This is a genomic window from Halomonas sp. ML-15, from assembly GCF_014779595.1.
Lineage (GTDB): Bacteria > Pseudomonadota > Gammaproteobacteria > Pseudomonadales > Halomonadaceae > Franzmannia.
This window is the reverse complement of record NZ_JACXZT010000002.1, coordinates 1-436,491: the sequence shown is the minus strand read 5'-3', so window position 1 is coordinate 436,491 and position 436,491 is coordinate 1. Positions and strand designations below refer to the sequence as shown.

General features: G+C 63.6%; 365 protein-coding genes, 14 tRNA genes and 2 pseudogenes. 129 read left to right on the top strand and 252 right to left on the bottom strand.

Going from position 1 to position 436,491, the window contains the following annotated elements; translation table 11 throughout:
• Nucleotides 1-435: 435 nt before the first annotated feature.
• Both IEI94_RS03625 and IEI94_RS03620 read left to right on the top strand, forming a co-directional pair.
• Nucleotides 436-1,470, top strand: a complete 1,035-nt coding sequence (locus tag IEI94_RS03625; RefSeq protein WP_191165638.1) for a DNA cytosine methyltransferase — start codon at nt 436-438, stop codon at nt 1,468-1,470.
• Nucleotides 1,460-3,217, top strand: a complete 1,758-nt coding sequence (locus IEI94_RS03620; protein WP_191165637.1) for an ATP-dependent nuclease — start codon at nt 1,460-1,462, stop codon at nt 3,215-3,217. Before IEI94_RS03625 ends, IEI94_RS03620 begins: the two co-directional genes overlap by 11 nt.
• A 363-nt stretch (nt 3,218-3,580) precedes the next feature.
• Here IEI94_RS03620 and IEI94_RS03615 read toward each other — a convergent pair.
• The 5 genes and pseudogenes from IEI94_RS03615 to IEI94_RS03595 form a co-directional block, all read right to left on the bottom strand.
• Nucleotides 3,581-3,715: pseudogene (locus IEI94_RS03615) on the bottom strand (IS3 family transposase); the annotation flags it as partial.
• 6 nt (nt 3,716-3,721) lie between these two features.
• On the bottom strand, nt 3,722-4,867 hold the full coding sequence (locus IEI94_RS03610; RefSeq protein WP_318153354.1) for a DNA/RNA helicase domain-containing protein: 1,146 nt from the start codon (nt 4,865-4,867) through the stop codon (nt 3,722-3,724).
• Nucleotides 4,868-5,262: 395 nt separating this feature from the next.
• Nucleotides 5,263-6,474, bottom strand: coding sequence for a helix-turn-helix domain-containing protein (locus tag IEI94_RS03605; RefSeq protein WP_191165635.1), 1,212 nt, complete (start codon nt 6,472-6,474; stop codon nt 5,263-5,265).
• Between the two features lies 1 nt (nt 6,475).
• Complete coding sequence (locus tag IEI94_RS03600) at nt 6,476-7,159, bottom strand: hypothetical protein (RefSeq protein WP_191165633.1); 684 nt, start codon at nt 7,157-7,159, stop codon at nt 6,476-6,478.
• A 222-nt stretch (nt 7,160-7,381) separates the two neighbouring features.
• Nucleotides 7,382-7,458, bottom strand: a tRNA-Ile gene (locus tag IEI94_RS03595).
• Nucleotides 7,459-7,598: 140 nt separating this feature from the next.
• Here IEI94_RS03595 and IEI94_RS03590 point away from each other — a divergent pair.
• Nucleotides 7,599-8,174: a hypothetical protein gene (locus tag IEI94_RS03590; RefSeq protein WP_191165630.1), complete on the top strand. Its 576-nt coding sequence runs from the start codon at nt 7,599-7,601 to the stop codon at nt 8,172-8,174.
• Nucleotides 8,175-8,183: 9 nt separating this feature from the next.
• On the opposite strand, the gene IEI94_RS03585 is transcribed toward IEI94_RS03590, so the two are convergent.
• The 6 genes from IEI94_RS03585 to IEI94_RS03560 form a co-directional block, all read right to left on the bottom strand.
• The gene (locus tag IEI94_RS03585) at nt 8,184-9,998 is read right to left on the bottom strand and encodes an ABC transporter ATP-binding protein (protein WP_318153353.1); all 1,815 of its coding nucleotides are present in this window, start codon (nt 9,996-9,998) and stop codon (nt 8,184-8,186) included.
• 57 nt (nt 9,999-10,055) lie between these two features.
• A complete protein-coding gene (gene nrdF, locus IEI94_RS03580) occupies nt 10,056-11,048 on the bottom strand; it encodes a class 1b ribonucleoside-diphosphate reductase subunit beta (RefSeq protein WP_191165628.1) in 993 nt (330 codons plus the stop codon).
• A gap of 14 nt (nt 11,049-11,062) precedes the next feature.
• Entirely contained in the window at nt 11,063-13,216 is a 2,154-nt protein-coding gene (gene nrdE, locus IEI94_RS03575; RefSeq protein ID WP_191165627.1) for a class 1b ribonucleoside-diphosphate reductase subunit alpha, read from the bottom strand.
• Nucleotides 13,213-13,665, bottom strand: coding sequence for a class Ib ribonucleoside-diphosphate reductase assembly flavoprotein NrdI (nrdI, locus tag IEI94_RS03570; RefSeq protein WP_191165625.1), 453 nt, complete (start codon nt 13,663-13,665; stop codon nt 13,213-13,215). The genes nrdE and nrdI overlap by 4 nt, the downstream gene beginning before the upstream one ends.
• A 31-nt stretch (nt 13,666-13,696) precedes the next feature.
• A complete protein-coding gene (gene nrdH / locus IEI94_RS03565) occupies nt 13,697-13,918 on the bottom strand; it encodes a glutaredoxin-like protein NrdH (protein WP_191165623.1) in 222 nt (73 codons plus the stop codon).
• 333 nt (nt 13,919-14,251) lie between these two features.
• A complete protein-coding gene (locus tag IEI94_RS03560; protein WP_191165621.1) occupies nt 14,252-14,863 on the bottom strand; it encodes a superoxide dismutase in 612 nt (203 codons plus the stop codon).
• Between the two features lie 229 nt (nt 14,864-15,092).
• On the opposite strand from IEI94_RS03560, the gene IEI94_RS03555 reads away from it, so the two are divergent.
• From IEI94_RS03555 to IEI94_RS03545, 3 genes are all read left to right on the top strand, one after another.
• Complete coding sequence (locus IEI94_RS03555; protein WP_191165619.1) at nt 15,093-16,031, top strand: helix-turn-helix transcriptional regulator; 939 nt, start codon at nt 15,093-15,095, stop codon at nt 16,029-16,031.
• 108 nt (nt 16,032-16,139) lie between these two features.
• Entirely contained in the window at nt 16,140-18,233 is a 2,094-nt protein-coding gene (locus IEI94_RS03550; RefSeq protein WP_191165617.1) for a TonB-dependent siderophore receptor, read from the top strand.
• A gap of 205 nt (nt 18,234-18,438) precedes the next feature.
• Entirely contained in the window at nt 18,439-20,562 is a 2,124-nt protein-coding gene (locus IEI94_RS03545; RefSeq protein ID WP_191165615.1) for a TonB-dependent receptor, read from the top strand.
• Nucleotides 20,563-20,631: 69 nt separating this feature from the next.
• On the opposite strand, the gene IEI94_RS03540 is transcribed toward IEI94_RS03545, so the two are convergent.
• The 10 genes from IEI94_RS03540 to IEI94_RS03495 are packed head-to-tail and all read right to left on the bottom strand — an operon-like array spanning nt 20,632 to nt 33,393.
• A complete protein-coding gene (locus IEI94_RS03540; RefSeq protein ID WP_191165613.1) occupies nt 20,632-21,255 on the bottom strand; it encodes an RraA family protein in 624 nt (207 codons plus the stop codon).
• Between the two features lie 32 nt (nt 21,256-21,287).
• Nucleotides 21,288-22,322: a FecCD family ABC transporter permease gene (locus IEI94_RS03535; RefSeq protein ID WP_191165611.1), complete on the bottom strand. Its 1,035-nt coding sequence runs from the start codon at nt 22,320-22,322 to the stop codon at nt 21,288-21,290.
• Nucleotides 22,319-23,323, bottom strand: a complete 1,005-nt coding sequence (locus IEI94_RS03530; RefSeq protein ID WP_191165609.1) for a FecCD family ABC transporter permease — start codon at nt 23,321-23,323, stop codon at nt 22,319-22,321. Before IEI94_RS03530 ends, IEI94_RS03535 begins: the two co-directional genes overlap by 4 nt.
• Complete coding sequence (locus IEI94_RS03525; RefSeq protein WP_191165607.1) at nt 23,317-24,276, bottom strand: ABC transporter substrate-binding protein; 960 nt, start codon at nt 24,274-24,276, stop codon at nt 23,317-23,319. Before IEI94_RS03525 ends, IEI94_RS03530 begins: the two co-directional genes overlap by 7 nt.
• 33 nt (nt 24,277-24,309) lie before the next feature.
• Nucleotides 24,310-26,271, bottom strand: coding sequence for an IucA/IucC family protein (locus IEI94_RS03520; RefSeq protein ID WP_191165606.1), 1,962 nt, complete (start codon nt 26,269-26,271; stop codon nt 24,310-24,312).
• Entirely contained in the window at nt 26,268-27,530 is a 1,263-nt protein-coding gene (locus IEI94_RS03515) for a type III PLP-dependent enzyme (protein ID WP_191165604.1), read from the bottom strand. Before IEI94_RS03515 ends, IEI94_RS03520 begins: the two co-directional genes overlap by 4 nt.
• A complete protein-coding gene (locus IEI94_RS03510; protein WP_191165602.1) occupies nt 27,527-28,303 on the bottom strand; it encodes an HpcH/HpaI aldolase family protein in 777 nt (258 codons plus the stop codon). The genes IEI94_RS03515 and IEI94_RS03510 overlap by 4 nt, the downstream gene beginning before the upstream one ends.
• Before the next feature lie 9 nt (nt 28,304-28,312).
• Nucleotides 28,313-30,148, bottom strand: coding sequence for an IucA/IucC family protein (locus IEI94_RS03505; RefSeq protein ID WP_191165600.1), 1,836 nt, complete (start codon nt 30,146-30,148; stop codon nt 28,313-28,315).
• A gap of 4 nt (nt 30,149-30,152) precedes the next feature.
• Nucleotides 30,153-31,916: an IucA/IucC family protein gene (locus tag IEI94_RS03500; RefSeq protein ID WP_191165598.1), complete on the bottom strand. Its 1,764-nt coding sequence runs from the start codon at nt 31,914-31,916 to the stop codon at nt 30,153-30,155.
• A 19-nt stretch (nt 31,917-31,935) separates the two neighbouring features.
• Nucleotides 31,936-33,393, bottom strand: coding sequence for a DHA2 family efflux MFS transporter permease subunit (locus tag IEI94_RS03495; RefSeq protein ID WP_191165596.1), 1,458 nt, complete (start codon nt 33,391-33,393; stop codon nt 31,936-31,938).
• Nucleotides 33,394-33,577: 184 nt separating this feature from the next.
• Between IEI94_RS03495 and IEI94_RS03490 the strand changes: the two genes are divergently transcribed.
• The 3 genes from IEI94_RS03490 to IEI94_RS03480 are packed head-to-tail and all read left to right on the top strand — an operon-like array spanning nt 33,578 to nt 36,241.
• Nucleotides 33,578-34,420 (top strand): ABC transporter ATP-binding protein, encoded by an 843-nt coding sequence (locus tag IEI94_RS03490; RefSeq protein WP_191165594.1) that lies wholly within the window; start codon nt 33,578-33,580, stop codon nt 34,418-34,420.
• Entirely contained in the window at nt 34,417-35,370 is a 954-nt protein-coding gene (locus tag IEI94_RS03485; protein WP_191165592.1) for a sucrase ferredoxin, read from the top strand. Before IEI94_RS03490 ends, IEI94_RS03485 begins: the two co-directional genes overlap by 4 nt.
• Nucleotides 35,363-36,241, top strand: coding sequence for an ABC transporter substrate-binding protein (locus tag IEI94_RS03480; protein ID WP_191165590.1), 879 nt, complete (start codon nt 35,363-35,365; stop codon nt 36,239-36,241). Before IEI94_RS03485 ends, IEI94_RS03480 begins: the two co-directional genes overlap by 8 nt.
• A gap of 42 nt (nt 36,242-36,283) precedes the next feature.
• Here IEI94_RS03480 and IEI94_RS03475 read toward each other — a convergent pair whose 3' ends face one another.
• The 4 genes from IEI94_RS03475 to IEI94_RS03460 form a co-directional block, all read right to left on the bottom strand.
• Nucleotides 36,284-37,942, bottom strand: coding sequence for a multidrug ABC transporter permease/ATP-binding protein (locus IEI94_RS03475; RefSeq protein WP_191165588.1), 1,659 nt, complete (start codon nt 37,940-37,942; stop codon nt 36,284-36,286).
• Nucleotides 37,943-38,046: 104 nt separating this feature from the next.
• Complete coding sequence (gene fhuB / locus IEI94_RS03470) at nt 38,047-40,032, bottom strand: Fe(3+)-hydroxamate ABC transporter permease FhuB (RefSeq protein ID WP_191165586.1); 1,986 nt, start codon at nt 40,030-40,032, stop codon at nt 38,047-38,049.
• 167 nt (nt 40,033-40,199) lie between these two features.
• The gene (locus IEI94_RS03465; protein ID WP_191165584.1) at nt 40,200-41,333 is read right to left on the bottom strand and encodes an NAD(P)/FAD-dependent oxidoreductase; all 1,134 of its coding nucleotides are present in this window, start codon (nt 41,331-41,333) and stop codon (nt 40,200-40,202) included.
• Entirely contained in the window at nt 41,333-41,548 is a 216-nt protein-coding gene (locus IEI94_RS03460) for a hypothetical protein (protein WP_191165582.1), read from the bottom strand. Before IEI94_RS03460 ends, IEI94_RS03465 begins: the two co-directional genes overlap by 1 nt.
• A 208-nt stretch (nt 41,549-41,756) precedes the next feature.
• Here IEI94_RS03460 and IEI94_RS03455 point away from each other — a divergent pair, with 208 nt between their 5' ends.
• From IEI94_RS03455 to IEI94_RS03445, 3 genes are all read left to right on the top strand, one after another.
• Nucleotides 41,757-42,158: a hypothetical protein gene (locus tag IEI94_RS03455; protein ID WP_191165580.1), complete on the top strand. Its 402-nt coding sequence runs from the start codon at nt 41,757-41,759 to the stop codon at nt 42,156-42,158.
• A gap of 94 nt (nt 42,159-42,252) precedes the next feature.
• Nucleotides 42,253-43,020: an ABC transporter ATP-binding protein gene (locus tag IEI94_RS03450; protein WP_191165578.1), complete on the top strand. Its 768-nt coding sequence runs from the start codon at nt 42,253-42,255 to the stop codon at nt 43,018-43,020.
• A 272-nt stretch (nt 43,021-43,292) separates the two neighbouring features.
• Nucleotides 43,293-45,488, top strand: coding sequence for a TonB-dependent siderophore receptor (locus tag IEI94_RS03445; RefSeq protein WP_191165576.1), 2,196 nt, complete (start codon nt 43,293-43,295; stop codon nt 45,486-45,488).
• Nucleotides 45,489-45,924: 436 nt separating this feature from the next.
• On the opposite strand, the gene purU is transcribed toward IEI94_RS03445, so the two are convergent.
• The 8 genes from purU to dctP all read right to left on the bottom strand — a co-directional run bounded on the left by purU (nt 45,925) and on the right by dctP (nt 55,607).
• Nucleotides 45,925-46,791 (bottom strand): formyltetrahydrofolate deformylase, encoded by an 867-nt coding sequence (gene purU, locus IEI94_RS03440; RefSeq protein ID WP_191165574.1) that lies wholly within the window; start codon nt 46,789-46,791, stop codon nt 45,925-45,927.
• 302 nt (nt 46,792-47,093) lie between these two features.
• Nucleotides 47,094-47,747, bottom strand: a complete 654-nt coding sequence (locus tag IEI94_RS03435) for a sarcosine oxidase subunit gamma (protein ID WP_191165572.1) — start codon at nt 47,745-47,747, stop codon at nt 47,094-47,096.
• A complete protein-coding gene (locus IEI94_RS03430) occupies nt 47,740-50,784 on the bottom strand; it encodes a sarcosine oxidase subunit alpha (protein WP_191165570.1) in 3,045 nt (1,014 codons plus the stop codon). The genes IEI94_RS03435 and IEI94_RS03430 overlap by 8 nt, the downstream gene beginning before the upstream one ends.
• On the bottom strand, nt 50,781-51,122 hold the full coding sequence (locus IEI94_RS03425; protein ID WP_191165568.1) for a sarcosine oxidase subunit delta: 342 nt from the start codon (nt 51,120-51,122) through the stop codon (nt 50,781-50,783). Before IEI94_RS03425 ends, IEI94_RS03430 begins: the two co-directional genes overlap by 4 nt.
• 112 nt (nt 51,123-51,234) lie before the next feature.
• Nucleotides 51,235-52,485, bottom strand: coding sequence for a sarcosine oxidase subunit beta family protein (locus tag IEI94_RS03420; protein ID WP_191165566.1), 1,251 nt, complete (start codon nt 52,483-52,485; stop codon nt 51,235-51,237).
• Nucleotides 52,486-52,694: 209 nt separating this feature from the next.
• Nucleotides 52,695-53,978, bottom strand: a complete 1,284-nt coding sequence (locus tag IEI94_RS03415; protein ID WP_191165564.1) for a TRAP transporter large permease — start codon at nt 53,976-53,978, stop codon at nt 52,695-52,697.
• Nucleotides 53,975-54,484: a TRAP transporter small permease gene (locus tag IEI94_RS03410; RefSeq protein WP_191165563.1), complete on the bottom strand. Its 510-nt coding sequence runs from the start codon at nt 54,482-54,484 to the stop codon at nt 53,975-53,977. Before IEI94_RS03410 ends, IEI94_RS03415 begins: the two co-directional genes overlap by 4 nt.
• 64 nt (nt 54,485-54,548) lie before the next feature.
• Complete coding sequence (gene dctP, locus IEI94_RS03405; RefSeq protein WP_224749905.1) at nt 54,549-55,607, bottom strand: TRAP transporter substrate-binding protein DctP; 1,059 nt, start codon at nt 55,605-55,607, stop codon at nt 54,549-54,551.
• Between the two features lie 153 nt (nt 55,608-55,760).
• On the opposite strand from dctP, the gene IEI94_RS03400 reads away from it, so the two are divergent.
• Complete coding sequence (locus tag IEI94_RS03400) at nt 55,761-56,813, top strand: GlxA family transcriptional regulator (protein ID WP_191165561.1); 1,053 nt, start codon at nt 55,761-55,763, stop codon at nt 56,811-56,813.
• Between the two features lie 65 nt (nt 56,814-56,878).
• On the opposite strand, the gene glyA is transcribed toward IEI94_RS03400, so the two are convergent.
• Nucleotides 56,879-58,204, bottom strand: a complete 1,326-nt coding sequence (gene glyA / locus IEI94_RS03395; RefSeq protein ID WP_191165559.1) for a serine hydroxymethyltransferase — start codon at nt 58,202-58,204, stop codon at nt 56,879-56,881.
• Nucleotides 58,205-58,422: 218 nt separating this feature from the next.
• Between glyA and IEI94_RS03390 the strand changes: the two genes are divergently transcribed.
• The 4 genes from IEI94_RS03390 to IEI94_RS03375 all read left to right on the top strand — a co-directional run bounded on the left by IEI94_RS03390 (nt 58,423) and on the right by IEI94_RS03375 (nt 63,456).
• Nucleotides 58,423-59,301 (top strand): AEC family transporter, encoded by an 879-nt coding sequence (locus IEI94_RS03390; RefSeq protein ID WP_191165557.1) that lies wholly within the window; start codon nt 58,423-58,425, stop codon nt 59,299-59,301.
• Nucleotides 59,302-59,385: 84 nt separating this feature from the next.
• Nucleotides 59,386-60,540 (top strand): PQQ-dependent sugar dehydrogenase, encoded by a 1,155-nt coding sequence (locus tag IEI94_RS03385; protein ID WP_191165555.1) that lies wholly within the window; start codon nt 59,386-59,388, stop codon nt 60,538-60,540.
• An 87-nt stretch (nt 60,541-60,627) separates the two neighbouring features.
• Nucleotides 60,628-61,263 (top strand): TetR/AcrR family transcriptional regulator, encoded by a 636-nt coding sequence (locus IEI94_RS03380; protein ID WP_191165553.1) that lies wholly within the window; start codon nt 60,628-60,630, stop codon nt 61,261-61,263.
• 156 nt (nt 61,264-61,419) lie between these two features.
• Nucleotides 61,420-63,456 (top strand): NADH:flavin oxidoreductase, encoded by a 2,037-nt coding sequence (locus IEI94_RS03375; protein ID WP_191165551.1) that lies wholly within the window; start codon nt 61,420-61,422, stop codon nt 63,454-63,456.
• Nucleotides 63,457-63,512: 56 nt separating this feature from the next.
• Here the strand turns inward: IEI94_RS03375 and IEI94_RS03370 are convergent, their stop codons facing one another.
• Nucleotides 63,513-64,619, bottom strand: a complete 1,107-nt coding sequence (locus tag IEI94_RS03370) for a hybrid-cluster NAD(P)-dependent oxidoreductase (RefSeq protein ID WP_191165549.1) — start codon at nt 64,617-64,619, stop codon at nt 63,513-63,515.
• A gap of 315 nt (nt 64,620-64,934) precedes the next feature.
• Here IEI94_RS03370 and IEI94_RS03365 point away from each other — a divergent pair, with 315 nt between their 5' ends.
• The 3 genes from IEI94_RS03365 (at nt 64,935) to IEI94_RS03355 (ending at nt 69,183) form a co-directional block, all read left to right on the top strand.
• Nucleotides 64,935-66,221: an aromatic ring-hydroxylating oxygenase subunit alpha gene (locus tag IEI94_RS03365; protein ID WP_191165547.1), complete on the top strand. Its 1,287-nt coding sequence runs from the start codon at nt 64,935-64,937 to the stop codon at nt 66,219-66,221.
• A gap of 114 nt (nt 66,222-66,335) precedes the next feature.
• Nucleotides 66,336-67,799 carry a sensor histidine kinase gene (locus tag IEI94_RS03360; RefSeq protein WP_191165546.1) on the top strand — a complete coding sequence of 488 codons (1,464 nt, stop codon included), beginning with the start codon at nt 66,336-66,338 and terminating at the stop codon, nt 67,797-67,799.
• 13 nt (nt 67,800-67,812) lie between these two features.
• The gene (locus IEI94_RS03355) at nt 67,813-69,183 is read left to right on the top strand and encodes a sigma-54 dependent transcriptional regulator (RefSeq protein ID WP_318153352.1); all 1,371 of its coding nucleotides are present in this window, start codon (nt 67,813-67,815) and stop codon (nt 69,181-69,183) included.
• 89 nt (nt 69,184-69,272) lie between these two features.
• Here the strand turns inward: IEI94_RS03355 and IEI94_RS03350 are convergent, their stop codons facing one another.
• The 5 genes from IEI94_RS03350 to IEI94_RS03330 all read right to left on the bottom strand — a co-directional run bounded on the left by IEI94_RS03350 (nt 69,273) and on the right by IEI94_RS03330 (nt 75,061).
• Nucleotides 69,273-69,638 (bottom strand): hypothetical protein, encoded by a 366-nt coding sequence (locus tag IEI94_RS03350; protein WP_191165542.1) that lies wholly within the window; start codon nt 69,636-69,638, stop codon nt 69,273-69,275.
• Nucleotides 69,639-69,768: 130 nt separating this feature from the next.
• Complete coding sequence (locus tag IEI94_RS03345; protein ID WP_191165540.1) at nt 69,769-70,029, bottom strand: hypothetical protein; 261 nt, start codon at nt 70,027-70,029, stop codon at nt 69,769-69,771.
• 197 nt (nt 70,030-70,226) lie between these two features.
• Complete coding sequence (locus tag IEI94_RS03340; RefSeq protein WP_191165538.1) at nt 70,227-70,460, bottom strand: hypothetical protein; 234 nt, start codon at nt 70,458-70,460, stop codon at nt 70,227-70,229.
• Nucleotides 70,461-70,491: 31 nt separating this feature from the next.
• The gene (fdhF, locus tag IEI94_RS03335) at nt 70,492-73,332 is read right to left on the bottom strand and encodes a formate dehydrogenase subunit alpha (RefSeq protein ID WP_191165536.1); all 2,841 of its coding nucleotides are present in this window, start codon (nt 73,330-73,332) and stop codon (nt 70,492-70,494) included.
• Between the two features lie 10 nt (nt 73,333-73,342).
• Nucleotides 73,343-75,061 carry an NADH-ubiquinone oxidoreductase-F iron-sulfur binding region domain-containing protein gene (locus tag IEI94_RS03330; RefSeq protein WP_191165534.1) on the bottom strand — a complete coding sequence of 573 codons (1,719 nt, stop codon included), beginning with the start codon at nt 75,059-75,061 and terminating at the stop codon, nt 73,343-73,345.
• 272 nt (nt 75,062-75,333) lie between these two features.
• On the opposite strand from IEI94_RS03330, the gene IEI94_RS03325 reads away from it, so the two are divergent.
• The 3 genes from IEI94_RS03325 to IEI94_RS03315 all read left to right on the top strand — a co-directional run bounded on the left by IEI94_RS03325 (nt 75,334) and on the right by IEI94_RS03315 (nt 77,980).
• Nucleotides 75,334-75,531, top strand: coding sequence for a CsbD family protein (locus IEI94_RS03325; protein ID WP_191165532.1), 198 nt, complete (start codon nt 75,334-75,336; stop codon nt 75,529-75,531).
• Between the two features lie 50 nt (nt 75,532-75,581).
• The gene (locus tag IEI94_RS03320; protein ID WP_191165530.1) at nt 75,582-76,088 is read left to right on the top strand and encodes a PRC-barrel domain-containing protein; all 507 of its coding nucleotides are present in this window, start codon (nt 75,582-75,584) and stop codon (nt 76,086-76,088) included.
• A gap of 239 nt (nt 76,089-76,327) precedes the next feature.
• Nucleotides 76,328-77,980, top strand: coding sequence for a BCCT family transporter (locus IEI94_RS03315; RefSeq protein ID WP_191165528.1), 1,653 nt, complete (start codon nt 76,328-76,330; stop codon nt 77,978-77,980).
• Nucleotides 77,981-78,043: 63 nt separating this feature from the next.
• Here the strand turns inward: IEI94_RS03315 and IEI94_RS03310 are convergent, their stop codons facing one another.
• The 3 genes from IEI94_RS03310 to IEI94_RS03300 all read right to left on the bottom strand — a co-directional run bounded on the left by IEI94_RS03310 (nt 78,044) and on the right by IEI94_RS03300 (nt 81,250).
• Nucleotides 78,044-78,766 (bottom strand): 3'-5' exonuclease, encoded by a 723-nt coding sequence (locus tag IEI94_RS03310; RefSeq protein ID WP_191165527.1) that lies wholly within the window; start codon nt 78,764-78,766, stop codon nt 78,044-78,046.
• Nucleotides 78,767-78,771: 5 nt separating this feature from the next.
• Nucleotides 78,772-80,673: a DUF294 nucleotidyltransferase-like domain-containing protein gene (locus IEI94_RS03305; RefSeq protein WP_191165525.1), complete on the bottom strand. Its 1,902-nt coding sequence runs from the start codon at nt 80,671-80,673 to the stop codon at nt 78,772-78,774.
• Between the two features lie 172 nt (nt 80,674-80,845).
• A complete protein-coding gene (locus IEI94_RS03300; protein ID WP_191165676.1) occupies nt 80,846-81,250 on the bottom strand; it encodes a DUF4168 domain-containing protein in 405 nt (134 codons plus the stop codon).
• 334 nt (nt 81,251-81,584) lie between these two features.
• Here IEI94_RS03300 and IEI94_RS03295 point away from each other — a divergent pair, with 334 nt between their 5' ends.
• Together IEI94_RS03295 and IEI94_RS03290 are read left to right on the top strand one after the other, a co-directional pair.
• Nucleotides 81,585-82,520, top strand: a complete 936-nt coding sequence (locus IEI94_RS03295) for a DMT family transporter (RefSeq protein WP_191165523.1) — start codon at nt 81,585-81,587, stop codon at nt 82,518-82,520.
• A 63-nt stretch (nt 82,521-82,583) separates the two neighbouring features.
• Complete coding sequence (locus IEI94_RS03290; protein WP_191165521.1) at nt 82,584-83,369, top strand: EAL domain-containing protein; 786 nt, start codon at nt 82,584-82,586, stop codon at nt 83,367-83,369.
• Between the two features lies 1 nt (nt 83,370).
• Here the strand turns inward: IEI94_RS03290 and IEI94_RS03285 are convergent, their stop codons facing one another.
• From IEI94_RS03285 to IEI94_RS03240, 10 genes are all read right to left on the bottom strand, one after another.
• A complete protein-coding gene (locus tag IEI94_RS03285) occupies nt 83,371-84,195 on the bottom strand; it encodes an electron transfer flavoprotein subunit beta (RefSeq protein WP_191165519.1) in 825 nt (274 codons plus the stop codon).
• Nucleotides 84,185-85,483 (bottom strand): electron transfer flavoprotein subunit alpha/FixB family protein, encoded by a 1,299-nt coding sequence (locus IEI94_RS03280; RefSeq protein WP_191165517.1) that lies wholly within the window; start codon nt 85,481-85,483, stop codon nt 84,185-84,187. Before IEI94_RS03280 ends, IEI94_RS03285 begins: the two co-directional genes overlap by 11 nt.
• On the bottom strand, nt 85,480-87,468 hold the full coding sequence (locus tag IEI94_RS03275; RefSeq protein ID WP_191165515.1) for a (Fe-S)-binding protein: 1,989 nt from the start codon (nt 87,466-87,468) through the stop codon (nt 85,480-85,482). The genes IEI94_RS03280 and IEI94_RS03275 overlap by 4 nt, the downstream gene beginning before the upstream one ends.
• Nucleotides 87,469-87,759: 291 nt before the next feature.
• Nucleotides 87,760-89,832 (bottom strand): dimethylglycine demethylation protein DgcA, encoded by a 2,073-nt coding sequence (gene dgcA, locus IEI94_RS03270; protein ID WP_191165513.1) that lies wholly within the window; start codon nt 89,830-89,832, stop codon nt 87,760-87,762.
• Nucleotides 89,833-89,854: 22 nt separating this feature from the next.
• The gene (locus IEI94_RS03265; RefSeq protein WP_191165511.1) at nt 89,855-90,400 is read right to left on the bottom strand and encodes a DUF5943 domain-containing protein; all 546 of its coding nucleotides are present in this window, start codon (nt 90,398-90,400) and stop codon (nt 89,855-89,857) included.
• 237 nt (nt 90,401-90,637) lie between these two features.
• Nucleotides 90,638-91,615 carry a dipeptidase gene (locus IEI94_RS03260; RefSeq protein ID WP_191165509.1) on the bottom strand — a complete coding sequence of 326 codons (978 nt, stop codon included), beginning with the start codon at nt 91,613-91,615 and terminating at the stop codon, nt 90,638-90,640.
• Between the two features lie 123 nt (nt 91,616-91,738).
• Complete coding sequence (gene mtgA / locus IEI94_RS03255) at nt 91,739-92,458, bottom strand: monofunctional biosynthetic peptidoglycan transglycosylase (RefSeq protein ID WP_191165507.1); 720 nt, start codon at nt 92,456-92,458, stop codon at nt 91,739-91,741.
• Between the two features lie 119 nt (nt 92,459-92,577).
• A complete protein-coding gene (locus IEI94_RS03250; RefSeq protein ID WP_191165505.1) occupies nt 92,578-93,693 on the bottom strand; it encodes a GlxA family transcriptional regulator in 1,116 nt (371 codons plus the stop codon).
• Nucleotides 93,694-94,002: 309 nt separating this feature from the next.
• Nucleotides 94,003-94,860, bottom strand: coding sequence for an S-formylglutathione hydrolase (gene fghA / locus IEI94_RS03245; protein WP_191165503.1), 858 nt, complete (start codon nt 94,858-94,860; stop codon nt 94,003-94,005).
• Nucleotides 94,861-94,922: 62 nt separating this feature from the next.
• On the bottom strand, nt 94,923-96,032 hold the full coding sequence (locus IEI94_RS03240; protein WP_191165501.1) for an S-(hydroxymethyl)glutathione dehydrogenase/class III alcohol dehydrogenase: 1,110 nt from the start codon (nt 96,030-96,032) through the stop codon (nt 94,923-94,925).
• Between the two features lie 162 nt (nt 96,033-96,194).
• Here IEI94_RS03240 and IEI94_RS03235 point away from each other — a divergent pair, with 162 nt between their 5' ends.
• Nucleotides 96,195-97,124, top strand: a complete 930-nt coding sequence (locus tag IEI94_RS03235; protein WP_191165499.1) for a LysR family transcriptional regulator — start codon at nt 96,195-96,197, stop codon at nt 97,122-97,124.
• Nucleotides 97,125-97,142: 18 nt separating this feature from the next.
• Here IEI94_RS03235 and IEI94_RS03230 read toward each other — a convergent pair whose 3' ends face one another.
• Nucleotides 97,143-97,886, bottom strand: a complete 744-nt coding sequence (locus IEI94_RS03230) for a Crp/Fnr family transcriptional regulator (RefSeq protein ID WP_191165497.1) — start codon at nt 97,884-97,886, stop codon at nt 97,143-97,145.
• 181 nt (nt 97,887-98,067) lie between these two features.
• Nucleotides 98,068-99,447: an L-serine ammonia-lyase gene (locus tag IEI94_RS03225; RefSeq protein ID WP_191165495.1), complete on the bottom strand. Its 1,380-nt coding sequence runs from the start codon at nt 99,445-99,447 to the stop codon at nt 98,068-98,070.
• 167 nt (nt 99,448-99,614) lie between these two features.
• Between IEI94_RS03225 and IEI94_RS03220 the strand changes: the two genes are divergently transcribed.
• A complete protein-coding gene (locus IEI94_RS03220) occupies nt 99,615-100,544 on the top strand; it encodes a LysR substrate-binding domain-containing protein (RefSeq protein WP_191165493.1) in 930 nt (309 codons plus the stop codon).
• A gap of 70 nt (nt 100,545-100,614) precedes the next feature.
• On the opposite strand, the gene rpoD is transcribed toward IEI94_RS03220, so the two are convergent.
• The 3 genes from rpoD to rpsU all read right to left on the bottom strand — a co-directional run bounded on the left by rpoD (nt 100,615) and on the right by rpsU (nt 104,854).
• Entirely contained in the window at nt 100,615-102,456 is a 1,842-nt protein-coding gene (rpoD, locus tag IEI94_RS03215) for an RNA polymerase sigma factor RpoD (RefSeq protein ID WP_191165491.1), read from the bottom strand.
• A 233-nt stretch (nt 102,457-102,689) separates the two neighbouring features.
• The gene (gene dnaG, locus IEI94_RS03210; RefSeq protein ID WP_191165489.1) at nt 102,690-104,492 is read right to left on the bottom strand and encodes a DNA primase; all 1,803 of its coding nucleotides are present in this window, start codon (nt 104,490-104,492) and stop codon (nt 102,690-102,692) included.
• A 146-nt stretch (nt 104,493-104,638) separates the two neighbouring features.
• The gene (gene rpsU / locus IEI94_RS03205) at nt 104,639-104,854 is read right to left on the bottom strand and encodes a 30S ribosomal protein S21 (protein ID WP_016416934.1); all 216 of its coding nucleotides are present in this window, start codon (nt 104,852-104,854) and stop codon (nt 104,639-104,641) included.
• 288 nt (nt 104,855-105,142) lie between these two features.
• Here rpsU and tsaD point away from each other — a divergent pair, with 288 nt between their 5' ends.
• A complete protein-coding gene (tsaD, locus tag IEI94_RS03200; protein ID WP_191165487.1) occupies nt 105,143-106,189 on the top strand; it encodes a tRNA (adenosine(37)-N6)-threonylcarbamoyltransferase complex transferase subunit TsaD in 1,047 nt (348 codons plus the stop codon).
• A gap of 33 nt (nt 106,190-106,222) precedes the next feature.
• Here tsaD and plsY read toward each other — a convergent pair whose 3' ends face one another.
• Nucleotides 106,223-106,846 carry a glycerol-3-phosphate 1-O-acyltransferase PlsY gene (plsY, locus tag IEI94_RS03195; RefSeq protein WP_191165486.1) on the bottom strand — a complete coding sequence of 208 codons (624 nt, stop codon included), beginning with the start codon at nt 106,844-106,846 and terminating at the stop codon, nt 106,223-106,225.
• Between the two features lie 136 nt (nt 106,847-106,982).
• Here plsY and folB point away from each other — a divergent pair, with 136 nt between their 5' ends.
• A complete protein-coding gene (folB, locus tag IEI94_RS03190; RefSeq protein WP_191165484.1) occupies nt 106,983-107,342 on the top strand; it encodes a dihydroneopterin aldolase in 360 nt (119 codons plus the stop codon).
• Complete coding sequence (gene folK, locus IEI94_RS03185; RefSeq protein WP_191165674.1) at nt 107,342-107,860, top strand: 2-amino-4-hydroxy-6-hydroxymethyldihydropteridine diphosphokinase; 519 nt, start codon at nt 107,342-107,344, stop codon at nt 107,858-107,860. The genes folB and folK overlap by 1 nt, the downstream gene beginning before the upstream one ends.
• Here folK and IEI94_RS03180 read toward each other — a convergent pair.
• From IEI94_RS03180 to IEI94_RS03145, 8 genes are all read right to left on the bottom strand, one after another.
• Entirely contained in the window at nt 107,855-109,000 is a 1,146-nt protein-coding gene (locus tag IEI94_RS03180; RefSeq protein WP_191165482.1) for a polynucleotide adenylyltransferase, read from the bottom strand. The two genes, folK and IEI94_RS03180, sit on opposite strands and share 6 nt — an antisense overlap.
• 2 nt (nt 109,001-109,002) lie before the next feature.
• Nucleotides 109,003-109,332: a thiosulfate sulfurtransferase GlpE gene (gene glpE, locus IEI94_RS03175; RefSeq protein ID WP_191165480.1), complete on the bottom strand. Its 330-nt coding sequence runs from the start codon at nt 109,330-109,332 to the stop codon at nt 109,003-109,005.
• Nucleotides 109,333-109,366: 34 nt separating this feature from the next.
• On the bottom strand, nt 109,367-110,176 hold the full coding sequence (locus tag IEI94_RS03170; RefSeq protein WP_191165478.1) for a symmetrical bis(5'-nucleosyl)-tetraphosphatase: 810 nt from the start codon (nt 110,174-110,176) through the stop codon (nt 109,367-109,369).
• 55 nt (nt 110,177-110,231) lie between these two features.
• Nucleotides 110,232-110,621, bottom strand: a complete 390-nt coding sequence (gene apaG / locus IEI94_RS03165; protein WP_191165476.1) for a Co2+/Mg2+ efflux protein ApaG — start codon at nt 110,619-110,621, stop codon at nt 110,232-110,234.
• Entirely contained in the window at nt 110,618-111,424 is an 807-nt protein-coding gene (gene rsmA, locus IEI94_RS03160; protein WP_191165475.1) for a 16S rRNA (adenine(1518)-N(6)/adenine(1519)-N(6))-dimethyltransferase RsmA, read from the bottom strand. The genes apaG and rsmA overlap by 4 nt, the downstream gene beginning before the upstream one ends.
• Nucleotides 111,425-111,492: 68 nt before the next feature.
• Nucleotides 111,493-112,527 carry a 4-hydroxythreonine-4-phosphate dehydrogenase PdxA gene (pdxA, locus tag IEI94_RS03155; RefSeq protein WP_191165473.1) on the bottom strand — a complete coding sequence of 345 codons (1,035 nt, stop codon included), beginning with the start codon at nt 112,525-112,527 and terminating at the stop codon, nt 111,493-111,495.
• Between the two features lie 2 nt (nt 112,528-112,529).
• On the bottom strand, nt 112,530-113,516 hold the full coding sequence (locus tag IEI94_RS03150) for a peptidylprolyl isomerase (protein ID WP_191165471.1): 987 nt from the start codon (nt 113,514-113,516) through the stop codon (nt 112,530-112,532).
• 103 nt (nt 113,517-113,619) lie between these two features.
• Complete coding sequence (locus IEI94_RS03145) at nt 113,620-116,052, bottom strand: LPS-assembly protein LptD (RefSeq protein ID WP_191165469.1); 2,433 nt, start codon at nt 116,050-116,052, stop codon at nt 113,620-113,622.
• Between the two features lie 176 nt (nt 116,053-116,228).
• On the opposite strand from IEI94_RS03145, the gene IEI94_RS03140 reads away from it, so the two are divergent.
• From IEI94_RS03140 to IEI94_RS03130, 3 genes are read left to right on the top strand one after another with little or no spacing between them, the layout of a single operon-like run.
• Entirely contained in the window at nt 116,229-117,242 is a 1,014-nt protein-coding gene (locus tag IEI94_RS03140; protein ID WP_191165467.1) for an aminoglycoside phosphotransferase family protein, read from the top strand.
• Nucleotides 117,239-117,916 (top strand): N-acetylmuramate alpha-1-phosphate uridylyltransferase MurU, encoded by a 678-nt coding sequence (gene murU, locus IEI94_RS03135; protein ID WP_191165465.1) that lies wholly within the window; start codon nt 117,239-117,241, stop codon nt 117,914-117,916. The genes IEI94_RS03140 and murU overlap by 4 nt, the downstream gene beginning before the upstream one ends.
• 20 nt (nt 117,917-117,936) lie before the next feature.
• Complete coding sequence (locus tag IEI94_RS03130) at nt 117,937-118,356, top strand: OsmC family protein (RefSeq protein ID WP_191165463.1); 420 nt, start codon at nt 117,937-117,939, stop codon at nt 118,354-118,356.
• A gap of 15 nt (nt 118,357-118,371) precedes the next feature.
• On the opposite strand, the gene coq7 is transcribed toward IEI94_RS03130, so the two are convergent.
• The 5 genes from coq7 to phaR form a co-directional block, all read right to left on the bottom strand.
• The gene (gene coq7, locus IEI94_RS03125) at nt 118,372-119,013 is read right to left on the bottom strand and encodes a 2-polyprenyl-3-methyl-6-methoxy-1,4-benzoquinone monooxygenase (RefSeq protein WP_191165461.1); all 642 of its coding nucleotides are present in this window, start codon (nt 119,011-119,013) and stop codon (nt 118,372-118,374) included.
• Between the two features lie 146 nt (nt 119,014-119,159).
• Nucleotides 119,160-119,501 carry a histidine triad nucleotide-binding protein gene (locus tag IEI94_RS03120; RefSeq protein ID WP_191165459.1) on the bottom strand — a complete coding sequence of 114 codons (342 nt, stop codon included), beginning with the start codon at nt 119,499-119,501 and terminating at the stop codon, nt 119,160-119,162.
• 24 nt (nt 119,502-119,525) lie between these two features.
• On the bottom strand, nt 119,526-120,398 hold the full coding sequence (locus IEI94_RS03115; protein ID WP_089658760.1) for a phosphoribulokinase: 873 nt from the start codon (nt 120,396-120,398) through the stop codon (nt 119,526-119,528).
• A gap of 126 nt (nt 120,399-120,524) precedes the next feature.
• Nucleotides 120,525-121,811: a phosphoribosylamine--glycine ligase gene (gene purD / locus IEI94_RS03110; RefSeq protein ID WP_191165457.1), complete on the bottom strand. Its 1,287-nt coding sequence runs from the start codon at nt 121,809-121,811 to the stop codon at nt 120,525-120,527.
• A gap of 91 nt (nt 121,812-121,902) precedes the next feature.
• Nucleotides 121,903-122,358, bottom strand: coding sequence for a polyhydroxyalkanoate synthesis repressor PhaR (gene phaR / locus IEI94_RS03105; RefSeq protein ID WP_191165455.1), 456 nt, complete (start codon nt 122,356-122,358; stop codon nt 121,903-121,905).
• 121 nt (nt 122,359-122,479) lie between these two features.
• Here phaR and IEI94_RS03100 point away from each other — a divergent pair, with 121 nt between their 5' ends.
• Entirely contained in the window at nt 122,480-123,193 is a 714-nt protein-coding gene (locus tag IEI94_RS03100; protein ID WP_191165453.1) for a 16S rRNA (uracil(1498)-N(3))-methyltransferase, read from the top strand.
• 19 nt (nt 123,194-123,212) lie between these two features.
• On the opposite strand, the gene IEI94_RS03095 is transcribed toward IEI94_RS03100, so the two are convergent.
• The 11 genes from IEI94_RS03095 to IEI94_RS03045 form a co-directional block, all read right to left on the bottom strand.
• On the bottom strand, nt 123,213-124,511 hold the full coding sequence (locus IEI94_RS03095) for a lytic murein transglycosylase (RefSeq protein ID WP_191165451.1): 1,299 nt from the start codon (nt 124,509-124,511) through the stop codon (nt 123,213-123,215).
• 91 nt (nt 124,512-124,602) lie between these two features.
• Nucleotides 124,603-125,076, bottom strand: a complete 474-nt coding sequence (locus IEI94_RS03090) for a DUF3429 domain-containing protein (protein ID WP_191165449.1) — start codon at nt 125,074-125,076, stop codon at nt 124,603-124,605.
• Nucleotides 125,069-126,493, bottom strand: a complete 1,425-nt coding sequence (locus IEI94_RS03085) for a DASH family cryptochrome (protein ID WP_191165447.1) — start codon at nt 126,491-126,493, stop codon at nt 125,069-125,071. Before IEI94_RS03085 ends, IEI94_RS03090 begins: the two co-directional genes overlap by 8 nt.
• A complete protein-coding gene (locus IEI94_RS03080; protein WP_191165445.1) occupies nt 126,490-126,642 on the bottom strand; it encodes a DUF2256 domain-containing protein in 153 nt (50 codons plus the stop codon). The genes IEI94_RS03085 and IEI94_RS03080 overlap by 4 nt, the downstream gene beginning before the upstream one ends.
• Before the next feature lie 193 nt (nt 126,643-126,835).
• A complete protein-coding gene (mnhG, locus tag IEI94_RS03075; protein WP_191165443.1) occupies nt 126,836-127,240 on the bottom strand; it encodes a monovalent cation/H(+) antiporter subunit G in 405 nt (134 codons plus the stop codon).
• Nucleotides 127,233-127,502 (bottom strand): monovalent cation/H+ antiporter complex subunit F, encoded by a 270-nt coding sequence (locus IEI94_RS03070; protein WP_076746542.1) that lies wholly within the window; start codon nt 127,500-127,502, stop codon nt 127,233-127,235. The genes mnhG and IEI94_RS03070 overlap by 8 nt, the downstream gene beginning before the upstream one ends.
• Nucleotides 127,503-127,529: 27 nt before the next feature.
• A complete protein-coding gene (locus tag IEI94_RS03065) occupies nt 127,530-128,003 on the bottom strand; it encodes a Na+/H+ antiporter subunit E (protein WP_191165441.1) in 474 nt (157 codons plus the stop codon).
• Entirely contained in the window at nt 128,000-129,562 is a 1,563-nt protein-coding gene (locus IEI94_RS03060) for a Na+/H+ antiporter subunit D (protein ID WP_191165439.1), read from the bottom strand. The genes IEI94_RS03065 and IEI94_RS03060 overlap by 4 nt, the downstream gene beginning before the upstream one ends.
• Nucleotides 129,559-129,906, bottom strand: a complete 348-nt coding sequence (locus IEI94_RS03055) for a Na+/H+ antiporter subunit C (protein ID WP_191165437.1) — start codon at nt 129,904-129,906, stop codon at nt 129,559-129,561. Before IEI94_RS03055 ends, IEI94_RS03060 begins: the two co-directional genes overlap by 4 nt.
• Before the next feature lie 48 nt (nt 129,907-129,954).
• Nucleotides 129,955-130,386, bottom strand: coding sequence for a Na+/H+ antiporter subunit B (locus IEI94_RS03050; protein ID WP_191165435.1), 432 nt, complete (start codon nt 130,384-130,386; stop codon nt 129,955-129,957).
• Nucleotides 130,379-132,721, bottom strand: a complete 2,343-nt coding sequence (locus IEI94_RS03045) for a putative monovalent cation/H+ antiporter subunit A (protein ID WP_191165433.1) — start codon at nt 132,719-132,721, stop codon at nt 130,379-130,381. Before IEI94_RS03045 ends, IEI94_RS03050 begins: the two co-directional genes overlap by 8 nt.
• 327 nt (nt 132,722-133,048) lie before the next feature.
• Here IEI94_RS03045 and IEI94_RS03040 point away from each other — a divergent pair, with 327 nt between their 5' ends.
• Genes IEI94_RS03040 through IEI94_RS03015 form a run of 6 tightly spaced genes read left to right on the top strand, consistent with a single transcriptional unit; the run spans nt 133,049 to nt 138,893 of the window.
• Nucleotides 133,049-135,841, top strand: coding sequence for a monovalent cation/H+ antiporter subunit A (locus IEI94_RS03040; RefSeq protein WP_191165431.1), 2,793 nt, complete (start codon nt 133,049-133,051; stop codon nt 135,839-135,841).
• Nucleotides 135,841-136,182 carry a Na+/H+ antiporter subunit C gene (locus IEI94_RS03035; protein ID WP_191165429.1) on the top strand — a complete coding sequence of 114 codons (342 nt, stop codon included), beginning with the start codon at nt 135,841-135,843 and terminating at the stop codon, nt 136,180-136,182. Before IEI94_RS03040 ends, IEI94_RS03035 begins: the two co-directional genes overlap by 1 nt.
• Nucleotides 136,182-137,687, top strand: a complete 1,506-nt coding sequence (locus tag IEI94_RS03030) for a monovalent cation/H+ antiporter subunit D (protein ID WP_191165672.1) — start codon at nt 136,182-136,184, stop codon at nt 137,685-137,687. The genes IEI94_RS03035 and IEI94_RS03030 overlap by 1 nt, the downstream gene beginning before the upstream one ends.
• Nucleotides 137,684-138,181, top strand: a complete 498-nt coding sequence (locus IEI94_RS03025) for a Na+/H+ antiporter subunit E (protein WP_191165427.1) — start codon at nt 137,684-137,686, stop codon at nt 138,179-138,181. The genes IEI94_RS03030 and IEI94_RS03025 overlap by 4 nt, the downstream gene beginning before the upstream one ends.
• Nucleotides 138,175-138,444, top strand: a complete 270-nt coding sequence (locus IEI94_RS03020; protein ID WP_191165425.1) for a K+/H+ antiporter subunit F — start codon at nt 138,175-138,177, stop codon at nt 138,442-138,444. The genes IEI94_RS03025 and IEI94_RS03020 overlap by 7 nt, the downstream gene beginning before the upstream one ends.
• Nucleotides 138,445-138,455: 11 nt before the next feature.
• Complete coding sequence (locus IEI94_RS03015; RefSeq protein WP_191165423.1) at nt 138,456-138,893, top strand: Na+/H+ antiporter subunit G; 438 nt, start codon at nt 138,456-138,458, stop codon at nt 138,891-138,893.
• 7 nt (nt 138,894-138,900) lie between these two features.
• Here the strand turns inward: IEI94_RS03015 and hemH are convergent, their stop codons facing one another.
• Nucleotides 138,901-139,974: a ferrochelatase gene (gene hemH, locus IEI94_RS03010; protein WP_191165421.1), complete on the bottom strand. Its 1,074-nt coding sequence runs from the start codon at nt 139,972-139,974 to the stop codon at nt 138,901-138,903.
• A 144-nt stretch (nt 139,975-140,118) separates the two neighbouring features.
• Here hemH and IEI94_RS03005 point away from each other — a divergent pair, with 144 nt between their 5' ends.
• Together IEI94_RS03005 and IEI94_RS03000 are read left to right on the top strand one after the other, a co-directional pair.
• Nucleotides 140,119-141,708: a cryptochrome/photolyase family protein gene (locus tag IEI94_RS03005; protein ID WP_191165419.1), complete on the top strand. Its 1,590-nt coding sequence runs from the start codon at nt 140,119-140,121 to the stop codon at nt 141,706-141,708.
• Nucleotides 141,708-142,106: a thiol-disulfide oxidoreductase DCC family protein gene (locus IEI94_RS03000; RefSeq protein ID WP_191165417.1), complete on the top strand. Its 399-nt coding sequence runs from the start codon at nt 141,708-141,710 to the stop codon at nt 142,104-142,106. Before IEI94_RS03005 ends, IEI94_RS03000 begins: the two co-directional genes overlap by 1 nt.
• Before the next feature lie 17 nt (nt 142,107-142,123).
• On the opposite strand, the gene IEI94_RS02995 is transcribed toward IEI94_RS03000, so the two are convergent.
• The 9 genes from IEI94_RS02995 to rnr form a co-directional block, all read right to left on the bottom strand.
• Nucleotides 142,124-142,426, bottom strand: coding sequence for a DUF6482 family protein (locus tag IEI94_RS02995; RefSeq protein WP_191165415.1), 303 nt, complete (start codon nt 142,424-142,426; stop codon nt 142,124-142,126).
• A gap of 138 nt (nt 142,427-142,564) precedes the next feature.
• A complete protein-coding gene (locus tag IEI94_RS02990; RefSeq protein ID WP_191165413.1) occupies nt 142,565-142,858 on the bottom strand; it encodes a hypothetical protein in 294 nt (97 codons plus the stop codon).
• Nucleotides 142,859-142,941: 83 nt separating this feature from the next.
• The gene (gene dnaB / locus IEI94_RS02985; protein WP_191165411.1) at nt 142,942-145,833 is read right to left on the bottom strand and encodes a replicative DNA helicase; all 2,892 of its coding nucleotides are present in this window, start codon (nt 145,831-145,833) and stop codon (nt 142,942-142,944) included.
• Nucleotides 145,834-146,081: 248 nt separating this feature from the next.
• Nucleotides 146,082-146,528 carry a 50S ribosomal protein L9 gene (gene rplI / locus IEI94_RS02980; protein WP_191165409.1) on the bottom strand — a complete coding sequence of 149 codons (447 nt, stop codon included), beginning with the start codon at nt 146,526-146,528 and terminating at the stop codon, nt 146,082-146,084.
• A 15-nt stretch (nt 146,529-146,543) separates the two neighbouring features.
• Complete coding sequence (locus IEI94_RS02975) at nt 146,544-147,395, bottom strand: hypothetical protein (RefSeq protein WP_191165407.1); 852 nt, start codon at nt 147,393-147,395, stop codon at nt 146,544-146,546.
• 12 nt (nt 147,396-147,407) lie between these two features.
• Nucleotides 147,408-147,635, bottom strand: coding sequence for a 30S ribosomal protein S18 (gene rpsR / locus IEI94_RS02970; RefSeq protein ID WP_076746520.1), 228 nt, complete (start codon nt 147,633-147,635; stop codon nt 147,408-147,410).
• A gap of 26 nt (nt 147,636-147,661) precedes the next feature.
• Nucleotides 147,662-148,063, bottom strand: coding sequence for a 30S ribosomal protein S6 (rpsF, locus tag IEI94_RS02965; RefSeq protein WP_191165405.1), 402 nt, complete (start codon nt 148,061-148,063; stop codon nt 147,662-147,664).
• 368 nt (nt 148,064-148,431) lie between these two features.
• The gene (rlmB, locus tag IEI94_RS02960) at nt 148,432-149,250 is read right to left on the bottom strand and encodes a 23S rRNA (guanosine(2251)-2'-O)-methyltransferase RlmB (protein WP_191165403.1); all 819 of its coding nucleotides are present in this window, start codon (nt 149,248-149,250) and stop codon (nt 148,432-148,434) included.
• The gene (gene rnr / locus IEI94_RS02955; protein ID WP_191165401.1) at nt 149,250-151,619 is read right to left on the bottom strand and encodes a ribonuclease R; all 2,370 of its coding nucleotides are present in this window, start codon (nt 151,617-151,619) and stop codon (nt 149,250-149,252) included. Before rnr ends, rlmB begins: the two co-directional genes overlap by 1 nt.
• A gap of 224 nt (nt 151,620-151,843) precedes the next feature.
• Here rnr and IEI94_RS02950 point away from each other — a divergent pair.
• The 3 genes from IEI94_RS02950 to IEI94_RS02940 all read left to right on the top strand — a co-directional run bounded on the left by IEI94_RS02950 (nt 151,844) and on the right by IEI94_RS02940 (nt 152,193).
• Nucleotides 151,844-151,930: transfer RNA gene (locus IEI94_RS02950), tRNA-Leu, on the top strand.
• A gap of 67 nt (nt 151,931-151,997) precedes the next feature.
• Nucleotides 151,998-152,084: transfer RNA gene (locus tag IEI94_RS02945), tRNA-Leu, on the top strand.
• 22 nt (nt 152,085-152,106) lie between these two features.
• Nucleotides 152,107-152,193: transfer RNA gene (locus IEI94_RS02940), tRNA-Leu, on the top strand.
• A gap of 114 nt (nt 152,194-152,307) precedes the next feature.
• On the opposite strand, the gene IEI94_RS02935 is transcribed toward IEI94_RS02940, so the two are convergent.
• The 5 genes from IEI94_RS02935 to coxB form a co-directional block, all read right to left on the bottom strand.
• The gene (locus tag IEI94_RS02935; RefSeq protein WP_191165399.1) at nt 152,308-153,165 is read right to left on the bottom strand and encodes a DNA/RNA non-specific endonuclease; all 858 of its coding nucleotides are present in this window, start codon (nt 153,163-153,165) and stop codon (nt 152,308-152,310) included.
• Nucleotides 153,166-153,252: 87 nt separating this feature from the next.
• Nucleotides 153,253-153,528: an Lrp/AsnC family transcriptional regulator gene (locus tag IEI94_RS02930; RefSeq protein ID WP_076746515.1), complete on the bottom strand. Its 276-nt coding sequence runs from the start codon at nt 153,526-153,528 to the stop codon at nt 153,253-153,255.
• A 206-nt stretch (nt 153,529-153,734) separates the two neighbouring features.
• On the bottom strand, nt 153,735-154,079 hold the full coding sequence (locus IEI94_RS02925) for a hypothetical protein (protein WP_191165397.1): 345 nt from the start codon (nt 154,077-154,079) through the stop codon (nt 153,735-153,737).
• Nucleotides 154,076-156,607 carry a cytochrome c oxidase subunit I gene (gene ctaD, locus IEI94_RS02920; RefSeq protein WP_191165395.1) on the bottom strand — a complete coding sequence of 844 codons (2,532 nt, stop codon included), beginning with the start codon at nt 156,605-156,607 and terminating at the stop codon, nt 154,076-154,078. The genes IEI94_RS02925 and ctaD overlap by 4 nt, the downstream gene beginning before the upstream one ends.
• Nucleotides 156,604-157,527, bottom strand: a complete 924-nt coding sequence (gene coxB, locus IEI94_RS02915; protein ID WP_318153355.1) for a cytochrome c oxidase subunit II — start codon at nt 157,525-157,527, stop codon at nt 156,604-156,606. Before coxB ends, ctaD begins: the two co-directional genes overlap by 4 nt.
• A 138-nt stretch (nt 157,528-157,665) precedes the next feature.
• On the opposite strand from coxB, the gene IEI94_RS02910 reads away from it, so the two are divergent.
• Entirely contained in the window at nt 157,666-158,142 is a 477-nt protein-coding gene (locus IEI94_RS02910) for a DUF2231 domain-containing protein (protein WP_191165392.1), read from the top strand.
• Nucleotides 158,143-158,189: 47 nt separating this feature from the next.
• On the opposite strand, the gene IEI94_RS02905 is transcribed toward IEI94_RS02910, so the two are convergent.
• Both IEI94_RS02905 and IEI94_RS02900 read right to left on the bottom strand, forming a co-directional pair.
• Nucleotides 158,190-158,609 (bottom strand): CopD family protein, encoded by a 420-nt coding sequence (locus IEI94_RS02905; protein WP_191165390.1) that lies wholly within the window; start codon nt 158,607-158,609, stop codon nt 158,190-158,192.
• Between the two features lie 85 nt (nt 158,610-158,694).
• Nucleotides 158,695-159,165, bottom strand: a complete 471-nt coding sequence (locus IEI94_RS02900; protein ID WP_191165388.1) for a methylated-DNA--[protein]-cysteine S-methyltransferase — start codon at nt 159,163-159,165, stop codon at nt 158,695-158,697.
• Between the two features lie 340 nt (nt 159,166-159,505).
• On the opposite strand from IEI94_RS02900, the gene IEI94_RS02895 reads away from it, so the two are divergent.
• Complete coding sequence (locus IEI94_RS02895) at nt 159,506-159,823, top strand: high-potential iron-sulfur protein (protein WP_191165386.1); 318 nt, start codon at nt 159,506-159,508, stop codon at nt 159,821-159,823.
• Nucleotides 159,824-159,890: 67 nt separating this feature from the next.
• On the opposite strand, the gene IEI94_RS02890 is transcribed toward IEI94_RS02895, so the two are convergent.
• The 8 genes from IEI94_RS02890 to IEI94_RS02855 all read right to left on the bottom strand — a co-directional run bounded on the left by IEI94_RS02890 (nt 159,891) and on the right by IEI94_RS02855 (nt 176,203).
• Nucleotides 159,891-161,447 (bottom strand): SpoVR family protein, encoded by a 1,557-nt coding sequence (locus tag IEI94_RS02890; RefSeq protein ID WP_191165384.1) that lies wholly within the window; start codon nt 161,445-161,447, stop codon nt 159,891-159,893.
• 23 nt (nt 161,448-161,470) lie between these two features.
• The gene (locus IEI94_RS02885; RefSeq protein ID WP_191165383.1) at nt 161,471-162,751 is read right to left on the bottom strand and encodes a YeaH/YhbH family protein; all 1,281 of its coding nucleotides are present in this window, start codon (nt 162,749-162,751) and stop codon (nt 161,471-161,473) included.
• Nucleotides 162,752-162,843: 92 nt separating this feature from the next.
• Nucleotides 162,844-164,766 carry a PrkA family serine protein kinase gene (locus tag IEI94_RS02880; RefSeq protein ID WP_191165381.1) on the bottom strand — a complete coding sequence of 641 codons (1,923 nt, stop codon included), beginning with the start codon at nt 164,764-164,766 and terminating at the stop codon, nt 162,844-162,846.
• 275 nt (nt 164,767-165,041) lie between these two features.
• Nucleotides 165,042-165,671 carry a hypothetical protein gene (locus IEI94_RS02875; RefSeq protein ID WP_191165379.1) on the bottom strand — a complete coding sequence of 210 codons (630 nt, stop codon included), beginning with the start codon at nt 165,669-165,671 and terminating at the stop codon, nt 165,042-165,044.
• Between the two features lie 170 nt (nt 165,672-165,841).
• Nucleotides 165,842-166,831: a hypothetical protein gene (locus IEI94_RS02870; RefSeq protein WP_191165377.1), complete on the bottom strand. Its 990-nt coding sequence runs from the start codon at nt 166,829-166,831 to the stop codon at nt 165,842-165,844.
• 130 nt (nt 166,832-166,961) lie between these two features.
• On the bottom strand, nt 166,962-168,380 hold the full coding sequence (locus IEI94_RS02865) for a hypothetical protein (protein ID WP_191165375.1): 1,419 nt from the start codon (nt 168,378-168,380) through the stop codon (nt 166,962-166,964).
• Nucleotides 168,381-168,390: 10 nt separating this feature from the next.
• Nucleotides 168,391-170,805 (bottom strand): hypothetical protein, encoded by a 2,415-nt coding sequence (locus IEI94_RS02860; protein WP_191165373.1) that lies wholly within the window; start codon nt 170,803-170,805, stop codon nt 168,391-168,393.
• Nucleotides 170,798-176,203, bottom strand: a complete 5,406-nt coding sequence (locus IEI94_RS02855) for a VWA domain-containing protein (RefSeq protein WP_191165371.1) — start codon at nt 176,201-176,203, stop codon at nt 170,798-170,800. Before IEI94_RS02855 ends, IEI94_RS02860 begins: the two co-directional genes overlap by 8 nt.
• Before the next feature lie 157 nt (nt 176,204-176,360).
• Between IEI94_RS02855 and IEI94_RS02850 the strand changes: the two genes are divergently transcribed.
• From IEI94_RS02850 to IEI94_RS02840, 3 genes are read left to right on the top strand one after another with little or no spacing between them, the layout of a single operon-like run.
• Nucleotides 176,361-176,894 (top strand): molybdopterin-dependent oxidoreductase, encoded by a 534-nt coding sequence (locus tag IEI94_RS02850; RefSeq protein WP_191165369.1) that lies wholly within the window; start codon nt 176,361-176,363, stop codon nt 176,892-176,894.
• A complete protein-coding gene (locus IEI94_RS02845) occupies nt 176,894-178,660 on the top strand; it encodes a sensor histidine kinase (protein WP_224749901.1) in 1,767 nt (588 codons plus the stop codon). The genes IEI94_RS02850 and IEI94_RS02845 overlap by 1 nt, the downstream gene beginning before the upstream one ends.
• Entirely contained in the window at nt 178,657-179,736 is a 1,080-nt protein-coding gene (locus IEI94_RS02840) for a response regulator (protein ID WP_191165366.1), read from the top strand. The genes IEI94_RS02845 and IEI94_RS02840 overlap by 4 nt, the downstream gene beginning before the upstream one ends.
• On the opposite strand, the gene IEI94_RS02835 is transcribed toward IEI94_RS02840, so the two are convergent.
• On the bottom strand, nt 179,733-181,745 hold the full coding sequence (locus tag IEI94_RS02835; RefSeq protein WP_191165364.1) for an FAD-dependent oxidoreductase: 2,013 nt from the start codon (nt 181,743-181,745) through the stop codon (nt 179,733-179,735). The genes IEI94_RS02840 and IEI94_RS02835 overlap by 4 nt on opposite strands.
• Before the next feature lie 132 nt (nt 181,746-181,877).
• On the opposite strand from IEI94_RS02835, the gene IEI94_RS02830 reads away from it, so the two are divergent.
• Nucleotides 181,878-182,786, top strand: coding sequence for an alpha/beta fold hydrolase (locus IEI94_RS02830; protein ID WP_191165362.1), 909 nt, complete (start codon nt 181,878-181,880; stop codon nt 182,784-182,786).
• A 56-nt stretch (nt 182,787-182,842) separates the two neighbouring features.
• Here the strand turns inward: IEI94_RS02830 and IEI94_RS02825 are convergent.
• The 6 genes from IEI94_RS02825 to IEI94_RS02800 form a co-directional block, all read right to left on the bottom strand.
• A tRNA-Asp gene (locus IEI94_RS02825) sits at nt 182,843-182,919 on the bottom strand.
• A 3-nt stretch (nt 182,920-182,922) separates the two neighbouring features.
• Nucleotides 182,923-182,999: transfer RNA gene (locus IEI94_RS02820), tRNA-Val, on the bottom strand.
• 30 nt (nt 183,000-183,029) lie between these two features.
• Nucleotides 183,030-183,106 (bottom strand) — tRNA-Asp (locus IEI94_RS02815).
• 77 nt (nt 183,107-183,183) lie between these two features.
• Nucleotides 183,184-183,260: transfer RNA gene (locus IEI94_RS02810), tRNA-Asp, on the bottom strand.
• 52 nt (nt 183,261-183,312) lie between these two features.
• Nucleotides 183,313-183,388 (bottom strand) — tRNA-Val (locus IEI94_RS02805).
• A 109-nt stretch (nt 183,389-183,497) separates the two neighbouring features.
• Nucleotides 183,498-184,226 (bottom strand): alpha/beta family hydrolase, encoded by a 729-nt coding sequence (locus IEI94_RS02800; protein WP_412030889.1) that lies wholly within the window; start codon nt 184,224-184,226, stop codon nt 183,498-183,500.
• Nucleotides 184,227-184,393: 167 nt separating this feature from the next.
• On the opposite strand from IEI94_RS02800, the gene ccoN reads away from it, so the two are divergent.
• The 11 genes from ccoN to fnr all read left to right on the top strand — a co-directional run bounded on the left by ccoN (nt 184,394) and on the right by fnr (nt 195,679).
• Entirely contained in the window at nt 184,394-185,818 is a 1,425-nt protein-coding gene (gene ccoN, locus IEI94_RS02795; RefSeq protein ID WP_191165360.1) for a cytochrome-c oxidase, cbb3-type subunit I, read from the top strand.
• A gap of 22 nt (nt 185,819-185,840) precedes the next feature.
• Nucleotides 185,841-186,449, top strand: coding sequence for a cytochrome-c oxidase, cbb3-type subunit II (gene ccoO, locus IEI94_RS02790; RefSeq protein WP_191165358.1), 609 nt, complete (start codon nt 185,841-185,843; stop codon nt 186,447-186,449).
• Between the two features lie 2 nt (nt 186,450-186,451).
• Nucleotides 186,452-186,679 (top strand): cbb3-type cytochrome oxidase subunit 3, encoded by a 228-nt coding sequence (locus IEI94_RS02785; protein ID WP_191165356.1) that lies wholly within the window; start codon nt 186,452-186,454, stop codon nt 186,677-186,679.
• A complete protein-coding gene (gene ccoP / locus IEI94_RS02780; protein WP_191165354.1) occupies nt 186,676-187,614 on the top strand; it encodes a cytochrome-c oxidase, cbb3-type subunit III in 939 nt (312 codons plus the stop codon). The genes IEI94_RS02785 and ccoP overlap by 4 nt, the downstream gene beginning before the upstream one ends.
• Nucleotides 187,615-187,775: 161 nt before the next feature.
• Entirely contained in the window at nt 187,776-189,209 is a 1,434-nt protein-coding gene (gene ccoG, locus IEI94_RS02775; RefSeq protein ID WP_224749899.1) for a cytochrome c oxidase accessory protein CcoG, read from the top strand.
• A 2-nt stretch (nt 189,210-189,211) separates the two neighbouring features.
• Nucleotides 189,212-189,721 (top strand): FixH family protein, encoded by a 510-nt coding sequence (locus IEI94_RS02770; protein ID WP_191165352.1) that lies wholly within the window; start codon nt 189,212-189,214, stop codon nt 189,719-189,721.
• Nucleotides 189,722-189,728: 7 nt separating this feature from the next.
• Nucleotides 189,729-192,191: a heavy metal translocating P-type ATPase gene (locus IEI94_RS02765; protein WP_191165350.1), complete on the top strand. Its 2,463-nt coding sequence runs from the start codon at nt 189,729-189,731 to the stop codon at nt 192,189-192,191.
• On the top strand, nt 192,188-192,424 hold the full coding sequence (gene ccoS / locus IEI94_RS02760; protein ID WP_191165348.1) for a cbb3-type cytochrome oxidase assembly protein CcoS: 237 nt from the start codon (nt 192,188-192,190) through the stop codon (nt 192,422-192,424). Before IEI94_RS02765 ends, ccoS begins: the two co-directional genes overlap by 4 nt.
• Nucleotides 192,424-193,125, top strand: a complete 702-nt coding sequence (locus IEI94_RS02755; RefSeq protein ID WP_191165346.1) for a sulfite exporter TauE/SafE family protein — start codon at nt 192,424-192,426, stop codon at nt 193,123-193,125. Before ccoS ends, IEI94_RS02755 begins: the two co-directional genes overlap by 1 nt.
• Before the next feature lie 317 nt (nt 193,126-193,442).
• On the top strand, nt 193,443-194,858 hold the full coding sequence (hemN, locus tag IEI94_RS02750; RefSeq protein WP_191165344.1) for an oxygen-independent coproporphyrinogen III oxidase: 1,416 nt from the start codon (nt 193,443-193,445) through the stop codon (nt 194,856-194,858).
• 77 nt (nt 194,859-194,935) lie between these two features.
• On the top strand, nt 194,936-195,679 hold the full coding sequence (gene fnr / locus IEI94_RS02745) for a fumarate/nitrate reduction transcriptional regulator Fnr (protein WP_191165342.1): 744 nt from the start codon (nt 194,936-194,938) through the stop codon (nt 195,677-195,679).
• A gap of 91 nt (nt 195,680-195,770) precedes the next feature.
• On the opposite strand, the gene ttcA is transcribed toward fnr, so the two are convergent.
• Genes ttcA through IEI94_RS02730 form a run of 3 tightly spaced genes read right to left on the bottom strand, consistent with a single transcriptional unit; the run spans nt 195,771 to nt 199,192 of the window.
• Nucleotides 195,771-196,652, bottom strand: a complete 882-nt coding sequence (ttcA, locus tag IEI94_RS02740) for a tRNA 2-thiocytidine(32) synthetase TtcA (RefSeq protein ID WP_191165340.1) — start codon at nt 196,650-196,652, stop codon at nt 195,771-195,773.
• 57 nt (nt 196,653-196,709) lie between these two features.
• On the bottom strand, nt 196,710-197,327 hold the full coding sequence (locus IEI94_RS02735) for a 3'-5' exonuclease (RefSeq protein WP_191165338.1): 618 nt from the start codon (nt 197,325-197,327) through the stop codon (nt 196,710-196,712).
• A 53-nt stretch (nt 197,328-197,380) separates the two neighbouring features.
• Complete coding sequence (locus IEI94_RS02730; protein WP_191165336.1) at nt 197,381-199,192, bottom strand: putative nucleotidyltransferase substrate binding domain-containing protein; 1,812 nt, start codon at nt 199,190-199,192, stop codon at nt 197,381-197,383.
• A gap of 499 nt (nt 199,193-199,691) precedes the next feature.
• On the opposite strand from IEI94_RS02730, the gene IEI94_RS02725 reads away from it, so the two are divergent.
• From IEI94_RS02725 to IEI94_RS02710, 4 genes are all read left to right on the top strand, one after another.
• Nucleotides 199,692-199,952 carry a DUF4212 domain-containing protein gene (locus IEI94_RS02725; protein WP_095621669.1) on the top strand — a complete coding sequence of 87 codons (261 nt, stop codon included), beginning with the start codon at nt 199,692-199,694 and terminating at the stop codon, nt 199,950-199,952.
• A gap of 6 nt (nt 199,953-199,958) precedes the next feature.
• Complete coding sequence (locus IEI94_RS02720; RefSeq protein ID WP_191165334.1) at nt 199,959-201,755, top strand: sodium:solute symporter family protein; 1,797 nt, start codon at nt 199,959-199,961, stop codon at nt 201,753-201,755.
• 108 nt (nt 201,756-201,863) lie between these two features.
• Nucleotides 201,864-202,367, top strand: a complete 504-nt coding sequence (locus IEI94_RS02715) for a hypothetical protein (RefSeq protein ID WP_318153350.1) — start codon at nt 201,864-201,866, stop codon at nt 202,365-202,367.
• A 72-nt stretch (nt 202,368-202,439) separates the two neighbouring features.
• Nucleotides 202,440-206,384, top strand: a complete 3,945-nt coding sequence (locus tag IEI94_RS02710; protein WP_191165330.1) for a NahK/ErcS family hybrid sensor histidine kinase/response regulator — start codon at nt 202,440-202,442, stop codon at nt 206,382-206,384.
• Nucleotides 206,385-206,550: 166 nt separating this feature from the next.
• Here IEI94_RS02710 and IEI94_RS02705 read toward each other — a convergent pair whose 3' ends face one another.
• From IEI94_RS02705 to IEI94_RS02695, 3 genes are all read right to left on the bottom strand, one after another.
• Nucleotides 206,551-207,213 (bottom strand): LuxR C-terminal-related transcriptional regulator, encoded by a 663-nt coding sequence (locus IEI94_RS02705; protein WP_191165328.1) that lies wholly within the window; start codon nt 207,211-207,213, stop codon nt 206,551-206,553.
• Between the two features lie 249 nt (nt 207,214-207,462).
• Nucleotides 207,463-209,412 carry an acetate--CoA ligase gene (gene acs / locus IEI94_RS02700; protein ID WP_191165326.1) on the bottom strand — a complete coding sequence of 650 codons (1,950 nt, stop codon included), beginning with the start codon at nt 209,410-209,412 and terminating at the stop codon, nt 207,463-207,465.
• Nucleotides 209,413-209,570: 158 nt separating this feature from the next.
• Nucleotides 209,571-210,077: a SprT-like domain-containing protein gene (locus IEI94_RS02695; RefSeq protein WP_224749898.1), complete on the bottom strand. Its 507-nt coding sequence runs from the start codon at nt 210,075-210,077 to the stop codon at nt 209,571-209,573.
• Between the two features lie 104 nt (nt 210,078-210,181).
• Here IEI94_RS02695 and IEI94_RS02690 point away from each other — a divergent pair, with 104 nt between their 5' ends.
• Nucleotides 210,182-210,817 carry a YecA family protein gene (locus tag IEI94_RS02690; protein WP_191165322.1) on the top strand — a complete coding sequence of 212 codons (636 nt, stop codon included), beginning with the start codon at nt 210,182-210,184 and terminating at the stop codon, nt 210,815-210,817.
• A gap of 116 nt (nt 210,818-210,933) precedes the next feature.
• Here IEI94_RS02690 and IEI94_RS02685 read toward each other — a convergent pair whose 3' ends face one another.
• A complete protein-coding gene (locus IEI94_RS02685) occupies nt 210,934-212,055 on the bottom strand; it encodes a phospholipase D-like domain-containing protein (RefSeq protein ID WP_191165320.1) in 1,122 nt (373 codons plus the stop codon).
• Between the two features lie 117 nt (nt 212,056-212,172).
• Here IEI94_RS02685 and plsB point away from each other — a divergent pair, with 117 nt between their 5' ends.
• On the top strand, nt 212,173-214,575 hold the full coding sequence (gene plsB, locus IEI94_RS02680) for a glycerol-3-phosphate 1-O-acyltransferase PlsB (RefSeq protein ID WP_191165318.1): 2,403 nt from the start codon (nt 212,173-212,175) through the stop codon (nt 214,573-214,575).
• 1 nt (nt 214,576) lies between these two features.
• Here plsB and IEI94_RS02675 read toward each other — a convergent pair whose 3' ends face one another.
• From IEI94_RS02675 to ampD, 6 genes are all read right to left on the bottom strand, one after another.
• Nucleotides 214,577-215,347, bottom strand: a complete 771-nt coding sequence (locus IEI94_RS02675; protein WP_191165316.1) for a class I SAM-dependent methyltransferase — start codon at nt 215,345-215,347, stop codon at nt 214,577-214,579.
• Nucleotides 215,348-215,352: 5 nt separating this feature from the next.
• Nucleotides 215,353-216,057, bottom strand: coding sequence for a tRNA (adenosine(37)-N6)-threonylcarbamoyltransferase complex dimerization subunit type 1 TsaB (tsaB, locus tag IEI94_RS02670; protein ID WP_191165314.1), 705 nt, complete (start codon nt 216,055-216,057; stop codon nt 215,353-215,355).
• 93 nt (nt 216,058-216,150) lie between these two features.
• A complete protein-coding gene (gene adk / locus IEI94_RS02665; protein WP_191165312.1) occupies nt 216,151-216,807 on the bottom strand; it encodes an adenylate kinase in 657 nt (218 codons plus the stop codon).
• A 258-nt stretch (nt 216,808-217,065) separates the two neighbouring features.
• Nucleotides 217,066-219,060: a pyruvate dehydrogenase complex dihydrolipoyllysine-residue acetyltransferase gene (gene aceF / locus IEI94_RS02660; protein WP_191165310.1), complete on the bottom strand. Its 1,995-nt coding sequence runs from the start codon at nt 219,058-219,060 to the stop codon at nt 217,066-217,068.
• Nucleotides 219,061-219,143: 83 nt separating this feature from the next.
• Nucleotides 219,144-221,822, bottom strand: coding sequence for a pyruvate dehydrogenase (acetyl-transferring), homodimeric type (gene aceE, locus IEI94_RS02655; protein WP_191165308.1), 2,679 nt, complete (start codon nt 221,820-221,822; stop codon nt 219,144-219,146).
• A 305-nt stretch (nt 221,823-222,127) separates the two neighbouring features.
• The gene (gene ampD / locus IEI94_RS02650) at nt 222,128-222,706 is read right to left on the bottom strand and encodes a 1,6-anhydro-N-acetylmuramyl-L-alanine amidase AmpD (RefSeq protein WP_191165664.1); all 579 of its coding nucleotides are present in this window, start codon (nt 222,704-222,706) and stop codon (nt 222,128-222,130) included.
• Between the two features lie 81 nt (nt 222,707-222,787).
• On the opposite strand from ampD, the gene nadC reads away from it, so the two are divergent.
• Both nadC and tsaA read left to right on the top strand, forming a co-directional pair.
• On the top strand, nt 222,788-223,642 hold the full coding sequence (gene nadC, locus IEI94_RS02645; protein ID WP_191165306.1) for a carboxylating nicotinate-nucleotide diphosphorylase: 855 nt from the start codon (nt 222,788-222,790) through the stop codon (nt 223,640-223,642).
• Between the two features lie 2 nt (nt 223,643-223,644).
• Nucleotides 223,645-224,355, top strand: a complete 711-nt coding sequence (gene tsaA / locus IEI94_RS02640) for a tRNA (N6-threonylcarbamoyladenosine(37)-N6)-methyltransferase TrmO (RefSeq protein ID WP_191165304.1) — start codon at nt 223,645-223,647, stop codon at nt 224,353-224,355.
• Nucleotides 224,356-224,571: 216 nt separating this feature from the next.
• Here the strand turns inward: tsaA and purC are convergent, their stop codons facing one another.
• From purC to dapA, 4 genes are read right to left on the bottom strand one after another with little or no spacing between them, the layout of a single operon-like run.
• Entirely contained in the window at nt 224,572-225,285 is a 714-nt protein-coding gene (gene purC, locus IEI94_RS02635) for a phosphoribosylaminoimidazolesuccinocarboxamide synthase (protein WP_191165302.1), read from the bottom strand.
• 43 nt (nt 225,286-225,328) lie between these two features.
• Complete coding sequence (locus tag IEI94_RS02630; protein WP_191165300.1) at nt 225,329-226,135, bottom strand: MBL fold metallo-hydrolase; 807 nt, start codon at nt 226,133-226,135, stop codon at nt 225,329-225,331.
• On the bottom strand, nt 226,135-227,100 hold the full coding sequence (locus tag IEI94_RS02625; protein ID WP_224749897.1) for a lipoprotein, NlpB: 966 nt from the start codon (nt 227,098-227,100) through the stop codon (nt 226,135-226,137). Before IEI94_RS02625 ends, IEI94_RS02630 begins: the two co-directional genes overlap by 1 nt.
• A 50-nt stretch (nt 227,101-227,150) precedes the next feature.
• The gene (gene dapA, locus IEI94_RS02620; protein WP_191165298.1) at nt 227,151-228,035 is read right to left on the bottom strand and encodes a 4-hydroxy-tetrahydrodipicolinate synthase; all 885 of its coding nucleotides are present in this window, start codon (nt 228,033-228,035) and stop codon (nt 227,151-227,153) included.
• 213 nt (nt 228,036-228,248) lie between these two features.
• Between dapA and IEI94_RS02615 the strand changes: the two genes are divergently transcribed.
• Complete coding sequence (locus IEI94_RS02615; protein WP_191165296.1) at nt 228,249-228,722, top strand: peroxiredoxin; 474 nt, start codon at nt 228,249-228,251, stop codon at nt 228,720-228,722.
• 26 nt (nt 228,723-228,748) lie between these two features.
• Here IEI94_RS02615 and IEI94_RS02610 read toward each other — a convergent pair whose 3' ends face one another.
• Nucleotides 228,749-229,849, bottom strand: a complete 1,101-nt coding sequence (locus IEI94_RS02610) for an AI-2E family transporter (RefSeq protein WP_191165294.1) — start codon at nt 229,847-229,849, stop codon at nt 228,749-228,751.
• Complete coding sequence (locus tag IEI94_RS02605; protein WP_191165292.1) at nt 229,846-230,097, bottom strand: sulfurtransferase TusA family protein; 252 nt, start codon at nt 230,095-230,097, stop codon at nt 229,846-229,848. Before IEI94_RS02605 ends, IEI94_RS02610 begins: the two co-directional genes overlap by 4 nt.
• Nucleotides 230,098-230,200: 103 nt before the next feature.
• Here IEI94_RS02605 and IEI94_RS02600 point away from each other — a divergent pair, with 103 nt between their 5' ends.
• The gene (locus tag IEI94_RS02600; RefSeq protein ID WP_412030888.1) at nt 230,201-231,658 is read left to right on the top strand and encodes a M48 family metalloprotease; all 1,458 of its coding nucleotides are present in this window, start codon (nt 230,201-230,203) and stop codon (nt 231,656-231,658) included.
• On the opposite strand, the gene nadA is transcribed toward IEI94_RS02600, so the two are convergent.
• From nadA to IEI94_RS02585, 3 genes are all read right to left on the bottom strand, one after another.
• On the bottom strand, nt 231,655-232,683 hold the full coding sequence (gene nadA, locus IEI94_RS02595; protein WP_191165288.1) for a quinolinate synthase NadA: 1,029 nt from the start codon (nt 232,681-232,683) through the stop codon (nt 231,655-231,657). The genes IEI94_RS02600 and nadA overlap by 4 nt on opposite strands.
• Nucleotides 232,684-232,873: 190 nt before the next feature.
• Nucleotides 232,874-233,599 (bottom strand): Crp/Fnr family transcriptional regulator, encoded by a 726-nt coding sequence (locus IEI94_RS02590; RefSeq protein WP_191165286.1) that lies wholly within the window; start codon nt 233,597-233,599, stop codon nt 232,874-232,876.
• 184 nt (nt 233,600-233,783) lie between these two features.
• On the bottom strand, nt 233,784-234,503 hold the full coding sequence (locus tag IEI94_RS02585; RefSeq protein ID WP_191165284.1) for a Crp/Fnr family transcriptional regulator: 720 nt from the start codon (nt 234,501-234,503) through the stop codon (nt 233,784-233,786).
• A gap of 174 nt (nt 234,504-234,677) precedes the next feature.
• On the opposite strand from IEI94_RS02585, the gene IEI94_RS02580 reads away from it, so the two are divergent.
• The 3 genes from IEI94_RS02580 to IEI94_RS02570 all read left to right on the top strand — a co-directional run bounded on the left by IEI94_RS02580 (nt 234,678) and on the right by IEI94_RS02570 (nt 246,173).
• On the top strand, nt 234,678-234,896 hold the full coding sequence (locus IEI94_RS02580; protein WP_191165282.1) for a glycine zipper 2TM domain-containing protein: 219 nt from the start codon (nt 234,678-234,680) through the stop codon (nt 234,894-234,896).
• Between the two features lie 224 nt (nt 234,897-235,120).
• Nucleotides 235,121-236,944 carry a bifunctional diguanylate cyclase/phosphodiesterase gene (locus tag IEI94_RS02575; RefSeq protein ID WP_191165280.1) on the top strand — a complete coding sequence of 608 codons (1,824 nt, stop codon included), beginning with the start codon at nt 235,121-235,123 and terminating at the stop codon, nt 236,942-236,944.
• A 538-nt stretch (nt 236,945-237,482) separates the two neighbouring features.
• Complete coding sequence (locus IEI94_RS02570) at nt 237,483-246,173, top strand: GH36-type glycosyl hydrolase domain-containing protein (RefSeq protein WP_191165278.1); 8,691 nt, start codon at nt 237,483-237,485, stop codon at nt 246,171-246,173.
• Between the two features lie 49 nt (nt 246,174-246,222).
• Here the strand turns inward: IEI94_RS02570 and IEI94_RS02565 are convergent.
• The 9 genes from IEI94_RS02565 to purL all read right to left on the bottom strand — a co-directional run bounded on the left by IEI94_RS02565 (nt 246,223) and on the right by purL (nt 256,867).
• A tRNA-Lys gene (locus tag IEI94_RS02565) sits at nt 246,223-246,298 on the bottom strand.
• A gap of 40 nt (nt 246,299-246,338) precedes the next feature.
• A tRNA-Lys gene (locus tag IEI94_RS02560) sits at nt 246,339-246,414 on the bottom strand.
• A 121-nt stretch (nt 246,415-246,535) separates the two neighbouring features.
• A complete protein-coding gene (gene rluB, locus IEI94_RS02555; RefSeq protein WP_191165276.1) occupies nt 246,536-247,393 on the bottom strand; it encodes a 23S rRNA pseudouridine(2605) synthase RluB in 858 nt (285 codons plus the stop codon).
• Nucleotides 247,390-248,193, bottom strand: a complete 804-nt coding sequence (gene scpB / locus IEI94_RS02550) for an SMC-Scp complex subunit ScpB (protein WP_191165274.1) — start codon at nt 248,191-248,193, stop codon at nt 247,390-247,392. Before scpB ends, rluB begins: the two co-directional genes overlap by 4 nt.
• Nucleotides 248,190-249,104 carry a segregation and condensation protein A gene (locus tag IEI94_RS02545; protein WP_191165272.1) on the bottom strand — a complete coding sequence of 305 codons (915 nt, stop codon included), beginning with the start codon at nt 249,102-249,104 and terminating at the stop codon, nt 248,190-248,192. The genes scpB and IEI94_RS02545 overlap by 4 nt, the downstream gene beginning before the upstream one ends.
• 132 nt (nt 249,105-249,236) lie before the next feature.
• Nucleotides 249,237-250,553 (bottom strand): MATE family efflux transporter, encoded by a 1,317-nt coding sequence (locus tag IEI94_RS02540; protein WP_191165270.1) that lies wholly within the window; start codon nt 250,551-250,553, stop codon nt 249,237-249,239.
• Nucleotides 250,553-250,981 carry a MarR family winged helix-turn-helix transcriptional regulator gene (locus tag IEI94_RS02535; protein ID WP_191165268.1) on the bottom strand — a complete coding sequence of 143 codons (429 nt, stop codon included), beginning with the start codon at nt 250,979-250,981 and terminating at the stop codon, nt 250,553-250,555. Before IEI94_RS02535 ends, IEI94_RS02540 begins: the two co-directional genes overlap by 1 nt.
• Before the next feature lie 87 nt (nt 250,982-251,068).
• Complete coding sequence (locus IEI94_RS02530; RefSeq protein WP_191165266.1) at nt 251,069-252,904, bottom strand: DEAD/DEAH box helicase; 1,836 nt, start codon at nt 252,902-252,904, stop codon at nt 251,069-251,071.
• A gap of 24 nt (nt 252,905-252,928) precedes the next feature.
• Nucleotides 252,929-256,867 (bottom strand): phosphoribosylformylglycinamidine synthase, encoded by a 3,939-nt coding sequence (gene purL, locus IEI94_RS02525; RefSeq protein WP_191165264.1) that lies wholly within the window; start codon nt 256,865-256,867, stop codon nt 252,929-252,931.
• 157 nt (nt 256,868-257,024) lie between these two features.
• On the opposite strand from purL, the gene mltF reads away from it, so the two are divergent.
• Both mltF and IEI94_RS02515 read left to right on the top strand, forming a co-directional pair.
• Nucleotides 257,025-258,494 carry a membrane-bound lytic murein transglycosylase MltF gene (gene mltF, locus IEI94_RS02520; RefSeq protein ID WP_191165262.1) on the top strand — a complete coding sequence of 490 codons (1,470 nt, stop codon included), beginning with the start codon at nt 257,025-257,027 and terminating at the stop codon, nt 258,492-258,494.
• Nucleotides 258,495-258,518: 24 nt separating this feature from the next.
• Entirely contained in the window at nt 258,519-260,528 is a 2,010-nt protein-coding gene (locus IEI94_RS02515; protein ID WP_191165260.1) for a sensor domain-containing diguanylate cyclase, read from the top strand.
• A 1-nt stretch (nt 260,529) separates the two neighbouring features.
• Here the strand turns inward: IEI94_RS02515 and tadA are convergent, their stop codons facing one another.
• Complete coding sequence (tadA, locus tag IEI94_RS02510; RefSeq protein ID WP_191165660.1) at nt 260,530-260,997, bottom strand: tRNA adenosine(34) deaminase TadA; 468 nt, start codon at nt 260,995-260,997, stop codon at nt 260,530-260,532.
• 96 nt (nt 260,998-261,093) lie between these two features.
• Here tadA and IEI94_RS02505 point away from each other — a divergent pair, with 96 nt between their 5' ends.
• Entirely contained in the window at nt 261,094-261,906 is an 813-nt protein-coding gene (locus IEI94_RS02505; RefSeq protein WP_191165258.1) for an acyl-CoA thioesterase, read from the top strand.
• Nucleotide 261,907: 1 nt separating this feature from the next.
• Here the strand turns inward: IEI94_RS02505 and IEI94_RS02500 are convergent, their stop codons facing one another.
• Both IEI94_RS02500 and IEI94_RS02495 read right to left on the bottom strand, forming a co-directional pair.
• On the bottom strand, nt 261,908-262,651 hold the full coding sequence (locus tag IEI94_RS02500; RefSeq protein WP_191165256.1) for a TSUP family transporter: 744 nt from the start codon (nt 262,649-262,651) through the stop codon (nt 261,908-261,910).
• Nucleotides 262,652-262,751: 100 nt separating this feature from the next.
• Entirely contained in the window at nt 262,752-263,633 is an 882-nt protein-coding gene (locus tag IEI94_RS02495; RefSeq protein ID WP_191165254.1) for a bifunctional nuclease domain-containing protein, read from the bottom strand.
• Nucleotides 263,634-263,800: 167 nt separating this feature from the next.
• Between IEI94_RS02495 and IEI94_RS02490 the strand changes: the two genes are divergently transcribed.
• On the top strand, nt 263,801-264,529 hold the full coding sequence (locus IEI94_RS02490; protein ID WP_191165252.1) for a YebC/PmpR family DNA-binding transcriptional regulator: 729 nt from the start codon (nt 263,801-263,803) through the stop codon (nt 264,527-264,529).
• Between the two features lie 26 nt (nt 264,530-264,555).
• Here IEI94_RS02490 and IEI94_RS02485 read toward each other — a convergent pair whose 3' ends face one another.
• The 9 genes from IEI94_RS02485 to IEI94_RS02445 all read right to left on the bottom strand — a co-directional run bounded on the left by IEI94_RS02485 (nt 264,556) and on the right by IEI94_RS02445 (nt 273,136).
• Complete coding sequence (locus tag IEI94_RS02485; RefSeq protein ID WP_191165250.1) at nt 264,556-265,743, bottom strand: M24 family metallopeptidase; 1,188 nt, start codon at nt 265,741-265,743, stop codon at nt 264,556-264,558.
• Nucleotides 265,744-265,780: 37 nt separating this feature from the next.
• Nucleotides 265,781-266,623, bottom strand: coding sequence for an alpha/beta hydrolase (locus IEI94_RS02480; RefSeq protein ID WP_191165248.1), 843 nt, complete (start codon nt 266,621-266,623; stop codon nt 265,781-265,783).
• Nucleotides 266,623-267,204 carry a rhomboid family intramembrane serine protease gene (locus tag IEI94_RS02475; protein ID WP_191165246.1) on the bottom strand — a complete coding sequence of 194 codons (582 nt, stop codon included), beginning with the start codon at nt 267,202-267,204 and terminating at the stop codon, nt 266,623-266,625. Before IEI94_RS02475 ends, IEI94_RS02480 begins: the two co-directional genes overlap by 1 nt.
• A 64-nt stretch (nt 267,205-267,268) precedes the next feature.
• Nucleotides 267,269-267,460 (bottom strand): tautomerase family protein, encoded by a 192-nt coding sequence (locus IEI94_RS02470; RefSeq protein WP_191165244.1) that lies wholly within the window; start codon nt 267,458-267,460, stop codon nt 267,269-267,271.
• Between the two features lie 65 nt (nt 267,461-267,525).
• Nucleotides 267,526-268,263: a creatininase family protein gene (locus IEI94_RS02465; protein ID WP_191165242.1), complete on the bottom strand. Its 738-nt coding sequence runs from the start codon at nt 268,261-268,263 to the stop codon at nt 267,526-267,528.
• Nucleotides 268,264-268,336: 73 nt separating this feature from the next.
• Nucleotides 268,337-270,289 carry a methyl-accepting chemotaxis protein gene (locus IEI94_RS02460; protein ID WP_191165241.1) on the bottom strand — a complete coding sequence of 651 codons (1,953 nt, stop codon included), beginning with the start codon at nt 270,287-270,289 and terminating at the stop codon, nt 268,337-268,339.
• 215 nt (nt 270,290-270,504) lie between these two features.
• Nucleotides 270,505-271,365, bottom strand: coding sequence for a PA4780 family RIO1-like protein kinase (locus tag IEI94_RS02455; protein ID WP_191165239.1), 861 nt, complete (start codon nt 271,363-271,365; stop codon nt 270,505-270,507).
• Between the two features lie 17 nt (nt 271,366-271,382).
• Nucleotides 271,383-272,783, bottom strand: coding sequence for an ATP-dependent RNA helicase DbpA (dbpA, locus tag IEI94_RS02450; protein WP_191165237.1), 1,401 nt, complete (start codon nt 272,781-272,783; stop codon nt 271,383-271,385).
• Between the two features lie 98 nt (nt 272,784-272,881).
• Nucleotides 272,882-273,136 carry a hypothetical protein gene (locus IEI94_RS02445; RefSeq protein WP_191165235.1) on the bottom strand — a complete coding sequence of 85 codons (255 nt, stop codon included), beginning with the start codon at nt 273,134-273,136 and terminating at the stop codon, nt 272,882-272,884.
• A gap of 387 nt (nt 273,137-273,523) precedes the next feature.
• On the opposite strand from IEI94_RS02445, the gene IEI94_RS02440 reads away from it, so the two are divergent.
• A complete protein-coding gene (locus IEI94_RS02440) occupies nt 273,524-273,835 on the top strand; it encodes a hypothetical protein (protein ID WP_191165233.1) in 312 nt (103 codons plus the stop codon).
• Between the two features lie 108 nt (nt 273,836-273,943).
• On the opposite strand, the gene IEI94_RS02435 is transcribed toward IEI94_RS02440, so the two are convergent.
• Complete coding sequence (locus IEI94_RS02435; RefSeq protein WP_191165231.1) at nt 273,944-274,597, bottom strand: lysozyme-like domain containing protein; 654 nt, start codon at nt 274,595-274,597, stop codon at nt 273,944-273,946.
• A gap of 1,347 nt (nt 274,598-275,944) precedes the next feature.
• Here IEI94_RS02435 and IEI94_RS02430 point away from each other — a divergent pair.
• On the top strand, nt 275,945-276,850 hold the full coding sequence (locus tag IEI94_RS02430; RefSeq protein WP_191165229.1) for a diguanylate cyclase: 906 nt from the start codon (nt 275,945-275,947) through the stop codon (nt 276,848-276,850).
• A gap of 140 nt (nt 276,851-276,990) precedes the next feature.
• The gene (locus tag IEI94_RS02425) at nt 276,991-277,383 is read left to right on the top strand and encodes a septal ring lytic transglycosylase RlpA family protein (RefSeq protein ID WP_191165228.1); all 393 of its coding nucleotides are present in this window, start codon (nt 276,991-276,993) and stop codon (nt 277,381-277,383) included.
• 85 nt (nt 277,384-277,468) lie between these two features.
• Here IEI94_RS02425 and yghU read toward each other — a convergent pair whose 3' ends face one another.
• Both yghU and IEI94_RS02415 read right to left on the bottom strand, forming a co-directional pair.
• Nucleotides 277,469-278,344: a glutathione-dependent disulfide-bond oxidoreductase gene (gene yghU / locus IEI94_RS02420; protein ID WP_191165226.1), complete on the bottom strand. Its 876-nt coding sequence runs from the start codon at nt 278,342-278,344 to the stop codon at nt 277,469-277,471.
• A gap of 103 nt (nt 278,345-278,447) precedes the next feature.
• Nucleotides 278,448-280,409, bottom strand: coding sequence for a sigma-54-dependent Fis family transcriptional regulator (locus IEI94_RS02415; RefSeq protein WP_191165224.1), 1,962 nt, complete (start codon nt 280,407-280,409; stop codon nt 278,448-278,450).
• Nucleotides 280,410-280,761: 352 nt separating this feature from the next.
• On the opposite strand from IEI94_RS02415, the gene IEI94_RS02410 reads away from it, so the two are divergent.
• From IEI94_RS02410 to IEI94_RS02400, 3 genes are all read left to right on the top strand, one after another.
• Entirely contained in the window at nt 280,762-282,558 is a 1,797-nt protein-coding gene (locus IEI94_RS02410; RefSeq protein WP_191165222.1) for an NAD(P)/FAD-dependent oxidoreductase, read from the top strand.
• A gap of 85 nt (nt 282,559-282,643) precedes the next feature.
• The gene (locus IEI94_RS02405) at nt 282,644-283,699 is read left to right on the top strand and encodes a 2,3-butanediol dehydrogenase (RefSeq protein ID WP_191165658.1); all 1,056 of its coding nucleotides are present in this window, start codon (nt 282,644-282,646) and stop codon (nt 283,697-283,699) included.
• A 249-nt stretch (nt 283,700-283,948) separates the two neighbouring features.
• Nucleotides 283,949-284,155, top strand: a complete 207-nt coding sequence (locus IEI94_RS02400) for a cold-shock protein (RefSeq protein ID WP_191165220.1) — start codon at nt 283,949-283,951, stop codon at nt 284,153-284,155.
• A gap of 52 nt (nt 284,156-284,207) precedes the next feature.
• Here the strand turns inward: IEI94_RS02400 and IEI94_RS02395 are convergent, their stop codons facing one another.
• The 7 genes from IEI94_RS02395 to IEI94_RS02365 form a co-directional block, all read right to left on the bottom strand.
• Nucleotides 284,208-284,657: a hypothetical protein gene (locus IEI94_RS02395; protein WP_191165218.1), complete on the bottom strand. Its 450-nt coding sequence runs from the start codon at nt 284,655-284,657 to the stop codon at nt 284,208-284,210.
• Nucleotides 284,658-284,905: 248 nt separating this feature from the next.
• On the bottom strand, nt 284,906-285,058 hold the full coding sequence (locus tag IEI94_RS02390; protein WP_191165217.1) for a metallothionein: 153 nt from the start codon (nt 285,056-285,058) through the stop codon (nt 284,906-284,908).
• A gap of 103 nt (nt 285,059-285,161) precedes the next feature.
• Nucleotides 285,162-285,695, bottom strand: coding sequence for a GDYXXLXY domain-containing protein (locus IEI94_RS02385; protein WP_191165215.1), 534 nt, complete (start codon nt 285,693-285,695; stop codon nt 285,162-285,164).
• The gene (locus IEI94_RS02380) at nt 285,692-286,771 is read right to left on the bottom strand and encodes a DUF4401 domain-containing protein (protein ID WP_191165213.1); all 1,080 of its coding nucleotides are present in this window, start codon (nt 286,769-286,771) and stop codon (nt 285,692-285,694) included. Before IEI94_RS02380 ends, IEI94_RS02385 begins: the two co-directional genes overlap by 4 nt.
• Nucleotides 286,768-287,739, bottom strand: a complete 972-nt coding sequence (locus IEI94_RS02375) for a DUF2157 domain-containing protein (RefSeq protein ID WP_191165211.1) — start codon at nt 287,737-287,739, stop codon at nt 286,768-286,770. The genes IEI94_RS02380 and IEI94_RS02375 overlap by 4 nt, the downstream gene beginning before the upstream one ends.
• A gap of 90 nt (nt 287,740-287,829) precedes the next feature.
• Complete coding sequence (locus IEI94_RS02370; RefSeq protein WP_191165209.1) at nt 287,830-290,994, bottom strand: DEAD/DEAH box helicase; 3,165 nt, start codon at nt 290,992-290,994, stop codon at nt 287,830-287,832.
• Between the two features lie 46 nt (nt 290,995-291,040).
• Nucleotides 291,041-291,289 (bottom strand): hypothetical protein, encoded by a 249-nt coding sequence (locus IEI94_RS02365; RefSeq protein ID WP_191165207.1) that lies wholly within the window; start codon nt 291,287-291,289, stop codon nt 291,041-291,043.
• Nucleotides 291,290-291,615: 326 nt separating this feature from the next.
• Between IEI94_RS02365 and IEI94_RS02360 the strand changes: the two genes are divergently transcribed.
• The gene (locus tag IEI94_RS02360; RefSeq protein ID WP_191165205.1) at nt 291,616-292,800 is read left to right on the top strand and encodes an S-(hydroxymethyl)glutathione dehydrogenase/class III alcohol dehydrogenase; all 1,185 of its coding nucleotides are present in this window, start codon (nt 291,616-291,618) and stop codon (nt 292,798-292,800) included.
• 75 nt (nt 292,801-292,875) lie between these two features.
• On the opposite strand, the gene thrS is transcribed toward IEI94_RS02360, so the two are convergent.
• Genes thrS through folE2 form a run of 5 tightly spaced genes read right to left on the bottom strand, consistent with a single transcriptional unit; the run spans nt 292,876 to nt 298,663 of the window.
• Nucleotides 292,876-294,888, bottom strand: a complete 2,013-nt coding sequence (gene thrS, locus IEI94_RS02355) for a threonine--tRNA ligase (RefSeq protein WP_191165203.1) — start codon at nt 294,886-294,888, stop codon at nt 292,876-292,878.
• A gap of 12 nt (nt 294,889-294,900) precedes the next feature.
• Nucleotides 294,901-295,905, bottom strand: coding sequence for an arsenic resistance protein (locus IEI94_RS02350; protein WP_191165201.1), 1,005 nt, complete (start codon nt 295,903-295,905; stop codon nt 294,901-294,903).
• Nucleotides 295,902-297,296, bottom strand: coding sequence for a cysteine--tRNA ligase (gene cysS, locus IEI94_RS02345; protein WP_191165199.1), 1,395 nt, complete (start codon nt 297,294-297,296; stop codon nt 295,902-295,904). Before cysS ends, IEI94_RS02350 begins: the two co-directional genes overlap by 4 nt.
• A 42-nt stretch (nt 297,297-297,338) precedes the next feature.
• On the bottom strand, nt 297,339-297,749 hold the full coding sequence (gene hisI, locus IEI94_RS02340; protein ID WP_191165197.1) for a phosphoribosyl-AMP cyclohydrolase: 411 nt from the start codon (nt 297,747-297,749) through the stop codon (nt 297,339-297,341).
• Nucleotides 297,746-298,663, bottom strand: coding sequence for a GTP cyclohydrolase FolE2 (folE2, locus tag IEI94_RS02335; RefSeq protein WP_191165195.1), 918 nt, complete (start codon nt 298,661-298,663; stop codon nt 297,746-297,748). The genes hisI and folE2 overlap by 4 nt, the downstream gene beginning before the upstream one ends.
• Nucleotides 298,664-298,744: 81 nt before the next feature.
• Here folE2 and IEI94_RS02330 point away from each other — a divergent pair, with 81 nt between their 5' ends.
• Nucleotides 298,745-299,827 carry a nickel/cobalt transporter gene (locus tag IEI94_RS02330; RefSeq protein WP_191165193.1) on the top strand — a complete coding sequence of 361 codons (1,083 nt, stop codon included), beginning with the start codon at nt 298,745-298,747 and terminating at the stop codon, nt 299,825-299,827.
• Nucleotides 299,828-299,852: 25 nt separating this feature from the next.
• On the opposite strand, the gene IEI94_RS02325 is transcribed toward IEI94_RS02330, so the two are convergent.
• Together IEI94_RS02325 and IEI94_RS02320 are read right to left on the bottom strand one after the other, a co-directional pair.
• Nucleotides 299,853-300,971 (bottom strand): CobW family GTP-binding protein, encoded by a 1,119-nt coding sequence (locus IEI94_RS02325; protein ID WP_191165192.1) that lies wholly within the window; start codon nt 300,969-300,971, stop codon nt 299,853-299,855.
• A complete protein-coding gene (locus tag IEI94_RS02320) occupies nt 300,968-301,387 on the bottom strand; it encodes a Fur family transcriptional regulator (RefSeq protein ID WP_191165190.1) in 420 nt (139 codons plus the stop codon). The genes IEI94_RS02325 and IEI94_RS02320 overlap by 4 nt, the downstream gene beginning before the upstream one ends.
• An 86-nt stretch (nt 301,388-301,473) precedes the next feature.
• Between IEI94_RS02320 and IEI94_RS02315 the strand changes: the two genes are divergently transcribed.
• The gene (locus IEI94_RS02315; RefSeq protein ID WP_224749896.1) at nt 301,474-301,824 is read left to right on the top strand and encodes a helix-turn-helix domain-containing protein; all 351 of its coding nucleotides are present in this window, start codon (nt 301,474-301,476) and stop codon (nt 301,822-301,824) included.
• Nucleotides 301,825-301,853: 29 nt separating this feature from the next.
• Here IEI94_RS02315 and IEI94_RS02310 read toward each other — a convergent pair whose 3' ends face one another.
• The 9 genes from IEI94_RS02310 to IEI94_RS02270 all read right to left on the bottom strand — a co-directional run bounded on the left by IEI94_RS02310 (nt 301,854) and on the right by IEI94_RS02270 (nt 310,415).
• Complete coding sequence (locus IEI94_RS02310; RefSeq protein ID WP_318153348.1) at nt 301,854-304,025, bottom strand: TonB-dependent siderophore receptor; 2,172 nt, start codon at nt 304,023-304,025, stop codon at nt 301,854-301,856.
• Between the two features lie 147 nt (nt 304,026-304,172).
• Entirely contained in the window at nt 304,173-305,072 is a 900-nt protein-coding gene (locus tag IEI94_RS02305; RefSeq protein WP_191165185.1) for an NAD(P)/FAD-dependent oxidoreductase, read from the bottom strand.
• A gap of 84 nt (nt 305,073-305,156) precedes the next feature.
• Nucleotides 305,157-305,606: an Rrf2 family transcriptional regulator gene (locus IEI94_RS02300; protein WP_191165183.1), complete on the bottom strand. Its 450-nt coding sequence runs from the start codon at nt 305,604-305,606 to the stop codon at nt 305,157-305,159.
• A 203-nt stretch (nt 305,607-305,809) separates the two neighbouring features.
• The gene (locus IEI94_RS02295) at nt 305,810-306,451 is read right to left on the bottom strand and encodes a Vat family streptogramin A O-acetyltransferase (RefSeq protein WP_191165181.1); all 642 of its coding nucleotides are present in this window, start codon (nt 306,449-306,451) and stop codon (nt 305,810-305,812) included.
• 59 nt (nt 306,452-306,510) lie between these two features.
• Nucleotides 306,511-306,885, bottom strand: coding sequence for a nuclear transport factor 2 family protein (locus tag IEI94_RS02290; RefSeq protein WP_191165179.1), 375 nt, complete (start codon nt 306,883-306,885; stop codon nt 306,511-306,513).
• Nucleotides 306,886-306,993: 108 nt separating this feature from the next.
• Nucleotides 306,994-307,929 (bottom strand): nucleotidyl transferase AbiEii/AbiGii toxin family protein, encoded by a 936-nt coding sequence (locus tag IEI94_RS02285; protein ID WP_191165177.1) that lies wholly within the window; start codon nt 307,927-307,929, stop codon nt 306,994-306,996.
• A complete protein-coding gene (locus IEI94_RS02280; protein WP_191165175.1) occupies nt 307,913-308,731 on the bottom strand; it encodes a type IV toxin-antitoxin system AbiEi family antitoxin domain-containing protein in 819 nt (272 codons plus the stop codon). Before IEI94_RS02280 ends, IEI94_RS02285 begins: the two co-directional genes overlap by 17 nt.
• Before the next feature lie 178 nt (nt 308,732-308,909).
• Nucleotides 308,910-309,524, bottom strand: a complete 615-nt coding sequence (locus IEI94_RS02275; RefSeq protein ID WP_191165174.1) for a LysE family translocator — start codon at nt 309,522-309,524, stop codon at nt 308,910-308,912.
• A 132-nt stretch (nt 309,525-309,656) separates the two neighbouring features.
• Entirely contained in the window at nt 309,657-310,415 is a 759-nt protein-coding gene (locus IEI94_RS02270) for an alpha/beta hydrolase family protein (protein ID WP_191165172.1), read from the bottom strand.
• Nucleotides 310,416-310,595: 180 nt separating this feature from the next.
• Between IEI94_RS02270 and IEI94_RS02265 the strand changes: the two genes are divergently transcribed.
• From IEI94_RS02265 to IEI94_RS02240, 6 genes are all read left to right on the top strand, one after another.
• Complete coding sequence (locus IEI94_RS02265) at nt 310,596-310,811, top strand: TIGR02450 family Trp-rich protein (protein WP_191165170.1); 216 nt, start codon at nt 310,596-310,598, stop codon at nt 310,809-310,811.
• Between the two features lie 137 nt (nt 310,812-310,948).
• A complete protein-coding gene (locus IEI94_RS02260) occupies nt 310,949-312,562 on the top strand; it encodes a sensor domain-containing diguanylate cyclase (protein WP_191165168.1) in 1,614 nt (537 codons plus the stop codon).
• Nucleotides 312,563-312,653: 91 nt separating this feature from the next.
• Nucleotides 312,654-313,640: a CobW family GTP-binding protein gene (locus IEI94_RS02255; protein ID WP_191165166.1), complete on the top strand. Its 987-nt coding sequence runs from the start codon at nt 312,654-312,656 to the stop codon at nt 313,638-313,640.
• A complete protein-coding gene (locus tag IEI94_RS02250) occupies nt 313,637-314,653 on the top strand; it encodes a WD40 repeat domain-containing protein (RefSeq protein ID WP_191165164.1) in 1,017 nt (338 codons plus the stop codon). Before IEI94_RS02255 ends, IEI94_RS02250 begins: the two co-directional genes overlap by 4 nt.
• 15 nt (nt 314,654-314,668) lie before the next feature.
• Nucleotides 314,669-315,034: a hypothetical protein gene (locus IEI94_RS02245; protein WP_191165162.1), complete on the top strand. Its 366-nt coding sequence runs from the start codon at nt 314,669-314,671 to the stop codon at nt 315,032-315,034.
• Nucleotides 315,035-315,211, top strand: coding sequence for a DUF1289 domain-containing protein (locus IEI94_RS02240; RefSeq protein ID WP_191165160.1), 177 nt, complete (start codon nt 315,035-315,037; stop codon nt 315,209-315,211).
• Between the two features lie 25 nt (nt 315,212-315,236).
• Here the strand turns inward: IEI94_RS02240 and IEI94_RS02235 are convergent, their stop codons facing one another.
• Nucleotides 315,237-316,979 carry a sodium:solute symporter family protein gene (locus tag IEI94_RS02235; protein ID WP_191165157.1) on the bottom strand — a complete coding sequence of 581 codons (1,743 nt, stop codon included), beginning with the start codon at nt 316,977-316,979 and terminating at the stop codon, nt 315,237-315,239.
• A gap of 152 nt (nt 316,980-317,131) precedes the next feature.
• Nucleotides 317,132-317,983: a LysR family transcriptional regulator gene (locus tag IEI94_RS02230; protein WP_191165155.1), complete on the bottom strand. Its 852-nt coding sequence runs from the start codon at nt 317,981-317,983 to the stop codon at nt 317,132-317,134.
• 124 nt (nt 317,984-318,107) lie between these two features.
• Between IEI94_RS02230 and IEI94_RS02225 the strand changes: the two genes are divergently transcribed.
• The gene (locus tag IEI94_RS02225) at nt 318,108-318,722 is read left to right on the top strand and encodes a glutathione S-transferase family protein (protein WP_191165154.1); all 615 of its coding nucleotides are present in this window, start codon (nt 318,108-318,110) and stop codon (nt 318,720-318,722) included.
• A 45-nt stretch (nt 318,723-318,767) separates the two neighbouring features.
• Nucleotides 318,768-319,184 carry a VOC family protein gene (locus IEI94_RS02220; RefSeq protein WP_191165152.1) on the top strand — a complete coding sequence of 139 codons (417 nt, stop codon included), beginning with the start codon at nt 318,768-318,770 and terminating at the stop codon, nt 319,182-319,184.
• Nucleotides 319,185-319,293: 109 nt separating this feature from the next.
• Here the strand turns inward: IEI94_RS02220 and IEI94_RS02215 are convergent, their stop codons facing one another.
• Nucleotides 319,294-320,184 carry a LysR family transcriptional regulator gene (locus IEI94_RS02215; RefSeq protein WP_191165150.1) on the bottom strand — a complete coding sequence of 297 codons (891 nt, stop codon included), beginning with the start codon at nt 320,182-320,184 and terminating at the stop codon, nt 319,294-319,296.
• Nucleotides 320,185-320,288: 104 nt separating this feature from the next.
• Here IEI94_RS02215 and IEI94_RS02210 point away from each other — a divergent pair, with 104 nt between their 5' ends.
• A complete protein-coding gene (locus IEI94_RS02210) occupies nt 320,289-321,389 on the top strand; it encodes an aldo/keto reductase (protein ID WP_191165148.1) in 1,101 nt (366 codons plus the stop codon).
• Nucleotides 321,390-321,805: 416 nt separating this feature from the next.
• Here IEI94_RS02210 and IEI94_RS02205 read toward each other — a convergent pair whose 3' ends face one another.
• Nucleotides 321,806-322,528: a LysR substrate-binding domain-containing protein gene (locus IEI94_RS02205; RefSeq protein WP_224749910.1), complete on the bottom strand. Its 723-nt coding sequence runs from the start codon at nt 322,526-322,528 to the stop codon at nt 321,806-321,808.
• Nucleotides 322,529-322,546: 18 nt separating this feature from the next.
• Nucleotides 322,547-322,732 (bottom strand): annotated as a pseudogene (locus IEI94_RS22925) (LysR family transcriptional regulator); the annotation flags it as partial.
• Nucleotides 322,733-322,821: 89 nt separating this feature from the next.
• Between IEI94_RS22925 and IEI94_RS02200 the strand changes: the two are divergent.
• Complete coding sequence (locus IEI94_RS02200) at nt 322,822-323,292, top strand: ester cyclase (protein ID WP_191165144.1); 471 nt, start codon at nt 322,822-322,824, stop codon at nt 323,290-323,292.
• Entirely contained in the window at nt 323,289-324,212 is a 924-nt protein-coding gene (locus tag IEI94_RS02195) for an NADP-dependent oxidoreductase (protein WP_191165142.1), read from the top strand. The genes IEI94_RS02200 and IEI94_RS02195 overlap by 4 nt, the downstream gene beginning before the upstream one ends.
• 34 nt (nt 324,213-324,246) lie before the next feature.
• Here IEI94_RS02195 and IEI94_RS02190 read toward each other — a convergent pair whose 3' ends face one another.
• Nucleotides 324,247-325,185, bottom strand: coding sequence for a LysR family transcriptional regulator (locus IEI94_RS02190; RefSeq protein WP_191165141.1), 939 nt, complete (start codon nt 325,183-325,185; stop codon nt 324,247-324,249).
• A 106-nt stretch (nt 325,186-325,291) separates the two neighbouring features.
• Complete coding sequence (locus tag IEI94_RS02185) at nt 325,292-326,146, bottom strand: aldo/keto reductase (protein ID WP_191165139.1); 855 nt, start codon at nt 326,144-326,146, stop codon at nt 325,292-325,294.
• 588 nt (nt 326,147-326,734) lie between these two features.
• Here IEI94_RS02185 and IEI94_RS02180 point away from each other — a divergent pair.
• Together IEI94_RS02180 and IEI94_RS02175 are read left to right on the top strand one after the other, a co-directional pair.
• Complete coding sequence (locus IEI94_RS02180) at nt 326,735-328,141, top strand: amidohydrolase family protein (RefSeq protein WP_191165137.1); 1,407 nt, start codon at nt 326,735-326,737, stop codon at nt 328,139-328,141.
• A gap of 76 nt (nt 328,142-328,217) precedes the next feature.
• Nucleotides 328,218-329,372 (top strand): MFS transporter, encoded by a 1,155-nt coding sequence (locus IEI94_RS02175; protein WP_318153347.1) that lies wholly within the window; start codon nt 328,218-328,220, stop codon nt 329,370-329,372.
• Nucleotides 329,373-329,564: 192 nt separating this feature from the next.
• On the opposite strand, the gene IEI94_RS02170 is transcribed toward IEI94_RS02175, so the two are convergent.
• From IEI94_RS02170 to IEI94_RS02155, 4 genes are all read right to left on the bottom strand, one after another.
• Nucleotides 329,565-330,494 carry an XdhC family protein gene (locus IEI94_RS02170; protein ID WP_191165132.1) on the bottom strand — a complete coding sequence of 310 codons (930 nt, stop codon included), beginning with the start codon at nt 330,492-330,494 and terminating at the stop codon, nt 329,565-329,567.
• 19 nt (nt 330,495-330,513) lie between these two features.
• Nucleotides 330,514-332,679 carry a xanthine dehydrogenase family protein molybdopterin-binding subunit gene (locus IEI94_RS02165; protein WP_191165130.1) on the bottom strand — a complete coding sequence of 722 codons (2,166 nt, stop codon included), beginning with the start codon at nt 332,677-332,679 and terminating at the stop codon, nt 330,514-330,516.
• 58 nt (nt 332,680-332,737) lie between these two features.
• A complete protein-coding gene (locus tag IEI94_RS02160; RefSeq protein ID WP_191165128.1) occupies nt 332,738-333,187 on the bottom strand; it encodes a (2Fe-2S)-binding protein in 450 nt (149 codons plus the stop codon).
• Nucleotides 333,188-333,405: 218 nt separating this feature from the next.
• The gene (locus tag IEI94_RS02155) at nt 333,406-334,296 is read right to left on the bottom strand and encodes a LysR family transcriptional regulator (protein ID WP_224749894.1); all 891 of its coding nucleotides are present in this window, start codon (nt 334,294-334,296) and stop codon (nt 333,406-333,408) included.
• 187 nt (nt 334,297-334,483) lie between these two features.
• Here IEI94_RS02155 and IEI94_RS02150 point away from each other — a divergent pair, with 187 nt between their 5' ends.
• Together IEI94_RS02150 and IEI94_RS02145 are read left to right on the top strand one after the other, a co-directional pair.
• Complete coding sequence (locus tag IEI94_RS02150) at nt 334,484-335,479, top strand: MBL fold metallo-hydrolase (protein WP_224749893.1); 996 nt, start codon at nt 334,484-334,486, stop codon at nt 335,477-335,479.
• Between the two features lie 33 nt (nt 335,480-335,512).
• A complete protein-coding gene (locus tag IEI94_RS02145) occupies nt 335,513-336,445 on the top strand; it encodes an AraC family transcriptional regulator (protein ID WP_191165124.1) in 933 nt (310 codons plus the stop codon).
• Between the two features lie 275 nt (nt 336,446-336,720).
• Here IEI94_RS02145 and IEI94_RS02140 read toward each other — a convergent pair whose 3' ends face one another.
• The 3 genes from IEI94_RS02140 to IEI94_RS02130 all read right to left on the bottom strand — a co-directional run bounded on the left by IEI94_RS02140 (nt 336,721) and on the right by IEI94_RS02130 (nt 339,298).
• Complete coding sequence (locus IEI94_RS02140) at nt 336,721-337,719, bottom strand: hypothetical protein (protein ID WP_191165122.1); 999 nt, start codon at nt 337,717-337,719, stop codon at nt 336,721-336,723.
• Nucleotides 337,720-337,880: 161 nt separating this feature from the next.
• Nucleotides 337,881-338,636, bottom strand: coding sequence for a TIGR01458 family HAD-type hydrolase (locus tag IEI94_RS02135; protein ID WP_191165120.1), 756 nt, complete (start codon nt 338,634-338,636; stop codon nt 337,881-337,883).
• A 110-nt stretch (nt 338,637-338,746) separates the two neighbouring features.
• Nucleotides 338,747-339,298, bottom strand: coding sequence for a hypothetical protein (locus IEI94_RS02130; RefSeq protein ID WP_191165119.1), 552 nt, complete (start codon nt 339,296-339,298; stop codon nt 338,747-338,749).
• 413 nt (nt 339,299-339,711) lie between these two features.
• Between IEI94_RS02130 and IEI94_RS02125 the strand changes: the two genes are divergently transcribed.
• From IEI94_RS02125 to IEI94_RS02105, 5 genes are all read left to right on the top strand, one after another.
• Nucleotides 339,712-340,920, top strand: a complete 1,209-nt coding sequence (locus IEI94_RS02125) for an MFS transporter (protein WP_191165117.1) — start codon at nt 339,712-339,714, stop codon at nt 340,918-340,920.
• A 39-nt stretch (nt 340,921-340,959) separates the two neighbouring features.
• A complete protein-coding gene (locus tag IEI94_RS02120) occupies nt 340,960-341,598 on the top strand; it encodes an HD domain-containing protein (RefSeq protein WP_318153346.1) in 639 nt (212 codons plus the stop codon).
• A gap of 185 nt (nt 341,599-341,783) precedes the next feature.
• A complete protein-coding gene (locus tag IEI94_RS02115; RefSeq protein WP_191165115.1) occupies nt 341,784-342,053 on the top strand; it encodes a helix-turn-helix transcriptional regulator in 270 nt (89 codons plus the stop codon).
• Complete coding sequence (locus tag IEI94_RS02110; protein WP_191165113.1) at nt 342,043-343,308, top strand: type II toxin-antitoxin system HipA family toxin; 1,266 nt, start codon at nt 342,043-342,045, stop codon at nt 343,306-343,308. Before IEI94_RS02115 ends, IEI94_RS02110 begins: the two co-directional genes overlap by 11 nt.
• Nucleotides 343,309-343,566: 258 nt before the next feature.
• Nucleotides 343,567-344,808, top strand: coding sequence for an NAD(P)/FAD-dependent oxidoreductase (locus tag IEI94_RS02105; protein ID WP_191165111.1), 1,242 nt, complete (start codon nt 343,567-343,569; stop codon nt 344,806-344,808).
• Nucleotides 344,809-345,112: 304 nt separating this feature from the next.
• Here IEI94_RS02105 and IEI94_RS02100 read toward each other — a convergent pair whose 3' ends face one another.
• From IEI94_RS02100 to guaB, 5 genes are all read right to left on the bottom strand, one after another.
• Nucleotides 345,113-346,651: a hypothetical protein gene (locus IEI94_RS02100; RefSeq protein ID WP_191165109.1), complete on the bottom strand. Its 1,539-nt coding sequence runs from the start codon at nt 346,649-346,651 to the stop codon at nt 345,113-345,115.
• Nucleotides 346,648-347,160 carry a hypothetical protein gene (locus IEI94_RS02095; protein ID WP_191165107.1) on the bottom strand — a complete coding sequence of 171 codons (513 nt, stop codon included), beginning with the start codon at nt 347,158-347,160 and terminating at the stop codon, nt 346,648-346,650. Before IEI94_RS02095 ends, IEI94_RS02100 begins: the two co-directional genes overlap by 4 nt.
• A gap of 227 nt (nt 347,161-347,387) precedes the next feature.
• Complete coding sequence (locus IEI94_RS02085; RefSeq protein ID WP_224749892.1) at nt 347,388-348,764, bottom strand: hypothetical protein; 1,377 nt, start codon at nt 348,762-348,764, stop codon at nt 347,388-347,390.
• 359 nt (nt 348,765-349,123) lie between these two features.
• Nucleotides 349,124-350,698 carry a glutamine-hydrolyzing GMP synthase gene (gene guaA, locus IEI94_RS02080; protein ID WP_191165104.1) on the bottom strand — a complete coding sequence of 525 codons (1,575 nt, stop codon included), beginning with the start codon at nt 350,696-350,698 and terminating at the stop codon, nt 349,124-349,126.
• 100 nt (nt 350,699-350,798) lie between these two features.
• Nucleotides 350,799-352,268: an IMP dehydrogenase gene (gene guaB / locus IEI94_RS02075; protein ID WP_191165102.1), complete on the bottom strand. Its 1,470-nt coding sequence runs from the start codon at nt 352,266-352,268 to the stop codon at nt 350,799-350,801.
• Nucleotides 352,269-352,422: 154 nt separating this feature from the next.
• On the opposite strand from guaB, the gene xseA reads away from it, so the two are divergent.
• A complete protein-coding gene (xseA, locus tag IEI94_RS02070) occupies nt 352,423-353,778 on the top strand; it encodes an exodeoxyribonuclease VII large subunit (protein ID WP_191165100.1) in 1,356 nt (451 codons plus the stop codon).
• A 1-nt stretch (nt 353,779) separates the two neighbouring features.
• Here the strand turns inward: xseA and glrR are convergent, their stop codons facing one another.
• The 6 genes from glrR to IEI94_RS02040 all read right to left on the bottom strand — a co-directional run bounded on the left by glrR (nt 353,780) and on the right by IEI94_RS02040 (nt 361,557).
• Complete coding sequence (glrR, locus tag IEI94_RS02065; protein WP_191165098.1) at nt 353,780-355,162, bottom strand: two-component system response regulator GlrR; 1,383 nt, start codon at nt 355,160-355,162, stop codon at nt 353,780-353,782.
• 34 nt (nt 355,163-355,196) lie between these two features.
• Entirely contained in the window at nt 355,197-355,733 is a 537-nt protein-coding gene (locus IEI94_RS02060) for a hypothetical protein (protein WP_191165096.1), read from the bottom strand.
• A 3-nt stretch (nt 355,734-355,736) separates the two neighbouring features.
• Complete coding sequence (locus IEI94_RS02055; protein ID WP_191165094.1) at nt 355,737-357,245, bottom strand: sensor histidine kinase; 1,509 nt, start codon at nt 357,243-357,245, stop codon at nt 355,737-355,739.
• An 839-nt stretch (nt 357,246-358,084) separates the two neighbouring features.
• Nucleotides 358,085-359,398, bottom strand: a complete 1,314-nt coding sequence (gene argA / locus IEI94_RS02050) for an amino-acid N-acetyltransferase (RefSeq protein WP_191165092.1) — start codon at nt 359,396-359,398, stop codon at nt 358,085-358,087.
• Nucleotides 359,399-359,546: 148 nt separating this feature from the next.
• Nucleotides 359,547-360,815, bottom strand: coding sequence for an inorganic phosphate transporter (locus IEI94_RS02045; RefSeq protein WP_191165090.1), 1,269 nt, complete (start codon nt 360,813-360,815; stop codon nt 359,547-359,549).
• A 61-nt stretch (nt 360,816-360,876) separates the two neighbouring features.
• A complete protein-coding gene (locus IEI94_RS02040; RefSeq protein WP_191165089.1) occupies nt 360,877-361,557 on the bottom strand; it encodes a TIGR00153 family protein in 681 nt (226 codons plus the stop codon).
• A 103-nt stretch (nt 361,558-361,660) separates the two neighbouring features.
• Between IEI94_RS02040 and IEI94_RS02035 the strand changes: the two genes are divergently transcribed.
• Both IEI94_RS02035 and IEI94_RS02030 read left to right on the top strand, forming a co-directional pair.
• The gene (locus tag IEI94_RS02035) at nt 361,661-362,542 is read left to right on the top strand and encodes a CYTH domain-containing protein (protein ID WP_191165087.1); all 882 of its coding nucleotides are present in this window, start codon (nt 361,661-361,663) and stop codon (nt 362,540-362,542) included.
• The gene (locus IEI94_RS02030; RefSeq protein WP_191165085.1) at nt 362,539-363,435 is read left to right on the top strand and encodes an ion transporter; all 897 of its coding nucleotides are present in this window, start codon (nt 362,539-362,541) and stop codon (nt 363,433-363,435) included. Before IEI94_RS02035 ends, IEI94_RS02030 begins: the two co-directional genes overlap by 4 nt.
• A 54-nt stretch (nt 363,436-363,489) precedes the next feature.
• Here the strand turns inward: IEI94_RS02030 and IEI94_RS02025 are convergent, their stop codons facing one another.
• The 3 genes from IEI94_RS02025 to IEI94_RS02015 all read right to left on the bottom strand — a co-directional run bounded on the left by IEI94_RS02025 (nt 363,490) and on the right by IEI94_RS02015 (nt 366,031).
• Nucleotides 363,490-364,272 carry a 5'-nucleotidase, lipoprotein e(P4) family gene (locus tag IEI94_RS02025; RefSeq protein WP_191165083.1) on the bottom strand — a complete coding sequence of 261 codons (783 nt, stop codon included), beginning with the start codon at nt 364,270-364,272 and terminating at the stop codon, nt 363,490-363,492.
• A gap of 190 nt (nt 364,273-364,462) precedes the next feature.
• Nucleotides 364,463-365,086, bottom strand: coding sequence for an L-threonylcarbamoyladenylate synthase (locus IEI94_RS02020; protein WP_191165081.1), 624 nt, complete (start codon nt 365,084-365,086; stop codon nt 364,463-364,465).
• Between the two features lie 51 nt (nt 365,087-365,137).
• Nucleotides 365,138-366,031, bottom strand: a complete 894-nt coding sequence (locus tag IEI94_RS02015) for a PHP domain-containing protein (RefSeq protein ID WP_191165079.1) — start codon at nt 366,029-366,031, stop codon at nt 365,138-365,140.
• Nucleotides 366,032-366,126: 95 nt separating this feature from the next.
• Between IEI94_RS02015 and IEI94_RS02010 the strand changes: the two genes are divergently transcribed.
• Together IEI94_RS02010 and mnmC are read left to right on the top strand one after the other, a co-directional pair.
• The gene (locus IEI94_RS02010) at nt 366,127-366,426 is read left to right on the top strand and encodes a YciI family protein (protein WP_191165077.1); all 300 of its coding nucleotides are present in this window, start codon (nt 366,127-366,129) and stop codon (nt 366,424-366,426) included.
• 146 nt (nt 366,427-366,572) lie between these two features.
• Entirely contained in the window at nt 366,573-368,612 is a 2,040-nt protein-coding gene (mnmC, locus tag IEI94_RS02005; protein ID WP_191165648.1) for a bifunctional tRNA (5-methylaminomethyl-2-thiouridine)(34)-methyltransferase MnmD/FAD-dependent 5-carboxymethylaminomethyl-2-thiouridine(34) oxidoreductase MnmC, read from the top strand.
• Here mnmC and IEI94_RS02000 read toward each other — a convergent pair.
• Nucleotides 368,599-369,324 carry a response regulator gene (locus tag IEI94_RS02000; protein WP_191165075.1) on the bottom strand — a complete coding sequence of 242 codons (726 nt, stop codon included), beginning with the start codon at nt 369,322-369,324 and terminating at the stop codon, nt 368,599-368,601. The genes mnmC and IEI94_RS02000 overlap by 14 nt on opposite strands.
• Entirely contained in the window at nt 369,321-370,931 is a 1,611-nt protein-coding gene (locus tag IEI94_RS01995) for an ATP-binding protein (protein WP_318153344.1), read from the bottom strand. The genes IEI94_RS02000 and IEI94_RS01995 overlap by 4 nt, the downstream gene beginning before the upstream one ends.
• Before the next feature lie 187 nt (nt 370,932-371,118).
• On the opposite strand from IEI94_RS01995, the gene IEI94_RS01990 reads away from it, so the two are divergent.
• Nucleotides 371,119-372,423 (top strand): 2-hydroxycarboxylate transporter family protein, encoded by a 1,305-nt coding sequence (locus tag IEI94_RS01990; RefSeq protein WP_191165073.1) that lies wholly within the window; start codon nt 371,119-371,121, stop codon nt 372,421-372,423.
• Nucleotides 372,424-372,542: 119 nt separating this feature from the next.
• Here the strand turns inward: IEI94_RS01990 and IEI94_RS01985 are convergent, their stop codons facing one another.
• The 13 genes from IEI94_RS01985 to ccmA form a co-directional block, all read right to left on the bottom strand.
• Complete coding sequence (locus IEI94_RS01985; protein ID WP_191165071.1) at nt 372,543-372,812, bottom strand: YheU family protein; 270 nt, start codon at nt 372,810-372,812, stop codon at nt 372,543-372,545.
• Complete coding sequence (gene ligA / locus IEI94_RS01980) at nt 372,809-374,875, bottom strand: NAD-dependent DNA ligase LigA (protein ID WP_191165069.1); 2,067 nt, start codon at nt 374,873-374,875, stop codon at nt 372,809-372,811. Before ligA ends, IEI94_RS01985 begins: the two co-directional genes overlap by 4 nt.
• 138 nt (nt 374,876-375,013) lie before the next feature.
• Nucleotides 375,014-376,720 (bottom strand): cell division protein ZipA, encoded by a 1,707-nt coding sequence (gene zipA / locus IEI94_RS01975; RefSeq protein WP_191165067.1) that lies wholly within the window; start codon nt 376,718-376,720, stop codon nt 375,014-375,016.
• Between the two features lie 230 nt (nt 376,721-376,950).
• On the bottom strand, nt 376,951-380,451 hold the full coding sequence (smc, locus tag IEI94_RS01970; protein WP_191165065.1) for a chromosome segregation protein SMC: 3,501 nt from the start codon (nt 380,449-380,451) through the stop codon (nt 376,951-376,953).
• 18 nt (nt 380,452-380,469) lie between these two features.
• Nucleotides 380,470-381,714, bottom strand: a complete 1,245-nt coding sequence (gene ccmI, locus IEI94_RS01965) for a c-type cytochrome biogenesis protein CcmI (RefSeq protein WP_191165063.1) — start codon at nt 381,712-381,714, stop codon at nt 380,470-380,472.
• On the bottom strand, nt 381,711-382,184 hold the full coding sequence (locus IEI94_RS01960; protein WP_191165061.1) for a cytochrome c-type biogenesis protein: 474 nt from the start codon (nt 382,182-382,184) through the stop codon (nt 381,711-381,713). The genes ccmI and IEI94_RS01960 overlap by 4 nt, the downstream gene beginning before the upstream one ends.
• A complete protein-coding gene (locus IEI94_RS01955; RefSeq protein WP_191165059.1) occupies nt 382,175-382,702 on the bottom strand; it encodes a DsbE family thiol:disulfide interchange protein in 528 nt (175 codons plus the stop codon). Before IEI94_RS01955 ends, IEI94_RS01960 begins: the two co-directional genes overlap by 10 nt.
• A complete protein-coding gene (locus IEI94_RS01950) occupies nt 382,699-384,690 on the bottom strand; it encodes a heme lyase CcmF/NrfE family subunit (RefSeq protein WP_318153343.1) in 1,992 nt (663 codons plus the stop codon). The genes IEI94_RS01955 and IEI94_RS01950 overlap by 4 nt, the downstream gene beginning before the upstream one ends.
• Nucleotides 384,691-384,702: 12 nt before the next feature.
• The gene (ccmE, locus tag IEI94_RS01945) at nt 384,703-385,224 is read right to left on the bottom strand and encodes a cytochrome c maturation protein CcmE (protein WP_191165057.1); all 522 of its coding nucleotides are present in this window, start codon (nt 385,222-385,224) and stop codon (nt 384,703-384,705) included.
• Nucleotides 385,214-385,426, bottom strand: a complete 213-nt coding sequence (gene ccmD / locus IEI94_RS01940; RefSeq protein WP_191165055.1) for a heme exporter protein CcmD — start codon at nt 385,424-385,426, stop codon at nt 385,214-385,216. The genes ccmE and ccmD overlap by 11 nt, the downstream gene beginning before the upstream one ends.
• Nucleotides 385,426-386,166, bottom strand: coding sequence for a heme ABC transporter permease (locus tag IEI94_RS01935; protein ID WP_191165053.1), 741 nt, complete (start codon nt 386,164-386,166; stop codon nt 385,426-385,428). Before IEI94_RS01935 ends, ccmD begins: the two co-directional genes overlap by 1 nt.
• Nucleotides 386,167-386,179: 13 nt before the next feature.
• On the bottom strand, nt 386,180-386,896 hold the full coding sequence (ccmB, locus tag IEI94_RS01930) for a heme exporter protein CcmB (protein WP_191165051.1): 717 nt from the start codon (nt 386,894-386,896) through the stop codon (nt 386,180-386,182).
• Nucleotides 386,883-387,530: a cytochrome c biogenesis heme-transporting ATPase CcmA gene (gene ccmA / locus IEI94_RS01925; RefSeq protein WP_191165049.1), complete on the bottom strand. Its 648-nt coding sequence runs from the start codon at nt 387,528-387,530 to the stop codon at nt 386,883-386,885. The genes ccmB and ccmA overlap by 14 nt, the downstream gene beginning before the upstream one ends.
• A 249-nt stretch (nt 387,531-387,779) precedes the next feature.
• Here ccmA and lexA point away from each other — a divergent pair, with 249 nt between their 5' ends.
• Complete coding sequence (gene lexA / locus IEI94_RS01920; protein WP_191165047.1) at nt 387,780-388,259, top strand: transcriptional repressor LexA; 480 nt, start codon at nt 387,780-387,782, stop codon at nt 388,257-388,259.
• Nucleotides 388,259-388,876, top strand: coding sequence for an IMPACT family protein (locus IEI94_RS01915; RefSeq protein WP_191165045.1), 618 nt, complete (start codon nt 388,259-388,261; stop codon nt 388,874-388,876). The genes lexA and IEI94_RS01915 overlap by 1 nt, the downstream gene beginning before the upstream one ends.
• 2 nt (nt 388,877-388,878) lie before the next feature.
• Here the strand turns inward: IEI94_RS01915 and IEI94_RS01910 are convergent, their stop codons facing one another.
• The gene (locus tag IEI94_RS01910) at nt 388,879-389,538 is read right to left on the bottom strand and encodes a GntR family transcriptional regulator (protein ID WP_191165043.1); all 660 of its coding nucleotides are present in this window, start codon (nt 389,536-389,538) and stop codon (nt 388,879-388,881) included.
• Between the two features lie 333 nt (nt 389,539-389,871).
• On the opposite strand from IEI94_RS01910, the gene IEI94_RS01905 reads away from it, so the two are divergent.
• The 8 genes from IEI94_RS01905 to IEI94_RS01870 all read left to right on the top strand — a co-directional run bounded on the left by IEI94_RS01905 (nt 389,872) and on the right by IEI94_RS01870 (nt 398,482).
• Nucleotides 389,872-390,561 carry a fumarylacetoacetate hydrolase family protein gene (locus IEI94_RS01905; protein ID WP_191165042.1) on the top strand — a complete coding sequence of 230 codons (690 nt, stop codon included), beginning with the start codon at nt 389,872-389,874 and terminating at the stop codon, nt 390,559-390,561.
• Nucleotides 390,562-390,858: 297 nt separating this feature from the next.
• A complete protein-coding gene (locus IEI94_RS01900; RefSeq protein ID WP_263574599.1) occupies nt 390,859-391,386 on the top strand; it encodes a chromate transporter in 528 nt (175 codons plus the stop codon).
• Nucleotides 391,383-391,913 carry a chromate transporter gene (locus IEI94_RS01895; protein WP_191165038.1) on the top strand — a complete coding sequence of 177 codons (531 nt, stop codon included), beginning with the start codon at nt 391,383-391,385 and terminating at the stop codon, nt 391,911-391,913. Before IEI94_RS01900 ends, IEI94_RS01895 begins: the two co-directional genes overlap by 4 nt.
• A 112-nt stretch (nt 391,914-392,025) precedes the next feature.
• On the top strand, nt 392,026-393,021 hold the full coding sequence (locus IEI94_RS01890; RefSeq protein ID WP_191165036.1) for a Bug family tripartite tricarboxylate transporter substrate binding protein: 996 nt from the start codon (nt 392,026-392,028) through the stop codon (nt 393,019-393,021).
• A gap of 69 nt (nt 393,022-393,090) precedes the next feature.
• Nucleotides 393,091-393,555 (top strand): tripartite tricarboxylate transporter TctB family protein, encoded by a 465-nt coding sequence (locus IEI94_RS01885; protein WP_191165034.1) that lies wholly within the window; start codon nt 393,091-393,093, stop codon nt 393,553-393,555.
• A 12-nt stretch (nt 393,556-393,567) separates the two neighbouring features.
• Nucleotides 393,568-395,070 carry a tripartite tricarboxylate transporter permease gene (locus tag IEI94_RS01880; RefSeq protein ID WP_191165033.1) on the top strand — a complete coding sequence of 501 codons (1,503 nt, stop codon included), beginning with the start codon at nt 393,568-393,570 and terminating at the stop codon, nt 395,068-395,070.
• A gap of 34 nt (nt 395,071-395,104) precedes the next feature.
• Nucleotides 395,105-396,712 carry a gamma-glutamyltransferase family protein gene (locus IEI94_RS01875; protein WP_191165031.1) on the top strand — a complete coding sequence of 536 codons (1,608 nt, stop codon included), beginning with the start codon at nt 395,105-395,107 and terminating at the stop codon, nt 396,710-396,712.
• A 357-nt stretch (nt 396,713-397,069) separates the two neighbouring features.
• On the top strand, nt 397,070-398,482 hold the full coding sequence (locus IEI94_RS01870) for an amidase (protein WP_318153342.1): 1,413 nt from the start codon (nt 397,070-397,072) through the stop codon (nt 398,480-398,482).
• Between the two features lie 914 nt (nt 398,483-399,396).
• Here IEI94_RS01870 and IEI94_RS01865 read toward each other — a convergent pair.
• From IEI94_RS01865 to IEI94_RS01855, 3 genes are read right to left on the bottom strand one after another with little or no spacing between them, the layout of a single operon-like run.
• Nucleotides 399,397-400,719: a sodium ion-translocating decarboxylase subunit beta gene (locus tag IEI94_RS01865; RefSeq protein WP_191165029.1), complete on the bottom strand. Its 1,323-nt coding sequence runs from the start codon at nt 400,717-400,719 to the stop codon at nt 399,397-399,399.
• Nucleotides 400,720-400,728: 9 nt separating this feature from the next.
• Nucleotides 400,729-402,558 (bottom strand): sodium-extruding oxaloacetate decarboxylase subunit alpha, encoded by a 1,830-nt coding sequence (gene oadA, locus IEI94_RS01860; protein ID WP_191165027.1) that lies wholly within the window; start codon nt 402,556-402,558, stop codon nt 400,729-400,731.
• A gap of 51 nt (nt 402,559-402,609) precedes the next feature.
• Nucleotides 402,610-402,864 carry an OadG family protein gene (locus tag IEI94_RS01855; RefSeq protein WP_191165025.1) on the bottom strand — a complete coding sequence of 85 codons (255 nt, stop codon included), beginning with the start codon at nt 402,862-402,864 and terminating at the stop codon, nt 402,610-402,612.
• A gap of 153 nt (nt 402,865-403,017) precedes the next feature.
• On the opposite strand from IEI94_RS01855, the gene IEI94_RS01850 reads away from it, so the two are divergent.
• Complete coding sequence (locus IEI94_RS01850) at nt 403,018-404,004, top strand: tRNA dihydrouridine synthase (protein ID WP_191165023.1); 987 nt, start codon at nt 403,018-403,020, stop codon at nt 404,002-404,004.
• Nucleotides 404,005-404,087: 83 nt separating this feature from the next.
• Here IEI94_RS01850 and IEI94_RS01845 read toward each other — a convergent pair.
• The 9 genes from IEI94_RS01845 to IEI94_RS01805 form a co-directional block, all read right to left on the bottom strand.
• Nucleotides 404,088-404,164 (bottom strand) — tRNA-Arg (locus IEI94_RS01845).
• 92 nt (nt 404,165-404,256) lie between these two features.
• Nucleotides 404,257-404,333: transfer RNA gene (locus tag IEI94_RS01840), tRNA-Arg, on the bottom strand.
• A 58-nt stretch (nt 404,334-404,391) separates the two neighbouring features.
• Nucleotides 404,392-404,484: transfer RNA gene (locus tag IEI94_RS01835), tRNA-Ser, on the bottom strand.
• A 198-nt stretch (nt 404,485-404,682) separates the two neighbouring features.
• Entirely contained in the window at nt 404,683-404,880 is a 198-nt protein-coding gene (csrA, locus tag IEI94_RS01830) for a carbon storage regulator CsrA (protein ID WP_095621472.1), read from the bottom strand.
• Nucleotides 404,881-405,095: 215 nt separating this feature from the next.
• Nucleotides 405,096-406,346, bottom strand: a complete 1,251-nt coding sequence (locus tag IEI94_RS01825) for an aspartate kinase (protein ID WP_191165021.1) — start codon at nt 406,344-406,346, stop codon at nt 405,096-405,098.
• A gap of 113 nt (nt 406,347-406,459) precedes the next feature.
• Entirely contained in the window at nt 406,460-409,069 is a 2,610-nt protein-coding gene (gene alaS / locus IEI94_RS01820) for an alanine--tRNA ligase (protein WP_191165019.1), read from the bottom strand.
• 236 nt (nt 409,070-409,305) lie between these two features.
• Nucleotides 409,306-409,773, bottom strand: coding sequence for a regulatory protein RecX (locus IEI94_RS01815; protein WP_191165017.1), 468 nt, complete (start codon nt 409,771-409,773; stop codon nt 409,306-409,308).
• Between the two features lie 3 nt (nt 409,774-409,776).
• Complete coding sequence (recA, locus tag IEI94_RS01810) at nt 409,777-410,850, bottom strand: recombinase RecA (RefSeq protein ID WP_191165015.1); 1,074 nt, start codon at nt 410,848-410,850, stop codon at nt 409,777-409,779.
• Nucleotides 410,851-410,978: 128 nt separating this feature from the next.
• The gene (locus tag IEI94_RS01805) at nt 410,979-411,488 is read right to left on the bottom strand and encodes a CinA family protein (RefSeq protein ID WP_191165013.1); all 510 of its coding nucleotides are present in this window, start codon (nt 411,486-411,488) and stop codon (nt 410,979-410,981) included.
• A gap of 133 nt (nt 411,489-411,621) precedes the next feature.
• Between IEI94_RS01805 and mutS the strand changes: the two genes are divergently transcribed.
• Nucleotides 411,622-414,198 carry a DNA mismatch repair protein MutS gene (gene mutS, locus IEI94_RS01800; RefSeq protein ID WP_191165011.1) on the top strand — a complete coding sequence of 859 codons (2,577 nt, stop codon included), beginning with the start codon at nt 411,622-411,624 and terminating at the stop codon, nt 414,196-414,198.
• A 370-nt stretch (nt 414,199-414,568) separates the two neighbouring features.
• Complete coding sequence (gene fdxA, locus IEI94_RS01795; RefSeq protein WP_095621465.1) at nt 414,569-414,892, top strand: ferredoxin FdxA; 324 nt, start codon at nt 414,569-414,571, stop codon at nt 414,890-414,892.
• Between the two features lie 579 nt (nt 414,893-415,471).
• Here the strand turns inward: fdxA and eno are convergent.
• The 12 genes from eno to pilM form a co-directional block, all read right to left on the bottom strand.
• Complete coding sequence (gene eno / locus IEI94_RS01790) at nt 415,472-416,767, bottom strand: phosphopyruvate hydratase (RefSeq protein WP_191165009.1); 1,296 nt, start codon at nt 416,765-416,767, stop codon at nt 415,472-415,474.
• A gap of 58 nt (nt 416,768-416,825) precedes the next feature.
• On the bottom strand, nt 416,826-417,677 hold the full coding sequence (gene kdsA / locus IEI94_RS01785; RefSeq protein WP_191165007.1) for a 3-deoxy-8-phosphooctulonate synthase: 852 nt from the start codon (nt 417,675-417,677) through the stop codon (nt 416,826-416,828).
• A gap of 15 nt (nt 417,678-417,692) precedes the next feature.
• Complete coding sequence (locus tag IEI94_RS01780) at nt 417,693-419,354, bottom strand: CTP synthase (protein WP_191165005.1); 1,662 nt, start codon at nt 419,352-419,354, stop codon at nt 417,693-417,695.
• Between the two features lie 518 nt (nt 419,355-419,872).
• Nucleotides 419,873-421,291 carry an FAD-dependent oxidoreductase gene (locus tag IEI94_RS01775; RefSeq protein ID WP_191165004.1) on the bottom strand — a complete coding sequence of 473 codons (1,419 nt, stop codon included), beginning with the start codon at nt 421,289-421,291 and terminating at the stop codon, nt 419,873-419,875.
• Nucleotides 421,292-421,324: 33 nt separating this feature from the next.
• Nucleotides 421,325-425,776, bottom strand: coding sequence for a glutamate synthase large subunit (gltB, locus tag IEI94_RS01770; RefSeq protein ID WP_191165002.1), 4,452 nt, complete (start codon nt 425,774-425,776; stop codon nt 421,325-421,327).
• A gap of 435 nt (nt 425,777-426,211) precedes the next feature.
• The gene (gene aroB / locus IEI94_RS01765) at nt 426,212-427,318 is read right to left on the bottom strand and encodes a 3-dehydroquinate synthase (protein ID WP_191165000.1); all 1,107 of its coding nucleotides are present in this window, start codon (nt 427,316-427,318) and stop codon (nt 426,212-426,214) included.
• Nucleotide 427,319: 1 nt separating this feature from the next.
• Nucleotides 427,320-427,862: a shikimate kinase AroK gene (aroK, locus tag IEI94_RS01760; RefSeq protein ID WP_191164998.1), complete on the bottom strand. Its 543-nt coding sequence runs from the start codon at nt 427,860-427,862 to the stop codon at nt 427,320-427,322.
• The gene (gene pilQ / locus IEI94_RS01755) at nt 427,862-429,883 is read right to left on the bottom strand and encodes a type IV pilus secretin PilQ family protein (protein WP_191164996.1); all 2,022 of its coding nucleotides are present in this window, start codon (nt 429,881-429,883) and stop codon (nt 427,862-427,864) included. Before pilQ ends, aroK begins: the two co-directional genes overlap by 1 nt.
• A gap of 64 nt (nt 429,884-429,947) precedes the next feature.
• Nucleotides 429,948-430,463 carry a pilus assembly protein PilP gene (locus IEI94_RS01750; RefSeq protein ID WP_191164994.1) on the bottom strand — a complete coding sequence of 172 codons (516 nt, stop codon included), beginning with the start codon at nt 430,461-430,463 and terminating at the stop codon, nt 429,948-429,950.
• A complete protein-coding gene (locus IEI94_RS01745) occupies nt 430,460-431,080 on the bottom strand; it encodes a type 4a pilus biogenesis protein PilO (RefSeq protein WP_191164992.1) in 621 nt (206 codons plus the stop codon). Before IEI94_RS01745 ends, IEI94_RS01750 begins: the two co-directional genes overlap by 4 nt.
• Nucleotides 431,077-431,676 (bottom strand): PilN domain-containing protein, encoded by a 600-nt coding sequence (locus IEI94_RS01740; RefSeq protein WP_191164990.1) that lies wholly within the window; start codon nt 431,674-431,676, stop codon nt 431,077-431,079. The genes IEI94_RS01745 and IEI94_RS01740 overlap by 4 nt, the downstream gene beginning before the upstream one ends.
• Nucleotides 431,673-432,737, bottom strand: coding sequence for a type IV pilus assembly protein PilM (gene pilM, locus IEI94_RS01735; protein ID WP_191165640.1), 1,065 nt, complete (start codon nt 432,735-432,737; stop codon nt 431,673-431,675). The genes IEI94_RS01740 and pilM overlap by 4 nt, the downstream gene beginning before the upstream one ends.
• A 242-nt stretch (nt 432,738-432,979) precedes the next feature.
• Here pilM and IEI94_RS01730 point away from each other — a divergent pair, with 242 nt between their 5' ends.
• Nucleotides 432,980-435,508 carry a penicillin-binding protein 1A gene (locus tag IEI94_RS01730; protein WP_191164988.1) on the top strand — a complete coding sequence of 843 codons (2,529 nt, stop codon included), beginning with the start codon at nt 432,980-432,982 and terminating at the stop codon, nt 435,506-435,508.
• A gap of 116 nt (nt 435,509-435,624) precedes the next feature.
• The gene (locus IEI94_RS01725; protein WP_191164985.1) at nt 435,625-436,377 is read left to right on the top strand and encodes a YdiY family protein; all 753 of its coding nucleotides are present in this window, start codon (nt 435,625-435,627) and stop codon (nt 436,375-436,377) included.
• Nucleotides 436,378-436,491: the final 114 nt, after the last annotated feature.

Below are 436,491 nucleotides of genomic sequence, written 5' to 3'. Positions count from 1 at the left end.
AAGGAGGACGAAACCTCACACGAGCCTGAATCTGTTCCGATGAAAGAGCACTGACAGAAACCGGACAATCTGGATTGATGAAAAGCGGACAACCTTCACTGGCGTTGACAGCAGAGCGAGGTAGGCCATCCACGTAACATGCGCCTCATTGATCTCATGGACGAACTGAACCATAGGATGGGACGTGGTACGGTATGTAAGTGCACGCTTGGACATGCCGACGGGCGGCCCTGGATCTGCATGGCGTCAACCGTACGCATCGCTGGACGACACACTGGGATGAGTTCCCTACAGCTAGGTTTTGCTAGCAAGTCCCAGGTGGGGGCAGGCTGATGACATATTAGTACCCTTTTGCCGATAGAAAAATTAGGGTATCCTTGCTGGGCTAGCTATATAGAGAGTATAGCAGGATAAACTAGGGCTACGAAGATCGAAATGCACCAGACGAGTGAGACGCTAAATGCAGTAGACCTTTTTTCCGGCTGTGGAGGGTTGACAGAAGGTCTCAAACAAGCAGGAGTTAAGGTAATCGGCGCTTTGGAATTCGATGCCAAGGCTTGCCAGACCTACAAACTCAACCATCCAGAAGTTGAACTAATTGAAGACGACATTAGAAGAATAAGCCCCGAATGTTTTTCAAACAAACTAAAAATAGAAAAAGGGAAACTTGACCTATTAGCCGGCTGTCCTCCATGCCAAGGATTCTCGACTCTCCGAACGCGCAATAAGCGAGCCAGCAGAGATGAAAGAAACGCTTTAATCGATAACTTTCTTAGCTATGTAATACACTTATCTCCAAAATCAGTAATGCTAGAGAATGTCCCGGGACTAGAAAAGCACTATAGATTCAAACAATTCGTATCCTCTCTACGCAGAGAAGGGTATAAAGTTAGTTATAAGATATTAGATGTTTCAGATTATGGAGTAGCTCAGCGTAGAAACAGGCTGATACTACTAGCAAACAAGCTTCAAGATCCAGTCTTTGCCGACAAAATAAAGATGAAGGAAACTGTTGCCAGCATCATTGGCGGATTAGAATCACCAAGCGAAAGCAAGGATGATATACATACAATCCCCGAAAAAAGAACGAACCAAGTTAAAGAAATAATAAAAAATATTCCTAAAGACGGGGGAAGTAGAAAAGACCTCCCTGAGCACTTGGTACTTAAGTGCCACATTTCCTTTTCTGGGTTTAGTGATGTCTATGGAAGAATGAAATGGGATTCTCAATCCCCAACAATTACCAGTGGTTGCCACAACCCTTCAAAGGGAAGGTTCTTACACCCTGATGAAGATAGAACCGTAACTCTTAGGGAAGCCTCTCTATTACAAGGGTTCCCTAAAGATTACAAATTTATAAGAAAGCATGGGAAAGAGTCCTTAGGATTGATGATAGGTAACGCCTTGCCGCCACCTTTCATTAAGGCCCACGCAGCGGAAATAGTAAAGGTCATCAGGAATGCCAGCTAGAAAAGAGCCAACAGCACAGAGCCTTAATCGCTATATTGAAATAGCAACTAGATTATGCAAAAATAACAAGCTTGATAAGTATATAAAATATGCCGTATTTCCCAATTTTAAAAACCTTGAAAATGGGGCAAGGATAGACTTTAATTTCCCTGTAACAGCTATAATAGGGCCTAATGGGTCTGGTAAATCTTCAATACTACATGCTTTATATGGAATGCCATACAACTTCAGCACTAGCCGTTTTTGGTTTTCTACTACTCTGGATCCGATTGAAGAAGGGAAAAATAAAGGAGCAAATAGATACTTCTATGCTCATCTCATAAGAGATATATCAAAACACGTCGAGACCAAAAAAATAAGGCGCAAGAGAAATGAATCTTACTGGGAGCCTGCTAGGGTATCAAGACCAGATGGAATGCAAGCCATCCCTAAAGAATATACTGAAAAAGAAAGAGAATTTCGGGTAGCGGACCGGTGGTATCCTACCTTTAGAGCCCCCATTTACATTAGCTTTAAGTACCAGTTTAGTGCTTTTGATAGAGCATTCCATGTAAACAACACTGGCCTAACAATACAAGAGCGGATAGAAAAAATAAAAAAAAGTGCAACAAAAATAAGCAAAGTAATTTCTAAAGGAAAGCAATCTTATAAACCAGGCGGGGTAGAGTCCGTTTTTACCAACAGACCATTAACCGAAAGCGAGCTTATATGGATAAACCACATATTGGGAAAAAAATATGTCGGCGCAACATATTTGAAGCATCGACTTTACGAAAAAGAGAGTGGCCTAAGCATCATATTCCAGACAGAAAATGGGCAATATTCAGAAGCTTTCGCTGGTAGCGGAGAGCTAGCTGTCGTAAACTTAGTAATAAAATTACTGAATGGTGAACAAAATAGCCTAGTCCTATTGGATGAACCTGAAACATCATTACACCCTGGAGCACAAGAGAATCTTATACGTTTTCTTTTGTGGACAGTAATAGAAAAGCATTACCAAATAGTTATTTCAACGCATTCACCTACAATAACTCAGTCGCTTCCAAAGGAAGCCCTTTATGCACTCCTAGAAACGGATGAAGGGAGCACAGCTATATCTCAGGTTGCACATCCCCACATGGCCTTTCACAGAATAGGCCATATCCCCGATAATAAAAAACTTGTCATCGTCGAGGATCAATTACTTTTGAAGCTAGTTGAGGTGGCTCTCGATGAGCTATCAGACTGGCAGAAAGAAAGTATAAGCCTGGACTTACCTTCAAGCGGTGGAGATGAAATTTTTAAATATCTCTTACCCATACATGGGAAAGAAAAAAGAGAGGTTTACTATATATTAGATGGGGACAAAAAACCAAAAGTTAGCCTCGACCTTGAAAAGCTTGAAACCATGGAATCGGAAGAAATTTTCGATAAAATAAAAGAAGCATTTTGCTGCGAGCCATTACATCTCAAGTCAAATGATAAGGAAGGCTGTATGAATTACATAAGAAGAGCAAAGGAAAATGTCTTTAACATTCACATGGAATGTCCCGAAGCAATTTTTTTAGAAGCCCTAGGATATAGTGATGCCCATTCACTATCAAACCAAGAAGCCAAAGAGTTGCTTGTTGAACACCTGGATAAAGAAAAGCTTGGTTCCAGTGCCGAAATTCAACACACACTATTTAATTACCACTTAAGGAAAAATGGAGAAACCCCCCACATAAGCGATGTTGCCCAGTTCCTAGACGAAATAAGCAGGATCTAAGAATTTCTTATCCATACTCGATATAGAGTTTCGTGAAACTATCTGAGCATAATACGCTATTTTTCTAAGGCTACATATCGGGTATCATGTAATTGACTACTCGCTTGGCAATATCCCAGACCACTTGCCCCGCCATTCATAAGTCGTTGCAATCAGCAATTGAGGGTGCGGCGCCTTCTTCGGGATGTTGTGATTGAGTAACCAGCTGTAGCATTTCAGCATCCGCTTTAAATCTTCGCCTGAGGCATAACACCGAGTCGCCATATCGCTGTGACGGCCATTAAAGCTCTCCACCATGCTGTTAGCGCCGGAGCTATAAGTCCGTAAATCGCCAGAACAGATTATTGAATCGCCCCGGATATTCTAGACACCCGTCAGGCTCTGGAAATGGCGCCGCTCGTACTCGACGGATGACAGGTCATCACTCGTACTGTGGCGGCGCCTTGGGTTGTAGAACATCTCAATATAATCGAACACATCGCTCTTAGCGGCTTCCCTTCAGCGTCACCCGCTGCGCCTCATCGATGAAGAAATCGAGAAGCGTGACGCGGCCATCACCTCCTTGATCTGACTTTCCCCCAGGTTCTGATACATACCGGACTTTTCGTTCAGACGGTGCGCCTCGTCTACGATCAGGGCATGGAAGGTGTCTGGCACGGCGTTGACGTAGCTACCCGAGCCCTTGAACAGGTTATCGATGTGGGTCTTCTTGCGCGTTCCGGTCAGCTTCTTCTTGAATACCTCCCGAGGGGCCGAGTTGCGCGACACGTACTGCGTCATCATCTCGCGCCCTGTCAGCTCCACCAGCAGGTTGATGGCCACCACCGACTTGCCGGTGCCCGGTCCGCCCTTGACGATCAGGCACTGCTTGTTGCCGCTGCCTGCACGGTGTGCAAGATCAAGCGCAGTTTCATAGACCAGCTTCTGCTCATCGATCATTAGGAACTCAGTGGTGCCCTGCATCATCGATGCCAGGGCATCCGCCAGGTTCTTGCTCGGCTTGATCACACCATGCTCGATGCGATACATGATGTCGTTGCTGTCGCCGTACTTGATATGCTGGCTTAGAAACGCCGAAAGCTTCATGGCGTCCTGAGAGATGAAGACCGGCGCACGGCTCGTATGGTGCTCGTAGAAGGGGTCATTGATGGCGTCCCCCTGCTTCATATTGTGCAGATAGGCGCAGGGCACCAGGCGGATCGACTCGGAGCGTACCGTCTCGTTGTAGTCCTCAATCAGCGCGCCATAGGACCATGCTTGATACGACGGATGGTTGGTCTCGCGTACTCCGCCGCCCAGCTGGGTACGAACGATGGCGTCCTTCGTCGTCACCTCGACGGACTGCCACTGTTTCAGTTCCACGATGACCGCCGCATCGTCCCGCTGGTGGTTCTTTCCGGTCAGGATGAAGTCCACGCGGCGATTGGTCAGCGGGATGTTGTACTCGATGGCCACGCCTGCCGATGCGGGAATCCCTTCATCGAGCAGAACGCTCATCATGAAGCGCAAGGAGTTCTCCCAGGACGTCACCTCACTGCGCGGCGAGTTGCGGTTCAGCCTGCGTGCCACCTCGTTCTCTATGGCGTCGGTGATAACGTTAGCCCGCACGTCATCAATGAACTGCTGCTTGGTGGCATTGTAGACCAGCACCGTTATTAGCCCCTTGCAAAAATACTTAAATTTTCAACCGCGCCCTTATATGACTTATTAACTTTCAGTCTTCAGCCATTCGTGCCGATTTTAAACGAGATATCCGACAGCTCTAAATCACCCCATTTCTGAGGATACTGCACAAAAAACCCGCCAGAGTATGCTTCCATGAGAGGCATGGCGGGTGTGTCATCCATGATGCTGTGCTGGCCCAACCATGTCAACGGCCAGGATCGTCTGCTGAAAAGTCGTGCGTGTCGCTCGAGTAGCGCTGGAATGCCTCCAATGCGACAACGCATCAATTCGGTTTCTACTCTTCCGAGGGCTGTTGATGAGCCTGGTCAGGAGCGTCTTCACCAATAACTCTGGTGCCGAATACAGCGCGCTTCTCGACACTATTTCTGAAACGGCAGAATATCCGCCTGGGTAGCTCGGCCAGACCTCGCACCATTGCGCTTCAGCTTGAGAGGTACCACGTTATCTCCAGCGTCAGGCTGCGTACTCAGGTAACCAGGGCGCAGATTGCAAAGCATCTCGATAGTTTCTGGCGGCAGCCCAATTTGATGTGCCAGCTCAGCACGTTCAAAGATGCCGTTATCAACCAGCAGGTGAACTCCACGCATCATCAGCTTGGGCTGCTCGATTGCAAAAGCCTCATCGCCCGGCTCGCCTTTCGTCCATTTACGAGCCGAACGCCCTTTCCATAGCCTTAATTCGAGTTGTTCAGAAAGAAGTGACAAGTCACGGCAGCGTACGATCATTGAAGCAACCGAGGCCTTCCAGCGCGGCTTAAGGGAAAGCAAATTATCGAGCGTCGGCCATACCACCTCTTGGGAGAAGCTCTCGGGAGGCATCAAGAAAGCACTAGCAAACCGGTGTGCTTGCTCTTCCAAAAGATCGTAGAGCTCTTTCTTTTCATATTGCCAAGCCGGAACTCGAGAGTGAAGCACGACATGTCCAAGCTCATGCGCAGCATCGAAGCGGTTGCGAATCGCATTCGCTTTGTCCTCAGCGATAAGCACATACGGACGACCATCCAGAACTGACACATGGGAAACACCGTCCATCTTGACATGACCCAGCGTTGCACGGGTGCAAATGATCCCAGCATTCTCCATCACCTGGATAACATTTGGGATAGGAGCCGCTCCGAGCTTCCAGGTCTCGCGGCACTCCCGAGCGATTTCCTCTATTTCCTCGTCGCTAATCAGGCGGCAATCGTCGGCACCTAGCATTGGCACATTGACTTCAGGCCACTCCATCGCATCCTGGAAGAAGTCAGAGATCTCTTGCAGCCAAGCCAAATACAGCTGAGACCTTTCACGTGCCTGCTTGTGAGCAGCCGCTTGGGAACGGAAAAAATAAGGGCGAGGTTTCTCTTCGACTGCAGCGGGCACCGGCCTCAAAAACCACATGCGAGAAACATTAAACACGCAACACAGACGATCCAATGACTCGGCCTCAGGCAGCTGGGCACCTTTCTCCCAAGCCGAAACAGTACTGGAAGAGCGACCGACCTGCTCTCCCAGCTCCGTCAGGGTTAAATTGTGGACCGTGCGCAACTGGCTCAACCGCAGGCCCTGGAAACCCTCCACCCCTGTTCTCATATCACTCGCTTCCACCTTCTTCGCTTTTGTCCTCGGACTCGGCGTCGCGCATCCTATCACGCAGGGTCGGATAGGCAACATCAGGCAGCTCCCCTTCCTCATCATAGTACTGCCAGAGCTGACCTACCTCTGCCCATAGGTGATAGCGTGACCCTTGGTCACTGTAAGGAACGGCAATCACAAAACCCAACGGGCTGCTATGGTCCCCCTCAGTCCACTTAGCCGAATGTGGCAACAACAAAGCATGAAGCGAGTCATCGTTTGGACCGAAGGGGGGAACAAAGGGAGCAAACAAATCAGGATGTTGCTGCTGCAACCGTTCGTTTTCCACACGGAGGTCACGCCGAAACTTGGCCTCCCGGACCGGAGGAACCCTATCAACCGTCACGATGCTGGTTGTGATCTGTAGAGTACCGGCACGTATAAGCGCGTAGTGACCGCCGGCCGGGCGTGTGGCTCGGTTGATCACCTCGAAGCCCTCATCCTCTGGCAACCCCAGCAGAGCCTCTTGCACCATGTAGTGGTGGGATTGCGGCCCGGGACCTGCCAAAGGCACTTTCTGATAGGTAGCTTTGAGGTGACGATCACTCTTGTTGAACGCCGCCTCGATGCTCTCAAGCACCCTCTGCAGTTGGTGGCGAGGCAGTTCCTGACAGATGAAACGGCTGATTTCTTCTTGATTCACAACGGCTCCTCAGGTTGCAGGCAGCGATTTTCTGCAATACTGATTATAAGCCCGTTTTTTCCTGTTATCCAGAAAGTGAGCAGCTATCCCATTCGTTCGAGCACTAAAACCAGCAGGTGGAAGCGGCTAGCTACACCCCAGAATAACCGTGTAGACAAGATGTAGACAAAACGCGGAAAAGTGCAGCAATGGCAGCAAATAATGTGCATAAACCATTGATTTTGGTGGGCCCAGCTGGACTCGAACCAGCGACCAAGGGATTATGAGTCCCCTGCTCTAACCAACTGAGCTATAGGCCCATCGGGAGGAGCGCGTAAGCGCGGGCGTATGATAGCGAATGCCGATGGTTGAGGCCAGTGCTTCCCCTGATGCTTGCCTCATTCAGGCACTTTTCCACCAGCGGCGTGTCTGTGCAGTGTCATTGACCGGGAGACGTCATGTGAAAGCCTACCTTGCCCTGTTTGCCCTGCTCTTCGCCCTGCCCGTCCACGCCGGCTGGCAGCTCGATCCCGACCGCTCGCGGGTCGATGCGACCATTATCGAGCTGACCGACAACGGCCCGGTGGAGCACCAGCATCGCGTCCGCGAGCTGCGTGGCGATATCTCCGAGGACGGTATTCTGACGCTGCCACTGCGCCTTAACCAGACCGATGTACTGGACCGGCTGGGTCCGCTGCCGCCCTGGCTGTCCGGCATCACCGACATGCCCCTGGCGACCCTCAATACCCAGTTGCCTCCGGAGCGCCTGGACGCCCTGGATATCGGCGAGTCGATGGTCGAGACGCTGATGTTCAGCGTGCGCGCCGATGGCGGCCTGCAGCAGGAGCCGGTGGACCTGCGCTTTACCCGCGAAGACCTCAACACGGTGCGGGTCACCACTGCCGAAGCGGTGGCCCTGGATGGCCAGGAGATGATGGCCAACTCCACGGTGCGCAGCGTACTGACGATGCTCGGCTACCAGCGCATCGGCGATGAGGTGCCAGTGGTGCTGGACGCCATTCTGGTCAATCGTTAACCCCCCGCATTAAGCGAGCGGTACATCCTCGGCTCGCGCCGCGCCGGTCTGCACCCGCCACTGGGCGGCATAGTAGCCGTCGAGGTCCAGCAGCGCGGCGTGCGAGCCGCGCTCCACCACCTGCCCGCGATGCACCACCGCAATCTCGTCGGCGTGGACGATGGTCGAGAGGCGATGAGCGACCATGATCACCGTGCGGCCATGGGCGATGCGCTTCAGCGAGCGCTGAATGGCCGCTTCGGTCTCGTTGTCCACCGCGCTGGTGGCTTCGTCGAGGATCAGGATCGGCGAGTCCTTGAGCAGCGCCCTGGCCAGCGATAGCCGCTGTCGCTGGCCGCCCGACAGGCGGATGCCGCGCTCCCCCACCGGCGTCTCGAGGCCCTGGGGCAAGGCCTCGATAAACTCCCAGGCCTCGGCGGTGCGCGCCGCCTCGAGCACCTCGGCGTCGCTGGCCTCGGGCCTGCCGTAGGCGATGTTGTCGCGGATCGAGCCCTCGAACAGATACACGTCCTGGCTGACCAGACCAATGGCACCGCGCAGCGAGGCCAGGCTGACGCTCTGCACCGGCTGGCCGTCGACGCGCACCTCGCCCCGCTCGGGGTCGTAGAAGCGCAGCAGCAGCTTGATCAGCGTCGACTTGCCGGAGCCGGTGGCGCCCACCAGCGCCAGGGTGGTGCCCGCCGGCACCTCGAGGCTGACCGCCTCGACCCCGGCCCCGCTGCTGGGGTAGTGAAAGCTGACCGCATCGAAGCTCACCGCACCGCGCACCGGCTGGGCGAGCTCGCGTTCGCTCTTGTCGCGCACGGTGATCGGCACCTGGAGCAGGTCGAGAATGCGCCGGGTGCTGGCCATGGCGCGCTCGAACAGGTCGATCACCTCGGCCAGGCCGGTCAGCGGCCACAGCAGGCGCTGGGTGAGGAACACCAGCACGCCGTAGGCGCCGATATTGAGGTCGCCGCGCAGCGCCATCATCCCGCCGACGGTAAAGGTCGCCAGGAAACCGGCCAGGATCGCCATGCGGATCACCGGGATAAAGGCCGAGCTGACCCGGATCGCCCGCCGGTTGGCCTGCACATAGGCCTCACTGGCCACCCGCAACCGCTCGGCCTCGCGGGCCTCGCTGGTAAAGCTCTTGATAGTAGCGATGCCGGCGAGGTTGTTGGAGAGCCGGCTGGAGAGGTCGCCGACCTTCTCGCGCACGTCGCTATAGAGCGGCCCGGCCTTGCGCTGGAAGTAGAAGGCGCCCCACACGATCAGCGGGATCGGGGTGAAGGCCAGCAGCGCAATCAGCGGCGATATCACGAAGAACACCGCCCCCACCGCGACCACGGTAACCCCGACCTGCACCAGCGCATTGGCGCCGCCATCGAGGAAGCGCTCGAGTTGGTTGACGTCGTCGTTCATGGTCGCCACCAGCTGGCCTGAACTCCTGGCTTCGAAGAATGCCATGTCCAGCCGCTGGGCGTGCTCGTAGGTGTCCTGACGCAGGTCGGCCTGCAGCCGCTGGGCGAGGTTGCGCCACAGGATCTGGTAGAGATACTCGAAGATCGACTCGCCGGCCCAGATAAAGAAGGTGAGCACGGCCAGGATCATGATCTGCTCCTGGGGCGTGGTAAAGCCGAGCCGGGCGACGAAGCTGCGCTCCTGATTGACCACCACGTCGATGGCCACGCCGATCAGGATCTCGGGGGCGATATCGAAGATCTTGTTGATGACGGAGCAGCTGGTCGCGGCGATGATGCGCCGCCGGTAACCACGGGCATAGCGCAGCAGGCGCACCAGGGCATGGAAGCTACTGCTGCTGGAAGGCTGGGCAGGGCTCACGGGGGTTCTCTTGGCGGATGGGTGGGAAGGCCGCCCTGCGGCGGCCTGAAGTGCGGATCAGAAGGCCCAGTCTTCGTCCTCGGTGGCCACCGCCTTGCCGATCACGTAGGAAGAACCGGAACCGGAGAAGAAGTCGTGGTTCTCGTCGGCGTTGGGCGAGAGCGCGGCGAGAATGGTCGGGTCGACGTCGGTCACGCTGCTCGGGAACAACGCCTCGAAGCCGAGGTTCATCAGCGCCTTGTTGGCGTTGTAGTGGAGGAACTTCTTGACGTCCTCGGTCAGCCCCACCTCGTCGTAGAGCGACTCGGTGTACTTGATCTCGTTGTCGTAGAGTTCCAGCAGCAGCTCGTAGGCGTACTCCTTGACCGCCGCCTGGCGCTCCGGCGAGGCCTCGGCCAGCGCCTGCTGGAACTTGTAGCCGATGTAGTAGCCGTGTACCGCTTCGTCGCGAATGATCAGGCGGATCAGGTCGGCGGTGTTGGTCAGCTTGGCGTGGCTGGACCAGTACATCGGCAGGTAGAAGCCCGAATAGAACAGGAACGACTCGAGGAACACGCTGGCGACCTTGCGCATCAGCGGGTCGTCGGCGCGGTAACGCTCAAGGATCAGGTCGGACTTGGCCTGCAGGGTCGGGTTCTCTTCGCTCCAGCGGAAGGCGTCGTCCACATCCCGGGTGGTGCACAGCGTCGAGAAGATCGAGCTGTAGGAGCGCGCGTGCACCGCTTCCATGAAGGCGATATTGGCGTAGACCGCTTCTTCGTGGGGGGTGCGCGCATCCGGCATCAGCGTCGGGGCACCGACGCTGCTCTGGATGGTATCGAGCAGCGTCAGGCCGGTGAAGACGCGGATGGTGAGCTGCTGCTCCTGGTGCGTGAGGGTGTTCCACGACTGGATATCGTTGGAGAGCGGCACCTTCTCCGGCAGCCAGAAGTTGCTGGTCAGGCGGTTCCACACCTCCAGGTCCTTGTCGTCCTGGAGGCGGTTCCAGTTGATGGCATCGACCCGCGATAGGCGCGGCGCCGTGCCCTGTGCTGCATGTGCGTTGGTCATGATTCGCTCGCTTGTCAGAGGCTGCAGGAAACGCAGCCCTCTACTTCTGTTCCTTCCAGGGCGCTCTGGCGCAGGCGCACGTAGTAGAGCGTCTTGATGCCCTTGCGCCAAGCGTAGATCTGCGCCTTGTTGATGTCGCGTGTGGTGGCCGTGTCGGGGAAGAACAGCGTCAGCGACAGCCCCTGGTCGACGTGCTGCGAGGCCTCGGCGTAGGTGTCGATGATCTTCTCCGGCCCGATCTCGTAGGCGTCCTGGTAGTACTCCAGGTTGTCGTCGGCGAGGAATGGTGCCGGGTAGTAGACACGGCCCAGCTTGCCCTCCTTGCGGATCTCGATCTTGGCCGCCACCGGGTGAATGCTCGAGGTGGAGTGGTTGATATAGGAGATCGAGCCGGTCGGCGGCACCGCCTGCAGGTTGCGATTGTAGAGGCCGTGCTCCATCACCGAGGCCTTGAGCGACAGCCACTCCTCGCGGCTCGGGATGGCGATACCGGCGCGCTCGAACAGCCCCTGGACCTTCTCGGTACGCGGCAGCCACTCGCGCCCGGTGTACTTGTCGAAGAACACGCCGCTGGCGTAGTCGGAGTCGGCGAAGCCGGCAAAGGCCTCGCCGCGCTCGATGGCCAGGCGGTTAGAGGCGCGCAGGGCGTGATAGACCACGCAGTAGAAGTAGAGGTTGGTGAAGTCCAGCCCCTCTTCCGAGCCGTAGTGGATGTGCTCGCGGGCCAGGAAGCCGTGCAGGTTCATCTGCCCCAGGCCAATCGCGCGGGAGTGCGCGTTGCCTTCGGCGATCGACGGCACCGAGGAGAGGTGGCTCATCTCGGAGACCGCGGTCAGGCCGCGCACGGCAATCTCGACGCTGGTGCCGATATCGCCGGCGTCCATCACCTTGGCGATGTTCATCGAGCCCAGGTTGCAGGAGATATCCTCACCGGTGTGGCGGTAGCCGAGGTCGTCGTCGTAGAGGCTCGGCGTATTGACCTGGAGGATCTCCGAGCAGAGGTTGCTCATGTTGATGCGCCCGGCGATGGGGTTGGCGCGATTGACGTTGTCCTCGAACATCACATAGGGGTAGCCCGACTCGAACTGCACCTCGGCGAGGATCTGGAAGAACTCTCGAGCGTTGATCTTCGACTTGCGAATACGCGGGTCGTCGACCATCTCGTGGTACTTCTCGGTGACGCTGATATCGCCGAAGGGCACGCCGTAGACGCGCTCCACGTCGTAGGGCGAGAACAGGTACATCGCCTCGTTACGCTTGGCCAGCTCGAAGGTGATATCGGGGATGGTCACGCCCAGCGACAGCGTCTTGATGCGGATCTTCTCGTCGGCGTTCTCGCGCTTGGTGTCGAGGAAACGCAGGATGTCCGGGTGGTGGGCGTTGAGATAGACCGCCCCGGCGCCCTGCCGCGCGCCCAGCTGGTTGGCGTAGGAGAAGGCGTCCTCGAGCAGCTTCATGATCGGGATGATGCCCGACGACTGGTTCTCGATACGCTTGATCGGCGCGCCGAACTCGCGAATATTGCTGAGCAGGAAGGCCACCCCACCGCCGCGCTTGGAGAGCTGCAGCGCCGAGTTGATGGCGCGGCCGATGGACTCCATATTGTCCTCGATACGCAGCAGGAAGCACGACACCAGCTCGCCGCGCTGACGCTTGCCGCAGTTGAGGAAGGTCGGCGTGGCGGGCTGAAAGCGGCCGCTGATAATCTCGTCGACCAGTGCCCGGGCCAGCGTCTGGTCGCCGCGGGCCAGCGCCAGCGCGACCATGCACACGCGATCCTCGTAGCGTTCCAGATAGCGCTTGCCGTCGAAGGTCTTGAGCGTATAGCTGGTGTAGTACTTGAAGGCGCCGAGGAAGCTCGGAAAACGAAACTTGTAGGCGTACGCCTGCTCGAACAGCGACTTGATAAAGGCGCGGTCGTACTGCTCGAGTACCTGGGGCTCGTAGTAGCTCTCCTCGATCAGGTAGTCGAGCTTCTCCTCCAGCGAGTGGAAGAACACCGTGTTCTGATTGACGTGCTGCAGGAAATACTGGCGCGCCGCTTCGCGGTCCTTGTCCAGTTGCAGCTCACCCTCGGGGCCATACAGATTGAGCATGGCGTTGAGGGAGTGATAATCCAGCGTGCGGGCCGCCTCGCCTTGGCCGGCGGGCCGATGGGTCTCGCTCATGGCTGTCGTTTCCAAAACGCGTCTACTCCCTGTTGAACCCTGGCCACGTCATCCTCGGTGCCCAGCAGTTCGAATCGATATAGCAGCGGTACGCCACACTTGTCGGCGATGATGCGCCCGGCCAGGCCGTAGGCGGCGCCGAAATTGGTATTGCCGGCGGCGATCACACCTCGGATCAACCCACGGTTGTGCGGGTCATTGAGGAAGTGGATCACCTGCTTGGGCACCGCGCCCTGGGTACTACCCCCGCCATAGGACGGAGTGATCAGAATATAGGGCTGGGTGACCCGCAGCGGAGGCTCATCGCGCCCCAGTGGGATACGCCGTGCCGGCAACCCAAGCTTCTCGACGAAGCGCCGGGTATTGCCCGACTTGGTCGAGAAATAGACCAGCTCGCCTTGCGGCTGAGCAGCGCTGAGCGCTGCGTGCTGTGCTTGTGCGGCCGACATGGCAACCTCCTGAGACGAGCCTCGAGGCGATTTACGCCAGGGCTTGAATGCGGTCCGGACGGAAGCCCGACCAGTGGTCGTCACCGGCCACCACCACCGGCAGCTGACGGTAACCCAGGCCCTCTACCGTTTCGCGGGCGGCAGGGTCCTGGCTAAGATCGATAACCTCGTAGTCGAGCCCCTGCTTGTCGAGCGCGCGGTAGGTGGCGGTGCACTGAACGCAGGCGGGCTTGCTGTAAATCTCAATCTTCATGGTTATCATTCCCTTACAAAACAGGTCAAGTATCGCGTAACCGACAGTCCCTAGAATACACCACATCTGGTGAAGTCTGCCACGAAGAAATCAATATATAGTATCTATCGACCGAAATCACCCCCGCATGGGGTAGCCGGGGAAAAGGCGGTGCGGCCGCCGCTGGGGGCCACCCAGCAAGGGGCAGCACTGGCGAGACCAGTCTAGCGGCTTGAAGAAGCGCGACCTTAATGGAGATCAAGAAAGGCGGCGATCCAGGGTAGGCAAGACGCTGACAAAAGAGCGCCGCGGCCAGTTGGCCGCGGCGATCATGCTAACGCCACCGATCGGTACTTAGGCGATGGCCGCTTGATAGCGACGCTCGGCTTCGTCCCAGTTGGCCACGTTGAAGAACGCCTCGATGTAGTCGGGGCGCTTGTTCTGGAACTTCAGGTAGTACGCGTGCTCCCACACGTCCAGACCCAGCACCGGCGTGTTGCCGTGCATCAGCGGGCTGTCCTGGTTGAGGGTGTTTTCCACCACCAGCTTCTTCTCCGGGGTCACGCTGAGCCAGGCCCAGCCGCTACCGAAGCGTCCCAGGGCAGCCTTCTTGAAGGCGTCCTTGAAGGCATCGAAGCCACCCAGCTGCTCGTCGATGGCAGCTGCCACCTGGCCCTTGGGCGCTCCGCCGCCCTGGGGCGACATCATTTTCCAGAACATCGAGTGGTTGGAGTGACCGCCACCGTTGTTGATCACCGGCTGACGCTTGTCGTCGGGGAGCTTGTCGAGGCTGGCGATCAGCTCGTCGACCGGCATCTCCTCGAGGCCAGTCCCTTCGAGGGCGGCATTGAGGTTGTTGACGTAGGTCTGATGGTGACGCGAGTGGTGGATTTCCATGGTCATCGCGTCGATGTGCGGTTCCAGCGCGTCGTAAGCGTAAGGCAAATCGGGCAGTGTATGAGGCATATCTAGCTCCTCCCTTTGCTAATCGAAAAATACGGCGCTTTGCCGCGGTCCCTTATGCTAGCTCAGAATGGCCGGCCAACGCGAACCGCGCCAAGCAATATTATCACCCTTGAAGCAGCTCCTCGCCAGGTTCGCAGTGGCAGTTGCCCCACCCTATAAAAATACGAATCAACATCATTCACCCTTTGTACTACCATACCCCTCTCTCACCGAGGAGGCCTGTCACGAGATGCCAACTTCCACACTCCAGCGCTACTCTCGCGACGACTTTATCGATTACGGGCAGCGCTTCGGGATCGCCTACCACTTCGCCCGCCGCGGGCCGCTGCCAGTGGTCCAGGGTCGAGTGGAAGAGTTCACGCTACGCCCGGGCATGCGCCTGACCCACTCCGACGTCGAGGTGCTCCAGCACTACGGCTCCAGCTCGCTGCAGTCGGCCAGGTTGCTGGTGGTGATCGTGCTCGAGGGCGGCGTTAGGCTGCGCCTGGGCGACGCCGACCTGCACCTCCGCGCGGGGATGGCATGCAGCACCCAGCTGACCGGACCGGCCCATGCCCTGCATGCCAGCCAGGTGCCCGGCCAGCGCTTGCGCACCCTGACGCTGGGCCTGGAGGAGGCCGCAGCGCTACCGCAACTAGCGCTCGACTCGGCGGCGACGCCATCCGCCTGGCACCTGCCCGAGCCCCTCCAGCGCTCACTGGAGTACGCCCTGGAGGGGCAGTGGCAGGCGGGCCCGCACCGCCTGATGATGGAGGGGCTGGCGCTGCAGCTACTCGCCCACGCTCAGCACGCCGGCCCTGTCGATGCTCCTCGGCACTATGCCCCCGAGCGGGTGAATTTTTCACCCCGCGAACAGGCACGCCTCGAAGCGGTGCGCCAGCGCCTGCTGCAGCAGCCGATGGAGGCCTATCGGCTCGAGGACCTGGCGCGCCTTGCGGCGATGAGCCCGAGCAGCCTGCGCAGCAAGTTTCGCCAGTCCTATGGCCAGTCGGTATTCGACTGCCTGCGCGAACGGCGGCTGACTCTGGCCCAGGAGTATCTGGCCCAAGGGCTGAGCGTTCAGCAGACCGCCTTGCGCTGCGGCTACCGCCACGCCAGCAACTTCACCACCGCCTTTCGCCGCCACTTCGGTGTCTCGCCGCGACGCCTCACCCGCTCTCTGGCATAGCGCATAAGCATTCTGGCACGACGCAAAGGTCACGCGCCCCTCGCGATGTAATAATTCTCATTACCAGAACGAGTCGATTGCATCACTACGCCAGGGGACATCACCGCCATGTTCAAGCCGCACCAACTGTCACTCGCCATCGCCATGCTTGCCAGCGCGACCGCCATCAGCGCCTGGGGCCAAGACGGGGAGCAGGCACAGGCCCTCGACACCCTCACCGTCACCGCACAACAGGCCGCCACCAAGGTGACCACGCCCTTCGTCGAGACACCCCAGGCGGTGTCGTTGATCAGCCGCGAGGACATGGACACCCAGGGCGCGCCCACGGTTCAGCGCGCTACCCGCTACACACCGGGGGTATTCAGCAATCAGGTCGGCGCCTCCAACCGCTACGACTACCTGGTGCTGCGCGGTTTCTCCGACGGTAGCCTGAGCAACACCTTCCTCGACGGCTTGAAGGTAATGGGCGACAGCAACTCCTACAGCTCGATGAGCGTCGACCCGTGGTTCCTCGACAGCATCGAGGTGGTGCGCGGGCCCGCCTCGGTGCTCTACGGCCGCGCCTCTCCCGGTGGGGTGGTCGCCCTGACCAGCAAGCGCCCCGAGTTCGAACCCGGCGGCGAGCTGCGCCTCTCGCTGGGCAACAACCACCAGCGCAGCGCGGCCTTCGACATCACCGGACCGCTCGGCGACCAGAACCGAGTCGCCTACCGCCTGACTGGCCTCGCCAGCGCCGCCGACACCCAGTTCGGCCCCGTCGAGGAGGAGCGCTACGCCATCGCCCCCTCCCTGACCTGGGACCCCACCGAGGCCACCAGCCTGACGCTGTACGCCTATCTGCAGCAGGATCCGCAAGGCGGCTACCACTCCGGGGTGCCCTATGAAGGCGCGGTGATCGACCGCAATGGCCGGCGCATCTCCAACAACTTCTTCGACGGCGAAGAGGAGTACGACAAATTCAAGCGCACCCAGCGCATGCTCGGCTACGAGCTGGAACACCACGTCAACGATGAGTGGCGGGCGCGCCAGCGGCTGCGCTATCTCAACGCCGATGTGGTCCTGGATCAGGTCTATGGCTTCGGCTGGGCCACAGACAGCGAACTGACCCGCTACTACTCAGGCGGCGACGAGTCACTGGAGGCCTGGACCCTCGACAATCAGCTCGAAGCCGACCTCAGCGGCAGTTTCATCGACCACACCCTGCTGCTGGGCGTCGACTACCAGCAGCGCGACAATCGCGTCGACTGGCCGTCGGGCGCCTTCCCCAACCTGGATGCCTTCGACCCGCAGTACGGCGCCGAGCCCACCGCCATGTCCCCCTCCGCCCGGGAGGATCATCGGCTGCGCCAGACCGGGGTCTACCTGCAGGACCAGATGGCCATGGGCCAGTGGCGGCTAACCCTCGGCGGGCGCTACGACTGGGTCGACATCACCAACACCAACCTCGACAGCGGCGAGCGCAGCGAGCTGGACGACACCCAGTTCAGCGGCCGTGCCGGCCTGCTCTACCTGTTCGACAGCGGCTTGGCCCCCTACCTCAGCTACTCCACCGCCTTCACCCCTACCAGCTTCGTCGATGCCGAGGGCGACCTGCTGCCGCCCATGGAGGGCGAGCAGCTCGAAGCCGGCCTCAAATACCAGCCGCCCGGCAGCCAGGATCGCTACAGCGCCTCGCTGTTCCGCATCAATCAGGAGAACGTCGCCACCAAGGAGCAGCCTACCGACCCCTACCGCGCCGTAGGCGCGATCAAGTCCCAGGGCCTGGAGTTCGAGGCCTATACCCAGATCACCGATCGCTTTCGACTGCAGGCGGGCTACAGCTATACCGACATCACCTACAAGCGCAGCGACGACGGCAACCAGGGCAACCGGGCCATCTACGCACCGCGCCATCAGGCCAGCCTATGGGGGCACTACGCCGTCGACAGCGGCAGGCTCGAGGGGCTCGATGCCGGCCTCGGTGTACGTCACTACGCCGACATCCAGGCCGACCGCGCCAATACCGCCAAGCTGCCGGCCTACACCCTGGTCGACGCCACCCTCGGCTACGACCTGGGCCAGCTCGGCATCGACGGCCTGAGTGCACGCCTCAACGTCACCAACCTTACCAACGAGGAGTACGTCGCCGCCTGCAACTCGCTGGAGTACTGCTACTTCGGTGCAGAGCGCGGGGTGATGGGTAGCGTGAGCTACGCCTTCTGACATCCCGATAAACCTGGGCGACTCGTACCGCCTCAGTTGGTGCGGTGGCAATGAATAGCAAACATTATTAAAAGTCTATATGCCCTTAATTGTCGTTTGAAAAAATAAATACAAACCATTATCGTTTAAGCGGAGGAGCATAGCTCTGCATGGTCTTCGCTGAGACACCTCGACAGCCCAACACCAAGCAAGGGAAAGACCTTCCATGACCCACAAGATGCATATCGCCTGGCTGGCTCCGGTAATGCTCGGTTCCGCCCTGCCGGGGTTGGCCTTAGCCCAGGCCAATGACGAGACCACCGCCTCGCCCGATCTATCGCCGCTGGTGGTAACCGCCACCCGCAACCGCAGCCAAGCCGGCGAAACACCCCAGAAAGTCACTGTCATCACTCGCGAGCAGATCGAACAGCAGCTTGCCATTACCCAGGACCCTGGCCAGGTACTCAGCAACCTGATTCCCTCGTATTCTCCGAGCCGCCAGAAGCTCTCCAACGCCGGTGAAACCTTCCGCGGCCGCTCGCCGCTGTTCTTGATCGACGGGGTCCCACAATCCAACCCCCTGCGTGACAGTTCCCGCGACAGCTATACCATCGATCTGTCGATGGTCGAACGCATCGAGGTGATCCACGGCGCCAGCGCCGAGCACGGCCTGGGCGCCACGGGCGGCTTGATCAACTTCGTCACCCGTCGTGCCGACGGCGACGGGGTCAACCAGCACGCGGGGATAAGCGTTACCAGCGATGATGACTTCAGATCCGAAGGCCTGGGTTACAAGCTGAACTACCGCCTCAGTGGCCAGAGCGGCGATTGGGATTATCTCACCGCCATCAGCCGCCAACAGCATGGGGTGTTTTTCGATGGCAACGACGACATCGTGGGTATCGCCTATCCGGGGGAGCTGCAGAACTCCACCAGCCACGACCTGTTCGGCAAGTTCGGCTACTGGATCGACGACGACCAGAACCTGGAACTCTCTCTCAACCATTTCGACCTGGAAGAAGGTGACGATTACGTCCCCGTGGTAGGCGATCGCAGCGCCGGCATTCCCACTACTGCTCGCCGTGGCAACCCAGAGGGTGAGCCTGGTCACAACCGGGTCAGCATGGCACGGCTGGCCTACTCGCATGCCGACTGGTACGGCAATGCACTGGATGCCCAGGTCTATCGCCAGCGCTTCCGCGCCCAGTTCGCCACTACGCCATTCTTTCCTTATCAGGATGGAACGGGCAGCGTTCGCTATGACCAAACCCGCAACGAATCCGACAAGCTGGGGGGCAAGTTCACCATCAGCCGCGACGGCCTGCTCGACGACCGCCTGAAACTGACCACCGGCATCGACGTGCTACAGGACGAGACTCGCCAAATGCTGGTCCACACCGAACGCACCTATGTGCCGGAGACACGGTTCCGCAACTACGCCGCCTTCGTGCAGGGCGATATCAGCCTGACCGATTCTCTGAGCCTGCATACCGGTGTGCGGCACGAATATGCCGAACTCGATGTCGACACCTTTTCGACCCTCGACCGCAGCAATGTCACTCAGGACAATGTCAGCGTCGAGGGGGGCTCACCGAGCTTCAATGAGACCCTGTACAACCTGGGGCTGGTCTACCAGGTCACCGACTGGGCCCAGCTCTATGCCAACTATTCCGAAGGGTTCGGCATGCCCGATGTGGGCCGGGTACTGCGCGGCATCGACACTCCCGGACAGGACATCGATACCCTGCTGCAGCTCCAGCCCATCGTCACCGATAATCGCGAGATCGGGGCACGCTTCGACTGGGAGCGTTACGGCCTCGAGCTGAGTTACTACGAATCCAACTCCGATTACGGCGAGCGACTCACCGAAGAGAACGGCACCTTCGTTGGCAGCCGCGAGCGGACTGAGATCCAAGGCGTCGAGGTCACCGGCGAGATGCGCCTTGGCGACGCACACGACCTGCGCCTCTCCTATGCCCATGCCCAAGGCAAGTCGGATACCAGCGGCGACGGCCGCGTCGATACCAAACTGACCGGGATCAACATCGCTCCAGATACGCTGCGCCTGGGTTGGAGTGCAGCCTGGAGTGATCGGCTCTCCTCCCACCTGCAGGCCAGCTACTACTTCGACCGCAGCGTCGACGACCCGGAACTCGAGTTCGACGGCTACGGTTTGGTCGATGCTTCGCTGGCCTACCGTTTGCCCGCCGGCAAGCTCTCCTTCGGCATCGAGAACCTGACCGACAAGGAGTACATCACCTATTACTCCCAGTCGGCGCGGATCAGCGACGAGTACTACTTCACCGGCCGCGGACGCACCCTGACCCTCGGCTATCAACTGGACTTTTGATTCCTCGCCCCTCGGGGCCTGGCTTACTACTTGCGGCACCCTCGGGTGCCGTTTTTTTGTTGCCTCTCCTCAGCGCCACCACTCGGGATTGGAAGCCATGAACTCCTGTCGGCGCGCCGCTTCCTGTGCCTGTTTGTCGAGCGCGGGCGCCAGCAGTGCCTCCGCGCGCTCGGGAGTCAACGCATAGAGGCCATCGTCATCGCCGACGATCAAGTCACCGGGAGAGATCGCCACGCCATCAATGGCCACCGTCAGATTGACCTCACCTTCCAGCTTGAGAGATCGCGTGGTCAGCGGGCTCGCACCGCGTGAGTAGATGGGCAATCCCAGCCGTATCAGCTCGGCTGTATCGGTCACCCGTCCAGACGTCACCACGCCTGCCAGTCCCTTGCGCAGGGCCGCATAGGTCCGCAGCTCACCCCAGCAGGCGCGACGCTCGTCGCCGGCAACATCGATTACCAGCACGTCCCCTGTCTCCGCCATCTCCAATGCCTGGCGGATCACGCTGCCATCGAGGTGCGGAATACGCACCGTCAGGGCATTACCCAGTAGCCGCGTGGGACGGCGTAGCGGCGCAAGATCAGTCACCGCACCGAAGTCGGTGAAGTGTCCTAGGGTAGAGGTTGCCACCTCACGATAGCGGGCCAAAAGCTCAGGCGAAGCGCCCGCCACCCGGGGACGAATAGCGAACATGGGCAAGACTCCTTGTCATCGATGACTGGCACTCAGCTTCGCCAGCGATACAGCAGATAGACGAAAAACGGCGCGCCGATACCGGCGACGAAGATACCCGCCGGCAGGTCCCGGGGCAGGAAAGCAATTCGTCCCATCAGGTCGGCATGCAACACGATCAGCGCGCCGACCAGGGCGGTGACCGGCACCAGGCCGGTATGGCCACGCACCCCCAGCCGGCGAGCAATATGTGGCGCGAGCAGACCGACGAAGCTCAAGCCGCCAGCGAACGCTACCGCTGCTCCCGCCAGTGCCACGGCCAGCAGCAGCAGGGCCAGGCGGCTGCCGTGCAGCGCCGTGCCCAGCCCCACGGCCAGTTCATCGCCGAGAGCCAGTACATCCAGACGCCGTGCCAACGCCAAAGCCAATGGCAGCCCCAGCAATGCCCAAGGTGCCAATCCCGCCACTTCGCGCCACTGGGCAGCGTAGAGACTTCCTGTCAACCACACATAGGCCTGCATGGCCGTGGTATCGGCGCTCAGCACCAACACCAGAGTGGTCCCCGCTCCGAGCGCGGCGGCAATTCCGATGCCAATCAATACCAGGCGAGCTGGCGTCACGACGCGCCCGTTCAAGGCGATGATGGCCAGCGCCACCAGCAGTGCACCACTCAGCGCCGCCAACGGCAGCCAGGCGTCCCCCAGCGCCGTTCCGCCCAGCGCCAGGAAACAGACAGCCGCCAGCGAGGCGCCGCCGGTAATGCCAATCACGTCCGGTGAGGCCAGGGGATTGCGCACCAGCCCCTGAAGCAGCAGTCCAGCCACGCCCAGGCAGGCACCGACAAGAATGGCCAGCACAAGCCGGGGCAGACGGATCTCGTGGACGATCAAGGCGATATCGCTGCGCCCAGGCCACAGCAGCGCCTCCAGCACCGCCCCCAGCGACGTGGCCTGGCTGCCCAGGCTTAGCGAGGCCAGGGCACTGGCCACGAGCGCCAGGGTCAGCAGCAGCGTCACCACCAGGGGGCGGCGCTCCAGGCGCAGGGAGAATCTCCCATTGGCCGTGCGCACGACAACGGGATGGCTCATGGAGCCAGGCTCCGGCGGCGAGCGAGATAGAGAAAGAATGGGGTGCCGAGCAGCGCCGTCATTACTCCCACCGGCACCTCCTGGGGCGGCATCAGGAAGCGCGCCAGAGTATCGGCCCCCAGCAACAGGCCGGCACCTAGCAGGGCACAGCCGGGCAGCACCCAGCGATGGTCGCGGCCGAACAGGGCACGCACCATGTGCGGCACGATCAGTCCGACGAAGCCGATCATCCCGGCCAACGCCACTGAACTTCCCGCCAGCACGATGACAACCGCCCCCGCCAGTAGCCTGACCCGACCGGTGCGCTGGCCCAATCCCTTGACCACCTCGTCGTCCAGCACCAGCAGGTTGAGCTGACGCACCAGCAGCAGGCAGACAGCAGCGGCGGCCATGAAGAACGGTAGCAGCGGCAGCAGCATGTCCAGGCTACGCCCCGCCACCGAGCCCGCCAGCCACAGCAGCAGGCTCTCGAAGCCCTCCTGGTCGACGATCAAGAGCCCCTGGGCCAGCGAGACGAACAAGGCCGTGACCGCCACTCCGCCCAGTACCACCCGCACCGGCGAGAAGATGCCATCGCGCCCTCGCCCCAGCAGCGCGACCAACAGTGCCGCTACCAGGGCGCCGAGGAAGGCCACCCAGGCCAGCGCCAAGGGGGAGCGCAGGGCGAAGACACTGCTCGCCACCACCACGAAGCACATGGCACCGGCGTTGATGCCGAGGATGCTCGGTGCCGCCAGGGCGTTGCGCGTCAAGGTCTGCATCAAGGCGCCGGCCACCGCCAGGCTGGCCCCCACCACGGCAGCGATCAGCGCGCGTGGCAGACGTTCGGTACGCAGGATCAGGTGCTGCACCGACCCCGGGTCGGGCGCGAGAAAGGCCTCCACCAGGGTGGCCGGGGCCATCGCAGTGGCGCCCAGTGCCAGGCTGGCCAAGCCGGCGGCAAGCGCCAACAGCGCCCCGGCAATCAGCCCAAGCAACCTGGCTGAGGGGGTCGTCAGCATGGCGCACCTTCTCCTTGGCGCACGCTATCGTCCAGCTCGTAGTGATCATAGAGTTCGTCGAGTAGCCGATGGGCGGCCAGGATGCCGGCGCCCATGCTCCAGATCACCGGATCAACGTAATAGACCCGCTCCCGCTCGACCGCCTCGAGACGATGCCACAGTGGGTGTGCCGTCCACTCGCGATGCAGCTCGGCCACCGCCGCATCGTCGCGCATGAACACGAAGATCGCATCGGCATCCAGGGCCGGCAGGGTTTCACGGCTGACCAGCTTGATGCCCCAGCCGCTGCCCTGTTGGCCTGCCGGACGCAGAAATCCCAACTGATCGAGGACGCTTCGGGCAAAGCCATCGTAGTAGAGACGCACGTGGTCACCGCGGAAGCTGACCACCGAGACCCGCTGAGGCCAGGCATCGCCCAGCCGGGCCTCGACACGGCAGCGAAAGTCGGCCACACGAACCCGCCAGCCGGCGAGCAGCGCCCGGGCCTCGGCCTCGCGACCAGTGGCCTCGCCCATAAGCTCGAGCATGGTCTCGAAATCATGGGCACTATCGGCAATCAGCGTAGGCGCGATACGCGACAGCAGCGGGTAGACCCCGGCATGGCGGTAGCGGGCGCCAACAATCAGGTCGGGCGCGAGCCCCGCCACCGCCTCCAGGTCCGGCTGGGTCTCCAGCCCCAGGTAGCGCACTTCCGCGGACAGCTCGTCGCGCAGGTAGCGATACATGGGGGGCTCGAGCCACGACTCGACCACCCCCACCGGCTCGAGCCCCAGCGCCAGCGCGGTATCCGTGGCCCCCTGGTAGAGCGTCACGATACGCTGGGGCTGGCCCTCGATGCGTGCCTCACCCAAGGCGTGTCCGACGCTGCGTGTCGTCTCGGCATGAGCCATCACGGTCAGGCATCCCGTCAGCAGCAAGGTGATGACGCGGCGGCAGGCGCACAAGAAGAGCATGAGAATCATTCGTCATTTCGAAAGTCGGCCCCTTTATACAGGTTCAGCCCCGACAACGCACGCACCTTCCCGCCCCCGGCTGCCCAGCATTGCCGCGTGGAACGGGTTGGGCAGACTCGACTTGCCCGAAGGCATGCTGCCAGGCACACCCTGCTGTTCGAACAGCGGTCGCAGCACGCACTTCAGCGGCCAACGCGACGCTTCGAACAGCACGGCATGCAGGGTACGTCGCTGCGCGGTATCAAACGGCAGCGACGCAATTCGCGCCTCCAGGCGGACATGTATCTCCTGCCATAGCCGCGCCTCTGCCAGGCCAAGGTGAGCATGATGCCGCGTCAGGCTCTCGACGATGGCCAGCAGGTTGACCTGGATGCCCAGGGTCTGGAGGTAGAACAGCAAGTCCTCTGGAGTGTCGTTGTAAAGGCTGTTCGCATAGCCTGGGCGAATACGGTATTGAGGATCATCGATGCCATGGCGGTCGAGCCACGGAAGATGCAGGCGCACCGAGTCGTGATCGCGCAGCAGCATCCCTTCGGGACGACCGTCGCGGCATACCAACACAGCGTTCTGGCCATGAATCTCGGGCATCAGCCCCAGGCGGTAGAGGCGCAGCGAGATATCGAAGAGTGTCTCGCACACTTCGCCGAACAGGGCGATCACCGCCGCCTCGGTGTCGCACCAGCCGCGCTGCCGCCGCCATGCATCGAAGGGATGCTCTCCGGCACGCTCCATCTGGGCGCTCGATACGCCCAGTGCCGCCATCGGTACCAGGCGCACCGCCGGGTCATCCAACAGTGCAGCCGGATACTCCCGCGCCAGTGCCCCCAAATGGCGGGGCGGATCGTCGAACAGACCACCGCCCTGAGGCAGGTAGGACCACCAGCGACGCTCATCGCAAAGGTACAGCCGCGCCTGGAGTTCCGGATCCCGCGCTTTGGCCTGTTCGAGCAGCGTCTGACCACGCTCCCCGTTGATCAGCTTGACCGCCGGCAGATAGCGAGCGGCGCCCAGCGAGAAAACCGCCATCGGCAGCTTGAGATGGAAGCGGCTCTCGTCCAGCGGTGCCAGCGAGCGCAGCGACGATGTTGCCGTAAAGTCGCCAACAGCCGTTGTCAGCGCCACGCCTTCCTGTGCCGCCAGCATGGCAGCGAGATGGCGCGGCAAACCGTGCTCGAACTGCCAGGGATGCACCGGCAGCGCCAGGTAGCGACGAGGGTCCAAGCCACGCCTTTCCATCTCCTCTTCCAGCTCGCTGCGCGCCGCGGCACTCAGCAGCAGATCCACCGGCTCCAAGGCCCCGGCCGCCGCCCTGCTCCCGGCCGTCAGACAGTCTCGCCGCATGGCCAGCCAACGCATGCGGATCGGCTGGGAAAACTCCGCCGCATAGCAACGATGATCCGCCTCGTCGAGCCCCTCCTTGGCCTTGGCCAGCGGATGAAAAGGCCGATCACGTAGCGCGGCACGGCGCTCGTGGATACGCAGGCTCGCTGCTGCGGTGTGCACCTGTGGCATATCCAGCGGCGCCGCCTCGGCGATGGACTGGCGAGTCTGCCACAGGGTGGTGAGCAACAGCCGATGGACGTTGGCCACCCCCGGCTGTTGGCGCTGGGTATCGTTCAGACAGTGCTTCACCACAAGCTCAAGCAGCTCGACCGCTGCCAGGCGCCTCCAGGCGACGATATAGCCGTCGTCCCGACAGTTCGCCGCGAACACACCGGTTGTCGCGACATGCCGGTACGACGGCAGAATCGCGCCACGCAGCGCAATCAACACCACCTCTCCCGCCTCGCGCGCCGTCCACCAGCGCAGACACTGTACCCCACGCGGCCAGGCCAGGGCGGCAGGCAACGCATCGGACGCCGGCCAATCGACGCTCTGACCGTCAAGAAAGCCCTCGGCAAGCAGCGTGTCGACGAGATCGCCTATCAGGCGTATCTCGGCGAGGCGTCCTGCCTCGGCAACGCCTGCATCGGGCGGTGAGGAAAAGGGAATCATGAGACAGGCTCCTTGTCGTCGAGGTAGAGATGCCGAGGGTGGGAATGGCCCAGGAAGTCGTGATGTGAAATGGTCCAGCCGTATGCGCCGGCACGGTGGAAGAGCACCAGATCCCCCACCCTCAGCCGCCCCACCGCCACCTCGCGGGCCAGCACGTCCTTCGGCGTGCATAGTTCACCGGCCAGAGTCACGCGCTGACCGTTGAGTTCAGGGCGTGGGAAGGGATAAGGCCAAAGGTGGCATGGCAGCACCTCGAAGGGGTGGTCGTGCTGCCAGGAAGCGGGCAAGCGGAAGTGATGCGTACCGCCACGCAGGATGGCGAAGTAGCGCCCATGGCTCTGCTTGAGATCGATAACCTCGGCAACGTAGTAGCCGCAGAAGGCCGCGATGTAGCGCCCCGGCTCGAACAACAGCTCCGCCCCGGGCAGTGGGTCGGCAGCGAGTTGAGGACGCAGCGCCTCGAGGAAAGCCGCCCAGTCGAAGTCCGGGCGCTCGTCATAGGAGACGCCAAAGCCGCCACCGGCATCGAGGCAACGGATCTTCAAGTCAAAGCGCTCAGCCCAGCCTCGCACCCGTGAGAGGTAAGTGGCCACCAGCCGTGCATGCAGTCGCGCATCGAGATTGTTGGAGATCGAGTGCATGTGGAATCCATCAAGCTGCAGCGCCGGGCTGCATTGGGCCTCCTCGATCACCTCCTCCACCTGCGCTTCATCGATGCCGAACTGGGTCGCCCGCCCGGCCATGGTGACAGTAGCCTCGGGCAGTGCATCGTGCAGGTTCACCCGCAACAGGATCGGCACCACCCTGCCACGACGCTCGGCGATCAGGTTGAGCCGGCGCAGTTCGTGCAGGCTCTCGACGTGAATGCGCTCAACGCCGAGGGTGAGTGCCTCCTCGAGCTCCGTATCCTTCTTGCCGGGGCCGCCGAAGATCACTCGTACGGAGTCGCTGACCTCGCGGATACGGCGAATCTCGCCGATCGAGGCAGCCTCGAAGCCCGCGACCAAGGGTGCCAGTGTTTCGATCAGGCGCCGGTCGGGGTTGGCCTTGACCGCATAATAGAGCCGGCAGGACTGCGGCAGCCCCGCCAGCATCGCGCGAACGTGCTCGCGCAGTGCCGTCAGGTCATAGACAAAGGCACAGACAGGCTCGCGCGCGCCCTCGGGAGCCGGCTCGCCGAGTGCCGCCAGGCAACGCCTGACCGCTTCGGAAGGCGGGTTCCAGGGCGCCCGAGGCAATATCTTGACCACACTGGTCATGGGCTCGCCTCCTCACGATAGGGAGTCAGCTTCGCTTGCAGGGCACGAAAGGCGGTACCGCGTTCATCCCCCAGCACGAAGGCGTGCACGCCCCGCTCGCGCCAATAGTCACGCCGCGCGGCGCTGCGGGGAATGGCGCAGAACGGTACCTCGGCGCAGCGACAGGCGGCATGGATGCGATCCAGCGCCTCGCGTACCTGCGCCGATTCGGTCTGCCAGGGCAAGCCCAGCGATTGCGACAGGTCCGCCGCGCCCTCGAGCACCATGTCCACCCCGGGTACTCGCAGGATGGCCTCAAGGTTCTCTACCCCTTCCAGGCTCTCGATCATCGGCACCAGCATCAGCTCGTCATTGGCCCGTTGCAGGTAGTCGACCGGATCGTCAGCACCGAAGCGCCCCGGGCGACCAGTGTTCATGCTGCGCCGCCCCAGGGGATGGAAGCGCAGGCACTCGTTGAGCGCCAACAGGGGCTCGGAGCTGCGCACGTCGGCCAGCACTATCCCCCGGGCACCGCCATCGAGCAGCGGTACCACGCTGGCCGGGTCGGGGCGCGACACCCGCACCAGGGCGGTGAGCCCGGCAAGCTCCGCGGCGCGCAGCATGTGCTCCAGGGTCTCAGGGTTCACCAAGGTGTGCTCGGTATCGAGGATGACGAAATCGAAGCCGGCCTGGCCGATCATCTCGACGGTCACTGCCGTGGGAATCGAGGCGAACAGGCCGAGCACCGTCTCGCCGCGCGCCAGCCGGCGCTTCAGTTCATTGGGCGTTAACATCACCCCTCCTCAGGCGCCTGGCCGGTACGGATACAGCGGATTGTCGCGGGTCGCGAAGCGCTTCTCGGCGTCGCCAAACAGCCTTCGCTTGGTCAGCTCCTCGATGCTCACCGTCGGCGCGAACAGGTCGAACAGCGCAAAGCGCGGCTCCAGCGCCTGGTGTGCCACCTGATAATCCAGGATGACGGCGGCAGTCATCTCCCAGAAGCTGGCCTCGGGCAGCTCGTAGTACTGCTCCAGGCACAAGCAGAGTTCGGTGAGGGCAATGAATACGAAGGCGTCGTAGGTGAAATCACGCACTTCGTCGGCACTCTCGGTCTGGATATAGGAGTTGCGGTTGACGGCGGCATGGCTGGCCGGCTCCGCTACCAGGCAGGGGGCTCGCTCTGGCTCGGCCAGAAGTGCCGGGCTGTAGCGCACCCCATCGTGGAAATCCTTGAGCGCGATGCGCTCGGGCCAGCCATCGCGGTGGATCAGCAGGATATTCTGGCCATGCGACTCCAGGCCGATGCCATGGGCATAGAGCAGGTGAATCAGCGGTGTCACCGTGACCTCGAGCAGCCGCCGGGTCCAGGCCGCCACCCCGTAGTGCCGCACCCAACCATCGAGCATCGGTGTCCCCGTGGCGGCGAGTTGGGTCAATCCATTGAAGGCCAGCGCGCGCTCCCCCGGCTGCAGGTAGCGGTGCAGACTCTCGCGCCACACGGCGCCCAGGGTACCGTAGGCCAGGCTGCGCTGCGGTTCGGCCAGGCGCGAGGCATCATAGGCCACCCCCAGCACCTCACGCAGAATGACCACACCGCACTCGCGCGCCGTATCATCACGCGCCACCAGGTCATGCAACCAGTCGCTGATACGCGCGCTGTTCTCTACGGTGTGGGCAGCCAGGATGCGGCTGGTGGAGGTGTTGACGATGCTCAGCGCAAGCTTGAGGCTGGCGCGCCGAGGCCGGCTGGCATTGACCAGGGTGCGGATCGACTGCTGGGCCAGGTAGGCGTCGTCCCCCATGCCCAGGTAACAGAGGCGCCCATCGGCCAGCTCGGCCTGGAAGGTGGGCAGGATAATGTGGTTCCACTGCCAGGGATGCACCGGCAGGAACACATAGTCCTGGGGGCGTCGTACCGCCGCAACGAGCAGGCGCCGGAAGCGCGCCAGCGTCGCTTCGCCCAGCTCATCGCGCAGGAAAGCAGCGTGGTTCAACGAAACCGACAGCGAGACCCTGCAGTGCCCAAGGTCCACGGCCAGCCAGACCGGCCGGACGTCCTGACGGAACTCGGGGCCATAGGCCGCGTTGTCGGCGAGCGAAAAGCCAAGCCGCGACTTGTAGCTCGGGTGATAGGGATGCCCCTCCTGCAGCCACCCTTCCCAGGCATCATGGTCCCAAGTCAGGTCCGGGGTGGTTGGCATGCCGCGCAATATTCGTGACTGGGTATCCTTGAGCAGGGTCTGCTGCAGCTCTTTCAGCAGGTGGGGTAGGCGCTCTGCGGGAACCACCAAGGCCATCACCTCGGCCATGAAGCCGGACAGGGTCGCCTCCTGACGATGACCGTCCGCATCATGGCGCTGGACGGGGCGCTTCGCCAGTCGCACCCGGCCGAAGCTGGCCTTGCGCGCGCCCCAGGCGGTATAGCGCACCTCATGCCCGTAGTCGTCGCGCCCTATCAGCGAGAACGCGCACGTCTCACCCGGCCCGGCCGCCTCCTCGACGACTGGCAGAACCGCTTCGAACAGCAGGCCTTGGATGAACTGGCGCAGCACCCGTTGCTGTACGCGCACATACTCCGGCGACGATGGTATTTGCCCAAGGTCGACGCTTGCTTGCGTGGGTCGTAGGATCGCTTCCATGTGGTCATCCAGCTCGTTTGATGGGATTGACGATATCGACGAACAGCGGGCTTGCCCCCCGCTGCCGGAAGCAGCTGAGCAGATTGGCCTTGGCCGGCAAGTGGTCAGCCTGCAACAGGTCTTCGGCGTAGGCCGCTAGGCGCGGGTTGCCTAGCTCGCGCAGGCGCACCAGGCAGGTGCCCGCTTGGCGCCAGAAGCGCCCTTCGTCGACATCGAGATGCGTTGCCAGGGCGTTCACCACACCCCCGAGGTGGTTGACGAAGAAGTAGTACTGCGTGCGCCGCCAGGCGACCTCTGGCGAGTAGAGCAGCGGGCTGTCCGCCGCGATGCCAAGCGAAGACCACGCCGGCAGGCGGCTGATCTGCTCACGGTCCAGGCTCACCCCCTCCAGGTCGCGTACATATAGCGTGGCGGGCCAGCCCCGCTCCAGGCGCAGCAGACTGTTCTGCAGGTGAGCCTCGAAGCTGACGCCGGTGCGCACCAGGACTTCGAGAATCGGCACCAGCGAGATTTCCAGATAGGCTGCGAACCAGCGCTCCAGGTCCACCTCGCCGCCTGCGCCATGGCGAATCGCCGCCACCAGCTTGGGTTCCGCCTCCCCGGGGTAGGGTTCCAGCAGCGAGGCGAGCACGCAGGCATGCTGCGCCTCGCTGGGCATGGGCCGGTAGATCACCGTAAAGGCAGCCGCACGGTGGCCGGCCAGGGCCGGGTGCTCGGGATCCAGGGTGCGATAGCCGGTTTCCATCACGACTCGGAAGACATCGCTCTGCAGCTCACCACGCAGGTGTTGGATAAGCCTCGCGGCGTCCAGAGTTCGGCGCGATTGCTCGAGGGTATTCTCGCGAATCAGGTTGGTGATGCGCACTTGCAGAGGCAGCTTGTAGCCCTGGCCAGTCTCCGGCACCCATACCGAGCGCGTCGAGGAGGTGGGATAGGCCAGCGGCCCCAGAGCGCCGAGATCGACGAGAAGCTCATCCTCCAGCAGCAAGCGGATGTCCGGCTGATGCAGCAAGTAGCCCGCCTGCCAGGGATGCATGGGGAGCAGGAGATAGTCGGCGTGACGTCCGCCGAGTCGTTGCCGGGCCACCTCCAGCACGCTGTCCGCCAGCCCATCGTCAGGACCGTCGAGCCATGCCTCCACCAGCAGATCGCGGCGCACGGCCAGGTAGTGCAGTTGGAAGCGGGCACCTCGCTCCGGGCTGAAGCCGTCGAAGGCGCGGCGCTCAGCGCCCTGGGAGCATTTGGGGAAGGGGTGGAACGGATGGCCGAGGTAGAGCGACTGTTCGGCGGCGATGAAATCCAACGCCTCAGTCGCCGCGCGGCCATGGCGGTGATGAAAGTCGTCGAGATGCGCCGCCATACGGGTAAAGCTGTTGTTGATCTTGTCGCGCATGTCCCACAGCCGCAGCTCGTGGGTATTGTCGATCGCCGGCTCACTCAGCGACTCCAGCAGCCGCTGAATGATGTCCTGCATGTCGAGTGGCACCACGCTTCCCTGATCATCGCGAAGGTAGAACGCCGCACCATAGCGATGCTGTCCCGACAGAGAGAAGTCTCGCAGCGTGCCGATCAGCTCGCCTGCGGGCAACCTCAGGCAGAACGGCTCACCGACATCGAGCAGTGATGTCGCCAGGCAGCTCTCGCCATGACGTGGATCGTGGCATCCTGTCTCTCGCAGGTAGCTGTTGAGCAGCGCACGCAGGGTGGCTTGCTTGGCCTGAAGATGGCTGCCATAGGAGGGGCAGGTCGTGTGTGGCGTCGGCATCATCGACTGACTTGCCTCCCGCTCACTTGCGGGAAATTTGGGTAGCTCTACATGGATCATGAGCTGGCGTTACCTCATGGCGGGTGGAGGGAAGCGACAACGCCAAGGGCGTCACCACGAGAACCAGAGCAGCCAGGATGAAAAAGGCCTCACCCAACGCCGCCAGGACGGCCGCTTCATGGGCAGCACCCTCGGCGGCGAACTGCAATGTACGCAGGTCGTGATGCAGGGCCAGGAGGGCAATGCCCAGCGCCGAAGCGAGTCGTCGGGCCAGATTGTTCATTGCCGAGGCCTGGGCGATATGAGCATCACCCACTGCGTTGAGCCCGATCGTGGTTGCCGGTAGGTAGCCGAAGCCGAGCCCGACCCCGCGTGACGCCATCAACACGCCGATCAGCCAGAGGGGTGCCTCATCTCCCAGCACGGCAAGACCTACCAGCGCCACCGCCGACACCAGCAGGCCTCCCGTTACTACCTGACGCGCCCAGCAGCCATCGACCAGACGGCCGGCCCAGGGCGAGCAGACAGCCGCCATCAGCGCGGTGGGCAGGAACATCAGGCCGGTCGTGAGGGCGTCGTAGCCCTGAACACGCTGCATCCAGATCGGAATCAACAACAGACACCCGAAGGTAGTGATGGCCTGAGCGCAGGCAATGAGCACGCTGGCGCGAAAAGGAGAGATGGCAAACAGGCAGAGTTCAAGCAACGGGTGCAAGGCACGTCGTTCAACCCTGACAAAGGCGATCAGCAACGCCACTCCGAGACCCAATGGCCCCCAATGCGCGGCGTCGAGGAGATCGGCAGGAGACGCCATGCCGGCCAGGGCGACAAGCACCCCACCGACTCCCAGGGCCACCAGCACGAAGCCGGGCAGGTCGAAACGACGCTCGCGGTCGCACTCCCCCCCTTCGAGGCAGAAATGACCGCCTGCCAACGCCAGGACCGCGACGGGCAAATTCATCAGGAACAGGGCCTGCCAGGAACTCACCTCCAGCAGCAGCCCGCCGACGCTAGGCCCGATGGCTGGCGCGATCATCACGGCAAAGCCCCAGATCCCTACCACCCGCCCCCGTTGTTCAGCAGGCCAAGCGGCAAAAATCAACGGCAGCGAGAGCGGTATCATCAGGCCGGCAGCTACACCCTGCAGGGCGCGTGCCACCAGCACCCAGGCCAGGCTCGCCGCCAGCGCTCCCTGCAGGGAAGCGAACAGGAATAGCCACAGCCCCAATAGATAGAAACGCCGCGTCCCCCAGCGCCTGGCAAGAAAGCCAGTCAGCGGCATGGTCATACCCATCGCCACCAGGAACAGGGTCATGACCCAGCTCACCTGAATGGCGGCGGCGTCGAACACACGCATCAACTCGGGGATCGCCAGATTCAAGGCGCTGTTATTGAGACTGACGGTAAAGGTTCCCAGCAGCACGGTCACAAGCACTCGACGCGCGGCACTATCCTTGGATGACATTCCCTTGGATGACATTCCTCTCTTCCCTACGCCCCATGAGTTGCAGGGGGGCGAACCTGGACGATGCCGCCAGGCTGGCACAGCCAACCTCTAAATACAAATAGTTATCAAAAGCATTTGGTAATTATATGTAATACGTCGCATCGAGAATGAGAAATGCTTATACTCGTCGCCTGCATCCCAAGCTGTGACATCGCCAATGGATACTTCTCGCTCCCAAGCCTGCCGCCTACTGGGTGAAGGCCTGACCGCCGGCTACGAGGACCACCAGGTCCTCGAGAACATCGATTTCCGTGTTGCCGAAGGGCGTCTCACGGTACTGCTGGGCCCTAACGGCTGCGGAAAATCCACGCTGCTGAAGACACTGGCTCGCACGCTGACGCCACAGCGGGGCCGCGTGCTGCTCGACGGCCAGGAGATTCACCGCTACCGCACCCGTGAAGTCGCTCATCGCCTGGGCATCCTGCCCCAGAGCCCTACGGCGCCAGAGGGCATGACGGTACGCGAGCTGGTCGGCATGGGGCGTTTCCCCCATCAGCGGCTGTGGCGGCAATGGTCGAGGCAGGACGAACAGGCGGTAACGGAGGCCATGGCCGTGGCACGGGTCGCGGACCTTGCCAAGCGTCCGGTGGACGCCCTTTCCGGTGGCCAGCGCCAACGCTGCTGGATCGCCATGGTGCTGGCCCAAGACACCGACCTCATCCTGCTCGACGAGCCGACCACCTTTCTCGATCTCAAGGTTCAAGTCGACCTGCTGGAGCTGCTGGTACGGCTGGCCCACGATCGTGGGCGCACCCTGCTGGTGGTGCTGCATGACCTCAACCTGGCCGCAGCCCATGCCGACGTGCTGGTGATGATGCGCAACGGACGCATCGAGCATAGCGGCTCACCGGAGGCGGTCTTTACCGCGGCGAACCTGAAGCAGGTATTCGATCTCGATGCCGAGGTGATCAATGCCCCCAGTACCGGCCGCCCGGTCTGCATCCCGGCCCTCAGCAGCGCTATCTCCTCAGCCAGGCACAAGGAGGAGCTACCGGCATGACTGCCCCCCATCGTTTCTGTGCCCAGGAGAGCCTTGCGCAGGGCGACCCGCTGGCAGGCAGCGCTGCCCACGCCGAGCGCAACCTGCTACTCAGCTGGCCACGGCCGAAATGGCAACGCAGCCTACGTCAGGCCAGCGACATGTCCGCCGAGGTGTCGACACGGCTCGAGGCCGTTGCCGAGGCGGGGCGACGGGTCAACCTGATTCATCGGCGTGACCAGCCCAGCGAAAGCCACTGCCTCTACCTGATGCCGGAGAATCTTCGCTACGAAGTATCGCGCGACGAACTACCGGATTTACTGGCAGCGCTACAGCGGGATGAACCGCTCGCGCATTGGGAGAGGGCCGCGCCCGCCGTCCCGCTATTGCTGTGCTGTACCCACGGCAAGAAGGACAAGTGCTGTGCAAAATTTGGCTATGCCGCCTACAAGGCCCTGGGCGCAGCAGTAGCGGAGCGCGACCTGCCCTTCGAGGTGTGGGAAAGCACCCACTTGGGCGGCTGTCGCCTGGCAGCCAGTGCCGTGGTCTTTCCCACCCTGCGCAAGTACGGCCGCATCGGCGAGGAGGATGTGCTGCCGCTACTCGAAAGCGAGATGGCCGATCGTCCCTACCTGCCCTGTTATCGCGGCGACTCACGACTCAGCCCCGTGCAGCAGTGCGCTCAAGTCGCCGCGCTGGAGTGGCTGGCCGAACGCAGCCTCTACCCCAGCGTGTCGGTTTCCCCGCCATCCGATCCCGAGGCGTCTCGATCTCGGTTGATCGCGGAATGGCAAACGGCCACTGACCAGGGCACTCTGGCCGTGGAGTGCGTACAGCGCATCCTTCAGCGCTTCGACACCTGCGCCGATCTCGACGCTCCGGCCAAGGCCACCTGGGTCTGGCAAGCGGTCTCACTCCAACAACTCGAACCTCATACACTCCTGCGAAAGCCATATCCGCACCATGCCTGACGCCCCTTCCCGCTGCTCACGCTATATAAAGCGGGGCCTTGCTCTGCTCCTCACAGGACTTGCCCTGGACGCCTCCGCACACGGCATCGCCAGCATCGACTGGACCCTGGCCGAGACCCTGGTGGCGATCGATGCCTCTCCCCACGGTGTCGCCCAGACCGACGCCTACCACGAGTGGGTCGGTGAGCCACGCCTGAACGATCAGGTGATCGATCTAGGGCTGCGCTCGCAGCCCAATACCGAACTGCTGGCGCATCTGGCGCCTACGCATATCCTCCTCTCGCCGATGTTCGCCAACCTGGTGCCACGCTTGAGCGGGATCGGTCAGGTCGACACCTTCCACCTCTATACGCCCGGCCACGACACCTGGGAGGAGGCGGTCACGCTGACCCGCGCGCTGGGCGAAATGACCGGCCGCACCGCGGCGGCCGACAGCCTGATCGAAGAGACCGCCACGCGCCTCGAGACGCTGCGCCAACGGCTGCCAGCCGGCATGCCCCCACTGCTGATTATCCAGTTCATGGATGATCGGCACGTGCGGGTCTTCGGTGAGAACGGTCTATTCCAAGCGGTGCTGGATCAGCTAGGACTGGAGAATGCCTGGCAGGAGGAAACCAACGCCTGGGGCTTCAGCCTGGCGGGCCTCGAACAACTGATGGCGCTCGACGCGCAACTCGTGGTGGTTGAGCCCTACCCCACCGGCGTCGAGGAGAAGCTCCGCCGCAGTGCGCTATGGCAGCATTTAATCAGCCTACGCGGCGGCACCTATATTACCCTGCCACCGACCTGGAGCTTCGGCGCCCTGCCCTCGGCACAGCGCTTCGCCGAACTCCTGGTGGACGCCCTGCCCGAAGCATCCATAGCCGGATAGCGACTCTCTGATTCGCTTAACGTACCGGTCTTACACCGGCGCCTAATGATCCACCCTGGCCACTGCATCGCGACTGGCGGCTTTGCGCTCCTCCCCGGTCAGCTCATGGAGCTGCCCGCCGCGCATCTCCAGCAGGCGGTCGGCCTGGTCGAAGTAGTGGTCGTCATGGCTGATCACCACCAGCGTCTTGCCCAGCGCCCTGAGGCGCGGCAACAGCTCACGATAGAAGACCCGTCGGAACTGCGGATCCTGGTCCGCTGCCCACTCGTCGAGCAGCAGCAGATCGCGATGCTCGGCCACCGCCAGCAGCATTGCCAGGCGCTTGCGCTGTCCCTGGGAGAGATTGATATTGGTGACGCGTTCGCCCTCGAAGTCGAGTTTGCTGTGCATGCTCAGGGCGGCCAGCCACTCCTCCATCAGCATCGCATCGGGGGGCTCGCCCCCTGGGCCCATCAGGCGGTCGAACAGGTGCAGGTCGGTGTAGATCGCCGAGAAGTGCTGGCGATAGGTCACCCAGTCCGCCTCCTGCAGCGCCCGGCCATCGACCCGCACGGACCCGCTTTGAGGCTGATAGAGCCCGGTCAGCAGCCGTGCCAGGGTCGACTTGCCACTACCGTTGCCGCCTATCAGAAACACCACCTCGCCGCGCCGCAGGGTCAGGTCGATGGGCCCGATCGCGAAGCCCGGCCGCGCCTCCTCTTCAGGATAGCGATAGGTCACTTTCTCCAGGACAATCTCCTGCCAGTCGTGACGCCGAGTGTCGTCATTGAAGCTATCGCGATAATCCGCCAGGGCCAGAGAGCTCAACTTGTCGAAGGCCACCCGGGCGTTGATCAGCGTCGGCAAGGCGCCCACGGCCTGGATCAAGGGCGCCCGCAGAAACAGCAGCGTCAGGGAGAAGGTGGTGGCCACTTGCGCCGACGCCCAACCCAGGCCATTGGCCAGGAAGAACACCACGCCGATGGCCCCCAGCATCATGATATTGAACCAGTTGATCGCACTGAGATGGTAGGTGTCGCCGCGGACGATATGGTGTCGATAGGCATCGGCATTGGGCGTATAGACATCGCGATACAGCCGCTTGGCCCGATCGCGATTGAGCGCCAGCTCCTTGCGCCCCTCGATCACCGACTGATAGTCCGCATAGAGCCGATCTTCGACCTCGCGCAACTTGGCCATATGCTGGTAGACCCAGGTGACCAGGCGCATTCCAATGATGATGGTGGCCGCGGTCCAGAGTGCCGTCACTCCCAGTATCGAGGGCGACAACCAGCCCAGGTAGAGGCAGGCGCCCGCGGTCAGTACCCCGCCCTGCACCAGCTCAGGCAAGCGTACGAAGGCCACGGTGATATAGCGCACATCGGTGGACAGACTAGCCAGCAAGCGCGCGCTGCCAATCTGCTCGATACGTTCGATATCGGTATCCAGAATGCGCTTGATCAGCTGCCCCCGTAGCCGAAACACGAAGTGGTGGCCCAAGGTGGTCAACGCCAACTGCGAGACGAGGGTGATCACCAGCAACAGCGCAATCAGGCCCAGGAACTCCGGCAGGACTCCCCAGGGGTCGGGAAAGGCACCCAGCATCCGCTGATTGATAAAGGCGATGACCCCGATGCCCAGGCCAGCGCTGGCCAGACTCAGCACCACCACGGCCACGAAGGGCCAGCGGTAATCCCGCCATACGATTCTGAACAGCTCCATTAACCTTGGCTCCTTGAGAGAGCTGAACGCTAAGGGAAGCGCTGCAGCATGGAGTGTTGCTTTAACGACATCTGCATCTCAGGCTGAGCGGGAGCGGCCCACCATCACAGCCTGCGCAGCCCCCACATGAAATAGGCACCGCCAATCAGCGACGCGACCAGCCCGGCCGGCATGTCATAGGGGAAGATCACCTGGCGACCCAGCCAGTCGGCCAGCACCATCAGCAGCATGCCCACCAGCGCCGCACCCAGCAGGTGATGGTGGGCCCGCGACAGCCCCAGCAGCTTGGCCATATGCGGCGCCAGCAGCCCAACGAAGGAGAGCGGCCCCACCACCAAGGTGGCGCAGGCCGTGAGCAGGGCCACCAGCAGCAACAGCACCAGGCGAGCGCGATTGAGGGCAATGCCCAGCGCCAGCGTGGTGGGCGCGCCCAGCGGCAGGATGTCCAGCCAGCGGGTCAGCGGCAACGTGCACAACGTCAGCACCGCGGCCAGCGTCCCCACCACCAGAGCACTGGTCAGATCGACGTAGTAGGTGGAGCCCGCCAGCCAGGCGATCACCTGCTGCCCGCGTGGGTCTCCCCCCGCCAGCATCACGCTGCGCACTGCATCGAACAGCGCCGTCACCGCCACCCCGGTAAGCAGCAGGCGCTCGGGGACGTAACCGCTGCGGCGGTTGAGCGCGACCAGAATCAGCAAGGTGGCCAAGGCGCCCAACGTGCCTACACCCACCAGCATGCCGCTGGTCGGCGCCGGTAGCAGGAAGATCCCCAGGATCAAGGCGATGGCACAGCCGCCGCTAATCCCCAACACCTCGGGGCTGGCCATGGGGTTGGCCGAGAGGCGCTGCAGCAGCGTGCCCGCCACCGCCAGCATCAGGCCGCTGGCGGCCGCCGCCACCACCCGGGGCAGCCGCCACTGCATAACGCTCCAGTTGTCTGGCGACAGCCAGTACCAGCCATTCACCCCCTGCCCCAGCAGCAGCCCCAGGGCGATGGCCAGCAACAGGCCGATGGCCAGTTGCGTCGCCAGTCGGGGCGGGGCGGGGTGGCGGCTCGCGGTCACGGCCGAGGGCTGGGGCGCCTTGTTGCCGTGCATCTTCAGGCGCGGGATCAGCCACATCAACAGCGGCGCCCCCAGCGCACCGGTCACCGCGCCGGTAGGGATCAGCATCGGCACCAGGCCGCTGAAGTTCTGCAGCAGCAGATCGGTGGTGGCCAGCAGCACGGCTCCCAGCAGCGTGCCCCATAGCAGCCGCTCGCCAAGGCGACGCGCCCCCGCCATGCGCACGATATTGGGCGCCGCCAGGCCGATAAAGCCGATAATGCCCACCACGCTGACGATGCTGCCGGTGATGAATACCGCCAGCCCCATGCCCGCAAAGCGCAGATAGGTGAGCGACACCCCCAGGCTCTTGGCACTGGCATCGTCCAGCTCCAGCACCGCCAAAGGTCGCAGCAGGAACCAGGCCAGCACGCAGCTAATGGCCAGCCGCGGCCAGAGAATCGCCACGCCGTCCCAGCCGTTCTGAGCCAGTGAGCCGGCGCCCCAGATCAACAGCCCCGACAGCGCCTCGTGATTGAATAGCAGCAGCGCCGTGGCCAGCGCCCCCAGGTAGAGGTTCACCACCAATCCGGCCAGCACCACCACGATCGGCGCCAAGCCCCTCCGCCAGGCCAGCATAAACACCAGCCCCACCGCCAGCGCACCACCGGCCAGCGCCACCCACTCGCGGCCAATGGCCAGAAGCCCTGGCGCCAGCAGGGTCGCCGTCATTAGCGCCAGGTTGGCCCCCGAGGCCACCCCCAGCGTAGTAGGCGACGCCAGCGGGTTGCGCAGCACCTGCTGCATCAACACCCCGGCCAGCGCCAGGCCACCCCCCGCCAGCAGAGCGATGGAGAGTCTTGGCCACCACGCATAGTGCAGCAGTAGCTGGTCGATATCCTCGAACGAGGGTGACCACAGAGCCTTGAAGCCCAGCCCCAGCCCACCTTGGGACTCCAACCCCAGCCAGAACAGCACCAGCAATGGCAGGCTTAACAGCCAGCAGGCAAGCGCCGGCGCCCCCCTGCGCATCGCATACCCTGTCATGCCCAATGTGCCGGTTCCTGCTGGTGGCGCAAGCTACCGTCGATCATGCGTTCTGCCCCCTGTACAAAGACGATTCAGGCGGCCCACACTTTAATTGAAAACGATTATCATTGGAATGCGCGCGTAGGAAAGCCATCGAAGGCCGCCTGCGGGCACTACGATCAGCTCTAACAGAAGCACTGCTGGTCCTCACAGCAACTCAAGTCATCCAGCAGCATACCGGCTTGCTGATAATGCCTCATTACCTCCACATCCAGCTCCAACTCGGCCCCAATGGTGCCGCACACCACCGGGAAACGGCCGCGAAACTTGTAGATGAAACACAGCAGTATATCGCCATACGCCAGACGCGAGCCGGTCAGAAACAGGCCAGGCACCAGAGTGGATTCGTCAAAGCTATTGGTAAACGGCACCCCTTCGTCATCGTACAGAAACAGCGACTCCACCGGCCCAAGGTTGGCATTGAAGCCGGTGCAAAGGGTCGGCGCGTCTATGGCGGACCACTGCTCCCCGGTTTGGCAAAATACCCGGTAGCCTGACGCCTGCCGCTCAATGCGGGTCACCTCGCGGCCACTGGCCAGTTCAAAACGGGGATTGTCCCGCAGCTGTTCGAAGCGCTCTTGCGAGATCGGACTTAACACACGGCTGGGGTCATAGGTGTGCTCCCATTCATTACGACGCTCCAACATGGTGACCGACTTGCCTGCCCCCACCCAGTGCCACGCGGCGTCTATACCACTCTCGTAACCGCCAATGATGATTTGGTGGTCGCCCGTTTGCTCTGCGTAGCTGCCCAGCTCGCTGTTGTGGCGAGCCCACTCGGCCCCCTCAATGGTCGGAATCAGCGCGGCGCCATACTCGCCCCCGGCCCAGATCACAAAGCGGCAGCGCAGGCGGCGAGGACGCGCCGTGTACAGCTCGAACCCCTCCTTCAAGGGATAGACCTCGGTCACCGCTTCTTGTGTGGCCACGGGAATATCGTAGTGGTCGACCACTTTGCCAAGGTAGTCGGCATACTCCACGCCAGTGGGGTGCTCCCGCCTCAAGCTAAACGCCGGGGAGGTATCCGGCGTAATGGCATTGAGATCGGTTTGGTGGAAGCCATTGGCCGGAAACGACGGCGTGATCAAACGCATTTCCCGAGGCCAGCGGTGGAAGCTGGCACCGACCTGGCCGGCATCCAACACCAGCAGCCGCTCCCGAGGCAACTGCATCTGTCGCAGCAAAGCGGCACAGCCTAGCCCCGCCGGCCCGGCGCCGACAATGATGACATCTACGTCGAAAGCGTTGGACTCCACCATCAGGCCACCTCCCCCAGGGCTTGCTCAAACCAGGCCAGGGTCTGCTGATGATGAGCCTCGCCGTATAGCTCGATAAAGCGGGCCGTCATAAAATCCTGCTGGTCGTTTAAGGCGTTGATACGCTTGCGAATATAGGATTCAGTCAGCGAGATACCGCAGATTTCGGTAATGCAGTAGCGCCATTCGTCATAGCTGTTGGGGATCAGGTCGACCATATTGGCTCCTGCAGAGTGCGACAGAGGGGAAGTGTCAACCCAAATATCATTACGTTATAACATACCTAAAGCTGAGCAAGAAAATACCCGCCGCTCAGCGTTGGGTCCAACAGCCGAGCCGCCAGCACAGCAAGCGCTGTAATTTGACATAACCGCTACCAAGCACCAGAATGCAAATCAATCTCATTGAGATAAGCTATGGTGTCCTATGAACGCGGAACGCTCCCAGCTGTATTACACATGCGTTTTTCTGCACGTCTCCTTCCAGGCGATCCTGAACTCGGTCGCCACCTCGCCGAGGAGAGACGACACGCCCTGCTGGCTGGATGCTCAAACGCTGCGCATGCTGCTTGGTGAGCTGCAGCGCTGCCGCCAGGAGGCAGCGCCCTTCAAAGAGGTCAACCAGCCGCTGGATACCGCGATCTATCACTGCGGCCTGCTAATGGCGCAGTGCCCCGCTGCTCTCAACCGCCAGCTCTGCCAGCACCATCTCTCGGCGATCATGGCGCCGTTGAAGGAAGCCACCGCACAGCTCTCGAGTAGCACTCAGCGAACCCCTGCCACCGCCTCATCTCCTCGCCAGCGGCTGCGTGGTTGGCTGGGGTGGTGACGGCCGTCTGCCAACGTCAGCGCTGTCCTCATGCGTTTCTTCGACCATGAGCTCGAGCCGGTCAAGCACGGTAGATAAAGACAAGGAATCCAGCATGTTCGAGGTCAAGGGCGCCACTTTCGAGATCAACGGCAAATGCCTGCTGCATCCCGTGGAGCACCGTTTCGAAGAGGGCAAGGTCTACGGCTTGATCGGCCATAACGGCTCGGGGAAATCGACCCTGATCAGGCTGCTCGCCCAGCAGCAATCGGTCAGCCAGGGTGAGGTGCTGCTAGATGGCCGCCCCGTGCGTGACTGGGGCCAACGCGAGTTCGCCCGCCGGGTGGCCTATCTGCCCCAGCACCTACCGAACGCCGAGAATCTTATCGGGCGCGAGCTGATCAGCTTCGGGCGCTACCCCTGGCATGGGCTGCTGGGCCGCCACACCCGGGAGGACAAGGCTGCCGTCGAGCGCGCCATCGAACTCAGCCATACCGAGGATTTTGCCAACCGTCTGGTGGACACCCTCTCCGGCGGCGAACGCCAGCGCGTGTGGCTGGCCATGCTGCTGGCTCAGGAGAGCCGCTTCCTTCTTCTCGACGAACCGCTGGCCGCGCTGGATATCTCTCATCAGATGGAAGTGCTGGCACTGATCCGCAAGCTGTGCGACGAACTCAAGCTCTGCGTGATCATCGTGCTCCACGACATCAACATGGCCTCGCGCTACTGCGACGAGCTGCTCGCCCTGCACAGCGGCCGAGTGCTCGCCCACGGCTCCCCCGAGGAGATGATGACCAACGACACTCTGGAAGCGATCTACGGTCTGCCCATGCAGGTGATGCCCCACCCCAACGGCGAGCATCGCATCGCCGTGGCGTGTTAGGTGCCCTATCACCGTGCCGCGTGAAGAGACGTGACCTGAGCGCGTGGACGCTGTGGCGCTTGCTCCTGCAGCACCGCCATAAGCAGGGCTGATTCTTACCCTGCCTCAGACCTGCATATCCTCCTGCCAGCATAGACAGCCCAACCGACAGCGGCCGGGATGTAACGAGTAGTTGCACCGGCCCTCTTCATGCGTATACTAAATCTAATAAAAACATTTCTCATTATCAATAAATGCCAATACATCCAAGGGAACTTCACTGGAGATCAACGATGTCCCCCTCCCTATGCAGGCCTCTCCTCACTGTTGCTATTGCCAATATCTGTGCTTCAGCACTGTTGGCCTCGCCCGCCATACTTGCCCAGGACGCCACAACGCAGGCGGCAGAAAATGACGACACCATCGATACATTGCCCCCCCTTCAGGTAACCGGCGAGTACCTGCGTGATGCCTCGACTGAAGGAACAGGCTCATACACCACAGACTCAATGGATACCGCGACGCGGCTAGGCTTATCCATTCGAGAAACACCGCAGTCAGTATCAGTGATCAGCCGACAGCTGATTGATGATATGCAGTTGGAATCACTGACGGATGTGGTCAATACAGTGACGGGCCTCACTTCAACCCAGCAAGACAGCCAAAGACATGTTTTTTCAGCACGTGGATTTGAGATTAACAACTATCAGATTGATGGCATACCAACGACTTGGGAAAGTGGTTATTCCGCTGGAGAATCACAAATGGATACTATCCTTTATGACCGTATTGAAGTCGTTCGCGGTGCCAGTGGTTTGACTTCCGGTGCGGGTGATCCTTCGGCTGCGATCAACCTTGTGCGCAAGAAAGCGGATAGTGAGGAATTTACTGGACATGCCACTATCAGTGCTGGAAGCTGGGATCGCTATCAGGGTACTGTGGATATTTCGACGCCGTTAAATGAAGCAGGAACGGTACGCGGACGCGTCGTTGGCAGCTATCTCGAAGAAGGTTCTTTCGTTGATCGTTTGGAAAATGAAAAATCCGTTTTCTATGGCACCTTAGCTGCTGATTTATCAGATAACACTGTAATGAATGTCGGTATTAGCCAACAACAGAATAAACCGACCAGTTCAACCTGGGGCGGTTTACCTGCTTGGTTTAGTGATGGTGAAAGAACAGATTGGTCTCGCTCTAAAACGGTTGGCGCAGACTGGACAAGATGGGACTCTGAAGTAACTAATCACTTCGTAAACTTCGAGCATAATTTTGATTCCGGCGCATCCATTTACGCCGCTTATAGCAAAAGCATCAATAAAGCTGACTTGCCATTAGTCTATTTATACGGCACTCCTGATAAACAAACTGGCCTGGGAATGGGTGCGCTGCCAGCTTGGTATGACGTCGAGCGTAAGCAGGATAATATCGATATTTATGGCAACCTGCCGTTTTCACTTTCTGGCCGTGACCATGAGGTAACGGTAGGTCTGATGCACAGTAAGCAGGACTTTACCTCCGAACAGCGGAATCCACTGAATGCGCCGCCAGTCGGAAATTTCTATGAGTGGGATGGCTCTTATCCAGAGCCTGAGTGGGGTCCAAAAACACCCCATACAAGAAAAGAAACTGAACAACTTGGTGGTTATGGCGTTTTACGCTTATCGCTGGCTGACCCGCTGACCCTGATTCTGGGTAGTCGCATTACTAACTGGGATACCGAAGGCATAAAATCAAACGGTGACTTCTATGATTTCAATCACCACCAAATAGTCACACCCTATGCTGGCTTAATCTACGACATTAATGATACCTATTCAGCTTATGTCAGCTATACAGATATTTTTAACCCCCAGGACGAGCAGGATAGAAATGGTAATTACCTGGATCCAGTGGAAGGTAAAAACTATGAGACCGGCATTAAAGCGGAATATTTTGAAGGGCGCCTGAACGCCATGATCTCAGTATTTCGTATCGATCAGGATAACTTGGCGCAGCCCGATGTGGGTTATTTGGTTCCTGGCACCACTAACCAGGCCTCATATGCTGCGGAAGGCACCACCAGTATTGGTTATGAGTTTGAAGTATCAGGTGCTATCACCGATGATTGGAACCTTATGTTCGGGTGGTCACAGTTTCAGGCCGAAGATGCCGAGGGTTCAGCAGTCAATACCGCTCAGCCTCGCCGCACCGCAACCTTGTTCACTACCTATAAATTAAACGATTTAACCCTCGGTGGCGGCTTCAATTGGCAAAGCTCCAACTACACAAGGTTAACCAACCCGCTGGGGAACAGCGAAGAAATAAAACAGGGTAGTTATGCACTTGCTCACCTGATGGCCAATTATCAGATGACACCGGAGTTAAGCGCCCAGTTGAACATCAACAATCTATTTGACGAAAAGTATTACACCAATAGTGGTGCTTGGTTCAGTCAGTTGGCATACGGCGCGCCACGCAGCGCAAACTTGACACTAAAATATGACTTCTAAGATGACACAATGGAAAATTATCAAATACCCTCCATTTTATTTTCAACTGAAAGCTGAGTCTACATTACAGACTTATATCCGGCCCTCCCATGAAACTTCTCTATGTCAAGCACAGTTGTAAAATTTCGCACCAACAGCTTTCACCACTCCGCACTCTATATAGTATTTATGGTTTTTGTCATCATATTAATAGGTGACTTTGTTAGCAAGAATGCCATAGCAGGTATATCGAGCACACCAATAGCCACTTTGACGATTTAAAACCCAGGACGTGGATGGGGTAAGACAGCACGGTGAGGTCTATTTGACCGAGTCACGCAAGATCATCGACTGACTCAGCGTTCGAGCTCTCGCGAACTCGAACGTGGCTTACTGTTGACAGGATGCTTGGTCAGGGACGGCCAAGATCCTGTCTTTTTATTGCTTCGTCTTCCCCTCAGCGCGCGAAAACCACCGTGCGCTTGTCGTTCAGAAACACCCGCCGCTCGACGTGGTAATCCACTGCCCGGGCCAGGGTCAGGCACTCGATATCGCGGCCCTTGGCGACCAGGTCGTCGGGGGTATCGGCATGGGTCACCGGTTCCACGCCCTGGGTGATGATCGGCCCTTCGTCGAGGTCGTCGTTGATATAGTGGGCGGTGGCGCCGACCAGCTTGACGCCCTTCTCGTGAGCCTGGTGATAGGGCTTGGCACCCTTGAAGCCAGGCAGCAGCGAGTGGTGGATATTGATCGCTTTGCCCGCCAGCTTCTCGCTCATTTCACTGGAGAGCACCTGCATGTAGCGCGCCAGGATCACCAGCTCGGCGCCGCTCTCCTCGACCACCTGCCACACCTTGGCCTCTTGCTCGGCCTTGGTCTCCGGGGTGATCGGGAAGTGGTAGTAGGGCAGATCGTGCCAGGCGGCCAGCGGCTCGAGGTCGGGATGGTTGGAGACCACCGCACGGATCTCGATCGGTAGCTGGCCGGTGCGGTAGCGATAGAGCAGGTCGTTGAGGCAGTGGTCCGCCTTGGAGACCATGATCACGACCGGGGTCAGCTGCCCCGGCGAGGCCAGCTCGAAGCTCATGTCGAACTCGGCGGCGCGCGCGGCAAACTCTGCCTGGAAGGTATCGGCGTCAAACCCTGCCGCCTCGGGGAAGAAGGCGGTACGAATGAAGAAGCGCTGGCTGAGGCGATCATCGAAGGACTGCTGCTCGGTGATATAGCAGCGCTGCTCCTTGAGAAAGCGGGTGACCACGTCCACGGTGCCCAGGCGGCTGGGGCACTGGGCGGCGAGAATCCAGGTATCGGATGAGTGATTCATTGGGGGCTCCTTGATGGGCATCCCTGCCGCAGACGGTATGCTTGAGCATGCCTATTGTCGCTTATATTGACTATTGAGCAGCGCTATCGCAGATAGCTCAGGACTGATCCGTCGACAGGCTTACGAGGAGGCGCTGTTCATCTGGAGTTCGCCATCCCTCGCTACGCGACGAAGGGGAATGTTCCGCAAACACGCCGTGAACCCATCCCTGGGGGCTCGACGACGGCATCCCTGCCGTAGACGGTTTGCTTGAGCATGCCCCTTGTCGCTTATGCTGACCATAGCGGTGTTCGCGTTGCCAACTAGCGCTCTACCCCTATTGCATACTCCTCGCCGGCATCCAGCAACCAGCGGTAGCAGTAGTCGGCGAAGCTTCTGCGCACCACCAGCTCCCAGCGCGACTCGCCACTGCGGCGCACGATAACGGTGGCCTTGGCGAATACCGTGGTCACTCCTTTGCCTACCGCGAAGTGGCTCGGGTCGACGTCGTAGACCACCGACTTCATCAGCAGCTCGGGCACCGCGTCGCCCTCGAGGGTGAGCAGCGTCTGGCCGCCGCTGACGTCGACGATAGCGAAGCTGGCATCGCCGAGGCGCTCGCGTAGCTGCCGCTCGACGGCGAAGGCCTCGCCGCCGGGGACGATCAGCAGCCACTCGTCCGGCGATAGCCACTGGATGGAGCGCTCGCCGCTGGCATCCCAGCTCAGGGTATTGGGACGGCCCGGCAGGCCGATATCCAGCACCTCGCGCAGCGCCTCGTCGAGCACGATGGCCCCGCCGCGCAGGATCAGGTGGCCGAGAAACGCCTGCTCGCGCAGTACCACGCGGCTTGCGGCGCTGGGGGCCGGCGCCCCGCTGCGCTGCAGCGAGTAGGCCAGCGGTGTCTCGGCCGCCACGCTGGCGTGATCGGCGCGGGTATCGTAGAGGTTGACCCGGCTCATCGCAGAGTTAGACATGCTGACGCTCTCCCTTGGGATCGATGAAGATCGGGCTGGTGATCTCCGCTTCGTGGACGCTGCCGTCGACCATCGGCAGATAGACGCTCTCGCCCATCCTGTCGTGGCCGCCCTTGACCACCGCCAGAGCGAAGCCGCTCTCCAGGGTCGGGCTGTAGTAGCTCGAGGTGACGTGACCCACCATCGGCATGGGGATGGCGTGGTTTGGGTCGAAGACGATCTGCGCGCCCTCCTCCAACACTACCTTGGGGTCCTTGGGCTTGAGGCCCACCAGCTGCTTGCGGTCGCGGCGGGCGGTGTCGCTGCGGGTCAGCGCGCGCTTGCCGATCCACGAGAACGGCTTGTCGTAGCCCACGCACCACTGCATGCCGAGGTCTTCCGGGGTCACCGAACCGTCGGTGTCCTGGCCGACGATGATAAAGCCCTTCTCGGCGCGCAGGACGTGCATGGTTTCGGTGCCGTAAGGCGTCAGCTGGTACTTCTCGCCGTGGACGAACAGCGCCTTCCAGACGTGCATGGCGTAGTGGGCCTGGACGTTGATCTCGAAGGTCAGCTCGCCGGTGAAAGAGATACGGAAGACCCGCGCCGGCACCCCGGCCACCGTGCCCTCGCGCCAGTCCATGAACTTGAAGCTGTCGCGGTCGAGGTCGATATCGGTCAGCTCGGCGAGCAGCTGACGCGACTTGGGCCCGGTAATCGTCATGGTCGCCCAGTGGTCGGTCACCGAGGTAAAGGTCACGTCGAGCTCAGGCCACTCGGTCTGGTGCCACAGCTCCAGCCACTCGAGGATCGCCGCGGCGCCGCCGGTGGTGGTGGTCATCACGAAGTGGTTATCGGCCAGGCAGCTGGTCACACCGTCGTCGGTGACCATGCCGTCGTCCTTGCACATCAGGCCGTAGCGGCACTTGCCCACCGCCAGTTTCGCCCACTTGTTGGTGTAGATGCGGGCCAGGAACTCGCGGGCGTCCGGGCCTTGGATGTCGATCTTGCCCAGCGTCGAGGCGTCGAGGATACCGACCCCCTCGCGCACCGCACGGCACTCCCGGGCCACCGCCTCGTGCATGCTCTCCGGCTTGCCGCTCAGCGTGCGGGGGTAGTACCAGGGACGCTTCCACTGGCCGACGTCCTCGAACTCGGCGCCGTTCTCCACGTGCCACTGGTGCAGCGCGGTGTAGCGCTCGGGGTCGAACAGCTCGCCGCAGTGGCGACCGACGATGGCGCCAAAGGTCACCGGTGTGTAGTTGGGGCGGAATACGGTGGTGCCCACCTCGGGGATGGTGCGCTTCAGGCAGCGCGCGGCGATGGCCATGCCGTTGATATTGCCGAGCTTGCCTTGATCGGTGCCGAAGCCCATGGCGGTGTAGCGCTTGACGTGCTCGATGGACTCGAAGCCCTCGCGGGTGGCGAGTTCGATGGCCGCCGCGGTGACGTCGTTCTGCAAGTCGACGAACTGCTTGGGCGCGCGCAGGGTCGGTTTCTCATGGGGAATCTGAAAGAGCGCGCAGGCCGGCGATTCACTGATCGCCTCGCAGGCCGGCAGGGTCAGCGGCTCGGCGCTACCGCCAAGCACCGAGGCGACGCGGGCGCCAACCGCGGCACCGTCGGCCAGTACCTCACCCAGAGAGTAGATGCCCTGGGCGCCCCCGGCGGCGTGGACGCCGTCGACCAGAGTCGGTACGAAGCCGAGCAGGGCGTCGTTCCAGGTCGGCCGCGCGCCAGTGTGGGAGGCGAGGTGAATCACTGGGCTGTAGCCGCCGGAGCTGGCCACGCAGTCGCAGGCCAGGGTCTCCACTGGTCCGGCCACCCGGAAGCCGTCGATATCGATCTTGGCGACACGCGCCGCCGAGACGCGGTTGGCGCCCTTGGCCTCGATCACCGCGCTGCTGGTGATCACGCGGATGCCGCGCTGGCGGGCCGCGTCGACCAGGTTGCCATCCGGCGCTTCGCGAGCATCGACGATGGCCACTACCTCATGGCCGGCCGCGTGCCAGTCGAGGGCCGCGCGGTAGGCGTGATCATTGCTGGTGGAGAGCACAAGCCGTTTGCCTGGCACCACGCCATAGCGGCGGATATAGGTGGAGACGGCGCCGGCCAGCAGATTGCCCGGCACGTCGTTGCCAGCGTAGACCAGCGGTCGCTCGTGGGCGCCGGTGGCCAGTATCACCTGGCCGGCACGCACCCGGTGCAGTCGCGCCCGGCTCTGGCGTGCGCCCTCGGCGCTGGCCGGCGCGCAATCGGCCAGGTGCTCGGTGCGCCGCTCGTGCAGGGTGACGAAGTGGTGGTCGTGGTAGCCGTTGGCGGTGGTGCGCGGCAGCAGGGTGACATTGGCCATGCCGCCCAGCTCCTCGAGCACCCCGGCGACCCACTGGTCCGCCGGCTGGCCGTCGAGGATCTCGTGACTATCCAGCAGCGAGCCGCCCATCTCCTCCTGCTCGTCGGCGAGGATTACCCGCAGGCCGCTGCGCGCGGCAGCCAGGGCGGCGGCGAGCCCCGCCGGGCCGGCACCGATCACCAGCACCTCGCAGTGGCGATTGAAGTGGTCATAGATGTCCGGGTCGGCCTCGGCGGGACTGCGCCCGAGGCCAGCGCTCTTGCGGATATACTTCTCGTAGGTCATCCACATCGAGGCCGGGGCCATGAAGGTCTTGTAGTAGAAGCCCGGCGGCATGAAGTGGCCGCCGACCTTGCCGACCAGGCCCATCAGGTCCTTCTGCACGCTCGGCCAGCCGTTGGTGCTGCGCGCCACCAGGCCGTCGTAGAGCGCTTGCTGGGTGGCGCGCACGTTAGGTACCTGAGCGGCTTCCGAGGCGCCGAGCTGAACCACCGCATTGGGCTCCTCGGCGCCGGCGGCGACGATGCCCCGCGGCCGCGAGTACTTGAAGCTGCGATTGACGATATCGACGCCGTTGGCAATCAGTGCCGAGGCCAGGGTGTCACCGTGATAGCCCTGGTAGGTCTGGCCATTGAAGGTGAAGCTGAGCGGTCGGCTGCGGTCGATGCGCCCGCCCTGGGCGAGGCGCTGCACTTGCTGGTTCATGCGCGGACTCCTTGGCGGACATCATCAGTAGCGGTGGCCGCTTCGCTGACCGAAGGCTCAGCGGTAACGCTGGGCTGCTCGCCGATCTTGTAGGTTTCGAGAATCGCGTAGCTCACGGTGTGCCGGGTGATGTTGAAGAACTTGCGACAGCCGACGGCGTGCACCCAGAGTTCGTGATGGATGCCGCGCGGGTTGTCGCGGAAGAACAGATAGTCGCCCCACTCCTCATCGGTGCAGGCGTCGGGGTCCGCGGGCCGCAGGATATGGGCCTGGCCCTTGGGGTGGAACTCCTCTTCTTCGCGGAGCTCCTCGCAATAGGGGCAGTAGATTTGAAACATGGGGTTCTCCCTTGGAGAGACTTTCTCAATCCGGCATCGATGAGCTTATCCGGCGCTCATCTCGAGCACCTGTCCACGACGATTTGTCGGGGCGCCTATTCTCATTAATCACTCAATGCGCTACGCCGGCCGCACCGTGCTCGTCGATCAGCGCTCCGCTATGGAAGCGGTCGATGGAGAACGGCGCGGCAATCGGATGCATTTCACCCTTGGCCAGGCTGGCGGCAAAGACATGCCCCGAACCAGGCGTGGCCTTGAAGCCACCGGTCCCCCAGCCACAGTTGAAGAACAGCCCCTTCACCGGCGTCTTCGACAGGATCGGGCAGGCGTCCGGGCAGGTGTCGACGATGCCGCCCCACTGGCGGTTCATGCGCACCCGCGAGAAGATCGGGAACATCTCGACGATGGCCTGGAGGGTGTGCTCCACGGTGGGGAAGCTGCCGCGCTGGCCGTAGCCGTTGTAGCCGTCGATGCCGGCGCCGATCACCAGGTCGCCCTTGTCCGACTGGCTGATGTAGCCGTGGACGTGGTTGGACATCACCACGGTGTCGAGCACCGGCTTGAGCGGTTCGGAGACCAGCGCCTGCAGCGGGTGGGACTCCAGCGGCAGCCGGAAGCCGGCCATCTTGGCCAGCACCCCGGAGTTGCCGGCGGTGACGCAGCCGATGGTCTTGGCCTCGATATCGCCGCGGTTGGTGTGCACGCCGTAGACGCGGCCGTCGCGGATCTTGAAGCCGGTGACCTCGGTGTTCTGCAGCAGGTCGACGCCCAGCGCATCGGCGGCTCGGGCATAGCCCCAGGCCACGGCGTCGTGGCGTGCCACGCCGGCCCGCGGCTGCCAGGAGGCGCCCATCACCGGGTAGCGCGCACGCTTGGAGCAATCGAGAATCGGCACGATCTGCTGCACGCCGGCGGCATCGAGCACTTCGCCGTCGACGCCGTTGAGGCGGTTGGCGTTGACCCGGCGCTGGATGTCGCGCATGTCCTGCAGGGTGTGGCCAAGATTGAGCACGCCGCGCTGGGAGAACATCACGTTGTAGTTGATGTCCTGGGAGAGCCCTTCCCAGAGTTTCATGGAGTGCTCGTAGAGCGCCGCCGCTTCGTCCCATAGATAGTTGGAACGCACGATGGTGGTATTGCGAGCCGTATTACCACCGCCCAGCCAGCCCTTCTCGACCACCGCTACGTTGGTGATACCGTGCTCCTTGGCCAGGTAGTAGGCGGTGGCCAGGCCGTGGCCGCCACCACCGACGATGATCACGTCGTACTGTTTCTTGGGCGTGGGGTTGCGCCACTGGCGCTCCCAGTGCTCATGATGGCTCAGCGCGTGCTTGACCAGGCCGAAGCCGGAATATCGTTGCATGGTCGACTCCTGCGGGATGGCTGCGCCGGGCGCAGTTGCAAGGTGGTGAATGACTTCATCACTGCCGACGATGGTAAGAGTCGTTCGTTGCGACGAACTACTCGCCAGCGTCATGCCAGGTCGCATTTGCGACAGACAGGTCAAGAGAAGCGCAGCCTGCCATGCACAACCCCCATGGCAGGTCGAGCAGTATGAAGATATTTACTCCGCTACCAGCGTGTGACCCAGAGGATTAGCTCAGGGAAAAGCGTGAACAGCCCCACCGCGCCAAGCAGTATCAGCCAATAGGGCAAGGAAGCCTTGGCCGCAGTGGTGAGGTCGACTTCGTTTTTGGAAATGGATGTCAAGACAAAAAGATTCAACCCCATGGGAGGAGTTATCATTCCTATCTCGACCAACAAGGTAACGACGATGCCAAACCAGATGGGATCAAACCCAAGGCCAATAATCATAGGGAAGGTGATGGGTAGCGTCATCAATAGCAGTGAAATACCATCGAAAAAACAACCCAGCACAATATAGATGATGACGATTAATAGCAGAATACCGTAGGGGCCTAGGCCAAAACCACTGATAGCGTCTATCGCGGAGCGGGGGATGCCCAACAGACTAACCGCCTGAGATAGAATGACCGTGCCGAGTAAAATCATGCCAATTGCCGCAAACATCAGGGAGGCGTTCTTGAACGCCTGCCACAGCTTGGGTAGATCGAGATTTCCCCACGTCATGCCCAGCACGATACTCGCGACAACACCTAGAGCAGCGGACTCTGTTGGTGTCGCAATACCTAAGTAAATGGTCCCGAGAACAAAGAAGATCAGGATCGGCAGCGGCCAGATCTCCTTAAGCCCGCGGGCCACCGCTAGCCAGTCCATCCGCCCCTCCGCCACGGGTGCAATCGGCCCGCCAAGCTTAGTGCGTACGATGATCCATATTGAAAAGGCGCAAGCAATCATCAGGCCCGGCAGCATACCGGCGACGAACAGGGTGCCGATGGAGACATTCTGGGTGGCGCCGTAGATGATCAGCGCCAGGCTCGGCGGTATCAATAGGCCCAAGGTGCCGCCCGCCGCCAAACTACCTACCACCATACCGGGCTCATAGCCGCGCGATCTCAGCTCAGGATAACCTACCGAGCCAATGGCAGCGGCCGTCGAGGTGCTGGAGCCGCTGACGGCACCGAACAGTGTACATACCGCAATATTGGTATGCAGCAGCTGCCCCGGCACACGTGCAAAGAGTGGCGTCAGACCATTATAGACTCGCTTGGATATACCACTCGCCAGGAGAACCTCCCCAAGAAAAATGAACAGTGGCACCGCGCTCAGGGTAAAGTCGGTCAACATGTTCCAAGAAGCGGTGATCGCCAGGGGTGTAGCACCATTGGCCTGGAAATGCAGCAGCGCCATGCCAACCAACCCCAGCGCCGCACCCAGGATTGCCCCGCTAGTAAGAAGTACGGCAAGCCCACCACTAAGCAGTAACCAGCTCATGGCCCAACCTCCCCAGACGAAACATTGTCGCTAGGCGCTTGACGTATGCCATGGCGAAATTGCACCAGTATGCACAGCAGCATGGATATCGGCATGAGCGTCATCCAGGGCCATAGCAGGATGCCGCTGATATCCGTTCGCGATCGGATAGAGTGGGAGAACTCCATGAAGTCCCACGCCTCATAGGCGAACACCACGCAGAAGGTCACCAAGGTGAGCGTGCCGATCATATCCATTATGCCGGCCGCCGGCTCTGGCACCAGCCTTCGCACGATCTCTATGCGGATATGGCGCCCCTTGTCCAGCACGTAGGGCAGGCAGAGGAAGGTCATGGAAAGAAATAACAGACCGGCCAGCTCGTCAGAAAAACGCACGGGCCGGCCACCAATATAGCGCATCAGCGTACTGACGAAGATCAGCCCCGTCATCGCAATACCGCTGAGCACGCCAAGCAGAAAGGCGCCATGAGCCGATCGCTCGACGATGGCGCTCATTTTCTTCAGCATCGATTTATCCACCCTGAAATGACAAAAACTCGGGAGCCAGTGACTGGCTCCCGATGGATAGGCCTCACTCGGAAAGTGCTTTGGTCACTGTCTCGTAGTAACGCAGGCCATCCTCCCCAGCGTTCTCCGCCAGGCTCTGCCAGTTGTTCCAGGCCGCCGTCACGAAGGTATCAACATCCTCAGCGGAGAATGGCTCGAGCACGGTGATACCCAGCGCTTCGCGCTCTGTGCGTGCCTCGGACTCTCGCTCTGGATCCACGGCCAGCTCACGAGTGATGTCCCACACCTCCTGACCGGCCTCTTCCAATGCTTGACGCTGGTTGTCGTTCAATCGGCCCAGTGCTCGTTCACTGATGCCGAATATCCAGGGTGCCGCGGCCCAGGGATGCAGGTAAGCCTCGTATTCGGTTACTTCCTGTAGAGAAATGGTCTTGGCGACAGTAGAGAGATAGTAGGCGCAGTCCACGACACCCGTCTGTAGGGCCATATACATATCATTCTGAGGGATCACCTGAGCGGCAATGCCCAACTCATCGAAGGTCTCGACGAGGTGCCTCGACCAGACCCTCACTTTCTTATCCTGTAAGTCCTCGAGGGTGTTAACCGGCTCCTTGCAGTGCAACCCCACATCGAATACCGGCGCTACCACTCCCCCCACAGTGTGAATATCCCATTGTGCGAAGCCATCGTCGTACAGCTCCTTGATGACGGGCAGAATCTCAAGGTGCTGCTCTGGCTCGGTGATCGCCCCTTGGGCGTATACCGCGGAGAGTGCAGGCGCATCCCGGGTGTAATACTCCCCGTACAACAGTGCCATATCCACCATGCCGCGCTGCAAGGTACGCAGTATATCCGCTTCCCTGAGCCCCAGTGCACCAGCATGATTGACGTTAATCTTCAGTTCGCCGCCGGATTTCTCCTCCACTAACCTGGCGAACTCCTCAATATGCGCTGCCTCCGGCCGGGACTGCGCCAGACCGCTATGGAAATTCAGTGTGGTCTCGCTCGCCTGAGCATCGGATGTCACCAAGGCTAAGCCTAGCAGCGGCAAACAAATTATTAGCTTGTTGATTTTGTTATCTTTCATCGATTCACTACCTTCGAATGAGGAGGAGAACTTCATTCTGGGCACCCCACCCCCTCAGCAGCGGACCGCATGCGACACCTCCGTGCCGCAGAGCGACGGCTTTGATTTCCGCATCACTTTGCGTATCTTGAACTTTGGTCTAGCCGGACAGTCCCGGCCAGAGACCCAACATCAGGAGCCCATTCTCACATGGCCGCTCATTTTGAAAGCTTGCTCAAGAACAAGAACAGGGCTTACCTCCCGCCCAGCTCGCACCAAATGGGGCAGCCCCAGACGCGTAAGGTTGCTTTCGTACTGCTAGAGCATTTTTCCATGATGGCCTTCACCGGCGCGGTGGATGCCTTGGTGACTGCCAATCTGATGCGCCCCTCTACGCCTTACGAGGTGATAGTGACTAGCATTTCAGGCAAGCATGTATTGAGCGACCTCAACATCGAGACCCCCGTAAGCTGTCAACTTGAGGAGCTCGATGAAAGACAGCTAGATATGCTGATTGTATGTGGTGGATTGAGGGTTGATCTGCAGCATGCTCCCGTAGTGCGCAACAAACTCAGGGCTGCCAGCAAAATGGGCGTCACGCTAGGGGGCTTGTGGAACGGCGCATGGCTCCTGGCCGAAGCTGGGCTGTTGAGTGGCTATGAATGCGCCTATCATCCTGATGGGCGCACCGCTCTGCGAGAGATGTTTCCTGAGGTCATAATTTCTAAGCATCATCATGTCCTGGATAGAGAGCGATTGACCTGTGCGGGGGCCAACAGCTCGCTAGATATGATGCTGGCAGTAGTGCGCCGGGACTGCGGAGAAGATTTTACTAACGCCATTGAGGAGATCCTGAGCTGCGATAAGCGTCAGGAAGTAGCTGATATATCTGTCATCAGTATCGATAACGACCCGACCCTGCCACAGTCGCTAAAATTAGCGCTAGAGCTAATGCATAACAACATAGAAGAACCGCTTTCCATCCACGAAATCGCCGACTGCATCGATATCTCAAGGCGGCAGCTGGAGCGCCTATTTCAGCGGCATGTAGATGCCCGCCCTTCACGCTACTATCTCGAACTGCGCTTGACTCATGCTCGCCGATTACTGCAACAGACCAACAAGTCCATCACCGAAATAGCCATAGCCACTGGATTTATCAGTATTTCCCACTTCCGACGTAGCTTCCATCAGCTATTCGATATTCCACCTGGCCGCTTCCGAAAGGCAAAGGCTAGCCAACAGCATCATCCGCCAGGCTAGCCTGCTTGAGCAGCCAAAGACGCTATTTGCCTAGGCTGCCTTATGGGTGATGGCCTACGCCTTGTTCAGGCGATGGCGCTGTGCCGCTCGGCGTCGACATGTCGGCTATCAGCATAGACCGGGTAGCGAGCGCACAGGATCGCGACCTTGTCGCGCACTTCGGCTTCTACGGCGGCGCTGTCACTGCCCTCGCCCAAGGCATCGAGGATGTCACAGATCCACTCGGCGAGCGTCTGGCAGTCGTCGATATCGAAGCCGCGTGTGGTCACCGCCGGAGTACCGAGGCGCAGGCCGGAGGTGACGAAAGGGCTCTGCGGATCGTTGGGTACGGCGTTCTTGTTGACGGTGATATGTGCGCGCCCCAGCGCCGCGTCGGCGTCCTTGCCGGTGACGCCCTGGGCAATCAGCGAGACCAGGAACAGGTGATCGTCGGTGCCGCCGGAGACCACCTCGAAGCCGCGGTCGATGAACACCGCGGCCATCGCCCGAGCGTTGTCGATCACCCGCTGCTGGTATTGCACGAACTCCTGGCTCATGGCCTCCTTGAAGGCCACTGCCTTGGCGGCGATGACATGCATCAGCGGCCCGCCTTGCTGGCCGGGGAATACCGCACCGTTGAGTTTCTTGTAGAGGTCCGCATCGCCGCTGGCCGAGAGGATCAGGCCGCCGCGGGGGCCGCGCAGGGTCTTGTGGGTAGTCGTGGTCACCACATGGGCATGCGGCAGCGGGCTGGGATAGAGGCCGGCAGCCACCAGGCCCGCCACATGTGCCATATCGACCAGTAGCCAGGCGCCCACGGCGTCCGCGATGGCGCGAAAGCGACGCCAGTCGACGACCCGCGAGTAAGCCGAGAAGCCGGCGATGATCAGCTTGGGGCGGTGCTCATGGGCCAGCCGCTCGACCTCGGCATAGTCGATCTCGCCGGTCTCGGGATTCAGGCCATACTGCACGGCGTGATAGTGCTTGCCGGAGAAGTTGGGCGCCGCGCCGTGGGTCAGGTGGCCGCCGTGGGCCAGGCTCATGCCGAGGACGGTATCCCCGGGCTTCACCAGCGCCATGAAGGCGGCGGCATTGGCCTGGGCCCCGGAGTGCGGCTGGACGTTGGCGTAGTCGGCACCGAACAGGTCGCAGGCGCGCTCCATGGCCAGCTTCTCGACCACATCGACATGCTCACAGCCGCCGTAGTAGCGCTTGCCTGGATAGCCTTCGGCGTACTTGTTGGTCAACTGGGTACCCTGAGCCTGCATGACCCACACGCTGGCGTAGTTCTCGGAGGCGATCAGTTCGACATGCGCCTCCTGGCGCGCCGTCTCGTCGGCGATGGCCGCGGCCAGAGGGGCGTCGAATGCCGCCAAGGTGTCGGTATGGGCAAAGCCGTCGCGGTGTGGCATAGGGGCCTCCAGGGGGTACGCGAGGGGGAGAGCTAATTCACTTGCGGCGATGGTATCCCCCGCCCCGACGGCCAAGATGCTTGGCGACGTCACGACGCGATGCGTTTGCGACAGCAGTGCCGTATTGCGACATCCGACGCGCGCTTTGCAGCGCAGCATGAATCGACGACAATAACCGCATGCCTTAGACCTTCGTCGCCGACCACCAAGGACACCGCATGTTTGTCGAACTCTTTGCCGTCATGGCTCCGGTCTTCGTCGGCGCCAGCCTGGGCTTCACCTGGATTCGCCTCGGCCACGCCTACCCGGTGGAGTTCGTCACCAAGCTGGTCTTCAATATCGGTACCCCGGCACTGATTCTGGCCTCGTTGACCGGCGCCGACATCGACGCCAACAGCTTGGGCAGGACCATGCTCGGTACCCTGCTGGTGATCGTGGCCATGGGTCTACTGACCTTTGCCGTGGCGCCGCTGGTGCGCAAGGACTGGCGGGTACTGCTGTCACCGATGATGTATCCCAACACCGGTAACATGGGACTGGCGGTGACGCTCTACGCCTTCGGCAGCAGCGGCTTCGCCTTCGCCATCGCCTCGATGGTCACGGTGTCGCTGGTGCAGTTCACCTTTGGCGCCGCCATGCACAGCAAGAGCGGCCGGCCACTGCGCACCCTGGCCCGTACTCCGACCATCTACGCCATCGGCATCGCCCTACTGCTATTGCTTACCGACACCGCCCTGCCGCGCTGGCTGGACAATACCGTGGACCTGATCTCCGGCTTCACGGTGCCGCTCATGCTGATCACCCTGGGCGTATCGCTGGCCAGCATCCAGGCCCGCAACCTCTCGTCGGGGGTCGGTTTCAGTGTGATCCGCACCCTGGCCGCGGCCCTGCTGGCGTGGGGCATCGGCACCGTGATCGGCCTGCCGCCGCTGGCCCACAGCATCCTGGTGCTGCAGATGAGCATGCCGGTGGCGGTGTTCAACTACCTGTTCGCCCAGCGCTCCGGGCACGACCCCAAGTACGTCGCCGGTCTGGTGTTCTGCTCCACCTTGCTGTCGTTCATCTACCTGCCGATCCTGCTGGCGATCATGATGTAGCGGAGAAAACCCGGCTTGCCGAGGTCTCTGCTAGGGTAAGGGTCACCCATTCATGTCAGTGAGTTCGACACAGGGAGCGAGATCATGAGCAAGTTGGGCAAGACATCGCAAGGCGCCGTGCTGGGCAGCGCACTGGTCGCCGGCGGCCTGCTGGGCCTGAGTACCGCCCATGCCGAGGAGGTCGTCGCCGAGGGCATCGATAGCGAAGAGGCGACGCTGCGCATCGTTCAGCTGGTCGGCGGCCTGGAGAATCCCTGGGGCATCGCCGAGCTGCCCGATGGTCGCTTCGTGGTCACCGAACGCAGCGGTCGCATGGCGCTGATCGACGGCGACGAGATCACCCACCTCGACGGCGTACCGGAAGTGGCCGTCAACGGCCAAGGCGGCCTGCTCGATGTCACCCTGCATCACGCCTATGCCGAGGGTGAGGAGTGGCTCTACTTCACCTATTCCAAGCCCGGCGACGGCGGTACCGTCAGCGCCCTGGCCCGGGCGCGCCTGGATAGCGACGCGCTGGTCGATGTCGAGGAGCTGTTCGAGCAGGACCGTTACTCCCAGCCGGGGCGCCACTACGGCTCGCGGCTCGCCTGGCTGCCCGACGGCACGCTGCTGATGACCGTCGGCGACCGCGGCGTCGAGCCCGAGCGCTCCCAGGATGCCGACGACCACGCCGGGAGCGTGCTGCGCCTGACCGAGACCGGCGGCGTGCCTGACGATAATCCCTTCGTCGACGACGACAGTGCCCTGGACGAGATCTACTCCATCGGCAACCGCAATATCCAGGGCTTCGCCGTGGATGCCGACGGCGCGATCTGGGCCAGCGAGCACGGCCCGCTGGGCGGCGACGAGCTCAACCTGATAGAAGCCGGCGAGAACTACGGCTGGCCGACGGTAAGCCGCGGCGTCGACTATGGCACCCGCGAGCCGATCGGCGTCGACTCGCACCCGGATATGCAGGACGCGCGCTATATCTACGCGGATCGCTTTGCCCCCTCGGGGCTGGCCCAGGTCGACAGTGAGGCGCTCTCCGCCTGGCAGGGTAATCTGCTCGCCGGCGGGCTGCGCAGCGAGCAGCTAAAGCGGCTGGTCATGGAAGATGGCGAGGTAGCCCACCGCGAGATCGTGCTCGACGGCGAGATCGGCCGCATTCGTGAGGTGCACCAGGGCAGCGACGGCTATATCTACCTGCTCACCGATCATGGCGACGGCGGGCTCTACCGCCTCGAACCCGACGAGTAGGGTGGGTGGCGGTCAGTCGCAAGGCAACGTGTACATAAAAATGACACCTATGTACACTTTGCCACGACGCCTCCAGAGACCGCCGCGATGCCATCACCCAGTACGACCTCCGCCAAGGGCTCCAAGGACGTCTGGCTCGATGCAGCGTTTGACATGCTGCTCGAGTCCGGCGTCGATAGCGTACGCATTCTCCCCCTCGCCAAGCGGCTGAAGCTGTCTCGAACCAGCTTCTACTGGTTCTTCAAGGATCGCGAAGCGCTGCTGGATGCGCTGATCGCGCGCTGGCGGGAGAAGAATACCCAGGGACTGGTGCGTCAGACCGAGGCCTATGCCGAGACCATCGCCGAGGCGATGCTCAATGTCTTCGACTGCTGGCTGAACCCTCGGCTGTTCGACTCTCCGCTGGAGTTCGCCATGCGCAGCTGGGCGCTGCAGTCGGCGCCGGTGGTGAGTGAAATCGAGGCCGCCGACGCCACCCGTATCGACGCACTGTCGCGGATGTTCGAGCGCTATGGTTACGCCCCCCTGGCGGCCAACGTGCGTGGCCGAACCATCTATCTGACCCAGATCGGCTATATCTCGATGAAGACCCAGGAGCCCCTCGAGGTGCGCATGCAGCGCATCCCAGCCTATGTGGAAATCTTCACCGGTCAGCGTCCCGAGCCTCGCGAGCTGAAACGCTTCCACGCCCGTCATGGGTTTTCTCCAACCGATAGCGGCTAGCCACAGCCACTCTGATCGCCCGTCACTACCCGGCACGCCGCCCTGCGTGGCGGTCGGATATGCTCCCCCAAAATGTACATCTTTGTACATTTAAAAGACCATGATGTACATTCATGTTAGTGGCGTCCCATTACACAACAAGATGGAGTCCTGACGATGGCCAACGACCCGCTGCTGGAGCCCTTCCAGCTCAAGCATCTGACCATGAAGAACCGGCTGATGATGACGGCCCACGAGCCCGCCTACCCCGAGGATGGCATGCCCAAGGCGCTCTACCGGGCCTATCACGTCGAGCGTGCCCGGGCCGGGCTGGGCCTGACCATGACCGCCGGTTCGGCGGCGGTGGCCAAGGATAGCCCGCCGGTGTTCAACAATATCCTGGCCTACAAGGACGAGGTGGTGCCGTGGATGCGCGAGCTCACCGACGCCTGCCACGAGCATGGCACCGCGGTGATGATCCAGCTGACGCACCTGGGCCGTCGCACCCGCTGGGACAAGGGCGACTGGCTACCGGCGGTGTCGGCCTCGCACTATCGTGAGGCATCCCACCGCGCCTTTCCCAAGCAGGTCGAAGAGTGGGATATCGAGCGCTTGATCCGCGACTACGCCGACGCCGCCGAGCGCATGCAGGCGGCCGGCCTGGATGGCATCGAGCTGCAGGCCTATGGCCACCTGATGGACCAGTTCTGGTCGCCGCTGACCAATACCCTCGAAGGACCTTATGGTGGGGAGCTCGGCAACCGACTGCGCTTCACCTTCGAGGTGCTGCACGCCATTCGCCAGCGGGTCGGCGAGGCGTTTATCGTCGGCGTACGCTACACCGGCGATGAGATGCTGCCCGGCGGGCTGACGGCGGATGAGGGCATGACGATCTCCCATCGTCTCAAAGACAGCGGCATGGTCGACTTCCTCAACGTGGTGCGCGGCCATATCGACACCGACCCCGGCCTCACCGACGTGATCCCCATCCAGGGCATGCCCAGCGCCCCGCATCTCGACTTTGCCGGCGAGATCCGTCGCCAGGTGGATTTCCCCACCTTTCATGGCGCCAAGATCCAGGACGTGGCCACCGCCCGCCACGCCATCGCCTCGGGCAAGGTCGACATGATCGGCATGACCCGTGCCCATATGGCCGACCCGCACATCGTGAGCAAGATCATCGCAGGCCGCGAGGAGGAGATCCGCCCCTGCGTCGGCGCCAACTACTGCCTGGATCGCATCTACCAGGGCGGCGCGGCCTACTGCATCCACAACGCCGCCACCGGGCGGGAAACCACCATGCCCCACACCATCCCCAAGGCGGCACAGCGGCGTCGAGTGGTGATCGTCGGTGCCGGGCCCGCCGGGCTCGAAGCCGCCCGGGTCGCCGGCGAGCGAGGCCATTCGGTGGTGGTACTGGAAGCTGCCAGCGATGCCGGCGGTCAGGTGCGACTCACGGCGCAGAGCGAGCGTCGCCGCGAGATGCTGGGCATCATCGACTGGCGCCTGGCGCAGTGCGAGGCGCTGGGTATCGAGATCCGCTACAACGTCTGGGCCGAGGTGGATGAGGTGCTTGCCGAACAACCGGATGTGGTAATCGTGGCCACCGGTGGCTATCCCATGGAAGATCAGCCCGCGGTTGGTAGCGAACTGGTGGTCAACACCTGGGACGTCCTCTCCGGCCATGTGTCACCGGGCAAGCGAGTGCTGCTGTTCGATGATGCCGGCGATCACGCCGCCATGCAGGCGGCGGAGATCCTCGCCGCCAGCGACGCCGAGCTGGAGATCATGACCCCGGACCGCACCTTCTCGGCGGAGATCATGGCCATGAATCTGGTGCCCTATATGCGATCTCTACAGCGTTCCAACGTCACCTTCACGCCCACCTACAGGCTGAAGTCCGTGCAGCGGGATGGCGGCGAGCTGCTGGCCAGGATCACCAGCGACTACAAGGACCTCGAGCATCAGCGGCGCATCGACCAGGTGGTGGTCAACTACGGTATCACGCCGATGGCCGACATCTACTTCGCGCTGAAGCCCCACGCCAGCAACGGCGGCGAGGTGAACTACGACGACCTGATCGTCGGTCGGCCCCAGGCGGCTGTCCGCAACGCGAAGGGTGAATTCCAGCTATTCCGTATCGGCGATGCCGTAGCGTCACGCAATACCCACGCGGCCATCTATGATGCGCTGCGACTGGTCAAGGACCTGTAGTGCAGGCGCCCCATGACGCAGCAGGCGGCATGGGGCGCTCAGCAGTGCCTGTCGGCTCAGTACTCCACCACCACGTCGCCGATGGGCATGCTACAGCACGACAGAATGTAGCCCTCGGCGATATCCTCATCGGTAATGCCGCCGTTGTGCTCCATATTGACCTGCCCCGAGTTCAGCGGCACGCGGCAGGTCCCGCAGATGCCCATCCCGCACGCCTTGGGAATGTGCAATCCGAGCTTGGCGGCGGCGGCATGCACCGTCTCGCCGGGTTGAATACGCACGCTCTTGCCGCTGGCAGAGAACTCGACGCTGAGCATTTCCGCCACATCGAGCTCTTCGGCCTCGGCTTCAGCCTGTTCGACCAGCTCCTGCACCTCCTCCTGGACATCCAGCGGCGTGGCACCGAACGACTCCTCGTGGTAGTGCGCCATATCGAAGCCGTTATCGCGCAGGATCTGCTTGACCGCGTTCATGTAGGGCGTCGGGCCGCAGCAGAAAATCTCGCGCTGCATAAAGTCCGGCGCCATCAGCTCGAGCATCGCCTGACTCAGATAGCCGCGAAAGCCAGCCCAGGTTTCGCCCAGCTCGTCGCTGCGTTCGCACACGATATGCAGCTTGAATTCGGGAATTCGCGAGAAGATATGCTCCATCTCGCGCTGGAACAGGATATCGCGCGGCGTGCGCGCGCTGTGCACGAACTCCAGGTCCACCGCGGCATTGGTATCGAAGAACCAGCGCGCCATGGAAATCAACGGGGTAATCCCCACCCCACCAGAGAGCATCAGAATCTTGTCGGCGGGATAGTCGATAACGTTGAAGTTGCCCACCGGCCCATGCACCGCCAGCTCGGTACCGATGCGCAGATTGTCATGCAGCCAGTTGGAGACCCGCCCCCCTGGCAGACGTTTGACGCTGATCGAGAAGCTGTAGGGGATTGAGGGCGAACTGGAGATGGTGTAGGAGCGCATCATCTGCTCGCCGTCGATCTCCAGTTCCAGGGTCACGAACTGCCCCGGCTTGAAGAAGAACAGCACCGGCTGCTCGGCCATAAAGCAGAAGGTGCGTACGTCCCAGGTCTCCTGGATCACCTTCACGCAGCGCACCAGGTGGCGGCCGTTGGTCCAGGTCTGGGTGGTGACCGGGTTGAGGAAGTTCATGGTCATAGGGGCACTCGCCTGGGCTGCGATCATGTGAATGGCACCGCGCCCGTGTGGCGGTACCGTTGTCGGGAATTCTGCGCATAGCGCGTACATGCCACATGCCTGTCTGCGACACCGACATACCCCCCACTTCCAGCGCCGGGCAGGATTCTTGCTACACGCGTCGCCGTTGCATCATGCCTTGTCGTCGCCAGACAACTGCACTCCGTGCGGCTGGTACACACTCGCCGGCAAGCATTCTCGATCGCGCCGGCCACATCCATCCCCGACTACATCCGCGCCGCAGCCCGCGGCCCCCGTTACAGAGGAAGCATTTCCATGGACCCGATGTCACTCGAGCGTCTCGACGACCCGTTGGCCGGCGCCCGCGAGGCCACCTGCACCATGCTCACCCAGCGTAGGCCGCAGTTCTCACTGCCCCAGCCGTTCTACAACGACGCCCGCCTGTTCGCGCTGGACATGCAGGAGATCTTCGCGAAGGAGTGGCTGTTCGCCGGCATGAGCTGCGAAATTCCCGCCAAGGGCAATTACCTGACCCTGGAGGTCGGTGACAATCCGTTGATCCTGGTTCGCGGCGCCGACGGCACTATTCATGGCTTTCACAACGTCTGCCGACACCGCGGCTCGCGGCTATGCGTCAAGGACAAGGGCAAGGTGGCCAAACTGGTCTGCCCCTACCATCAGTGGACCTACGAACTCGACGGCCGGCTGCTGTTCGCCGGCTCCGATATGGGCGAGAACTTCGATCTCGGCCAGTATGGCCTCAAGCCGATTCATGTACGCACCGCCGGTGGCTTCATCTTCGTCAGCCTCGCCGACCAGCCGCCGGTCATCGATGACTTTCTGACTACCCTCGAGCACTATCTCGAGCCCTACGACATGGCCAACACCAAGGTCGCGGTGGAGTCCTCGATCGTCGAGCAGGCCAACTGGAAGCTGGTGCTCGAGAACAACCGTGAGTGCTATCACTGCAACGGCGCTCACCCAGAGCTGCTCAATACCCTGCTCGAGTTCGACGACAGCGACGATCCCCGTGCCACCCCTGCCTACAAGGCCCAGGTCGCGCGCAAACAGGCCGACTGGGATGCCGAGCAGGTGCCCTGGCAGCTCAAGCGTTTCGGCAAGCGCAACCGCCTGACCCGCACCCCGCTGCTGGAGGGCACCGTGTCGATGACCATGGACGGCAAACCCGGCTGCCGCAAGCTGATGGGACGCCTGCAGAGCCCCGACATGGGCTCGCTGCGGATTCTTCATCTGCCCAACTCCTGGAACCACTTCATGGGTGACCACGCGGTGGTGTTCCGGGTCCTGCCGCTGGGCCCGCAGCAGACCCTGGTAACCACCAAGTGGCTGGTGCATGCCGATGCCGTGGCCGGCGTTGATTACGACCCGGAGCAGCTGCGCAAGGTGTGGGATGCCACCAATGATCAGGATCGCCGCCTGGCCGAAGAGAACCAGCGCGGCATCAACTCCAAGGCCTATGAGCCAGGCCCCTACTCGGCGACCTACGAGTTCGGGGTGATCGACTTTATCGACTGGTACAGCGAGCGCATGCAGGAAAACCTCGGCCACACCGCGCCACACCTCAGGGTAGTGCAGAGCTGATCTTCGCTGTATAGGCCACCGGCTCCGCTGCCGGTGGCCCGCTTCAAAGCGGCTGGATTTCCGCGTCACGGCGTGTTGGGATAGTTTCTCGTCCGAGCGTCCCTGTGAGCCCCCATGCGCCTACGCAACATCATCATCGTCACGGTCCTCGTGCCGCTGTTCCTTATTCTGCTGGTGTTCAGCCTGGTAGCGATCAAATCGCTGGAGGACAACGTACGCACCAAGCTGCAGAGCGAGGTGCAGATCATCAGTCACGCCATTGGTACCTCACTGGGCTACGCCCTGGAGCGCGACACCCCGGACGCGCTCCAGGAGTCGCTGCATTCGGCGTTCTCCTTTCACCGCATCTACGGCGCCTATGTGTTCGATACCGAGGGCGAGAAGATCTACGGCCTGGGACTCGGCGAGGAGCTATTCGACGCCGACGATATCCGCGCCGTGGTCGAGGCCGAGGAACCCACAGGCGACTACCGCCAGCATGAGCGCTGGAACTACTACTCGGCGCTGGTGCCGCTGACCACCCCCGGCGGCGAAATTCGCGGCGTGCTGCAGGTCAACCGACTCAATACCGGTATCGAGAACTACACTGGCTTCATCAGCATCGTCGCGGTAGTGGTGTTCGCGGTGGGCGCTGCCGGTATCGTGCTGATGATCTGGTGGGGTTTTCGCCACTATATCGAGCGGCCACTCAATCGCCTGCTGGGGGTCATGGAGCGTGTCGAGAAAGGCGACCGCAGCCAGCGCGCGGCGATCGACGGCCCCGCCGAGTATCGTAAGCTGTCGCTGGCCCTCAACGGCATGCTCGACTCGATGGCCGAAAAGGATGCCGATATCGAGGCGCGTCAACGCAAGGAGATCGAACTCGAAAAGCGCCTGCGCAAGTCGAAGAAACTCGCCGAGCTGGGTGTCCTGGCCGCCGGCGTCGCCCATGAGATCGGTGCACCGCTGACGGTCATCAACGGCCAGGCTCAGCGCCTGGCGCGGCGCGAGGTGATCGGCGACGACGAGCGTGCCAAACTGGGCCGCATTCGCAGCGAGGTCGAACGTATCGTGGTGATCGTGCGTCAACTGATGGAACTTGGCCGCCAGCACAACGTCGAGAAGGAGTGCTGTCGACTCGACGAGCTGATCGCCTCGGCGATCGGCCTGCTCGAGGAGGAGCTGGAGCGCCACGGCAGCCATGTCGAGGTCGCCCTCCCCGATCCTGCGCCACAGATAGTCGTCAACGGTCAGCAGCTCACCCAGGTGTTCACCAACCTGATGCACAACGCGCTGCAGGCCAATCCCGGCGGGCATATCCGGGTCAGCGCCGAAACCCTCAACGCGGAACTGCACATCAAGGTCGAGGACGACGGGCCGGGGATCGATGAGGCCAACAAGAGCAGGGTCTTCGATCCCTTCTTCACCACCAAACCAGTCGGCCAGGGCAGCGGCTTGGGACTGTCGATGGTTCACCGTATCATCAACGATCACGGCGGCACCGTGGGGGTCTTCGACAGCGTCCTCGGCGGCGCCGGGTTCGAGCTGACTTTCCCCACCGATGACCCGAAACCCACTCAGGGAGCGCAACCCGCATGACAAGGAGGCTTTCGTGACCCCGCCGATTCTTATCGTCGAAGACGACCCGGCGATTCTCGAACTGCTCGAGGAAGAGCTGCAGGAAGCTGGCTATACCACCCTGGGAGTCGGCAGCGCCGAGGAGGCGATTGCCACTCTCAGCCATGAGAGCGTCGAACTGATCATCAGCGATGTGCGCCTGCCGGGCATCAGCGGCATGCAGCTGCTCGAGCGGCTGCGCCACGATGACAGCAAGGTAGGGTTTATCGTGATTACCGCCTTCGGCACCATCGAGCAGGCGGTAGAGGCGCTGAAAATCGGCGCCGACGACTTCTTGACCAAGCCGCTGGATCTCGAAAATGTGCGCGACGCCGTCTACCGCGTCCTCGAGAATCGTCGACTGGCGGCACGCCTCGAGAGCGCTGGCGGCGCACGACCGCATTTTCACGGCATCGTTGGCGAGAGCGAGACGATGCAGTCGCTGTTTCACGATGCCGCGCGGCTGGCCAAGAGCACCGCACCGGTGCTGATTCTCGGCGAAAGCGGCACCGGCAAGGAGCTGCTTGCCCGTGCTATCCACGCCGAAAGTCCCCGTCAAGACGCTCCCTTCATTGCCGTCAACTGCGCCAGCATCCCCTCGGAGCTGATGGAGAGCGAGTTCTTCGGCCACGTCAAGGGCGCCTTCACCGGCGCCAATGAAGCGCGCCAGGGGCTGTTCCACGCCGCCAACGGCGGCAGCCTGTTTCTCGATGAGATAGGGGAGATGCCCCCCTCGCTGCAGGCCAAGCTGCTGCGCGCCCTGCAGGAAAGGACCGTGCGCGCCGTGGGTGCCGAGAAGGAAGAGAAGGTGGATGTGCGCATCATCGCCGCCACCCACCGCGATCTGGAGAAGGAGATCGAGAGCGACAATTTCAGGAGCGACCTCTTCTACCGGCTGGAAACCTTCTCGCTACGCATTCCACCGCTGCGCGAACGCGAAGGCGATATCGAGCGACTGATCGCCGCCTTGATCGACAAGCACGCCGAGCAGCAGGGAAAGAGCATCGAACAGGTCGAGCCGCTGGCGCTTCAGGCGCTGATCAACTACCCCTATCCGGGTAACGTGCGTGAGCTGGAGAATGCCATCATGCGCGCGGTCACCCTGGCAGAGGATGGTATTCTCTGTCACGACGACCTGCCCGAACGCCTGCGCGGCCACGCCGAGACGAGGCGCGCCGCAGTCGGCAGCGAAGGAGTGCCCGCCACCCAAGGCACCCACTGGCCGAGTCTTGAGGACGTCGAGAAGCGCTACATCCAGAAGGTGCTGGAAGCCACCGGTGGCAACAAGCGGCGCACCGCCGACATCCTGGGCATTGCGCGCAAGACCCTTTATCGCCGGCTTGAGGACCCGGACGACGCCAGTTGAGTCGCACCTGATATGCCAGAAACGCCAACGGCGCCTTGATAGGCGCCGTTGGTGCGAACGATCAGAAAACTAAGGACATAAGATCGCGATCAATCGAACTCCTCGTCTTCGGGTAGCGGTTCCCCGGAATGCTCGGCGGGCGGCTCCGCTTCACCGGGCATTGCTTCGCCACCATCGCCAAAGCCAGCTTCTTCCTCATCCGGCATGGTTGCTTCGGGCTCATCACCGGTACCAGGGTCGCCAGTCGCTGGATCCGCAGTGCCCTCTTCCATCTCGGCGGGGTCAGTCCCAGGGCTGGCAGGATCTTGCGTACCTGGCGAAGCGGGATCCGAGGTTCCGGCTGGGTCCGCTGGCGCACCGGTGTCATGTGTATCGGCAATCACCAGTGGGCTTGCTGTCAGCCCCAGAGCGACACCAAGAATACCGAACTGCTTCAAGAATACCTTGGACATCATCGCGAATAACCTCCTGATCCGTATAAGGCCACATCCCTGTGTAGCCAGCCGGCGAACGGGTCGCCGATCGGCCAGCGGGACCTCCGTTTCCCGCCATCATTGGGCTTTGCTGAAAATTACGAAGCCGCAATTAGAATGACTCGTCCTCGTCCATCATGTCGTCGTCGCCCATTCCACCATCCATGTCGGGATCATCCATTGCCGGATCGGTTCCCATGTCCTGCTCCATTCCTGGCTCCTCTTCCATGGGCTGATCCATTGCCGGATCGTCTTCCATAGGGGGCATATCGTCATCGTTGCCACAGCCCGCGAGCGCCAGGCTGCCCAATAGCATGGCGGCAATCGATGTGGCGGCCATGAATTTGCGACTTGCCTTGGTGCGAGTGTTCATCCTTGTCTCCTGACGATTGCTGAGTGTCACCCAACACCAAGCACATAGCGCGCCATCCGCCCCGAAAAACAATAAAATGTATTTAAAAACAGGATCTTATATATTCATGTGCACATCGACAGGAGCCACTCCTGGCCCTTTCCAAGGGGCCAGGAGTGGCGAAAAATGACACATGGGTCGCAATGGCCAGGTGCTGCCTAGCGCGCTTGGAGAATATCCTCGATAGCCCGACGCACCGATGGCAGCATGATCTCTCGCTGCTGCATCAGCGCGGCAATCTCCGCCTCCAGTCCCGGTACGCCGACCTCAAGCTGCTTACGCCGTGCCAGCCGAGCGCAAGTCTCGGGGCAGGCCCCCTCGGGCAACTGCACGCCCAGCGCCACCAGGCGCTGGCGAAAGTCGTCCCCGTCTATCAGTTCGGCAATCATCATGGCACTGCCCTCCTCCCATAAAGGCCTCGAACTACGCCGGCGTCGCTGCGGCGGCAGTCAGTCGGCAGGCGGCGTATTTGAACTCGGGGATCTTGCCGTAGGGATCCAACGCCGGGTTGGTCAGGATATTGGCTGCCGCCTCGGCGTAGCAGAACGGCACGAACACCATGCCCTCGGGCATCAGCATATCGGCCCGCGCGCGCAGGCTGATCGACCCGCGCCGGGTGGTGATGGTCACCGGGTCGCCGGGCTGAAGCCCCAGGCGGCGGAGCTCTCCCGGCGCCAGGCTGGCCACCGCCTCGGGCTCGAGGTCGTCGAGCACCTTGGCGCGCCGGGTCATCGAGCCGGTGTGCCAGTGCTCCAGCTGACGACCGGTAGTCAGCACCGTGGGATAGTCGCCGTCGATCGGCTCATCCGGCGGCAGTGGCACCGTGGGACTGAAGCGAGCGCGCCCAGTGACGGTGGGGAAGGCGTCCGAGAAGACCACGTCGGCGCCGGGGGCATCATCCGCCGGGCACGGGTAGGTCACCGAATCCTCGCGCTCGAGGCGCTCCCAGCTGATGTGGTCCAGCGAAGGCATGCCGCGCTGCATCTCGGCAAACACCTCGCGGGGGTGGGCGTAGTCCCAGTCCAGACCAAAGCGCCGGGCGATCTCCTGAATGATCCACCAGTCGGGCTTGGCATCGCCGGGCAGCGGCATGGCGGCGCGGCCCATCTGCACCTGGCGGTTGGTATTGGTGACGGTGCCATCTTTTTCCGGCCACGCCGAGGCGGGCAGAATCACATCGGCGTACTGCGCTGTCTCGGTGACGAACAGGTCCTGTACTACCAGATGCTCGAGCTTGGTCAGGGCGGCGCGGGCGTGATCAAGATCGGGATCGGACATCGCCGGATTCTCGCCCTGGATATACATGCCGCGGATGGTGCCTGCGGCAATGGCATCCATGATCTCGACCACGGTGAGGCCCGGCTCGGGGTCCAGCTGGGTATTCCACAGCTCTTCGAAGGCGCTGCGCACCTGGGCGTCGGAAACCGGCTGATAGTCGGGCATGACCATCGGTATCAGGCCCGCGTCCGAGGCGCCCTGAACGTTGTTCTGGCCGCGCAGCGGATGCAGGCCGGTGCCCGGGCGTCCGGTGTGGCCGCAGGCCAGCGCCAGCGAGATCAGGCAGCGGGCGTTGTCGGTGCCGTGGGTGTGCTGGGAGATGCCCATGCCCCAGAAGATCATCGCTCGCTCGGCCTTGGCATACTCCCGCGCCACCTGACGAATCTCCTCGGCGCTGACGCCGCAGGCGGGCGCCATCGCTTCGGGGGTCATCTCGGCCACATGGGCCTTGAGCGCCTCGAAGCCGTCGGTATGTTCATCGATATAGGCCTGGTCGTAGAGGCCTTCACTGACGATGACGTTGAGCATGGCGTTGAACAGCGAGACATCGCTGCCCGGGGTGAAGCGCAGGGTCTGATGGGCGTAGGCGCCCAGCGACTGTCCCCGCGGGTCGATGACGATCAGCTTGGTGCCACGCTTGGCGGCCTGCTTGAAGAAGGTCGCCGCCACCGGGTGGTTCACCGTGGGGTTGCAACCGGTGAGGATCACCACGTCGGCCTGCTCGGCCTGCATAAAGGAGGCGGTCACCGCCCCGGAGCCAATGCACTCCATCAAGGCCGCCACCGAGCTGGCGTGACATAGCCGGGTGCAGTGATCGACATTGTTGGAGCCGAAACCGGTGCGCACCAGCTTCTGGAACAGCCAGGCCTCCTCGTTGGAGCACTTGGCACTGCCGAAGCCGGCCAACGCCGCTGGGCCGTGGTCGGCCTTGAGCGCGGTAAGGCCACCGGCGGCCAGGTCCAGCGCCTCCTCCCAGCTCGCCTCGCGGAAGTGGCTCAACGGCTGGGCCGGGTCGAAGGCGGGGTCGAGCCCCTTGGCGACCCCGGGCTTGCGGATCAGCGGTTTGGTCAGCCGCGCCGGATGGCGCGGGTAGTCGAAACCGAAGCGCCCCTTGACGCACAGCCGGTTGTGATTGGAGGGCCCGTCGCGACCCTCGACGAACAGGATCTCGTCATCCTTGAGGTGGTAGGTGAGCTGACAGCCCACCCCGCAGTAGGGGCACACCGAGTCGACCTGACGGTCGGCCACTGTCGAGTCACCGCGTCCGGCGGCGTCGATCAACGTCGCCGGCATCAGCGCTCCGGTGGGGCAGGCCTGCACGCACTCGCCGCAGGCCACGCAGGTGCTCTCGCCCATGGGGTCGTCGAAGTCGAAGACGATCTTGGAGGCCGCCCCGCGGTGCGCCAGACCGATAACGTCGTTGACCTGCACCTCGCGACAGGCGCGCACGCACAGATTGCACTCGATGCAGGCGTCGAGATTGACGTTCATTGCCGAGTGGCTGGCATCGTGGCCCTGGGCATGACCCAAGGCGCCGTCTCGCGCAGCGACATGGTGCACCGTGGGCGCGTCGCGCGCGCTGCGCGGCGGCAGCCACTCGCGCACCGCCGCGGCGTCGATGGCGAGCTGGTCGGCCATGGCCCAGAAGTGGCTGGCCCGGTCGGGGCTCGCCTCGCGCTCGGGCTGATCGGCGATCAACAGTTCCATCACCGCCTCGCGGGAGATCCGCGCGCGCTCGGAGCTGGCACTCCTGACTACCATGCCTGGCGCAGCCTGGCGCAGACAGCTCGCCGCCAGTGCCCGCTCGCCATCGATCTCGACCATGCAGGCGCGGCAGTTGCCGTCGGCGCGATAGCCGTGAGCATCCTTGTAGCACAGGTGGGGAATGGTCTCGCCGGCGCGCTTGGCAACCTGCCACAGCGTCTCACCGGCGTGAGCGGTGACCTCGGCGCCATCGAGGGTCAGGGTAAAGTTCTGCTCTGTCATGGTGACCTCCTCAGCCCTTGACGATGATCTGCTGCGCCGCCAATCCCTCGCGGAAATTCTTGAGCAGGCCCAGCACCGGGTTGGGTGCCGCCTGCCCCAGACCACAGATCGAGGCGTCCATCATCACCTGGGAAAGCCGCTCGAGATCGGTGGCATGCCACTCATCGCGCTCGATCAGCGTCAGCATCTTCTCGGTGCCGACGCGGCACGGCGTGCACTGCCCGCAGGACTCGTCGGCGAAAAAGGCCAGCAGGTTGCTGGCAGCCCCGCGTAGATCGTCCTGGTCCGAGAGCACGATCACCGCTGCGGAGCCGATAAAGCAGCCCTCGGCCTGCAGGGTGTCGAAGTCCAGCGGGATATCCGCCTTGCTGGCCGGCAGAATGCCACCAGAGGCGCCCCCGGGCAGGTAGGCGGCGAGGCGATGACCGTCGGCCATGCCGCCGCAGTACTCCTCGACCAGCTCCTCGAGGGTGATTCCCGCCGGAGCCAGGTGCACCCCAGGGCGCTTGACCCGCCCGGATACCGAGAAGCTGCGCAGGCCGCTGCGGCCGTGACGGCCGTGGCTAGCGAACCACTCGGCTCCCCTCTCCCAGATCAGCGGGATCCAGTAGACGGTCTCGACGTTGTTGACCAGGGTCGGACGGTCGAACAGGCCGCGCTGGGCGACGAACGGCGGGCGGTGGCGAGGCTTGCCGGGTTTGCCCTCCAGCGACTCGATCATCGCCGACTCCTCGCCGCAGATATAGGCGCCGGCGCCGCGCCGGATCACCACATAGCCGGGACTGACCAGCCCCACGGCGGTCAGCTCGCGGACTGCCTCGTGTAGCACGCGGTGCAGGCCGGGATACTCGTCGCGCAGGTAGATATACAGCGCCTCGGCCTCCACCGCCCAGGCGCTGACCAGCGCGCCCTCCAGGAAGCGGTGCGGGTCACGCTCCAGGTAAAAGCGGTCCTTGAAGGTGCCGGGTTCACCCTCGTCAGCGTTGATCGCACAGTAGCGCGGGCCAGGCTCCTGGCGCACGAAATACCACTTCTTGAAGGTCGGAAAACCAGCGCCGCCCAGGCCACGCAGATTAGCCGCTTCGAGAGTCTCCATCAGGGTCTCTACCGCCACCTCGCCGTCGCGGCAGGCCTGCAGTAGCCGGTAGCCTCCTGCATCGCGATAGGTGTCCAGGTGCTGCCAGTCGATGGCCTCGGGATGAAAGTGACCGGTATCGACCACCGCCTCCACCGCCTCGCGGCTGGCGTGCAGCACGTGACGATGGCCGACCTCGACGATCGGGGCGCTCTCGCAGCGTCCCATGCAGGGCGCTCGCAGCACCCGCACCTGGGCCGGGTCGACGCCGGTTTCGAGCTCGCCCTGGAGCGCTGCAGCGCCAGCCAGCTGGCAGGAGAGCGAGTCGCAGACACGGATCGTCACCGCCGCTGGCGGCGCCTGGTCGTCGTGGATCACATCGAAATGCGCATAGAAGGTGGCGGTCTCGTAGACCGCCGCCATGGGCAGATTCATGTAGGCCGCCAGGGCACGCAAATCGGTCATCGACAGGTAACCGTGGTGATCCTGGATGACATGCAGATGCTCGATCAGCAGGTCGCGGCGCTGCAGCGCCGGGGTCTCACGCTCGTCGCCGAGCAGCGCACGTAGCGCTGACAGCGCTTCGGGGGCCAGCTCGCGGCCGCGCGGCGTGGCGCGGAAGCGACGCACGGGGGTCGCGGGAGTCTCGGTCATGGGCGGGCTCGTTGTGGTTGTTTCACTCATCATCGTGGCAAAGCCACACGTCAAACTGAAATATTTTGTTATCAAGGCATTGAAGTTCGATAAATCGGTATTATCTTTACCAGTGCACACAACAGAAAGGATGCGCTGTCACAGGCAGTCTGTCACATAGCATAGTCGCTATGCTCGCCACACACGGCGAGCACCTCCCTGAAAACGACGTCGGGGCGGCTGGAACACTAGGCTTTTGAGGCAGGCAATGGCAACCACAAGGAGGGACCGCCATGAATTGGGACCAGATCGAAGGACGCTGGAAGGAAGTTCGCGGCAAGGCACGCGAAAGCTGGGGTGAGCTGACCGATGACGAGCTTGATCAGATTGCCGGCAAGAAGGATCAGATGATCGGCAAGCTGCAGACCAAGTACGGCATTACCAAGGAAGAAGCGGAACAACGCGCCAATGATTGGGCCGCAAAGCTGTAACTGTCACCTCTGGTGGCACCACGGAAATGGATGATCGAGGAGATCACAGCATGCGCAAGACGACACTCGCACTCAGCATATCTCTCGCCGCTGGCGGCATGGTACTGGCCAGCACCGCCCAGGCAGATGTCGAAGGCCTCTACTCCGCCGACGCTATCATGGACGCCGATGTCTATCTCGACAGCGCCCCCGATGAGCGCGTTGGCGACGTCGAAGACATCCTGCTCGACGATGACATGAGCGTTCAAGCCATCGTTATCGAAACCGGCGCCACCTTAGGGCTTGGGGGACGCGACGTGGTCCTGGACAACGACCACTATCGTCTGGAGACCGAGACCGATGAGGACGGCAATACCATACACCGCGTCTACCTCGATGCCACCGCAGAAGAGCTCGAGGAGCTGCCCGAATATGACCGGGATTGGTGGGACGATGCTCGCGAAAATGCCGCCGAGGCCTGGGAGGCCACTCGCGAAGGGGCCCAAAGCGCCTGGCAGCGCACTCGCGAAGGTGCCGAAAGTATCGGCGATACGGTAGGCGAAACCGTCAACGACTGATGCTGTTCTGGCTCAGCGCCACCCCTCAGGCCCGCCCTTCGGCGGGCCTGACTGCGTCTGATGGTCTGCGGATATGTCAGCGTCGTATCGGCGATATCGACACCGCGCGCCGCAAGCAATAATGTTTCTGGCGCCGGCGCCTATGCTGACCAAATGCGTCGCTTACCTGGCAATTCACTGGCAAACCGTCACAATGACGTGGTGAGCCATCACAACATTTGCATAACGGAGATTTCGCAGTGGATAAGAATTCTCAAGATCCCTCTGCCGAGGATCGGCAAGAGAGCTCCGAAGGCATTCCTGCCCCTGAAGGCCCGGCGAATCTGATCGACACCGACTATGTGATCGGTCAGGACAATATCACCGCCTCGCCGATGGGCTTTAACCTGGACCTGCACGGCAAGGTCTTCATATTCTCGTCGATCGTGGTGCTGTTCTTCGTGATCATCACCCTGGCCTTGCAGGATCAGGTGGCTCCGCTCTTCAACGCTACCTTCGGTTTCCTGACCAGCAATATGGCCTGGTTCTTCCTGTTATCGGCCAATATCTTCGTGCTCCTCGCGATCGTCTTGATCTTCACGCCCCTGGCCAAGGTGCGCATCGGCGGGCGAGATGCGACGCCGGACTTCAGCTACGCAGGCTGGTTTGCGATGCTGTTCGCCGCTGGCATGGGCATCGGCCTGATGTACTTCGGCGTCTCCGAGCCCATGGACCACTTCCAGGCCGCCATGGGAGGCGTCGCGACCGAGAACGGGGCACGCACGGACTGGGCCCCGCTGGGCGGCGCCGAAGGCGACGAAGCCGGTGCCGTGGCGCTGGGCATGGCCGCCACCATCTTCCACTGGGGCCTGCACCCTTGGGGGATCTACGCCATCGTGGCGCTGGCGTTGGCGATTTTTTCGTTCAACAAGGGGCTGCCGCTGACCATGCGCTCGATCTTCTACCCGATCCTGGGGGAGCGCGTATGGGGCTGGCCGGGGCATGTGATCGATATCCTGGCGGTATTCGCGACGCTGTTCGGTCTGGCCACCTCACTGGGCTTGGGCGCCGAGCAGGCCACCAGCGGCCTCAACGATCTGTTCGGTATTCCCGATACCAACACCACCATGGTGCTGCTGATCGTGGCCATCACCATCGTCGCCATGGGCTCGATTTTCCTGGGCGTCGAAAAGGGCGTGCAGCGCCTCTCCCAGCTCAATATGGGCCTGGCCTTCCTGCTGCTGGCTTTCGTGATCATCGTCGGGCCGACGCTGATGATCGCCACCGGCTTCTTCCAGAACCTGCTGGGTTACCTGGTCAACCTGCCGGCGCTCTCCAACCCCTTCGGGCGCGAGGACGCCAACTTCAGCCAGGGCTGGACTGCCTTCTACTGGGCGTGGTGGATCTCCTGGTCACCGTTCGTCGGCATGTTCATCGCACGGGTTTCCCGCGGGCGCACCGTGCGCGAGTTCCTGATCGCCGTGCTGTTGATACCGTCTACGGTGTCTGTCCTGTGGATGACCTCTTTCGGTAGCGCCGGCATCGAACAGCTGCTCGCCGGCACCTTCGAAGGCGAGGCGGATGCGCTCTTCGTGATGCTGGCCGGCCTGCCGCTGACCGAGATCACCTCCTTTATCGCCATCGTGCTGGTGATCGTGTTCTTTATCACCTCGTCGGACTCGGGCTCGCTGGTCATCGACTCCATCACCGCCGGGGGCAAGGTCGATGCGCCCAAGCCGCAGCGCCTCTTCTGGGCCATCATCGAGGGCGCCATCGCCATCGCGCTGCTGCTCGGCGGAGGTCTGGCGGCGCTGCAGGCAGCGGTGATCTCCACCGGCCTGCCCTTCACCCTGGTGCTGCTGGTAGGTTGCTATGCCATCGTCAAGGGGTTGATGAGCGAACCCCGCGGCTGATCGCCTTCAGCCATCGCGCAATGCAATGGGCGGCCTACGGGCCGCCTTTTGCGTGTCTGGCACTCAGCTCCAGAGCTGGCCGATCGGCGTACTGGGTTGATGTCGTGCAGCGATCTGCGCCTGCAGCAGTTCGGCGGTGGCCAGGGCATCGACCAGCGCATGGTGCCCCTGATAGGGCGGCAGGCCATAGCGCTCGCGGCTGTTGTGCAAGCGAATCGATACCGGCGGGCGCCCCATCCAGCGGCGAAAGCGCGCCCATAGCGACTGGCGATGGATACGCGCCTCCAGCGACATGGTGTCGATCATCGGAAAACGCAGACCCTCGCCGCGACGTGCCTGAACTGCCGCGTCAAGAAAGGGCCGCTCGATATGCCGGTAGTGGACCACGGCCAGACGCCCGGCAAGGGCCGCCAGCAGCTCGTCCAGGATATCGTCGAGGTCCGGTGCATGCTCTATCTCGGAGTCGGTAATACGGTGAAAGGCCACCGACTGGCGCACCAGCGGACGTGGTGGGCGCACCACCCAGTAGCGGCGCTCGGCCAGGCGAATGCGGCCGAGGCTGAAGGGCATCAGACCGATGCTGACAATCGCATGACGCCGTTCATCCAGCCCGGTGGTTTCCATATCCAGGGCCACCAGCGGTGCCTCGCCGATGGGCATCTCCGGGTCCAACTGGCCAGCAGCGAAGAACTCGGCCAGACGCGGATCGCGGGCCTCGGCGGCACGGCGTGCCAGATAGTCGGGCCAGTTGGGCGCCGGGCGCTTGAACGGACGCAGTGAAGGCATGTCGATTAGCGCCGCGACGGCATGGGGTAGCGGAACTTGAGAAACTTCTGGGCATTGCTGAGCAGCTGAAAGGCGTCCTTGAGGTGGTGCCGCTCGCTGTCAGAGACGTTGCCCGGGGCAATGTTGTTATCGGGTTCTCGCTCCTCCTGCAGATCAATGGCCTGGTGGCGAATGCGCACCATGGACAGGAACTCGAAGGCGTAGCGGATCTTGTCGCCGGTGCCGGCCGGCAGCAGCTGGGTCTTGGCGATATCGTCGAGGCGTTCGAAGCTATTCTGCGCCCGCGAGCCACAGGCCAGGGCATGCACGCGGATCAGATCCACCATCGGTGCCGTGCCGCGGCGCTTGATGTTGATGGTGTTGTTCTGCTTACCGTCCTTCTCCATCACGAAGGTGCGAAACACCCCCAGCGGCGGGGTTCGACCCAGCGCATTGCGGGCCATGGCAGCCAGGAACAGCGGGCTCTGGGACGCCTTGCTCGCCACCAGGTCCTGGAGCTGCTCGACGAACGCCTCTTCGCCGTGCACGCTGTCGAGGTCGAAGAAGATCGAACTGTGCAGCAGGTGCTCGGGCCGCGGCTGATCGATCCATTCACTGAAATAGCCTTTCCATACTGCCAGCGGCTGACGCCACTGGCGGTTGGTGGCCATGACGTCGCCTTTGCAGTAAGTGTAGCCGCAGGCATCGAGGCCATCGCTGACGTGCTGGGCCAGCGCCGCAAAGTATTCGTCATGCTGGGCCGGGTCGAAGCTATCGTCGAGAATCAGCGCATTGTCCTGATCGGTGACGATGCTCTGCTCGTTACGCGCCATCGACCCCAGCGCCATGAAACAGTAAGGCACCGGCGGGGGGCCCAGCGCCTCTTCGGCGAGCTCGAGCAGCCGCCGGGTGAAACTGCGGCCGATGGTCGACAGCGCCGAGCCGACCATGTGCGAGCTGGCGCCCTCCTCGACCATCCTGACAAATGCCTGGCGCACGTCCGGCTTGAGTCGTGCCAGCCCCAGGGTATCGGGCTGATGAAAGATGTTGCTGACCAGATAGAGGCTGCTATGGGTCTCGTAGCGGATAATATCGGACAGGTGCAGCACCCCCATCGGTCGGCGCCGATAGAGCACCGGCAGGTGATGCACGTTGTTGCGCAGCATCGCCAGCATCGCCTCGTGAACCGACTTGTCCGACTGCACGCTGATCAAGCGCGAACTGACGATTTCCGCCACCGCCGTCGACACGCTGCGCCCCTCGGCCAGCACCCGGTTGCGCAGATCCTGGTCGGTGACGATGCCCTGCAGCGTCCAGCTCTGGCCATCCGGATCGCTGAATTGATAGCGCGGGTCGCCCTCCCGAGTCGATAGCACCAGCGCGGAGGAGACGTTCTCCTCGTTCATGCGCTGGGCCACCTCCTGCACGCTGGTGCTCTCTTCGACCATTAACGGGCGGCGCGATACCAGCTTGCGCACCCGGGTCATCATCATGTCGTTGCTTTTGTGCTGCTCTTCTACCACGGACTTGAGCCGCGGCTGACCGAGCTCGACGAACTCGGCGAAATGCTCATCCGCTTCGCACAGTTGGTGAAAGCGCTCGCCAGGAATGAAGTAGATCAGGGTGTCTTCAAGGGCCTTGGCGGGAAAGCGCACCTTGCGGTTGCGCAGCAGGCTGAAGTGGCCAAAAATATCGCCTTCGCTGAGACGGTTGAAGAGCTCGCCGTTACGCCAGCTGATCTCTACCGCGCCGCTGCGGATGTAGTGAAGATCCTCAATCTGCTCACCGAGTGCAAGGATCTCGCTACCGGCCTTGAAGTAGGCGACTTCGATGGTGCCTACCAGGTCGTCGAGCTGGGCGTCGCTCAAGGCGTCGAAGGGAGCGAACCGGGCCAGATGCTCGCGGATTTCCAGCAGTTCGATGTCCATACGCGCTCCGGCCCCGCGGTTGATTGCCTGAAGTCTGATATGCCTGCGGTCCGCTGTAAAGTCGCATCTCGCATGCTGTTCTGTGGGCTGGGTGTCAGTCAGATACACCAAGGGCCACCCTGAGGTGGCCCTTGGTGAGCTTGCTGTCGATGGGAGTCGACGGCAGTACAGCTTACGACTGTTCAGCCATTTCCTGAACGCGCTGCATCATTTCCGGATCTTGCTGAATGGTGTGACCGATCGCATTGAAGGTATCGACATCCAGACCGCTATCCTCTACGACTTCAACCATGCGGTCGTTGGCTTCCATGCGCACTTCCTGCTGAGTGGCTTCGTCCTCAGCGCCCTGAAGCCGCTCGGTGTACTCTTGAGAAATCATGGCGATTTCCTGTGAAGCGTCAGCAAACTGCTGGAGCTCCTGATCAGAGAAATCCTGAGCGGGTGCCGCCTGCTGCTCCGGCGCCGCTGCGGGATCTTGTGCAGGATCTTGGGCAGGATCCTGAGCGAAGGCTGCTTGGGCAGACATCAGGCCGGCAGTCAGCAGCGCGGCAGAAAACAGGGCAGTCATCCGTTGCATATCAATACCTCCAGGGTTTTGCTTGAGTATGTGCCCCACTGTGACGGTGGTGCTCCACAAGGGTTCATATTTTTTGAGTAACAGAAAGAAACAATTGATTTCCAATACCGTTACAAGCGTCGCGATACCGAGACACGCGAAAGGATGCCAACCTGCCAGCGCGCTCTTCAAGGCAACGCCATCGATAGCGGCAACCCCTCATGATATGGATTCTCAACAAAATCCTCTTACCCTATCGCTGCAAAACAGCGAGAGGAGATACTTTTCGCCATCGCCTCCAAAGGCGTAGCCTCTCGTGGCGATTCCCCGCCCGTCGAGAACAAGGAACCCATTAATGCCCGCCCAACGCCGCACCACCCTGGCTCTCGCCGCGATGCCGATTGTCTTCGTGCTGCTATGGAGCACCGGCTTCATCGGCGCCAAGTACGGACTTCCCTATGCCGAGCCCTTTACCTTTCTGTTCGTGCGCTTCGTCCTGACCCTGGCGCTGCTGATCCCGCTGGTACTGCTGTTCAAGGGCAGCTGGCCGCAAGGGGGGGGGCTATGGGGCCACATCGCCGTCAGCGGCCTGCTGGTGCACGGCGCCTATCTGGGTGGCGTGTTCTACGGCATCTACCTCGGCATGCCGGCGGGACTGGCCTCGCTGCTGGTGGGCCTGCAGCCCCTGCTTACCGCCGCACTGGCCGGGCCGCTGCTGGATGAGCGGCTAACCCGCTGGCAGTGGCTGGGCCTGGCACTGGGGCTGGTGGGTATCGTGCTGGTACTGGGTAGCAAGCTCGACCCAGGTGCGGCACTGTTCCAGGGCTTCGGAGTGCCCGCCCTGCTGGCCGTGCTGGTAGCGCTGATTGGCATTGCCTGCGGTACCCTTTATCAGAAGCGCTTCTGTACCGGTATGCCTCTACTCTCCGGTACAGTCGTGCAGTATATGGCAGCCGGAGTATTGCTCGGTGTTGGTGCGCTGCTGTTCGAGCAGCGCGACATCGACTGGACACCGACCTTCATGCTGACCATGGCCTGGCTGGTGTGCATTCTGTCGATTGCCGCCATCCTGCTATTGATGGCGCTGATCAAGCGCGGCGAGGCATCGCGGGTCGCGAGCCTGTTCTATCTGGTGCCACCGGTTACCGCCCTGGAGGCCTGGTGGCTGTTCGGTGAGCGCCTGCCGCCAGTGGCACTGCTGGGCATGGCGATCGCACTCAGCGGCGTGGTGATGACGGTCAAGGGCAAGCAGCATGCCGCCAAGGGCACGGCTAAAGTCCCACGCGGATGAGCCGATAAACAATTTATGATTAACTAACCTTGGGTTAGTCCAGCAACATGACAGGGAAAGCTGATGGGAAATTGTGCCAGGGTCGATAGCCACTGCAAGCGCTGCGATATCCCCCTCCCCTTCGATTTCACGATGGCTTTCCAACCGATCGTTGATATCGAATCCGCCAGCATTGTGACCTACGAAGCCTTGGTGCGCGGTCCCGGCGGCGAATCGGCCTACAGCATTATTTCCAAGGTCACCGACGATCTGCTGTATCGCTTCGATCAGGCCTGCCGGGTCAGGGCGATCGAACTGGCCAGCCGTCTGGGCATGCAGGAGCGCTTGTCGATCAATTTCATGCCTAACGCCGTCTATGAACCCCAGGCGTGCATTCAGGCCACGCTGGAGGTATCGCGTCGCGTCGGCTGGCCTACCGACCGGATCGTTTTCGAGATCACCGAGACTGAAATGGTGAAGGATCGTATGCACCTGCGCGGCATCATCGATGCCTACCGCAGCATGGGTTTTACTACCGCTATCGACGATTTTGGCAACGGCTATGCCAATCTCGACCTGCTCACCGATCTGCGCCCCGACAAGCTCAAGATCGACCGTGAATTGGTCATGAATTGCCATGAGGATCCACGCCGGCAGGCGATCCTGCGCGCCGTGCATGGCCTGGCCGGAGAGCTCGATGTTGGCTTGATTGCCGAAGGTGTTGAGCTGCGCGAGGAAGCCCTCTGGCTAGCCCGCCTGGGTATCAGTAGCCAGCAGGGGTTCTACTTCGCTCGTCCGGCCCTGGAGTCGCTATGCCAGCACTCCTTGAGTGAGATGCTGCTCGAACTGCGCAGCGAGATACAGCGCTGATTTAGCCCCGCGGCAGCACGCCCTCCTCCTTCAACAGCTTGAGGATCGCCTCAGCGCCCTGCTCCGGTGTCACGTCTGTCAGTACCTGTCCACCACCGCCCTCGGCCTTCGCCGCAGCGGCCTTGAAGCGCTCCCGCGCCGAGGCGGCCTTGACGATCTTCAAGCGCTTGGGACGCTTACGGGCCGGCGCCAGCTGCCACGCGGCCAGCTCACGATCCGGCTCGGCGGGCACCGGAGTCGCCTCGATGCCGGCCCGGCGAGCCGGGCCGAAGGCGCTCTGGCGCGCCACCGGCGCCGCCGCATCCACGCTGACGATGGCCGGCAGGCGCACCTTGAGGCGCCGCCGCTGGCCCCGGGGCAGTGCCTGGAGCAGGGTCGCCACACCCTTCTCGATCTTCTCCACCGCGGCCAGGCCATTGACCAGCGGCCAGCCCAACCGCTCGGCCAGGGCATAGGGCAGTAGCCCCGAGCCTTCGCCGCGCTCCGCCCGGGCGCCGGTGATCACCAGCTGCGGCGGCGCCGCGGCCAGGTGCTCGGCCAGGGCCGGAATGGCATCGCTGCCCTCGGCCTGCTCCAGCAGGGTCAGGGTCTCCAGCCCCGTACCGGCGGACATGCCCAGGTAGCCGCGCAGCGCCGCCTCGCTCTCCTCCGCGCAGGGGCCTGCGTGCAGCAGGCTGACCCGGCTGCCGGGCAACTGGCGCTCCAACCCCAGGGCCAGCTCCAGCCCCCGGGCATCCTGATCGGCGCGCCGCGCCCGCCCGGTGATGGGGTGACGCCCCACCGAGACCAGTACCGCTACGTCGATTCCCTGCTCTTCAGGCCGCATCGCGCTGCCCTCCTCGCTGCTGTTCCACCTTGGCCAACAGGGCTGCCAGGATCTCGGCGCTATCGCCGATCACCGCCAGGTCGGCGCGCTTGATCATGTCGCATCCCGGGTCGAGGTTGATGGCCACCACCTTGTCGCAGCTCTGAATACCCTGCAGGTGCTGAATGGCCCCCGAAATGCCCACCGCCAGATAGACCCGGGCGGTAACCCAGGTGCCGGTGGCCCCCACCTGCCGGTCGCGGGCCATGAAGCCGTCGTCCACGGCCACCCGCGAGGCGCCTTCCGTCGCCCCCAGCACCCTGGCGGCATGATGGAACCCCTCCCAGTCCTTGACGCCGTTGCCAGCGGAGAGGATGAACTCCGCCTCGGCCAGCGCCACCCCGGCAGGGTCCACCGCCACCTGGCCCAGATCCTCGATCCGCGAGAAGGCGCTGGGAATCGTCTCCGTCAGGCTCAGCGGCGCGGCGGCGTGACGGGTCTCGTCCACCGGCTCGGCGCACTCGGCCAGCGCCAGGGCGACCCGCGGCAGCGGGCGCTGGATATCCAGGCTCTCCGCCGCCCCACGGGCGGTGCAGCACCAGCCCTGGGGGGCCTCGCTATCGGCTTCGATCTGCCAGACTCCGGTGGCGGGGCGCTCGCCTAAGCGCATGGCCAGGCGCCGCCCCAGGTCGGCCCCGCCCAGGGGCGAATCCGGGAGCAGCCAGTGACGCGGCGCCAGCTCGCGCTCCACGGCGGCCAGCGCCGCCAGGCGCGCCTCGGGGGCGAAGCCTGCGTAGGCGTCATCGTCGAGGTGCAGCAGGCGGTCGATGCCCGCCTCGCCAAAACTCTGCTCCTTAAGCTCGCCGCCCCTCTCGCGGTTATGCTCGCCGAAGACCACGGCCAGTACGGCGCCGGGGCGCTCCGGATCGGCATCCGCCAGTCGCCGGGCCAGGCCCAGCAGGTCCTTGTCGTGGCCGGAGAGACGCCCGCCGGTCATGTCCGGCACCACCGCCACCAGGAAGGCCGGGGCCTCGATGTTCACCTTGCGACGGCTATCCTGAGCCGCCTGGCGGGCCGCACCCGCCGCCTGGCCGCCCTGCTGGGCGCCGCTACGGTCGATGCGCTTGATACCATTGGGCCCTATAAAGCCGATGGCGCGGGGGTTCTTGCGAATCACCCCATGGGGGCCCAACCACTCGCTGACAGCGGTCCCGCCCCCGATTTCGGCCAGCACGCTGGCGTGCTCCGGATGCAGGCGGTTACGGGCGATCCACTCGCGGCGTGGGTCGCGACGAACTATCTCGCTCATGGTGTCATCTCCTCAGCAGCAGGCTGCGGGGCCCGGACATCCCCGGAGGCCGCGGGGCGCGCCACCAGGGCATCGGCCACCAGCTCGGCGATATCGCGCACCTCGGCGGTGGCGTCCACCACGCCTTCCAGCATGGCGGTGCATTGGGGGCAGCCCACTGCCACCAGCTCGGCACCGCTCTCCTTGACATCATTCATGCGCATATCGGGAATCCGCCGCTCGCCAGGGATATCGGTGATCGGCGCCCCACCACCGCCGCCGCAGCAACGCGAGCGGAAGCCGGAGCGCTGCATCTCCTTGACCTCGATACCCAGCGCCTTGAGCACGTTGCGGGGCGCATCGAACTCGCCGTTGTAGCGGCCCAGATAGCAGGGGTCATGATAGGTGACGCCACCGCCCTTCCAGGGCGCGAAGGCCAGCCGGCCGGCCTCATACAGTTCGGCGATAAAGGTGCTGTGGTGACGGACCTCATAGTGTCCACCCAGCTCACCGTACTCGTTGCCTAACACATGGAAACTGTGCGGATCGCAGGTGACGATACGCTGGAAGCGATACTTCGCCAGGGTAGCGATATTGCGCTTGGCCAGCGACTGGAAGGTCGCTTCGTCACCCAGGCGCCGCGCCACGTCGCCGCTATCGCGCTCCTCGGTGCCCAGCACCGCAAACTCCACCTCGGCGGCGTGCAGTATCTTGATCAGGGCTCTTAGGGTGCGCTGGTTACGCATATCGAAGGCGCCATCGCCTAGCCACAGCAGCACCTCGGCCTGCTGGACATCGGCCATCAGCGGCAGGTTGAGGTCCGCCGCCCAGTGCAGCCGCGAGCCGGGATCGAAACCGCCGGGATTGTCGGTGGCGATCAGATTGTCGAGCACCTCGGCGCCCTTGTTGGGGGTCTGGCCCCGCTCCAGGGTCAGGTGGCGACGCATATCGACGATGGCATCGACGTGCTCGATCATCATCGGGCACTCTTCCACGCAGGCACGGCAGGTGGTGCAGGACCATAGGGTCTCGGCATCGACGAGGGCCTTGCCCTCGTGCCCTGTTGGAGAGAGCACGATCGGCCCATCAGGAGAACCAGCGTGATCGCCCACCGGCTGGCCGGGGTAGGGGGAGCCGGCATAGTGGGCATCGCTGCCGCCGGCCAGGCCCACTACCATGTCCTGGATCAACTTCTTGGGGTTGAGCGGCTGGCCGGCGGCGAAGGCCGGGCACACCGCTTCGCAACGCCCGCACTGCACGCAGGCGTCGAAACCGAGCAGCTGGTTCCAGGTGAAATCGGCAGGTTTTTCGACGCCCAGCTTGGCCTCGGGATCGTCCAGATTCAGTGCCTTGAGGCCGCTGGAGCGGCCGCCACCGAAGCGCTCGGCGCGACGGTGGAAGGCCAGGTGCAGAGCACCGGCGAAGGCGTGCTTCATCGGCCCGCCCCAGGTCATGCCGAAGAACATCTCGCCCAGGCCCCACACCAGCACGGCGGCCAGTGCCAGCGCCAGGATCCAGTGGCCCATCACTTGAGAAAGGCCGGCGGGCAGGATCCCCAGCGTGGGCAGGGTGATCAGGAAGGTACCCAACGAGAAGGCCATCAGGCTCTTGGGCAGGCGCATCCAGGGCCCCTTGGAGAGGCGCGCGGGCGGGTTGCGCCGGCGCCGGGCGACGAAGCAGCTGCCCACGAACATGGTGGCACTGGCCGCCAGCAGCAGCCCGCCCAATATGGGATTGGCGAGCCCCAGGCCATGTACCAGAATCATTAGCGCGGCGGCGGCGACGAAGCCACCAGCGGTGGCCACGTGGGTGTTGGACATGACCTTGTCACGGGCCACCACGTGGTGCAGATCCACCAGGTAGCGCCGCGGCATGGCGGCGAGACCGCGCAGCAGGTCAACCTGGGCGGGCCGCCCCTGGCGCCACAGGCGGATGCGACGCATCGCGCCGATCGCCGCCAGCGCCAGGGCGGAGAAGATCAGGATCGGCAGTAGGGTCTCGAGCATCTCGCTCACCTCATCGATAGTGGTACGGCCATGGCATGGGTCCAGTGGCGCGGCGACTCAGCGCCCTTGCATATGCCGGACTTGCCTGCCGAGGAGCATCCCAAGCGCGCCACGCATTCGCTGTGCCGAGTCTCGACTGGCAATCTGCGGTCACGGCGTGGAAGGGCCATCCCTGGCCCCCACGCCTCTGCCGAGTCCCTTCGGCAGAACCGCATTGCGGCGTCTCGACTCGGGCGAACTGCTGAAGGCGCTGCTTGTGGATACCCTCGGCCTGCGCCAGACCTTGTGTGGCTAAAAGTCCTTGCAGATCCGCAGCGCATCGTAGATGGCCGCATGGGTATTGCGCGGCGCAGTGCAGTCGCCCAGGCGGAACAACAAAAAGCCGTCGCCGTCCTCGCTCAGGCAGGGCTGCGCCTGAGCGGCGTAGAGCGCCTCCAGATCTACCTGCCCGTTGTTGCGGGAGCGCTGCTTGAGGGCGTAGTAGAGCGCCTCATCGGGACGTACGCCGTTCTCCACCACCACCTGGTCCACCACCCGCTCCTCCTGAACGCCGGTGTACTCGTTCTCGAGCACCGCCACCAGGCCGTCGCCCTCACGGTAGACCTTGTGCAGCATCAGGTCGGAGGTCATGATCACCTCCTTCTCGTAGAGGCTGCGGTAGTAAGTGGGGAAGGTGGTACCGCCCACCGCCGCGCCAGGCTTGATATCGTCGGTGACGATCTCCACCTTGGCGCCCTTGTCGGCCAGGTAGTCTGCCGCCGAAACGCCTGAGAACTCGCAGATGGCATCAAAGATCAACACGTTCTTGCCCGGGGCCACCTTGCCCGAGAGGATGTCCCAGGTGCTGACCACCAGGCTCTCTTCTGGGCTTGCGGAGTAGCCCCACTCCGGGTATTGACTCAGGAAGGGCTGGCCTCCGGTGGCCAGCACCACGATATCCGCGCGCAGGTCTTCGATGGTGCCCTCATCGGCCCGGGTCCCCAGACGCAGGTCGACCTTGAGGCGCGCCAGCTCCAGTTGATACCAGCGGGTAATACCGGCGATCTGGTCACGCTGCGGGGCCTGGGCAGCAATGGTGATCTGGCCACCCAGGGCCTCGGCGGCCTCGAACAGGGTGACGTCATGGCCGCGCTCGGCGGCGACGCGGGCCGCTTCCATGCCGCCGGGGCCACCGCCCACTACCACCACCTTGCGCTTGTGCCCCTCGCTCTTTTCGATGATGTGCGGCAGGCCCATATATTCGCGGGAGGTGGCGGCGTTCTGGATGCATAGCACATCCAGGCCCTGGTACTGGCGGTCGATGCAGTAGTTGGCGCCCACGCACTGCTTGATCTGATCGATCTGCCCCATCTTGATCTTGGCAATGATATGCGGGTCAGCGATATGCGCCCGGGTCATGCCTACCAGGTCCACATAGCCGCCTTCGAGGATGCGCTGGGCCTGGTTGGGGTCCTTGATATTCTGGGCGTGGATCACCGGTACGCTGACCACTTCCTTGATGCCCGCCGCCAGGTGCAGGAAGGGCTCCGGCGGATAGGACATGTTGGGAATCACGTTGGCCAGGGTGTTGTGGGTGTCGCAGCCTGAACCGATCACGCCGAAGAAGTCGACTTGGCCGGTGGCATCGTAGTAGGCGGCGATCTGCTTCATGTCGTCGTGGGAGAGACCGTCCGGATGGAACTCGTCGCCACAGATGCGCATGCCGACCACGAAGTCGTCGCCCACCTCGGCGCGCACCGCCTTGAGCACCTCCATGCCGAAGCGCATGCGGTTCTCGAAGCTTCCCCCCCACTGGTCCTCGCGCTTGTTGACTCGCGGGCTCCAGAACTGATCGATCAGGTGCTGGTGCACGGCGGAGAGCTCGACGCCGTCGAGACCTCCCTCCTTGGCCCGACGCGCTGCCTGGGCGAAGTCGTCGATGATGCGCCAGATCTCCTCCTCCTCGATGGTCTTGCAGGTGGAGCGGTGCACCGGTTCGCGGATACCAGAGGGGGACACCAGAGCCGGCCAGTCGAAACCATCCCAACGCGAGCGGCGCCCCATATGGGTGATCTGGATCATGATCTTGCCGCCGTGCTTATGCACGGCGTCGGCGAGGTTCTGGAAGTGCGGGATGATCCGGTCGGTGGTGAGGTTCACCGAGCTCCACCAGCCCTGGGGGCTGTCGATGGAGACCACCGAAGAGCCGCCGCAGATCGAAAGGCCGCAGCCGCCCTTGGCCTTCTCCTCGTAGTACCTGACGTAGCGCTCGGTGGTCATGCCGCCGTCGGTGGCATGCACCTCGGCATGGGCGGTGCTGACCACGCGGTTACGGATGGTCAGCTTGCCGATCTCGATCGGCTGGAAGATCGCGTCGAATGCCATGGTTGTCTCCTCGTACCCGAGATTAGCGGGCAGCGCCGGTCAGCGGCTTGGTCTCGAAATAGCCCACCTCACAGCCGTCTTCTGCAGCGCTCTGGGTCTGCTCGGCAACAGTGCGCAGCGCACTACCGCGGGCGGCGAGGATCTGGTCCATGGCGCCGGCGAACCAGCCGGTGAACATGTACTCCTCCTTGTGCCCGGTCTTGCCGAGCTGGTAGACGAAGGCACTGTGCTCCAGGCGCACCCGGACAGTGCCGGCGTCGAGGTCGATGGCCTCGGTAATGAATTTGCCCCAGCCACGCTGCGAGAGTCGCGTCATGTAGTGCTCGAAGACCGCCACACCGTCCAGGCCGTGCGCTTCGGCCTCCTTTTCGCACCAGTGCCAGGCGCTCTTGTAGCCGGCGTGGTAGAGAATCTCGGCGTACTTATCCACACCCAGAGCGTCGGCGACGGCGGTGTGGTTGTTGATAAAGAAGTGGCGCGGCACATAGAGCATCGGCAGCGCATCGGTGGTCCATACGCCGGTCTCGCTATCCACCTCGATGGGCAGTTCAGGGGCCAGTTTGGTCACGGTCGAATTCCTCGGATCTTGCTGATTGTTATGTGGCGAAGCCGTTGTCGGTGGCGGCATCGCTCGGGGCTGATCCGGCGGCAGGCCTACGAGGAGGCGCTGTGAACCCATCCCTGGGCGCTACCTTGCGCCATCCATGGCGCAAACCTCCTCTTCGGCCTGCCCCCGGCGCCCCTCGGCTATAGTGGCGGGGCTGGCCCGGCGACAGACCCCGGCGCCCCTCGCTAAGGAGTCGCCTCAGGCGCCCCAGACGTCCTTGAGCACCCGCACCCAGTTCTCGCCCATGATCTTGCGCACCTGAGTCTCACTCATGCCGCGCTTCAACAGCGCCTCGGTGAGGTTGGGAAACTCGCCGATGGTGCGGATGCCCTCGGGATTGATGATCTTGCCGAAACTGGTCAGGCGGCGGGCGTAGCCCTTGTCGTGGGTCAGCCACTCGAAGAAGTCGTGGCCGTGGCCCTGGGTGAAGTCGGTGCCGATACCGATAGCGTCTTCGCCGACGATGTTCATCACGTACTCGATGGCCTCGACATAGTCATCGATGGTGGCGTCGACGCCGGCACGCAGGAAGGGGGTGAACATGGTCACGCCGACGAAACCGCCGTGATCGGCGATGAACTTCAGCTCTTCATCGGACTTGTTGCGCGGGTGCTCCTTGAGGCCCGAGGGCAGGCAGTGGGAGTAGCAGACCGGTTTCTGCGATTCGAGGATCACCTCTTCGGAGGTCTTGGCACCGACGTGGGAGAGGTCGCACATGATGCCAACCCGGTTCATCTCGGCGACGATCTCGCGTCCAAAGCCCGAGAGCCCGCCGTCACGCTCGTAGCAGCCGGTGCCCACCAGGTTCTGGGTGTTGTAGCAAAGCTGCACGATGCCCACCCCGAGCTGCTTGAAGATCTCCACATAGCCGATCTGGTCCTCGAAGGCATGGGCATTCTGGAAGCCGTAGATAATGCCGGTCTTGCCCTCCTCCTTGGCGCGGCTGATATCCGCCGTGGTGCGCACCGGGCGTACCAGCTCGCTGCACTCGGCCATCAGCTGGTTGGACTTGACGATGTTGTCGACGGTGGCCTGGAAGCCCTCCCACACCGAGACGGTGCAGTTGGCCGCGGTGAGACCGCCGCGGCGCATATCCTCGAGCAGCTCGCGGTTCCATTTGGCGATGATCAGGCCATCGATGACGATGGCGTCGTCGTGCAGTTCGCGGGGGGTCATGGGGTTGCTCCGGCGGTGTCATTGACTTGCCGGCAGCATAGCGCCGCCCCAGGGTCGGGCGTCGCTTGGAAACGACGAGGGAAATCCCAAAAGCGTCATGGGTGTCGTAATATCGACACCCTCTCAGAGCTGCTGCAGGTAGCCGGTGCCGCCGAGGTTGTTCATCTGCTGGCGAATCCAGGCGCTGCGCCGCTCGACGTGGGCGCTGGGCTGCGAGGCGCTCCAGTTGCGCGGACTGGGCAGAATCGCCGCCAGGCGGCTGGCCTGATGGGCATTGAGTTGGCTGGCAGAGACGCCGAAGTAGTGCTGAGCGGCTGCTTCAAGGCCGAATACGCCGCTATCCCATTCAGCGATATTGAGATAGACCTCGAGGATGCGCTCCTTGGGCCAGAGAGTTTCGATCAGCAGCGTGAACCACGCCTCGAGTCCCTTGCGCATCCAACTGCGCCCGGTCCACAGGAAGAGGTTCTTGGCGGTCTGCTGGCTGATGGTGCTGGCACCGCGCAGGCGGCCGCCCTCGCGGCTGGCCTCCCAGGCGCGGCGCATCTCGTCGACATCGAAGCCGCGGTGATGGGGAAAACGCTGGTCCTCGGCGGCGATCACCGCCAGCTTGGCATGCTCCGAGAGCTCGCCCCAGGCCCGCCACTGGTGCTCGATGCGGATCGGCTCGCGGGCCACCCAGGACTCGACCTTGCGCTCCATCATCACCATCGAGCCAAATACCGGCACCACGCGGAACAGCAGTACCAGCAGCACCGAGAGGACGACGAATCCGACCACGGCATACAGCAGACCACGCAGCACGCCGCGTAGCGAGACTCGGTGTCGCCAGGCCTGGGCCATAGCTGAGCTCCTCGGGTCGGTGGCGCCGCGCGCCTGGGATAGCGAATACCGGCAGTATAACAAGCGCGCCCCGATAATCGGGGCGCGCACTCAACGCAACGGAAGGGAGCAGGATACGCCTAGAGCGGCACGCTAGCATAGGTCGGTTCACCACGCGCCTGGGCCAGCGCCAGCACGGCACTCGACACCAGTTCCTGGGACAGCTCTCCCTCAGCGACAGGGCTCGACACGGCGACCTCCACGCGCTGTCCGGGACGCGAAGCCCCCAACCGCTCATCCCTCGGCGGCATGCCAAAGTACTCACGGTAGCATTTGGAGAAGTGTGGCGTAGAGACGAAACCACACGCCGAGGCCACTTCGATGATCGACATTGGCGTCTGCTTGAGCAGCTGTCGTGCACGGGTAAGGCGCAGCTTGAGGTAGTAGCGCGACGGCGAGCAGTGCAGGTACTTCTGGAACAGTCGCTCCAACTGGCGACGCGACACATCAACGTAATTCGCCAGCTCGTCTAGGCCGATGGGCTCCTCGAGATTGGCCTCCATCAGGGCGACGATCTCCAGCAGCTTGGGCTGGGTGGTCCCTAGTACATGCTTGAGGGGCACACGCTGCTGATCCTGCTCATTGCGTACCCGGTCGCAGATGAACATCTCCGAGATACCGGCGGAGAGCTCACGGCCGTGATCGCGCCCGATCAGATTGAGCATCATATCCAGGGGCGCGGTGCCACCCGAGGCAGTCGCCCGGTCACGGTCGATGGAGAACAGCCGCGTGGTCAACGCAACCCGTGGGAATGCCTCCTGCATGGCCGCCAGGCACTCCCAGTGGATACTGGTCTCGTAACCGTCGAGCAGACCCGCGCGGGCCAGCGCCCAACTACCGGTACACACCGAGCCGAGGCGCCGCGATTGGCGGGCCTGGGACTGCAGCCATTGGACATGCTCGCGCTGCACGCTGCGGTTCGGCCCGACCCCGCCGCAGACGATCACCATATCGAGAGACAGCGGCGTGCTGGTAGCAGCATCCGGCGTCACCTGCAGACCGTCACTGGCGCGCACCGGCCCACCGTCGTGGCTCAGTGTGTACCAGCAGTAGAGTTCGCGGCCCGCCAACTGATTGGCCATACGTAGCGGTTCGATGGCCGAGGCCAGCGAAATCAGGGTGAAGTTGTCCAGCAGTAGAAAACCCAGCGTCTGAGGGGCATCAGGGGGGCGGGCAGTCTGGGGAGAGAGTGTCATGGGTCACTCCAGCACGGTTGGCATAGGGAGGCCGCCGGTAGCACCGCCGACCACTGTTATCGTTATTAGGTGTTGCTGCTTGCATGTCGCAAATAGCTATGTCTCCCGGCAATGTAATCGCGCATCGACGCTGACACAGCTCAAATTTGCCTATCGGATCGCCGAGATGCAGTAATTTGCGACAATCGTGTCGCACACCGGCATGCCGAGGTCGTGTTCATCGCCGTTTGCCAACCAACGACGCCACTGCGAAGCAGCGGCGTCGTTCGGCTTTCATACGGAAATTGCCTGCCATCGGCCATGTAGCGTTTAGCGTTTCTTGAACAGGTGCTCGGCGTGATAGCGCAGGTGGTCCTCGATGAAGGAGGCGATGAAGAAGTAGCTGTGGTCGTAGCCCGGCTGGCGACGCAGGGTCAGCGGATGGTCATGCTCGGCGCAGACCGCTTCCAGACGCTCCGGACGCAGCTGCTCCTCAAGGAAATTGTCGGCCTCGCCCTGGTCGATGAAGAGCGGCTGGCGCGAAGCGCCCTTGGCCACCAGCTCACAGGCATCGTACTGGGTCCAGGCACCGGCATCGTCGCCCAGGTAGTTGCTGAAGGCCTTCTTGCCCCACGGGCAAGTGGTAGGGTTGACGACCGGCGCGAAAGCCGACACCGACGTATAATGGCCTGGCCGACGCAGCGACAGCACCAGCGCCCCGTGGCCACCCATGGAGTGCCCGCTGATCGCCTCGCGGCCGTTGACCGGGAAGTGCTGGCGCACCACCGAGGGCAGCTCCTCGGAGACGTAATCGTACATGCGATAGTGCTTCGACCAGGGCTCCTGGGTGGCGTTGACATAGAAGCCAGCGCCGGAGCCGAAGTCGTAGCTATCGTGCTCACCCGGCAGATCCGTTCCCCGCGGGCTGGTATCGGGGCAGACAATGGCGATCCCCAGCTCGGCGGCAAGCCGCTGGGCGCCGGCCTTCTGCATGAAGTTCTCGTCGTTGCAGGTCAGCCCGGACAGCCACCACAGCAGCGGCACCCGCTCATTCTCGGCTTGGGGCGGCAGATAGATGGCGAAGATCATCTCGCAGTCCAGCGCCCGAGAGTGGTGCTTGTAGCGCTTCAGCCAGCCGCCAAACGACTTGTTGGCCGACACCAGCTCCAGCTGTTCACTCATGGTCATGGGTCGTTCTCCTCAAGTCCCATCACCCCGGCCACCGCAAGGTGGCCAGGGAGAGGACGCGATTAAAAGTGCAGCACGGTACGGATGCTCTTGCCGGCATGCAGCAGCTCGAAGGCCTCGTTGATCTGCTCGAACGGCATGTCGTGGGTGACGAACTCGTCGATCTTCAGCTCGCCATTCATGTAGCGGTCCACATAGCCGGGCAGCTCTGTGCGCCCCTTGACCCCGCCGAACGCCGAGCCCTTCCAGACCCGCCCGGTGACCAGCTGGAACGGCCGCGTGGAGATCTCCTCGCCGGCCCCGGCCACGCCGATGATGATCGATTCGCCCCAGCCCTTGTGGCAGCACTCCAGCGCCGAACGCATCACGTTGACGTTGCCGATGCACTCGAAGGAGTAGTCGACGCCGCCGTCGGTCAGATCGACGATCACCTGCTGAATCGGATCCGAGTAATCCTTGGGATTGACGAACTCGGTGGCGCCGAACTGTTCGGCGAGGGTGAACTTGTCGGGGTTGACGTCGATGGCGATGATGCGGCTGGCCTTGGCCATCTGCGCGCCCTGGATCACCGCCAGGCCGATGGCGCCGAGACCGAACACGGCCACGGTGGACCCCGGCTCGACCTTGGCGGTGTTGAGCACCGCGCCGATGCCGGTGGTCACGCCGCAGCCGAGCAGGCAGATCTTGTCCAGCGGTGCCTGCTTGGAGACCTTGGCCAGCGACACCTCGGGCAGCACGGTGTACTCCGAGAAGGTCGAGCAGCCCATGTAGTGGTGCAGCATCTTGCCGTCCAGCGAGAAGCGGCTGGTGCCATCGGGCATCTGACCCTTGCCCTGGGTGGCGCGCACGCTGCCACACAGGTTGGTCTTGCCGGAGAGGCAGAACTTGCACTTGCCGCACTCGGCGGTATAGAGCGGAATCACGTGGTCGCCCACCGCCAGCGAGGTGACGCCCTCGCCAACCTCCTCGACGATGCCGGCGCCCTCGTGGCCGAGGACTGAGGGGAAGTTGCCCTCGGGATCGGCGCCAGAGAGGGTGAAAGCGTCGGTGTGACAGACGCTGGTGGCCTTGATGCGCACCAGCACCTCGCCAGCCTTGGGTCCTTCGACGTCGATCTCGGTGACATCCAGCGGCTTGCCGGCTTGCAGTGCAACTGCGGCGCGTGACTTCATTAGCTAACTCCTGTAGACCCATGCATCAAGGCGTGCGCCGGCGACTGCCTCGCACCACGCCAGTGTCTTGTCAGTCTAGGTCAGGCGTCCACCTTGGATAAACTGGGCTAGGCTCATAAGATTATTGTCACTAAGCAATAATCCGACGGGGAAACCACCGCCATGCAACGCTGGGATCGCATCGAGGCCTTTATCGAGGTCGTACGGCTGGGGACCTTTTCCGCCGCTGCACGCCACCTGAAGGTATCCAACTCCCACGTCAGCCGCCTGGTGGGGCAACTGGAGAACCAGCTCGGCACCCAATTGCTCTACCGCACCACTCGCCAGATCCGCCTGACCGATGCCGGCGCGCTCTACTATGAGCATTGTCACCATCTGTTTGACGGCTTTCGCGAGGCCGAGGCCGCCATCGACGATCTCCAGCGGCGTCCCAAGGGTATCCTCAAGCTGACCTCAGCCACGACCTTCGGTGAGCGCTTCGTGGCTCCGCTGGTCAACGACTTCCAGTGTCTGTACCCGCAGCTTGAAGTCTACATGCACTTCACCAACCGCCAGGTGGAGCTGATCGACGAGGGCTATGACATCGCCATCCGCATGGGGGTGCTCAAGGACTCGACGCTGATCGCACGCCGACTGTGCGAACGCCGCGAATACGTGGTCGGCTCGCAGGCCTATTTCGAACAGCATGCTCGTCCCCACTCCCTGGCCGAGCTGGCCAGCCATCGCTGCCTGCTCGGTTCACGGGATTTCTGGCTGTTCGATGTGCGCGGTTCGCGCCGTGAGGTCAGGGTTCAGGGGCGCTGGCAGGCCAACTCAGGGCCAGCGCTGCTCGATGCAGCGCTCAAGGGTCTGGGGCTCGCGCAGCTGCCAGACTACTACGTGGAGCCCTACCTGCAGTCGGGGGAGCTGGTCGCGGTGCTCGACGCTTTTCAGCATACCGATACCGCCGTATGGGCAGTCTACCCGCGACATAGGCACCTCTCACCCAAGGTCAGATTGCTGGTCGACCATCTGGTCGCCAATATCCGCGAGCGTATCCAGCACTGTCACGACCACCCCGGGGTGGGCTTCCAGCCACCGGGCCGCACCTAGGCTGCGTCCGAACAGCGCCTAGCCTGTCTTGTCGAAGAGTGGCCGCACATTGTCGGTAAGATAGCACTCGTCGAACTCTCCCTCGCAGGCGAGCGCCTCGAGGTCGGGAACCAATATCTGATGGCGATCGCGGTGAACCAGACCGTCTTCGCCGAGCGCACTGAAGGTGCGGCTGACATGAACCGGGCTAAGCCCAAGGATATCGGCCAGCTGCTCCTGGGAGAGCGGTAGGCGGAAGGCAGCGCCACCTTCTGGCTCGGTCTGGCGCAGACGCAGATACATCTCATGAAGAAAGTGCGCCATCTTCTGGCGCGCGCTGCGCCGGGCCAGGTTGACCAGACGTTCGGTCAGCAGCGCCTGATGACGGCTGGAGATCGCAAACAGCACTGCGGTCAGGGTGGTAGACTGACGAAACAGTTCGAGCATCCGCGCATGGGGGAAGTGACAGACCACGCCGTCTTCGATCATCTGCACACCGGCCAGACGCTGGGAAAAGGCGAATTCACTCAGGCCGATGATATCGCCAGGCAGATAGACCTCGAGGATCTGGCGGTTGCCGTTCTCGAGATATCGGAAGGAGTAGGCCCAGCCGGTGCGCAGGGTGCAGAACTCATTGGCACTGTCACCCTCCGCCCACAACTGATCGCCGGCCTTGACCTCGGTAGGGCTCTGCTCCAGCTCATGGAGCAGTTGCTTGTCGTCGTCGGACAACGCGCAGTAGTGGCTGAAGTGCCGAATGATACAGCTGTCCTTGAAGTCCACGACCGTCCTCTCCTGTGACTGACGATATCGAGCACTGCGTGTCGGCACTATCGATGCTGGCGGTACGCCCCATCACGTCGATTCGTCGACTCGAGTCTCAGCATTTTTTGTACTATATCCTACAATCCATGGACAACCGACTTCCATCCGCGCCATCTCATTAGACCAGCCGCGCCGCCGCTCAACACTCGATGGCGTTAACGGCCAGCCCCCCGCGGGACGTCTCCTTGTACTTCTCCTGCATGTCGGCACCGGTATCGCGCATGGTGCGAATTACTTTGTCCAGCGAGATAAAGTGCTCGCCGTCACCGCGCAGCGCCATCTGCGCGGCATTGATCGCCTTGACCGAGGCGATGGCGTTGCGCTCGATGCAGGGCACCTGCACCAGCCCACCTACCGGGTCGCAGGTCAGTCCCAGGTTGTGCTCCAGGCCGATTTCGGCGGCATTCTCCACCTGGCCGACGCTGCCGCCCATCAGCTCGGCCAGCCCCGCGGCGGCCATGGCACAGGCTGAGCCGACTTCGCCCTGGCAGCCGACCTCGGCGCCGGAGATGGAGGCGTTCTTCTTGCACAGAATGCCCACCGCCCCGGCGGCCAGCAGGAAGTCGACCACATCGCGCTCACTAGCCTCGGGCTGGAACTTCATGTAGTAGCTGAGCACCGCCGGGATGATGCCCGCTGCGCCATTGGTGGGCGCGGTGACCATGCGCCCGCCAGCGGCGTTCTCCTCGTTGACCGCCAGGGCGAAGACGTTGACCCAGTCCATTGCCGAAAAGGTGGAGGCGATCAGGCTGTGGCTGCCCTCCATGGCCTCCAGGCGGCGATGCAGGGCGGCGGCGCGGCGCTTGACGTTGAGCCCACCGGGCAGCACGCCCTCGTGGGCGAAGCCGGTATCGATGCAGTCACACATCGCCTGCCAGATCGTCCACAGGCCGTCGCGAATCTCTTGCTCGCTGCGCCAGGCCTTCTCATTCTCGAGCATCAGCTCGCTGATACGCATGTCGTGAAGGCGGCACAGCGCCATCAACTCCGCCGCGGAGTTGAAGTCATAAGGCAGGACAGTGGTGTCGCTGTCCAGCTCGCCGGACTGCGCTTGGCGCTCGTCGATCACGAAGCCGCCACCTACTGAGTAGTAGGTGTTGTGATACAGCGTATCGCTATGCCCGTGGGCCACCAGCCGCATGGCGTTGGGGTGGTGGGGCAGGCACTCGTCGTGCCACTGCAAGTCCCGCGCCCACAGAAAGGGGATCGCCAGGCGATTGTCGAGCAGCAGCGTATGTGACTCGAGCAGCTCTTCAATGCAGGGTGAGATGATCGCAGGATCGATGCGGTCGGGCTGCTCGCCCATCAGCCCCATGATCACCGCACGATCGGTGCCGTGGCCCTCACCGGTAGCGGACAGAGAGCCATAGAGGTGTACCTCGAGGCGCATCACCCGCTCGAGCAGCTCACGTTCGCGCAGCTCGGCGACGAAGTCGCAGGCGGCACGCATCGGCCCCACGGTATGCGAACTCGACGGCCCGATGCCGATCTTGAACATGTCGAACACGCTGATGGACATTATCAGACTCCCGGCTGGCCTCACGGCCTCTAAATCAGTTTGACTAAACCCTGCACACGGCGCGCATATCCCCAAAAAGGATAGTCGACGTGCTTGCGCCATGTTCAATCAGAATGAGATAGGCGACAATCGAGAATAACTTGCCTTGGATTTACTTAAACTAAACCATGAGCCGTTCACTCAACGCCCAGACCCACGCCTGGCTGAAGGTCTTCGCGGTCAGCGCCCGCCACCTCTCCTTCACCCGCGCCGCCGAGGAGCTGCACGTCACGACCGGCGCCGTCAGCCAGCAGATCAAGCAGCTCGAGGAGCGCCTCGGGTTCAAGCTGTTTCGACGCCGACCGCGGCAGTTGGAGCTAACCGACGAGGGGCGCCGGCTGGCGGTAGTGGTCGACGACGCCTACCAGTCGGTGGGGCTCGAAGTCAGGCGACTGCGCAGTGGTGTGATGAGCGGCATCCTGCGGCTGAGAAGCGTGCCGTCGTTTCTGGCCAAGTGGCTGATGCCGCGTCTGCCGCGGCTCCAGGCGAGGTTTCCCGATATCGAGCTGCAGGTGGTGGCCGAGGACAGCAATATTTCGCTACGCGACGGCGACTATGATCTCGCGCTCGATCTCAATGACGGCCACTACCCCGGGCTTGCCATCACCCCGCTGATGGACGAGGTGATCTTTCCGGTCTGCGCTCCCTCGCTGCTACGCGGCAAGCCGTCGCTATCGGCCCCCGAGGACCTGGCCTGGTACCCGCTGCTGCACGACGTCACCGCCTGGCGCGGTAGTCACGACTACGCCGAGTGGGAGCACTACCTGCATTCCATCGACGCGCCCCACGTCAATGTGCGCCGCGGCTACACCTTCAATCGCAACCAGTTGACCATGGAAGCGGCCATTGCCGGCATGGGCGTCGCCATCGCCCGCCAGACGCTGATCACCGGCGAGCTCAAGAGCGGCGCCCTGATTGCGCCCTTCCCCCAGCGCGTGGCCACCGGCAAGCGCTACGGCATCGTGCATGCCCAGGGCGCTCTCGACGACCGCCGTGTCCTCGCGGTCCACGACTGGCTGGTGGAGGAGGCCCGGCGCAGCGCACCGGCACAGTCGTAACCCCCGCCGCACTACGCAAGACGCCCGCAGCCTTTCGGCAGCGGGCGTCTTGTCTAAGCCGCGGGAGCGGTTATTCGTCGAGGAACGAACGCAACGGCTCGGAACGGCTCGGGTGGCGCAGCTTGCGTAGCGCCTTGGCCTCGATCTGACGGATGCGCTCGCGGGTCACGTCGAACTGCTTGCCGACCTCTTCGAGGGTGTGATCGGTGTTCATATCGATACCGAAACGCATACGCAGCACCTTGGCCTCACGCGCAGTGAGCCCGCCCAGCACATTACGAGTCGCCTCGATCAAGCCCTCCCCGGTGGCCAGATCGATAGGCAGCAGCATGGTGCCATCCTCGATGAAGTCGCCCAGATGCGAGTCGTCGTCATCACCGATCGGCGTCTCCATGGAGATCGGCTCCTTGGCGATCTTGAGCACCTTGCGCACCTTGTCCTCGGGCATCTCGAGGCGCTCGCCCAGCTCTTCCGGCGTCGGCTCGCGCCCCATCTCCTGCAGCATCTGCCGCGATACGCGGTTGAGCTTGTTGATGGTCTCGATCATATGCACCGGGATACGAATGGTGCGCGCCTGATCGGCAATGGAGCGGGTGATCGCCTGACGAATCCACCAGGTGGCATAGGTCGAGAACTTGTAGCCGCGGCGATATTCGAACTTGTCTACCGCCTTCATCAAGCCGATATTGCCCTCCTGAATCAGGTCCAGGAACTGCAGGCCACGGTTGGTGTACTTCTTGGCGATCGAGATCACCAGACGCAGGTTGGCCTCGACCATCTCCTTCTTGGCCCGGCGCGCCTTGGCTTCACCGATCGACAAGCGGCGATTGACCTCCTTGAGCTCGGATACCGGCAGCTGCACCATATCCTCTTCGAAGGCGATCTTGCGCTGGGCGCGAGCGATATCGCCGCGAAACGGCGCGAGGCGATCACTGTACTTGGCGTTGGCGGCCAGGAAGTCGTCCATCCAGTCCTTGCGCGACTCGTTACCGGGGAACGACTTGATGAAGGTCTTGCGCGGCACCTTACCGCGCTTGACGAACACCTGCATGATGACCTTTTCCTGCTCGCGGACCTGCTCTACGCTGATCCTGACCTGCCCCACCAGACGCTCGAAGTGCTTGGGCACCAGCTTGATCGGCGAGAACAGCTCGGCAAGACGCGCCTGCTCAGCGAGTGCCTGCTTGGAGCGCCGGCCATGCTTGGCAATGGCTGCGTGAACCAGGGCGTTCTGCTCGCGAATCTGCTCGAAGCGCGCCTTGGCTTCCTCGGGATCGGGGCCGCCGGTGGTCTCCTCCTCGGCCTCGCCATCCTCCTCGTCGTCGTCGCTCGCCTCTTCGTCCCTCGGCTCCTCTTCGGGCACCTCGGCCTCGGCGACACCGGGAATCCCCTCATCGGGATCGATGAAGCCGGAGAACAGGTCGGACAGGCGGCCCGGCGCCTCTTCGTCCTGGGTGCCGTCATAGATCTCGAGCACCGACTCCACCGCACCAGGCAGGTAGGCCAGTGCCGACATGACTTCGCGAGTGCCTTCCTCGATACGCTTGGCGATTTCGATCTCGCCTTCGCGTGTCAGCAGCTCGACGGTACCCATCTCGCGCATGTACATGCGCACCGGGTCGGTGGTACGGCCCACGTCGCTCTCAACCGCCGCAAGCGCCGCCACCGCTTCCTCGGCGGCCTGCTCATCGGTGGAGTGATCGGACATCATCAAGGTGTCTTCATCGGGGGCTTCCTCAACGACGCTGATGCCCATGTCGTTGATCATGCCGATGATGTCTTCCACTTGATCCGGGTCGGCGATATCCTCGGGAAGGTGGTCGTTGACCTCGGCATAGGTCAGGAAGCCCTGCTCCTTGCCGCGCGCGATCAACTCCTTCAGACGTGACTGCTGCTGCGCATTTCCAGCCATAGAAACCCTATCTCGACGAAGAAGAATGAAGCACCCAAACGGGTAGGCGAAGAAAATCGTGAAGCCGACCAGTATAGCTGCTCGCCATAGGGGTCCGCCAGTGATGCGTTTGCGCCGACGTTCAGGTGTGTTAGTTTGTTCGGTTAGGCTCACGCCAGGGGTTGCTTTGTTCCCCCTTAGATGGTGATGGTGGGCAACAATTCAACCCTCACGCCAATAAAGACCCTAACCGCTCATTTTTCTGCCTCTGACAACAAGCTCATGAGGCGTCGCCGTTCCTCGGCCGTCAACGTCTCTCCCTGACGCTTTCTTTCCAGCAATGTCTCGATTTCCTGTTGGCGGGTGGGCTGCTGCCGATTACGCGTGAAGTAAGCCACCAGCCCGTCCAACTCGGTGCCGCGATGGACGCGGGGAATGAGCAGTTCACGACGCGCCAGCTCAGCCAGCCGTTCGCCCTCCTGGCTGCCGTGAAAGTGCGCCAACAGCACCTGCGCACTGCGGTAGCCACCGGCGCGAATCAGCGCAATCACGTCGCGGCACAACACCCCATCCGGGTCACTATCAGGGCACCAGTCGCTGCCCTCTGGCAGCCGCTCCACCAATCCCGGCTCATGTACCAGCAGCTGTAACGCGCGTGCCGCCAGGCTGAGCGCACCGCCCGCCGTCGCAGGACGCTCGCGACGCGGCGTCTCCTCGGTCGCCTCGACTGTCACTGGCGAGCTCTGAGGCTCCGGCGTGGCCAGCAGGGCCTCGAAGCGCGCCTGCTCGACCCCAGTGCGCTTGGCCAGCTCGCTAAGTAGCAGCGACTTGAGCACTCCTTCCGGCAGCCTGGCCAGCGCCTTGAGCACCTGACTGGCATAGCGCTCGCGCTCCTCGATCCGCGCCAGGTCGCGCCCCGCCGCCGCCTGATCGAACAGGAACTCCGACAGCGGGCTGGCACAGGTCACACGATCCTGAAAAGCCTCGGTCCCTTCACTGCGCACCAACGTATCCGGATCCTCGCCCTCGGGCAGAAACAGGAAGCGCGCCTGGCGACCGTCGATCATCAACGGCAGCACCGTCTCCAATGCCCGGGTGGCGGCCTGACGCCCAGCGCGATCACCGTCGAAACAGAACACCACTTCGCTGACCATCCGGAACAGCCGCGTCAGATGGTCCTCGCTGGTCGAGGTGCCCAGGGTCGCCACCGCATTGCGGATACCGAACTGAGCCAGGGCCACTACGTCCATGTAGCCCTCGACGATCAGCACCCGCTCCAGCTGGCGATTGGCCTGACGCGCCTCGTAAAGCCCGTATAGCTCGCGCCCCTTATGGAACACCGGCGTTTCAGGCGAGTTCAGGTACTTGGGCTTGCCGTCACCCAGCACACGGCCGCCGAAGGCGATGGTATTGCCTTTAACATCGCGGATCGGAAACATCACCCGGTCACGGAAGCGATCGTAGGTCCGACCGCTGTCTTCACGATGGACCAGCAATCCGTACTCGACCTGAACCGCCTCACTAATACCCTGCTCACCAAGATGGCGCTTGAGCGCCTCCCAGTCGTTGGGCGCGAAGCCAATGCCGTACTCTTCGACCACCTGCGAAGACAGGCCGCGACGCTCCAGATAGCCGCGTGCCGCCTGCCCCTCGTTCATCTTCATGCGCTCACGGTAGAAGCGTGCCGCCAGCTCGAGCAGGTTGACCCCCTGCTTGCGCTTCTTCTCGCGTGCCTGAGCATGCGGGTCATCGGCACCCTCCCGCGGCACTTCCATGCCCTGCCGTGCGGCCAGCTGCTCGACCGCCTCGGGAAAACGCAGATTGTCGTACTCCATCAGGAAACGCAGCGCATTGCCGTGAGCCCCGCAGCCAAAGCAGTGATAGAACTGCTTGTCCTGACTGACGGTGAAGGAGGGCGACTTTTCCTGATGAAACGGACACAGGCCCGAGTGGTTGCGACCGCTCCTCTTGAGCTGCACGCGCTCACCCACCACCTCGACCACGTCGACGCGGGCCAGCAGATCATCGATGAAGCGTTGCGGAATTTGGCCGGCCATGAACCTCAGCGATCCTGAAATACACGCGCCCGTACTTGTCTCGACATAGGCGGCGCGTGAAAAACAAGCGGCCACCGAATTGGCGGCCGCTTGGCGTCCCTCTTGGAACGGTCAGTCAACGCGACGGCGACCGTTCCCAGTACGGATCAATACAACCGTTCGAAACGCTTGCGCTCACGCTGCAGCTTCTTGGCGTGACGCTTGACGGCGGCTGCGGCCTTACGCTTGCGCTCGGCAGTCGGCTTCTCATAGTGCTCGCGACGACGCACCTCGGAGAGAACACCGGCTTTTTCACAGGACCGCTTGAAGCGACGCAGAGCGACGTCGAACGGTTCGTTATCACGTACTTTGACAGAAGGCATTAAGCACTCACCTACCTTGGAATCATGAGTTCGGTTTGAACGCACGCCTTGGGGAGCAGCGTCCCTCACGCGTTTCGTCACTGGCTGACTTGGCCATAAAAACAGGCAAGGGCAGCAAAAGGGAGAAGCGAAAGAAAGCGTGCATCCCGGGCGCACGACCCAGTCTTACAGCGCACAGTAGTCTAGTCGTGGTTTCCGTTGTTTGCAAATTTACCGGCCAGCCTCTGCCCCCGCCGCTGCAAAGTCCGTAGAATGAATGCCCCACAGCGACCACGGAAGCCAGCCACGATGCGCGTACTGGGGATCGAGACCTCCTGCGACGAGACCGGCGTCGCCCTGTTCGACAGCCAGCGCGGCCTGCTCGCCGACGCCCTCTACAGCCAGGTGGCCATGCATGCCGACTTCGGCGGCGTGGTGCCGGAACTGGCGTCCCGCGATCACACCCGGCGCCTGCTACCGCTGATCGACGAGGTCCTGGGCACGGCCGGCCTGGACCGTCGCGATCTCGATGGCATCGCCTATACCGCAGGCCCCGGCCTGGTCGGCGCATTGATGGTGGGTGCCGCCACCGCCCACGGCATGGCGCGTGCCCTGGAGATTCCAGTGCTCGGGGTGCATCACATGGAGGGCCACCTGCTGGCCCCCATGCTCGAAGACGATGCCCCCGCCTTCCCTTTCGTCGCGCTACTGGTCTCGGGTGGCCACACCCAACTGGTCGAGGTGCTGGGCCTGGGCCGCTACCGCCTGCTCGGTGAGTCGGTGGACGACGCCGCTGGCGAAGCCTTCGACAAGGCGGCCAAGATGCTCGGCCTCGACTACCCAGGCGGCCCGCAAATCGCGCGCCTGGCAGAGCGCGGCGATCCCAAGCGGCTGCGCTTCCCGCGGCCGATGACCGACCGCCCAGGGCTCGATTTCAGCTTCTCCGGCCTCAAGACCCATACCTTGACCGCCATCCGCCAGCTCGATGCGACCGGCGCGCTGGACGACCAGGCGCGCGCCGACGTGGCTCGCGCCTTCGAGGAGGCGGTAGTCGACACCCTGGTGATCAAGTGCCGCCGCGCGCTGGACGCCAGCGGCCAGACGCGGCTGGTGGTGGCCGGCGGCGTCAGCGCCAACCGGCGTCTGCGCGAACGCCTCGAGCAGGAGTGCGCCAAACGCGGCGCCCGCGCCTACTACCCACGGGGCCGTTTCTGCACCGACAACGGCGCAATGATCGCCTATGCGGGTGCCCAACGCCTGCTGGCCGGCGAACGCGACAGCGCCACCATGCTCGCGGTACCGCGCTGGCCGCTGGCGGATCTCACCCCGCCTGCCAATTCTCCACTCCCGCAATGATCGCACGCTTCATGTTCAGGCCGCTGGAGCAACTCACTCTTCCGGCGGCTTGATCCCGCGGCGACCGATGCGCCACTCGCCGCCGCGCCCGAGCCGTCGGATATTCCACACGTGGCGGGTTACCACCAGCAGCGCGAAGGCGCTGACCACCCACACGTAATCCGGCGCCAGCCACCAGCTGGCCAGCGGCGCCAGGCAGGCCGTCGCCAGCGAGGCGATCGCTGCGGTGTGCATGCGCCACGCCAGCAGCGCCCACAACAGCGCACACAGCAGTGCCACCCAGGGCGTCAGCACCAACAGCACGCCGAAGGCGCTGGCCACCGCCTTGCCGCCGCGAAAGCGGTGCCATAGCGGGTAGCTGTGGCCGAGCAGCACCCCGAAGCCGACCAATCCTTGGGCCCAGGCCGGCAGTCCCGCCCCCTTGGCCAACCACAGCGCCGGCATTCCCTTGGCGGCATCCAACACCAGGGTGGCCAGCGCCAGACGGCTGCCATACAGCCGCAGCACGTTGGAGAACCCCGGATTGCGCGACCCTGCCAGTCGCGGGTCGCGCACCCCCGCCCAGCGACACACGCTGAGCGCCCCCAGCCAACCGCCGCAGGCATAGGCCAACGCCATCAACAGGAGGGTCACGAGCAGCAGTTCGACTAACGACATGGCCAGCGCGCCATAACAGAGGATGCCTCGATTCTGCCAGCCCTGACCGGCCAGCGGTAGCCGCCGGCTTCCTATCGTTGACGACACGCCTACAGTACAATCGCCGCTTCATGAGCTAGCGGGATGGGAGAGAGGGATGCGCAGCGACCGGGTGATCATCGAGGCACTGGCGGTAGAGACCGTGATCGGTGTCTACGACTGGGAGCGTGAGATCCAGCAACGCCTGGTGCTCGACCTCGAGTTGGCCACCGATATCCGCGCCGCCGCCGCCACCGACGACATCGACCTGACCCTCGACTATGCTGCCATCAGCCAGCGTATCGCGCGTTTTGCCAACGAGCAGTCATTTGCCCTGGTCGAGACCTTCGCCGAGCGACTCGCCAGCGTGCTGCATGAGGAGTTCGCCATCACCCGGCTGGCACTGACGGTACGCAAGCCTGGCGCCGTGGCTGCCGCCAACGCAGTGGGCGTGTGTATCGAGCGGGAGTGGGCATGATGGCACTGGTGACCGTCAGCATCGGCAGCAATATCCAGCGCGACCACCACGTTCGGGTGTGTCTCGATGCCCTCGCCGAGCGCTTTGACGGCCTGCAGATCTCGCGAGTCTTCGAGAGCGAGCCGGTGGGCTTCGAGGATGGCCGCAACTTCTATAACCTGGTGGCCGCCTTCGAGACCGAACTTGGCGTGGGCGCACTGCAGCGCTGGTGCAAGACATTGGAATACGCCAACGGCCGGCGCAAGGACAGCCCCAAGTACAGCCCACGCACCCTCGATATCGACCTGCTCACGGTCGGCGAGGCCTGCGGCCTGGTGGACGGAGTCGACCTGCCCCGAGACGAGATCGACAAGCACGCTTTCGTGCTGCGCCCGCTGGCCGAGCTACTTCCCGATCACCGCCACCCGCTAAACGGCCAGCGCTATGCGACCCTCTGGGCGCGCTTCGCCGAGCGCGAGCAGGCCCGCCAGCAGCCGCTATGGCCGGTCGACTTCGTGTGGCAAGGACAAGCCTTATAGCAACGCGTCGGCGATCACCTGGTAGCGGCGTCGGTGCACCTCCTCACCCAGCGCCTTGCCGCGATAGCCCTCTTCCAACAGCAGCCGCGGCACCACCTGTTGCGCCAGCCGCCAGGCCAGCGCCAGGTCGGCGGCCAGCGCCGGCCGCTCGAGGCTGACCAGCGAGATCAGGGGCACCACCCGGGCGCTGCGCCGCCAGGCGTCGATGGCGTCCAGCCAGCCCAGGATCGCTGCCGCATCGGGGTGCTCCTGGCGCCACAAGGCGCGGCTCAGGGCTACCTGGCGGGCCAGGTCGGCATAGGCGTTGGGTAGCCGCAGCCGCTTGCTCAGCGCCTCCCGCTCGGCGTCACCGAGATGTTCGACCAGCCTTGCCCAGCGCCATCGCGGCAGCGACCCGGCGAGGTCATCGAGGGGCTCTTCCGGGACTCGATCAAGGCGTGCCAGGGCTGCCTCTAACGCGTCACCAGCCTCCTCCCGTAGTTCCGGCATCAGCTGCGCCAGCGCACCGCAGTCGTCGAGACTCTCGAAGTATGCCGCCGGATGCGGCTCGACGAGGGCCTTCTCGGTTTCCGTCCAGACGCGTTCAGCGACCAGATGGGCCATCTCGCCGCTGGCCGCCAGTTCCGCCATCAGTGCTTGAGTCGCGTCGGCAATGCGAAAGCCGAGCCCCTGATAGCGGGCCAGAAAGCGCGCCGTGCGCAGCACCCGCAGCGGATCCTCGGCAAAGGCGGACGAGACATGGCGCAGTATGCCCGCTGCCAGGTCGTCGCTGCCGTGGTAAGGGTCGACCAGGCGTCCGTCTGCTGCTTCAGCCATGGCGTTGATGGTCAGGTCGCGGCGCGCCAGATCCTCCTCGAGGGTCACCTCGGGACTGGCATGCACCACGAAACCGGTATAGCCGTGCCCAGCCTTGCGCTCGGTGCGCGCCAGGGCGTACTCCTCATGGCTCTGCGGGTGCAGGAATACCGGGAAGTCGCGCCCTACCGGCTTGAACCCGCGGGCGGTCATCTGCTCAGGCGTGGCACCCACCACCACCCAGTCGTTGTCGTAGACCGGCCAGCCGAGTCGCGCATCGCGCACCGCCCCGCCGACCCGATAGACCTCGAGCCCGGCGGTGCAGCGATCGGCGGTATCGGTCATGGTCAGTGCGCTACCCGGGACGGGTGGCGATGCGCCCAGTCAGTGAAACCACCGTCGAGACTGTAGACCTGACGGTAGCCCTGGCCAGACAGCCAAGTGGCGGCCTGCTGGCTGGAGTGGCCGTGGTAGCAGACCACCACCAGCGGTCGATCGTGGGGCGTCTCGTCGAGTAGCGCCCCGGCGCTGGCGTTATCGAGGTGCCGGCTGCCGGGAATGTGGCCCTGGGCGAAACTCATCGGGTCGCGGATGTCGACCAGCGTCAGCGGCGCCTCGGCGTCGAGCCAGTCGGCCAGCGTGGTGGGGTCGAGATGATCAAAGGCGCTATCGCTCATCGGAGTCTCCTGTGGCGGTGGCAAAGGCGACGCCTCAGCGTCGCTGGCTCGGCACGCTGATGCGTTCGCCGCTGTCGAGGTTCAGCGCGGTCAGATGGCCGCCCCATACGCAACCAGTGTCCAGCGCCTCGGCGCGCACTCTGCTGCCTGGCGTTTTTCCCTCCAGCGCCGCCCAGTGGCCGAAGATAATCTGCGGGTCGTCGCTACGCGGATAGCTGAACCAGGGGGCAAAGCCCGTCGGCCCTGAGTCGAGCCCCTCCTTGGCAGCGAAGTCGAGGCAGCCGTCGGCGTCGATAAAGCGCATGCGGGTGAAGGCGTTGACGATCACCCGCAGCCGCTCGATGCCGTCGAGGTCGTCGCGCCAGCAGGCCGGCTGGTTGCCGTACATCTGCTCGAGGAAGGCGCCCGCCCCCGGGCCTGCAAGGCGCGCCTGCACCTCGTCGGCCAGCGCCTGGGCCTGCTCCCAGGACCACTGCGGCAGCAGCCCGGCATGCACCATCAGGTGCTCACCCTCGGCGACCGCTAGCGGCTGCTGCTGCAGCCAGTCGAGCAGCACCTCACGGTCAGGCGCGGCGAGGATGGCGTCCAGGGTATCGCTGCGCTTGATCGAAGCCCCTCCCCGCGCCACGGCCAGCAGGTGCAGATCGTGATTGCCCAGCACCACCCGCGCCGCATCGCCCAAGGCATGGACATCGCGCAGACAGTCGAGAGACCCCGGGCCACGATTGACCAGGTCACCGGCCAGCCACAGCTGATCGGCCGATGGGTCGAATGCCAGACGCTCGAGCAGTGCAACGAATTCGCGGTGACAGCCCTGCAGGTCGCCAACGGCATAGCGCGCCATGCTGCTCTCCTTGTTCAAAATGGGGATCGGCACCGCCAGCGGCGGCACCCAGCATTCAGTGTACCTGATTGGGTCCAGCCAGACGGAAGGGGGCAATGGCGACATCAAAGGCGCGCTGAGCATTGGTATCCACGCAGGTATAGGTGCCCTCCATCACACCCACCGGACCGTCGAGAATCGCCCGGCTGGTGTAGCGGAAGGTCTGGCCCGGCCCGATCATCGGCTGCTTGCCGACCACACCCTTGCCGCGCACTTCCTGCACCTTGCCGCTGCCCTGGGTGATCTTCCAGTAGCGGGCCAGCAGCTGCACGCTGGTCGGCGAGTGGTTGTGTACGGTGATGGTGTAGCTGAACACGAAACGCTGCTCATCGGGGGAGGACTCATCCTCGCGATAGAGCGGTTCGACGTCGACGTGCACGCCTTCGGGCAGCGCTTTGGGGCTCATGCTGAGACCTCCGCCAGGTGATTGGCGATGCGCACGAACTCTTCGAGCTGCAGCGTCTGTGGCCGGCGCGCCGGGTCGATCTCCAGGGTCGTCAGCGTCTCGGCGGCGATGCGCCCCTTGAGATTGTTGCGCAGGGTCTTGCGGCGCTGACCGAAGGCCTCGCGTACCACCTCGAACAGCAGGCGCTCATCCCGCGCCGGATGCGGCAACTCGGCGTGGGGCGTCAGCCGCACGATGGCCGAGTCGACCTTGGGGCGAGGCACAAAGGCCTCCGGCGGCACCGTGAACAGCGAGTCGACCCGACAGCGGTACTGGGCCATCACCGACAGCCGCCCCCAGTCGGGGCCGCCGGGGGACGCAGCGAGCCGCTCGACCACTTCCTTCTGCAGCATGAAGTGCATGTCGGCAATCGCCTCGCGCTGCTCGAGCAGGTGCACGATCAGCGGGGTGGAGATGTTGTAGGGCAGATTGCCCACGACCCGCAGCGGCGGGCCGTCGGCCTTGAGCGCAGCGAAGTCGAATTTCAGCGCATCGCCTTCGTGGATCGTGAACTGCGGATAGTTGAAGAACTGCACGCGCAGCCCGGGAATCAGGTCGCGGTCCAGCTCGATGACCTCGAGACGCCCATCGGCAGCCTCCAGCAGCGGCTCGGTCAGGGCGCCCTGGCCGGGGCCGATCTCGACCAGGCGATCGCCCTCTCTGGGGGCGATGGCGCGTACGATGCGCGAGATGATGCCCGGGTCGCGCAGAAAGTTCTGGCCGAAGCGCTTGCGGGCCCGGTGTACGGGAGGGCGAGGGGGCATGCGGGTTAGCATCCTTTGATGGGGAGACATTGTACAAATGTCTCCATGGGTCTAGCGAAAAACGTGTGTCAGGCGCTGGCGCGCGCGGCGGCCATCTCGGCGGCCATATTGAGCGCTACCGCCAGGCTGCCGGCGTCGGCGCGACCGCTGCCGGCGAGGTCAAGCGCGGTACCGTGATCCACCGAGGTGCGCACGATCGGCAAGCCCAGGGTGATATTGGCGCCGCGGCCGAAGCCAGCGTACTTGAGTACCGCCAAGCCCTGATCATGATACATGGCCAGCACCGCATCGACGCCATCGAGATGGCGCGGCGTGAACAGCGTATCGGCGGGCAGCGGGCCATCCAGGCTCAAGCCCTCGCCGCGCAGGGTATCGAGGGTCGGCGTGATCACCTCGATCTCTTCGCGCCCCAGGTGTCCATCCTCACCGGCGTGGGGGTTGAGTCCGCACACCGCGATGTGCGGCCGGGCAATGCCGAAATCACGCCGCAGGTCGTGGTCGAGAATCCGCAGCACCCGGCCAAGCGAGGCCGCGGTAATGGCATCGGCCACGTCACGCAGCGGCAGATGGGTAGTGGCCAGCGCCACCCGCAGCCCGCAGCCACCCTGCCAGCCAGGCGCTCGGGCGTGCAGGGCATCGTCGGTGGCCAGCATCATCACCACCTCGTCGACGCCGCAAGCATCGCGCAGATACTCGGTATGGCCGGTAAAACGGGTCCATCCCGCCTCGATGATCACCCCCTTGTGCAGCGGGGCAGTCACCATGGCCGCGGCGCGGCCATCGCGACAGGCGGCAATCGCCAGATCGAGGCAGGCCAGCACGTAGCCAGCATTGGCCACCGACAGCCGACCGGCCTCGCAGGGCACCTGGAGAACCACCGGCCACACCGATAGCCGGCCCGGCGCCATCTCCGGGGCCTCGCTATCGGTGAGAGCGACAACCTCGACCTCAACACCCAGCTGCAGCGCACGCTGACGGAACAGTTCGGGGTCGCCAATCGCCAGCCAAGGCCGCTCGACCTGGGCGCCCTCGGCGGCCAGCTGCAGGATCAGGTCGGGCCCGATCCCCGCCGGCTCACCGGCGCTTATCACCAGCGGGAGCATGCTTACAGCCTTACCTCGACAAAGGCGTCGGCGCGAATCTCCTGCAGCCAGATATCCAACTCGTCATTGGCCTTGCGCTGGAACAGCGCCTGTCGCGCCTGGTCGCGCTGATCCTGGCCGCTGGCCGACTGGCCGCTCTGCTCGCGGTCAAGCAGCTTGACGATATGGAAGCCGCTGGGGCTGCGCAGCGGCTGGCTGACGTCGCCCACTTCCAACTGAGGGACCGCATCGGCGAATACGCTGGGGACTTCGCCGGCCTCGCGCCAGCCGATCTCGCCACCGTCGAGGGCCTGGCCACCGTCGGACTCGGCGGCGGCCAGCTGGGCGAAGTCGGCGCCATCCTGCAGCTCACCAAGCAGACGCTGAATCTTCTGCTGCGCCTCGTTGACCTGATCGCTGGTCGGCGACTGCGGCAACGCCACCAGAATATGGGCTAGCCGGTAGCGTGCACCCTCGCTAGCGCCCTGCTGATCGAGGTAGCGATCCACCTCGCGCTCGCTGACGTTGACTCGGCTGCCTACCTGGCGCTGCTGCAGCTCGCGCATGATCAGCTCGCGGCGCACCTCCTCGCGCACCGACGCCAGCGTCAGGCCATCGGCTTCCACTGCATCGGCAAACTGGTCGAGGGTCATGTTGTTGCTCTCGGCGATCGAGCGCACTGCGCGGTTGAGCTCGGTATCATCGACGCTCAAGTTGGCACTCCTCGCCATCTGCAGCTGGATCTCTTCGTTGATCATCTGCTCGAGCACCTGGCGCCGCAGCGCCTGGTCCGGGGGCGAATCGATCCCGCGCCCGGTGAGCTGACTACGCGCCTGCTCCACACGCTGCTCGAGCTCGCTGGCCATGATCGCGCCCTGGTTGACCACCGCGACGATGCGATCGAGCGGCTGAATCGACTGCGCCAAGACGCTCGGCGACAGCAGCAGGCCGATGGCCAGGACCAGCCAACTCGCCATCGCGAGCCGCAGGGAGTGTTGTCGACTGCGCATAGCTACCTCTTCTACTCTCATCAATTGACTCTCTGCTCGGCGTCCCGCTCAGCGCTCAGGACGCGATGTATGTAGCCGCCATTACCCTGGCAACGGCCGGATATTAGAACTGGGTGGCACGATAGCCGGGGATCGCCTCTTCGAAGTAGCTGTCCGCGTCACGCCCCACGCCGCCCAGGCCCTTGAACACAAAACGCAGGAAGATGCCGCGATCGGTAAAATCATCGTCGATTCTCGCCGTATCATTGTCGTCGACCCATTCGCGCCATACCAGCTGCAGGCCGTAGCAGCAATCGTTCCACTGCACCCCGGCCAACTGCTCTAGAGAGCGGCTGTTGGTGTGGTCATACGTGAAACGGCCGATGACGTCCAGCCGCGGGCTGACCCGATAGGCGCCGGAGACGTCGTACTCCTCACGGTTGTAGTCGAGCCGATCCTCCTCATCCAGCGAGGGATCGAAGCCTTCGAGTTCCCAGCGATAGCCAAGGTTCAACACATGGCCGCGCGGATCACGATAGCGCAGATCCACCGAGTTGCGTTCGGTCAGGCGGCGCTGCTCATCGTAAAGCAGCTCATAGCCGGCACTCCAGCGATCGGTCACTTGCCAGTCCAGCCGGGTGACTACCGGCGAGCGGTCACGAACCGCATTATAGCGCCGTTCGAAGTTCGACTCGGGAGGCAGGGTGTCCGGGTCGCCGTTCATGTCGATGGTGCGGTCATCGAAGTAGGTCGCTTGCCCCACCCCCAGCGAGAAGCGCTCGCGGCCGCTGTCATCGGTAAGAAAGCGGGTGCTGACGCCATAGGAGAGACGGTTGAGATCGCCGACACGATCCGCCCCTGAGAAGCGATGCGGCGACCACAGCTGGTTCCAGGAAAAGGCCCGCTCGTTGGTATCGAAGTCCGGGAAATCGCTCTGATCACGCGCCGGCACATAAGCATAGTTGAGGCGCGGTTCCAGAGTCTGGCGATAGCCGCTGCCGCGCACGTCCAGCTCACGCTCGAAGATCAGACCGGCGTCCACGGAGGTTACCGGCACGGTGCGGGTCAGGCTGGTATCGCGGTCGGTCTGACGATCGCCATAATCGACCTCATAGGCGGTATGCAGCATCTCCACCCGCGGTTCGAAAAATCCCCAACTGGTATCGCCGCGCCAACCCAGTGCCGGCGAGAGATGGACCCGCCCACCGGTGGCCGACTCGCGCAACGGCACTATGGTTTCATCGACATCGCGCCAGAAGTAGGTCGCGTTGGAGCGCCACTGCTGATAAAGCCCACTCTCCTGCCGCCAGGTCGCATTGGCGGTCAGGCTGGGTAACCGATAGAAGGGCTTGTCGCGGTCGCGCAGCGGATCTTCCAGCTTCTGAAAACCCTGGGCACGCGCCTCGAGCTGCCAGAGGCTGCCACGATAGGCGAGCTGCGCCAGACGCGGCATATTCTCGGTCTCCTGTTCGCCGAAATCACCGCCGAAGTCTTCGAAATAACGCCCATCGCTGGCGCCGCCATAGCGTAGCTGGTAGCGCAGCTGAGGAGAAAAACGCCCCTGGTGCTGGTAATCGATATACCAGCGGTCCTCACCCTCGAAACGACGGCTGGGATTCTCGGGGTCGCGCGCCGAGCCGCCCTGATCATCGGCCAGATAAGCCCCTTCGATCTGGCCCTCGTCGCTCTCGAAGAGATAGCGGAATTCACCGCCCAGCAACAGGCCACGGTCGGTGATCCAGCGCGGGGTCAAGGTAGCATCGTAGTTGGGCGCCAGATTGAAATAGTAGGGTTGGGCGTAGTCCAGTGAGTTGCTGGAGATCCCCAGGGTAGGCCATAAAAAGCCGCTCTGGCGGCGGTCATCGATGGGAAAGCGTACCCAGGGCCAGTAGAACACCGGCACATCGGCCACCTCGAGCCGCGCATGACGCGCGGTGCCGAAACCGCTCTCTTCGTCGAGCACCACGTCGTTACCGACTAACTGCCACAGGTTGTCGCCGGGATCGCAGGTGGTGAAACTGGCCTCGGTCATTTGATAACGACCATCCTCTAGGCGGTCGAGACGCTGGGCACCGCCACGCAGATGCTGGTCGTGCAACACGTAGTGAGCAACGTCGACCTGCGCCTGATCGTCTACCAGCGAGAGCTCGGCAGCATCGCCACGCAGCAGCAGCCCCCGGTCGCGCAGCGTTACCGGTCCCGAAGCAAAGGCTCGGTCGCGCTCGGCGTTGACGCGCACCCGCGGCGATTCGAGCTGGCTCTCGCCACGACGCAGTACTACCTCGCCGCCGAGAATCGTCTCGCCGTCTTCGCCGTAGTGGGCATCGTCAGACTCCGAGCGCACCTGTTCCGGGGCCGGGGCCGCCTGTATGCGGTAGTCGGGCATCACATAGCGCCCCCGGCACAGCGCATCGGCCGGCGCCTGCTCCCCCCATGGCTGCCAATCGAGACGCTCGCCCGGAAGTGGATCCGGTGGCGCCGCCTGTGCCGTCAGTACCAGCAGGCCGGAGCCGCTGGCAAGCCCGACAAGGGCAGTCCAGAAGAGTCGCTTGCCCATGTTTCTCGATGTCCTTGGCGAGTGAAATCGGTATTATACAGAGCGCATTACGGCTGTCGTCCTACAGATAGCGCTCGTCGCCGGTGGCGTCTGGCTCAGCATGCGGTGGCTCCCGCGGCCCGTCAACCGCTGACGCCTGTACGGCGGCCCCCCAGCCCATTCGACCAGGAGTCTTCATGCCCCACTCGCCGCGCCTCACTGCCCTGGCCCACTGGAGCGCGACTCGCCACGGCCTTGCGGTCGACAGCATTGATCTAAGGCTGGCAGCAGGCGATGCGAGCTTTCGCCGCTACTATCGCCTGACCCTACCCGACGGCGCTACGCGCATCGTGATGGATGCGCCACCCGAACAAGAGGACAGCGCGCCCTTCGTGCGCATCGCCCAGCAGTGGCGCCATGCCAATCTGCCGGTGCCCCAGATTCACGCCGCCGATCTCGAGCAGGGCTTCCTCGAGCTCGAGGACCTTGGCGACACCCCGCTCAACGACTGCCTGAGCGACGCCGCCTATGACGATGCCGAAGCGCTCCTCGATCGGCTCCAGACCCAAGCGCCGCTGGAGGGCCTGCCGGCCTACGATGCCGCCCTGCTCGGCCGCGAACTCGATCTGTTCCCGGCGTGGTGTCTGGCGCGGGTGGTCGGTCTTGCCCCGCCGCCGCAGTGGTCAGCCTGGCGGCAGCGGCTGATCGACCTGGCGCTGGCCCTGCCGCGGGTAGCGGTGCATCGCGACTACGATGCCATGAACCTGATGCTCCATCGCGACCGCCTCTATCTGATCGACTTTCAGGATGCCGTGGCAGGCCCCCTCAGCTACGACCTGATCTCGCTACTGCGCGGCCGCTACCGGCGCTTCGACCTGGCAGACTTCGGCCAGCGCTGCGAAGCCTTTCAGCGGCGCGCCCTGGCCGATGGACGCCTGTCCAGGGACGACGGTGCCGAGCCGTTCCGTCTGCGCGTCGACGCCATGGCCGCCCAGCGCAGCCTCAAGGTATTGGGGATCTTCTGCCGCCTGGCGCAGCGCGACGGCAAGCAGGGATACCTGGCACGCCTGCCGCACTTTCTCGCCCATCTCGAAGACAGCCTTGCACCCCACGTCGAGTTTGCCGATATCCACGAGTGGCTGCAGCAGCAGTTCGCCCCGGCGCTGCATAGCGCACTGCAGACCCGCGGCGTCGAGGTTAGCGGCCAATGAAAGCGATGATCCTCGCCGCCGGGTTCGGCACTCGCATGCGTCCGCTCACCGACCACTGCCCCAAACCGCTGCTGCCAGTGGCCGGCAAACCGCTGATCGCCCACCACCTGACGCGGCTGGCGGCGGCGGGCATCGATGATATCGTGATCAACGTCAGCTACCGCGGCGAACAGATCATCCAGGCGCTGGGCGATGGCAGCGACTACGGCGTACGCATCGCCTGGAGCCGGGAAGAGACGCCGCTGGAGACCGGTGGCGGCATCCGCCAGGCGCTACCGCTGCTCGGCACGGCGCCGTTCTTGCTGGTCAATGGCGATATCTGGTGTGATGCCGAGCTCAGCGCCCTGCCAGCGCTGAAGGGCGCCCTGGCGCATCTATGGCTGGTCGACAACCCCGACCACCATCCGGCCGGCGATTTTCATCTCGACGATGCCGGCGCCGTTCACGTCGATGGCACGCCGCGTCTGACCTTTGCCGGTTTGAGTCTGATCGATCCGGCGCTGGTCGCCGACCAGCCGCCGGGCGCCTTTGCCCTGGCGCCGCTGCTCAAGCGCGCCATGGATGCCGGTCAGGTCAGCGGGCAGCATCACCGCGGCGCCTGGGTCGATGTCGGCACACCGGCACGGCTAGACGCGCTGGATACTTACCTGCGGCAATCGCCCGCCGCTCAATAAATCACCAAAGGACTCGCCACATGAAAGCCAGTGTCAAATGGACCGACGGTCGCCAGTTCGTTGCCGAATCCGGCAGCGGCCACAGTGTGGTCATCGACGGCCCGCCGGATCATGGCGGCCGTAACACCGGCCCACGCCCGATGGAAATGCTGCTGATGGGCCTCGGCGCCTGCACCTCCTTCGACGTGTTGGAGATCCTCGAGAAGTCCCGCGCTCCGGTCAGCGACTGCGTGGCGACCATCGAGGCCGAACGCGCCGACAGCGTGCCCAGCGTGTTCACCAAGATCCACGTGCATTTCACCGTCACCGGCCGAGGGCTCAAGGAGAAGCAGGTAGAGCGCGCGGTGTCACTGTCCGCCGAGAAATACTGCAGCGCCTCGATCATGCTCGCCCAAGGCGGCGTCGAGATCAGCCACGCCTACACCATTCTCGAGGAGTAAGGAGAGCGCCGAGCGCTACAGACGATAGACGCTCTGGGTCATCACCTTGGAGACCAGCCGCATGCCCAGCTTGACCGGCAGCGGGAAGCGCGCACCGCCGGCCTCCAGTGCCCAGCGCTCATGATGCGCTTCATCTTCGCGCATCTGCTCGAGCACTGCCCGTGAACGACTATCGGCGGGCGGCAGCTCCTGCAGGTGCTGATCGAGGTGCTTGCCGACCTGCTCCTCGGTGGCAGCCACGAATCCCAGGCTGACCCGATCGCCCACCGCACCGGCCACCGCACCGAGCCCGAACGAGGCGGCATAGAACAGCGGATTGAGCAGGCTGGTGCGGCCATCGAGCTCCTCCAGGCGTGCGGCGCACCAGGCCAGATGGTCGATCTCCTCCTGGGCCGCGCGCTCCATCTGCTCTCGCGTATCGGGCAGCTTGGCGGTCAGCCCCTGGCCCTGATAAAGCGCCTGGGCACACACCTCACCGGTGTGATTGATACGCATCAACCCCACCGTGTGCTCTCGCTCGGCCTCACTGAACGTCGCCTCTGGCAGGTCGTCGGCCGGTGACGGTCGCGACGCCTGGGCGGCATTTGGCAACAGCGTACGCAGCACGCTATCGAACTGGCCGATCCACTGGTCGGTGGAGGAGAGTTGGCGTGACATGGCGGCGCCTCCTGGCACAAAGGATGCGCGCAGCAGACGGCCGCCCCGAGAGGAGCGACCGTCCGTTACTGCGCTGTTAGTACGGAAAGGGTATGCACCGATGCGTCGCGGCGCTTGTTAGGTGCGCGGAGTCCGCAGAGCGCCAGCTAGCCAGCCGGCCAAGTGAAGCGGCGACCGCCCATCAGGTGCATATGTATATGGTAGACCGTCTGGCCACCATTTTCATTGCAGTTCATCACTACCCGATAGCCCTCGTCGGCGAAGCCCAGCTGCTTGGCCAGTTGGGCAGCGACCAGCGGCAACCGCCCTACCAGGGCCTGATCCTCCTCGGTGAGGTCGTTGAGGGTAGCGATCGGCTTCTTGGGGATGATCAGGATATGCGTCGGGGCCTGGGGATTGATGTCGTGAAAGGCCAGCACCTGGTCGTCTTCATAGACGATGTCGGCGGGCACTTCACGATCGATGATCTTGCTGAACAGCGTAGACATGACGACTCCTCACGGGTGATGCGGTCAACGAAAGCGCCGCTGGGCGAGCAGATGGCGCACCAGCGGAGCCAGGATCAGCTCCATCGCCAGCGGCATCCGCGAGCCGGGCACGACCAGGGTGTGTGGACGGCTCATGAAGGCATCCTGGATCATCGCCAACAGATAGGGAAAGTCCACCGCCGAAGGGTCGCGGAAACGAATCACCACGAACGACTCGGCGTCGGTGGGAATATCCTGCACCTCGAAGGGGTTGGAGGTGTCCACGGTGGGCACGCGCTGGAAGTTGATATGAGTGCGGGAGAACTGCGGCTGAATATAGCGCACGTAGTCGTGCATGCGACCCAGAATGGTGTCGATCACCGCCTCCTGGGAGTAGCCGCGCAGCTTGGTGTCGCGATCAATCTTCTGGATCCACTCCAGGTTCATGGTCGGCGCCACCCCGACCAGCAGGTCGACGTGACGGGCGATATCCAGATCGGCGGTGACCAGGCCGCCGTGCAGCCCTTCGTAGAACAGCAGATCGGTGCCGCAGGGCAGCGGTTGCCAGTCGGTAAAGGTACCGATCTGGTGACCGCCTTCGATCATGCGCTTGTCTTCGGCGTGAATATAGTGCCGGTAGGTGCCGGTGCCCTGCTCGCCATACTCCTGCAGCAGCGCCTCGAGGCGATCGAGCAGGTTGGCCTCGACGGCGAAATGCGACAGCTCATCGGTGCGCTCGGGCTCCTCACGGAACATCCGCGCCAGCTCATCGCGGGTATAGCGATGGAAGGCGTCGCCGTCGACGAAGGCGGCATGCACGTCCTCACGGGCGAACATGCGCTCGAAGGTACGCCGCACCGTGGTGGTGCCGGCGCCCGACGAGCCGGTCACCGCGATTACCGGGTACTCGCGGGACATCAGTCGCGCCCCACGATGGAGTGACAGCAACGGCGCCGGATAGCGATGGGTATCATGGGTCTCTCCGATTGTTGTTGTAAGCGGCAATGGACGGGCCGACGGCAGACAACCTAAGGATGGCGCTCATCACGCCTCGCGGGCAATCGCCCGATAGGCGATATCACGACGCAGCAGCACCCCGGGCCAGTCGATCGCCGCGGCGCCGCGGTAGGCCAGGTCGCGCGCGTGGGAGACGCTGTCACCCAGTGCCGTAACGCACAGCACCCGTCCACCGCTGGTCACCACGCGCCCCTCGGCATCGCTCGCGGTGCCGGCATGGAAGACCTTGCAGCCGGTCTCCGCGGCGGCCTCCAGACCCTCGATCACACCGCCCTTGCGGTAGTCACCCGGGTAGCCCTCGGCGGCCAGTACCACACCCACCGCGGCGCGGGGATCCCACTCGCAGTTCGCCGCGTCGAGCTCACCGCGGGTCGCCGCCAGGCACAGCTCGGCCAGGTCGGACTGCAGACGCAGCATTATAGGCTGAGTCTCGGGGTCGCCGAAGCGGCAGTTGTACTCGATCACCTTGGGGTTGCCCTCGGCATCGATCATCAGGCCGGCATACAGAAAGCCCACATAGGGATGGCCTTCGGCGGCCATGCCCTCGACGGTGGGCTGGATGACCTGCGCCATGATCCTCTGGTAGACCGCCGGGGTCACCACCGGCGCCGGCGAATAGGCGCCCATGCCACCGGTGTTAGGGCCCGTGTCGCCGTCATAGGCGCGCTTGTGGTCCTGACTGGTAGCCATCGGCAGCACGTGCTTGCCGTCGACCATGACGATAAAGCTGGCTTCCTCACCGTCGAGAAACTCCTCGATGACCACCCGCGCCCCGGCGTCGCCGAAGGCGTTGGCCTCGAGCATGTCGCGGATCGCCGCTTCGGCCTCGGCCTCGCTCATGGCCACGATCACCCCCTTGCCGGCCGCCAGGCCGTCGGCCTTGACGACGATCGGCGCGCCTTTCTCGGCCAGATAGTCCAACGCCGGGGCAATCTCGGTGAAGGTGGCGTACTCGGCGGAGGGGATCGCATGGCGCGCCAGGAAATCCTTGGTGAACGACTTCGAGCCCTCGAGCTGGGCGGCTGCCTGGCTGGGGCCGAAGATGGTCAGCCCGGCAGCCTGGAAGCGGTCCACCACGCCCTCGACCAGCGGCGCCTCGGGGCCGACGATGGTCAGCTCGACGCCTTGCTCGCTGGCGAAGGCCTCGAGCCCGGCCAGATCGTTGGCCGCCACCGCAATATTCTCGAGCTTGGGCTCGAGGGCGGTACCGGCATTGCCCGGCGCCACGAAGACCCGCTCTACGGCGGGAGACTGGGCGACCTTCCAGGCCAGGGCATGTTCGCGGCCACCGCCGCCGATGATCAGAACCTTCATCTACAGACCTTGCTCGACAGATTGATACGCAGGATGGGAAAGATTTCGGGCCGATAGTATGCCAGAAAGGCCGGCAGGCTGTCGGCCGCCATCACTCCTCGTCGTCCTTGCGCTGCTGCTGCTGTCCCTGGTTGATGGTCTGCTGCCAGAAGCGCATGTTCTCCTCGGCCAGCTCGCGCATCAGCTCCATCGGCGAGTGGCGCATGGCCTGCTGCCACTGATCCTGCATGCGCTGCTGCTGCTCCATCATCAAGCGCGTGCCCTGCTCCAGATAGCGCGCCAGCGGCAGCGGCTGGGACATGGCATAGACCCGGATCAACTGCTCCAGCAGGTCGTTGGAGAATACCTCCGACTCACCGTCGGCCTGCTCCTGCTCGATGATGATCGAGAGCAGGATGGTACGCGTCAGATCCTCGCCGCTCTTGGCGTCTTCGACGCGGAACGGCTGCTCCTCGAGAATCAGCCCGCGCAGATCCTCGAGGGTCACATAGCGACTCTGCTCGGTATCGTAGAGACGGCGGTTGGCATACTTGCGAATCACGCGCACGGCGCTGCTCCTTTATCCATTGTTGAGGGTATTGTGCACCGGCTGGCCGGTCATGCAAACGAAACTCGTCCCCGCTGGGGTAGACTAGCGGCTGCTAGCCAAGCCGCAATGAAGAGTCGAGATGAACCTGATACTGCTGGAAGCAGACGAATGGCGGGCCGACGGCCAGGCGCATATCCGCGACCCGCGGCGCCTGCGCCACCTACGCGACGTACACCGCGCCAGCCCCGGGGACGAGCTGACTCTGGGCCGGCTCGGCGGCGGCATCGGCCGCGGCCGGTTGACCCGACTGGACGCCGATGGCGCCTGGTTCGCGGTGGACGACTTCGACCAGCCGCCGCCGCCGCCACTCGACATCGAGTTGGTCCTGGCCCTGCCGCGCCCACGCATGCTGGCTCGCAGCCTGGAGCATGTCACCGCGCTGGGCGTGAAGCGAATCACCCTGCTGCATACCCGGCGCGTCGAGAAGAGCTACTGGCAGTCGCCGGAGCTGTCCGCCGACAAGGTGCATCAGCATCTGCTGCTGGGCCTCGAGCAGGCCCGTGACACCGTGCTCCCCGAGGTTCGCCTGGCCACCCGTTTCAAACCCTTCGTCGAGGACAGCTTGACGGAGGAGATCGACGGGCGCCGGGCGCTGCTGGCACACCCCGGCATGCCGGCTGCTTGCCCGCGGGGCATCGATACGCCGGCTACCCTGCTGGTCGGTCCCGAGGGCGGTTTTATCCCCTACGAAGTCGAGCAGCTCCTGGCCGCCGGCTGCGAGGGCGTCCACCTCGGCCCGCGCATTCTGCGCGTCGAGACCGCGGTGGTGGCGCTGCTGGCACGGCTGGGCTGACCGCGAGCGGCCGACTTACCTAGCGGCGCTGCAGTCGCTCCAGCAGGCTGGCGGTGGCAAAACCGTCCGGCACCAGTCCTTCGGCGCGCTGATAGCTACGCAGACCACTGCGGGTGTTAGGCCCGAACACCCCGTCCGGGGTGCCGGTATCGAAGCCGGCAGCGTTGAGGCGCTCCTGCAGCTCGCGCACCTGGCTGCGGGTCAGCGGCTGTTCACTGCGCGGCCAGCCCTGTACCACGCCGCTGCGCCCGGCGATCTGATCGGCCAGGCTGCCCACCGCCAATGCGTAGCTGGTGGCGTTGTTGTAGCGCAGGATCGCCCGATAGTTGGGACCGACCAGGAACGCTGGCCCGTTGGCACCCGCCGGCACCACCACCGCCGCTTCGTTGAAGTCGGGCAGGCTGCCACCGTTCACCGGGCGCACACCACGCTCGGCCCACTGTGCGCTACTCAAGCGCGTATCGTCGGCCTGGGAGTAGTCGAAACCACTGCCCAGCTCGACCTCCACGCCCCATGGCTGGTCGCGCTGCCAGCCGGCCCGCGCCAGATAGTTGGCGGTAGAGGCCATGACGTCGGGAATGCTGCCCCAGATATCGCGGCGCCCATCGCCGTCGCCATCCTTGGCGTAGGCCTCGAAGCTCGAGGGGATAAACTGGGTATGGCCCATGGCACCGGCCCAGGAGCCGACCATCCGCTCGGCAGCAATATCGCCCTGCTCGATGATGCGTAGCGCCGCCATCAACTCGCCGCGGGCGAAACTCTGGCGACGGCCGTCATAGCCAAGGGTGGCCAGCGCATCGATGGTCGAGAAGCTGCCGAAGTTACCGCCATAGTTGCTCTCGATGCCCCATATCGCCACCACGATCTCGGCCGGCACGCCGTAGCGCTGCTCCATCTCACGCGCGGTATCGCGATGTTCGGCGAGCTTGTCTCGGCCCTGATTGATGCGCGTCGAGGAGACCGCGGTGTCGAGATATTCCCAGATCGGCCGTACGAACTCAGGCTGCGACTGGTCGAGCTCGATGATGCGCGGCTGGTAGCGCACGTTGGCGAAAGCCTCATCGAGGGTCGCCTGGGAAATCCCCTCGCTACGCGCGTGACGGCGGAAGGCATCGACCCAGGCGGTGAAGCTGGCCGGTCGCTCTGCGCCATTGTCGGCTGCCGAGGCAGAAGCGCTGGCCTCGGCAGTACTGCCAGAGGCGGTGTCGTTGCCCTGCGGCTGGGTGTCGTCGGCAGCGGCCGGCGCCGCCAGCTGGGCGCCGGACTGGCAGCCGGCAAGCATGGTGAAGACGAGTGAAGTGAAGAAAAGCTTACGCATGGCAATCCCTGTCGGCGGTTCCGGAATAGATAGTCTCTGACCCGGATCATCGCCCAGAAGTGCCACCGGAACCAGCCCCGTTTATCGCCTCTCAGCCGATCATCAGACGCAGCAGCATCAGCGCATGCGCGCTCACCACGCATAGGGTGAGATAGCGCCTCAGGGCACGATACCAGTCGGGCAGCCGAGCGCGGCTGGCGGGGCGGCACTCATAGGCGTGAATCAGCAGATATCCTGCCATCAGAACCGCGGTGGCAGCCAGGTCCGGCAGCAGCAGTGCCGGCCAAGCGATCAGGCTCGGCAGCATGCTGCGCAGCATGCGTGAGGCGAAGGCGGGGTCATCGGGGGTATCCAGGCTCATCGCCACACCCCACTGTACGCCGCCGAGAAACGACAGGATCACCGCGCTATAGAAGAGAAAGGCGCCGACTGCCCAAGCCTGCCAGTCAGGAGGCGCTGCCCAGGCGATTACCAGCGCCAAGGCGAATGGCAGCAGGCCGGCACCCCCCAGACGGGTGGTCAGGCGTCCCTGAATCAACGCACCGCGCGCCACGGGCCTATTCATCGGGCTCCACCGGTTCGCTGCCACTCAATGCCGGTATCCGCCACTCACGCCACGACGACGGCTCGACCAGCGGCGCAGCGAACCGGTCGGGCGCCGCCTGCCAGGGCTGATGGCGAGCCGCCCCCTGGGGCAGCGCCTGCAGGGCGGGTAGCCAGTGGGTCACATAGTGGCCCTGGGGATCATAGTGGCGCGCCTGCTTGAGCACATTGAAATAGCGGTCCTGGCGTGGATCACGGCCGCTCCCGGCAATATAGCGCCAGTTGCCCCAATTACTGCTGGCGTCATAGTCGATCAAACAGTGCTCGAACCACGCCGCCCCCAGCCGCCAGTCCCCACCGAGGTCCTTGACCAGAAAGCTGGCCACGTTCTGTCGTGCGCGGTTGGAGAGCCAGCCGGTGGCGCCGAGTTCGCGCATTGCGGCATCGATGAAGGGCACGCCGGTATTGCCCTTGCACCATGCCACCAGGCTTGTCTCAGGCGTCGACAGGGTGGCGCCGCCGTATAGCCCCGCCCCTTCCTGCCATGCGACCCAGTGGAAGTAGTCTCGCCACAGCAGCTCGAAGATCACCCAGTAGCTCGACGCATTGGCCCCATGCTCCGCCTCCCAGGCGCGCACCTCCGCATGCACCTGGCGCGCCGACAGGCAGCCGTGAGCTAGCCATACCGAGAAGCGCGTCGAGAAGTCAGCTCCCAGCAGACCGTTGCGGGTCTCCTTGTAGGTGGCCACCGCATTGCTGCCCCAGAGGTAGTGATCAAGGCGAGCGTGAGCCGCTTCCTCGCCGCCCTCCAGGGCCAGGCTGGCGGCAGCACTCGGCCGCCATGCCGCTGCCCGCGGACAGACCTGATCGAGAGGAGGCAGGCCGCGTGGCGCGCCATCCGGCCACATCGGCAGGGTCACCGGAGCGGGTCGCGGATCCGCTACCTGCCAGTCGCGCTCCAGCCGTCGGCGAAAGGCCGAAAACGACGTCGGTACGGCGTCCAGCGTAAAGGGCAGTTGCCTACGCTCGAACAGCATGCCCGACTCCACAGACTGTAGCCGACAGCGCTGCGCCAGCGACTGCGCCAGGCGCTCGATCTGGGCGCGCTCCTCGACGCCGGGTTCGTCACGTACCAGCACCCGGTCGACATCTAGCCGCAGGGCCAGCTCGGCGATAGCTGCGGCGGGGTCTCCAATGCGCACCAGCAGATCGCTGCCGCGCTTGAGCAGTTCGCCGCGCAGCGCCATCAGGCTCTGCCACAAGAAGCGCAGCCGCGCCGGTCCGCAGCGGCTCGCTGCCTGCTCTGGCGCCCACTGGCGCAATTCATGCGCATCCAGTACGTAGACACAGGCCAGGGCCGTGGCCCCTCCCAGGGCGCTGAACAGCGGATTGTCGGCCACCCGCAGGTCGTGACGCAGCCACACGATAGCGGTACTCATGCCTGCCTCCTGGCGAGGCGTGCGGTGCGGCGGCAGCGCTCACTGCAGTAGCGCACTTCATCCCAGCAGCGCGCCCACTTGCGCCGCCAGCGGTAGGAGCGCTGGCAGTGTGCGCAGCATTTGGTGGGCAGATCGGCGGTTCGACGCATGCAGAGGCTCGCTTGCACCCTCGGGTGCTTCAAGTCTGGCCGCCAGACGAGGCGGGGCTCAATATCTATACAATAGTGATATTAATCTACACGCCATGTACATAAAAAGACAGCCGTATCGCGCCCTGCCCACCAACGCAACAGGGCCACCCCAGTGGGGTGGCCCTGCTGTCAACGCGTACCCTAGGTGCCGTCAGGGCACGTCGGTGTCCTTGGGCTGGCGGGCCGCGTTGGCTTCGGTCTCCAGGCCGCTCTTGAGCTCGTGAGTCAGCGGGTCATAGTTGGGCTTGAGCTCGTCTTTGACCGTGCCGCTCCACAGCTTGGAGCCGACGAAGTAGCCGGCGCGGCCAATCACATGGGCGGCTACCGGGGCGGTCATCAGGATGAAGGTGATGATGGCAAAGGCACGCGCCACCACGCCGACTTCGGCGAAGTGCATGGCCACCGCCAGCATCACCAGAATCACGCCCAGGGCGGCAGCCTTGGTAGTGGCATGCATGCGCGTGAGCAGATCCGGCAGACGCAGGATGCCGAGCGACGCCAGCAGCATGAATAGTGCGCCGACGATGATCAGCGTCCCCTTGATCACTTCAATCATCGCGAGGCCCTCCACGTTCCAGGAATCGAGCGAAACCGATGGCCGACAGGAACGCCATCAGCGCGATCACGATCGCCGCGTCGAGAAAGCTCGACAGATCGGAGCTGATGGCATGCACGCCGACCAGACCAACGATGATGCTGGCGAAGAGCTCCAGCGCCACCACCCGGTCGGGCAGGCTGGGGCCACGCACCAGGCGCACGAAGGCAAGAATCATCGCCAGGCCCATCAGCACCTGGCTTATCAGGATCACGGTATCCAAGGTCACTCCTCACAGGGCGTCGAACGATCAGCGGAACAGCGCCAATGCACGACTCTCCATCTCTTGCAGGCTTTGGCGTAGCTCCTCCTCGTTATCGAGGAACATCGCGTGAATATAAAGCACCCGCTTGTCATCCGAGACATCCAGGCTCAAGGTGCCGGGCGTCAGCGAAATCAGGTTGGCCACCATGGTGATCTCGAGCTCGGTCTCGGCCTTCAGCGGCATGGCGATCACCCCCGGCTGCATGTGCCAAGGCGGGGTGAGAATATCGAAGGCCACGCGCATATTGGCGAGTATCAGCTCCTTGATGAAGAAGCCGATAAACATGATGATCCTGGGGATCCGTCCGGGATAACCCTTGAGCGCATCGACCTGTGGCTCGATCAATACCAGGGTGACATAGCCGAAGACCAGGCCCACCAACAGATTGATGCCGGTGAACTCGCCGCCCAGGACGACCCAGGCCAACGCCAGCAGCAGGTTCCAGATCGCACCGGTCATGGGCTCACCTCCAGGGCTTCACGCAGCAGCACTGTCCGATCCTCCCCCAGCACAGCATCCATATAGCCTTGAGGGTCCATCAACTGCTCACCGGCCATCAGCATCATCTCCATCAGCGGCTGAGCGAAGACACCGATCAGCAGCGCGAACAGCGCCAGGATCGCCACCGGCAAGTACATCAGCCCCAGCGAGCTCTTGACCAGACGCCCCTCGTCGCCGCTGGGCGTGGTATTTTCCGGTACCAGATTATCCTCCGGCAGCTTCTTCCAGAACACTTCGTTCCAGATCTTGACCATCGAATAGAGGGTCATCAGACCCACCGCCAGCGCCACCGCGGTCACCACATAGGCCTCGGCCTCGATGCCGGCGCGCACGATCACGAACTTGGCGAAGAAGCCCGACAGCGGCGGCACCCCGGCCAGCGAAAAGGCCGACAGGAAGAACGCCACCGACAGCCACGGCCGCTCCTTGAACAGCCCGCCCATCTTCTTGAGCTGGTAGGTACCCTGCAGCCGATGGGTAATGCCGCTGATCAGGAACAGGTTGGTCTTGACGATGATGTTGTGCATCACCGCGAAGATCCCCCCCGCCAGCGCCAGCGGCGTGAAAAGCGCCAACCCCAGTATCATATAGCCGATCTGACTGACGATATGGAACGACAGGATACGCCGGAACTCGTACTGCGCCGCCGCCCCCAGTACGCCGGTGACCATGGTGAAGGCCGCCCCCCACAGCAGGATATCCTGCACATAGGGCATGGTCTGATCGAACATCAGGGTGAAGACCCGGAACAGCGAGTAGACCCCAACTTTGGTCAGCAGCCCGGCAAACAGCGCCGACACCGCCACCGGCGGGGTGTGGTAGGAGGCCGGCAGCCAGAAGAATAGCGGAAAGGCGGCGGCCTTGATGCCGAAGGCGATCATGAACATGATCGCCAGCACCTCGACCATGCCCTGGTTCTCGGCCTCGGCCAGGCGCTGCCCGATATCGGCCATATTGAGGGTGCCGACCATGCCGTAGAGCAGACCAATGGCGGTAAGGAAGATCACCGAGGCCAGCAGATTGAGGGTCACGTACTTGATCGCACCCTCCATCTGCGCCTTCTCGCCGCCCAGAATCAGCAGCGCAAACGACGCCACCAGCATCACCTCGAACCACACGTAGAGGTTGAAGATATCGCCAGTGAGAAACGCCCCGGCAACCCCCGCCAGCAGCAGATGCATCAGCGGGTAGAAGCCGAACTTCTCATGGTTGGGACCGGTCGAGGCGAGCGAATAGATCGCCAGCCCCAGGCCGATGATGCCGGTCAGCAGGATCATGATCGCGCTGAGCATGTCGGCCACCAGACTGATGCCGTAGGGGGCTTGCCAGCTGCCCATGTGGATGACCACATAGCCCTCATTGGAGACGCTGGTGATCAGCCATAGGCCCACCACCAGCAGCGCCAGGGTGCCCGCCACGGCGATAAAGCGTTGCATGGGCCGCGAGCGCCAGAACAGCAGCGATATCGCGCCGGACAGCAGCGGAATGATAACGGGAAGTGCGACTTCAGGCCTCACGTGTCGGTATCCTTCATCTTGTCCAGATCATCGGCCTTGACGATTTCATAGGCGCGGCGAATCAGTACCACGGCGAAGGCCAGCACGCCGAAGGCGATCACGATCGCCGTCAGCACCAGCGCCTGGGGCAAGGGGTCGGCGACCTGACCGGCCGGTGCCAGGGCGCCTTCCGGGATCAGCGGCGGTGCACCGCGCATCATCCCCGCCGAGGTAAAGATCAGCAGATTGGCGGCGTTGGAGAGCAGCATCAAGCCGATCACCAGCTTGACGATGGAGCGCCGCAACATCATATAGATCGCGGTGGCGTAGAGCAGGCCTATGGCGAGCGCCATCAGCGGTTCCATGGCACCTCCTGAATCATGGGCGTAAGCATCACAGCATGGGTCGCGTGGTCAGGGCTCATCCTTGTCCACCTCCATCAGCGTCATGATCACTGCCAGCAGGGTACCGAGTACCGCCAGGTAGACGCCGATATCGAAGATCAGCGGCGTGGAGGCCTTGAAGTCGATACCAGGAATTTCCCACCACTGGGCGGTAAAGAACGGCTCGCCAACGAACCAGGCCGGCAGAATCGATAACGTGCCCAGCAGCAGTCCCATACCGATCAGATCGCGGGGGTCGACCATGCGCAGCACTTCCTTGGTGGCGCTCACCCCGAACGCAAACAAGTAGAGAATGAACGCGCCTGCCGCCACCAGGCCGGCGATAAAGCCACCGCCCGGCTCATCGTGGCCGCGCAGCAGCAGAAACACCGAGAACAGCAGCTGCAGCGGCATCAGCAGGCTTGCGGCGGTATTCAGAATGATGGTACCCGACTTAACCATCGTTGGACTCCTTGGCTGCCTGGCCCTTGCCGGCGCTCTTGGCCTCCGGCTTGGGGGCGCGTAGCTTGAGCATTGCGATCACACCGATAGCCGCCAGCGCCAGCACGAAGATCTCGCCCAGCGTATCCAGCGCGCGGTAGTCGACCAGGATCACGTTGACGATATTGCGGCCATGGGCCAGCGGCACGCTGTTCTCGATCATGTAGCCAGACACCGGCACGAACTGGTTGCTGGCCACCACGGTGAGGATTAGTAGCATGATCAGCACACCCATCGAGCCTGCCACCACCAGGTCGCGAACGCGCTCCAGAGGCGTCGACAGGCTGGCGAAGCGTGGCAGGCGGAACAGCACCAGAATCAGCAGGATCACGGTCAGCGTCTCGACCAGCAGTTGGGTGATGCCCAGGTCGGGGGCACTGAACAGGATGAAGATCAGCGCGATACAGAAGCCCATGATGCCCACCGAGGCCACCGCGGCGAGCCGCGAGCGCGAGATACAGGCGAACAGCGCTCCCGCCACCATCAGTCCAGCCACCACCGCCTCGTGGAACTGCACGTCGAAGCTGATCGCAAACTCAGGGGCATGGCGCAGCAGCAGCGAATTGCCCACCAGCGCGATCAGCACCACCACCATGACCATGATGTAGTTGCGCATATAGCCGTTCTGCAGCACCCGGGTCTGCCACTCGGAGAACCGCACGATGCCATCCATCAAGCTCTCGTAGCCGGCCTCCGGGCCGCGGGCGAACAGCGGGTCGAGCCGGGACAGGTTGCCGCGCACCCGATCCCAGTGGCGGAACAGCAGGTAGCCCAGCGTCAAACTGACCAGAGACATGATCAGCGGCAGGTTGATGCCGTGCCACAGCGACAGCGACACCGTCACCGGTTCACCGGCCACCGCCGAGGCCGCCGCCGTGAGCAAACCGGTCCCGGCCAGCACCGGGACCAGACCGAAGGCCAGTGTCAGGATGGCCAGCCCCACAGGCCCCGCCAGCATGGCGCTGGGCGCCTCATGGGCCGCCTTGGGGGTTTCGCGGCGCTCGCCGAAGAACGGCCGCAGCACCACGATGGCCGCCACGGCGATGGTGAAGATCGCGGCGGTGAAGCTGAGCAGGAAGATGATCGCGCGGAAACTGCCGGCCTCGAGCACCGACTCGAACATCAGCTCCTTGCCAATAAAGCCGAACAGCGGTGGCACCCCGGCCAGGGACAGCGCGGCGATACACGCCACCAGCGCGGTCACCGGCATCAGTCGGCGCAGCCCGCCCATGGCGGTGACATCCTTGGTACCGGTCTCATGGTCGAGAATACCGGCGACCATGAACAGCGCCCCCTTGTACAGCGAGTGGGCCAGCAGGAAGGTCACGAAGGCGATCAGCGCACCCTCGGTGCCGATGCCGAGCAGCATGGTCAGGGTACCCAGCGCCATGATCGTCGAGTAAGCCAGCAGCTTCTTGATATTGGTATGGCGCAGCGCCAGGAAGGCGCCGGTGAACATGGTCAGCGCCCCCACCACCGAGAGGATGCCGATCCACGCCTCAGTGCCGCCAAGCCCAGGGTGCAGGCGCGCCAGCAGGTAGATACCGGCCTTGACCATGGTCGCCGAGTGCAGATAGGCCGACACCGGGGTCGGCGCGGCCATGGCGTTGGGCAGCCAGAAATGGAACGGGAACTGCGCCGACTTGGTAAAGGCGCCGCCCAGCAGGCACAGCAGCATCGGCAGATAGAGCGCATGGTCGCGCAGCACATCGCCACCGGCGAGCAGCTCCTGCAGCGACCAGCTGTCGCCGGCGATGGCCAGCATCACTAGCCCCGCCATCAGCGCCAAGCCGCCGCCAACCGTGACGAACAAGCCCTGGCGCGCCGACTTGCGGGCCTCGAGATCGGTGTGGTTGAAGCCGATCAGCAGGTAGGAGGTGATGCTGGTCAGCTCCCAGAACACGAACAGCGTCATCAGACCGTCGGCCAGCACTAGCCCCAGCATCGACACCATGAAGGCGACGATTACCACATGGAAACGTACCAGGTCGGGATGACCCTTGAGGTAGCCGCCGGCGTAGATCAGCACGAAGGTACCGATCACCGTAATCAGCAGCGCAAACAGCATCGACAGGCCGTCGAGCACGAAGGTCAGGCTCATGCCCAGCGCCGGCACCCACTCCAGGCTGAAGACCAGGACCTCGCCGCCCATCACCGCGGGCAGTTGAGTCAGTAGCCACAGCGCCAGCGCCGCGGGATAGAGCGCCAATACCAGGCTGGTTCGTGCGGCACACCAGCGCTGCAGCAGCGGGGCGAAAGCGGCCAGCACGAAGCCTGAAAGCACGGCAAGTTGCATAACGCGGGTCTCTCCTTGTCGTCGTCGTCACCCGCGCACGCAGGGCGGTGGATGGCGCAATGTTATAAATTTCCTACGCCTAATGATTAACCGCGGGGCGACATGCAAGCCTACAATGGTGGAGGTAAAGCCTATAGAATCAATGTGATAGTTGGCAAGAAATAGCGGCCCGTCGCGCCGGAACACTTCGTCACTTTCCGCGCTTACCGCCTGTTTTTGCTGGTGTTTTATCGCCTGACGCACTGACACCTCAGTGTCGCCACGCCACGACAATAACCCCAATGGCAACGCCCAGGGCGTGCCCCGCTGCGACGGGACCGATCTTCGATGTCACTGCTGTGGATTCTTCTTGTCCCCGTGGCCGGTAGCCTGCTACCGCTGGCCGCTGCCCGCCACGGCCGTCGCGCCTTGACCCTGGCTGCCCTGCTGCCGCCCCTGCTGGCACTGCTACTGCTCGGCTCGCTGCTGCCCAGCCTGCTGGCCGGTGACCTGCTGCGCTGGCAAGTGGGCTGGATGCCTGCCCTGGGCCTCGACATGGCGCTGCGCCTGGACGGCCTGAGCCTGCTGTTCGCCCTGCTGATCCTCGGGCTGGGCAGCCTGATCATCACCTATGCCGGCTACTATCTCCGCCATGATGAGGCCGACGCACGCTTCTTCGCCTATCTGCTGCTGTTCATGGGCGCCATGCTCGGCATCGTGCTCTCCGACAACCTGCTGCTGCTGTGGCTGTTCTGGGAGCTGACCGGGCTCGCCTCCTTTCTGCTGATCGGTTTCTGGTCGCACCTCAGCGATGCCCGCCGCGGGGCACGCATGTCGCTGGTGGTAACCAGCGCCGGCGGCGTGGCGCTGCTGGCCGGACTCCTGCTGATCGGCCAGGAAGTGGGTAGTCTGGCACTCGCTGACGTGCTGGCTGCTGGCGATACGCTGCGCGCCTCGTCCCGCTACCCGCTGATCGTGGCACTGGTGCTGCTCGGCGCCTTCGCCAAGTCGGCGCAGTTCCCGCTGCACTTCTGGCTCCCCCACGCCATGGCCGCGCCGACCCCAGTGTCGGCCTTCCTGCACTCGGCCACCATGGTCAAGGCCGGCGTTTTCCTGCTGGCACGCCTGACCCCGGCACTCGGCGATACCTCGCTGTGGGCGCTATCGCTCTCACTGATCGGTCTCGCCACGCTGCTCTACGGCGCCTGGTTTGCACTGTTCGAGCGCGACCTCAAGGGCATCCTGGCCTTCTCGACCATCAGCCACCTGGGCCTGATCACCCTGCTGCTGGGGCTGGGCAGCCCGCTGGCGATCGCCGCCGCGCTGCTACATATCCTCAACCACGCGCTGTTCAAGGCGGCGCTGTTCATGAGCGCCGGGATCATCGACCACCAGGCCGGCACCCGCGACCTGCGCCGCCTCGGCGGCCTGGCGCGGGCCATGCCGCTGACCGCCACTCTGACCATCATGGCCGGCGCCGCCATGGCCGGGCTGCCCCCTTTCAACGGTTTCCTCTCCAAGGAGCTGCTGCTCGCCGCGACCCTCGACAGCCGCCTGTTCGGTGGCCTGGGCCTGGCGGTGACGCTGCTGGTAGGGCTGGCCGCGCTGCTCTCGGTGGGCTATTCACTGCGGCTGGTATACGGGGTGTTCTTCGGCCGCCCCAAGGGCGATGCGCCGCTGCCCCACGATCCATCCGGCGGCATGCTGGTACCAGGGCTGCTGCTGGCCGCCCTGTGCCTGCTGATCGGCCTGCTGCCGATGACCCTGGCCGCGCCGCTGGTCACGCTGGCAAGCCAGGCCGTACAGGGCAGCGCCACACCTGAGCTCACGCTGGCGCTGTGGCATGGCCCCAACCTGCCGCTCGCGATCAGCCTGGTCGCGGTATTCGGTGGGCTGCTTGCAGTGACCCGCCATCGGCAGTTGGCCAAGCTGGTGGCACTCTTCTCCCAACGCGATGCGCGGCGGCTGTTCGAGGCCGGGATCGTGCGCCTGACCAAGGCCAGCCTGTGGCTGACCCTCAAGCTCGAGAACGGCTCGCTGCAGCGCTACCTGGCACTGCTGCTGCTGACCGCCGTGACCATGGCCGGGTTCGGCCTGGCCCAGCTCGAGCGGCTCACCGGCGAGCGCGGCGTGCAGCCGCTGGACGGCATGCTGGTGCTGGGCGCGGCGCTGATGGTGTTCGGCGCCGTGGGTAGCGCCCTCAGCCACCGCTGGCGGCTGGTATCGCTGCTGATGCTCTCGGTAGTCGGGCTCTCGGTAGCACTGACCTTCGTGCGCTTTTCGGCCCCCGACCTGGCCATGACCCAGCTGTCGGTGGAGGTGGTGTCGATGATCCTGCTGATGCTGGCGCTGTTCTTTCTGCCCCAGCGCCCACCGCCCTGGGTCTCGACCCGACGCATCCTGCGCGACCTGCTGGTGGCCGGGCTATGCGGGCTGGTGGTGGCCAGCCTCAACTACGCGTTACTGACCCGCGAGACCCAGAGCATCGCCGACTTCTTTCTTCGTGAGAGCGTGCCCGGCGGCGGTGGCAGCAACGTGGTCAATGTGATCCTGGTCGACTTCCGTGGCTTCGACACCTTCGGCGAGATCACCGTGCTGACCCTGGCCGGCCTGGCCACCTACAAGCTGCTCAACCGCATGAAACTGTTCATGCCGTCCGGCAACGTCGAGGGCATTCGCTGGTCGCGTCATCGACATCCGCTGATTCTGGCGGTGATCGCCCAGATCCTGCTGCCGCTGGCGCTGCTGGTGGCAGCGTATATCTTCCTGCGCGGCCACAACCAGCCGGGCGGCAGCTTTATCGCCGGCCTGATCACCGCGGTGGCGCTGCTGCTGCAGTACCTGGCGCGGGGCTACGACTGGACCCGCCAGCGACTGCCGCTGAACTACTCGCTGGTGGCCATCTCCGGGCTGGCCCTGGCCACCGCCACCGGGCTCGGCAGCTGGCTGTTCGGCTACCCCTTCCTGACCTCGGCGTTCGGACACGTCACGCTGCCGCTGATCGGCGAGATCGAGCTCGCCTCGGTGCTGCTGTTCGACCTCGGCGTCTACCTGGCGGTGGTCGGCGCCACGCTGATGATTCTGGTCAACCTCGGCCGGGTGACCACCGTGCATCGCCCCAGTATCGAGGAGGAGAGCTGATGGAAGCGCTATTCGCCGGCGTGGTCGGCACCCTGACCGCCTGCGGGCTGTTTTTGATGCTGCGCGGCCGCACCTTTCCGGTGATCGTCGGGCTGACGCTGCTCTCCTACGCGGTCAACCTGTTCCTGTTCTCGATGGGCGGCCTCAACACCCACGCCGCACCGGTAATCGGGGCGTCGCTGTCACCCAGCGACCCGTTGCCCCAGGCGCTGGTGCTGACCGCCATCGTCATCGGCTTCGCCATGACCGCCTTCGTGGTTATCCTCGCCATTCGCGCGCGCAGTGAACTCGGCAACGACCACGTCGACGGCCGGCAGGGCGATGAGGAGCCACCGCGATGATCACCCAGCATCTACCGATACTGCCGATCCTGCTGCCGATGCTGGCGGCGCTGGTGCTGCTCGGCCTGGGTCTCGACGAGCAGCGCCAGCGCCTGGTCAGCCTCACCGCCACCCTGCTGCTGTGCGGGCTCGCCGCGCTACTGCTGTATCAGGCCGGCAGCGACGAGATCCGCCACTATGCGCTAGGCAACTGGCAGGCGCCCTACGGCATCACCCTGACCCTCGATCGCCTGGCGGCGCTGATGGTGCTGCTCACCGCCATCCTGGCGCTGGGCTGCGTGACCTTCGCCTGCGCCGGTGAAGACGCCCAGGGCAGCCATTTCCACGGCCTCTTTCAGCTGCAGCTGATGGGGCTCAACGGCGCCTTCCTGACCGGCGATCTGTTCAATCTGTTCGTGTTCTTCGAAATCCTGCTGCTGGCCTCCTATGCCCTGCTAATGCACGGTGGCGGCAAGGCGCGGGTGGCCGCCGGGCTGCACTACGTGGTGCTCAACCTGATCGGCTCGGCGCTGTTCCTGATCGCCCTTGGCGTGCTCTACGGCGCCACCGGCACCCTCAATATGGTCGACATGGGGCAGCGCCTGGCCGCGCTGGACGGTGACCAGGCAGCGCTGGCCACCACCGGCGCGCTGCTGCTGGTGGTGGTGTTCAGCCTCAAGGCCGCCGCGCTGCCGCTCTATTTCTGGCTGCCGAGCACCTACGCCGCGGCCCCCGCCCCGGTGGCTGCACTGTTCACCATCATGACCAAGGTCGGCGTCTATGCGCTGCTGCGCGTCGAGTCACTGGTGTTCGCCGGCACCGGCGCCAGCGTCCCTATCCAGACCTGGCTATGGAGCGCCGGCCTGGCGACCCTGGCGCTGGCGATGATCGGTGCCCTCGGTGCTCGCGACCTGCGCATGCTAGTGGCCTATCTGGTACTGATCTCGGTGGGTGCGCTGCTGGTCGGTCTGGGCATGGGGCAGCGTGCCGGAGACGCTGCGCTGCTCTACTATCTGCTGCACTCGACGCTGGTCACTGCGGCGCTCTTCCTGATCGCCGAACTGATCGACCGTCAGCGCGGCCAGGCCGGCACCCGTCTGGTATGCGGCCGGCGCCTCAATCAGCGACGCCTGCTCGGCGGCCTGTTTCTGGTCGCCGCCATCGGCGCGGTCGGCCTGCCACCGCTATCCGGCGCACTCGCCAAGCTATGGCTGTTGCAGGCCGCCGATACCGGCCAGCAGGCGTGGCTGTGGCCGCTACTGCTGCTGGCGACCCTGGCGGCGCTGATCGCCCTGTCGCGGGCCGGCTCGGTACTGTTCTGGGCCAGCCACAAGGGCAAACCCGGGAGCCAGCGAGTGCGCCCCGCGCAGCTCACCGGGGTGCTGTGGCTGCTCGCCACTCTGCCACTGCTGGTGATCTTCGCCGGCCCGGTCAGCCGCTACGCCGAGGCCACCGCCGACCAGCTGGCCAGGACCGAGAGCATGGCACCCGCGGCACTTGGCGCCACACCAGGAGCACGACCATGAAGCCGCTGGGCCGCCTGCTACCCACCCCTACCCTGTCGCTGGTGCTGCTGGTGATCTGGCTGCTGCTGGTGCGCAGCCTGGCCCCCGGCCAGTTGCTTCTGGGTTTGCTGCTGGCGGTTGGTATACCGCTATTAACACGACGCCTGTGGGAGCCGCTGCCCAGCGTGCACCGCCCCTGGACGCTATGCCGCTTCGTCGCCCGGGTACTGTGGGATATTCTCAAGGCCAACCTCGAGGTCAGCTACCTGATTCTCAAACCTGGGCGCGCCCCCCGGCCCGGCTTCGTCGAATACCCGCTGCTGGTGCGCGAGCCGCTGACCATTACGCTGCTGGCCAATACCATCACCCTGACCCCCGGCACCGTCTCGACCAACATACGCCTCGACCGCTCGTCACTGCTGATCCACGTACTCGACCTCGACGACGAAAAGGCGCTGGTCGACGCGATTCGCACCCGCTATGAACAGCCGCTGAAGGAGATCTTCGAATGCTAGATACCGCGCTGTGGATCAGCCTGGCGCTGATCGTCGCCGCCCTGGCCATGAACGTGGTGCGCCTGGCCCGCGGGCCGGACATTCCCGACCGGCTGCTGGCCCTCGACACCATGTACGTCAACTCCATCGCCCTGATCGTGCTGCTGGGGCTGTGGCTCAACACCAAGGTCTACTTCGAGGCGGCGATCCTGATTGCCATGCTCGGCTTCGTCAGCACCATGGCCATCTGCCGCTACCTGCTGCGCGGCGACATCATCGAATAGGGAGTCATCGCATGGCGTTCTACGTCTTTCTCGAATGGCTGATCGGTCTGCTGTTGATCGCCGGGGGGGTGTTTGCCTTCGTCGGCTCGCTGGGCATGCTGCAGTTCAAGGACTTCTTCATGCGCCTGCACGGGCCGACCAAGGGCACCACCCTGGGTATCGGCTGCATCCTGGTCGCCTCGATGATCTACTTCAGCGTGGTACAGCCGGGCATCCACGTGCAGGAGCTGCTGATCACCCTGTTTCTGTTTATCACCGCGCCGGTCACCGGCCATATGCTGGCCAAGACCGGCCTGCATATGCACCTGCGCTACACCCGCGATACCCGCGGCTCGCCGCCGGAGCTGCGCGACGAGGACGTCGGCCAGGGGCGTGTGGCGCGCCCGCCGCAACCCCACCGCCCGGCCAGCGAGGGGCAGCAGAAGCGCCGCTGGCGCCTGCGGCGTTAGGCGCCGCCTACACCCACCCTCCTAGTTCGTTTAGCGCCACCTGGGCCAGCGCCTCGATATGGTCGTCGCGATCGTTGAGGCAGGGCACATAGGTGAAGTGCTCGCCACCGGCGTGCAGGAAGCTGTCGCGGATCTCCTCGTTGATCTCCTCGAGAGTTTCGACGCAGTCGGAGGCGAAGGCCGGCGAGACCACTGCGATATGCTTGTGGCCCTGGCGCGCCAGCTCGGCGACATGATCGACGGTCTGTGGCCCCACCCACTCCTCGGGACCGAACTGCGACTGGAAGGCGGTCACGATCTGGGTATCGTCCCAGCCCAGCCGCTCCTTGAGCAGCCGCGTGGTCTTCTGGCACTGGCAGTGGTAGGGGTCGCCCTCCAACAGATAGCGCTTGGGCACGCCGTGGTAGGAGGCCACCAGGATATCCGGACGCGATGCGGCGGCGGCGTAGGTTTCGGTGACCGAGGCCGCCAGCGCATCGAGGTAGGCCGGATGCTCGAAGTAGGCCGGCACAGTGCGGATCGCCGGCTGCCACTTGAGCTTCATCAGGGTCCGGAAGGCCTGGTCGTTAGCCGTCGCCGAGGTCGGCGAGGCGTACTGCGGGTAGAGCGGGAAAAACAGGATCTTTTCGCAGCCCTGGGCCTGCAGCCGACGCAGCACGCTGTCGGTGGAGGGGTTGCCGTAACGCATACAGAAGTCCACCACCACCTTGTCGCCCAGCTCGGCCTCGAGCCGCGCGGCAAATTTGGCGGTCTGGTCGCGGGTGATGGTCAGCAGCGGACTCTCGTTCTTCTCCTCGTTCCAGATGCTGCGGTACGCCTTGCCGGAACTGAACGGACGCTTGGTCAGGATGATGCCCTGCAGCAGCGGCTGCCACTTCCAGGAGGCGTAGTCGACGACCCGCTTGTCGGAGAGAAACTCGCTGAGGTAACGGCGCATCGACCAGTAGTCGGTGGCGTCGGGGGTGCCCAGGTTGGCGAGCACCACCCCGATCTTGGCGCGGGTCACCGGCGGGTGGTCGGGTCCGGCATGGGCCAGCCGGCCCTGGCCCGGCTGGTCGAGTTCCACATCAGTTGCTGACATGCGTTGGCATCCTTGTTGGGTCACCGCGCTACCGCAGTAGCCCTGAGTTGGGTCGAAGTCGTGGTGCGATTCTAACATCCGGCTCACGGCCGAGAAGAATCGAGTTATACTATCAACATTATTTGTATAACTTCAGGTTAATTTATGTCCAAGCCGCTGCTTCTGGTGCTCGGCGACCAGCTTAGCCACGACCTCGCGCTGCTGTGCGACGCCCCCTCGAACGCCGTGGTGGCGCTTTGCGAGGTCGACAGCGAAGGCCGCTACGTCCCGCACCATCCACAGAAGATCGCCATGATCCTGGCCGCGATGCGCCACTTCGCCGATGAGTTGCGTCAGCGCGGTTTCACGGTGCACTACAGTCGACTCGACGATGACGATAACGCCCAGACCCTGATCGCCGAGGCGGAGCGCCTCGCCAAGCGCTATGGGTGCGACGCCATTCACGTGGTGCGCCCCGGCGAGTGGCGTCTATGGCAGTCGATGCAGGCGCGCCGGGATGCCGCCCTGCCCTGGCAGCTGCATGAAGATACCCGTTTCTTCACCACCCCGGACGACTTCGCCCACTGGGCCGAGGGCCGCAAGACACTGCGCATGGAGCACTTCTATCGCCAGCAGCGCCGCCGCAGCGGTCTGCTGATGGAAGGCGACCAGCCGGCCGGCGGCAAGTGGAACTTCGACCACGACAACCGTCAGCCGCTGGCCGCCGATGCCAAGCCACCCGAGCCGCCTCGCCACCGTCACGATGCCACGACCCGCGAGGTGCTGGCGCTGGTCGCCGACCACTTCGCCGACCACTTTGGTCATCTCGATGGCTTCAACTGGCCGGTGACCCGCCGCCAGGCGCTGGCCGACCTGCACCACTTTCTGACCCATGCGTTGCCCGACTTCGGCCGCTTTCAGGACGCCATCAGCGATGCCGAGCCGTGGCTGTTTCACTCGCGGCTGGCGCCGCCGCTCAATCTCGGCCTGCTGTCGCCGCAGGAGGTGTGTCAGCGGGCCGAGCAGGAGTACCTCGCGGGGCGTGCGCCGCTTAACGCCGTGGAGGGATTTATCCGCCAGATCCTCGGCTGGCGCGAGTATGTGCGGGGGCTCTACTGGACGCGCATGCCCACCTACAAGACGCACAATCACCTAGGCGCCCAGCGCGGGCTGCCGAGCAGCTACTGGAGCGGCGACACCGACCTCCGCTGCCTCAAGCGGGCCATCGAGATGACCCGCGACAACGCCTACGCCCACCATATCCAGCGGCTGATGGTGACCGGCAATTTCGCCCTGCTCTGCGGCGTCGCCCCCGAGGCGCTGTGCGACTGGTACCTGGCGGTCTACGCCGACGCCTGCGAGTGGGTCGAGCTACCCAATACCCTGGGCATGGTGCTGCACGCCGACGGCGGCCTGATGGGCTCCAAGCCCTACTGCGCCTCGGGCAAGTATATCGATCGCATGTCCGACCACTGCCGCCAGTGCCGCTACGACCCCAAGCAGATCACCGGCACCCACGCCTGCCCGCTCAACAGCCTCTACTGGCACTTTCTCGAGCAACATACCGAGCAGCTGGCCAGCAACCCTCGCATGGCGCTGATCTACGGCTCATTGCGACGCATGGACGACGCCAAGCGCAACGCCATCCGCCAGCAGGCCGAGGCCTTTCTGGCCCGTCTCGACGGCGAGGAGAGCTACGGCGGCGGCACTCAACGCCAGGCACACCGCAGCGGCTACCACCAGGAGACAGCTTGATGACACGACACCGCCCCCTCGCCGCCCGCTCACCGGTCACGCTGTTCCATGACGGACACTGCCCGCTGTGCCAGCGAGAAGTCGCGTGGCTGGCGCGGCATCCGCGTCGCGACCGGGTCACCCTGATCGATATCCAGGCCGACGACTTCGACGCCGGGGCCGTAGACGGCAGCTTCGAGGCGATGATGGGACGCCTGCACCTGCGCGATGCGACGAATCAGTGGTTCGTGGGCATGGATGCCAGCCGCGCGCTGTATGCCGTGCTCGGCTACCGCCGTCTGGTATGGATCAGCTGCCTGCCGGGGCTGGCAGGCATACTCGATGCGGGGTATCGCTGGTTCGCCCGTCGCCGGGTGCGGCTGGGGCGCTGGTGGATGGCGCGTCGCGCGGGGCGCTGAGTGGCTATACTGCGGGCTTAAAACACCAGCGGCATCCGCGACGACAGCGGGTCATGATAGTGCGCGTCTCGCCCGATCATTTCATCGTGGGCCACGTACTGCACCAGATAGGCACGGTGAATGCCGGCGCGCTTGAGCTCTAGGTAGATATCGTCGAGTGCGCGGAACATCACCGGCTTGCCGCGCCGACACAGCATGTGGCGCTGCCCCTCTACGTCCTCCAGCTCTACCTGATAGTAGCGGCTACCGGCGTGGCTGATGACACGAATCTCGAAATTGTTGTGGTCGGCCACGAAGGCCTTGAGATGATCGAACTCCATGGATGCTGCTCCCTGAAAAAGACGACGAAATAGGGGGAAATTGGGGTGAGCATGGGGCCACCCGGTGACAGCGTCGTGTCCCTACGACGACAGTTCTATGACCCTGTCCACATCGTCAAGTTCCTGGTGCGAGAGCGCTTACTGGTATTCGGAAGGATCGATGGCCTTGCCCAGCGAGTTGCGATCAACCCAGTTGCCGGCCTTGGTCTCCTTGTAGCGGAATACCACCCGGTCACCGACCGCCACCGGCACCTCGGAGTCCTCGGTCTGGTAGCTGTAGGTCACGCCGTCGACCACCAGCCGGTAGCGGTAGAGGTCGGGCATACCCAGCCACTCCTTGAAGGGGCCTTCGCGCTCGAGCTCCTGGAGCTCGCCGCGCCCTTCCAGCTTGGGAATACGCTTACGGTTACCGCGTCGAAATCCGCCTGCCATGAGGCCTCCTGTTGCGGGTTGCGTGGGGCTCGGCATTATACGGGCTGGGCGCCACGGCTCAAGGGCGCGAGGCCTTCGCCAGGCTATTCGCCGAAGTGCTGGCCATAGCTGTCCGGCGCCAGATCCTCGAAGCGCGTGTACTTGCCGATAAATGCCATATGCACGGTGCCAATCGGTCCGTTACGCTGCTTGCCGATGATCAACTCGGCGAGCCCCTGGTTGTCGGGGTTATCCGGATTATAGACCTCGTCACGATAGACAAAAGCGATCACGTCGGCGTCCTGCTCGATGGCCCCTGACTCGCGCAGATCCGACATCACCGGACGCTTGTTGGGGCGCTGCTCCAGCGAGCGGTTGAGCTGCGACAGTGACACCACCGGGCAGTTGAACTCCTTGGCCAAGCCCTTGAGGGAGCGCGAGATCTCGGAGATCTCACCGGTGCGGTTCTCGGAGAAGCCGGGGATCTGCATCAGCTGCAGATAGTCGATCATGATCAGCCCGACATTGCCGTGCTCGCGGACGATGCGCCGCACCCGCGAGCGCATCTCGTTGGGCGACAACGCCGCGGTGTCGTCGATAAACAGCTGCTTGTCCTTGAGCAGGTTGACCGCCGAGGTCAGCCGCGGCCAATCCTCGTCCTCGAGCTGGCCGGTGCGCACCCGGGTCTGGTCGATACGCCCCAGCGACGACAGCATCCGCAGCATCAGCGACTCGGCGGGCATCTCCATGGAGAACACCACCACCGGCTTGTCGCTGGAGATCACCGCGTGCTCGACCAGATTCATCGCGAAGGTGGTGTTGTGGACGCAGATATCCTCGGCGACAAAGTTGTGCGTGCCCTCTACGGTCAGGTCGTATACCTGCTGCAGCCCCAGCGGGGTGATCTCGACGATCTCATCCCAGTAGAGATCCGAGTGCGCCAGGTTCGCCAAGTAGCCATCGTCAAGCACCTCAGCCAGCTCAGCTGCTCGAGCACGCGACAGGCAGCGCGCACTCTTCCCGGAGAGATGCAGATTGCCCCCCGCCGGCAGTTGCCTACCCGCCGCCTCGAACAGCTGTTTCCAGGTTCGGCTGCCCTTGGCAGCCTTCACGTAGTGATTCACTGAGGCGGGCAAACTGTCGCGATTGCTGTGAAGGCGCTTGTCCCTCAAGCAGCTGGCGACATCGTTCAAGCGCTGCTCTTTGCTAAAGATCCCGATCTCAGCAATAAAGACCTCGAGACTTGCACGATCCAGCACCTCCAGTTCCCAGGGAGGATAGACAAGGTTCGCGTAAGCGTTGGCCTTCTCGCGGATCTTGGCGAGGATGCCGAAGCGCAGCAGCAGGTGCTGAAGATCACGGATCAACTCACGACTCGAGGACGCATAGCTGATCCTGGCCTGGCCATTGGCCTGCACGAAAGCACTGCCGTCGCAGGCAAACAGACGATTGAGAAACAGCGCCAACCGCGGCCTCTCCAGTTGGAAGACATCGCTCGGGATCCGCTTGTGCTGGGCTTGCTGCCCCCACACTCCATGCGTCTCCAGAAAGCGGCGCAGCGGGTTGGTGCTATTCTTTGCCACATCGGCGTAGTCGGCCACGTCAAGCTCCTGCGGCGGCACACCCAACTCATCGCAGAGACGCCCGAACGTCGCCTCAGCTGGCATCGCCCGGGCGTTGCACCAGGCACTGACTGACGCCTTGCTGACGCCGAGGCTGCCCGCCAAGGCTTCACCCGTCATCTGCACCCGCGCCAGCGACCGCCGCAGCGCCTTGGCGAACGCCTGACGCGCTTGCGCAAGTGCCAGGCGTTCCCTGCTAACGCGCAGCGTCGGGGTACGCCAGCCGCCCTCCACCAAGCGGCACGCTAGCCCAGGAAAGGCCCGAACGGCGGCGCTAAAGTCCTCGCGCAGCCGTGGGTCGCTGTTGGCGAATTTCGCGCAGCTCTGGGTGGTGCCACCATCGGCCAGCATGTAGGCCAGCACCTTGACCTGATGCTCGGGCATCCGTAACTGGCCGAATACGGGAAGACGCCGTGGCACGGCAACACGCTCCCCCACACCTAGGCGCTCCAACGGCTGCCAGCCCTCTCCCGTTAGGAAGGGGTGTGTCAGGGTCGTGCAGATCTCGCGCCCAAGCGCGGTACGCACCCGAAAGACCGGCTTATGACCATCATCAACGAAAGCGCTAGCGCTAGAGGGGGAGAGGCGAAAGCCGTCATTTAGCGTCAGCAGGTCCGCCTGCTGGCGAGCGACCAGTTCATCAATGGTCACCAGGGCACCGCTGCTCGGATCCACCAAGCGTGATCCGGCCATAATGCATTTACCCATCGAAGGGCGACCGGCAATGATCACCAGGTCCGAGGGCTGCAGGCCCGAGGTCATGTCGTCGAGATCGCGAAAGCCGGTCGACAGGCCGCTCATCTCGCCCTGCATGTTGAACAGCTCGTCGATGCGATCCACCGCCTTGGCCAGCAGCTCGCTCATGCCGATCGGCCCCCCGCTCTTGGGGCGCTCCTCGCTGATCTGAAACACCAGCCGCTCGGCCTCGTTGACCAGCTCGTCGGCGGGCCGCCCCTGGGGGGAGAAGGCGCTCTCGGCGACCTGGCTGGCGGCCTGAATCAGCTTCCTCAGGGTCGCCCGCTCGCGCACGATATCGGCATAGGCGCGAATATTGCTCGCCGAGGGCGTACTGCGCGCCAGCTCGGCAAGATAGGCCAGCCCCCCGACGGTATCCAGCTGGTCGCGATTCTCGAGCGCCTCCGAGAGGGTCACCACATCCAGCGGGTGGCCCCCCTCGGCCAGCCCCTGCATGGCATTGAACACCAGCCGATGCTCATAGCGGTAGAAGTCGCCGCCCACCAGCCGCTCCGAGACGGTGTCCCAGGCCTGGTTGTCGAGCATCAGCCCGCCCAGCACCGACTGTTCGGCTTCCAGCGAGTGGGGCGGCACCTTGAGCGCGGCGGTTTCCTTGTCGGTCTCTACGATGTCGTTCATGACGCTTCACGGCCTGGGGGGAAATCGGGGCGGCTTGCGCGTGAGGTGTCACGCCAAACCAAGGCGCATTCTACCCCAACCCATGCAGACACGCCGAGTCGCTCGCGAAAATCCCCACACATCTAGCGCGTGCCGAAATCGACACGACCAGACACGAGCAAGCCCCCGTAGCAAGGCTACGGGGGCTTGGGATACGCGGGCTCCATGCCAGGCGGCGATGAACCACTGCCGCCAGAGGCGAGTCGCGCTTACTCGGCGACCACGACCACGCGCACGGTGGTAGCGACTTCGGCGTGCAGCTGCAGCGCGACGTCGTACTCACCGGTGGCACGGATCGGACCTTCCGCCATACGGACTTCGCTCTTGGCGATGTCGATGCCGGCCGATGCGATCGCTTCGGCCAGATCACGCGGACCGATCGAGCCGAACAGCTTGCCTTCGTCGCCGGCCTTGGAGACCAGCGACAGTTCGATTTCGCTAAGCTGAGCGGCACGCGCCTCGGCCTCGGCCTTGCGATCCGCGGCCTGAGCTTCGAGCTCGGCACGCTGCGCTTCGAAAGCGGCGACATTGTCCTTGGTGGCCGGCACGGCGAGGCCGTAGGGCACCAGGTAGTTGCGACCATAACCAGGCTTGACGGTGATCTTGTCACCCAGGCCACCCAGCTTGCCAATCTTGTCGAGCAGAATGACTTCCATCTCGTTAACCTCTTGTCAGTCGCTTCGGGCCAGGCGCCCACGGAAGTCCGCGAGCGTATCGATGAAGGCCAGAAGCAGCACAATCAGAATCATGGGCCAGGTGGTTATCAGCAATACATAGAAGGCCACCAACCACAGCCCGTTCATCCCTTTTAGACCAATAAAGCCGTGTACCAGCGCGACACCGGCCACCAGCAGCGGCACCCAACTGAGCATCGCCAGCGCCGGAATCCCCAGCAGCATGCCGATTACCCCCAGTACCACCAGCACCGCCAGCTCCTTGGGCGCCATACGCAACCCGTGGAACTCCTCGCGGAAGCCGCCGGGATTGTAGAGCCCGGCCTGCCAGCTGCGCGCCAGTGCCAGACAGGCCACTGCGGCCACCAGCACGATCAAGCCGGTCACCCCGCCGATCAGCAGCACCGCCAGACGCTCGGTATCGAGCCCCTGGCTGGCGAACTCGGTGAGCATGCGATCGACTTCCGCCGAGTTCTGCCGCACCTGTTCGAGCAGTGGGCCGGCCCCACCGGGCGGCACGAACAGTCCAAGCTGGACCATTCCCGCACCGGCCAAGGCACCGACGATCAGCGCCTCGCTCCAGCGCATCCGGGCGCGCAGCACGCTCGCCATCAGCGTCACCAGCAGTACCGTCGCCAGCGGAATGGCATCCCCCTGAGTCCACCACCAGCCGGCGGGCAGCGCAGCGGCGAGGATGACCGGCATCGCCGGAGCCAGGCCCCGGCGCAGCGTCATCAGGGCGGCGATAGCCGCGCCGAACCAGAACAGCCAGGGTACGACGGAGGCGAGCGCTGCGGCGCCCACCGCGTAGGGGGTGCCGCGCATCAGCCAGCGTGCGACAGGCAGCATCACGCCCGCGGCTTACTGGTGGCTATCGGTGTACGGCAGCAGCGCCAGGTAGCGTGCCCGCTTGATCGCGGTGGACAGCTGACGCTGGTAACGGGCCTTGGTACCAGTGATACGGCTCGGAACGATCTTGCCTGTTTCGGTGACGTAGGCCTTGAGCGTATCGATATCTTTGTAATCGATCTGCTTCACGCCTTCAGCAGTGAAACGGCAGAACTTACGGCGACGGAAAAAGCGTGCCATGAAAAGTCTCCTATGGACGTGCGGAATCAGTTGGCTTCGGCGGTTTCTTCTTCGTTCTCATTCTCGTTCCGCTCGCGGGGCTTGTCCTCGCGGCGCGGACGCTTCTCTTCCGCCGGTTTCATCATCGGTGACGCTTCGGTGATGGCTTCCTTGCAGCGCACGACCAGGCTACGAATGATAGCGTCGTTGAAGCGGAAGATGTTCTCGATTTCATCGAGGGTCTCGCCGCGGCACTCGACGTTCATCATCACGTAGTGAGCCTTGTGGATCTTGTTGATCGGGTAGGCCATATGACGGCGACCCCAATCTTCCAGACGGTGTACGGTACCGCCGCCCTCTGTCACGAGAGTGGTGTAGCGCTCGACCATCGCCTGAACCTGTTCGCTCTGGTCCGGGTGGACCATGAACACGATTTCGTAATGGCGCATGCTAGCTCCTTTCGGTTTGACAGCTTCCTGAGGCCTGACGTGGCATGACCAGGGGAAGCAAGGAGGTGATAGTGGAAATACTGGCGCCCGTACGAAGGACGCACGGGCGCCAATATTCTAGGGATTAAACACCAAAATCGCAAGCTAAAGGAGTAGAAAAGCAGGGCAATCGCAGACAACGATACCACTGCTCGGGACTGAGGTGGCGCGAGGGACGCCGGGGGCAGGTCGAAGAGGGGGTTTGCGCCATGGATGGCGCAAGATAGCGCCCAGGGACGGGTTTACAGCGCCCCCTCGTAGGCCTGCCGCCGGGTCAGTCCTAAGCGGTCTCTTATCGACGCTAGTGCCTAAGGCAATTGCAAGCCAGCTCAAGATCGCCGCGCAGTTGAGCCCCGCTGACGCACCGCCTCGAACAGGCAGACCCCGGTGGCCACCGAGACGTTAAGGCTCGAGACGCTGCCGGCCATCGGCAGCTTGACCAGGCCGTCGCAGGCCTCACGGGTCAGACGCCGCATGCCCTTGCCCTCGGCGCCCATCACCAGCGCCGTGGCGCCGCTAAAATCCGCCTCGAACAGGCTCACCTCCGCCTCGCCGGCGGTGCCGGTGATCCACACGCCCAGCGACTTGAGCTTGGCCATGGCCCGGGCCAGGTTGGTGACCTGGTAAACCGGCACACTCTCTGCCGCACCACAGGCGACCTTGCGCACCGTGGCGTTGAGTGGAGCCGCCTTGTCCTTGGGCACGATCACCCCGTGGACCCCGGCGGCATCGGCGCTGCGCAGGCAGGCGCCGAAGTTGTGCACATCGGTCACGCCGTCGAGGATCAGCAGCAGCGGCGCGGGCGCCTCCTCGGGCCAGGCCTCTAGGCGCAGCCATAGCGAGGCTTCACCCTCTGCAGCTAGCGGCGTACAGAAGGCGACGATGCCCTGGTGGGCGGCCTCCTGAGCCAACTCATCGAGGATCTCGCGGGGCTGGCTGACCAGGCGCGTGCCGCGCTGCTGGGCAGTCTCGACCAGCTCGGCGAGCCGTGCGGCGGCACCGCCCTCCTGCACCCACAGCTCGCGGGGGCGCTCGCCACGGTCGAGCAGCGCACGCACCGCATGCACGCCGAAGACTGCATCCAGGCCGCCGGGGGATTGGGCCTTCTTGCCCCTCGACGACGGTTTGCGGCGCTTATGGATCGGCATCAGCGCTTATCGCCCTTCGGCTTGCGCGGACCGCGGCGGCGGCGCGGCTTGTCGCTCTTGTCAGCCTTGGCAGCAGGGGCATCAGACGCCGGCTTGCGACGCTTGGGCGGGCGCTGCGGCCGCGGCTTGTCATCGACCAGATCGAAGTCGATCTTGCGATCATCGAGGTCGACCCGCGCCACCTGCACGGTGACGCCGTCGCCCAGCCGGTAGGAGACCCCTGAGCGCTCGCCCTTGAGGCGGTGCTTTTCAGCCTCGTAGTGGTAGTAGTCGGAGGGCAGCGAGGTGACGTGGACCAGGCCCTCGACGTAGATGTCGTCGAGGCGCACGAAGATCCCGAACTGGGTCACCGAGGCAACGGTGCCGTCGTAGACCTCGCCGAGCTTGTCGGACATGAACTCGCACTTGAGCCAGTCTTCGACGTCGCGGGTGGCGTCGTCGGCGCGCCGCTCGGTCATCGAGCAGTGCTCGCCGAGCTCGATCATCTGCTCGAAGGTGTAGGGGCACCAGCTGCTCGGCGGATCCACCGGCGCGCCCTCGGCGCGCAGCACCGTGGCGGTCTGACGCGGACCGCGGATAACCGAGCGAATCGCGCGGTGAACCAGCAGATCCGGGTAGCGGCGAATCGGTGAGGTGAAGTGGGCGTAAGCCGGGTAGGCCAGGCCGAAGTGCCCCTCGTTGTGCGGCGAGTAGACCGCACGGTTCATCGAGCGCAGCATCACCGTCTGGATGATGTCGAAGTCGGGGCGGTCCTTGATCACCTCGCTCAGTGCCCGGTAGTCCTGCGGCGTCGGCTCGTCGCCGCCGCCCAGCGACAGGCCGAGCTCATTGAGGAACAGCCGCAGCTTGTCGAGTCGCTCCGGCGACGGCGGCTGGTGAATGCGATACAGCGCCGGCAGATCATGCTTGTCGAGGAAGCGTGCGGTGGCCACGTTGGCGGCCAGCATGCACTCCTCGATGATCTTGTGAGCATCGTTGCGCGAACGCGGCACGATATTCTCGATCTTGCGCTCATCGTTGAACAGGATGGCGGTTTCGGTGGTCTCGAACTCGATCGCGCCACGCTCACTGCGCGAACTGCGCAGCAGTTGATAGAGCGCATGCAGGTTCTCGAGGGAGGGCACCAGCTCGCGGTGCTCCTCGCGCAGCGCTTGGCGCTCGGGGCTCTCCTCGCTCTCGAGGATCTTGCCGACCTTGTTGTAGGTAAGCCGCGCATGGGAGCGGAACACCGCCTCGTAGAAGCGGTAGCGGCTGATCACCCCGCTCTGGGAGATATTCATCTCGCAGACCAGCGCCAGGCGATCGACGTCCGGATTCAGCGAGCAGAGTCCGTTGGAGAGCAGCTCCGGCAGCATCGGCACCACCTGACCGGGGAAGTACACCGAGTTGCCGCGAGTGTGGGCTTCCTGATCCAGAGCGCTGCCGGGACGCACATAGTGGGAGACGTCAGCGATCGCGACCAGCAGCTTCCAGCTGCCTGATTTGGTCTTCCAGGCGCATACCGCGTCATCGAAGTCCTTGGCGCTCTCGTCGTCGATGGTCACCAGCGGCACGTCGCGCAGGTCGATGCGGTGTGCCTTGTCGCCCTCGGCCACCTCCGCCGACATGCTGGCGATCTGGTCGGTCACATCGGGCGGAAACTCGGCGGGGATATCGTGGCTGCGGATGGCGATGTCGATCTCCATCCCCGGGTCCATGCGCTCGCCGAGCACCTCGACCACTTCGCCCACCGGCTGCACCCGAGTCTCGGGCTGCTTGACGATCTTGGCCGAAACGACCTGGCCGTCCTGGGCACCACCGCAGGCACTATGAGGGATGATCACTTCCTGGGAGATGCGCGAGTTCTCGGGGATCAGCACCCCGAACTCGTCGTTATTCTGACGATAGACGCCGACGATGGTCTGGGTGTTACGGGCGATGATCTCGGCAATGGTCGCCTCGTCGCGACCGCGGCGATCACGACCGCTGACCCTGACCAGCACGTGATCGCCGTGGAACACGCGACGCATCTGCCGAGGCGGCATCACCAGGTCGGGCTTCTTGCCATCGTCGCGAATCAGGAAACCGAAACCGTCGCGATGGCCGAGCACCTTGCCCTTGATCAGGTCAAGCTTGTTGATCAGCGCGTAGGCGCCGCGGCGGTCGCGCAGAATCTGACCGTCGCGCTCCATCGCCGCCAGGCGGCGGCGCACCGCCTCAAGCTGGTTCTCATCCTCGAGCCCCAGCATGCGGCTCATCTCCTCATGGGTGATGGGCTTGCCGCAATCTTCCAGTCGGGCCAGCAGATATTCTCGGCTGGGGACGGGGTTGTCGTACTTGTGGGCTTCACGTTCCGCGTGTGGGTCGTCGCTGAGCGTCCAATGAGTCATGCGAGGGGCGTCCTTGAAGAAATGCGCGCGAGGCACTGCGGGCGGGAGGCAATAATCGGTCGAATTGTCAATGTCATGGCGGCAGTATAGCGCCGCCGCTCTCTACACCCAACCCATAGCCGCTGCTCGGCATTTAGCCAAGCGCGTATTGGCGCGCTGACGTGCGCCAAAGCCGCGCTTGGGGCTTGCAATCAAGAGCGGAATAGGTATTATGCTCGCCACTTGCCCAGATGGCGGAATTGGTAGACGCGCTAGCTTCAGGTGCTAGTGTCCGTAAGGACGTGGAGGTTCAAGTCCTCTTCTGGGCACCAATCGACATCTTGCGATGTCACGGAATCCTAGATTCCACGCTCTTTATCAGCACTATGGTTCATGTTCGCCCAGGTGGCGGAATTGGTAGACGCGCTAGCTTCAGGTGCTAGTGTCCGTAAGGACGTGGAGGTTCAAGTCCTCTCCTGGGCACCACGCGAACATGACCACACGATACGCCCAGGTGGCGGAATTGGTAGACGCGCTAGCTTCAGGTGCTAGTGTCCGTAAGGACGTGGAGGTTCAAGTCCTCTCCTGGGCACCATACGTATCGTGTAAACGTTGATTGCAGCACCCCCTCTGCCCTATCTGTTACTCCCTACATCTTTCGCACCACCCGGCACTCGCCAGGGCGGCGTTTTCGCGTGGCTGCTAATCTCTAATCAAAGCGCCCCGGCAGCCTGGACACCTCTTCCAGCCCCCAGCCATCGGTTTCCACCCGGCTCTCTAGCCGCTGCGCCGCGGCCTCGGGCAGATTGGGGAAGAAGTCGAGCCCAGTGCGCGCCTCGATCTCGTCGATGCTGACCAGATAGTCGCCCAGAGGCTCATCGCCGGCGACCTCCTGGGGCATGATAAAGGCCAGCGCCAGCGGCTGTTCGGCGGGCACCACCAGGATCTTGTAGAAGGCCTCGGGAATCTCGACCAGCCCCACACGGTTGAAGATATTGTCCATGAAGCGCTCGGGAAACACCGGGCCGGTGATCACCTGCACCACGCCAAAGCGCGGCACGAAGTAGTCGATCACCGCCTCTTCGAGACGCTGCCAGAGGCGTCGATTGAGATCCGGTCGCTGCGGCGAGATATTGCTCATCAGAAAGCTCTGCGACTGGGCCTCGGCGCCGTGGACCGCGGCGATGGCGTAGTTGGGCGCCAGATGGCCGCGGTCGTAACCGCTGCCCAGGTAGCTGTCCGGGGTGATCGGCCACAGGGTCCGCCAGTCACGCTGGAAATTGGGCCGCGGCCCGGCACTCGGATCGTCCACCGCGTGCAGGGTGTAGCTGACCCACAGCGGATTGACGCGCAGATCCGACCACCCCACCAGGAAGCCGTCGTTGCGCAGCACCCGGTGCAGGCTGGTAGGCGTCGGCGACTCCCAGGTCGGCACGCCCATCCACACCAGCTGGTCGCGATACTCCTGCTCCTGGCTGTACCACAGGCCGGTACCCACCAACACGAACACCAGACTGATGCCGATCCCACGCGCCTGACGGCGCCAGCGTGATATGCGCCGCTTCATGCAGTAAACACTCGCTAACCCTCATATCCTTGCGCCCAGGGGCCGCACAGGCGGATGGCGTATCTCACCTCGCGCCCCGGTAAGTACTTACCAACCCACCGAGAACATCGTCTCCAGATCGTGGCGTGAATGCACCTGCATGGCATTGAGGGTCTCGGTCTCGCGAATGCCTTCGACCTGGTCGAGGCGCTCGGTGACCAGCTGCGCCAGGCCCTCGAAATCGCGGGTCCGGGCGATCGCCACCAGGTCGTAGCGGCCGCAGGTGGAGAACACTTCGCTGATGCCCTCGACATCGGCCAAGCGCTCGGCCACGGCCTTGATCTTGCCCTTCTCGGCGTTGATCAGAATCACGGCGTTCTGCATGGAGTCGCTCCTGAAATAGGGGGAAAAGCGCTGGCGGGAGTATAGCAGCGTGGCGCCCTCGGCGTCCTTTGCTCAAGGGTAACGCTAGGCTATCGCCGCTACGCTAGGCGAGGGACGCCGGCGGTAGGTCGAAGAGGGAGGAGAGGAGGCCTACCGGCGGATCAGTCCCGAGCGCTGAAGCAGCCGTCGCTCAGCCAGATGCTGCACTAGAGACACGGCGGCACGCCAATCACCGGAATCCCCACGAACAGCGTCGACACCGCCGAGAACAGATAGAGACCGGCCGATACCGCGGCCACGAAACGCGGCCTGCCCAGCTCATCGCGAGCCGCCTGCAGGCAGGCCCAGGCCAGCCAGGCGAGCAGTGCCGTGGTCGCCGCGGTGAGCAGGCCCAGCGTAACGTTGATGGCAGTCAACGCACCCTGCTGCGGCGCCGGCGGCGCCACCGCACAGGCCACCGAGAGCCCGCCATAGATCGCCACGAACCAGATACTCCACAGCGTCAGTCCGATGACCAGATGCAGCGGATGGGTCAGCGCCAGACGGCTCATGCGCTCCCCCCCAGCCACATTGGCATCACCAGGGTGGCGAACACCACGATCCAGTAAACCACCAGATTGTAACGCCACAGCCGGGCCACCACGGCTGGCTCGTAAGGCGCCTCGGCGCTAACGTAGCCGTAGCCGACGCGCAGCCCTTGGAGCAGGGTCAATACCGCCCCCAGCGCAGCGTGCAGAAGCACATAGATCAGGCCCAGCAGCAGCACCGCATCGTGGGCCGTCTCGGTGGCGGCGAGATCGGCCTGCCAGATCACCCCGATCAGCAGAGCTACCTGGGCGCCGCCCAGCGCGGTGACCATAAACAGACCCGACGCCAGGCCGTGGTCGTGCTGGCGACGCAGCCCACGCACCAGCTTCTCCAGCCACAGCGTGCCGACGCTTAGCGCCACCCCTGCCAGCACCATCAGCGGCAGCGATAGCGGCGTGGTGTCGGGCATGCTCCACTCGGGCGATACCGTCCACAGGTAGAACCAGCCGAACAGGTACGACAGGAAGAAGGAGCCGTTGGCGAGCAGCGCAATCGACATCGCCCACAGCCCGGGGCCGTCCATGGTCCGCGAGTGCAGCGGCGGATCGCCCGGCTGTACCCGGGCATCCGGCGCGGCCCTGGGGTGGGCGCCGTTCTCCCACGACCAGCGCAGCAGGAAGACCGCCGCCACCAGCGTAGCGAAGCCGGCCAGCGGGTAGAGTCGCACCAGCAAACATACGCACACCACCGCCAGCGCCAGCGCCGCAAACAGCGGCCACCAGGAGTTGCCCGGCAGATGGATGATCTCGCGTACCTTGCCGGTGAGCGGATCGCTGCCCCACAGCTCGCGACGGCCGTGGTCGATCACCGCCAGGTCATGCTGGCCCGCGGCGATGGTGCGCGGCAGGTCCGGGTCGTCCCACAGCGGGTGGCGGCTATCCACCCGCGGCAGACTGGCGAAGTTATAGGCGCTGGGCGGCATCGAGGTGGTCCACTCCAGGGTGTCGGCGTTCCACGGGTTGCGCGGCGCCGGCCGGCCGAAGCGGAAATGCAGGGCGATATCCAACAGCACCATGGCGATACCCGCCGACATCACGAAACCACCGATCGACGACAGCAGGTTGAAGATGTCCCAGCCCATCGCCGTCTCATAGGTGTAGATCCGTCGTGGCATGCCCAGCAGGCCGGTCCAGTGCATGATCAGGAAGGTAGCGTTGAAACCGAGGAAGGTTAGCCAGAAGCCCCAGCGTCCCAGGCGCTCGGAGGGCATGCGCCCGGAGAACAGCGGCAGCCAGTAGTAGAGGCCGGCCATCAGCGGGAACAGCATGCCGCCGACCAGCACATAGTGCATATGCGCGACCACGAAGTGGGTGTCGTGTACCTGCCAGTTGAAGGGTACCAGCGCCAGCATCACCCCGGTCAGACCACCGCATACGAAGATGATCAGGAAGCCGAGCACCCACAGCATCGGCAGCTTCATCACCGGTCGCCCCAGCCATAGCGTGGCCAGCCATACGAATACCTGGATCGCCGTGGGCACCGCCACCAGCATGCTGGCCGCGGAGAAGAACGCCTGGGCCAGCTGCGGAATGCCCACCGTGAACATATGGTGCACCCAGAGCCCGAAGCTGATGAAGCCGGTGACGATGATCGCCACCACCACCCAGCGATAGCCGACGATGGGGCGCCCGGCGAAGACCGGAATCAGCGTCGAGACGATCCCCGCCGCGGGCAGGAAGATGATATAGACCTCGGGGTGGCCGAATAGCCAGAACAGGTGCTGCCAGAGGATCGGATCACCGCCGGCGGCGACCTCGAAGAACGGCATGCCCACCGCGCGCTCGAGCTCGAGCATGACGCTGGCCAGGATCAGCGGCGGAAAACCGACCACGATCATCAGCGCCATGGCCAGGATGTACCAGGCGAACAGCGGCATCTTGTCCAGCGACATGCCGCGGGTGCGGGTACGCAGGATCGAGACCACCAGCTCGACCCCGGCAGACAGCGCCGATATCTCGATGAAGGTGATACCCAGCAGCCAGAAGTCGGACCCCGGCCCCGGCGCAAACTCGCCGCTGCTCAGCGGGGTATACATGAACCAGCCGCTGTCCGGCGCCATCTCCAGGAACAGGCTCGAGGTGAGGATGATGCCGCCAAACAGATAGCACCAGTAGCCCAGCGAGGTGAGGCGCGGGCAGACCAGGTCGCGGGCACCGATCATCTTGGGGATCATGTAGATCGCCAGGCCCTCGAGCATGGGGATGGCGAACAGGAACATCATCACCGTGCCGTGCATGGTGAAGACCTGGTTGTAGATCTCCGGCGACATGAACTCCTGGTCGGGGAAGGCCAGCTGGGTGCGCACCAGCATCGCCAGGATCCCGCCGATCAGGAAGAACACCATCCCGGTGACCATGAAACGCAGGCCCAGGGTGGTGTGGTTGACGATGGTCAGCGCCTTGAGGCCGCGCGGATTGCCCCACACCTCATGCATGTCCTCATGCAGGCGCTGGGGGTCTTGCGGCGTTGCCGTCTGGGCGGTCTCGCTCATGGGCTCAGGGTCTCCAGCCAGGCGCCGAGCGCATCCAGCGTCTCGGCATCGAGGTGGTCATGGGACGGCATACGGTTGCCGGGCTTGAGCTGCTGATGGTGGCGCAGCCAGTAGGCGATGGCGCCCTCCTCCATGGCCAGTCGCCCGGCGCCGAGGTTGACGCGGTCACCGATATCGCTGAGGTCCGGGCCCTGCTGGCCGTCGCTCACCCCGGCCACCCGGTGGCAGCTGGCGCAGTGCTCGACGAAGGCCTCCTGAGCGGTATCGTCGGGCGGCTCAGGCGGCGACTGGCGTGCAGCCAGCCAGGCCTCGAAGTCGTCCCGCGGCATGGCCTCCACGTGCAGCTGCATATTGGTGTGCTGAGCGCCGCAGAACTCGGCGCACTGGGCGCCGAACACCCCGGCGAAGTCGGCCTCGAGGCGGATCACGTTGGTGCGCCCCGGGATCATGTCGATCTTGCCGCCCAGACGCGGGATCCAGAAGGCGTGGATCACATCGGCTCCGGTGACATGAAAGTCCACCGGCTCGCCCACCGGCATCATCAGCTGATTCGAAGTCACCACCTCGCCGCCCTCGGCGTCGGGATAGCGCACCTCCCACCACCACTGGTGGCCGATCACCTCAATGCGCTCGGCCTGCTGGCCGTCGGGGAGCGGCAGGGGCAGCATGCGCTGTCCCACGGGCACTCCAAACGCCAGCAGCACCACGATCGACAGCCCCGGCAGCAGCAGCCCGCCGCCGATGATCCAGCGCCGCGCGATACGCTGCTCGTCGCGGGTCGAGCGCTCTGCGCGCTGGCCCCCGCGGAAGGCGTACAGCCACAGCAGCGTGATCACCACCAGCACCACGGTCGAGAAGGCCAGCATGCCCCACCACAGCCAGGCCACCTCGCGCGCGGCCTGGCCGGCCGGGTCGAGAATCGAACGGTCGCCGCTGCAGCCGGATAGCGCCAGTCCCAGCCACGCTACCAGGGCGAGCGAACCGCGGTTGACCCACCGTCGCAGGACGCGTTGAATGCCAGGTACCCCTTTCGTATCGCTGGCGCAGAGGACGCGACCATGGCCAAGAGCTCTCCTCCCAAGACCCCACAGCGCTCGATCAAGAGCCGCGCCTCCTTCGCCGGCCACCCGCTGCATCCGGTGATGATCCACTTCCCGGTGGCCGCGCTGATGGCGCTGGTGGTCAGCGACCTGGGCTACCTCTACAGCGGCGATCCGTTCTGGGCCCGCGCCAGCCTGTGGCTGGCCGGCGTCGGCGCCTTCGGCGGCTGGATCGCCAGCATCGCGGGCATCATCGACCTGGTCACGGTCAAGCGCATTCGCCGCCTGATTACCGGCTGGAGTCACGCCATCATCGCGGTGATGATGCTCTCGCTGGCCTCGCTCAACTGGCTGTTTCGGCTCGATGATCCCAGCGACCTGCTGCCCTGGGGACTGGCCCTGTCGTTGCTGACCGCGGCGATGATCGCCCTGGCCGGCTGGCTCGGCGGCCAGCTGGTCTATGAGCATGCGGTGGGTGTCGACGTCGACGACTGAGCACGGCCCCGGCGTTTGCTGCATTCGGCGTCTCCTCATGAGTGGCGTCAGGCGAACGGCTTGGCCAATACCAGTGCGATAACGGTGAGCATCAGCAGCGACGCCAGCGCTGCCGTCAGCGCGCTAAGCGTCCATACCCCCCGCCAGTGGTTCTGCTCAACGCGCAGTATCAACCAACCGCACAGCGCATGGCACAGCACCATGCCCATCACCGCGGCGAGCTTGAGCACCAGCCAGCCGCCGGCCAGGCCATAGATCAGGAACAGCAGCGTGCCGGAAGCAATCGCCAGCAGCGCCGCCGGGGTCGCGGCACTATTGAAAAGGAAGCGGGGAATGGGCGGCGCATCGTGATCGAAGCCACCATCGGCGCGCTGGCGCACGCTGGCCATCAGCAGAGCAGGAAGGTAGAGCAGCGCCCCGCACCAGCAGACCAGTGCGGCGATATGCACGAACTTGATCCAGGGCATGGCGGCATCCTTGCGTAGCGATTCGAATCAGGTCGTCAATAAACCCACCCTACCCCAGCCCCAGCTGGTGGCCAAGGGGCGGCGTTCACGCTGACGGCGACTCCAGCGCCAGCAGCCGAGCCTTGAGCGCCTCACCGCCGCTGTAGCTGCCCAAACCGTCGGCGGCCACCACCCGGTGGCAAGGGATCAGCAGCGGCAGCGGATTGGCGCCGTTGGCCGCACCAATCGCGCGCGCCGCCCCTTCACGCCCCAGGCGCCTGGCCAACTCACCGTAGGTGCGCGTCTCGCCGTAGGGGATGCGCAGCAGTGCTGCCCACACCTGACGCTGGAAATCACTGCCCTGGGGCGCCAGCTCAAGGCTGAAGCTGCGTCTGCGTCCATCCAGATAGGCCAGCACCTGCTCACGCGCCATGTCGAAGGCAGCATCGTCGCGCTGCCATGTGTCGCCGATCTCGAGGCTCGCCTCGCCGTCGAGCAGTACCAGGTGGGCCAGGCCAGACTGATCGCCGGCCAGCAGGATCTCGCCAAACGGCGAGGCGAACTGGGTGTAACGCATGACGTCTCCTTGTACTGAACCATGATGGCACCGTAGCTAGCGCGACATCTCGACGCAGATTCGCGAAACACAGGCCAGATGCTCTAGCATGAGAGGCGAACTGCAAGGCGCAAGCATTGTCATATACTCGTCGATGACGGGCTCGCTCGTTGTAGGATAGCGCCAGTCTCGGACCATGTTTCGAGGCGCGCGGCAGGGCAGTCAACGCTTGCCCTATATTAGAGGCGGACACCGCCCGATTATGGTCGGCCTTCGGCCACCATCACGAACCGTGAAAGGAGTCTTCGCCGCCCCTGGCAGGGCGCAACGAAACTCCAAATAAAGATGATAAGGAGATACCATGGCTAACCAGAGTCGTCGTGACTTTATGCGTAACAGTCTGCTGGGCATGGCCGCCCTGCCGCTGGGCGCGGGCATTCTATCCAAGAGCGCCTTCGCCGACAGCCTGCCGCGTCTCGACCCGGAAGCCCCTGAGGCTGAAGCACTCAACTACGTGGAAGACGCCAGCGATGCCAGCGATCACCCCGCCTATGAAGAGGGCGAACGCTGCGATAACTGCATGTTCTACACCGAAGCGAACGAAGGCTGCACACTGTTCCCGGAAAACAGCGTCGAACCTGCTGGCTGGTGTCAGTCCTGGGTCGAGATGAACGGCTGATAGGTAACAACCTTTAGTGCCTCTCAAGAACGCCGCCCAGTGCGGCGTTCTTGCTTATCACACTCGCTCACGCCGGTTCGCGGTGGCTTTCGTCGGGTAGCGGCCACTGATAGCGGCGCACCACCTCACCCTCTTCTACCGACTCCAGGCGTACCGCAAAGCCCCATAGCTGATGCAGATGGCGCATCACCGGGTAGACGCTCTTGGCCAGCGGCCGGCGACGATCCTGCACGTGACGCAGGGTCAAGGAACGATCGCCGCGAATATCGGCAGCGTAGATCTGGATATTGGGCTCGCGTACCGACAGCGCATACTGCACCGACAGCGCCTCGCGCACCCGCTGATAGCCCCGCTCGTCGTGTATGGCGCTGACCTCGAGCATCTCATCCTGATCATCATCGACCACGCTGAACAGCTTGAGGTCACGGATCACCTTGGGCGACAGGAACTGCTGGATAAAGGATTCATCCTTGAAGTTGCGCATGGCAAAGTGCAGGGTCTCCAGCCAGTCGCTACCGGCGATATCGGGAAACCACTCACGATCTTCATCGGTGGGCGCCTGGCAGATACGCTTGATGTCGCTGAACATGGCAAACCCCAAGGCGTAGGGGTTGATGCCACTATAGTGGGGGCTATCGAAGTCGGGCTGGTTGACCACCGCGGTGTGCGACTGCAGAAACTCGAGGATCAGCCCCTCATCGACCAGGCCATCGTCGAACATGCGGTTCATCAGGGTGTAGTGCCAGAAGGTCGCCCAGCCCTCGTTCATCACCTGAGTCTGGCGCTGAGGATAGAAGTACTGCGCCAGCTTGCGCACGATGCGCACGATCTCGCGCTGCCAGGGCGCCAGCAGCGGCGCGTTCTTCTCGATAAAATAGAGCAGGTTTTCCTGAGGCTCCGGCGGATAGCGCTGGTACTGATGAAGGCCGAGGGGGTCGTCATCATCCGGCATTGATGCCTCAGGCTCATCCCCCCCGAGGTTGGGAATGGTCCGCCACAGGGTGTTGACCTGGGCTTGAAGATACGCCTCGCGCTCCTTCTGGCGCTGGGCCTCTTCGGCTGCCGAAATCGGCGATGGCCGCTTGTAGCGATCGACCCCATAGTTCTGCAGCGCATGGCAGGCATCGAGCAGCTGCTCCACCGCCACCACCCCGTGGCGCTCTTCGCACTCGGCGACGTACTTCCGCGCGAACACCAGGTAGTCGACGATCGAGGAGGCATCGGTCCAGGCACGGAACAGGTAGTTGCCCTTGAAGAAGGAGTTGTGGCCATAGCAGGCATGAGCTATCACCAACACCTGCATCATCAGGGTGTTCTCCTCCATCAGGTAGGCGATACAGGGGTCGGAGTTGATCACCAGCTCATAGGCCAGGCCCATCTGGCCGCGCCGATAGGCCTGCTCCACAGCCAGGAACTGCTTGCCAAACGACCAGTGGTGATAGCCTACCGGCATGCCCACACTAGCGTAGGCGTCCATCATCTGCTCGGAAGTGATGACCTCGATCTGGTTGGGGTAGGTATCGAGGCGATACTCGTCGGCCAGCCGCGCAATCTCGCGCTCGAACTCGTCAAGAATCTCGAAATTCCAGTCCGACCCGCTGGCGATAGGCTTGCGTGATGTCATGCGCTGTCCTCCCCGCTGTACGATCAGGCCTCTTCTCGACGCCTGAACAGCTCGCGGAATACCGGATAGATATCGTTGCCTTCGACGATCTGACGCATGGCGAAGCGCGAGGGGAAGCGCGCCGCCACCGTTTCGTACTCCTCCCATAGCGCCTGGTGGGCGTGGGGGGTGATCTCGACGTAGGTGAAATACTGCAGCCGCGGCATCAGCGATTTGAGCAGCAGATCGCGACAGGTAGTGGAGTCGTCATCCCAGTTATCACCGTCCGAGGCCTGGGCCACATAGAGATTCCACTGCCCAGGTGGATAGCGATCGGTGATGATCTCGTCGACCAGCGTCAGCGCGCTGGAGACGATGGTCCCGCCGGTCTCGCGGGAGTAGAAGAACTCCTCCTCGTCGACCTCCTTGGCCGCGGTGTGGTGACGTACAAAGACCAGCTCCACCTTCTCGTAGTTGCGCTCGAGAAACAGATAGAGCAGCAGAAAGAAGCGCTTGCCGATGTCCTTATGGGCCTGAGTCATCGAGCCAGAGACGTCCATGATGCAGAACATCACCGCCTTATTGGAGGGCTGCGGCTGGTTGGTGAGGTTGTTGTAGCGCAGGTCGTAGGTATCGATGAAGGGCACCGCCTCGAGGCGCTTCTCGAGACGCTCGATCTCGGCCTTGAGTTCATTGATACGCGCCGGATTGCGCAGCACCGCATCCTTGCGCTCCTCGGCTTCCAGCGCCTCCTGGGCCTCGCGCAGGGCGCGGCGAATCGGCGCACGCATGGCGATGCGCCGCGCCTGAGCCTCACGCATCGAACGTACGATATTGATCCGCGCCGGCACCCCATCGCGAGAGATCCCGGCGCGCACCGGGCGCACCTCCTCGAGATCCATCAGCTGCTTGCGCTCCAGGTGCGGCAGTTCCAGACCGTCGAACACGAAGTCGAGAAACTCCTCGCGGGTCAGGCTGAAGGCAAACTCGTCCATCCCCTCGCCTTGATTGGAGGCGTTGCCCTCACCGGCACCGCCGCCGCCACCGCCACCCGGACGGCGCAGGCGATCGCCTTCGACGAACTCCTTGTTGCCCGGCGCGACGATGGTGCGCTGACCGCCCTGGCCATGCTGAAACACCGGTTCGGAGATATCGCGGGAGGGAATCGAGACTTTCTCGCCGCGCTCCATATCGGTGATCGAGCGGCGGTTGACGGCCTCCTCCACCGAGCGCTTGATGTGCGTGCGGTAGCGGTCGAGGAAGCGCTGCCGATTGACCGCGCTCTTGTGCTTGGCGTTGGCTCGCCGATCGATGAAATAGGTCATGCCGACCTCCTCTGTTCACCTGCCGCGGCTGCAGGAACTAGCGCTTCCGCACGGCATATTGGCCGCCTGGCCAGGCGCTAGACGCTTTAAGCCTACTGCGACTTGCGAACCCGCAGGTACCACTCGGAGAGCAGCCGCACCTGCTTCTCGGTATAGCCGCGGTCGACCATCCGTGCGACGAAGTCCTCGTGCTTGCGCTGATCCGCCTGTGACGCCTTGGCGTTGAACGAGATCACCGGCAGCAGTTCCTCGGTATTGGCGAACATCTTCTTCTCGATCACCCCGCGCAGTTTCTCGTAGGACTGCCAGCTGGGGTTCATGCCGTTGTTCTGGGCACGCGCGCGGAGCACGAAGTTGACCACCTCGTGGCGGAAGTCCTTGGGATTGGAGATCCCCGCCGGCTTCTCGATCTTCTCCAGCTCGTCGTTGAGCGACTGACGGTTGAACAGCTCGCCGGTCTCGGGATCGCGGTACTCCTGATCCTGGATCCAGAAGTCGGCGTAGGTGACGTAGCGGTCGAAGATATTCTGGCCATACTCGGAGTAGGACTCGAGATAGGCGGTCTGGATCTCCTTGCCGATGAAGTCGACGTAGCGCGGCGCCAGGTACTCCTTGATGTAGCGCAGATAGCGCTCATGGGCTTCCTTGGGCAGTTGCTCCTGCTCGAGGCGTTGCTCCAGAACATACAGCAGATGCACCGGGTTGGCGGCAATCTCGTGGGTGTCGAAGTTGAACACCTTGGAGAGGATCTTGAAGGCAAAACGGGTCGAAAGCCCCTCCATACCCTCGTCGACTCCGGCGGCGTCACGGTACTCCTGGATCGATTTGGCCTTGGGGTCGGTATCCTTGAGATTCTCGCCATCGTAAACGCGCATCTTGGAGTAGACGCTGGAGTTTTCCGGCTCCTTGAGCCGCGACAGCACCGAGAACTGCGCCAGCATGCGCAGAGTGTCCGGCGCACAGGGAGCCTGACTGAGCGACGAGTGCTCGAGCAGCTTCTGGTAGATCTTGACCTCTTCGGTGGCGCGCAGGCAGTAGGGCACCTTGACGATATAGACGCGATCGAGGAAGGCCTCGTTATTGCGGTTATTGCGGAACGCCTGCCACTCACTCTCGTTGGAGTGGGCCAGTACCACGCCATCGAAGGGGATCGCCCCCATGCCCTCGGTAGGGTTGTAGTTGCCCTCCTGGGTGGCAGTCAGTAGCGGATGCAGCACCTTGATCGGTGCCTTGAACATCTCGACGAACTCCATCAACCCCTGGTTGGCCTTGCACAACCCACCGGAGAAACTGTAGGCATCCGGGTCATCCTGGGAATAGAGCTCGAGCTGGCGGATATCGACCTTACCCACCAGCGAGGAGATATCCTGATTGTTCTCATCGCCGGGCTCGGTCTTGGAGATTGCGATCTGGTTGAGCCGCGACGGATAGAGCCTGACCACCTTGAACTGCGAGATATCGCCACCGTACTCCTTGAGGCGTTTGGCGGCCCAGGGCGACATCACGCTTTTTAGATAGCGCTGGGGGATGCCGTACTCCTTCTCGAGTAGCTCACCGTCCTCTTCCGGTGAGAACAGCCCCAGCGGCGACTCGAACATCGGCGAGCCCTTGATGGCGTAGAACGGCACCCGCTCCATCAGTAGCTTGAGGCGCTCGGCCAGTGATGACTTACCCCCGCCCACTGGCCCCAGCAGGTAGAGAATCTGCTTCTTCTCCTCCAGACCCTGAGCGGCGTGGCGGAAGTAGGAGACGATCTGCTCGATCGCCTCCTCCATGCCATAGAACTCGGAAAATGCCGGATAGCGGCGGATCACCTTGTTGGAGAAGATCCGCGACAGCCGGGAGTCCTTGGCGGTATCGATCACCTCGGGCTCACCGATCGCCACTAGCATCCGCTCGGCGGCGGTAGCATAGGCGGTGGGCTCGCTGCGACACAGTTCCAAGTATTCCTGCAGGCTGATTTCTTCCTGCTGAACGCGTTCGTAGCGGTTCTGCACATGATCGAAGATGCTCATCGAAGCCTCCTTAAGCGCGGACCCTCGGCGGCAGCGTCAAACCCCATGCCGGTCGAGGTGACTCTATCAGCGTAGACAGAATTAGACGGCGCCGGATGAATACAGCCTCCGCCGATTCAACGCTAATCGCCTCGACAGGGCCCGTTACCCCTCAGAGCGCGTTTCTTCGAGCAAGTTCGTTGAATACCGTTAATCATGTTCAATGCTTGAGGCGTCACTGTGTCGCAGGCCGGAGGAGCCGGCGTGGCCATCTCGTGTCGAACGCCTGGCAGGCATCAGCGAGCCGCCTGCTCACGCACCGCGTCGATATCCCAATCGCGCATCAACGTTACCGCGACATCCTCGGAGTCTACATTCTGCCCCGTTATCTGCATCAGGATACGGCTATCCAGCAGCATGGAGACCTCTACCCGGGAGCGATCAGGTTCCCATTTGACGATAGCCGTCTCTCTCCCCATGCGCTCCCGCTCCAGCTCGGGCTGAGCCGCGATTAGTGCCGGATTGTTGAACATTGCGGCCATGCCCTGAACCATGGGATTGTCGACCATCAAGGTCGCTTCCATCTGACCGTTGCCGTCATCCTCCCGATACTGGCGTTCGAGCATCGCGCCGCCGCCGCCCAGCAAGGCGGCAGCCCCACCGTTCCCGGCTGAATGCGCCTCCTCGGCGCTCCAGCCCGCCGGGGGCTCGGGAAAGGTTTCGGCGATGCGCCCGGATACCAGACTGCGGATATCGTTGATCGCGAATTCCAGTTCGGCGATGGCACCGCCATAATCCTCTTCCTGATAAAGTTCGAGGCCCAGCTCGATCTGTTCGACCACGTCATCGGCCAACGCCGAAGCGGTGACCGGTAGCGTCAGAACAGACCCCAGCAGCGCAATACCCAGAGTGCGTTTGTTATGCATGCTCGCCTTCCCCTTTAATGTGGCATGTCGACTCAGCAACCGATCAAGTTGCCGGCTTATTCATCATCCAGCGTAACCAGCGCAGATCCCCCACCAGCCGCACGTCATCCTCACCGCTGGCATCGATGCTGTACTTGTCATTTATTTGCTGCCAGCCCGCTCAGCATTGCTCAACGTGAGGCCTCCGCCCCCTGCGTTTCGCTGCCGCTGCCTGTCGCACCCGCACCGGTGGCCTTGCCCTTGAGCGTACGGAACTTGGCGGAGAGGCCATCCAGCTTGGCCTCCCACTCCGGGTCGGGGGTCTGACCCTCGATGGTCTTGAAGTAGGCCTGCATCATGCAGGTGATGGCGAAAGGCTCCAGCACCGCCACCTTGACGCTCCAGGCGAACAGCAGCGCCACGATAACGCCAGTGGCCGACCAGCCGCCGGGAATCAGATAGGCCACCAGGGCCGCCGGCGCCAACATGATCAGAAAGATGACGAAGGAGAGGCCGTAGACGATCAACGCCAGCCAGGCGGCATTCTTGAACATCGGCTTGAGGTTCTGGCCGTACAGCACCAGCCCATCCCGGGAGGCGCCCCAGGGATTCTCGGCTCGAGTACGAAAGCTATAGGCCAGGATCACCTCGTCGATAAACCCCACGGCGATGCGCAAGAACATCTGCAACAGCCGCAAGAACTGCCGCGCGCCGGGAATCGGCAGCAAGCCGAAGATGCCGCGGACCAGGCCGGTGAGGACGCGCAGCACGCCCTTGATCAACTGATCCACAGCGAACAGCGCACTGGCCTGACCAAAGCGCTCCTTGACCGACGCGCTGGCATGCTGAATCTGGCTGCGCCCATGGGGCAACGACTGGCCGTCGAGCAGTTCCACCAGCACGGCGATATGCCCGGCCTTGACCATGTAGAGCAGGTACTCGCGCAGCACATACATCACCACGCCGACGATACCGAAGCCGGCAACGCCGCCCCAGAAGGTGCTGGCGGCGCGAAAGCCCTCGTCGCCCAAGCCGCCGATGCCCCAGCCGACCCCGGCGCCGACGCCGGTCATCAGCACGTAGGCCAGCGCGACGCCGAAATAGACCGCCAGCCGAAAAAGCACGAATGGCAGCGTCTTGACCATCAGGCCAAGGGCCTTGCCGATGCTGAAATCCCACATGATGCCCCCCTGCGCAGAAAGCGTATTGTTGGTTGTCTGGGCTAGCGCGTTGCGCGCATCCCATGAGACTAACCAGCCTTTTGCCGCTTGGCCCCGTTCGTTCACAGGGGAAAAGCCGGCGTTGGGCCAGTCACTCCACCGCGGAGAGACTCACCTGCTGATTGACGGCGACGCCGCCATACTCGAACGCGTAGGTGTCGGCCGATTCAGCGAAGCGATAGAGCAGCTGAAAGTGACGCGGCTCATCGCCCGCCGGCAGCCAGAAGGGCTCCTGCTGCGGCATGGGTCCGGCCTGATAGACACCCAACAACTCGCCCTGCGGCTCCTGCGGTCGCAGGCGATTGCTGACTTCCATCATGCCGCCGACCTCGCTCTGGTTGGCCATCGCCGCCTCGATCCAGACCAGCGTCTCCCCCTCTGCGGCGGTGTGGCCGGCGAAGGCGTCGCCTTGCGTCAGGTCATGGACCCGAAAGCGAATCGGGCCGTCCTCGATCGACGCCTGCGGCTCGGCGTCCGGCTCAGGCTCGCCCTCCTCCAGCACGAAGCGCAGGGCCGGGCGAATGTCCGAGGAGATATCGGTACCGCCAAACTGGGGCATGTAGGCCACCAGCTCGATGTGTTCGGCCGCCTCGGGTATCGGGAACACCGCGTCACCGCCGGCCCAGGCATCGGGCAGTAGCGCCGGATCATCGTCCAGGGTGCTGAGCTCGAGGTCACGCACATAGGCGTGACGACCGTCCACCACCGCCTGCAGCAGTCCCGGCGCCTCGATGTACTCCATCACACGACGCAGCGCGGCCTCGGCCTCAGGCTCGGCGGAGGCGTCCAGCGCCCGGGCGTCCACCTGGGTGCGCCACTCCCCTTGGCCGCGCAGGTCCACCACCAGCCACTGCATCCCCTCGGGCGCCGCTTCGCCCTGCCAGCGGTCGTGACGCTCAACGTCGTGAACGCCCAGTGCCAGCAGGTCGTGGCTCTGCTGGCGGTTCACCTGCGCAGCGCCTTCATCGGGCTCGGCACGCTCGCCCAGCAGCGGCACCACGATGGGCGCGTACTGGTCGTGGTAGTAGTGCAGCGACAGCTGCGACAGCGACTCGTCGGGCACGGCGAACGCGACCTCCCCCTGGCGCCGGGCGCCGGACCGAGGCAGCACGAACTCATCCTCCAGCGACGACCCAGTCGGCAGGATCGGCCGCGTCACCTGTCGGTCATCCACCAGCAGGTAGAGCTGGCGCTCCAGCGCGGCTACCAGCAGCGGCTCGGGATAGCCGAGGCCGAACACCAAGTCGCTGGGCATCCAACTGTCGAAGCGCACCTCCAGCGTGATCCAGCGCTGCCCAGGCGGTGGCGCCTGGCCGTCCAGCTCGTCGCGAAAAGCCATCTCCTTGACGTGCAAGGTGAAAGCACGATTGCAGCCCAGGGCGGGCAGGCGCTCCTGCACGGCCTCTACGCAGGGCGGCTGGGCCGCCGCAGGGGTCACCGCCCCCAGGCCGGTCAGGGCCAGCAGCCCCGCCATGTACCGCAAGGCCTGGCGCGTGCGTGGCTGATTCATTGGCATCTCCTCAATTGCAGCGGCCCCAGGAGTCGACGATGTACCCGGCACCCGCCCCGGCCACGTCGCCGGCCACCTTGCCGATGCCCGCCGAATTGAGCCGGTCGAAGGCGCCACCGGAGACCAGCTCACGCCCAATGACGATATTGATCTCATGGGCCTCGGCGAGTCCTCCGAGCCCGGCGCTGACGGCGCGGCCGATCATCTCCTGGGCCGCGGCATCCTGGGTGCAGCACAGCGGGTCACTGGCGGTAAACAGGCAACTCCAGATGCTCTGCACCATACCGACCGCGCCCATGGCACTGTCGCCGGCACTCATCAGGGTCAGTATCCCCTCGACGTACTGGCCGCGACGATCGCGACCGTAGCCGAGCAGATCACCGGTGGTGGGGTCGAGCTGCCACCAGGTCGGTGCAGCGTCCCGCGCCGGGGTATCGGGCAGGAGCAGCGCCTGCCCCGCCTCGAGTCGCGCCGCGAAGTGCGTTTCGAGATCGGCCTCCGGCTCCCAGCCAAGCGCTTCGAGACCTTCCGGGCTCGTCACCTGGTGCCACTCGCCCCCCTCACGCAGATCGGAAAGGAACGCCCGGGCGGTGTTGCCCAGAGCCGCGTGTTCGTCTATCGCCAGCTCGGCCTCCAGCAGGGTGTCCAGTGCCCCCTGGGCCAGCCGCGTCTCGGCTACCCTCTCGCCGCTGGGCACCGCGACCCGGTTGTCGAGAATGTCGAACCCCTCACGCTGGCGGTGCTCGCCCGCCTCGAACTCCATCAGCGTCACATAGCCCAGCAGGTTGAGGCGCGTCAGCGCGACGCGTTCAGGATCAGGGCTATAGGCCAGCCGCATGGCCGCCAGCTGATCCAGCGCCGAGCGGCGAATGCTGCGCGATTCGAGGGCCTCGCCGATAAAGCTGTCATCCCCCTGGGCGCCGAGGTAGGCGCCGGCCAGGGCCGCCTGGCGGTTGTTCATCAGCCCTTCGTAGTCCCAGGCGGCCAGTTGGGCCGGCGGCACCCAGGTCGTCTGACCAAGCACCTCCAGGGTGCTCAGCAGTTCGACGGCGCGCTGCTCGCGCAGGGTCTCATCGATCTCGAATCCCTGGATGCCGGCGCTGCGTCTGGCCGGGCCGATCAGGTCCATCAGCGGACGCTCGACGCTGTGCGTGTCACGGCCCGGCGCCTCGACGTGGAAACGCGTGATCACCGCGCTCAGCTCCGGCGGCGTGTCCGGCTCGTCGGCGCCCAGTCCGCCGACGCCCACCTCGCCGAGCGCGCTGCCGGCGTCGCCGAAGGCGCCGGCGATGGAGGCCTCAGAGCCGAGATCGAACACGCTACCGTCAGCCATGATGCCGTCCTGGCGCTCGAGGCTGTCACCCAGGCGCAGGTAGGGCACCCATTGCTCCTGGCTGAACAGCGCCTCCGGCAGGCTATCCAGCTCAAGGCTCCCATCGAGCAGCGACTGGGGCGGCGGCAGCGCCATGGGATAGAGCTCCAGGTGCAGCTGCTGACCCAGCAGCTCGGCGGCAGGCAGACGATGCGAGAAGGCCACCGTCTCCTCCAGCCGATCGCCCTCGAGCCGTTCGGCGACCACTTCGACGGTCAGCCAGTGGCGCACCTCCTCGGGGAGCGCCTCGGGATAGTGACGCTCGACGTCGCCTGTCTCGATCAGTCGCTCACCGGCGGCATGTGCTGGCAACGCCGGGTCGAAGTCCGACCAGCCATCGGCGGTGCGCTGCTGCACCCACCAGTGATCGCTCGGGACGTCGTCCGTGATGCCAGCGTCATCAGGGGTATCGTCCAGCAGCGCGGCCAGCGCCTCGGCCAGCCGCTGGCTGTCGGCCAGGAGTCTCGTCTGACGGGCTTCGGCGGCCTCACGCTGCTCCCGCAGCGCCTCGGCCATGGCCTCGGGATCGCTCTCGAGCCGCTCGGACAGCGCCGCGATGGACGCCTCGGAGAGATCCATGTCGACAGGGCCAGCCGGTCGCCTGGCCACCGGCTCGTCGGCCCAGGCCGATTCAAGTCGCTCACGCGCAGCGCCGGACAGCGCGGCGCGGGCCAGGCGCACCGTGTGGCCGGCTTCCTCCATCAGCGCCGCCAGCAGCAGGGCACGGTCCAGGCTGGAGCCCATACGGTCCTGCATTACCCCCTGCGCCCCGCGCAGCTCCCCCGCATAGGGCAGCCAGCGAGTCTCGTCACGCACCCATTCAAAGAGGGCCTCGGGGCGGCTGCTCACCGCCTGCTGGGCCTCCGCTACCCGCAGGGTCTCCCACGGCAAGTCGTGATAGGCATCGCGCACGTTGCGGTCGAGATTCTGCACGCGCTGTTCGAGATAGCGCTGGTCGCTCTCGCTCATGCCGGGCGCACCCGGGCACATCATCGCTGCCGAGGCGATTGGCGCCAGCATCAGCGAGAGACCCAACAGGGCCAGCCTAGTCATCACGCCCCACCTCCAATGTCTTGTTCTGATTGGCTCCCACGCTGAATGCCCGGCGCTGCTCACCCGCCTGGGTCTCCACCACCAGCGCATACTCACCCACGTCCAGCTCGATGGGATCGTCATCCACGCGTCCCCGGGCGACCTCGTCGCCCTCGGCGTCCAGCACCCGCCAGGTAGCGGCCAGCGACTGGGCCAGTCCGGCCATCAACTCGTCGCCGTCGTGGCTGTCGAAGTACTCGCCGCCGCTCCGGGCAGCGAAGCGCTCGAACTCGGCCTGCAGGCCGATCTCGTCGATATGAAAGCCGACGATATTGAGGCGAACGCCGACGCCATCCTCGATCAGGGCATCGACCGAGGCCGCCACGTCACCGTCGCAGGTCTCCTCACCGTCGGTGAGCATCACCACCAGCCGCGGCTGCTCCTCGTAGCCATCGAGGTCGTCGAGTACCGCATCCAGGGAAGCTGCCAGCGGCGTACGTGCCAGGTTGATGGCCTGGATGTTGTCCACCACCTCACGCACCTCGGCGTGATTGTCGCCCTCGGGCGCTACCAGCAGCTCCGTCTCGCAGCTATGTGGCTCGGTGTGGCCATAGGCGCGCATGGCCACCGGCACCTCGTCGGGAATGCGCTCGTCGAGGGTCTGCTGAACGATGCGCCGGGCCACGTCGATACGACGTCCACCCTCCATCTGGCGCAGCATGGAACCTGATGCGTCGAAGATCAGATGCACGACGCCGCCAGCCACCGCCGGCTGCTCGGGGTCGGCGTTGACGACCGCCAGACTGCCGGGCTCCGGCGGTTCCTGATAGCGCTTCTCTACCGCCAGTTCGAACTCACTGGGTTGACGCAGCTCGCGCATGCCGGCCTCGAAACCGCGAATCAGGTCGGTGCGGTCGACGCTGTAGCGATAGCGGCCGTCGGCCACCTGGGCCCAGCTGAGCATCTGATTCTGGTACCAGCGGTTCTCATCGGTGTCCGAGCTAGAACCATGGGTGGCCTCCAGGCTGAAGATTCGCGGCCGCACCTCGGACAGTGGCTCCCAGGCGCTCAGGTCGCGGCCGGTCTGCTCGGCGTCGGTAATCAGGAAGATCGCCCGCTGCCCCTCGCGCTGCGCCAGCGCGCGGCTGGCCAGGGCCAGGGCCGGCTCAGAGTTGGAACTGCTGAACGTATCGTCATAGGCCGCCAGGGTCTGGGCCACCTGAGCGGGTTGCGAGGCCCAGCCATCGATCAGCAACGGGCCACCCAGTGGCAGCATGTTGAAGACCTCTTTCTCTGGTTCCAGCCCCTCGGCAAAGCGGTTCAGCGCCTGATAGATCGCCGGCTGGTGATTGGACAGGCTGCCGCTGCCATCCCACAGGAAGACAATCGAGCGCGGCGGCTCGGTGACCGTGAGGCGGTATTCGCCCTCCGCAACACCCACCGCCTCGGCCTGGCGACGACCACCACCGGCCGGAGACCAATCGAGGGGCACAGCGTCGCCCTGCGGGTCATGCAGAGTAGCGCGCAGCCGATCCCGAGCCGGCTCATCCAGCTCAAACGCCAGGGTGTTGTCCGGCGCCTCGAGGGTCAGGGCATAGTGGCGCGTATCCTCGGGTTCCTCGACGCGCCCTACGACGCGCTCCGTCAGGGCGTAGGGCGCCTCGGCATGGCTGTCGGCATCCTCGACCTCACGCGCCTGCACCTGGCCGGCATCCTGCTCCGCCTCCAGCGGACCGCGAGGGCCGTCCAGTCCCCAGTGGCCAAGGATCGAGCGGCCGCTGCCCAGGGCATCGGCTTCGATCGCCTGCAGCGCTTCGGGGATGCGCCAGCTGGCCCGGCGCTCGCCCTCAGGCGTGTCAGGCTCGTCGAAGACCAGGCGCAGATAGCGCGCCTGCGGCGCGTCGGATAGCGCCAGGGTCGCCAGCCCCTCATCGTCCCGCGAGAGGCGCCAGTCCGCCTGGTGCTCCCAGGGCCCTACCGGCGATTCCATCGCCGAATAGACCGCCACCTCCTCCACCGGCAGGCCATCCCAGTCGAGGTTCTCGATCCAGCGCAGCTCATCGACCCGTGCCGCTCGCTGTTGCAGGAAAGCGAAGACCATCTCGATACGCTCGCCGGCGATGCGCTGACCGCGACGCACGCGCCGCTCGTTCATCACCCCACGGTGACTGTAGCGCTGCCCCTGAAAGCCATACAGGTTGTTGATGTCCGGCAGGGTGTAGAGCCAGTGTCCGCCCAGCTCACGGTCGAGCAGATCATGACGCCGCTCGGCCAGCTCACCAATGGGCTCCCCGAGCACCCGCAGCTCTCCGCTGCCGTGGCGTGAGCGCCGACGCTCGCCTTCGGCAAGGAAGATCGACAGCGGCCGCAGCTGCACATAGCGTGCCTCCAGCGGCTCATCGAAGGGGAAAAACTGCTCGCCGTCGCGGCTCTCCAGCGCCAGGGTCGTGACCACGTCCAGGTCGTCGAGGGACTCGCCGAGCGCGACCTCGACCGCTTGCCAGCGATAGCTATGCGCATGCCGAGAGCGCTGATTGAGGGCCAGGCCATGCACCAGGCCTCCATCGCCGGCCAGACGGATCGCCGGCAGCGGCTCCCCCGGATCGGCATCGACTTCGATGGAACTGCCCGCACTGGCCATGCCGTCGATCAGGTGGTTCCCGCCGCGGGCGATGCCGCCCAGGTCGCTGTCCAGCGCTTCGTTATCGGCATCGACGAAGTGCGCGCCAAGGCCTCTCCAGGCCATGTCCACCTTGCCATCGAGCGACGCTGGCACGGCAGGCACCGACTGCGGATCAAGGGCCACCGCCGTGGGGTCCATGTGCAGGTCATGGCGTGCCGTATGCTCCCCCACCGCCACGAACAGCGAGGGCGGATCACTCTCCAGCATCTCTGGCGGCAGCGTCCAGCTCAGGGGCAGCTCACGCTGCTCACCGGGATCGAGCCGGATCGCCTCGGGCAGCCCCGACAGCGACCATCCGGCCTGGCTGGCATGGGCTTTCAGGGGCAGCTCCCGGGGCGTCTCATCGTGGTTGCTGACCGTCAAGCGGGTCTCGACGCGCTGGGCGTGGGGCTGGAAAGGCGGCAAGCGCCGGCTATCGCTGTCCAGCTCGACGCTGATGGGCGCCGTTTCCGGCGTATAGGGCTGCGCCGGATCCTCCAGGGTCAGGCTTCTGAGGCGTCGGCCGATGTTGGCCCAGACATACCACTGCTCCCCCGCAGGCACCGTCACGGCGTGGCGACCCCGCTCGTCGGTCTCTTCGATCTCGAGCTCACTGCCGTCAGCATCGACGAAACGGAGTCGATCCCCGAAACGCCGCGCCTCGAAATGCAGCGTGCGCGCCTGCTCGGTCACCGGCAGCCGCTGATAGCCCTCGGAATCCTCCAGGCCCCGCTCCTCGGGGTTGATCACGCCGTCCTCGGGGACCAGGGCGGCCTGGTCAATGTCCTTCGCCAGCCCGACCACGCCCTGGTGGTGCCAGGGATCGCCGAGGTCCAACTCGACGCGATAGGGGGCTTGCGAAGGCGACACCCCCTCGAGCCGCAGGACATAGTCACCGGGAGGTAGCATCCGGCTGATCCGCGTGGTGTCTTCCAGGTCGAGGGTCCGCAGCACCTCGCTACCCTGCCAGAACAGTCGCGCCTCCAGGCTTCCGCCGGCCGGCGGCTCAATGTCCATCACCAGCCGATTGTTTCCGGGCAGATGAAAGTGGAAGTGGTCCTCGTCATCCTCGCTGTGAAAATGCCCCTCGACAGACGCTCCCAGCCACACCGGGTTGGCATCCTCCGGCTCGTCGTTGGGCTCCATCTCGCGCCCCGGCTGGGGCTGCCCAAGCGGCTGGGCCTCGAGACGGTAGTCGGTGCTTTCTCCCTCCACAAGCACCTGGTAGCGCCCCGGCAACAGCCGCACCGGACTCAGTTGCCTCTGCTGCAGAGGATCGTCGCGCCGCGACTGCCGACTGTCGAGAAAGGGCCGACGATCACCATCATGGAAGAGCGCCAGGCGCTCGATAGGATCGCCTTCGGCATGCAACGCCCAGACCTGAGTGTCACCACTGACCAGCAGCTCGAACCAGGCGGCGTCCCCGCCCTGGAAGCGCCCCTGGCGGACCTCGCCGGCTCTCAGCACCGCGGCCCAGTCACGGCTGTCGTTAGGGGCGCCTACCCAGCCGCTCGTCTCAGGTACATCCGCCTCCATCAGCCGCACCTCGGTGGGCACGGGGTCATCGGCGCGCCGCGACAGGCGTAACTGCAGCAGATAGTCCCCCGCCGCGAGCTGCATCCGATCGAACAGCGCCTCGGCTGGGCCATCACGGCACACCGGGTCGCGGGCGTCGTCGCCGCGTCGACTCAGACAGACCCCGATATCACGGTCGGTATCGCCGATCACATCCAGGCGCTGTCCCGCCGACGATGCATCCAGGGAGAAGGCCAGGTACTGACGCTGACGCGGCACCAGGTCCAGCGCAGCCGTCTCACCGACCCCGAACCATAGCGCCTCGTCTTGCGACGCGGCTTCGACCTCTAGCTCGACGACATCCTGCTCATCCGCAGCCGGTTCAGGGCGCTGACCATCCTCGATCAGTTCCAGCCCGACTCGCCCAATGGCTACGCCCTGGGGATTGCGCAGATGCAGCTGACTGCCCTCGGCAAGGTCCAGACGTCCCCATTGGTGTTGAACGGGTGAATCAGCCTCTACCTCGGCGATGCGCTCACCGGCGTCGTTCTCGACCCAGGCCTCCAGGGACACGCCCAGTTCACCCAGCAGATCGAGACGCCACAGCAGCGCCTCGGCGCCCTCCTCCGGTACCAGGGGGATCTCATGCTCGGCCACATCGAGATGGAAGAACCACTCGCGACCGGGCGTCACTTCCAGCTCATCCGCCTCGTCGGGTCCCACCTGCCCTCGGATCCTCAAGCGCCCCGCTTCGGTCAGGGTCAACTGGTACTCACCGCCCATGCCCTGGGGCAGGAAGCTGATCAGGTGTTCGCCTGGAGGAACAATCAGCTGCTGGCGACGCTGCCGCGGCTGGTCGGCGCTGACCTCCATGGTCAGCAGGCGCGTCTCTTCGGCAGCCGTCTCCTCGGGCTCGGTCTCCCCGAACTGCGCAACGCCGCTGGATGCCGACGTCTCTTCCTCTGCAGGCCAGGCGATGTGCGCCTCGATGGCCGCCTCGGTATCGCCCTGCAGCTCGACCTGCCATAGCCGGTCGGTCTCATTGTCATCCAGCGCCCACCAGAACAGATCGCTGTCGTCGCCGGACACCTCGCCGACCAGCCGCGCCTCACCGGTCACCGACTGGGCCTGCTCGGGGGTGTCATTGGGTTCTTGTGAGAACGTCATTTGCGGATAGGCATCGACACCCTGCGCTACTGCCACTGCCAGCAGCGCCGCTCCCACTCGGCCGGCGACTCGCATCCTGATTCCCCTGCTATTTTTGTATGTTCCCAGCCTAGTGCAGGTAGTTGCGTCTTCCCCCGTTCATTCAGACGGGGACAGCAACGAGCAGCCGTCGGAAGATGAGATCGCTGATATTGGCTATGGTGACCATACCCCCATGACAAAGGAGCCCATCATGCTGGAGCGCGACGACTCCACACCGACCACCATCGCCCTTCGCCGGCTGGCCGCCGGATTCCTGGCAGGCATCGCCCTGCCCGCTGCCGCAGCGGGACTCCCCGCTCCCGAGACGACACCCCTCTTGTACATCAGCGGCGCTATCGCCCATCCCAATGTCGGCGAAGAAGCCCACTTCGACCGCAGCCTGTTCGACGACCTGCCCCGCCAGACGCTGGACACGGCAACCGTGGTCACCGACGGCGTCAGCCATTTCGAAGGGGTCTTGATGCGCGACCTGCTCGATGCCGTCGGCGCCGAGGGTGACAAGGCCGTGGCCACGGCCCTGAACGACTACATCATCGACATCCCCATGCAGGACTTTCACGAATACGATGTACTGCTGGCCGACACCATGGACGGCGAAACGCTCACCGCCCAGGACAAGGGGCCGCTTTGGATCGTCTATCCGCGTGACGATCACACCGAGCTGCAGGATATTCGCTACGACTATCGCTGGGTGTGGCAACTCGAACGACTCGAGATCCGCTGATGGTCTGGCGTCGCCGCCCGGCCTATGCACTGCCGGCCCTGGCGATGGTCGCCTTCGCCGGACTATTGACGTTCTCACTGGTGCGCCTGATCCAGGTCGAGCAGGACATGCGCAGCAACGTCAGCGAGAACATGCTATGGGTGATTTCCCAGGCGCAGGTGGCCAGCCACCGGCTCGACGAAGAAGTCCACCGCCTTACGCTCGGTGACCAGGCCGCTCGCCCGGCACTGCGCTATGACGTGCTGACCAGCCGCCTGGTGTTGCTCGACGAGGGCCCCCAGCGTCGCTACCTGGAGGCGCTGGGCTTCGCCGAGCAGGTCGATGACGCCTTCGAGCGCCTGGCGTCCATCGAACCGCAACTCGACGCCATCGCGCCCGACGCACCGAGAGTGGCCGATAGTATCCACGCCGAGCTCAAGCCGTTGATGCAGGACCTCAACCGCATTGCCAATGCCGTCATGGTCGAAGAGTGGGAGGCTACCGGCGAACGCCTTGACCGGCACCGCGACAGCACCCTGCAGGTGATCGCGTCGGTGGTGGGGCTCATGCTTTGCGGGCTGGCCCTGGCCGCCTTGCTCATCGGTGCACTGCGCCAGCGACGCGCTGCCCAGCAGGCACTGGCCGAGCATCGCGACCAGCTGGAAGTCGAAGTGGAGCGTCGTACCCAGGATCTCGAGGCAGCGCGACATCGGGTAGTCGCGGCCATCGATACGGCACCGGATGCCTTTGCCGCCTTCGATGCCGATGGCCGACTGGCGCTGGTCAATCCCAAACTGACGCAGATGCTGCCCGATGCCAGTCGACGACTGCCGCTGGGATGCTCCCTGGAGCACGCCCTGACGGTACTCCGCGACTGCGACGATAATGGCGAACTGGACGGCGTCGCGCACGAACGCACGCTGCGCTGCGATCTGCATATCGCCGAGCTGGGCTGGCTGCAGCTGACCATGACCAGCAGCCGCGATGGCGGCCATGTCATACGGCTGGCCGATATCACGCCTTACAAGCAGGCCTCGGAGGCACTCGAGCGCGCCCTGCAGCGCGAGCGCGGCGTCAGCGACTTCTACCGCAGCTTTGCGGCCATGGTCTCGCACCAGTTCCGCACCCCTCTGGCGGTGATCGACTCCGGCCTGCAGCGCCTGCAGCGGCGCGGCGCGAGCCTTGCTGACGAGGAGCGCCAGCAGCGCTACCAGCGCCTGCGCGACGCCGTTGCCCACATGACACGCCTGGTGGGCAGCTCGCTGACCGCCGCACGCCTGGATGGCGGCCAGATAGAGGCCGCCTCGACATGCTGTGACCTGCAGCCCCTGGCAGAGCGATGCTGCCATCTGCAAGCCGACGCCAGCGGCTCATCACGCATCCAACTTAGGCACCAGGAGGATGCCCCGTTGCTGGCCCGTTGCGACCCCATACTGGTCGAGCAGATTCTTACCAACCTGCTCTCGAATGCCCTCAAATACTCACCCGATGACACCCCCATCGAGGTCTGCCTGGGGCGTGACGACCTCGGTGTCTACTGTGCCGTTCGTGATCACGGCCGCGGCATCGACAACGTGGATCAAGCGCGGCTGTTTGAACGTTTCTTCCGCTCCTCCAATGCCACCGATCAACCCGGCATCGGGCTAGGGCTCAATATCGCCCGTCATCTGGCACGCATTCAGCATGGCGATATCGATGTCGATTCACACCCCGGCACCGGCACCACCTTCCGCCTGCGTCTACCCCATGCCAGCGCCGCCACTACTGCAACGGGAGAGGCCCCATGACATCGACCACGGACCCGCGCCCCCCACTGATCCTGTGCGCCGAAGATCACCACGAACTGCGCCGCGACATCTGCGAAGAGCTCAAGGAAGCCGGCTACGGCGTGATCGAGGCCGCCGACGGCGACCAGGCGATGCAGCAGCTCGAGAGTGCCGTTCCCGACCTGATCCTATGCGATATCAACATGCCAGGGCACGACGGCTACCGGATACTCGAGGATATTCGGCAGCGTCGCCCCGACCTCGCCGACACCCCGTTCGTCTTCCTCACCGCCCTCTCGGAACCCAGAGATATCGTCGATGGCAAGCGTCTCGGTGCCGACGACTATCTGGTTAAACCGGTCGATTTCGACCTGTTGCTGGTTACCATCGGCGCTCGACTGCGCCAAGTGCGGCGCATGCGACACAAGGCGCATGAGGAGCTCGACGAGCTGCGTCAAGCCATGGCCCAGCTGCGTCATGAAATATCCCAGCAGGCCTTCGGCGCCGCCACCAGAGCGCTGGATCTGGTGGCACCGGGCATGGTACTGCTCGACCATGATGGCAAGCGTCTATTCGCCAATCGTCAGGCCCAGCAACTGGTGTGTGAACAGAATGGCCTGCGCTTGGACGACTCCCTGATGGCGCTCGGCAAGCGCGACTCACGGGCCCTGAAGAAGATCCTCGACGCCTCGCTGGCCGCCAGCCAGGCCGGCGAAGACACGACCCGCTGCCTACGCCTGCCGCGCCCCGGCGAACGGCGTGATCTGTTGCTGCTGGCCTGCTCGCTGCCCCATCCCGATATGGCGATGGTCACGGCCCCCTCGGTGGTGGTGATGCTCGCCGACCCCGAGCATCGCGGCAAGCTCTCCCAGCAGATGCTGGCCAGCCTGTTCGGCCTGACGCCCGGTGAAGCACGCATCGCCGTGGCCCTGGCCGAGGGCTGGCGCACCGACGAGATCGCCGAACGGCTATCCATTGCCACCACCACCGTGGCATTTCACCTGCGCAACCTGTTCCAGAAGACCGACACCCACCGTCAAGCCGATCTGATCGCCCTGTTGCTGGCCGGTTCGATGACCCGTTACGCCGATGCCTAGAGCTGCGCGGCTAGCCGGGTGCCCTGATCGATGGCGCGCTTGGCATCCAGTTCGGCCGCTTCGTCGGCGCCGCCGATCACCTCCACCGCCACACCCGCCGCCTGCAGCGGCGCCAGCAGCTCGCGCACCGACTCCTGCCCTGCGCAAACCACCACGCTGTCGACCTCGAGCAGCCGCGATTCACCGTCGTGGCGGATATGCAGGCCGTCGTCGTCGATGCGCAGGTACTCGCAACCGGCCAGGCTTTCGACGCCGCGCTGCTTGAGCGCGGCACGGTGCACCCAGCCGGTGGTCTTGCCCAGGCCCTTGCCCGGCTTGGAGGCCTTGCGCTGCAGCAGAAACACCTGGCGCGGCACCTCGGGGCGCTGGCGGGGCTTGAGACCACCGCGCTCGGCCACCGCCAGGTCGACCCCCCACTCATCGCACCAGGCCTGGGTATCCAGCGCCGGGTGGCCGACATGGGTCAGCAGCTCGGCGACATCGAAGCCGATGCCGCCGGCGCCGATGATCGCCACCCGCCGCCCGACCCGCTCGGGATGGGTGATCGCCGTGGCGTAGCTCATCACCTTGGGATGGTCGCTGCCCGGCAGCTCGAGGCGCCGCGGCCGTACGCCGCTGGTCAGCACCACCGCGTCGAAGTCGCGCAGGGCATGCACGTCCGCCTCGCAGTTGAGGCGCACCCGCACGCGATGCTTGTCCAGCATTACCCGGTAGTAGCGCAGCGTCTCGTCAAACTCCTCCTTGCCGGGGATCTTGCGCGCATAGTTGAACTGGCCGCCGAGTTCCGCGTCACGCTCGAACAGCGTCACGCGATGGCCGCGGCTGGCGGCGGTGACCGCGGTTGCCAGACCCGCCGGCCCGCCGCCCACCACGGCGATGTCGCGCGCTTCGGCCGCAGGTTCGATGACCAGTTCGGTCTCGTGACAGGCACGCGGGTTGACCAGGCAGGAGGTCAGCTTGCCCTGGAAGGCGTGATCCAGGCACGCCTGGTTGCAGGCGATGCAGGTGTTGATCTCGGCGCTGCGCCCCTCACTGGCCTTGGCCACCCACTCGGGATCGGCGAGGAAGGGGCGCGCCATGGAGACCATGTCGGCGTGGCCGTCGGCCAGTACTTTTTCCGCCACCTCGGGCATATTGATGCGATTGGTGGCGATCAGCGGGATCGACAGTTCGGCCCTCATGCGCCGGGTCACTTCGCTGAAGGCCGCCCGCGGCACGCTGGTGACGATGGTTGGCACCCGCGCCTCGTGCCAGCCAATCCCGGTATTGATCAGACTGGCACCGGCGGCCTCGATGGCCCGTCCCAGGGTCACGATCTCGTCCCAGCTGCTGCCCTCCTCGACCAGGTCGATCATCGAGAGGCGGAAGATGATCAGGAAGTCGTCACCCAAGGCGGCGCGGATGCGGCGCACGATCTCCACCGGGAAGCGCATGCGGTTGTCAAAGCTGCCACCCCAGGCGTCGTCGCGCTGGTTGGTGCGCCGGCACAGAAACTGGTTGATCAGGTAGCCTTCCGAGCCCATCACCTCGATGCCGTCATAGCCGACCTCGCGGGCCAGGCTGGCACAGCGCACATAGTCGTCGATCTGCTGCTCGACCTCGTCGCTGGAGAGCTCACGCGGCATAAACGGGCTGATCGGTGCCTGCAGCGCCGACGGCGCCACCAGTTCGGGGGAGGAGGCGTAGCGCCCGGCATGCAGGATCTGCAGACAGAGTCGTCCGCCCTCGGCGTGCACCGCCTCGACCACTGGGCGGTGACGTTCGGCCTCTTCGCCACTGGTCAACTGAGCGGCGCCCTGGAACACCGCGCCCTCCGGGTTGGGCGCGATACCGCCGGTGACGATCAGCCCCACGCCGGCGCGGGCGCGCTCGGCGTAGAAGGCGGCAAGGCGCGCAAAGCCGTTGGGCGCCTCTTCGAGGTTGGTGTGCATGGAGCCCATCAGTACGCGATTGGGCAGCGTCACGCTGCCCACGCGAAGGGGACGGAACAAGTGCGGATAGTGAGTCACGGTGACTGCCTCTTTATTCGGCAAAATTCAAACAACTGTATGACAGTTCTGAGGTAGAGTGTAGCCGAGCCGGCCAGGGACTCAATCCCGACCAAGGCCGTAACGGCATTCCGTCATCGCCAAGGAGCCCGCATGTCCGACCTCGCCGCCCCCCTCGTTGAACGCCACTCGGTGCCCCTCGCGGTGGGCGCCGTGCACCTGACCCGCTTCCGCCCTGACGGCCCCTCGCGGGGCAGCGTGCTGTGCTGGCACGGTGCCATCGAGTCGGGCCGCATCTTTCACAGCCGCTCGGGCAAGGGGCTGGCCCCGTGGCTGACGCGCCAGGGCTACGAGGTGTTCGTCGCCGACCAGCGCGGCCGCGGCGAGGCGCCGCCGCGCCCGGCGCGCGGCATCAGGCTGGATCAGACCGACGTTATCGTCGATGAGATCCCCGCCGCCATCGAGGCCTGTCTGGCGCTCTCAGGCGCCTCGCGACTGCACCTGGTCGCCCACTCCTGGGGCGGAGTGCTGTTTGCCTCGAGCCTGGCGCGGTTTCCGACGCTGCGCGACCACATCGGTCGCCAAGCCTATTTCGGTACCAAGCGTAGCGTGAAGAGCTGGACCTTGCAGCGGCTGCTCTACGTCGATCTGATCTGGAAAGGCGTGGCGCCATTGGCGCGGGGGGTGTGCGGCTACTTGCCGGCACGGGCGCTGCGCTGGGGCAGCGATGACGAGTATGCCGGCAGCCACCGTCAAGGCGCCGACTGGGTGCGGCCGCACCCTTGGGTCGACCGCCGCGACGGCTTCGACTACGCCGCTGCCCTGGCAGATGGCGGCCTGCCACCGGTGCTGCATATCGCCGGCGCGGCGGATCGCGCCCTGGGCCACCCCGACGACGTGGCCCGCTTCGCCAGCGAGTGCGGACCGCATCCCCAGCGCCATGTGACGCTGGGACGCGATCAGGGACTCAAACGCGATTATGGCCACCTCGATATGCTCACCCACCCGGCGGCCATGCAGGAGGTCTTTCCCAGCCTGGTCGAGTGGTTCGAGGAGGCCTGACAGCAAAAACCCCGAGCCTGGAGGCTCGGGGTTTGCGAAATTCTGAGGTGTCGATATGGCGGACCGGACGGGACTCGAACCCGCGACCTCCGGCGTGACAGGCCGGCATTCTAACCAACTGAACTACCGGTCCGCATGGTGGGTGATACCGGATTCGAACCAGTGACCCCCAGCATGTGAGGCTGGTGCTCTAACCAACTGAGCTAATCACCCACGCGTACGACAACGATGCAAGAACAGACGTGGCGGACCGGACGGGACTCGAACCCGCGACCTCCGGCGTGACAGGCCGGCATTCTAACCAACTGAACTACCGGTCCGCATTGGCGATAAGGCCTGTCGGCCAGAGCGCACATCTTGTCTATTGCTGCTGGCAGCGAACTGCCGATCGGAAAAGTGGCGGACCGGACGGGACTCGAACCCGCGACCTCCGGCGTGACAGGCCGGCATTCTAACCAACTGAACTACCGGTCCGCTGTATTTCCTACGTCACCAAGCCTGCTGTCTCAGGCCCCATCGCTAGCGATGGTGGGTGGTACTGGGTTCGAACCAGTGACCCCCAGCTTGTAAGGCTGGTGCTCTCCCAACTGAGCTAACCACCCCTCGGTACGTGGCGACGCATTCTACAGCGCAGCGGTGTGATGTCAACGCTTTTTGCTCACATGGTATTCATCAAGCCACTCGTTACACAGCCGGGGTTTTGGTTGACTTTCATCGACTTGCCCGCATTGCCGCAGCAATGACCCCGGCCGCCTCAGTGATCAAGGAAGCCTGGGTGCGCCCCGAGCTCTTGCGCGGCTTCCAGTCGTGCTCGCCATCTTCGAGAAAGTGCAGCTGTGTCTGATGCGGCAGCCGGTAGCCCTCGACCTCTTCACGGGTCCCGAACGGATCGCGGGCCCCCTGCAGCACCACGATCGGACAGGCGAGCAGCGGCCAGTGCGAGAGGCGGGTGGTATCGGGCTTGCCCGGTGGATGAAACGGATAGCCACACAGCACCAGCCCGGGCGCCTCGTCACGGGCCGCCAGCAGGCTCGCCGCGCGTCCGCCCATCGACTTGCCACCCAGCCAGGGAGCGGGCAGCGAATTATGTGACACGATGTCGCACCAGGCAGCCAGTTCATCGACCAGTTTATCGATCCGCGGCGGTGGCCGGCGGCGACCTTCCACGCGCATTCTGCGCATGTAATCGAACTCCACACCGAGCGCCTGCACGCCGCACTCGGCGAGCGCCTCGCGCAGCCGTTGCATAAACGTGGAATCCTGCCCCGCGCCTGCCCCATGGGCCAGTATCAGCCGCCCAAGACGTGCCTCGCCGGCAACCTCCAGGCGACCATGGCCGACCACGTCGAGAGCCCCCTGACGCCCCTCGATGAGCCACTCCGCCACCTGCTGGGGTACCACACCAACTTCTTTCTTTCCCTGCCTGTGGGCCACGTTCATCTCCTGATAAGGTCTGCGCTCGTGCATATATTGGATGTTCAGCTTAGGCGACGGCTGCGCTAGAATCGCCGCCTGATATCTTGATCTGCATCATTATGCGGGCGGCCGCGCCCGGGCACACTAGCGCTCGGAACGTCTCCCCCTTACGCGTTCGATGGGAACCTCACATGAGCACAGCATTTGAACACCCGACCTACAACTACAAGGTAGTTCGGCAGTTCGCGATCATGACGGTGGTCTGGGGCATCGTTGGCATGGCCATCGGTGTCATCCTGGCCGCACAGCTGATCTGGCCACAACTGAACCTTGGACTGCCGTGGACGAGCTTCGGCCGCCTGCGTCCGCTGCACACCAACGCCGTCATCTTCGCCTTCGGCGGCTCGGCGCTGTTCGCCACCTCCTACTACGTGGTCCAGCGCACCTGTCAAACGCGTCTTATCTCCGACAAGCTCGCCGCCTTCACGTTCTGGGGCTGGCAGGCGGTGATTGTCTCTGCGGTGATTTCTCTGCCGATGGGCTTCACCACCTCCAAGGAGTACGCCGAGCTGGAGTGGCCGATCAATATCCTGCTGGCCATCGTCTGGGTGACCTACGCCATCGTCTTCCTCGGCACGATCAAGATTCGCAAGACCCCGCATATCTACGTCGCCAACTGGTTCTTTGCCGCCTTCATCCTCACCGTCGCGGTGCTGCATATCGTCAACAATGCGGCCATTCCGGTGACGATGATGAAGTCCTACTCGATCTACGCCGGCGCCATCGACGCCATGGTGCAGTGGTGGTACGGCCACAACGCGGTCGGGTTCTTCCTCACCGCCGGCTTCCTGGGCATGATGTACTACTTCGTGCCCAAGCAGGCCGAGCGTCCGGTCTACTCCTACCGCCTGTCGATCGTTCACTTCTGGGCGCTGATCATCATCTACATGTGGGCCGGTCCCCACCACCTGCACTACACCGCCCTGCCGGACTGGGCCCAGTCGCTGGGCATGATCATGTCGATCATCCTGCTGGCGCCCTCCTGGGGCGGCATGATCAACGGTATGATGACCCTCTCCGGCGCCTGGCACAAACTGCGCACCGATCCGACCCTGCGTTTCCTGGTCGTCGCCCTGTCCTTCTACGGCATGTCGACTTTCGAAGGGCCGATGATGGCGATCAAGACCGTCAACGCGCTGTCGCACTACACCGACTGGACCATCGGCCATGTTCACTCCGGGGCACTGGGCTGGGTGGCAATGATCACCATCGGCTCGATCTATCACCTGCTACCACGGCTCTACGGCCAGACCGAGATGTACTCGATCAAGCTGATCGCCATACACTTCTGGCTATCGACCATCGGCACCGTGCTGTACATCGCCGCGATGTGGGTCAACGGCATCCTGCAGGGCCTGATGTGGCGCGCCGTGAATCCGGACGGCACCCTGATGTACACCTTCATCGAGTCGGTGGAGGCCAGCGGGCCCGGGTATATCGTACGCTGGATCGGTGGCCTGTTCTGGATCACCGGCATGCTGCTGATGGCCCTGAACACCTATATGACCATCAAGCGTAGCACCGCTGCCCAGCAGCCGCTGCCGCAGACCGCCTGAGCAACCCGGGGAAGTCGTTAGCATGAAACACGAGATTGTCGAAAAGAACGTCGGCCTGCTCTCCGTGCTGATCCTCGTGGTGATCAGCTTCGGTGGCCTGGCCGAGGTCGTGCCACTGTTTTTCCAGGAGGACACTACCGAGCCGGTGGAGGGCCTCGAGCCGCTCTCTGCCCTGGAACTCGAAGGGCGTGATATCTACATCCGCGAGGGCTGTGTCGGCTGCCACTCGCAGATGATCCGCCCATTCCGCGCCGAGACCGAGCGCTACGGCCACTACAGCGTGGCCGGCGAGTTCGTCTACGAGCACAACTTCCTGTGGGGCTCCAAGCGCACCGGCCCGGACCTGGCCCGCGTCGGCGGTCGCTACAGCGATGACTGGCACCGTGCGCACATGTACAACCCCCGCGACGTGGTGCCCGAGTCGATCATGCCGGCCTACCCGTGGCTGTTCGAACGCACCCTGGACGGCGATAGCACACCGCGCAAGATGCAAGTGCTGCGCAGCATGGGCGTGCCCTACACCGACGAAGACATCGAGAATGCCACCGCCGAGGTACGCGGCCAGCAGGAAATCACGGCGTTGATTGCCTACCTGCAGCAGCTCGGCACCGTGCTCGAGGGCACCCGCTGATCATGGATACCGGAACCTTTCGCGGCATTATCGCTTTCCTGGTGCTGGTCTCCTTCCTCGGCATCACCTGGTGGGCCTACTCGAAGCGCCGCAAGCCGGATTTCGAGGAGGCCGCCAACCTGCCGTTCGCCGATGACGATGAGCTGCCGCCAGACGCCAGCGCCCCAGAACGCGAGCCTGACACTCGCAAGGCCGAATCCCGCACCGACAAGGGAGACAAGAACACATGAGCAATCTCTGGGATGACTCCCTCTCAGGCTTCTGGAGCGCCTGGATCATCGTCATCACGCTGGGCACCATCGCCTTCTGCGCCTGGATCCTGTTCGCCAACCGCCGCACCGACAAGGTGCCGGACGCCGAGGGTAACGTCGAGACGACCGGCCATGCCGCCGACGGCATCGAGGAGTACGACAACCCGCTGCCGCGTTGGTGGTTCATGCTGTTCATCGGCACCATCATCTTCTCGCTGGGCTATCTGGCGCTCTACCCAGGCCTGGGCAACTTCCGCGGCATCCTCGGCTGGACTCAGGTCGGCCAGTGGGAGGACGAAGTGGCCCGCGCCGAGGAGCGCTATACGCCGATCTTCGCTCAGTACAACGAGATCGAGATTCCCGAATTGGCGCGGGATGCCGACGCCATGCGCGTGGCCGAGCGTATCTACCAGAACAACTGTGCGGTGTGTCACGGCGCCAACGCCCAGGGCGGCTACGGCTTCCCCAACCTCACCGACGGCGACTGGCTCTACGGCGGCGAGCCGGACAATATCGTCACCAGCCTGGTACGCGGCCGTAACGGCCTGATGCCGTCCTGGCAGCAGCTTGGCGCCACCAATATCGAGAACGTCACCCAGTACGTGCTGGCGCTATCCGACCTCGACCACGATGAGGAGCGCGCAGACCAGGGCCAGCCGATCTACGCCGCCTCCTGCGCCGCCTGCCACGGTGCCGAGGGCCTCGGTAACCAGGCCCTCGGTGCGCCCAACCTGACCAACGACATCTGGCTCTACCAAGCCCCCGGGCAGAGCGTCGCCGACTCGGTGCGCCAGACGCTGCGCAATGGCCGCAACGGCCATATGCCGGCCCAGGCCGCCTATATCGGCGAGGAGCGCGTGCACCTGGTGGCCGCCTACGTCTACAGCCTCAATCTCGACCACGACGAGGAGTGATCCACGACTGGCGCCTGGCGGCGCCTGCGTAATACCACTGCTGCCGGTGCGATTTGCGGGTGCGGCCCGCGGTCGCACCAGCGCTATCGTCCCTGAAGCGACGGTACAATTCTCCTCTCCTCTTCCCTGTTTCAGCGCCCTGCGCGCGTGGTGAGATCGACATGTCCGAGCGGATTCCCAGCCGAGACGTTACGTCCGATACGGCAGTCGGCCATCATCCTCCTACCAGCGTGCAGCAGAACATGTACGCCAGCCGGCGGCATATCTACGTACGTGAGATCAAAGGGCTATTCCAGCGCCTGCGGCGCAGCGCCAACTGGGCGCTGATGCTGCTGTTTCTGGCCACGCCCTGGATCACCTGGGGCGGCCGTCCGGCGGTGTGGTTCGACCTGCCCTCGCGGGAGTTCCACATCCTCGGCGGCACTTTCTACCCCCAGGAGTTCATCCTGCTCTCGTGGCTGCTGATTATCTGCGCCTTCGGGCTATTCCTGATCACGGTCTTCGCCGGACGAGTATGGTGCGGCTACACCTGCCCGCAGAGCGTCTGGACCTTTCTCTACATCTGGGTCGAGCACCGCCTGGAGGGCACCCGCAACCGCCGTATCAAGCTCGACCAACAGTCGATGAGCCTCGACAAGGCGTGGCGCAAGACCGCCAAACATAGCGTCTGGCTGCTGATCGCCCTGGCCACCGGCGTCACCTTCGTCGGCTACTTCACGCCGATCCGTGAACTGATCGTGACGCTTCCCACCCTCGAGGCCCACGGCTGGGCCTACTTCTGGGTCGGCTTCTTCATGGTGTTCACCTACCTCAACGCCGGTTGGCTGCGCGAGCAGGTGTGCATCTACATGTGTCCCTATGCGCGCTTCCAGTCGGTGATGTTCGACCGCGACACCCTGATCGTCTCCTACGACAGCGCCCGCGGCGAACCACGCGGCTCGCGCAAGCGCGACGCCGACCCCAAGACCCAGGGGCTCGGCGACTGCATCGACTGCGAGCTCTGCGTGCAGGTCTGCCCTACCGGTATCGATATCCGCGACGGCCTGCAGTATGAGTGCATCAGCTGCGCCGCCTGCATCGATGCCTGCGACAGCGTCATGGATCGCATGGGCTACCCCCGCGGGCTAGTGCGCTACACTACGGAACGCGTCCTCGAGGGGGGCAAGACACATATCCTGCGCCCGCGCCTGGCCGGCTACCTGGCCGCGCTGGCGATCGCCATCGGCCTGTTCGCTTGGGCGCTGAGCGAGCGCGTGCCGCTCGAGTTCGATCTCGAGCGCGATCGCCACAGCCTCTATCAGCAGACCCGCGACGGCCGCATCAGCAACGTCTACACCCTCAACGTGCGCAACCTCGACGATCGTGAACACACCTATCGCATTCACGTATCCGGCCCTGAGGGGCTGACGCTGGTCGGCAATGACAGCGTGCGTATCGGCGCCAACAGCTCGCGGCTGGCGGTGATCGAGCTGACCCTCGACCCCGAGCAGATCGACATGCCCAGCATGCCCATTGAGGTGCGCCTGGTGTCGGAGAGCGACGCCAGCATCAGCCAGACGCGCGAATCGCGCTTTATTGGACAGATCAGGAGATAGCCTTGAGCACCATCCCCGTCACCCCCTGGTACAAGCAGTTCTGGCCGTGGCTGCTGCTCGGCCTGCTGTTCACCTCGATCACCGCCAGCTGCACCCTGGCGGTGATGGCCATACGCTCCGCCGACGGCATGGTCCAGGAGGACTATTACGAACACGGCCGCGCCATCAATATGGTGCTGGCCAAGCAGCAGCGCGCCGCCGAGCTGGAGCTCGTCGGCGACCTGCGCATCGACGACCAGACCGGCGATATCACCCTCGAGCTGGCCGGCGACGACCGCCCCGAGCGACTGATCCTTCAGCTGCTGTTCCCGACCCGCGATGATCGCGACCAGACCTTCACCCTCGAGCATGTCCGCGACGGCCGCTATATCGGCCAGGCCGAGGAGCGTCTCAACTACCGCTGGTACCTGCAGCTGCAGCCGGATCACGAGACCCCGGAGTGGCGCCTGAGCGGCGAAGCGACCTTCCCGGTCGACGACGCCATCTCGCTGGCGCCGGGCGGCCCTGGTTGAGGCAAGCATGAGCGAGTCTCTCGCCGTGGCGGCATCAACTAGCTGCTACCACTGCGGCAGTGAGGTGCCCCCAGATGCGCCCTGGTCCATCAAGCTGGACGATCAGCGCCATGCACTCTGCTGCCCCGGCTGCGAGGCGGTGGCCCACGCCATCGTCGATGGTGGCCTGGGCAGCTATTACCGCTTTCGTACCGAGCTGCCCGAGCGCCCCGACGACCGCCAGGCGGTCAAGGCCGAAACCTGGGCGGTGTTCGACGACCCCGGCCTGCAGCGCCAGTTCGTGCACGCCGACGGCGACGGCGTGGCCGCCACCCTGGCGGTAGACGGCATCACCTGTGCCGCCTGCGCCTGGCTGATCGAGCATCGCCTCAACGCCCTCGACGGCATCACCTCGAGCGCCGTCAACCTCAGCCACCATCGCGTGCGGGTCGGCTGGGACCCAGCCCGCATCTCGCTGTCGCGGATCCTCGCCGAGATGGCCGCCATCGGCTATAGCGCCCAGCCCTACGAGCCCGACGCCGCCCAGGCGCGGCTTCAGCACGAGGAGCGCATGAACGTGCGCCGCCTGATCGTCGCCGCGGTGGGCATGATGCAGGTGATGATGTTCTCGGTGCCGATCTACGTCGCCGAGCCGGGCCAGATCAGCGCCGACTTCTACGCCCTGTTTCACTGGCTGTCGTTTGCGCTGACCACGCCGGTGGTGCTGTTCTCGGCGCAGCCGTTCTTCCGCAACGCGCTGCGCGACCTGCGCACGCGCACCCTGGGCATGGATGTGCCGGTGTCGATCGCCATCGGCGGCGCCTACCTGGCAAGCGGCTATGCGGTGATCTTCGACGTCGGCGAGGTCTACTTCGACTCGGTGGCGATGTTCACCTGCTTTCTGCTCTTCGGCCGCTACGTCGAGGCCCGCGCGCGTCGCCGCAGCGGCCACAGCGGCAACGCCATGTCCGGCGCCCTGCCGCTCTCGGCGATCCGTCTCACCGCCGACGGCGAAGAGCGTATCCTGCCCGCCAGCCAGCTCACTGCCGGCGACCTGGTGCTGGTCAAGCCGGGTCACAGCGTGCCCGCCGACGGCGTCATCGAAGTCGGTGAATCGAGCCTCGACGAGTCCATGCTCAGCGGCGAGTACCTGCCGGTCAGCCGCGGCGTCGGCGACACCGTCACCGGCGGCAGCCAGAACGTCGAGAGCCCGCTGACGGTGCGCGTCACCCACGCCGGCCGCGAGGCGCGGGTCGCCAGCATCGTCGACCTCACCGATCGCGCCTTTACCAGCCGCCCCAAGATCGCCGAGGCCGCCGCGCGCATGGCCCACCTGTTCGTGCTGCGCCTGCTGGTGGTGGTGGTCGGGGTGGCCGTGGTGTGGTGGTTTATCGACCCGTCGCGGGTGCTGTGGGTGACCCTCTCGGTGCTGGTGGTGACCTGCCCCTGCGCCCTGGCGCTGGCCACCCCCACCGCGCTCACCGCCGGCCACGGCCAGCTGCGCCGTCGCGGCGTGCTGGTGACACGCGCCCACGCTATCGAGGGGCTCTCCCAGGCGACCCGGGTGATCTTCGACAAGACCGGCACCCTGACCCGCGGCGAAATGCAGCTGGTCGACACCCGCCCGCTGGCGGCACGGCTCGACGCCGAGCGCCTGCGCCAGTTGGCCGCCGCCCTGGAGGCCCACTCCGAGCACCCTATCGCCCGAGCGTTTCGCCCCCACCGGCTCTCCACCCTACGCGCCAGCGACGTAGTCAGTCGCCCCGGGCTGGGTCTCGAGGGCGATATCGGCGGCCAGCGCTACCGCCTCGGCAAGCCGGCCTTCGCCGCCCCCGAACACGGCCTCGAACCGCCCAGCGACGGCCAGTGGCTGCTGCTGGCCACTGACGACAAGCCGCTGGCCTGGTTCGCCCTGCGCGACCACCTGCGCGAAGACGCCGCCGCCACCGTTGCCGGTCTCAAGGCCCAGGGGCTGGCGGTCAGCCTGCTGTCGGGGGACACCCCGGCCTCGGTGTCGGCACTGGCCGCCCAGCTCGGTATCGACGACTGGCAGGCCGGCGCCAGCCCCGAGGACAAGCTCGCCCATATCGAGGCACGCCAGGCCGCCGGCGAGCAGGTCATCATGGTCGGTGACGGCATCAACGACGTGCCGGTGCTGGCCGGCGCCGACGTCTCGATCGCCATGAACGGCGCCACCGACCTGGCCCGCACCAGCGCCGATGCCGTCTTGCTCAGCCCGCGCCTGGGGCGTATCGTCGAGGCCATCGAGCTGACCCGGGCCACGCGGCGCATCATCCGTCAGAACCTGATCTGGTCGGTGTGCTACAACGCCACGGCGCTGCCGATTGCCGCCCTCGGCGTCGTACCGCCCTGGGTCGCCGCCCTGGGCATGTCAGCGAGTTCGCTGGTAGTGGTCGGCAACGCCCTGCGCCTGACCCGTATGCAGCCCGCTAGCCCCGCGCCGCCCGCCCTCACTCCGGAGCCCGCATGACGATTCTCTATCTGCTGATTCCGCTGACGCTGATCCTGCTCTCCCTGGCCGTCTGGGCCTTCTTCTGGGCGGTGCGCAACGACCAGTTCGAGGACCTCGAAGGCCCCGCCCACCGCATCCTGTTCGACGAGGACGAGAACGACCTCACCCCGGAGGAGCGCCAGCGCCGCCGCGCCCAGGCGGCCCAGCGCGACGCTCCGCCACCCCAGGATGACGAGCCCACCCAGCGCTAATGGACCCCACTGGCCTGGACCTTCCCCCGCTGGCAGCCGCCTTCGTCTTCGGACTGCTCGGTGGCGCTCACTGCATCGGCATGTGCGGCGGCATCATGAGCGCCCTGACCTTCGCCGTGCCGCCCAGCATGCGCCACCCGGCGCGCCTCACCGGTTTGCTGCTGGGCTACAACCTGGGCCGCATCGCCAGCTATATGCTGGCCGGCGCGCTGGTCGCCGGACTCGGCACCCTGATCGGTGGCCTGGCCGGCGAGGTGCGCCTAGTGTTCCAGGTCTTGGCGGCGATCATGCTGATCCTGATGGCGCTGTATATCGCCAACTGGTGGAAGGGCCTGCTGGTAGTCGAGCGCCTCGGCCGCCGGCTGTGGCGCCATATCGAACCCTACGGCAGGCGCCTGATGCCGGTGGTCAAGATCCCCCAGGCGGTGGCCCTGGGCGCGGTATGGGGCTGGCTGCCGTGCGGGCTGGTCTACTCGATGCTGGCCTGGAGCCTGACCCTGGCAAGCCCGCTGCAGGGCGCGGCACTGATGGCCGCCTTCGGACTCGGCACCCTGCCGGCGGTGCTGGCCACCGGCTTCGCCGCCAATAGCCTGGCGGGGCTGATCCGCCACCCCGCCACCCGCGCTGTGGCCGCGCTCAGTATCATCGCCTTCGCACTCTGGCAGCTGTGGCGGCTACTGCCGGGCGCCACCGGCCACTGAATGATGGAGATGCCCGGCACCTGCCGCCGGCTCAGTTCCACGACCATAGCGAGGGACGCCGGGGGCAGGCCGAAGAGGGGGTTTGCGCCATGGATGGCGCAAGGTAGCGCCCAGGGACGGGTTTACAGCGCCCCCTCGTAGGCCTGCCGACGGATCAGTCCCGAGCGGTGTTCTATGCCGCGCTGACCGCCTCGGCGTCCTTCGCTAAGCGCAGCGCCAATAACCCCGCCACAAAACCGCCACGACTTGATCCAAGGCAAGATCGCCGCGTCGCGCCGGCGCTAGCATGGGCGCAAGTTCCTCGTCAGGAGTGCCCCATGTCTTACGCCACGCCCATCGCGCCACCCCAGGCGGCGGCATCCTCTGCCTGGGACGAGGCGCTGATTCGCCGCTACGATATCAGCGGACCGCGCTACACCTCATACCCCACCGCGCTATCGTTTCACGATGGCGTCGGCGCAGAAGCGCTGTCCGAGGCTCTGTCGCGCAGCAATGCCGGTGGCCGGCAGCTGTCGATCTACGTGCACGTGCCGTTCTGCCGCAAGATCTGCTTCTACTGTGCCTGCAACAAGATCGCCACCAAGAACACGCGTCTCGCTGAGCCCTACTTGGCGCGGCTCGATCGCGAGATGGTGCTCGCCGCGCGGCATCTGGACACCTCACGCCCGGTCAGCCAGCTGCACTGGGGGGGCGGCACGCCGACCTTCCTGACCCTCGACCAGATGAGCGATCTGGTCGACCGCCTGCACAGCCGCTTCGGCCTGAGCAGCGATCCCCAGCGCGACTACGCCATCGAGATCGACCCCCGCGAAGCCAATATGCTGACCCTGCGGCACCTGCAGGCATTGGGCTTCAACCGCATCAGCCTGGGGGTGCAGGATCTCGACCTGCGAGTGCAGAAGGCCATCAATCGCGTGCAGCCCCGGGTACTCACCGAAAACCTGGTCGACGAGGCGCGCCGGCTCGGCTTTCGCTCACTGAACATGGACCTGATCTACGGTCTGCCGCACCAGACCCGCGACAGCTTCGCGGCGACCCTGGAGCAGGTCATCGACATGGCCCCGGCACGGCTGTCGGTGTTCAACTACGCGCACATGCCGCAGCGTTTCCCGCCGCAGCGGCGCATCAGCGAGGCCGACCTGCCTAGCGCCGACGAAAAACTCGCCATCCTGCGCACCAGCATCGACATGCTCGAGACCGCCGGCTATGTGCATATCGGCATGGATCACTTTGCGCGTCCCGACGACAGCCTCGCCGTGGCCCAGCGTCACGGCACCCTGCAGCGCAACTTCCAGGGCTACTCCAGCCACGCCGATAGCGACCTGATAGGGCTCGGAGTCTCGGCGATCTCGCGGGTCGACGACCTCTATGCCCAGAACCCCACCGACCTGGCCAGCTACGAGGCAGCACTGGACAGCGGCCGCCTGGCAACCCAGCGCGGGGTCCGACTAAGTCCAGACGACCACTACCGCCGCTACGCCATCGAGCGCCTGATGTGCGATATGCGTCTTGACCTGGCCGAGCTCGGCTCTCGCTTTGGCATCGACGCCGAGCGTTACTTCGCCGACAGCCTGCGCCAGCTCGAAGACGCCGAGCGCGACGGCCTCATCAAACGCCGTGGCCTGACCCTGACCGCCACTCCGATCGGCAAGCTACTGATTCGGCACCTGGCGATGGCTTTCGACGCTCACCTCACGCCGGGCCAGGGGCCGCGCTACTCGAGGATCCTTTGATCATGCCGGAAAGTATCCTTTGCCGTAGCGCCACGATCCACCATACTGAGGGTAATGCCACCATCCAGGAGGAGGTCATGCCAGCCCCCGCCACCGCTCCCAGAAGCGCTCGTTTGCACGAGACGCGCTGCCAGACCTGCAGCCTGAGCTCGCTGTGCCTGCCGCTAGCCCTGGAACTGTCCGACATCGATCAGTTCGACGCCATCATTCGACGCCGCGCGCCACTCAAGAAGGGTGAGGCGCTGTTTCGCCAGGGCGAGACATTCACCAGCGTGTTCGCGGTACGCTCGGGCAGCCTCAAGCAGCTCGCCAGCGAGGGGAATGGCGAAGATCAGCTGACCAACTTCTACTTGCCCAGCGAACTGGTTGGACTCGACGCCATCGACGACGAACGCTACCCCGGCACGGTCACCGCCCTCGAGACCACCACCGTGTGCGAGATCCCCTTCGACCGCCTGGATCACCTCTCCGAACAGCTGCCGGAGCTACGCACCCAGCTGTTTCGCAGCATGAGCAAGGAGATGCGCGACGACCGCCGGATGATGCGCCTGCTGTCGCGCAAGACCGCCGACGAACGCCTGGCCAGCTTCCTGATCGGGCTCTCGAATCGCTTCCGGCGCCGCGGCTATTCGGCCTACAGCTTTCGCCTGTCGATGTCGCGCGCCGATATCGGTAACTACCTGGGACTGGCGGTGGAAACCGTCAGCCGCATCCTCGGCCGCTTCCAGCAGCAGCAGCTGGTGGCCGTGGCCGGCCGCGAGGTCAATATTCTCGACCTGACGGCACTCGAAGGCCTGGCCGAAGGCGACGGCTGCCTCTAGTCACGCTCAGCACCGCAACGACAGCGCCCCCGCCGAGTGATCGACGGGGGCGCTGCACTTTTTTCGGTTCAGCAACCGGGGTGACGGTGCCCTACCCCACTTGGCTGGCCAGATCGAAAGCCTCGATGCGGTTGGCCTGGCGCTGCGCCTGCTCGTCCTCGAGGCCGGCGAAGTCGAACAGCTCGCGGTCGGCGAGCTGCGACGGTGCCACGTTGGTCACCGCCTTGAACATGGTCTCGAGCCGCCCTGGGTGCTTGGCTTCCCACTCGGAGAGCATCTCCTTGACTACCTGACGCTGCAGGTTGGGCTGCGAGCCGCACAGGTTGCAGGGAATGATCGGAAACGCCATGCGCCGCGAAAACTCGGCGATATCCGCCTCGCGGCAGTAGGCCAGCGGGCGAATCACGATGTTCTTGCCGTCGTCGGAGAGCAGCTTGGGCGGCATCGCCTTGAGACTGCCACCGAAGAACATGTTGAGGAACAGCGTCTCGAGGATGTCCTCGCGATGGTGGCCCAGCGCCACCTTGGTGGCACCGATCTCCTCTGCGAAACCGTACAGCGAGCCGCGCCGCAGCCGCGAGCAGAGCGCGCAGGTGGTCTTGCCCTCCGGGGTCTTCTCCTTGACCACCGAATAGGTGTCACGCTCGAGGATGTGGTAGTCCACGCCAATGGCGTCGAGATACTCGGGCAGCACCTGCTCGGGAAAGCCGGGCTGCTTCTGGTCGAGATTGACTGCCACCAGCGAGAAATCTACCGGCGCACTGCGCTGAAGGCTGCGCAGGATCTCGAGCATGGTGTAGGAGTCCTTGCCACCGGAGAGGCAGACCATCACCTTGTCACCGTCACGGATCATGCCGTAGTCGATGATCGCATTGCCCACCTGACGACGCAGGCGCTTCTGCAGCTTGTTGAACTCACGCTTGTCGCGGGCGTCGCTGGCGCCCACCGCCTGGGGGGAGAGTATCTCGGACATGATCGCAGCATCGGGGCCGGAAATGGGCGGCCATCTTACCATCGCCGGGCGATGGAGTCAGTCGCCGCGCATCGCGCCCCTCTCCAGACGCAGATACATCAGCGCCGCGGTCACCGCGTCGCCCAGGGCGGTATGCCGGCCGATCACCGGCACGCCGAGGGCCTTGGCCACCGCCTCGAAGCGTAGATTGGGTTCGATCTCGGGATGGGTGCGGCGCAGATCGCGAACATAACGCTGCGACACCTCGATCAAGGCATTGGGCAGGTCGAAGCCGAAGCGCGGCCGCAGATGGCGGTTGAGAATCGCCATGTCGAAATCCAGGCACCAGCCCATCAGCGGTCGATTGCCGATAAAGTCGAGCAGCTTGTCGAGCGCCGCTTCGACGCAATCGCCGCCATCCAGGTCGATGCCGCGCAGCCCGTGGATGCGGATCGAATCACCGTTGAGACTGGCGGGTCGCTGCAGCCGCAGATCCAGCGACTCGCTGGTCAGCACGCGACCGTTACGTACCTTGACCGCGGCGATCGACACCAGTTCGGCAGTGCGGGTGTCAAGGCCGGTGGTTTCGCAGTCGATAGCCACCATCTCGTTGCCGGTATAGGGGTGAAACAGCCAGCCATACTCGCCTTCGGCATGGCGGCGGCGGTCGCTGGCTCGGCGCAGGGCGCGCAGCATAAGAACCTCCACGGCTCTTCGTTGGTTGTTGTCTTGGGCCGAGGCGACAGGCCTCAGCTATATTCCAGATGAAAGCGCTGCGATAGTCGCTGCTTGAAATCCTTGACCATATGCAGCCCCTCGCGCAGCAGGTCGCGCTCCAGCGACGACAGCTGCTGCACCACCACCCGGTTGGCGTCCTCACCGTCGCCATCACGCTCGAGCTGCTGACGCAGGCGCAGCTCGGTAAACATCGCCAGCGCCTCGCCGAGGTCTTCGGCGAAACGCTCTTCCAGACGACCGTCCTCGGCCAAGGCATCGAGTCGTTCGAGGGTCGAGGTGGCACGGATACCGCGCTCCAACGCCAGGGTGCGGACACCGTGCACGATGGGAAAGATGCCGCCTTTCTTGATATCGATCCCGTGCTGCGGCTTCTTCAGCGAGCCAAACAGCGTCAGCGGCGTCGAGAAACGCAGCGCGGTGCGTGCAAAGTAGGAGAGCAGTATCTCGTCGCGCCGGCAGCGCTCGAACAGTTCGTCGCGGACCCCGTCGAGCAGCGCCGTCTGGCCCGCCACAGCGTGGGCATCGAGCATGATGGCGAGTTTCATCAGGCTGTCGCCATCGCGCCGTGCCACCCAGCGCGCAATCCGCTCTCGCCACTCGCTGACGGTGCCCACCCACTCGGGATTGGAGACCATGATATTGCCCGGACACGACGGATAACCGAGGCGGATCAGCGTCTTGGTGAAGTCGTGCATCTGTGTCTCGCACCCCGGCCAGGCGTGATCATCGGCCAGGATCAGGGCGTTGTCCTGATCGGTCTTGAGGATCTGTTCGCCGCGCCCCTCGCTGCCCATCACCACCAGACAGCTGGCGTCGCGGTGGGCCTCGTCGATGGCGAAGCCCCACGCCTTGGCCATGATGCGACCGTTGAGCGCCGCCAGCAGGCCCATGGCGAAGCGCAGCTTGACGCCCTGGGCCATCAGCGCGCGCACCAGCTCCGGCGTACGAGCACTGGCCCGGGCCAGCTCATCGAGGCTGTCGGCCTGCTCGACCTGGAGACTGACCACGTAGCTGCGGCTGGAGAAGAAGCTCAGCACATCGGTGAGTTCGACCACCCCCACCGGCTTGCCGTCCTCGACCACCACCACCCGCGCCACCTCATGGCGGGTCATGCGCACCAGCGCCTCGAACAGATACTGGTCGGCGCTGGCCGTGACCAGCTCGAAATGCGCCACCTCGATGGCCGGACGCTCCTGGGTCAGGCCTTTGATCACCAGCGCGTTGAGCAGGTCGGTCTTGGTAACCATGCCGAAACGCTCGCCGTCGCACACCAGCAGGCTGTCGGCGTGGCTGGCATTCAGGGTGCTGACGGCATCGAAGATGCTGGTGGCCTGGTCGACCACCAGCGGCTCGCGCATGCACTCGCCGATACGTGCCAGCATAAAGCCGGCCATGGTCACCCCCCCCTCGGCGCGCCTCTCGGTCAACAGGCGCGCCTTGTGGGTCAGGCTCTGACGGAAGAATTCGGCAAAGGCCGGATAGTCATCGCATAGCCGCTGAAACAGCGCCTTGGGCAGCAGATAGCAGAGGCTCTCCTGCTCGGCCTGGAAGCGGTAGCGGCTCTTGCCATTGAGGATGCTGATCGCACCGAAAAGATCGCCGGCGGTGTAGTGGCCAATCCGCGACGCCGCTGTCGGCATGGTCGGATCGAGCTCGGCCACTTCACCCTTATGAATCATGAATACAAATTCACCTGGCTGTCCGGCATCGAGGATGACTTCCTGGTTATCGAAATAGGCCAGGTCGACACCGCCACGCACCCGATCCCGCCCATCCTCATCGAGTAGCGTGAAAGGTGGTTGGGAAAGATCGACATCGACCATGGATAGGTGCCTCGAAGACGCGTAAGACTTTCCGCTCGTATACTTTGGGTTAACTCTTTTACACTGACACTGTTTAACAACCATAGAGTAGCAAAGCCCGCGACACCTCCGACAGCTAGACTATCGTTCAACGACATCTCTTCTCCAGAACACAGCATCGCTGACTGGGGGCTATACCATCGTCCTATAGTGGAGCAAAAGCACCCCTCAAATTTCTTCGGTATTAATAATAAGTCATTGATAATTAAAGAAATAGAATAATTGAATATCCATCAACAAAAGGCGTGATACCAAAGTCTGGGATTTATTTTTCGCCATATATTGACCACTATCACTCGTGAATCACGCAGGGCAATCACACGTGGATAATGGGGTCGACGTTAGTCATATACTTTTTGATGACACCGCCACTGCCGTTCGATAGGTGCGATTGCCTTGCTGGATAACGCCAACTTTCATCACCACACCAACACTTCCAACACATGTGGAGAGCTTCACCATGGCAGATGATAAGTCCAATGCCGCTGCTTACTGGAAAGCGAATGTGCGTTTGATCACCGGCTGTCTGATCGTCTGGGCGCTGGTATCGTACGGCTTCGCCATTCTGCTACGCCCCCTGCTGTCCGGCATTCCCATTGGCGGCACCGACCTTGGGTTTTGGTTCGCCCAGCAGGGCTCCATCCTGACCTTTATCGGCATCATTTTCTTCTACGCGTGGAGAATGAATAAGCTCGATGCGCAGTTTGGCCTGGGGGAGTAAGCAGACATGAGTCAGTTTGCCATCAATCTGCTGTTCGTCGGGGCGTCCTTTGCCCTCTACGTCGGCATCGCGATCTGGGCCCGCGCGGGCTCGACCAAGGACTTCTACGTCGCCGGCGGCGGCGTACATCCGATTACCAACGGCATGGCCACCGCCGCCGACTGGATGTCGGCGGCTTCGTTCATCTCCATGGCGGGCCTGCTCGCTTCCGGGGGTTACGCCAACTCCAGTTTCTTGATGGGCTGGACCGGCGGCTATGTCATCTTGGCCATGCTGCTGGCCCCCTACTTGCGGAAATTCGGCAAGTTCACGGTGCCGGACTTTATCGGTGATCGCTTCTACAGCACCCCCGCGCGCATCGTCGCCGTGGTGTGCCTGGTCGTCGCCTCAGTGACCTACGTCATCGGCCAGATGACCGGCGCTGGCGTTGCCTTCTCGCGCTTCCTCGAAGTCAGCAACACCTGGGGGATCTGGATTGCCGCTTTCATCGTGTTCCTGTACGCGGTATTCGGCGGCATGAAGGGCATCACCTACACCCAGGTCGCCCAATATGTAGTACTGATCATCGCCTACACCATTCCGGCGGTGTTTATCGCGCTGCAGCTGACCGGCAACCCGATCCCGATGTTCGGCATGTTCAGCACCCACACCGAGTCTGGCCTGCCGCTGCTCGAGAAGCTCAACTCAGTGCTCAACGAGCTCGGCTTCCGCGACTACACCGCCGACGTCGACAACAAGCTCAACATGGTGCTGTTCACCCTGTCGCTGATGGTCGGTACCGCGGGCCTGCCCCACGTCATCATCCGCTTCTTCACCGTGCCCAAGGTCGCCGACGCGCGCTGGTCGGCCGGCTGGGCGCTGGTATTTATCGCCCTGCTTTATCTGACTGCACCGGCGGTCGCCTCCATGGCGCGCCTCAACCTGCTGACGACGATATACCCCGATGCCGCTGGCCAGGTGGAGAACTACGAAGAGGCCCTGGACAACGCCCTGCTCTACGAAGAGCGCCCCGAGTGGATCAGAACCTGGGAAGAGACCGGCCTGATCGAGTTCACCGATCTCAACAATGACGGCCGTATCCAGGTCTACAACGATGACAACCCGGACTTCGCCGACACCGCTGCCGAACTCGGCTGGGAAGGCAATGAGCTGGAGGTCAACAACGATATCCTGGTACTCGCTAACCCGGAGATTGCCAACTTGCCGGGCTGGGTCATCGGTCTGATCGCCGCAGGCGGTATCGCAGCGGCACTCTCCACCGCGGCGGGTCTGCTGCTAGCCATCTCGTCGGCGATCAGTCATGACTTGATCAAGAAGACCATCAATCCCAACATCTCCGAGAAGGGTGAGATGCTGGCGGCTCGCATCTCGATGGCCGGCGCCATCCTGCTGGCCACCTATCTGGGCCTCAACCCGCCGGGCTTCGCCGCTCAGACGGTCGCCCTCGCCTTCGGGATCGCTGGCGCCTCACTGTTCCCGGCGCTGATGATGGGGATCTTCTCCAAGCGGGTGAACAGCAAGGGTGCCGTGGCCGGTATGCTGGCTGGCCTGGTCGCCACCCTGCTGTACATCTTCACCTACCTTGGCTGGTTGTTCATTCCCGGCACCAACATGCTGCCGAACACTCCGGACAACTGGATCCTCGGCATCTCACCACTGTCGTTCGGTGCCGTAGGGGCGATGATCAACTTCGCCGTGGCCTTCGCGGTATCACATGCTACCGAGGAGCCTCCTCAGGAGATCCAGGACCTGGTGGAAAGCGTGCGCTATCCGAAAGGTGCTGGTGGTGCCGTCGACCACTAAGCCATAATGGCCCCCGGCGCCAGGCGCCGGGGCTCGCTCACCGCAACGCGTCGGGCTTCCCCCAGGGAAGCCCGACTGCTTTCAGAAAGGTATATTATGATATGGCACTTGATTGCAGCCGCCTTTGCCGGCCTCGGCGCCGCCGGCCTCGGGCTGCTGCTGCGCTTTCTCAGCGGCAAGCGTTTGCCGCGCTGGATCATCCCGGCCTGCGCAGGGCTCGGGGTTCTCGGCTATCAGATCCATCACGAGTACACCTGGTATAGCCACAAGCAGCTGCAGCTACCCGACTCTGCAGAAGTGGTATCGGTGGAGCACGGCGGGGCCTTCTGGCGGCCCTGGACCTACTTTTTCCCTATCGCCAACGCTTTCGAAGTGGTCGACCAGGCCAATCTGTCGGTCACGGAGAGCGACGGTGAGCGACTGGTAGAGTTCATCCGCTACCGTTTTGAACGTCACTACGTGGACCTGGTCACCCATCAGGCCTATCTGATGAACTGTGCCTCTCAGGAACTGATCCCGCTGTCCGCTGAGACCCGGCAGCCACAGCTTTCGGCGCTGCGCAGCCTCGACGACGGCGATCCGCTCTACCACGCGGTATGCAACGCCGGCTAACTACCGCCGCAAATGGCCCTGCCACCCGCCAGCGGATTGGCTTAACATGGCCGCAGACTTAGGGGAGTGCGCATGTTCGCTGGCTGGTTGCTGATCGCTGTTTCACTGACCTATATCGCCGTGCTGTTCGCCATCGCCTGGCGCGGCGACCGCCACGCCAGGCTGCATGGCGCCAGCCGTCGGCGACCGGTGATCTACAGCCTGGCGCTGGCCATCTACTGCACCTCCTGGACCTTCTACGGGGCGGTGGGCGAAGCAGCGACCTCGGGCTGGTCGTTCGCCAGCATCTTCGTCGGGCCGATCCTGACCTTCCTGCTGTTCTGGCCGGTACTGGCCAAGATGATTCGCGTCGCCAAGCACCAGAACGTCACCTCGATCGCCGACTTCATCGCCTCGCGCTACGGCAAGACCCAGTCGCTGGCGGCCTTCGCCAGCCTGGTAGCGCTGATCGGCACCCTGCCCTATATCGCCCTGCAGTTGAAGGCGGTATCGACCTCTTTCATGGTGCTGACCGATACCTCGGATCTGACCCGTACGCCGCTGTTCGCCGACACCGGCTTCTATGTCGCCGCGGTGATGGCGGTGTTCGCGATCCTGTTCGGCACTCGTCACACCGATGCCACCGAGCACCACGAGGGGCTGGTGCACGCCATCGCCTTCGAGTCGCTGGTCAAGCTGCTGGCCTTCCTGATCCTCGGCGCCTACGTCACCTGGGGGCTGTTCGGTGGGCTCGGCGACCTGCTGAGCCAGGCGGATCAGCAGATGCAGCTGCAGCAGCAGCTGGCCACCCAGGACTTCGGCCGCAGCTTCTGGGCCCAGACCCTGCTCGCCATGCTGGCCATATTCTGCCTGCCGCGGCAGTTCCATGTCGCGGTAGTCGAGAACACCCACCGCGACGACGCCACCAAGGCGCGCTGGCTGTTCCCCTTGTACCTGGTCGCGATCGGCTTCTTCGTGCTGCCGCTGGCCGCCGCCGGCCTGATCATGTTCCCCGGCGGTGACGTCGAACCCGACACCTTCGTACTCGCCATCCCCATGGCCACCGGCAACGAGCTGCTCACGCTGCTGACCTTTATCGGCGGCTTCTCGGCGGCCACCGGTATGGTGATCGTGGCCGCCGTGGCGGTATCGATCATGATCTCCAACGAGATCGTGATTCCGGCGCTGTTCCGGCTGCGCTGGTTCGACACCAAGCCCCGCGACTATGGCCGTCTGGTACTGCGCGCCCGGCGCGTGACCATCGTCGCCATTCTGGCCCTGGCCTACGGCTTCCATCAGCTGATTGCCGAATACGGCACCCTGGCCTCCACCGGCATGCTGTCGTTCGCCGCCGCCGCCCAGTTCGCCCCGGCGCTGCTCGGCGGCCTCTACTGGAAGCGCGGCAACCGCCTGGGCGTGATCGTCGGCATGAATATCGGCTTCGGCATCTGGGCCTATACCCTGCTGATGCCGACCCTGATCACCGCCGGCGTGCTGCCCCAGGGGTGGCTGACCGGCGGCCCGTTGGGCATCGGCTGGCTGGCGCCGACCCAGCTGTTCGGCCTCAATATCGGCGACAGCTTCACCCACGGCGTGATGCTGTCGCTGGGGCTCAACCTGTTCTTCTATATCTTCGTCTCGCAGATGACCCCACAGCGGGTCGTCGAACGCATCCAGGCCTCGCTGTTCGTCGATAGCGTCGAGACCCGCCAGACCTCGGTCAACCGCCCCTGGACCGGTGCCACCACGGTGGGCGACCTCAAGGTGCTGTGCGAACGTTTCCTGGGCGCCGGCCAGGTGTCACGGGCCTTCGACGACTACGCCCTGCGCACCGGCAAACCGCTGGAGGATACCGCCCGCGCGTCGATCGACGTGATCCAGTTCACCGAGCGTTTCCTGGCCTCGGTGCTCGGCGCCTCATCGGCACGCATCGTGGTCAACTCGGCGCTGCAGGGGCGCGGCATCGGCATCTCCGACGTGATCTCGATCGTCGACGAAGCCTCCCAGGTGCTGGAATTCAACCGCGCCCTGCTGCAGGCCACCATCGAGAACATCAACCAGGGCATCAGCGTGGTCGACCAGAACCTGCGACTGGTGGTGTGGAATCAGCGCTACCTGGAGCTGTTCCGCTTCCCTGACCATCTGATTCGGGTCGGCGCCCCCATCGACAAGATCTTTCGCTACAACGCCCACAACGGTGAATACGGCCCCGGCGACCCCGAGGAGCACGTCGAACTGCTGATCGACAACATCCGCCAGGGCCATCCGCACCGCTATGTGCGCTATCGCCAGGACGGTACCGTGCTGGAAGTGCAGGGCAACCCGATGCCGGGCGGCGGCTTCGTCTACACCTATCAGGACATCACCCAGCAGAAGCGCATCGAGGAAGCGCTGATCCGCTCCGAGAACAATATCCGTATCTACACCGACAACGTGCCGGCGCTGATCGCCTATTTCGACAAGGAGCGTCGCTACCTCTTCACCAACCGCGCCTACGAGCAGGCCTTCGGTATCGACCGCAATGCAGTGATCGGCGAGCGGGTCGAGGCGGTGATGCCGGGGCATATCGCCCGCGACCGCGCGCCCTGGATGAAGCGCGCCCTCGCCGGCGAGCGCGTCAGTTTCGAGATCTCGCTGGACGACGGCGACGGCGGCACCCGCTATATGCTGGTCACCTACACGCCGCACTTTGGCGACAGCGGCACGATTCTGGGGTTCTTCTCGCTGTACCAGGATATTACCGAGCGACGCCTGGCCGAGATCGCCCTCAAGGAGACCAACGAGAACCTCGAGGAGCGGGTCCGCGAGCGCACCCAGGCGCTGTCGGAAGCCAATGCCGCGCTACGCCAGGAGAACCGCGTGCGTGCCGAAGCCGAGCAGGCACTGCGCCAGGCCAAGCAGGTCGCCGAGGACGCCAACGCCTCCAAGACCCGCTTCCTGGCCGCGGCCAGCCACGACCTGCTGCAGCCGCTCAACGCCGCACGGCTGTTCACCTCGGCGCTGGCCCAGCAGGTCGACGCCGAAGACATGAAGCGCACCATCGGGCATATCGACAACTCGCTACAGGCCGCCGAGGAGCTGCTCGGCACCCTGCTCGATATCTCCAAGCTCGACGCCGGCGCCCTGACTCCGCGGCGCAGCCACTTCGCCCTGGCCGACATCATCCGGCCGCTACGCGCCGAGTTCGAGGTGATGGCCGAGGAGCGTGGCCTCGACCTGATGGTGGTCACCACCGGCTGCTGGGTCGACAGCGACGCCCAGATGCTGCGCCGCATCGTGCAGAACTTCCTCTCCAACGCCATTCGCTACACCCAGCAAGGCCGCGTGCTGCTGGGTTGTCGGCGCCGCGGCGAGCGCCTCTCGATAGAAGTGTGGGACTCCGGGCCCGGCATTCCTGAGTCGAAGCTCTCGGAGATCTTCCAGGAGTTCCGCCGTCTCGACCAGGTCTCGCGCCACAAGGAGAGCGAGAAGGGCCTGGGGCTGGGACTCTCCATCGCCGACCGCATGAGCCGGGTACTCGACCATCCGATTCGGGTACGCTCCTGGGAGGGATTCGGCACGGTGTTCTCGGTCAGCGTGCCGCTGGTGGCGGCCCAGGCGCCGCGCAGCAGCGATGAGGAGCGCCCGACGCGGCGCGGCGGCAACAAGCTGGCCGGCGCCAAGGTCATCTGTATCGACAACGAGACGCTGATTCTGGAGGGCATGAAGGCGATGCTCAGCGGCTGGGGCTGCGAGGTGTTCACCGCCACCTCGATCGGCGGCGCCAAGTCGATCCTGCGCCACCTGGAGGGTGACCCGGACGCGATCCTCGCCGACTATCACCTCGACAACGAGGTCACCGGCATGATGGCGCTGGAGTCCCTCGCCGAGCGCCTCGACGGCGCCGTGCCCGGCATCGTGATCACCGCCGACCGTACCGATGAGGTCGCCGAGGAAGTCCGCCGCGCCGGCTACCAGCTGCTGCTCAAGCCGGTGCGCCCGGCGGCGCTACGCGCCCTGCTGACCCGCACCTTGCAGGCCAGCCGGGCGACGAAATAGCGCCGAGCGCCGCAGGATGATGGCACCGCCAATGCTGGCGTCAATACGTAGAAACCCCAGCGGACTCTATACCCGCTGGGGTTTCTCGTCTTCGTCCACTGCACCTGCCGCCCGTTACCGAGCGGCTGGGCGCTAGGCGCTTGCAGCTAGGCGCTCCTGAGCCGGCTCAGGACTCCACCTTCGGCGGGTCGACCTCGAGCTTCTGGGCGGCAATCACTGCCTGGGTCCGGGAGTGCACGCCCAGCTTGCGCAGGATCGCCGTGACGTGAGCCTTGATGGTGGCTTCAGACACGCTCAGCTCATAGGCGATCTGCTTGTTGAGCAGGCCTTCAGTGAGCATGTTGAGTACCCGAAACTGCTGCGGCGTCAGCGAGGCGATAGCCTCGGCGAACTTGGTCTCCTCCTCGTTGGACTCGCCCAGCACATCGGCCATCTCCGGCGGCAGCCAAACTTCGCCACCGAGGATCTCGCCCACCGCCTCGGCAATCAGCGACAGTGACGATGACTTGGGAATGAAGCCCGAGGCGCCATAATCGATGGCGCGGCGAACGACGTAGGGCTCATCGCTGCCGGACACCACCGCTACCGGGATATCGGGCATCTGGCCCCGCAACTGGATAAGCCCGGAGAAACCGTGGGCGCCAGGCATATGCAGATCAAGCAGGATAAGGTCGGCATCCGGATGCCTTGTGACCACCTCTGTGGTGGCTTCCATGGTGTCGGATTCTACGATCTCGGCCTGGGGTGCCAGCTGTCGCAGCGCCTGGGTCAGAGCTGCACGGAACAGCGGATGATCATCGGCGACGATGAATTTCTGGGCAAAGGCCATTGAGACTCCTCCGGTTCCTCTTGTCGCGAACGCGCGGCCATTGCCAACGCGCGCCCGACCCTCAACGTCAAGGGGCGGGATCGCCATAGTTACACGGCATGTTACCCCATGGCGATGAATAATCCCAAGCCCGCATATTAAACCCTAGGCGGGCGGGTCGATTAATGCCAATGCACGCTAAAATGCCGGCACTCGGCCGGCATTTCTCAGAGCGCCAGCAAATACTGACTGGCAGTGCCCGACGCTCGCCTAGCGATTGGCGCGGTTCTCGATCAGCTCGTCGACCACGGTGGGATCGGCCAGGGTGCTGGTATCGCCCAGGCCGTCACACTCGTTGGCGGCGATCTTGCGCAGGATGCGGCGCATGATCTTGCCCGAGCGAGTCTTGGGCAGCCCCGGCGCCCACTGGATGATATCCGGTGACGCGATCGGCCCGATGTCCTTGCGTACCCACTGGGTCAACTCCTTCTTGAGGTCGTCGCTGGGCTCGGTGCCGTCGGTCAGGGTCACGTAGATATAGATACCCTGGCCCTTGATATCGTGGGGGAAACCCACTACCGCAGCCTCGGCCACCGACGAATGTGCCACCAGCGAGGACTCGATCTCGGCGGTGCCCATGCGGTGGCCAGAGACGTTGAGCACATCGTCGACGCGCCCTGTGATCCAGTAGTAGCCATCCTCGTCGCGGCGACAACCGTCGCCGGTGAAGTACATGCCCTCGTAGGTCGAGAAGTAGGTCTGGACGAAGCGCTCGTGGTTGTGCCAGATGGTCCGCGCCTGGCCCGGCCAGGCGTCGAGGATCACCAGATTGCCCTCGGTGGCGCCTTCGAGGATATTGCCCTCGTTATCGACCAGCGCTGGCTGCACGCCGAAGAACGGCCGCGTCGCCGAGCCCGGTTTGAGGTCAGTGGCGCCGGGCAGCGGGGTTATCATGATGCCGCCGGTCTCGGTCTGCCACCAGGTATCGACGATCGGGCACTGGCCGTTGCCGATCACGCGGTGGAACCACTCCCAGGCCTCGGGGTTGATCGGCTCACCCACCGAGCCCAACAGCCGCAGGCTGGTGCGCTTGCTGGAATCCATGACCTTATCACCGTGGGCCATCAGCGCGCGGATCGCGGTGGGCGAGGTATAGAGAATGCTGACGTTGTGCTTGTCGATGACCTCGCCAAGGCGCCCATTGGTCGGGTAGCTCGGCACCCCTTCGAACATCAGGGTGGTGGCGCCGTTGGCCAACGGGCCGTAGACGATATAGCTGTGGCCGGTGACCCAGCCAACGTCGGCGCTGCACCAGTAGACTTCGCCATCCTGGTAGTCGAAGACGTACTGGTGAGTCAGGCTGGCAAAGGTGAGATAGCCACCGGTGGTGTGCTTGAGGCCCTTGGGCGCACCGGTGGAGCCGGAGGTATACAGGATGAACAGCGGATCCTCGGCATTCATCTCTTCGATCGGGCAGTCGCTGGACTGCTGATCGACCAGCTCGTCGAACCAGACGTCGCGACCGTCGTGCCAGTCGATGTCGCCGCCGGTGCGCTTGACCACCAGCACATTTTCAACGACATCAGTGCCATCGCGGGTCAGGGCGGCGTCGACGTTGTCCTTGAGCGGCACCTGCTTGCCGCCGCGCACCGACTCGTCGGAAGTGATCACCAACTTGGACTGGGAGTCTATGGCCCGCTGAGCCAGGGCGTCAGGCGAGAAGCCGCCGAATACCACCGAGTGAATCGCGCCGATTCGCGCACAAGCCAGCATCGCCATCGCCGCTTCGGGGATCATCGGCATGTACAGCGTGACCACGTCGCCCTTCTTCACGCCCAGCGACTTGAGCGCATTGGCCAACTGGCAGGTACGTGCGTGCAGCTCGCGATAGGTCAGGGTCTTGGACAGGTTGGGGTCGTCGCCCTCCCAGATGATCGCCGGCTGATCGCCGCGGGTCGCCAAGTGACGATCGAGACAGTTGGCAGAGGCGTTGAGGGTGCCGTCCTCGTACCAGCGAATATCGACGTTGTCGGACGCGTAGGAGGTGTTCTTGATCTTGGTGGGCGCCTTGATCCAGTCGAGTCGCTTGGCCTGCTCGGCCCAGAAGGCCTCGGGCGCATCGACCGACTGCTGGTACATCGCCAGATATTTTTCGTTGTCGGCCCAGGCATTGGCAGCGAACGACTCGCGTACCGGATAGACATGCTGCTGTTCGGTCATCGATTAACCCCTGTCCATGAGTGGTTATGGAATGACGATTGCCGACGGCGAAGATTGCTGCAGCGCGTCGACCCTAAAAGCCCATCCAGCATATACCCCTGCAGAGCGCCCGCCTTTTAGACATTGGTATTAACAAATAACCATTCTACAACAATAACTTATGCCGATTTTTCGTCATTATTCAGTGGTGCATAGACCAAGGTCTGAGCACAATGTCGACAACAGTAGCGACTACCGCGACGAGCCAGCCCATGACGACGGGCGGTGAAAAAGTGGTCGCGACAGTCACAGCGATAGCGGTAAGGCGCGGGGCTGGCACGACTGACGTCGAAGCGGTGGGTGACATGCGGCGGGCGCGCAAACAGCCGGCGCATCACCGTCTGCCACTCGCGGCCATGGGGTCGCATGCGCGGCCCTCGATCGAGATGGTGGACCAGCCAATGGGCCATTTCGTGAGGCACCACCTCGGCCAGAAAGGTATGGCGGTTCTCGGCATATAACCGCGCATTGAAGCGCAGCCCGCCGCGCCCGAAGTGGGCCTGGCCGGCGCTCTTGCCACGCAGGTCGCACCACACCCGGGGCTGCGGCAGATCGGGGTGCACCTCGCGGCAGCGCTGCCAGGCGGCGTCGACCTGGGCCAGCAGGCATGCCTCGAGCTGAGCCATGTCGAGTCGTTCGAGGTGCTCGCGAGACGGGACGGGGAGCGCTGAATAGGTCATGGGGTGCTAGAATGACCGACCTATTAGCCGCCGTCCAGCCAGAGAGACCCATGTCCGATACGCCGCTTACTCAGCCGCTTCTCGATGACGACGACCTCGACCGTCTCGATGATTTCCTCGCCTCGGAGCGCGTCGGCGAAGACGCCCTCGACCTGATCAGCAGCCACGGCTATCTGGTGGCGCTGGCGGTGGCCCCTCGCGAGCTCGACCCGGCGGTGTGGATCGGCGAGCTGTTCCAGGGCGAGCCGACCTTCGCCGACGACGCCGAACGCGAAGCGATCTTCGGCCTGCTCGAAGCGCTCAAGGCCAATGCCGTCGCCGCCCTGGAGCAGGGTCTGCTGCCGGAGCTGCCCTTCGAGTTGACCCTGGGCGGACTGGCGCCGGAGGAGACGCCGATCGGCGACTGGTGCGCCGGCTTCATGGAGGCGGTGTTCCTCGACGAGCCAGCCTGGTTCGGCGACGACGAAGAGGGTGCCGCCACCCTGCTGCTGCCGTTCATGGCGCTCTCCGGGCTCTTCGACGATGAGCCGGATATGGCCGAGATGGTCGACCCCACGCGCCTCGAGGCGCTGGTTCAGCAGCTGCCCGAGCTGGTACTCGACCTCTACCTCAACTATCGAGTGCCACCGGAGAAAGCCAAGCCCACGCCGCGCAAGAAGGCCCGCGGCGGTCGTGGAAAGCGTTAAAAACTTTGATCGCAACTCGGGACTGATCCGGCGGTAGGCCTACCCCTCTTCGACCTACCCCCGGCGTCCCTGCCTGCTAGGAACTATGGGCTTGCGGCAACACTTGCATCCGGGCGCTAACGCAGTCGGGTCAGCATCCCGTCGAGGCTGCCGAATAGCCACTCCTTGAGGCGCTGCCAGCGCGGGCGCTGGCCCCACTGCACCGGGTCGATCTCGTGGCTGGTGGCGAAGTTACGTTCGAACAGCGCTGCCACGTCCTTGGCGAAACGCTGATCGTCCACCTCCTGATTGGCCTCGAGGTTCCAGTGCAGGCTCCAGTGGTCGAAGTTGCACGAGCCGAGGGTGCACCAGTCGTCGGCCAGCGAGAACTTGGCATGGATAAAGGTCGGCTGGAACTCGAAGATGCGCACGCCGGCGCGCAGCAAGCGGCCGTAAAAGCGCTGCCCGGCGTAGCGCACACCGGGGTGGTCGTGGTCATCCCCCGGCAGCAGCAGCCGCACGTCGACGCCGCGGCGTGCGGCCCGCGCCAGGCGCATGCGCAGCGACAGCGTCGGCACGAAATAGGGCGTACAGATCCAGATACGCTGGCGCGCCGATGAGACTTGCTGCTGCAGCGAGTGGCGAATGGCCTGGTAGCGATAGCCCTGCCCCCACACCACGCGCCCGCGCATGCCCTGGTAGTCGTCGCTGCCGTGGGGGTCGACCGCCAGCTGACGCACCCGCTGTGCGTCCCCGTCACCGCGGGTCAGCGGCGAGTCCCAGACCCGCGAGAACAGCCGCACCCAGTCGGCCACCACCGGCCCCTCGATGCGCACAGCGACCTCGTACCAGGCGTCGAGGAATTCATCCACCGCACCGAAGCCGCCGGTAAAGGCCACCTCGCCGTCGATCACCACCAGCTTGCGGTGGTCACGGCTGAGATTGCGCGCCAGCGAGTGAAAGCCCAGCGGGTTAAAGAAACGCAGCGCCACCCCGCGGTCGCGCAGCTCGCAGCGTTCGTCGTCGGAGAGCCCCATGCCGCCGTAGCCATCCAGCATAAGCATCACATTGACCCCACGCTCGGCGGCCCGGCAAAGCGCATCGATCAGATCGCTGGCCAGCCGCCCCGACTCCATCAGGTAGAGCTCGACCAGTATCGATTCGCCTGCCGCCTCGATGGCATCGAACATGACCGGAATGAAGCACTTGGCCTCCGCCAGCAGCGTGAAGCGGTTGCCGTCTCGCCATACCCCGCGCATGATGATCCTCCCCTTGGATATTCGGCATTGACGCACGTTTGCCGGCCCAACGAAAGCTGCTCGGCGCCTGTGCGCCTGGCTATACTGGACGCGACATCTCGTCATAAAGGCAAAGGAATGGCCGTAAACCCTCTGCGACACCCGCTACGCTGGCTGCTATCGCGCTGGGTAGTGGTACGCCTGACAGAACCCGACCCCGCCAGCCTCGCCCTCGACCCGACGCTGCCTACGCTCTATGTACTGCCCTATCCCGCCAGCTCTGACGCCGCCCTACTGGGTGAGCTCTGCCGCCGCCATGGCCTGCCCGATGCCGACGCTTCACTGAGCCTCGCTGGAAGCCCCCACGCGGCCCGGCTGAGTCTTGCGCCGCGGCGTCGACGCTGGCGGCGCGCCTCGCGCCAGCCGCCTTTCCTCGCCGCCCTGCAGCACCTAGACCATGCTCAGGGGAGCGACGTCCAGCTGGTGCCGGTGAGCATCTTCTGGAGCCGCGCGCCGGGCAAACGCTTCGGCCTCGCCAAGCTGCTCGCCGACGACGACTGGCAGCTGGTAGGCCGCCTGCGCCGCGCCTGGTCGGTGCTCGTCAATGGCCGCAACGTCGAGGTCCACTTTGGCGCGCCGCTGCGCCTCTCGGAGCTACGCGATGGGCGCGACGATGCGCTCGCCAACCGCAAGGTGGCACGGCTACTCAGGGTGCACTTCCGGCGCATGCGCAGCCGGGTGCTGGGCCCCGATCTCTCCCACCGCCGCACCCTGGTCGACGGCGTGGTGGCAAGCCCCGCCGTGCGCCAGGCGATCCAGGAAGTGGCCAGCGCCCAGCGCCGCTCTCCCCGGCGCATCGAGCGCCGCGCTCAGCGCTACGGGCTGGAGATCGCCTCCAACATGTCCTACCCGGTGCTGCGCTTTATGGACCAGCTGCTGACGCGGCTGTGGAATCGCCTCTACGACGGTGTCGAGGTGCAGGGGCTGGAGCGGGTCAAGTCACTGGCCGGCGACCATACCCTGGTCTATGTGCCCTGCCACCGCAGCCACGTCGACTATCTGCTGCTCTCCTATGTGCTCTACCGCGACGGCCTGATGCCGCCCCACGTGGCCGCCGGCCGCAACCTCGACATGCCGCTGATCGGCGGCCTGCTGCGCCGTGGCGGCGCCTTCTTCCTGCGCCGCAGCTTCAAGGACAACCGCCTCTACGGCGCGGTCTTTAACGAATACCTGCACCGTCTGATTACCCGCGGCCACCCGCTGGAGTACTTCATCGAAGGAGGGCGCTCGCGCAGCGGCCGCATGCTGCCGCCGCGGCCGGGCATGCTGGCCATGACGCTGCGCTCCCACCAGCGTGACGCCAGCCGGCCGCTGGCCTTTATCCCGGTCTATATCGGCTACGAACGTATCCTCGAGGGCGGCAGCTATCAGCGCGAGCTGCATGGCGGCAAGAAGCGCAAGGAGTCACCGCTGGGGCTGCTGCGGGTGGCCCGCCAGCTGCGTGAGCCGTTCGGACAGGTAGCAGTCAGCGTCGGCGAACCGCTGATCGCCGCCGACTTCCTCGATCGCCACGCCCCACGCTGGCGCCACGATCAAACCCCCCGTCCCAACTGGCTGACCCAGGCAGTCCCAGCGCTCGGTGATGAGCTGGCACGACGTATCAACGCCGCCGCCCGGCTCAACGCCGTCAATCTGGTCGCCCTGGTGCTGCTGGCCACGCCTCACCGAGCCATCGAAACGCGACTGCTGACCCGCCAGCTAGCGCTACTGGCAGCGTGCTGTACACCAGCGCAGCGCCCCGCCGGCGACCCCGCCAGCTGGATCGCACGGGTCGCCGACCTGGGCATGGTCCAGCGTCGCGATCAGGCGCTCGGCGAGCTGGTCCTGGCCAGCGCCGATCAGGCCGAGCGGCTCAGCTGGTACCGCAACAATGTGCTGCACCTGCTGGCCTATCCGGCGCTGGTGGCCTTTGCCTTTCGCAACCACGTCTCGTTGAGCCAGGAGGAGCTGATCGAGCGGCTGGCGCCGAGCTGGCCGATCATCGCCCAGGAGCTGTTCCTGCCGATTCCCGAGGCGCTCGATGCGGACCTCGGCGAAAGCCTGTCGACGCTCGCTGCACTCGGCCTGCTGGCTCACGACGGCGAGCGCTGGCAGCGCCCCGCCACCCACCTCGAGGCCTTCGAGCAGCTGCGCCTGCTCAGCCAGCTGATTCAGCCGACCCTGGAGCGCGGCTATCTGCTGCTCAGCCTGCTGCTCGATGCCCCCAGCGGCAGGCTCAGCCGTGACGATCTCGCCGAGCGCGGCCGTCAGCTCGCCGAACGCCTGGCGCTGCTGTCGGGGCTCGATGCGCCGGAGTTCTTCGACCCACGGCTGTTCGCCGGACTGGTCGACAGCCTGATCGAAGAGAGGTGGCTATGGCAGCAGGAGGAGCGGCTCTGCTACGACGTACGTCTGGTCGAGGCCGCCCAGCAGGCCCGCGAGCTGTTCGACCCGGCGCTGCGCCAGCGCCTGATGCAGCTCGGTGCCGGGCGTGAGGCTTAGGCTAGGATGACAGCGAGCGGTGAACGTAGAGGTCGTAGCGGCTGGTCTTGCCTTCGATAACGTGACCCGGTGCGGGGCCAGCGATGGGCGGCGCCTTGCGCGGCCGCTTGACCGCCACCCGGTGGGTGGCGACGTCCAGCGCCGCCTCGAGCAGCCGCGGCGCATCGGCGTCGTCGCCAGCCAGCTCGCGGAATACCCGCATCTCCTTCTTGACCAGCGCCGACTTGTCGCGGTGCGGAAACATCGGGTCGAGGTGGATCACCTGGGGCACGACCGTCGCCTCGTCGACCAGCGCCGCCAGGCTGCGGGCAGCATCGCCGTGTATCAGCGTCAGGCGCGCGGCGATCTCGGCCAGTTCTGGGTCAGCGGCGGCGCGGTTCAGGCCATCCTCGAGCAGCGCGGCAATCGCGCCGACGCGTTCGATCATCAGGACTCTAGCGCCGAGACTCGCCAGTACCAGGGCGTCGCGGCCCAGGCCAGCGGTGGCGTCGACGATCGACGGCGCTAGCACCTTGCCCAGCCCGCAGGCCTTGGCCACCAGCTGGCCGCGGCCGCCGCCGAAACGGCGCCGATGGCCCGCTTTACCGCCGACGAAATCGACCTTCAGCGGCTTGCCATAGCGGCCCTCGTCGCCGGCCAGCACCAGCGCGTCGCCGTCACGCAGCAGCCTCAACCCCGCCACCCCGTCAGCGTGCTGCCAGGGCAGGCCGTAGCGAGCGGCGAGGGATTCGAGCCCGGGACCGCATACCACCACCCCACGGCTATCAGCCATCGTGCTCAACGACTCTTCTGCCACGCCACCTGATCGCGCAGATAGACTGGCTGGGCCTCAGCGGGGGACGTGCGCTCACCGTCGGCATAGCGCTGAGCGGCCAGCCGCACCAGCTCCTCGGCGGTGGGCTGCCAGTCGTCGAGGTGCTGACTGACCCCGGCCTGAAGCGTGGCGCTCATCGATGGCCACAGCGACCAGCCCGAGCCCACCCCAACCCAGTCGACCTCGGCGGGATCGGCCGGCAGCGTCAGACGTTCCGGGGCCATCACCGCCTCCGCCGCGAGTGGGGTAACGGCGCCGTCGTGACAGCGATAGGCGCCCACGTATATCTCGCCCATGCGCGCATCGAGGGCCGGCAGCACGTAGCGCAGGTGCAGCCGCCGGTGGGCGGCTAGCGCCAGGGCGGCCAGGGTCGAGACGCCCAGCAGCGGCTTCTCCAAGCCGTAGGCCAGCCCCTGGGCGGTGCCGGCAGCGATGCGCAGGCCGGTAAAGGAGCCGGGTCCGTGGCCATAGGCCAGGGCGTCGAGGTCGGCCAGCGACACGCCCGCCGCGGCCAACACCTCGTCGACCATCGGCATCAGTCGCCGGGTATGTTCCCGAGGCGCCTCGACGTAGCGCGCCACGACCTCGGCATCACGCCCGGCGGGCTGATGCCAGAGGGCCACGGAACAGGCATGAGAGGAGGCGTCTAGCGCCAGCAGGGTCGGCATGGGGCATCGCTCGCGATCGGCACATCAGAGGCCGGGAATTATACGCCAACGGCCCGCAGAATGCGGGCCGTTGAGCACCAAGGCGGAAACGAATCAGCCCTCCAGGGCCTCGATCACCTGGCGGGTGATATCGTTGACGCTACCGACACCTTCCACACGGTGGTAGGTCGGTGCGGCCTCGGGGTCCTGCTCGGCCCACGACTGGTAGTAGTCGACCAGCGGCGCGGTCTGCTCATGGTAGACCGCGAGACGATTGCGCACCGTCGACTCGCGATCGTCGTCGCGCTGAATCAACGCTTCGCCGGTGACGTCATCCTTGGCGTCCTGCTTGGGCGGATTGTACTCCACGTGGTAGACGCGACCCGAGCCGGGGTGTACGCGACGTCCGGCCAGGCGCTTGACGATCTCCTCATCGGCCACGGCGATCTCCAGCACGTGATCGAGCTTGACCCCAGCCTCTTTCATGGCGTCGGCCTGGGGAATGGTGCGCGGGAAGCCGTCGAACAGGAAGCCGTTCTCGCAGTCCTTCTGAGCGATGCGCTCCTTGACCAGAGCAATGATGATGTCATCGGACACCAGGCCCCCGCTGGTCATGATCTCCTTGACCTTGAGCCCCAGCTCACTGCCTTCCTTGACCGCCGCACGCAGCATGTCGCCGGTGGAGATCTGCGGAATCTTGAAACGCTCGCAGATGAACTGGGCCTGAGTGCCTTTGCCGGCACCCGGGGCGCCCAACAGGATCAAACGCATGGGTACTGCTCCTTGAACGAGTTGAAAACGTTTTTATAAATGTGGGTAATAACCAACAGGTAAGCGTAATTAGCGCGACAATACCCCGCGCGGCCCGCCCAGACAAGCCGACCATCCGCTGAGCGCCCCCTCCACTATTTATAAAAAAACTTTCAATTCATATGCTTGAACAAAACATTGCACTTTGGTCTGGCGCCCACTGAGGCCCCAAATGCAAGACGGCGCCCGCAGGCGCCGTCTCGACTTCCGCGTACCGGCTTACATCAGCAGGCGGCGGATATCGGTCAATAGCTGACCGAGCAGCGCCGTGAAGCGTGCCGCATCGGCGCCATTGACCGCCCGGTGGTCGTAGGAGAGACACAGCGGCATCATCAGCCGCGGCTGGAAGGCCGCGCCATCCCACACCGGCTTCATCTGCGCCTTGGAGATCCCCAGGATGGCGACCTCCGGGGCGTTGACGATGGGCGTGAACGCCGTGCCGCCGATCGAGCCCAGGCTGGAGATGGTGAAACAGCCACCGGTCATCTCCTCGCGCTTGAGCTTCTTGGTCTGCGCCTTCTTGGCCAGCTCAACGCTCTCCTTGGCCAACTCGAGCAGCGACTTCTGATCGGCGTTGCGGATCACCGGCACCATCAGGCCGTCCGGCGTATCCACGGCGAGCCCGATATGCACGTACTTCTTCCACACCAGGGTCTCACCGTCGGGCCTGAGGCTGACGTTGAACTGCGGATACTGACGCAGGGCGAAGGCACACGCCTTGATCAGGAACGGCAGCGGCGTGAGCTTGGCACCCTGCGCCTCGGCCTCGGCCTTCATCGACTTGCGGAAGGCCTCCAGCTCAGTGATATCGGCCTCGTCGAACTGGGTCACGTGGGGCAGATTGACCCAGCTGCGGTGCAGATTGGTGGCGCCCATCTTCATCAGGCGGCCCATCGGCTTCTCTTCGATCTCGCCGAACTGGCTGTAGTCCTGATCGGGGATCGGCGGAATACCGCTGCCACCCGCCGCGGGAGCGGCTGCTGGCGCCTGTGCCTTGCCGGCCATGACCTGCTTGACGTAGGCCTGGACGTCCTCCTTGAGCACCCGATCCTTGGGGCCGCTGGGCTTGACCAGCCCCAGGTCGACACCCAGCTCACGGGCCAGCATACGCACCGCCGGCCCGGCATGGACCAGCTTGCCGTCACGCGGCTTGTGGGCCGCCATCTGCGCTTCGGGGCTCGGGGTACCGGCCGCCGCCGGCGCTGGCTTGGGTGCCTCGGCCTTGGTAGCCGGCTGTTCGGCCTTGGACGCCGGCTTGCTGGCCGCCGCTGGCGCGCCGGCTACCTCGATATAGCCGATCAGATCGCCTTCGGAGACGCTATCGCCCTCCTTGACGGTGAGCTCCAGCAGCTTGCCCTTGTAGGGGCTCGGCACATCCATGGAAGCCTTGTCGGACTCCAGGGTGATCAGCGGGTCCTCCACGTCGACCTCGTCGCCGGCGCTGACGCCGATCTCGATGATCGGCACGTCGCTGGAGCCAGACAGATCCGGTACCCGGATCTCCTTGCGCTCGGGCTCGCCGGAGGCGGCCTCCTGTGCGGCGGGTTCGGGCTCGGCGGCTGACGGCGCTGGCTGGGCAGCGGCGGGCTCGGCGGGGGCCTCATCGCCACCCTCGCCGGCAATTTCCATGCTGCCGATCACGTCGCCTTCGGAGACCGTATCGCCCTCCTTGACGCTGAGTGTGATCAGCTTGCCGCTATACGGGCTCGGCACATCCATGGAGGCCTTGTCCGACTCCAGGGTGAACAGGGTGTCCTCTTCGGCAATCTCGTCGCCTTCGGAGACGGCCACCTCGATGATTTCCACATCGCTGGAGCCACCCAGGTCTGGCACCTTGACCTCGACGGTGCGCTTGCCACCAGCGGCTGCCTTGGCTGCAGGCTTCTCTTGGGCAGGGGCCGGCTCGGCCGCAGCGGGACCGCTATCAGACGCCTTCTCGGCGCTCTGATCGCTGGCACCACCGGCATCGCCGCTGCCTTCGACCTCCAGCTCGACGATGTCGTCGCCTTCGGAGACGGTATCGCCCTCCTTGACCAGCACTTTCAGCACCTTGCCGCCCTTGGGCGACGGCACGTCCATGCTGGCCTTGTCGGACTCAAGGGTGATCAGGGTGTCTTCGGCCTCGATGACGTCGCCTTCGGACACCCCGATCTCGATGATTTCGACATCGGTGCTACCGCCGATGTCGGGGACTTTGATGATTTCGCTACTCAAGGTCGCGCTCCTTCCAAATCGTGCGAGGAACCGGCGGGCCGTCGGGCGGCACACCGCCGGATCCAGATCAGCGGGTCAACGGCTCATACCATCAGCGGGTTAGGCTTCTTGGGATCGATGCCGTACTTCTTGATCGCCTCGCTGACCACCTTGCGGTCCAGCTCGCCGCGGTCGGCCAACGCCTTGAGCGCGGCCACGGTGACGAACTTGCGATCGACCTCGAAGAAGTGACGCAGCTTCTCACGGGTGTCGGAACGCCCGAAGCCATCGGTACCCAATACATGGTAGTCGGTCGGCACCCAGGCGCGGACCTGATCGGCGAACAGCTTCATGTAGTCGGTCGATGCAATCGCCGGGCCCTTGCGCCCTTCCAGGCAGGTGGTGACATGCGGCTTGCCCGGCTCGGCCTCGGGGTTGAGGAAGGCCTGACGGTCGACCTCGAGAGCCTCGCGGCGCAGCTCGTTGAAGCTGGTCACGCTCCAGATGTCGGAGCCGACGCCCCACTCCTCGGCGAGCATCTCGGCGGCCGCCTCGACCTCACGCAGGATGGTGCCGGAGCCGAGCAGCTGAACGTGGCCCTTGCCCTTCTTGCCCTTGGTCTCGCGCAGCAGATACATGCCCTTGATGATGTCCTCACGGGGCACCGTCTCGAGCTCGGGCTGCTCGTAGTTCTCGTTCATCACCGCCAGGTAGTAGAAGCAGTTCTCCTTGTCGACGAACATCCGCTGCAGACCGTCCTGGACGATCACCGCTACCTCGTGGGCATAGGTCGGGTCGTAGCTGCGGCAGTTGGGGATGGTCGAGGCCAGAATATGGCTGTGACCATCCTGGTGCTGCAGGCCTTCACCGTTGAGGGTGGTGCGACCGGCGGTACCGCCGACCAGGAAACCGCGCGCCTGCAGGTCGCCAGCGGCCCACGCCAGGTCGCCGATGCGCTGGAAGCCGAACATCGAGTAGTAGACGTAGAACGGCAGCAGCGGAAGGTTGTGGTTGCTGTAGGAGGTGGCCGCGGCGATCCACGCCGACATGGCGCCCGCCTCGGTGATGCCCTCCTCGAGGATCTGACCCTTCTGATCCTCGCGGTAGAACATGATCTGGCCTTTGTCCATGGGCTCGTACTTCTGGCCCTCGGAGGTATAGATGCCGAGCTGACGGAACATGCCCTCCATGCCGAAGGTACGCGCCTCGTCGGGGATGATCGGCACCACCTGCTTGCCGATCTTCTTATCCTTGACCAGGCCGTTGAGCACCCGCACGAAGGCCATGGTGGTAGAGACTTCACGGCCCTTGGAACCGCCCATCTGGGAGGCGAAGGTCTTGTCCTCCAGCGCCGGAATCTCGAGCGCCTCGAAGTCGTTGCGACGCTGGGGCAGGTAGCCGCCCAGACGCTGGCGCTGCAGATGCATGTACTTCATTTCCGGCGACTCGTCGTCGGGCTTGTAGTACGGCATCTCCTTGAGCTGCTCGTCGGAGAGCGGAATCCCGAAGCGGTCGCGGAAGCGCTTGAGCGCCTCGTACTCCATGCTCTTGAGCTGGTGCGCTTCGTTGGCCGCCTCGCCGTCGCCGCCGCCCATGCCGTAGCCCTTGACGGTATGCGCCAGGATCACGGTGGGACGACCATCGGCGTTGTTCACCGCCTCGTGGTAGGCCGCATAGACCTTGTAGGGATCGTGGCCGCCGCGGTTGAGCTTCCAGATGTCCTCGTCGGACATATCCTTGACCAGCTCGGCGGTCTCCGGGTACTTGCCGAAGAAGTGCTCGCGGGTATAGGCGCCGCCGTTGGCCTTGTAGTTCTGGTAATCGCCGTCGACCGCCTCATCCATGCGCTTCTGCAGCATGCCCTTCTTGTCCTGCTCGAAGAGCGGATCCCAGAAGCGCCCCCAGACCACCTTCTGCACGTTCCAGCCGGCACCGCGGAAGACGCCCTCGAGCTCGTCCATGATCCGCGAGTTGCCGCGCACCGGGCCGTCGAGACGCTGAAGGTTGCAGTTGATGACGAAGATCAGGTTGTCGAGCCGCTCGCGGCTGGCCAGATGAATGGCGCCCAGCGATTCCGGCTCGTCGCACTCGCCGTCGCCCATGAAGCACCAGATCTTGCGATCGTGCATGTCCTTCATTTCGCGGGAGTGGAGATACTTCATGACGTGGGCCTGGTAGATGGCCTGGATTGGCCCCAGCCCCATCGACACGGTGGGGAACTGCCAGAAATCCGGCATCAGCCACGGGTGCGGGTAGGAGGAGAGGCCGTCCCCGTCGACTTCCTGACGGAACTTGTCCATCTGGTCCCGGGTGAGGCGGCCTTCGAGGAAGGCACGGGCGTAGATGCCCGGCGCCACGTGACCCTGGATATACACCAGGTCGCCTTCGAAATCGCCGTTGGGGGCGCGGAAGAAGTGGTTGAACCCCACGTCATACAGCGTCGCCGCCGACATGAAGCTGGCGATGTGACCACCCAGCCCCGGGTTGGCGCTGTTGTTGCGAATCACCTGGGCAATGGCGTTGTAGCGAATCAGCGAGCGAATGCGCCGCTCCATGAACAGATCGCCGGGCATGCGCGCTTCACGATGCACCGGGATACTGTTGCGATGAGGGGTCGTCACCGAGAAGGGTACCTGTACGCCGTCACGACGCAGGCGATCGGCCAGACGGCTCAACAGGTGTTGGGCGCGATCTTCGCCCTCGCGATCCAGGACCGATTCCAGGGATTCCATCCACTCCGTGGTTTCGACCGGATCGAGATCTTCTCTTGCCTCCAGACTCATAGACGTCTCTCCGAATGAAGATATTGTGTCGGTCCGCCCTCACCGCAGTGGGTGGAGGGGCGTGTGGCGCTCTTCAGTGCGGGCATGACCTTCTATGGGTCATATCTCCGGAAAATCTTGCTGTAAATTCGCTACAGCTAGGCGCGTAGTAAGCCCGTCGCAGGCCGTTGAAGATACCGCAAAGCCCGCCTCCTGCCAATTGTAACCGTCGTGGAAATAATTTTCACATAAAATATTGCACCGCAGCACAAGGCCTTGCGCGCCCTGCCTCAAGCCTAGACGAAAAGCGTCGCGATGTAGTGTAACTACATGAAATCGAGCAGACAGCGGCGCAGATAGGCCCAATCGAAACTCGGCCCGGGGTCCGTCTTGCGCAGCGGCGCGATATGCGCATGGCCGGTGATGCGCCCCAGCGTGAGCCCCGGGTAGCCGTCGCAGAGCGCCCGAATGACCCTCGCCAGGGCGCGGTACTGCGCCTCGCGATAGGGCGATACCTCATCGCCCTCGAGCTCGATGCCGATACTGAAATCATTGAGCTCGACGCGCTCACAGCAGCGCTCGGGATCGAACCAACGCGAACGGCCGGCGTGCCAGGCGCGCTGATCAAAAGGCACGAACTGCACGCACTCGCCGTCGCGGCGAATCAGCAGGTGCGCCGACACTCTGAGTCCGGCGATGGCGGCAAAGTAGGGATGCGCCTGGGGATCGAGGCAGTTGGTGAACAGACGCTCGATATCGGCGCCGCCGAACTGGCCCGGCGGCAGGCTGATCGAGTGCAGCACCAGCGCTGACACTTCGTCTGCAGGGCGCGCATTGCAGTTGGGCGAAGGCACCCGGCGGGCGGCGTCGAGCCAGCCCTCGCTGATGCCGGTGGCAGCACGCATCACGGCTGATTCCTCTGGCTGAATTGCCTATACTGGCAGGCATTGTCGCATACCCAGATCGCCCACGTTCAAAGGCCCCTCATGCACTATCAGCAAGCCCTCGTCGAAGAGATCCGCCAAGCCGCTGCCCGGCTGCTCGCCGAAGACGTCGGTCCCGGCGACATCACCGCTCAGCTGATCCCCGCGTCGCAGTGGGCCAAGGCCAGCGTGATCAGCCGCGAAGACGCCGTGCTGTGCGGCGTGGCCTGGGTCGACGAACTCTTTCGCCGCCTCGACGCCAAGGTCAGCCTGCACTGGCTGGCCGCAGACGGTGATCGCCTTGCCGCCGGCCAACCCTTCGTTGAGCTGGAAGGCCCGGCACGTAGCCTGCTGACCGGCGAACGCGCCGCACTGAATGTGCTGCAGACCCTGTCGGCCACCGCCACCCGCACCCGCACCTACGTCGACCTGCTCGAAGGCACCGGGGTGCGCCTGCTCGATACCCGCAAGACCCTGCCCAACCTGCGCCTGGCACAGAAATACGCGGTGAGCTGCGGTGGCGGCCACAACCACCGTATCGGGCTGTATGACGCCTTCCTGATCAAGGAGAACCATATCGCCGCCTGCGGCGGGATCGCCGCGGCGGTCCGCGAGGCGCGGGATATCGCCCGCGACCTGCCGGTGGAGGTGGAAGTCGAGACCTTCGAGGAGCTCGATCAGGCGCTGGACGCCGGCGCCGACGTGATCATGCTCGACAACTTCAGCCTCGCAGAGATGCGCGAGGCGGTCACCCGCAGCGCCGGCCGCGCGACGCTGGAAGCCTCCGGCAACGTCGACGACACCACCCTGCGCAGCATCGCCGAAACCGGCGTCGACTGCATCTCCAGCGGTGCCCTGACCAAGGACATCAAGGCCATCGACCTGTCGATGCGTATTCTTGAAACGTGGTCGCGCTAGGCGTGGACGCGCCAGCGGCGAGCTATCGGCTCGAGGCCATCGGCCATATCGAGAGCGACTTTCCCGACAAGTTTGGCGTACCCCGCCAGCCGGGGCTGGCCCCCGCCGCCCGCGCCCGGCTGGTGCTGCACGGCGACTACGCCGACCCGCTCGCGGTGCGCGGCCTCGACGCCTACAGCCACGTCTGGCTGACCTTCGTGTTCCACCACAGTCCCGAGCGCTGGACGCCGCTGGTGCGCCCGCCGCGGCTGGGCGGCAACGCCAAGCTCGGCGTCTTCGCCACCCGCAGTACCCATCGCCCCAACCGCCTGGGGCTCTCCCTGGCCGCCCTCGGCAACATCGACACCCGCCACGGTGTGGCCCTCGAGCTGCACGGCTGCGACCTGGTCGACGGCACCCCGGTGCTGGATATCAAGCCCTATCTGCCGTGGGTCGAAGCGCTGCCCGATGCCCGGGCCAGGGTGGCGCCGGCCGCGCCGCCGCGCTATGCGGTACGCTTCTCCCCTGAGGCCGAGGCCGCCCTCGAGCGATATAGCGGCAGCGGCTCGCTCCGCGCCCTGATCGAGCAGGTGCTGGCCCAGGACCCGCGCCCCGCCTACCACCGCGACAAGGGCGACGCCGAGCGCCTCTACGGCGTGCGGCTAAGGGAGCTGGATGTGCGCTTTCGCGCCGAGGGGGAGGGGTTTCGCGTGGTGGAGATCATACCGACTTGAGACGACGAAACTCTCCGGAGTTAGCACCATCTCCGTCAGTTGCACCGCTCGGAACTGATCCGGGGGTAGGCCTACGAGGGGGCGCTGTGAACCCATCCCTGGGCGCTACCTTGCGCCATCCATGGCGCAAACCCCCTCTTCGACCTACCCCCGGCGTTCCTCGCTAGTGGCGGTGGCACTCGCCCGGATCAGTCCAGAGCGCTGTCTAGACGCCTATCAGCCGAAATCGACGCCGATGCGCCGGCCGACCTCCTCATAGGCCTCGATCACACCGCCCAGCCCCTGGCGGAAACGGTCCTTGTCGAGCTTCTCGCGGGTCTTGGCGTCCCACAGCCGGCAGCCGTCCGGGGAAAACTCGTCACCCAGCACGATCTCGCCGTCGAACAGACCGAACTCCAGCTTGTAATCGACCAGCAGCAGACCGCCGTCGGCGAACAGCGCCTTGAGCACGTCGTTGACCCTGAAGGTCAGCCTCTTCATCTCGGCGAGCTGCTCCGGGGTCGCCCAGCCGAAACTCTCGGCCAGCGACTCGTTGATCATCGGGTCGTGCTGGGCATCGTTCTTCAGAAACAGCTCGAAGGTCGGCGGATTCAGTTCGATGCCCTCCTCGACCCCCAGGCGCCGCACCAGGCTGCCGGCGGCGATATTGCGCACCACGCACTCCACCGGGATCATCTCGAGCTTCTTGACCACGCACTCGGTATCCGAGAACAGGCCGTCGAAGTGGGTGGGAATACCCGCCGCTTCGAGCTTCTGCATGATGAAAGCGTTGAACTTGTTGTTGACCATGCCCTTGCGCGCCAGCGACTCCATGCGCTCGCCATCAAAGGCGCTGGTGTCGTCGCGAAAGTGCAGAATCATGCGCTCAGGGTCGCTGGTGTGGTAGACCGACTTGGCCTTGCCGGCATAGAGCTGTTGACGCTTTTCCATGGGAGCGGTCTCCGCAAAAATCAGTGTTGAGTCGAGCGGCCGATCAGGCGATATGTTGCCAGGCCAGGCCGTGGTCCTGGGCGGCCACCGAGAGCCGCGAATCGTCGCCGTCGAGCAGCGGCGTCAGGGCTTCCAGCACGCGCTCGGGGCAGTTGTTGTGTTCCGACAGGTGCGAGCAGACGATGCGCTGCAACCGGTCGAGCCCCAGACGCGGCAGCAGCGCCGCGGCCTGGGCGTTGGCCAGGTGCCCCCAGTCGCCGCCGACGCGCTGCTTGAGGCGCGGCGGATAGGGCCCTTCGGCGAGCATCTGTACGTCGTGGTTGCACTCCAACACCAGCGCGTCGCAGCCATGGAACGCCTCGGCCACATGCGCGGTGGGATGGCCCAGATCGGTGAGCACGCCGAAGCTGCGGCCATGGGCATGGAAGCGAAACTGCACCGGCTCGCGGGCATCGTGGGGCACCGTCACCGGCTCGATCTCCAGACCATTGATGGCGAAGCGCTGCTGCGGGGTGACCCAGTGGTGCTGCGGTAGCGTGCCGAGGCGGCCGCTGCGCCAGGTGCCCGGCGTCAGATAGACCGGCACGCCATGCCGACGCGCCAGCGCCCCCACACCGCGAATATGGTCGCCATGCTCGTGGCTGACCAGAATCGCGTCGAGCTGGCGTGGATGCAGCCCCAGGCCTGCCAGGCGTTTTTCGGCCTCGCGCATGGCGAAGCCGCAATCGATCAGCAGGCGCGTTTGGCCATCGCAGACCAAGGTGGCGTTACCCTTGCTACCGCTGCCCAGCGAGGCGAAGCGCAGCCCCGACGCAGCACTCAGCGCGGCGCCCTCCTCCACGTTCGACATCAGCGCAACAGGGCGGCAACGCGGTCAAGCAGCTCGCGAGTGTCGTCGGCGGTCAGGTCCTTGTCGCTCTCATTGATCACCCGCACGCGGGTCTCGCCACCGGGCGCCTGATCGAGACTCAACCGCAGCCACTGGGCGGTCTGACGCACATCGGGACTGAACACGATGGAGAACGCCCCGCGATTGCGCTCGCTGGCGGTCATGTACTCGAGCAGGAAGTCGCGATTGGCCTCGTCGCTTTCGAGCAGCAGTTCGCGGTTCTCGCGGGTGAAGTTGCGCGACAGCTGATAGTCCAGCTCGGCCCAGGTACGCTCCATGTCGGCGGCCAACAGCAGCTGCCAGCTGTCGTCGCTACGCTCCAGACGCACGCTCTCTTCCTGCTGCTGGGCACGCTGAGTGGCCAGTGCTGAGGCACTCGCGGTACGGCTCTCGGCGGTCAGGAAATCGTTGAGGGCATCGAGGCACTGGGTATGAATGGCCCCCCCCTGCTCACAGCGCACTTCGGTGGCACCGCTGCGCACCCCGGGCTGTAGGGTAAAGGTCGCCTCGCTGGTGGCCAGCACACCACGCTGCGGGCTGCTGTCGGTCACGCTCAGCCCCTGACGGCGACTGAAGTCCTCGATCCGCGGCCAGACGTCGCCGGCATCGGCATTGACCAGCAGCCAGCGATCGCCGCCCGACTCACGGCGCTCGACGAAGTCGCGCTGACCGCCACGGGCCACCGCATCGGGACGCGGCGCCCGGAAGCGACCGTCACTGGCGACGAACTCATCGCGCGCCTCGGGCACCGGCATGATGTCGCGATAGCGGCTCTGGTCACGGGTCTCGGGCAGCACTAGCGGCCGTCCTTGCTCCGCGTCTGCATAGTCGATGTTGCGGTCGTGAAAATAACCATCGCGGGCGCAACCAGCGGTTACCAGAGCAACCGATACGACGAGCGGCATCCATTTCAGCGCAGGGTTCATGCATCCACCTTGTTGAGAGTCCACGGGAGCTGTCAGCGGTACGTCGTCGTTCAGTCGTCGATGACGCCGGCCAGCTGCAGCGCCTCGCTGACCGTGGAATGATATTTTTCGGATAGCCAGGTCATCGGCAGACGAATGCCGGCCTCGGCGTAGCCCATGCGGTGCAGCGCCCACTTGACCGGGATCGGGTTCGACTCGATCCCCAGGTTGGTGTGCAGCGGCATCAGCCGGGTGTTGATCGAGTGCGCGGTCTCGGTATCGCCGGCCACTGCGGCGGCGCACAGCTCATGCATGGCCTTGGGCGCAACGTTGGCGGTCACCGAGATATCGCCGTGGCCGCCCATCAGCATGAAGTCGCAGGCGGTGGCGTCGTCGCCGGAGTAGAGCTTGAAATCGCTGCCCTCGAGGCGGGCGATCAGATCCTCGGCGCGCTCGAGGTTGCCGGTGGCGTCCTTGAGGCCGATGATGTTGTCGATCTCTGCCAGGCGCAGCACGGTCTCGTTGTAGAGGTCCGAACAGGTGCGTCCCGGCACATTGTAGAGAATCACCGGCAGATTGCCGCCCTCGGCCACCGCCTTGAAGTGCTGGTACAAGCCTTCCTGGGTCGGCTTGTTGTAGTACGGGCATACCGACAGGCAGTAGTCGGCGCCGACCTCCTTGGCGTAACGGGCCAGTTCGACCGCCTCGGACGTGGCGTTGGCGCCGGTGCCGGCGATCACCGGAATCCGCCCCGCCACTTCTTCCACCACGGTGCGAATCACGTCGAAGTGTTCGGCGAAGGACATGGTGGTGGGCTCACCGGTGGTGCCGGCCGCGACGATGGCGTCGGTGCCATTCTCAAGGTGGAAGTTGACTAGGCGACGCAGCGCCGGCCAGTCGATCTCGCCGCTCACCTTCATCGGCGTCGCCAGGGCAACCATACTGCCTGTGATCATGCTCTGTTCCTCTCCAAAACCGTGGCCTGCCAGCGCTTCGCCCGATCGGCACTCCTCGGGGACAGACATTCAGGGGCTAGATGGTACTCAGGCGGCGAAAGTCTGTACAGAACCGGATGCCAGTCAGTGGCGATTGCCGACGCGGCGCTTTACAGCGCAGTGCCGGTTGCGTGTAATCGTTGCGTCCTTTCATTCAGCCTCGAGGAGAGCTTCATGAGCGTCAGTCTCGGCCAGCCCGTGCCCGACTTCACGGCCACCGCCACCGGTGACACTACCATCAGCCTGTCCGACCTGAAGGGCCAGCAGGTGGTGATCTACTTCTACCCCAAGGCCAGCACGCCCGGCTGCACCACCGAGGGCGGTGATTTCCGCGACCGCAAGGAGGCCTTCGACGCCGCCAACACCGTGATCCTTGGTGTCTCCCGCGACGGCCTGCGCGCCCAGGAGAACTTCAAGGCCAAGCAGGCCTTCAACTTCGCACTGATCTCCGACAAGGACGAAGCGGTCTGCCAGCTATTCGACGTCATCAAGCTCAAGAAGATGTATGGCAAGGAGCATCTCGGCGTCGAGCGCAGTACCTTTCTGATCGACGCTGACGGCAAGCTCGCCCGGGAGTGGCGCGGGGTCAAGGTCAAGGGCCACGTCGACGAGGTGCTCGAGGCGGCCCAGGCGCTACACGCCGGCTAAGCCATCAGGCCCCGCCACGGCGGGGCTTACTCTTCGGAGAGCGTCTCCAGCGCCTCGTGCCGCTCGCGGCTGCCGATGCCCCGCGGCCAGGCCACCACCAGCGCCTTGAGCAGAGTTGCCAGCGGAATCGCAAAGAAGATCCCCCAGAAGCCCCACACCCCGCCGAAGAACAGCACCGCCACGATGATCGACACCGGGTGCAGATTGACCGCCTCGGAGAACAGGATCGGCACCAGCACGTTGCCGTCCAGCGCCTGGATGATGCCGTAGGCGATCAGCACATAGACGAACTGGTCGCTGATGCCGAAATGGAAGCCCGCTACCGCCGCCACCGGCAGCGTGGCCACCGCAGCACCGATATAGGGCACCAGCACCGACAGCCCCACCAGCACCGCCAGCAGCGCCGAATAGGGCAGCCCGAAGAAGGCGAAGGTCAGGAAGGCCACGGTGCCGACGATGATGATCTCGATGAACTTGCCGCGCACGTAGTTAGCGATCTGATCGTCCATCTCGTTCCAGATGCGGGTCATCAGCAGGCGCTTCTGGGGCAGCAGCGACAGCGTGAAACCGACCAGACGATCCTTGTCCTTGAGCATGAAGAACACCAGAATCGGCACCAGCACCAGGTAGATGATCAGCGACAGCACGTTGCCCAGTGAGGCCAGCGACAGCGTCAGTGCGCGCTGACCGACCTGCGTCATCTCGCGCCCGGCCACGCCGATCCAGTTCTGGATCTGGTCCGGCGTGACCAGCTGCGGGTAGCGCTCCTGGAGATTATCGAGCAGCTGCTGGCCGGCGGCGAACATGCGAGGCGTCTCCTGGACCAGCCCCACCAACTGGTTCCAGATCAGCGGCATCAGGATAAAGGCGATCGCCAGCAGCAGGCCGATAAAGCCCAGAAAGACCACCGACACCGCCAGCAGGTGTGGTACGTGGCGACGCGTCAGGGCATTGACCGCCCCTTGCAACAGGAAGGCGATCACCAGCGCGGTGAAGAATGGCGCCAGCATCCTGCCCAGCCAGATCACCGCGGTGAAGCCGAGCACCAGCACGATCAGCAGGATCACCGCCTCCTCATCGGAGAAGTAGCGCTCGATCCAGCTCTTGAATAACGCGCGCATGGTCATGCCGTCGCAGCCTCAGGGCCTTTGCGAATCCAGTAGACGTAGATCTCGCCGCGGGTCTCGCGGGCCACCAGTTGATGGTCGCTGTGGCTGGCGAAGGTTTCGAAGTCTTGCCAGGAGCCGGCATCGGTCGCCTGGACTTCGAGCAATTGCCCAGGCGCCAGGCGCGACAAGGCCTGCTTGGCCTTGAGCAGTGGCAGCGGGCATGGCAAACCGCGGGCGTCGAGATGATTATCTGGTTGCAGGGCCATGCGATCTCCCGAAAGATGTCTGAAGCCACTGAGATTTAAAGGCACTTTGCCGAGCGAATCAATGTCCGATAGGCATCGTCTAGGATGCCCGACCGCCCCGAGGATGGCTATGTTGCAGATACTAAAGCCCTGTCTTGCCGCCACCGCGCTGGTTCTGGCCAGCCTGCTGCCGGCCTCCGCCAGCGCCGCCGACGACTACGGCCTGCCGCAGCTCGGCAGCAGCGGTGCCGGCGCCGCCGGGGCCGAAGAGTACCGTCTGGGGCGCGCCTGGCTACGCCAGTTCCGCGCCCGCGCACCGGCCTGGCAGGATCCGATTACCCAGGACTACGTCGAGTCGGTGATTGCACGACTCTTGCCCCACAGCGACCTGGGTGACAACCGTACCAGCGTGACCCTGGTCGACAGCCGCCTGCTCAATGCCTTCGCCGTGCCCGGTGGCGTGATAGGGGTCAATTCAGGGCTGTTCGCCTTCGCCGAAGAGGAGGATGCCTTCGCTTCGGTGATCGCCCACGAGCTCGGCCACCTCTCCCAGCGCCACTATGCACGCCAGGTCTCCCGCGCCGAGCAGACCCAGGTACCGGCCATGGCGGCGATGCTGGCCGGCATGTTGATCGCCGCGGGTGGCGGCGGCGATGCCGGCATCGGCGTGGCGATGGGCTCGCAGGCGGCGTTTATTCAGGACCAGTTGGCCTATTCGCGGCGCTTCGAGCAGGAGGCCGACCGCGTCGGCCTGCAGGCCATGGCGCGGGCCGGTTACGATCCCCAGGCCATGGTGCGCATGTTTCGCGCGATGCAGCGCATGGCCTCCCTGCAGGGCGGCAATCCACCCGAGTTCCTGCTCACCCACCCGGTCACCGAGTCGCGGATCACCGATACCGAAGCCCGCGCCAGCCAGCTGAGTGCCCGCGAACGTCGTGAGGTCGGCCCGCGCTACGGGCTGGTGCGCGCTCGGGCGCTGGTTTCGGTCAACCGCAGCAATCTCGACCAGGCCGCGGCGCGCCTCGCCCAGAGTGACCCCGAGCCGCAGGTCAGCCGCTACCTGGAGGCGCTGATCGCCGCCGAGCGCGGCAATCACGGCAGCGCCCTGGAGACGCTCGATTCACTCGCCAACCAGCTTCCCGACCTGCCGATGCTGCCGGTCACTGCCGCCGAGGTGGCCCATGACGCCGGCGACTACGACGCCGCCATCGAGCGCAGCCGCCGGGTACTGAGACTGATGCCCGACTATGCGCCGGCCAGCCGCGTGCTCGGCGAAGCCCTGCTGCAGCGCGACCCGGACGAAGCCTATCGGGTGCTGCGTGACTTGAGCGAACGACGCCAGGAAGACCCGCAGGTATTTGCGCTACTGGCCGAGGCGGCTGGCCGCAGCGGCCGCGACGGCTGGGGCCACCTGGCCCGCGCCGAGCACCTGCAGTTGACGGGGCGCATGGACAGCGCTATCCGCCAGCTGCAAGTGGCCCGCGACAGCGCTCGCCAGGCCGGTGACACCAGCCTGGAGAGCCGTATCGAGCAGCGCCGCGAGGCGTTTATGGACTATCGAGAAGCGCTGGAGCGGTTCTAGGCCTTAAAATTCAACATCCGCTCCAGCGGCTTGAGCGCCGCCAGGCGCAGCGCGTCGTCGACGAAGATTTCGCCGCTGCCGTGGCGCAGCGCGCCGGCCAGGTTATCGAGGGCGTTCATGGCCATCCACGGGCAGTGGGCGCAGCTCTTGCAGGTCGCACCGTTGCCCGCAGTGGGCGCCTCGAACAGGATTTTATCGGGCACCGCCTGCTGCATCTTGAAGAAGATCCCGCGGTCGGTGGCCACGATCAGCCTATCGTTCGGCAACTCCTTGGCGGCCTTGATCAGCTGCGAGGTGGAGCCGGCCACGTCGGCCAGGCCCACCACCGCTGCCGGCGACTCCGGATGCACCAGCACGGCGGCCTCGGGGTAGAGCGCCTTGAGGTCTTCGATGCCCTTGGCCTTGAACTCCTCGTGCACGATGCAAGCGCCGTCCCACAGCAGCATGTCGGCGCCGGTCTGCTTCTGGATATAACCGCCCAGATGCTTGTCCGGCGCCCACAGGATTTTCTCGCCGCGGGCCTGGAGGTGCTCGATCACGTCCACCGCGATAGACGAGGTCACCACCCAGTCGGCGCGCGCCTTGACCGCTGCAGAGGTATTGGCATAGACCACCACGGTGCGATCCGGGTGCTGGTCACAGAAGGCCGCGAATTCATCGGCCGGGCAGCCGATATCCAGCGAGCAGGTCGCCTCCAGGGTTGGCATCAGCACGCGCTTCTCGGGGGACAGGATCTTGGCGGTCTCGCCCATGAAGCGCACCCCGGCGACGACCAGCGTCTCGGCTTCGTGGCGAGCACCGAAGCGCGCCATTTCCAAGGAGTCGGCCACGCAGCCGCCAGTCTCTTCGGCAAGCTGCTGAATGGCGTCATCGGTATAGTAGTGGGCGACCAGCACGGCGTTGTGCGCCTTGAGCAGTCGCTTTATTTCATCGACGCGCGCTTCATCCTCGGCGGGAATCCGCGTCGGGCAGTAGGCGCGGGCCAGGTGCTCTTGCACCTCGGCACGGGAAGTCATCATCGTCATCGTGTCTACCACTGTGACTGGCAGGGGCTCCCCCTGCTATGTACCAGGTGTACCGTGACGGGCTCTCTGCCCGGCGGCACACGCCAGAAGGCAGCATGTGCGGCGGCTCCCGCCGCAGCTGCCTTGCACTATTCTAGACCACAATGCACCGAAATTGCTCCCCTAGTACCCCGCTAGTTGGCATATCGTTTCACGTGCCTGAATGCTGGTCTCCCAGCACCCTGGCGTATAGCAGCCGGTCAGCGTGGTAACAGCCGCAAGACGCCTCGATCAACCCCGCTCGATCGAGCACAGTGATATTGCCTCGCTGGTAGCTGATCAAGCCGCGCGCCTGCAGCGCCATGGCTGCCTGAGTGATGCCGGCACGCCGGACACCCAGCATCACGGCAAGGAATTCATGGGTCAGTTGCAGGTTATTGGAAGAGGCACGGTCATGGGTCATCAGCAGCCAGCGCGCCAGGCGCGCCTCGACCTGGTGAAAATGCGTGCAGGCAGCCGTCTGGGCGAGCTGGTTCATGACCACATACAGGTAGCGTAATAGCCGCTTATGCAGGGCCGGGCAGGATAGCAGCAGGTGCTGGAACCTGGCGGCATCCATACGCAGCGCCGCGCCGGCGCCCTGAACCAGTGCACACAGGGGTGACTCTCTTACCCCCAGCAGCAGTGACACCCCCATCATGCCCTCACGCCCTGCCATGGCCACTTCCAGTCTGTCGCCGTCATCGAGGCTGACGATCAGTGAGATAAAGCTGTCGACGGGGAAGTAGACATGCTCGATCACGGCGCCTGGCTCGACCAGCACCTCGCCAAATACCAGCGTCGCGGGCTCGCACGCGGCCATGAAGGCAGCGTGTTCCGTCGGCGGCAGACCGAAAAGCAGCTGGTTGGCAGCGGGAATAGCGTGGCGGGGTGTCATGGCTGCTCCGGCGTCGACGTACCTGGCAAGCGGCATGAACAAAGGGTATGAATTTTTCAATGTCGACTGCAGACCGAGATCCCGGAGCCTGACCCCGGGCGATATATGTGCAGATTAGCATGCTATGAATCATGCGTCGGCACGCTAGCGTACATAGACGCTGCGACAAAGATAGTCCGAGGGCTCAGAGAATGGAGTGACGGTCCAGCAACCGATCGTACTCGCCTTTGACCACCGCGTAACACTCGCAGACCCGCGCTTCGAGACCCGGCCGATCGAGCACGGTGATGTGCCCGCGTTGGTAGGAAATCAGCCCCGCTCGCTGGAGCTTGCCCGCCGACTCGGTCACCCCCTCGCGGCGCACCCCCAGCATATTGGCGATCAGCTCCTGGGTCATGACCAGGGTGTCACCCGGCAACCGGTCGAGACTCAGCAGCAGCCAGCGGCAGAGTTGCTGATCGACGCTGTGGTGGCGGTTACAGACCGCCGTCTGGGCCATTTGTGTCAACAGCGCCTGGGTATAGCGCAGCAGCAGCCGCTGCATCGCACCCCCTCGGTAGAACTCATCCTTGAGACGCTGCCCCTTGAGACGGTAGGCCTCGCCGGCACTCTGCACGATGGCCCGGCTCGGCGTCGTCTCGCCGCCCATGAACAGCGACACGCCGACAATGCCTTCATGACCCACCACGGCGATTTCCGTGGAGGCACCGTTCTCCATCACGCACAGCAGCGACACGATGGCGTCGAGGGGGAAATAGACGTACTGCATCACGCCACCCGATTCGCTCAGCGACTTGCCCAGCGGCAAGGGCACGCGCTCGAGATCGGGTAGCAGCCGCGCCATTTCGGCCTCCGGCAGCAGCGCCAACAGCCGGTTCCGCGGGTCATATTGTGGAGTCGACATTCCGCCCTCCATTGTGCGTCAGTGTCGGAGCTACTTCGTCAAGATTATGTGCGCCAACCAACGGATGAAACTCTCATCCTGCATTTATGATGAGTGTAGCGGTCCGTCGCAGCCGCGCCGCCCTCAGGTAACTCCCGCTGCGAGCACGTCCCCCCTAACCCGAGCGACACCGTCATGAAACACCTCAAACCGCTGATTCGTAGCACTACCGTTATTCTGGCACTGCTGTCACTCGCCGCCTGCTCCGGCATGTCGTCACAGGACAAGGGCACCGCGATAGGCGCCGGCGTAGGGGCCGTAGGAGGTTCAGTCCTTACCGGCGGCTCCGCCATCGGCACCGTCGGTGGCGCCGCTGTGGGGGGCGTCATAGGCCACGAAGTCAGCAAACCGTGATCTTTCACTAGACATGTCAGCGGCGCTTCGAGGAGCGCCGCTAGCGTTTCCGACAGTGGAATCTACTGCGATCGCTGGCATATCTATATCAGTATAGGGTAATTGGCGACACGCTCTGTACGCTATCGCACAGAGCGCAGCCAGAAACGTAACTACATTGTTACCAATCCGTACGACCTGCCTGCTCGTTGCCTGCCACTGAGATGGCTCTCATGGAGTGAGTTATGCGCCTAGGATTGACGACATTGCCAACGCCCGACCCAGCACAAGACGACCAAGGAACTCATCAAGTCCAGCGGCCGCTGCTCGAAGTGCTGCTAATCGGCCCCGGTACGCCTGATATGCTAGGCCTCGAGGCGATACTGTGCTCAGCCAAGGCGGATTACAGCACCACCCGGGTCGAATACCTGCAGCAAGCATTGGACCTACTTCAGCAGCAATCCTTCGACATGCTGCTGCTCGATCTCACCCTGACACAATGCCCGTGGCGCGCCGCGCTTGAACAGCTGGCCAATGCCGCGCCGCAGGCGCTGCGCATCGGCCTGGCCGACGGCGACGAACACCCCTCGTCAGATGAAGCTCGCTGTCATGGTGCCCATGACACCATCACTCTGCCGAAGCTCGACGCATACTGGCTCTTGCATCTGCTGGATACGGCACTGCATCTGAATCAGCCAAAGCGTGAGCTTGATGAACATGATACGCACCTGGACACCATCAACGACGCCCTGCCGATTGGCACCCTGATCACCGATATGCAAGGCACCTGCTGCCGCAGCAATGCCCGGTATCGCAGCATCTGTGGTCAAGCGGCCGCCCCGCTGAGTGATAGGCACTGGACATGCGCCCTGCACCCGGATGACCGCTCGCGGGCCACCCAGGAGTGGCAGCAGGCCTTCGAGAGCGACACCCCCTGCCATATCGAGGCGCGCATACTGCGTCCGGACAACAGCATCGCCTGGGTCAGCATCAATGCCGCATGCCTGAGCGGAGCGCGCGGATATATCCATACCGTGGAGGACATCACCTCACGAAAGCAGGACGACCGCCTGCTGCGCGCCGCCGAGGAGGCCCTGTATATCGAGAAGGAGCGCGCTCAGGTCACACTGAATTCGATCGGCGATGCGGTTATCTCGACCGATAACGCCTGCCGAGTGACTTACCTTAATCGGGTAGCCGAGGTGATGACCGGCTGGCCCCATGAGAGTGCCCTGGGCAGGCCTATCACCGACGTCTTCCGTATTGTTGAAGAAACATCACGCCAACCTGCCAGTGACCCCGCCCGGCGAGCCATCGATGAAAACCGCATTGTCGGCCTGGCAATGGGCACGATCCTGATTGGGCGCGACGGCAGCGAACTGGCGATCGAGGATTCCGCGGCGCCCATCCACGACCGCAGTGGTGAGGTCACCGGCGCGGTGATCGTGTTTCATCACGTCAACCAGTCCTTGACCATCGCCAAGCGCATGTCGCACCTGGCACTGCATGATGCGCTGACCGACCTGCCCAATCGCGTGCTGCTACGCGAGCGCCTGACCCGTGCGATCGGCCTTGCCCAGCGGCATCGTCAGCTCGTGGCCCTGCTGTTCATTGACCTGGATGACTTCAAGGCCATCAATGATCGCCTCGGCCACGCCGCCGGCGATGCGCTGCTGCAATGCATCGCCAGGCGACTGAAAAGCTGCGTACGCGACACCGATACCGTCTGTCGACTCGGCGGCGATGAATTCGTGATTCTATTGACCGAGGTGAGCAGCATCGATGATGCCCGCCAGGTGGCCGAAGCCATCTTCGACGCCTTACTACCGCCACATTACATTGGCGAAAGAACGATCGACATCACGGCCAGCCTCGGCATCAGCCTCTATCCCAACAGTGGCAGTACGCCAGACGAGCTGATGCATCGCGCGGACACCGCCATGTACCATATCAAGCGCCAGGGGCGGAACAGTTACCAGTTCTTTTCCGGTGATATGCTGCCCAGCCACTCACATGATCTTCCAGGCTCGAGCGCCATTTCACGATATAAAGGCGCCCCCTATAGCTGATTGCTCTCCAGCGTACGCTAGCGCACAGTCGGCGTGATCAGCAACGTATATTCTTGTAACGAGTGTGGCAAGGGAAGTGCCTAGACAAGGATGTCGCACATTGCGTCGCAGGGAGCGCGGCGCCACTAGACGTTCAATAAGGCCGTCATCTCGACGTCCACTATTATGCTGTTTATCGCCACGATGCTGTTACCAACCGCTGACTCAACGTCTGATATATCGGCCAGCGAACCGTTCCCAGAAGCTGACCACCTGGCTTCCAGTGACCTTTCTAAAGATATCGACATCAATCTAGATGACGGCTATTGATAAGACATGAGGCACCATGAACAATTTCGTATGGATCGTCGGAGCCGTGGTGATAGTACTGGTCGTACTGTCGGTCCTGGGCTTGCGCTAGACGCTCGCCTTGACGCTTCTCGACGACTACCGCCAATGCCGCTACCGCCTCACACAGTGGCTTGCTACCAGACGTAGCCAAGCCTCGCAGGTGGAGACGGCCTTACCGCCCCGCGCAGAGCTCCTCAGCACTGCGCAGATGGAGGCCCACGGAGAGTGGCTAGCCAACTGCCACCAGCTCGCCAACGGACACGCCCCCGACCTGCTGCTACCCCGTCTGCGTAACAATGAGCAGACGCTGGTCGCCAGCTGCAACCGCTTGGCCACTGCAGTAGCCGAACAGCAGCGTATTGCACCGGCCGGCGAGGGGATGCTCGACAACTTCCATCTCCTCGAAGAGCAGATGCTGACCGCCCGGCGCCATCTTCCCCCCGGCTATAGCACCTCACTCCCCAGGCTATCGAGCGGCCCCTCGGCGGGACGTCCACGGGTCTACGACATTGCCATGGAAGCTATCGCCCACGGCGACGGCCATCTCGCCTTCGACAACCTGCATCGCTTCGTGGCGGCCTATCAGCGCAACATTACCTTGACGCTGGGCGAGCTGTGGGCCATCCCGATCATGCTGCGCCTGGCGCTGATCGAAAATCTGCGCCAGGTGGCTGACCGCCTCGACGCGGGACTCAGCGAATGCCTGCTGGCGGAGTCCTGGGCAGAGCGCATGATCGCCACCGCCGAGCAAGACCCCAAGGGTCTGATCCTGCAGGTCGCCGACATGGCCCGCTCGAAGCCGCTGATGAGCAGCGAGTTCGTGGCCGTGCTGTCACGACGCTTGCAGGGACGCGGGCCGTCGCTTTCGCTGCCGCTCTCGTGGGTCGAGCAGCGACTCTCGGATTCCGGTGCCAGTATCGAACAGCATATCTTGATCGCCAATCAACAGCAGGCCTCCGATCAGGTGTCGGTAAGCAACAGCATCGGCAGCCTGAGGATCATCGCTGCTATCGACTGGCAGGACTTCGTGGAGTCGCAAAGCGCGGTAGAACATGTCCTGCAAGAGGATCCCAGCGGTATCTACCCAAGCATGGACTTTGCCACCCGCGACCGTTATCGGCATGTGGTGGAAGCCCTGGCCAGCCGTTCGGCGCTGGGCGAGAGCGAGGTAGCGAGCCTGGCCATCGAGCTCGCCGCCTCGGCCGACCAGGCGAGCAATGATCCCGAGCGCACCCGACACGTCGGCTACTACCTGATCGGCGCGGGCTTGGCCGACCTGACGCGGGAAGCTAGGGCAAGCCGCTCCCCAATGCGTCGCCTGGGTATCAGCATGCGGCGACGCGCTCTGCCCCTCTACCTTGGCGCTATCGGCGCCGTGACACTGCTGCTCAGCGCGACCCTGCTGTTGGCCGCCGAGGCGCGACTCACTGGCCCGGCGCCACTGGCGTGGATAGTCAGCGTCACGGTGCTGTCGCTACTGGTCAGCAGCCAGACCGCTGTGTCGCTGGTCAACCGGCTCACGGCGCTGATGGTGTCACCGCGCACGCTACCGCGTATGGAGGTCAAGCAGGGTATCCCCGCCCACTGCCGCACCCTGGTGGTCACGCCAACCCTGCTGACAGATGCTGCCGGTATCGAGGCGCTGCTGGAATCGCTCGAGGTGCGTTTCCTGGCCAACCAGGATGCCCATCTGCATCTTGCCCTGCTGACCGACTTCAGCGATGCCCCGCAGGCCACGCTCCCAGGTGACGATGCCCTGCTGACGCAAGCACAGGATGGCATCAGCCAGTTGAACGCCAGCTATGCCGAACACTGGCGTGCCCTCGGCGGTGACGCCACTCCCTTCTATCTCTTTCACCGCCCGCGCTGCTGGAACGCCCAGGAGCAGTGCTGGATGGGCCACGAGCGCAAGCGCGGCAAGCTCGCCGACCTCAACGCCCTGCTGCGAGGTAAGCCGGAGACCAGCGTCCGACAGCGCTTCGCACTGACCGTGGGGGATATCTCGCCGCTGTCAGAGGTGGCCTATGTCATCACCCTGGACAGCGACACTCAGCTCCCCCGAGATGCCGCTCGCCAACTGGTCAGCGCCATGGCCCACCCGCTCAATCGTCCACGTCATGATCCTCTTACCAACCGCGTCGTTGACGGTCATGGCATTCTGCAGCCAAGCGTCGCGGCCAGCCTGGAGGGCGCCAACCGGTCACGCTATGCGCGACTGTTCGGCGGCGAGGCGGGCATCGACCCCTATACCCGGGCCATCTCCGATCTCTATCAGGACCTGTTCGACGAAGGTTCTTATATCGGCAAGGGCATTTACGATGTCGATGCCTTTGAACGGGCCATCGACACCCGCTTCCCCGAGAACCTGATCCTCAGCCATGACCTGCTGGAGGGCTGCCACGCTCGCTCGGGGCTGGTCAGCGATATCTCGCTCTACGAGGACCATCCCAGCGACTACCTCGACGACATCAAGCGCCGCCAGCGCTGGATACGCGGCGACTGGCAGCTTACCGGCTGGCTAAGCCGACATCCGCCCATGGGAGACTCCCGTCCGGGCAGCCCAAGCGGCAACCCCCTGCCGCTGCTGTCACGCTGGAAGCTGCTCGACAACCTGCGGCGCAGCCTCTTCCCCATCGCTCTGATGACGCTGCTGCTGGTGGGCTGGACTCAGCCCGCGACCGCCTGGGTCTGGACCCTCGGCGGCGCCGCGCTGCTGCTGATACCGATGCTCGGCGACGTACTCCGCGAGCTGCTCAGCAAACCCGACGAGCGCCCCCTTGGCCAGCACCTCGCATGCACCTCGCGCGACCTGCTCGGACGCATCGGCCAGCTCGGCTTCCAGCTTAGCTGCCTGCCCTACGAGGCCTACATCCACCTCGACGCCATCCTGCGCACCCTGTGGCGACGCCATGTCAGCCACCGGCGTCTGCTGGAGTGGGTACCGTCGAGCACCTGCCAGGCGCGCCCGCCGCGCGACGGCGTGCAGAACATGTTCCGGCAGATGTGGCTCGCGCCTGCAGTGGCGACCAGTGTCGCCTTGATACTCGCCGTCGCTCACCCGTTGACGCTGCTCGCCGCGGCTCCCTTCCTGGTGCTATGGGGGAGCGCTCCGGGTCTGGCCTGGTGGCTAAGCCGCCCACAGCTGCCGCCACCCTCGCAGCTGGATGCCGTGCAAACTCAGTTTCTAAGACGCCTGGCCAGACGTACCTGGGCGTTTTTCGAACAGACGCTGAGCGCCGAGGACCACTGGCTCCCCCCCGACAATATTCAGGCGTACCGCGAGACCACCGTGGCCCATCGGACCTCGCCGACCAATATCGGCATGGCGCTACTGGCCAACCTATCGGCCTATGATTTCGGCTATCTCAGCGCCGCGGACCTGATCAGGCGCAGCGAGCAGACCCTGGGAACGCTGAGTGTGCTACCCCGCTATCGCGGTCATTTCTACAATTGGTACGACACCGAGACCCTGCAGCCGCTGCCGCCCCACTATGTCTCCAGCGTCGACAGCGGTAACCTCTCGGGCCATCTGTTGACCCTTGGCCGTGGGCTACTCGAGGTGGCAGACGCGCCGCTGCTGCCCCTGCGCTGCTGGCAAGGGATGCACGATACGTTGGCGCTTATCGAAGAGTGTGGCGGCAACGCCGCACGGGTGCCGCTAGAGGCCTACCGGCGGGAGCTGGACCACAGCTGCCCGACACCGCAGCAGCGCCTCGCGAGCTGGCATCAGGCGCTGACCCGGCTCAGCGCTGCAGGTGTTGCGCTGTGCGCCGCCATGCATCCGCATGCCACAGCGGCGCACCCCGAGGCGAGTACATCACCTCAAGCCCCGCTGCTGGAGGAGAACGCCCACCAGTGGGCGCTCAGCCTGCAGCAGCAGACCCGCGCCATGCTCGATGAACTCGACCATCTGGCGCCCTGGCTGGCGCAGTCGCAGTGTCTTGACGACTGCCCGCTCGGCAGAGCCCTCAACGCCCTTGCGCTGCCCACTCTGGTCGACATCGCCAGCCTCGACAACGTGCTCGGCAGCGTCGCGGCAACGCCCCCCGAACACGCGATCGATGACACTCAAGCGGCCCCGCTACGGGAGGCGATCCAGCTCGCCAAGCGGCGCGCCCAGCAGCGCATCGCTACCCTCGAGCGGCTCGCCGCCAGCTGCGCTGGTTTCGCTCAGGTTGAGTATGGCTTCCTGTTCGACCGCACCAAACACCTGCTTGCCATCGGCTATAACGTCACCGAGGAGCGTCTGGATAGTGGCTATTACGATCTACTCGCCTCGGAATCTCGGCTGAGCAGCTTCGTCGGAATCGCCCTTGGCCAGCTACCCAAGGAGAGCTGGTTCAGCCTCGGTCGACTGCTGACCCGCGCTGGGGGGAAACCGGTGCTGCTGTCGTGGAGCGGCTCGATGTTCGAATATCTGATGCCGATGCTGGTGATGCCGACCTACCCCAATACGCTGCTCGACCAGACCTGCCGTGCGGCCGTCGCTCGCCAGATCGACTATGGCAAGCAGCGCGGAGTGCCCTGGGGGATTTCCGAGTCCGCCTACAACAGCGTCGATGCCAAGCTCAACTATCAGTATCGCGCCTTCGGCGCGCCCGGTCTGGGACTGAAGCGCGGCCTGGCGGAAGACCTGGTCGTCGCTCCCTACGCCTCGGTAATGGCGCTGATGGTGGCGCCAGTCGCCGCCTGCCACAACCTGCAGCGCCTGGCTCGCGAAGGCGTGATGGGGAAATTCGGGCTGTTCGAGGCAGTCGACTATAGCCCCTCTCGCCAACGCCGCGGCTCCCACAAGACGCTGGTGCGTTCTTTCATGGCACACCACCAGGGCATGAGCCTGCTGGCGCTGGCCTACCTGCTGCTGGAACAGCCGATGCAGCGCCGCTTTAGCGCGGATCGCCACGTACAGGCCGTGCTGCTGCTGCTGCAGGAGCGTATCCCCCGCACCAGCGCCCTGTTCACTCACGTGGCGCGCCTGGCCGAAGTGCATCCGGCAAGCCACCGCAGTGACCCGCCGATACGTGTCTTCGACAGCCCCGACACCGCCGCCCCGGCGGTACAGCTACTCTCCAACGGTCGCTATCACGTCATGGTCACCAATGCCGGCGGCGGCTATAGCCGCTGGCGCGATCTCGACGTAACGCGCTGGCGCGAAGACCCGACCCGTGATCACCACGGCATCTTCTGCTATCTGCGCGATCTCGACAGCGGCCACGTCTGGTCCAACGCCCACCAGCCCACCCGCGCCTCGAGCAGCCACTATCAGGCGATCTTCGCCGAGGGCCGCGCCGAGTACCGCCGCCGCGACCGCATCGACAGCGGCGAGCTGGAGACCTATACCGAGATCGCCGTCTCCCCCGAGGATGATATCGAGCTGCGCCGGCTACGCCTGACCAATCACACCGCCCAGCGCCGCGAGATCGAGGTCACCAGCTATGCCGAGGTGGTCATTGCGCCTGCCGCCACGGATGCCATGCACCCCGCCTTCAGCAATCTGTTCGTGCAGACCGAGATCATCGCCGCGCATAGCGCGATCCTCTGCCACCGTCGCTCGCGGTCACCGCAAGAGCGCTCGGCGTGGATGTTCCAGCTGCTGATCGTGCGTGACGCTGTCAGCCCCGCGGCCTCCTACGAAACCGACCGGCTGGGGTTCGTCGGCCGCTGCCGAAGCCCCGCGGCACCGCTGGCCATGGAGCGTCCCGGTGAGCTCTCCGGCCACGCCGGGGCGGTGCTCGACCCGATCGCCGCCATCCGTCGCGGTTTCAGCATCGAGCCCCACGCCGCCGTGACCCTCGACCTGGTCACCGGGATGGCCAGCTCGCGGGCCGACGCCGAGTGTCTGATCGCCAAGTATCAGGACCACCACCTCGCCGACCGCGTCTTCGAGCTCACCTGGACCCACCGCCAAGTGGTGCTCCAGCAGCTCGATGCCAGCGAAGCCGACGCCCAGCTACATGCGCGACTGGCCAGTGCGGTCCTCTATGCCCACCCCGCGCTGCGCGCCGAGCCCACCATTATCGCCGCCAACCGCCGCGGGCAGTCGGCGCTGTGGAGCTATGCCATCTCAGGCGATCTGCCGATCGTGCTGCTGCGGGTTCGCAGCAGCACCAGCCTGGTGCTGGTACGCCAACTCATCCAGGCGCATGCCCACTGGCGCCTGCAGGGCCTGGCCGTCGATCTGGTGATCTGGAATGAGGAGTATGCCGTCTACCGCCAGCAGCTGCAGGAGCAGATCCTGGGCCTGGTGGTGTCGAGCAGCGGCGCCAGCCATATCGACCGCCCCGGCGGCATCTTCGTACGCCCGCTGGAGCAGATCAGCGGCGAGGATCGCCTGCTGTTCCAGGCGGTGGCCCGGGCCATCATTCTCGATAGCCACGGCAGCCTGGAGGAGCAGCTCGACCAGCGCCAGCGCCAAGATCCCAGACCGCCCGTGCTGAGTATCACCAACTCTCACCGGCCCGACCTGGGCGCCATCCCGGCCGCCCCTCAGGGGCTTATCCTGAGCAACCCGCTAGGGGGCTTCAGCGCCAACGGCAGGGAGTATGTGATTCAGCTCGGTCCCGATCAGCACACCCCTGCGCCCTGGATCAATGTGATCGCCAACCCCAACTTCGGCTGTGTGCTATCGGAGAGCGGTGGCAGCTACACCTGGAGTATCAACGCCCACGAGAACAGGCTGACGCCGTGGCACAACGACCCGGTCAGCGACACCAGCGGCGAAGCGCTCTACCTGCGCGATGAAGAGAGCGGCTATGTCTGGTCTGCCACCCCACTGCCGGTGCGCAACGACGCCCACTACCTGGTGCGCCACGGCTTCGGCTACAGCGTCTTCGAGTCCGAGCAGGACGGTATCGGTACCCAGCTATGGATCTACGTCGCGCTCGACGCCAGCATCAAGTTCTCGGTGCTCAAGGTGCGTAATCTGTCGGCGCGGGCGCGCCACCTCTCGGCGACCGGCTATGTCGAGTGGGTCCTTGGCGACCTCTCCGCCAAGACCGCCATGCACGTGACCACCGAGGTGGCCGCTGCCAGCGGTGCGCTGCTGGCGCGCAATGTCTTTCATCGCGAACTGAGCGAGCAGGTGGCCTTCTTCGACGTCGACGATCCCACCCGCACGCTAAGCGGTGATCGCCAAGAATTTATCGGTCGCAACGGCAGCCTGCAGCAGCCTGCCGCTCTGCGACGCAGCCATCTCTCCGGCAAGGTCGGCGCCGGTCTCGACCCCTGCGCCGCCCTGCAGGTCAAGCTCTCGCTGGCGCCCGACGAGAGCCGCACGCTGATCTTCCGGCTCGGGGTCGGCAGCGATGGCGAGCAAGCCGCTGCGCTGATCCAGCGCTATCGCGTTGCGGGGGCGGCCAGCCAGGCCCTGGAGGAGGTGCAGGCGCATTGGCAGCACGCCCTCGGCGCGCTGCAGATCGAGACCCCCGACCCAGCGCTGGACGTGATGACCAACGGCTGGCTGCTCTACCAGACCCTGGCCTGCCGACTGTGGGCGCGCAGCGGCTACTATCAGTCTGGCGGCGCCATCGGCTTTCGCGACCAGCTGCAGGACAGCATGGCGCTGGCCCACGCCATGCCCCAGCGCCTGCGCGACCAGCTGCTGCTATGCGCCAGCCGTCAGTTCCGTGAAGGCGACGTGCAGCACTGGTGGCATCCCCCCCAGGGCCGCGGCGTGCGTACCCGCTGCTCCGACGACTATCTATGGCTGCCGCTGGCGCTGTGTCGCTATGTGCGACTCACCAATGACACTGCGGTGCTCGACGTGCCGGTCACCTTCCTCGAGGGGCGCCCCGTCGCTGAAGACGACGAGGCCTACTACGACCTGCCTGGCCGCGCCCCCGGCGAGGCAAGCCTCTATCAGCATGCCCGACTCGCCCTGCTCCACGGGCTACGGCTCGGTGAACACGGCTTGCCGCTGATGGGCTCTGGGGATTGGAACGACGGCATGAACCTGGTCGGCATCAAGGGCCGTGGCGAAAGCGTCTGGCTGGGGTTCTTCCTGTGCCAGATCCTCGAGGAGTTCGCTCAGTTGGCACAGCGCTACGGCGATCTTGAGACCGCCGAAAGCTGCCAGGCCTCGCTCGCGTCGCTGCGTGCTAGCCTCGACCGGCACGCCTGGGACGGCGCCTGGTATCGCCGCGCCTACTTCGACGACGGCACGCCGCTGGGCTCGGCAGCGGGCAGCGAGTGTCGTATCGACTCGATCTCGCAAAGCTGGGCGGTGCTCTCCGGCGCTGGCGATCCGCAGCGCGCCGAGCAGGCCATGGACGCGGTCTTCACCCACCTGGTGCACCCCGAGCAGCAGCTGATCCAACTGCTCTCGCCGCCCTTCGACAAGGCCAGCCCGACCCCAGGCTATATCCGCGGCTATGTGCCCGGCGTGCGTGAGAATGGCGGCCAGTACACCCACGCCGCGATCTGGGCGGCGATGGCCTATGCCCGGCTCGGCCAGCGCGAGCGCGCCTGGCAGCTAATGGATATGCTCAATCCCGTCCGCCATTCACTATCGGCATCCGGCATGGCCCGATATCGGCTGGAGCCCTATGTGATGGCGGCCGACATCTATTCCATGCCGCCCCACGTGGGACGCGGAGGCTGGAGCTGGTATACCGGCTCGGCGGGATGGATGTATCGCCTGATCAGCGAGTCGCTGCTTGGGCTGCAGCAGGCTGGCGACACCCTGACGGTAACGCCCTGCCTGCCTGCCGATTGGCCGCATATCCGCCTGCGCTACCGTTTCCATAGCGCCACCTATTGCATCGACGTCTACCAGTCCGGCGAGGTGGTGCATCCATCAACGACCACCCGCGTCGACGGCGTCACTCAGGCCAGCCCGATCATTGCGCTCTACGATGATGGCCAGGAGCATCAGGTGGAGATCGTGCTCGCCAGCGACTAAACGAAAAAAAACGCCCCGGCCTGGAAAGGTCGGGGCGTTTTTTCATGTCTGGTGGGTCGTGTAGGATTCGAACCTACGACCAATTGGTTAAAAGCCAACTGCTCTACCAACTGAGCTAACGACCCGCAAGCGTAAGCAAATTCGCTTACGTAACGGCGGCGGAGATGGTGGGTCGTGTAGGATTCGAACCTACGACCAATTGGTTAAAAGCCAACTGCTCTACCAACTGAGCTAACGACCCGCCGCCATCTGACGACAGGGGCCACGTCATGTTTCCCCTCCCGACAGGGCGCACATATTACCCACGGCGCCCCACGATGACAAGCCTTTTTGTGCCAACCGGCAGGCGTTTCGTTCCTGTCTCAGGGCTTGCGCGTGCTCTTGGGCTTGCGCATCGCCTGCACCGGACGCCGCTTGTTCTTGTCGCGACTCCAGCGGTTCTTCTCGTCCGGGGTCAGCTCGGGCACCTTGCGACTGGCAAGCCCGGCCAGGGTCGAGAGATCGTCGACTTCATCCTGGGTCAGCTCGGTCCACTCGCCGGCCTTGGCACGCTTGTCGAGGAAGATATTGCCGTAGCGCACCCGCTTGAGGCGGCTGACGGTGAGGCCCTGGGACTCCCACAGCCGGCGCACCTCGCGGTTGCGGCCCTCCAGGATCACCACGTGGAACCAGGTGTTGATGCCCTCGCCGCCGAACTCCTGGACGTCGCTGAAGCGCGCCGGGCCGTCGTCGAGCATCACCCCCTCGACCATCGCCACCACCTGCTCGCGGCGCACCTCGCCCATCACCCGCACCGCGTACTCACGCTCCACCTCGGTGGAGGGGTGCATCAGCTTGTTGGCCAGTTCGCCGTCGGTAGTGAACAGCAGCAGGCCGCTGGTATTGATATCCAGCCGGCCGATGGCGATCCAGCGCTCACCCTTGAGGCGCGGCAGCCGCTCGAACACGGTGCGCCGCCCTTCCGGATCCTTGCGCGTACACAGCTCGCCCTCGGGCTTGTTGTACATGATCACCCGCCGCGGGGTCTCGTCGGCGCCGCGCAGGGTCACCGGGCGGTCGTCGAAGGTGACCTTGTCGCGCATTTCGATGCGATCACCGAGGGTCGCCAACTTGCCGTTGACCTTGATGCGCCCGGCGCTGATCGCAGTTTCCATCTCGCGGCGCGAGCCAAGGCCGGCACGGGCCAGCACCTTCTGTAACTTTTCAGTGGTAGTCGTCATGGGTCTTCTGACATCTCGTCTGTAGAGGATTCCACGCCCCCGCGTCCGTCATCGTCGACGCTCTCGGGGGCGCGTCCGGCCAGGCGGGCTTCGAGATCGGCGAAGCTCAGTCCGGACCGCGTGGACGCCGTCCCGGCGTGTGATTCGGCGGCGACCGTCCCGGTCGTCGCCTGCTGCTGACTCTCGTCTCGCACGCTCTTCTCGCGCGCTTCGGCATCTCGCGCCTCGCCCTGCTCATAGTCGACCAGGCGCTCTTCGAAATCCTTGAGTTCGTGCATCGGCGGCAGAGCATCCAGCGTCTTGAGACCGAAGTCGTCGAGGAACTGGCGGGTAGTGGCATACACCGACGGCCGCCCCGGCACATCGCGCTGTCCCACCACCCGAATCCAACCGCGTTCGGCCAAGGTGCGCATGATCGAGCTGCTCACCGCCACCCCACGCACCTCCTCGATATCGCCGCGGGTCACCGGCTGGCGATAGGCGATCAGCGCCAGGGTCTCGAGCAGCGCCCGGGAGTAGCGCTGCGGGCGTTCATCCCACAGCCGCGAGACCCACGGCGAGAGCCGCGAGCGAATCCGCAGCTGGAAGCCGGAGGCGGTCTCGATCAGCTCCAGCGCACCGTGCTCCATACGCTCGCCGAGCCGCACCAGCGCCTCGCGCAGCTCGCGCCGTGGCGGCCGCTCATGCTCGTCGAACAGCGCCTCCAGCCGCTCCGGCGAGAGTGGCTCGCCGGCGGCCAGCAGCGCCGCTTCGAGAATCTCGTCCAGGGGGCTCACCGGGTCGCTGATACGCGTGTTCATGATGGTGGTAACGCTTCCTCGTGGTCGAACGGGCTCTCGCCCGCCTCGTCGTCGACGTCTGCGGGCGCCTCGCCGGCATCGCTGGCCAACCTCGCGCGCACATGGATCGGCGAGAGGGGCGCATTCTGGACGATCTCGATCATCGCCTCCTTGGCCAACTCGAGAATCGCCATAAAGGTCACGATCACCCCGGCACGGCCCTCCTCGAGAGTAAACAGCGCCTCGAAGGGGGTGTAGTGCTGATGCTCGAGTCGCGACATGATCGCCAGCATGCGCTCGCGGGTCGAAAGCACTTCGCGGCTGATCTGATGCGTCTGAGTCAGCTCGGCGCGGCGCAGGATACCCGACAGCGCCGCCAATAGCTCGTCGAGTTCGACATCGGGGTGAATGACCCGCGACTCCAGCGACGCTAGGCCCGCCTGAGCGGGAAACCAGTCGCGACCCAGGCGCGGCAGCTCACCCAGCGCCTCGGCAGCGTGCTTGAGCCGCTCGTACTCCTGCAGCCGGCGAATCAGCTCGGCGCGCGGATCGCCCTCGTCGTCCTCGTCATCGCCCTTGGGCGGCCGCGGCAACAGCGTGCGCGACTTGATCTCGGCCAGCATCGCCGCCATCAGCAGGTACTCGCCGGCCAGCTCGATCTCCATCGCTTTCATCAGTTCGACGTACTCGATGTACTGATGGGTGATGGCGGCGACATCGATGCTCAGGATATCCAGGTTCTGGCGGCGGATCAGATAGAGCAGCAGATCGAGCGGCCCCTCGAAGGTCTCGAGGAACACCCGCAGCGCCTCCGGCGGAATATACAGATCCTCCGGCGGCGCATAGACCGGCTCGTCGAGCACCCGCGCGAACAGGTCGCCCTGCTTTGGCGCGGGGACTTCCTCGACGGCAATGGTGGGCGTCTCGCTCACGGGTGGCCTGGCCTCCTGGGGCGTCTCTCGGCTCGACGTGGTGATCAATCGTGCAGTCTAGCAAGAGACAGGCACCGCTCACAGCGTCAGCGACTCGAGCAGCGCAAAGGCAGCCTAGCGGCGAGAAGCATCTCAACCAGACGCCTCCAGGCGACGCCAGCGCCGCATCACCATCGCCAGCACCACGGATGCCAGCACCAGATTGGAGAGCGGCAGGGCCAGCCAGACCCCGTTCAGCTCCATCAATAGAGGCAGCAGGGCCAGGAAGGGCACCTGGATCACGATGTTTCCGAGGGTGATCAGCACCGCCTGGCGCCCCAGGCCCATCGACTGGAAAAAGCAGGCCGCCAACACGATAAAGCCATCCAGGAAGAGCGCAAAGAGGTGTAGGCGAACCCCCAAGGTCGTTGCTGCCAGGAGCCTGGCGTCGTCGGAGATAAAGATGCCGGCGATGCGCTCGGGCCACACCATCAGCGCCGCCACCATCCCCGCGCCGAGCCCGATGGCGGTATATAGCCCCAGGCGAAAGACCCGCTTGATATAGCTGGCCTGACGCGCCCCATGGAAATAGCTGATCAGGGGCTGCATGCCGTTGGCCACCCCTTCGGCCATCATGTAGTAGAAGGCCAGCAAGTAGCCGGCAATGGCATAGGCCGCAACCTGCACCGGCCCGCCATACTTCATCAGCAGCATGTTGTGCAGCACCACCACCACCCCGAGATAGAGATACATCAGCATGCTCGACACCCCGGTGCCCAGCACCGCCCGACAGGCAGAGAGACGCAGTGGCTGCAGGCTCAGGCGGATGGGGGCCTGGCGACTCACCAGAAAGCCCAGGCAGATCAGGGCGGTGAGGCTCTCCGCCAGCAGGGTGGCCAGGGCAGCCCCCTTGAGCCCCCAGCCAAGCCACAGGATAAAGGCGTAGTCGAAGGCAATATTGGCCAAGGCACCCACCACCATGGCCAGGGTCGCCAAGCGCGGAGCGCCAAGGTTACGCACCCAGAAGGGCAGTGCCAGGCTGGCCACCACCAGCGGTGCGCCCCAGGCCATCACCGCCAGGTAGTCGCCCGCCAGCTCAGCGACCCGTCCGGTCGCCCCCTGGAGGGCCAGAAAGGCGTCGCCACCCCACAGTATCAGTGCACCCACCGGCACCCCGAGCAGGCCCAGCAGCCAGCCGCCCTGCCCCAGCATCACCGCCGCTCGCGGCTCGTCGCCGCGCCCCTGGGCAATCGAGCACTGGGCACCGGCCCCGACACCCAGCATGATGCCGACCGCCAGCAGCACACTGACCGCCGGCCAGGCCATGGTGATGCCGGCCAACCCCGGCTCGCCAATGGCGTGGCCGATAAAGATGCCGTCCACCACCTGGTACATGCCGCTGACCATCAGCGCCATGACCGCGGGCAGGGTATAACGCCAGTAGGCGCGAGTGATCGAACCGGAGTGCATCAGTCGATTTCCCCCAGTCCTTCACAAGCCTTGCCCAGTAGCCACTCCAGCTGGCGGATCTCCTCGTCATCGAGTCGCTGGCGCAGCGCCGCGGCGGTCTCCGCATAGACGTCGCACTCCTCCTTCTCGATGTGTCGTGCCTTGTCCGTGGCATGCAAGAGCACGGCCCGCCCATCCTCCGGACAGGCCGAGCGATAGAGGTAGCCACGCGTCTCCAGCTTGCTGACCATGGTGCTGGCCGAGGCCTTGCTCACCCGCAGCAAGGCGGCCAGTTGCGTCAGGCGCATCCCATCCGGCGTCGAGAGTAGGGCATAGAGGTAGTCGAGCTCAGCAGCGGTGAGCTCCATACTGCCGCTGCGTCGGCCATGCTCTCGCCAACGGTTCCATATCTCCCAGCCCAGATCCTTCAGGTCCGATTCAAGCGTCATGGTATACCTCCATCCCCATATAGTTAGTTATTCTAACTAACTATATGGGGATGGCAAGCCTCTCACCTCTCCGACCCGCCGCTCCGCTCACTCCGCCGCGTCGGCGCGACGATAGCGACCGCTGTAGTCGAACAGCTTCTCGCGCACCTGCCAGTGGCGGCCCACCTTGCGCCCCACCACGAAGTCCGGCGCGCGCAGGCGGTGCTGCTCGGCGATCACCTCTTGCGGACTGGTGGGACGCCAGGCTACTCCAGGCGCACGCAGATGGTCGCGCAGGAAGACCGCCTGGAAAGCGCCGCGCTGGGCCGCGGTCTCGAGGGCGAACCACTCGGCCAGGGTGGCACCGTCTTCATCATGGTAGATGACCTTGAGGCGCGGCATGCCGCGGCCATTGGTGGTGGCCTCGAGCTGCATGCCGCTGACCCGCAACACTCGGGCATCCTTGAGCTTGAGCGCCGCCTTGAGCTTGTCGTCGGCGTCCACCAGCAGCGTCTGGCAGCCGTGGCAGCGCCGCGCGGCGATATCGTTCTCGGCGCCGCACTCGCCGCACACCTTGAAGCGGAAGCGAAATGAGCACTGCATCATCGCCGACCTTGATGTTTCGCGTTGAGCGCGGCTTCGGGCGCTTTCAACCAGCCCCTGGCAGCGGCGGCCGTAGTGCTCGATCACCAGCTCGCCGTCGCGCTTGCCCCAGAACAGATTGGCGTGGCCGCACTCGGGGCACTCGACCTGCACCGGCTCGGCGTCGGAAGCGGGCTTCGGCGCGCCCACCTCCGGCGCATAGAGATCCCAGGGGTTGCCGGCATAGTCGAGCACCAGGCAGTCGCGCTTGCCCGGTGCCAGGCGCAGGCCGCGGCCGACGATCTGCTGGTAGAGGCCTACCGATTCGGTGGGCCGCAGGATGGCGATCAGGTCGACATGGGGCGCGTCGAAGCCGGTGGTCAGCACCGCCACGTTGACCAGGTACTTGATCTCGCGGGCCTTGAAGGCGTTGATAAGTCGTTCGCGCTCACGGCCCGGGGTGGCGCCGGTGATCAGCGCCGCCTCGGGCTGGGGCAGGTAGCCGAGGATCTCCTCGGCATGGGCCACGCTGGCAGCGAAGATCATCACCCCCTGGCGCTCGGCGGCGCGCTCGACGATCTCGGCGATGATCCCCGGCGTCGCGCGGTGGCCCGCCACCACCCGGTTGAGCTCCTCCTCGCGGTAGAGACCGCTGGCCGCCGGAGTGAGCGCCGAGAAGTCGTAGCGCTCGACCGCGGCATCGACACGGGTCGGCGGCGCCAGGTAGCCCTGCTTGACCATCAGCCGCAGCGGCTGCTCGAACACGCAGTCGCGGAAGAAACAGGCCTCGTCGCCGCGCACCATGCCGTGATGATGGCGGTGATAGATAAAGCCCTGCCCCAGGCGGTAGGGCGTCGCGGTGAGACCCAGCACCTTGAGCCGCGGATTGCGCTGCTGAAGATAGGTGATCACCTGACGATAGCTGGAGTCGTCATCCAGCGAGACCCGGTGGCACTCATCGATCACCAGCAGGGTAAAGTCGCTCTGCCCCGGGGCGGGCGAACCGAACGCGGGCAGATTCCTGACCACCGACTGCACCGAGCCGAAGACCACCTGACGGCCGCTCTCCTTGCGCCCCAGCCCGGCGCTGAAGATATCCGCCTCCAGCCCGTAGGCCAGGTACTTGGCGTGGTTCTGCTCGACCAGTTCGCGGACGTGGGCCAGCACCAGCACCCGCCCCCGAGCCAGGCGCGCCAGCTCGGCGATCACCAGCGACTTGCCGCTGCCGGTGGGCAGCACCACCACCGCCGGCTCGTCGCCGCCGCGAAAGTGCGCCACCACCCGCGCCACGGCCTCCTGCTGATAGGGCCGCAGCGCCGGCGGTGAAGACGGCGAAGGCGGCCCGGGGGCCGCCTTGTTCACGTCATGCCTTGTCACCCAGGGCGCTCAGCCGAGCCACACCCGGGCATTGCGGAACAGCCGCAGCCAGGCGCCGTCCTGGGTCCATTCGGCGGGACGCCAGGAGTTGGTCACCGCCCGCGCGACCCGCTCGGGGTGCGGCATCATGATGGTGACCCGGCCATCCGGGGTGGTCAGGCCGGTAATACCCGACGGCGAGCCGTTGGGGTTGGCCGGATAGCGGCTGGTGACCTGGCCGTAGTTGTCGACATAGCGCAGCGCGATCTGGCTGCTGCCCTGCATGGCGCGCAGGTGGCCGCTGTCGCGGAACTCGGCGCGCCCCTCGCCGTGGGCCACGGCGATCGGCAGCTTGGAGCCCTGCATGCCGGCCAGCAGGATCGACGGACTCTCCTCGACCTGCACCATCGACACCCGCGCCTCGAACTGCTCCGACTCGTTGCGCACGAAGTGCGGCCAGTTGTCGGCGCCGGGGATCAGCGCCTTGAGCTGGGAGAGCATCTGGCAGCCGTTGCAGACGCCCAGGGCAAAGCTGTCGTCGCGGCCGAAGAAGGCGGCGAACTGCTCGCGAGCGCGGGGGTTGAACAGCACCGACTTGGCCCAACCGCCGCCGGCCCCAAGCACATCGCCGTAGGAGAAACCGCCGCAGGCCACCAGCCCCTTGAAGTCGTCCAGCGACACCCGCCCGGCAAGAATATCGCTCATATGCACGTCGACCGCCTCGAAGCCGGCGCGGTCGAAGGCCCAGGCCATCTCCACCTGTCCGTTGACGCCCTGCTCACGCAGCACCGCCATGGCCGGGCGCGCGGTGTTGATAAAGGGCGCCGCAATGTCCTCGTCGACGTCGAAGCTGGGCTGCGCCGAGAGGCCCGGGTCGCGGTCGTCGAGCAGACCGTCGAACTCGCTCTTGGCGCAGTCGGGATTGTCGCGCAGCGCCTGCAGGCGGTAGCTGGTCTCGGCCCAGGTACGCTGGGTCAGCAGCCGCGTGGTCTCGAGCAGCGGCTCCTCGAACAGCGTCACCCGCACCTGGTCGTCGTAGCGCGGCCGGGCGATCACGCCGCAGGTCTCGAGACCGGCCCCGGCGAACTGCGCCAGCACCTCCTCGGTGTACTGCCGGTTGACCTGAATCACCGCGCCGAGCTCCTCGGCGAACAGCGCATTGAAGGCATCCACCGGCTCGTCGATCAGCCAGTCGAGCTTGATCTCGAGGCCGGCGCGGGCGGCGAAGGCCATCTCCAGCAGGGTCACCAGCAGGCCGCCGTCACTGCGGTCGTGGTAGGCCAGCAACTTGCCGTCGCGGTTGAGGCCCTGGATCACCTCGAAGAACGCCTTGAGGTCCTCCGGGTCATCGACGTCCGGACACTCGTCGCCGACCTGACCGTAGACCTGGGCCAGCGCCGAGCCGCCGAGACGATTCTGGCCGCCCCCCAGGTCGATCAGAATCAGGTCCGATTCGTCCTGCTCGAGGTTGATCTGCGGCGTCAGGGTGCGCATGGCGTCGGTGACCGGCGCGAAACCGGTCACGGCCAGCGACAGCGGCGCGATGACACTCTTCTCCTCGCGCTCGCCCGCGGCGTTCTCCTCCTGCCAGGCGGTACGCATCGACATCGAATCCTTGCCCACCGGGATGGCGATACCCAGCGCCGGGCACAGCTCCATGCCCACGGCATGCACGGCGTCATACAGCGCCTGGTTCTCGCCGGGGTGATCGGCGGCGCTCATCCAGTTGGCGGAGAGCTTGATATCGCCCAGCTTGGCAATCGGCGCGGCGGCCAGGTTGGTGATCGCCTCGGCCACCGCCAGCCGCGCGCTGGCGGCCGGATCGACCATCGCCACCGGCGGACGCTCCCCCATCGCCATGGCCTCGCCGGCGTGAGTATCGAAACTCGCCGTGGTCACCGCCACGTCGGCCACCGGCACCTGCCAGGGGCCGACCATCTGGTCGCGGGCCACCTGGCCGGTGATCGAGCGGTCGCCGATGGTGATCAGGAAACTCTTGGAGGCTACCGCGGGCAGCCGCAGCACCCGATCCACGGCTTCGCGCAGGTCGAGGTTGTCGAGCATCACGCCGGACAGCACCCGCGACTCGCGCTGGAACTCGCGGGTCATCTTGGGCGGCTTGCCGAACAGCACGCTCATCGGCAGGTCGACCGGCTTGGTCTCGAAGTGACCGTCGCGCACTTCCAGATGGTGTGCCTCGGTGGCCTCGCCGACCACCGCATAGGGACAGCGCTCACGGGCGCACAGCGCGGCGAAGCGCTCGAGCTGCGCCGGCGCCACCGCCAGCACGTAGCGCTCCTGGGCCTCGTTGCACCAGATCTCCAGCGGGCTCATGCCCGGCTCTGCATTGGGGATCGCGCGCAGCTCGAAGCGACCGCCGCGCTCGCCATCCTTGACCAGCTCCGGCAGGGCGTTGGACAGGCCACCGGCACCCACGTCGTGGATAAAGCAGATCGGGTTGTCGTCGCCCAGCGCCCAGCAGCGGTCGATCACCTCCTGAACGCGGCGCTCGATCTCGGGGTTGTCGCGCTGCACCGAGGCGAAGTCGAGGTCCTCGCTGGAGCTGCCCGAGGCCATCGACGAGGCCGCGCCGCCGCCGAGGCCGATCAGCATCGCCGGGCCGCCCATCACGATCAGCTTGCCGCCGACCGGGATCTCGCCCTTCTGCACGTGGCCGTCGCGGATATTGCCGTAGCCGCCGGCGAGCATGATCGGCTTGTGGTAGCCACGCCGCTCGATGCCGTCGCGACCCAGGGCGTCCTGCTCGTAGGTGCGGAAGTAGCCGGCCAGGTTGGGGCGACCGAACTCATTGTTGAAGGCCGCTCCACCGATCGGCCCCTCGAGCATGATATCCAGCGCCGACTGGATGCGCTCCGGCTTGCCGTAGTCGAAGGCTTCCCAGGGCTGCACATACTCGGGGATACGCAGATTGGAGACGCTGAAGCCGGTTAGCCCCGCCTTGGGCTTGCCGCCGATGCCGGTGGCCCCTTCATCGCGAATCTCGCCGCCGGCGCCGGTGGCTGCGCCTGGGTGGGGGGCGATCGCCGTGGGGTGGTTGTGCGTCTCCACCTTCATCAGGATCTGGATCGGCTCTTCCTGGGCGGCGTAGCGGGCGCGCTCGCCCAGCTCACCGGTGAGCGGGGCGGCGAAGAAACGCGGTGCCGTACTGCCCCTGATCACCGCCGCGTTGTCGCTGTATGCGGAGAGAATATCGTCCGGTGAACACGCATGGGTGTTCTTGATCATCTTGAACAGCGAGTGGGGCTGCGTCTCGCCGTCGACGACCCAGTCGGCGTTGAAGATCTTGTGCCGGCAGTGCTCGGAGTTGGCCTGGGCGAACATCATCAGCTCGATATCCGCCGGGTTGCGGCCCAGTTCCTGAAACGCCTCGTAGAGGTAGTCGATCTCATCTTCGGCCAGCGCCAGGCCGAGCTGGAGATTGGCCTCGACCAGCGCCTCGCGGCCGGCCTCGAGAATATCGACCTGGCCCAGCGGTGCCGGCTCGTGATGGGCGAACAGTCGCGCGGCATCGCTCGAGTTGGCCAGCACCGTCTCGGTCATGCGGTCGTGCAGGCAGGCCACGATCGCCTCGAAGGCGTCCTCGGAGAGGGTGCCGTCGAGGCGTACGCGATAGGCGACGCCGCGCTCCAATCGCCGCACCTGGGCGAGGCCGCAATTGTGCGCGATATCCGTGGCCTTGGACGACCACGGCGACTGGGTGCCGATCCGCGGCACCACCAGAAACAGATGCCCCTCACGGGACTCGCTCACGACGCTGCCAGCGCTGCCGTAGTCGAGCAGTTGCGCGAGCACCTCGCGCTGGCCATCCTCGAGCTCACCGTCGTGGTCGACGAAATGGACGTACTCGGCGTGCAGCGCGTCGACCTCGGGAACCCGGTCGCGCAGGGTGGCCAGCAGCTTGGCATGTCGGAAAGCAGAAAGGGCGGGCGCACCTCGCAGTTCAAGCATGGTCGATCGAGCCTCTGGAGAAAGCGAAATGAGGGCCGCGGCCGGCGGCGATGAGCGCACATGATACTGGAAAGCAGCCGGGGCGCGAAATCCGCGCAGGTGACAGCCTGTGTCACGCCCGCTATCGTGGAGGGTCCTGCTGCCGATTGTTTCCTTCATGCCAAAGGTTGTCCTGACTCATCTGCGCCGCCGCCCGCGCGGCTATCTGCTGACGTGTGTCGGTATCGCACTGATGTGGCTGGCGCCACTCCAGCCGACGCCACACAGCGCCCAGTGGGAGGCGATTCAAGCCCGCGCCTTCCTGGCGGTCCACACCCGTAACACCCCTACCACCTACTACGAAGGACGCCACGGCCCCACCGGGTTCGAGTATGATCTGGCGCGACGCTTCGCCGAGCATCTTGGCGTGAGTCTGTCGATGGACACCGAGCCCAATGCGGCAGGCGTCCTCGAGGCGGTACGTCTGGGCCATGCCGATATCGGCGCGGCGGCCCTGCCGCTGGATCTGCGCCAGGAAGGGCTGATCTACAGTCGGCCGATCCTCTCGCTGCAGCCCCAGGTCGTCTACCGTCGCGGCCTTCCATCGGTACGTGATATCGACGACCTGAGTGGCCTGACCATCGCCAGCATCCGCGGCTCGGGCACCGGCCAGATCCTGCGTGAGCTGCAGGAGGAGCTCCCGGAGCTGAGCTGGAAGGAGTCCGACGAGCTGGAAGTCGCCGACCTGCTGCAGCGCATCGAAAACGGCAGTCTCGATGCCGCCGTGGTCTATCAGCATCAGTTCAAGACCAACCGGCTGTTCTTTCCCGATGTCGAGCTGGGCTTTCCGCTTGGCGAGCCACTATCGATGGTCTGGGCCTTTCCCGCGGGCCAGGGTGCGGCGCTGCAGCAGCGCGCCAACGACTTTCTCCACGCCCTGCAGCAGGACGGCACCCTCGACGAGCTGGTCGGCCGTTATTTCGGCCACGACGACTACCTGGAGTACGTCGGGGCGCGCATCTTCATCAGCCATGTGCGCGAAAAACTCCCCGAATACGCCGAACTGTTCCGACAGGCGGCAAGAGACAGCGGCTTCGACTGGAAGCTGCTCGCAGCGCTCGGCTATCAGGAATCGCACTGGGATCCCGAGGCCACCTCACCCACCGGCGTGCGCGGCCTGATGATGCTGACCAACCCCACTGCCGAGGAGCTCGGCGTCAGCGACCGCCTCGATCCCCAGCAGAGCATCGACGGCGGCGCCCGCTACCTGCGTCAAATGAAAGAACGTCTACCCGACTCAATCAACGGTGACGACCGCCTGTGGATGGCCATGGCCGCCTATAATGTTGGACTAGGCCATCTGTACGACGCACGCGGCATCGCCGAGCAGCGCGGCGGCGACCCCGACCGCTGGGCCGACGTGCGCGAGGCGCTACCGCTGCTACAGAACAGCGAGTGGTACAGTCAGACCCGCCACGGCTATGCGCGGGGCGGCGAACCGGTGATCTATGTGCGCAATATTCGCCGCTATTACGAGATTCTCGACTACGTGGACCGCAGCCAGCAGCAGTTTTATCAGCTCAATGAGCGCCTGCCCGACGACGATGACGACAATCACCTGTTCGACGTCGTTCCCCCAGTGCTCTGATACCGCCACGTCACGAGGTGACGCATGACGCGAACGGCTCCCCTGCTGGCCCTTACGGCACTCGCGCTGTCATTGCTGGCGATGCTGCGTCGGGACGCCGAGCCCGCCGACTACAGCACCGCTGTGCTACTCGGCATGCTGGCCGCGGCCCATTGGCGCCTCGACCGCGTGCGACGCCTGCGTACCTGGCTGCTGGTAACGCTACTGCTGATCCTGGCACTGGTGATGGTCAGCTACCTGCTGCCCGAATACTGGTTGAGCGTCGCCGATTGGAACGCCTGGCTGAGCCCGCTGCCTGAGGCGCTGGACAGTGCCACCGGCGCCTACCGCTGGCGGCCCCCGGTGCTGATGACGCTGTGCCTGGCGCTGCTCGCCACCAGCCTGCTGCTGAACCTGCGCCTGGCGCTGGGTGCCCCACTGCTGCTGGCCCTTGCCGGGCTGATGCTGCTGACGCAGGCCATCGACCAGCGCTCGCTGAGCGACCTATGGGTGCTGGACCACGCCGCACCGCTGCCGCTGCTGGTCGCCGCCGGTTGCCTGCTGATCGCTCAGGCAAGCCTGCTGATCCTGCGTCGGCGTCAGCAGCTGGCCAGGCTGCGCCGTCCGCTACTGGCCGGCGTGACGCTGAGCGTTGCCGCCCTGCTGTTCTGGCATCAGCAGACCACGCTTGAGGATCGTCGTCAGTATCACGCCAGCGCCGCCCAGAGCCACGCCCTGGCAGAAGACTTCGAGCGCGAGAACGCCGACCATCTGGCGGCGATGCGCCGCTTCGTCAGCTTCTGGGAGCTCTACGACGCGCCACCGGACGAAGCGGCCTGGGCCCGTCAGGCCAGCCGCTATCATCAGGACTATCGCTATTTCCTGAACATCGCTTTCATCCTTCCGAGCAGCGACATCATTCGCGTATATCCCCTGGCCGGCAACGAGGCGGCCCTTGGCGCTCGCCTGTTCGATGACCAGCCCGCCGGGCGCGGTGCCCTCAGCGAAGCCCTGCTGCATGGCCGCGAAGGCAGCACCGGCGCCATCGATCTGTTGCAGGGCGTGCCCGGCATCATCCACTACCTGCCGGTGCGCAGCAGCGCCAGCGACGAGATCCTCGGCGCCACCGCCATGGTGGTCAGCCTCCCGGCACTGCTCGACACCCTGTTCAACGATATCGATACCCGCGCCCAGGCGCTGCGCCTGTCTGCCGGTGACCAACTACTGGCCAGCGTCGGCACCCTCGATGACCGAGTCAGCTGGTGGCATCGTTTCACCATCGATGTCGGCGGCCAGCCGCTGGTGCTCGACGCGCTCCCGGGTCGCACTCCGCTGCTGATGCAGCGCGCCCGCCTGCCGGAAGTCAGCCTGCTGGTGGGCCTGACGTTTGCCTACCTGCTGTATCTGGTGCTGTTTGCCTATCAACGTCTCGCCGGACAGCACCGTGCCGCGCATCACGCCAATCAGGAGCTGCGCCGCGAAGTGCAGGCACGCAGCGTACTGCAGCGCGAGGTGGAGTGGCTGGCGCGCCACGACGAGCTTACCGACCTGCCCAACCGGCGGCTGTTCATGGAGACCCTCAACGCCAACGCCGAGCGACGCCCGCTGAGCATCCTGATCTGCGATGTCGATCACTTCAAGCGCATCAACGACCATCTGGGACATCTGGCCGGAGACCGCTATCTGCGCCAGCTCGGGGAGATTGGCCGCAGGGTGGTCGCCGAGCGGGACGGGCTGTTCGCGCGCTACGGCGGCGAAGAGTTCGTCGCCTGCCTGCCCGGCGTCGACGCCACGCAAGCCGAACGGCTGGCTGAGCGGCTATGTCAGGCGGTTACCGCCGCCGACCTGCATCACCACGACGGCCAGCGCCTCAGCATCAGCATTGGTATCGCCACCCAGACGCAGGGGGCACTGGATATCGGCCAGTTGATGCAGGTCGCCGATGAAGCGCTATATACCGCCAAGTCCAGCGGTCGCAATCGCGTTGTCAGCGGGCGTACGCTGATCACCTCTGATGATCCATCAGGCCAGCTGTCGCCGACATGGCGAAGGTAGGCTAGCCTTCAGGCGCATCGCGGCGGGCAGCAAAGAAATCACGCAGCAGCCGTTTGGCCTGTACCGCGAGCAGTCCACCCTCGACCTCGACGCGGTGATTGTGCCAGGGCTGGGCAAACAGATTGGCCCGCGACTCGGCCATGCCGGTCTTGGGTTCTGCTGCGCCATACACCAGCCGCGCCAGGCGCGCATGGATCAGCGCGCCGCTGCACATCATGCAAGGCTCCAGGGTCACGTAGAGGGTGCAACCATCGAGGCGGTAGTTGCCGAGGCTGGCGCAGGCCGCTCGCAGGGCCTGCACCTCGGCGTGGGCGCTGGGGTCGTGCTCGCTGATCGGGGCATTGAAGCCGGCGCCGATGATCTCCCCCGCGGCGTCTACCACTACTGCGCCCACCGGCACTTCTCCGGCTGCCAGCGCCAGACGCGCCTGATCCAGCGCCCGGTGCATATAGAAATCATCGCTGCGCATCGCCATCGCCCACTCGAATCCTGATAAAATGAAACAACTGTATGAGGCCATCACCGGCCCGCTCATTCCGACCCGATCCACCCTGAGGAGTCTGACATGTCCCGCGCTCTGGATGACCTGGTTGCCCTGCTAGGCCTGGAAATGATCGAGGAAAACCTGTTCCGAGGCCATAGCCAGGACCTCGGTTTCCCCCAGCTGTTCGGCGGCCAGGTACTCGGCCAGGCGCTGTCGGCAGCCAGCCAGACCCTCGACCCGGTGCGCCGGGTCCACTCTCAGCACGGCTATTTCCTGCGCCCCGGCGACCCCAAGCGCCCGGTGGTCTACCAGGTCGACGCGGTGCGCGACGGTGGCAGTTTCACCACTCGCCGCGTCACCGCCATCCAGCGTGGCAAGCCGATCTTCTTCTGCAGCGCCTCCTTTCACGGCGAGGAGCAGGGCCACGCCCACCAGCTCGATATGCCTGCCCTCGACGACCCCGACACCCTGATCGCCAATGGCGCCAAGGTGCTGAGCTTCGACGGCCACCCCATCGAATTTCTGCATCTCGACGACCAGTATCAGCCCGGGCAGCCGGCGCGCAAGCAGCTGTGGTTCCGACTCGCCGGCGAACTGCCCGACGACCCCGCACTCAACCGCTATCTGCTCGCCTACAGCTCGGACTTCAACCTGCTGACCACCAGCCTGGTGCCTCGAGGTATCCAGTTCGGCGACCCGCGGCTCCAGATCGCCAGCCTCGACCATGCGCTATGGTTCCATCAAGACGTTCGGGTCAACGACTGGCTGTTCTACGACATGGATAGCCCCTGGGCCGGCGGCGCGCGCGGCTTCGCCCGCGGCAGCATCTACAACCGCCGCGGCCAGCTGGTCGCCTCCAGCGCCCAGGAGGGCCTGATCCGGGTCCGTGACTGAGTCAGCCCTGGAAGGTCAGCACCAGCCCCTGAACCAGGTAGAACGCGCCGATGGCGGTGACGATCCAGCGCGTCCAGGTGCGGAAATTGGCATCGGTGAGGCGCGCCAGAATGCGGTTGCCGGTGTGGGTACCGAATATCGCAAAAGGCGCGGCGAGCAGGATGATGCCCCACTCGCCGGCGCTCAGTGCCAACGCCGAGCCGAGATAGAACAGCACCTTGATGGCGTGGGAGACCACCTGGATCATTGCCTTGGTGGCGACGATCTGGCGGCGATCCATGCGTGAGCGCACGAAGAAGATATCGATCAGCGGCCCGGATACCCCGGCGGCAATGGTCAAGCCGCCAGACACCACCCCACAGGTCAGCGCATGGCTGGGCCGACTGGCGTCGAGCTGGAACCAGTAGCGAGGCATCCACACCAGGATCGGCATCAGGCCGATAAGAATCGACACCGTCGCGGCATCCGGCGAGTAGCCGATCCACAGCAGCAGGCCCGCCGCCGCCAGCACACCGGAGGTCATCAGTGCCACGATCCGCCAGACGATAAACTGCCGCGACAGCCAGGCCCGCGAGCCGTTGGCGGTCATCTGGATCACGCCGTGAACGGCGATCGCCGTGGTGGCCGGAAACAGCAGCAGCAAGAACCACAGCAGCACCAGGCCGCCGGCCATGCCGAACACCCCCGACAGCATCGAGGTGAGAAATACCACGGCCACGAAGACCGCACCGACGAGCAGCGACACGATGACTCCTGATAACGACAGGCGGCCGGCAACATGCCGGCCGCCAAGCGTCAACAGTTTATATTAGCGCGCTATGTTTCGCGACGCGGATGCCCTGCGTCTACAGGCGAATGCCCGGCTCTTCGTCGCTCTCTGGCGCCCCGCGCCCCCGGGGCCGCGGCGTCGGCACGTCGGTGGAGAGCGTGATGTCGTGCACCTCACCCTCCTGCCAGTAGCGCAGCTGGGCCTCTTCATCGGCAGGGGTGTCGCGCACCAGCTCGAGGAAGTTCATCGGCGACGAGGGCACCTGGTCGTTGACCTCCAGCAGCAAGGCGCCGGGCGCCATGCCGGCCTCCTCGGCGGCACCGCTGACGTCGCTGACCAGCAGACCGTCATCGTCGGGCAGGCCGAGGGCGTCGCGCAGGTCATCGCTGACGCGGGTCACGGTGATGCCCAGTGCCGCCACCACGCTATCTTCCAGCCCCTCATAGTCGATCTGCCGCGCCGCCTCGCGCACCTCGGGCGCCACGTGAATGGTTGCACCGGCCTGCAGCGCCAGCGCCAGGGCGTCGCTGGGACGGCTGTCGATGCGCACGGGCGCGTCGCGGCCATCGATCTCCAGCTCGAGCATGCCAAGGAAGGTGTTCTCCTGCAGCGCATCGACGTAGACCCGGGCCAGATTCGCGTCGAGGCCATCGATCACGTCATTCAGCAGCTCATGGGTCAGCGGCCGCCGCGGCCGATCTCCGCGCAGTGCGCGCAGGATAGCCTCGGCTTCGTTGGGGCCGATGAAGATCGGAATCACGTCTTCCCCGCCAGGCTCGCGCAGCAGCACCACCGGTGGTCCCATCGCCCCCGCCACCCCGACGGTGGCGATCTCCACCTCGATCATCTCATCGGGGTCGACGGCCAGCTCTCGGGCCACCGCCAGGCCGGCAGCGGCACTCAACATCACGCCAATCAGCAGCGACGCCAACAGGCGCCGTGGTAACGACCTCTGCATGCTATCTCCTTGGTAGCCTTCTCGATCATCGTATCGGCCACATAAGGTGTGTTCGGGTTCAGGATGGCACTCATTGTCGAGGCCTGCCATGCGGCAAATAACCCTGTTCCCGCTGCGCCTTGTTGAGTAACATTCTTGCCGTATTGATGAGCTGACAGGACAACGATATGGGCAGGGCCTTCCAGAACCGCAAGGAATCCATGGCCAAGACGGCCGCCGCCAAGACCAAGGTCTACAGCAAATACGGCCGCGAGATCTACGTGGTCGCCAAGCAGGGCGGTACCGACCCCGCCAGCAACCTGAGCCTGCGCGGCCTGATCGAGCGCGCCAAGAAGGATCAGGTCCCCAGTCATGTCATCGACAAGGCCCTGGACAAGGCCAGCGGTACCGGCGGCGAGGACTTCTCACCGGCCCGCTACGAGGGCTTCGGCCCCGGCAACTGCATGGTGATCGTCGACTGCCTGACCGACAATCCCAATCGCACTTTCGGCGATGTCCGCGCCTGTTTCACCAAGACCAAGTGCAAGATCGGCACCCCCGGCAGCGTCAGCCACATGTTCGACCACTGCGCGATTCTCGCCTACCGCGGCGAGGATGAAGAGGCCGCCCTGGAAGCGCTGATGGAGGCCGACGTCGACGTCAGCGACATCGAGAACGAAGACGGTCAGATCACCGTGTTCGCCCCGCATACCGAGTATGCCAAGGCCAAGCAGGCGTTGATCGACACCTTCGGTGAGCTCGATTTCGAGGTCGACGAGATCCAGTTCGTGCCCCAGACCACCACCCCGGTGGAGGGCGACGATGTGGCGATGTTCGAGAAATTCCTCGATATGCTCAACGACCTGGACGACGTGCAGAACGTCTTCCACAACGCCGAGCTTCCCACCGAGACTTGATCCGCCTGGCCTGCCTGATGCCTCTGTCAGGCGGGCAGCTCGTGGAGCCGCCAGTCGTTGTCGGTCAATGCCACGCCGCCCCGCTCGGTGACCATCACGGTATCGCTGAGCCCCACCCCCCACTGGCCAGGCAGGCGCAGGCAGAGCGGCAGGTGGAAGACCATCCCTACCTCGAATCGCCGCCTCTGCCCCCTGGCGATATAGCCCGTGCCCTCGACCCAGCTGGGCGGAAACTGCGCGCCCACCGCATAGCCGAACACCCCGGAGTGAAAAAGCCGCTCTTGCCAGGGCGCCAGCGTCGCCTCGGCGGCCTCAGCCGCGGCATCGAAGGTGCCTCCCGGCTGCATATGCTCGCACAGCACCGCATAGAGCTCATGGCACAGATCGGCGACGGCCTGCATCTCGTCACTGGCGCGCCCGGCCACGGCGGTGCGCATCATCGGTGCGGTGTAGCGCTGATAGGCGGCACCGAACTCGAGAAACACCGGGTCCCCCGCCGCAATGACCCGACGCTTGTGGTTGACGTGGATCACCCCGATTCGCGCACCGCTGGTGACGATCGGCTGCAGACTCATGAACTCGCTGCCCGCCGCCAGCAGCGCCCGGGCGCCCTCGGCGGCCACCTCGTTATCGGTCACCCCGGGACGGATCACCGCCATCGCCGCCTCGAGCCCCAGCGAGGTGATCCGCGCACTCTCCCGCAGGCAGGCAAGCTCGGCGGCGCTCTTGACGATGCGCACCTCATCGATCAACGCACCGGCCTCCTGGAAGCGCTCACTACCGAGTCGCGCTTCCAGTGCCGCCATCACGCCATGGCGCAGGCCGGCATGCCAGCCATCGATGCCCACGGCGACACAGGGCGCCAACAGGTCGCACAGCGGCGCGATGACCTCATCGGGATTCTCCCAGCGGTAGCCGAGGATCTCGTCGGCACGGGCGGTCACCACCGCCGCGCCGGTCTCGATGGAGGCCACCTGCAGCACCAGGCGCTCGGCGGTGCACACCAGGCAGGCGTGTACCGAGACCTCGAAGGTGTGGTAGCCGGTGAGGTAGTTGATATCGGCGGGGTCGGTGAGCAGCAGTGCATCGAAACCCTGGCGCTGCATCGCGGCACGCACCCTGGTCAGCCGAGCCTCGTATTCGTCAGCGTCGAACGGCAGCTCACTGCGCGCCAGCGTCTCGGCGAGCATCTGGCGATAGGCGGTATGGTCCATGGTGGTCTCCGGTCACGTATCACCAGAGTGTAGAAGCTCAGCGGGGAGTGGACAGGCCGGCCTCTTCGGCCAGGAAGGCGTCGATGCCCTCCAGGTAGTCGGCCTCGCTATCCACGAAGCCGGTGTTGTGTCCGCCGCTAATGGTCAGCAGCCGCTTGGGCGCATTGGCCGCGGCGTACACCGCTTCGCCCTCAGCGTAGGGGATCACCTCGTCGTCACGACTGTGGACCACCAGCAGCGGCGCCGAGATCTGCGTGACGTAGCTCTCCACCGGATAGTCGATACGCGCCAGCCAGCGCGCCGGCAGGAACGGATAGAGCCGCTGAGCGAGCTCCGGCACCGAGCGAAACGGCGACTCGAGAATCACCGCGGCGGGGGGTTCCTGCTGCTCCTCGAGGCCCACGGCGAGCTCGGCGGCCACCGCCGCCCCCAGCGAGCGGCCGAACACCACGATCTCATCGGTCGCCAACCCGGCGTCATCGCGTAGCCACTGCCAGGCGGCGCGGGCATCCAGCGCCGTGCCCTCTTCCGACGGACGCCCCTCGCTGCGGCCATAGCCGCGGTAGTCGATGATCAACACCGACAGCCCCAGGCGCTGAAACTGGGCGATGCTCTCCAGGCGGTGGGAGATATTGCCGGCGTTGCCGTGGAAGAACAGCAGGCTTCCGCGCGGCTCTGGCGCCGGTATCCACCAGGCATCGAGGGCCAGGTCGTCCTGGGTGGTCAGCGTTACCTCTTCCCACGCCAGGCCGCGATCGGCCGGGGTGGCGACATGCTCACGGCCGGCGTGGGGCAGGTAAAGCAGGCGCTCCTGGAAGGCCCACATCAATGCCACCACCAATCCATAGACCGCTGCCAGCGAGATCAGTACGCGTACCATCAGATCAGCTCATTGGGATAGGTCGAGGCCATCAGGCCGAGCATGAAGGTCAATCCCCAGGCGCCACCCCAAAGGTGGGCGCTGTGATTGACGTTATCATCGGCATGGCGCTGCGCCCACAGCGAATAGATCACATAGAGCGCGGCGAAGGCGATCGCCGGTATCGGCACCACGAAGACGAACAGCAGCGACCAGGGCCGCAGCAGGATATAGGCGAACAGCATTGCTGCTACCGCCCCGGAGGCGCCCAGACTCAGGTAGTCGGCATCGCCCCGGTGGCGCAGGTGGGTCGGCAGTATCGCCACCAGCAGCCCGGCGAGATAGAACAGCACGAACCCCAGCACCCCGATATGTGGCACCAGCACCAGCTCCATTACCGTGCCGAATATGTAGAGGGTGACCATATTGAAGGCCAGGTGCGTGATGTTGGCGTGCAGCAGACCGTGGCTGATCAGCCGCCACCACTGCCCCCGCGAGACGCCCGGCGGCCAGTAGATCAGCGCTCGCTTGAGCGCCGGCTGCAGCCAGCCCAGCGCCGACACCAGCACCGTCAGGGTGACCAGCGTCAGGGTCACATTCATGAGTCTGTTAGCAAGATAAGCATAATGGCTGTGACCACCGCACCGCCATTAGGTGCCGGATTGCTCAGGTTGACGTGCTGTCACAGCCCATAACCCCTCCCTTGGCCCAATCCTCGCTTTCCACTTCGCTGAAAAACACCTGCACCGACTCCGGTTTGGCGTCATAGACCTCGACGAAGGCCGCGGTAATGCGCTGGGCGAGCTCACGCTTCTGATCCAGGTCACGGGGGAATTGCTGAATGGTAACGATCGGCATGCTCGGCTCCTGATGACGGTAAAGCGTCATGGTCCGATGAAAGGGCGGCACCTGGCAATGCGCGCTTATCCCGTTACAAACGCCTGGTAGGCCTCCCAGGCATCCTCGACCCCGGTTTCCAGGAAGCGTTTACCGTGCTCGATCCTGGCCAGTGAGGGGTCGGAGCCCATACGGCCGTCGGGGAAGCGCTGGCGAAAGGTGTGGGCATCGCATTCGGCGCTACCCCTGGGCGCCAGCTGCGGCGACATCGCCACCGGCTTCTCGACCCCGGCGGCGTACCAGGAGAGCGCCACCTCCGAGGCCGTGGCGTGACTGCCCTCGGCGTCGCCATACAGCGAGTCGGCCAGTTCGCGACCGCGGCGACCGCTGAACCAGCTGTAGAGCGACAGATTCAGCGGCCGGTCATCGCCGGCCAGGCTGCGCGCGGTGTAGACCTCGGCGAAGGCCGCCTTGACGGTGGCGATGTTGCCGCCGTGGCCGTTGAGGAAGAACACATGGGTGAAGCCGTGCTTGGCCAGCGACTCGATGGTGTCGCGCAGCACCGCAATCAGGGTACTGGGGGCCAGACTCAACGAGCCGGGAAAGGCCAGGTGATGCTGGGCCATGCCGATGTTCTGGGTCGGTGCCACCAGTACGTCATGACGCTCGCCCAGCGCCCAGGCGATCGCCTCGGGGCAGATCGCATCGGTCCCCACCAGGCCGTTGGGGCCATGCTGCTCGGTGGAGCCGATCGGCACGATGATGCCGGTGTGACGGGTCAGGTAGGCTTCGACCTCCTGCCAGGTGGCGTGCTGCAGTCGCATGGGGGCTCCTTGGTAGCGATGGACGAGCGGATATTCCCACCTTAGCAGTAATCCGTCGCCCGTCGCGCCTCCCTCAGTAGCTCGGCAGCGCCGTCCGCGCCTCCGGCCCCTCCTCGACCTTGAAACGCTGGATCAGCTGCGCCAGTTCGCGGGCCTGGTCCTTGAGCGACTGACTCGAGGTCGAGGCCTCCTCGACCAGGGCCGCATTCTGCTGAGTGACCTCCTCGAGCTGGCTGACCGCCTGGTTGATCTGCTCGATCCCGGTGGACTGCTCCGTGGCCGCGGTGGCGATCTCGCTGACGAAGCTGGTGACCTGCTTGACACCATCGGCGATGGCCAGCAGCTGCTGGCTGGCGTCGGCGACCAGCGCCTCGCCCTCGTCGACCTTCTCGACGCTGGCCTTGACCACCCCGCGGATCTGGTTGGCCTCATCGGCACAGCGCCCGGCCAGCTGCCGCACCTCGGAGGCGACCACTGCGAAACCGCGACCATGTTCGCCAGCCCGCGCCGCCTCCACCGAAGCATTCAGGGCCAGCAGATTGGTCTGGAAGGCGATCGCATCGATCGCTTCGATGATGCTCACCACCCGCTGATTGGCGTCCTTGATCGCCTGCATCGCCGCTGCCGCCTCGGTGCCCACACCGCCGGCCTGGCGAGCCTTGTCGTCCAGTTCCCGCGACAGGCGCTCGGCGTGGCCCGCAGAATCAGCGGTCTGGCGCACCGTCGCGGTCATCTGCTCGATGCTGGTAGCGGTCTCGACCAGCGACGAGGACTGCTCTTCGGTGCGGCTGGCCAGGTCCTCATTGCCCTGGGCAATCTCGCTGCTGGCGGTGCTCACCGAGTCGGCGGTGCCCTTGATGTCGACCATCATGCGTCGCAGGTTGGTCTGCATCTCATCGATATGCGCCAGCAGGCTGGTGGTATCGCCAGCCTTGACCGGCACCCGCATGGTCAGGTCGCCATCGACCACCCGCCGCACCACATCGCTGGCCTGCTGGGGATCGCCGCCCAGGGTCTTGACCACCGAGCGCACCACGCCCAGCCCGACCAGTAACGCCACTACCACGATCACCGCCGTAATCGCTATCAGCAGCCAGAACACCCGGCTCACCTCGGCCAGCGCTTCGCCCTCGGGCATCTCCACCACCAGCCCCCAATCGAGACGCGGCAGATAGGTGAAGCTACCGATCACCGGTGTACCCGCCGCATCGCGGTACTGGCCGACGCCCGCCTCGCCTGCCGCCACCGCCTCGGCAGCGCGGGTGGTAAGGGCATCCTCCGCCCCGCCCAGCGCGGCCACCGGGGTCACCGGGGTGCCGTCGCTGGCCAGCAGAAAGGTGTCCGAGCTGCCGCCCAGTGACATCTCGGCCATACGATCGAATAGCACCCCCAGACGTACCGCGGCGCGCACCACCCCGATCACGTCGCCGCCGTCGTCGTATACCGGCACCACCACGTTGCTGACCTGGTTGCCGGTGGCACGCGACACCAGCGGCTGCGAGAACACCATCTCGCCCTGAATGGCCTCCTGGAACCAGGCACGATCGGCGACCTCGAACTCCGCTGCCTCACTCGGCGACATCACCACAGCGCCGTTGTCATAGCTGACCCCGGAGACACCGCGACCATCCGGCCCCACGAAGAAGATGGTGTCGTAGAAACCGTCCTGAGCGGCAATCTGGGCCAGCAGATGATCGATCTGCTCGACCTCGACCTGGCGCACCGGATCGAGCCCGGCGATGTAGCGCATGTCATCCTGGCGGGCATCCAGCCACTGGCTGAACGACTCGGTCATCATTTCACCGGTGCCTTGAAGTTGATTGACCGTTGCCTGGGTGTAGGACTGGCGGTATTGGATATACACCAGGCTAGCGACCACGATGACCGACACCAGCACCAGGGACACGATCATCAGCGTCAAACGGCTGCTGAATCCCAGTCGGCGGGTTTGATTAGCATTCGGTTTATTGTCGTTTTTCTGGCGCCCGTGATAACCGTCAGGCGACGGCGTCAGCATCTGATTCATGGGAGGGTTCCTCTGCGAGTCGGCGAAGCGCCGGCTGGCCTGGGTTGCCAAGGCCGCCGGGGTATTTTTATCGGGTGCAGACTGTCTTACTTCGCTTATCGGCATTCGCCGCAGAGACTTTAGGCATTTGCCCAGTAAATATCAGGCCGGCCACTCATATATTAAAAATATAAATATTAGAGAAAATTCCTATATATGAATGTGTGAGACACTCATTAATCGTCGTCGCGTTGATCATCCGCCAACGCCGCCATACGCTCGGCATGCTCTTCGCGGGCATCTTCGATGACGTCCAGCAGCTGATCGACGTCGACCTCACTGGTGTCGGGCGTAAAGCAACCGGTCAGCGGCGTATCCGGCTGCAGCTCGCCGCCCGCGTAGAGCGCCCAGATCTCCTTGCCGTAGTCGGTCTCGAGCAGCGTCGGCGCAAAGCGGCCGAAGTAGCGCCGCATATTGTCGACGTCACGCTCGAGCATGCTCGCAGCGCTGTTGTTACCAGCCGCATCTACCGCCTGGGGCAGGTCGATGATCACCGGCCCCTGGGTATCGACCAGCACGTTGAACTCCGAGAGATCGCCGTGTACCAGGCCCGCACAGAGCATGCGCACCACGTCGCGCATCACCTGGGCGTGGTAGTCGATGGCCTGCTCGGCGCTCAGCTCCACATCATCCAGCCGCGGTGCCGCGGCGCCCTCGGCGTCCTGGATCATATCCATCAGCAGCACGCCGTCGACAAAGCCATGCGGCTGCGGCACACGCACTCCGGCCGCGGCCAGCCGGTAGAGGGCATCAACCTCGGCAGTCAGCCAGGCCTGCTCCTGCTCCTTCTGGCCGTAGCGGGTCTTCTTGGCCATGGCGCGGGCACGGCGAGTGTTGCGCTCGCGTCGCCCCTCCTGGTACTGCACCGCCTGCTTGAAGCTGCGCTGCTTGGCTTCCTTGAAGACCTTGGCACAGCGCAGCGCCTCGCCGCAGCGCACCACGTAAACCTGAGCTTCTTTACCGCTCATCAACTGGGTGACGACCTCATCGATCATCCCATCTTCGACCAGCGGCTGTAGACGTTTGGGTATTTTCATGGACCTAGTGTGGCATATCAGCGGCGAATTCGGCGCACGCGAACGCGACGCCCCTTGAGCGGGTCGGCACTCAGCTTGGCCAGCGCCTGGTCGACCACCTCGCGGCTGACCGCCACGTAGGCGCTGCGTGCCAGCACCTTGATCTTGCCGACCTGGTCACCGGCGATGCCGCCCTCCCCCGTCAGAGCTCCCAGGATATCACCGGGGCGCAGCTTCTGCTGCTTGCCGCTGCCGAGCTGCAGGGTAGCCATCGGTGGCATCAGCGGCTCGCGATCGAGCACGCTGCGTGGCGGCAATGTTGCCTCCTCGAGGGGCTCGCCGAGAAATTCCGTGAGGCGTTCCAGGCGATAGCTTTCCGCCTCGCTGACCAGCGTGCAGGCCACGCCGGAGCCGCCGGCACGCCCGGTACGCCCGACCCGGTGGACATGCACCTCGAGGTCGCGGGCAATCTGGTAGTTGAAGACCGCATCGAGGGCATCGATATCGAGCCCACGGGCCGCCACGTCGGTGGCCACCAGGATCGACGCACTGCGGTTGGCAAACAGCACCAGCAGGCGATCGCGGTCGGCCTGCTCGAGGTCGCCGTGCAGCCCCAGGGCGCTGAACCCGGCGTCGCACAGCGCTGCGGCCAGCTCGTCGGTCTCGCGCTTGGTGTTGCAGAACACCACGCTGGACGTCGGTCGCAGCGCCAGCAGCAGACGCCGCAGGGCATCGAAACGCGTCGCTTCGTCGGCGACACGATAGACACGCTGCTCGATGCTGCCGGCGTCATGGGTCGAGGCGATCTCGACCCGGACCGGCTCGCGCAGCAGCGCCTCGGCCACCGCCTTGACCGCCTCGCTGTAGGTGGCGCTGAACAGCCAGGTCTGACGGCGCGGCGGAGTCTCGGCAATGATCGCTTCGAGGGCGGCCTGAAAGCCCATGTCGAGCATGCGATCGGCCTCATCCAGCACCAGCGTCTCCAGGCCGCGCAGGTTGAGAGAGCCCTTGCGCAGATGCTCCTCGACGCGCCCCGGGGTGCCCACCACGATATGCGCACCGTGAGCCAGCGAGCTGAGCTGCGGCCCCATTGCCGCCCCACCGCACAGCGTCAGCACCTTGACGTTGGCCAGCAGCCGCGCCAGACGACGCAGCTCTTCAGCCACCTGATCGGCCAGCTCGCGGGTTGGGCAGAGCACCAGCGCCTGGACGCGAAAGTTCACCACATCAAGGCGCGACAGCAGCCCCAGACCGAAGGCCGCGGTCTTGCCCGACCCGGTCTGGGCCTGGGCGATCAGATCGCGTCCGGCCAGCATCGGCGGCAGGCCCGCGGCCTGCACCGGTGTCATGCACTGATAGCCCAGCGACTCGAGGTTGGCGAGCAGTTCAGGGGCTAGCGGCAGCGCGGTGAAATCACCGTCGGCGGGAGCATCGGACACGGAGCGATACCTGCAGCGAAGAAATGGGCGGCGAGGATACCAGAAAGCGCGCGACAGGTGCCGCCCTACGGCGATATTTCAGTGAGAGCCGTGGAATCTCACTGCCTCTCGGGTGGCCGCTCGACGCCGTCGACCAGCAGGGTCACCACGCCATCCTCGACGCGCAGGGTAACGATCTGTGCCGGCGTCACCTCGCCGTGCGCCACCCCGTCCAGCTGCAGTCGACCGCCGCTCACCTCCAACTTATGACCGTTGACCGTGACGGTGGCGTCCTGGCCGCTGACCGAGCTCTGGGCACGCGAACTGCTGCCCGAGCCGGAGCTGCTGGAGGAGCTACTGGTGCTGCTCGCCACGCTACCCATACCTTGCGCTTCATCATGCATTCTCTCGTCGCGGCCACACTTTTCTTAGTCTGACATACAATCTTATGCTGCACTGCAGCAAAATTGCGACTAGAGTGAAGAAGTCACCCTCAGGAGGGTCAACGCCATGTACCTTACCCCGTCGACGTCACAACCAGCCGATGACGATGTCTTCGAGCACTGGTTCAACCAAGCCCAGTGCCTACGCACTGCCGCCGAGGCCTTGCGAGAGTACGTCAGCCGACACCGCGAAGAAAACTCAGCCACCCGTGGCCTGCGCGGCATGCGCAAAGCCTGTTATGATGGCCAGGCAACATCGTCAAGCACGGAGTAGACACCACGATCGATCATTCTTTCCAAGCCCTATCGGAGGTTCTCATGAAGGTCTATAAACCTGAGTGGCACTGCACGTTTAGCGTAAACGAGAGCGCAGAAGAATCCGCCAGCTGGAAAGAGCGTATCGCCTGGTTTATGCGAGATATCGCAGACAGGCTGGACGGAAGCGGAAGAACGATCAAGATTGACTGCGATGTTACTCCCAAGGTCAGCCGTCAGGACATGGATAGCTGCCTCGGCAAGGGGTTTGAAGTAACCCAGAGCCTGCTGATGCAACTCGCCCAGCAGGCCGCATGTGAAGATGTCATGCGCAATGCCAAGGCTGAGCTGTTCGAGGAAGACTTCCAGCACTGACCGCGACCATGGATGGTATGACGCAGACATAAGTGCACCTAGCTATCCGATGTAACGCGGTGACGTCACCCCACCCTGCCCTGCAGCGTGGGGTGTTTTCGTTGGGCATCATGCCCGACACAGCGGCCCTACCTGATAGAAACGCCGACAGCGAAACTCCGCCTCGCAGCTGGCCAACTGCGCCTGGTAGCGGTTAGCCCGCGAACTGACCTGACTGGCGGCCCGCAACACCTGCGGCTTGCCACGATGCGTGCCTCGCTGATAGCCGCCTACTCCCTCATGATAAGCAAAGTAGAGGTGTTCAGGGTTGCTCAACGAGACGCCGGCCTGGCGATTGGTACGCGCGTTGTACCAACCGATAAAATCGGTCGCATGCTTCATGTGCGAGCGCCTTGCCAGGGTACTGCCCGCCTGCTCCCGATACTCCCCCCACACCGGATCCTGCGCCTGGGCGTAGCCCCGCGCCGAGGAGGGGCGACTGCCAGGAATAAAGCCGAGAATCCGGTTGCGATCTGGGCGCACATGACTGCGAAACGATGACTCCTGCTGGATAAAGGCCATCTGCGTCGCAATCGGCGTGCCCCACTGCTGCTGAGACTCCCGGGCATAGTCATACCAGCGCGGCTGCTCACGGAATATGGCGCAGATGTTGCTCTGATCCTGAGGCGGCGCCGGGGCCATCATCGCGCAACCGCTCGACAGCATCACCAGCAAAAGCGTTCCGGCATGCCATATCCAGCGTCGCGCGCCTCCCCTGTTCATCTCGCTTGCACTACCACACACCATGGTCATCATCCCCTCGCTGGCCCAATTACGCTGTTAACGCTGAATCAAGAGCATACCTTCTGCCGACGACCCAGGAGTAATGTAGAAGGCTGTGTCGTTCAGCAAAAAGAGCTAAAGATATTTCATCCATGACCGTTAAGCTTAGTATCCTGCGTGCCCATTTCATGAGACCGCCTACTGAAGCCCGCTGAGCGCTACCGATTGTCACCACGCCTGCTAGTCGGCGTACAGCTGTCGCTCTGCTGGCTTAGCCAAGTAGCACTGGCCGACCACCCGAAGCGCTGCTTACCGAGTCCATCGACTTCACCCCAGCGCAGCGACCTACACCTCGGCTACACCCAGGCCCCCATGTGGCTGCGCACGCTTCGGCGGCGACGAGTTCAACGTCCTGGCCGAGAACTGCGGCGAAGAGCACGACGTGGCCCAGATCCGCCAGCGCCTGATAGACACGATCACTGCTCCCATCGAGCTGCCCAACGGCCAGCGCGTCAGGTTTGACGTCATGGGGAAAAGCGAGAAATAGCGCCGTCTCATTCTCCTGACGACTCTATATACAACCGCCTGTCGCATACTGTAAATGAGAGCTGAGATGACGATGCATACATCTCGTTTTCTGCCCTTCGATGCTGTTGCTCTATAGAGTCACAAACATGGGTGTCTTGGACGCTTCATGCGACCTGCCTACCGTACCAGCGAATACCGTCTATCCGACGGCCGCAACAGCTCCTCTCGATATCGATACCCCCCCTTGTCCGCCATCGGCCATGGCCCAGTCCCGCCTCAACCGCCTAGAGCGGCAACCCCAATCATACGACGACACAGCGCTGGCCGAGGCGCATCGGCACCTCGCGGCTACACATGTAGCCAAACAACAACACGCCAATCACTTGTTTTAATTACAGTAACGCTCATCACTCATCACTCATGTTGGCAACTGGAGACACTTGAACTGCTCACCGATGGCATATGCTCACAACCGCACTACGGGTCGCCTGAAAAAGTGTCGGTACCTCTTTGTTTTTCTTCATTGCTACCAGACTCTGGAACAGTTCTCGCTACTGAGCTTCGACTGGAAGGTTGATTCGTGCCAGCCAGTGGCCACACGACAGTCTGTCATGGACAGATGCATGGATGAGTGCAGCAAGGATGCTTTCACTTGGACTTACTATTTCAAGCACCTAATCACTCTTTTCTTCGTCCTGCCGCAGCGCTTTACAGACGCTGCGCGACTAGGCGCGCCACGGCTCAACCCTTCAGCGACATGCGTATCTTGGCAATTCTGTTACGCCCAGCAGCTGCAGATTTTGAATCGAGACGCCTGATATGAGAAAAACTCAACATCGCTCTATAGCAACTAACCTCAACGTTCTGCTTATCGGCACCATTCTTGCTCTCGCCATCGGGCCCATCATGGCGACGTGGTTCAAGCAGCGAGGGCACTCCGTCACCAGTACGGGGGCTGATTTTCACCTTGAGCCGCTGGTCAGCGCTGCGTTTCTCGGTGGTATTGCACTTGTCCTCATTGCTATCGTGGGCCCGCTCTACCGAGCCTATCAAGTACGCGAGAGCAGCTTTCTCAGCCTTGAGCGAGCACACCGTAAGCTAGAGGCCCGCAACCGCCTGCTGGCACATCAAGTGTGCACTGATAGCCTGCTGGGCATTACCAATCGCCGCGGACTAGAACGCCTCCTGGCACTGGAATGGAAACGGGCGAGTCGCGAAAAGCAAGCGCTTAGCTTGCTATTCATTGATGTGGACCACTTCAAGGTCTACAACGACAGTTACGGCCATCCCCAAGGAGATACTTGCCTGAAGCGAGTTGCACAGTCGCTAGAAGAGGCACTCGGCCGACCAGGTGATATCGTCGCTCGTTATGGAGGAGAAGAATTCGTCATTCTCTTGCCCAACACCACACTCAGCGGTGGTCTTGACGTCGCTCAACGCGTTCACGATCACCTCTCACGTCAGGCGATCCCCTTTGCTGCTTCACCCTCTTCAGCGTTGGTTACCGTCAGCATTGGTGTTGCCAGCATAATGCCCGGGGATCGAGATAGTAGCCGTGACTTGATCCGACTCGCCGACAGAGCGCTCTATATGGCAAAACAAGATGGGCGCAACAGGACAGCGAGCCTTTCACCACCATGCCCAGTACCACTTTCGAATCTCGGCCAAATGGCATCTAGCGCTCCGCAGCAAGCCAACCTGAAGCATTTTGACCATCACGGCTGATTTTCGCCATTCAGCTGCCATCATCGTCGATCTTCATGATTGGTTGCCAGACCCGGCCGCTGGGGTTACTATCCGGGAACTTATGGCCCCTCATCGCATCGATGGACACACGGCCAACACGAGATCCGTGAGGTATCATCATGGGACGCCTATCCCGAGTACTACTCACCTGCGGCCTGGCTACGCTGCTGGTTGCTGGCACTGCGCATTCAGCCGAGTCCCAGCAAGCCGCCGACACCGAGCAAGGAATCGCTTCGTACTACAGCGACCGCTTTCAGGGCGCCACTACCGCCAGCGGTGAGCCGTTTGACCAGCAGGCACTGACAGCCGCCCACCCCACGCTGCCGCTGGGTACCACCGTGGTGGTCACGCGCACCGACACCGGCAAGGAAGTGGAAGTGCTGATCAATGACCGCGGCCCCTTCATCGATGGTCGCATCATCGACCTCTCCAAGCGCGCTGCCCGCAAGCTCGAAATGCTCCACCGCGGTATAGCGCGGGTCGAGGTCATGCCGGTCGCCACTCCGAACTGATACTCGGCCCACCGAGCAGCACAACGCAACGCGCCCGCCAACCGTTCAGGTGGCGGGCGCGTTGCGTTAACGGATCTCCTCTGCGTCAGACACCCGAGTTCAGCTTGTCCTGCGTCTTGCGCTCGAAGTCGCTGGCATCATGTCGCTCATGGAGCTGCATCTCAGGTTCACCAAAGGTGCGATTGACCATGCGCCCACGCTGTACCGCCGGACGCGCATCGATCGCCTTGGCCCAGCGCTGCAGGTGCTGGTAGTCCTGCACCTGCAGGAACTCATCGGCATCATAAAGCCGTCCCAGCGCCAGTTGACCGTACCAGGCCCAGTTGGCCATATCGGCGATGGTATAGGCGTCCCCGGCGAGGTAAGGCACCTCGGCCAGGCGCCGATCCAGCACATCTAGCTGGCGCTTGGTCTCCATCGCAAAGCGGTCGATGGGGTACTCCAGCTTCACTGGCGCATAGGCGTAGAAGTGGCCGAAGCCACCGCCCAGATAGGGCGCGCTACCCATCTGCCAGAACAGCCAGTTCAGCGCCTCTACCCGCGCCGCCGGGCCCTTGGGCAGGAAGTCGCCGAAGCGCTCTGCCAGGTAGAGCAGGATCGAGCCCGACTCGAACACCCGGGTCGGCTTGGGCGTGCTGTAGTCCACCAGCGCCGGGATCTTCGAGTTGGGATTGATCTCGACGAAGCCGCTACCGAACTGATCCCCCTCACCAATGTTGATCAGCCAGGCGTCGTATTCGGCACCCGTATGGCCGAGCGCCAGCAGCTCCTCGAGCAGCACCGTGACCTTGACCCCGTTGGGGGTAGCCAGCGAGTAGAGCTGCAGAGGATGCGCCCCCACCGGCAGCGCCTTGTCGTGTGTGGGCCCGGCGACCGGCCGGTTGATGCTGGCAAAAGTCCCGCCGCTGGCTTTTTCCCAGGTCCAGACCGCAGGTGGAACGTATTCGGTTTCCTGGCTCATGCTGACTCCTCAACGGATGATGTCGGTGTGCCTTGCGACAAACGATAGCCTGTTAAGGTTTCATCCGCGAAGTCAGCCTTCGCACCGCGCTGCCCTACTCATTTCATGGAGTAAATTCCTGCCAGTTTGGCGGTACCACGCCATGGCGACGCATACGTCGATAGACCGTCGGTCGCGAAACGCCAAGCTGGCGCGCCACCAGGCTGACATTCCACCCTGTCGCCTTGAGCAGCGCTTGTAGCCGCTGCCCTTCATTGGATGTCACCGCTTGCAGGGCCGGCAGAAGGGTTTTCGGGGCCCCAGCGATACTCCCCTGACACTCCTCGGGCAGATCGTGGACGGTGATCTCGTCGTCATCTGCCGTGGCCAGGGCAAAGGCCAGGGCATTCTTGAGCTGGCGAATATTGCCCGGCCAGGTGTAGGCCAGCAGCGCGCTCATCGCATCCGCACGCAATCGCATGTCGCGTTCACGTTCGGCCAGCAGCACCTCGAATACGCAGCGAATCACGTAGTGTCTATCGGCCCGTTCGCGCAGTGCTGGTAGCCGTAACTGGGCGCCGTTGAGTCGGTAATACAGATCCTCGCGAAAGTGGCCGGCGGCGATCAGCTCCCCCATCTCACGGTGGGTGGCGGTGACCACCCGGATATCCACCGGTACGGCCTTGTCGGCGCCCAGCGGCATCACCTCACGCTCGGCCAGCACCCGCAGCAGCCGGCTCTGCAGCGGCAAGGGCATGTCACCGATCTCATCCAGAAACAGCGTGCCGCCCTCGGCTTGCTGAATCAGCCCGCGCATGCCCTTGCTACGCCCACCCGTGAAGGCACCAGGCAGATAGCCAAACAGTTCGCTCTCGATCAGCGATTCGGGAATCGCTGCGCAGTTCACCGCCACGAAAGGCCCCTTGGCGCGCTTACCGCTGTCATGCAGCGCCCGCGCCAGTACCTCCTTGCCGGTCCCCGTCTCCCCGCTGATCAGCACGCTCACCTCCTCGTTGCGTAAGCGTCGCGCCAACTTGAGGACACGGTGCATGGCGGGATCATCCGTGGCCAGGCGGTCGAGGGCGGGGATCGGCGAAGGCGATGACGGCGCATGGCGCATCGCCAGCCGCCGCCGTGGCTCGATCAGGGTGACGAAGCAGGTCGCGTCACTGGCACGCACGCGAAAGGCGCGAATCTGGTCGTCGCTGGCGGAGAGGATGCCGAGCAAGTCGCCGATCCCAGCGTCGAACAGCTGGGGCGCCGTGGGCATCGCTGACGTCGACCAGGGCGGCCAACGGCGCAGATGCGTGTCGATCATGCCGCGCCCCACCCCGTTGGCAGCAATCACGCTGCCATCCTCCTCGATCGCAATCAGCCCCCGGCCATTGAGATGCACGAACTCGCGGGCGCTATCAAAGCGCAGAATCAAGCAGTCGCGGTAGCGATGCAGAAAATAGGCATCCTCGATCATGCGCGCGTAGAGATTGACCAGCGGCAGCCCGAAGTTCTGGCTCTCGTGGGCCCTCGGCGACTGCAAGGCGGAGATATCCAGCACTGCGATGACCCGCCCCTGCGGATCGCTGATCGGCGCCGCCGTGCAGGTCAGGCTGATATGGGTAGCATCGAAATGCTCGCTCTGATGGCAGGTCATCGCCTGGGCCTCGTGCACACAGGTCCCCACCGCACAGGTGCCCGCATAGCGCTCGTCCCAGTCAGCTCCCAGGTAGAGGCCCGCGCGGCGCAGCGCCGGCGCATGGGTCGCTTGGCCGCGGAAATCCACCGTGATGCCTCGCCGGTCGGTAAGCAGCAGCACATAGCCCAGCGGGGCGATCTGGGCATAGAGCTGGTCGACGCCCGCCCGGGCCACATGGAGTAACTCGTCCACCGAATCCTGATGCTCCTTGAGCGCCTGCTGCGTCAACACCCGAACGGGCCGCGGACGTCCCGGGTCGAGACGATACTCGCCGACGCAGCGCTCCCAGGAGCGGCGGATCACCTCGCGACACCCGCCGAGGTCCGCGGTATGACCTTCACTCAGCCGGACCAGGGTCTCGATATGCTGGCGTTGTTCCGTAAGCAGGGCCATGGCTGTCTCTCTGCGCGCTGATACGCCGTACCTGCCGCAGGCCAGATCAGAGCGCTCGTGGTTATCTGGCAGGTTTCTCCTTCAGCCTATGCCGCCTCGCACGGGAGTCAATCGGCGCTGCATTCGCCCTTGGTCGAGGGTTACAGGTGTAACGCCGACGATTCGCCTGTCACGTGACAGCTGTCACGCCTGGGAGGCGTCCCGCCTATCACCTTAGCCACAGCCACCTCTCCCCCACGGACAAACCATCTTATTTTCAAACACATATAGCGATTGATCAGTGATTTCGCGGAATTGGCACGCTTCCTGCGCTACCTAGGCTGTGTCTACCAATAACAAGCGGAGAACCATCATGACGACACGCACGCCAACCCAGACCGCCCAGCAATGGCTAAGTGGCTTCGAAGAAGCGCTGACCCAGCGCAATATCGAGCAGGTCATCACTCTGTTCGGTGACGAGTGCTACTGGCGCGACCTGGTCGCCTTTACCTGGAACCTCAAGACGCTCGAGGGCAAGGACGCCATCCAATCGATGCTCGACGCCACCCTGAGCGAGACACGCCCGGCAAATTGGCAGATCGATGGCGAAGCTAGCGAGACTGACGGCGTTACCGAAGCCTGGTTCACCTTCGAGACCGGCGAGGCCCACGGCAAGGGCTTGTTGCGCCTCAAGGACGGCAAGTGCTGGACCCTGCTGACCACCATGCAGGAGCTCAAGCAGCACCCCGAACCACGCGGCGCCAGGCGGCCCATGGGAGCCGAGCACGGCGCCAGCAAGACCCGCGAGACCTGGCTCGAGGCGCGCCAGCGGGAAGCGCAGCAGCTCGGCTACTCCCGCCAGCCCTACTGCGTCATCATCGGCGGCGGCCAGGGCGGCATCGGCCTCGCCGCGCGGCTGCGCCAGCTCGACGTACCCACCATCGTGCTCGACAAGCACCCTCGCCCCGGAGACGCCTGGCGCAATCGCTACAAGTCGCTGTGCCTGCACGACCCGGTGTGGTACGACCATCTGCCCTACATCCCCTTCCCCGAGAACTGGCCGGTGTTCGCCCCCAAGGACAAGATTGGCGACTGGCTGGAGATGTACACCAAGGTGATGGAGCTCAATTACTGGAGCTCCACCGAGTGCGAGGGTGCCAGCTTCGACGCCACCAGCGGCGAGTGGACGGTGAACGTCAACCGCGACGGCAAGCCGGTCACGCTGCGGCCCAAGCAGCTGATCCTCGCCACTGGGATGTCAGGCGTACCCAACGTGCCCCACTTCCCCGGTGCCGAGACCTTTGAAGGCGAACAGCAGCACTCCAGCCAGCATCCCGGGCCGGATGCCTATCGCGGCAAGAAGGTGGTCGTGGTGGGCTCCAACAACTCGGCCCATGACATCTGCGCGGCGCTGTGGGAAAACGACGCCGACGTGACCATGATCCAGCGCTCCTCGACCCATATCGTCAAGTCCGACTCGTTGATGGAGGAAGTCCTTGGCCCGCTCTACTCCGAAGAAGCGCTGAAAAGCGGTATCACCCACGACAAGGCCGATCTGATCTTCGCCTCGATCCCCTATAAGGTCCTGCCCGACTTCCAGCGTCCCGCCTTCGACAAGATCCGCGAGCGCGACGCCGAGTTCTACCAAAAACTGGAAGACGCCGGCTTCCTGCTCGACTTCGGCGCCGACGACTCTGGACTGTTCCTCAAGTACCTGCGGCGAGGGTCCGGCTACTACATCGACGTCGGTGCCTGCGATCTGGTCGCCAATGGCGAGATCAAGCTGCGCAGCGGCGTCGGCATCGAGTGTATCAATCCACGCTCGATCACCCTCACCGACGGCACCGAGCTGCCCGCCGACCTGATCGTCTACGCCACCGGCTACGGCTCCATGAACGGCTGGGCAGCACGCATCATCTCCCAGGAAGTGGCCGACAAGGTCGGCAAGTGCTGGGGCCTGGGCTCCGATACGCCAAAGGATCCCGGCCCCTGGGAGGGCGAACTGCGCAATATGTGGAAGCCTACCCAACAGCAGGCGCTGTGGTTCCACGGCGGCAACCTGCACCAGTCACGCCACTACTCCCACTACCTGGCGCTACAGCTCAAGGCACGCATGGAGGGCATTGCAACGCCCGTTTATGGGCTGCAGGACGTTCATCACCTTGCGTGATCCCTACCTGGACACAGCGGGCCGGCACAAAGACCGGCCCGCATGACGAGAATATCGAGGTCATCCCATGAGCAACAAGGACACCATGAAAGCCGCGGTCTGGTACCGTGCCCGCGACCTGCGTGTGGAACCGGTGGAGATTCCCCGGCTCGAGGACCCGCACCAGGTCAAGATCAAAGTCGCCGCCTGCGGTATCTGCGGCAGCGATCTACACGAATATGCCGCCGGTCCAATCTTCATCCCGGTGGATACCCCGCACCCCATCAGCCAGCAGAAGGCCCCCATCATCATGGGCCACGAGTTTGCCGGTGAAGTGGTGGAGGTGGGTGAACGGGTCACCCGGGTCAAGGTTGGAGATCGCGTCGCCATCGAACCGATCCTCTCCCCGCATCGAGACGGCCACTACCTGATGGAGCGCTACAATCTTACGCCGCTACTGGGCTTCCATGGCCTATCGGGAGGCGGCGGCGGTTTCTCGGAGTACACCGTGGTCGGCGAGCATATGGTCCACCCCATGCCCGAGACACTCTCCTATGAGCAAGGCGCCCTGGTGGAGCCCGCCGCGGTTGGCCTGCATGCCGTGCGCCAAAGCTCCCTGAAAGCAGGCGACAGCGCGGTGGTATTTGGCGCCGGCCCCATCGGGCTGATGGTGATCGAATCCCTCAAGGCCGCCGGTGCCGCCGATATCTATGCCGTCGAGCTGTCGGCAGCGCGCAGGCAGAAAGCGACTGACCTCGGCGCCACCGTACTGGACCCTCAGCAAGGTGATGCGGTCGAGCAGCTCCATGAGCTGACGCGAGGTGGCGCGGATTTCGCCTTCGAGGTGACCGGGGTTCCTGCCGTGCTGAGCCAAGCCATCAACAGCACCCACGCTGGCGGCGAAACAGTCGTCGTCAGCATCTGGGAATCCGATGCCGCCATCCAGCCCAACGATCTGGTGATCAAGGAACGCAGCATGAAAGGCATCATCGCCTACCGCCATATCTACCCGGCGGTTATAGCATTGATGCAGCAGGGTTATTTCCGGGCGGAGGACCTGATCACCGGGCGAATCGCCCTGGACGACATCGTAGAGAAAGGCTTCGACGCACTGCTCAATGACAAATCACATGTGAAAATCATCGTGGAGCCCGCCACGTAAGCAAGCATCCATGGCCCACCCCGCCGGCACCCTGTGGTGCCGGTGCAATGAAAAACAATATCCGAAACCCTTTGACCCGCACCGCCAAGCGTGTCACTGTGTGTGCAGTTGGTTAGCAAGCAAGCATAGTTTCAGAAGCATTCGAATTCTTTCGGCAGCCTGTAATTGTATTCCTTGTTTTACCCGCTACTTATCGTCTGGGTAACACCAGGATTGTATTGCAAAGCGCTAAGCGCGAAAGGATTTATTATGACGACTGGTACAGTTAAGTGGTTCAACGATTCAAAAGGTTTTGGTTTTATCGCTCCGGCTGACGGCAGCGATGACGTCTTTGCCCACTTCTCCGAAATTCAGTCTGAAGGCTTCAAGTCTCTGCAGGAAGGTCAAAGCGTTTCCTTTGACGTGACTCAGGGCAAGAAAGGCCTCCAGGCGTCGAATATCAAAGCAATCGCTTGATCTAACGATCTGGTGAATGCTCGGACCTCACCGGTCCGATAGCAGGGCCCGCTTAGGCGGGCCCTGCTGCGTTGTGTCTATATGCCCCCCGCCGCAAGCACGCAAGATGCAGAAACGGCACCAGCAGCGGACTGGCCAAACTGCCGGTGGCCACGATGGCCACGATCTCTGGCGCCTGCCAACCGGCAACGAGCAGCTCTGACAGCAGCAGCGAGACACACGCCAACCCTGCCCCCAGGCAAGCCGCCCGCCACCACCATAGCAGCGCGCCCAGGCCCGCTCCTCGATGCCAAAGATAGGCAATCGCCGACCGCCATAGACCAACAATCCCCAGGTTGCCCAGCAGCACGAAGTGCATGATCAACAGCGCCTCAAAGTCCCATGGGAATCCCACGGTGGACAGCAAGGCCAGACTAAAAAACACGCAGATCGCGCTCGCCGGCAGCGCCAGCAAGAGCATCTCGGCGGCTATCAAAATACGGTGGACGACATCCCTGTTCATATGACTCCTGACACAAGCCGCAATATTAGCCTCCATCATATACCGCCGGCCTGGCTGAGAGGCATGATGTTTTACATGATTACAACGCTGGGTTTTCGGACTGGCCCAGGGCAGGGAGCGGCCGGAGGTCTCGGAGAAACGCCGCTAAGGGGAGGGGCAATGTTATGTCGAGCAGGCCAGAAGGAAATCAGCCAACGTTCGTCAGCGGTAAACTGCTGAACGTTGGCTATAAGCAGATAACTCCATGTTTACCCGCACTTACAGTCATGGCCGCAGTCGATTGAACCGTCGGCATGTCCGGTGGCGCAGGATTGAGAGCAGTAAAGCTTGCCGTCTTTCTCGATAGAGTTTCGATCAACTGCACACTTGCATTTGGGGCATGCACACTCTTGTTGAGACATGGTGAACCTCCTTGGCTTCTCTGCCCCTACAACATAGTCCCAACCCGCGGTGTTATGTAATTGCGTTCACACGCCTCAGCCACGCCAAGCTTGCCGAAGCGCCTTAGCGCTCCATCTCCCCCAGCAGCGCCAGCTCGTGATCGTGCAGCGACACCAAGAGCGGTTCGCCGCGCTGGTTGACGCGGAACTGAGCATAGCGAGCGGGTTCGTACCGCTCGGCATGGCCCTCCTGAAAGAAGAAGGCACCGGTAGCGAACCGGATCCGGCCGTTGCGCAGTCGATACTCCAGGCGCATTTCGTCGGCGTCCAGCGGCTCACCAGCGTCCAGCCGCTGGAATTCCGCAACGCGCTGGGCATCCATGCGCACAATCACATGGCCATGGTTGACCAGCGGTTCACCGCTCTGTGCACGCTGCGCACTGCGGGCGTCGCGGATAGCGTTGCCGAGCTCGAAGTCCAAGGCCATGTAGTCGCCCTGCATCAATGAGCGGGGATCCACCGGCGCCAACTCGAGGTACACCACCTCGCCCTCGGCAAGATGGCGCTCCTTGGCCAAGATCGACCAGTTGACCAGCGCCAGGATCAGCAGCGTAGCGACCACCGCCACGATCCGGTTACCCCTGGTGGCCAAGATCATGGCGTCTCCCCGCCCGGCATCGCGTCTCGTGGTGGCGTCCGCCAGTAGCGCTGCATCGCCCAGCGCAGCGTCAGCAGCAGCAGTCCCAGCACGCACAGGGTCGCCGACTTGACCAGCAGCGTGACCTCCAGCCAGTAGTAGTAGTTGGCGCCGGCCATCAGCAGCAACGTCACGCCAAGCCCGATGATCAGGCGGTTGCCGATGGCAAAGCCCAGCATGATCACCACGGCTCCCTGACTCAGGCCATGAGCCTGCAGCGAGAGCAGCATCAATAGCGCTGCGGCAACACAGGCCACCACCCTCCCCTTTATCGCCATGACCTGGGCGTGGCGCTGCAAGACCTTCCGCAGCAAAAGCAGCAGCGCCAGCATGGCGAGGCCGTCACCTGCCCAGGGTTCCAACCAGGCCTGCATTGAGCCGTCGTCGTGACGAAACATGAACGGCGAGCGGCCGGCATACTGCATGACCTGGATGGCCAGCAGGCCCAGCAACAGGCCATAGCCCAGCGCCTGGCACTGGCGCATATAGGCCGGCCAGCGAAACTCGTTGAGCCACAGGGCCGTGGCCACCAGCAGCACCAGACCGCCCGCCAGGGAGGTCGCCGCAACGCTACCGATCAAGGCCAGATAGAGTGCCAGGCACGCCGCGAACGCCGACACGCAGCGGTGGGTGAGACTCGGCATGATCAGGGCGAGCAGCGACTGAAACAGCAGCAGCAGCCACCACAGTCCGGCGCTTTCACCACCCATGGCAGATGCCACCGCCCAGGCCACCAGCAGTTGGCCAGTGAGACTGGCGGCCAGCGCCAGATGCTCCAGAAAGTCGCCGCCGTTGGCGCGCAGTGCCGCATAAGCCCCGGCGATAAAGACGCTCCCCAGGATGCCGGCAGCGACACTGCTGTCGAGAATGAACACCGTGCCCATGGCGATAAAGCCAATCAGGAAGAGCGCCGCCAGCCAGCCCGAGAACGCCTGCAGCGCGCGCACGAACCAGGGCGTCGCGAGCGGCAGCGGCGCCTCGCGCTCTGCAACGTCGATACCGCCCTGGCCGAGCCGTTCCTTGAGCAGATCGGTCATGTCGGCATCTCCCGGTGCAGCCGCTTGAGCCAATACGCTGCCAGCGCTCCCAGCCCCAGCACCACGATCGCCAGCACCAGCAGGCCGCCCGGATCGCCCTGCTCCATTAGCTCCTTGGCGAGGAAGGCGGTCACCACGACGATGACCGATAGGCAGCCTACGGCCAGCGCGAAGAGATTGGGGCGCCAATAGCGATACACGCCGTAGATCGCTGCCAGCCAGAGCGGATAGAGCAGCGCCACCAGCCAGACGCCGGACCGCTCACCGAAGGTGAACGCGAGCATCAGCACAGTCACTGGAGCGCCGCTGCCGAGTGTCAGCAGGCAGGTGGCCCAGCCGACCGATAGCCAGCGCCAGCGGCGCGCGCCCAGTTCCCATAGTGCCAGCGCCGAGGTATTGAGGGCGAACAGCCACCACAGGGCAGCCACATCGCTCACCAACACCATACCGAAGGCCCCGCTCAACGAGCGAAAGTAGAGGGCAATGCTGAGATTGAGCAGCCCAAGCCACAGCATCCAGAGCGCATCGAAGCGTGCCACCAGTGTCCAGGGCAGCATCAGCAGCGCCCACCAGAAGAACAGCTGCCAAGGGTCGGCACCCGTCTGGTAGACCTGGCCGAACAGCGCCAGCAGCACCCCCAGCAGCAGCGAGGCCGCCGTCAAGGCGGCGCGCGCCACCACCCTGCGCTGCGCGCCCCAGCAGTAGACGCCGATGGCCGCCACCAGCGCCGCCTGCACCAGTCCGAAGCGCAGCCAGCGCGCCATCTCGCTCCAGTTGTAGGCGACCAGAAACAGTACCGCGCAGACCAGTGCCAGGGTGCCCAGCCACAGCAACAGCCGATCGAGAAACACGCCCCAGGCACGCCCCGAGGGGTGCAGCCCGGAGAGCGCGACCGCCTGCGGCACCTGCTCCCGCGGGATCGCTTCGTGCTCGATCAGTGCCGTCAGCTCGCGGCGAATGGAGGCCATGTCGTGTCCTTACGTAGTCTCTTAACCATTGAAGAGCACCCAGGCACTAGCGGGCGGGGAAATAATGATCCTCCTTCCCGGTTGAGCCCTTCATCGCCCTTCATGGCCTGCTGGCGGCACTAGCTTGGAAGCCTGCGGCGCATCGACACCGTAGCGCTGCACTCGCGCCGACAAGCGGGTGACATCCTCCAGCGCCGCCTCGATCCCCGAGGGCTGGGTGCGCAATACTGCAAGTTCCCGTATCAGGTGTTGCAGACCGGTGATCGCCTCACGACAGCGCGCCAAGCGCTCATCCACGGACGAGCGCAGACCGATATCCTCGACCTCGGCAGCCAAGTCCCGAATTCCCTCCAGCAACATACAGGCGCCCTGCAGTTCGGTAATAGCCGCTCGTCGCAGTCGTTCGACCCCATCACGATAACGTAGATAGGTGAGCTCGCCAGGATCGAAATGCCTGTCTAGCCAGCGCAGAATCTGATGGTAGGCCTGATCAAGCTCATCCAGCAAGACGAGCATATCTGGTTCACTGAGTTCCTGCAGACGCCAGCGCAGGGAGAGTGACGCGGATGCCGCCTCGTCATCGGCAATGGCTGCCTCCATGCCCAGCATCGTCCGCAGGCACTCCAGCACCTCCTCCCTGCGCGTCCTCCAACTCACGTAACCAATCGGAAAAATCGCCAACCCCGCGCGTTCCAGCAGGCGGTAGCGTTCCCAATCCCAGGCCTTCCCCGCTGTGGCATCGGTTCCAATGGTGTCCACTGCCAGCGCATGTCCTTGGTATAACACCAGAATATCCAGCGTTTGCCCGGCAAAGGGATAGTCTATTCGACAGCGCGCCCCCCAGGCCTCCAGGATGGCTATCAGCTCCGTACGCATACCATCATGGGCTGGCGGCGACGTCATGGGCCGGGGCCGGTTGGTGCGGGCGTAGGCCACGTAATCTACCAGCAGGTTCGAGCCGACGCCTTCCAGGGCTTCCTGGGGCATGAACACCACCTGCCGGTGACGCGCCCGTGTCACCGCTACATTGAATACATCAGGCCGGTTCAGGTAGGTCCAGGCCGCGGCGGCGCGCCCGGGATATACGCCGGTGGCCAACAGCATGATGTCGCGCTCTTCGCCCTGAAAGGCATAAGGGGTGCCGACACGCAGGTCATGGCGGCTAATCGTCCGCAGATCGACACGGTCCAACAGCGCTTTTTCCAGCGCCAGGGCAGTGGCGCGAAAGAGCGCCAGCACACCGATACTCTGACACTCGTGATCCGGCAAGTCGGCGCTCTCGGCCGCCAACGCCTCCAGATGCTCCATCACGGCCTCGATCTCGGCGGCATTGACATCGCCCTCGATGCGCACCGGACAGTCCACCAATGCGATGGGCGGCGCATCGACCACCTGGGCCAGGTGAGTCAGAATTTTCAGGCGACCAGCGTAGAAGCGATCGTTGCTGAAGCCGATCAGGGCAGGGTGACTTCGAAAATGCTCATCCAACAAGACGATGGCATGGCCACCCGCTATCGCCATCAGCCCGTAGTCCAGCAGCGAGCGCTCGCGGTAATTCAGGTCCACCGGCAGCGACTGAACCTGGTGGCGAACGGCAAACTCGTGTTGACGCGCCTGCGACAGGAACGAGAAGTGCCGCAGCTGCCTGGGGTCTCCAACGATGACCGCTCGACTGGCCCGCTGCAGGGCGGGTAGCGCCAACGGCAGATTGGACTGGGTCGCCTCATCCATGATGCACAGGTCGAACAGTTCGGACTCCAGCGGCAGGGTGCGATGCAGTGCCTGTGCCGAGACGACCCAGACGGGGAAGGCCCGAGTCAGTACCGACCAGTCCAGGGCCTCGAAGCGTGCCTCACGGCGACCAGAGGCACGCGAGCGTAGCGCCGTCGCCAGTTTTCTCAGCTGCTGGCGGCGGGTACTCTGCAGCGTTCGTCGTTGATGATGAGCCAGCGCCGCCAAGTAACTCCTCGCCAGGGCCTGATGGGCAGAAACCTTGCTCTGCAGCTCGCCCCAGCGCTGAGAGAGCAGGTCCCGGCGCCCCGCACGCCGGCGCAGCCACCACAGCCGTAGACCGTGCCAGAGCCCACCGCGCCTACGCCACAGCGCCCCTTCATCCACTGCCGCAACCAGTGCCTTGCGGAAGCGTCGCTCGCTGCGGCGATAATCACGCGCCATGGCCTGTAATCTGCTGGCCAAGCGCGGCGGTGACTCATGCTCATCCTTGTTGGACGCTTCGGCCAGCAGCTCATCCAGGCGTTCCAGCAGTTGCTGTCGATGGTTGCCCCGCCCGGCCCGCACGACCAGCCCCTGGGCGGGACCAAACAGCTCCGCCAGCTTGGTGCGTACGACGTCGGCGGCATGCTCATTGCTGCAGACCACCAGCACCCGTTCATTCCGCATCACTCGGTCAATGGCCTGGCATGCCAGGGTATAGGTCTTGCCGGTCCCCGGCGGGCCATTGATTACACTGAGCGTCTCGACCGCCGCGTTGTGCAGTGCTCGCTCCTGAGCCAATGTCAGACTGGTGGGCAGGGTCTCAGGCACCGGGGGAGCAGAAGCTGGCTTGCGAGACTGTGACGAAGCCTGCAATAGCTGCCGTATAGGAGGCGACAGGGTCGATCCAGCATCACTCAGGGCCTCCAGTTCGTAAGCCACACTGCGTGCCAATTGCGAACGAGCCGTGATCCAGACGACTCCCGAAGGAGCCCAGCGCAGCGGTTGGCCGTTGCGCCAACGTGGAAAGGCCTGGGATGTTTCACCGTGCTCGCAGCGCTCGAACCGACCGAGTGCTCGTTGCAGAGATGCCACGTCGACTTCTCCGCCCGTAATGCCGAGTTCCTCCTCGGACAGATCGAGGCTCTGCAATACCGCTGGATTCACCCGCCATGCGCCTGGCTCAAGGTGCACGATGACCTGGCCCTCGTGATCCAGCAGTTCGGCGGAGTGCAGGAAAAGCGGAGCCCGCAGGTGACGCGTTGTCCCTCCAGGCTCTCGCACCGGCCCCATGACCAGGCACGTGCCCACCAGAAGTTCCCGCTCCTGCCGATGCAGGTGCAGCATGGCACTGAGTCGCTCAGCATGCTCACGAGGCAACGACAACGGTGCGTCTTGCTCCCACCAGCCGCCTGGGCACGCGAACAGATAGTGTTCCCATGACTCACGCCCGAAAACATCCGTGAGCTGGCGCTCGCCGCCCTCCTCCATCAGACAATCGCGGAAGTAGGCGATAAGCCTGCGTACATCGTTGTCATTCACCGGCACATCCCGCCTTCCTCTGCACGGATACATTGAGAGCAGCGGCTCAGCTCACTTCGACTTCCAGCACCGGAGAAACGTGGTGCGATCTGTCCATGCGCTCGATGGCATTACGCGCCTCATCCCGTGCCTTCCGGTCATCAGGACTGGTCTGCAGCAGGCTTTCCACCGTGGTTCGCGCCTGCTCCGCCAGGGCTGCATCCTTTTGTCCAAGCATGCACCCTGAATCCGGCTCACTACTGGGCGCCACCACCCCCATCCCGTCCACTGGACACTGCACTTGGTTCAGTTCCATCTGCGCCACTCCTCCCTCCATATCATGCTCTTACGTGCAATACCCGAACCTTAACGCATTGTCTCCACATCTGCCCATTTACAAGCGCCGTCCCACGGTCGCGCAGAGCAGGCTGGTCAGCGACGAGCACTATCGCCGAAGCCTGGAGGAGCTAACGGAATAGTGAGCGGTCTCTCGCTTGCGCGATATATTTGATATGTTATAACGTATCATATAAATTCAAGTGCTCTGCCTCTACCGGCCAGCTGATCAAGGTCGACGAACATTTCGCAGCGCCGGACTCCTGCTGGGGCGAGGCGAACCAAGACCCACCCGCGGAGGTCATCATGAAGACACGCGCAGCCATTGCCTGGGAACCCAACCGGCCTCTGGAAATCGAGGAGATCGACCTGGAGGGGCCGAAAGAGGGTGAGGTCCTGGTCAGGATCGTCACTACCAGCCTGTGCCACACCGATATGTTCACGCTGTCCGGAAAGGACCCGGAGGGCTTGTTTCCCTGCGTCCTGGGCCACGAGGGCGTGGGCATCGTCGAGGAGCTCGGACGCGGGGTCACCTCGGTGAAGCCCGGCGACCATGTGATCCCGCTGTATACCCCGGAAGACCCGAACTGCCCCTATATCCGCTCGGGCAAGACCAATCTCTGCCAGACCATTCGCAAGACCCAGGGGCAGGGGGTGATGCCGGACGGTACCAGCCGCTTCTCCTACAAGGGCAAGATGCTGCACCACTATATGGGCACCAGCACCTTCAGCGAGTACACGGTGCTGCCCGAGATCGCGGTGGCCAAGATCAGCCGTGACGCCCCCCTGGCCAAGGCCAGCGTGATGGGCTGTGCGGTGCCCACCGGTATCGGCGCGGTGAGGAATACCGCCAAGGTGCAGGCCGGCGATACGGTGGCGGTATTTGGCTTGGGCGCCGTGGGCATGGCGGTGATCCAGGGGGCCAAGCTGCAGGGCGCCGGGCGCATCATCGGCATCGACGTCAATCCGGCCAAGTTCCCCCTCGCCATGTCCCTCGGCGCCACGGAGTGCCTCGACCCGAACGACTACCCCGAGCCGCTGCACGAGGTGATCATCGAGATGACCAACGGTGGCGTCGACTACTCTTTCGAAGCCGTCGGCAACGTGCGCTTGATGCGCGCCGCCCTCGAGTGCTGCCACAAGGGCTGGGGCGAGAGCATCATCATCGGTGTTGCTGGGGCCGGCGAAGAGATCTCGACGCGTCCGTTTCAACTGGTCACCGGTCGCGTCTGGCGGGGCAGCGCCTTCGGCGGCGTACTGGGGCGCTCCGAGTTGCCGGGTATGGTCGATGAGTGGCTGTCGGGGCGTTTCGACGTCGATCCCTATATCTCGCACAACATGACCCACGACCACATCAATACCGCCTTCGATCTGCTGCACCGTGGCGAAGCGATTCGCTCGGTCATTCACTATCAGCCCCAGGAGACCATGACAGGCCCCCTGCCGGGCAAGCTGATAGGAGAGCCCATCGATAAGCCTCAGCCTGCCTAAGCGACACGTCCATCAAGGCAATGCCGCCACCGGCCCCTCACGGGGCCGGTTTTTTTCGCGCCAACGATACACGGCTTATGAGACGACCTCGCGCCGGCCGCTCGCCTGCAGCCGCTCGAGCAGCGCCGCCTGGGCGGCACGCCGCTGCCGGGTGTCGGGGGCCGCGCAGCGCTCGCCCAACAGGGCAATAGCGTCGGCAATCTCCAGGCTGCCCAGGTCGTCGCCGTCCCGGCTGCGAATCGCCACGCTGCCGGAGGCGGCCTCCCTGGCGCCGACAATCAGTTGGAAGGGTACGCGCTGCAGGGTCTGCTCGCGGATCTTGTAGCCGATCTTCTCGTTGCGAATATCCGCCTCCACGCGCAGACCCGCATCGCGCAGCGCCTGGGCCACCTCCAGCGCATAGCGGGAATACTGCTCGGTGATGGAGAGCACCACCGCCTGCAGCGGCGCCAGCCAGGCGGGGAGCTTGCCGGCGTGGTGCTCGATCAGGATGCCGGTGAAGCGCTCCAGGGAGCCGAACAGCGCGCGGTGCAACATCACCGGGCGCTTGCGCTGGCCATCCTCGTCGACGTAGTCCAGGCCGAAGCGTTCGGGCAGATTCATATCCACCTGCAGGGTGCCGCACTGCCAGTCGCGACCAATGGCATCGCGCAGCACGAACTCCAGCTTGGGGCCATAGAAGGCGCCCTCACCGGGGTTGTAGCGGTAGGCCAGCCCCACTTGGTCCAGCGCCTGGATCAGGGCATTCTCCAGCAGGTCCCAGGTGGCGTCATCGCCCATGCGGTTGTCCGGCCGGGTGGAGAGCTTGATCAGCACCTCCTCGAAGCCGAACTGACGATAGATATCCAGCACCTGGGTAACCACATCACGGCATTCGCCGATCATCTGCTGCGGCGTGCAGTAGATATGGGCATCGTCCTGGGTGAAATGGCGCACCCGCAGCAGGCCGTGTAGCGCCCCGGAGGGCTCGTAGCGGTGCACCTTGCCGAACTCGCCCATACGAATAGGCAGGTCCCGATAGCTTTTCAGGCCGTGGCGGTAGAGCAGCACGCTGCCCGGGCAGTTCATCGGCTTGAGGGCCAGCGAACGGCCATCCTCGGTGTCGGTGGTGAACATATGCTCACGGTAGTTTTGCCAGTGGCCGGAGAGTTCCCAGAGGCTGCGGTCCATGACGTCCGGGGTATTGACCTCGACGTAGCCGGCGTCTTCCTGGCAACGCCGCATATAGGCGATTAGCTCGCGGAATACCGCCCAACCCCGGGGATGCCAGAACACCGCCCCGGGGGCATCCTCCTGAAAGTGAAACAGGTCCAACTGGCGGCCGAGCTTGCGGTGGTCGCGTTTCTCCGCCTCCTCGAGGCGCTTGAGATAGGTCTGCAGCACCTTGCGGTCGGGCCAGGCCGTGCCGTAGATGCGCTGCAGCTGCTCGTTGTTGGCGTCGCCCCGCCAGTAGGCACCGGACAGCTTGGTCAACCGGAAATGCTTGAGGAAGCGGGTGTTGGGCACGTGGGGGCCGCGGCACATATCCACGTACTCCTGGTGAAAATAGAGCCCCAGCTCTGCTGCATCGGGCAGCTCATCGATCAGCCGCAGCTTGTAGTCTTCGCCACGTTCGCGAAAGAGTCGAATGGCCTCATCCCGCGGCGTCATGCGCTTGATGACGTCGTACTCCTTGGCGATCAGCTCCCGCATGCGCGTCTCGATGGCCGCCAGGTCTTCCGGGGTAAAGGCGCGTTCATAGGCGATGTCGTAGTAGAAGCCGTCCTCGATCACCGGGCCGATCACCATCTTCGCCGTCGGGTAGAGCTGCTTGACGGCGTGCCCGATCAGGTGGGCACAGGAGTGCCGGATAATCTCTACCCCCTCGGGATCCTGGGGGGTAATGATCTGCACCTGGGCATCATGCTCGATGGGATCGCAGGCATCGACCAGGCGACCGTCCACCTTGCCAGCCAGGGTGCTGCGCGCCAGGCCCGGGCCAATCGCCGCCGCCACCTCGGCGACGCTGGTGGGAGATGTAACGTGGCGCTGCGCCCCATCCGGCAGGGTGATGACAATGCTGTCGGCGGTCGGAGGTGTGTTGGTCATGTGTCAGGCTCGTCAGGAGTGGAGGCGGCCATCGGCCAGGCTGCGCTTGGAGTGGAGCAGCAGGTGCCGCAGCAGGGTCAGGTGTGGAAATTCGAGCAGCATGCCGATCACGATGGCGGCATGGATCAGGGGCTGGCCGGGCAGTGCGGTCATGGTCACGGCGAGCATCAGCGGCGCATTGCGCGCCGCCGTGGTCATGGTCAGCAGCGCATGCTCCGGATACGCCAGGCGTGCCCGACGACTGACCCACTCCCCCAGCAGGAAGGTCACCAGGAAGAACACGAACACCGCCAGCAGAACCCGACCGAAGACCCCACTGTGCTCGAGGATAACGGCAATATTGTCGGCGAAGATCTGTGCCACCAGCAGCGCCACCACCCAGGGGGTGAGTCGGTCGCTCCAGGTCAGCAAGCGAGCGAAGCGATCCGCGCCGAGCCACTGCCGCAACACCAAGTGTGCGATCACCGCCACGGCCAGCGGCAGCAGGAACCACTGCAGTAGCGTCGTGGCGATAAGCGTGCTCTCCACCGCTACCAGGTGGCGTGTGAATAGAGATAAGTAGAGCGGATAGAGCAGCAGCTGCACCAGCATGTTGATCGGTATCAGCGCCGCGCCCAGGGCCACGTTGCCGTCGACCAGCCGGGTAAACCCCAGCACCCAGTCGGTGCAGGGGGACATGAAGTAGATCGTCAGGCCGATGATGAACAAGGGGTGGGCATGCAGGAACGAAGAGGCGATGGCATACCCCACGGCGGGAATCACCACGAAGTTGACCGCCAGCGCGATACCGATAAAGCGCAGGTTGCCCAGCGCCTTGACGATGGCCTCGAAGCGTACCCCGAATAGCAGCAGCACGATCAGCAGCAGCAGGGTCGCATCCATGCGCTCACCCAGCCATTGACCGCCGGCCGGCAGGGTGTGGCCGAGGGCGGCCCCTGCCGCCATGCCACCCAGCAACAGACAGGAGATGCCGGCGCCATGCCCGGCGACGAGGCCGAAACGTTGGCGAACCGTCATGACTCTGGCTCTTCCGCGGGTTCCCATACAGCCCCTTGCCGCGTGTCGCGAATACTCACGCCCAGCCCTTCCAGCTCGCTGCGCAGCGCATCGGCTCGCGCAAAGTCGCGAGCCTCTCGAGCGCGGTTGCGCTCGGCGACCAGCGCATCGATCCGTGCCGTGGGCAGGGGCTCGCGCTTCTGCTCGGTTCGCAGTGCCTGCAGTGCCAGTGCCGGTGGCTGCTGCAGCAGCCCCAGCAGCCTGGCCGAAGCCAACAGGCGCGCCTTGGCCTGAGCCCGAGCGGAATCGTCTTGCGCCTGTGCCAGCTCATCGACCAGCCGCCTCAGGCGCGTCAACGCCATGGAAACGTTGAGGTCGTTATGCAACGCGGCCACGACCTCAGCATCCGGCTCACTGTCTTGCGCTATCGGCAGCGTCTCCACCCGGGCCAGGGCGGCATAGCCCCGCACCAGTGTGCGTCGGGCGTTCTCGAGGCGCTGGGCGTTCCAGTCCAACGGGCGTCGATAGTGGGTCGACAGCAGCGCCAGCCGGACCGCCTCGCCGGGGGCCTGCTCCAGCAGGTCGCGAACCAGCAGGACATTGCCGAGTGACTTGGACATCTTCTGGCCGTCCACGGTGACGAAGCTGTTGTGCACCCAGGTGTGGCAGTAGCGGGTACCGTGGGCGCAGGTGCCCTGGGCGATCTCGTTCTCGTGGTGGGGGAAGATCAGGTCCTGCCCGCCACCGTGAATATCGATGGTGTGGCCCAGGTGCCTGCCGATCATGGCCGTGCACTCCACGTGCCAGCCGGGCCGGCCGCGGCCCCAGGGGCTGTCCCAACCTGGCTGTTCCGAGGAGGAGGGCTTCCACAGCACGAAGTCCAGCGGGTCGCACTTGTAGGGCGCCACTTCTACCCGGGCACCTGCCAGCATGTCCTCGGGCCGACGTCCCGAGAGCTGCCCGTAGTCCGGATAGGACGCGACGTGAAAGAGCACATGGCCTTCAGCTTCGTAGGCATAGCCGCGTTCGATCAGGGTGGCGATCAGCTCGACGATATCGGGAATATGCTCGGTCACCCGTGGCTCCAGGTCGGGCGGCAGCACGCCCAGTGCCTGCATGTCCTGGTGATAGGCATCGATGTAACGCGTGGTGATCGTATCGATCGGTACGCCGGCAGCGCTGGCCGCGTCATTGATCTTGTCATCGACGTCGGTGAAGTTGCGCGCATAGACGACGCGCGGGTAAGCCTGGCGCAGCAGCCTGGCCAGCACATCGAAGACCACCGCGGGCCGAGCATTGCCGATATGGGCAAAGTTGTAGACCGTAGGACCGCAGACATACAGAGTCACCCGGTCGGGACGTTCGGTCCGCAGGGGCTCCTTTTGCCGCGTCAAGGTGTTGTAGAGTTGCATCTCGCTCCTGCCGGCTGTGCGTATTATCGAAGAAACAACGGCCTATCGCGCTGGCGCCGTGATGACCTGCACCGCATCGCCGCGCACGGCGTTGTAGAAACAGGTCGGACGCCCGGTGTGGCAGGCGGGCCCCTGCTGGTCGACCAGCAGCAGCACGGCGTCGCCATCGCAGTCGAGCCGAGCCTCCACCAGGCGCTGGCGGTGGCCAGAGCTCTCCCCCTTGCGCCACAGGGTCTGTCGCGAGCGCGACCAGTAGCAGACCTGCCCCATCGCCAGGGTCTCGTCGAGGGCCTCGCGATTCATCCAGGCCAGCATCAGCACCTCGCCGCTGTCGTGCTGTTGGGCAATGGCGGTGATCAAGCCGTCGGCGTTCCAGGGAATCGCCTCGAGCACGTCCGGCAGTGGCCGCCGCTCATTCAGCGCGGCCTCCTCCAGCTGCATCCAGATCGTCATGGCCGCTCCTCGTCAGCACTCTCCTCCTCCCAGTTCCACTCGCTGCGCGCCACGGCATCGTGGGCATGCAGGCTTTCGGCGTGCACCACCCGCAGCCGAAAGCCACGGATGCCAGGCTGGTCACGCAGGGTATGGTGGAGGCGGCGCGCGGCGTCCTCGCAGAACATCAGGTTCTGGCCGTTGGCCAGGGCGAAGGCCTGCTCGTCGATGCGCTTGACCGCGGTTTGCAGCGCAGTGCCCAGGCTGCGTTCGACCGCATCCACCAGGCGCAGCAGCGGCAGTTCGTCCAGCTCGTCGGCAAGACGCAACGAGAGATGGGCCTGGCTGCGCTGGCTATGGGGCGTGGCCAGGATGCCCTGCTCGCTGCCCAGCCAGGCGCTCACCGCCTGACGGGTGACCGGCATATCGGTGAAGTCCTCGTCGAAGGCCTGCTGGATCAGCTGGCGCGACAGGGCCGCCGAACAGGGGCAGGTGGAGGAGTAGCCCACCGTCAGATCCAGGGTGGCCTGCAGCCCCCCGCCGTCGTGTCTGCAGCGCAGGGTGAAGGGGTAGCGCTTCCAGCCTGCCAGCGGGCTGATCAGCGCCGGACGCTTGAGCATCGCCTCGCCGCTGAGGTCGAGAAAGGCCGCACGGGAGAGCCCGTCATGGCTGCCCAGAAAGGTCTCCAGCACCGCGGCCACCCTCGGTAGCGATAGCTCCCGCTCCTCCAGCTCGGCCAGTGCCAGATAGAGCCGCGACATATGGATGCCGCGCGCCGTCGGGTCATCAAGGCTGACGCCTGCCGAGGCGGAGCCGGTGACGCCCTGCCCCGCCACGCGCAGCGGCAGGGCAATTCCCTCCATGCCGACCCAGCTCAAGGTGCCGAGGCGCTGAGAGGGAGCCGAGGCGATATCTTCTAGCGGTAACCTGTTCATCGAGAGTGACTCTTTACCTGATCATGGATAGGTATGTTATAACATAACGTATTTATATTTCGACCCTCTGGAAGCGCTTGCATGCCACGACTACCCGCTACCCAACGGCCCTCACCTCTCCTCCCGCATCACACTCACCAGCAGCGACCGGCATTTCGCCACCGTTTTCTCCGGCGACGCTGGATGCTGGGAGCAGCGATAGTCGTTGGCGTCATCGCGCTGCTGGTTCAGCAAGGCGTAATGGAGAGCGCTAGCCTGCAGATCCTGGTCTGGCAGCGCGATCTCCACCGCACCCTCACGCTGGCCCTCAGCGAGTGGTCGACGGCGCCCTCCTGGTCGAGTGGCTGGTGGCTGATGGCGCTCAGTTTCGGCTACGGCATCTTCCACGCCGCAGGGCCTGGGCATGGCAAGGCCGTGATCTCGACCTATCTGGTCTCACAGGGCGGCGGCCTCAAGCGCGCCCTGACGCTGTCGTTCAGTGCGGCCCTGTTCCAGGGGCTGATGGCGATCGTCCTGGTACTGGTCCTGGTCACAGGGCTGGGCTGGTTGACCCGCCAGGCCATGGGCAGCGTGGCCAACCTGGAGATAGCCAGCTTCCTGATGGTGGCAATACTCGGCGGCTGGCTCTGCCTGCGGGCCAGGCGAGTGCTGAAACACGCCCACGCCACGCCCCCTCTCCCCCCGCGGTTGGCGTTCACACAACCGGCTAATGACCACCGCCATTTTCACGTCTATGGCCTTAAACAGCCTGACCATCACCACTGCAGCTGCGGTGCCCGCCACCATATCGCCCCCGCCGAGACCGGCGACTGGCGCACGGCACTGGGCGCCGTGACCGCCGTCGGCATGCGCCCCTGCAGCGGCGCCGTCCTGATCATGGGCGCGGCAAGCCTGCTGGGCCATACGGCGCTAGGGGCAGCCGCCGTGATGACCATGGCCCTGGGCACGGCCATCACCGTCTCCACCCTGGCCCTGGCCAGCGTACTGGCACGGGACTGGGTCTCACGCCATCTTGTGCGCTACGCAGACGGCCGTCTGGCCAGGCTAAGCCACCTGAGCGGCTGGCTGGCCATGGCCGGCGGCCTGGCACTGGTGTGGCTGGGTCTATCGCTGGCCTGGCACGCCAACACCCTGCCCAGCGCCGGCATGCCCCTGCTGTCATAAACCTTTGGGCGCAGGGCATGCCCGATTAGTTGGCCTTGGCCTCTGCCATTGCGGGCTGGAAGTAGTCGAAAAGTTGCGTCACCGCCTCGGGCGTCACCCCGTTGGTGATAAACACGAAGCGCGAGACACCGTCGCGACAGGCCTCCACCGGCAGCGGCTCCGGGGGATGAAAGATGTGCTGCACCCCGTGCAGGGCCAGCGGCTTCTCCCGCCCGACCAGCTTGACGATGGCCTTGACGCGTAGAATATTCTCGCCCAGCAGCGACATCAGCAGGTCCAGCCAATCCTCGAGCAACTCGGCAGAGATGGGATCCTCCACGGTGAAGCAGAAGGTGCGGATCTGCTCGCCGTGGCGGCTTAGGCCGGGGTCGGTATGAGCCGAGTCGCCGCCTGGCTTCATCATCGACACCAGGGAGCCCGGAGCCGATGGCGCCAGCCCGGGAGCAGACGGAACCTGCAGATAGGACGCCGCCCCCAGCCAACGGTCTGCCGAGTAGCGCCCAGCGGGCAGGCCGCCCCCGGTCACATGTTCGGCCGGCAGCTCACCACGGTACACCTGCAGCTGCTCGGCGCCCGGGTTGATCGTTGCCAGCTGGCTGGCAAGGCGCGACAACTGCTCCTCGTCCACCAGGTCGGTCTTGGTGATAAGCAAACGATCGGCCACCGCCGCCTGGCGCTGGGACTCGCGGTGGGCATTCAGGGTCGAGGCACCGCTGGCGGCATCCACCAGGCAGATCACCCCGTCCATGAAGAAGCGATGCGCCAGCCAGTGGTCGGTCATCAGGGTGTGCAGAATGGGTGCCGGGTCGGCCAGCCCAGTGGTTTCGATGATCACCCGAGAGAACGGCTCACCGCCTTCCCGCTCGAGCGCCTCGCTGGCCTCCTGCACGGTGCGGCTCAAGTCGCCGCGGATGGTGCAGCACAGGCAGCCGCTGCTCATTTCCACCACGCTATTCTCGTCGCTCTCGGCGAGCAGCCGGTGATCCAGCCCGATATCGCCAAACTCGTTGATCACCACCAGTGCGCCCTGCATGGCGGGCTGACGGACCAGACGATTGAGCAGCGTGGTCTTGCCACTGCCAAGAAAGCCGGTCAGTACCGTGACGGGCAACTTATCATCGTGGCCGAATACGCCTTGGTTCATGGTTTCACCTTCGGATGACGAGTGGGTTCGGAGAGTGCACCTGCACACTCCGAGCAGGTGCCATGGATCTCGATGGTCGTGCTGCCAGGGGAGAAATCACGGCGCTCGACCAGATTCCCCAGGCATGAGCTCAAGGCGTTATCGACCAGCTCATCGATGCGCCCGCAGTCGTCGCAGATAGCAAACGCCGTCAGGCCGTGCCTGCACGCCTCGAGCCGACAGGCGACATACGCATTCAGCGTTTCCAGGCGATGGGCCAACCCGTGGCGGATAAGCACATCCAGCGCGCGATAGACCTGCGTCGGTGCCGAGAACCCGTCACTACTCAGCCGCTCGAGCAAGGCATAGGCCCCCAAGGGGGCCTCGGCACTGCGCAGCACCTCAAGCACGCGCTGCTGGTTGGCGGTCAACGGCATGGTCACTTCCGTGAGTGGATAGAGTCGCGCTATGGCATTTATGTTATAACATAACAAATATATCCACCACTGTCATCGCCGAGCCATTGCAAGGCCACACGACCTTCAGCGAGGCCGCGCCTCGCCTTTGCCGACACTGCGAAGTCCTGGTCGTCGGCGCCCTACTCCAGCAACTGCTGCTCGCTTCCGCCGAGGTGCCCGCCCGCTACGACAAAGCCGGCCGCAACGGTGTCATGATGCGCCTCATCCTGCATGAGCTGCGCGATGCGGCCACGCTGCTGCTCTTCGCGGCCCTGCCCAAGCTCACTGCCGGCGCCTCGATCACCGCCGTCGCCCTGGAACTGGGCTATGACAGCCCCAGTGCCTTCTCCACCATGTTTCGTAGGGCACTGGGGCAGCCGCCACCCACCTTCGTGGCCTCTTCTCCCATACCATGACTCAGCGCAGTCCTCTCCATGCCGAAGTCTCAGAACGTCATGCCGACGCTGGCGAACACGCTGCGCGGGGCGCCGGGGAAGGTGGGCACGAAGGAGCCCCCCGAATCGTAGTAGCGGCGATCCCCCAGGTTCTGCACCATCAGCTGCGCCCGGTAGCGCTCGCCCTCGCCGAAGCGATAGATCGCATTGGCATCCCAGCGCACGTAGGAAGGCAGCTCGAAACTGTTGGCGGTGTTGGCCTGGCGCGCGCCCACATGGATGGCACCCAGGCCCAGGCTCAGCCCCGCGGCCTGGCCGCCGAAGTCGTAGGTGGACCAGACGCTGGCGCTAGTGCGCGGCGCATTGGCCACCCGGTTGCCGACCAGGGCGGGATCGGTGTCGTCGGTGATCTCGGCCTTGAGCTGCGTATAGCTGGCCAGCAGCCGCCAGTGCGGCGTGATGCTGTAGGGCACGTCCAGCTCCCAGCCGCGACTGCGCTGCTCCCCGACCTGGATCACGTAGTTGAAATCGTCCGGGTCCGAGACCACGCCGTTACGGCGACGAATATCGAACAGCGCCAGGGTGGGCTCCAGCCGACCGTCGAACAGGCTCAGCTTGGCGCCCATCTCGGTTTGCCGGCCCCGGGAGGGGGAAGGCAGATCGCCATCGCGCAGCATGCCGCTGAAGGGCTCGGTGAGGAAGGATTCGGCCCAGCTGGCATACAGCGACACCTCCTCACTGGGCGTCCAGGTCAGGCCGATACGCGGCGACACGGCGTCGTCGGTGCGCGTCAGCCGCTCATCCACCGGCAGGTATTCGGCGCGGGCACCGCTGCGCGAACGGTCATAGCGCGCCCCAAGCAATAGCCGCCACTGGCTGCCGAACTGCAGCTCGTCCTGCAGGTACAGGCCCACGTTGTGGCTGTCGTAATGCGAAGCGTCATAGGGCTCCAGCGGGCCGCTCGTAGCCACGCCGTGCACCGGATCATAGAGGCTGATCGGCAGGTTGACCGGGAAGCCCCCCGGCCCGAGGTTGGCGTAGGCCTCGAAATCCCACTCGTCGTAGTTGTAGTCGGCTCCCAGCAGTACGCGATGGCCCACGACGCCCGTCTCGAAGCGGCGCGCCATCTCCGCCATGACCGAAACATCGGTCTGCTCGTCGACGCTGCGCTGGCGGCGACGGTTGACCTGCGGGTCGTCGGTATCGGCCCCGCTGATCGGCTCGAAGCCGTAGGGATACCACAGCGCATCGCTGCGCGCCCACGACGCCTGGAGCCCGGTACGCAGCTCCCAGCCGTTGTCGAGGTCATGCTCCAATATCGCCGAGGCCAGCACGCTCTCGTTCTCCAGGCGGGCGTCCGGCTCGGCATAGTTGGTGTGGATCGGCACCTCGAGAAACAGCGGACTGTTGCCGAAGCCCCGGTCGAACGACGAGTCGCGGCGGCCCAGTTCCAGCTCCGCGGTCAGCGTGGTCTGGGGGGCTATCTGCCACTGCACGACCGGTGAGATGAACTGGGTTTCCGCCCCCACGAAGTCACGGAAGCTGCCATTGTCCTGCCACGAGCCGGTAACCCGGTAGCTGACGGTGTCGCTCAACGGGCCCGTGGTATCGAAGGTGCCCCGATAGAAGTCATAGCGCCCACCCATCAGGTCGACGCGCGTTTGCGCTTCGTCCAGCGGCTTCTTGGTCACCATATTGACCACGCCGCCCGGCTCGAAGCGGCCGTACAGCGCCGACGCCGGCCCCTTGAGCACCTCGATCTGCTCGATGTTCACCAGCTCATCCACCGGCGCGAACACGCTGCGCCGAAAGCCGTTCTTCAGGTTCGCCGAGGTGGCGAAGCCGCGCAGGCGGAAACGGTCATTGCTGCCGCCCCACCCTACCTGCGGCGTCACGCCGGGCACGGTGCGCACCGCCTCGCCGAAGGTGGTCACGCCGCGATCCTCGATCAGCTCGCGGGTCACCGTCTGAATGGAGAAAGGCGTCTCCTTGACCAGGGCATCGCTCTTGTTGGCGGTGGGCGCCACCACGCTGCGATACGCCCGCTCGCGCGTACCCAGCACGGTAATGTCGTCCAGCTCATAGTCGGGGCTGCCCACCGGCTCCTGAGCAAGGCTAGCGGCGGGCCAGCCGACGGCGAGCGCAAGCGACGCACGCAGGTACCATGGGCCGATGCCTGCGGCAACGGCCCCGAAGCGAAGGGAAGATGTGTTCTTGTTCACCGTAGATCCTTGCTAAGGGAGTGAGGTCCCATGCCGCAGCCAAGGGACTCACGGCAAGTTATTGAAAATAATTGCAATGTAATAACATTGCATCATGTTTTGAGGAAATCAAGCTAACCGGCACGCCACCGGCCGCTGAGCCACTCGTCATGACAGGCCAAACATCAGCGAGCGATGCGCAGACAGCCCTGCCATGGCGCCGTCGGCGACGGCGAAGGTCACCGAGCCTGCGGCGCGGGCGATATCGCCACAGGCGAAGATGCCGGGGATCGACGTTGCCTGCATCGCATCGGTCTTGATGACATTGCCCATCGGCGTCTCTTCCAGCTCGCAGCCGATTTCCTCTACCAGCGGGCTCATATGCAGCCGCGGCGCGACGAAAATGCCAGAGAGCGGCATCTCGCGACCATCGCTCAGCACCACCTCGACTCCCTCGGCTCGGCCAGGCTGAAGGCGCATCACTTTGCCCCGTTCGATGCGGGTACCACGGGCGTCCAACTGCGCCAACTGGTCCACTGATGGCTCGAAGGCGTCGTTCAAGAACAGCGTGGTGGCACCCCAGTCCGGCAGCATCAGGGCGTGATGCATTGAAAGCTCGGAGGACGCCAGCACACCAATACCCGTCTGGCCAAGCTCATAGCCGTGACAATAGGGACAATGAAAAACGCTCTTCCCCCACTGCTCGGCCAACCCGGGAATAGCTGGCAGCTCATCGGTCACACCTGCCGCCAAGATGATGCGGCGTGCCTGCAAGGTGCCTCCGTCGTCCAGGCCCACCGTGAAATCCCCCGCCTCGCCGCCAATCGACGCCACCCTTCCCGAGCGCCACTCCACCGTCGAGTACTCCATCAGTTGACCGCGCGCGTCGGCCGCGATCTCGTCGGGTGGCGTGCCATCTTGGGACAGAAATCCGTGGGAGTGTGAGGCAAAGCGATTGCGCGGCTCGCCCGCATCCACCACCAGTACCTGCCGCCTCGCCCGCGCCAGCTGCAGCCCCGCCGCCATCCCCGCATAGCTGCCACCGACAATCACTGCATCGAAAATCATGTCCTGCTCCTTGTCATGATAAATGTATCTTCAATTGATACACTAAAGTGCGCAGGCGTCAATATGCCGTCGCATATGGGTCGGTCAGTGAGCGGGGAAGCGATAGCCTTGTTGAGTGGCGATCTCATCGAACTGGCTCGCCAGCTCGGCCAGTGTTACCGACCCCAAGCGCTCGATCAGCAACGCTTCCGCTTCGCGCATGGCATCGAAGATCGCCTCGTTGACCACCTGCTCGACCACACAGTCGGGGTTTTCGCGGTCGGTGCCAATAGCAAAGATGCGCGGTCCACCAACGGCATTGTGCACATCCAGCAGGGTCACGCGGTTGAGGTCGCAGCCAATCCGCCAGCCGCCGTAGCGGCCCTTCTCGGCGCACACATAGCCCGCCTGGCGCAGGCCCGCCATGGTGCGTCGCACCACCGCGGCATTGGTGCCGAGCATCACCCCGATCTGTTCGGAGGTGATGGGACCATCCTGACGCGCCATATGCAGCAGTACATGAAGCATTCGGGAAAGGCGGCTATCGGTTCGCAAGGAAGGCGTGCCTTTGCGGATGAATGGGAGGGGTAGACTAGCATGGCCGCAGCATCACGGAGGAGACCGCCCAGAGCAGCTAAGCCCTGACCAATCTGTTCGATGAGACATATTGCGGCCACTTCGATGGCGACGGCGTTTACGGCCCCCCCTCAACGACAACGGCCCCGCGGGGTTAGACCAATGCTTGCGCAGTCACCAGTTCACGCCTCTTCAGCGCATCGCCTTAGCGCCTCGATATCCGCCGCGGTAATCAGCGCCAGATGCTGGGTGATCTTCTCCACCGGCCAGTCCCACCAGGCAATCGCCTGCAGGCTGTCGATCTCCTCCGACGAGAAGCGCTGCTTGATGGGGCGTGCCGGATTACCGCCAACTACCGTATACGGCGGCACATCGCTGACCACTACAGAACGCGACGACACGATGGCGCCATTGCCCACCGTCACACCGGGCATGATCAGGGCGTCGTAACCGATCCATACGTCGTGACCAATCACCGTATCGCCCTTGTAGGGCAGGTCACTCAGTTCCGGCATGACCTTTTCCCAACCGTTGCCGAAGATCTGGAACGGGTAGGTGGAGATACCGGACAGCTTGTGGTTCGCCCCGTTCATGATGAACTTGGCGCCCCGGGCGATGGCGCAGAATTTACCGATGATCAGCTTGTCGCCGATAAACGGGTAGTGGTAGAGCACGTTACGCTCGAAGTTCGCCGAATCCTCCGGGTCATCGTAGTAGGTGAAATCACCGACGATGATATTGGGGCTCTTGACCACATTCTTGATAAAGCACACCTGGGGAAAACCTTCCATGGGGTGCGGGTCGGTGGGAGAGGGTCCGTACATGCCAGGTCTCCTTTTATCCATCGCTGCCTACCGCGCCATTGCCGAGCAGTGCCGCAAATTTATGGCTCGACGAGATGCGCCCTATTCGACGGAGCCGCATAAGGCTCCGGCCAATACTCCACCAGACGGGTCACTCGCCCCTTCTCCACCGTAAAGAACGAGATGGCCGTTGCCGACTGCACGCCATCGGTGATGGCGACCTCCGTCACCACCTCATAAGCTCCCTCGACAAACCGCTTGATCGTGAACTGCCAGCGGCCGTGCGCAGGGTATTCGGCATTCATCTGCGCGAAACGCTCGCCACCGCGAATACGCTCGCTGGACTGCGGCCACTCGAGAACGAAATCCGGCGCTAGCACCGCCACCACCGAGTGAAAGTCGTTCGTTGCCATCAGCCGCCAGAATTCGCGCACCACCGCGCTTGCCGTTTGCATCCTGCTCTCCCCCTCAAGGCCGACGCATGGCGGCCACAAGAACGCTCGCCCCGACCAGACTGCCGGCACTCAGCATCCAGCCACCGCTAGTGGCCAGAAAGGTGAAGGTCAGTAACGTCCAATACGTGCCAGTGTCTGCTCCAAGGCCAATTGGTCGTCCCTTCGCTTGGCTGCCGAGCGCCTGGCCAAGTTGTGCAGCTTGCGACGCACACCTGGTAGCTGTTGCGCGTGCGGTAGTCCAATCAGCCCGAAATCAGGTTGTTCACTCTCCACGGACCGCAGAAATTCACGCGAAGACTCATCCAACCAACCGTAGATCCTCTCCAGCAATCGTGCTCGGCTGTCCAGCAAGTGATCCGCACTTACTAGCTCCGCCGTCATGCCCTTGAAATGCACATTGAACGTCGTCTCGAACTGCTCGGGCTCTCGTGGCGCGAGCATTTCCCAGGCTGGTTTTGGGCTGCAAGTAAGATACACCAAGAAAGTACGCCAAAGGGTTATGTCCGTCCGCTCGTCGTCCAGTAGTAAGCCGATATCGAACAGATCACGAGGGTGCTGCCGTGATAATGCTGCAGACAACTTCCCTGCATAGAGATCAGCGAAGTCGAGCACCTGTACGGAAGCAAAACCAAAGGCCTCCTCCACCTTAGGCCTGACCCGCATCTCTCGCACCGGATGCACCGTACCTCTCATCACCGGTGTCGTCTCAATCTGTACTCGAGCACGACCGCGGCTAACCACCAACCGCGTGATGCCTCTCGCCTTGTCACCCGCTGACACTTGTACCTGCAATTGCAGTGGTCGTCCGCGAAGAATATCTGCCAACGCCTCCAACGCAGCGCTGATCAATGCCGAATCCTCGTCAAAACTGTTTACTGGCAACCAGGCAAGATCGATGTCAACCGAAAGCCGGGGAAGATCATGCTCGAACAGGTTGATTGCCGTGCCGCCTTTCAAGGCGAAACGTGGCTCCTGTGCCAACATGGGCAGGATATCGACCAGCAGTTGCACACGATCAGCATAGCGCCTATCCCAGTTGCTCATCCAAGTCTCCCGGGAGCGTGATCTGGTAGGTGGAATTCAGCCGTCCTCCTGGCACTAGTGCGCGCTTACCACTGCCCAAGTCGACACCATCCATCGGGACATAGGACAGCCACGCGTGACCATGCCGTTCCGCTAACGCGAGAAAAAGGCGTTTGGCCTTTACGCTCTGGCAATGCCTAAGCATCGAGGCCACCTGCTGTGGTCGCAGCGTGGTCATGGCCTGCATCAGAGCGTCAGCCTCGTAGACCAGCGCGGCATCGGAGGCACCGCCACAAAACTCCAGCATAGCCCGCTCATGCATAGAACAAACCAAGTCCAAGGTCCCCGACTCCACCTCATAACGAAGTAGCCCGCAGGCCTGCAGCTCCTTATCAGAGACGTCGGCCATGGCCTGCATAGGTAGGTCGAATGGCCCTCGGCCAAGAAGCTGGAAGCGTTCGTTCAGGGGTAGTTTGCCCACCCAGCCGGGTAGCCGCACCGATCCAAAGAGACTCACCGTCGCCGCTTCGCCTAAACGCAGGTAGTGTTCATAGCCCTGCAACGCAAGCGAAAAGCGCCCGCCTATATGCAGCGGCAGGCCCTCCCGATATTGCAGGCTGCGAACCACCCCCTCCCACTGCAAGCGCCCACCCTTGCGCATGTAGACACCCCGCGCTGGCGACACCAGCCAGCCACTGGCCACGTAGCGCGCCACAAGGCTGTTGGAGTAGCCATGTGCTCTCAGCCAGCGGCTGGAGACCAGGTCAGCATCACCCAGCTCCGAAACAAGGGAGTTTAGCTTTCCATGATTTTGAATACTCATAGTGATCAAAATACACTGATCACAAACCTTCCGCCAAGAGCATTGGGTTTAACTCATGCCGGATTTGATCACTATAAGTGATCTTTTTAAGAAATGTATAAACCTTGCGAAACTCAATGATCGACCGGCCAGATACCCACACCCCGGTAAGGCTGCCTCGCAAGCGGCCCATTCTCTCTCAAGGCCGACGCATGGCGGCGACCAGCACACTCGCCCCGACCAGGCTACCGGCGCCGGTGCGGTGCAGGATACGGCGCAGCCGGGCGCTCAGCATGCGGCCACCGCTGGTGGCCAGAAAGGTGAAGGCGAGATCGCTGAGCACGCCAAGAGCCAGAAAGGTCGAGAACAGTATGGCCAGCTGCGGCAGCAGCGGCTGACTGGGCGACACGAACTGGGGCATAAAGGCCATGAAGAAGGCCAGGCTCTTGGGGTTCAGCGCGGTAACCAGGAAGGCCTTGGCGGTGCCGAGCCGAATATCCGTGTCGGTAGGCGCCAGCTCGCCCAGTTGACCCGCTTCGCGCCACATCTTGATGCCCAGGTAAAGCAGATAAGCGGCCCCAAGCCATTTGAACAACTGGAACAGTTCGGCGGAGGCCATCAGCAGCGCGCCCACACCGGCGAACGACAGCGTCATCGCCAGCAGGTCGCCCAGGAAGAAGCCGGGCAGCATGGCCAGGGCGGCGCGTCGCCCGCGGTTGACCCCGGTGGTCACCAGCAGGGCCACCGCGGGCCCCGGGGACGCGATGATCAACAGGGAGGCCAGGCAGAATGAGAGCCAGAGTTCCAGCGGCATAGCGCGCTCCTCGCACGACGTTCAATGGGCCATATCCGTAACGGCCCGCCAATCAGCATGATCCTCAAGGATCACTGCCGCCTAGTGGAAAAGCAATACGACCAGCCAGCGTTAAGAACTGGAATAGCCGTATTAGCTCAAGTGTCGCTGAAAAAAATCGATCACCAACTCATGGTGACGATTTTCGCCCTCGCTTCCGGGCAGGTGATCCTCGCCCTCGTAGTAATGGACCTCGGGCTGCCGCCCGTGGTCCTGGAGCCGCTTCTCCAGTCGCCGGGTCATCTCCACCGACCACATGCGATCCTTCACACCATGCGAGAGGAACAGCGGGCCAGGGTATCGCTCGACCTCGATCGGCGACGTCGGCAACAGCGCGTCGGAACTGCCCTTCCAGGTCCAGGCACGCTTGCCACCATCCCAGGACTGCCAGCCGGGGTCGCCGGAATCGCGAAAACTGCGCGCGTCGAAGCCACCACACACCACATCGGGCGGGCTATGCGCTGCCATCGCCTCGGGAATCCCTACCACATCATCCCTGGCCATCAACGAGGCGAGCAACAGGGCGTGCTCGGCACCCCGCGAGACACCGTAAAGGCCGACTCGCGGCCCGGCGCAGGGAAATTCCCGCAGCGCGGCCAGCGCCTTGGCAGTGCGATCGAGTGGACAGTCGACGATATGCCCCGCATTCCAGGCATTGCCACCGCTGGAGTAGCCGAAAGGAAAGGCCAGGAAGCCGTGGGCAGCAAGAATCGCCGCATTGCGGTGACTCCAACCCGATAAGGCACCCTCCGAACCATGCAGCACCATGATGGCAGGGAAAGGCCCCTCCCCGGGCGGTCCATAGGTGGTACCCCACTCTGGCATCAGGCGTCTGACGATCTGCAGTGACATGTTTTTCCTCTCTCCTTGATCCACCTGGAATCTGTCCGTGATCACGACACATTAGCATGCTCTTAAAAGATCACTACCAGAAGACGGAAAGAGCAATACGGTCAGCTGTCAGCTAGATTGGTCTGCGCGCCGTCTACTGTCCTAAGCTGGCGGACTCACATCAGGTGAAGGAAGCGCACCATGAACACCATCAATCCCGAGAAGCTGCATCACAGCAAATGGACCGCGGCCAAACCTAGCCACAAGGAGAAGCACTTTCTGGTGACGGCGCTGGAGCGCGACGAGGAGGAGAGCGTGGTCGCGGTGGTCCTCGAGGCGATCTATACCCACCGTGAGAGGACCCTACCCTGGCAGGACCTCAAGGACGACGACACCTGGCTGATGGGCTGGCGCTGATAATGACCGGCCAGCGGTCATGGCGATGGATCCCGGGCTACAGATGTCATCGTAGACGGTAACTGCTGTAGCAGGCATTCGGTGATAGGGTTACAAGACGCCATCCCCACGAGGAGCCTCAAGACCCGCTCACCCTCATGACCAACCTCCATGACGCCTCCCAGACAACCAGCCTCGGCCACGACCTTCTCGATCGGCTGCAGACGCCGGTGTGGATCTTCGATATCGAGCAGGAGCGGATGCATTACGCCAATGCTGCCGCAGTAAAGCTCTGGAGTGCCGATACGCCTCAGGCACTCTACGCCCGTGATTTTGCCTCGACGATGAGTGAGGCGACGCGCCTGCGCCTGGCCGACTACCTTCCACGCCTATCGCGGGGCGAGGTCATAGACGAACACTGGAGCTTCTATCCCGGCGGCCAAGGCATCTCGCTACACTGCCGCTGCAGTCGCTGCATGATGGAGGATGGCCGCACCGGGATGCTGGTGGAGGGGATGGAGAGCGATATCCCCCTGGATGTTTCCAGCCTGCGTGCCCTGGAGGCCATGCGGCATACGCCCATGATGATCTCGGTATTCGACGGCAAGGGGAAACTGCTGATGCGCAATCCAGCTGCCCTGGAAGCTCGCCGCGACCTGACCACCTTGGAAGATTCCTTCACAGACCACCACGCCGCCGAGCAGATCCTCCAGCGGATGGCGCACGAGCCAAAGTGCACCCTGGAGACGCCCATGCGGATCAGCGAGGGCGAGCGCTGGCATCATGTGGACCTGTGCCGCGCCACCGACCCCAAGACGAGCCTGCCGATGATCGTGATGGGCGAGTTCGACATCACGCCGCGCAGGACACTGGAGATCGCCCAGCTCGTCTCCAAGCGCCAGCTGGAGCTGGTCATCGAGAGTCTCCATGTGGGACTGCTGCTCGAGGATGAGAACCGTCGGGTCAAGGTGGCCAATCACGCCTTCAGCAACCTCTTCGCCGGCGGGGCCGCTCCCGAGGCCCTGGTGGGGCTGGATTGCCGTGAAGCCGCGCAGTCCACCAAGACACTGTTCGCTGAACCAGATGCCTTCCTGGCGCGTATCGAAGAGCTCATCGAGGGCAAGTGCCAGCAGGCCCATGACATGCTGGCCATGGCAGATGGCCGCTTCCTCGAGCGTAGCTATACCCCCGTCTTCGTTGGCGACCATCACCATGGTCACCTCTGGGTATATCGCGACATCACCCGGCAGAGGCACCAGGAGGCCGACTGGGCCCACCAGGCCAGCACCGACGCCTTGACCGGCCTGGCCAACCGGCGCTCCTTCGACGAATCCGCCAAGCGTGTTGTCAGATCGGTCAAGCGCGAGGGGCTGCAGGCGGCCCTGCTGATGATCGATATCGATCGCTTCAAGGCCATCAACGACACCCTGGGGCATGCCGAGGGCGACAAGGGCCTGAAGCTGCTGGCGGACACCCTGCGGCGTGGCCTGCGCGACAGCGATCTGCCGTGCCGCATCGGCGGCGAAGAGTTCATGGTCATCCTGCCCGACATGTCCGCTGAAGAGGCCCTGCCGCTCGCCTGGCGCCTGCTCAGGCAGATCGCCGAGGCCAGCATCGACGCCAAGGAGCTGCCCTTCTACTTCACGGTGAGCATTGGGGTCACCTGCTTCAAGGCCACCGACACCAGCCTCGAGACGCTTACCCGGCGCGCCGACGCCGCCCTCTACCAGGCCAAGCATGCGGGCAGAAACCGCGTCACGGCCAACTGGTAATCTCCAGCCCCCTCCTGACCCGCCCAGCCCAAAGTGCTATGTTATAACGTAATCAACGAGGTTCATTCGGCCACGTTTCTGGAGTTCTACCATGGCTAAAGTCCCGGTTACCGTACTCACAGGCTATCTAGGGGCAGGCAAGACAACGCTGCTAAATCGCATCCTTTCTGAGGATCACGGTAAGCGCTATGCGGTGATCGTCAATGAATTCGGCGAGCTGGGCATCGACAACGACCTGGTGGTAGGGGCGGACGAAGAAGTCTTCGAGATGAACAACGGCTGTATCTGCTGCACCGTTCGCGGTGACCTGATACGCATCATTTCCGGCCTGATGAAGCGCATCGACCGTTTCGACGCCGTGATCATCGAAACCACCGGACTCGCCGACCCTGCCCCGGTGGCCCAGACCTTCTTCGTCGATGACGACGTGCGCAGCAAGACCGAGCTGGACGCGGTAGTAACCGTGGTCGATGCCAAGCACCTGCCGGCCCGACTGGATGACAGCCCGGAGGCCGCCGAGCAGGTCGCCTTTGCCGATGTCGTGGTGCTCAACAAGATCGACCTCGTCGACGACAGCGAGCGCCAGGCCCTCGAGCGGCGCATCCTGGCGATCAATCCCTATACCCGCATCGTCGCCGCCAACCACTGCGACGTCGATCTGGACAAGGTGATCGGCTTGGGCGCCTTCGACCTGGAGCGGATCATGACCCTGGAACCGGAGTTCCTCTCCGAGGATCACGCCCACGAGCATGACGAACAGGTGAAGAGCATCTCGCTGACGGCCACGCGCCCACTGCAGCCCGAGCGCTTCGAGACCTGGATTGCCGAGGTACTGCGCAATGACGGCGTCGATATTCTGCGCTGCAAGGGCATCCTCGATCTGCTGGGCATGGAGCAGCGCTATGTGTTTCAGAGCGTTCACATGCTGGCCAACGGCACCCCGACCCAACCCTGGCAGCCCGACGAAGCGCGCCACAGCCGTCTCGTCTTCATCGGTCGCGATCTCGATGCCGACAAGCTGCGGAGCGGCTTCGATGCCTGTGTGATTGACGCCCATACCCCCCGGGAGCCAGCATGAGCCAACCCGACACGCTCCTCGAACAGTTTGGACAGCAGTGGCAGTGGCCGGCCTATGTCCTTGCGGCACGCTTCGACGCCTCGAACCACCTCGCCTTCGCCCTTGGCGATGGCAGCCTGCAGCTGCTACCCGCCGGCAACCCATCAGCGCCACAGCGTGTCGAGGTGCACGAGGGCATAGCGCTGAGCCTGGCCGGCGCCCCGGGCGGGGGATTTCTCAGCGGCGGTGACGATGGGCGCTTGGTACGGGTCGCCGTGGATGGCAGCGTGCAGGAGCTCGCCTCCTTCCCCGGGCGCTGGGTCGATCATGTCGCTAGCCACGCCAACGGAGTCGTCGCCTGCTCAGAGGGCAAACGCCTGCATCTCTACGCGGAGGGCCGCGATGAGATCGTTCGCGAGTTTCCCAGCACGGTGGGCGGCCTCTGCTTCTCCCCGGACGGCCACAGGATTGCGGTGTCCCACTACGGCGGCGTCACCCTCTGCTCCACCCGCTCCGCCGATTCAACGCCGGTGCCGCTGACGTGCCCCGGCTCGCATCTCGCGGTGACCTGGAGCCCCAACGCGCGCTTCGTGCTCTCGGCGATGCAGGAGGATTGCATTCGTGGCTGGCGCCTGGAAGATAATGACGACCTTTACATGAGCGGCTACGCCACCAAGGTGAAATCCTGGTCGTGGTTCAATGGCGGACGCCACCTGGCTACCAGCGGCTCGAACTGCGCCCCCTGCTGGCCGTTCAAGGGTCGCAAGGGCCCCCGGGGACTCGCCCCGAAGACGCCTGGCGACACCACGAGCGCCTTGGTTACGGCAGTTGCGGGAGATCCAGACCACCCCATCCTGGGGATCGGTTACGATGACGGCCAGGTCACCGTGGCCGATATCGACAAGGACCAGGAAGCCGTGATCAAACCGCCAGGCCACGGGGCGGTGACCACCATGGCCTGGTCCCCCGATTGTGCGTGGCTGGCCTTTGGCACCGAGAAGGGCTTTGCGGGACTGTTTCCCGTAGCGGGTTAAATGTTTGGAGATGAGATGATAGCCAAGCGAGAACGCGGCAAGATGGAGCGGCGACTGAGCGCTGCGCTGACAGACGCCTGCGAGCAGGCCAAGCCGCAGCTGCCCGGCTTCTGCTGGTTGACCCACGACGTCGACTACCAGCGCTTTCCCGAGAGCCTGGTGGTGACCTGGGTATTCGATACCCACCCCAACCTGGCCAATGCGCTCAGAGGCGAGGCCCGCCACTGCATCGTCGAGTTGACCGGCGAGGCACTCGCCGAGGCCGGCCTTGATGTCACTGACGCCTCGAAGCACCTCGACTTCGACAGCGAAGAGGCCTGCCAGCGCCAGCACGGCGGCGACTGGCAACAGCGGCTGCGCACCAAGCCAACGAGGCACTGAATGGCCAACAAGATCGAAAGCCCCTGTGTATCGATTTGCCAGCTCAAGGGAAACCTGTGCACCGGTTGCGGCCGCACCATGGACGAGATCCGCGAATGGAAATCGATGAAGCGGCCGCAGAAGATGCAAACGGTGAAGCGTGCTGATCAGCGTTTGAAGAAGCTCACGCCCTCTTAATACGGTCGTTGCAGAAGCGCGCCGCTCAGAACTTCGCCAGCGGAGAGCTGCCGGCATCCGCACGGCGCTCCCGCACCAGCCAGAAGCCCACCGCACCGGCGATCACCAGCATGGCACCGCAACCTGCTGCCAACAGATAGGCACCGGTGACCGCATCTTCGGCAACGCCGAAGCGCCCGGCCAGCGCCGCGAGCGAGCCGGCATACTGCCACCACAGGAAGGCTCCCACCGCAACGCCGGTGACCATGGTCGCCACTGCCACCCGCCGAGTCACCGCCGCCCAGCTGCGCTCGTTCTCCACGGGACTACGGTGTAGCAAGGCGAGGTAGTCGCGCTCCGCCTTGCTGACGCGGCTAAACGTCGAGGCGATCACGATCGCTGCCAGCGCCGCTATAGTGCTCAGCACCACCGGGTGGAGATAGACCGGCAGCGCGATCCACTCGGCCTGCACCATCAGCGACAGGAGCAGGTTGCCCACGAACCCGACGCCCAGCCCCCAGGCCGCGCCGGCCGCGGTAATCCTGCGGCTCCAGATGCTCATCAGCGCCACCGGCCCCCAGGAGGAGGCAAACAGCGTGGCGGCGAACCACACCACCGCCATCACCGCCGGCGGCTGAAAGAGCGCCAGCAGCAACGCCACCAGCCCAGCCGCCAGCACGCCGATACGGCTCGCCCGCATGGCACCACGCTCGCCGCGCTTGGCGGGTAGGATGTCCTGGGCGAGGCTGAAGCCGATGATCGACAGAAAGGTGGAGCAGGAGGAGAGCCCGGCGGCAAATACCCCGGTGAGGATGATCACCCCGAGCCAGGCCGGTAGCACATTGAGCGCCGCCCACACCATGGCGCGCTCACCGTCGAGTGTCGGGTCATAGAGATTGATCGCCGCCCCGGTCATCATCATCAGCGCATAGAAGATCGCCAGCACCACCGCGGTGAGCATCGCCGAACGCATCACCACGTGCTCGTTACGCGCCATCAGATAGCGGCTCGACTGCCAGGGACTGGCCGCCAGCACCGTGGCCCATACCAACCCCAGCGTCAGCCCCCAGATGAGCGCCTCGCCGGGCGAGGAGAAAGCCGCCCCCTCACCCTCGGTCACCCCATGCCACAGGGCGATACCGGGCTTGTCGGTCTGTATCAGCAGACCTTCTATAACGCCCGACCAGCCGCCGAGATCGCTGATGATATAGAGCGAGCCACCCACCGCAGCGATGGAGAAAATCACGAACATGATAGTGTCGGTGAGCACCACGCCCTGCGAGCCGGAGTAGAGAATAAAACTGGTGTAGGTGAACCACACCAGCATCAGCCCGGCCCAGTAGGGTAGCCCCGTGAGCTCCTCGAACATGATGCCGGCCCCCTGCATCACGCCCAGCAGATAGGCGCCCAGGCCGAATACGGTGGTCAGCCCGGCAATCATCTGTACCCGCTTCGAGGCGAATCGCTTGCCGAAGAACTCGGGCACCGTCAACGCCTCGCTGCGGCGCAGGTAGCGGCCGAACACCAGCGCGCCGAGCAGGCAGCCGGCGGTGCTGATGGCGGCGAAGATCAGCATCACGAAGGGATAACCCTGGTAGGCGAAACCGGTCTCGCCCAGAAAGGCGCTGGTGCTCAGATAGCTGGCGACCAGGGTGCCGAGAATCATTAGCGTGGGAGCGTTGCGTCCAGCGACAAGATAGTCATCAAGATGCTTGACCCGGCGGCCGGCAAGATTACCGATGATAAAGTAGCCAACGAGGCTAAGCACGATGGCAACGGTATAAACCATGGCGGATTCCACCTGTTGTTGAAATTTTCCGCCATGGTAAGCGCCAGTGCCTAAGTGACTGTCTTCATTGCGACATACGCCGCAATCGGTACGACTCGCAACGGCTCTTTACCCATCATCATCCACGAAAGGTCGCACCGACTGATCGATGCTTACAGCGAGACTCCCTGCAAGCGGTGCTTGGCGGCATCGATGAAGGCGCGAACATTCGGGTGGTCTCGACGACCGCTTTGGAACAGCAAGGAGATCGGCAGCGCTGGGGCATCGTCGGTCAGAACCTGCTCGAGCCGCCCCGCCGCGACATCGTCGGCGACCTGGTAGGAGAGCGACGACACCATGCCAAGCCCCGCGACCGCCGCGGCAATCGCCGCCTCCATCTGGTTGACCGTTAATCTGGCAGGGCCAGCGGAGCGCCCCACCTCGTCCTCGACCCGGATCACGTCATGGTCGCGTAACTCGGCGAGTGTCGTCGGCCGTCCCCGCGCCGCCAGATAGGCCGGGCTCGCACTCATCACTCGCCGCACCTGGCCAACCCTGAGCATATGCAGCGAGCTATCCGGCAGCTCGGCGATACGCACGGCGACATCCACCCCCTCCTCGACCAGGCTCACCACCCGATCCAGCAGCAGCAGCCTGACCTGAAGGTCGGGATACTGCCGCAGCAGCTCGACCACCACCGGCTGGACGTGCAGACGGCCAAACATCACCGGAGCCGTTATCGTCAGCGTGCCCCGCGGCGTTGAGCGGCGGCCCTGAACGATATCGAAGGCCCCGTCGATCTCGGCGAGCCCCGCCCGACATCGCGTCAGAAACAGCGCCCCCTCCTCGGTTAGCCGCACGCTACGCGTGGTGCGCCTCAACAGCTGAACCCCTAGGCTCGCCTCCAGCCCCGCGATGGTCCGCGTCACGGTGGTCGGCGACATGCCCAGACGCCGCCCCGCCTCGGCGAAACTCGCCTGCTCGGCAACGCAGATAAAGGTCCTCAGCGTTCGCAGCCTATCCATCTCTCCTCCACAGCGGTCGATCGTTATTATCATAAACCGCAATAGTGAAGTGCGATTTTGATGGATTCTCCCATATTGCGACTAGAGACAGAATGTCCTCATCATCTGCAAGAGGACATACACCATGAAGCTCTACCATTTCGCCCTCTCGGGGCACGCCCATCGAGCCGCCCTGTTTCTCTCCCTCGCCGGGGTCGAGCATGAACTGATCGACGTCGATCTGGCGGCCGGCGCTCACCGCCAGCCGGAGTTCCTGGCACTCAACGCCTTCGGTGAAGTGCCGGTGCTCGACGACAACGGCAGCATCATCGCCGACTCGCTGGCGATCCTCGTCTATGTGGCGAGGAAGGTCGGTCCGTCCCACTGGCTGCCCAGCGACCCGGTCGAGGAGGCGCAGGTACAGCGCTGGCTCTCGGTCGCGGCGGGCAAGATCGCCTATGGCGCCTGCGCCGCGCGGCTGATCACCGTCTTCGGGGCGCCCTTCGACGCCGACGAGGTAATCGGGCGCGCCCATGCCACCCTGCATGTCATGGAGCAGACGCTGGCAGAACAGCGCTGGATCGCAGCCACGCAGCAGCCCAGCATTGCCGACATCGCGCTCTATAGCTACGTCGAGCGCTCCCCCGAGGGCAACGTCGACCTCTCCGGCTATCCGTATATCCAGGCTTGGCTGCGCCGCATTGAAGGCCTGCCCGGCTTTATCCCCTTCCAGCGCACCCGGGCCGGGCTCGAGGCCTAAACCCGCCACTACCTCAATCCGTCACTCACTCAAGGAGTCATGACCATGCGCTTCGACAACCTCCACCTTGACCATATCGGCATCCGCGTCACCGATCTCGCCACCGCGGAAGCCTTCTACGCCAAGTTCGGCTTCCGGCGCGATCCCGAGGAGTTCGCCCCTGAGGCCAAAGCCTGTGGGCTCGTGCACCCCAGCGGTATACGCATCCACCTGATCTACAACGGCGAGCCCGCCGATGAGGGCAACGTACTGTTAGATGCAGCGATCAAACGGCCCGGCTACACCCACGCCGCCTTTATCGTCGAGAGCATGGACGACCTGGTGGCCTGGCTGAACCGCGAAGGGATCGAGATCACCGAAGGGCCGGTCATGATGGGCCACGGACGCCGCAGCGTCTGCTTTATCCGCGACCCCGACCGGAATGTGCTGGAGTTCAATGAGATCCTGTCCCAGCCACATTGATGTTGCGGCGGAGCTCTCTACCCAGCGCCCCGGGGCTGGGTATTAAAATCGACGATGAGCGGCTTGAAGCGCTTAAGATTGAAACGAGAGAGGCAGATACGTGCCTATTTCAATGAGACTTTAAAGCGTCAATCAAGGCACGTAGCGCAACGGGTATGTGGCGACGGCTTGGGTAGTAGAGATAGTAGCCAGGAAAGGTGGGGCACCACTCAGCGAGTACTTGGATCAATCGCCCACAAGCGATGTCGTCGGCCACATCATGCTCTAGCAGATAGCCGAGGCCTGCGCCGGCTCTTACCGCCGCTATTGCGAGTGGTGCTTCATTGACAATCAGCGGGCCGCCGGTGTGTATCTTGATCTCCCGTCCATTGTGCTCAAACTCCCAGGGTAATAGCCCGCCGGATGTCGTGAGCCGAAAGCCAATGCAGCGATGGCGTTTAAGATCCGCCGGTGTCCGGGGCTTGGGGTATCGTTCGAAGTAGTCCGGTGTGCCCACCACTACCGCGCGCATCTGCGGCCCAACGCGCACGGCAACCATGTCCTTCTCGACCGTCTCGTGAAAGCGGATGCCTGCATCAAACCCTGCGGCCACAATATCGGTCAACCCGTTCTCTATGCTCACCTCCACCTCAACATCCGGATTGGCAAGTAGAAAGGCGGGGAGCGCTGGCTCCAGAATCATCTGCGCAGCATGAGCAAAGGTGGTAATGCGGATGGTGCCCGAAGGCGATTCGCGCCACTGAGCCAGTGCGGCCAGGCCATCCTCTATTTCTGCCAGCGCAGGGCCGAGTGAGCGTAGCAGGCGTTCGCCAGCTTCGGTTGGGGCAACACTGCGCGTGGTGCGCGCTAATAAACGAATACCCAGACGCTCCTCAAGCCCGCGCATGGCATGGCTGAGGGCGGAGGGGGACATGGCCAGAAGGGCAGCGGCACGGGTGAAGCTTCTCTCGCGTGCCACGGTCGCAAAAGCCAGAAGATCATTGAGTTCGCGTCGCTGCATTGCTGCATTTTATTCACAAGTTCATGTCTTTATCCAGGTCTAATCGTCACACGACGATAAGCCTATAGTGCTTAAGAGACATTAATCGCTATAGGAGAAAGAGCATGGATTTAACCCATTACCGTACGTTAGGAAATTCAGGGCTTGCAGTGAGCCCGTTGGCACTGGGCACCATGACATTTGGCGCTGGTCGCTGGGGTACAGGCGAAAAAGCCTCCCGTGACGTGTTCAATACCTACGTTGAAGCTGGCGGTAACTTTGTTGATACAGCAGATGTCTATTCGGCTGGCCAGAGCGAAGAGATGCTAGGCAATTTCATTGCCGAAAGCGGCCTGCGAGACACCTTGGTGATTGCGACAAAGTCCGGCTTTTCCCGCCCCCAGGGGGCGCCCAATGCCGGAGGGAGTGGCGCGAAGAACATCCGTCTTGGGTTGGAGGGTTCTCTCAGGCGCCTGCGCACCGACTATATCGATATGTTCTGGGTGCATGTATGGGATCGGTTCACGCCCGCAGAAGAGGTGCTGCAAACGCTGGTCGATGCCAAGCGGAGTGGAAAAATTCTCCATTACGGCTTCTCTAATGCGCCTGGTTGGTATATCGCCAAAATCGCCACGTTAGCCCAGGCGCACGGACTTCCCGCACCGGTGGGTCTTCAGTATCAATACTCGCTTATCGCACGGGGCATCGAACTCGATATCCTGCCTGCCGGCAACGAGTTTGGGCTTGGCATGGTGCCCTGGAGCCCATTGGGCGGTGGCCTGCTCAGCGGGAAATATGGTCGTGACATGCTTGCCGAGTCGAGCCGTGAAGGGGGGCTGCCGAACAAGGCGGGTGTGACGCAGGAAGAGAGCGATGGCCGTCTTAACGGCGACAACCCCTTCGGTGGAATGCTGTTTACCGAGCGCAACTTCGATGTCGTCGACGTGGTGCGTGACGTTGCTCAGGAGATAGGCCGCTCAATGGCTGAGGTGGCGCTGGCCTGGGTCGTCAACCGGCCTGGCGTTTCCAGCGTACTGGTCGGTGCCAGCCGCGTTGCCCAGCTATCCCAGAATATTGCCGCTCTCGATATCATGCTCACGCCAGAACAGCAGGGCCGCCTTAATCAGGCTAGTGAGCTGGAGCAGATTAACCCTTATTTTATCTTCCAACTACCGCCGGACTTCATCCGTGGCGTGCCATCAGTCACTGCGTGGAAGGCCGTTTGATAATACCATCCTTGTAAATACGCCCTCGGCAGGCGTTCGGCCAGTAAACCCATAAATGGCCGGGCGCTTCAGTGCAGACCCCAGGGCGCCTTCGACGAGATCGACGCTGCTACCCTGGATCTCCTGGAACGTCGGGAGACCCCTTAGGCACAAGTGCGCATCGTGATATCGCACGAGGCTACGACGATGTCATCGCGCCCTGTCTCGCGGAACTGCCATATGCTTGAGAGTCCAAAGAGGACGACGAGCCTCTGTCGATTACCGTGCAGGGGCCGATTATCTTCAACAACCTCAGCGCAGCCGTACGAGCGGCGATGGAGGGGATAGGGATCGCCATATGGCTTGAGATCCGCCACACCCGCGCGGTGGTCGAATTCCTGCGGCAAAGGGCTGCAGATTCGGAAAATGAATCACCGTTAACCGCTCTTCCGCGCTGGATCTTGCGCGAATAAGCCAGAGATACAGTCACGGAACCAGCGCTGTGCAGGGTGTGTATCGTTGCGCCGATGCCAGGACAGCGTGAAAGAAACCGGGTCGAGTTCGAGCGGTGGACTTGCCACGTGGAGTCGTTCCGCTTGGCCGGAAGCTTCCACCACTCCTTCCAGAATCGTCGCGATCATATCTGACGAGGCGACAATCGCAGGAGCGGCGTAAAGCTGCGGAAGGGTCAAAGCGAGTTGGCGCTTCACCCCCTGCTTTGCCAAGGCCGCGTCCACGACGCCGAAACGATCATTCTCGGGAGAGACGAGGAGATGCGTCAGGGACAGGAAGGTGTCGAGATCCAGGTCCTGGCGAACGGCCGGGTGCTCTTTGCGCAGGATACAGACAAAGCGCTCTTCAAACAGAGGCACGCTCAGTATCCGGCCAGTGGGTGTGGGCGGGACGCCGATGGTCATATCCACTTCCCCGGCATCGAGCATCGATACGGCATCATCCCGGCCAGTGAAATTGCGAACAGCAAGGGTGATTCCCGGTGCTGCCTCGCGCAGCGTCGCCACCAGCCGCGGCAAATACATGAAGGCCGGGTGATCGGACAGGCCGATAGATAGCGCGGCGGTGGAGGCAGAAGGATCGAACTCCTGAGTGAAATCCAGCGTGCGCTGGATTTCCGCCAGCGCATGTCCAATCGGTTCGGCCAAGTCGAGTGCCCGTGGCGTCGGCTGTAGCCCGTTGGGTCCGCGTACGAACAACTCATCCCGGAGCAGAACACGAAGCCTCGAGAGAGCAGCGCTCATTGCCGGCTGGGTGCGTCCAATCCGTACTCCTGCACGCGTGACGCTTCGCTCCACCATAAGTGCATCGAAGGCGACAAGCAGATTGAGATCTATGCCGTGTAGATTCATGGCATGGATGTTATCGCATAACAATAATCGATTTCAATTATGCCTATCGCCTCCCTACGCTATGAAAACTCTCTCAACGAGCCTCTCCCATGACCGACTTAACTATTACACCCAAGGCGGAGCTAGCTAACTCAACGCCGGAAGAGCGCAATGCCATCGAGACGTTCTATCGCGCCTTCGAAGGCAGGCCGGAACTGCTCGACGAGGCTGCCGCGCCCGATTGGCAAGACATACCGCTCGCCCCCGGGCAGGCAGCCGGCCGGGATGGAATGAAGCCTCTCATCGCCGGTTTTGCGGTTGCGTTTCCCGATGCCAAGGTAACGATCCACGAGATCATCAGCGCGCCGGGCCGTGCAGCGGTACGAGCCGCGATCTCAGGCACACATGCAGGCGAGTGGTTCGGCATAGCGCCGACGGGCATGACATTCCAGCTGGCAATCCACGAATTCCACCATATCGCTAACGGCAGACTGACCCACACCTGGCACCTCGAAGACTGGTTCGGGTGGCTCAATCAGGTCGGCGCCTGGCCCGCAACTCAGCAGGAGGGCACACGATGAAAGCCATCCGCATCATAGGCTATGAGGCCGAGCCGATCCTTGAAGACATCACCAAACCGGTACCGACTAGTGGCCAGGTATTGGTCCGGGTCCGCGCTGCCGGTCTCAATCCCCTCGACGTCAAGCTGCAGCGCGGAGACATGGAACAATTCTTCCCCCTGACCTTTCCCTATACGCCAGGCACCGATCTCGCCGGTGACATCGAGCAACTGGGGCCGGATGTCGAAGGGTGGGCTGTCGGCGACCGGATCGTCGCCAGAACCGATCCAACCGTCGGTGGGGCTTTCGCTGAGTACGCCCTGGTACCGGTGGCGCTTCTTGCGAAGGCGCCTACCAGCGTACCGCTCAAGGAGGCGGCAGGCATTCCGACAGCGGCCGGAACGGCTTGGCAAGCCCTCTTCGAGTCCACCAATCTTGCCGAAAATCAGACGGTATTGATCCACGCCGGTACGGGTGGAGTCGGGAGCTTTGCCATCCAGTTCGCTCATCGCGTCGGGGCAAGTGTCATCGCAACGGCCTCGGGCGGTGGCCTGGAGATCGTTCGCCTGCTCGGTGCCGACAGGAGCATCGATTATCGTCGCGAGGACTTCACCCGGCAGCTATCCGGCGTTGACGTCGTACTCGATACGATAGGTGGCGAAACCCAGCAACGCTCTTATGCAGTGCTGCGGGCGGGTGGTCATTTGCTGTCTACCGCCATGCCGCCTGATGAAACGCTGGCCGCAGCCCATCACGTCACGGCCGGCTTCGTATTCCATGCTTCCGACGGTCAGCGCTTGGCGCGCTTATCGCATGCTATCGACCAATACGATCTGCAGGTCCTTGTGGACCAAACGGCGCCGATTACCGAGTTCGCCCAAGCATTTCAGCATCAGGCCTCGGGTCATGCACGGGGCAAAATCATCATCACATTCGGTTGAGCGGGAGCGCCTGGTGATAAACAAAGCCATCGCATCACGGTAGAGTTTCGCGCCCCTGGGTCAGCGACGCGCGCGCCTCGGCACTTTGTACGAGGTTACTGACCCAGTCTACAAATGCCCGTACGGTCGGTGATAAGTGGCGGTTCTGGGGATACATAACCGATATAGGCACTAGTGGTGCTGGTGTACTACTCAGAACCTGCTGTAATTTTCCACTCCGTAGGTGCGGCAGCACCATATAACTTGCCGCTCGTATCAGGCCTAACCCCTCCAAACCACAGGCGATATACGTTTCGGTGTCGTTGACGACCAGCTTCTGAGGCATCCGCACGACTTGCTCTTCGTCATTGATCACGAAGCGCCAATGCATTGGTCGCCCCTGGTCCCCGGATAGAAAACCGACAGCATGATGGTGCGGTAATTCATCCAATGAATGCGGCTCACCGTACTCCTCCAGATACCCAGGTGATGCACATGTCACCCATTCGAAGCTGGCAATACGACGTGCTACCAGCGTAGGCGAATCATGAGGAACCCCAGCGCGAATGACACAATCGACACCTTCCGGAACCAGCTCCACCGTTCGGTCGCTCAACGTCAGGTTCAACTCCACATTAGGATAGCGAACCTGGAATGTCTTGATGGCCGGCACCACGAACAGACGGGCAAACGAGGCCGTCATACCGACTCGCAGCTTGCCTTTGGCCTGCCCAGCCTGACCTGGAAAACTGGTCTCAACTGCTTCTAATTCTGCCAGAAAACGTCGACAGTGCTCATAATAGAGGCTGCCGTCGGGGGTCAGGTTCAAGTGGCGCGTAGTACGCTGTAGCAGCTTCACCCCGAGGAAGGCCTCTAGCTCCTTAATGGCACGAGTGACAGTGGATGCGGGGACGGACAGGTTCTCTGCGGCTTTGCTAAAGCCGTGCATCTCAACCACGCGGGTAAATATCTGCATGGCTTGCAGGCGATCCATGTCTTGCTCCCCCCGATGAAAATACTGGTCAATTTTATCTCTATCATGATACTGCAGCGCTTTCTTAACGTCTGACGAGAATCACAGCTGGTCGATTTCCCTCTTGTCAAAAATCGGCCGTCTCCGGATCTGGCCCCAGACGGCCATTCAGACGATCCAGCCCGGCCAGACCCTTTATCTCACTCGGTGTAAGTGCAAAGTCGAATAGCTGAAAGTTCTCTACAATACGTTCTGGCCGTACGGACTTTGAGATGGTGGCAAGGCCACTGTCGAGATGCCAGCGTAGGACGATCTGAGCAGGGGTCTTTCCATACCGCTCGGAAAGTTCAAGAATCTCTGGGGCCTGCAGTGCCGACGAGCTCGGGTCCGGGTTCTGCCACCACAAACCTAACGGGCTCCAAGACTGGGTTATAATGCCCTGCTCGTGGTGAAACTCTCTCAGCTTTTTCTGCTGAAAGTAAGGGTGTAGCTCGACCTGGTTAACCACCGGCGTCACTCCTGTTTCCTCAATCAAGCGCTGCAGCTGTCCAATGGAGAAGTTACAGACGCCGATGGCACCGACTCGGCCTTCGTCACGTAGACGGATCATTGCCTGCCATGTTTCCACGTAGGCATCACGAATGCGTGAAGGCCAGTGCATCAGATACAAGTCGATTCGATCAAGGCCCAGTCGACTCTGGCTGGCATCGAAGGCTTGTAGGGTTTTAGCGTAGCCGTGGTGTGTATTCCACACCTTGGTGGACACGAATATCTCTTCACGCGCTATCCCACTATCACGAATCCCTTCGCCAACACCCTGTTCGTTATAATAAGCCTCTGCTGTGTCTAGCAGGCGGTAGCCGGTCTGCAAGGCGCGACTCACCAATTCGGCACTCTTTCCCGGCGGCACCTGCCACAGACCATAGCCCAAGGCAGGGATTTTTACGTCGGCATGAACTGCTGGAAGGTAAGTCATTGACATAAGTTAACTCCACGAATAAAACACTATTTCCATCATAGCCGACCAGCCACCTGTTTTTAATTTCATCAAAAGCAAAAGTCATTTCGAAAAATGCCAATAAACGAAGCTAGATAATCTTTAATTTTATTTTTTAGAATTACATTCTCCGAAAACAGTCATTAACAACAAACATACCAACATATAACCTGCAAGTTCGCACGCCATGGACCGCCCGAGATATTTAATACGCATCAGGGTGCCAGTTCACCAGCCAAGCCTTCCTTGAGGCTCACAGCATGGAGCAACTCTGCAATAAGAATGTTAGAAACAGGATAGTCGACCATGTGATTATTTTTAATTCCATTTCCCATAAGAATATTTTCCGAAAAAGCAAATAGGCACGCGCACTGTTTATTATCTAGGAACTATGTTTTCCAAAAATCGATATTAACAAACCATGCACCAACATATAGCCTGCATGTGAGTAGTTTCGGATGGCAACCCTTCCGATTGCGTTGTCCGGTTCTAAACAAAACCGGCGATCTCATTAGCCTTAGATGTAGTCGTTCGGCGCAAAACTGTCGAAGAATGTATAGGAGAAATAGTGTAATGAACAACCCTCCAAATGAACGTATTCTCATTAAAGGTGCCTACGTCCTATCGCAGGATGATGAGCGCGGCGAATTCGTGGGAGATGTGTTGGTCGTCGGCGGGAAAATTGCTGACGTTGGGTTCGATCTGAAGGACGATGATGCCACTACAGTAGACGGCACAGGCCACGCGCTCCTGCCTGGGTTCATTGATACTCACCGGCATGCATGGCAAGGGGCGTTGAGGGGGCTGGATCCCTCGTGGACCTACGCCGAGTATCGCGATCATGTCCAGATAGGGCTTGGCCCCCATCTGGAACCAGAAGACGTGCGCGTCGGCAACCTCGCAGCTGATTTGATGTCGCTGGACGCAGGCGTAACTACGGTTCGCGACGAATCGCACATTATGAACAGTCCAGCGCATGCCGATGCCGCAATAGCAGCACATTGGGAATCAGGAATCCGCTCTGTGTTCGCCTACGGATGGCCTTCCACAGAGGCCGAATCCTGGCAGTTCGGTAGCGTGCGGGCACACCCCTCCGATATTCGTCGAGTCCGAGAAACCGTTCTTTCAGATGACTCAGCGCGTGTCACTCTCGCCGCCATGCTGCGCGGACCAGAGCTATCCACCATGGAGATCGCTACGCAGGATATCAAGCTCGCCCGCGACCTAGGATTGCAGATAAGTATGCACGTTGGACTGGGTGAGTGGGGCATCAAACAGGCGGCGGTTCGTAAACTCCACGATGCCGGTCTGTTGGGTCCCGACATGCTTTTTATTCACGCTTGTACCTCCACCGACGAAGAGTTGCGGATGATCGCCAATGTCGGTGCACAGGTTTCGGTGGCCTCATCGATCGAAGCGTTCATGCCGGGTCTTGGACAGCCTGCCACCAACCGCATGATCGCAGCAGGGCTGCACCCGAGTCTGAGCCTGGACGTAGAAACTTCCGCCGCCGGCGACTTGTTTGGCGCGATGCGCGCAGCATTGGTCTACCAGCAGTTGGTTCGTGCCGGAGCGACTGGTCTCATGGAAAGAAACCTGGAAATGCTGCCGACATTTGACGCTCGCGATCTGCTTGCCTTTGCCACAATTAACGGTGCCAGAGCATGCGGTATTGACGATCGGACTGGCAGTATCACTCCCGGAAAAGACGCGGATCTCATCATGCTACGGCTCACTGATTCCAATTTGCTGCCAGCCACAGACATTGCCGCTACTATCGTTACTGCCGCACATTCCGGCAACGTAACCTATGTCATGGTCGCTGGCAACGTGGTGAAGTCCGACGGCATTCTCCGTGGCAGTCATTCGATAGCAGAGCTAGCGTCACAGTCGCGAGATCGGATCTATAGCAGAGCAGGGATTGCTATGCCGGGTGTACAACATCGGCGAATGATTTCTTCTCCAGAGGCTCGTTACTGAGATGTTGCGACGGCTAAACCTGCCGAGGACAAGTCCAGAGGGGGCGCGCGGCTTGCGCGGCCCCCGAGCGGCGGTTGTGATTGCAGCGGCGTTCTTCATCACGATGCTCGGCCCAACCCTCCCGACGCCGCTATACCCGATATACGAGCAGCACCTCGGCTTTGGTGGGCTGATGGTGACACTGATCTTTGCCACTTACGCTGTCGGCGTTGCTCTTGCACTGGTGCTCTTCGGGCGGCTGTCAGACCAGTTGGGACGGCGAGCTTTGTTATTGCCTGGTCTCGCTCTTGCCAGCATAAGCAGCGCGGTGTTCCTGGTCCCTGACAGCATTGTAGCCCTGTTTGTGGGTCGGATTCTCTCAGGGCTCTCCGTTGGTCTCTTTACCGGAACTGCCACGGCGGCCCTGGCCGATCTGGCTACGTCAAGTACCCAGCGACGGTATAGCCTCATTGCGGCCCTGGTGAACATGCTTGGTCTTGGACTAGGTCCCGTCGTTTCGGGTGCTCTTGCAGAGTTCACTTCCGCTCCGCTTACGCTGCCATATATATTGCACGTCATGCTCGGGCTTATCGCCATGATCGGTATCGCCATGATTGCGGAACCGCTAGATCGGAAAATGGCACCCTTCAGGTGGGAATTACAACGTGTGAGTCTGCCCTCGCAGGTCCGAGGTACTTTCATACGTGCCGCCACTGCGGGCTTCGCAGGTTTCTCCGTACTCGGCCTCTTCGCCTCTGTCGCGCCAGCCCTGCTTGCACAAGTCCTCGGCGTCACCAATCATCTTGTGTGGGGGCTAATCGTCTTTGCTCAACTCGGCTTCTCGGCCATTGGACAGATCACCAGCACGAGAATACCCGATCGGCAGGCAATGCTGATGGGAACAGCAGCGTTGTCAGCTGGGATTATGCTGACGGGCATAAGCATCTTAGTATCGTCATTGCCGGTTCTTCTCGCCGGAGCGGCCATAGCAGGGATCGGTCAGGGCATGAGTTTCCGGGCCTCCCTCGGCACATTGGCTCAGCGAAGCCCGGAGCACAGCCGTGGCGAAATCATCTCTACCTTTTTCCTCGTGCTTTACATCGCGCAAGCGCTGCCAGTTATGGGCGTTGGTATTGTGGCGGATTCCTACGGGTTGGCCGTTGCTGGTGTCGGTTTCTCACTAATTGTGGCTCTTGTCGCTGCCGGCGCATTCTTGAGTCTGCTCCTTGCAAAAGGGGAGGCGATACGATAATCAAGTCAAATGCTAGTCCGAGCCTAGATGGCCTGTCAGGTAGAACAACCCGACAAAGAAGACCGCACTCGCGGTTAACCTTGGCGCAGAAATATCGACTGGTGCAACAATCAAAAAGTTATAGAACTCAAAAGTTATAGATAGTACGACGGGCCATTCATGCGAATGGTCCGTTTACGTGTTGAAGGGGGATCACGCTTCACGCTGATATGCACCGACGATCTCCGCGAGGACCGACACGGCCAGCGTCGAGGCCTCGCGCATGGAGGGCAGCAGGCCGACGGGGCCGTGGATTCGTCTGATCTGCCCCTCGGAGAACCCCGCCGCACGCAGCCCCTCGCAGCGTCTGGCGTGAGTCGCCTTGCTGCCTACAGCACCGATATAGAAGGCCGGACCTTTGAGGGCCTGGGCCAGAAGCGCCGCCTCCCAATCGACATCATGGAACGCCAGGAGAAAGGCCGTCCAAGGATCGTCGTCCAGTGCCGGAAGCGTGGAGGGGGTCGTCAGCGTCGTGATCTGGTCGATGCCCAGGCGCTGGGCGTCCTGGAATTCGACGTCATTGCGGAGCTGCAGCTCGGTGTGAATAGCGCTGGCCTGCGCTAGTCGGGCCAGCGCCATGCTGTCGGCCCCGCGGCCGGCGATGCGCAGGCGCAGCTTGGGCGTGTACTCGAAAGAGCGCGCGCTTACCACGTCCGGATGTCCCAGCCAGAGATCCCCGGACGCCGATATATTCAGCATCACTGCCCGGCGCGAGGCGAGCCGGTCATGGCAGGCGCACAGGACACTGGCCTGTGCATCGGGAAGCACCCAGGCCTCGATCGCCCCTCCGCAGGGTAGTGGCATATCGATGAAAGGCGAGCCCTTGCCGTATCTCAGGCGTTCAATCCGCCCCGAGCGAAGCGCTTGCCGAGCATGCGTTGCCACATCCGCGTCGATGCAGCCGCCCGAGATATAGCCGCAGCGTTCGCCAGTTTCGGATACGGCCATCAGCGCGCCCGGCATACGCACGGCGCCGCCTTCCGTCGCGGTCACGATGACGAGTGCCGCCTCACTCGTATTGCGCCACAAGAGCCACTGCCCAAGCACATCCTGTGCATGTTCCAGATACAGCGTGGGCCTCATCGAGCCGACGGCGACGGCGCTAACCCTGGACATGATCGGACAACGGCAGGTGGCGGACCCGTTGCTGCGTGGCGGCGAACAGTGCGTTGGCCAGCGCCGGCGCGAGCGGGGGGATGCCCGGCTCACCGACCCCGCCCAGCGGAGACCCGATCTCGACGATGTCCACCGACACCGCAGGCGCCTCGCCAATGCGCAGCAGCGCATAGTCGTGGAAGTTCGACTGTTCGGCGCGGCCGTCACGGATCGTCACCTTCTGGCTCAGTGCGGCGCCGAGCGCATCGACCACAGAGCCCTCCATTTGCGCCTCCACCTGGCCCGGGTTGATGGCGCGTCCACAGTCGATGGCCACATAAACCCGATCCACATGGAAATCCCCATCGTCGGCGCGTGCCTCGACCACTTGGGCGACGTAGGAGCCGTAGCTCTCGACCACGGCCAGGCCGCGTGAGACGCCCTCTGGCGCCGGCTCGCTCCAGTGCGACATCTCGGCGACCCGCTCGAGCACGGCAAGCATTCTCGTCTGCCCAGGGCAGTGGCTGCTGCGAAACTCCAGCGGATCGCGGCCCGCTGCCGCGGCGCATTCGTCCATGAAGCTCTCGAAGAAGAAGCCGTTGTAAGTATGGGAGATCGCCCGCCAGGGGCAGAGCGGGATCGGTAGATCGACCACCGCGTGCTCCACGACAAAATTCGGAATCTCATAGCGCATGTCCGATAGCCCGCCAAGAGAGAACGGGTCGAAGTTGGCGAGGTTGCCCGTCGCCTGCGCCCGCTCCTCCGGATCGAAGCCGTACTCGAGACCCATCTGCGGCCCGGAGAGCCGGATGTGCATGGCGGTGATATTGCCGCCATCGTCCAGCACCGCGCGCAAGCGGCACATCATCGTTTGGCGGTACTGCCCCTGGCGAACATCATCCTCACGGGCCCACAACACCTTCACCGGCCGACCGCCGACCCCGCGGCTGGCAAGCGCCGCCTGAACGGCGATCTCGCCATGGGTCTTGCGACCGAAACCGCCGCCCAGAAAGGTGGTGTTGATAAAGAGCCGTTCAGCCGGCACCTGCATAGCGCGCTCGAGCGTCATGCGGATGACGTCCTGGCCCTGGGTGCCGATCCACAGCTCGGTGCGCTCCTCGCTGGACTCGGCGGTGCAGTTGATCGGCTCCATGCACATATGGGTGAGAAACGGCACCGAGTATTCCGCCTCGACCACTTGGCCGTCGGCCGCCAGCGTCGCCTCGGCGTCGCCGCGCAGCGTGGTGATCGGCACATCGGTTCGATCCAGTCCTTCGCGGAGCAGCGCATTAATGTCGTCAGTGGAAAGCGTATCCGCCGGGGTCTGGGTAAAGGTGATCTCCAGGGCGTCGGCAGCCCGCTTGGCCTGCCACCAGGAGTCGGCCACCACCACCGCCCCGCTCGGCACGCGGACCACCGCCACCACCCCCGGCATCTCGGCGACACTGCTCGCGTCGAACGTCTCGACGTCGGCGGAGAAGACCGGCGCGAGTCGGACGGCGCCATACAGCATGCCTTCACGCTCGACGTCCACCCCAAACAAGGCCTCTCCCGTCACCTTGAGCGGCGCATCGAGGCGCGCCACCGTGCGTCCGGTCAAGGTCCGTTCGCCGTCGGGGCGCAGGGTCGGTTCTGCCGGTACCGGCAGTGCCATGGCGTCTTCGACCAAATCGCCGAAGGGAAGCGTCTCGCCACTGTCGGCATGAACGATGTATCCGTTCTCGGCCTGCAAGGTCGCGGGCTCCACGCCGAGTCGCGCGGCGGCGGCCTGGGTCAGCATCTCCCGCGTCTGGGCCGCCGCGCGGCGCAAGGGGTCATGCCATAAGCGGATGCCGAACGAGCCCACGGAGCGCATCTGGCCAGACGGAATACGGTAGGCCGGCGCCGGCTGAGTCGGCATCTCGACAGCAATGCTCGACCAGTCGGCGCCCAGCTCCTCGGCGAGAATCTGGGCCTGTCCCGTGTGGGCCCCCTGGCCCATTTCGCTGGTGGGCAACACGAAGGTCACCTGCCCACTCGTGTCGATGCGGATAAAGGCTTGCGATATGCCCGCATTCTCGGCCTGCTGCGCCCATGCCGCTGACAGCCGCAGCGGCACGACGAGCGCCGCGCCAGTGGCGACAGCGCCGGCCAGGAAGGCGCGACGCGTCATAGAGAAACGTTGTGGAGTCATTGTTCTACCTGTGCCTGGATAAGCATGAGGGAAATGGATCGATGGGCAGCGGATCTCGTCACGCCTCAGAGGCACGGTGAATGGCCGCCCGGATACGCAAGTAGGTGCCGCAGCGGCATAGGTTGCCGCTCATCGCCTCATCGATCTCCGTATCGCTGGGGCTCGGGTTGCGCGCCAGAAGCGCGGATGCGCTCATGATCTGCCCCGACTGGCAGTAGCCACACTGCGGCACGTCCAGCGCCACCCAGGCCTGCTGGACAGGATGCGAGCCATCCTCGGAGAGCCCCTCGATGGTGGTAACAGACCTGCCTTCGGCGCCAGCTAGCGGGAAGACACAGGAGCGCACTGGCTCGCCATCGACATGCAGCGTGCAGGCACCGCACTGCGCGACGCCGCAGCCAAACTTGGTCCCGGTGAGCTTCAACTCATCCCGGATCACCCAGAGCAGGGGGGTATTGGGCGCGGCGGTGACGTCGACGGTGCGCCCGTTGATCGTGAAGGCTGTCATAAAGGCTTCTCCTCGGCCTGGCCATGGTGGGAAACGCGTCCGGAATGCCGGCGCCGTTCAGCCGCCGTCACCGTAGAAAGCGCTACGCTGACGACTGCGTTGGCATTGAGTGTTAATCACCAGGCGGGGAGAAGGCTTGCCATCATCTACGTAAAACTGGCCTGATCCTGCAGGCGGGTGATGAGGCTAGAGATTGCGTATCAGTTGCTGACAGGAGGTTACTGGCGGTGGCGGATAAACTCGAGAAAGGCCCGCATGGCCGCGCTGGTATGGCGCCGGCTCGGATAGTAGAGATACCAGCTCGGCAGCTGCTTCTTCCAGTCGGTGAGTACTTCCACCACCCTGCCCTGTTCGAGATCGTCGCGGACATAATCCTCGAACAGATGGGCGAGGCCCGACCCCGCTATCGCGGCCTGGAGTTCGTGATGGGCCGAACTCAGCGTCAACCGCCCCTGCGGCGTGATCTCCACTTCGTCGCCCCCCTTCTCGAAGGTCCACGTCTCCATGGTGCCGCCGGGGAAGCGGCGGCGAATACAGTCATGCTGCAGCAGATCCTGGGGTGAGCCGGGCCGACCGCGCTTTTGAAGATAGTCGGGCGAGGCCACGATGGCATATCGCAAGGCGGGACCCAGGGGCATGGCGATCATGTCCTGGGCGAGCTGATTGCCGAAGCGCACACCCGCATCGAAGCCCTGCTCGACAATATCGATGATCGCCGCATCACTGACGATCTCGATGTCGACGTCGGGATACTTCTTCATGAATTCAAAGGCCAGCGGGCAGAGCACATGGTCGGCGGCCGGCGCCGGGGCATTGATCCGCACGCTGCCAGAGGGGCGTTCGCGAAGCTGATTGAGATCGTCGATCGCCGTTCTAATGTCGTGAAGGGCGGGGCCCAGTCGCTCGAGAAGCTGTTCGCCTGCTTCAGTAGGCGCGACGCTGCGTGTGGTTCGGTTCAACAGCCGGATGCCCAGCGCCTCCTCGAGCGCGCTGATCGATTGACTGATGGCTGACGACGATACGCCCCTGACAAGCGCGGCGGCTCGAAAGCCACCGCAGCGCACGACGTCCTCGAAGATCTCCAAGCTATCCAGGCGTAGCGGCCGCATTGCAAAGCCCTGCTTAATAAGCTGATCCGTTTTCATTAGCTTATCCACACGCCTGATCTGCGTCATCCTTTAAAAACGTGTTGCAAGGCGTCGGTGCTGGATAACCGCGGTCTTGGTCAACGCTGACAACAGATACGGCTCCAACAATAGAGACTCGGAGGGGGTGGACACGATGAGCGGCATAACCATGAATCGTAGGAAGGTGATACTGACGGCAGCCTCGGTAGCGGCGGGAGTCGTCTTACCGACCGGCGGCATCGCCTTGGCGCAGGCTGCTTCCACAGCGTCATCCACGGCCCAGGGGGTCAGTGCGACGGGCAATGTCGGCCATTACCGCTTTCGCGTCGGCGACATCTCGGCCACCGTGCTGAGCGACGGGCTGATCGGCGGCCCTCCGCAGATCTACGCCAGCGACGCGCCGGAGGCAGAGCTGGAGGAGGTGCTAAGGCAAGCCTTCCTGCCCACCGACCACATGACGCTCAATCTCAACACCCTGCTGATCGAAACGCAGGGCCGACGCATCCTTCTCGAAGCCGGTGCCGGGCAGACCATGGGGCCTCTAGGCGGTCGCATCTTCGATAACCTGGCCGACATCGGTTTACGGCCCGATGATATCGACATCGTGGTGATCTCACACACACACCCGGATCATGTCGGCAACCTGCGAACGGCCGACGGCGGCAAGGCATTTCCGCGGGCCACCGTCTTTGCGCCGCGTGCCGACTGGGACTTCTTTATCCGTAGCGAGCCGGATCTCTCCTACATGCCGGTGCCCGAGGATTTTCAGCGCAACTTCGCCGCCGCCATCCGCCAGAGCCTCGAGCCGGTCACCGACGAGATCGAATTGTACGAAGCCGGCACTGAAATCGTGCCCGGCCTAACCACGCTGCCGGCATTGGGCCACACCCCCGGCATGGCCAACTTCCTTGTCCATTCCGGGAATGATCAGCTACTGCTGACCGCCGATCTTGCCTATCACCCCATCGTCAATATTGATCACGCCTGGCTGCCCGGGCCGGATCGGGACAAGGAGACCGCCCTGGCCTCCCGCCGCCGCATCTTCGATATGGCAGCGGCAGACCGGCTCCCCGTGCTCGGCTTCCACTTTCCTTTCCCGGGCCTTGGCCGAATGCTCAAGACCGACACCGGCTACGCCTGGGTCCCGGCCAACTGGCAGTTTTGAGGTGAGCGAACCCGACATCCGTGAGGAAATCCTATGCACTCGCTCAAACACGCGGTCTGGACCTATGCCAGCCGCCACGCCAATAGCGACGGCCTGGCGCCAACCCCGGTACCGGGGCTACGCACGATGTGTCTCAACGCCCCAGGCGGCGACCTTCATTCGGTATATCGGCCGCTGATTTGCCTGATACTGCAGGGGGCGAAACGCTCGATGATCGGCAATAAAGAGCGACTCTTCTCGGCTGGCCAGTCGGTCATTGTGAGTGCTGATATGCCGGTCATCGGGCGAATCGTGCAAGCGAGCCAGCGCGAGCCCTATCTGGCCGTCTCCATCGAACTGGAGATGGCGAACTTGCGAGAACTCACTGCCCACATCGATAGCACCTCTTCGCAGCGCTCGTCTGCGATGGAGACACTCTTTGTCGAAGATACCGAAGCCGCGCTGATCGATTGCGCACTGCGGTTGATGCGGCTACTGGATCAACCCGATGCCATACCGCTGCTGCGCCCCGGCATCATGCGGGAGCTGCACTTCTGGCTACTGTCCGGGCCCCACGGCAACGCCTTGCGCTCGCTGGCGGCGCCAGACAGTCACGCGAGCCGCCTCGCCACCGCCATTGCGATCATCAGAGCAGAGTACCGTTCCCGCGTGCCCGTCGAGCGACTTGCGGCGGAGGCCGGCATGAGCCTCAGCTCGTTTCACAAGCATTTCAAGCACATGACCTCGCTGACGCCGGGTCAATACCAGCAGCGACTCCGCTTGATCGAAGCGCGCCGCCTGATGCTCGACGAGGGCTCTTCGGCGAGTAATGCCGCCTTCGAGGTGGGTTACGAAAGCGTATCGCAGTTCAACCGTGAATATAGGCGCCTGTTCCAAAGTCCGCCGAAACGCGACGCGCTGCGCATCCTGAAACCTGCCAAGAGCGTAGGAAGAGACACCGCCGTGTCGCAACGAGCAGGCGCTTGAGTCAGAGGTGCGAGGCAAGCCGACACTGCAGCTGCAAAAAGTACTGGATGTGCTCGACCTGATGGGGCTTGAAGTGGTCGTGCGGCGCAAGGGAAGTGGGCGTCACGAGTGACGACGCCCAGTAGGTTTACCACCGCGACAACTACGTTGCAGGGTGCCCGAGCGGCGCCACAAGAACGCATCTAAAGTTTAGAAGCAAACTCGGCGCCGTTTATTCGGAGTGTCAGAACATTACTTTTAGATTCTGAAGTTCGCCTATAACAACACCACTACCCTTATTTAACCTCATTAAAAAAACTCCAAACAACCACTTCTTCCGACGGTATAGAGAACTCGAGGCTGCCGCCCTCTACAACATGACGAAAGTAATATTCCCTACCTAGCCTTGACAGCATATAAGAGCCTTCCAGAACACAAACATTAGAATTATCAACATCTGTAATCACATCAAGAGCCACAAGTGCCATGCAGGCATCTTCCTTCAAGACCACGTCCACCTTTGTATCTGCCAGCTTATACATGTCTAGAACACCCAAGGGGATTCGAGAAAAACCAGACAATGATAGGAAAATAAAGAACAGTGAAAATGCCCCGAGAACAATCCACAACAAAAAAGTATTCACTTTTCCAGGGTTGGCCGCAGCAATTGAGTTAAGAAATATCAGCATGAACAGAGAAACAAAGCCAGCCAAGATAGCAAACCAAGAGCCTGAATTTTCTTGTGCAACCATAAGCCTAAGAACAAGAAGAACTGGAATTACCATTAACATCATGACAATGATGGAAGAGCCTAGATAGCCAAAATAAGAAAATAACGAATTACGAACTGACCCCTCACATTGACGAAAAAAGAAAAAAGTAACAACTGCCATGATCACGAAAAAAGGCAAGAAAGCGTAAACCCCATACTCATAGTATAAAAGCAGCGTTGACAGTGCAGCAATCAGTGGGAATGAAAAATAGAACATTGCCCATAAATGAGACTTACTACCACGACTTACTATTTCCTTCACCCCTCTATTAATAAACCAATCCTCCCCCCAAGCAATTCCAGGCAACACCATACAAAAAACAAGCGTCATTAGAACGAACACAAAGCTAATTGACAGCCCTACAAAAATGAGCAGAGCTGATTCCAGCTCTAACTGGGGTATATAGCCAATTTTAGCATAGTAAAACAAAAACACACCGCCCCCAACCATAAGGAGCGCCCCTACGACAACCCACCATGCAATATCACGCACAGATTTAAATAGACTTTTTAGATTTTCCAACGACCCACCCTCCAAAAAAAGAGAATGGATAATTACACATATTTAAATCAAGAAACATAAGACTATCACCACAGGTGACGTAAGATATTTCTTAAATATCACCCGCCATCCTGGCACAGAAGTCATAGTTGCAGCGCCCGACGCTCCACCACTTCCGCGTGCTAGCGCGCCTCCAGCAGCGCATCGACCAGCTCGGCCAGGCTCGCCTCACAGCGCGCCTGGGGCACCCGTGCCTCGTCCCCCTCTCGATACTTGCCTGAGCGAATCAGGCAGGCCTGCAGGCCGAGCTCCAGGGCAGCGACCACGTCGCACTCCACATCATCGCCCACCATCAGCGCCTCTTCGGGCGACACGCCGATCTCATCGAGCACGGCATGAAAGAAGTCGCTGGAGGGTTTGCCCAGCACCTTGGCCTCAATGCCGGCGGCGTACTCCAGGGCGCGCACGAAGGGCCCTGCGTCCAGGTGCAGGCCGCCCGCCTGGCGAAAGTAGCGATTGCTGCCCACAGCGAGCAGCGGCGCGCCCTCCTGCAGCAGCTGGAAGGCCTCGTCGAGGTGGGCATAGTCCAGGCGCTGCTCGGCATCGCCAAGCACCACCGCATTGGGGTTCTCCCGGGGCAGGTCGGCAAACTCGGGCTCGAGCCGCTCATGAATCAACAGGTAGGGGCGCAGCCCGCTGCGCTCGAGATAGCGACGGATCGCCCCCGGCGCGGTGAATACCTGCTCAGGCGCCGGGGCAAACCCCAGCCGCTGCAGCTCATCACGCATCGCCGCCGAGGTCTTGCGCGAGGTGTTGGTCAGAAAGCGCAGCGCCAGCCCGCTTGACTGCAGCCGCGCCACCGCCTCCACGGCGCCGGGCAGGGCCTCGCCGTCCTCGGTCAGCACACCACTGATATCGAGCAATACCGCCTTGAGCATCACCGTCACTCCCTTATCGACTCCGCAGGATTGACTCTATTGATGCCCGAGCATGCAGTGCTGTCAAACCGGGCCCGGCGGCTTACGGCTTATCAGCCGGCAGCGATCACTCAGCGATCTCCAGCGTCATCCCGGTCGTTTCTGTCGGAGGCCGATGAGACCCGCGTCGTGACGTTGTTGATCAGCTGCGGCACGAAACGCTCCGAGAAGCCCGCCACGAAGGACCAGAACAGCAGCTTGGCCAGGTCCGGCCCGGAGCTGGGGTAGGTTTCCTGGAAGATCCTCATCATGTACTGGTTACCCGTCTGCCAAGAGCGCTCTTCCGGGAAGGAGAAATCCGGAAAGAGATCACCGGAGACGATGCCGGAGAGGAACACCAGGTAGAGCACCAGCGCGAAGACGCCGCCGAAGATCGGTACCAGCAGGATCTGAAACACTGAGGCATCCAACAGTTCAAGCTCTTCATCGGTGACGTTGTTCAAACGCTGCTGAATACTGACAAAACCGCCGATAATGCCGCACAGGGGCACCGCCCAGGTCACCATAAACCGCTGATCGAAGAAAAAGGTTAACGCAAAGATGCTGCCTAGCACGGCAACCGCGATGGACGTCATCACGATCAGGCGCTTGGTGATGGAATGGATATGCCGGATGCGCTGCATGGTGTGCCCTCATCACCCGGCGGCTGCCCTTCTCCAAGGCAACCCCGCGAGCATGGTCTGCGACCTAAATGACGGCCTCCATTCCTCAGTTAACGATAGTCAACATGCCCGTAACTCACCATGTCAGCATGCGTGTGGTTTTTGGCAACACTAGGCGGACTAGAGAGGATACAATATCAGCGATGTAAGATATTGCTGGCATTTCCGTAAGCCATCTCTTAAATCGCCACCCGCCGGTAGCCAAGGCACCAGCATAAGTGATATTCGATAAGTACCATAATCGCATGCAATCGAAGGCAGCAATCCATGTATCTGGCAACGCTTGGCGATAAGGAGGTCTGCTCCTGCAAAGGTGGGCCGCGTCCCGCCGTTTCCCCTGTGCCAGCATTACGCCGACAGCGGGAATGATCCAAATGCCATCTAGGAAGCTAGACCTGTACTGCTATGTGGCGTTCTTATTCTTAACCTTCCTCTTTATCGGCAGCAGCCTTGTCACGGTGGCCTGGATCGCTGTCGAAGACAGCTCTATAGCGCTAGTAGGTAGGATATTTCTTCTGTCGAGCCTCACAGGCATCGCTATTTCGATGCTAGGAGGTGTGCTAACAGACAGCTGGAACAGAAAGATGGTTATCAGGCTTGGTATAATAGCCCAGATGATCGCCTTGGTAATTCTACTCTATGCCATACTAGTGGGGCACGGCCTGCCACCCTTTCTTTATCTCTTCAGCGTTCTGAACACTGCCGGGATGGCAGTCAAAGCTGGGGCGATAGACAGCGTTTTCCAAGCTATTGTCAGCAAAGAAAGGCGAATCGCCATGTCTGTGCGAGTTTCTATTGTACGCCAATTGGGGCTCGCGATTGGCATGGGAGGCGGCGGGATTCTTTTAGACCAAACCAGCGCCATTTTTTGCATATCACTGTTGCTTGTGGTGTCTATTTCACGTTTCGTCATCAGCGAGGTCTTTCTTAGCAGTCTAAAAAAGATAAAACAGAGTGCCTCTTCCAATCCAATGCAGCTTTGGAAAGAGGGGTTTACATATGCTGCTAGCGACAAGAACATTTACCTTGCCATATGTGGTGTGGCCTTAACTTTTTCAGTTGCACAAATGACAAATGTGCTTATCCCAGGCTTTGTACAGAACGAGCTTGCCGCGGGCAGTGACGTGTACGGCTTATTAGAAATGGCGTGGGCGATTGGCGGGGGCACCATACTGCTTATTGCTGCTTTTAAACGCCACACCTCCCCTTGCAACCAGGTTGAAGCACTGCTGCTGTGCTTGCTTGGCATAAGCATGATATTATTCTCCTTCCTTCGTTTCATCCCCGCACTGATACTGCTCTATGCCGTTATGGGTGGGCTCTTTTCGATCACTCGAGCGAGGCTCGATGGAAAGATCCTAACATTCTGCCCTGAAGGTATGATGGGTAGGGTTCGAGCAACCACGTCCATGCTAACCAACTCAATCGGCATGGTGATATACCTTATCCCCTCCATTTTCTCGATCACCTCTGTCTCCGGCCTCTACATGGCCTGGGGTGCTTTCATCCTATGCGTGGGGTTACTAATATGGCTATTTCAAGCCAGCACGACAAGCTCAAAGCGAAGATCAACGGAAAGTTGACCAGCGTCACCACAGCGACGCATTACCTGGAGCGCGTTAGTGCAGCACTTATCAATGCTGCCGCTGCCTGAGAAGCCAAGGCTGATGGATATCTGGCATTATGATGGGGATTGTTCAGTGCAGGGCGTTACCGAAGTGGACGATATGATCGAACGGGCTGCGCTGTTCAGCAGGGCCGCCCACCAAGCCGTTGGCCAGCAACGCAAGTACACCGGTGAGCCCTACTGGCGGCATCCGGCGACCGTGGCAAAGATGGTGTCGGCCGTAGAGACAGCGACAGCGGAGATGATCGCCGCCGCCCACCTTCACGACGTTCTCGAGGATACCGCCGTGACGGCGCTGGACATCGAGGAGTGCTTCGGCCAGCGCGTCGCCGTCCTGGTTCAGGAATTGACGGATCAATTCATTGATCCGGACATCGGCAACCGCGCTCACCGCAAGGCGCTGGAGCGCAACAGGCTGGCTCACGTCTCCCCACAGGCCCAGACCATCAAGTACGCCGACCTGATCGACAACACCACCAGTATCGTCGCTCGGGATCCTGGCTTCGCCCGTGTCTACCTGGCCGAGAAGCGCCTGCTCCTCGAAGTGATGACAGCGGGTGACCAGGCGCTGAAGCGCAAGGCATGGCGCGTGCTGCAGGAAGGCGAGGCGAACACTCATGGCGCTGCGCGATAACCAGCGGTAGCCACCCTAGCCCCATCGTTACCGTGAAAGATCGACCGCGAGAAATTACCGATCGGTAATTTTTCCTTCGGCTCGAGCCTTGATCGCCTTGAAAATTACCGAACGGTAATCTCCTCATTGCGAATAAGCAAATCCATGCCTAGAATTACCGAACGGTAATTATATGCGGATTTGCCATGTCAACTGACGAATTCACTGCTTCGCCCTCCTTGACCGTTCCTATTCGCCACAGCGAAGACCTCGGCAAGCTGGTGCGCCAATTGCGCGCCGAGCAGGGGCTGTTGCAGATCGACCTGGCCGGGCTGGCCGGCACCGGCAATCGTTTCATCGTTGACCTGGAGCGCGGCAAGCCGACACTGCAATTGCAGAAGGTGCTGGATGTACTCGACCTGATGGGGCTCGAGGTCGTGGTGCGGCGCAAGGGTGACAACCGCCATGGCGAGTAACGATGCCCTGGAGCTTTACCACGGCCACAGGCATGTCGGGCGGCTGCATGACGCTCAACCGCTGCGCTTCGAGTACGCCCCCGCTTGGCTGGGGCACTCTGAGGCGGTGAGTCTCTCCCCCTCCCTGCCCCTCTCGCAGCAGGTGCACGCAGGCGATGCGGTGCTGGCCTACTTCGAGAATCTGCTGCCGGAAGGCGACCTGCGTCATCACCTTGAGCTTCGCCACCACACCACTAGCGTATTCGGACTGCTGAAGGCCATCGGCGGAGATACAGCCAGCGGCTTCACCCTGCTCCCGCCAGAAGAGACACCCGCTCCGCCGCACTATCGGCCCATCAGCTGGCAAGCGTTGGCGGAACACCTGCTGCACAGGGAGCGGGGACCCCTGCTCTCGCAGCAGGGCGAAGAGGCACGGATCTCACTGGCCGGCGCCCAGGACAAGCTCCTGCTGATGCTGTTGGACGACGGGCGCCCCGCCATCCCGGAAGGATCGGCCCCTTCCAGCCATATCCTCAAGCCGGATATTCAAGGGCTGAGAGGTGTATGGGCCTCTGCCATCAATGAAACCTTCTGCATGCAGCTGGCCGCCGAGCTTGGACTCGAGGTCGCCGAAGCCAGCTACCAGCGCGAGACTCATGCCTGCCTTGTGCGCCGCTACGACCGCGTGCCCGACGCACAGGGAGGGCTGCGGCGACTGCACCAGCTCGACTTCTGTCAGCTCGCCGGGACTCCCTCCTTGATCAAGTACGAAAGTGACGGCGGCCCCGGCCTGGCACGCTGTCGTGAACTCATGCAGCAGATGGGAACGCCGGCCAAGGACTTGCAGCGCCTGATCGGCTGGTTCTTCTTCAACCTGCTGAGCGGCAACAACGATAGCCATGCCAAGAACCTCGCCATCCTCTACACCGACGAAGGACCCCGCCTGGCACCGTTCTACGACCTAATGAGCACCAAGCTTTATAGCGGCCTCGCACGCCGCTTCGCGTTTCGCATCAATGGGGAAGATCGCCCCGGCAGCATCGAGCGTTCGCACCTGGAAGCCCTCGCACGCTCAATGCGATTCCAGCCGCGCTACTTCATCAAGCAAGGCGTCGACCTCGCCGAGCGTATGCCCGCCGCCATCGACAGAACACTCGACACCCTCGGCCCCGAGGCGCACCAAGGCACCGAGCAAACGCTACTGGAGAGGCTGCAACAGCGGCTATTGAGCAACTGCCGCAAGCTGCCAGAGCGGTGGACAGTCGGAGGCAGTTGAGCAGGCCACGGCAACCATCAAGGCAGCACCTACACTGATCGCGTAAGGGTGCGAGCAGGCCCAGGAGCCGACAAAGAACATAAGCGCTATTTATCGCCATCATATCGGGTAAATATTCTGCCTATGAATGGAAAATTAGTGTCTTTATCTTAATTATCGGCAGGTCACCGATTTTATGCCAAGCGCTGCTAAACTCCGGCCATGACAGGCTCCGCCCCGTAGCGGAGCGCTACTATATCCATCGGCAGGGAGACCTTCATGGCCCGCAATATCATCGTTCTTGGTGCCGGCATGGTCGGCGTATCGGTGGCCTGGCATCTGGTGCGTCGCGGTCATGACGTCACGCTGGTGGACCGCCGCGAACCGGGGCTCGAGACCTCCTTCGGCAATGCCGGCATCATCCAGCGCGAGGCGGTGCGCCCCTACGCCTTCCCCCGCGATATCGGCACCCTGCTGCGAGTGCTGCCCAACCGCAAGGTGGATATCCGCTACCGCCCCACCGGCATGATGAACGCCGCGGGCCCGCTGCTGAACTACTGGCTGAACTCGAGCGGCAAGCGCTACGAGCGCATCGTCAACGAGTGGGCGTCGCTGATCATGCGCTGCCAGGATGCCCACGCCCCGATGATCGAGGCCGCCGGCGCCGAAGCGCTGGTACGCCAGGGCGGCTGGCTGGAGCTTTACCGCACCCGTGAGGCGTTCGAAGAGTGCCAGAAAAAGGCCAAAGAGAACCTCGAGCGCTTCGGGGTCGAGTATGAGGTGCTGGATGCCGAGGCGCTCCAGGCCAAGGAGCCGCATCTGGGCAAGGGGCTGATCGGCGCGATCCACTGGACGCAGCCGTGGATGGTCTCGGACCCGGGCGGCCTGGTGCAGGCCTACGCCCGCAGCTTTGAGGAACAGGGTGGCCAAGTGATGCAGGCCAGCGTCGAGGACGTGCTCCAGGTCGAGGGCGGCTGGCAGGTCAAGACCAGCGAGGGGCCAATGGAGGCCGACGAGGTGGTGGTGGCCCTGGGGCCCTGGACCGGCGAACTGCTGGCGAGGCAAGGCATGAAGGTGCCGCTGTTCGTGAAGCGCGGCTACCATATGCACTACTCCGCCGAAGAGGGCGCCAAGCTCAACCACTGGGTAATGGACGCCGAGAAGGGCTTCCTGCTCGAACCGATGCGCGCCGGGATTCGCCTGACCACCGGCGCCGAGCTTGCCGACCTGGACTCACCGCCCCAGTACAGGCAACTGGCAGCCGCCGAGAAAGTGGCACGCAAACTGTTCCCGCTGGGCAAGCGTCGTGACAGCCAGCCCTGGAAAGGCGCACGCCCCTGCATGCCCGACATGAAGCCGGTGATCGGCCCGGCCCCCGGCAAGGATGGGCTATGGCTCGCCTTCGGCCACGGCCATCAGGGCTTTACCCTCGGCCCCGCCACCGGCGAACTGCTCGCCCAGATGATGGATGGCGAAGAGCCCGCGGTGGATATGGCGCCGTTCCGGGTCGACCGGTTCTGAAAGTTAGGAAATTTCTTCGATACGAAAGCGGGCGCCCTCAAGGCGCCCGCTTTATGTGAATTCACGTACTGGGTGAACGCAACACAGGGATAATAGGGAAACACTAAAGTCGGGAAAGTAGCCCTAATAGAGCAGCAGTATGAAGGACAGGACGGCTACACAAGACAAAGACGAAGGAACCCAGAAACGGCAGAAAACACTGCTTAACTATAGAGGCCCCACGGGGATATGTGTCAGGAGAATACCATCACTGTATACCCTGTACCGAGACAGTAATCGCCTGACACATGCCCCACACGGGGCCCTACTCTCCTAGCTCATATACAGGAAGACTTCTTAGCTCCTTAACTGTCAGTGCATCCGGCACTTTCTGAAACAGGTCTACACTCCTCGCCGCTCGCACACCAACATAAAATCCGTAATCCAACATTAATGCTTTATATCTACGCCCGGCCTCTGAAGGAGTAATACCTTCATGAAGAACATGTAAGAAACGAAGACCAATTAAACTTTCTATCAATTTATACTCTTCAAGATCAGGACGCCGCTCAACCAGAAAAGCATTTTTCTTTCTTTCATTGACACAGAATATTTTCAGCTTATCAAGCTGCCCTCTAATATCCCCCAAGCCTCCAGTTAAATCTTTCTCAATATCCTTTATCTTCGCATCCGCCATTTCAGATGCTGCAGCATTGACACTTGTAACGGAAACTCTTTTCTGTTCTTTTATCATGGACTTAGAGGCGGCCTCAGAGAACAAATTTAGTGCATCCCTAGGCACGCCAGCAGCAACCCAAACCAGTCTCTCTAGAACACCATCTCCGCAAATATAACTGATATTCGGTAAGGCACAATATGATGCATACGAATCAAGTATTTTCTTAATATGCTCGTATGACTTATGCGGCATAGTTAAATTTCTATCTAAATTTACAATTTGGACATCATGCGGAGCTTCAAGCCCTTTCTTACTATCGGAATCATAAATCCTAGAAAAACTCTCCACACCAGAAAATTTTATAAAAATACCATTATCTCTCGCAAAGGAGTAAATACTGGACAACACTTCTGGCTGCATGGATTCATCGATAACATGGAAATCATCAAGGAATAAGAACAACCCGCCCTGTTCCTTCGACACCTTAGATAAAAGTCTTCTAACCTTTGCCACAATCGAATTAAAATGCACTTCAAAAACTTTTTCATCTGTCAAAACAGAAATTTCGTCCAGCATATCAGCTTGCTGAATTATTTCTGATTCGTATTTCTCGCAATTAGTCATACTTGACAAAACACCCGAAACCACCGAGGCTTTAAGCTGCATACCCTTCATGGCGGAATAAGTCTGCATCGGAAGCCAAGAATATGCCTCTCCTTTCTTTTCTAGCAAGTTAACACTATACAACATCAAACTTGATTTCCCAGCACCCCTTCTGCCAAATATAGCATGATTACTTTTAGATACAATCTGGTGCTCCAAGCCATCTACTGTAGCTATATAGCGCTCAGAAAAGTCACCATTAGTAACGCTATTCCTAGAAGCTGTCAAACTTTCTGATATAAACTTCCTTAGCAAAGTTACCTCAGGAAGCTCTAATCTATTTTTTATACTCCCTCTCTTTTTTAGGGTTGCTCTAACCTTGAAAATATTTTCTTCAGGTAAGCTTTCTAATGCCGCATTCAGAAAACGGAAATATTTTTCAGTTGGACATGAAAGAAAAACAATCAGATAGCCGCCATCATGCCTATCTAAGATCTCATAATCTACCTTATAAAACCCGGTGAGCTCTTTGAATTTCGAAATTAGCTCTTCTGCACAAATGCTCGACTCATAATTTTTCATCCTTCCCCCTCAAAAAAAACGCCTCTAGCCTCAAGATAAACTTTTGCATCATCGAGGAAATCTTTAGCAAAAGAAACCGATTCCGAAGATGATATAAGCAATGAACCTTCCACGACAGTATGGTCGTAATCAGCAGAGTTACGATCTTCGCGCAAGTCTCTCAAGCGCGCCACTCGTGTTTCTTTCTCAGGGAAATCATCCGGAAGTTTATGAACATTTTTGTGATCCGAAGAGTCGATGTTATAAACACCACTGACGTAAAGTTCAACAGCTCTTCTAGTGTTATAAGCACAATAATAGGATCGAGAAACCTTTTGCCTCCACCGGGCAGCAGAAACAGAACTTGCTAGCAAAATGTGATCATTTGCTAGCTCACATAGCGCAATCACATGCCGTTCCAACTCTTTTTCTAGAAGGTCAACCGACTCATTTGAAACAACATCTGTTAGCACAGAGATCATTTGCCTAGCATTTCTAGGAAAACTTAGTATTGTTCTTTGATCCGGCACATTAACACCTTAGCACATAATAATGAACTTCATACTCATAGCTCGGCAAATTTTCTTGCTTGTCAATTAACAAAAAACTCTGCTACGCGCTGGCTACACTAGTCTAAAACTTGAAAGCACCAACTTCAAGTTATCGTCACTCACACTCAGTATTCGAGAGAGGCTTGCTGCTCACGTCGTAGATCACGCGTGAGGCACCGCTGATCTGGTTGATGATCCAGTTGGAGCTACTCAGCCGCATGCCATCCTTCCGTAGCAACTTCTCTTGCCGCCACGTCACCCTCATCAGCATCGCTTTTCCCCTCGGCAGGGTCTCGCCTATGCAGCTTCGGCGGAGGCGCTACCCAAGCCCTGAGTCTTTGCCCGGCCTGCTGGTAAAAGTGCGGCACCGCCTTTTCCAGCTCTTCGATAAATATCTTGTTCCCGGCGAAACGCTGGCCGAGATCGGCCATATAGAACACCTCGAAGGCACTCGGCACCACGTTGGTTGCTGGAGACTCCAAAACAGCCGCGTCTTCGATCACCTGGGCGAGTGGCTTCTGGGTCTCTTCGGCACGGCCTGGTCGAACCGCCTTTACGAACATGTTCTCGGTTTCGGCCTTCGCCAGCTGCTTGGTCAGCCAATTCACCCTAGCTGTGCTGCGCTTCTTGTCCTGCGGTGCGGAGAGCCGCATGGAGCAAACAATGGTTCGCAGGGTCAGGTCGGCCGTAACATCTAGGTCTGCAGCAGCATCGGGTATTTCCAGGCAGCAATTGAGCACCTTCTCCTTGGCCAGTACCTCGCAGTCGTCCTTGAGTCGCTGCAACGGATCCGTGCGGTGGGCACGAGCCAGCTTCAGCTTGACGGGTCGTCCCAGCTTGCGGCTCATCACCAGGCAGAGGTCGCGCTGCTCCTGATGCCAGCTGGAGACCGTGTTTTCCACTTCCTCAGTGCTCTTGCCTAGCACAGCGCCACTCTTGACCTTGCCCACGACCTCCTTCCACTCCCGATTCATGCTGTCGAACCGGGAAATACCGCTGGACTCGTGGCCAAGATAACGGAGCACTTCTTCCAAGAGAAAACGTTGATCTGGCGATTTAATTTCGCCGGAGTCCAGCAACAGCGTCGCCTGGGTCACCGCATACATCCAGGACCAGTGATAGAGTTCTACGCCCTTGAGCAACGTTTTTGGCACTTTCACCGGGTGATGTGAGGGTATGGCAACGAACTGATTGGTAATGGTAATGACCGCATCCACCTTGTGCTTCTTGGCCTGCTGAAGATACTGCTTGAGCTGCTCCTCGCCGATTGCAGCATTGCCAATCTTGGCCTCGACCAAGGCACTCCATGTCTTGCGCCCCGTCTGCAGTACGATGAGCCCATCTGGGCGATCACTCTTGGTCGCACCCGGATCGGCTTCCAGTACGATCTCCGTCCAGGCTCCCAGCACTGCCCGGCTCCCAACGCGCACACCGAGGGACAGCAGCATCTGCTGTCGGAACTCATGGACGCCGCGCAGAGCTGCCAGCAGTACAGAGGCCGCACGTTGCTCGCGGTTGGTATCGGCAACGACGGGGATCAGTCTGGCCTCATCGCCGCCTTTGACGAAATCGGGACGCTCCATGATCACTCTCCTTGCGTATTGTCTTTATTTTGATAGGCATAGCTACATGCAGCCCGCATACCTGACGACATGGGCATCGCCTTCAGTACCAGCTGCCATGCAAGGCGGCAACACTCATACATGAGCCACCTTCTTCACCCGAGCATGCTATTCCATGCCTGACGTAGTGGGATGGCTATGCATGCCATCACCCCTTCAATAGTTCTTAGTTATTGCCACTTGCTATCGTCGGTCATCTCCAGTGGCCTATCCCTGAGTAAACAAAACTCTGTAACAAATTGCAAAAAAAGGGCCTACCTTTTGGTAGACCCTTCATCTCAGTCAGCTTAGCCATGTCAGGCTTTTCGCCTAGGCGTGCCTCACTCCCACTCGATCGTCGCCGGCGGCTTGCTGCTGACGTCGTAGGTGACGCGTGATACGCCGCTGATCTCGTTGATGATGCGGTTGGAGACGGTTTCCAGCAAGTCGTATGGGAGGTGTGCCCAGCGTGCGGTCATGAAGTCGATGGTCTCCACGGCGCGCAGGGCGATGACCCATTCGTAGCGGCGCCCGTCGCCGACTACGCCTACTGATTTGACCGGCAGGAAGACGGCGAAGGCTTGGCTGGTCTTGTGGTACCAGTCGGCCTTGTGCAGTTCCTCGATAAAGATGGCGTCGGCTTCGCGCAGGATGTCGGCGTACTCCTTCTTGACCTCGCCGAGGATGCGCACGCCCAGGCCCGGCCCCGGGAAGGGGTGGCGGTAGACCATGTCGTAGGGCAGGCCGAGCTCGACGCCGAGCTTGCGCACTTCGTCCTTGAACAGCTCGCGCAGCGGTTCGACCAGCTTGAGCTTCATGGTCTCGGGCAGGCCGCCGACGTTGTGGTGCGACTTGATCACGTGGGCCTTGCCGGTCTTGCTGGCGGCGGATTCGATCACGTCGGGGTAGATGGTGCCCTGGGCCAGGAAGTCGACGCCCTCGATCTTGCTGGCCTCCTCGTCGAACACCTCGATAAAGGTGTTGCCGATGATCTTGCGCTTGGCTTCGGGGTCGGCTTCGCCCTTGAGCTTGCCGAGGAACAATTCCTCGGCGTCGACGCGGATCACCTTGACGCCCATATGCTTGGCGAAGGTCTCCATCACCTGCTGGCCTTCGTTCTTGCGCAGCAGGCCGTTGTCGACGAACACGCAGGTCAGCTGGTCGCCGATGGCGCGGTGCAGGAGCGCCGCCACCACCGAGGAGTCGACGCCGCCGGAGAGGCCCAGCAGCACGTGGCGGTCGCCGACCTGGTCGCGTACCCGTGCAACCTGGTCTTCGATGATCTTGGCCGGGGTCCAGAGCTTCTCGGCGCCGCAGATGCCGACCACGAAGTGCTCGAGAATGCGCTGGCCCTGCAGGGTGTGGGTCACCTCGGGGTGGAACTGCACGCCGTAGAAGTGCTTCTCGGCCCAGCTCATGGCGGCGATGGGGCAGCTCGGGGTGGAGGCGGTCACGGTGAAAGTGTCCGGCGCCCGGGCAACCTTGTCGCCGTGGCTCATCCACACGTCGAGCAGCGCCTTGCCGTCGTGGTCCACATGGTCCTTGATGTCGCGGAACATGTCGTCGCTGCTGTCGATGGTGACCTGAGCGTAGCCGAACTCATGCTTGTTGGAGCCCTCCACGGCGCCGCCGAGCTGCTCGGCCATGGTCTGCATGCCGTAGCAGATGCCCAGCACCGGCAGGCCCAGTTCGAACACGCACTGCGGCGCCCGCGGCGAGCCCTCGGCCACGGTGGACTCCGGCCCGCCGGAGAGGATGATGCCGTTGGGCTGGTACTCGCGGATCTCCTCTTCGCTGATATCGAAGGCGCGAACCTCGGAGTAGACGCCGATCTCGCGCACGCGGCGGGCAATCAGCTGGGTGTACTGGGAGCCGAAGTCGAGGATCAGGATCTTGTGGGCGTGAATGTCGGTCATCTGGGCGTCTCTTACTGGCAGCGAAGGGCGGCGGGCCAAATACAAAAGCGTGCGGCGGGGTCGTTTAACAGGCCCCGCCGCTCTTGGTCATGCTGTGAGATTAGCTGGAACGATAGTTCGGGGCCTCTTTGGTGATCTGCACGTCATGCACGTGGGATTCGGCGAAGCCGGCCCCGGTGATCTGCACGAACTCCGGCTTGGTGCGCATCTCGAGGATGCTGGTGCAGCCGGTGTAGCCCATGGAGGCGCGCAGGCCGCCCATCAGCTGGTGGACGATGGCGCTCATCATGCCCTTGTAGGGCACGCGGCCTTCGACGCCTTCCGGCACCAGCTTGTCGGCGCCGGCGTCCTTGTCCTGGAAGTAGCGGTCGCTGGAGCCCTGGTTCTGGGACATGGCGCCCATCGAGCCCATGCCGCGGTAGGCCTTGTAGGTGCGCCCCTGGTAGAGCTCGACCTCGCCCGGCGCCTCTTCGGTACCGGCCAGCAGGCCGCCGATCATCACCGTGCTGGCGCCGGCGGCGATGGCCTTGGCCAGGTCGCCGGAGTAGCGGATGCCACCGTCGGCGATCAGCGGGATATCGTAGGGCTTGAGCGCCTCGGCCACGTTGGAGACCGCGGTGATCTGCGGCAGGCCGACGCCGGCCACCACGCGGGTGGTGCAGATCGAGCCGGGGCCGATGCCGACCTTGACCGCATCGGCGCCGGCCTCGGCCAGGGCCACGGCGGCGGCGGCGGTGGCGATATTGCCGCCGATCACCTGCACACCGGGGAAGTGCTCCTTGACCCAGCGCACGCGGTCGATCACGCCCTTGGAGTGGCCGTGGGCGGTGTCGACGACGATCACATCGACGCCGGCCTCGGCCAGCGCGGCGATGCGGTCGGGGGTCTCGGGGCCGGTGCCCACCGCGGCGCCGACCAGCAGGCGGCCGTCGGCGTCCTTGGCGGCGAACGGGTAGGTGCGTGCCTTCTCGATATCGCGCACCGTGACCAGGCCATGCAGGTGGAAGTCGTCATCGACGATCAGGATCTTCTCGATGCGGTTTTCCTGCAACTTGATCTTGATCTCGGAGAGCGGCGTGCCCACCGGCACCGTGACCAGCTTGTCGCGCGGGGTCATGATCGCCTCGACGCTGTCGCTGTGGTCGGGCTGGAAGCGCATGTCGCGGCCGGTGACGATACCCACCAGGGTATCGCCCTCGACCACCGGGAAGCCGGAGTAGCCGTACTCGTCGGCCATCGACAGCAGGTCCTCCAGCTTGGCCTTGGGGCCCACGGTAACGGGATCCTTGACGATCACGCTCTCGTGCTTCTTGACCTTGCGTACCTCGGTGGCCTGGCCGGCGATGGTCATGTTCTTGTGGATGATGCCAATGCCGCCTTCCTGGGCCATGGCGATCGCCAGGCGCGCTTCGGTGACGGTATCCATGGCGGACGAGACGAGGGGAATATTGAGTTCGAGGTTGCGGGTCAGGCGGGACTTGAGGCTGACGTCCTTGGGCAGGACCTCTGAGTAGCCGGGGACAAGTAATACGTCATCGAACGTAAGCGCTTCTTGGGCCATACGTAGCATAGCGGCAACACCCATTTTGAGCAGATGGGAAGTGGGGCGGGAAAAGTTAATCGCGTATTATAGCTGGTCGGATGCGGGTGCAGCAATGCGCGTCGTGGCTCGCCGCCACTGGCGTGCTAAGCTGCGGTTTTCACCGCGTAAAGTAGCTTCCGCCATGTCTGCCGCTCCCGATACCGTGCTCTCCGTAAGCGACCTCAACCGCCGCGCCCGCCTGCTGCTGGAGGGGGACTTCGGCGACTGCTGGGTGGAGGGCGAGCTGTCCGGGGTGTCGCGGCCGGCCTCGGGCCACGTCTATTTCACCCTCAAGGACGACCGCGCCCAGCTGCGCTGCGCGCTGTTTCGCAACCGCGCACGCTTCGTCGCCGCGCCGCTCAACAACGGCGACCGGGTCAAGCTGCGCGGCAAGGTGTCGCTGTTCGAGCCGCGCGGCGATTTTCAGATGATCGTCGATGCCGTGCAGGCGGCCGGCGCCGGCGACCTGCTCGCCGCCCTGGAGCGCCTCAAGCACAAGCTGGCCGCCGAGGGGGTGTTCGCCAACGCCCGCGCCCTGCCCTTCCCACCGCGCCGGCTGCTGGTGATGACCTCGCCCAGCGGCGCGGCGATCCGCGACGTGCTGGCGGTGCTGGCGGCGCGCTGGCCGCTGGTGGAGGTTAGCGTAGTGCCCGTGCCGGTGCAGGGCCGCGAGGCGGCCCCGGCGATGATCCGCGCCCTGGCGCTGATCAATCAGCAGAGCCAGCCAGGCGGGCGCTTCGACCCCGCGCAGGATGCGCTGCTGATCACCCGCGGCGGCGGCAGTCTGGAGGACCTGTGGGCCTTCAACGACGAACATCTGGCGCGGGCGATCTTCCACTCGCGGCTGGCGGTGATGTCGGCGGTGGGCCACGAGGTCGACACCGGCCTCAGCGACTACGCCGCCGACGCCCGCGCCCCGACCCCCTCCGCCGCCGCGGAGATGCTGGTCCCGGACCAGGCCGACCTGCGCCGACGGCTGAGCCTGGCCGGCCAGCGCCTGGCACAGGCCCAGCAGACCCGCCTGCAGCGCGACGCCCAGCGCCTCGACCACCTGCGCGCGCGGCTGCGCCACCCCGGCGAGCGCCTGGCCCAGCAGCGCCAGCATCTGGCCCAGTTGGAGGCGCGCCTGCAGCGCGCCATGGGCGCCCGCCTCGACCACGCCCGCCAGCGCCAGCAGCATCTTCAGGCACGGCTCAACGGCATCGACCCGGCCAGCCTGCTGCGCCAGGCCGAGCTGCGCCACCGCCAGGCCAGCGAGCGGCTCTACGCCGCCATGCCGCGGGAGCTGGAGCGTCAGCGCAGCCGCCTCCAGGCACTAGCTCGCGAGCTGCAGGCGGTCAGCCCGCTGGCGGTGCTGGGCCGCGGCTATGCCATCGTGGAGGACGAACAGGGGCAGGTGGTGCGCCGTGCCGCCGACGCCCACCCCGGCCAGGCGTTAACTACCCGGCTCGGCGAGGGGCGGCTCGAGGTCGAGGTCAAGCGACGCTTGAAGGGCTGAGCTAGGCGTTGCTGACCAGCTCGGCGGCGCCCGGCTTGAAGCTGCTGGGCTCGAGCTCATGGCGATTGAGCAACTTGTAGAAGTCGGTGCGGTTGCGACCGGCGATGCGCGCCGCCTGAGTGACATTACCCTCGGTGATCTTGAGCACCTTGATCAGGTAGCTGCGCTCGAAGCTGGCGCGGGCCTCGTTGAACGACGGCAGTGCGTTCTCCTCGGCGGCCAGCGCCTGGGAGACCAGCGCCTCGGGAATCATCGGTGAGCTGGTCAGGGCCACGCACTGCTCGACCACGTTGACCAGCTGGCGCACGTTGCCGGGCCAGGCACAGGAGGCCAGCAGGTTGAGCGCCTCCGGCGAGAAGCCTTTGACGAACGGCTTGTGGCGCTCGGCGGCCTGGGCCACCAGGTGCTTGGCCAGCAGCGGCACGTCCTCGGCACGCTCCTTGAGCGCCGGCAGCTTGAGATTGACCACATTGAGGCGGTAGTAGAGATCCTCGCGGAAGTCGCCCTCGCGCATGGCGCGGTCGAGGTCACGGTGGGTCGCCGAGATGATGCGCACGTCGATGGGCACCGAGGTGGTAGAGCCCAGCGGGCGGACCTGGCGCTCCTGGATGGCGCGCAGCAGCTTGACCTGCAGGGTCAGCGGCATATCGCCGATCTCATCGAGGAACAGGGTGCCGCCATCGGCGGCCTGGAACAGCCCCTGGTGCTGATTCACCGCGCCGGTAAAGGCGCCCTTGGCGTGGCCGAACAGCTCGCTCTCGAGCAGCTGTTCGGGCAGCGCGCCGCAGTTGATGGCGACAAACGGCTTGTCGGCCCTGCCGCTGGCCTCGTGAATCGCATTGGCCATCAGCTCCTTGCCCGAGCCCGACGGGCCGGTCACCAGCACGCTGACGTCGGCACCGGCCACCATCCGCGCCTGCTCGAGAATGCGCTCCATCTGCGGGCTGCGGGTGATGATAGCGGCGCGCCAGGCGTTGTCGCCATCGACCGCGGGTCCCGGGGTCTGCGACAGCGCTTCATCGATAGCGGCAAACAGCTCCTCGCGGTCCACCGGCTTGGTCAGGAAGCTGAACACCCCCTGGCGGGTGGCGCTCACCGCATCGGGGATCGAGCCATGGGCGGTGAGGATGATCACCGGCAGGCCGGGTGCCTGGCGCTGGATCTCATGAAACAGCGCTAGACCGTCCATTTCGTCCATGCGCAGATCGGATAGCACCAGATCGGGTCGGGAGTCGCTCAGTCGATCAAGGGCCAAACGGCCACTTTCGGCGGTGGTGACGCGGAAGCCACGGCTCTCCAGGCGCATGCCCAGCAGCTTCAGCAGGCTCGCATCGTCATCCACCAGCAGGATATGGGCGCCTTGCGGTCGGGCTGCATGTTTCACGATTCACTCCCTCGTCTCGTCGGTGTTGCAGGTCTCAGGGCGAGTATTGGCGCAGATTGATGCTCTGCTCGATATCGGTCAGCGCCTCGAGCTTCTCGGCCAGCGACTCGTTTTCCTCGGCCAGGCTGCGGCGCTCGCTTTCGCTGCGCTCGAGCCGGTTAGCCAGCGACCGTCGCCCCTCTACTTCATTGAGCCAGTAGCGCAGCAGCGGCTGCAGGTCACTGGGCGCAGCATGCAGGTCACCTTCCAGCAGCTCGGCCGCCTGGTTCCATTGACGCTCGCTGCCCCAGGCCAGCACCACTGCACGCTGCAGGTGCTGCTCGGGGGTGCTGCCCTGCAGCTGTTCGAGCTGTTCCTCGCGCCACTCACTGTCACCGCGCTGGGAGGCCAAACCGTAGGCCACCCAGGCGTCGACCAGGCATGTGCTCTCGACCAGGGTCGGGATCGGCTCGTTGCACTGGCGGGGCAGTTCCGCCTCAGGCTCTGCCTCGTCCTGCTGCATACCGGGTAACGACTCACATCCCACCAGCAGCGCTATCGCCGCCAGTGGCAACAGTGTTCGATAGTTCATGGTTCATTCGTTCCTTGCGTGATGACTCGCCGCCTCTGAGGGCAGCATCAAAGGCACCTTGCTTGCGGCCGTCCCTTCTGCCTCAGCATCTGCCCAGGGTAGTACCAGTCGGAAACAGACCGGCAGTTGACTCTCGTCCACCAGCGTCAGCTCTCCGTGCTGGGCGCGGGCACAGTCGGCGGCCACGGAGAGGCCAATCCCCGACCCTTTGAGCGGACCCTTGCGCCGGGCACGGCCCTGATAGAAAGCCTCGAACAGCCGCGGCCGGTCCTCTTCAGCAATCGGCTCACCGCTGTTGGCCACTTCGACAAACAGCCGTTCGCCACGGGTCCAGGCTCGGATGGCCAGCACCCCGCCATCTTCACCGTAGGCAATCGCATTAGACAGCAGATTGTCGATAATGCGCCCGGTGGCAATACGATCGGCCTGCCAGTCGAGGGGCTTGTCGAACCACTCGACGTGCATCTCCTTGTGCTCAAGGGCCAACTGATGCTTGGCGAGTAGCTCCTTGACCACGGTGGCAACGTCGAAGCGCGACACGTTGGTGCCCTTGTCATGCTGCAGCAGATTATAGTCGAGCAGCTGTTCGATCAGGGTCTGCAGCTCCTTACCGCTGCTGTCGATCAGCTCGAGGATCTCCAGTTGACGCGGCGTGATCTCACCGGCCACACCGTCGCTGAGCAGCGCGGTACCCTCACGCACACTGGCCAGCGGGGTCTTGAGCTCGTGGGACATATGGCGCAGGAACTGCTGCTTCTGCGCTTCGAGTTCGCGGAGCCGCGACGACAGCCAGTCGAGGCGGTCGCCGAGGCTGACCAGTTCGGCTGGCCCCTGGATCGTCTTGGGCGCCGCCGCCTTGCCGCTGTCTCCGAGCCCAAGGATGCGCCGCTCGAGCTGGCGGATCGGGCGAATGATCAACCAGGTGAACAGCAGCATCAGCATCAGGCTGGCCGAGACCAGCGCGGCGGTCTGCAGCCACAGCCGGGTCTGCACGCTGCTGGCCTGCTCGCGAATGGTGTCGATACGGGTGTCGATATGGCGATTGGTGGCACGCCGCACCGCCTCGGTGTTGGCGGCAAAGGGCACGAACGCAAACAGCTCTTCGCGGAAGTCTTCGATGGGTAGCTCGGGCATGCTGCGCAGCATCGACAGCTGGTCGAGTAGCGCCAGCATATGCGGGTCGTCGGGCAGCAGTCGGCGGTGTTGGTCGAGCAACTCACCGAACTCATCGACGCGTTCGAGATAGATCTCCATCAGGCCGTCTTGTTCGATCACCGCGTACTGTCGCGCGCTGCGCTCCATCTCCAGCGCCAGGCTGGAGAGCTCGCGGGCACGGCGCGTCTCCTCCACCGCCTGACGGGCGCTGACGTCGGCCAGGCGGGTGAGCTCGGAGAGCGCCTGGCCGGCATGGAACATCAGCACGCCGAGTGGCAGCATCACCACGATGAAAGCAAGCAGCACCAGCTGCAGCAGAGAGCGGGGGCGCCAGCGGCGCGAAACCTGGGTGGTCATGACCAAAGTTCTATGTAAAAGGAAAAGAGGTGGTGTCATGGCTGTTCCACACAGGATAACAGAATTGTCTGTTTTTACCGTCGAGCAAAAAAAGAGGGCCGGCAGAGCCGGCCCAAGTACGCAGGGAACTGAAGGGGTAGAGATTGAGATGCATTAGCCGCCTGGCCGGACAATCCATCATCACTCTCTATGAGCCCAAAGGCTCTGAAGCCGCGCGCCAGCATCCTCATGCCAGGGTGCCGCTGTCGCACTGCGAGTGGCGTGCCACTCGGCTTCGTTCTCGATATCGCTGCCTTCGGCAGCGCTATCCTGAATTCGATCCCCCCGAAGGGGGATGAGGCATCCATGCCGGGGCGTCCTTGCCCTTACGGTGCCATTCCTTGCCTAACCGGCGGCACCCCGTCTCATCGCAACCTAAGTCACACATCGCGTGGAGCAGACGCTGACCAGACCTGTCGAGCAAGTGGCACAGGGTGGTGATGCTTGCCCTGTCGGTCTGGCCTGGGAAGCGGATCGAGCCGTAATGATCCGATTCCCTTGCTCGCCCTACCTAGTTGCGACAGCCGTGCCAGAAAACGCTCACCACCTTTAAAATCAGCATGTTAAAGGCGACATAAAAGTGCCAACTCGCTAGCACGTGCGGAAAACCGCCAAACGCGGGGCAGATCGCAGACCATTCCGTCGCCGTTAGGCAACACAATAAAACCAGGAAAAGCTTTATTCATAAGAATCAATGAGTTAAATAGTTGCTTTTTAGCGACGCTCAACGCCGACTTGCCGCATTTCTGCGACAGGCCGGACAGACTGGGGAGCAGGCCTCCCCATGGGGCGAGCAGCTCTTAGCCAAGTGGCTTGAGCAGGATCTTGGATTTACGCGCATGGTTGTAGGCGTCGCGCTTGAGGGTCGGTAGCTCGCTAAGCTCGGCCAGACGAAAGCCGTGCTCGAAGAACCAGTGGGTGGTGTGGGTGGTCAACGCGAACAGCGAGGTCAGCCCCAGACGTCGAGCGCGACGCTCGGTCTCGGCCAGCAACAGTTCGCCCCGCGCGCCGCCTCGGTAGTCAGCGTGCACCGCCACGCAGGCCAGCTCGCCCATCTGCGCCTCGGCAAAGGCGTGCAGCGCCGCGCAGCCGATGATCATGCCATCGCGGTCGATCACCAGGTAGTCGTCGATCTCATGTTCGAGGCGCTCTCGGGAGCGCGCCACCAACATGCCGCGCCGCTCGAGGGGCTCGAGCAGCTCGAGCAGGCCGGCGATATCGCCCAGTTGCGCTGCACGCAGCTGCTCGTAGCGATGCTGAGTGATCATGGTGCCGATGCCATCGCGGGTGAACAGCTCACCGAGCAGGGCGTCGTGGTCGTGCCACGACAGCAGGTGAGTGCGCGCCACGCCGTAGCGCGCGGCGCGACAGGCCGCCGCCAGATGACGATCGAGTTCGCTACCCGGCTGCCAGTGATGGCGCAGCGGCTCGGCTTCGGACGGCGTCAGCTGGCGCTGCAGTGCGCCGCTCTCGTCGTGCAGACCATCGGCCTCGCCAAGCAGGATCAGCTTGTCGGCCTTGAGCGCCACCGCCGCCTGCTGGGCGACCTCCGAGGCATCCAGATCGAAGACCTCGCCGGTGCTGGAGAAGCCCAGCGGCGGCAGCAGCACCAGCGAGCCCTGCTCGAGCAGCGCCTGTATCGCCGAGGCGCGCACCCGACGCACCTCACCGCTATGGTCGAAGTCGACGCCCTCGCGCACCCCCAGCGGCTTGGCCATCACCAGGTTGCCGGAAACCGCCGTCAGCTCGACACCGTGCAGAGGGGTGTTGGGCAGCCCCAGGGAGAGCCGCGCCTCCAGCCATAGCCGCTGTTCGGCGGCCACCCGCTCGACGCAGGCCATGATGGCGTCGTTGGCGACCCAGCGTCCGTCGTAGCGCACCGGAGTAACCCCCGCCGCCTCCAGCGCAACATTCACCTGTGGGCGAATGCCGAACACCACCACCAGCCGCACCCCCAGGGTGTGCAGCAGCGCCAGGTCCTGAATCAGCTGCTCGCCTCGCCCCTGCGCCATGGCCTCGCCCTCGATCAGAATCACGAAGGTTCGGCCGCGGTGCGCATTGATATAGGGCGATGAATTGCGGAACCAGTCGACGAAGGGGAAACGAGTGTTCAAGGGCCGCGCTCCGGCAGCAGAGGAATGGAATCGGGTTGAGGCTCGATGATAGCAGAGCAGCGAAAAGCGCGGCACCACCACTCGACGCAAGACGGCCCGCACCAAGGGGCGGGCCGTCACTGGGCGCTAGGTCCTGGGCGCTGGGCGCCTAGCCAAAGATGCCCTTGAACATGAAGAAGAACATGATCGCCAGGCCGGCACCGGCCGGCAGGGTGATCAGCCACGACATCACGATGGTGCCGATCACCCGCAGGTTGAGCGCGGCGATGCCGCGTGCCAGGCCCACGCCGAGCACCGCGCCCACCAGGGTGTGGGTGGTGGAGATCGGCAGCCCGGTGCCCGAGGCCAGCACCACGGTGGTGGCAGCCGCCAGGGTCGCGGCAAAGCCACGGCTGGGGGTCAGCTCGGTAATCCCGGTGCCCACGGTGGCGATCACCTTGTGGCCATAGGTGACCAGGCCGAAGACGATACCGCCGCCGCCCAGGATCAGCACCCACCACGGCACCAGGGCCGCGCTGTCGATCACCCCGTCGCTCTGCACCACGCTGATGACGGCGGCCAGCGGGCCGACCGCATTGGCCACGTCGTTGGAGCCGTGGGCGAAGGCCATGGCGCAGGCGGTGAAGATCATCAGTACGCCGAACACCCGCTCCACGCCGGCATAGCCGAAATGGTCGTCGGCGGAGGGCTGAGAGGGATTGACGCGCCGTTCGAGCAGGAGGCCGAGTAACCCAAGAAACAGGCCGAACAGGGTCGCATACAGCAGACTCTGGCCGAAGCTGAGGTCGAGGCCGACGTGGGTCAGCCCCTTGGTCAGGGTCACCATGGCGACCACGAAACCGACCAGGAAGATGTACATCGGCACGTAGCGCTTGGCCGCCGCGAACGGGTCCTTGGCCTCGAAGATCAGGTACTGGACGGTCTTGAACAACATGAAAGCGATGCTGCCGGCCAGCAGCGGCGACACCACCCAGCTCGAGGCGATGGTGCCCACCTGGCCCCAGGCCACCGCCTCCACCCCCAGCCCCACGGCACCGAAACCGACGATGGCGCCAACGATGGAGTGGGTGGTCGACACCGGCCAGCCCCGCGCCGAGGCGATCATCAGCCAGATCGCCGCGGCCAGCAGCGCCGAGAGCATGCCATACACCAGCAGCTCGGGGTTGCCGTCGAGCAGGTCGGGATCGATCATCCCGCCACGGATGGTGGAGGTGACCTCGCCGCCGGCCAACCAGGCGCCGAGGAATTCGAAGATCACGGCAATGATGATCGCCTGCTTGATGGTGATCGCCTTGGAGCCCACCGAGGTGCCCATGGCATTGGCGACATCATTGGCCCCTACGCCCCAGGCCATGAAGAAGCCGAAGGCACACGCCAGGATGATAAAGATTTCACCGTGTTGCGCGATGATCAACATAGGGTCGGGTCCTATGTGGGTGTTAGGTAAGGTCTAGGCGGCTAGCGTAGGGAGCCAGGCCTCAGCGAGCGGTGAGAATCTGCAGGCGACTGCCGACGCGCTCGGCGCGGTCGGAGAGCTCACCGATCCAGTCGATGATCTTGTAGAGGAAGATCACGTCTACCGGCGGCAACTCGCTCTCGAGTTCGAACAGCAGGCGGCGAATCGCTACCTGCTGGTCGTCGGTCTGGTGCTCCAGATCGTGGAGGTCGCGGATCAGGCTCTGCATCACCTCGTTGACGTTGCGCCCGAAGCCCGACTCGAGCAGCTCCTTGAGCTCCTCCAGCGCCTTGCGCGCCTGGGCCACCGAGGCGATGGAGGTCACCAGATAGTCACGCATCGGCTGCGCCAAGGGCTGCGGCATGCGCATGCAGCGCCCCAGCATGATGCCGGTGATATCCCGCGCCTTATTGGCGATCTTGTCCTGGACGGCGATCAGGTCGAGCAGGTCGGAGCGCGACACCGGCAGGAACAGAGTGCTGGGCAGGTTGAGCCGCAGCTCGGTCTTGAGCTCGTCGGCCTGGTGCTCGAGGTCGGTGATCGCTTCGCGATGGCGGGCGGCGCCATCCCAGTCACCGGCGAGTGCCGCATCGTAGAATGGCAGCAGCTGGTCGGCACACTCATTGACCTTGACGATATGCGCCAGCAGCGGCTGGAATGGCGAACGACCAAACATCGCCGAAAACGGATTCGTGGTTACCATAGAGCGGTTTGCGCAGTTGGGAATGGCGGCGACAGTATAGAGACTGCCATTGCCAGCGTCATGAAAAATTCATCTTGCTGTCATCATCCAGGGGACATCGTCCATGAGCCAGGAAATCGAGCTCAAGCTCGCCGTCGACCACGCTGGCCTCACCGCCCTGCCCCGGCTTGCGCTGCTGGCCGCCGGGGCCGAGTCTCCGCGCAGCCTGACCAATACCTACTTCGACACTCCCGACGGTGACCTGGAGCGAGCGCGAGTCGCGCTGCGCATCCGCCGGGTCGATGGCCGCTGCCTGCAGACCCTGAAAACCAGCGGCGCCGGCAGCGGCGGACTCTCCCAGCGCGGCGAATGGGAGTGGCCCATCGACGGTCCCGAGCTGGATCTGGACGGACTCGCCGCCCTGCTGCCGATGCGCGACCTGGATGCCGCCACCCTCGGCGCTCTGACGCCGCGCTTTCGCACCGACTTCCAGCGCCGCACCTGGCAGCTCAGGCACCCCGACAGCCATATCGAGCTGGCCGTGGACGAGGGGGAGATCGTCGCCGCGGGGAGGCGCGCCGAGATTTGCGAGCTGGAACTGGAGCTCAAGGACGGCACGGTCGCCGCCCTGTGGCAGCTGGCCGAGAGCCTGGCGGAGCAGGTCGCGCTGCGCCCGGCCCAGGCCAGCAAGGCGGCGCGCGGCGCGGCGCTGGGTGCCAACCAGTGGGCGCTTCCCGAGGAGGAGGACTCGCCACGCGCCTGCTTCGACCGTGCCATGGCCGCCCTCGACGCCTACCGCGACAGTCGCCAGGCCAGTTTTATCGAGGCCGCTCACGCGTCGCTGGCCAGGCTTGCCGTCAGTGCCGATGATCGGGACACTCAAGACTTGGCCCGGCGCACCGTCCAGGGCCTCGATGCCCACGGTCGGCTCGACCTTGCCGGCGGCCAGGCCGCGCTGGCCCTCGCTCAGCGACTGGCCGACTGGCGGATCAGGAGGATCCCATGAACCCTGCTCTCAAGCCTGGTGGCGAAGGCCTGCGCACCCGGCTATTCCAGATTATCTTCGAGTCGGATACGCCGCTGGCCAAGGGCTTCGATATCGCGCTGATCACCGCCATCCTGGCCAGCGTGACAGTCTTGATGCTCGACAGCATCGAACACCTGAACGCCGCCTATGGCGGCCTGTTCTACTGGCTGGAGTGGGGCTTCACGCTGGCCTTCACCCTCGAGATGCTGCTGCGCATCTACTGCCTGGAGCGGCCGCAGCAGTACCTCAAGAGTTTCTATGGCGTGGTCGACCTGCTGGCGATCCTGCCCACCTGGCTGCTGCTGGTGGTGCCCGGCGCCCAGTCGCTGGTGATGATCCGCCTGCTGCGGGTGCTGCGGATCTTCCGCGTGCTGCGGCTGATGCAGTTCGTCGGCGAGGGCCGACTATTGGTCGAGGCGCTCAAGAACAGCTGGCACCAGATCATGCTGTTCCTGTTCGGGGTGCTGATGCTGGTGACGCTGTTCTCGGCGCTGATGTACGCCATCGAACCCCGGGAGGCCGGTTTTACCAGTATCCCTACCGCGATCTACTGGGGCATCGTCACCCTGACCACGGTGGGCTACGGCGACATCGTGCCGGTGACACCGCTCGGCCAGATCATCTCGACCCTGGTGATGCTGCTCGGCTACTCGATTATCGCCATTCCCACCGGGGTGTTCTCCGCCGAGGTGATTCGCTCGATCCGCGCCGACCGCTACTCCGACCAGGCCTGCCCGGGCTGTGGCCACGACCGCCATGAGCAGCGCGCCCGCTACTGCCTGCGCTGCGGCACCTGGCTCGACGAAGAGACCCCCGACCCCAACGCGCCGAAGGCTGACAACGACGACGCCCCCTCCACCGATCCGGCGTGAGGGGGCGTCGTGGCCTGCCTTATGCCTGCCGCTCAGCGCGGCAGGCGGCGGGGCTTACTCGGTTTCGAAGGGAGCATCCCACTCGTCGAGTTCGGCATCTTCCCAGGTGCCGTAGGTAGCGTTGGGGAACACGATCCAATCAAAGCCGAAGCGCTCGGCGTGCTCCTCGACCCGCTCATGCTGCTCCTCGAGGGGCACATCGCTGACGAAGTCTTCGGAGAAGTCGTGCAGGGTATCGCCCAGCTGCATGACCAAGGTGTAGTTGTCCTCGACGAACTCGCGGCGCTCCTGCTTGGGCGGCCCCAGCAGCAGCAGGGTATCGTCGGCGACCTGCGGCAGTCCAAGCGATTCGAGGGTGGCTAGGGAGTCCTGCTTGTTCTCCTCGTAGCGGTCCGAGACATAGTAGATGGCCACGCCCTGCTCATCGGCAAACTCGAGGAAGTCCATGGCGCCAGGGATCAAGCGCGGCGTACCTTCGCGCTCCCAGTGCAGCCAGGTATCCCAGACGGTGTAGTCGTGACACAGGTTCATGTCGCGCACCAGCAGCTCGGTATTGTCGATCACCGTCTCGTCGAGATCGGTGATGATCGCCAGGTTGGCACCGTCACCGTGGTCGGCGATCTGCTGCTCGAGACGCAGCGTGGCCAAGGCGAACCCCTGGCGCTGTAGGGCGGCAATTTCGGCCGACTGCTGCTGATAGCGCAGCCCCATCTTGTAGGCTTCCTGGGCGCACAGCGTCGCCTCATCGGCGTCGCCGTCGGCGCTGACATTGGCGGTATAGGCGGTAGCGGCCAGTGCGGCCAGCAAGGCAACAAGCGGCTTGTTGTTTGAGGTCATGTCTCACTCCTGTGTGGCGTCCGCCGAGGCGGATCCATTACAAAAAATTATCCAACCGTGGAGCGAGTAGCCTATTTTATTTTTATTGATCATTCAAATTAATAAAAACCATAGCATTTAGCATAAGCGCCTAACGACAGCGCCCGGCCAGCGAATCGCTGGCCGGGCGCAGATAACCGCTCAAGGGCGTCTAGCTCTGGAAGGGGGCCGGGTCGCCGCGCCCTTCGCGCACGATCACCGGCGGCAGGTCGCGCAGGTCGACCACGGTGGTCGGCTCCAGGTGGCAGGCGCCGCCGTCGATGATCAGGTCGAGGTGGGCACCGAAGCGCTCGCGAATCTCCTCGGGGTCGGTCATCGGCAGATCCTCGCCGACCGGAATCAGGGTCACGCTCATCAGCGGCTCACCGAGGGCCGCGAGCAGCGCGTGGGTAATGCGATGATCCGGTACCCGCACGCCGATCGAACGCCGCTTGGGGTGCAGCAGCAGCCGAGGTACTTCCGAGGTGGCGTTGAGGATGAAGGTGTATGGGCCCGGCGTATGGGTCTTGAGCAGGCGGAACACCGCGTTGTCAACCTTGGCGTAGGTACCGATCTCCGACAGGTCCGAGCACACCAGGGTGAAGTTGTGCTTGTCGTCCAGCGAGCGCAGCCACTTGATCTTCTCGATCGCCTTCTTGTCACCGAGATGGCAACCCAGCGCATAGCCGGAGTCGGTGGGATAGGCGGCCACCCCGCCCTGGCGAATGAGGGTCACCGCCTGATCGATCAGGCGCTTCTGGGGATTGTCCGGGTGGAGTTGGAAAAACTGGGTCATGGCATGACTCCTTGTCGCATTTATTTCAGCGTAACAGGCCGGCCGGCAAACTCAGGCCGCCGCAAAGGCGGCCAGCGCCGGGTGCGCCCACACCGGCCTGACCGCGCTGCGCGGCGCCGGGCTCATGGTGCCCGGGGCCAGCGCCCCGCCGGGGAAGTGAAAGTCGCTGCCCAGCGACGCGTAAAGGCCACGCTCATCGAGCTGACGCGCCAGGTCGCGGGTGGCATCCGCGTTCTGGTAGCCGCTGATCAGCTCGGCGGCTTCACCGCCGGCGGCAGTAAAATCGTCGAGTAGCAGACCGCGCTTACGCCGCGTGGTGCCATAGCGTAGCGGATGGGCCAGCACCGCCACCCCGCCGGCATCGCGAATCCACTCCACCGCGGTGGAGATAAACGGCCAGTGGGCCTTGACGTCGCCGGGCTTGCCGCTGCCCAGATGCTTCTTGAAGGCGGTCTTGATATCCGGCGTAATGCCGGCGGCCACCAGCGCCCGGGCGAAGTCAGGACGGCCCAGTGGGCGAGGGCTACCGGCCTGCTCGCGGGCGCGGGCCAGGGCATCGTCGAGGCCCAGCTTCTCGAGGCGGCGGGCGATCTCCTCGGCACGCGACTCGCGGGCCGCCGCCTGGGCCACCAGTCCCGCCTCGAGGCTACCGCACACGCCCTGGGGCAGCAGCGCCACGATGTGGATATTCATGCCACGCCACTGGGTCGAGAGCTCGGTGGCCGGCAGCACGCGCAGCCCTAGCGCCTTGGCCGCCTGCTCGGCCTCGGCCACGCCGGCCACGGTGTCGTGGTCGGTGAGGGCCAGGCGGCTCAGGCCGCGCTGCTGGCACAGCGCCACCAGCTCGCCAGGCGGCAAGGCGCCGTCCGAGGCGGTAGAGTGCATATGCAGATCGATGCCACCAGCGTCTTCCAGGGCAGCCGGCAGAGGAGTGAGTAGAGTCATCGGCATGACGCCGAGAGGCGTCTTTGTCAGAATAGGAGTGACAATGGTGCGCGCCGCGCGCCAGAGGGTCAATCACTACTCAAGGAAGCCCTGAGATGCTCTATGCGATCATCAGTGAAGACGTGAAGAACAGCCTCGAGCGGCGCATGGCGGCTCGCCCCGACCATCTGGCCCGCCTCGAGAAGCTGCGCGACGAGGGCCGCCTGATCCTCGCCGGCCCGCACCCGGCGGTGGACAGCGAGACCCCCGGCGACGCCGGTTTCAGCGGTAGCCTGGTGGTAGCCGAGTTCGACGATCAGGCCGCCGCCCAGTCGTGGGCCGACGCCGACCCCTATGTGATTGCCGGGGTCTACGCCAAGGTCACGGTCAAGCCGTTCAAGAAAGTCCTGCCTTAACGCAACCTTAGGTTTTCCACAGCCGTTATATGCACAGTGGCTGTGGAAAACTCTGTTAGTAGCACGCGGACGCCTTTGGGCAAGCGCCATGAGACGCCGCTCGGGGCAAGTTGATCAATTTTTAACCAGCTCACTCTTTTGGGAGTCTGTCAGTGACCGACCGCCTCCGCGACGGCCTCGCGCCCCTGGAAACCGCCCGCCTCGACTGGCAGCGCGATGATGGTGACCTGGAGACGCCCCACTCACTGACTTTCGGTGACGTCTATTTTTCGCGCCAGGACGGCCGCGCCGAAACCGAGCATGTGTTTATCGATGGCAACGATCTGCCGCGGCGCTTTCGCGAGTGGCGCGAGGCGCGCCCCTTCGTGATTGGCGAGACCGGGTTCGGCACCGGCCTCAACCTGCTCTGCGCCTGGGCCTGCTTTCGCCGCCATGCGACCCCCGAGGCGCGTCTGCATCTGGTTTCCACCGAGAAGTACCCACTGACCCGCGACGATCTGACCCGCGCGCTGGCCGCCTGGCCCGAGCTCGCCGACGCCGCCGCCCGCCTGGCGGCCCAGTGGCCCGAGCCGGTGGCCGGGGTGCACCGCCTGTGGCTCGACCAGAAGGTCACCCTGGATCTGCACTTCGGCGACAGCGCCGAGTGCCTGGCGGCCCTCGACGGCCGCGTCGATGCCTGGTTCCTCGACGGCTTCGCACCGTCGAAGAACCCGCAGATGTGGCAGCCGGCGCTGTTCGAGGCCATCGCCTGCCATAGCCGACCCGGGGCCACCTTCGCCACCTTCACCTGCGCCGGGGTGGTCAAGCGCGGGCTCAAGGCCGTCGGCTTCCAGTGGCGCAAGGTGCCGGGCTTCGGCCGCAAGCGCGAGATGCTGTCCGGCGAAATCGAAACGCCTGCCGAGGATAGCGCGCGCCACGCCACGCCCTGGTTTACCCCGCCGGCGCCGGCGCCGCGCCCCGCGCAGCACGTCGCGGTAATCGGCGCCGGGCTGGCCGGCGCCAGCGTGGCCCATGCCCTGGCCCGGCGCGGCGTAACGGTCACCCTGCTCGACCGCGAGGCGCCCGGCGCTGGCGCGTCGGGCAACGCCCAGGGGGCGCTGTATATCAAGCTGGCGGTCGCGCCCAATGCCCATAGCCGGCTCTACCTGGCCGGGCTGCTGCACAGCCGCCGCTGGCTAGACGTCGTCGATCCCGAGGGTGCGCTGTGGCAGCAGAGCGGCGTGCTGCAGCTGGCCAACACCCCCGACGAGGCCGAGCGCCAGGCGCGCTTCCTGACGCACTATGCGCTGCCCGGCAGCGTGGTAGAGGGCATCGACGCCGCCACCCTGGCCAGCCGCAGCGGCCTGCCACCCCAGGCGTTCACTGCCGAGCATGCCCTCGACTATCCGACGGCGGGCTGGGTGCGGCCCCAGGCGCTCTGCCAACGCCTCGCCGCCAGCTCCGGGGTGCGCTTTCAGCACGGCGAGGTGGAGACGTTGACGCCAGCCCGAGATGGCTGGCGGCTGGCACTGGCCGATGGCGGCACCCTCGACGCTGACCAGGTGGTGGTCGCCACCGCCCAGCTGTCCAATCGCTTCGCGCAGACCGCCGACCTGCCGCTGCAGCCGATCCGCGGTCAGGTCAGCCAGGTCCGCCTGCCCGAGGGGGTGCCGGCGCCCACTCGGGTGATCTGCGCCGGGGGCTATGTGCCGCCGCCCGCGGATGGAGTACTGACCTTCGGCGCCACCTTCGCGCCCCATGACGAGAGCGACGAAACGCGGGAGGCGGACCACGCCGCCAACCTGTCCGAGCTGGCGCGCACCCTGCCCGGCTACGTCGAGGCGCTGCGCGCCGCCGGGGCCGAGCTCGATCCGGCGCGGATGGTCGGGCGCGCCGCGGTACGCGCGGCAAGCCCCGACAAGAGCCCCTACGCCGGCCCGGCTCCCGATGCTACGGCCTGGCGCCACGACTACGCCGCCTTATCCAAGGACGCCAAGCGCATCGCGGCGATCCCCGGTGCGCATCATGCCGGCCTGTGGATCAGCACCGCCCACGGCTCGCGGGGGCTGGCCAGCGCACCGCTGTGCGCTGAGCTGATCGCCTCGAGGATCTGCGATGAGCCGCTACCGCTGCCCGTGGCCCTGGTCGACCAGTTGCATCCGGGGCGGCGGTTGATCCGCGAACTGATCCGCCTTACTCGCCACTGAGTGCCCGCAGCGCCTGCGGATCGAGGCAGCGGTAGCTGAACGCCGGGCGCCCCACCTGGCCGTAATGGAACGACTCCTCGAGCACCTCCCGTTCGGTCAGGTGCTTGAGGTATTTGCGCAGCGATACCCGCGACATGCCGGTCATCGGGGCCAGTTCCTCGGTGGCGAAGGCGGCGTCGCCGAGGTTCAGGATGGCCTGGGCGACCTGCGCCAGGGTCGGCGCAGTCAGGCCCTTGGGCAAGCCATCCGGACGGCGCGGCACCGGGGGCGGTGAGGGCTGAAACAGGCGGTCGAGATCGCGCTGCTCGACCTGCGCCGGGAGCTGCTGCAGCGAACGGCGATTAGCGATGCAGGTCACCACCGCATCGCGAAAGCGCTCAAACTCGAAGGGCTTGATCAGAAAGTCGCGCACGCCGAGCTGACGCGCGCTGCGCACGGTCTCGAGCTCCGACGCGGCGGTGATCAGAATCACGTCGATATCGCGGCCCTGGCGCTGCAGCTGGCGAACGATCTCCAGTCCGCTGCGCTCGCGCAGATAGACATCCAGCAGCAGCAGATCCACCGGCTGCTGCTCGAGCACCTCCAGGGCGGTGGGCACGTCGAGACACTGCGCCGCCAGGGTGACGTCGTCCAGGCGGTTGAGGTACTCGAGATTGAGGCGCATGACCATCGGGTCGTCCTCGACGATCAGCACCCGGATTGGTTCACTCATGCCGGTATCTCCTGCAGCGGTAGGCTGGCTTCGGCCAGGGTGCCCTGGCCAGGGTGGCTATACAGCGACAGCGTGCCGCCGTGGGCCTCGAGTCGCGCCTTGGCCAGTGCCAGGCCGAGGCCGCGCGCCTCGCCCTTGGTCGAGACCCCGCGAATACATACTCGAGAGAGCAGCGCCGGCGCGATACCCGGCCCGCTATCCTGCACTTCGATGGTCAGCACCTCCTCGTCCACCGCCAGCAGCAGCGAAACGTCGCGCCTCTCTGCATCGACCAGCGCCTCGAAGGCGTTCTCGAGCAGATTGCCGATCACCGTGACCAGGGTGTGACTCAAGGCTGAGTCGGCAAACACCGGGATATCGCTGCCCGCCTCGACGCGCAAGCTAATGCCGCGCTCCTGGGCCTCGCTGCGCTTGCCGAGCAGGAAGCCCGCCAGCACCGGATCGCGCAGCCGCTCATCGGGCAGCGGCGCCACCAGGGGACCGGAGGCGAGCTCGCGCAGATAGCGGCGCAGCGCCTCGAGATCGCCTAGCTGAGTCAGCCCGGTGATCACGTGCAGGGTGTTCTTGACCTCGTGAGTCGAGGCGCGCAGCGCCTCGGCGTAGCGGCGCACCCCGGTCAGTTGCTCGGCAAGGCGGTCCACCTCGCCCTTGTCTCGGAAGGTCGCCACGGCGCCGATCAGGCGCTGGCGATGATAGACCGGGAGTCGATTGACGATCAGCGGTTGGCCGTGAAGGGTGACCTCCTGATCCAGCGCCGGCTGGCCAGTGGCCAGCACCTCGAGCAGAGCACCGGACGGCAGATAGTCGTCCAGGGCGGTGCCCGGCTGCGGCGCCGGCAGCCCAGCCCGCTCGAGCAGCCGCTGCGCCGCGGCGTTGGCCAGGGTAATGCGGGCGTGCTGATCCACCGCCAGGATCCCCTCATGCACCGATGACAGCAGCGCCTGACGCTCTTCGACCAGCCGCGCGATCTGGTGCGGCTCGAGGCCCAGCAGCGTGCGCTTGAGGTAGCGCGCCAGGCCTCCCGCCGCCACGCCGGCCGCCACCACCAGCGCCAGCACCGACATCAGAATCCGCCGCCGATGCTCCTCCAGGGTTGGCAGGAGTGCCGCCAGGGTAACGCCCACGGCCACGGCGCCGACCACCTCCTGATCGGCGCCGCGCACCGGCGCGAAGCCGCGAATGCTGGTCCCCAGCGTGCCCTCGGCGCGGGAGGCGTAGCGCTCACCGGCCAGCGCCGGGCCTTCGTCGTCGCCCTGAAAGGGCTCGTCGATCCGCGCCGGTTCTGGGTGAGTCAGACGCCGCGACTGGCGGTCCATGACCACGATAAAGTCCACCCCCAGCGAACGCCGCAGGCCGTCGATCTCCTCCTGGAGCGTCGCGTCAAGGCGCCCTGGTTGCCGCAGCGCATCGCCCACACTGGCCTTGGCGGCCACCACCTCGGCCAGGTCCATGACCCGGGTGGCATGGGCCTGCTCCAGCGCGCTGCGCTGCTGGGCCATGAACAGCCACAGCGCCAACCCCAGGGTCACCGCGACCATCGCCACCGCGAGTAGCGAGATCAACAGGTAGAGCGGCAGCCGGCGAGGCGACGTTGGGTGATTCAACACTGGGGGGTATCGCTCCTGTGGTGTTCGACCTTGGTGGAATTTTCAGCCGCGGGGGGCTGTGCCGTCGACCCCTCGCTTACTTTCAATAGTGTCAAAACGCTTTGTTAACTTTGCAAAACTTGGCTGCCGGGACAGCCGGCTTATGCTCGCTCACCATCGACCCGTTACCCCGAGCAGGAGGAGACGCATGAGCCACGCCAACGACGCGACGACCGAGTTCGTCAATCCCCGGCATAGCCTGCCGCGCATCGCCGGCATGCCGCTGACGGCCTTCGGCCTGTTGACCGCCGTGCTGGTGACCGCGATCTACACCGACAACCTGCCCGCCGGGATGATTGGCGGCCTGCTGGTGATGATGGTGTTCGGCGAGCTGCTCGGTTTTATCGGTGACCGCCTGCCCATCGTGCGCAGCTATCTCGGCGGCGGCGCCATTCTGGCGATCTTCGGCGCCGCCGCCTTGATGTATTTCCCGGTGCTGCCGGACGCCGTGGGCGAGACCATCACCACCTTCATGCAGGGCGGCGACTTCCTCAATTTCTATATTGCCGCGCTGATCACCGGCAGCATCCTGGGCATGGATGCCGGCTCGCTGGTCAAGATCGGCACCCGCTATTTCGTGCCGATCATCGGGGCCGTGCTGGGCGCGGCGCTGCTAGCGGGCCTGATCGGCAGTCTGGTCGGTTTCACCATCGCCGATGCGGTACTGGTGATTACCCTACCGATCCTGGGCGGCGGCATGGGCGCCGGCGCGGTACCCATGAGCCAGATCTACGAGCAGATGCTCGGCCAGCCGGCCAGCTACTACATCTCGCTGCTGGTGCCGGCGTTGGCGCTGGGCAACGTCTTCGCCATCGTCTTCGCCAGCCTGCTGGCCAAGCTCGGTGAGCGCTATCCGTCGCTGTCCGGCGATGGCCAGATCATGCCGGGAGTCAAGATCGAAGAGCGTCAACAGACCCTCGACCTGGCCAGCATGGGCACCGGCGTGATGGTGGCACTGGGCTTCTATATCGGCGGCCAGGTGCTCGCCGATCTGATCCCGCTGCACCCCTATGCGTTGATGATCGTCGCCGTGGCACTGTTCAAGATCCTTGGCCTGGTGCCCCAGTCGCTGGCCGATGCTGCCACCCAGTGGTACGGCTTCGTGGCACGCAACTGGACCTTTGCGCTGCTGTTCGGCATCGGCGTTGCCTATACCGACCTGGGCACCGTGATCGAGGCGCTGACCCCCGCCTATGTGCTGATCGTCTTCGCGGTGGTGGCCGGGGCGGCCCTGGGCGCCGGCCTGCTGGGCAAGCTGGTCGGCTTCTACCCCATCGAGTCGGCGATCACCGCCGGGCTGTGCATGGCCAATATGGGCGGCACCGGCGACGTGGCGGTGCTCTCCGCGGCGCGGCGCATGCGCCTGATGCCCTTCGCCCAGATCTCATCGCGCCTGGGTGGCGCACTGATTCTGCTGATCTCGGGATTGGGCCTGCCGCTGCTGTTCAACTAGGCGCGGTTCGAACACCCCCGCCTGCTTCAGGCCCTGTCGTAACGGCAGGGCCTGTTTTTTTGCTGGCCGCTCAGAGGGTGTCTACAAAAGGCCGAGCGCAGTAATTTGTAGACACCCTCTCAGTCTTCCTCATCATCGGCCAGATCCCGCCCAAAGGCGCGCCACTGGGCCAGCGTCATCACCTCGGTGGTCTCGGTCTGCAGGTCATGGGCGATCAGCAGCTCGCCGCGCTCCAGCTGCTGCTTGAGCTGAGCCGTCCAGCCGCGCATGCCGTCGCCGGAGGTGTCGGTGGTGTCGTAGCCCTGGCGCGTCACGAAGGCCTCGAGCAGGGCGTCGAGGGTCTCGCCGGGCAGCATGCCGTGGGGCACTTCCACGAAACGTCCGCTCATGGGGCACTCTCCTCGTCTGTCGGGTGGCTGTCACCGGCTTCCCAGCGCGTCAGCCGCGCCAGCAGTTCGGCTTCGTCGATCACCGTCACTCCCAGCTCCTCGGCCTTGGCCAGCTTGCTGCCGGCGCCGGGCCCGGCCACCACACAGGCGGTCTTCTTGGAGACGCTGCCGGCGACCTTGGCGCCCAGCGCCTGGAGCCGCGCCTTGCCCTCGTCACGGGTCAGGGTCTCCAGGGTGCCGGTGAGCACCCAGGTCTCGCCAGCCAGCGGCTGGGGGCGCGCGACGACCTCCTGCTCCTCCCAGGTCAGCCCGCAGCTGAGCAGGTCTTCGATGATCTCGCGGTTATGCGGCTCGCGGAAGAAGCCGTGAGCATGCGCGGCAACGATGGGTCCCACATCGTCCACCGCCTCGAGATCGCTCTGCTCAGCGGCCATCAGCGCCTGCAGGGTACCGAAGTGGCGGGCCAGATTGCTGGCGGTAGCCTCGCCCACTTCGCGGATGCCCAGCGCATAGATAAAGCGCGGCAGCGTGGTCTGCTTGGCCTTCTCCAGTGCCGCCACCAGGTTTTCGGAGGACTTCTGCGCCATGCGCGGCAGCTCGGCGAGCCGCTCGGCGTCGAGGCGGAACAGGTCGGCGGGCGTCGTGACCCAGTCGCGCTCGATCAGCTGGTCGATCAGTTTCTCGCCCAGGCCGTCGATATCCAGCGCGCGGCGCGAGGCGAAGTGCTTGAGCGCCTCTTTGCGCTGGGCGGCGCAGTAGAGCCCGCCGCTGCAGCGTGCCGCCACCTCGCCCTCGACCCGCTCGATGGCCGAGTCGCATACCGGGCAGCGCTCGGGAAAGACGATCTCGCGGGCGTCCGCCGGGCGCTGATCCTCGAGCACCCTTACCACTTGGGGAATCACGTCACCGGCACGGCGTATGCTCACGGTGTCGCCGATCATCACCCCCAGCCGGGCGATCTCATCGGCGTTGTGGAGGGTGGCGTTGGAGACCGTGACCCCGGCAACGGTGACCGGCTCGAGGCGCGCCACCGGGGTGATGGCCCCGGTGCGGCCGACCTGGAACTCGACGTCGTTGAGCCGCGTGGTCTGCTCCTGGGCGGGAAACTTGTAGGCCACCGCCCAGCGCGGCGCACGGGCCACGAAGCCCAGCTCGCGCTGCAGGCGCAGGTCATCGACCTTGATCACCACGCCGTCGATATCGTAACCGAGCGCGTCACGCTTCTCGCCCAGCCACCGGCAGTAGTCGATCAGCCCCTGGCTGCCGGTGACGGTGGTCAGCTCGCGGCTGGTGCGGAAACCGAGAGCGCCGAGGCGTTTCATAAGCGCGCTGTGGGTGGCATCGCCGAGGTCCGGTTCGATGCGCGCCACCTGGTAGGCGGTAAACTCCAGCGGCCGGGTGCGGGTAATCGCCGGGTCGAGCTGGCGCAGGCTGCCGGCGGCGGCGTTACGCGGATTGGCGAACACCTTGCCCTCCTCGCTGCGCGCCTTGTCGTTCATCGCCTCGAAGTCGGTGTGGCGCATGGTGACCTCGCCGCGCACTTCCAGCAGCTCGGGCCATGCTTCGCCGCGCAGCTTCAAGGGGATCGACTTCAGGGTCTTGAGGTTGGAGGTAATGCCCTCGCCGGTGCGGCCATCGCCGCGGGTGGCACCGAAGGCCAGCTCACCGCGCTCGTAGACCAGTGATACCGCGGCGCCGTCGAGCTTGGGCTCGCAGCAGAAGGTCAGCTGCTCGCCGTCGCGCTCGAGTCGGTCGCCGACGCGTTTGACGAAGGCGCGCAGTTCGTCGTCGTCGAAGGCGTTGCCCAGCGATAGCATCGGCACCGCGTGTTCCACCTCGGGGAAACCCTCGGCGGGTGCCGCGCCGACCCGCTGTGTCGGCGAGTCAGTGGTCACCTGGTCGGGATATCGATCCTCGAGGGTCTGCAGGCGGCGCAGCTGGCGGTCGTAGTCCGCATCGCTGATGGCCGGGTCGTCGAGGACATAGTAGCGGTAGTTGGCGTCGTCGAGCTCGCGGCGCAGGCGCTGGATCTCATCGAGGACGGTCGGGTCGGGCTGGGTCATTGAATCAGAGGTCTCGGTGCAGAGAGTAGGCCTCGAAGCGCGAGGCCAAATCAGTGCCGCCTAGCTTACCAAAACAACAACCCCCAGTGGGATGCACCGGGGGTTGTTGGCTTTCCGCTAGGCGCTGGGCCTTGGGTGCTAATTCGCCTGGTAGCGATGCAGCCGGTGGCGGCGCTCGAACTCCTGGACTCGCTGACGGGCGAATTCGACGGTCTGGGCGGTCATCACGCTGTGATTCTCGTCTTTCAGCTCGCCACCGAGGTGGCGCACGATCACCATCGCGGTCTCGACCATCGCTTCGAAGGCGGCGGCGGTGTCCACCGCGCCCGGCAGCGGCATCAGCAGGGTGACGCCAGGGGTGCGGAACTCGTCCATGGCATCCAGCGGGAAGGTGCCGGGCTTGACCACGTTGACCATCGAGAACTGCAGTTCGCTTTCGCTGTCTTCGGTTTCGAAGCGGTTGAAGATACCCATGTCGCTGCTGTAGCGCAGGCCACAGGCCAGCATCAGATCAAGCAGCGCCGAACCGCTGAAGCCCTCCTCATCCCGCGACATGATGCTGATGACGATGACTTCTTCGGCATGGCTCAGGGTATCGCGGGCGTGTTCGACGTTGACGTCGTGACGCAGCGCTTTCTCGACCACCGGATGCGATGTCACCACCGGTTCGCGTTCGCCAGCGGGCCGCGACTCGTACACCGAGTCGTCCACCGGACGCTGCACGCTAGCGGCCTCGGACGTCGCCGGGTCGGCATAGCGGCTATCGACGTGATGCAGACGGCTCGGCGCAAACAGCGGATCGTCCTGATCCTGAGCGTCGATCGACTGCTGTTCACGCAGCGCCTCCTGGCGCGCCGCTTCCTGCTCGCGTTCGGCGGCCAGCTTGGCGGCTTTCTCGGCTTCGGCCTGCTTGCGGCGGCTGGCCTCGCGGGCCTGCTTCTCGGCCTTGAGACGCGCCTTCTCGAGCTTGTCCTTCTTGCGCTGCTCCTTGCGCGCGGCCAGGGATTGCTTCATCGAGGAGCCGAAACGCTGCATCGAGGCCCCAACCTGAGAGGAGCGCTCCTTGAACGAGTCGGTCATGCCCTCGAGGTCGACCAGCCGGTAGCGCTCGGTATCGAGGAGCTCGTCGTGATCTTCGGGATCGGCGGCCAGCGGCTCGCTGGAGGCCTGCGGTTCATCGTCGCTATCCAGCGCCGAGAGCGTAGGCTCGGTGCGTGCCGTCTCCTGGGTGCGCGGCGGCGAATCTCCGGTGGTCGCAGCGTCGCCCGCCTGTGCCTCCTCGGTGCGGGACGCTGGTTCGGTGCGGGACGCTGGTGCCGATGCCGGGCCGGCTTCAGCCGCTGCGCCTGCGGTCGTCTCAGGCGCAGGGGCTGCAGTCTCAGGCGCTGGAGATGACGTCTCAGGCGCAGCAACAGGTCGCTCGTCACGGCCCTCCGCAGCGCGGGGGACTTCAGTGGTCTTTGCCGTCGGCACATCAGCCGAGGCTGCAGTGGCGGATGAGGCGCCACTGGAAGACGCACTGCGCGACTTGTCACGCCACTCCGCCAGCACACGCGAGGCGCCCGGATGCTCCTGGCGCCTCAGCTTGGGTTTGGGTGCTACCTGCTCCGACGCAGCAGGGCGAATCACCCGGGCACCGCCGTTAGGCAACTCCCAGTTGATCTCGGCCGCTTTGGCCGCATCGTCGAGATCCATGTCGACCCGCTGGGTACCATTCGTCGGTCGTGTATCGACCTGGTCCAGTCGGGGCACGCGACGCTGACGCTGAAGGCGACGCACACCGTCGATAACGATGATGGTCACCAGGGCCAGCCCCAGGATGATCAGCCACTCTCTTAGTTCCATGGGTCATCTTGCCTGTTTGCTAAGGCGCCATGCCTGATAAGTTGTTCGACAACAGCATAGCGCGATTACCAAAAAAAGGGCCACTTTTTTTGAATGTCAAGCTTGTCAATCACACTTGGCGAATGATAAATCGCCAGGTGATGGCGCCCAATGCAAATGCCCTGCGTCTATCCTTGACCTTCATCATGTTTCTTCCTTGTTAACGCGTTTGCTGTTGTGGTGCAAGTGGTTCAGGCTTCTGCCAGCTCCGCGGCCTCTTCGACCCCCACGGAAACCAGCCGCGATACCCCCGGCTCCTGCATGGTCACCCCCATCAAGCGTTCGGCGGCCTCCATGGCGATCTTGTTGTGGGTGATATATATGAACTGTACGGTCTCAGACATCTCTTTGACCAGCGCCGCATAACGACCCACATTGGCGTCATCGAGTGGCGCATCCACTTCATCAAGCATACAGAAGGGTGCCGGATTGAGTTGGAAGATAGCAAATACCAGTGACAATGCAGTCAGGGCTTTTTCTCCCCCAGACAGCAAATGAATGGTGCTGTTCTTCTTACCCGGCGGTCTTGCCATGATCGCCACCCCGGTCTCCAGCAAATCCTCTCCGGTAAGCGTCAACCATGCGGTTCCACCACCGAAGACCTTGGGGAAAAGCGTCTGTAGACCGGCATCGACCTGATCGAAGGTTTTCTTGAAGCGGGTACGGGTCTCCTGGTCGATCTTGCGAATCGCCCGATCCAGGGTCTCCAGCGCCTCGCTGAGCTCGGCGTGCTGGGCCTCCAGGTAGTCACGCCGCTCGGCCTGCTGATCGTACTCCTCGATGGCGGCGAGGTTGATGGCCCCTAGCCGGCGGACCTTCTCGGCGATGCCTTCCAACTGCGCCTGCCAGGCCGATTCGGTGGCCTCGGGATCGAGCTGTTCGGCCAGCGCCGCGGCATCGTGGTTCAGTTCACCGAGCTGCTCGTCCTGGGCATCGGCCTTGAGCTTCAGCGCCTGGACCTGCAGCCGCGCCTCCTGCAGCCGCTCGCGCACCCCTTCCAGGTTGCGCTCGTGGGTCTGGCGCTCGAGTTCATCCTTGCGCAGCCGCTCGCTCAACTCGGCGGCCTGGTCGCGGCAGGCGTTGAGCGCCTGCTCATGGCGCTCGCGCTGCTCGAACAGCTCTTCGAGGCGCTCGCGTTCGATATCCTCGGGTTCATGCAGGGCTTCGCGGCTGGCGCTCAGCTCGGCGTATTTCTCTTCCAGGCGGGCACGGCTCTCCTGGCCGCGTTCGCGCTGCTGAAGAAGCCCGGCGCGCTCAGTCGACAGGCGTTGCAGGTCAAGCGCCAGCAGCTGACGGCGCTCGCTCAACGGCCGCTGACGCACCCGCAGCGCCTGTAACGCTTCGCCGGCATCGCGCCGCTCGCGCTCCAGCTGCTCGCGGGTGACACCGCTGGCCTCCAGCCGCGTCATGGCCTGCTGCCAGGTCTCGCGGGCCTCCTCGAGCTCCAGTGCGCGCGCCTCGCGGCGCTCCGCCAGGCTGGCCAGCTCGGCGTCGAGCTCTCGGCTGCGAGCGTCGAGGTGGTCGAGCCGGGTGCCGAGATTGGCTTCCTCGAGGGCCAACTGTTGACGCCGCCGCTGCAGCTCGGCCTCCGGCTCTCGGCTGGCCTCGAGTGCTGCCTCGGCTTCACGACTGGCCTCGCGAGAGGCGTCCACCCGTGCATCGAGGTCGGTGAGCTGCGCGTTGAGTCGCTCCAGTTCGGCGGCGACTTCGTCACGCCGTCGGCGGCTGACCAGCAGGCTATCGGCGTGCTGCTGGCCGGCGCGGCGACGCGCCCAGCCGCGGCCCAGCCATAGCCCATCGCGGGTAATCAGGCTCTGTCCCGGGGCCAGTTCCGCGCGACGCTGCCACGCCTCACTGGCCGACTCGGCGGTGAGGATGTCGCCCAGCAGCGCCTGGCAGGCGCCCGCCCCGCTGACCCGGGCGGCCAGGCTATCCGCTGAGGCTTGCTGCTCGCCGCTGGCCGCATCGAGCAGCGCCAGCTCGCCGCCAGCAAGGCCGTCGAGCACCGCCTGGGCGGCGGGCAGCTCGACCAGGCGGGCGTTGAGCCAGGGCGCCAGCACCCAGGAGACCGCGTCCTCCCAGCCGGCGCTGACCTCTAGCCGCTCACCCAGCTGCGGCGCCTCGCCCAGGCCGTGTTCGTCGAGGTGCTGGGTCAGTGAAGCGTTGGCGTCGACCAGCGCCGCCTCGATCAGCGCCTCCAGCGAGGCCAGCTCGCCCTGGCGCTGGCTGCGCTGTTGACGCAGCGTCTCGCGCTGCGCTTCATCCTGCTCGCGGCGCTGGCGGGCTTCGTCGCGACGCGCCAGCTGGGCGTCACGCTGCTCGGCCAGCGCCTGCTGCTCGAGATCCAGCTCGGCAAGCCGTTCGGCGAGCTGCTCGCGCTGTTCGCGCAGTTCGCCGGCGTCGGGCAGCTCATCGCGCTGCTGCTGACGCCGCTGGCGCTCCTGAATCAAGGATTCGAGGCCACGCTCGAGGCCGGTGATACGCTCCTGGGCGCGCTCGGCGTCGCGGCTGGCGTCGCGATGGCCGTCGTTGAAGGTCTCCCAGCGTTCGCTGGCTTGCTGCTGGCGCTGTTCGGCCTCCTCGAGGGCCGCTTCGAGCTCTTCCAGCTGTTCGGCGACCGCCTCCTGGTCCGGCCCAAGCGCCGCCAGCTGTTCATCGAGCTCGGCCAGGCGCAGGGCATCGGCCTCGCCGAGCCGATCGAGCTCGGCGAGCTCACTGCGGGTGCTCTCCAGGTCGCGGGCCAGCTGCTGGTCGCGGGAGCGTGCATGCTCGAGCTGCTGCTCGAGGCGGGCGATGGCCGCGGTGGTTTCATAGAAACGCGCCTGGCAGCCCTCCAGGCGCTCGTTGAGGCCATCGTGCTCGAGTCGCGCCTCCTCGAGGCGCGACTCGCACTGGCGGGCACCGAGCAGCTCGCGCTCCACGGCGGTCTCCAGGTCGCGCACCCGGGCCTCTTGCTCGCCCTGGTCGGCGCGCAGGGCACGCGCACGCAGCAGCGCCAGCTCGCCCTTGAGGCGGTGCTCCTGCTGCTTGAGGGTCTGGTAGCGCTTGGCCGCCTCGGCCTGACGCCGGAGGCGCTCGAGCTGCTTGTCGAGCTCTTCGCGAATGTCGTCGAGACGTTCCAGGTTCTCCTGGGTGCGTCGCATGCGGTTCTCGGTCTCGCGGCGGCGCTCCTTGTACTTGGAGATCCCCGCGGCCTCTTCGAGGGTGGCGCGCAGATCGTCGGGGCGCGCTTCGATCAGTCGCGAGATCATGCCCTGGCCGATGATGGCGTAGGAGCGCGGCCCCAGGCCGGTGCCCATGAACAGGTCGGCGATATCGCGGCGGCGACACTTCTGGCCGTTGAAGAAGTAGCTCGACTGGGCGTCCCGGGTGACCACCCGCTTGACGGCGATCTCGGCGTACTGGGCGTACATGCCGCCCATGCTGCCGTCGCGGTTGTCGAACAGCAGCTCGATGGAGGCCTGCCCCACCGGCTTGCGACCGGTGGAGCCGTTGAAGATGACGTCGGTCATCGACTCGCCGCGCAGGGTCTTGGCCGAGGATTCGCCCATGACCCAGCGCACCGCGTCGATGACGTTGGACTTGCCGCAACCGTTGGGCCCGACGATGGCGGTCATATTGCCGTCAAAGGGCACCGTCACCGGGTCGACGAAGGACTTGAAGCCGACCAGTTTGATCGAGGTGAGGCGCATGGCGGCAGTCGGCCTCCGTTACTCGAAGACGCGGTCGATAACCACCGACACCGCATCGCCGTCGGTAGCACCCACCGGCACGGCGTCGTGGTCGCCGAACAGGTCGCCAGGCTGCGGCGTAGCTTGACCGCTGGGCGACACCCGCACCATCAGCCGCACCTGATTGACCTGGGAAATCCGCCCCTGGTCGCTCATGGCGTTGGCATCGCTCAAGGTCACCGAAGTCGGCAGCTCGCCTACCAGCAGCTGTGCCACCGCCAGCGGCGGCCCTTCACCCTCGGGGTCGTGGGCCACCACGAATACCGTGGCCTCATCGTCGACCTGGTCGCGCAGGGCGTCATCGAGGCTCACCTCGACGCGTACCCCCGGCCCTTCGGCGAGATCTGCCTCGATCTCTTCATCCGAGTACCCCAGACGCTCCTGGGCGGCGGCGATACCTTCGCGCAGGGCCGCCGCGGAACCCGGGTCGTCGTAGCCGGCGATGGCGCGGCGCCAGTGATCGATGGCGTCCTCATAGCGCCCCTCGTCAAAGGCGTTGATCCCCAGCATGCCCAGCACGGTGGGCTGACGCGGGTCGAGCTCAAGGGTTTCGTCGACCAGGGCACGCACCTCGTCGTTCATCTGACGCTGGGCGATAAAGAACTGCAGCTGTGCCTTCTGAGCCAGCAGCGAAGGCTCGCGACCCTCCATCTCGATCAGACGCTCCAGGGCATCCAGCGCTTCGGCGGGGCGGTTGGCGTCGCGGTAGAGCGGAAACAGCGAGTACCAGACGTTGACGTTACCCGGCTGACGCGCGGCCTCCTCTTCGAGGCGTTCGATCATCATCTCGCGGGACCCCTGGGGGTGCTCGCGAACCTCCTGCTGGGCGGCGTGCAGGGTGAGGTCCCCCTCGGCGCCCTCGCGCTGGTACCAGACCACGCTGGCGATCACCACCAGCACCAGCAGTACCGGCACCACGATTCGCCCATCGGCGGCGGCCTTGAGCGGCGCCCGCTTGAGGTTTTCGGTGTCCTCGAGCAGGCTGCGCTCGAGGTCGAGACGGTCCTCGTCGAAGCGCGCCTGATCGATGTCACCGCGATCACGTGCCGCTTCCAGCGAAGCCAGGCGACGCTGATAGATCGCCACGTTCTGCTCGGCGGTGCGGTCATTGACCTCGAATTCGTCCTGGGCCTCGCGCAGCGGGCCAGCGCCGCGCAGCGGCGCGATCAGCAGCCAGGCGGCGGGCAGCAGCAGCAGGGCAAAGGCGGCCCACAGTAACGTCATGATGTCCTCTCGCGGTTGATCAGCTCATCGAGGCGCGCGCGCTCCTCGGCGGATAGCGCTTGCGCCGAGGCCGTGCGCCGACGCCGCACGATTACTACCACCAGCACGCCGCCGAGCACCACCAGGGTGCCGGGCAGGCCCCACAGCAGCAGGGTGCGCCCCTCGAGACGCGGGTTGTAGAGCACATAGTCGCCGAAGCGCGTGGTCATATGATCGAGAATCTCGATATCCGAACGGCCGTCCTGGAGCAGCACATAGACCTGCTCGCGCATATCACCGGAGATCGGCGCATCGGAGTCGTCAATCGCCTGGTTCTCGCACAGCGGACAGCGCAGCGAGGCGGTCAGGCTCTTGTAGCGCTGCTCCATGACCGGGTCATCGAACTCGCGCAGCTCGATACCGCCCGCCCAGCTCAGGCCAGCGATCAGGGTCAGTACCAAGACCAGCGTAGCGTGTCGGATCACTGCCATTTTTCCACCTCCGGCAAGATATGGTCGCGGACGTCACTGGGGTCGATATAGCCGGTATGGTGATAGCGGATCACTCCGTCACGATCGACCAGAAACGTCTCGGGCGCACCGTAGACGCCCAGATCGAAGCCCAGCGTCCCCTCAGGGTCGAAGATATTGACCTCGAAGGGGTTGCCGAACTCCTCGAGAAAGCCGAGCCCCTTGTCGCGGGTATCACGGTAGTTGACCCCCACCAGACGCACCCCGCGGTCGGCGAGGTCGAGCAGTTGCGGCATCTCCTGCTTGCAGGCCGGGCACCATTCGCCCCACACATTGACCAGGGTGACTTCGCCCTGGAACAGCGAGGGGTCGACGCGCCTCTCAGGATCCTCGAGGGTGACCATGTCGAAGCTCGGGAACTCCCGGGCCAGCAGCGCCGAGTCGCGATGGAACGGGTCCAGCGACAGGCCGCGATACAGGAACACGCCGAGGATCATGAAGATCAGCAGCGGCAGCAGCAGGATCAGGCGGCGGTTCATGCGTGCGCCTCCCGGGCGGCCACCTTAGGCGCCTCGGCGCTACGCCGACGCCGGTAGCGGCGATCGGCGATGGCGAGGATACCGCCGGCACCCATCAGCAGGGCGCCGAGCCACAGCCAGCGTACGAACGGCTTGTACTGAATGCGCATCGCCCAGTCGTCGCCATCGAGCTCTTCACCCATCGCCACGTAGAGGTCGCGGAAGAAGCCCGGGCGCAGCGCCACCTGGGTCATCGGCATGCCGCGGGCGATGTACAGGCGCTTCTCGGGGCGCATCTCGAAGCTGCGCTCGCTGCCCACCCGATTGACTTCGATGGTGGCGGTATCGGCCAGGAAGTTGGGGCCGCGACGCGCCTGCAGGTTGGTCATGGTGAACTCGTAGCCGGCCACCTGCACGGTGTCGCCCGGCCCCATGCGCACGCTGCGCTCGATATTGTAGTGCGAGACCACTGTCACCCCGACGATGGTCACCGCCACCCCCAGATGGCCGAGCTGCATGCCCCAGTAGGCCAGCGACAGCTTCTTGAGACCGGCGCCGAACGAACTGGCGTTGCGCGTCTTGTCAATCAGATCGCGGAACATCGGCAGCACGATCCACAGTGCGGTGATCAGGCCGATCGCCACCCACAGGTTCCAGTGATCGGCGAAGATCAGCGGCAGCGAGGCGCCTAGCACCAGCGCCGCCACGCCGGCGACTGCGACGCGCCGGCCCAGATCGCGGGCCGACATGCTCTTCCAGCGCGCCCCGGGGCCGAGCCCCATAAAGACGCACATCAGCACCGTCAGCGGCACGAACAGGGCGTTGAAGTAGGGCGGGCCGACGCTGATCTTGCCGAAGCCCAGGGCGTCGAGCAGCAGCGGGTAGACGGTGCCCAGCAGCACGGTGACGGTGATGATCACCAGCAGGATGTTGTTGATCAGCAGCAGGGCGTCACGGGAGACCCAGTTGAAGCCCACGGTGTGACTGACCCGGGGCGCGCGCAGGGCGAAGATCAGCAGCGACACCCCCACGGTGATGGTCAGCAGCATCAGAATGAAGAAGCCGCGGGACGGATCGTTGGCGAAGGCGTGCACCGAGGTCAATACGCCGGAGCGCACCAGGAAGGTGCCCAGCAGCGACAGCGAGAAGGTAGTGATCGCCAGCAGCACCGTCCAGCTCTTGAACGAGCCGCGCTTCTCGGTCACCGCCAGCGAGTGCATCAGCGCGGTGCCGGTCAGCCACGGCAGCAGCGAGGCGTTCTCCACCGGATCCCAGAACCACCAGCCGCCCCAGCCGAGCTCGTAGTAGGCCCACCAGCTGCCCAGCGCGATGCCCACGGTGAGAAAGGCCCAGGCCAGGTTGGTCCAGGGCCGCGCCCAGCGGGTCCAGGCGGCGTCCAGGCGGCCGCCGAGCAGCGCGGCGATGGCGAAGGCGAAGACCACCGAGAAGCCCACGTAGCCCATGTAGAGCATCGGCGGGTGGATGATCAGGCCGAAGTCCTGCAGCAGCGGATTGAGGTCGGCGCCGTCGGAGGGAATATTGGGCAGCAGCCGCTCGAAGGGGTTGGACGTGGCCAGGATGAACAGCAGGAAGCCGACGCAGACCAGGCCCATCACCCCCAGCACCCGCGCCACCATGTCTTCGGGCAGGTCGCGGGAAAAACGGCTGGCGGCAAAGCCCCAGCCCGCCAGCATCAGGCTCCACAGCAGCACCGAGCCCTCATGATTGCCCCACACCGCGCTGAACTTGTAGTACCACGGCAGCATCGAGTTGGAGTTGTTGGCGACGTTGGCGACGCTGAAGTCATCGAGCATATAGCTGGTGGTGAGGCAGGCGTAGGCAATCGCCACGAACAGGAACTGGCCGGCGGCCATCGGCCGCGCGAAGGCCATCCACAGCGGACGCCGCGTGGCGGCACCCGCCAGCGGCAGGGTGCCCTGAACGATGGCCAGCAGCAGCGCAATCACCAGCGCGAAGTGGCCGATTTCGGGAATCATCTTGATCAGCATGGCGGCTCCGGATCAGTACTGGCTCGCGCCGTTATCGTCAGCATACTCGCCCTGGGCTTCGAGTCGTTTGCCGACTTCGGCGGCCTTGGCCTGGAAGTCGGCCGGTGAGTAACCCGCCTCCTCCAGCGCCTGGGCGACCTCCGGCGGCATGTAGTTCTCGTCGTGGCGCGCCAATACCTCATTGGCACGGATCCAGCCGTCGGGCTGCAGTTCGCCGACCACCACCACGCCCTGCCCCTCACGGAACAGATCGGGCAGAATGCCGTTGAAGTGCACCCGCACGTCGTCGACGTAGTCGGTCACCGTGAACTCGACGTCGAGGCTATCGGCATTGCGCGATACAGAGCCCTCGCGGACCATTCCCCCGGCGCGAATGGTGCGCTCGTAGGGGGCATCACCGGCAGCGATCTGCACCGGGCTGAAGAACAGGTTGATGTTGCTGCGCAGGGCGAACAGCGTCAGCCCTACGGCAATGGCCGCCAGCGACATCAGCCCGAGGATGATGAAGAGTTTCTGTTTGCGTTTAGGTGTCATCGGCTAGGTTCCTCGCTGGTTCGCTTCCGACACGGCGCTCCCTGCGTTCACGTCGTTGCAGATCACGGATCAATTGGCGGCGTTCGATGCGCGCATGCACTACCGATCCCAGCAGCAGCACCGCGGTCACCGCCCAGGCCGACCACACGTAGGGGGCGTGGCCGCCCATGGCAAAGAACTCCTGGAGTGAAGCGAACGCCATCAGTGTCCCCCTCCGGCCAGGTCACGTACCCAGCGCTTGCGCGACTCGCGACGCAGGATCTCGTTGCGGGTGCGCATCAGTGTCAGGGCGATAAAGAAACTGTAGAAGCCCAGCACCATCAGCAGCAGCGGTGCCCACATATCCATCGGCATCGCCACACGACCGGTGACCGTGAAGGTGGCCGGCTGATGCAGCGTGTGCCACCACTCCACCGAATACTTGATGATCGGGATATTGATCACCCCGACCATGGCCAGCACCGAGGCGGCCCGTGAGCCGCTGTCGCGGCTGGCGAAGGCGCCGCGCAGAGCGATCACGCCAAAATAGAGGAACAGTAGAATCAGCATCGAGGTCAGGCGCGCGTCCCACATCCACCAGGTGCCCCAGGTGGGGACGCCCCATACCGCCCCCGAGAACAGCGCGATAAAAGTCATCGCTGCGCCCAGCGGGGCCATCACCGCGGCGGCCATGTCGGCGATCTTGATCTTCCATACCATGAACACCACCGCCGCGACCGCCATGCTGACGAAGATCGACTGCGCCAGGAATGCCGCCGGCACATGGACATAGATGATCCGAAAGCTGTTGCCCTGCTGGTAGTCGGCCGGGGCAAAGGCCAGGCCCCAGATGGTACCGACCATGATCAGCGCCGCGGCTGCGACCCAGAAAAAGGGCTGAAGCCTGGCGCTGATGGCGTAGAACCACTTGGGGGAACGCAACTTGTTAATAAAGGCCCACATGCCTCTCAACCTCTCAACCGTTGATACTGATACGCAGTGACGCGGCAATCGCCCAGGGCGCCAGCATCAGCGCGCCGGCCAGCAGTGCGCCGAGAATCGCCAGGTGCGCAGCCAGCGCATCGCCCAGCAGCGCCGCCTGCACGGCGCCGGTGCCGAAGATCAGCACCGGCACATAGAGCGGCAGTACCAGCAGCGACAGCAGCACGCCGCCGCGCGCCAGTCCCACCGTCAGCGCCGCACCGATGGCACCGATCAGACTCAGGCTGGCCGTCCCTAGCGCCAGCGACAACATCAAGATGCCGTAGCTGCCGGCCGGCAGCGCCAGGGTAATCCCCAGCAGCGGCGCCATCAGCGCCAGTGGCAGGCCGGTCAGCAGCCAGTGTACCGCCACCTTGGCCATTACCATCAGCGCCAGCGGTTGCGGTGCCAGCAGCATCTGCTCGAGGCAACCATCCTCGAAGTCGGCGCGAAACAGCGAATCCAGCGACAGCAGCGTTGCCAGCAGCGCCGCCACCCACAGCAACCCTGGCGCAATCGTCGCCAGCAGTGCCGCGTCCGGTGAGATACCCAGCGGAAACAGCGTGATCACCAGGGCGAAGAACACCAGCGGGTTCATTACCTCACTGCGGCGACGCATCAATAGCGTCAGATCCCGGCGCAAGGTCGCCGCTAGTGCGACCCCCAGGCCGCCGCGGGGTTCCGTCACCGCCAGGCGCTCAGCGTGCTGCATCGACACTGCCTCCTTCACCGAGGCGTACGCGGCGGATCTCGCCGAGAGGCGCCAGGTCGTGGTGGGTGGTGAGTATCACGCTCCCACCCCGCGCGGCGTGGGAGAGTAGCCGGCGCTCCAGCGCCGCCACACCGTCCTTGTCGATGGCGGTGAAGGGCTCGTCGAGCACCCACAGCAGCCGCGGAATCAGGATCAGCCTGGCCAGCGCCACACGCCGCTGCTGGCCTGCCGAGAGCTGCGCGCAGGGCACGTCTTCGAAGCCCATCAGGCCGATCTCGGCCAACGCCGCCATGCGTGACTGGTGGTCGCCCGCTTCACCGGCGAGCGCCTGGTGCCAGCGCAGATTCTCCAGCGCCGTGAGTGCGCCCTTGATGCCCGGCGCGTGCCCCAGGTAGAGCAAGTTGGCGAGAAACGCATCCCGGGCCTCGTGCATCGGCACGTCATCCCAGTAGAGTTCACCCTGATAGTCGCCGAGCTGTCCCGAAAGAATCTTCAGCAGCGTGGTCTTGCCGCTGCCGTTGGGGCCTTCGATACGCACGATCTGCCCCGGCCCTATCTCGAGTTCGAGGTCGTCAAACAGCACACGGTCATCGCGTTCACAGGCCAGTCGGCGGGCTTGCAGGCGGAAGCTCAAGGCTCCTTTTACCGCACTCTGCACCGCGGTCTCCCAGCATCGATTATTGGCTCGGCACTCTACACGGAATGGCCTAATGCGGCTAGCGCCCGCCATGCGTCAGCCGGTCGCATCGGGAGCTGTCTTGACCTCAATCAAGCGCAGTCAAAAGAGCGCTAGCACTTGCGACTGGCGCCGCCCTTGCTATGATGCAGAAGTGCTGTAAAAAACAACAGGTATTAGCACCCCCATTCTGGAGGGAGAAAGACCATGCTCCACACTGCACCGCACTACCTGCATCGCTTACCCAACCTGCCCATGGCAGAATCCTGGGAAGCCCTCGATGCCAGTGAGCTTGGCGAGCTTGTCGAGGTCCCGCTGCTCGGCAAGGTCTCGGCTGGCATGCCCATCGAAGCCTGCACCGATACCGCCAGCGTCTATGTGCCGTCGAGCATGGTGCGTCGTAATACCTACGCCCTGCGGGTGTGCGGCGACTCGATGATCGACTGCAATATCTTCGACGGCGACGTGATCATCATCGAACGCCAGGAGAGCGCCGAAAACGGCGAAACCGCAGTGGTCATGATCAACGATCAGGAGGTTACCCTGAAGAAGCTGTATATCGAGAAGGCCGGCGTGCGCCTGCAACCCGCCAACGAGAGCATGGCGCCGATCTTCCTCAAGAACGACGATATCAAGGTGCTGGGGATGGTGATGGGCGTGATGCGCCAGCCCACCCACGTGATGTGATGGGCTACCCGGTTCCCGATCTTGAGGCGGGCGACTGGCACGCGAGCGAGCTGGAGGTTGAAAAGAGCCGCTTTATCAGCTGGCTGTGCCATGCCCCGAGCGTCCAGGCCTTCGAATCGCTGCTGGCCGCCGCGCGCCAGGCCCATCCCGGTGCCAGCCACCACTGCAGCGCCTTCATCGCCGGCCCGCCCGGCGAACAGCAGGCGATCGGTTTCTCCGATGACGGCGAGCCCGGCGGTACCGCCGGACGGCCGATGTTCCAGGTCCTGGAGGGCGCCGGCATTGGCCAGGTGGGGTGCGTGGTCATCCGTTACTTCGGCGGTACCAAGCTGGGCACCGGCGGGTTGGCCCGTGCTTACTCCCAGGCCGTGGCACTGGGCCTCGAGCGGCTGCCGCAGCGAGACTTCATCCCCCGCCGTCCCCTCCTGCTCGGCGTCGACTTCGCCGGTGAGGCCGAGGCCCGCAGCTGGCTCGCCGAGCGCCAGATTCCCATTCAGGGGGCCGACTACCAGGCCTCGGGGGTGACCCTCCAGGTCGGCTGGCCCGTCGACGAACACCAGGATCGCCTCGGCGACCTGGCCTCGCGGCTCAAGGGACGGCTCACCATCACACCCTGAGCCTACTTGCAGCTGCCCATGGCCACCTGATACGAGCGGTCGATATGGTCTTCGAGTAGCCCTCGCGCCGCCTTGACGTCTCGCTCCAGCGCCAGCTCAACCAGCTCACCGTGCTGTGCGTCGAGGATCTTGCGCACCTCGGGCGCGCCGGGCGCCATACGCCGGTAGCGGTCGAACTGGTCGTGCAGCTGGTCGATAAAGCGCAGCAGCCAAACCGACCCACAGGGCGCCACCAGGGTGCTGTGAAAGCGGGTATGCAGCTGTTCCCACTCGTCGACCTTGGTCGGCGATAGATCTGCCCGCTTGAGGCGATGCGCAGCGGCCAGCAGCTCAGATTCCCACTCGGCGTCGCCGTTGAGGATCGCGCGCTCGAGCGCCATGCCTTCCAGTTCGCGACGCATGCCGGCGACGTCGTCGAGCTCGCGCCGATCCAGCCGCGGCACCCGAAAACCGCGCTGGTTTTCCTGCACCAGCAGTCCGTAGGCGGCGAGGCGATTGAGCGCCTCGCGCAGCGGGCTCAGCCCCACCTTGTACTGCTCCTTGAGACCATTGATGGCCACCTTTTCGCCGGCGGCGAAGCGGCCGTTGACCAGGTCGTGACGCATGGCGTCGAACACCCGACTGGCGGTAGTTGCACTCTGTTTGCGTTGCGGGACGTCCATTCTCGCCTCCATGGAAAGACCACTCATTACCACAAAGCTTGACGCATCCTGGAAGAACAATCTACGTTCTAAGCACAATAATCGATTTTATAACAACAAGACGATTAGCAATGAAAAAATACGATAATTCCTCGCTATGCTCCACTCGACCTGTTTAAAAGCCCATTGCCACCTGGCCACACCCTGGTTGGGCACATCCGCCACAGCCAGCACTGATGACGACATCTTCACCATGCTGCACGGTAGGCCGACGACAACATCGAAGAATAACTCCCCTCTCAACCACCGCGCCCGCCACCGACGGCGGGCGCACCAACCCGCAAGGCCCCCTTCATGAGCCAAGACAACTACGTGTTTACGCCTCCTAAGCCGGCCAGCCTACCCGTTGCCGGCGGCGATGAGCGCTTCCCGATACGCCGCGTGTACTGCGTGGGCCGCAACTACGCTGCCCACGCCGTCGAGATGGGGCACGACCCTGACAAGGAGCCGCCGTTCTTCTTCCAGAAGAACCCCGACAACGTCACCCTCGGCGGCGATTTCACGCTCCCCGCGCACTCCCAGGAGGTGCACTACGAGATCGAACTCGTGGTCGCGATCGGCAAGGGCGGGCGCGATATTTCCACCCAGGATGCCATGTCCCACGTATACGGCTATGCCGTGGGCCTCGACATGACCCTGCGTGACCTGCAGAGCCAAGCCAAGAAGATGGGTCGCCCCTGGGAGATCGGCAAGGCCTTCGAGAAATCGGCGCCGTGCAGCCCGATCGTCAGGAAAGAGAGCGTCGACGTCGACAACGGCGCCGTCTGGCTCAAGGTCAATGGTGATATAAAGCAGGAGGGGGATCTCAATCAACTGATCTGGAAGATACCCGAAGTCATCGAGCACCTGTCCGGGGTGTTCGAGCTGGCGCCCGGCGATATCATCATGACCGGCACCCCCGCCGGCGTGGGGGCCGTCAAGAAGGGCGACACGCTGCAGGGCCACGTCGACGGCGTCGGTGACATTCACCTCAAGGTCGTCTGATATCAGCGAGGCTGGCCTCGGCCAGCCTCGCCTGTTTCAGCGCCTGCCGTACCTCCTCGCCGCTACCTGCAGCCCGCTAGCCTGCTTATTTCAGCACGTCGACTCGGCCCCCCGTCTATTGACTCCTCTCGAGAAGTAGCACTATAGTCAGTATCAAATAATCGATTTTTAATTCACAAGACGATTGGCTATGACAAAATCAACCATCAAGAAGCCATCAACGATGTTGAACTGCAGGCCTCAAGCATGAGCCTCTCGACACCCCCAAGTCGCGATGCCAGCCAGCGAGACCTTTTCATGGCATTCCTGCGCATCGGCCTGCTCGGCTTCGGTGGCGGCCCGTCGATGATCCCCCTCGTCCAGCAGGAGGTGGTCAAGCGCCACGCCTGGCTGAGTGACGAAGAGTTCGCCGACATCCTGGCCATCGCCAACACCCTGCCCGGCCCCATCGCCACCAAGATGCCCGGCTATATCGGCTATCGCGTCGGCGGCGTGACCGGCTGCATCAACGCCGTGCTGGCAGTCATCCTGCCGACCATTGTCGCCATGATTGCGCTGCTCGGCGTGTTCAGCCGCTATCGCGACGTGGCCTGGATCCAGGGCATGGGCCAGGGCGTGGTGCCGGTGGTGATGGTGATGATGGGACAGCTGGCCTGGGACTTCCTCAACAAGTCTCAGTTGGTGCTGGGCTGGCTCGTCAGCCTGGCCATGGCGGCGGTGGCCGGCATGCTGATCTATCTGCTCGGCGTGCATCCCGGCTGGGTCATCGGCGGCATCCTGGCCGCGGCGCTGCTGCGCCCGACGCCCAAGGAGGCCACCTCATGATCTATTGGGAGCTGTTCCTGGCCTTCTTCATCCCCAACATCATCGGCTACGGCGGCGGCCCGGCGATCATTCCGCTGATCGAAGCCGAGGTGGTTGGCCGCTACGGCTGGATGGGCGCCCAGGAGTTCGCCGAGACCCTGGCGCTGGGCAACGCCCTGCCCAGCCCCATCGCCACCAAGATGGCCGGCTACGTGGGCTACGACGTGGCCGGCGTGGGCGGCGCCGTGGTCGCGGTATTTGCCACCGTGGTGCCGTCGCTGCTGCTGATGCTCGGCGCCCTGGGGCTGCTCTACCGTCATCGCGAGTCGCCGCGGGTCAAGCGCATGAGCCAGTGGGTACGCCCGGTGATTGCGCTGATGATGGCCTGGCTGACCTGGAGCTTCTTCAACGAGGGGATACAGGGTGCGGGATTACTCCATACTATGCTTATAGCTTGTGCGGCAATAGTCGCGCTATATCGCTATCAAACCCACCCAGCAGCGGTGATCTTGGCCGCTTTAATATATGGAGGATTAGCACTAGGCTAATAATTAATATATCTATTAAAACACAATGATAGTAATAATTTGGCACGCGCTCACAAAAAATGCACTTTCTAAAGTGCATGATGAAAAATCACTTAACAATAGGCATCTTAATATGAAGCGCATTAACATTAATAAATTTCAGATCATAGCGGTTGCGAGTACTATCACGCTTGCAACAACATTCGGAATTACGACCACTGCTTATTCTAGCGACTCTTTTCCTGAGCGTGAAGTGCGCGTGGTTATACCTTATAGTCCTGGCGGAGCTACGGATATTATTTTCCGATTAGCAGGACAAGAAGCTGAGAAGCAATTGTCCGAGTCAATTATTCCAGTCAATATGGCTGGCGCAGGGGCCACTCTTGGTTCGCGTCACGTTAAAGATGCAAGCCCAGATGGTCACACCATTTTAGGCAGCCACGATACTATAGCCACATCGTACCTCTCAGGAGCTGTTGACTATTCATACGACGCTTTTGAGCCTATCTCCCTGCTCACCCAAACGATTAATATGGCAGGGACATATTCAGACCATCCCATTAATAGTGCTGAAGATATTGCTCAATACGTTGCTGACAACCCAGGCGAAGTCACTTTCAGTATGACGCCGAGCTCTACTGATCACTTCTTCTGGGCACAATTTTTCAATACTGTCGGGATCTCAATGGAAGACGTCCGACTGGTTGGATACCCAGGTACCAGCGACCAAGTTGAAGCTCTTCTTGCTCAAGAAATTGATTTTGCAATGCTGGATATGCCAACCGCCGTATCCTTTTTTGAATCTGGTGATTTAAAATCGCTCGGCGTGGCACATGACGAAAGGCTAAGCAACCTTCCGGACACACCTACGTTTCAGGAACTAGGTATTGATATGGTCCACTATACCAACCGTGGACTCTTTGCCCCAAAAGGCACCCCTGAAGGTATTCTTTCGATTTTAGAAGCTGCTTTTGAAACAGCAATGGCCAATGAGGCGCTACAGGAACGGATAGAAAATGAACTTGGCTCTATAGTTAATTTTCTCCCTAGAGAAGAATATCTTCAATATCTTGATCAGAGCCAAGAAGATCTAGGCGCAGCAGCTAGAACAATTGGGTTTGACGAGTAAACAATTTCGCGACCAATATTTATCCTAATAAATATTGGTCGCGAGCACCGACTCATTGCGAGAACAAGCATGATCACTAAAGACCGCTTCCTTTCTGTGGTAATGCTACTCATCGTAGCTATATTACTGTATGAGTCAGGCAACATCCCTGACAAAACAAGCTGGCAACCACATGGCTCAGCATTTTTTCCACGAATCTTACTGTATATGATAGCAGGAATGTCCTTGTTGATCTTTGTAAAATCGCTGGTAATAGAAAACGGCATAAAAAAATTTAACTTAAGGGATGTAGAAAAGATTTTTGATGGAAAGGCTAAATGCATCTCAGTTTTTGCATTTTTTGGAATATATGCATTATTACTTCCATATTTCGGCTACGTAATAGCGACAATACTTTTCATGGTCTCAACGCAAACTGTTTTAATGGGTTGCAATACAAAAAAGAAAATAGCAACCATCATATTAACGTCGCTCATCTTTGTCCCAACAATCTATTTCATTTTTAGATACGGCCTTAGAATCTGGCTTCCATAAAAGGACGAAGCGATGACTAGCTCAATTATACAGTCTTTCCTAGAAATTGGTGATTTTCAAACTTTGTCGCTAATTATAATCGGCGTGATATTTGGCATAATTGGTGGAAGCATACCTGGATTCACCATCACAATGGCAATACTGGTGGTATTTCCTTTCACATTTGCTATGAGTTCCATCGATGCAATTGCATTAATGACAGCAGTTTTGGTTGGTGGTTACTCTGGAGGAATTGTCTCCGGAATCATGCTAGGGATACCTGGCACGCCATCTTCAATAACTACGGTATATGATGGATATCCGATGGCACAAAAAGGGGAGCCTGGGAGAGCACTTGGAATTGGTATGGCTGCATCTTTTTTTGGAGCCATAATTGGATGCATCATCTTAATAATATTCGGTCCTTTTATCGCCAAATATAGCATGAACTTCAGGCCTTGGGAGATCACGGGACTTATTTTATTTGCCCTTACACTTGTTGCAGGTTTATCCAGCGGGCAAATAGTCAAAGGGATCCTAGCTGCAACTATTGGCATATTTATTACTACAATTGGCTATGATAGGAATAGCAATACAAGGTTTGATTTTGGATTATCTCAACTTTCTTCAGGTTTTGAAATGCTGCCAGTTATGATAGGTGTTTTTGCTTTTACTCAACTAATGGAGAACATTGAGCAAGGGAATAATAAAAGCAAGAAAAAAGGCAATGACGTTAGTGTTTCATTTCCGATGTCATTAATATTAAAAGACATGTCACTGCAAAAAATTAATGTGATTCGCTCATCAATAATTGGCAGCCTTATTGGAGCATTACCAGGCACCGGTGGTACAGTCGCAAATTTTATTAGTTACGACCAAGCAAAAAAAGCTTCTAAACAACCTGAGAAATTTGGCACTGGTATTGCCGATGGTATTGTCGCATCGGAGGCATCAAATAGCGCATCACCAGGAGGCGCTTTTATTCCAACTCTTGCGTTAGGCATACCTGGCGATTTAACCATGGCAATAATGATGGGAATATTCATCTTACATGGAATTCAACCTGGTCCATTGATGTTTGAACAGAACCCAATACTAGTCGGATCGATTTATGCAACGCTAATTGTGGCTGCTTTCATAACATTAATCAGCCAACTGTTTTTGTGCCGGTGGTTCACTAAAATATCATTAGTTCCACAACCAATTCTAATCCCCATAGTATTAGTACTTTGCGCAATAGGCGCCTTTGCTCTAAACAATAATCTATTTGACATATGGGTGCTCTTTTTCTTTGGGCTGGCTGGATATCTATTAATGAAAGCTGGAGTCCCACTCCCCCCGTTAATACTTGGAGTGGTACTCGGAGAAACACTGGAAAACCAGTTCTTCCGGGCACTTGAGCTCAACAGTAGCCTTACAACATTTTTTACTAGGCCTCTTTCAGCTGCATTTATAGCTCTAACAATTGCTTCTATTATATTTTCTATATATCAGGCAAAATCAATTAAAAGAAAAACTCAAAGCACCAGTGAATAATTTATTTTCTAAAAACCAGTAAAGGATATGCTCCATGAAAAATGACTCTCAATACTACCCGTCAGCATCAAAAAGAGTTGTTACATATGGTCACAGAGGAATGGTGGCAGCTTCGCAAGCGCTTGCCTCTCAAGTTGGTATAGAAACATTAAAAAATGGCGGCAATGCCGTCGACGCAGCTATAGCTACTGCCGCAGCACTTACGGTTGTAGAGCCCACATCCAACGGTCTCGGCAGCGATGTTTTCGCCATCGTATGGATCGATGGCAAGTTGCATGGCCTCAACGCTAGCGGCCCGGCCCCCCAGGCCGCGACTATCGAGGCCATGAAGGCGCTGGGCCACGACAGCATCCCCAGCCACGGTCTGCTGCCGGTCACCGTGCCCGGCGCCCCAGCCGCCTGGGCGGCACTCTCCGAGCGCTTCGGCAAGCTGCCCTTCGCCGACCTTCTGGCACCCGCCGTGGCGCTGGCCGAGGAGGGTTTCCCGATCTCGCCGATCATTCATCAGATGTGGAACGAAGCCTTCCACAGCTATTCGGCTTACGACGACGCCGCCTTCAAGCCGTGGTTCGACACCTTCGCTCCCGAGGGCCGCGCGCCCCAGCCGGGCGAGCGCTGGTCCTCGCCGGGCCATGCCAGCTCGCTGCGTGCCATCGCCGAGACCAAGGGCCGCGCCTTCTACGAGGGCGAGCTTGCCGACAAGCTCGACGCCTTCTCCCGCGAGCACGGCGGCCTGCTGCGCAAGGAGGATCTGGCACGCTTCGAGCCGGAGTGGGTCGATCCGATCAGCGTGCGCTACAAGGGCCACGATATCTGGGAAATTCCGCCCAACGGCAGCGGCCTGATCGTACTTCAGGCGCTGGGCATGCTGGAGCGCATGGGGCCGGAAGGGCGCGACCCGGTAGAGACCCTGCACCGCCGCATCGAGGCCACCAAGCTGGCCTACGTCGACGGCTTTGCCCACGTCACCGAACGTGACGCCATGCGGCCCAGCGTCGAGCAGATGCTCGACGACGGCTACCTCAAGGCGCGCGCCGGACTGATCGGCGAGCAGGCCGTCGACCCGGTGCACGGCAACCCGCTCTCCGGCGGCACGGTCTACCTGGCCACCGCCGATGGCGACGGCAACATGGTGTCGTTCATCCAGAGCAACTTCAAAGGCTTCGGCTCGGGCATCGTGATCCCCGGCACCGGCATCAGCCTGCAGAACCGCGGCTGGTCGTTCTCGCTGGACCCGAACCATCCCAATGCCCTGGCGCCGGGCAAGCGTACCTACCACACCATCATCCCCGGCTTTATCACCAAGGATGGCCAGGCGGTAGGACCGTTCGGGGTAATGGGCGGCTATATGCAGCCTCAGGGGCACGTGCAGGTGGTCACCGCCATGCTCGAGGATCACCTCAACCCCCAGGCGGCGCTCGACATGCCGCGCTGGAAATGGACCAAGGGCAAAACCGTCGAGGTCGAACCGCACTTCCCCGACCACCTCGCCCAGGCGCTAGCGCGTCGCGGCCACGACATCGTTAAGGTCACCGACTCGATCAGCTTCGGTCGTGGCCAAATAATCTTGCGCGATCCAAATACAGGGGTCTTAAACGGCGCTACTGAACCACGAACAGATGGTGCTGTAGTGGCATTCTAACTTTTAATTAATTGATTATAATTCAGCGTAATCGAATTGAATATTTTCTGGAATTGTTTATAAAATTTTGTGGAGGTGTCACCATCATGTAATCGATCCTCTAATAAAAACTTCACAGTATAAGTAAAATGGGGTGGACGGATTCATCTGCCACCCCCTTTTTAGTCACCACCCCTAGATATGGAGCACTGCACGTATTCCCCCGGATATAAAGTTTCCATCAAGACCAATGAAGCTGTACCTCTGGCCGAAAGAAGAGTGACCACTGGAGTATAAAGCGACCCATCAATACGTTTTCGTGAAGGCTAGAAAACCACCCAGCCATAATAGACAAACCATTAAAAAGAGGAATAGAGCGTGTTAGAAAAGACATTTGGAGAACTTTCAGTTAGAAACATTCACAAGTCTCTTAGAAAGGGTAAAATTAAATCCTCAGACTTAATCCGAAACGCAATAGAAAACTACAATAAATACGAAAAATACCACAATGCTTATAAGACCTGGAAGGGTGAAGATACTTTATTGCTTGCTGAATCAGTCGACAAGGTCTTTGCAAGTGGAGGGGATGCCGGAATTTTAATGGGAATTCCTATCTCTGTGAAAGACATTTATGGCGTTCCCGGCTTTCCGACATATGCTGGATCTTATGCACCATTACCGGAGCCTTGGGAAAAAGCCGGACCTATTATTAAGTCACTACAGAATCAATTATCCTGTATTGTAGGAAAAACTCATGCAGTCGAATTTGCTTTTGGAGGGCTGGGGCCTAATGAACACTGGGGGACACCACGAAACCCATGGGATAATAAAACTCACCGCATTACAGGAGGCTCTAGCTCAGGTGCAGGAGTTTCATTAATAAATGGCACTGCCTTAATTGCCTTAGGGACTGATACGGCAGGTTCAATTAGAGTCCCTGCTTCAATGACTGGAGTCGCAGGAATAAAGACTACAATTGGCCGATGGCCTACAGAAAAAATAGTTCCATTGTCTACTACTCTTGACACGCCAGGGTTGTTAGCAAAAAATGTCGACGATTTAGCTTTTGCTTTTGAATCGCTTGACCAACAATTCGCAAAAAAAATGCGAAAAATTCCCTGCAAGCCGAGTTTGTCAGATATCACCTTCGGGGTTCCTGATCAGTTTTTTTGGGATGGCTGTGAACCCGGAATATATGAAACCATAGAACAAGCAATATTAATTCTAGAAAGTGCTGGAGCACGAATCGTCAAACTTAATCTACCCGGCGCTGATGAGGCATATTCTATTTTTAAGCTGGGAGGCTTAGCGACATCCGAACTTTCTTCATTCCTGAACTCTGAACTCCCTGACCGAATCGCATGGTTAGATTCAAATATCGCTAGCCGTATAAAGGCGGCCGACGACACTCCAGCGCGGGAGTATATACAACGGCTAAACTCCTTGAAAAAACTATCATTATCGGCTGATAACTCCCTATGCAAAGTTGATGCATTCTTGACGCCTACGGTTGCTATTAGCCCTCCAAGTCTTGATAGCTTAAAAAGTGCTGAAAACTACAAAGCAGCCAATGTTTTAGCATTGCGCAACACGGTAATCAGCAATTTCATGTCATTATGCGCAATAACATTGCCAGCTGGTAAGGACTCGAATGGCATGCCTGTAGGTCTCCAATTAATGGGCCGTTCATGGAATGATGCTAAATTACTAGCTATTGGACAATCCGTTGAAGATAAGATTGGAACCTCCCGCGCGCTATTAGGGCACATCCCCTCAGAAATAAAAATTTAAAATAGATAATTCAAAACTGCTCGCTTAGCTTATCTAAGCGAGCAGTGACCACAGATTCATAGATTGTATAGTGTTAGTAATCATCTGAAGCATGCTGCCGTGAGAACTCTACAGTTAAGCATTATTTTTCGTAGCTTCCTTCTTCGTCGCTTTTTGGGGTCTTTCTGTAAGACGGCATAGGTCACTCCATGAAGAAATTGCAATGTAGTCGGCGCACCTTGTTCGTAAGGTGCTTGATCTCTGGATCTGAAGAAACTGCTGATACGGATACTGGTCCTTACGGCCAAAAAAATCAGTCGTTGTTACTGAGTAGTATGCTGAGCTTGGCGTTGTGAAAGGCAGCACATGATTGTTGAGGACATGGACAGCTATGATAAGCAGCTTGCTAGTGAAGAGGCGGCCCCAATCATAGCGGCTAAACCAGTCGATCAGAAATCGCAGGTGAATCTTGCCGCCCACTTTGAGCGTACCGAAAAGAAGGTGTCGATGCGACCAGTTCTTGAGCGAAGCAAACAGAGCCGTAGGTGGGTATGTACTCTAGAATGGTAGTCTTGATCTCTTCGCTAACGGTATTGGGTGCGGTCTCGCGGCCTTGGTAGCTTCTCAATCAGCTCCTCCGATCCGAAAGTTAATAGTTGCAACAGGCATCATAGAAATGCTTCCGGGAGTATTCCATCGCCTTACCGGCCTTGCTCATATTTTGCAAATGTTTGGCCAGTGCCAAGAAACTATGCCTGCATAGTGCTTCCTTTCTTTGGTGACCATGGTCGTTCCTCGTGGTGTCACAGCCAAGCGCCAGACACTCGTTCTGCAACCCACGGGGAACACTATAGCCACTTATCGTTTAGCAGCCTAGAATACCACCACCCTCCATATAGCCGTCTAATCTCCGGCCCCTCCAATAGTAGTATTTTTCACCCCAGGTACTTGATCATCACCCCGGCAGCCACCGCCGAGCCGATCACCCCGGCCACGTTGGGGCCCATGGCGTGCATCAGCAGGAAGTTGTGCGGATTCGACTCCAGGCCCACCTTGTTGGCCACGCGGGCCGCCATGGGCACCGCCGAGACGCCGGCGGCACCGATCAGCGGGTTGATCGGCATCTTGCTCATGGCGTTCATCAGCTTGGCCATCAGGATGCCGGCGGCGGTGCCGATGGCAAAGGCCACGATGCCCAGCCCCATGATCCCCAGGGTCTCGACCGCCAGGAACTGGTTGGCGACAAGCTGTGAGCCCACCGCCAGCCCCAGGAAGATGGTGACGATATTGATCAGCGCGTTCTGCGCGGTGTCGGAGAGACGCTCCACCACGCCGCACTCGCGCATCAGGTTGCCGAAGCAGAACATCCCCAGCAGCGGCGCGGCATCGGGCAGGAACAGCGCCACCAGCATCAGCAGCACCAGCGGGAAGACGATCTTCTCGAGCTTCGACACCGGGCGCAGCTGGGTCATGGTGATCTGGCGCTCGCGCTTGGAGGTCAGGGCACGCATGATCGGCGGCTGGATCAGCGGCACCAGCGCCATATAGGCGTAGGCGGCCACCGCAATCGCCCCCAGCAGCTCCGGCGCCAGGATGCTCGACACATAGATCGAGGTCGGGCCGTCGGCGCCGCCGATGATACCGATGGCGGCGGCCTGGTTGAGCGAGAAGTCCATCACGCCCAGCGCCGACAGGCTCACCGCACCGAGCACCGTGGCGAAGATACCGAACTGCGCCGCGGCGCCCAGGAACAGGGTGCGCGGGTTGGCCAGCAGCGGACCGAAGTCGGTCATCGCCCCGACCCCCATGAAGATCACCAGCGGCGCGATGCCGGAGGCGATCGCCACCTGATAGAAGGTGTAGAGCATGCCGTTGCTGTACCCGACGCCGCGAGCCACGTCCTCGGCGGCACGCAGCTGCTCAGGCCCCATGTCATCGCGAGCCTCGGCGTAGAGCACCTCGCGCCACGCCTCGGGGCCGACCAGCGGGTCGAGGGTCAGCTGCATGGCCGCGGCCATCTGCTGCAGTACCGCCGGACTGGCCACTTCGATGGCCTGGTCCAGTGCCGACAGCGCCAGGCCCGCCTCGGGGATATTGGCGAGAATACCGCCAAAGCCGATGGGTACCAGCAGCAGCGGCTCGAACTTCTTATGGATGGCGAGGTACAGCAAGCCCAAGCCGATCAGAATCATCACTATCTGGCCGGGCTGCAAATTGTACAGCCCCGAGCCGTGCCAAAGCGTCAACAGATTATCCATGCGCCGCCCTTAGAGAACGATCAACGTATCGCCTACCGATACGCTGTCGCCTTCCTTGACCTTGACCTCGGACACCGTGCCAGCACTGGCGGCACGCACTTCGGTCTCCATCTTCATGGCCTCGAGGATAATCACCACGTCACCTTCGGCGACGCTGTCACCGGCCTTGACGTTGACCTTGAAGATATTGCCGGCGAGCGGAGCAGTGATGGGTTCACCGCTGGCGGCCGGGGCGCTCTCGGCGGGGGCCGCCGCGGGTTTGGCTGCCGCACCGCCCTCCTGCACCTGGCCGATCTCGCCGCCTTCGGCGACTTCGACCACGTACTGCTTGCCGTTGACGGTGATGGTGTAGGTCTCGGGACCGGCGGCCTCTTGCTGGGCGGCCGGCGGCTTGGCTGCAGCCGCCTTCGCCGGTAGCTGGGCCGCCGCTTCGGGGGCCTGGGGCACGGGCTCGAAGGCATCCGGGTTGTCGCGGTTCTTGAGGAACTTGAGGCCGATCTGCGGGAACAGCGCGTAGGTCAGTACGTCATCGATCTCGCGCTCGCCCTGTTCGAGGCGAATGCCCTCGTCCTTGGCCTTGGCCTTGAGCTCATCGCGCAGGCGCTCCATCTCCGGCTTGAGCAGGTCCGCCGGACGGCAGGTGATCGGCTCTTCGCCTTTGAGCACACGCTCCTGCAGCTCTTTGTTGTAGGGTGCCGGTGCAGCGCCATATTCGCCCTTGAGCAGCGCCTGGACCTCCTTGGAGATCGACTTGTAGCGCTCGCCCATCATCACGTTCATCACCGCCTGGGTGCCGACGATCTGCGAGGTGGGCGTGACCAGCGGGATAAAGCCGAGGTCCTCACGCACCTTGGGGATCTCGGAGAGCACGTCGTCGAGCTTGTCGCCGGCGCCCTGCTCCTTGAGCTGGCCTTCCATGTTGGTGAGCATGCCGCCGGGCACCTGGGCAACCAGAATCCGCGAATCGATGCCCCTGAGCGAGCCCTCGAAGGCGGCGTACTTCTTGCGCACCTCGCGGAAGTAGGCGGCGATCTCCTCGAGCAGTTCAAGGTCGAGACCGGTGTCGCGCTCGGTGCCGGCGAGGATCGCCACCACTGACTCGGTGGGGCTATGCCCGTAGGTCATCGACATCGAGGAGATGGCGGTATCGACGTTGTCGATGCCCGCTTCGACGGCCTTGAGCGCCGTCGCCGTGGACATGCCGGTGGTGGCATGGCAGTGCATCTGAACCGGAATCTTGAGCACCTTTTTCAACCGCGAGACCAGGTCGAAGGCGGTGTAGGGCGTCAGCAGGCCGGCCATGTCCTTGATCGCCAGGGAGTCGGCACCCATCGCTTCGATCTGCTGGGAGAGCTCGACCCAGCCTTCGATGGTGTGCACCGGGCTGACGGTATAGGAGATGGTGCCCTGGGCGTGGCCATCGACGTCGCGTACCGCCTTGATCGCCCGCTCGAGGTTGCGCGGGTCGTTCATGGCGTCGAAGACGCGGAACACGTCGACGCCGTTGGTGCGGGCGCGCTCGACGAACTTGTCGACCACGTCGTCAGCGTAGTGGCGATAGCCGAGCAGGTTCTGGGCGCGCAGCAGCATCTGCTGACGGGTATTGGGCATCGCCTCCTTGAGTGCGCGGATGCGTGCCCAGGGATCTTCACCAAGATAGCGGATACAAGCGTCGAAGGTGGCGCCACCCCAGGACTCCACCGACCAGAAGCCAACCTCGTCGAGCTTGGCAGCGATCGGTAGCATGTCATCGAGGCGCATGCGGGTGGCGAACAGCGACTGGTGAGCGTCGCGCAGCACCACGTCGGTGATGCCCAGCGGGCGTTGGCTCTCACTCATGTGACCTTATCCTTGTAGCTGAAATCGTATCTTGGCGGCCAGCGGTATCGCTCAGCGGCGATGGCGCTGACGGTAACGGTGCAGGGCGGCGCTGATCACCACCATCAGTTCTTGATTGTCGCTGCCGTCGCCGGCCGGCGAGGCGGCCCGCGCTGGCGCGTCGGCGGCGGGCGCCGGCGCCAGCCGGCGGACCAGCAGCGACATCAGGGTGGTCGACAGTACCAGCACGGTCAGAAAGACGAACACAAAGCCCATGCCGAAGGCCATCAGGGCGAGGCCCTCTTGCATCAGTTCGGTGTCCAACATCTCGATATCCCCTTGCTCTAGGCGCATTGAGCCCGTGGCGGCGCATCTTGGCTGGTACAATAACCTGCCTGAATTCCACGATATTGCAATGACACCATGGTTGAGCCGCACGTTGTTAATTTACTACATGAGGGCCGCATCGGCCTAGCGCCCATGGAGGGCGTGATCGATGCGCATACCCGCACGCTGCTCACCGCCTGCCCCGGCATCGACTGGACGGTGACCGAGTTCGTACGCGTGGTCGATGCGCGCCTGCCGCCGCGCGTGTTTCTCAAGCACTGTCCGGAGCTGGCCCACTTCGCCAGCGGCGAACCGGTCGCCACGCCCAGCGGTGTGGCGGTGCACCTGCAGCTGCTCGGCGCGGACCCCGACGCCCTGGCCGCCAACGCCTGCCAGGCGATCAGCCTTGGCGCGCCCAGCCTCGACCTCAACTTCGGCTGCCCGGCCAAGCTGGTCAATCGCCACGACGGCGGCGCCTCGCTGCTGCGCGACCCACGGCGACTTGAGCGGGCGGTGAGTGCCGTCTACCGTGCCGCCGCAGGACGAGTGCCGGTCACTGCCAAGATCCGCCTCGGCTTCGCCAACCGTCGCCTGGCTCTCGACTGCGCCCGCGCCGCCGAACAGGGCGGCGCAGCGCAGCTGGTGGTCCACGCCCGCACGCGCGATGAAGGCTATCGACCGCCGGCCCACTGGGAGTGGATCGGCCGTATTCGGCGCCACCTGGCGATCCCGGTGGTGGCCAACGGTGACATCTGGTCCCTCGAGGACTATTGGCAGGCGCGCACGCTGTCGGGCTGTGACGACGTGATGCTCGGCCGCGGCGCCCTGGCCGACCCCTGGCTGGCGACACGGATTCGCCACTGGCAGCGCACCGGAGAGCGATTGGACGCCACGCACTGGGCAAGCCGTGCCGCCATCCTGCGCGATTATGCCGCACTGCAGCGTAGCACACTTCCCCCGCGCGTGGTGGTGTCGCTGCTCAAGCAGTGGCTCAATCAGATGCGTGCCCGCGATGCCGAGGCGGCTCAGCGTTTTGCTACGCTCAAGCGCGTTACCGACCTCGACCTCCTGCTGACCGGCATAGCGGCTACCCATGACAACGGGAGGGAGGCGGCGCTCACGAGATGCGAGGAGGCGTAACAGAACCCGGCAGCCAACGGCCCGGCTGGCAGGAGACCAGAAGCACAAAACCCGCCCTTGCAAGACAAGGACGGGTTGGAATGTGGCGCGCCCGGGAGGATTCGAACCTCCGACCCCCTGATTCGTAGTCAGGTACTCTATCCAGCTGAGCTACGGGCGCGGACCTGTCATATCGACAGTTGGAAACTTGTGCCGCGAGACATGCAGAGCAGCATGAAATATGGCGCCTGCAGCGTATCGTGGAGAGGAAGCTGGCGCGCCCGGGAGGATTCGAACCTCCGACCCCCTGATTCGTAGTCAGGTACTCTATCCAGCTGAGCTACGGGCGCAACTTCCAGTGCATGCATCACATGCGTGTGTCGATGTGGCTACGCTGACACAGCGTAGTGGCGGAGAGGGAGGGATTCGAACCCTCGATGGGGCTATAAACCCCATACTCCCTTAGCAGGGGAGCGCCTTCAGCCACTCGGCCACCTCTCCCTCATCAACACGGCGCGTATGTTACCGTTTCTGAAGGCCATTGTCCAATGCCTCCAACAACTTTCTTCCTCGAACAGTCTTGCTCACACCCTGCGACAGAGCATTGTCGCCAGCGTTCTGAAGCGCGCAAAAGCCGGCAAAGTATACAACTCTGCCGGCCCGAGCGTGCGCCTGACAACCTGACAGCCAGGTCGTGCGTCAGGCCTGAGACTCACCATCGTTGCCGTCCGATTTTTCGCGCTGGATACGCTGATAAATCTCTTCACGGTGCACAGCCACATCCTTGGGCGCATTGACCCCGATGCGGACCTGGTTACCCTTGACGCCGAGTACCGTCACGGTGATGTCATCACCGATCATCAAGGTCTCGCCGACACGGCGGGTTAGGATGAGCATGACTGATCTCCTTCTCAGACTTACGGCTACGGGATGCACTGCGCCTGTCGCTAAGCGCTGACAGATTATGCGCCATTCGTCACGCTAGGCCAAACCCGGTACAACTTTCACGCCCCACCATCACACGCTAAATTGGCGTTGAATGAAAGCGGCACCGGGATGCATCGGCTTCCTTTCTCCTACAGCGTAGGACGCATCACGCTTTTTTGGGTTCCCTATTCGCTCTCGATGTCGCTCTTGTCCAGTCCAAACGCCTTGTGCAGCGCCTTGACCGCCAGCTCCATGTGTTTCTCGTCGATGACCACCGAGATCTTGATCTCCGAGGTCGAGACCATGCGAATATTGATGTTCTCATCGGCCAGTACACGGAACATCTTCGACGCTACCCCGGCGTGGGAGCGCATGCCCACCCCGACCAGGGACACCTTGGCGATGTTGTCGTCGCCGCGCAGCTCACCGCCACCGAGATCCGGAATCACGATCTCCTTGATGATGCGCATGGTCTGCTTGAAGTCACCCTTGGCCACGGTGAAGGTAAAGTCAGTGTAGTCGCCCACCGGCGCCACATTCTGCACGATCATGTCGACTTCGATGTTGGCATCGGCGATCGGGCCGAGAATCCGCGACGCCACACCCGGCACATCGGGGGTATTGAGCAGGGTCAACTTGGCCTCGTTGGCGGTGAAGGCGATACCGGAGATCAGCGGTTCTTCCATGGAGTCCTCTTCTTCATCTGTGTCAGCGATGATCAGGGTGCCGGGGCCATCCTCGAAACTGGACAGCACACGCAGCGGCACGTTGTATTTTCCGGCGAACTCCACGGCGCGGATCTGCAGCACCTTGGAGCCGAGACTGGCCAGCTCCAGCATCTCCTCGACGGTGATGGTCGCGAGGCGCTTGGCCTTGGAGCAGACCCGCGGGTCGGTGGTGTAGACGCCATCCACGTCGGTATAGATCTGGCACTCGTCGGCCTTGAGCGCCGCGGCCAGTGCGACCCCTGTGGTATCCGAGCCGCCGCGTCCCAGGGTGGTAATATTGCCCTCATCATCGGCACCCTGGAAACCGGCGACGACCACTACCTGGCCCGCATCGAGATCCTCGCGCATATCATCGGTCTCGATACCCTGGATGCGCGCCTTGGTGTGGGCGCTATCGGTGCGGATACCGACCTGGGCACCGGTGTAGGAGGTGGCCGGCACGCCCAGCTTGTGCAACGCCATGGCCAGCAGGGAGATGGTCACCTGCTCACCGGTAGACACCAGCATATCCATCTCACGTGGCGTCGGTTCGTCATTGATTTCGCTGGCCAGGCCGATCAAGCGGTTGGTTTCGCCGCTCATCGCCGACACGACCACCACGATCTGGTGGCCTTCGTCACGGAAGCGCTTGACCTTCTCCGCCACGGCCTTGATGCGCTCCACCGAGCCCACCGAGGTGCCACCGAATTTCTGTACGTATAACGCCATATGCGATTGTCCTGGTTGTCAGTGGAAAGTGGTGTCCCTTTATATACTGCTGATCACGTCACGACCGCCATCAACGCAAGGAGGGCCGCTCTATCGAGCCGGCCCTCCTGTCATCAAGCGAGCTTTGCTGCCAGCCAGTCCGGCACGCCGGCCAGCGCCGCCGGCAGGGCAGCGACATCGCTGCCGCCGGCCTGGGCCATGTCGGGCCGCCCGCCGCCCTTGCCGCCGACCTGGCCGGCCACGTGATTGACCAGCTCACCCGCCTTGACCCGTGACGTCAGGTCGTCGGTGACGCCGGCAATCAGGCTGACCTTGCCGGCGCCCTCGTCGGCCACGCCCAACATCACCACGCCCGAGCCGAGCTTGTTCTTGAGCTGGTCGAGGACGCCGCGCAGCTCCTTGCCGGAGACGCCCTCGAGCTGCTTGACGAGCACCTTGACGCCGCTTATTTCAACGGTCTCGGCGAGCATATCGCTGCCGGCGGCACTGGCCAGCTTGGCCTTGAGGCGCTCGAGCTCCTTCTCCAGACTGCGATTGCGCTCGACCAGTGAGGCGACCCGCTCCTCGACCTGCTCCGGCTTGCTCTTGAGGGTCTCGCCGAGGCGCGCGACCCGCGCCTCCTGAGCCTGGAAATAGGCCAGCGCGTGCTCGCCGGTGAGTGCCTCGATGCGCCGCACGCCGGAGGCAATGCCCGTCTCGCTGACGATATGGAAGCAGCCGATATCGCCGCTGCGCGCCACGTGAGTGCCGCCGCACAGCTCGATGGAGAAGTCATCGGCGCCAATGCTCAAGACGCGAACGTTATCGGCGTACTTGGCCTCGAACAGCGCCGCCGCGCCCTTGGCCTTGGCCTGGTCGAGACTCATCTGCTCGATGCGAGTCTCGGCGTTGGTCAGGATCTGGGCGTTGACGATGGCTTCGACCTCGGCCAGTTGAGCGGGGGTCATCGCTTCGAAGTGGCTGAAGTCGAAGCGCAGCCGCTCGGCACTGACCAGCGAGCCCTTCTGCTGGACGTGGTCGCCGAGCACCATGCGCAGCGCCTTGTGCAGCAGGTGGGTGGCGGAGTGGTTGCGCACCGTGGCACCGCGCAGGGCAGCGTCTACCTGCGGCCGCACCTCGGCACCCACGCGCAGCTCACCCTCGACCATCACGCCGTGATGCAGGTGGTGGCCGCCCTGTTTCTGGGTGTCGGTGACCTGGAAGCGGCCGCCGTCGACATGCAGATAGCCGGTGTCGCCAACCTGACCGCCGGACTCGCCGTAGAAGGGCGTGCGATCCAGCACCACTACGCCCTTGCTGCCCGCTTCCAGCGCGGCCAGCGCATTGCCCTCGGCGTCGACCAGCGCGGTGACACGGGCATCGTCCTCGAGGCGCTCATAGCCGGTGAAGGCGGTCTCGCCGTCGAGCTCGATGGCCGCGGCGTAGTCGGCGCCGAACTGACTAGCGGCGCGGGCACGCTGGCGCTGGGCCTCGAGCTCGCGCTCGAAGCCGGCCTCGTCGAGGGTCACGCCACGCTCGCGACACACATCGGCGGTCAGGTCGAAGGGGAAGCCGTAGGTGTCGTAGAGCTTGAATACCGTGGCGCCGGGCAGCTCATCGCCCTGCAGATCGGCCAGTGCGGCTTCGAGCAGGCCCATGCCGTGGTCCAGGGTGCGGGCAAACTGCTCCTCCTCCTTGAGCAGTATGCGGGCGATCTGCTCGCTGGCCTGGCGCAGCTCCGGATAGGCGTCGCCCATCTCGGCGTCCAGCGCCACCACCAGCTTGTGGAAGAACGGCTCGCTGGCGCCCAGCTTGTGACCGTGGCGGATGGCGCGGCGAATGATCCGGCGCAGCACGTAGCCGCGCCCTTCGTTGGAGGGCAGCACGCCATCGGCAATCAGGAAGGCGCAGGAGCGAATATGGTCGGCGATCACCCGCAGCGACGGCGTGCTGGTGTCACCATGGCCGGTGGCCTCGGCGGCCGCGGCCAGCAGGTTCTGGAACAGGTCGATCTCGTAGTTGGAGTGCACGCCCTGGAGCACGGCCGCGACCCGTTCCAGACCCATACCGGTATCGATGGAGGGCTTGGGCAGCGGGTTGAGAGTTCCCGCAGCGTCGCGATCGAACTGCATGAACACCAGGTTCCAGATCTCGATATAGCGGTCGCCGTCCTCCTCGGGACTCCCCGGCGGGCCACCCCACACCTCGGGACCGTGGTCGAAGAAGATCTCCGAGCTCGGACCGCAAGGGCCGGTATCGCCCATCTGCCAGAAGTTGTCCTCGTCGAGTTTGGAGAAGCGCGCCGGATCAACGCCGATCTCCTCCTTCCAGATCTTTTCCGCCTCGTCGTCGCTGACGTGCACGGTAACCCACAGCTTTTCTGGCGGGAGTCCCATTCGCTCGGTCAGGAAGGTCCAGGCGAAGCGAATGGCGTCACGCTTGAAGTAGTCGCCGAAGCTGAAGTTGCCCAGCATCTCGAAGAAGGTGTGGTGGCGCGCGGTATAGCCGACGTTATCCAGGTCGTTGTGCTTGCCGCCGGCACGCACGCAGCGCTGGGCCGAGGTGGCACGCACATAGGGGCGCGGGTCGCGGCCCAGGAAGACGTCCTTGAACGGCACCATGCCGGCGTTAGTGAACAGCAGGGTCGGATCGTTGCCGGGTACCAGCGAGCTCGTCGGCACGATGGTATGGCCCTGCTCTTCGAAGAAGGTCAGAAAGGCCTGTCTGATATCTGCGCTTTTCATAGGGTGTCCGTGACGATAAGCGTGTTGACCTGGCGGGCGAGCCGGCGCACCGCGCCGTTGTAGAGGCACGACCTGGGTCGCTCAGAGGGGCACTAGTATAACGCAGTCGTCAAGCGACGACAGTGGGGCACTGGACACCGCTCGAAACGGATCCGTCGACAAGCCTACGGCACCCTCGCTTCGGGGCAGCGGTGATCGCCCTGTGAGATGGGCGGTTCTGGGGCAGCTGGTGCGGCTCAGGTTGGCCAGGCGTGCTGCATGGCGTGGCGGACCTGTTCGAAGTCGAAGCCCCGGGAGGCCAGAAAGCGCTCGCGACGGGCGCGCTCGCGGGGGGTGTCGCCAGGGCCGGCGAAGCGCTTGGCCAGCGCCTCCGCGGCTAGCGCGAACCAGTCGGCCTCACCTTCGTCGAGGGCCAGCTGGATGCCATCGCGGTCGATGCCGCGCTGACCCAGCTCGGCACGAATCTTCAGCGGCCCCTGGCCGCGGGCGATCCGCGAGCGCACGAAGCTCTCGGCGAAGCGCGCATCGCACTGCAGCCGCTGTTCGGCGAGGAGATCGAGGCAAGCCTCGACCTCCTGCGTCGGGTGGCCCTTGGCGGCGAGGCGGGATGCCAGCTCACTGCGCGAATAGTCGCGCCGCGCCAGCAGCCGAATGGCATCGTCGCGGGGCGTTGCGTCCTGGGCATCATCCGGCTTGCGCAGCATGGCTTAGAGCGGGCCGTCCTCGCCCAGCTCGTCGGCGCTGTCGGCCAGTGCCGCCTCGGGCTTGTCCTTCTCCCTGGGCTCGACGGTGGCCAGCAGCTGCCCGCGGATGCCGCTCTCGATCTCGTCCATGATCGCCGGGTTGTCTTCGAGGAACTGAGCGGCGTTGGCCTTGCCCTGGCCGATCTTGTTGCCCTGATAGCTGTACCAGGCACCGGCCTTGTCGACCAGCTTGCACTGTACGCCGAGGTCGACCACTTCGCCGGCGTGATAGATACCCTTGCCGTAGAGAATCTGGAACTCGGCCTGGCGGAACGGCGGCGCCACCTTGTTCTTGACCACCTTGACGCGGGTCTCGTTGCCGGTGACCTCGTCACCCTGCTTGACCGAGCCGGTGCGGCGAATATCGAGGCGCACGCTGGCGTAGAACTTCAGGGCGTTGCCGCCGGTGGTGGTTTCGGGGCTGCCGAACATCACCCCGATCTTCATGCGGATCTGGTTGATGAACACCACCATGCAGTTGGCGTTCTTGATATTGCCGGCGATCTTGCGCAGCGCCTGGGACATCAGGCGCGCCTGCAGGCCGACGTGGGAGTCGCCCATCTCGCCCTCGATCTCGGCGCGCGGCGTCAGCGCCGCCACCGAGTCGATGATGATCACGTCGACGCCGCCGGAGCGCACCAGCATGTCGCATATCTCGAGGGCCTGCTCGCCGGTGTCGGGCTGGGAGACCAGCAGATCGTCGAGATTGACGCCCAGCTTCTCGGCGTAGCTGGGGTCGAGGGCATGCTCGGCGTCGATAAAGGCGCAGGTCTTGCCCTGTTTCTGGGCCTGGGCGATCACCGACAGCGTCAGGGTGGTCTTGCCCGAGGATTCGGGGCCGAAGATCTCGACCACCCGGCCGTAGGGCAGGCCGCCGATGCCGAGCGCGATATCCAGCCCCAGCGAGCCGGTGGATACCGACGGCATGACCACGCGGGGGGTGTCGCCCAGCCGCATCACGGTGCCCTTGCCGAACTGACGCTCGATCTGGGAAAGGGCGGCATTCAGCGCCTTGGAACGGTTGTCGTCCTGGGCCATGGGAGATCTCCTAAGCGATAGCGGTTGTTACGTCGATTACGAGCACGGAATCGAATACTGTATGACTGCACAGTAGTATGGCGAAAAATTCCTCGCCCGCCTACTCTCAGTCGGTAAATTTCTGTGCCTCAGGCGTCGAGGCGCTGGATCAGCCCCACCAGCGCGGCGCGCACCGCCTGTTCGCGCACCGCGCGGCGGTCACCGGGAAAGTGGCGGCAATCGGCCTGCTGTGCATCGGCGTCGCCCCAGGCCAGCCATACCGTGCCGACCGGCTTGTCATCCGAGCCGCCGCCGGGGCCGGCCACGCCGCTGATCGCCACGCCGAGGCCGGCATTGCTGTCGCGGCAGGCCCCGGCAACCATCGCCTCGACCACCTCGCGACTGACCGCGCCGTGGGTCTCGATCAGCACCGGGTCGACGCCGAGCAGGCGGGTCTTGGCGCCATTCGAGTAGGTCACGTAGCCGGTCTCGAAGTAGTCGGAGCTGCCCGCCACCTCGGTGATGGCAGTGGCCACGCCGCCACCGGTACACGACTCGGCGCAAGTCACCTGACGCCCCTGCTGGCGACACAGCCGGCCGAGCCGCTCGGCGAGGGTAGCGAGATCGAGATTGCTGAGCCGCTGGGGGGATGCTGGCATGCCGGGTCTCCTGACGTAGCGCTGGCTTGCGCGTAGAATACTGCCTTTTGGCCGCGGATGCAGAGTCGTCGACGCGCCGACGCCAACCACCGCCGTCTACTATGTGTGCCCATACAAGGAGTCAAGGAGCCCCATGAGCCAGGCCAGCCCCTCGCACACCCCGATGATGCAGCAGTTCCTCAAGATCAAGCGCGACCACCCCGACGTGCTGCTGTTCTACCGCATGGGCGACTTCTACGAGCTGTTCTTCGACGACGCCAAGCGCGCCGCCAAGCTGCTCGATATCACCCTCACCCAGCGCGGCCAGTCGGCGGGCAAGCCGATTCCCATGGCCGGGGTGCCCTACCATAGCGCCGAGGGTTATCTGGCGCGCCTGGTCCAGGCCGGCGAGTCGGTGGCAATCTGCGAGCAGATCGGCGACCCGGCGCTGGCCAAGGGGCCGGTGGAGCGTCGGGTGGTGCGCATCGTCACCCCCGGCACTCTCCACGACGAGGCGCTGCTCGACGCCCATCGCGACAACTTGCTGCTGGCGCTGCACAGCCAGGGCGGGCGCTGGGGGCTGGCCTGGCTGGAGCTCTCCAGCGGTCGCTTCAGCGTGCTCGAGGTCGACGACGACGCCGAGATGCTGGCCGAGGTGCAGCGCCTGGCCCCGGCCGAGTTGCTCGCCGCCGACGGCCTCGAGCTGCCCGCCTCTCTCGGCGAACGCGCCAGCCTCAAGCGCCAGAGCGACTGGCTGTTCGACCGCGACAGCGCCCTGCGCCTGCTGTGCGACCAGTTCCAGGTCCAGGACCTGCGCGGCTTCGGCTGCGCCCACCTGGAGGCGGCGATCATCGCCGCCGGCGTGCTGGTCGACTACGCCCGCGACACCCAGCGCTCGCGGCTGCCCCACGTCACCGCGATCGGCGTCGAGAACCGCGATGACGCCGTGGTGATCGACGCCGCCAGCCGCCGCAACCTGGAAATCGACATCAACCTGGGCGGCAGCGGCGACAACACCCTGGCCAGCGTGCTCGACACCACCGCCACGGCGATGGGCGCCCGCCTGCTCAAGCGCTGGCTCAACCGCCCGCTGCGCGACCGCGCGCTGATCGGCGCGCGTCAGACGGCGGTGACCCTGCTGCTCGACCAGGAGGGCTACCTGGCGCTGCGCGACGACCTCAAGGCGATCGGTGACGTCGAGCGGATCCTGGCACGGGTGGCGCTGCGCAGCGCCCGTCCCCGCGACCTGGCGCGACTGCGCGACGCCCTCAATGCCCTGCCCGAGCTGCAGGACGCCCTGCGCGACTACCCCGAGGGTAGCGCGCTGGACGACCTCAAGCGGCATATCCGCCCCTACCCGGAGCTCGCCTATACCCTGAGCCGGGCCCTGGTCGACAATCCGCCGGTGGTGATTCGCGACGGCGGGGTGATCGCCGACGGCTTCGACGACGAGCTCGACGAGTACCGCGGGCTCTCCGAGCACGCCGGCGACTATCTGATCGAGCTGGAGCGGCGCGAGCGTGAGCGCACCGGGCTGGCCAACCTCAAGGTCGGCTACAACCGCGTCCACGGCTACTATATCGAGATCCCCCGCGGTCAGGCCCGCGACGCGCCGGCCGACTATATTCGCCGCCAGACCCTGAAGAACGCCGAGCGCTTCATCATTCCCGAACTCAAGGAGTTCGAGGACAAGGCGCTATCCGCCAAGTCCCGCTCTCTGGCCCGCGAGAAGCTGCTCTACGAAAGCCTGCTCGACGCCCTCAACGCCGAGCTCGGCCCGCTGCAGGCCACGGCCCAGGCGCTGGCCAGCCTCGATGTGCTGGCCACCTTCGCCGAACGCGCCGAGGCCCTGAACTTCGTGCGCCCACGCCTCGCCGATGCGCCGGGGATCGCTATCCGCGGTGGCCGCCACCCGGTGGTCGAGCAGGTCAGCGAGCACCCCTTCGTACCCAACGACCTGGTGATGGACGACGCCCGGCGTATGCTGGTGATCACCGGCCCCAATATGGGCGGCAAGTCCACCTATATGCGCCAGGCGGCGCTGATCACCCTGCTCGCCCACACCGGCAGCTTCGTGCCCGCCGACGACGCCGAGATCGGCCCGGTAGACCGTATCTTTACGCGTATCGGCTCCTCCGATGATCTGGCCGGCGGCCGCTCGACCTTTATGGTCGAGATGACCGAGACCGCCAATATCCTGCACAACGCCACCGACCATAGCCTGGTGCTGATGGACGAGATCGGCCGCGGCACCAGCACCTTCGACGGCCTGTCGCTGGCCTGGGCCAGCGCCGAGCATCTGACCCGTTCGCGGGCCTTCACGCTGTTCGCCACCCACTACTTCGAGATGACCGCGCTGGCCGAGCAGGCGTCTGGCGTGGCCAATGTGCACCTCACCGCGGCGGAGCATCGCGAGGGCATCGTCTTCATGCACCGCGTCGAGGAGGGCCCGGCGAGCCAGAGCTACGGCCTGCAGGTGGCACAGCTGGCCGGGGTGCCCCAGGGCGTGATCGCCCGGGCGCGGGACAAGCTCGCCCAGCTCGAGCAGCACGAGGTCGACCAGGGCAGCCGCCCCACGCTGGCCGCCAGCGGCGAGCCGGTGCCGCAGCAGAACGACCTGTTCGCCAGCGCCCCGCATCCGCTGCTCGAGGAACTCGGCGGCCTGGCGATTGACGAGCTGAGTCCCCGCCAGGCGCTGGAGCTGCTCTACCGCTGGCGGGAGGCGCTGTAGGGGACTCAAGAGGGCTGGTACGGGCTAGCCTGAGGGCAACCTATTAAGGAAGCTCTACAGCACTGTCCCTGGGTGTGACCAGCCCGGGGCTATGCCGGCGGCAGGCCTACGAGGAGGCGCTGTGAACCCATCCCTGGGCGCTACCTTGCGCCATCCATGGCGCAAACCTCCTCTTCGACCTGTCCCCGGCGCCCCTCGCCATCTGCGACTCTCTTATGTCGAAACGGCAAGCACATCGCTTGCGACGCTATGGGGGCACGACTAGAATGGTCAGATTCCCCGCCGCACCAGCATAAAAACATCGGCTCTTATAACTTTTTTACCAACCATCATCGTGGCCGAGCGACCGGCCAGAGGAAGGGAGACTGGCATGACATTCGTCGTCACCGAGAACTGCATCAAGTGCAAGTACACCGACTGTGTCGAGGTCTGCCCGGTGGACTGCTTCTACGAAGGCCCCAATTTTCTGGTCATCCACCCCGATGAGTGCATCGACTGCGCGCTGTGCGAGCCGGAATGCCCCGCCGAGGCGATCTTTGCCGAAGATGAGCTACCGGAAGGCCAGGAGGAGTTCATCGAGCTCAACGCCGAGCTCGCCGAAGTGTGGCCCAACATCGCCGAGAAGAAGGATCCGCTGCCCGACGCCGAAGAGTGGGATGGCAAACCCGACAAGCTGGCACAGCTCGAGCGCTGAGGGCCCCCTCCCGCCATGCCTGGCGTGGCGCACGACAAAAAACGCCGCCGGTCAGTGACCGGCGGCGTTTTTACTGCGTGCGTGCATGGAAAAGGCGACCCTTGGGTCGCCCGCTCCAAGCCGAGTCCCTTGAGCATGTCCCTATGCCCACGTCCTGATGGTGACGTCCGTGCCGAGAGGCGGCTTCCTGCTGCACTCGGCGCACCACGACTAGCATCCCGTTGCATCCTGCCGGAAAAGCACTCCCCGCTTCTCCATATCCCGAGTCCATTTTGGCAGGTCCTGCCGCCACCACAAGCCGGCCTCCCCGTCACCCACAGCGCACCCTGACGATGAGAGAGAAAAACAATAGCTTTAAAATCAACAAGTTAAACGACAATGAAGGGCGAAACAGAGGAAGTCGGCGGTGTTTTCGAGCAAAGTTCGCAGGCGAAATGTACGATATCTCTTACAAGAAATGGAGAGATTGACGACACTCGGGAGCCATCATGACCATCACTGAAAGCTAACGTCCTGACAGTAAAAAAGCGGGGCCGATCAACGGCCCCGCCTCACATTACGCTGGATGCAGTGACGCAATCAAGCCTGACCCTTGATCGCCGCGAGCCCCGGGTAAGTGGCACGCTCCCCCAGCTGCTGCTCGATGACCAGCAGGCGGTTGTACTTGGCAACACGGTCGCTGCGGCACAGCGAGCCGGTCTTGATCTGGCCAGCCGAGGTGGCCACTGCCAGGTCGGCGATGGTGGTGTCCTCGGTCTCACCGGAGCGATGCGAGATCACCGCGGTAAAGCCAGCGTCCTGGGCCATCTTGATGGCGTCCAGAGTCTCGGAGAGCGAGCCGATCTGGTTGAACTTGATCAGGATCGAGTTGCCAATCTGCTCGTCGATGCCGCGCTTGAGGATCTTGGTGTTGGTCACGAACAGGTCGTCGCCGACCAGCTGCACCTTGTCACCGAGCTTGTCGGTCAGGGTCTTCCAGCCGGCCCAGTCGGACTCGTCGAGGCCGTCCTCGATGGAGAGGATGGGGTACTGGTCGCACAGCTCGGCCAGATAGTCGACGAAGCCCGCGGCGTCGAAGGACTTGTTTTCCCCCGCGAGGGTGTACTGGCCGTCCTGGTGGAACTCCGAGGCCGCGCAGTCCAGCGCCAGGGTGACATCGCGGCCCAGGGTGTAGCCGGCGTCTTCGACGGCCTGCTTGATCACCGCCAGCGCCTCGGCGTTGGAGGCCAGGTTGGGGGCGAAGCCACCCTCGTCGCCGACCGCCGTGGACAGGCCCTTGGCCGAGAGGACTTTTTTCAAGGCGTGGAAGATCTCGGCCCCGGTACGCAGTGCCTCGCGGAAGTTGGGCGCGCCCACCGGCTGGACCATGAACTCCTGGATATCGACGTTATTGTCGGCATGCTCGCCGCCGTTGAGGATGTTCATCATCGGCACCGGCATGCTGAACTGGCCCGGCTGACCATAGAGCGCGGCGATGTGCTCGTAGAGCTCGACGCCCTTGGTGGCCGCCGCGGCCTTGGCCGCCGCCAGCGACACGGCGAGGATGGCGTTGGCGCCCAGGTTGGCCTTGTTATCGGTACCGTCGAGTTCCAGCATCGCATCGTCCAGGGCGCGCTGGTCGGCAACGTTCATGCCCAGCAGGCGCTCGCGAATCGGCCCGTTGACCGCCTCGACGGCCTTGAGCACGCCCTTGCCCAGGTAGCGGGCCTTGTCGCCATCACGCAGCTCCAGCGCTTCCCGCGAGCCGGTGGAGGCACCGCTGGGGGCGCAGGCAACGCCCTTGGCGCCACTTTCCAGCACCACTTCGGCCTGCACGGTGGGGTTGCCACGCGAGTCGAGCACCTCGAGGGCGCGAACGTCGGCAATCTTGCTCATGGTGTATTCCTTTAGTGAGTCAGCGTTGATCTTGCTTGAGAGAGGGTCACGGCTCCGCTCAAGAAATCGTCAGGGGCGCAAACCCCTTGACCAGCTCGTCGAGCGCCTTGAGCTGGGCAAGGAAAGGCTCGAGCTGGTCGAGTGGCAGCGCGCAGGGACCGTCGCACTTGGCGTTGTCCGGATCCGGGTGCGCCTCCAGAAACAGCCCGGCCAGTCCCACGGCCACGCCGGCCCGGGCCAGTTCGGCAACCTGGGCGCGACGGCCATCGGCGCTGTCGGCGCGCCCCCCCGGGCGCTGCAGCGAATGGGTCACATCAAAGAATAGCGGGTAGCCGGTCTGCTTCATCTCACCGAAGCCGAGCATGTCGACCACCAGGTTGTTGTAGCCGAAGCTCGAGCCGCGCTCGCAGAGAATCAGCCGGTCGTTACCGGCTTCCTCGCACTTGCGGATGATATGGCGCATCTCGTGGGGCGCCAGAAACTGCGGCTTCTTGATATTGATCACCGCCCCGGTCTCGGCCATGGCCACGACCAGGTCGGTCTGGCGCGCCAGAAAAGCGGGCAGCTGAATGATGTCGGCGACCTCGGCGGCCGGCTTGGCCTGCCAGGGCTCATGCACGTCGGTGATGATCGGCACACCGAACCGCGACTTCACCTCAGCGAGGATCTCGAGCCCCTTCTCCAGGCCCGGCCCGCGGTAGGAGTGAATCGAGCTGCGGTTGGCCTTGTCGAAGCTGGCCTTGAACACGTAGGGCATATCCAGCTTGGTGGTCGCCTCGACGTAGGCCGCGGCTACCTCGAGCGCCATGTCGCGGGACTCGAGAACGTTCATCCCGCCGAACAGCCCCAGCGGCAGGTCATTGCCGGCCTTGAGGCCGGCGACGTCGATGATGCGTTGCGGTGACGACATATTGACTCCTGACGCCTAGCCCTGCGGCTGGGCCTGGGACTGCTGACGCGCACGGACGTTCTTGTGCTCCAGCGCGGCACCGATGAAGCCCGAGAACAGTGGATGGCCGTCGCGCGGCGTCGAGGTGAATTCGGGGTGGAACTGGCAGGCCACGTACCAGGGGTGCTCGGGCAGCTCGATCATCTCCACCAGCGACTGGTCGACGCTGGTGCCGGAGACCACCAGGCCGGCCTTTTCCAGCTCCTCGATAAACTGGTTGTTGACCTCGAAGCGGTGGCGGTGACGCTCGACGATCTCGTCGTTGCCGTAGGCTTCACGCGCCTTGCTGCCGGCCTTGAGGTGGCATATCTGCCCGCCCAGGCGCATGGTGCCGCCCAGGTCGGAGGCTTCGTCACGCAGCTCGATCTTGCCTTCGGGGCTGAGCCACTCGGTGATCAGGCCGACCACCGGGTGCTGGGTATCGTGAGTGAACTCGGTGGAATTGGCGTCGTTCCAGCCGGCCACATGACGCGCAAATTCGATCACCGCGACCTGCATGCCGAGACAGATGCCGAGGTAGGGAATGCTGTTCTCGCGGGCGTAGCGAGCCGTGGCGATCTTGCCTTCCACGCCGCGCTCGCCAAAGCCACCGGGCACCAAGATGGCATCCTTGTCGGCCAGGCGGTCGGTGCCGTGGCGCTCGATATCCTCGGAGTCGATATAGTCGACGTTGACCTTGACCCGCCCCTGAATGCCGGCATGAATCAGCGCTTCATTGAGCGACTTGTAAGCGTCGAGCAGCTCCATGTACTTGCCGACCATGGCGATATTGACCGACTTGAGCGGATTGAGCTTGGCGTCGAGCACGCGCACCCACTCATGCAGATCGGCATCGTTGGCTTCGAGGCGCAGCTTGTCGCAAACGATCTCGTCGAGGCCGTGCTCGTGGAGCATCAGCGGAATGCGGTAGATGGTGTCGGCGTCCTGCAGCGGCACCACGGCGCGCTCTTCGACGTTGGTGAACAGCGCGATCTTGCGCCGCTCACTGGCCTCGAGCTCCACTTCGCTTCTGCAGATCAGGATATCCGGCTGGATACCGATGGAGCGCAGCTCCTTGACGCTGTGCTGGGTCGGCTTGGTCTTGGTCTCGCCGGCGGTCTTGATGTAAGGCACCAGGGTGAGGTGCATGAAGATCGCGCGATTGGCGCCGAGTTCGCTTCTGATCTGGCGAATCGACTCGAGGAACGGCAGTGACTCGATGTCGCCCACGGTGCCGCCGATCTCGACCAGCGCCACATCGAAGCCTTCGCCGCCTTCGTAGACCCGGCGCTTGATCTCGTCGGTGATGTGCGGGATCACCTGCACGGTGCCGCCGAGGTAGTCGCCGCGGCGCTCCTTGCGCAGCACGTGCTCGTAGACGCGGCCGGTGGTGAAGTTGTTGCCCTGGGTCATCTTGGTGCGGATGAAGCGCTCGTAGTGACCGAGGTCGAGGTCGGTCTCGGCGCCATCTTCGGTGACGAACACCTCGCCGTGCTGGAAGGGGCTCATGGTGCCGGGATCGACGTTGATGTACGGATCCAGCTTGAGCATGGTGACCTTGAGGCCGCGCGCCTCGAGAATCGCCGCCAGCGAAGCCGACGCGATGCCCTTGCCAAGAGAGGACACAACGCCGCCGGTCACGAAGATATATCGTGTCATGGAAAACCTGTCGAATCGTGATCAGAAGGCGCCGCAGGAAACCGCGCCAGGATGGGACGACAGAGTAGCAGATCCGACGAATCGGCTCAATTTTGGTGAGGCTAACGAACGGCATCAATAGCCCGCCGCATGGAGAAGCCTCCTGAAGGCGAGACGCGTGACCCCAAGGGCGAAACCCTGGCCATTCACTGGCGGCCTACGCGTCGGGGCAAACCGGGGTCCCTCCCGCTGCCCCTCGATCGACATCCATGTCGATCGCCGCGTGCCGCGGCGTTTCTGGCCAGCGCCCTTTGGGAAGTCACTCGCTGCGCCTCCAGGAGGCGTCAGCCGCAGGATTCCACTCCCAACCCAGCGGCACCGGGGACAGGTCGTAGAGGGGGTTCGATGCCAGGGATGGCATCGGTAGCGTCCAGGGACGGATTCACAGCGCCCCCTCGAAGACCTGTCGCCGGAAAAGCCGCGGGCTACTGGCGCCACCCCACGCCGCTCACCTTGGCGGCATCATCGAGCGACAGGCCTCACACCCCCAGATAATCGAGTATGCCCTCGCCGGCCTGGCGGCCCTCGTAGACGGCCGTCACCACCAGGTCAGAGCCGCGCACCATATCGCCACCGGCAAAGATCTTCTCGTTGCTGGTCTGGAAGGCGAACGCCGCCTCCTCACTGGCCTTGATGCGGCCGCGCTCATCCACCTCGATGCGGTTGGGCGCCAGCCAGTCGATGTCGGTGGGCTGGAAACCGAAGGCAATGACCACCGCGTCGGCGGGCAGGATCTCCTCGGAGCCCGGCACCACCTCCGGGCGCTGGCGGCCGTTCTCGTCCGGCTCGCCGAGCCGCGTGCGCACCACCTTGACGCCCTCGACCTTGTCCTCGCCGACCACTGCCACCGGCTGGCGGTTGAACAGGAACTCGACGCCCTCCTCGCGGGCATTCTTCACCTCGCGCTTGGAGCCGGGCATGTTCTCCTCGTCGCGGCGGTAGGCGCAGGTCACGCTGGCCGCGCCCTGGCGGATCGCCGTGCGGTTGCAGTCCATGGCGGTATCGCCACCGCCCAGCACCACTACCCGCTGCCCTTCCAGGGATGCATAGTCGGCCGGATCCTTTTCGAAGCCCAGGCAGTGGTTCACGTTGGCGATCAGGTAGTCGAGAGCCTTGTGCACCCCCGGCAGATCCTCACCCGGGAAACCGCCCTGCATGTACTTGTAGGTACCCATGCCCATGAACACCGCGTCGTACTCCTCGAGTAGCGCCTCGATGGTCACGTCGCTGCCGATATCGGTGTTGAGACGAAACTCGATGCCCATCTCCTCGAACACCGCGCGGCGCCGCTCCATGACGTGCTTCTCGAGCTTGAACTCGGGAATCCCGAAGGTCAGCAGGCCGCCGATCTCCGGATAGCGGTCGTAGACCACCGGCTTGACGCCGCTGCGTACCAGGATATCGGCACAGCCGAGGCCCGCCGGCCCGGCGCCGATCACCGCCACCCGCTTGTCGGTCCAGGTCACCTGGGACATATCCGGCCGCCAGCCCATGGCGAAGGCGGTATCGGTGATGTACTTCTCCACCGAACCGATGGTCACCGCGCCGAAGCCGTCGTTAAGGGTGCAGTCGCCCTCGCACAGGCGGTCCTGGGGACACACACGACCGCACACCTCAGGCAACGAGTTGGTCTGGTGGGACAGCTCCGCCGCCTCCAGGATGTTGCCCTCGCTGACCAGCTTCAGCCAGTTGGGGATGTAGTTGTGTACCGGGCACTTCCACTCGCAGTAGGGGTTGCCGCAGTGCAGACAGCGGTGCGCCTGACTGGCCGCCTCCTGGGGCTTGTAGGGTTCGTAGATCTCGGCGAACTCCTTGGCCCGGGTACGCGCCTCTTTCTTCTGCGGGTCCTGGCGACCCACATCGATAAACTGAAAGTCGTTGCTCAGACGGTTTGCCATGGTCGTCTCTCCTCGAAGTCTGGAACGTCGGGCTTACTCGGGCCGCCGGCGGGATTCGGCAAGCAGGCCATTGAGGCTCGCTGCCTTGGGCTTGACCAGCCAGAAGTGGCGGATAAAGTCGCTGAAGTCCTCGAGGATCGCCTTGCCGCGAGCCGAATCGGTGGCTGCGACATACTCCTCGATCACTTCCCGCAGGTGGCGCCGGTAGGCCTCCATGGCCTCGGTGTTGATCCGGTGGATCTCGACCAGCTCGTGGTTGTACTTGTCGACGAAGGTGCGATCCTCGTCGATTACATAGGCGAAGCCACCGGTCATGCCGGCACCGAAGTTGACCCCGGTCTCGCCGAGCACGGCGACCAGGCCACCGGTCATGTATTCGCAGCAGTGGTCGCCGGCGCCTTCGATGACCGCATGGGCACCGGAGTTGCGTACCCCGAAACGCTCACCGGCGCTACCGGCGGCGAACAGCTTGCCACCGGTGGCGCCATACAGGCAGGTGTTGCCGACGATCGCCGTCTTGTGGCTCTCGAAGGTGCTGGCGCGGGGCGGCACGATGGTAATCGAGCCGCCGTTCATGCCCTTGCCGACGTAGTCGTTGGCGTCGCCCTCGAGATGAAGGTGCAGACCACGGGCGTTCCACACCCCGAAGCTCTGCCCCGCCACGCCGGTGAAACGGGCGGTGATCGGCGCATCCTCTAGCCCTTCCTCGCCGTAGCGCTTGGCAATGGCCCCGGAGGTGAGCGCCGCCACGCTGCGGTCGCAGTTGGTGATGGTGAACGAAAACTCCCCCCCCGACCTGGCCTCGATGGCATCCGCCAGCGCGTCGAGCACCTCGCGGTTCTTGGCACCCGGATCGTGGGGCACGTTGCGCTTCACCTGGCAGAACTGCGGCGCGTCGGCCGGCACATGGTCGTTTTCCAGCAGCGGCGTCAGGTCGAGCCGACGCTGGGCGTTGGACTGCCCTTCGATCGCCTCGAGCAGGTCGGTGCGGCCGATCAGATCGGTCAACTGGCGCACGCCGAGCATCGCCATCAGTTCACGCACCTCTTCGGCAATGAAGCGGAAGTAGTGCTTGACCATGTCGACGGTGCCGCGGAAGTGCTCGTCACGCAGATACTGGTGCTGGGTGGCGACACCGGTGGCGCAGTTGTTGAGGTGGCAGATACGCAGGTACTTGCAGCCCAGGGCGACCATCGGCGCGGTGCCGAAGCCGAAGCTCTCGGCGCCGAGGATCGCCGCCTTGACCACATCGAGGCCGGTCTTCAGGCCGCCATCGGTCTGCAGGCGGATCTTGTCGCGCAGGCCGTTGATGCGCAGCGCCTGATGCACCTCGGGCAGGCCCAGCTCCCAGGGGCTGCCGGCGTGCTTGATCGAGGTCAGCGGGCTGGCCGCGGTGCCACCGTCGTAGCCGGACACGGTGATCAGGTCGGCATAGGCCTTGGCCACGCCGGTGGCGATGGTGCCGATACCCGGCTCGGAGACCAGCTTGACCGAGACCTGGGCATCCGGATTGACCTGCTTGAGGTCGAAGATCAGCTGGGCCAGATCCTCGATGGAGTAGATATCGTGGTGCGGCGGCGGCGAGATCAACGTCACGCCGGGCACCGAGTAGCGCAGCCGGGCGATCAGGTCGTTGACCTTGCCGCCGGGCAGCTGCCCGCCCTCGCCGGGCTTGGCGCCCTGGGCGACCTTGATCTGCAGCACCTCGGCGTTGACCAGATAGGCCGGGGTGACGCCGAAGCGCCCCGAGGCGATCTGCTTGATCTTGGAGCTGCGGATGGTGCCGTAGCGGGCCGGATCCTCACCGCCCTCGCCGGAGTTGGAGCGCCCACCGGCCTCGTTCATGGCCTGAGCCAGCGCCTCATGGGCCTCCGGCGACAGCGCTCCCAATGACATCCCGGCGCTATCGAAGCGCGGAATCAGGCTCTCCACCGGCTCCACTTCATCCAGCGGCAGCGGCTCGGCGGCGGGCTTGAGCCTGAGCAGGTCACGAATGGTCGCCACCGGACGCTCATTGACCAGCTGGGCGAATTTCTTCCACTTCTGATAGTCGCCCTGCTGCACCGCCTGCTGCAGGGTCATCACCACATCGGGATTGTAGGCGTGGTACTCCTTGCCGTGGACATACTTGACCAGGCCACCCTGGCTGATGCCCTTGCGCGGTAGCCAGGCGTCACGCGCCTGCAGCGCCTGCTGCATCTGGATCTCGGCGAAGCCGGCCCCCTCGATGCGCGAGGCCATGCCGGTGAAGCACATCTCCATCACCTCGGAGTGCAGCCCCACCGCTTCGAACAGCTGCGAGCCGCGGTAGGAAGCAAGCGTCGAGATCCCCATCTTGGAGAGGATCTTGTAGAGCCCCTTCTGCATGCCCTTGCGGTAGTTCTCGCGGGCGTCCGCCGGATTGCCGGTCAGCTCACCGGTGCGGTGCATATCGGCCAGCACCTGGTAGGCCAGATAGGGGTAGACCGCCGTGGCGCCGACGCCGAACAGCACCGCCATCTGGTGAGCATCGCGGGCGTAGCCGGTCTCGACCACGATATTGACCCGCGGCCGCAGCGCCAGCCGGCCCAGATGGTGATGGATGGCGCCGGTGGCCAGCGCCGCATGAATCGGCAGCTGGCCCTTCTCGAGGTTGGCATCGCTCAGTACCAGGAGTACCTTGCCATCCTTCGCCGCCGTCTCGGCTTCCTGGCAGAGGGCCTGCAGCGCCTGCTTGAGACCCTGCTGCTCGGGATCGTAGGCCAGCGACAGGGGGTGGCTGACAAAAGCTGGGTCGTCGTGACTGACCAGGGCGGTAAACTTGCGCGGCGAGAGGATCGGCGTGGTCAGGATGATTCGGTGGGCATGCTCCGGCGTCGCCTCGAAGACGTTGAGCTCGGCTCCGATACAGGTTTCCAGCGACATCACGATGGCTTCGCGCAGCGGGTCGATGGGCGGGTTGGTGACCTGGGCAAACTTCTGGCGGAAGTGGTCGGTAAGCACCCGGTTCTGCCTCGACAGTACCGCCATGGGGGTGTCGTCACCCATCGAGCCCACCGCCTCCTGGCCGCTCTCGGCCAGCGGCCGCAGCAGCTGGTCGCGCTCCTCGAAGCTGATCTGGAACATCTTCTGATAGACGTTGAGATCATCGGTGTCCATCGGCTGGAAGCGCGCCAGCTCGGTGAGGGCAGACTCCAGGTAGTGGGCACGATCCTTCAGCCAGCGCTTGTAGGGGAAGGCCGACTTGAGGCGGTTGTCGATATCCTGGGTGTGCAGCACCTCACCGGTTTCGGTGTCGATGCCGAGCACTTGGCCGGGGCCGACACGGCCCTTGGCGACCACGTCCTCGGGCGCATAGTCGTAGGTGCCGATCTCCGAGGCCAGGGTGATGAAGCCATTCTTGGTGATCACCCAGCGCGCCGGCCGCAGGCCGTTGCGATCGAGCATGCACACCGCGTGACGGCCGTCGGTCATGACCATCCCGGCCGGGCCGTCCCACGGCTCCATGTGCATCGAGTTGTACTCATAGAAGGCGCGCAGGTCGCCGTCCATGGTCTCGACGTTCTGCCAGGCCGGCGGCACCATCATGCGAATGGCGTTGTAGATGTCCATGCCACCGGTCATCAGCACCTCGAGCATATTGTCCATGCTCGAGGAGTCGGAGCCCACGGTATTGACGATCTCGTCGAGCTCGGCGATGTCGGGCAGCAGCTCGTTGACGAAATTTTCCTTGCGCGAGTTGGCCCAGCCGCGGTTGGCCTCGATGGTGTTGATCTCACCGTTGTGCGCCAGGAAGCGGAACGGCTGGGCCAGCGGCCAGCGCGGCGCGGTATTGGTGGAGAAGCGCTGGTGGAAGACGCAGATGGCGGTCTCCAGGCGCTCGTCACCGAGATCGCGATAGAAGGTCGGCAGGTCCACGGGCATCATCAGGCCCTTGTAGGAGACCACCTTGGCCGACAGCGAGCAGATGTAGAAATCCTCTTCATCGCGCAGGCGCTGCTCGGCGCGACGACGGGCCATGAACAGGTCCACCGCCAACTGGGCATCGAGCCGCTCATCGTCGGCCGAGACGAACAGCTGGCGAATACGCGGCAGGCAGTCCAGTGCCATCGGTCCGCAGACGCTGGCGTCGGTGGGCACCTCGCGCCAGCCGTGTACGGTCAGGTTACGCGCGGCAAGTTCGTCTTCCAGCACCTCGCGGGCATGGGCTTCGCGGGCGTCATCGTCAGGCAGGAACAGGCTCCCCACGGCGAAACTACGCCCCAGCTCGACGCCCAGCGATTCGCGGGCCACGGCGCGCATGAAGTCGACGGGCATCTTCAGCAGCAGGCCACAGCCGTCACCGGTCTTGCCGTCTGCAGCGATCCCCCCGCGGTGGGTCATGCAGGTCAGCGACTCGATGGCGGTCTTGAGCAGCGCATGACTGGCCTGACCCTCCATATGCGCAATCAGGCCGAAGCCGCAGTTGTCCCGGAATTCACCCGGCTGATGAAGACCTTGTCTCATGGGCGTGCCTCACAGAAATCGGTGTCTTGTGTCCAGAAAATATCAGTGCTATCTTTAAAGGTTATTTTTTTCGTAAAACAGGCCATTCGCTGGCCACTTTCTGGCGTGAAAAAGGCCGTACAGCATAGCCACCCCCCCTGTGACACGCAATTCCCCACCTTCGCTCTCACCCAAAAAATCGCCAGAAAACGGCTAGTTAGCCATGCATTCAATAAAAAACACTTGGCAGGTCAAGGACTTGTGCAGGCTGGCAGTGCGTCAAAACATCGTTAGACTTTAGTCTAATATTTGCACCAATCCCCATGCAAGTTGTGCATAAGGCATGCGAATTCATGCCCTATAGCGCATCTCGTCGGCAGCTTGCCCAGCAATAAAAACGGCGCCTGCTGTCAGCAGGCGCCGTACACGGCATCATTCGGGGAAAAAACAGCGGAATCAGCTGCGCGGATAGTCGTTGAGCAGCGCCTCGAGCAGCGCCGGCGGGGTCTGGTCATCCAGACAAGCGTCGCCGAGCCCACGCAGCAGGATCAGGCGCAGCCGGGTATCGATATTCTTCTTGTCGAGACGCATGCGACTCAGGAAGTCCTCGGCCCCCATGTCGACGGGCGCCGCTTCGGGGAGTCCGGCGGCCGCGATAATACGCCTGACGCGAGCGACGTCCGCCTCGGCCAGCCACCCCAGCCGCTGCGACAGCTCGGCCGCCATCAGCATCCCCGTGCCCACCGCTTCACCGTGCAGCCAGTTGCCGTAGCCCTGATGGGCCTCGATGGCGTGGCCGAAGGTGTGACCGAGGTTGAGAAGCGCACGGACGCCTTGCTCGGTCTCGTCGGCGGCGACGATCTCGGCCTTGAGCGCACAGCTGCGCCGAATCGCCTCACTCAACACCGCACTGTCGAGGTCGCGCAGCGCCGTCATACTGGCTTCCAGCCAAGCCAGGAAGTCGATATCGCGAATCAACCCGTACTTGATCACCTCGGCGAGCCCCGCCGAGAACTCCCGCGCCGGCAGCGTGGCCAGGGTCGCGGTGTCGATCAACACCGCGCGGGGCTGCCAGAAGGCGCCGATCATGTTCTTGCCCAGCGGATGGTTGACGCCGGTCTTGCCGCCCACCGAGGAGTCAACTTGGGAGAGCAGCGTGGTAGGCACCTGAATGAAGGCCACGCCGCGCTGATAGCCCGCCGCCGCGAAACCGACCATATCGCCGATCACCCCGCCGCCCAGCGCCACCAGCGTACAGCGACGATTGAAGCCGGCCTCGAGCAGGGCGTCCCAGATGCGGCTGACATGATCGAGGGTCTTGGTCGCCTCGCCGTCGGGCAGCACCAGCTCGCGCACCTCGAGGTCGGCCGGCAAGCCGGCCTTGAAACGCTCGAGGTAGTGCGGCGCCACCACCTGGTTGGTGACCACCATGACCTGACGGCCAGCGAGATAGGGGGTCAGCCACTGAGGGTCACCGAGCAGGCCGGCACCGATATGGATGGGATAGCTGCGCTCGCCGAGCTCGACGTTGAGCGTCACTGGCGACGGGGAAGGTGTAGTCATGTCAGGCCTTGCATTGCAGTGGATCGACGAGGCGCGTCACGCGGCGGACGATCTCGCTGACTACCGAACGTGGACCGCGTCGGTCGGTGCGCACGATCAGGTCAGCGGTGGCACGATACAGCGGATCGCGCTTGGCAAACATGCCACGCAGGATCTCTTCGGGGTTGCCGTTCTGCAGCAGCGGACGATTGCGATCCTTGGCGGTGCGCCGCAGCTGCTGCTCGACGGTGGTATAGAGATAGATCACGGTGCCGCGCTCACGCAGGGCGCGACGATTGCTTTCACGCATCACCGCGCCGCCGCCGGTTGCCATCACCACCCCGTGGCGCTGAGTAAGCTCATCGACCATGGCTTCCTCGCGCTCGCGAAAGCCCGCCTCCCCCTCGATCTCGAAGATCCAGGGGATATCGGCGCCGCAGCGGCCCTGGATCTCGTGATCGCTATCGAGGAAGTCACGCGACAGCTCGGCCGCCAACAGGCGGCCGATGGTACTCTTGCCTGCCCCCATGGGGCCGATCAGAAATAGGTTGGGTAAATCCTGCATCAGCGAATTGCCAGTCCGTCCTCGATGATTCTCGGGGTGATGAATACCAGCAACTCTACCTTTTCGCTCGAGTCTTGGGTATAGCGGAACAGATTACCGATCAGCGGCAGGTCACCGAAGAACGGCGTCTTGAACAGGCTGCGCACCTGCTCGGTGGTGAGAATCCCGCCCAGCACCACGGTCTCTCCGTTATCCACCAGCACCTGGGTCTCGATCTGGTTGGTATCGATCGACGGCACCCCGGCGAACTCCTCGCCGACGGTATCGTTGTTGATCACCAGGTCCATGATAATGCGGTTGTCTGGGGTAATCTGCGGGGTCACTTCGAGGGACAGCACCGCCTCCTTGAATTCGACATTGGTGGCCCCGCTGGAAGTCGCCTCCTGATAGGGGATCTCGGTGCCCTGCTTGATCACCGCGGTGCGCTGGTTGGCGGTGATCACCCGCGGCTGGGAGATGGTCTGGCTCTTGCCTTCACTCTCCAGGGCGCGCAGCTCGAGGTCGAGCAGGATATCCCCCGACAGATAGCCGAAGGCGAAGGTGGTCAGCGGGTTGGTCCCACTGCCCATATCGACCACCAGGCCACCATTGGCCGCCGTGCCGTCGGACGCTCCGGCCAGGTCGAGACGCCCCCCACCCCCAGACGACGCGCCCCAGCGCACCCCCAGCTCGCGGGTAGCGCTATCGCGGGCGATCACGATGCGTGCCTCGATCTGCACCTGACGCACCGCCACGTCGAGCTGATCCAGCGTGCGCATGATGCTCTGAATCTGATCGGCGGTGTCCTGGATCAGCAAGGTATTGGTGCGCTGGTCGACGCTGACCCGGCCGCGATCGGTGAGCAACCCGAAACCGCCATCGCCGCGCAGCAGGGCAGCCAGGTCCGAGGCGCGGGCATAGCGAACCTGGATCATTTCGGTGGTCAATGGCGATAGCGTCTCCATCTGCTCACGGGACTCGATCTCCTGGCGCTCGATATTGGCCAGCTCCGAGGCCGGCGCGACGACGATCACGTTGCCCTCCTGGCGACTGGACAGACCGTGGCTCTTGAGCACCAGATCGAGGGCCTGATCCCAGGGCACCTCCTGCAGATTCAGCGTGACATTGCCGGTAACGCTATCGCTGGCGACCAGGTTGAGGCCGCTAACATCGGCGATGATCGCCAGCACCGAGCGCACTTCGATATCCTGAAAGTTGAGGGTGATACGCTCGCCGGTGTAGGCAAAACGTTCGCGCTCGCGGGTCTCGCGCTCGGCCTGGGACACCGGCTGGACCTCGATCACCAGCTCGCGGCCGCTGTGGGTCGAGAGCATCGCAAAATCACCGCTGGCCTCGAGTTCCAGGGTCACACCATCGCGCCCCGGCTGCGGACTGATACGCCTCAGCGGGGTGCCGAAATCGGTCACATCGAGCACCTGGTCGAGCTCGGTCGGCAGCTCCACCCGGCGCAGCTCGGCGATAATCCGATTGCCACTCTCGCGGACTCGGGAGTCGACACCGGCGCGATCGAAGGTCACGATCAGACGGCCGGCACCGCCGTCGCCGCGCCGGAAGTCGATCTCCTCGATGCGCGGCTCACGGCTCGCCGCGGGGGCCGTCGCCGCCGGCTCGGCCTGGGCGGCGGAGGCCTGCTGAGCGCCGCCCTCACCGCCGATCGACAACACCAGGGAATCTCCCTCCTGCCGCGTGTTGTAGGGCAGGGCGCTATCAAGGGCGAACACCAGGCGCGTGCGCGACCCGGCCTCGAGGGTGGTCAGATCGCGCACGCCGGCGATCTGCAGCGACTGGCGACTGCGTTCTAGCCGACTGGAGGTTTCCATCAGATCAATGGTCAGGCGTGCCGGCTCATCGAGCCGATAGCCGCGCACCTCAGGGACGCCGCCACTAAAACCCAGCACCACTTCCAGCTCGCCGCTGGCGCCCTGGCGGTAACTGAGGTCGTCGAGCGTTGACGCCGCCAACGCCGGCAGGCTAAGCAGCGCCAAGATCAGGACTGTAGTGAGACGCCCGATAATCGTCATTGTCGTGTTCCCCTGCACTGCACTGCCGCCTGCCCACTTGGCACGGCGGCATATATGGTTCGCCCTAGTTGGGCAGCGTCATTTCTCGCGTTCGTTCGACCCAGGCATTGCGGTCTCGAACGGTCTCCACCAGTACGATCGAGGCCCCGGTAATACTGACGATGCGGCCGTCATCGCGGCCCAGATAGTTACCTACCCGCAACCGATGCACCTGCCCTTCCGGCGAACGTAGCAGCGCCGAGGGCTGAGCGTTGACGGTCAAGGTCCCGACCAGCTGCAGCTCGCTCAGATCGAAGCGCTCCAGGGGTTCGCGGGTACGGTCCGGGTCAGGCGCCCGCTCTCCCTGAGGGGCAGCCGCACTGTCGTCGCTGGCCAGGCGCGCCTGAAATGGGCTTCGCTCCCCGGCCTGCTCATAGCCAGGGGCACGATAGCGGGGCACCTCCGGCAACGGCGGCACCGAAAGCTCGCCGGGATTGCGCTTGAGCGCTTCCAATTCGCGATCAAGCCCAGCCAGGTCGGGATCGGCACAACCACTCAGCAGCACCAGACCCGCCGCCAGGACCGCGGGCAATAGCTTCATTGCCCCTCCCCGCTATTGCTGCGATAGCTGTAGGTCCGCGCCAGCATCGAGAGGCGCAGCTGGCTGTCGCCCGCCACTGGCTCCAGCGTGAAATCGTGCTGAGTCACGATGCGTGGCAGGCCGGCCACCCCGGCCAGGAAGGCGGCGATACGGTGGTAATCGCCCTGCACCTGAATATCGAAGGGCTGTTCAATGTAGAACTCACGCTCTTCGGGTGCTCGCAGCCGGATGAAGTCGATCGACAGCTCGTTGTCGATGGCCGTCTCACTGATATTGTCAATCAACGAAGGGACTTCCGCGCCGGTGGGCAGCATCTCGAGCAGCGCCTCGAGACGCTCTTCCAACTCCTCCGACTGAGCCCGCATCGCCGGCAGATTTGCCGCCTGCACGGCCTTGCTCTGGAAGTCTCGCACCAGGCTTTCCTCCTGGCGCTGCACAGCCGCCAGCTCCTCAGCCTTGGGCGCCGCCAGGTACCAGTGCATCCCGGCGAAGGTCAGCCCCAGCGCCAGCAGGCAGCAGATTAGCTGCAACGACCAGGGCCAACTGCCCGACTCCTTGATGTCCAGCTCGCGCCATTCCAGCTCACGCAGCCGCCGCAGCTCTCCCGATAGACTCATGGCGATGCCTCCTCAGCAGCGGACTCCGGCACCAGCTCATCGACCTGCTCGGCGTCTTCGGGCATCTGCTGATCGACGCTGAGACTGAAGCGACGCCGCGCTGCGCCCTCCTCGGATTCGACTTCAGAGAGTACCGGCACACCCAATGCCGTAGACGCTGCCAGCGCACGCAGTTGGTCCGAGACCTGACGGTTGCTGTCGGCCAGCCCCGCCACCCGCAGTGAATCACCTTGGCGCGACAGGCGCGTGTAGTGAACGCCCTCCTCGAGGCTCTCGACCAGTTGATTGAAGACATGCACCGTCTGCGGCCGCCCCACCTGCAGGCGACTGAACACCTCGATCTGGTTGAGCATCTGCTCCCGCGCTGCCTCATACTCGCTGATGGAGCGAATATCACGCTCGAGTTGGGCGGCCTGAGCCTCTATATGGGCATTGCGCTGCTGCTGCGCGTCAAGCCGCTGCTGGTAAAAAACGGTCATGCTTGCGCCACTGCCCAGCCCCACCGCCGCGGCCAGCACCATGGCCACGTGGAAACGGCGGCTACGTCGCTCGCGGACGCGGTCGCGCCAGGGCAGCAGATTGATTTCGATGGTCATCGGCGCGCCCTCATCGCCAAGCCACAGGCCGTCAGCATGGCCGGCGCATCGCCGGCCAGAGTATGAATATCGATCCGCGAATTGATCTTCATGCGCAGGAAGGGGTTGGCGATGGTCACGTCCATACCACTATCCTGCTTCAGCCGCTCGCTGAGCCCCGGCACCACGCTCGAGCCGCCGGCGATCACCAGGCGCTTCACCTCGAACTTGCGGCCAGCGGTGTAGTAGAGCTGCAACGAGCGGCCGATCTGCTGAACCAGGGTATCGAGAAACGGCTCCAGCACTGCCCGGGCATAGTCTTCGGGCAGTCCACCACGCTTCTTGGCCAAGCCGGCCTCTTCGAGACTCAGACCGTAGCGGCTGCGGATCTCTTCGGTCAGCTGGCGGCCACCGAATACGGTATCGCGGCTATAGGTCACGCGACCCTCGCGCAGCACATGAAACGAGTTCATGGTGGCGCCGATATCGACCAGCGCCACGCAGTCATCTTCAGGCGCCAGCGGCGGCTCCAGCTGATGACGCAGCTCGCCAAAGGCGCGCTCCATGGCGAAGGTCTCGACATCCACCGCAGCCGGCTCGAGTCCAGCCTGCAGCAGCGCCTCGGTCAATTGGCTGACATCCTGCTGACGGCAGGCGACCAGCAGCACGTCCTGCTGGTCGGCATAACGCGCATTGAGCCCCAGGCGCTGAAAATCGAAGGCCACTTCGGCGAACGGAAATGGAATGTGCTTGTCGGATTCAAGCTGGATACGCGCCTCAATCTCATCGTCATTGAGCGAGGCGGGAAGGGTCAGGGTCTTGGTAATCGCAGCACTGGCAGGCACCGCCACACAGGCGCGACGGGTGTGCAAACGAGCCTGCTCGACCGCAGCTCGCAGCGCCGTCACAACGTCTTCCATATGGCGAATGCGGCGCTCTACCACGGCGCCTTCGCGCAATGGGCGCACGGCGTAGCTGTCAACCTGATAGTGACTGGCCGAATGCTTGAGCTCGATCAACTTGACAGTCGCCGAACTGATATCCACCCCGACCAGAGCCTTGTCCGAGCGCTTGAATCTCACCAAGGCTGTACTCCCCTGCACGGCGCAGCAATGACGCCAACCTCATTATTATCGGCTAGAGTCCTAATTCCTTGACCATGAGCCATTACCATGAGGTTACATGATCTTGCTCGAAATCACACAACTGCGGGGGAGTTGCACCTTCAACGCTGGTGGCAGGCGTCGAGCCTACCTATAATAGACGCTCGGCTCTTCCGCTTATCTCCTGCGCACTCTCCACGCACCACGGGTACCGCCTCTACATGAAGTTGCTTAAAACCTCCGTCGTATCGCTGCTCTGGCTCCTCCTCTCGCTGGGAACAGCCAGCGTGCTAGCCGTCGTCGGCGCGGCACTTTACTTTGCGCCGGGCCTGCCCGACGTTCGCCAGCTTCAGGATTTCGAGCTGCATACACCGCTACGCATCTTCAGTCGCGACGGCAAGCTGATCGGTGAGTTCGGCGAAGAGCGGCGCATGGCCATCGATTTCGACGAGGTCCCCGAGGACCTGGTGCAGGCCCTGCTGGCCGCGGAGGACGCCAACTACTTCGACCACCCCGGAGTCGACCCACGCGGACTGGCGCGCGCCGCCTATGAGCTGGTGTCCAGTGGCGGCACCATCCAGACCGGCGGTTCCACCATCACCATGCAGGTGGCGCGCAACTACCTGCTGACCCTGGACCGTACCTTTACCCGCAAGATCCGCGAGATCCTGCTGGCACTGCAGATGGAGCAGGTGCTCAGCAAGGAGGAGATCTTCGAGCTCTACATCAACAAGATCTTCCTCGGTAACCGCGCCTACGGCGTCGCCGCCGCAGCCGAAACCTACTACCAGAAGCCGCTCTCGGAGCTGACCCTGGCCCAGAAAGCGATGATTGCCGGCTTGCCCAAGGCACCCTCATCGTTCAATCCACTGGCCAATCCCGAACGTTCGCTGATCCGCCGCAACTGGATCCTCTATCGCATGCGCGACCTCGGCTATATCGACCAGGCGGCCTATGACGAGGCCGTACAGGCGCCGATCACCGCGCAGCGCTTTACCGCCCAGGTCGAGGTCGATGCGCCCTATGTGGCCGAGATGGCCCGCCAGTTCGCCATCGAACGCTACGGCGACGAGGCCTATACCGGCGGCTATCGCATCCATACCACCCTCGACAGCGAGCTGCAGCCCTATGCCCGCGACGCCCTGACCCGCGGCCTGATCGACTACGATACCCGCCACGGCTGGCGCGGGTCCGAGGAGAGCGGTATTCCTTCGAGCCTGGTCGAGGCCCAGGAGCGCACCGAGCGCACCGGCCTGGAGGAGGAGCTCGGCGAGTCCCCCGAGGTCATGGAGACAGCCCGGCAGGCCGCAGAGAGCAGCCAAAGCCAGGTAGAGGGCATCGACGGCGACGTCAGCAACTGGCTACGAGTGCTCGAGCGCACCCCCGGCTTCGGCCCGCTGCAGGCGGCCATCGTGGTCGAGAGCGAAGGGCGAGAGATGACCGTGCTCGACCGCCGCGGTGAACTGGTCACCCTGGAGTGGGATGGCCTGAGCTGGGCACGCGAATATCGCAGCGCCTTCGCCCGCGGCCCCGAGCCCAGCTCGGCTGCCGACATCGCCAGTCGCGGCGACCTGGTACGCATCCTTGAACGCGAAGACGGCAGTTTCCGGCTCTCCCAGCGCCCCGACGCGGAGGGTTCGATCGTCGTCCTCGAACCCGACACTGGCGCCATCCTTGCGCTCCAGGGCGGCTTTAGCTTCAATGCCAGCAAGTTCAATCGCGCCACCCAGGCACAGCGCCAGTCGGGCTCGATCTTCAAACCCTTCGTGTTCCTCGCCGCCCTCCAGGATGGCGATATGAACGCCGCCACCGTGGTCAACGATGCCCCGGTGGTGATGCAGGACGGCAGTAACGATCTGTGGCGCCCGGTCAACGCCGGCGGCAACTTCCTCGGCCCGACCCGCCTGCGGGTCGCCCTGGCGCAGTCGCGCAACCTGGTCACGGTGCGCGTGCTGCAGAGCCTGGGGATCGAGAACGCCATCGAATTTCTCGAGGGCTTCGGCTTCGCCGAGAGCCGCCTCCCCCGCGGCCTGTCACTGGCACTTGGCAGCGCCTCGTTGACCCCGCTGGAGATGACCAACGCCTATGCGGTCCTCGCCAACGGCGGCTTCCAGGTCTCGCCGTGGTTCGTCGAACGCGTTACCCGCGGCAGCGACGACAACGTCATCGACGAGGCAATACCCCGGGTTGCCTGTCGCGAATGCGACAACGGCGCCACCGAAGTGGAGATCGACGGTCGCGTCTATCCGCTCGCCGATCGCGTCGCCGATCCCGCCTCGGTTTATATCCTGCGCGATATGCTGCGCGACGTGATCGACAGCGGCACCGGCCGCGCCGCCCTCGAACTCGGCCGCCAGGACATCGTCGGCAAGACCGGCACCACCAACGAGCAGCGCGACGCCTGGTTCGCCGGTTACAACGACGATCTCGTGACCACCGTATGGATCGGCAAGGACAACAACGAGACCACCGGCGAGTACGGCGGGCGTGCGGCGCTGCCAGTGTGGATCGACTTCATGGGCAACGCCCTTAACGGCCGCCCCGAAGCGATGCCCGAGGCGCCTTCCAACATCGTCCGTGCGCGGGTCGATGCGGATACCGGCCGGCGCCTCCACGACGATCAGTCCGGCGGCATCAGCGAGCTGTTCCATAGCGACCATCTGCCCGAGTATCAGCCGCGTAGCGTAGGCCAGGAGATCGAGGACAGCAGCGGCTCCCAGGGCACTGGCTCCTATGAGGCCATTTTCTAAGCAACTCTTGCAGAGCAATCCGGGCGGCAGGAGAGCCGCCCGCGGTGCCCCATGGCCTGGTACCCTATGCCTGCTGCGAGTAGGCTGACACTCATGCAGCGACAGGGAGTTACAGCATGCGACGTCAATGGCTGGGCCCAGGAGGCCTAGCAGCCCTTTTGCTGGCGCTAGCCCTTAGCGCTCAGGCGAGTCCTTTCTATGCGCCACCACCGCCTGACGAAGAGGACGACGTCTTCGCTGGCGACCTCGAGTTTGGCTTCACCCAGCTCTCCGGCAACACCGACAGCCGCACCCTGCTTGGCAAGGGGCGGCTGACCTGGCTGACCGGAAACTGGACCCATAGCCTGCGCGGCGAGATCCGCAACGTGGCCCGCGACGACACCACCAGCGCCGAGCAGTACCTGGCCGCCTGGCGCGAACGCTACGACTTCGATGGCGACCACTACCTGTTCGGCTTTGCTCGCTGGGAGAAGGACCGCTTCAGCGGCTACGATCAGCAGGTCACGGCAATCGCCGGCTATGGTCGCCAACTTCTCGACAGTGATACCCAGCGCCTTTCGCTGGAGGCCGGCCCCGGCTATCGCTTCGACGACGTCCGCGATGAGGAGAGCGAGGGGCTCAGCGTCGGCTACGGCGCGCTAGCCTATGACTGGGAGATCACCGACAACGCCTCGTTCTCCCAGGAGCTGTCGCTGGAAGCCACCCGCGACAACACCACGTCGCGCTCCTACTCGGCGCTGACGGCTCGCATCAATGCGCGTATGGCATTGCGCCTGTCCCACGAGATCCGCCGCAACTCACAGCCCCCCGAAACGGCCACCGCTCGCAGCGACATGACCACCAGCGCCTCGCTGGTCTACAGCTGGTAGGCACATCGAGTAGGAGGGGGAGTCGCCTCCCCCGTCCTCTCACACCACCGGGCATACGGTTCCGTACCACGGCGGTTCACGAAGAACGGCTAAGCCCTCTTACCGTATCCAGCA

Bases quoted from the DNA above. Each gene is read 5' to 3' on its own strand.
- IEI94_RS03625 (WP_191165638.1), top strand. From the start codon at position 436: ATGCACCAGACGAGTGAGACGCTAAATGCAGTAGACCTTTTTTCCGGC.
- IEI94_RS03620 (WP_191165637.1), top strand. From the start codon at position 1,460: ATGCCAGCTAGAAAAGAGCCAACAGCACAGAGCCTTAATCGCTATATT.
- IEI94_RS03605 (WP_191165635.1), bottom strand. From the start codon at position 6,474: ATGAGAACAGGGGTGGAGGGTTTCCAGGGCCTGCGGTTGAGCCAGTTG.
- nrdF (WP_191165628.1), bottom strand. From the start codon at position 11,048: ATGACCAACGCACATGCAGCACAGGGCACGGCGCCGCGCCTATCGCGG.
- nrdE (WP_191165627.1), bottom strand. From the start codon at position 13,216: ATGAGCGAGACCCATCGGCCCGCCGGCCAAGGCGAGGCGGCCCGCACG.
- nrdI (WP_191165625.1), bottom strand. From the start codon at position 13,665: ATGTCGGCCGCACAAGCACAGCACGCAGCGCTCAGCGCTGCTCAGCCG.
- nrdH (WP_191165623.1), bottom strand. From the start codon at position 13,918: ATGAAGATTGAGATTTACAGCAAGCCCGCCTGCGTTCAGTGCACCGCC.
- IEI94_RS03560 (WP_191165621.1), bottom strand. From the start codon at position 14,863: ATGCCTCATACACTGCCCGATTTGCCTTACGCTTACGACGCGCTGGAA.
- IEI94_RS03555 (WP_191165619.1), top strand. From the start codon at position 15,093: ATGCCAACTTCCACACTCCAGCGCTACTCTCGCGACGACTTTATCGAT.
- IEI94_RS03550 (WP_191165617.1), top strand. From the start codon at position 16,140: ATGTTCAAGCCGCACCAACTGTCACTCGCCATCGCCATGCTTGCCAGC.
- IEI94_RS03545 (WP_191165615.1), top strand. From the start codon at position 18,439: ATGACCCACAAGATGCATATCGCCTGGCTGGCTCCGGTAATGCTCGGT.
- IEI94_RS03540 (WP_191165613.1), bottom strand. From the start codon at position 21,255: ATGTTCGCTATTCGTCCCCGGGTGGCGGGCGCTTCGCCTGAGCTTTTG.
- IEI94_RS03535 (WP_191165611.1), bottom strand. From the start codon at position 22,322: ATGAGCCATCCCGTTGTCGTGCGCACGGCCAATGGGAGATTCTCCCTG.
- IEI94_RS03530 (WP_191165609.1), bottom strand. From the start codon at position 23,323: ATGCTGACGACCCCCTCAGCCAGGTTGCTTGGGCTGATTGCCGGGGCG.
- IEI94_RS03525 (WP_191165607.1), bottom strand. From the start codon at position 24,276: ATGCTCTTCTTGTGCGCCTGCCGCCGCGTCATCACCTTGCTGCTGACG.
- IEI94_RS03520 (WP_191165606.1), bottom strand. From the start codon at position 26,271: ATGATTCCCTTTTCCTCACCGCCCGATGCAGGCGTTGCCGAGGCAGGA.
- IEI94_RS03515 (WP_191165604.1), bottom strand. From the start codon at position 27,530: ATGACCAGTGTGGTCAAGATATTGCCTCGGGCGCCCTGGAACCCGCCT.
- IEI94_RS03510 (WP_191165602.1), bottom strand. From the start codon at position 28,303: ATGTTAACGCCCAATGAACTGAAGCGCCGGCTGGCGCGCGGCGAGACG.
- IEI94_RS03505 (WP_191165600.1), bottom strand. From the start codon at position 30,148: ATGGAAGCGATCCTACGACCCACGCAAGCAAGCGTCGACCTTGGGCAA.
- IEI94_RS03500 (WP_191165598.1), bottom strand. From the start codon at position 31,916: ATGATGCCGACGCCACACACGACCTGCCCCTCCTATGGCAGCCATCTT.
- IEI94_RS03495 (WP_191165596.1), bottom strand. From the start codon at position 33,393: ATGTCATCCAAGGGAATGTCATCCAAGGATAGTGCCGCGCGTCGAGTG.
- IEI94_RS03490 (WP_191165594.1), top strand. From the start codon at position 33,578: ATGGATACTTCTCGCTCCCAAGCCTGCCGCCTACTGGGTGAAGGCCTG.
- IEI94_RS03485 (WP_191165592.1), top strand. From the start codon at position 34,417: ATGACTGCCCCCCATCGTTTCTGTGCCCAGGAGAGCCTTGCGCAGGGC.
- IEI94_RS03480 (WP_191165590.1), top strand. From the start codon at position 35,363: ATGCCTGACGCCCCTTCCCGCTGCTCACGCTATATAAAGCGGGGCCTT.
- IEI94_RS03475 (WP_191165588.1), bottom strand. From the start codon at position 37,942: ATGGAGCTGTTCAGAATCGTATGGCGGGATTACCGCTGGCCCTTCGTG.
- fhuB (WP_191165586.1), bottom strand. From the start codon at position 40,032: ATGACAGGGTATGCGATGCGCAGGGGGGCGCCGGCGCTTGCCTGCTGG.
- IEI94_RS03465 (WP_191165584.1), bottom strand. From the start codon at position 41,333: ATGGTGGAGTCCAACGCTTTCGACGTAGATGTCATCATTGTCGGCGCC.
- IEI94_RS03460 (WP_191165582.1), bottom strand. From the start codon at position 41,548: ATGGTCGACCTGATCCCCAACAGCTATGACGAATGGCGCTACTGCATT.
- IEI94_RS03455 (WP_191165580.1), top strand. From the start codon at position 41,757: ATGAACGCGGAACGCTCCCAGCTGTATTACACATGCGTTTTTCTGCAC.
- IEI94_RS03450 (WP_191165578.1), top strand. From the start codon at position 42,253: ATGTTCGAGGTCAAGGGCGCCACTTTCGAGATCAACGGCAAATGCCTG.
- IEI94_RS03445 (WP_191165576.1), top strand. From the start codon at position 43,293: ATGTCCCCCTCCCTATGCAGGCCTCTCCTCACTGTTGCTATTGCCAAT.
- purU (WP_191165574.1), bottom strand. From the start codon at position 46,791: ATGAATCACTCATCCGATACCTGGATTCTCGCCGCCCAGTGCCCCAGC.
- IEI94_RS03435 (WP_191165572.1), bottom strand. From the start codon at position 47,747: ATGTCTAACTCTGCGATGAGCCGGGTCAACCTCTACGATACCCGCGCC.
- IEI94_RS03430 (WP_191165570.1), bottom strand. From the start codon at position 50,784: ATGAACCAGCAAGTGCAGCGCCTCGCCCAGGGCGGGCGCATCGACCGC.
- IEI94_RS03425 (WP_191165568.1), bottom strand. From the start codon at position 51,122: ATGTTTCAAATCTACTGCCCCTATTGCGAGGAGCTCCGCGAAGAAGAG.
- IEI94_RS03420 (WP_191165566.1), bottom strand. From the start codon at position 52,485: ATGCAACGATATTCCGGCTTCGGCCTGGTCAAGCACGCGCTGAGCCAT.
- IEI94_RS03415 (WP_191165564.1), bottom strand. From the start codon at position 53,978: ATGAGCTGGTTACTGCTTAGTGGTGGGCTTGCCGTACTTCTTACTAGC.
- IEI94_RS03410 (WP_191165563.1), bottom strand. From the start codon at position 54,484: ATGCTGAAGAAAATGAGCGCCATCGTCGAGCGATCGGCTCATGGCGCC.
- dctP (WP_224749905.1), bottom strand. From the start codon at position 55,607: ATGAAGTTCTCCTCCTCATTCGAAGGTAGTGAATCGATGAAAGATAAC.
- IEI94_RS03400 (WP_191165561.1), top strand. From the start codon at position 55,761: ATGGCCGCTCATTTTGAAAGCTTGCTCAAGAACAAGAACAGGGCTTAC.
- glyA (WP_191165559.1), bottom strand. From the start codon at position 58,204: ATGCCACACCGCGACGGCTTTGCCCATACCGACACCTTGGCGGCATTC.
- IEI94_RS03390 (WP_191165557.1), top strand. From the start codon at position 58,423: ATGTTTGTCGAACTCTTTGCCGTCATGGCTCCGGTCTTCGTCGGCGCC.
- IEI94_RS03385 (WP_191165555.1), top strand. From the start codon at position 59,386: ATGAGCAAGTTGGGCAAGACATCGCAAGGCGCCGTGCTGGGCAGCGCA.
- IEI94_RS03380 (WP_191165553.1), top strand. From the start codon at position 60,628: ATGCCATCACCCAGTACGACCTCCGCCAAGGGCTCCAAGGACGTCTGG.
- IEI94_RS03375 (WP_191165551.1), top strand. From the start codon at position 61,420: ATGGCCAACGACCCGCTGCTGGAGCCCTTCCAGCTCAAGCATCTGACC.
- IEI94_RS03370 (WP_191165549.1), bottom strand. From the start codon at position 64,619: ATGACCATGAACTTCCTCAACCCGGTCACCACCCAGACCTGGACCAAC.
- IEI94_RS03365 (WP_191165547.1), top strand. From the start codon at position 64,935: ATGGACCCGATGTCACTCGAGCGTCTCGACGACCCGTTGGCCGGCGCC.
- IEI94_RS03360 (WP_191165546.1), top strand. From the start codon at position 66,336: ATGCGCCTACGCAACATCATCATCGTCACGGTCCTCGTGCCGCTGTTC.
- IEI94_RS03350 (WP_191165542.1), bottom strand. From the start codon at position 69,638: ATGATGTCCAAGGTATTCTTGAAGCAGTTCGGTATTCTTGGTGTCGCT.
- IEI94_RS03345 (WP_191165540.1), bottom strand. From the start codon at position 70,029: ATGAACACTCGCACCAAGGCAAGTCGCAAATTCATGGCCGCCACATCG.
- IEI94_RS03340 (WP_191165538.1), bottom strand. From the start codon at position 70,460: ATGATGATTGCCGAACTGATAGACGGGGACGACTTTCGCCAGCGCCTG.
- fdhF (WP_191165536.1), bottom strand. From the start codon at position 73,332: ATGACAGAGCAGAACTTTACCCTGACCCTCGATGGCGCCGAGGTCACC.
- IEI94_RS03330 (WP_191165534.1), bottom strand. From the start codon at position 75,061: ATGACCGAGACTCCCGCGACCCCCGTGCGTCGCTTCCGCGCCACGCCG.
- IEI94_RS03325 (WP_191165532.1), top strand. From the start codon at position 75,334: ATGAATTGGGACCAGATCGAAGGACGCTGGAAGGAAGTTCGCGGCAAG.
- IEI94_RS03320 (WP_191165530.1), top strand. From the start codon at position 75,582: ATGCGCAAGACGACACTCGCACTCAGCATATCTCTCGCCGCTGGCGGC.
- IEI94_RS03310 (WP_191165527.1), bottom strand. From the start codon at position 78,766: ATGCCTTCACTGCGTCCGTTCAAGCGCCCGGCGCCCAACTGGCCCGAC.
- IEI94_RS03305 (WP_191165525.1), bottom strand. From the start codon at position 80,673: ATGGACATCGAACTGCTGGAAATCCGCGAGCATCTGGCCCGGTTCGCT.
- IEI94_RS03300 (WP_191165676.1), bottom strand. From the start codon at position 81,250: ATGCAACGGATGACTGCCCTGTTTTCTGCCGCGCTGCTGACTGCCGGC.
- IEI94_RS03295 (WP_191165523.1), top strand. From the start codon at position 81,585: ATGCCCGCCCAACGCCGCACCACCCTGGCTCTCGCCGCGATGCCGATT.
- IEI94_RS03290 (WP_191165521.1), top strand. From the start codon at position 82,584: ATGGGAAATTGTGCCAGGGTCGATAGCCACTGCAAGCGCTGCGATATC.
- IEI94_RS03285 (WP_191165519.1), bottom strand. From the start codon at position 84,195: ATGCGGCCTGAAGAGCAGGGAATCGACGTAGCGGTACTGGTCTCGGTG.
- IEI94_RS03280 (WP_191165517.1), bottom strand. From the start codon at position 85,483: ATGAGCGAGATAGTTCGTCGCGACCCACGCCGCGAGTGGATCGCCCGT.
- IEI94_RS03275 (WP_191165515.1), bottom strand. From the start codon at position 87,468: ATGCTCGAGACCCTACTGCCGATCCTGATCTTCTCCGCCCTGGCGCTG.
- dgcA (WP_191165513.1), bottom strand. From the start codon at position 89,832: ATGGCATTCGACGCGATCTTCCAGCCGATCGAGATCGGCAAGCTGACC.
- IEI94_RS03260 (WP_191165509.1), bottom strand. From the start codon at position 91,615: ATGACCCCCCGCGAACTGCACGACGACGCCATCGTCATCGATGGCCTG.
- mtgA (WP_191165507.1), bottom strand. From the start codon at position 92,458: ATGGCCCAGGCCTGGCGACACCGAGTCTCGCTACGCGGCGTGCTGCGT.
- IEI94_RS03250 (WP_191165505.1), bottom strand. From the start codon at position 93,693: ATGACACTCTCTCCCCAGACTGCCCGCCCCCCTGATGCCCCTCAGACG.
- fghA (WP_191165503.1), bottom strand. From the start codon at position 94,860: ATGACCATGAGTGAACAGCTGGAGCTGGTGTCGGCCAACAAGTCGTTT.
- IEI94_RS03240 (WP_191165501.1), bottom strand. From the start codon at position 96,032: ATGAAGTCACGCGCCGCAGTTGCACTGCAAGCCGGCAAGCCGCTGGAT.
- IEI94_RS03235 (WP_191165499.1), top strand. From the start codon at position 96,195: ATGCAACGCTGGGATCGCATCGAGGCCTTTATCGAGGTCGTACGGCTG.
- IEI94_RS03225 (WP_191165495.1), bottom strand. From the start codon at position 99,447: ATGTCCATCAGCGTGTTCGACATGTTCAAGATCGGCATCGGGCCGTCG.
- IEI94_RS03220 (WP_191165493.1), top strand. From the start codon at position 99,615: ATGAGCCGTTCACTCAACGCCCAGACCCACGCCTGGCTGAAGGTCTTC.
- rpoD (WP_191165491.1), bottom strand. From the start codon at position 102,456: ATGGCTGGAAATGCGCAGCAGCAGTCACGTCTGAAGGAGTTGATCGCG.
- dnaG (WP_191165489.1), bottom strand. From the start codon at position 104,492: ATGGCCGGCCAAATTCCGCAACGCTTCATCGATGATCTGCTGGCCCGC.
- rpsU (WP_016416934.1), bottom strand. From the start codon at position 104,854: ATGCCTTCTGTCAAAGTACGTGATAACGAACCGTTCGACGTCGCTCTG.
- tsaD (WP_191165487.1), top strand. From the start codon at position 105,143: ATGCGCGTACTGGGGATCGAGACCTCCTGCGACGAGACCGGCGTCGCC.
- plsY (WP_191165486.1), bottom strand. From the start codon at position 106,846: ATGTCGTTAGTCGAACTGCTGCTCGTGACCCTCCTGTTGATGGCGTTG.
- folB (WP_191165484.1), top strand. From the start codon at position 106,983: ATGCGCAGCGACCGGGTGATCATCGAGGCACTGGCGGTAGAGACCGTG.
- folK (WP_191165674.1), top strand. From the start codon at position 107,342: ATGGCACTGGTGACCGTCAGCATCGGCAGCAATATCCAGCGCGACCAC.
- IEI94_RS03180 (WP_191165482.1), bottom strand. From the start codon at position 109,000: ATGACCGATACCGCCGATCGCTGCACCGCCGGGCTCGAGGTCTATCGG.
- glpE (WP_191165480.1), bottom strand. From the start codon at position 109,332: ATGAGCGATAGCGCCTTTGATCATCTCGACCCCACCACGCTGGCCGAC.
- IEI94_RS03170 (WP_191165478.1), bottom strand. From the start codon at position 110,176: ATGGCGCGCTATGCCGTTGGCGACCTGCAGGGCTGTCACCGCGAATTC.
- apaG (WP_191165476.1), bottom strand. From the start codon at position 110,621: ATGAGCCCCAAAGCGCTGCCCGAAGGCGTGCACGTCGACGTCGAACCG.
- rsmA (WP_191165475.1), bottom strand. From the start codon at position 111,424: ATGCCCCCTCGCCCTCCCGTACACCGGGCCCGCAAGCGCTTCGGCCAG.
- pdxA (WP_191165473.1), bottom strand. From the start codon at position 112,527: ATGCTCCCGCTGGTGATAAGCGCCGGTGAGCCGGCGGGGATCGGGCCC.
- IEI94_RS03150 (WP_191165471.1), bottom strand. From the start codon at position 113,516: ATGCGCAGTCGACAACACTCCCTGCGGCTCGCGATGGCGAGTTGGCTG.
- IEI94_RS03145 (WP_191165469.1), bottom strand. From the start codon at position 116,052: ATGGGCAAGCGACTCTTCTGGACTGCCCTTGTCGGGCTTGCCAGCGGC.
- IEI94_RS03140 (WP_191165467.1), top strand. From the start codon at position 116,229: ATGCCCCACTCGCCGCGCCTCACTGCCCTGGCCCACTGGAGCGCGACT.
- murU (WP_191165465.1), top strand. From the start codon at position 117,239: ATGAAAGCGATGATCCTCGCCGCCGGGTTCGGCACTCGCATGCGTCCG.
- IEI94_RS03130 (WP_191165463.1), top strand. From the start codon at position 117,937: ATGAAAGCCAGTGTCAAATGGACCGACGGTCGCCAGTTCGTTGCCGAA.
- coq7 (WP_191165461.1), bottom strand. From the start codon at position 119,013: ATGTCACGCCAACTCTCCTCCACCGACCAGTGGATCGGCCAGTTCGAT.
- IEI94_RS03120 (WP_191165459.1), bottom strand. From the start codon at position 119,501: ATGTCTACGCTGTTCAGCAAGATCATCGATCGTGAAGTGCCCGCCGAC.
- IEI94_RS03115 (WP_089658760.1), bottom strand. From the start codon at position 120,398: ATGTCCCGCGAGTACCCGGTAATCGCGGTGACCGGCTCGTCGGGCGCC.
- purD (WP_191165457.1), bottom strand. From the start codon at position 121,811: ATGAAGGTTCTGATCATCGGCGGCGGTGGCCGCGAACATGCCCTGGCC.
- IEI94_RS03100 (WP_191165453.1), top strand. From the start codon at position 122,480: ATGAACCTGATACTGCTGGAAGCAGACGAATGGCGGGCCGACGGCCAG.
- IEI94_RS03095 (WP_191165451.1), bottom strand. From the start codon at position 124,511: ATGCGTAAGCTTTTCTTCACTTCACTCGTCTTCACCATGCTTGCCGGC.
- IEI94_RS03090 (WP_191165449.1), bottom strand. From the start codon at position 125,076: ATGAATAGGCCCGTGGCGCGCGGTGCGTTGATTCAGGGACGCCTGACC.
- IEI94_RS03085 (WP_191165447.1), bottom strand. From the start codon at position 126,493: ATGAGTACCGCTATCGTGTGGCTGCGTCACGACCTGCGGGTGGCCGAC.
- IEI94_RS03080 (WP_191165445.1), bottom strand. From the start codon at position 126,642: ATGCGTCGAACCGCCGATCTGCCCACCAAATGCTGCGCACACTGCCAG.
- mnhG (WP_191165443.1), bottom strand. From the start codon at position 127,240: ATGATTGAAGTGATCAAGGGGACGCTGATCATCGTCGGCGCACTATTC.
- IEI94_RS03065 (WP_191165441.1), bottom strand. From the start codon at position 128,003: ATGACCGGTGCGATCTGGAACCTGCTGCTGGCGTTGGCCTGGGTCGTC.
- IEI94_RS03055 (WP_191165437.1), bottom strand. From the start codon at position 129,906: ATGGAACCGCTGATGGCGCTCGCCATAGGCCTGCTCTACGCCACCGCG.
- IEI94_RS03050 (WP_191165435.1), bottom strand. From the start codon at position 130,386: ATGGTTAAGTCGGGTACCATCATTCTGAATACCGCCGCAAGCCTGCTG.
- IEI94_RS03045 (WP_191165433.1), bottom strand. From the start codon at position 132,721: ATGCAACTTGCCGTGCTTTCAGGCTTCGTGCTGGCCGCTTTCGCCCCG.
- IEI94_RS03040 (WP_191165431.1), top strand. From the start codon at position 133,049: ATGTCACTGCTGTGGATTCTTCTTGTCCCCGTGGCCGGTAGCCTGCTA.
- IEI94_RS03035 (WP_191165429.1), top strand. From the start codon at position 135,841: ATGGAAGCGCTATTCGCCGGCGTGGTCGGCACCCTGACCGCCTGCGGG.
- IEI94_RS03025 (WP_191165427.1), top strand. From the start codon at position 137,684: ATGAAGCCGCTGGGCCGCCTGCTACCCACCCCTACCCTGTCGCTGGTG.
- IEI94_RS03020 (WP_191165425.1), top strand. From the start codon at position 138,175: ATGCTAGATACCGCGCTGTGGATCAGCCTGGCGCTGATCGTCGCCGCC.
- IEI94_RS03015 (WP_191165423.1), top strand. From the start codon at position 138,456: ATGGCGTTCTACGTCTTTCTCGAATGGCTGATCGGTCTGCTGTTGATC.
- hemH (WP_191165421.1), bottom strand. From the start codon at position 139,974: ATGTCAGCAACTGATGTGGAACTCGACCAGCCGGGCCAGGGCCGGCTG.
- IEI94_RS03005 (WP_191165419.1), top strand. From the start codon at position 140,119: ATGTCCAAGCCGCTGCTTCTGGTGCTCGGCGACCAGCTTAGCCACGAC.
- IEI94_RS03000 (WP_191165417.1), top strand. From the start codon at position 141,708: ATGACACGACACCGCCCCCTCGCCGCCCGCTCACCGGTCACGCTGTTC.
- IEI94_RS02995 (WP_191165415.1), bottom strand. From the start codon at position 142,426: ATGGAGTTCGATCATCTCAAGGCCTTCGTGGCCGACCACAACAATTTC.
- IEI94_RS02990 (WP_191165413.1), bottom strand. From the start codon at position 142,858: ATGGCAGGCGGATTTCGACGCGGTAACCGTAAGCGTATTCCCAAGCTG.
- dnaB (WP_191165411.1), bottom strand. From the start codon at position 145,833: ATGAACGACATCGTAGAGACCGACAAGGAAACCGCCGCGCTCAAGGTG.
- rplI (WP_191165409.1), bottom strand. From the start codon at position 146,528: ATGGAAGTCATTCTGCTCGACAAGATTGGCAAGCTGGGTGGCCTGGGT.
- IEI94_RS02975 (WP_191165407.1), bottom strand. From the start codon at position 147,395: ATGCTGCCTGTCGCACGCTGGCTGATGCGCGGCACCCCCTACGCGGTG.
- rpsR (WP_076746520.1), bottom strand. From the start codon at position 147,635: ATGGCACGCTTTTTCCGTCGCCGTAAGTTCTGCCGTTTCACTGCTGAA.
- rpsF (WP_191165405.1), bottom strand. From the start codon at position 148,063: ATGCGCCATTACGAAATCGTGTTCATGGTCCACCCGGACCAGAGCGAA.
- rlmB (WP_191165403.1), bottom strand. From the start codon at position 149,250: ATGCCGATCCATAAGCGCCGCAAACCGTCGTCGAGGGGCAAGAAGGCC.
- rnr (WP_191165401.1), bottom strand. From the start codon at position 151,619: ATGACTCATTGGACGCTCAGCGACGACCCACACGCGGAACGTGAAGCC.
- IEI94_RS02935 (WP_191165399.1), bottom strand. From the start codon at position 153,165: ATGAAGCGGCGCATATCACGCTGGCGCCGTCAGGCGCGTGGGATCGGC.
- IEI94_RS02930 (WP_076746515.1), bottom strand. From the start codon at position 153,528: ATGCAGAACGCCGTGATTCTGATCAACGCCGAGAAGGGCAAGATCAAG.
- IEI94_RS02925 (WP_191165397.1), bottom strand. From the start codon at position 154,079: ATGAGCCGTCTGGCGCTGACCCATCCGCTGCATCTGGTCATCGGACTG.
- ctaD (WP_191165395.1), bottom strand. From the start codon at position 156,607: ATGAGCGAGACCGCCCAGACGGCAACGCCGCAAGACCCCCAGCGCCTG.
- IEI94_RS02910 (WP_191165392.1), top strand. From the start codon at position 157,666: ATGGCCAAGAGCTCTCCTCCCAAGACCCCACAGCGCTCGATCAAGAGC.
- IEI94_RS02905 (WP_191165390.1), bottom strand. From the start codon at position 158,609: ATGCCCTGGATCAAGTTCGTGCATATCGCCGCACTGGTCTGCTGGTGC.
- IEI94_RS02900 (WP_191165388.1), bottom strand. From the start codon at position 159,165: ATGCGTTACACCCAGTTCGCCTCGCCGTTTGGCGAGATCCTGCTGGCC.
- IEI94_RS02895 (WP_191165386.1), top strand. From the start codon at position 159,506: ATGGCTAACCAGAGTCGTCGTGACTTTATGCGTAACAGTCTGCTGGGC.
- IEI94_RS02890 (WP_191165384.1), bottom strand. From the start codon at position 161,447: ATGACATCACGCAAGCCTATCGCCAGCGGGTCGGACTGGAATTTCGAG.
- IEI94_RS02885 (WP_191165383.1), bottom strand. From the start codon at position 162,751: ATGACCTATTTCATCGATCGGCGAGCCAACGCCAAGCACAAGAGCGCG.
- IEI94_RS02880 (WP_191165381.1), bottom strand. From the start codon at position 164,766: ATGAGCATCTTCGATCATGTGCAGAACCGCTACGAACGCGTTCAGCAG.
- IEI94_RS02875 (WP_191165379.1), bottom strand. From the start codon at position 165,671: ATGCATAACAAACGCACTCTGGGTATTGCGCTGCTGGGGTCTGTTCTG.
- IEI94_RS02870 (WP_191165377.1), bottom strand. From the start codon at position 166,831: ATGTGGGATTTCAGCATCGGCAAGGCCCTTGGCCTGATGGTCAAGACG.
- IEI94_RS02865 (WP_191165375.1), bottom strand. From the start codon at position 168,380: ATGAATCAGCCACGCACGCGCCAGGCCTTGCGGTACATGGCGGGGCTG.
- IEI94_RS02860 (WP_191165373.1), bottom strand. From the start codon at position 170,805: ATGACTAGGCTGGCCCTGTTGGGTCTCTCGCTGATGCTGGCGCCAATC.
- IEI94_RS02855 (WP_191165371.1), bottom strand. From the start codon at position 176,203: ATGCGAGTCGCCGGCCGAGTGGGAGCGGCGCTGCTGGCAGTGGCAGTA.
- IEI94_RS02850 (WP_191165369.1), top strand. From the start codon at position 176,361: ATGCTGGAGCGCGACGACTCCACACCGACCACCATCGCCCTTCGCCGG.
- IEI94_RS02845 (WP_224749901.1), top strand. From the start codon at position 176,894: ATGGTCTGGCGTCGCCGCCCGGCCTATGCACTGCCGGCCCTGGCGATG.
- IEI94_RS02840 (WP_191165366.1), top strand. From the start codon at position 178,657: ATGACATCGACCACGGACCCGCGCCCCCCACTGATCCTGTGCGCCGAA.
- IEI94_RS02830 (WP_191165362.1), top strand. From the start codon at position 181,878: ATGTCCGACCTCGCCGCCCCCCTCGTTGAACGCCACTCGGTGCCCCTC.
- IEI94_RS02800 (WP_412030889.1), bottom strand. From the start codon at position 184,226: ATGAACGTGGCCCACAGGCAGGGAAAGAAAGAAGTTGGTGTGGTACCC.
- ccoN (WP_191165360.1), top strand. From the start codon at position 184,394: ATGAGCACAGCATTTGAACACCCGACCTACAACTACAAGGTAGTTCGG.
- ccoO (WP_191165358.1), top strand. From the start codon at position 185,841: ATGAAACACGAGATTGTCGAAAAGAACGTCGGCCTGCTCTCCGTGCTG.
- IEI94_RS02785 (WP_191165356.1), top strand. From the start codon at position 186,452: ATGGATACCGGAACCTTTCGCGGCATTATCGCTTTCCTGGTGCTGGTC.
- ccoP (WP_191165354.1), top strand. From the start codon at position 186,676: ATGAGCAATCTCTGGGATGACTCCCTCTCAGGCTTCTGGAGCGCCTGG.
- ccoG (WP_224749899.1), top strand. From the start codon at position 187,776: ATGTCCGAGCGGATTCCCAGCCGAGACGTTACGTCCGATACGGCAGTC.
- IEI94_RS02765 (WP_191165350.1), top strand. From the start codon at position 189,729: ATGAGCGAGTCTCTCGCCGTGGCGGCATCAACTAGCTGCTACCACTGC.
- ccoS (WP_191165348.1), top strand. From the start codon at position 192,188: ATGACGATTCTCTATCTGCTGATTCCGCTGACGCTGATCCTGCTCTCC.
- IEI94_RS02755 (WP_191165346.1), top strand. From the start codon at position 192,424: ATGGACCCCACTGGCCTGGACCTTCCCCCGCTGGCAGCCGCCTTCGTC.
- hemN (WP_191165344.1), top strand. From the start codon at position 193,443: ATGTCTTACGCCACGCCCATCGCGCCACCCCAGGCGGCGGCATCCTCT.
- fnr (WP_191165342.1), top strand. From the start codon at position 194,936: ATGCCAGCCCCCGCCACCGCTCCCAGAAGCGCTCGTTTGCACGAGACG.
- ttcA (WP_191165340.1), bottom strand. From the start codon at position 196,652: ATGTCCGAGATACTCTCCCCCCAGGCGGTGGGCGCCAGCGACGCCCGC.
- IEI94_RS02735 (WP_191165338.1), bottom strand. From the start codon at position 197,327: ATGCTGCGCGCCCTGCGCCGAGCCAGCGACCGCCGCCGCCATGCCGAA.
- IEI94_RS02730 (WP_191165336.1), bottom strand. From the start codon at position 199,192: ATGGTCGATGTCGATCTTTCCCAACCACCTTTCACGCTACTCGATGAG.
- IEI94_RS02725 (WP_095621669.1), top strand. From the start codon at position 199,692: ATGGCAGATGATAAGTCCAATGCCGCTGCTTACTGGAAAGCGAATGTG.
- IEI94_RS02720 (WP_191165334.1), top strand. From the start codon at position 199,959: ATGAGTCAGTTTGCCATCAATCTGCTGTTCGTCGGGGCGTCCTTTGCC.
- IEI94_RS02710 (WP_191165330.1), top strand. From the start codon at position 202,440: ATGTTCGCTGGCTGGTTGCTGATCGCTGTTTCACTGACCTATATCGCC.
- IEI94_RS02705 (WP_191165328.1), bottom strand. From the start codon at position 207,213: ATGGCCTTTGCCCAGAAATTCATCGTCGCCGATGATCATCCGCTGTTC.
- acs (WP_191165326.1), bottom strand. From the start codon at position 209,412: ATGACCGAACAGCAGCATGTCTATCCGGTACGCGAGTCGTTCGCTGCC.
- IEI94_RS02695 (WP_224749898.1), bottom strand. From the start codon at position 210,077: ATGGCTCAGCTCGAGGCATGCCTGCTGGCCCAGGTCGACGCCGCCTGG.
- IEI94_RS02690 (WP_191165322.1), top strand. From the start codon at position 210,182: ATGTCCGATACGCCGCTTACTCAGCCGCTTCTCGATGACGACGACCTC.
- IEI94_RS02685 (WP_191165320.1), bottom strand. From the start codon at position 212,055: ATGCGCGGGGTATGGCGAGACGGCAACCGCTTCACGCTGCTGGCGGAG.
- plsB (WP_191165318.1), top strand. From the start codon at position 212,173: ATGGCCGTAAACCCTCTGCGACACCCGCTACGCTGGCTGCTATCGCGC.
- IEI94_RS02675 (WP_191165316.1), bottom strand. From the start codon at position 215,347: ATGGCTGATAGCCGTGGGGTGGTGGTATGCGGTCCCGGGCTCGAATCC.
- tsaB (WP_191165314.1), bottom strand. From the start codon at position 216,057: ATGCCGACCCTGCTGGCGCTAGACGCCTCCTCTCATGCCTGTTCCGTG.
- adk (WP_191165312.1), bottom strand. From the start codon at position 216,807: ATGCGTTTGATCCTGTTGGGCGCCCCGGGTGCCGGCAAAGGCACTCAG.
- aceE (WP_191165308.1), bottom strand. From the start codon at position 221,822: ATGAGTCTGGAGGCAAGAGAAGATCTCGATCCGGTCGAAACCACGGAG.
- ampD (WP_191165664.1), bottom strand. From the start codon at position 222,706: ATGCGTGCTGCCACCGGCATCAGCGAGGGCTGGCTCGACGCCGCCCGC.
- nadC (WP_191165306.1), top strand. From the start codon at position 222,788: ATGCACTATCAGCAAGCCCTCGTCGAAGAGATCCGCCAAGCCGCTGCC.
- purC (WP_191165302.1), bottom strand. From the start codon at position 225,285: ATGGAAAAGCGTCAACAGCTCTATGCCGGCAAGGCCAAGTCGGTCTAC.
- IEI94_RS02630 (WP_191165300.1), bottom strand. From the start codon at position 226,135: ATGTCGAACGTGGAGGAGGGCGCCGCGCTGAGTGCTGCGTCGGGGCTG.
- IEI94_RS02625 (WP_224749897.1), bottom strand. From the start codon at position 227,100: ATGAACCCTGCGCTGAAATGGATGCCGCTCGTCGTATCGGTTGCTCTG.
- dapA (WP_191165298.1), bottom strand. From the start codon at position 228,035: ATGATCACAGGCAGTATGGTTGCCCTGGCGACGCCGATGAAGGTGAGC.
- IEI94_RS02615 (WP_191165296.1), top strand. From the start codon at position 228,249: ATGAGCGTCAGTCTCGGCCAGCCCGTGCCCGACTTCACGGCCACCGCC.
- IEI94_RS02610 (WP_191165294.1), bottom strand. From the start codon at position 229,849: ATGACCATGCGCGCGTTATTCAAGAGCTGGATCGAGCGCTACTTCTCC.
- IEI94_RS02605 (WP_191165292.1), bottom strand. From the start codon at position 230,097: ATGGCCCTGCAACCAGATAATCATCTCGACGCCCGCGGTTTGCCATGC.
- IEI94_RS02600 (WP_412030888.1), top strand. From the start codon at position 230,201: ATGGCTATGTTGCAGATACTAAAGCCCTGTCTTGCCGCCACCGCGCTG.
- nadA (WP_191165288.1), bottom strand. From the start codon at position 232,683: ATGACGATGATGACTTCCCGTGCCGAGGTGCAAGAGCACCTGGCCCGC.
- IEI94_RS02590 (WP_191165286.1), bottom strand. From the start codon at position 233,599: ATGACACCCCGCCACGCTATTCCCGCTGCCAACCAGCTGCTTTTCGGT.
- IEI94_RS02585 (WP_191165284.1), bottom strand. From the start codon at position 234,503: ATGTCGACTCCACAATATGACCCGCGGAACCGGCTGTTGGCGCTGCTG.
- IEI94_RS02580 (WP_191165282.1), top strand. From the start codon at position 234,678: ATGAAACACCTCAAACCGCTGATTCGTAGCACTACCGTTATTCTGGCA.
- IEI94_RS02575 (WP_191165280.1), top strand. From the start codon at position 235,121: ATGCGCCTAGGATTGACGACATTGCCAACGCCCGACCCAGCACAAGAC.
- IEI94_RS02570 (WP_191165278.1), top strand. From the start codon at position 237,483: ATGGAGGCCCACGGAGAGTGGCTAGCCAACTGCCACCAGCTCGCCAAC.
- rluB (WP_191165276.1), bottom strand. From the start codon at position 247,393: ATGACGACTACCACTGAAAAGTTACAGAAGGTGCTGGCCCGTGCCGGC.
- scpB (WP_191165274.1), bottom strand. From the start codon at position 248,193: ATGAACACGCGTATCAGCGACCCGGTGAGCCCCCTGGACGAGATTCTC.
- IEI94_RS02540 (WP_191165270.1), bottom strand. From the start codon at position 250,553: ATGCACTCCGGTTCGATCACTCGCGCCTACTGGCGTTATACCCTGCCC.
- IEI94_RS02535 (WP_191165268.1), bottom strand. From the start codon at position 250,981: ATGACGCTTGAATCGGACCTGAAGGATCTGGGCTGGGAGATATGGAAC.
- purL (WP_191165264.1), bottom strand. From the start codon at position 256,867: ATGCTTGAACTGCGAGGTGCGCCCGCCCTTTCTGCTTTCCGACATGCC.
- mltF (WP_191165262.1), top strand. From the start codon at position 257,025: ATGCCAAAGGTTGTCCTGACTCATCTGCGCCGCCGCCCGCGCGGCTAT.
- IEI94_RS02515 (WP_191165260.1), top strand. From the start codon at position 258,519: ATGACGCGAACGGCTCCCCTGCTGGCCCTTACGGCACTCGCGCTGTCA.
- tadA (WP_191165660.1), bottom strand. From the start codon at position 260,997: ATGCGCAGCGATGATTTCTATATGCACCGGGCGCTGGATCAGGCGCGT.
- IEI94_RS02505 (WP_191165258.1), top strand. From the start codon at position 261,094: ATGTCCCGCGCTCTGGATGACCTGGTTGCCCTGCTAGGCCTGGAAATG.
- IEI94_RS02495 (WP_191165254.1), bottom strand. From the start codon at position 263,633: ATGCAGAGGTCGTTACCACGGCGCCTGTTGGCGTCGCTGCTGATTGGC.
- IEI94_RS02490 (WP_191165252.1), top strand. From the start codon at position 263,801: ATGGGCAGGGCCTTCCAGAACCGCAAGGAATCCATGGCCAAGACGGCC.
- IEI94_RS02485 (WP_191165250.1), bottom strand. From the start codon at position 265,743: ATGGACCATACCGCCTATCGCCAGATGCTCGCCGAGACGCTGGCGCGC.
- IEI94_RS02480 (WP_191165248.1), bottom strand. From the start codon at position 266,623: ATGGTACGCGTACTGATCTCGCTGGCAGCGGTCTATGGATTGGTGGTG.
- IEI94_RS02475 (WP_191165246.1), bottom strand. From the start codon at position 267,204: ATGAATGTGACCCTGACGCTGGTCACCCTGACGGTGCTGGTGTCGGCG.
- IEI94_RS02470 (WP_191165244.1), bottom strand. From the start codon at position 267,460: ATGCCGATCGTTACCATTCAGCAATTCCCCCGTGACCTGGATCAGAAG.
- IEI94_RS02465 (WP_191165242.1), bottom strand. From the start codon at position 268,263: ATGCGACTGCAGCACGCCACCTGGCAGGAGGTCGAAGCCTACCTGACC.
- IEI94_RS02460 (WP_191165241.1), bottom strand. From the start codon at position 270,289: ATGAATCAGATGCTGACGCCGTCGCCTGACGGTTATCACGGGCGCCAG.
- IEI94_RS02455 (WP_191165239.1), bottom strand. From the start codon at position 271,365: ATGAAAATACCCAAACGTCTACAGCCGCTGGTCGAAGATGGGATGATC.
- IEI94_RS02440 (WP_191165233.1), top strand. From the start codon at position 273,524: ATGAAGGTCTATAAACCTGAGTGGCACTGCACGTTTAGCGTAAACGAG.
- IEI94_RS02435 (WP_191165231.1), bottom strand. From the start codon at position 274,597: ATGAACAGGGGAGGCGCGCGACGCTGGATATGGCATGCCGGAACGCTT.
- IEI94_RS02430 (WP_191165229.1), top strand. From the start codon at position 275,945: ATGAGAAAAACTCAACATCGCTCTATAGCAACTAACCTCAACGTTCTG.
- IEI94_RS02425 (WP_191165228.1), top strand. From the start codon at position 276,991: ATGGGACGCCTATCCCGAGTACTACTCACCTGCGGCCTGGCTACGCTG.
- yghU (WP_191165226.1), bottom strand. From the start codon at position 278,344: ATGAGCCAGGAAACCGAATACGTTCCACCTGCGGTCTGGACCTGGGAA.
- IEI94_RS02415 (WP_191165224.1), bottom strand. From the start codon at position 280,409: ATGGCCCTGCTTACGGAACAACGCCAGCATATCGAGACCCTGGTCCGG.
- IEI94_RS02410 (WP_191165222.1), top strand. From the start codon at position 280,762: ATGACGACACGCACGCCAACCCAGACCGCCCAGCAATGGCTAAGTGGC.
- IEI94_RS02405 (WP_191165658.1), top strand. From the start codon at position 282,644: ATGAAAGCCGCGGTCTGGTACCGTGCCCGCGACCTGCGTGTGGAACCG.
- IEI94_RS02400 (WP_191165220.1), top strand. From the start codon at position 283,949: ATGACGACTGGTACAGTTAAGTGGTTCAACGATTCAAAAGGTTTTGGT.
- IEI94_RS02395 (WP_191165218.1), bottom strand. From the start codon at position 284,657: ATGAACAGGGATGTCGTCCACCGTATTTTGATAGCCGCCGAGATGCTC.
- IEI94_RS02390 (WP_191165217.1), bottom strand. From the start codon at position 285,058: ATGTCTCAACAAGAGTGTGCATGCCCCAAATGCAAGTGTGCAGTTGAT.
- IEI94_RS02385 (WP_191165215.1), bottom strand. From the start codon at position 285,695: ATGATCTTGGCCACCAGGGGTAACCGGATCGTGGCGGTGGTCGCTACG.
- IEI94_RS02380 (WP_191165213.1), bottom strand. From the start codon at position 286,771: ATGACCGATCTGCTCAAGGAACGGCTCGGCCAGGGCGGTATCGACGTT.
- IEI94_RS02375 (WP_191165211.1), bottom strand. From the start codon at position 287,739: ATGGCCTCCATTCGCCGCGAGCTGACGGCACTGATCGAGCACGAAGCG.
- IEI94_RS02365 (WP_191165207.1), bottom strand. From the start codon at position 291,289: ATGGAACTGAACCAAGTGCAGTGTCCAGTGGACGGGATGGGGGTGGTG.
- IEI94_RS02360 (WP_191165205.1), top strand. From the start codon at position 291,616: ATGAAGACACGCGCAGCCATTGCCTGGGAACCCAACCGGCCTCTGGAA.
- thrS (WP_191165203.1), bottom strand. From the start codon at position 294,888: ATGACCAACACACCTCCGACCGCCGACAGCATTGTCATCACCCTGCCG.
- IEI94_RS02350 (WP_191165201.1), bottom strand. From the start codon at position 295,905: ATGACGGTTCGCCAACGTTTCGGCCTCGTCGCCGGGCATGGCGCCGGC.
- cysS (WP_191165199.1), bottom strand. From the start codon at position 297,296: ATGCAACTCTACAACACCTTGACGCGGCAAAAGGAGCCCCTGCGGACC.
- hisI (WP_191165197.1), bottom strand. From the start codon at position 297,749: ATGACGATCTGGATGCAGCTGGAGGAGGCCGCGCTGAATGAGCGGCGG.
- folE2 (WP_191165195.1), bottom strand. From the start codon at position 298,663: ATGAACAGGTTACCGCTAGAAGATATCGCCTCGGCTCCCTCTCAGCGC.
- IEI94_RS02330 (WP_191165193.1), top strand. From the start codon at position 298,745: ATGCCACGACTACCCGCTACCCAACGGCCCTCACCTCTCCTCCCGCAT.
- IEI94_RS02325 (WP_191165192.1), bottom strand. From the start codon at position 300,971: ATGAACCAAGGCGTATTCGGCCACGATGATAAGTTGCCCGTCACGGTA.
- IEI94_RS02320 (WP_191165190.1), bottom strand. From the start codon at position 301,387: ATGCCGTTGACCGCCAACCAGCAGCGCGTGCTTGAGGTGCTGCGCAGT.
- IEI94_RS02305 (WP_191165185.1), bottom strand. From the start codon at position 305,072: ATGATTTTCGATGCAGTGATTGTCGGTGGCAGCTATGCGGGGATGGCG.
- IEI94_RS02295 (WP_191165181.1), bottom strand. From the start codon at position 306,451: ATGTACGGACCCTCTCCCACCGACCCGCACCCCATGGAAGGTTTTCCC.
- IEI94_RS02290 (WP_191165179.1), bottom strand. From the start codon at position 306,885: ATGCAAACGGCAAGCGCGGTGGTGCGCGAATTCTGGCGGCTGATGGCA.
- IEI94_RS02285 (WP_191165177.1), bottom strand. From the start codon at position 307,929: ATGAGCAACTGGGATAGGCGCTATGCTGATCGTGTGCAACTGCTGGTC.
- IEI94_RS02280 (WP_191165175.1), bottom strand. From the start codon at position 308,731: ATGAGTATTCAAAATCATGGAAAGCTAAACTCCCTTGTTTCGGAGCTG.
- IEI94_RS02275 (WP_191165174.1), bottom strand. From the start codon at position 309,524: ATGCCGCTGGAACTCTGGCTCTCATTCTGCCTGGCCTCCCTGTTGATC.
- IEI94_RS02270 (WP_191165172.1), bottom strand. From the start codon at position 310,415: ATGTCACTGCAGATCGTCAGACGCCTGATGCCAGAGTGGGGTACCACC.
- IEI94_RS02265 (WP_191165170.1), top strand. From the start codon at position 310,596: ATGAACACCATCAATCCCGAGAAGCTGCATCACAGCAAATGGACCGCG.
- IEI94_RS02260 (WP_191165168.1), top strand. From the start codon at position 310,949: ATGACCAACCTCCATGACGCCTCCCAGACAACCAGCCTCGGCCACGAC.
- IEI94_RS02255 (WP_191165166.1), top strand. From the start codon at position 312,654: ATGGCTAAAGTCCCGGTTACCGTACTCACAGGCTATCTAGGGGCAGGC.
- IEI94_RS02250 (WP_191165164.1), top strand. From the start codon at position 313,637: ATGAGCCAACCCGACACGCTCCTCGAACAGTTTGGACAGCAGTGGCAG.
- IEI94_RS02245 (WP_191165162.1), top strand. From the start codon at position 314,669: ATGATAGCCAAGCGAGAACGCGGCAAGATGGAGCGGCGACTGAGCGCT.
- IEI94_RS02240 (WP_191165160.1), top strand. From the start codon at position 315,035: ATGGCCAACAAGATCGAAAGCCCCTGTGTATCGATTTGCCAGCTCAAG.
- IEI94_RS02235 (WP_191165157.1), bottom strand. From the start codon at position 316,979: ATGGTTTATACCGTTGCCATCGTGCTTAGCCTCGTTGGCTACTTTATC.
- IEI94_RS02230 (WP_191165155.1), bottom strand. From the start codon at position 317,983: ATGGATAGGCTGCGAACGCTGAGGACCTTTATCTGCGTTGCCGAGCAG.
- IEI94_RS02225 (WP_191165154.1), top strand. From the start codon at position 318,108: ATGAAGCTCTACCATTTCGCCCTCTCGGGGCACGCCCATCGAGCCGCC.
- IEI94_RS02220 (WP_191165152.1), top strand. From the start codon at position 318,768: ATGCGCTTCGACAACCTCCACCTTGACCATATCGGCATCCGCGTCACC.
- IEI94_RS02215 (WP_191165150.1), bottom strand. From the start codon at position 320,184: ATGCAGCGACGCGAACTCAATGATCTTCTGGCTTTTGCGACCGTGGCA.
- IEI94_RS02210 (WP_191165148.1), top strand. From the start codon at position 320,289: ATGGATTTAACCCATTACCGTACGTTAGGAAATTCAGGGCTTGCAGTG.
- IEI94_RS02200 (WP_191165144.1), top strand. From the start codon at position 322,822: ATGACCGACTTAACTATTACACCCAAGGCGGAGCTAGCTAACTCAACG.
- IEI94_RS02195 (WP_191165142.1), top strand. From the start codon at position 323,289: ATGAAAGCCATCCGCATCATAGGCTATGAGGCCGAGCCGATCCTTGAA.
- IEI94_RS02190 (WP_191165141.1), bottom strand. From the start codon at position 325,185: ATGGATCGCCTGCAAGCCATGCAGATATTTACCCGCGTGGTTGAGATG.
- IEI94_RS02185 (WP_191165139.1), bottom strand. From the start codon at position 326,146: ATGTCAATGACTTACCTTCCAGCAGTTCATGCCGACGTAAAAATCCCT.
- IEI94_RS02180 (WP_191165137.1), top strand. From the start codon at position 326,735: ATGAACAACCCTCCAAATGAACGTATTCTCATTAAAGGTGCCTACGTC.
- IEI94_RS02170 (WP_191165132.1), bottom strand. From the start codon at position 330,494: ATGAGGCCCACGCTGTATCTGGAACATGCACAGGATGTGCTTGGGCAG.
- IEI94_RS02165 (WP_191165130.1), bottom strand. From the start codon at position 332,679: ATGACTCCACAACGTTTCTCTATGACGCGTCGCGCCTTCCTGGCCGGC.
- IEI94_RS02160 (WP_191165128.1), bottom strand. From the start codon at position 333,187: ATGACAGCCTTCACGATCAACGGGCGCACCGTCGACGTCACCGCCGCG.
- IEI94_RS02155 (WP_224749894.1), bottom strand. From the start codon at position 334,296: ATGCGGCCGCTACGCCTGGATAGCTTGGAGATCTTCGAGGACGTCGTG.
- IEI94_RS02150 (WP_224749893.1), top strand. From the start codon at position 334,484: ATGAATCGTAGGAAGGTGATACTGACGGCAGCCTCGGTAGCGGCGGGA.
- IEI94_RS02145 (WP_191165124.1), top strand. From the start codon at position 335,513: ATGCACTCGCTCAAACACGCGGTCTGGACCTATGCCAGCCGCCACGCC.
- IEI94_RS02135 (WP_191165120.1), bottom strand. From the start codon at position 338,636: ATGCTCAAGGCGGTATTGCTCGATATCAGTGGTGTGCTGACCGAGGAC.
- IEI94_RS02130 (WP_191165119.1), bottom strand. From the start codon at position 339,298: ATGCAGCGCATCCGGCATATCCATTCCATCACCAAGCGCCTGATCGTG.
- IEI94_RS02125 (WP_191165117.1), top strand. From the start codon at position 339,712: ATGCCATCTAGGAAGCTAGACCTGTACTGCTATGTGGCGTTCTTATTC.
- IEI94_RS02115 (WP_191165115.1), top strand. From the start codon at position 341,784: ATGTCAACTGACGAATTCACTGCTTCGCCCTCCTTGACCGTTCCTATT.
- IEI94_RS02110 (WP_191165113.1), top strand. From the start codon at position 342,043: ATGGCGAGTAACGATGCCCTGGAGCTTTACCACGGCCACAGGCATGTC.
- IEI94_RS02105 (WP_191165111.1), top strand. From the start codon at position 343,567: ATGGCCCGCAATATCATCGTTCTTGGTGCCGGCATGGTCGGCGTATCG.
- IEI94_RS02100 (WP_191165109.1), bottom strand. From the start codon at position 346,651: ATGAAAAATTATGAGTCGAGCATTTGTGCAGAAGAGCTAATTTCGAAA.
- IEI94_RS02085 (WP_224749892.1), bottom strand. From the start codon at position 348,764: ATGGAGCGTCCCGATTTCGTCAAAGGCGGCGATGAGGCCAGACTGATC.
- guaA (WP_191165104.1), bottom strand. From the start codon at position 350,698: ATGACCGACATTCACGCCCACAAGATCCTGATCCTCGACTTCGGCTCC.
- guaB (WP_191165102.1), bottom strand. From the start codon at position 352,268: ATGCTACGTATGGCCCAAGAAGCGCTTACGTTCGATGACGTATTACTT.
- xseA (WP_191165100.1), top strand. From the start codon at position 352,423: ATGTCTGCCGCTCCCGATACCGTGCTCTCCGTAAGCGACCTCAACCGC.
- IEI94_RS02060 (WP_191165096.1), bottom strand. From the start codon at position 355,733: ATGAACTATCGAACACTGTTGCCACTGGCGGCGATAGCGCTGCTGGTG.
- IEI94_RS02055 (WP_191165094.1), bottom strand. From the start codon at position 357,245: ATGACCACCCAGGTTTCGCGCCGCTGGCGCCCCCGCTCTCTGCTGCAG.
- IEI94_RS02045 (WP_191165090.1), bottom strand. From the start codon at position 360,815: ATGTTGATCATCGCGCAACACGGTGAAATCTTTATCATCCTGGCGTGT.
- IEI94_RS02040 (WP_191165089.1), bottom strand. From the start codon at position 361,557: ATGGTAACCACGAATCCGTTTTCGGCGATGTTTGGTCGTTCGCCATTC.
- IEI94_RS02035 (WP_191165087.1), top strand. From the start codon at position 361,661: ATGAGCCAGGAAATCGAGCTCAAGCTCGCCGTCGACCACGCTGGCCTC.
- IEI94_RS02030 (WP_191165085.1), top strand. From the start codon at position 362,539: ATGAACCCTGCTCTCAAGCCTGGTGGCGAAGGCCTGCGCACCCGGCTA.
- IEI94_RS02025 (WP_191165083.1), bottom strand. From the start codon at position 364,272: ATGACCTCAAACAACAAGCCGCTTGTTGCCTTGCTGGCCGCACTGGCC.
- IEI94_RS02020 (WP_191165081.1), bottom strand. From the start codon at position 365,086: ATGACCCAGTTTTTCCAACTCCACCCGGACAATCCCCAGAAGCGCCTG.
- IEI94_RS02015 (WP_191165079.1), bottom strand. From the start codon at position 366,031: ATGACTCTACTCACTCCTCTGCCGGCTGCCCTGGAAGACGCTGGTGGC.
- IEI94_RS02010 (WP_191165077.1), top strand. From the start codon at position 366,127: ATGCTCTATGCGATCATCAGTGAAGACGTGAAGAACAGCCTCGAGCGG.
- IEI94_RS02000 (WP_191165075.1), bottom strand. From the start codon at position 369,324: ATGAGTGAACCAATCCGGGTGCTGATCGTCGAGGACGACCCGATGGTC.
- IEI94_RS01990 (WP_191165073.1), top strand. From the start codon at position 371,119: ATGAGCCACGCCAACGACGCGACGACCGAGTTCGTCAATCCCCGGCAT.
- IEI94_RS01985 (WP_191165071.1), bottom strand. From the start codon at position 372,812: ATGAGCGGACGTTTCGTGGAAGTGCCCCACGGCATGCTGCCCGGCGAG.
- ligA (WP_191165069.1), bottom strand. From the start codon at position 374,875: ATGACCCAGCCCGACCCGACCGTCCTCGATGAGATCCAGCGCCTGCGC.
- zipA (WP_191165067.1), bottom strand. From the start codon at position 376,720: ATGGAACTAAGAGAGTGGCTGATCATCCTGGGGCTGGCCCTGGTGACC.
- smc (WP_191165065.1), bottom strand. From the start codon at position 380,451: ATGCGCCTCACCTCGATCAAACTGGTCGGCTTCAAGTCCTTCGTCGAC.
- ccmI (WP_191165063.1), bottom strand. From the start codon at position 381,714: ATGACGTTACTGTGGGCCGCCTTTGCCCTGCTGCTGCTGCCCGCCGCC.
- IEI94_RS01960 (WP_191165061.1), bottom strand. From the start codon at position 382,184: ATGGCAGTGATCCGACACGCTACGCTGGTCTTGGTACTGACCCTGATC.
- IEI94_RS01955 (WP_191165059.1), bottom strand. From the start codon at position 382,702: ATGAACCGCCGCCTGATCCTGCTGCTGCCGCTGCTGATCTTCATGATC.
- IEI94_RS01950 (WP_318153343.1), bottom strand. From the start codon at position 384,690: ATGCTGATCAAGATGATTCCCGAAATCGGCCACTTCGCGCTGGTGATT.
- ccmE (WP_191165057.1), bottom strand. From the start codon at position 385,224: ATGACACCTAAACGCAAACAGAAACTCTTCATCATCCTCGGGCTGATG.
- ccmD (WP_191165055.1), bottom strand. From the start codon at position 385,426: ATGGCGTTCGCTTCACTCCAGGAGTTCTTTGCCATGGGCGGCCACGCC.
- IEI94_RS01935 (WP_191165053.1), bottom strand. From the start codon at position 386,166: ATGTGGGCCTTTATTAACAAGTTGCGTTCCCCCAAGTGGTTCTACGCC.
- ccmB (WP_191165051.1), bottom strand. From the start codon at position 386,896: ATGCAGCACGCTGAGCGCCTGGCGGTGACGGAACCCCGCGGCGGCCTG.
- lexA (WP_191165047.1), top strand. From the start codon at position 387,780: ATGCTCCACACTGCACCGCACTACCTGCATCGCTTACCCAACCTGCCC.
- IEI94_RS01915 (WP_191165045.1), top strand. From the start codon at position 388,259: ATGGGCTACCCGGTTCCCGATCTTGAGGCGGGCGACTGGCACGCGAGC.
- IEI94_RS01910 (WP_191165043.1), bottom strand. From the start codon at position 389,538: ATGGACGTCCCGCAACGCAAACAGAGTGCAACTACCGCCAGTCGGGTG.
- IEI94_RS01905 (WP_191165042.1), top strand. From the start codon at position 389,872: ATGAGCCAAGACAACTACGTGTTTACGCCTCCTAAGCCGGCCAGCCTA.
- IEI94_RS01900 (WP_263574599.1), top strand. From the start codon at position 390,859: ATGGCATTCCTGCGCATCGGCCTGCTCGGCTTCGGTGGCGGCCCGTCG.
- IEI94_RS01895 (WP_191165038.1), top strand. From the start codon at position 391,383: ATGATCTATTGGGAGCTGTTCCTGGCCTTCTTCATCCCCAACATCATC.
- IEI94_RS01890 (WP_191165036.1), top strand. From the start codon at position 392,026: ATGAAGCGCATTAACATTAATAAATTTCAGATCATAGCGGTTGCGAGT.
- IEI94_RS01885 (WP_191165034.1), top strand. From the start codon at position 393,091: ATGATCACTAAAGACCGCTTCCTTTCTGTGGTAATGCTACTCATCGTA.
- IEI94_RS01880 (WP_191165033.1), top strand. From the start codon at position 393,568: ATGACTAGCTCAATTATACAGTCTTTCCTAGAAATTGGTGATTTTCAA.
- IEI94_RS01875 (WP_191165031.1), top strand. From the start codon at position 395,105: ATGAAAAATGACTCTCAATACTACCCGTCAGCATCAAAAAGAGTTGTT.
- IEI94_RS01865 (WP_191165029.1), bottom strand. From the start codon at position 400,719: ATGGATAATCTGTTGACGCTTTGGCACGGCTCGGGGCTGTACAATTTG.
- oadA (WP_191165027.1), bottom strand. From the start codon at position 402,558: ATGAGTGAGAGCCAACGCCCGCTGGGCATCACCGACGTGGTGCTGCGC.
- IEI94_RS01855 (WP_191165025.1), bottom strand. From the start codon at position 402,864: ATGTTGGACACCGAACTGATGCAAGAGGGCCTCGCCCTGATGGCCTTC.
- IEI94_RS01850 (WP_191165023.1), top strand. From the start codon at position 403,018: ATGGAGGGCGTGATCGATGCGCATACCCGCACGCTGCTCACCGCCTGC.
- csrA (WP_095621472.1), bottom strand. From the start codon at position 404,880: ATGCTCATCCTAACCCGCCGTGTCGGCGAGACCTTGATGATCGGTGAT.
- IEI94_RS01825 (WP_191165021.1), bottom strand. From the start codon at position 406,346: ATGGCGTTATACGTACAGAAATTCGGTGGCACCTCGGTGGGCTCGGTG.
- alaS (WP_191165019.1), bottom strand. From the start codon at position 409,069: ATGAAAAGCGCAGATATCAGACAGGCCTTTCTGACCTTCTTCGAAGAG.
- IEI94_RS01815 (WP_191165017.1), bottom strand. From the start codon at position 409,773: ATGCTGCGCAAGCCGGATGATGCCCAGGACGCAACGCCCCGCGACGAT.
- recA (WP_191165015.1), bottom strand. From the start codon at position 410,850: ATGGCCCAGGACGACAACCGTTCCAAGGCGCTGAATGCCGCCCTTTCC.
- IEI94_RS01805 (WP_191165013.1), bottom strand. From the start codon at position 411,488: ATGCCAGCATCCCCCCAGCGGCTCAGCAATCTCGATCTCGCTACCCTC.
- mutS (WP_191165011.1), top strand. From the start codon at position 411,622: ATGAGCCAGGCCAGCCCCTCGCACACCCCGATGATGCAGCAGTTCCTC.
- fdxA (WP_095621465.1), top strand. From the start codon at position 414,569: ATGACATTCGTCGTCACCGAGAACTGCATCAAGTGCAAGTACACCGAC.
- eno (WP_191165009.1), bottom strand. From the start codon at position 416,767: ATGAGCAAGATTGCCGACGTTCGCGCCCTCGAGGTGCTCGACTCGCGT.
- kdsA (WP_191165007.1), bottom strand. From the start codon at position 417,677: ATGTCGTCACCGCAACGCATCATCGACGTCGCCGGCCTCAAGGCCGGC.
- IEI94_RS01780 (WP_191165005.1), bottom strand. From the start codon at position 419,354: ATGACACGATATATCTTCGTGACCGGCGGCGTTGTGTCCTCTCTTGGC.
- IEI94_RS01775 (WP_191165004.1), bottom strand. From the start codon at position 421,291: ATGGCAAACCGTCTGAGCAACGACTTTCAGTTTATCGATGTGGGTCGC.
- gltB (WP_191165002.1), bottom strand. From the start codon at position 425,776: ATGAGACAAGGTCTTCATCAGCCGGGTGAATTCCGGGACAACTGCGGC.
- aroB (WP_191165000.1), bottom strand. From the start codon at position 427,318: ATGACTACACCTTCCCCGTCGCCAGTGACGCTCAACGTCGAGCTCGGC.
- aroK (WP_191164998.1), bottom strand. From the start codon at position 427,862: ATGCAGGATTTACCCAACCTATTTCTGATCGGCCCCATGGGGGCAGGC.
- pilQ (WP_191164996.1), bottom strand. From the start codon at position 429,883: ATGACGATTATCGGGCGTCTCACTACAGTCCTGATCTTGGCGCTGCTT.
- IEI94_RS01750 (WP_191164994.1), bottom strand. From the start codon at position 430,463: ATGAAGCTATTGCCCGCGGTCCTGGCGGCGGGTCTGGTGCTGCTGAGT.
- IEI94_RS01745 (WP_191164992.1), bottom strand. From the start codon at position 431,080: ATGAGTCTATCGGGAGAGCTGCGGCGGCTGCGTGAGCTGGAATGGCGC.
- IEI94_RS01740 (WP_191164990.1), bottom strand. From the start codon at position 431,676: ATGACCATCGAAATCAATCTGCTGCCCTGGCGCGACCGCGTCCGCGAG.
- IEI94_RS01730 (WP_191164988.1), top strand. From the start codon at position 432,980: ATGAAGTTGCTTAAAACCTCCGTCGTATCGCTGCTCTGGCTCCTCCTC.
- IEI94_RS01725 (WP_191164985.1), top strand. From the start codon at position 435,625: ATGCGACGTCAATGGCTGGGCCCAGGAGGCCTAGCAGCCCTTTTGCTG.